Source organism: Paenochrobactrum glaciei, from assembly GCF_039522165.1.
Taxonomy (GTDB): Bacteria; Pseudomonadota; Alphaproteobacteria; order Rhizobiales; family Rhizobiaceae; genus Paenochrobactrum; species Paenochrobactrum glaciei.
In genome coordinates, this window is sequence record NZ_BAAADE010000002.1 from 1 (window position 1) to 458717 (window position 458717).

Here is a 458717-nt window from a genome sequence, read left to right on the forward strand (position 1 = left end):
AATTCGGCAAGCCACGAACGATAGTTTCTGACAACGGGACAGAAATGACTAGTCATGCCATTCTCAAGTGGTGTCAGGAGACGGGCATTGAATGGCACTACATCGCGCCGGGCAAACCAATGCAAAACGGGTTTGTCGAAAGCTTCAACGGTAGTTTCCGTGATGAATGCCTGAACGAGACCTTGTTCTCATCGCTCGCTCAGGCGCGCACTGAGATCAAAGCATGGAAGGATGATTACAACAAAAACAGACCGCACTCTTCACTCGGCAATGTCACACCGAATGAGTTCGCCATAAAAATGGCTCTAGAAAAACAGGCCGCTTAAGGCCAATAGTATAACCCAAGACTCTCCTGAAAAATGGAGGAGTGTTGGGGCTCAGGTCAGTCCCGAAGATAAAGTCCGGAACGCCGCTATTTTAAAAATGTTAGAAAGTGGTCAGAGCTGGAATAGCATAATCCAAGCTACTGGATGCTCGAGATCAACTCTTTCAAGAATAAAAAATCAAATATTATAACTTAATTGCTGTTTTATTTTTGCCATTTTGGCTGCCTGCTCAGCATATGTACGAGGAATTGAGCCGTTTATGTTTCTATTATCTCCTAAGCGGTTGCGAAAATAGTAGGTTTCTCGCATCATTTTTTTCCAATACTCTTGGAACCCAGGAAATGTTTTGGCTCCTGTAACTTGTGGTATAACCTCGTTTATGTCCCATTTTTCTGGTTTTTCATATTTATCAGCTATATGAGGATGCCGCTCACTCCATTCGTGACGTTGTAAGGTAGCATTAAAATTTGCTCTTTTAATTGCTGTCGGGCCTAAGTTTCGAGATACTCTTGCGCGTTGTCCAATTATGTAGCCTTGAAATTTAGCTCTTTCCTGTAAGTGTAAGAAGTCAATATAATTAGGTCGAATTCCTTTACACAGGTAATTAGCCAAAGTTTTATCTGTATATGGGTCCATGTCTTGAAAATTTAACTGATTGTCAAGGATTGGTTTTCCTTGATGCTTCTCAAGCAGTTGTCTGACTTTTTTTCTAAAATCATTTTTCAATTCATCAGGTATGTTTATGCACCAATGAACATGAAAAAGATTCAATGGATTTTCAAAAACAAATACCCATGTTGGTACGAAGTTTTTTCCTAATTTCAATGATAAGCGTTTTAACCAGCGATTAATGCGCTCTCTTATACGAGAGAAAATTAAACGACCTGCAAACTGGTCGATGTTGAATAAATTTATAGTAACAAAATTATTTAACGGAATTCCAATGTATTTTGCAAAATCAAAAGCCCTTACTATATTAAGAGCAGTATTGGCTCTAATAGAGTATTGAGTGTGCAATGATTTGTATGAATGATAATCAAAATCAAAATCAATATCATATGTGTTGGTTTTAATCATAAACGTCTCTTTCTATATTGAGAAAGTGACGCTATCGCGATACATAGACTAATATAATTTACTTATAAGTGTGTATTGCTATAGTTTCACTTTCATTTGTTAATTTACTAATTCTTCCAAGGAAGATTTTTATTACTGATCTCATTCTGCTTTTCCTTATAGAAAGCGATCATTATTTCTAGTTCGGATTCACATCCGTACTCTTTAAGTATGTTTCCAATGTATGCTAGGTTATCAAGATATAATTCCTCATTGTTCATGATTACTCCAATCTTGTTATTTAATTGTCAAATAATGCTCCTTGTTTTGAGCGGTTTCTCTGCTGTCAGCAGAGGAGATTTGTCGTTTAATACGACGGGTTGCTGTAAGAATTTCATGCATTTAGAGAAACTTACAGGGGTGCATCAGCCATTTTTGCTTGGCGTAATGTACTCTTAAAGCGTATTTATCTTGTCATGGTGCTTTCCTTTTGTTGTTTCGGGCGAGTTTATGGGTTCCGCCCCATTGAGAAATGAGGCGGTGTAATGCTTTGAATATGTGATTATTTAAAGTCTTCAGTGATCTGTTGCAGGGCGTTGTATTTCTGCTCGAGAGTATGTCCATTGCCGTAATGACTGCCCATACCTTTGGTGGTATGGCCCATTAGCTCATCCTGTATTTCTGCAGGTATGTAATGGTGCCGCAAGCGATCTTTAAAGCAGTGCCGAATACTGTTGGCTGACTGTTCAGCATTCTCAAACAGGTTATTCTTTTTCAAGAACTTATTTACAGCTGCTGATGCGTTTGTTGGGCCATTATCCGTATTGTAGTGTGTAAAACCATTAGGGAATTGCTTAAACGCTTCGAGTGCGAAGTTTACTAATGGAATGTCCCGCTTACGAGATTTATTCTTTAACATGCGGTGCTGGTTAGGTCTTATGCTGATATAGGGAATAGGGGCATCTAAATGGATGTCCTTAAGTGGATCTATGCCACACAGCTCCTTAAAGCCGCAACCAGTATCAATCATTGCTAGAACTAAGTGTTTTAGTTCACGGCTTAGCTTGTCAAATACAGGATTACCGATCCACCTAGCCTTTATAAAATCAATGGTTAAAGGTGATTGTTGAGTTTTTTCATCGGTAAATCTTAGGTCGAGAAATGGATTCCCATGATCGCGACTCTGCTCGTTATTGTATGTATCGACCAAAACGCGGAGATGAGTCAGGTATTTATTTGCGGTGTTTGCAGTAATCTTTTTATTGAAAATACGATCTTTTAGTTCGTTATAAAAGGAACGGGCGTCTTGCTTTGTAATGTCGTTTACAAACTTATCTTTTTTCAGGAATGTTGAGAGCTGCTTGCTGGCATTCTTGAAAGGGTTGATCTTTCGGTCGTGTTCGCGCGTATTATAAGCTGCAAGCTTTAGCTTGTTCGCCTCTAAATAGATGTCGACGAGCTGAGAGATTTTCTTTCTGGTGTCTTTGAATTTGACATAAGATTGAACGACATGCTTTGAGAGCTGTTCATTGCTTTCAAATTCTTTGAACTTATTAGCGATTGAAGCTATTCTGTGAGGATCATGGATGATCTGCGAGATGCATTCCAGATGGCGGCCTTTGCTTGCTGCTATTTTCTGGTAATGCTCAAAGTTAGCGTCATCTTTTGTGTACGAGCCATTAATGAGGTTTTGCATTGTATGATCAATGCTTTTTATCGTTTCTGCGTATCTTTGGATCGCAATTTCATACTGTTGGGTTTTTAGGGAGACTATGAATTCTCGCTGACCTGCGATTTTACGCAAGTGAGCTGGAATAGTTTTACGAACATAGTAGGTATTGCCGCGGGTGTATAATCCTTTGCTCTTTTTGATTACCTGTTTCATTTTAAACCGGGCCTTTCATTTAGTTTTGCATAAGTCAAATCCTTGCAAGTTGAACGTGTTCACTTACCTTTTAAGGTAGCCTTAAAAGGGTAAGAACGGTTTAGGTTTTTGTTGATTTAGCCGACCTTTAGGAAAGGGTGGCTAGTGGTTATTCTAAATTTTAGAGATAATCAGTACAACAAATAAAACTGCATACTGAAGACGGTTTTTGCCCCATGAAATAATGAAGCGATCTTAAGTCTGCATGTGAAATGATTGATAGTTACTACTCTTTAGAAGAGTGCCCATTCGCACAAATCAATGAATCAAGTATTTAAAGAATAAAATAATGTCAACTATAAAATTAAGTAAAAACATGTTTGTTTTATTATGTCAATTTATTCTAAATTAGAACAAAATTTAACATATTGTTTTTCTTAATTTGCTATCAATTATCTTTAGTGTGTTTTGCTTTAAAAATTTGAAGCTGAAGCTTTAATTATTGCACGATGGTCGGGCAATCTTCTCCCAAAAAGCAATCTAAGAATGTGCAATCTCGCTAAAACTTGATTCGAAAATCATGTGCCCCTCAGGTTTTGTAATTTGGGAGGGCGCTCTTACATCTGCATTTTTCAGTGTTGCAGGTATGGATAATGTATAAAAGGCCGCCTCAATGGGGCGAGAGCTATTGTCAAGAAATGCTCGGTGTCAGCACAAGCTACTTTAATGGGCTTCGAATAGTGGTAAATCAATGCATTATTTTATGTGCTTTACTGTGTATATTAAGAGCTTAATAAGCCAAATTTTGTAGCACATTTTGTAGCAGTATATCAGTTGTTTTACTGTAAGCTCAATAAAATCAAGGGGTTGCACAGGAATTATGGCGGAGAGAGCGGGATTCGAACCCGCGAGACGGTTCCCCGCCTACACACTTTCCAGGCGTGCGCCTTCAACCACTCGGCCACCTCTCCGCAGAATATTCCGTTCATGACATCAAGTTCATGAAGAATCAAAACCTGTAATTCACTTGACATTGGTTGACTGTCAAATCACCGGTTCGGCGCGGAATATAGCTAGAATACGACAGTAATCAACCGTTAATTTCAGGAATATGAAAGAATATTTTCAGAAGTCTAGAAATGGCTCCAAAGATAGAGAAAAAGTGCCAAATATGTGGTTTTAAAAGGCTTTTAAGCGCTTTATCAGTATGTGGATAAGCTCTCTTTGAAATTTTTATGCAGGTGAGGGATAATCATTTATGGTCAATGACATGAATGATCGAGTGCCTGTAATGAACTTTTTGAATGAGTGTGTTTGATGAAGGTGATTGGACTTATCCTAAACCGGTTGTTGTTATTGTGTGCTTTGCTGTTTTTGCTCAGTGGCGTTGCCGCTGTGATTATTGATGCAGCGCGTTCCATCGGCGGTTCGGTTGTCACATTCACCTCCTTGTCAGGCGTGATGCTGGATTTTGGTTTTCAAAACGGGCTTGAAGAAAGCGTGCACGCTGATGGCTTTGCGGGTGGGTTTGTTGAATATTTGTTCAATCTGCCTGCTGTTGCCGTTTTGATGGCATTGGCGCTGTTGTTCTATTTATTGTCTTATATCTTCAAAAAAGCTTGAATTGGTTTAGTGCTGGTTACAACAAAGGCGCAGGTGTCTTATATAAGGTGGCAACCAGCCAGCCTTTCAGGAGTAACCAATGACCATGTTTGACCGCTACCGACTGAAAACAGAGTTTCCGACTGCGGAGACCGCTCTTAAGGGGCGTGCAGAGCCGATTGCAACGGCCGATACGCATTATGTGTCAGGGCGCTCATTACATGGTGGCTGGCCGGAAAACATGAAAAAGATCATGTTCGGTATGGGGTGTTTCTGGGGTGTTGAACGCCTGTTCTGGCAAGTACCAGGCGTTTATGTCACCGCTGCCGGATATACTGGTGGTTTGACACCTAATCCGACTTATGAAGAAACCTGCACAGGGCTGACCGGCCATAATGAAGTGGTGATGGTGGTTTATGATCCGGCAATTGTCAACCTTGATACATTGCTGAAAATGTTCTGGGAAGAACATGATCCGACGCAAGGTATGCGACAGGGCAATGATATTGGCACGACCTATCGTTCAGGTATTTATACGTTTTCCGCTGAGGATAAGGCATTGGCTGAAGAAACACGGGATGCTTACCAGCGAGCCTTAACGGCCAAAGGACTGGGAGAAATTACTACCGAAATTCTCGATGCGCCGGTCTTTTATTATGCTGAAGATTATCATCAGCAATATCTGGCGAAAAATCCGGGCGGTTATTGCGGCCTGCGCGGCACCGGCGTTTCTTGTTTTATTTAAATTAAAAAGCCGTTAGGCGACTGCCCCGTTTTACCAATGGGGCGGTCTGGTAACCGGAATATCGGGCTGGGTTTGCTCTTCGAGTTCTAGAAAGCGGGTGGTCAGCGCATTGAGCTTGGTGCGTAAGCTGTCAATCACTTTCCATTGTTCTGCAATCTCGCCGGAAAGATCCTCGATGATTTTATCCTGTTCGGTGATCCGGATTTCAAGCTCGGTCAGGCGTGTTTCATGAGACATCGGTTTGCAGTTCTTTTGAATGAGTGGTCATAAAAGAATCACCGGCTACATGAGCCGGTGATTTTGATTGAGATAACGAATATCTCTTATTTAGTGCCGTACATACGGTCACCGGCGTCACCGACGCCTGGTACGATGTAGCCATGTTCATCTAGATGATCATCAATAGCAGCAGTGAAAACAGGCACATCAGGGTGCGCCTCGGTGAAGCGCTCAATGCCTTCTTTGGCTGCAATCAGGCAGAGGAAGCGGATATTGGTCGCGCCGCGTTCTTTCAGCTTGTCGATGGCCATAATCGCCGAATTGGCAGTTGCCAGCATCGGGTCAACCACGATGATCAGACGATTGACGATATCTTCCGGGGCTTTGAAATAATATTCAACCGGCTGAAGGGTTTCGTGATCGCGGTAAAGACCGATATGAGCCACGCGCGCAGCAGGCACCAGATCAAGCATACCTTCAAGCAGGCCGTTGCCCGCACGCAGGATGGAAGCGAAAACAAGTTTCTTTCCTTCCAGAATAGGTGCTTCCATCGGTGCCAACGGCGTTTCGATTGGCATCGTGGTCATTTCAAGATCACGGGTCACTTCATAGCAAAGCAACAATGATGTTTCTTTCAGCAGGCGGCGAAAGCTTGCTGTGGAGGTTTCACGCTTGCGCATGATGGTAAGCTTGTGCTGGACAAGCGGGTGGCTGATAACTGTAACGCCCATGATCGTTCCGCTGTTTCTATAATCTGATGCTTAATGAATAGGACATTATAGCCCTATATGCTATGTGAAAACATTTTAAAAAAGCACACACACAGATTTATGAGCTGTTTCTACGCTTGTAACATCCTGTGCAAGCTTTATATGCATGAATTAAGAACGGCTTTGACGCGAAAGCGGACAAATGTCACTTCAGGACAGCGGCAGAATACACTATGGTGTTTCCCGTGAATTGAACAGACAGGACAAGCTATGAGCCAGCATGACGGCAATATGGATCGGGTAGGCGCAACAGGCGGTATGGAAAGTTCCTTCGGGTTTCGTCAGGTTGACGAAGACTCGAAACAGGCACTCGTCAACGACGTTTTCCATAAAGTTGCCAAGCGCTACGATGTGATGAACGATCTGATGTCGGCCGGTATGCATCGTGTCTGGAAAGATGCAATGATTGCATGGCTTGCACCGTCAAAACGTGCCGGCTGGCGCTCATTGGATGTGGCTGGCGGCACTGGTGATATTGCTTTCCGCATTGTCGAAGCTTCACGCAAACAAGCCCATGTCACTGTGCTTGATATTAACGGCTCTATGCTGGGTGTCGGGCGTGAACGCGCGATTAAAAAAGGCCTGATCGACAATCTCGATTTTGTTGAAGCCAATGCAGAAGAATTGCCGTTCGAGGATAATTCTTTTGATGCTTATACGATTGCTTTTGGCATTCGTAATGTGCCGCATATTGATAAAGCGCTTTCAGAAGCATATCGCGTCCTGAAGCCGGGCGGCCGTTTCATGTGTCTTGAATTTTCCGAAGTGGAAATGCCGATTTTGGACAAGGTTTATGACCAGTGGTCATTCCATGCGATACCTAAAATTGGTCAGATGATCACAGGCGACGCGGATTCTTACAGCTATCTGGTCGAATCAATACGTAAATTTCCGGCGCAAAAAGATTTCGGCACGATGATTGAGCAGGCGGGTTTTGAGCGCGTCAGCTGGCGCAATTTCACCGGAGGCATTGCTGCCCTTCATTCCGGTTGGAAATTGTAAAATAGTAGGCGGATATGAAGAATATTTCTGCCGCTTTGCGGCTGATCCGTGCAGGCTGGATTTTAACCCGGGAGGGTGTGATCGGTGCATTGCCTGTTGATGATCTGCAAGGTTTGCCGAAATTCGGGCACAAGCTTGCCAAAGCCTTAGCGCGCCCGCGTGCACGCAATATGGAGCGTTCGGAGCGTATTTCACGCGCGATGAACAAGCTTGGGCCGTCTTATGTCAAGCTTGGCCAGTTTTTGGCCACACGCCCTGATATTGTCGGGCGCGATATTGCCGCTGATCTGGAGCTTTTGCAGGATAAGCTCGATTTTTTCCCGCAAAGCGAAGCAGAAAAAGCCATCGAAAATTCGCTGGGGCGTTCGGTCAGCAATCTTTACGAGCGCTTTGATGCGCCGATTGCTGCGGCTTCTATGGCGCAGGTGCATCCGGCATATATTTCTAAAAACGGTCAGCCTCAGAAGGTTGCGGTTAAAGTTATCCGCCCTGGTGTGCGTCAGCGTTTTGCGCGGGATCTGGCCAGCTTCTTTATGGTGGCACGGATGCAGGAACATTATGTGCCTGCAACCCGTCGTTTGCGTCCGGTTGAGATTGCTGAAACCTTGGCACAAACCACCCGCATTGAGATGGATTTGCGCCTTGAAGCTGCGGCCCTTTCGGAAATTGCTGAAAACATCAAAGATGATGCGGGCTTTCGTGTGCCAGCAGTTGACTGGGAACGCACAGGCCGTGACGTCTTAACGCTTGAATGGATTGACGGCATTAAAGTGTCGGATGTGGATGCGCTGCGTGCTTCCGGTTTTGATCTTAAAAAACTGGCGGAAGTGCTGATCCAGTCTTTCTTGCGCCATACATTGCGCGATGGTTTTTTTCATGCCGATATGCATCCGGGCAATTTGTTTGTTGACCCGAAGGGAACGATTGTTGCGGTCGATTTCGGTATTACCGGTCGCTTGAATAAAAAGCAGCGTCGTTTTCTGGCTGAAATTCTTTATGGTTTTATCACCCGCGATTATATGCGTGTGGCGGCTGTGCATTTTGAGGCCGGTTATGTGCCTCATACGCATGATATGGCCAGTTTTGCGCAAGCCATTCGCGCTATTGGCGAGCCTATTCACGGCCAGCCTGCCGAAACAATTTCGATGGCGAAATTGCTGACGCTGCTGTTTGAAGTGACCGAATTATTCGACATGGAAACGCGGCCTGAATTGCTGATGTTGCAAAAAACCATGGTGGTGGTTGAGGGTGTATCGCGCACGCTTGATCCGCATTTCAATATGTGGAAATCGGCTGAACCGGTTGTGGGCGGTTGGATCCGCAAGAACTTAGGCCCTCAAGGCATTTTGGGTGATGCCAAGGAAACCGGACAGGCATTATTGCATTTCATGCGTGAAGCGCCTGAATTGATCCAGCGTTCGGAACGCGCCAGCATCGCGCTTGACGATATGGTTGCCAATGGTTTGCGTTTTGATGCGGCGACTGCCGAAGCCATCGGTCGTGCGGAAGCTTATCATAATCGCTGGGGCAGACGGGCGCTGGTGGTGATCGCCATTGCCTTTGTAGCCATCGCGGTTAAACTTTTTATTGTTTGATATAGTCAGTGCCGCTTTGATGGGCACTGACAAAGGATGATGAAAGTTTGTAAAAAATACTTCTGCTTATTTGCACGCACTTTGCTCTGATAAATTGCCTGAGAATGCGTTTGATGATCCGGCATTCAGATCAAGTGCAACGACTGGTACAAACTTTTTATAATTCTGACAGTAATCTTGCTGCTGGAAAAATGCTTCGACTCTCCCATCTTCATTTCCTTTTTGATAAAAGAAAGCAAGTATTGGTAAGTGCTCAGCCTCACTGAAGGACCACATTTCGGTAATGAGTTCGTTCCAGTAAGGTGATTGTGTTTCTTGCTGAATTTTGAGTACCTCAAGGAAACTATTGATTTGATTAGGACTAAACGAACAAGAATCATCAACAATGAAGGATGGTTTCTGTTCAGGCAGGTACTTTTGAATCCATTGATCGGCTGTAGTAACTGAAGCAGAAGAACATGATTCATAATCACCACTCAGCTGGCTTGGGAATGGCGTGTTGGTAAGACCACATCCGTGGGATGTGTAAGGGTGTGTTTCTGAGTTATCACTGAACGCGTCAAATGGATAAAAACAATATAATTTGAGTTTTTTCTTCTTTGGATCTTGGCTTGTTTGATCGTAAATAAATCCATTGGGACTGAATAATTGATTTGTTGGTATGTCCGAACGTAAATAAGAGAAGGATACCGCTTTTCGAGGGTCAGATTGATCAGGTATCCATATATGGGTTTGACCAGGTTCCATGCCGTGAATAAAAATTCCGGAACAATCGGAGGCGGGAGATTCAAGATTTAAATATACAACACACGCCGAGGTATGGGAATTATACAATTCATTTAGCCGCTCGACAGCTTTGTTCATTTCTTGTTCAATATTGGCAGCAAATGAATTGTTTAAAAAAAATATTGAATAAAAAATTGTAATAAAAAATAATCTTATGATCATAAATTTCTCCTTATGGAGATATTTTATAATGCATGTTTCAATCTTAAAGCTGGTAACTTAATCAGTCATGTATAATTGTTATTTTTATGTTGAATGAGCATTTGATGTTCGTTTTTTGCTTTATGAATCTGTGAAATATTTATCCGCTTGAATGATGATAATAAATTGTCATAAGTCATGTAAGAAAAGTAATTTATAGCTTGAAAGGTAATAGTAATGGCGTTTGTATCTCCGGCAGGAACATTACAAGGCAAACGCATTTTGCTGATTATCAGTGGTGGTATCGCAGCTTATAAGACACCGGATTTGATCCGTCGTTTGCGTGAGCGTGGTGCGCAAGTACGCCCGTTGATGACACGTGCGGCGCAGGAATTTGTCACCCTGCTTACCATTGGCGCGGTTTCCGCTGATCATGTTTATACTGATCTTTTCTCGCGTGAGGACGAGCAGGATGTCGGCCATATTCGCTTGGCACGTGATGCTGATCTGATTGTGGTTGCACCTGCTACCGCTGATCTGATGGCTAAGATGGCGCATGGCTTGGCCGATGATCTGGCAAGTGCTGTGTTGCTGGCACGTAAAATTCCGGTGCTGGTCGCACCTGCTATGAACCCTGCCATGTGGGACAATCCGGCAAGTCAACGCAACCGCGCGTTCTTAACCCAGGATGGTGTGCATTTCATTGGCCCTGAGCGGGGTGAAATGGCTGAAAGCGGTGAGGCTGGTCTTGGTCGTATGAGCGAGCCGTTGGCGATTGTTGCAGCGGTTGAAGAACTGCTCGCACCGCGTGATCTGCCGCTCAAGGGCAAAAAAATCATTATGACATCGGGGCCAACCCATGAGCCGATAGATCCGGTGCGCTATATTGCAAACCGTTCATCCGGCAAACAAGGTCATGCGATAGCGCGTGAATTGGCGCGTCTTGGTGCTGAAGTGCAGCTTGTTTCAGGGCCGGTTACTATTGCCGATCCTGCGGGTGTTCATGTGACCCATGTGGAAACTGCACGCCAAATGCAAGTGGCCGTTGAGAGCTTGCTGCCAGCTGATGCCGCAGTGATGGTAGCCGCTGTTGCGGATTGGCGCACAGAAAATGAAGCGCATCAAAAAATTAAAAAACAGGCCGGTGAAACCGCGCCAACATTAAAAATGACGGAAAATCCGGACATTTTAGCAAGCATTGGTCATCATCCCAAGCGCCCTCAATTGGTGGTCGGCTTTGCAGCGGAAACGCAGGATTTGCTCGAAAACGCCCGTAAGAAACTTGATAAAAAAGGTGCGGACTGGATTGTCGCCAATGATGTGACGGAAGAAAACGGTGTCAGTGTCATGGGGGGTGATCATAATCTGCCGCGTATTGTGACCCGTGACGGCATTGAAGAATGGACGCAGATGAGCAAACAAGCCGCTGCTGAAAAACTGGCGCAGAAAATTGCTGAAGCCTTAAAAGGCAAGTGACTACTACCAAGAGTTAGATTTAAAAAAAGCGCGGTTGCCTGATGGGTAACCGCGCTTTTTATGTGTTTTAAATAGATGGCTGTCAGGGGTTGGAACGCACCTGATAATCTTTTACTTCTTCAAAACGGATAGCTTTCCAGCGCTCTGCCTCATAATTGAGCGAGAATGTATTTTGCGCCATATAGACCGGATCATTATCCAGATCATGAGCAATATCTGCGCGGTGTGCTGCAATGAAGCGATCCACTTCTGCCGGATCATCAGCAGTAATCCAGCGGCAGATGGAGAAGCGCGACATTTCAAAGCCAACCGGCAATGAATATTCAATTTTCAAGCGTTCCGTCAATACGTCGATTTGCAGCGCACCCACCACACCAACGATAGCTGGCGAGCCGTCATCAGGAGTGAAAAGCTGCACAACACCTTCTTCAGCCATTTGCTGCAAGGCTTCACGCAGTTTTTTGGCTTTCATCGCATCGTCAAGACGGACACGACGCAGGATTTCCGGTGCAAAGTTTGGCACACCGCGGAACAATAATTCTTCGCCTTCGGTCAGCGTATCGCCGATACGCAGCGTACCGTGGTTGGGAATACCCACAACATCACCGGCAAAAGCTTCATCAGCAATCTGGCGGGAGCGGGCAAAGAAAAACTGTGGTGCAGACAAGCTCATCGGCTTGCCGGTACGGATGAGTTTTGCTTTCATGCCGCGGGACAATGTGCCGGAGCAAACGCGAAGGAATGCAATACGGTCACGGTGGTTCGGATCCATGTTGGCCTGAATCTTGAAGACAAAGCCGGTCATTTTTTCTTCTGTGGAGCTGACCATACGGGTGTCAGCCTGCTGGTCGCGTGGGGATGGGCCATAGTCACAGAAAGCTTCGATCAGATCGCGCACACCAAATTTTTTCAGCGCCGAGCCGAAATAAACCGGTGTCATATGACCTTCGCGGAAGGATTGCAGGTCAAACTCGCGGCAGACACCACGAGCCATTTCAACGCTTTCAATCCATTCTGCGCGCTGGTTTTCCGGCAACAGACCGGCAGCACGCGGGTCTTCAGGGCCATCCACTTTTAAAGGCTGTTCCTGTGTGTCTTCACGGCGGATGGTGTTGTTGTGCAGGTCAAAAGTACCGGCAAAGCTTTTGCCGGAGCCGATCGGCCATGTGATCGGAGCTGTGTCGAGCGCCAGTTTTTCTTCGATTTCGTCGAGAATTTCCAGCGGGTCGCGCGCTTCACGGTCCATCTTATTGATGAAGGTGACAATCGGAATATTACGCATGCGGCACACTTCAAAGAGCTTGAGTGTGCGTGGCTCAATACCACGCGCTGCGTCAATCACCATGACGGCACTGTCAACGGCTGTCAGTGTGCGATAGGTGTCATCCGCAAAGTCTTCATGACCCGGGGTGTCGAGAAGATTGAAGATGCAATCTTTATATTCAAAGGTCATCACCGAGGTGACAACGGAAATGCCGCGGTCGCGCTCGATATTCATCCAGTCGGAGCGGGTCTGAATACGATCTTTCTTTGCCTTTACTTCACCGGCAAGCTGAATAGCACCACCGAAAAGCAGCAGTTTTTCTGTCAGCGTTGTTTTACCGGCGTCCGGGTGCGCAATGATTGCGAAAGTACGGCGCTTTGAAGCAGGATGATCAGCAATAGGCATAAAAGGCTCGTTAAACTAAGGCGGGCAATCCCGCATATAAGGATCAGCATGCAATAAGGCGTTTTGCCATAAAGTAAAATCGAAATATGGCGAACACTGAAAACGGCTGATGGTTTGGTTCGGATGAAGATAAATTTGAAGCTTGCTTTATCAGTTACGGCTTTATTCGTCGAGGCATAAAAAAAGCCGCCCTGAAAGCGCTTTGCTAAAAGTGTTTCAGGGCGGCAGATATAGTTTATATATTATTTGAGGCTTTTGATGCCGAGGCCAAAAGCGATAAATGCCCAGCCCTGGAAAATCAGGTCAATGGCAAGGAACAGACCTAAAATAAACAGGCTGTTGACCGGCCATTGGATAGCAATCAAAATACCTGTCAGTGCGGTGATGATACCAGCAAAAACGAGCCAGCCCCAACCGCGTGCAGGTTTTGCCTGAAAGCCCATCCAGATACGGAAAAGACCTGCGCCAATCAGCGCGGCAGCAAGAAGCACGGTGAGAATGCCGGCTGCAAGAACAGGATTGCTGAAGGTGACAATACCGGCACCTGCATAAAGCAAACCACTCAAAAACCAGAAGAAGAAACTTTTCCATGTCTTGACGTTGAAAGCATGGATAATTTCGACGATACCTGCAATGAGCATCAGCATACCGACGTAATAGACAGATACGACCGTTGCGAGGAAAAGATTACCGAATGCAATTCCACCCAAAACGAGCAGGGCAACGCCGAGGGCCACAAACCAGCCCCATTTTTTTGAAATTTCAGGTTGGTGCAGACTTGTATCGCTTGATGCCATAATGCGCAGCTCCTATGAATGTGAAAAGGCGTTTTATAGACTTTGATAACAGATATAAATGCATGCTTTTAATAAATTGCAGGCACGTAACTTTTACAGTAACTCTATTTATATGTAATAACAACTGTTTGGCAGGATTGTTCTGGTGACTATGATTACATTGTTTCATGACTATTGGCCTCATATTCTTGCAGCGGTTTCGATCGTTTTTGGTGCGGGTGCTGCTATTCATGCGACAATGACAAAACAGGAAGTTCGCACCGCTATTGGCTGGGTTGGCGTGATTTTGCTGTCACCAATCATTGGTGCGGTTGTCTATACGGTGGCAGGGGTTAATCGTATCCGGCGCAGCAGCCTTTCTTTGCAGCGCGACAGGGACGCTCATATTGCGCTTTATCATCTGACCCATTTCGACACGACCAATGAGAGTGTGCGCGATCACTTCGGTAAACCCTTTGCGGCGATGAAAATTCTGGGTGATGCGGTCAGCAAATATGATTTTACCAGTAGCAATGAGCTGACCATGCTGGAAAGCGGCGATACTGCCTATTCAGCTATGCTCGCAGCCATTGATCAGGCTGAACATAGTGTTTTGCTGGAAACTTATATTTTCGATCGTGATCCGATCGGTATTCGCTTTGTTGAAAGCCTTGCGGCTGCGGTAAAACGCGGCGTGGAAGTGCGCGTGCTGGTGGATGCGGTTGGTGCACGTTATTCGATGCCAAGCATTGTCAGTCTGTTGAAAGCGCATAATGTTCCGGCAGAAGTTTTTAATGGCAATATTATCATTGGCTTGAAACTGCCTTATGCCAATTTGCGCACGCACAGAAAAATATTGGTGGTGGACGGCGCTGTTGCCTTTACAGGCGGCATGAATATCCGCGCTGGTTTTATGAGTGAATATTCCGGTGATAATGCTGCGCATGATACGCATTTTCGTGTGGAAGGCCCTGCTGTGGCCGATATTTTCCATATCGCTTCGGAAGATTGGCGCTTTGCCTCAGGCGAATTGTTGCAAGGGGAAAAATGGAAAATTGCGCCACCGCAACGACCTGCCGGTGAAGAGACACTGGTGCGGGTGGTGGCTACAGGGCCTGATAAAAACCTTGAAACCAATCATCGCATGATGATGGGGGCTTTTTCGGTGGCGCAGGATCATATTCTGATCATGTCACCTTATTTATTGCCGGATCGTGAACTGATCAGTGCGCTGGTAACGGCTGCACGCCGTGGTGTCGGCGTGGATATTATCATTCCGGGCGTCAATAATCTGAAATTGGTTGATCGCGCGATGCGGGCGCAATTTGATCAGTTGTTGAAGGATGGTTGTAAAATCTGGCGTGCCAGTGGTGCTTTCAACCACTCAAAACTGATGACCATTGATAGCGTTTGGTCTTATGTCGGTTCATCTAATATTGATCCGCGCTCGTTGCGGCTGAACTTTGAAATTGACATGGAGGTTCTGGACTTTGAATTTGCCAGTCAGTTAGAAGAGCGTATCCGCGCAATCAAGAAAAACAGTACGCCTGTTCTCTTGGACGATTTGCGGAAACAGCCATTTTTGCGCCGCCTGACCGACCGGATTATTTGGTTGGGTTCACCTTATCTTTAATCAGGCTCAGGCGCTCCATGGTGGCTTGCAGATCAATATGTGCCTTGATTGGCAGATGATCAGAGGCCACGCGGGCAAGCGGGCTGTCATGCACTTCGATATTGGTAATCAGATTATGGGGCGCGCCCATAATCCGGTCGAGTGCCAGTACCGGAAAACGTGATGGAAAGCTTGGCACCACGCCTGCATTCGGGTTGAAAACCGGATTAAGGGCATTGAGCGAAGATGTCTTTCCCACCCGCCATTCATTGAGATCGCCGATCATCAGGGTCGGCAGAAACTCGGAATTAGCCATGGTGCTTAAAATCGTTTCGGCCTGTTGTGCGCGGGATTTTTTCAAAAGCCCTAAATGCGCAGCAATAATGCGCAAGGGCCCGTTGGCAAGCTCCAGATCAACCATCAAAGCGCCGCGCGGCTCAACACCGGGCAGTGAAAGCTGGCGCACTTCACGCACCAAACCTTCGCGGAAAAGCAAAAGATTGCCGTGCCAGCCGTGACCACCTTCTGAAAAAGAGGTGATCGGCACCGGTACAAGACCGGAATTTTGATAAAGCCGACCGAGATCCAGCAGGCCGGTGCGCTCACCAAAGCGCTTATCTGCTTCCTGCAAAGCAATCACATCGGCATTAATTTCACCAATCACATCAGCAATACGTTCAGGGGCAAATTGTTTGTCTGTGCCAACACATTTATGAACATTATAAGAAGCGATCACCGTATCCGTGGGCGCATGGCGCGGCTCAAACGGCTCATAAAACGAGCGTTTACGAATGGCCGAAAGAATACTGCCGGAGAGGTTGTTAGGGTTGAGTATCTTTCGCAAACTTCATGTCCTTAAGTGAATGCAAGTATATTCGTCTTGATCGCTACACAGATATAAATAGTAATGACGCATCATATAAAAACCAAATCAGGCTTTAGTTTAACAATAAATTTTGAGATATTGCGACAATGATAGAAACATTGGCTGTTGCATTGGGCGGGGCGCTGGGCTCTGTGGCGCGTTATTGGATTGGTATCTGGATGCTGCCGCTGAGCCGCTCGATGCCTTGGGGTACAATCAGCATCAATATTGCCGGCTCGTTTGCGATTGCTTTTTTTGGCACGCTGACCATGTTGCAGGGGCGCTATCATCTGCCGGAAGTGTGGCGGCTTGCATTTATGGTGGGTGTTTGCGGTGGCTTCACCACATTTTCCACATTCAGCTTACAGGTTTTTGAAATGTTGCGGGCAGGGGCGCTGGGGCGTGCTGCCTTGAATATTGTAATATCAGTGATTTTCTGTGTGCTGGCAGCAGCCATCGGTTATTGGCTGGCCATGCGGCTCAATACCTCCGCTTGAAATGAAAAAGCCCCGCTGAAGGTTTTCAGCGGGGCTTTGGATTTGATAGAGCGCTTTATTATTCGTCGCCCATTTTGAGTGCTTGAATAAAGGCTTCCTGTGGAATTTCCACGCGGCCGAACTGACGCATGCGCTTTTTACCTTCCTTCTGCTTTTCCAGAAGTTTGCGCTTACGGGAAACGTCACCACCGTAACATTTTGCCGTCACGTCTTTACGCAGTGCCGAAATGGTCTCACGCGCAACGATACGTCCGCCGATGGCAGCCTGAATCGGAATTTTAAACATATGCTGCGGGATCAGGTCTTTCAGCTTTTCACACAGCACACGGCCGCGTTTTTCGGCAGCGCTACGGTGAACCAGCATGGAAAGCGCATCAACCGGCTCCTCATTGACGAGGATCGACATTTTAACCAGATCACCTTCACGGTATTCCGAGATAGCATAGTCGAAAGAGGCATAGCCTTTGGAGATCGACTTCAGGCGGTCGTAGAAGTCAAACACGACTTCGTTGAGCGGCAGGTCATAGGTGACCATCGCACGCGGACCAACATAAGACAGATCAACCTGAATACCGCGACGATCCTGACAAAGCTTCAAAATCGAACCCAGATAATCATCCGGTGTCATGATGGTGGCGCGAATCCAAGGCTCTTCAATCGACGTGATCTTGACCACGTCCGGCATGTCGGCCGGATTGTGCAATTCTGCAACTGAGCCGTCGAGCATGTTCATGCGATAGACAACAGATGGCGCTGTGGCGATGAGATCAAGATTGAACTCACGCTCCAAACGCTCCTGAATGATTTCCAGATGCAAGAGACCCAAAAAGCCGCAACGGAAACCAAAGCCGAGTGCCGCCGATGTTTCCATCTCGAAGGAGAAGCTCGCATCATTGAGGCGCAGTTTGCCCATCGCTGAGCGCAGATCTTCAAAGTCTGCTGCATCAACAGGGAAGAGACCGCAGAAAACAACAGGCTGTGCCGGCTTAAAGCCTGGCAGCATTTCCGGTGTCGGGCGACGGTCTTCGGTGATGGTATCACCAACGCGCGTGTCAGCAACTTCCTTGATCGAAGCGGTGATGAAACCAAGTTCACCCGGACCCAAATCGTCAACGGCCACCATTTTAGGCGTGAAAACACCGGTACGTTCGACCGGATATTTTGCGCCTGTACCCATCATGCGGATGGTCTGGCCTTTTTTCAGCACGCCATCGATGATGCGCACCAGAACAATAACGCCAAGATAGGTGTCATACCAGCTATCAACCAGCATGGCTTTAAGCGGCGCATTGCGGTCACCGGCTTTCGGAGGTGGCAGGCGATTGACAATCGCTTCCAGTACATCCGGAATACCAAGACCGGTTTTAGCCGAAATCATCACTGCATCGGATGCATCGAGACCGATAACATCTTCAACCTGTTCCTTAACGCGGTCAGGCTCTGCTGCAGGCAGATCAACTTTATTGAGAACCACGACCAGCTCGTGGTTGTTGTCCATGGCCTGATAAACATTGGCCAAGGTTTGCGCTTCAACGCCCTGTGAGGCGTCCACCACCAGAAGAGAACCTTCGCACGCAGCCAGCGAACGCGAGACTTCATAGGCAAAGTCAACGTGGCCGGGAGTGTCGATCAGGTTCAGCACATAATCTTCGCCATTTTGCGCTTTATAGTGCAAACGGACAGTCTGTGCCTTGATGGTAATGCCGCGTTCACGCTCGATATCCATCGAATCAAGGATCTGATCCTTCATCTCGCGCGTTTCCAGTCCGCCTGTCGATTGGATCAGGCGGTCAGCGAGAGTCGATTTACCGTGGTCGATGTGTGCGACGATGGAAAAATTGCGAATATGGTCAAGTGGTGTGCTCATGGGCGCGATTTAGCAGTTTTATAGCGAAATTCAAAGTGGTATTGCAGCGACACAGTGGCAAAAGCGCTCATTGGGCACACTATTTGACAATAGTTCTTTGCCAAATGCGCAAAAGGGATTAAATCAGCCTCATAATTCTCGTGAGAAACCTTGATATAGGTTAAGGTTGATATCCGTTATACACTTAGGAGCTCAGGCATGAATACCGAACCCAATGAAGTCCACAACAGACCAAAACTGGTTACTGTGATCGGCGGTTCGGGTTTTGTCGGACGCGCCGTGGTGGCCGCACTTGCCAAGCGCGGCTATATGGTGCGCGTTGCTGTGCGCAAACCTGAAATTGCTTATTATATGCAGCCGCTCGGCAATGTCGGCCAAATCCAGATGGTACAGGCTAATGTGCGCTATCGCTGGTCGATTGACCGTGCCATTGCCGGTTCAGATTATGTCGTCAATCTGGTTGGTGTACAGGCTGAAAGTGGCCGTCAGCGCTTCAATGCAGTGCATGTGTTTGGCGCCAAAAATGTGGCTGAAGCTGCAAGCGCTCAGAATATTCCGCTGACCCATATGTCGGCACTCGGCGCTGATTTAAAATCGGCTTCCGTTTATGCCCGCACCAAAGCTGAAGGCGAACAGGCTGTGCTGAAAGCAGCGCCAGCTGCTGTTATCATGCGCCCGTCGGTGATCTTCGGCATGGAAGACAAGTTCTTCAATCGTTTTGCCAATCTGGCACGTTTTACACCTGTTCTGCCGGTGATCGGTGGCGGCAAAACCCAGATGCAGCTCGTTTATGTCGGCGATGTCGCTGATGCCGTTTTACTGTCGGTTGAAGGTAAGCTTAACCGCGGCACAACCTATGAACTGGGTGGCGCTGATATTCAGTCGTTTAAAGACTGGATCGGCGATATGCTGAAAGTGATTGACCGCAAGCGTTGTATCGTTTCGATGCCTTGGTGGGCGGCAAAATTCAACGCCCGCATCATTGGCTTGCTGCCAAATCCACTTATCACCGCTGATCAGGTTACATTCCTGAAGTCGGATAATATTGTATCGGATGCAGCGACTTCTGAAGCGCGCACCTTGCAGGGCATGGGGATTACCCCACAGGGCGCAGATGCTATTCTGCCAGCCTATTTGTGGCGCTACCGCGTAGCCGGACAATATACCAAGATGCGCGAAGCTCACTAATTTCACGATATACAAAAAAAACCGCCGGAGATCATCTCCGGCGGTTTTTTTATGAATAGATGAAACCGGCGGCCCAATGGACAGCCGGTCTTTTTATGTGTTTAGAAGCCGAGCGCCATGCCGTCGCCGCGTGGGTCAGCACCGCCTTCATAGCCATCAGCATGTTTGCGGATAGCTTGAGCATGGCCGAGAGTGCCTTCCCAGCCGCTGGCCATTTTAACCGGATGACCGCGCAGACGCAGTTCACGGATAACTTCTTCGGGCATACGTGATTCCAGCACCAGATCACGCGATACCGTGCCCCATGTGCGTCCCATCAGCCAGCGCGGCGCTTCGATTGCCTGCTGCACGTTAAAGCCGAAGTCGATCATACGGGTGATCATTGCGGCTTGTGTCTGCGGCTGGCCTTCGCCACCCATGGTGCCATAGGCCATCACCGGCTTGCCATCTTTCATCAACATGGCCGGAATGATGGTGTGGAAAGTGTGCTTGCCAGCTTCCAGACAGTTCGGATGTTTTTCATCCAGCGCAAAGAACGAGCCACGGTTTTGCATGATAATACCGGTATTGCCGGCAATCACAGCAGCACCGAAGTCGTGATAGATCGACTGGATATTGGAAACCATCATGCCGTCTGCGTCAGCGGTACAGAAGTAAACTGTATCACCGTCCGGTGCGCGGTGGGCAAAATTACCACCATGTTTGACACCCGGTTCGATCTCGTTAAAGCCCAGTACAGTTTCATCATTGATGAGCTGCTTGCGTTTGGCTGCATAGTCCTTGGAAAGGAATGTATCGAGCGGGATCTTAACGTGTTTCGGGTCACTCAGCCATTCGTCACGGTCAGCAAAGGCAACCTTAACTGCTTCCACCATGTGGTGATAGTAAGCAGCAGTGTTGTAGCCCCATGATTTGACATCATATTGCTCCAGCAGATTAAGGATTTGCAGGGCTGCAAAGCCTTGTGTTGCCGGAGGCAGCTGGAACACATCATAGCCGCGATAGGTTGAGGTGATCGGCTCTGCCCAATTAGCATGGTAATTGGCAAAATCTTCATAGCGCAGCGGCGAGCCCTGTGCTTCGAGCGATTTGGCCATTTCCTGAGCGATCGGGCCTTCATAGAAGCCTTTGCGCGCGCCATGTTCAGCCAGATAGTCAAAGGTTTTTGCCAGTTCCGGCTGAGCCATAAACTCGCCGTCACGTTGTGGCTTGCCTTTTGGCAAGAAGATACGTGCCATATCGGCGTCTGCATTGAGGATTCTTTCATCCGTTACCAGCCAGTCGGCGAGCGAACGGGTGACCGCCATGCCATGACGGGCATAGTGGATAGCATCGGCAAAAAGATCTGCCCAAGGCAGCTTTCCATAGCGTTCATGTGCAAGGCGCCAGCCGTCAACAACGCCCGGTGCTGTAAGCGCTGCCAGTGCGCCGCGCATCGGGATCTGGTCGGTATGGCCGTGTTTTTTATAAAACTCGCGGGTGGCAAGTTTGGCAGCAGGGCCTGTTGCTTCAATGGCCTCAACACCGGAAGCCTTGCCACCTGCGATCAGCAAGAAGGCATCACCACCAAGACCGGCCATATGCGGGTAAACCACGCAAAGGGTGGCATTGATAGCAATGGCGGCATCGACAGCGCTACCACCGCGACGAAGCGCTTCCTGACCGGAAGCGGAAGCCAGATAATGGGGGGAGCTGACCATGCCGCGCTTGGCAAAAACTGCCGGTCTGCCGGTTCTTGGTCCATCAGCGTTAATCATATCAAATCCTTCATTCATTTTAAAAGTAGATGACTGTTTAGTCGCTTACTTAGCTTTGGGAGGAAACAGCACACGCTGTAGCGGGGGGATGATGGCGGCAATGCTTAATGCCACCATGCCGATTGTCGACATCAGGCGCCAATCATTCGTGGTGCCAAGGCTGACCAATGGCAGCGCCACGATGAACAGCACGAATGAAACGCTCAGGTAAGACAAACGATTTTGCAGAATGCGCTTAATCATAATCTGTCTCCTTTATTGTACGATCAAAACGAGGATAACGGTGGCAATACCTGTCAGAACGAATGCCGCGATTGTCCATGGCATTGTTTTACGCAAGATTGCACCTTCCTGACCGTTGATACCGGTTGTACTTGCGCCCATCACCACATTGGCAGGGGCAATAGCATTACCAATGGCACCACCGGCACTTTGTGCAGCCAGAATGGTTGAAGGCGGCAGGCCTTTTGCTTCAGCCAGATTGACCTGCAATTCTGAGAACAGAACCTGCGAGGAGGTCGAGCTGGAAGTGATAAAGGCACCTAAGATTCCAATACCATTGGCGAGGAACGCAAACACATAGGCCGGAGCAATAGCTGCAATACCAAGGGCGAGCATAGTGTTCTGGCCGGACAGTTTCATGATCGACGCCATAACGAGGAAGGCAATGATCGGAACAGAAGCCGGAACAGCACTCGCAAACAGGCCTTTAACAACGCCCGGCATTTCTTTGCCGGTGGCTTTTGCCCATTGCTTGAAATAGCCAAGCTTGGTGAAACAGAACCAGGTGACAAGTGCTGTCACGGTGATGGTTGCACCCGGATGGGCAAACATATGTAGCGGCGAATAGCTGGCAGTGCCTGCTGTTTCAACACCCATACCTGTTGTAATCGCAGGGAAAGGCAGGCCGAAGCTTGGAATATAAAGCCATGCATGCAGACGATCGATCAGCGATGTTGCCAATGCCAGAATGGTCAGGAGAGCATAAGGCGAGAAGGCAGCAACGATATCCATTGGTGGCTCGGCGCTGTTTTCTTCCAGATGCGCTTCTTCACGCATGGCAGGACGTTCAACAATGCTGGCATCCGCTTCTTTGTAGCGTGACCATTGTGATAATGGATAAAGCGCGAGCATGGCAAGCGCAGCAGGTAAGAAAGCGGCCAAAATCGGATCAATAAAGACCACCAGAAACTGGCCGATACTGTGAATGCCTGCGATGATGAGAACGAGCGGCCAGCCAGCGCGAACCGCTGCGCCACGACCATACATCCACACCACCATGAAGCCACCAAGCACGGACTGAATGGCAATCAGGATAGCTGCCTGTAAGCCCATGGAGAGGGTTGTGGTGGCATCCATTTCGACGACCTGCAAAGTTGCAAGCCAGCCGACACCGAGAGTTCCGTAAAATTTTGCCCAAATATGCGCGATGATCGGAATGGCAACCGCATAAACAGGACGCATACCAAAAGCGACCAGCAGAGGCGCAACAACGGCAATCGGTGTGCCGAAGCCATCAATCCCTTGCAGGAAGGAAGTGAAAACCCAGCCCAGTGCGACAATGATAAAAAGCTCATTGCGGGACATACGCGAAATACCGCGCCGCAGAGCATCATAACCGCCGGACTGATTCATGATCTGATACAGCAGCAGTGCAGGCCAGATGACATAGAGAATTGGCACGGCATCCCAGATACCGCGGGCAGAGGCCACGGCAAGAGCGCGTGTTGAAGCTTCAAAGGCAAATACCGCGACACCTGCCGCGATAAAGATACCTGTTGTACCGGCCTGCTGCGCTGTCCAGTTCATGCCGACCATGAGGACAATCAGGGCTACTATGGGGGCAGCAGCCAACAGCCAGTGTAGTAAGTTTAAATCTAATGACATCTATATACCACTATTTTGCTAATCTCGGTGAGGAGAATGGGGGATGGCATGGTTTTTATGCACTCAGATATTCATTTCATATAATAAAAAGCATTCATTGATCGTAATCAATCTTATTGAAAACAATGATATTACTATCTAAAATTAAGGTTATCACAAATGGTTAAGGGGTAAATTATCAACTATTCGTGATAACTGACATATATTCGATTTAAAAAATCTTTTTATTTCAACGGATTAAATCGTGAACATTCTTTGTTTTGTGTCTTTAAATTTGTATCAAAGTATAGTTTGAATATCTTTTGTTGTTGTCTGTAGTAATTATAAAACTGATTGTAATTATATTGATGGAAATGATTTTATGCCTATGAGCACGCATGGCTTGTTGTCAATCGGGTAGGGTGAAACCACGGCGATTGCTGTTTTCTGATGTGCATGATGAGGAAAAACCGGGCAACAAAAAAGCCCACTTGCGCGGGCTTTTTGAGATGCTTCTGGACCTTGGTAGTGGTCTGAAGACTTAGGAATGGTGCCCAGAAGAGGACTCGAACCTCCACGCCCTTGCGAGCGCCAGCACCTGAAGCTGGTGCGTCTACCAATTCCGCCATCTGGGCGTTGGTGATCCGTTTAAGGGGCTAAACGCCCGCTGTCAACCGGCTTTTTGCAAACTTATGATAATTTTTAGTCAGTCTTGTGTAAAAAGATAAAAATAATGCCATCCAACCGTTTTTCGATGCTTTTTGAGCACCGGAAATTGTTTGAATGGCATTATATTTGAAGGACTTAATCAGGCTGAGAGCACCTCTTTGGATGCTACAGTCGAATCGGCGTTCAGCTTGTAAATGATCGGCACGCCGGTATTGAGTTCCTGAGAGAGAATTTCTTCGCTGGTCAGGCCATCAAGCGCCATGATGAGGGCACGTAGTGAGTTACCGTGAGCGGCAACCAGCACTGTTTCACCGCGCAATACATGCGGCTGGATTTTGTGCAGGTAATAAGGCCATACGCGTGCACCGGTATCTTTCAGGCTTTCACCGCCCGGAGGTGGCACGTCATACGAGCGGCGCCAGATATGCACTTGTTCTTCGCCCCACTTGGCACGTGCATCATCTTTGTTGAGGCCGGAAAGGTCGCCATAATCACGCTCGTTGAGTGCCTGATCGCGGATGGTCTGCAAATCCGACTGGCCAAGCTGGTCAAGAATATGCTGGCAGGTTACCTGCGCACGCGACAAATCAGAGGTGTAAGCAATGTCAAACTTCAGACCTGCTGCCTTGAGGCGTTCGCCAGCAGCTTTCGCTTCGGCATGGCCTTGTTCTGTCAGACCAGGATCACGCCAGCCGGTGAAAAGGTTCTTGAGGTTCCATTCACTTTGGCCGTGACGGACGAGAACGAGAGTGCGGGACATGTCTTATGCGCTCCTTGAAAGTTAAAGGTGATGATCAGTCGTTAAGACCAAGAACATCGAACATGGAATAAAGGCCTGGTTTTTTACCCTTTGCCCACAATGCAGCTTTAATGGCACCGCGGGAAAATACGCCGCGGTCTTCAGCGCTGTGTGCCAGTGTGATGCGCTCGGAAGGGCCTGCCAGAATGACAGAATGTTCACCGATAACGGAGCCGCCCCGTAGGCTGGCAAAGCCGATAGTGCCGGTTTCACGGGCACCGGTAATACCATCACGACCGCGCTGGCTCACTTCATCCAGATTGACATGACGGCCATCAGCGGCAGCCTGACCCAGCATCAAAGCAGTGCCGGATGGTGCATCAACCTTATGCTTGTGGTGCATTTCAAGGACTTCAATATCGAAATCTTTTGGATCAAGGGCGGCAGCCGCTTTTTTGACCAGACCTGCAAGCAGGTTGAGGCCGAGGCTCATATTACCGGATTTGACGATTGTCGCATGACGCGCAGCGGCTGCGATTTTTTCATCATCTTCTGCGCTTAAACCCGTGGTGCCGATGATGTGAACAATACGCGCTTGCGCGGCATAGCCGGCATATTCAACGGTTGCCTCAGGGCGGGTGAAATCCAATACGCCATCTGCTTTGGAGAACGCTGCCAGAGGATCATCTGTGATAGCCACGCCGATTGGCCCCAGACCTGCAAGTTCACCGGCATCGCGACCGATGAGCGGCGAGCCTTTACGCTCGATAGCGGCAGCAACACGCACACCATCAACTTCGGCAATGATGCGGATGAGAGCCTGACCCATACGGCCACCGGCTCCTACAATCACCAGCCCCATATCGGTGGTTTGTTCACTCGCCCCGCTCATATTTGTTCTCCTGAAGTCTTTTCATTGATTTGTTCGTCTGTGAGCGCATCACCGGATTTGCCGCTTTGCAGCTGGTAGAAGCGGGCATAAATGCCGTTTTCGATGGTGATGAGCTTATTGTGAATGCCTTCTTCAACCACATAGCCGTTTTCCATAACCACGATGTGATCGGCATTGACAATTGTGGAAAGGCGATGCGCAATCACGATGGTTGTGCGTCCCTGCATCACATGTTCAAGCGCCTGCTGAACACGTTTTTCCGATTCATTATCGAGCGCTGATGTTGCTTCATCAAGAAGCAGGATAGGAGCGTTGCGGATAATGGCACGGGCAATGGACAGGCGCTGACGCTGACCGCCCGAAAGCGTGACGCCATTTTCACCAACCGGCGTGTCATAGCCCATTGGCTGTTGTACGATAAATTCATCGGCATGGGCAAGCTTGGCAGCTTCCAGAATTTCGGCGTCTGTCGCATCAGGACGGCCATAACGGATATTGTCTGCGATAGTGCCTTCAAACAAATATGGCTGTTGTGAAACATAAGCGATCTGATGACGCAGCGATGTCTTGGTAACCTTGGCAATATCCTGATCATCAATAAGGATTTTACCGCTGTCGATGTCATAAAAACGCTGTGTGAGGGCAATCAATGTTGATTTACCGGCACCAGACGCACCGACAACAGCGGTGACTTTGCCGGATTGTGCTGCAAAGCTGATGCCGTGCAGAACCTCCGTATCGCCATAAGAAAAATGCACATCATCAAAACGAATGTCACCTTTGGTAACTTCGAGCGTGTGTGCATCCGGCGCATCAGCTTGGTGTGGCTCAATGTCGAGGATTTCGTAAATCATACGCGCATTGACGAGCGCACGTTCAAGCCCCACCTGCAAACGTGCAAGGCGGCGAGCCGGATCATAGGCAAGCAGCAAAGCCGTAATAAAGGCGAACATTGCGCCTGGTGGTTCCTGATTGATAATGGCGCGGTAACCACCATAGGCCAGCACACCAGCAACAGCAAAACCAGCCAGAATTTCAGAAATCGGCGTGGTGCGTTCAGAAACGCGGGCGATTTTATTGGAGCGTTCTTCAGAGCGATCAATAAGGTTGTAAAGTTTGCCGCGCAGCTGGTCTTCCATCGTAAAGGCTTTGACGATGGCAATACCTTGTACGGATTCCTGCATCGCACCAAGTAGATGCGAGTTGAGGTCAACCAGTTCACGGGTTACGGAGCGGATGCGGCGTGAAATATAAGATACCGCATAAATCAGCGGCGGGCCGATGAGGAAGACCACAAGCGACAGCATCGGATCCTTGTAAAACATTACAGCCACAAGACCAACAAGACCGATCACATCACGTGTAATCGACGTAATGGTGATGCTCATCACGTCACGGATACCGTTAACATTTTGATTGACTTGTGCTGCCAGATGGCCAGAGCGGGCATCGCTGTAAAAATCGAGGCCAAGTTTCATCAAATGGTCGAACATGCGTTTTTGATAACGCGCGACCAGATTATTACCGATCTTGGCCAGTTGAACAGACTGCACATAGCTTGCCATACCGCGTACGATAAAGGCCAGCAAAAGGGTGCCGCAAATGATCGGGATGAGATCAAGGCGCTGTTCATAGAAAATCTTATTGATGACAGGTTCCATCTGGAACGCCAGAAAGCCACTGCTCAACGCTACCAAAAGCAACGCAACAATAGTTATCGCATAAGTACCTTTATAATCACGCGCGTTTTCTGATAAAACGCGGCGAATGATACTGCTGGCTTCGCTGGGATCGATCTTCTTTTTTTTCTTCCGTTTAATCAAGCTATAGGCACTTTTCGTGAGGCAAAAGCTTTGGGATGCCCAAGGCTGTTTGCGGTTGAAAATGCTGTCACCAATGCTTGCGGCATTTAAGCCTGAAAGCAAGAGGTTCCGGCGGCCGGCCGCAGACAGAATTTTACTTCCACCTTCGACAGCATTTCCTATAACCTTATCAGAGCCTGTTGACCATGCCAAAAGCGTGGCCATTTATTTTGTGCAATTAAATTTTATTCAGCGCTGATCCAGCGACGGCCTTCAGTGGCAACCTGAAAACGGGCAGGGCTGCGGGCAAAAGCTGAAAGACCATTGAGCGCTGCCAGCTGATGGGTAATCACATATACCGGAATATCGCGCATAATGTGCGAATGCGGCGCTTTATCTTCAAAATTGGCGCGGAATGCACCTTTTTTCAAGATTGCAGCAATTTTCTGAGAAATTCCGCCAGAGAGATAAACACCGCCATGTGCCATAAAAATAAGTGCCAGATCACCGGCAATCCGTCCGAGATAGGCTGAGAACAGTTCCAGTGTTTCCACAGCTTGTGCATTGCTTTCATTGAGCGCTGCGGCGGTAATGTCTGCCGGTGTGTTTAAAACCGGTTTGATATTATCGGCAGCGCAAATAGCTTTATAAAGATTGCACAAGCCACGACCACAGAGAATCTGTTCGGCGGCGATACGGCCTTCAATGGTTTCGATATGCGGGAAAACTTCATAATCGCGCTTGGTGCGTGGCCCTAAATCAATATGTCCGCCTTCACCGGGAACCGGAATCCATGCGCGATGAGCGCGCAAAAGTCCGGCAACACCCAAACCTGTGCCGGGGCCAAGCACAACGCGGGTGGCTTTAATCTCACCGGATTTGCCGCCGATTTGTTCCAGATACTGGCTGTCAAGAGAAACCGCAGCAAGGGCTTGCGCCTCAAAATCATTAAGAATGGTTACATCCTCAAAGGTCATGGTGGCAATTAGTTGCTTTGGCCGCACAATCCACGGGCAATTGGTCAGCTCAATCTCGTCACCGTCCACAGGCCCCGCAACGGCAAGCACCGCCGAGCGTGGCTGCAACGATGTGTGGTTTAAAACCGCATTTTGAATGGCTTCATCAATGCTGGTATAATCGGCGGTATTGACCACTGGAAATTCGCGTGGCTGGGCATGGGCATCGACCAAAATGGCAAACCGAGCATGCGTGCCGCCGATATCGCCAACAAGAACAGGAAATTTAAAAAAGGGTTCGCTATCAAAATTATCAGGCATCAGATGTCCCGTCAGCTATCAAATGGAAAATTTATTGTTTTTTACTTCTCAGGCAGCGCTTTAATCAGCATTTCAGCGGTTGCGCGGTTTAATGCCATTGGCAAATTATAAACACTGCCAAGGCGAGTGAGGGCTTTGACATCCACATCATGGGGCAGTGGTGACAGTGGATCGATAAAGAAAATCAACATCTGCACTGTGCTTTCGGCGATCATGGCACCGATTTGCTGGTCGCCGCCCAAAGGCCCGCTTTTAACACGCTCAATATTCAGGATCGGGCAGGCATCTTTAATCAAGCCGCCGGTGGTGCCTGTCGCAACAATGTCATAAGCGGCTAATTGTGCCTGATGGGTTTTGGCAAAATCAACTATATCATTCTTTTTCTGATCATGGGCAATCAGAGCTATACGTGTTGTTTTAACCAATTTTATCGACCCTTCATCAAACATATGTTTTGCCGGATATGAACGGCAAGAGGTAATCCGCATTTGTTGCTAGCATGAAAATTGCTATTTTTTATGTCACGCAAAACCATGCTTAAATCGTTTGAAATCTATAGCTTACATATGTGCCAAAAGAAAGGGCTGGTCATTGACCAGCCCTTTGTCGGTTTGTTTGTGTGCGTTACGGATTAAGCGTCACCTCAGCCGCTGATGCGGGTGAGGGCTCACCTAGCAGAGCAGCACAGGCTTTCGGCAATGCCGAAACCATCATCGGTTGTGGTTTAGGCGCAGGCTTATCTGAAGGTTTGGCTGGTTTCCATGGCTCATCTGTAAACCACCATGCCAGTGATTTATCGCAACCATCACCCTTGGCGACTTTGTCTTGTGGTTTGCAGTTGGGTGAACCCGGCTGGCAGCTCATGCGAATGTGGAAATGATAATGATGTCCCCAATAGGGGCGCACTTTACCAAGCCATGAACGGTCACCGGTAACCGTATCACAAAGTTGCTTTTTGATGCCCGGATGCACAAAAAGACGCTCGACCTGCGGGTGGGAGGCAGCATGTTTCAGCAATGCGGTGCGGCTGTCGGTCCATTTTTTCGGGTCAACATAAAGGCTGTTATCTTTCAGCATCGAGATGGCCGAAACATCTTCACGCTGCTGGTTGTTGTAGCGCTGCTTTGGCATTGGGCTGAGCCAGATATCGGCATCAAGCCCGACCTGATGGGATGCGTGGCCGGTCAGCATCGGACCACCGCGAGGTTGTGAAATGTCACCGACCAACAAGCCGTTCCAGCCATCTTTCTTGGCATCGCGTGAAAGCTGTTGCAACATGGCAATCAGATTTGGATGCCCCCAATTGCGGTTGCGTGACAAACGCATCACTTGCCAGTCTGGGCCGTCAATCGGCATGGCAACCGCACCGGACACACAGCCTTTGGAGTAAAAGCCGATTGCCTGCGGATTGGCATTCAGATTTGGCAGTTTCATTGCGCCGAAAGCCTGTTTTGCAGGCTGGTCTTTGGTTTGGGCATTTGCCGTCACAGTCGTGCCGAGGCTTAAAAGGGTCAGCACAGTGGCGGCAAATTTTAAAAACTTATATTTTTCAGACATATGGATTTTCCAAATGAAAAAGAAAAAATCATGAATTCTGGTGGGAGCGCCAGTTTGATTGTTCCCACATAGCAGTAAAAGCAGTGCGATAGTCAGGATAGATAAATTGATAACCGGTTTCGGTTATTTTTTTATTAGAAACCCGTTTGTTTTCGCCATAAAAAGAGCGTGCCATCGGCGTCATTTCAGCCGTTTCAAAAGCAATTTCTTCCGGCGGTGTCACGCCCATCAAAGTGGCGGCAAAGGTGACCACATCCTGTGGCGGCGCAGGTTCATTGTCGGTAATGTTGAAAATACCGGCAATTTTCTGCGTGCTTAAATGTTTGAGCGCACCGGCAATGTCTTCCACATGGATGCGGTTGAAAATCTGGTCTTTCTTAATGATACGGCGCGCAGTGCCGCGCTCCAGATTAACAAAAGCATTGCGGTTAGGGCCATAAATGCCGGAAAGGCGCAAAATCGCTACCGGTATTTGTTGCTCATCACCTAAGGCGAGCCATTGTTTTTCTGCTTCTATCCGCTCGGTGGAGCGTTGAGCGGACGGATTGCAGGATGCGGTTTCATCAATGAGTGCGCCTTGATGGTCGCCATAAACGCCGACAGTGGAAAGATAGCCGATCCATTCAATATTATTGTCAGGCGTTGCAAGTGCTTGTTTAACATGTTTGATCGCAGGGTCGCCTTCTTTAGAAGGGGCGGCTGAGATAACAATATGGGTAGCGTTTTTTAAATGCTCAGCAAAATGCGGGTCGAGCGCATCAGGTGCAAATAATAAAGGCTCGATACCACAATGCTTCAGGTCGTCGAATTTTTCTTGTGAACGAGTGGTGCCATAGATTGCTTGTGCATGGGGTTGCATTTTTTTTGCAAAATATTGGGCTGAATAACCTGCACCGATAAGAAAAATCCGCATAATTACTGGCACCTGTTCCATTCATCTAAAACATATGGGTCGGTTTCATCTTTAGCATAGTGCTGCTGTAATTGGGTAACTTTATCTGCGCTCAATAATTGCCGTAAAGCCCAGACCGATGTGCCGCGCACCAAAGGTTCGGGATCATTGAGATGCTCTTCCAATGGTTTGACAAATTGCTGGTCACCGGAATTACCCGCAGCGATTAAAACATTGCGCAAAAAGCGATTGCGGCCGATGCGCTTGATCGGGGAACCGGAGAAAAATGTACGAAATTCGGCATCATTTAAGGTCAGCAGAAATTGCAGCGAGGGACTGCGTAAGTCCTCGCGCGCCCGAAGTTTAATCTCTTGTGCGCTGACAGCAAATTTGTTCCACGGACAAGCCGATAAACAATCATCGCAACCATAAATATGATTGCCGATTTTCTCACGAAATTCGTGCGGTATCGGGCCTTTATTCTCAATCGTCAGATATGAAATGCAGCGTCTGGCATCAATTTTAAAAGGTTCAGGAAAAGCATTGGTCGGACAGGCATCAAGACAGGCACGGCATGAGCCGCAATTGCTGCGGTTGGGTTCATCAGGCGGCAAATCCAGCGTGATGAAAATAGAGCCTAAAAACAACCACGAACCATAATCTCGGCTCACCAGATTGGTATGTTTTCCCTGCCAGCCCATACCTGCTGCGGCGGCTAGCGGCTTTTCCATCACCGGTGCCGTATCGACGAACACTTTAACTGCGCCGCTTGCTCGCGCAATGAAGCGGCTGGCCACATGTTTAAGCTTGCCTTTGATGATGTCGTGATAATCACGATTTTGGGCATAAACCGAAATTGCACCGCGGTCTTTGTGTTTCAGCACTTCCATCGGGTCATGCTCAGGGCCGTAATTCATGCCGAGCATGACAATGGTGCGAACTTCCGACCACAGAGTTTGCGGATTGGCGCGACGCTCTTCGGTTTCTACCATCCAGTCCATATCGGCGTGGTAGCCGTTATCGATAAATTCACGCAAGCGCACAGGCGCCTGCGGAATGGAGCCTGGATGGGTAAAAGCCACAACATCAAAACCTGCTGCGCGGGCTTCATCCGCCAGCAGGTTCTTGAGTTTCAGCTTTTTGGCCGTTTCTTTGTCGTCAGAAGTCAAGGTCACCATAATGTGCCACCGGCGCCAGTCCACGAATCCGGTCGTTTAACAGGGGCCGGAAAGAAGGGCGCGATTTCATCCGCGCATACCAATCCCGTGCCGCTGGTGTTTCAGCCCAGTCAATTTCGCCCAAATAATCCAAAATGGAAATAGCGCTTGCCGCTGCCATATCAGAATATGTGGCATGACCGCCAGCCAGCCAGTCGCGGGTTGCTGCCAGCCAGTCCAGATATTTCATATGCTGGCGAATATTGGTGCGTGCTGCACGGATTGCGGTCGAATCAGGCGCACTGCCGCCTACCTCTGCCGACATCTGCAATTTATAGACACGCTCGCGCACAAGATGGCGGGTCACTTCATTTTCAAACTTGACCAGAAACCAATCGACAAGGCGGCGCACTTCGGCGCGCTCCATCGGACTTTCCGGCAACAGACGGCGATTGCGCTTTAAGGCACCACGCGTTTCATCGAGATATTCGGCAATCACCGAAGCGCCAATGACCGGAAGGTCATTTTCAGCCAGCAAAACCGGCAAAGTTGCGGCCGGATTAATCGCCAGAAACTCTTGGCGTCGAGCCCATGGACGTTCTTCGATCAGCTCAGCATCAACGTCATATTCATTGAGAATAAGACGGGTATAGCGTGAACCGGACGACATTGGATGATGAAAAAGCGTAAGCATGACCGCAGGCAACAACACTTTCAAATATGGATTCCGTATAAACTCAATATGATTTTCATAACAGAAACAGCATGAAGCGTTTCCGTTATATTGAGCTGCCGGAACCCGTCGACAAGGATTAGGGTGCAAAAAAGGAAGGAAATGTTTTTCCGTAAAATAACCTGATAGGCATTTATGCTGAAATTATTGTTAAGCTTTCATGTTTAAAATGTGGTCAATGAGCATTTTTATACGCTCAAGTGACAAAAGGCAGCAGTTTATGAACATCTATAATTTTCTCGAAGCAGGTTTTTTAGGCCTCGTGGAAGGTATGACCGAGTTTATACCTGTGTCCTCGACCGGGCATTTACTGCTGGTCGGACATTTCTTGGGCTTTGAATCAGCCGGAAAATCCTTTGAAGTGCTGGTGCAGCTTGGTGCAATTCTTGCAATTTTGAGCGTCTATGCTGCAAAAATCATGAAGTTGCTGCGCGATTTTTCCAGTGATGCAAAAACGCGCCGCTTTGTGCTGGGCGTGCTTGTGGCTTTTTTGCCGGCAGCGGTGATTGGCGCTCTGGCACATGGGTTTATTAAAACAGTGCTGTTTGAAACGCCGATGCTGGTGTGCATCATGCTGATTTTGGGCGGATTTATTCTGCTCTGGGTCGACAGACTGGATCTGAAACCGCGCTATCATAATGCGATGGATTTCTCGCTGCCGATGTGCCTGATTATTGGCTTTGTGCAATGTCTGGCAATGGTGCCGGGCGTGTCCCGTTCAGGTTCCACTATCGTTGGTGCTTTGTTGCTTGGGGCGGATAAGCGTTCTGCGGCAGAGTTTTCATTCTTTCTGGCCATGCCGACAATGGCGGGTGCCTTTGCTTATGACCTTTATAAAACCCATAATCAGCTCTCCTTTAATGATGGTGCGCTGATTGCTGTTGGTTTTGTGATGGCCTTCATTTCCGGCGTTTTTGTTGTGCGCTATTTGCTCGACTATGTTTCGCGTCACGGCTTCAAGCTTTTTGCCTGGTGGCGCTTGATTGTCGGTGCCGCTGGTATGGCCGCACTGATGGTCTGGGGATAAAAATTAAAAATGCCGGTTAAAGTGATTTAACCGGCATTTTATTTGGTTTTATATCCTGAAAACCGGATTTATTCATCATCAACCAGGCGTAAATGCCACTGTGATGCGGATGCGTTTTGCTCGGTCGGGGCAGAGGCATTGGGCGTTGTAGGACTACCAAGTTCCAATGTTTCAATCTTTTCGCCGCGTCGGCTGATTTTCGATGATGAGATCAGAATATCATCAATATCTTTATTGGCTTGCTGGAAATGTGTTTGTAATTTGCGCACGCGCTCATCAAGGCGTGCAATATCTTCCATCAGGCGCATAACTTCGGCTTGGATAAGATGCGCCTGTTCCCGCATACGGGTATCTTTCAACACCGACTGTATCACTTGGATTGACAGCATCAGCAGCGACGGTGAAACAATCACCACGCGGGCGCGATGGGCTTTTTGGATGAGCGATGAAAAATGCTCGTGAATATCGGCAAAAACCGATTCTGACGGCACGAATAAAAAGGCTGTATCCTGCGTTTCACCGGCAATCAGATATTTGTCCGAGATATCTTTAATATGAACTTCAATATCGCGGCGGAATTGTTGAGCGGCTTGCTTTTGTGCATCGGCACTTTTGGCCTCACGCACCGCTGTCCATGCTTCCATCGGAAATTTGGCATCAATCACCAGTGACGGCGCATTATTGGGCATGCGAATGAGGCAATCAGGGCGGGTGGCATTGGAAAGTGTTGATTGAAACTCATAAAGCCCTTGCGGCAGAGCATCACTGATGATTGCTTCCATGCGTGCTTGCCCATAAGCGCCACGGCTTTGTTTGTTAGCCAGAATTGCCTGCAACTGCACCACCTGACCGGCCAGTGACTGAATGTTGTTTTGTGCCGTATCAATCACCGCCAGCCGCTCTTGTAGCTTGGCGAGATTTTCATGCGTTGATTTGGTTTGCTCGTTCATTGTGTGGCCGAGACGGTTGGTCATGCCGTCGAGCCGTTCACGGATCGATTGATTAAGTTCGGACTGGCGTGAGCCGAACACTTCCGCCATGGTTTGCATCCGGCCTTGCATTTCGGCCTGACTTTTCAAAATTTCAGCCATGCGCATTTCTGCGTCACGGGCGCGTTCTTCAGCCATCATTTCGGCAATCAGCGCGTTTTTAGCATTACGACTGCCCATCCATATAAACAGGACAGCCATAAGAATGACGGTCAGAAAAATTGCGCCAAGCAAAAATCCCGCTGAAAATTGATATTGGCCAAGCTGAAAAACTGGCTGTGTCAGGCTATTTGTGTTTTCCATACATATGCTTTAACCGATTCGCGCATGAATTAAGAGATCAAAACGAGAACATTTTATCATTCGGCCGTTCACGAGCATTGACGTGGTAACTTGTAACAATTAGGTGAAACCCATGTCGATAAAACCACTGATTATTTTACCCGATCCTGTATTACGTTTGGTGTCAAAACCGATTGAGCGTTTTGACGGCCAGTTGCAGGCTTTTGCCAATGATATGTTTGATACCATGTATGATGCACCTGGTATCGGTCTGGCTGCTATTCAGGTCGGTGAGCCGATCCGTTTGGTGGTGATTGATCTGGCACGCGAGGGCGAAGAAAAAGCGCCGCATATCTTTGTTAATCCAAAGATCGTGCACTCATCCGATGAGCGCAGCATTTATGAAGAAGGCTGTTTGTCTATTCCGGATTATTATGCCGAAGTAGAGCGTCCGGCACGGGTGCGTGTGGAATATCAGGATGTTCAGGGCAAGCCACAGGAAATGGAAGTTGACGAGCTGATGGCAACTTGCATTCAGCACGAGATTGACCATCTGGACGGCGTCTTGTTTATTGATCACATTTCCAAGCTGAAACGCGATATGGTGATTAAGAAATTTAAAAAAATCGCCAAAGAACGCCAGCAAAATAGTCAGGTTTTGTAATGTCACTGCGTGTCGTTTTCATGGGAACACCGGATTTTTCCGTACCTGTTCTCACCGCCATTATCGGACATGGTTATGAAGTGGTTGCGGTTTACTCGCAGCCGCCGCGTGCCGCAGGGCGTCGTGGTCTGGAATTGACCAAGACACCGGTTCATCAAAAAGCGGAAGAATTCGGCATTCCTGTCTTTACGCCTAAAAGCCTGCGCTCTGAGGAAGAGCAGCAAAAATTCCGCGAGCTGGAAGCTGATGTCGCTATTGTTGTGGCTTATGGTTTGCTGCTGCCGCTGCCGATTTTGGAAGGCACGCGCCTTGGCTGCTATAATGGTCATGCTTCGCTTTTGCCGCGCTGGCGCGGTGCAGCACCGATCCAGCGTGCGATTATGGCCGGTGATAAAGAAACCGGCATGATGATTATGAAAATGGACGAGGGGCTGGATACCGGCCCTGTCGCCATGGTTGAAAAAGTAGCGATCACCGAAAATATGACCACCGGTGAATTGCATGATAAACTGAGCATGACCGGCGCTGATCTGATGATCCGTGCGCTGGGTGCTTTGGAGCGTGAAAGTCTGGCACTGCGTGAGCAGGAAGAAGACGGTGTGCTTTATGCTGCCAAAATCGACAAGGCGGAAGCACGCATTGATTGGTCTAAGCCTGCGGTAACCGTTCATAATACCATTCGTGGCTTGTCGCCTTTTCCGGGCAGCTGGTGCGAGATGGAAATTGGCGGCAAAGTGGAACGCGTTAAAATTTTGCGCTCCCATCTGGCAGAAGGTTCCGGCGCAGCCGGTACAATTCTTGATGATAAGCTGACCATTGCTTGCGGCGAGGGGGCTGTGCAATTGCTGACCTTGCAGCGTGCTGGTGGCAAAGCCTTGCAGGCATCCGAATTTTTGCGCGGTGTTGCCGATTTGCGGGTGCTTTAAAGCATGCCACGCTATCGGTTAACGGTTGAATATGACGGCACTGCTTATGTCGGCTGGCAGCGGCAGGAAAATGGTCACACCATTCAGGCTGCTATTGAGCAGGCATTCAAGCGTTTTACCGGTCAGGATTTAACGCTTGGCGCAGCCGGGCGTACCGATGCAGGTGTGCATGCTTTAGCACAGACTGTGCATGTGGATCTGGAACGTGACTGGTCGGCAGGCAAAATCCGTGAAGCCTTGAACGCTCATCTTGCGCAATGGCAGGAAACGGTCAGCATTATCAATGTGCAGAAAACGGTTGATCATTTTGATGCGCGTTTTTCTGCCCGTGGCCGTCATTATCTCTATCGTATTCACAATCGCCGCCCGCCATTAAGCATTGATCTCAATCGTGCATGGTGGGTGTCGAAGCCGCTTGATCATGAAAAAATGCACGAGGCTGCACAACTGCTGCTCGGCGAGCATGATTTCACGACTTTCCGTGCCACCCAATGTCAGGCCAAAAGCCCGATCAAAACACTTGATCGGCTGGATGTGACACGCAATGGTGAGATCATTGAAATTCGGGCATCCGCGCGTTCTTTCCTGCATAATCAGGTGCGCTCACTTGCCGGCAGCCTGATGGAAGTCGGTTCCGGCCGCTGGACAAAAGATGATCTGGTTGCAGCACTGGAAGCACGCGAGCGTTCGCGTTGCGGCACTGTTGCCCCTCCTTACGGGCTTTATCTGATCGGTGTGGATTACGACGATCCGGTTTAATAACCGGCGTTAAAATCGTAGTTGATGCCGAAAAGTTCCTGTAATGCGAGTGTGATGAAAAACGACAGCATGAACATGGCGATATAAAAGGGCAGGGCAAAACCTGTTGGCTTTTGCAGCGCAACCCGCGTTAAGCGATAACTCATCATGATAATGACAATCATAAAGCCAAGCGAGACAAAGGTTAAAGTATCGCTGCGCTGTTGCATGAATAATTGCCACAGGCTGATGGGTGCAAAAGCCCATGCCAGCAAAGCCGTGCCCCAATTGCTGGCAATGACATAAGGGGCAAAGCGTTTAGCAATGCCGATTTTGCTGACAACGAGACCCAGCAGAAAGATCGGCAAAATCCATGCCGTAATATCGACAATGGCCGCTTTGATAACGATGGATAAGCGCATCGCGGTTTCTTCACGCCCGCCGCCGGTGAGTTCTGCGGCATAGGCAACCCAACCAGCAAGCAGTGGCGGCAGGCTGACAAGGATGGCGTAAAAAGAACGCCAGAAACCATCGGCTGAAATATCAAGATAGGCAAAACCATCCGGCTTGCCGGTCATCATACGCCAGACGCCGTAAAAATAGCGGTAAATTGTGTCGATTGTTGGCAAAGTTCACAAACCTTAACTGGCGCGGCGGGGAAGAATTGGCTTTAAGTTTAGGAAAATAAACGCAAAAATACAACCGATAGTGCTTGCCTTATTGGCGGCATGTTTCGCGGTTATTTATTAATTCTCCAGTCGATGTAAAGTTTTAATATCGGTTTACATCCCCCTATCAGACGAGGACTTTGTCCTCGTCTTTTTTTGTAGGCGTCAGCTGGTTTTAATCGCGCAAAAGATCATTGATCGATGTTTTTGAACGGGTACGCGCATCAACGCGTTTGACAATAACCGCACAATAAAGGCTTGGGCCCGGCTGACCATTTGGCATCATTTTGCCCGGTAATGCACCTGCAACCACGACCGAATAGGGCGGCACTTCGCCATAGGTGATGCTGCCGGTTTCGCGGTCAACGATCTTGGTGGACTGGCTGATGAAAACACCCATGCCAAGCACAGCACCTTCGCGGATAATGCAGCCTTCCACGACTTCGGAGCGTGCGCCGATAAAGCAATGGTCTTCAATGATGGTCGGGCCTGCCTGCAATGGCTCTAAAACGCCGCCAATGCCTACACCGCCTGAAAGATGCACATGTTTGCCGATCTGTGCGCATGAGCCAACGGTTGCCCAGGCATCCACCATGCTGCCTTCGCCCACATAGGCGCCGACATTGACGAAGGACGGCATCAGCACAGCCTTTGGTGCGATATAGGCCGAATGTCTGACCACACAATTAGGCACAGCACGGAAGCCAGCCTGCTGAAACTCTTGTTCACCCCAGCCATCAAATTTGGATGGCACTTTATCCCACCATGATGATTGGTCAGGCGAGCCGCTGATCAATGCCATCGGCTTGAGACGGAAAGAAAGAAGTACGGCTTTTTTCAGCCATTGATGGGTATGCCAGTTACCGTCTGCTTGTTTTTCTGCGACACGTAGTTTGCCTTCACCCAGTAATTGCAGGGCATGTTCTACAGCATCACGAATTTCACCTTTGGTATCAGGCGTAATAGCTTCTGCTTGCATAAATGCATTTTCAATGATGTTTTGCAGAGAATTTAAATCAGGATGTTTCATTGTTTGAGACTTTTTTGTGAGCAGCTAAACACTGCGACCGTAATTAAAATAAGACTTATGATTTATGGATAATGGAAACACAAAGCACACGCAATCTTGATCTAAAAACTCAGAATGATTTTTTTATTCGCGCATCTAATGCTATGCATCGTTGAGTGATGATGTGAAATAACTGGAATGAGACAGGATAACATATGAATCCGATTGAAAAAAACGGTTGGACGCCATTTCCGAACTCACAGGAAGCTGTGAAGCAGGCTGCTGAAGTGCCTGTAACCCCACAAACCACATCAGATGCTTATCGTTTGGCTTTTACGGATAATGATTTTCTGACACGACGTGAATTGCGTCCGGTTCGTTTGCAATTGGAATTGCTTAAGCCTGAAATGGTGCTGGAAGATCGCGGCGTAAAATCAACTGTTGTGCTGTTTGGTGGTGCGCGTATTCCGGAGCCGGGCGGCGAAGCCTGGGCTGCCAAAAATGAGTTGCAGAAGAAAAATCTGGAAGCCAATGCCAAATATTACGAAGAAGCACGCCAATTTGCGCGTATGTGTTCCGAATATTCGGCAACCACTTATTATCGTGAATTTGTTGTTGTAACAGGTGGCGGCCCCGGTGTGATGGAAGCGGGCAACCGCGGTGCGCAGGATGTCGGTGCACCGAGCATCGGTTTGAATATTGTGCTGCCACATGAGCAGGCGCCCAATCTCTATGTCACACCGGAACTGTGCTTCAACTTCCATTATTTCGCGATCCGCAAAATGCACTTTCTGATGCGCGCCAAGGCTTTTGCAGTTTTTCCGGGTGGCTTCGGAACGATGGATGAGCTGTTTGAAACAATGACGCTGATCCAGACCAACCGCATGGATCCTGTGCCTTTGCTGCTGTTTGGCAAAGAGTTCTGGAGCAAGGCAATCAATATTGATTATCTGGCCGAGCAGGGGACAATTTCACCATCCGATGTTGATCTTCTGACCTTTGTCGATACGGCAGATGAAGCATGGGATGAAGTGAAGCGCTTCTATTCGCTTTAAGCACAATAAAAAGGCGGCTGATTAAAAATCAGCCGTCTTTTTTTATCTGTTTTATCAGAGAACTGATTTCAGGAATGTACCGATATCATCGGTTACATAGTCCACTTCATCGGTAAAGCCTTTGTCGCTTTCCCAGATTTCTGAAAAAGTCGGCTCGAAATTATTCGGTACAATCAGCACGGTTTTCATGCCAAGATTTTTAGGCACTGTGAGATTACGCGCGAGATCTTCAAACATCACTGATTTTGTCGGGTCGACGGAGAATTTCTGCAAAAAGCCGTCATAAGTGGCTTGTGCCGGTTTGGGTGTCAGATCGGCTGCAACAATGTCAAAAATATCATCAAAGCAATCAAGAATACCAAGCTGACTGGCTGCACGCTCCGCATGGGTGCGGTCGCCATTGGTGAAGATAAACCGGCGACCGGGCAATTGTTTGAGTGTAACCGCCAAATCCGGATCAGGCTTTAGCCATGTATAATCAATATCATGCACTTTCATCAGAAAGTCATCAGGATCGATACTGTGGACTTCCATCAAGCCTCTGAGCGTGGTGCCATAATCACGGTAGAACTGCTTTTGTAGTTTGCGTGCATCATCATGGTCGAGCTGTAAAAGCTCTCGAATATAGGCTGTCATCCGCACATCAATTTGAGAAAACAAATTGGTTTCATGCGGATAGAGCGTGTTGTCGAGATCAAACACCCAATCAGTAATGTGGGAAAAAGCTTGAGCATCCGGCTTGTTGGTCATCGTATCCTCAATAAAAATCAAGCAGCCGGCATTGTTAAAATACCGGCTGCCACAGACAAGAAACGCTTGAAAATTTTTAGCGTACGATCAGCGTGCCGGCACCACGCTCGGTGAAGAGTTCAAGCAGGATGGAATGCGGGGTTTTACCATTGAGGATAACCACACCTTCAACACCGCGATTGATGGCTTCAATGCAGGTTTCCACTTTAGGGATCATGCCGCCGGAAATAGTGCCGTCTTTAATCAAAGCTTTGGCGTCAGCAATCGACAATTCTTTGATCAGGTTTTTGTCTTTGTCCAAAACGCCCGGAACATCGGTGAGGAACAGCAGACGTGTCGCCTTACAAGCGCCGGCAATAGCACCGGCAAAAGTATCGGCATTGATATTGTAGGTATGGCCGTCACGACCCGGTGCAACCGGCGCGATGACAGGGATCATTTCGGAGCGGGCAAGCAGATCAAGCAATGTGCGATCAACTTCAACCGGCTCACCAACGAAACCAAGATCGAGTACGCGCTCGATGTTTGAATCCGGATCAACAACAGTTTTACGTGCTTTTTCAGCAAAAACCATATTGCCGTCTTTACCGCAAAGACCGATCGCCCATTCGCCTTCAGCATTGATAAGCGCGACGATTTCTTTGTTGATGGAACCGGCCAGTACCATTTCCACGATTTCGACGGTCTTTTCGTCAGTGACGCGCAAGCCGCCTTCAAAGCGCGATTCAATGCCGAGCTTGGTGAGCATGGCTTGAATCTGCGGGCCGCCGCCATGAACGACAATCGGATTGATGCCGGATTGTTTGAGCAGCGCGATGTCGCGGGCAAAGGCTTTACCGAGTTCCGGATTGCCCATGGCGTGACCGCCATATTTCACCACGACATTTTTATTCTCGTAACGCTGCATATATGGCAGTGCTGCGGATAAAAGTTGAGCTTGTACTTCGGCATTCTGTTCAGGTGTATTGGTCATTACATTATCCATAGCAGCAAACGGACATAAAAGTGATTCATTACAGAAAAGCATTCCTGACGGAATGCTTCAACTGGTCTTTTCTGATCAATCAGGCTTCTTTGGCAACAAGCGCGATGGCAGCGCGTAATTCTTCAAAACCGATGCCTTTTTCTGAAGAAGTGGCAATGATGCCAGGGAAGCAGGCAGCGCGTTTGATGGTGAGCTTCTTGGTCTCTTCCATCAGGCGCGGAATACCGGCCGGTTTGATCTTGTCAATTTTGGTCAGCACGATCTGGTAGGAGACCGCAGCTTTATCGAGGAGGTCGAGCACTTCGGCATCGTTCTTTTTGATGCCGTGACGCGAATCAATCAGCACATAAACGCGCTTCAAAGTGGTACGGCCGCGCAAATAATCAAATACCAGTCGTGTCCACGCATCGACCTGCGATTTAGGCGCTTCGGCAAAACCGTAACCCGGCATATCGACGAGGGCGAGCGGTGGCAGGTCGCCATCTTCACCAGAATAACCATCCGGCACAAAATAGTTGAGCTCTTGTGTCCGACCCGGCGTGTTCGAGGTACGAGCCAAGCCTTTTTTCGTCACCAATGCATTGATGAGCGAAGATTTGCCGACATTGGAGCGTCCGGCAAATGCAATTTCAACAGGGCCTTCAGCAGGCAGAAACTTCATCGAAGGAACGCCGCGAATGAAAATCCAGCTTTTGGCAAAAAGCAGGCGGCCTTCATTGATCAAAGCCTGACGCGCAGCTTCTTCGCGGGCAAGCAGTTCGCCGACATTGGAAGAGGTAATATTGACCACAGGTGCTTTTGCAGCTGTGGATGCTTTAGCTGAAGCCGGAGAAGCAGAGCTCAAGTTTTTGGATGTAGGTTTATCTTGTTTGCTCAACTTAGATGTCCAGTTCAGAAGGTGTTTTATCTTACATGTTGGCATCAAGCTTAATAGCTCGCTTGTCAACTATGCAATTAAAAATGATGTAAAAAAAGCCCCTGTGAAGACAGGGGCTTTTATTCTTATACCGGATTATTTAGCCGGTTTGGGCTTTTTCTTAAAGATCGCCTTGAGATTATCGAACAATTCGATCTTAGCACCCTGACGCTTCATGATGATCGCCTGTTGGGTGATGGAGAGCGTATTGTTCCATGCCCAGTAGATGACGAGACCTGCAGGGAAAGCTGCAAGCATGAAGGTGAAGATGATCGGCATCCATGTGAAGATCATCGCCTGTGTCGGATCCGGAGGGGTCGGGTTCATACGCATCTGCAAGAACATGGTGATACCCATGATCAGAGGCCAGACACCAACCATCAGGAACTGCGGTACATCATATGGCAACAGACCGAACAGGTTGAACAGCGAGGTCGGATCCGGCGCAGCAAGGTCGTGAATCCAGCCAAAGAAAGGCGCATGGCGCATTTCGATGGTGACATAAAGAACCTTATAGAGCGCGAAGAAGACAGGGATCTGTACCAGCACCGGCCAGCAACCGGCCAGCGGGTTGATCTTTTCGCGCTTGTAGAGCTGCATCATTTCCTGCTGCTGCTTGACCTTGTCATCCGCATATTTTTCACGGATTTCAAGCATGGCAGGCTGCATCATCTTCATACGTGCCATCGAAGCATAGGACTTGTTGGCAAGCGGGAAGAACAGACCTTTGAGGATAACGGTTACCACCAGAATAGCGACACCAAAATTGCCTGAGAACTTATAGATCCAGTCAATCAGGTAGAACATCGGCTTGGTGATGAAGTAGAACCAGCCCCAGTCGATCAGCAGTTCGAAATTTTTAATGCTGAGCTTTTCTTCATATTTTTTGATGTCGGAAACAACTTTTGCACCGGCAAAAACATGATTGGTCAGCTTTTGTGTTTCACCGGCAGCAACAGTGATCGGCTCGCTCAGGAAATCAGCCTGATAGCGCGGACGGTCATTGGTGAAGTGGGAGAAACGGGCTGTGTATTTTTCGGCCTGTGGCGGAATAAGAGTTGCCGCCCAATATTTATCGGTGATGCCAAGCCAGCCGCCGGAAACATCCTTAAACGGCATGTCTTTGTTGTCTTCGATCTTGGAATATTTGATTTCCTGAAGACCGTCTTCACCCATCACACCAATCAGACCTTCGTGCAGCACGTAGGTGGCGCTTGCATGTTCAGGCTGGTTGAAGCGGGTGACGCGGCCGTAAGAGGCCAGCGATACAGGCACGCCTGCTTCATTGATGATGCTGTCTTCAAATGTGAAGAGATAAGCGTCATCTACCGAGATGGTACGTTTGAAAGTGATGTTCTTTTCGTTGGTGAAGGACAAAGTTACCGGTGTTGAAGGGGTAAGCTTGTCATTGCCTTCTACAGCCCAGACCGTGCTTGGACCCGGAACTGCACCGGTTGTATCATTACCGGCAAAGCCAAGTTCAACAAAATAGCCCTGACGCAAGGCAGAAGGTGCCAAGAGTTCAATATTCGGCGATTTGTCATCAACGGTTTCATGATAATTGTTCAGGAACAGATCATCAAGACGGGCACCGGTGAGATTGATCGAACCACGAAGTGCCGGTGTTTCAATGGCAATACGCTTGGACTGACCAAGAGCTGCATCGCGGCTCAATGAGCCTGCGGCAACATTGTCAGACCCCGGAACCTGACCCGGAATAGTATCAGCGGATTGCTGCAATTGGGGTGTATCACCAGAGCCAGTATTGGCTGTATTGCCCTGCTGCGTGGCGGTTTGTGCCTGACGCTGCTGCTCCTCAATGCGTGTCTGTTCACGCTGGGCTTCCGACTTGGGGCCCATGTAAAAGACCTGCCAGAGTGTCAGTATGAGGATGGACAGGGCAATGGTGATGAAGAAATTTCGATTATTTTCCATTGACGGGTCCTGATTCCGGTCGTTCGCTTCGGCGCTTCTTGTCCGACCTGCCATTTTCATTGCTGCGCTTGGCGCGTTTGGCAATTTCTTGAGCAAGGGTCAGAAAGGGCGCAGTGAGTGCCTCTCTTCGTGCAACAATCACATAGTCGGTTGAAGGCTGCATGTCATCTGCTGCATGACAGCGCACGGCTTCTCGAAGCCTGCGGCGGATACGATTGCGAATAACAGCATTGCCGTTTTTCTTGGTAACCGTAAAGCCAACCCGCGTTGCGTTGCCAATTTTAGCAGTAGCCGATTCTTCTGGCGTGCGGCCCCGCACTTCCATTAGAAACAAGGGGCCACGGCGTTTTTCGCCATTCCTTACAGTCAAAAACTCCGCTCTCTTGCGAAGGCGGAGTGTTTGTTTGTTCGTTATTTTGTCCATTTCGCTCATGGCCGCGCTATAAAGCGCGGTTGCGAATTATGCGGACAACCGCTTACGACCGCGGGAGCGGCGAGCGGCAATAACTTTACGACCGCCAGTGGTGGCCATGCGTGAACGGAATCCGTGGCGACGCTTACGGACGAGCTTAGATGGTTGGTATGTACGCTTCATTTATTTAATACCGCGGTGTGCGGCCCTTCTTGGTTCTGTATCTTGAACAGGAGCGAATTCATTTAACAAAAACATTCCGGCTTTTGGCCAGATGTCAAATGTTTACGAATATGCTGGGGCTTATAGAGAATGCGGCCTTTTGAGTCAATCACAAGTAAAGCGCTCTGAAACAGCCTGTTCATTGTGCAATCATCGGGATTAAAGTCGTTTAAAAAAACGACTGCTGATAAAAAAAGTGATTGCTGTGGTGAAAATAAATATGCTCTGCATAAGGGGATAAAAATTTAAGCGGTAACGCTTGAAACAATGACCTTTCAAAGCAGGAGTTTAACATGAGCATTCGTCGTATTGAAGTCGGCCCGCGTATGAGTGAAGTCGTGATTCACGGCAATACCGTCTATCTGTCTGGTCAGGTGGGTAATCCGGGTGGGAGCGTTTTTCAACAGACACAAGATGTTTGCGCAGAAATTGACGCGGCTCTGGCGAAGGCTGGCACCAATAAGTCCAAAATCCTGCAAGCTATTATCTGGCTGGATGACATGGCTGATTTTGGCGAAATGAACAAAGCATGGGAAGCCTGGGTTGATCCGGCTAATACACCAGCTCGTGCGACCGGCGAGGCAAAGCTCGCCAGCCCTGATTATAAAGTAGAAATCATTATTACGGCAGCGCTGGACTAATGGTTGTAAAAGTCGGCGCTGGCAATTTGTCCAGCTGATCGACAGAAACAGGCTGGCGAATACGACGTGAATAATTTTCCGCGTCGCCTTTCGCCAGCTCGTTAATATGGGCTTTGGCGACTGTGTGTTCTGCCGTGTCTGATGTGGAAATCAGCTCGTGGTCATAAAGATAATAAGGCGCATAGCCTGACAGCAGAATACGGTAATCAAAGACAATACCCGGATCCATCAACTTGGCCATTTCATAAATGACTGTGGTGCAATTGGTTAAAAGCGTATTGTAAAACTCCGGTTCTTTCGCCAGACGATTGGCATTTTCCACATAGCTCAAAAACAGCATTTTGGCAGTTTCCGGCTGAATATTGATCGGGTAGCGATAAACCTGCTCGCCGCGGATATTGGTGCGCGTGAAGATAATGTCGCTTTCTTCGGCAGCAATCATAGCCAGCTCAAATTTGCGGAAAAAACCACCGATGGTGGAAAATTCTTCGTGATGTTCTTTGCGGATTTCTGCGGAAAAGACGATATGGCGGCCATCGGCGAAACCAAAAGAAACCAAGGTATGCGCGATGGCAGGGCCGGTCCAATAAGAGAGAAAGGCATCGGTTGAGGTGATGGTGCTCAGATCATAAGTCTCGCTCTTCCAGCGGATTTGATATTTGCCTTCGCTTTCCCATTCAAAATCGCGGATATTGTCGAGCGTTACCATGTCGCCGTTTATTGTGCCGGTCACGGTATGGGCAACTTCTGCTGCCCAGATGCGGTTAAGCGATGGTTTGATGGTTGCCCACCAGCCTAAAATAGCAAGGCACAAACAAAGAAAAACGGCGCGGCGCGGCCATGGGGAGGCATGACGCTCACTCCATAAATACCAGATCAGCACACCAAACCATAAGACGATGATTGCGATCCGCATTAAAGTGCCAAAAGGGGCTTGAAACCAGATGGCGCAACTCGCCCAGATGAAAAAGGCAATCGCGACAGGGCAGAGGATGAGCTTGATGGTAATATTGAGCCAGTCGTAATTATTCATTACGCTTAAACGATCCTCGCCTGTTTATTTGTTTTCAACATGATGAGCTTTCGCGCATGAGGGTGCTGATCCGCATCTGACAGAAGGCTAGGTAATAAAGTTTAAAAAATCCAGCGTAATTCGGTTTTCGTGAAACCAAATTTGTATTATTTTTGCCAAACTCGGTGTTTAATTATGTGTGACCAGCATTTTTAACCAATGCCTAATATTTAGGTGGCAAAAACTTAGTTATGGTAAATGGCTTCTTAAAATCATTTTTGGCTATCGGAACTTTATCCGGTTTGGCGCTTTTGAGCTCTGCGGCATCCGCGGATACGCTTTCTTTGGCTTCTGTGTCCGGTAATAAGCAGACGGTTTCGTCCGGTGACACCCAAACGCCGATAAAGGCAAAGCCTGCGCAAGTCAGCCCGACCGGAGAGGGGCTTATCATGATTGATCCGAGTAAAAAACCTGATGATAAGGCAGTAACGCCCAAAGAAAATCTGGTTCGTAATCCAACCTTTATTTATCAGTTTTACCATCCTGACGAGATGGAAGGTGGTAGCGCTTCACGTGAACTGGTTGTGCTTTTGCACGGCTCTGGCGGCAATGAAGCAAGCCTTGTGCCATTGGCGCGCCGTGTCTGGCCACGAGCTGTGCTGCTTGGTGTGCGCGGGCGCGTTTTGCAGGATGGCGGTACGCGTTGGTATCGTAAAATTACTGCCGTGAAGTTTGATGAAAAAGATGTGCAGCTTGAAGCGGATGCTTTTGTTGTCTTTTTAAGCAAGCTGGCTGAGAAGGAAAATCTTGATCTGCCGAACGCGACATTCGTCGGCTATTCCAATGGTGCCAATTTGCTGGCAGCCACGATGTTTATGCATTCCGATCTGGTGCGTCGGGCGGTGCTGATGCGCTCAATGCCGGTGCTGGCACAAATGCCAAAAGCCGATTTGAGCAAAGTGCAGGTGCTGACGATTACCGGTGAGCAGGATAAATTATATTCACCTTTTGCGCCTGCTTTGTCGGATGCCTTGCGCCGCAGCGGGGCAAAGCTGGATGCCGAAATGGTGGATTCCGGCCATATGTTGGGCTTGAAAGACCGCCAGATGATCCGCCAATGGTTAGCTTCGCTTGATGGCGCAACGCTGACGGATGTGAAAGTGAAGCCCAAAAAAGATTAGAGCATAATTTTAAAGTGTTAGAGCGCCACGTCAGCTTTCGCAATATGAACGGGCGCTCTGATATATTGACTGTTACGCGGTGATATCGATCAGGCCGCAATCACCATTTTCAGAGCCGAAGCTGAGGCGGTGACCAGCTTTGTCCCAGCCCATACCGGAAATGGCGCTTTTGCCCGGGCGGCGTAGCAGCACTTCTTTGCTGTCGGCAAAACGCACCACCATAATCATGCCATCCTGATAGCCGATCGCGACAATGTCCTCGCTTGGGTGACAGCAGACTGATGTGACCATCGTGTCGCCGCGCATACCAAGTTCTAACGGTGCTTTGCCCATCGGGCCGTCTTTGCTGCCAAAAGGCCAGACAATGGCAGCAGAAGCGCCGGAGGTGGCAAGCCATTTGCCTTTGACGCTCCACGACCAGCTTTTGATCTTGGCCGGATAGCCGGTCATACGCATATGGCGGTTATCTTCTAAGCGCCAGCCATGCAGCGCATTTTCCTGCATGGAGGTAACCAGAAAGCGGCCATCGGGCGAGAAAGTTGCATCAATATGTGCGCCTTTCCAATCCAGATCGACAGGTTTTGCAGCGGTTCCCGTCCAGATCAGAGCGGCACCATTATAACGGGCAATGGCAATACGCTGGCCTTTAGGTGCGCAAGCGATGCCTTCAACACTGCGTTCCTGCGCAAATTCCTGTAATTTGCCGTCAGAACCCAGCACCCATGCAATACGGCCTGAGCCAAATGCCACCATCCCGTGCGGGCCGCTGGCAATTGTGGTGATCCATTTGCGTGGTTGATGGGCAATTTCAGTGACTTTGCCGGATGCATCAATGCGGCAGACGCGGCCATCCTCACCACCGGTGAGGATGTTTTTGCCGTCAAAACTTAATGTGGCGCATAGAATACCATCATGTGCGCTCACCTGCTGGTGGCCGTTATCCTGCCAATGCACAGTGCCGTCTGCCATGACAAAAAACGGAATATCGTTGACGAAGCAAGTGAGAAGGCAATGGCCTTCCAGATCAAAAGGAGCAAGTGTTGGCATGGCTTATTTACAGGCCTCGAAACCGGCTTTCAGAGCTTCTTTGTCAAGGTTGCGTCCGATGAAAACAAGGCGGCTTTCGCGTTTTTCATCATCCTTCCAAGGGCGCTGGTGATCGCCTTCGATGATCATATGTACGCCTTGAATGACATAGCGGTCATTGTCGTTTTTAAAGGCCATAATGCCTTTAAGACGCAGAATATTCGGGCCTTGGGTCTGGGTGATATCCTGAATCCAGCTGAAGAATTTTTCCGGATCCAATTCACCAGTGCGCAATGAAATCGATGTCACTGTCACATCATGAATGTCGGATGCTTTGCCGTGTTCATGACTATGATCATGATGATGGTGATGATCGTGGTCATGCCCATGGTCATGGTCGCAATCAGGGCCACAGCTGTGGTCGTGATCATGATGGTGGTGGTGATGGTCATGTCCGTGATCATGGTCGCAATCAGGCCCGCAAACATGGTCCGGATGATCGTGATCGAGGAAATGCGGATCATTATCCAGCGCGCGCTGCAAATCAAAAGCGCCGCGGTTCAGCACGCGGTCAAGCGCGATATTGGCACGCTCTGTGCGGTGGATGGTGGCATGCGGGTTGATGGCACGCACGGTTGCTTCAATCTTGGCCAGTTCATCTTCGCTGACGAGATCGGTTTTGTTAAGCAGTACCACATCCGCAAAAGCGATCTGGTCTTCTGCTTCACGGCTGTCTTTCAGGCGCAGCGGCAGATGTTTGGCATCAACCAGTGCCACAACGGCATCAAGGCTGGTTTTGGCGCGCACATCGTCATCCATGAAGAATGTTTGTGCAACCGGCACCGGATCAGCAAGACCGGTGGTTTCAACGATAATGGCATCAAAACGACCCGGACGGCGCATCAAACCTTCTACCACGCGGATAAGATCACCACGCACGGTGCAGCAAATGCAGCCATTGTTCATTTCGTAAATCTCTTCGTCGGATTCGACGATCAGATCATTATCAATGCCGATTTCACCAAATTCATTGACCACAACGGCATAGCGTTTGCCGTGGGCTTCGGTGAGGATACGGTTGAGGAGCGTGGTTTTTCCTGAGCCTAAATATCCGGTAAGAACGGTAACGGGAATACGGTTCGGTGTGGTTGCGGCTTCAGTTTGCTCTTGGCTCATAATGATCGCCTCTCAATTTGGATGCGGATTTAATCAGAAGACGGATATAGGGGATCGATCCGTGAAATGCTATACTATTACATACACTCTTATGCACATCATTGGGGCTTATTTTAAGTCCGTGCAATCGAAATGGCTGATATCATCCAGCAATTCGCTTAAACCTTTGACCGCATGGGCAATCAGTTTTTCACCGGCTTGTGTATTGGCAGCTTGTGCATTGCCTGCGACGCCTTTTTCGTTCAAATCGCTCATTTTCCAGCCAAAGGCATGCGGGCCATAGGCACGAAGATGTTTGAATTTTTGGATAAACTCCGCCTGAAGATTGCCGAAATCTTCAGCCTTGCTCATGGTGACAAGATCAGGCCGTAAAGCCAGCATCACCGATGTTTCAATAAAGCCGCCGTGAATGTCGAGGGATTTATCTTGCGGATTGATTAAGCCTTCAGGCACACCAAAACGTGTCCAGCTGGTGGCAACCACCAGCATGTTGTAACGGACACGTAATTCGGTCGCTACAATGGTGAGGAGGGGCGAATTACCGCCATGCGCATTCAGCAGCATTAATTTGCGGATGCCTTGGGCGTGTAAATATGCACCAACTGCAATCCATTGATTGACGGCTTCATCAAAGGAAAGGGTTTTGCTGCCTGCAACATCCATATGCTCAACGGAATAGCCCACCGGTTCAGCCGGTAAAAAAACGACATCAAGCTTGCCTGAGATGGTTTCTTGCAGACGATCGGCAATGCCTTGCGCAATGATTGTATCAGTTTCAAACGGCAGGTGGCTTCCGTGCTGTTCATGTGCGCCAAGCGGCAGAACGGCAATTTTTTGATTTTCGGTTTTTTCGGTGGTTTCAGAGGTCACTTTTACCATTCCGTTTGATGTAAGCTTCAATTTATCGCTGCAATGACAGAATTCATATCATTCCATATTGATCTCATTACCAGAGCAATTTACTAAACCTTATTATATAAGGCATATTTATGTGCATGCTTGTGTAAAAATATGCGACATTGTCCTGCCAAAGCGGGAAGCGACCTGAAAAATATCAGGTTAACGGGGGTTGAACAGGAGGCGTCGTGGCTCAAAAAATTAAGCTATCCACCATTGCTGATGCATTGGGTGTTTCCACTGCGACTGTTTCACTGGCATTGCGTGACAGCCCTTTGGTGGCTGACCAGACCCGCGATAAGATTAAAGAACATGCCCGCGAGATCGGTTATATTTATAATCGCCGTGCGGCCAGTCTGCGCACATCGCGTTCCGGCATTGTCGGTGTGGTGGTGCATGACATCATGAACCCGTTTTTTGCCGAGATTTTGCGCTCGATTGAAACCGAGCTTGATCGCTCGCGCCAGACATTCATTCTCTCCAACCATTATGACCAGTTGGAAAAGCAGCGCACATTTATCGACACTTTATTGCAGCTTGGTGCGGATGGCGTGATTATGTCTCCGGCGATTGGCACACCTGCGGAAGATATTCAGCTTGCCGAGGATAACGGTCTGCCGATCGTGCTGATTGCGCGTAGCGTTGAAGGTGTTGATGCGCCGGTTTTCCGTGGTGATGATGCTTATGGTATGAGCCTTGCCACTAATCATCTGATTTCGCTCGGTCATAAAAAGATCGCCATGATCGGGGGCACCGATCAGACATCGACCGGTCGTGACCGTTATCGTGGTTATATGATGGCGATGGAAAAGGCCGGTCTCGAAGTTAAACCTGAATGGCGCATTCAGGGGCCGCGTACTAAGCAAGGCGGCTTTGAAGTCGCGCCGCAATTCTTAGCTTTAAAAGATAAACCGACTGCGGCCGTTTGCTGGAATGATCTGACCGCTATTGGTTTGATGAATGGTATTGCCCGTGCAGGACTGATACCTGGTGAAGATATTTCGGTTACCGGCTATGATGATCTGGAAGAGGCAGCCATTGCCACACCGGCGCTGACAACTGTCTGGAACGGCCAGCGCGAAGTAGGGCGGCGTGCGGCGCGTGCTTTACTGGATCAGCTCAATGGTGTGCCGGTTCCGGTGCCGCAGGAGTTGATCCATCCGGAGCTGCATATTCGTCAATCGACGACGAAGCCGAAGAAAAGCTGACGTTATTATAAAGTAAGGGATGGAACGATGGGTCAGAAACAGACAATACTGGTTTTGGGCAAGTTTAATACAACCGTGTTGGAGCGCTTAAAACCTGAATTTGATCTGATCCATTTGGTTGATGGCGACGGCAGTAAGCTTGAAACGGCTGACCTGCCTGCTATCAAGGCTGTGATTAACAGTATTGGGGTGAGATTTCCTAACAGCTTGATGGATCAGCTGCCTCATTTGGAAATTATCAGCAATTTTGGCGTTGGTTATGATGGTATTGATGCCCAATATGCAGCACAGAAAAACATCATGGTTACTAATACGCCGGATGTGCTGACCGAAGAAGTGGCTGACACCGCGCTTGGTTTGCTGATTAATACAGTGCGTGAATTGCCACGTGCGCAGAACCATCTGTTGCAAGGTAAATGGCAACAAGGCGGTTATCCGCTTTCCAAATTGTCGTTGCGTGAGCGTAAAGTCGGCATTTTTGGTCTTGGCCGCATCGGCAAGGCGATTGCGCGCCGTATCGAAGCTTTTAATCTGCCGGTTTCTTATCACAATCGCAGCAAAGCGGCGGATGTCTCCTACACTTATTATCCAAGCTTGCTGGAGCTTGCTCAAGCTGTCGACACCTTAATTTTGGTGGCACCGGCAAGTGCAGAAACCAATCATGCGGTGAATAAATATGTGCTGGAAGCTTTAGGCAAAAACGGCGTTTTGATTAATGTCGGCCGTGGCTCGCTGGTGGATGAAAAAGCGCTTATCAAAGCGCTGCAAGATGGTGTGATTGCTGCTGCCGGTCTTGATGTGTTTGAAAAAGAACCGCATGTGCCGGCAGAATTGATGCAAATGGAAAATGCCGTGCTGTTGCCGCATATTGCTTCCGCCTCGGAGCTGACACGACAGAATATGAGCAATCTGGTGATTGATAATCTGCTTGGCTGGTTTGGCTCAGGCGAGGTGGTGACACCTGTATGGGAAACGAAAACAGTGACGCGTCCATACTAATTGCAAAAAGCCCCGTATTGAGCGTTCAATACGGGGCTTTTTTTATTAGTTGCGCTGATAATAATCAGCTGCGTTTTTGGTGGTGGGCACGAACCGCATCACCGAATGCTTCGAAAATCTGGCGGGATGGGGTATCGGTTTTTGCCCAATATTCCGGATGCCACTGCGTGCCGAGTGCAAAGCTTTTGGCATTTTTAACCGAAACGGCTTCCACTGTGCCGTCTTCGGCGCTGGCTTCGACTGTCAGGCTTGGCGCTAGCTGATCGATTGCCTGACGATGCAGTGAATTAACGGTAATTGTTTCTGCATTGATGATGGTTGCAAGGCATGAATCCGGCTCAATTGTCACCGGATGAGCAAGGCGGTAGCATTCATCACGATTATCGCTGGTTGGCGAGCGATGATCGTTGCGACCGTCGATCTCATGAATTTCAGTTGCCAGTGAGCCGCCCAAAGCCACATTGAGCTCTTGCAGCCCGCGGCAGATTGCCAAAAGCGGCACACCTTTTTCAATCGCTTTGCGGATCAGAGGCAGTGTGGTGGCATCGCGTGCCTGATCGAAGGGTTCATAGGCCTGACTTGCTTCAACGCCGTAATAGTCGGGGTAAATATTAGAGACCGCACCGGAGAGCAGAACACCGTCAACCGCTTCCAATATCGCGTCAATGCTGATGGCATCACCCATTGCCGGGATCATAATCGGAGTGAGGCCGGCAATTTCTGCGGCAGCAACCAAATATTGCTCGGAGACGGCATGCCAGCTGACATTGTCGATCTTTTTTAAATCAGAGGGAATAGCAACAAGCGGACGCTTCATGTCGGACATATAATAACCCTGTTATAAATTTTAATTATTGTTGTCGTGCTTCGCTAGGAAAATGCCTATTCTCTAAGGAAGGCAATGGCATGACAGCAATATAGATATGGCGCGAGTTTTCCTAAAAGTCAGGCAATATGCAATGGCCTAATGAAAATTCTTTTTTGCTGAAATAAGCATCGGCATTTAATGAAGCAATATCTGATTTTGTGGGGGCAAACTGTGTATAAAAGGTACAATGAACCCATAAATCTAAATTATGTGACTGATCGGACAAAACTTTTAATCAAACAGCCTTGTCGGTAGTTGAAAAAGTATATTATGACCAATGAGTAAGAAGAAGATTTTAATCTGAGGGGAAGTATGACGGGCAGCGAGCTATTTTCCGTCAAGGATAAAGTCATTGTTGTGACTGGCGGGTCATCGGGTATCGGGCAACGGATCGTTACACTTCTGGCAGAGCATGGTGCATATGTTGTTTGTGTTGGCTTTACACAAGTTGAGCCGGAAATTCATTCCGGCCGTGTTTATTACATCACGGCAGATGTAACCAAACATGAAGATGTGACCAGTATTTTTGACAAGGCTGAAGCCAGATTTGGCACAGTTGATGTGGTTTTCAATAATGCCGGTGTTGCGCACCAATCGCGTGCCATTGATACGAGCTGTGATATGCTCGAGCATATTTTCAGCGTCAATGTGGGTGGTGCTTTTATGGTTGCACAAACCGCTGCCAAGCGGATGATTGCAGCTAAAAAAGCCGGTGCTATTATTAATACGACCAGTATTTTGGCTGAGCGCGTGCAAAAAGGCGCGGCTGCCTATTCGATGTCGAAAGCAGCTATTTCGCAAATGACCCGCGCATTGGCGGTGGAATGGGCGCAAAACTCGATCCGCGTGAATGCGATTGCACCGGGCTGGTTTCCCACCGGTATTAATGCTGATTTGCTGGAAGGGCCTGCGGCAGGCTTTTTAAAAGCACAAAATCCGATGCGCCGTCTGGGCGAATTATGCGATCTGGATGGAGCGGTTTTAATGCTTGCTTCTGATGCCAGTGCTTATATGACCGGTACAATAATCACGATTGATGGCGGTCATAATTTGTAAGTGATAACTGACAGCTTGCAGTTTTATATCTATGTGCCAAATTTTAGGGCTAGCTTTTTGAATGGGTATATTCGCAAAAATAATGCCTTATTTTATGTGTGTTTGTAATATTTTTTTTGAAAGCTATACGTGAGCTTAAAATTATTGGCTCTTGAGGTTCGGCTGCGCGTAATATTATTTAATACTTTGAATATATTTCGGTACGCGAAAACCGGTTGTGAGTATTGTTGCAAATACAACTAATTGGTTTGTTATTAGAAATCATTTTTTAATTGATTAACGATATAAAAAACCAATTAAGGAGAATTGGGTAGAATATGGCAATGCGCCGGCGCACCGACATACCAGAAGATGTTCGGCTATCTTTTATGCGGTCGCTTTACGGGCACCGGACAACCCTTTGGTTCGGCCTAGTTGCACATCTGGTCGGTTGCGGTGTTATTTTCTTTAAAACCCGTGATGTCGCTTATCTCTGGTTTGCTGTTGGTTTTTGTATTGTCACAAGTGGTCGCTTGTTTGATATGTCGCGTTTTGATCGCGCCAGAACCGCTTCTATGACGCATGAACAATTGAACCATTGGGAAGGGCGCTATCTGATTGGTGCCTCATTGGTTTGTTTGCTGCTTGGACTCGTATGTTTCTACAGTACTTATGTTGCCCGTGATTCATTTGCCGAACTAACCAGTCTTGCGGTTTTGATGGGATCAGTTGCCTCGATTGTCGGGCGTAATTATCCTTCAGCGGCTGCGGTACTCTTAATGTCGATCTCGGCGATTGTGCCGGTTCTGATTGGCTTTTTTCTGGGCGGCACACGTTTCCAGATGGTTGCCGGTTTGTTGTTGGTGCCGTATTTCCTGACTAATATTCAGATGGCCAATGGTTTGCGTCGTTTCTTATTTGAAGCGATTATGGGCAAGCATAGTTTGTCGATTGCGGCCAGCCGATTTGATGCGGCTTTGAATAATATGCCACAAGGGCTGATTATGTTTGACGGGGATAAGAAAATCTCTGTCATTAATGATCGGGCCATTGAAATGCTTCGCATCGCCAAAGGCACGAGAATTCAAGGCCGCTCTATAGAAACAGTGTTGCGCTATTGTAGTTTGCAAGGCGTTTTTCCGCATAATGATTTCCGTAATGTCAGTGCGCGGGTTGATGATATTTTAAGCGGTATGCGCAAGCGCGATATTTTCCAGTTTGCTAATAATCGCTATGTGGAATGTATTGGAAACCAGCGTGAAGATGGCGGGCCGGTTCTTATCCTTGATGATGTGACCCAGCGTGTTGAGGCCGAAGCACAAATTCAGCATATGGCACGTTATGACAGCCTGACCGGACTGCCGAACCGCAGCTATTTTGATACGATGGTGCGCTCATTAAAAGCGCAGAACCCGAAAGTTGCTTATTCCGGTCTCATCGTTATCGACATTAATCACTTCAAACATGTCAATGATACGCTTGGTCATCATGCCGGTGATGAGCTTCTCAGGCTGTTTGCTATTCGTTTGGGGGAGTTGGATTCCAAGCGTTTTGTCGTCTCACGCTTTGGCGGAGACGAGTTTGTTGTTTATGTCGCCAGTCTGAATGAGCAGTCTGAAATCGAAGCAATCGTCAAACATATTCTGGATACGGTTACTGGCGTTTATAAGTTGGATGCGGGGCAGGTGCTCGTCCATATCAATATGGGTGTGGCCGTTTGTGAAGCTGGTAAATGTGATGTCAGTGATATGCATATCCGTGCTGATTTGGCGCTTTATGAAGCCAAATCCAATGAGCATAAGAAATGGGCGATTTTTGAAGAGGCGATGGATGTCAAATATCGCAGTCGTCAGCGCCTGAAAGGTGAGCTTCGCAAGGCTATTTCTGAGGGCGCGTTGAGTGTTGTTTATCAGCCGATTGTCAGTGCCCATTCTCTGCGCGTGGTTGCCTGTGAGGCTCTGTCGCGCTGGCAGCATCCGGAGTTAGGCGCCATTTCTCCGGCTGAATATATTCCGCTGGCTGAAGAAATGGGTGTTATCTCTGAGATCACCCGTTTTATGCTGCGTCAGGCTTGTCTCGATTGTGCGCAATGGGGTGGCGAGGTTGGTGTATCTGTCAACCTGTCTGCCATTGATTTGGCCAATACTAATATTACACAGATGATTGCTGATGCGCTTATCAATGCTAATCTTCCGCCGCATCTTTTGGAAGTGGAAGTGACGGAGAGTGCGATTATCAATGACGGTTACAATACTGCACTGGTGCTGCAATCTTTAAAAAACGAAGGCATTAATATTGCCTTGGACGATTTTGGTACCGGCTATTCCAGCTTGAGCTATTTGAACTCGCTGCCATTGACCAAAGTGAAAGTCGACCGCTCTTTTGTGCGCAATATTGTGGAAGACCGCCGCTCACTGATGTTGTTGCGCGGGGTGACGCATTTGTCCCATGAGCTGGGCTTAGGCGTGACCGTTGAAGGGGTGGAAACTGAAGAACAGCTGGCGCTTGTACGTATTGCTGCCGGTGCCGATCTCATTCAAGGGTATTTGATGGGTAAGCCAATGCCGGTTGCATCTGTGCGTGATTATATCGGACGACCGATTATCAGTAGTACAGGTTCGGTGTTGCCTCATAAGCCATCATCATAAATTCGTGTAAAACACTGAATATTTTATTTGTTATTGACAGTTACCGCGTGATGATTCACTTGAGATATGCTTAAATTTAAAAGTCGGGAGTTTGATTTTCCAAAGCTCCGCGACTGATTCAATGTCTTGGGTGGCGGGGCTCTTTGAATGTCGGACACAACGGTGGCGCAGCCGCCTGTTTCTAATTTTGCCAGACAGCTGTTACAGTTTTTGGATCGGGTCGAATATCGCCGCGTGATCAGTGGTGAAGATCTGGAAGAAGTTGGTCGCTTGCGTTATCGCTCCTACATGACACGCAATGTTATGGATGCCGGTAGTGTGCCTTCCATCATTGATGATATTGATCTTGATAGCCATGCTTATGTCTATGGGGTTTATATTGACGGGCAGCTGGTCAGCACGCTGCGTGTGCATCATATTACACCTGAACATCGCAAAGGCACGAGCTACGCGCTTTTTCCTGACATTCTTGATCCGATGCTGGACAGGGGCGAAAGCTTTGTTGATCCGACACGTTTTGCCGCCGAGCCTTCCGTTTTAAGTGAATATCCGGCTATTCCTTATATGACTTTGCGCATTGCCACCATGGCATCGGAGTTTTTTGAGGCTGACCAATGTCTGTCAGCGGTAAAGCCGGAACATATGGCTTTTTATCGCCGGATTTTTAAGTCGGTTATTTTGGCCGAGCCACGTTCACATCAGGGCTATGGTATTTTGGTGGGTTTGAGCGGCGCACCGATTAAAGCAATCCGCGACAATGTGATGGAGCGTTTTCCGTTCTTTAATTCACAGCCGCATGAGCGGCGCGCAATGTTTGCTGATCCAATGGCAGGGCCTGTGCCACTGACGATTTTACCGACTGCAAAATATCTTTTTCAAGAGAGTTGAGTGCACGTAGAACCATTTTGGTTGCGGCTGAAATTTAGAGAGAAAGAGCACTGTTTCATTATGGTGAGGTTTTGTCATCATGGTGAAATTTGGGCGGTGAAATAGTTTTCCACTTTTTATGATGTGAAAACCCGAGTTTTGCCGTCGGCAGATTGAACTTTTGTAGTATTTTCGATATGAAAATTATTAACGATCAGAATGGGTGAACAAAAAAATGGCAAATACAGCAAATAATACCTCGTTGGAACTTGGCGCGACCATGGATTATCCAGAGCACGAACAGACCTATAATGGTTTTGTCAGCTTGGTAAAATGGGGCACAACGGCTTTGGTTTCTTTGCTGATTGCAATGGCATTCGGCTTTTTTGTCGGTGGTTTCATCTCCGGTGCAGTCGTGTTCTTTTTAGTTATGATTGCTGCCTGGTTTATTCTTTGAATTAATAAGAAGTCAGTTTTTCCACTTGGAAGAGTGACAAAAATATTTTAAATCAAGGATTTAGCGCTCTCATCAGCGTGAGCGATGTCTTGTTGACGAAAAATATGCTGTTACTCCGCTCCAGTTCTGGTGCTTCCAATCAGCTGCTTATTATTAAGCGGCTGATGATGTGATGGCTGGTTTTTTGAATTGGTATTGTTTGTAGAAGATGTGTGAGGCCTGAAGGCTGCTATGTAGTGTTCGGGTCTTGATAAGAGGGAGATAAGCTTGGCCCAAACACTATTTATAGCCAAAGAATCAGATTCGACTGAAAGTCGCGTAGCTGCTTCAGCAGAGACGGTGAAAAAATTCGCCGCTCTCGGATTTGATATTATCGTCGAGAAGGGAGCGGGTGAAAAATCCCGCATTACAGATAAAGAATATGAAGGCGCGGGTGCACGTATCGTTTCCGCAGCTGACGCGGCAAAAGCAGATGTTATTTTAAAACTGCGCCGTCCTTCTGCGAGCGAGCTGAAAACCTATAAACGCGGTGCAGCACTGTTTGCCATGCTTGACCCGTATGGGGCAGAGGCAGAAGTAGCAGCACTGGCGCAGGCCGGTATCTCTGCTTTCACGATGGAATTTATGCCGCGCATAACGCGCGCGCAGGTGATGGACGTTTTGTCCTCACAGGCAAACCTTGCCGGTTATCAGGCAGTGATTGATGCCGCGGCTGAATATGATCGTGCGCTGCCGATGATGATGACAGCTGCCGGTACTGTGCCAGCCGCACGCGTCTTTGTTATGGGTGCCGGCGTTGCCGGTTTGCAGGCTATTGCGACTGCGCGTCGGTTGGGTGCGGTTGTAACCGCAACTGATGTGCGCCCTGCGGCCAAAGAGCAGGTGGCATCTCTGGGTGCCAAGTTTATTGCTGTTGAAGACGAAGAATTTAAAGCAGCTGAAACTGCTGGCGGCTATGCCAAAGAAATGTCGAAAGACTATCAGGCCAAACAGGCCGCTCTGGTGGCAGATCACATTGCCAAGCAGGACATCGTGATCACCACCGCGCTTATTCCGGGTCGTCCGGCACCAAAGCTGGTTTCGGCACAGATGGTTGCCAGCATGCGTCCGGGTTCTGTGCTGGTGGATCTGGCAGTTGAGCGCGGTGGCAATGTTGAAGGTGCCAAGGCTGGCGAAGTTGTGGAAGCAAACGGTGTAAAAATCGTTGGTCACCATAATGTAGCAGGCCGTATTGCGGCAACGGCTTCGCAGCTTTATGCACGCAACCTTTATGCCTTCCTTGAAACATTGGTGAACAAAGACAGCAAAGCTTTTGCGATTGATCCGGCAGATGAGCTGGTCAAGGCAACATTGCTGACCCATGAAGGCAAGATTGTTCATCCGGCCTTTGAAAATGTTCCGGTTCAGGCGGCTGCGAAGGTTGAAAAGCCTGTAGCTGCAAAAGCAGCGGTGAAAGCACCAGCAGCTAAAGAAACTGCGGCTAAGCCAAAGGCTGCTGCCAAAGCTCCGGCAAAAGCCAAAGCTGCAAGTGCTAAAAAAGCTGAGCTTACGGAAAAGCCAGCAAGCCCGAAGCGTAAAACTGCGCCTAAAACCACAAAAGGCGGAGGAGAAGCATAATGGAAAATTCTGCACTTGAAAAAGCTCTGAATGGCTTGAGCGATGCTATGGAAGCGGTGCGTCAGGCCGCAGAAGGTACGACCGGTCTGGGCGATGCAGCGGCTGCGGTTGTGCATCAGGCTTCAGGCGGCGTGGTTGATCCGTTCGTCTTCCGCTTAGCGATTTTTGTTCTGTCGATCTTCGTTGGTTATTATGTGGTCTGGTCGGTAACACCGGCACTTCACACGCCTTTGATGGCGGTTACCAACGCGATTTCTTCCGTTATCGTTGTCGGCGCTTTGCTGGCTGTAGGCTTGTCATTGAGCGGTTGGGCAACCGGATTTGGCTTTGTTGCCCTTATTCTTGCCAGTGTAAATATTTTTGGCGGCTTTCTGGTCACCCAGCGCATGCTCGCCATGTATAAGAAAAAAGATAAGTGAGAGGCTGAACAATGAGTGTTAATTTAGCGGCCTTTCTATATCTGGTTTCCGGCGTGCTGTTTATTATGGCATTGCGCGGCCTGTCGCATCCGACCACCAGCCGTCAGGGCAATATGTATGGTATGATCGGTATGGCGATTTCCATTCTGACCACTCTGGCGCTGGCACGTCCAAGCGCTAATGGTTTGATGCTGATTGTTGCCGGTATTGCCATCGGTGGCGGTATTGGTGCGGTCATTGCACGTCGTATCGCCATGACGGCGATGCCACAGCTCGTTGCAGCTTTCCACTCGCTGATCGGTATGGCAGCGGTGCTGGTGGCAGCGGCAGCGGTTTATTCACCGCATTCCTTTGGTATCGGTGAGCTGGGTTCTATCCACGGTCAGGCATTAGTGGAAATTTCCATCGGTGTTGCCATTGGTGCGATTACCTTCACCGGTTCGGTTATTGCGTTTTTGAAGCTTGACGGACGTATGTCCGGCCAGCCGATCACGCTGCCGGGTCGTCATTTCATCAATGCAGCATTAGCGATTGCCATTGTTGTGCTGGTGGTGATGCTGGTGATGACCGAAAGCCACACTGTGTTCTGGATGATTGTTGCGCTTTCACTGCTGTTCGGTGTGCTGATCATTATCCCGATCGGTGGCGCGGATATGCCGGTGGTTGTGTCGATGCTCAACTCCTATTCAGGCTGGGCTGCGGCTGGTATCGGTTTCACGCTTGGCAATCTGGCACTGATTATTACCGGTGCTTTGGTGGGTTCCTCCGGTGCGATCCTCAGTTACATCATGTGTAAGGGTATGAACCGTTCGTTCATTTCCGTGATCCTTGGCGGCTTTGGTGCTGATACATCAGCTGCTGTCGGTGGTGTTGTTGAACAGCGTCCGGTCAAGCAGGGCTCGGCAGATGATGCGGCTTTCATCATGAAAAATGCAGCCAAAGTTATCATCGTACCGGGTTATGGTATGGCGGTTGCACAGGCACAGCATGCGCTGCGTGAAATGGCAGATAAGCTCAAGGCTGAAGGCGTTGAGGTTAAATATGCCATTCATCCGGTTGCGGGTCGTATGCCTGGCCATATGAACGTGCTTCTGGCGGAAGCCAATGTGCCTTATGATGAAGTGTTTGAGCTGGAAGATATCAATTCCGAGTTCGCTACTGCTGATGTTGCCTTCGTGATTGGTGCGAATGACGTGACCAACCCTTCAGCGAAAACAGATCCTAAATCTCCGATCTTCGGCATGCCTATTCTGGATGTTGATAAGGCTGGTACGGTTCTGTTCATCAAACGCGGCATGGGTTCCGGTTATGCCGGCGTGGAAAACGAATTGTTCTTCCGCGACAACACCATGATGCTTTTTGCTGATGCGAAGAAGATGGTTGAAAATATCGTCAAAGCGCTTGATCACTAAGGCTATGCTAAAATAAACTTTGTTTATTGTAAAAAAGGGCGGTTTTCGAAAGAAGCCGCCCTTTTTTTATTATATCGAGTTTTTATTTAATGAGTTTTGGGGTGCGAATGTTTTTTAAAAAAGCACTGTTTGTGTCAGTCATGATTTTCACGCTGACAGATCACGTTTACGCGGAAACCACTTTTGAAATGCCGGAAAAAACAGCATCGTCAGGTGTGGAGGGTAAGAAACCGGTCATTGGCAATCTTGAGGGGAAAGACGCTAATATTTATTTTTATGGCGAGGTGAGTGATAGTAAAGTTGTCGAGCTTCAACATGCGCTAGACAAGATTAATATTAAATATCCCAAAGCCCGGGCCATTAATCTCTACCTGAACAGTGGTGGTGGCGATGTGGATGCCGGATGGACTGCTTATTGGGCTATTAAAAGCTCTGTTATTCCTGTGAATACAATTGGTGCTGGTTTTGTTGCTTCTATGGCATCCATTATGTATTGCGCGGGCACGCAGCGGAGTGCAATGCAACAAAATGAATTTTATTTGCACGCGCCGGCGAGTTATGGGATCCGTGGAGGCGGTAAGCCGGATGTTCTTAAGCGGATGGAAAAACGTTTAAGTAAAGTAAGCGAAAAGATGTCAGAGATTTATGCCGCTTGTACATCGTTATCGCAACAACAAATCATTGATATTACCAAGAGCGAATTTTTTGCGAAATTTATTGATAGCAATGAAGCGGTGAAGATTGGACTTTCTCAACAAATAGCAGAGAAAATTTTACCCGCTGCGGCAACAATTTACATTTTCGATAAACCTAACTCAGCTTTAGCGAACTTGATTTAGGTATCAAGTCTACGCCCGATATTATTTAATCGGGCGTAGATTTCGGCTTAGCCGTAAATCATCTTGTCCTGACGCGCGCGCAATTCTGCCAGTTTAGAGCCAACCGGAATTTCCACATTGTCATAGGTGATCAGTTCACCTTTTTTAATCGGTTTGATCACCTTGGCGCCGGTCAGCATGCCGCAAGGGACAGCTTTCACACTGCGTGCTTCTTGCGCCGTCATAATCCATGAACGGTAGCAATATTCGCCGATTGCATCGAGTTTCTCGCCAGTCTGCATATCCTTTTTAGCCAAAGCGCAAACCTCTGCGATCGGCTTGGAAAGTGGCACCATATCTGCTTTGCCATAAAGTGCGACACGAGCGCAGGTAAGCGGCACTTCCAGCGAAGTGAGGTGGTAAGGGCGATGGAAAGTAAAGTAAGGGCCTTTGCCAAGCTTCAGGTCTTCCATACGTTCAATGATACGCGGATGAGACATCTCGGCGACAACGAATACACCCGGTGCCACGCCTTTGCCGATGCTAAAATCCACCACGCCTTTGCGTGAAAGAACGCCGCCGTCTTTTTCAGGAATCAAAACGCTTGCCAGCTCGTCAACTGATGCGGCAGGGCCGTGCATACCGGCTTTATCCGGCACAAGGCCGGTGGCATTGGCAATCGCTGCCATTTCCACCATGGTTTTGGAGCCGTCAACAAATTCCACCAGCAAGCGCACATTCATATTACGGCGCTTGGCTTCTTCCATATAGTCATCAGGAATGGCATCAATATTGAGCGGATTGTTTTTGCCTTTACCGGCTGAAACAATCGGATAGCCCATCGCGGATACAAACTCGATCAGCTCCATGCAGGAGGATGGTTCGTCGCCTGCGCCAAGCGAATAAGTCACTCCGAGGCGCTGGGCTTCAGTTTTCAGATAAGCGCCGATGGTAACATCTGCTTCGACATTCATCATTACCAGATGCTTGCCGTGTTCCATCGCACGAAGGCCGATTTCCGCACCCACTGCCGGAATACCGGTTGCATCAACGATCACATCAATCAGACCGCTATTGAGGATGTGATCTACATTGCCGGTCACAGCAATTTTACCTGCTTCCATGGTGGCATTGAGATCGTCAAGCGTCGATACTTCACGCGCATGACCCAGTTCCTGATAGGCAATATCAACAGCACGCAGCGCATTGGAGAGCGTCAGAGTGGAGATTGCACCGACTTTTAAACCGGGCATACGGGCAACGGCAGTGACAATGTCGGTGCCCATTTCGCCGCAGCCGATCAAGCCGATACGAACAGGTCTACCGGTGTCGGCGCGTGCCTGCATATCGCGTGCAAGGCCGATCAGTTCCACATTGGTTGCCATTTATATCCTCCACATGGATTGATTGTGGTTGTCTCTCTGACTAAAGAGTTTTGTTTTCATTCCTGTACAGGATATGGATTCCTGTTAAGTCTAGTGTTCAATAATCGGCAAATGGTTAAAAGTCGATTCATCATCAGTTAAGTTGGATAGATAGTTCTATGAAAGACGCAATTACGCTGGATCAGGTACGTGAGGCCATCGGTACTGAAATTGGTTGTTCTGAATGGCGCGTGGTCACACAAGAAATGATCAACCAGTTTGCGGATGCAACGGATGATCATCAATTTATCCATGTGGATCCGGTTAAGGCCGCAGAAACTCCGTTTGGCAGTACAATTGCGCACGGTTTCCTGACACTGTCGCTGCTTTCAACCCTTGCTTATGAAGCATTGCCGATGATTGAAGGCGCCACTATGGGTATCAATTACGGCTTTGATAAAGTGCGCTTCATGACACCGGTTAAATCCGGTGCCCGTGTGCGTGCGCGCTTCAAACTGGCCGATGCTGATATTCGCCCGTCCGGTCGCGTGGTTAATCACTATGAAGTGACTTTGGAAGTGGAAGGTTCAATCAAGCCGGCACTTACCGCCACATGGCTGACCATTGCGGTTGTCACGCCTCCGGAAGATTAATCCTCATTTGCTGTAATCAGTTCAATGGGGGCTGGCTGCCCCCAATGTTCGGTCGCTAGATATTGCAATGAGAACGGCCCGTGCAGCATCATGCCCGGATCATAGAAGTTTTTGATCTGCGCGCCTTTTAAATAGAGCAGGTGCATACGAAAGAAATTGCCCTTCGCACGCTGATAGCGTTTTTCGCTATGCATATGTTTAAACCGCATCTTGTGAATGAGCGGTTGTTGGCGCGGATTAATTTTAAGTGCTTTCGCCGGATTTGATCCGTAAAAATGAATAATATCGGTCAATACCTGAATTTCAGTCCATAAAACCGGACTTTCTTCCATGATGAGGCGCACATCTTCACGCAATTTCTTTGCACGAGGATGAAGAGCGATCATTAACAGGCAGGAGCCGGTTATCAGCAGCGATACGGGTGTTTTGCGTAATAAGTCAGGGTGCGCACGCCAAACGTCTGCCAGCGCCTCTATGGCCTGCACAGAGCCAAGGCTGTGTGCAAAGACAATCACTTCCTGCGCATCTGTTGTTTGCAGTTTCTTGGTCAGGCTGTCGGCAAAATCACTGCGTTGCTTTTCTAAAAGTGTGCTTTTGGCTTTGATACGGTCATAGGCCGCAGACCAGTCATCCAACAAATAAGAAAAGAAAACCTTTTCTCCCGGATGGCGGATGAGAATACTCGCAATTATCAGGCTCAGTGGCACTGACCATAAAAGATGAAGGTTTGAAAATCCGGCAATCCATGGTGCAGCGGAAATCAGGCCGGTGATGGTAATGAGAGCGGCAGAAAGTAAAAACGGCCAGAGAAAGAACAGGACGAAGCGCCAGCTATTGCGCGCATAGCGATAGAGTGTGCCGGTCAGCACAATATTGGCAAAAGCACGAAAGCCGGTGGCAATACGGGTAAGTGTATTGCGTGCTGCATAATGATCGTAAATTTCGGCTGAACTAAACTGGCAAAACTCGGTTTCCGTCTGCCAGTTTTCTGCCTTGCTTGTCACCTGCATTGTCGAGGTGAAGTCGCTTGTTTGCACCATCGGACTAACAGTGGATTTCACATGCCACAATTTGTCAAAGTCATTCACCGCTTGAATATGACGTCCGCGAATGGCTTTTGCATGGAGGCCTTCATAGCCTGTGAATTGGACAACCAGACGTTTTTGAATGTGCATAGGGAGGTCAATTGCAATCGAGGGGCAAGGGAAAGGGCGGGGCAGGCAGTTGAACTAGTGCGGATAAAGAGTGATTGTGAAGAAACTGTGCCATCCCAATCACGATAGAGTGAGCGTTTTTTAAGAATCGAAGGCCTTTTCGAATGATTCTTGAAGCTGATATGACGGTTCCTTATGTTAGATTTCGGTGAATAATCCGCTAATGACAGGCTGAATCTCTTTGGTAAAAATGGGTTTAACCCATGATTTTTGAAGAAAATGCGCCCAAATACAGGAAATCTCCTGTGGGATGTGGACAGATGTTCGTCACTCTGTTATTAGCCAACACCAATTTGCAGCGGTAGACCGTTGCGAAGCTTGGGTGCCTTTGGGCGTTTTGATAATTTTCATTATCGTAAATGTTGAAAAGACCCCTGAGGCTCAGGCTATAACGAAATTCTAACCGAAACGGGATTACACGTGCAGGTACTCGTCCGCGATAACAATGTTGATCAGGCTCTCCGCGCTCTCAAGAAAAAGATGCAGCGCGAAGGTATTTTCCGCGAAATGAAAATGCGCGGTCATTATGAAAAACCTTCAGAAAAGCGTGCTCGCGAAAAGGCAGAAGCCGTTCGCCGCGCTCGTAAGCTGGCTCGTAAGCGCGCACAGCGTGAAGGTCTTGTAGGCGGCGGCCGCGTAGCTGCCCGCTAATTATCTTTAAAATACATAGGCTGTTACAGTCTATGTATTGGTAAGCTTATTCAAGTTTGCCGCTTTAAAGATAGTAACATGAACCGCTTTAATGATGGTTGATGTGAAAAGCTTTAAGACTTTGCAAAGGTGGAGTGATGTTAATCGCTGCCACCTTTTTGCATGTCTGAATGTTTTTCAAAGTTAGTTTGATAGTTGCATATAAGTCAGTTTGAAGGTGGTTTACTGCTTTCTTGTGCCTTCTGCATTGTCAGGGCTTTCAAGTTAAACTAACTTGGATCAATGAAATATGACGGGCAATAAAGTGCGGGATTGTTTCTGATCTTAAGCCAATATTGTTGCGAAATTTTAAATGATTGTATGAACACCGCTTGAGCCATAAGCCACAGCGCATCATGCTTTGAGTTGAAAGGACATGCCGAATGGGACTGCGATCTGAAGCACCTTATCAGGCGGGCTTGCGCCATGCTGGCCGCACACCTTCACTCAAAGGAATGATGGCACTCGGTCTCGTTTCTCTGCTGCTGGCAGGCTGCCAGGGGGCAGGAAACAGTGGTCTGACCTCTGTGGATCTGGCACAGGCTTCATCGCAGAATATCGGCTCGCTGACAGCTGTTATTCAGGCCAATCCGCGTGATCCGCAAGGTTATAATGTGCGTGGTTCTGCCTATGGTAAGGCAGGGCGCTACAAGGACGCTTTGAAGGATTTTGACACGGCTTTGCAGCTTAATCCGAATTTCTATCAGGCCTACTCCAACCGCGCGCTGATTTATCGCTATATGGGCGATAATGCCAAGGCGATTGCGGATTATAGCCGTGCTTTGCAGATTAATCCGCAATATGACGCAGCCTATATCGGGCGCGGTAATGTTTATCGCCTGGCAGGTCGTCTGGATCAGGCGATGGCGGATTTTAATCGTGCGATTGAACAAGACACCACCAATGGCCGTGCCTATCACAATCGTGGCCTGATTTATCAGGCGCGTGGCCAGCACAAGCAGGCGATTGAAGATTTTTCAACCGCTTTGTCGCTGCAATCAACAGCGCCTGAACCTTATAATGGCCGCGGCATTTCTTATATCGCACTTGGCGATTACGATAATGCGTTTGATGATTTCAACGCAGCCATCAATCTTGATAATCGTCTGGCGGAAAGCTGGGCTAATCAGGCGCTGGTCTATGAACAGCGTGGCGAGCGCGATAAGGCAGCAAAATCCTATGCCCGTGCTGTGCAGCTTGATCCGAATTATAAGCCAGCCAAAGACGGACTGGCCAGAACCCGCTAACGGGCGGGTCAAAATAAGTGAATATAAAAAAGCCGCGGAAATTATCTTCCGCGGCTTTTTTTATTGTCTCGCATGTTAAGCTAGTCAGGCTTTCAAATTGCGTTTATCAACGCGGGCGGTGATACGGTCACCGATCCATTGAATGCCGCAGACAAGCACGATGAGAATAGCCACAACGGCAATCATCACATTGTTTTCATAGCGCTGATAACCATAGCGAATGGCAAGATCGCCCAAGCCACCGGCACCAATTGCACCGGCCATCGCGGATGCGCCAATCAGCGTGATGATGGTAACCGTAAAGCCGGAGACAATGCTTGGCAAAGCTTCCGGCACCAGTACATCGCGGATAATCGTCCAGCGATTGGCACCCATCGAGCGGGCAGCTTCAATCAAGCCGTTATCCACCTCACGCAAAGACACTTCTGCAATACGTGCATAATAAGGAATGGCGGCAATAGAAAGCGGCACAATAGATGCCCATGTGCCGATAGCGGTGCCGACAATGAGGCGGGTGAGCGGAATGAGCGCTACCAGCAAAATGATGAAAGGCACGGAGCGGAAACCGTTGATGAAAGCACCAAGAATGGTGTTGATGGTACGGTTAGGTGCCAATCCACCACGCTCTGTCATCACCATGATGATGGCAAGCGGCAGGCCGATGACAAGCGATATCAGGCTCGACATGCCGGTCATCAGGATGGTTTCCCAGAAAGAGCGCCAGAGAAGATTAAGCATCGCCTGAGACATAACCAAGCACCTCCGTTGCGTCTGAATTTTGGGTCAGATAATCAATTGCAGCTTTCAGGCGGTTTTGGTCTTTGGCTGAAATTTGTAAGAATAATGTGCCGATTGGCTGGTTTTGGATCGTATCCATGCTGCCATGCAGCAAATGCGCGGTCACGCCGGTGGCATAGGTCAGATCATTGAAAAGCGGGCGCTTAGCAGCCTCACCGGAAATTTTTACCCGCACCACGGCATCATCTTGCACATGGGAGGACAGGCGGTTGGCGATTGCTTCCGGCAATTGTGGTGTCAGCACTTGCAATAGGCTTTGTGTGGTGGCAGCGGACGGATGGGCAAAAACCTGCCACACCGGCCCTTGCTCGGCGATTTCGCCTTTATCAAGCACAATAACGCGGTCGGCAATGCGGCGGATGACATCCATCTCGTGGGTAATCAGCAAAATGGTGAGGCCAAGCTGCTTGTTGATATTTTTCAGCAATTCCAGAATGGACTGCGTGGTTTCCGGATCAAGCGCGGATGTGGCTTCATCGGAGAGAAGCAGTGCAGGTTCTGCGGCCAACGCGCGGGCAATGCCGATGCGCTGCTTTTGGCCGCCGGATAATTGCGAAGGATAATGTTTTGCTTTGTCAGCCAAATCGACAAGATCAAGCAATTCCGCCACGCGCTTTTTGCGCTGCTCCGGCTTTTGACCGGCAATTTTGAGCGGTAAGGCAATATTGTCTTCAATGGTTTTGGCTGAAAGCAGATTGAAATGCTGAAATACCATGCCGACACGGCGGCGCACCGGCTGCAGCTGGCTTTCGGTTAAATGGGAAATCTCGCGTCCTTCAATGCGGATGGAGCCGCTATTGGGCTTTTCCAAGCCGTTGATGCAGCGGATAAGCGTTGATTTACCGGCGCCGCTGCGGCCGATAATGCCTAAAATTTCACCCCGCTTAACATTTAACGATATGCCGTTAATCGCAGGTGTCGTGCCAAAAAACCGTGATACGTTTTCTAATTCGACAATATTAGCAGCGTCTGGCTCAGTGGGCACGGTCTGATGTCTCTCTTAATAATGCATCTTTAGCAGATGTTTGGGCGGTATCAGATGGTTTGCAATCTTTTCTGATTATAGAAATATGCTCAAAAAGCAACCGCGCCAAAAGGTTGGCGCGGTCTGTTTACGGCTTTAAAAGGCTTATTCCCAAGCAGGAATACCGGTGCCTTTATAGGCGCGGTCAAGCTCGGCCTTAACAGCATCGTTCTGGAATGAGCTGACGAGTGTCTTCACCCAATCTTTTTCCAGATCATCGGTGCGCACAGCAATGAAGTTGTTATATGGGTTGTTTTCGCGGCTTTCCCAGCCAATCGCATCTTTTGGCTCAAGACCGGCTTTAGCGGCCCAGTCATTGTTGACGATGGCGATATCAAGATCATCAATCGCGCGGCCGACAACACCGGCATCAAGCTCTTTGATATCGACATTTTTAGGGTTTTCAATGATGTCGATCGGGGTGGCAAGCACGCCTGCATCCGGCTTCAGCTTGATGATGCCATGTGATTCCAGCACGCGCAGGGCACGGCCTTCATTGGACGGATCATTCGGTACGCCGATAACGGCGCCTTCTTTGACTTCATCAAGCGATTTCAGCTTGCGGGAATAAATGCCGATCGGCCAAACCGCTGTGTAACCGGCAACGCTGATTTTATAGCCGTGCTGCTGGATTTGTGCATCCAGAAACGGGGTGTGCTGGAAGGAGTTTGCGTCGATTTCTTTACGATCCAGCGCTTCGTTTGGCTGGTTGTAATCGTTGAAAATAACGGTCTCAACTGTGAGGCCTTTTTTCGCGGCTTCTTCGACAACAACTTTCCAGACGGATTCGTCTTCACCGCCCATGATGCCGACTTTAACGGCATCTTGTGCCTGCACTGCGAGGGGAGCAAGACCAATGCTGAATGCAGTGGCTGCAAACAAAATTGCTTTGAGGCTGTTTCTGCGCGAGATGTCTTGTGTCATTTTGTGCCCTTTGACGAGTATTAATTTCTAACGATCTCTGCAAAGGGTTTAAACTTCCCCTCACTTTGAATTATTTTTGATAATTCACTGTAATTTGCCGTTAAACAAGGAAAAATATTCTACTAAGACGAAGGGCGCAGTGATTGTTTCACCGGAAAATCGGGATTTCAGGATTAGTTTGTTATTTATTGCAAGCTGGTTGTTTTAGACGGTGAATCAGACAAAAAAGCCCTGATGATGATCAGGGCTTTGAGTGGTCATTTGTTGTTATTTTTGTTTGGCAAAACCCTGTTCTCTCATCTGGCTTAAGGTCATTTTAGGCGAGAGGGCTTCGGGATCAATACGGATTTCAATCAGTGATGGTTTGCCTGCTTTTTCGCAGCGCTCGAAAGCAGGTGCGAAATCTTCAGTGCGCTCAACCAGCTCTGCATGGCAGTGATAAGCACGGGCAAGAGCGGAAAAATCCGGATTTTGCAAGCCGGTGCCGGAAACGCGCGCCGGATAGGTGCGCTCCTGATGCATGCGGATGGTGCCATACATGCCATTATTGATGACGATGAAAATAACATTAGCACCATATTGCGCAGCCGTTGCCAGTTCTTGCCCATTCATCAGAAAACAGCCATCACCGGCAAAGCCTAAAACCATGCGCTGCGGATATTGTAATTTGGCGGCGATGGCTGCCGGAACGCCATAGCCCATTGAACCGTTGGTGGGGGCAAGCTGGGTGCGGAACTGGCTATATTGATAAAAACGGTGCACCCATGAGGAATAATTTCCCGCACCATTGGTGATGATCGTATCGGCTTTCACATGGGCTTTCAGCCAGTCCATAATCTCACCCATCTGCACGTCACCCGGAATGGCGGGTGTCTGGATGTGCTGGAGGAAATCCTGACGCAGTTTTTGTGTCCAGTCCTGCCATGCCGGATTGTGAACGGGGGCGAGCTTTGCTGCCTCCCGACAAAAGGCCGGCATGCTGGCATTGATGCCTAATGTCGGATAATAAACGCGGCCAAGCTCTTCGGCACCGGCATGGATATGGATCAGTTTTTGGTTTGGCACTGGTGCTTCCACCAAAGCATAGCCCTGTGTCGTCATTTCACCCAATCGCGCACCAACCACCAGTAGAAGATCAGCTTGCCGGATGCTTTCCGCCAGTTGGGGGCCGACAGCCGTGCCAAGATCACCGGCATAAAGCGGATGCAAATTATTGAACAAATCCTGACAGCGGAAGGAAGCCGCCACGGGAATATGCATATGTTCGGAAAATTGCTGTAAATGGGCGACAGCTTCTGCATTCCAGCCACCACCTCCGGCAATCAGTATTGGTCGCTTGGCTTGATTTAAATGGTCAAGCATTTCGTGCAATTGCGAGGGCGCAGCATGCATTTCCACTTGGCGAGCGGCAGGCACATCTTGAGCTACAGCAAGTGAGGTCAGCATATCTTCCGGCAATGCAACGACGACAGGGCCGGGGCGACCATTGAGAGCGCGATGAAAGGCTTGGCTGACAAGTTCAGGGATACGGGCTGCATCATCAATTTGCACCACCCATTTGGCCATTTGGCCGAACATGCGGCGATAATCAATTTCCTGAAAGGCTTCGCGCTCGACCTGATCACTGGCAACCTGCCCGATAAAGAGAATCATCGGGGTGGAATCTTGAAAAGCCGTATGCACGCCGATGGAAGCATTGGTGGCACCGGGGCCACGGGTGACAAAGCAGATGCCCGGTCTTCCGGTCATTTTGCCATAGGCTTCCGCCATATAGGCAGCGCCTCCTTCCTGACGGCAGACGATGAGGTCTATTTCGTCTTGTTTATCATGCAGCGCATCTAAAACAGCCAGATAACTTTCACCCGGAACGCAGAAAATGCGCTCCACACCCTGATGGGTGAGGGCGTCCACCAGCAATTGCCCGCCTGTGCGTTGATGCGCCTGATCTGTCATGATGTCTGTTCCCGTTTTTAACTCGTAACTGCTTTGGATTTAGGCTACCAAAGGTCTGATTTGATTATCATGATTTCAGCACAGCCGAGCGCCGCCGCATAGCTTGAAATTTATGACCAAGTGTCATGATGCTATGCGTAAGCATTATTAGCGGTTGTTATGAAATTATGCCGATGTCTGACGAACCAGAAGAAGTGAACATTATGTCCCGCCACCAATCGCCTGCTTTGAAACATCTTGTTGAAATCGAAAAATACGTCAATTCGTTGCCGGATCTTTATAAAGGGCCGGGCGGTGCGGTTGCGGTTATTCAGGATGGCGAAGTTGTTTTGAAACAATGCTGGGGCTATGCGGATTTAGCATCGCGCCGTGAGATCAAGCCGGATACACGCTTTGCGATCTGCTCGGTGACAAAACAGTTTACCTGCGCCACCTTGCTGGATGCCATTGGCGAGCCGGAAGTGCTGGATGCCGCTTTTGCCAAATTTTTCCATGACTTTAAAGACGAACTGCCAACAGTGCGTGAGCTGTGCAACAACCAGTCAGGTTTGCGTGATTATTGGGCGCTGACAGTATTGTGCGGGGCTGATCCTGAAGGCGAGTTTTTGCCGGATGATGCGCGTAAATTGTTAAAGCGCATGCAGCATGTGCAGTTTTTACACGGCACTGAATATTCTTATAATAACGGTAATTTCCGTATTGTTGACGAGTTGATTGAACAACATACCGGCCGCTCGTTGATTGATCTGATGCGGGAACGGATTTTTGAACCGGCAAAAATGCCAAGTGCAGAATTGCGCCCGAATACCGGCACCTTTACCGATTGCGTCGGCTATGTCGGTGATATTGTCACTGGTTTTAAACCGGCCAATAACCGCATTCACTGGAGCGGGGATGCCGGTATGGTGGCCTCTCTTGAAGATATGATCGCGTGGGAAATTTTCATTGATAAAACCCGCGATGATGAAAACGGCATTTATCGCCGCTTGTCCCGTCCGCAGCCTTTTGCTGATGGCAGTGCCAGCCCTTATACGATGGGGCTGAAATATGCTCAGGCGGGTGCATATCGTTTAAACGGCCATGGCGGCGCATTAAACGGTTGGCGTTGCCAGCGCTTTTATTCACCCGATACACGCCTTTCGGCGGTTATTCTTTTCAACCATGAAAGCAATGCTTCCGGTGCCTGTCTTGAGCTGATGCGCGTGGCATTGGGTGAGGCAAAGGCTGCGGATGATGTTGCACCTGTTCATGTTGATGCAGCATGGTACGGTGATTATCTGGATGAACGCACAGGCCTGTCGATCACGCTTTCTAAAGCTTCGGAAGGTCAGATGAAATGCCGTCTTGGTACATCCGCCGAAATGGTTCGTCTGAGCAGCGATACGAAAGCGACCAATGGTCTGACCAGTTTGAAGCGCGATGGTGACATTGTGCATCTGCGCCGTGATGCGGAGAAACTGGTGCTGAGTTGTCAGAAGCTTGTGAAAGCGGAAACACCCAATATTTGCGGCCGTTATTATTGCGGTGAGCTTGATGCTGCCGTGGTGGTCGAAAAAGTCGGTACTGCTTTTTATGCGGCCTTTGAGGGCTTTTTGGGCAAGAGCGTAATGCAGCCGGTTTATTATGCGGGCGGTGATGTGTGGTTGTTGCCGTGCCAACGCTCGATGGATGCACCTGCACCGGGTGACTGGACATTGGTATTCCAGCGTGATGCACAGGGCAATATTGCCGGTATCCGTGTTGGTTGCTGGCTGGCGCGTAATATAAATTATCGCAAAATTTAAGTGCGTGTGATGTGCGTTATCGCACAATCTGATTTTTGCTGAATGGAATAAAAAAAGCCGCGGAAGATAACTTCCGCGGCTTTTTGTTGGTTTAGTTTGGCTTATGCAACGCGCTTCAGCGCATCTGCAATGGTCGACACGATGGTGTCGATCTGCTCTTTTTCGATGGTCAGTGGCGGTGACAATGCAATTGTGTCGCCGGTGACGCGGATGAGCAGGCCTTTGTGGAAGCAATCAACGAAGACATCATAAGCGCGGCTGCCGACAGCATCGGGACGCGATGAAAGCTCAATTGCACCAACAAGACCGATATTGCGGATGTCGATGACATGCGGCAGACCCTTGAGGGAATGTAATGCTTCCTGCCAATGATCTGCCAGAGTGGCTGCGCGGGTGAGCAGGCCTTCTTCAGCATAGATTTCCAGCGTTGCAATACCGGCAGCAGAAGCAACCGGATGGCCGGAATAGGTATAGCCGTGGAAAAGCTCAATAGCATTTTCCGGACCGGTCATCAGGCCATCATAAACCTGACGGCTTGCAAAGACAGCACCCATAGGAATGGCACCGTTGGTCAGACCTTTTGCAGTGGTGATCAGATCAGGCTCAACGCCGAAATAATCAACAGCAAAAGGAGTTCCGAGACGTCCGAAGCCGGTGATGACTTCATCAAAGATCAGCAGGATGCCGTATTTATCGGCAATCGCGCGCAGACGTTCCAGATAGCCCTTGGGAGGGAGAATAACACCGGCAGAACCGGACATAGGCTCAACGATAACGGCAGCAATGGTTTCTGCACCATGCAGCTGCACCAGACGTTCCAGATCTTCTGCCAGTTCGATACCATGCGCTGGCAAGCCTTTGGAGAAAGCGTTGCGCTCGATGTCGAGGGTGTGGCGCATATGATCGGCAGGGATCTGCGGGAATACGCGGCGGTTGTTGACGAGACCACCAACGGAAATACCGCCGAAACCTACACCATGATAGCCTTTTTCGCGGCCGATGATGCGGGTACGGGTGCCCTGACCAATTGCGCGCTGGTAAGCGATTGCAATTTTCAGTGCGGTATCAACGGATTCAGAACCGGAACCGGTGAAGAAAACGCGGTCAAGCTTCTTGTTGCCTTTGCCCGGAGCAATCGCTGCCAGTTTTTCAGCAAAGTCGAAAGCAACATTGTGACCCATCTGGAAGGTTGGCGCGAAGTCCATGGTGGACAGCTGGCGCTCAACGGCTTCAGTAATGCGCTTGCGGCCGTGGCCGGCATTACAGCACCACAGACCGGCGGTTCCGTCGAGAACCTGATTGCCGTCAATATCGGTATAATAAACACCCGAAGCGCCAGCGAGAATACGCGGGGATGCCTTGAACTGGCGGTTGGCCGTAAACGGCATCCAGAAATTATCAAGGCTTGGGGCATTGTTTTTGGTCTGCATAGCGATCTCCTCTTTCAGCCACTATCATATTCATGCTTTCTGAGCCGCAACAAGTCCTTTTCTGCAAAAGGCTAAGGCATTGAAAAAACAGGTGCAAATTAATGAATGTTTGATATATTCAACATCAGTAACAGTAATCGGAGGAGAAGTGCTGTGAATATGGATATTGGCGGGCGTTTGCGCACCCTCAGAATGCGACAGAATCTCTCGCAAAGAGAGCTGGCAAAACGTGCCGGTGTCACCAATTCCACCATCTCGCTGATTGAGGCCAATCAGAGCAATCCGTCAGTAGGTGCGTTGAAAAGAATTCTCGATGGTATTCCCATCGGTATGGCAGAATTTTTCGCGCTTGAGCCGGATGTGCCGCAGACAGTTTTTTACCAAGCTAATGAACTGGTAGAGATCGGGCGCGGGCCTATTTCCTATCGGCAGGTGGGCGAAAATCTCTTTAACCGTGCGCTGCAATTGCTCAAAGAGCGCTATGAGCCGGGAGCTGACACGGGCAAGGTCATGCTGGTGCATGAAGGCGAAGAGGGTGGCATTGTGATCTCTGGCCGCATTGAAGTGACAGTCGGTGATGAGCGGCGCATTCTGGGCCCAGGGGATGCTTATTATTTTGACAGCAAACTGCCGCATCGTTTTCGCTGTGTGGGGCCGGTGCCCTGCGAAGTGGTGAGTGCTTGTACGCCACCAAGTTTTTAAAGCTTCTTCAATAAGTTAAGCCCGCGATGTTATTCAAAACATCGCGGGCTTTTTTAGTGCAATTTTAAAATCAGCCGTAGCGGGAAATGCCGATATCGGTCATATCGATTTCCGGTTTAACGCCGGAGATCATGTCGGCCAAAGCACGGCCGGAACCTGCGCCCATTGTCCAGCCCAGTGTACCATGGCCGGAGTTGATATAGACATTGTCATAGCGTGTGGCGCCGATGATCGGGGTTGAATCCGGTGTCATCGGGCGAAGGCCTGACCAATAGGTGGCTGCCTGCACATCGCCGCCGCCCGGGAAGAGGTCAGTGACGGACAATTCCAAGGTCGCACGACGATTGGCTGGCAGGTCTTTGCTGAAGCCGGACAATTCTGCCATGCCGCCAACGCGGATGCGGTCGCCAAGGCGGGTGATCGCGATCTTGTAGCTTTCATCCAGAATGGTCGAAACCGGTGCATTGTCTTCATTGATAATCGGCAGGGTCAGCGAATAGCCTTTTACCGGATAGATCGGAGCATTGAGGCCGAGGCTTTTAACCATTGCACGGGTATAGCTGCCCAGTGCCACGACAAAACGGTCGCTGGTGATGTTGCCCTGATCGGTTTCAACGGCAGTGACGCGGTCGCCGGACTTCAGGAAGGATTTGATGTTGACGCCATATTGGAATTTGACGCCCAAGCCTTCGCAGATTTTAGCCAGCTCATTGGTGAATTTGAAGCAGTCACCGGTTTCGTCATTTGGCAAACGCAAACCGCCGACATATTTGTCTTTAACACGTGCCAGACTTGGCTCAGCCTGTGCGCAGCCTTCGCGGTCAAGCACTTCAAACGGTACGCCGTCTTTGCGAAGAACTTCCACATCTTTGCCGATGGCATCAAGCTGGGACTGCTCACGGAAAAGCTGCAACGTGCCCTGTGTGCGGTGATCATATTCAATGCCGGTATCAGCGCGCAGCTGAATGAGGCAATCACGGCTATATTCAGCAATGCGCACCATACGGGTTTTATTAACCGCATAACGACCGCCTGTGCAGTTGGCGAGCATCGACAACAGCCATGTGTACTGGAACGGATCAGCTGTCGGGCGGATGATCAATGGCGCATGTTTCATAAACAGCCATTTGGCAGCTTTGAACGGAATGCCCGGTGCAGCCCACGGGGATGCATAGCCCGGTGAAATCTGACCGGCATTGGCAAAACTGGTTTCCAGTGCCGGACCGGTTTCGCGGTCAATCACGGTCACTTCATGACCGGCTTTAGCAAGATAATAGGCGGTGGAAACACCAACAACGCCGCTGCCTAAAATAGTAACTTTCATGGGATGACCCCTTTATTGCTTATAATTTAAACTGTTCAAATGCGGTTATCGGGCGCTTAATCAACATAGATACGTTGATAGCGGTGCCCCAGAGCTGTCAGAATTTCATAAGGGATAGTATCACAATCACGCGCGACATCTTGCAATGACTGATGCGGGCCGATCAGTTCGACCAGACTGCCGAGTGTGAGCGTGCCTTCGGGCAGATCGGTTACATCAAGAGTGATGCTGTCCATCGACACACGGCCAACGATTGGCAGTCGTGTATCACCATAAAAGGCGGAGCCTTTATTGCTTAAACTACGGAACCAGCCATCGGCATAACCAACGGCAATTGTGGCAATACGCATTGGTTTTGGTGTCACATAGGTGCAGCCATAGCCGACCGGTGTACCTTGAGGCACATTGCGCACCTGAATGACGCGGGCGGAAAGTTCTGCGACCGGCAAAATCGGATGGTTTGGCAGGTCAGGGCCAACACCATATAAAACTACACCCGGACGTGCCAGATTATAGTGGAAGCTTTTATCCTGAAAGCAACCGCCGGAATTGGCGAAAGCCACCGGCATTTTGGGCAGGCGTGCAATGGCTGCCTGCATGGTTTCAAGCTGCTTGGTGTTAAAAGCATTATTAAATTCGTCACCGACAGCCAGATGGCTGATGATGAATTTGATGTCGAGGTGATCCAGCAGATCAAGATGATCGGCTAAATGGTCAAGCTCTTCATGCGAGAGCCCCAGACGCGCCATGCCGGTATCAACCTGCAACAAAGCAGGCAATGTGACGCCGCGTTTGATGGCAAGCTTTTGCCAGTTGGTAAGCTGTTCCAGCGAATTGAGCACAGGAATAATTTGCGCATCGGCGCACGTTTCTTCGGTCTGTGGCTGCAAACCGTTGAGCACATAGAGTGTGGCATCATCTGCAAGCAATGGGCGCAGCTTAAGGGCTTCGCCCAGATGCGCCACAAAAAAGTCGCGACAGCCGGCCTGATAAAAGGCAGGCGCGACTTTATCGGCACCCAAGCCATAAGAATCGGCCTTCACCACAGCAGCAGCGCGTGTTGGTGCAATTTGCTTGGCAACAGCCTGATAATTATGGCGCAATGCCTTCAGGCTGATTGTCAGGATGCCGCCTGCAGCCAGATCATGTTCAGTAGTGGTAAGCTGCATTTTAGAAAGTGACATCGATCATGACCCTGACAGAACAGCAGTAAATTTTACTTATCACATTATGCTAGTCGAAGATCGTTCGAATATCTTTGCTATCTTTCGAATATTATGCGATTTATAGTTCAAATTCAGGTGTTTTTCATCTTTTATTGGAAGATTATACATGCCGTCTCTGGATAGTATCGACCGTAATATCATCCGCAGCCTGCGCCGTGACGGGCGCATGACCAATAGTCAGCTGGCGGCTGAGGTGGGATTGTCGCAATCGGCTTGTTTGCGCCGTGTACAGATATTGGAGCAATCGGGCGTCATTCGAGGCTATACGGCGATTGTCGGTTCCACTGATGGTGATGAGCGTCTGGTGGCGATTGTGCGTATTACGCTTGACCGGCAAACGGAGGAATATCTCAACCGTTTTGAAGAAGCGGTGCGCCGTCATCCTGAAATTCAGGAATGTTATTTGATGACGGGGGATGCTGATTATATTTTGCGGGCGGAGGCAGAAAATGCCGCCGCCTATGAAATCATCCATAAGGAAATCTTGTCGCGCTTACCGGGTGTGGCGCGTATTCATTCAAGCTTTTCAATCCGCACGGTCTTGCTGTCGAAAGCGCCGAGCCAGCAGCGGACGTGAAGAAAACCCGTTCACTCCCACGGGTTAACCTGCAAAATTGAGCGGTCAATGGTTTCAATATCGCGCTTGCCGCAAAGTGCCATGCTGATATCCAGCTCATTGCGGATAATCTCAAGCGCTAGTGTGACACCTTCTTTGCCCATGGCACCAAGGCCATAAAGAAAAGGCCGACCGATAAAAGTGCTGCGCGCTCCAAGGGCACGTGCTTTCAACACGTCCTGACCGGAGCGAATACCGCCATCCATATGAATTTCAATTTGGTGACCAACGGCATCAACAATTTTCGACAGCATGGAAATGGATGAGCAGGCACCATCCAATTGTCTGCCACCGTGATTGGAAACAACAATCGCATCGGCACCGGTTTTAGCGGCCATACGGGCATCTTCCACATCCAAAATGCCTTTGAGGATGAGTTTCCCGCCCCATTGCTCTTTGATCCATTCCACATCACTCCAATTGAGCTGCGGGTCAAATTGTTCGGCTGTCCAAACTGCAAGCGAGGATAGATCGGTGACGTTTTTGGCGTGTCCGGCAATATTGCGGAAGGTGCGGCGCTTGGTTCCGAGCATTTTAACACACCAGCCGGGGCGCGTTGCCATTTGCCAGATGTGATGCGGGGTAAATTTTGGCGGAGTGGAAAGGCCGTTGCGCAAATCTTTATGGCGCTGGCCTAAAATCTGCAAATCAAGCGTTAGCACAAGCGCTGAGCATTTTGCCGCTTTGGCACGTTCAATCAGGCTTTTAACAAAGTCGCGGTCGCGCATCACATAGAGCTGAAACCAAAATGGCTTGGTGGTAACCGATGCCACGTCCTCAATCGAACAAACGCTCATCGTGGAAAGCGTAAACGGCACACCAAAAGCTTCTGCTGCCTGAGCTGCCAGCATTTCGCCATCGGCATGTTGCATGCCGGTGAGACCGGTTGGCGCAAGTGCCACCGGCATTGCCACCTTTTCACCAATCATGGTGGTTGCAAGGGAGCGGTTGGTCATATCGACAAGCACGCGCTGGCGCAGCTTTATCTTTTTGAAGTCGTCTTCATTGGCTTGATAGGTCGATTGGGTAAAAGCGCCGGAATCCGCATAATCAAAAAACATTTTCGGAACCCGCCGGCGGGCAAGTTCTTTCAGGTCTGCGATTTCCAGTATTTGCCCCATAGTATCCACCCCTTTTTCTAAAATAGTCTTTAGAGAAACATGGATAGCATTAATTGCCAATATGGATAAACTACTATTCAATGAAGATAATTACTGGCAAAGTAATAGCCGGACGGGACGTATAAAGAGGGAAGAGCATGAGCAAGTGCAACGGCAAAACCGACTTTATCGGCAAGGCTTCCAAAGCCGCTGGCGGATGGGGTGCGCTTAAAAGCTCAGGCAAGCAAATCTTGCAAAGCGGTGCTGCTCTTACCAATGTCCGTACCATGCTGAAAGCTAATCAGCCCAATGGCTTTGATTGTCCGGGCTGTGCTTGGGGCGATCCGGAACATGGCTCTTCTTTTGAATTTTGCGAAAATGGCGTGAAGGCGGTTGCATGGGAAGCCACGGGACGGCGCACCACACCAAAGTTTTTTGCAACCCATACGGTCAGTGAATTGCAGGGCTGGACGGATTATGATCTGGAACATACCGGCCGCTTGACGCATCCCATGCGCTATAATGCACAGACGGATCAATATGAAGCGATTGACTGGGAAGAGGCTTTTGCTGAAATCGGCGCGACTTTAGCCGCACTTGATAGCCCGCATCGCGCAGAGTTTTACACATCCGGTCGTGCGTCCAATGAGGCGGCTTTTCTTTATCAACTATTCGTCCGTGCTTATGGCACCAATAATTTTCCTGATTGCTCTAATATGTGCCACGAGGCCAGCGGTGTTGCACTGAAACAGTCGATCGGTGTGGGTAAAGGCACAGTGCTGCTGGAGGATTTTGAAAAAGCTGATGCCATTTTTGTGGTCGGCCAAAATCCGGGCACCAATCATCCGCGTATGCTGGCTGATTTGCGCCGTGCCGCCGAGCGAGGGGCGCATGTTGTGGTGCTTAATCCGGTGCGCGAGCGTGGATTAGAGCGGTTTTCTGATCCGCAAAACAAGTTGGAAATGATTACCGGCGGTAGCGAAGCGATTGCCAGTGATTATCTGCAACCGCGTTTAGGCGGTGATCTGGCAGCTTTTCGCGGCATGGCAAAAGCAGTCTTTGCCGCTGATGAGGAAGCATTGGCGAGCGGTGAGAAATCCGTGCTGGATCATGCATTTTTGAGCAAGCATACGGTTGAATTTGAAGCTTATCGTGCTGCGGTGGAGGCGACCGGCTGGGAGGCGATTGAAGATCAGTCTGGCCTGACGCGGGCACAGCTTGAAAATGCCGCTCAGATTTATCTTCGTTCCCGTAATGTCATTACCACATGGGCGATGGGAATTACCCAGCATCGCCATTCGGTGATTACCATCCGCGAGATTACCAATTTCATGATGTTGCGCGGGCATATCGGGCGGGAGGGTGCCGGACTTTGTCCGGTGCGCGGCCACTCCAATGTGCAGGGCGACCGCACTGTCGGCATTAATGAAAAACCGTCGCAAGCTTTTCTTGATGCCTTGGAGCGTGAGTTTAATTTTGAAGTGCCGCGCACTGAGGGGCATAATGTGCTGGGCGCGATTGGTGCGATGCTGGATGGCAGCGCTAAAGTTTTCATTGGTCTGGGCGGTAACTTTGCCCGCGCCACGCCGGATAGTCCGGTGATTGCCAAAGCATTGAGCGGTCTGGATCTGACCGTACATGTGGCCACCAAGCTTAATCATTCGCATCTTTTGCCGGGCAAAAATTCTTATATTCTGCCATGTCTGGGACGCACTGAGATTGATATGAACTCCAAGGGTGTGGCGCAGATTGTAACGGTCGAAGATTCCATGAGCATGGTGCATGGTTCTGGTGGTATCAATCAACCGGCATCAAAATTACTGCGTTCGGAAATAGCTATCGTTGCAGGTATTGCCAATGCCACTTTGGGAGCCAAGCCGGTCAATTGGCTGGAATTAGCCGATGATTATGATCTGATCCGCGATCATATTGAACGGGTTCTGCCCGATTTTTATGATTTTAATACACGGGTGCGGGTGCCGCGTGGCTTCCATTTGCGCAACAGTGCGGCGGAACGCGAATGGAACACGCCAAGCGGCAAAGCCACTTTTTGGACGGGTGCGATGCCGGAGGCGGTGGAACATCAGCAGGCGCGTGGTGTTGCTGGCCAGTATGTGCTGCAAACCTTCCGCAGTCACGACCAGTATAATACCACCATTTACGGTATGGATGATCGCTATCGCGGTGTTTATGGCGAGCGACAGGTGGTGTTTGTCAATCCGGCTGATATGGCAGAAATCGGCGTGGAAGCCGGAGACAGAGCCGATATTATCGGCCAGTTTGATGATGGCATTGAGCGTGTGGCTGAGAATTTCCGCTTTGTGCCTTATGATATTCCGCGCGGCTGTGTGGCTGGTTATTATCCGGAAATGAACGTGCTGGTGCCTTTGGCAAGTGCTGGCGATGAAAGCTATACGCCGACATCGAAATCGGTGATTGTCACATTCCGCAAAAACACAAAGCTTGCCGCATGAGCGAGCACGAGGAAGTTTCGACAGAACTCTCAGATACAATTCAACTATCTGATTTAACACGGCATTTTATTGCGCTTGTTGAAACAATCGAAGCAAAAGACCTGCCTTTGACACGTCTGGGCGCGGGTATTGTGGCGGCCTTGTTGCTTGACGGAGCGCATGACAGCCGCACATTTGCGCGGCTTTTTGAAATTGAACATGCGCTGGTGCTGCGGGAACTGGCCTATCTGGCTGCCATTGACGGTTTTTTGACCGTTACCCACCGCGATGAGCGCACGCAGCGCAGCTTTTATATTTTAAGTGACAGGGGTGAAAAGCTCAAAGCACAATTGATTATCTGACTTGTGAAAATGAAAACAGCCCTTGCTAAATGGTTCCATACAGGTTCTATTTAGCCATCATGGAACAGGTCATTTTAAAAGAAGCAATTGAACTTACGGGCTTGCGCGAGCAGGAACGCAGCGGTCCGCTTTATAAACATCTGGCATCTGTTCTCAAAAAGCTTATCCAGCAAGATGTTTTGCCTGCCGGCAGTGCTCTGCCGCCGGAGCGCGAATTGGCAGAAATGCTCGATATCGGGCGTGTTACAGTGCGTAGTGCTTATAAGATTTTGGCCGATCAGCGTTTGATTGAAACGCGCCACGGCAGTGGTCGTTTTATTGCCGAGCGTCCGGCGCGTATCAGTCAGCCTTTATGGAAGCTGACATCTTTTTCGCAAGCCATTCTGGCGCGTGGCAAACAGCCTGAAGCTAAAACGCTTGATATCAAAATTGACTATCCGAGTGCGGATGAAGCTCAGATTTTACAAATTGAACGCAGCGCCCAGATTGTACGTTTGCATCGTTTGCGGTTGGTGGATCAAATGCCATTGGCACTGGAATGGGCGGTTGTGCCACGCCATTATTTAGGCGATGAGCTTGATAATATCCGTTCGCTTTATAAGGCTTTTATGGCGCAGGGCTATGAGCCGGTGCGGGCGCAGCAGCGCTTTCAGGCGGTGGCGCTGGATACGAAAAATGCCCAGCTTCTAAAAACACCACCCAATGCACCAGCCTTGCTGATTGAGCGGGTGTCATATCTGGCAACGGGTGAAGTGGTGGAGCTCACACGCACAATGTATCGCGGTGATGCCTATGATTTTGTCGCAGAACTTAGCATCGACGAACATCACGACCGATAAATTTTCCAAGATTACTCTTGCGGGTGCAATGTGGGCAGTGCATTACAGCTGCCATGCAATTTCGCATAGCGCTCCGGGTGGAGGAGTGTGGGGTTTTATTGAGGAAATGAAATGCATAATTATGTTCTAACGGTAAGCTGTCGTGCGTCCCGCGGTATTGTTGCTGCGATTTCGGGCTATCTGACGGCTAAGGGTTGCAACATCATTGATAGTGCGCAGTTTGATGATCTGAAACATGGTCGTTTTTTCATGCGTATCAGTTTTATTTCCGAGGAAGGGGCGGGGCTGGAGGAGCTGCGCAGTGGTTTTGCCGAAGTCGGCGCGCCTTTCGATATGCATTATGAATTTCATGATACCAATGAGCGCATGAAAGTGCTGCTGATGGTATCACGCTTTGGTCATTGTCTGAACGATCTGCTGTATCGCTGGAAAATCGGTGCGTTGCCAATTGATATTGTCGGGGTGATTTCCAACCATTTTGATTATCAAAAAGTGGTGGTCAACCATGATATTCCGTTTCACCATATTGTGGTGACGAAAGACAATAAGGCCGAGGCCGAAGCCCGCATGATGGCGATTGTTGAAGAAACCGGCACCGAGCTGGTGGTTTTAGCACGCTATATGCAGATTTTGTCGGATGATCTGTGCCAGAAAATGTCCGGTCGTATCATCAATATTCACCACTCCTTCCTGCCGTCTTTTAAAGGGGCGAACCCTTATAAGCAGGCCTATGAGCGTGGCGTGAAACTGATCGGTGCAACTGCACATTATGTAACGGCTGATCTTGATGAAGGTCCGATTATTGAACAGGATGTGGCGCGTGTGACCCATGCGCAAAGTGCTGCTGATTATGTGTCGATTGGCCGTGATGTGGAAGCGCAGGTGCTGGCGCGTGCCGTCCATGCCCATATCCATAATCGCACATTTTTAAATGGTGATCGTACAGTGGTGTTTCCGGCAAGTCCTGATTCTTATGCTTCCGAGCGCATGGGCTAAACCTATAAAAAAGCCCCGCATTTGCGGGGCTTTTTTATGCGTTCGATTATTCAATATCGAAGGATACGCCTTGCGCCAATGGCAGGGCTTTTGAATAATTGATCGTATTAGTGGCGCGGCGCATATAGCCCTTCCATGCGTCGGAACCGGATTCTCGTCCGCCGCCAGTTTCTTTTTCACCGCCGAATGCGCCGCCGATTTCAGCACCCGATGTGCCGATATTAACATTGGCAATGCCGCAATCAGAGCCTTCTGCTGAGAGAAAGCGTTCTGCTTCCTGCAAGTTCAGCGTGAAGATGGAAGATGAAAGACCAGCACCCACAGCATTGTGCTTTTCCAGCACATCGTCAAAATCGCTATATTTCATCACATAGAGAATAGGTGCGAAGGTTTCTTCTGTTACGGGCGAGGTTTGCTTGGGCATTTCAACCAAAGCTGGCTTGGCATAATAGGCATTTTCAAGCCCCAGATCGACGCGGTTGCCGCCGGTGATTTTTCCGCCTTGGGCTTCAGCCTTTTTAAGGCTTTCCTGCATCGCATCAAAAGATTGTTTGTCGATCAATGGGCCGACAAGCGCAGAGCTGGTAAGCGGGTTGCCGACGGATACTGACTGATAGGCTTTTTGCAAGCGTGGTACAAACTGATCATAGATGCTTTCATGCACGAACAGGCGGCGCATGGTGGTGCAACGCTGACCGGCTGTGCCCATCGCACCAAAGGCAATGGCGCGCAAAGCCATATCCTGATCGGCTGACGGGCAGACAATACCGGCATTATTGCCACCAAGTTCCAGAATGGAACGGGCAAAGCGTTTAGCCAGACGCGGGCCCACTTCGCGCCCCATACGGGTAGAGCCGGTTGCAGAAACAAGCGCTACTTTTGCATTGTCAACAAGCGCTTCGCCCATCACTCTGTCACCAAGCAGCACGGAGGAGAGATTTTTCGGCGCGTCGCCAAAGCGCTTCAGCGCACGCGCTAAAAGCGCATCACAGGCAAGCGCTGTGAGCAGGCTTTTTTCGGATGGTTTCCACACAACACTATTGCCGCAGACAAGCGCCAAAGCGGTGTTCCATGCCCATACAGCAACAGGGAAGTTGAATGCAGAAATAACACCGACAACACCCAGCGGATGCCATGTTTCCATCATGCGGTGGCCTGCGCGTTCGGTTGCGATGGTAAGGCCGTAAAGCTGACGCGAAAGGCCGACTGCGAAGTCGCAAATGTCGATCATTTCCTGCACTTCGCCCAAACCTTCAGAGGTGATCTTGCCAGCTTCAATAGAAACGAGACGGCCAAGATCGTCCTTGGCGGCGCGCAGTTCTTCGCCAAAAAGTCGTATCAATTCGCCACGGCGCGGCGCAGGCACCATGCGCCATTCTTTAAAGGCCACATGTGCCGCATCAATAATTTGTGCTGCATGGTCGGTTGTGTGTGCCGGGATGGTTGCGATTTTTTCTCCGGTGACAGGCGTGAAAGCGTTGAGATTTCCGCTACTATAAAGAGAGCTATGTACACCCAACCGTGTCAGAATCTCTGCAGTTTCTGTTTTTACATCACTTGTCACGCTGGTCATGGGTGCTTTCCTTTAGTCAAAATCGGTCTTCATGAATTTATAGTATTATATCAGCGATTTTTAGCCTAAGATTGCAATGAAAATAACTATGTTGATGCGAGATAGGAATGAAGCTGAACCGTCGGCTGATACCGGATATCGGCAATTTACAAGCTTTTGAATGTGCGGCGCGTCACGGCAGTTTCACGCAAGCGGGCTTGGAACTTAATCTGACACAAAGTGCGGTAAGCCGCCAGATCAAAGAGCTGGAAAACCAGCTGGGCGTGCTGTTATTTGAGCGGGTACGCCAGCGTATTTTATTGTCCGATGCAGGCCAGAAGTTTTTACCCGAAGTACGCCGTTTATTAAGCCAAACGGAAGACACAATGCTGCGGGCGATGGCGTCGGCGCAGTCAACATCCGGTTTGAGCATCGCCACTTTGCCCACATTCGGTAATCGCTGGCTGATGCCAAGACTGCCTGACTTTACCAAAAATCAGACAGGTATTGCGCTGCATATCGCCTCGCGCTCGACGATTTTTGATTTTGACGAGCAGCCTTTTGATCTGGCTATTCATTATGGCAAACCGGTTTGGGCGCATGCGAGTTGTACTTATTTGTGCAGCGAAATGATTGTGCCGGTGGCATCACCTGCATTTCTGGCAGGGCGCAGCTTTGAGGCGCCGCAAGATTTACAGGCGCAGGCACTGCTGCATTTGGAAACACGGCCGAAATTATGGGCGCAGTGGTTTGAAATGTGTGATTGCGAAGTGCAGTCCGCTTATCATGGCCATCGTTTTGATCAGTTTTCGATGGTGATTGGTGCGGCCATTGCCGGCATGGGTATAGCCCTTCTGCCGCTCTATCTGATTGAGCAAGAATTGCGTGACGGACAATTGCAGGTGCTGTTTGAGCGACCCTTACAGACGGATAATGATTATTATCTGGTGGTGCCGGAGGGAAAACTTGATAATCCGCTGACGCAGATTTTCTGCCAATGGATTTTGGGGCAGGTGCAGAAGAAATAAAAAACGGGCTTGTCAGTTGATGACAAGCCCGTTTGGTTTTTTATTTTTTACGCATGGCTTCCAGCAATGCCGCGCCGAAAGCACCTTGGGAGCTTTCATTGCTCTTGGCGCTTGTTTGCGGCTTGTTTTTAAATTGCGGTGCTGGCTTTTGGGCTGTGCGCGGTGCAGGGGCGGCCTCAGTACCACCATCTTTGCGCATGGTCAGGCCGATGCGCTTGCGTGGCACATCCACTTCCGTCACACGCACTTTCACCACGTCACCGGCTTTCACCACTTCATGCGGATCTTTGACGAAACGGTCGGCCAGTTGCGACACATGCACGAGGCCATCCTGATGCACACCAATATCCACAAAAGCACCAAAGGCTGCCACATTGGTGACTGTGCCTTCCAGCTGCATGCCGGGTTTGAGGTCTTTAATGTCATCAATACCATCGGCAAAAGTGGCGGTTTTAAAGCCCGGACGCGGGTCGCGCCCTGGCTTTTCCAGTTCTGCGATAATGTCTTTAACGGTTGGCAGACCAAAGCGCTCATCGACAAAGAGTTTTGGATCAAGCGCCTTCAGCATGGAGCTGTCGCCCATCAGCGCGCGCACATCGCGGCCACAGGCTTGAACGATTTTCTTGGCAACGCCATAGGCTTCAGGGTGCACAGATGAAGCATCGAGCGGTTCTTTACCATCGGGAATACGTAAGAAACCTGCCGCTTGCTCAAAGGTGCGGTTGCCAAGGCGGGGAACTTTCAACAGCTCTTTACGGGTTTTGAACGGGCCTGTTTCATTGCGATGCGCGATGATCGCTTCAGCCAAGGATTGACCAAGGCCGGAAACGCGAGCCAGCAGCGAAGCCGATGCGGTGTTGAGATCAACGCCAACCGCATTCACTGCATCTTCAACCACCGCATCAAGCGAGCGGGCGAGACGTGACTGGTCAACATCATGCTGATACTGGCCGACACCAATGGATTTTGGTTCGATTTTCACAAGTTCCGCCAACGGGTCTTGCAGGCGGCGGGCAATGGAAACAGCACCACGGATGGAAACATCCAGATCAGGAAATTCTGCTGCGGCAGTTTCGGAAGCTGAATAGACCGATGCGCCAGCCTCAGAGACAATGACTTTCAGTGGCTTTTGAGCCGATGAATCATTGGGCATGTCGTTTAACATATCGACTACCAGACGTTCAGTCTCGCGGCTGCCGGTGCCGTTACCAATGGCGATCAGTTCAACTTTATGTTTGCGCACCAATGCAGCAAGCTCTGCCTGTGTGCCACGCAGATCATTTTTTGGCGGAAACGGATAAACGGTTGAGTGATCAAGCAGTTTGCCGGTGCCGTCAACAATCGCGACTTTAACGCCGGTGCGGATGCCTGGATCAAGACCCATGGTAGCGCGCGATCCGGCAGGGGCGGCGAGCAACAGGTCTTTCAGGTTACGGGCAAACACCTGAATGGCCTCTTCTTCCGCACGTTCACGCAATTCGCGCATCAAATCAAGCGACAGTGAAAGGGAAAGTTTAACGCGCCATGTCCAGTTGACCACTTCCATCAGCCATTGATCGGCAGGCAATGTGTTGCCAATCTGGTAGCTGGCGGCAATCATACGAATGACAGGCTTGAGCGGGGATGTATCATCTTCATCGACTTCAATGTCGAGGGAGAGAAAATCTTCGTTGCGGCCACGCAGCATAGCAAGCGCGCGGTGTCCGGCAACATTGCTCCAGCGTTCCGAATGGTCGAAATAGTCGGAGAATTTAGCGCCCGCTTCCTGTTTGCCATCCACCACTTTGGAGCGCAGATATGCGTTGTTACGCATATGCTGACGCAAGCGGCCAAGCAGGTCGGCGTTTTCGGTAAAACCTTCGGCGATAATGTCGCGTGCCCCTTCAAGGGCGGCTTTAACATCAGCGACATCACCTTGCACATAGGTTTCAGCCAAGCTTGCAGGCACAACCCGCCGATCAGCCATAATGGCCTCGGCCAGTGGTGCAAGACCGCGCTCGCGGGCAATTTCAGCGCGTGTCCGGCGCTTAGGCTTATAGGGCAGATAAATATCTTCAAGTTCGGCTTTGGTGGCAACGCCGGCAATTTTCAATTGCAGATCTGGTGTCAGCTTGCCTTGCGAATTGATCGATTCAAGGATGGTGTTGCGGCGTGCTTCCAGCTCGCGCAAATAAGTCAGGCGTTCGGAGAGAATACGCAATTGCGTATCGTCCAGCCCACCGGTCACTTCCTTACGGTAACGTGCCACGAAAGGAACAGTGGAACCCTCATCGAGCAAACCAATTGCTGCTGCGGCTTGTTCCGGCCGCGCATTGATTTCAGCTGCAATCAGGGGAGCGATACGCTTGATGTCGTCTGCCATATGTAATTCAACCTTGTTTATTCATTGCAGAATGATAGTTGGCTGCGCGCCTTATGCAATCAAACTGCATCATCTATGTGGCACATCCACAGGAAATGAGCGTGCTTGAATGGCTTTATTTACAGACGCGCACGGGTGCTGCGTGGCGTGGCCAGAAGCAGATTGGTTTCACTCGCCGTGATACCGGGGAGCAGACGAATACGCCGTAAAATTGCATCAAAATCAGAAAGGGTGGCAGCACCCAGTTCCACGATCAGATCCCAGCGGCCATTGGTGGTGTGGATGGCCGAAATTTCGGCAAAGCCGCCAAGTGAGCGCACAATGCGGTCAGTCACATGGCCTTCAATTTCAATCATCATAATACCACGTACCGGCAAATCGACGGCATCGGCACGTAAAATCACCGTATAGCCGAGAATGTCGCCTGATTTTTCCAACCGCTCCATGCGGGCACGCACTGTTGCACGGGAAAGATCGGTTTCCAGTGCCAGATCGGAGATGCTGCGGCGTCCGTTATGGCGCAGCAAAGTGATGAGTTTTTCGTCAATCGAATCCATGGCTTACCAAAATGATAAATTAATTTGCCATTATGATAAGTTAAAATAGCATATTTGCCAATTCGTGCTGTTCGTTTTGCCAGAGCTTCATGTTCAACTGAAACCATAAAATGAGGGTTTGCGGATGGAATGCAAAATTATCGGCGTGCCGGTGCAAGAAGGTACTGGTCGTATGGGCTGCAATATGGGACCAAACGGTTTTCGTGCCGCCGGACTTGTTCAGGCGATCACCGAACTGGGGCACATTGTAGAAGATTTGGGTGATCTGGTGCCTGCTCCAAAAGGGCAGCTTAGCCATCCTAATGCGGCGATTAAAAATCTCAACGAGACTATCGCCTGGATTAAAGCAACCAGTGATAAAGCTTATCAACTGGCAGGCGAAGGCTTTCCGATCTTTTTAGGTGGCGACCATTTGGTGGCGGCTGGTTCTGTTGCCGGTGTGCAACGCTATGCGAGCGAAAAAGGCAAAAAACTTTTTGTGCTCTGGCTGGATGCGCATACGGATTTTCATAATCTCAATACCACCGACAGCGGTAATCTGCATGGTACACCGGTTGCTTATTACACCGGTCAGGCGGGGTTTGAAGGTTATTATCCTGAGCTGATAGCGCCGGTTGATCCGAATAATATTTGCATGATGGGCATTCGCAGCGTTGATCCGGCCGAGCGCCAGATGATCAGCCAAACCGGTATTACTGTGCATGATATGCGTGTCATTGATGAGCATGGCGTCGGCGTTTTGCTGCGTGATTTTCTGGCGCGAGTGAAACGCGAAGATGGCATGCTGCATGTCAGCCTTGATGTGGATTTTCTTGATCCGCTGATTGCACCAGCCGTTGGCACCACCGTGCCGGGTGGCGCGACTTTCCGCGAAGCGCATCTGATTATGGAAATGCTGCATGACAGCGGCTTGGTCACCAGTCTCGATCTGGTGGAGCTTAATCCGTTTCTGGATGAGCGTGGGCGCACTGCGCATGTGATGGTGGATTTAACCGCCAGTCTGTTTGGGCGTCGTGTGATGGATCGTCCGACAGTGAGTTATACGGGGGAGTGAGGTAGCATGTCCGTACAGTTGAATAATGTGCCATTTGTCAGTGTTGATCACATGATGAAACTGGTGCTCAATATTGGCGTTGATGTTTTTTTGAAAGAACTGGCTGCCTATGTAGAGGAAGATTTTCGCCGCTGGGAGCTGTTTGATAAAACACCGCGCGTGGCCGCGCATTCTGATGAAGGCGTTATCGAATTGATGCCGACGAGTGACGGCACGCTTTACGGCTTTAAATATGTCAACGGCCACCCGAAAAATACGCGTGAAGGTTTGCAGACAGTCACCGCCTTTGGTGTGCTGGCCGATGTTGCCAGCGGCTACCCGATTTTGCTGACAGAAATGACCATGCTGACGGCGCTACGCACAGCTGCGACCTCCGCGGTGGTGGCTAAATATCTGGCACCGGAAAACTCCCGCACCATGGCGATGATCGGCAATGGTGCGCAATGTGAATTTCAGGCGCTTGCTTTCAAAGCTTTGCTCGGTGTCGATCATTTGCGCCTTTATGATATTGATCGCTCGGCCAGTGAAAAGGTTGCGCGCAATTTGCAAAACGCAGGCTTTGATATTCAAATTTGCTCTTCTGTTGAGGCGGCAGTTGAGGGCGCACAGATCATCACAACAGTAACCGCTGACAAACAAAATGCCACGATTCTTACCGACAATATGGTGGGCGCTGGTGTGCATATTAATGGTGTTGGCGGTGACTGTCCGGGCAAGACCGAATTGCATGCCGACATTTTGCAGCGCTCGGATATTTTTGTCGAATATACACCACAAACCCGCATTGAAGGTGAAATTCAGCAATTGCCGCAAGATCATCCTGTTACTGAAATGTGGGAAGTGATAACGGGTAAAAAACAGGGACGCACAAGCAAGCAGCAGATTACTCTGTTTGACTCGGTTGGCTTTGCGACGGAAGATTTTTCAGCACTTCGCTATGTGCGCGATAAACTGGAAGGGACGGAGTATTTTGTGCAGCTGGATATGCTGGCCGATCCGGATGAACCGCGCGATCTTTATGGCATGTTGATGCGTGCCAAGCAGAACTGATGAATTGATTCAAAAAATCCCTTTGCAGCATTGATGGCAAAGGGATTTTTTATTTTAGGTAGCCTGTTCAGGCCAATACTCTACACCCGACGGCTATGGCGCGGGCTTTTATATTCACCGGCTTGTGTCGAAATTGCCATTTCAAAACTGTCAGCAATGCGTTTGGCACGATAGATAAAGACGTTTGCCGCTTCTTCCGGCCAGATTTCCAGCGCTGTTTTTTCAAACAATTGCAGCCAGCGGTCAAAGTGCTTTTCCTGTAAACCAAGCCGCAGATGCGGCGGAAGCGGGCGCCCGTCATAGCGCCCTGTCTTCATAATGATTGATGACCAGAAATCAGTAATCGTTTGAAGGTGATGCTCCCAGTCTTCTACATTGCTGTTGAAGATCTCACCTATCTCATCATCCTGACGCGCGCGGGTATAAAACTCCCGTACCAAGCGGGAAATACTAGCCTCATCAATGGCATGATGAACTTCGTTGATAAGTTGATTCATATCCGCGCTAACCTTTGGCTCTTAATATGATCTGTCGGCGTTCAAACGCGCCCGATCATGTGGGGCATCAAAATCAATTTTTGGGCCCAGTGGCACCACCCCGGTCGGGTTGATGGTTTTATGACTGGTGTAATAGTGACCCTTTATATGCTCCATATTGACCGTCTCGGCAATTCCCGCCATTTGATAAAGCTCGCGGGTGTAATTTGAAAGAGCCGGATAATCTTCAATACGGCGCAAATTACATTTGAAGTGCCCGACATAGGCCGGATCAAAACGGATCAGTGTGGTGAACAAACGCCAATCCGCTTCAGTTAAGGCCGAACCTGTTAAATAACGGTTATTTTGCAAACGGACTTCCAGCGCATCAAGGGCTGCAAAAACATCCTTATAGGCCTCTTCATAGGCTTCCTGCGAGGTGGCAAAACCGGCGCGATAAACACCATTATTGATGCTCGGATAGATAAAATCGTTGAGCGCATCAATGTCGCTTCGCAAAGCTTCGGGATAAAAATCCACATCACTCTTGCCGAATTCATCAAAGGCAACATTGAGCATACGGATGATTTCTGCCGATTCATTGGAGACAATGGTTTGCAGTTTTTTGTCCCATAAAACCGGAACCGTTACACGACCTGAATATTGCGGATCGGCGCGGGTATAAATCTGGTGCAAAAATTCTGAACCATAAAGCGTGTCGCCGGTGGCGCCATGTTCGCCTTTAAATGTCCAGCCGTCTTTGCCCATATAATAGTCAACAACCGAGACAGAGATAATATCGCTCAAACCTTTGAGCGCACGGAAAATCAATGTGCGGTGTGCCCAGGGACAAGCATAAGAAACATAAAGATGATAACGTCCGGCTTCTGCTTTGAAGCCGTCACGACCGGTGATGCCGGCAGAGCCGTCTTTGGTCACCCAATTGCGGAATTGCGATTTGGAGCGTTCAAACCGGCCTTGGGTTTTATCGGTGTCATACCAGACATCATGCCATTTACCGTCTACAAGTAATCCCATGGGTCAATATCCTTAATCTGCAACAGGGCGTTTCAATGCCTGTTTTCATCCTGTCTTTTTATATAAATAGCGATCAAACTGTATATTTACAGCTATGATATGAGTGAACACAGTGTAACACCACTTTACGTGAAGATTTATTGGTGCTAGGTGGGAGTTGTTCGCGGGCAATCAGTGCCCCTTTGGAGATGTGTTTTGACAGGTATGCTTTTCATCCGACGATGAGACTGGTGAGCGCTTTTTAAGCGTCGAACTTGCATGCCTGAAGGCCAACGGCCCCCTTTATCTCTTAAGAATGCGAATATTGCCATGAAGCAAACAGAACTGACCTACGTGCAGGAAAATGCTGCGCATAACCAGCAGATTGAAGACATCAATGCTGAGGCTTTCGGGCCGGGTCGTTTTACCCGAGCTGCGCATTTCATTCGTGAAGGCGGCCCGCATGATGAAGCCTTGTCTTTCGTGGCGCTGGATGGCGACACAGTGATTGCTTCGGTACGTTTGACCCGCATTACAATCGGCAGCACGCCTGCGGTGATGCTTGGGCCTTTGGCCGTCAGACCAGAGTTTAAAAATCGCGGCATTGGTCGCCATTTGATGCAAATGTCGATGGATGCGTCCAAAGCGGTTGGTGACAAGCTGATTGTGCTGGTAGGGGACGAGCCTTATTACGGGCCTTTTGGCTTTAAGATGATCAAGCCCGGCTCTGTTACCATGCCGGCACCGGTTGATCCGCGCCGTCTGTTGGCTTGTGAATTGCGCGAGGGCGCGATGGAGGATGTTTCCGGCGTCATGCGTTATGCCGGTCATCACCACACGGCTGCACTCTTGAAAAAAGCCTCTTAAATATAGCTTTAAAATTCAGAATTGATGATCAGGCATCCCGTAAAAAGGATGCCTGATTTTTTATCTTATCGGCCTTCACGATACCAAAGGCTTGCAAAAATCATCAGCAATGCCGCCAGACTTAAAAAGCCTGAGAACAGTGGCAGACGATTGATGCTTTTCAATTGTGTATCAGCGGTTTCACGCAGTGTGATCGTGTTGTTACTCGTGAAGGTCTGACCTGCTTTGGCAATTGTGATTTCCGGAACAGTGACAGCGCTTTGCGCCTGGTTGTGCAGACGAAGGACACTGCCGCCGGACAATTGCGCTAAAGGCGAAAGTTTGTCTGTGGTGGAAATAATGTCGGTAAATTCCGGCGCATCCACCGGCCCTACATGGGCCAGCGTTTCATAATCACCGTTTTTGATTTGATAAAGGCCGACTTCTTTGGTGTTCATCACCGTTTCAAACAGACCGGGCTGGGTTTCTTTTAAGTCCAGCTCAACCTCTTTGCCTGATGGTGTGGTGACCACGGCTTTGTCGGTTTTATCATTCATGGTCTGGCGCGTGATTTTTAACGAGCGCGCATCACCTTTGGCAGTGAGGGCTTCTTCGGCCAGATCCGGTTCCTGCATCAGCCAATGTGCTATGCGGCGATAGAGCGGCGCATAAGGGCCGCCGCCTTCAAAGCCACGCGCCCACAGCCAGCCCTGATCGGAAAGCAATGTGCCGACACGCCCTTCACCCACACGGCTAAGCACCAGAAGCGGTTTATTATCGGCACCACTCATCACCACTTCGCCTTGCGGCGTGGAAATATCAATAGTGCGGAACCAACGGCTCCATTGTGGCGGTTCCTGATCGCTGCCTTCAAGGCCACGGGTGACGGGGTGGCGTTTTCCGGCATCTGTGAGACGCGGGTAATAGGCTTTTTCAGTCACCTCACCGGTCGGCAAGGCTGGCAAAACACTATAAAGCGGTGTGCGGGCAATGGACGAATAATCGGCATATTCAGGCCCTGCTGCAACCAGCAAAGCACCGCCATTTTCGACATATTGCGCGATGAAATCATAATAGAGCAGCGGCAGCACATCGAGATGCTGATAGCGGTCAAAGATGATCAGATCGAAATCATTGACCTTATCGACAAAAAGCTCGCGCGTCGGAAAAGCAATGAGTGACAATTCTTCAATCGGTGTGCCGTCCTGTTTTTCGGGCGGGCGCAAAATGGTAAAATGCACCAGATCGACAGCGGTGTCGGATTTGAGTAAGTTGCGCCATGTCCGTTCGCCATTATGCGGTTCACCGGAAACGAGCAGTACCCGCAGGTTTTCACGGATGGCATCCACCACCGCAACCGCCTGATTATTGACAGGGGTGACTTCGCCGTCCAGCACATCGGTGCTGAGCTCGATGATATTGGTGCCTTTATGCGGCAGTTCCAGTGTCAGTGAGGTTTCTTCGCCGACATGAGCCTGTTGCTCGCTGACTTCTTCGCCATTGATGCGGATTTTAACATTAGCAATATTGTTCTGGGCAGATGCTTCGCCCTGATCAATCACCGTGAAAGACATTTGCAGCGGTTTGCCGCTGATGCCGAAACGGGGGGCTTTGTTGAAAGCAATACGGCGGTCAAATTCATCCGGCTGGCCGCTAATCAGCGCATTGACCGGCGCGTTGAAGCCAAGTGCTTCCAGATCGGCCGGAATATCATGCACCTGTCCATCGCTGAGCAAAATGGCACCGCCAATACGTGATGGCGGCACATCGCGCAAACTATTGCTCAGGCTTGAGAATAATTTGGTTTCATTGCCGTCATTTTGCTCGTCCGGTGCGCCTGCCTGCACCACACGCACATCAAATTGCGGCAGTGCCTCTAAGCGTTTGGTAAGGGCTTTCAGTGCTTCGTCGGTGTCTTGTTTGCGGCTGCCCAATTCCTGACTTTGGCTGCGGTCAATAATGACAGCAACGGTGCTTTTTAAAGGCTCGCGTGTTTCATCGACCACTACCGGATTGGTAAGTGCCAGACCTAATGCAACAAGGGCTGTCAGCCGCAGAAAACTACCTCTTTTGCGGACATAAAATCCGATAAGCACCATCACAGTCAGTGGCGCTAAAATGAGTGCCAGACTGGTATAATCAAACAGCGGTTCAAAATTTATCGTGGTCATAAGTTCACCGCTTAATTGCCCAACCGTTCGAGGAGTGCCGGAACATGCACCTGATCGGATTTATAATTTCCGGTCAGCATATACATCACAATATTGATGCCGCCGCGAAGGGCATAAATGCGCTGCATCGGGTCATTGGGAATGGTTGGAAAAAGCGGTTCTCCCTGTTCGTTAACCGCCCATGCTCCGGCAAAATCATTGGCAGTGATAAGAATGGAACTGACACCATCACCTGCATTGACCGGACGGTTACTGTCTTCATTGCCGGATTTGCCAGCCTCAACCCATAAAGGACTGCCGGAAAAGCGTCCCGGAAATTCCGGCATAATGTAGAAAGTTTTGCTGATAACGTGGTTTTCTGGCACAGGCTCCAGTGCCGGTACATTCATCTGATTGAGAATGGCACGCAGGCGCAAATTATTGGCTGAAGCTGCATTGTCGAATTGTGAAGAGGCGGTCAGCTGATCGCGTGTATCAAATAAAACCGTGCCGCCTTGCTGCATATAAGCACTCACGCGTGCAATGGCTTCTTCGCTCGGCATTGGCGCATCAGCTTCCACCGGCCAATAAATCAGCGGGTAAAAAGCCATAATGTCTTTTTCCGGATCAAGCCCGATGGCGTCATCAGGCTCCATCGTGGTGCGGTCTGCAAGGGCGAAAGTCAGCCCGCGCAAACCTGCTTTGCTGATATCGTCTGTTTCAGCTTTGCCGGTAACAATATAGGCAAGGCGGGTTTGTGACACAGAAGCTATGATTGCAGCATCTTCGGGTTTGCTGTCATCGTGGGGTTTTGGTTCTTGCTGTGCTTCTTGCTCCTGAGCGAGTGCTTCTGAAACAGGGGTAAAATGTGCCACATTCATCAGCACCCCAATCAGGATCAGTGCTTTTAACAAGTGGCGGCGACGTTTATTGAAAACACCGCTGAGATATAACAAGAGCGCACTGTCGAGCGCCAATAAAAGCGCTGCGGCTGCCAGCATAAAGCCGCGCAAAGGCAGGCTTGTGCGTTTGAGATAATCTTTCACTGTAACCGGCACAGTAAGTTCCGGCTTTTCAAGGGCTTCGAGCTTCATGTCTTTGTCAAAGAGGTTGAGCGCAAAAAGATTATCTTGTGTGCCGTAAAAACCGGCAGGTGTCTGGTAAGTGGCTTTTGGTGTTTCACCGGCTGTGATCTGCAATGGCAATGCCTGCTTGGCAGCTGGCATGAGTGTGCCATCAGCAGCAAGGCTTAAGAAAGGCGGCCATGAGACTGTATAACTGGCGCCACTTGGTGCGCCGGTTTGCCGTGAAAGCGCCAATGTGCGGCGCAGCATGTCCACAAATGTGCCGGAGATTGAGAGGTTAGACCAGCTGGTATCCGGCGCAATATGGAAAAAGATCAAATTGCCATTGCCGCGTTGTTCGCCTGTTACAAGCGGTGTGCCGTCGGAAAGGCTGGCATAGGTTTTGTCAAAGAGTTCAGGGGAAGGCTCGGCAATCACTTGTCGTTTGACGGTCACATCGGCTAAAGGCTTCAATCCGGCAAACGGGCTGTTTTTAGGAAAATCTTGTAAATGCTGCGGTTCTGTCCATGACAAAGCACCGCCGAGCGAGCGCTCGCCGCGGCGCAAAAGCACCGGCAGCAGCGTATCATCTGTTTCAGCATTCGCCAGTTTTGAACCGGCAAAGCGCAGCAATGTGCCGCCGTTTTCCACCCATTTGCTGATTTGTTCTTCTGCAGAGGCAGGCAATTTGCCAATATCTGCCATGATGATGACGGCAGGCTTTTGTGCGATTAGTTCCGGCACTGCTTCCAAAAGATCAGCAGCATTGGGGGTAAGCAGATCGGCATAAGGCTCAAGCGCTTTATTGATATAATAAAGCGGCGACAAAAGCGGTTGCGACATATCGGTTGAGCCGCCCGATAACAACGCTACACGGCGGCGCTGATTGGCAGCATCCAGCAGATAGGTGGCACCGGCATGGGGTGCATCTTCAACATGCAGCATGGTGACGTCATTGCGCATTTCAACAGGTGCATAAAAATCAGCCGTGGCCGTTGTTTCATTGGGCGCAAACTGTAAATCAGCACGGCCAAGCGAGCGGTTCTTCTGATCATAGGCAATGATTGCCAATTGCTCAGCCTGGCTGTTACCGCTGGCGCGATTGGCTGTTATTCTTAACGCATCAGTGGTGTTTTCGGCATGGTTTAAAATAACCAATGAAGCAATATCGGATGGATACCAATCTACACTGCCAGCGATCTTGTTAAGGCTTGCCAGAGCTTGGGTATCACCTGCGGTTTTAATGCCATCGGTGAGATAAGCAATATGCGGGCGGTCAGCCTTTTCAAGGGCAGCTTCTACACGCGCGAAAGCAAAGTCACGTTCTACACTGACAGCGCGGGGTTTGATGAGCGCAAGTGCTTTGCGCGCTGCTTCCCCGTCAAAGGGGCCAAAAGCCTGTTCGGCATTTTCCGCCGTGGCAAACAGATAAATTGGCTGTTCTGCTTCTGCGGCCTCTGCGATCAGACTTTCTGCCGTATCAAGACGCAATGGCCAGTCGCCGGCCGAGCCCCAGCCATTATCAATGATGAGCGCCAGTGGTTTTTCGGCAATGGCTGATTGTGCCGGTGGGTTCCACACCGGATTGGCCAAGCCTAAAATAACAAGACCGGCAATGATCAGGCGTAATAAGGTCAGCCACCACGGGCTTTTGCTCGGAGTATTTTCAGGGCTTGAAAGACGCGTCAAAATGGCAAGCGGCGCAAAAACCTCGCGCACCGGCCGTGGCGGAGTGATACGCAACAACCACCAGATGACAGGCAGAGCAGCCAAACCGATCAACAGATAAGGCGCGGTAAAACTTAACGGAAAACCACTCATCATCGCCCTCCGCTCATGGAATTATTAGAGGTAAATGACAGGGCATTATGAATATGCGTCAGTGCCTGACTTGCAGGTTTATCTGTGCGGCTGACGGTATAGCTCCAGCCACGGCGTTTGCAAAAATCACTCAGTTCAGCGCGACGCGCCTGATAAAGGCGCTGATAATCTTGCTGATAGGTTTCTGCGCGCCCTATAACCAATGTTTCACCAGTTTCCGGGTCGGTAAATTCTGTGCGCCCTGCATAAGGGAAAAGCTCTTCAGCAGGATCGGCCACTTCCACCAGATGTGCACGCACACCTTGTTTGCTCAGAGATTGCAGCATCTGGTCAAGCTCTGAGATAGGTTGCAGAAAATCACTGCAAAGAATGATTTCATTGAAGCGTTTGAGCCCGTCAAATTGCGGCAGGGCAGGTTGCTTCGGCCTGTTCATCAGGGCTGTTCCGAGCTTTTCCGCACCGCGACGGCTGCTGAAAGGATTAAGCAATTGCGGCCATGCAATACGCTCGCCGGAGCGCGATAAAATATCGGCCATAGCAAGGGTAAGCACGAGCGCGCGGCTTTCTTTTGATGTCTTGGCGAGCTTGGAAGCGTAAAGCATGGAGGGCGAAAAATCGCTCCACAGCCAGACGGTGTGGGCAGCTTCCCATTCTTTTTCGCGGATATAAGTGTGATCGTCACGCGCAGAGCGGCGCCAGTCAATATGGTTGATGGTGTCGCCTTGGCTATAGGGGCGGAACTGCCAGAAGTTTTCGCCCGCACCGCGCTTGCGCCGTCCGTGCCAACCATTCATCACCGTGTGGGCAATTTGCTGTGCCTGCACGAGGAGTTCGGGAATTTGCGCGGCAAAAACCTTGGCATTTCTAAGCGCCAGCCCGCGATCCTGAACCTCTGATCGTGTTCCGATTGCTGCCATTAAACTGCGGCCTTTACCAAATCCGCAATGACATCGCGCACATGAAGACCATCGGCACGCGCAGCAAAATTAAGCGCCATACGATGTTGCAGTACCGGTTCGGCCAAGGCTTTGACATCATCAATCGACGGGGCAAAACGGCCATGATAAAGCGCACGCGCACGGGCACACAGCATCAGTGCCTGACTGGCGCGCGGGCCCGGTCCCCATGCAATGTTTGTGCGGGCATGGTCATTGTCGGCATCAGGGCGGGCAGAGCGCACCAGTGCCAAAATGGCATCCACCACACTGTCGGTCACCGGCATGCGGCGAATAAGCGCCTGCATTTCCTGCAAGCGCTGCGCGGTGATGACGGCTTCGGCTTTGGCATTTCGGGTGCCGGTTGTTTCCAGCAAAATGCGGCGTTCGGCATCAAGCTCAGGATAGAGAATGTCAATCTGCATCAGAAAACGGTCAAGCTGGGCTTCCGGCAATGGATAGGTGCCTTCTTGCTCCAGCGGGTTTTGGGTGGCCAGCACATGGAAAGGGGCTGGCAGATCATGACGCTGACCGGCAACGGTGACGTGATACTCCTGCATCGCCTGCAAAAGGGCAGACTGAGTGCGGGGGCTGGCGCGGTTGATTTCATCGGCCATCAAAAGCTGGGTAAAAACAGGGCCTTTGATATAGCGAAATGAGCGCTTGCCGTTCTCGTCCTGATCCATCACTTCTGAACCGATAATATCGGACGGCATCAGATCCGGCGTAAACTGGATGCGCTGGCCATCAAGCCCCAAAACGGTGCCTAAGGTTTCAACCAGCTTGGTTTTAGCAAGACCCGGCACACCGACAAGCAAAGCATGTCCACCGGCCAGAACGGCGAGCAGCGTGCGCTCGATAACATCTTCCTGCCCGAAAATTGTGGTGGCAATCTGCTCACGGATTTGCGCAATATCGTGCAGCGCCTTTTCCGCCTCAGCGATCATGTCCTGTGGATCCTGATTGAGAGTTGGGGCGGAAACATGCATGAATGACCTCGTTTGCGGTACTTTGCTAATGGTTTAAATAAGTACACATAAACAGATAACTGAATAAGCGCACTCATCAGCGTGAGCATGAAACTTATGCTATGCTGAAGCGTTGTGAGCAAGCCGTGAAACGGTGACCATTTCATGACATGCCCGAAGATTAGAACAGGATTAACCGAGTCGGATGGTAAAAAGCAGCCCCCCGCAGACAGTGTCCCCGAAAAGGCCGGATTTTAGCGGTAAAAATATCGCTGAAATGGCGGAAATCTTGCAAAATACCGCTTTTGGCGGTGAAAAAACAAAAGCATTGCCGCCGGTGGAGCAATGGTCGCCTGATTTTTGCGGCGATATTGATATGGAGATTCGTGCCGACGGCAGCTGGTTTCATGAAGGTTCACAGATTAACCGCAAGGAAATGATCAGGCTCTTTGCCGGTATTTTGCGCAAAGATGAGGATGGTAAAACCTATCTGGTAACGCCCGTTGAAAGGGTTGGCATCACTGTAGAGGATGCGCATTTTCTTGCCGTTGAAATGTGTGTTTTGCCTGATCAGACCTTATGTTTTCGCACGCAACTGGATGATTATGTTGAGGCAGATATAAATCATCCGCTGCGTTTTGAAATTGATGCTGCAACCGGCGGTGTGAAACCCTATATCAATGTGCGCGGACGGTTGGAAGCGCGCCTGACCCGCGCATTGACCTATGATTTGATGGCTTTGGGCGAAGAGGCGCAAGTGGATGGCGAAGCCATGTTTGTTATCCGCTCTGGTCGCGTTACTTTTCCCGTGATGACAATGCGTGACCTAGAACGCCTGTCAGCAGAATTATAAGCGGCAGGATGACAAGCGGATTGAATGTTTGAGTATGAATGATTTGAGCGAAAAACAAGAATTTAAATTGCCTGATTATAGCGCTGCCGGTTTTGCTGAGCGGGCGCGTGGCTTTTTGCCTGAAAATGAAGTGCCGTCCGGTGATCATGTGCTCAATCCCGATATTGCGTCTGTTATAAGTGGCGTCAAATTGCGTGATGCTGCCGTGCTGGTGCCGGTGGTGGAGCGTGGCAATAGCACCAATGTTATTCTCACACTGCGCAATGCGGCTTTACGTAAACATTCCGGTCAGATCGCTTTTCCGGGCGGCGCGGTGGATAGCGAGGATGCCAGCATTACCGCTGCGGCTCTGCGCGAAGCGGATGAGGAAATCGGCCTGAAACCGCATTTTGCTGAAACACTGACCCAAATGCCGCGTTATTTATCCGGCAGCGGTTTTTCCATCACGCCGGTTTTGGCGATCATTGATCCTGATGCGCCCTTGCAGGCCAATCCTGATGAGGTGGCGGATATATTTGAAGTGCCGCTGGCTTTTCTGATGAACCCTGCCAACCATAACAAGGAAAGCCGTATAATGAACGGGCGCGAAAGATTTTATTACACAATGCCCTATCAGAAACGATTTATCTGGGGCATTACTGCCGGTATTATTCGTGGCATTTATGAAAGGCTTTACCGTTGAGCGAACCTGCACCAATAGCCCAAACATCTCTAAGCGGGGCTGAGTGGCTCAAAAATGCCGATCTGCAGAACCTGTTTCAATTGCTCAATCACAGCGGCGAAGAAGCGCGCGTTGTCGGCGGTGCAGTGCGCAATAGCCTGCTTGGAACTTCGGTTGGCGATATTGATGTGGCAACCAGCTGGAATCCACAAGAGGTGGTGAGTCAGGCTCGGGATGCCGGCTATAAGGCAATCCCGACCGGCATTGAGCATGGCACTGTGACGGTGGTTATTAACGGCTCTGCTTTTGAAGTCACAAGTCTGCGCGCTGATATTGAAACCGATGGCCGTCATGCCACAGTGGTGTTTGGTAAAGACTGGAAAGTGGATGCATTGCGCCGTGACTTTACCATCAATGCGCTTTACGCCACCGCTGACGGCAAGGTGATTGATCATGTCGGAGGGCTTGCTGATATTGAAAAACGGGTGCTTCGTTTTATCGGTGATCCGCAAGAGCGCATCCGTGAAGACTATTTGCGTATCATGCGTTTTTTCCGTTTCTTTGCCTGGTACGGGGCAGGGCGTCCCGATACGGATGGCTTGAAGGCCGCAGCCCGTTTGAAAGACGGCATTCATCAATTATCTGCCGAGCGTATTTGGGCGGAGTTGAAAAAGCTGTTGGCCGCACAAGATCCGTCACGCGCTTTATTATGGATGCGACAGGCTGGTGTGTTGTCGCTCATTTTGCCGGAAAGTGAAAAATGGGGCATCGATGCCGTGCATGGTTTAGTGCAGGCAGAAAAAGACTTAGGCTGGCAGGCGGATGCTTTGCTGCGTTTGGAAAGTCTGGTGCCGCCTGATGCTGCCCGCATGAGCGAATTGGGCAAACGGATGAAAATGTCCAATGCAGAACGTGCACGATTGGAAGCATGGGCACGGCTTGAGCCGATTAAGCCTGAAACGACCGATATGCAGTTGCGCAAATTACTTTATCACACCAGCCGGCAGGCGGTGTGTGACCATATTCAACTGGCTTATGCACAAGCTCGTTTTGAAGCGGTCAATAGTGATGAAGCGATGATTAAAGCGGGTAGTTATGCGCGCTTGCTGGAAATCGCGCAAAGTTTTGAACTGCCGGTTTTTCCGGTAACGGGCAGTGATTTGCTGGAACGCGGCTTTGAAAAAGGCCCGCAATTGGGTGCCGCTCTTAAAAAGCTGGAAAAGCTTTGGGTCGCGTCTGGTTTTCAGGAAGATCGTGAAAAACTACTGAGCCAGTTATAAGCAATAAAAAAAGCCGGACTTCATAGAGGTGTCCGGCTTTTTTCATATCAGATGCTTTAAGGCCATTTTACCGCTGGTGGCATCGACGACAGGATTGAGTCGACATTGCCGCCGGTTTTCAGGCCGAATGTGGTGCCGCGATCATAAAGCAGGTTGAACTCGACATAGCGCCCACGGCGCACAAGCTGTTCATCGCGCTCTTCAACCGACCAGTCTTTGTTAAAGTTCTGGCGCACGATATGCGGATACACAACCGAGAAACCGCGCCCCACATCACGGGTAAAGTTGAAGTCGGCTTGCCAGCCGCCCAATTCTTCCGGTGAGCCCAGTTTGTCGTAGAAAATGCCGCCAATGCCGCGATGTTCATTGCGGTGTGGCAGGAAGAAATAGTCATCACACCATTTTTTATAATGGTCGTAATCAACGGTCGCATTGTGCTTGTCGCAGATGAACTTAAACGCTTTATGGAAAGCCTGTGTGTCGGGGTCTTCCTGTGTGCGGCGATTATTCAGCATTGGTGTCAGATCCGCGCCGCCGCCAAACCATGTTTTGGTGGTGACGATCATGCGGGTGTTCATGTGCACGGTTGGCACATGCGGGTTTTGCGGATGTGCGATCAGCGAAATGCCGCTTGCCCAATAGCGCGGGTCTTCTTCAGCGCCCGGAATTTGTGCGCGAAATTCCGGTGAAAACTCACCATAGACTTCCGATACATGCACGCCGACTTTTTCAAACACACGGCCGTGCATAATCGACATGATACCGCCGCCGCCGCGACCTTCATCCTTTTGCCATGGGGTGCGCACAAAGCGTCCCGGTTCACGGTCGGACAATGGGCCTGTCAGTTCATCTTCCAGCTGTTCATAGCTTGCACAAATCCGGTCACGCAGTTCACTGAACCATTCATGTGCCAGACGCTTTTTTTCTTCGAGATCCAAGGGAAGGTTTGCAGGATCATGGGAGCTTTGCATGTATTTTCCTTCAAGGAACGCGTGATATTGAATAAGAATTCAATTTAATCTTTAGAGCGGTTCCCGTTAAAACGAAATCGCAGAACCGCTCGTGCTTTTTGTTATTACGCATTATCCAACGCAAAACCGGTATCCGATTGCGCTGGGAATGCTTTATCTTCATCATTTTCTAAGCAAATTATGGTTCTAAGGCCAACGAAATTGTTCAAGTTAAGGACCGGCTGCCCCATGCTCCCCAAGAAAAGACTCGTTATTTTTGCCGAGCAGTCTTATTCTACCCTAAATTGCTCTCCATTATCAGGGTCAAGTTTGGGGGGAAGTGCTCATATGAAAAACATTCCAGCCCGTCCGCCACTGCATGGTTTAAGGCGGCAATTGCGCGAGAATCGCGGTCAGCCCAAGCGTATGCCGAAAGACGGTTTTGTGCGCCAGACCTTCGCTTTGCCACGTGCGGAAGCGCGTGAAAAAGCACAGGAATGGTTCAAGGCTTTTCCAAAATCCGCTTATTGGACAGAAATTGAAAGCTGGTGCGAGATGCCGGATGATGTCATCCAGTTTACCATCCGCCGCTTGCCGACTGCGGATTGATATCCGCTTTATCAGAATTATAAAAAATGCCGGTGTAAAAATTTACACCGGCATTTTTATTGAGAGCGCTTATTGAGCCGCTTTAACCTGCGGAGCATCTGCCCACTTGTCCCAGTCCTTGATGATGGACTCGGCATAGGTTTTGCCAACGCGGTAAGCATTGGTAGTGGCAAGTGCAAAGCCGCCGGAATTGTCTTTGAGCGATTCAAGCGGGGTCTGGTCTTGTCCCTGACGGTCAAAGTTTGAAGCCGTGCGCAGCAAAGCAATGCGGTCAAAATCAAGAAGTTTGGCATCTGCGCCGCGCTTCAGGGCGGTCAGGGTTGCGTTATCTTCCATCTGCGATGTGCAGTAATTGGCCTTGCCGTCGGTGAAAAGGCTTACCCATTTCGCCATGGCTTCGGCAAGCTTGGTGCCGTGCCAGTAAGTGTCGCTGGAAAGCGTATCGCACTGGCCGACATGCGGTGTGCCAAGTGCTGCTTTCTGGGTGTAATGTTTGCGATATTCTTTTGCACCGTCACCGTCGATCAGTTCGACATTTTTGGTGGTTTCAAAAGCATAATCAGCCAAAGCTGGGTTCAGCGCATAAACTTCGGAACCTGCCGACCATTTAGCTTTTTCTTCCGGTGAGTTGGCACCCAGTGGAAAGCTGTCAGTTGACCAGCCTTCAGGCGCTTCACGCAGATCAATGCGGTGATTGAGGCCGGAATTAACCGAGTATTTTGCCCAGAGTGCTGAACCGAGAGTACCCTGTTCCGGATCAACACCGGCAATACCGGCGATCAGAAAGTAAGTTTTGGTCAGGTCAAACTGGTTGCTCAATGTCACAGCTGAAATGGTGCTGGCAGCATTGGCAAGACCCATTGATGTGGTGACGTGGCAAAGACCTGCATCTGTGCAATCCACATTCGGATATTCTGCGCTCAAGCCCGGCAGAGCGATATGTTTGGTGAATTTTTCACCATCAAGCCAAGGTTTTGCTTCCTGACCAAACATGGTGATGATCATCACTTTTGGTGCAATCTTTTCTTCTGCTTGTGCAAAGCTTACGCCCGCCAGCAAAGCACCAAGTGCAATGGAGGTGTTGAGGGTGGTTTTCATAACTGTCTCTTTATTTTGGGGAGGAGGAAAAGTTAACTTATAATTTCAATTGTCGCATGGCTTCGCCGGTGGTCATGGCCACTGATAAAGCCAAATTGAGCGAGCGTGCATCACCATACATCGGGATAGTCAGCCGTGCATCGGCACTTTCATGCACATCGTCCGGCACACCGGAAGATTCACGGCCAAAAAGCAAAATGTCATTATCCTGAAACTGAAAATCCGTATAGGCCGTGCTGGCTTTGGTCGAAAGCAGGATGGTGCGCTTGTTTTCAGCTTTGCGCCAATCTTCAAAGTGCGCCCAGTCGAGATGGCGCTTGAGTGCAACTTTAGCCAGATAATCCATGCCGGAGCGTTTCAGCGAGCGATCAGACAGGTCAAAACCTGCGGGCTCAATCACGTCCACGATAAGGCCGAAACAGGCCGCCATTCTCAAAATGGTGCCCGTATTGCCAGGAATATCGGGTTGGTAAAGTGCAATGCGTAAATTCATATCAAGCCGGTATCGCAAATTTGAACATGAGGCAATTCACATTCTGATACTGTCCGCAGGGATATTTTCAAAGCCGATAAGGATTCGTGCTTTGTTCTTTATTTAGCTTGGAATAAATTTCTATTTATTGTAGGAAACACCATGTTCAAATGGTTCGAAAACAGACTCAATCCTTATCCCGACACTCCGCCGCAGCAACCGCCGCGCGGACTGATCGCTTTTTGCCTTTTTTATTCAAGAGGCGCATGGCCGTGGCTGATGCTGATGGCCTTTTTCACCGCATTGCTGGCGATTATCGAAGTGTCGCTTTTTGCTTTTCTGGGTCACATCGTTGACTGGCTTTCCGAGCAGTCACGCGAGACATTTTTAAGCAATGAAGGCTGGCGTTTAGGTCTGATCGGCGGCGTTGTTGTAGTTTTATTGCCAGCGGTTGTGCTGGTGCACTCGCTGTTGTTCCATCAGGCTTTGATCGGAAATTTCCCGATGCGTATCCGCTGGATGATGCATCGTTATCTGATCCGTCAGTCAATGACCTTCTTTCAAGATGAATTTGCCGGTCGTATTTCCACCAAGCTGATGCAGACAGCTTTGGCGGTGCGTGAATCGGTGATGAAGCTGTTGGATGTGCTCAACTATGTCATCATCTACTTTACCGGCACATTGATTATCGCAGCCTCTGCCGATTGGCGCATGATGATGCCGTTTGCCGTCTGGCTGGCGGTCTATATTCTGCTGCTTTATTATTTCATTCCGCGCTTGCGGGCGATTTCGCAAAGTCAGGCAGATGCGCGCTCATTAATGACCGGCCGTATTGTTGACAGCTACACCAATATTGCAACCGTTAAACTCTTCTCGCATTCCAGCCGTGAAGAAAGCTATGTGCGGGAAAGTCTTGATGCGTTTCAGGTAACCGTCAACAAGCAGATGCGTCTGATTACTGTGTTGCAGTTCCTGCTTTATCTGAGCAATTGCCTGTTGTTGCTGGCCGTTGGTGCAATCGGCATCTGGCTGTGGCTGGGCTCATTGGTCAGTGTTGGCGCGGTTGCTGTTGGTATTGGTCTGGTGCTGCGTCTGAACGGTATGGCACAGTGGATCATGTGGGAAATGACCGCATTGTTTGAAAATATCGGCACGGTTCAAGACGGTATTTCAACCCTTGCGCGTCCCCATGATGTAGTGGATGTACCGAATGCACCGCAGCTGGAGGTTAAATCCGGTGCGCTGGAATTCGATCAAATTGGTTTCCATTACGGCAAAGGCTCAGGCATTATTGAAGGTCTGTCGCTTAAAATCCGTCCCGGTGAAAAGGTCGGTTTGGTCGGACGTTCCGGTGCCGGTAAGTCCACTTTGGTCAATTTGCTGTTGCGCTTTTATGATTTGGAAAGCGGCCATATTCTGATTGATGGTCAGGATATTGCACTGGTCAATCAGGATAGTCTGCGCGGTAATATCGGTATGGTGACGCAGGATACCTCGCTGTTACACCGCTCGGTGCGCGACAATATTCTCTATGGCCGGCCTGATGCGGGTGAAGCCGCTTTGCGTGATGTTTTGGTCAAAGCACAGGCTGATCAGTTCATCCCGAATTTAAGTGATGCTGAAGGCCGCAAAGGGCTGGATGCACATGTGGGTGAGCGTGGTGTGAAGCTTTCTGGTGGTCAGCGTCAGCGTATCGCAATTGCGCGGGTGATGCTGAAAGATGCACCGATCCTGATTTTGGACGAAGCAACATCAGCGCTTGATTCTGAAGTGGAAGCAGCCATTCAGGATAGTCTTTACACGCTGATGGAAGGCAAAACCGTGATTGCCATCGCCCACCGCTTGTCGACGATTGCCGAGCTTGATCGTCTGATCGTGATGGATCAGGGACGGATTGTTGAAGATGGCACCCATGAAGAGCTGATTGCCAAGGGCGGAATTTATGCCAGCCTCTGGGCAAGACAATCGGGCGGCTTCTTAGGGTTCGATGCATAAAACAACAGGCATCTGAGGATTTATTCTCAGGTGCCTTTTTCTTTTGTGCGCGATTGAGAAGAAACATCTTTACATGACCCGCCATTCTGCTTGGATAGAACCGAAAACAAATCATGAGGGGAACAGACATTTGATGAATGCAGTGTATCGGTGGTTTGAGCGTTGGGTGGATCCGTTCCGTGAGCCGGATCAATTGCGCCCGCCATCCACGACACTGGCATTTCTGTGGCATTATGCGGTGCAGGCAAAATGGCCGCTGCTTGTTTCGTTGATATTTGGCGGGTTGTTACCGCTGGTTGAAGCGGGGCTGTTTTATTTTACCGGACGGCTGGTTGATATTCTGGATCAGGCCGGACAATCAGGCGGCGAGCGCAGTTGGTCATCACTTTGGCAAATGGCTGGCACCGAGATTTTATTTATGCTGGTTACGGTGGTGTTGATCCGGTTGTTGGTGACAGCGATCAATACCATGCTGGAAGGCCAGACCATGTCGCCCGGCTTTTATAATATGATCCGCTGGCAGGCGAATTCCTATGTGCTACGCCAATCCTATGCTTTTTTCCAAAATGATTTTGCCGGACGTATCGCCACCAAGGTTTGGCAGGCAGGGCAGGCGGCTGGTGATCTGATTGAAAGCTTCATTCAGGTGGTTTGGTTTATGGCGATTTATAGCGCCACAACCTTGTTTCTGGTCGGGCGGCTGGATTGGCGGTTAGCGGCAGCCGTTATCATCTGGATTGTGGCTTTTGGTTTTATTGCCAGAACCTACCTGCCGCGGGTACGCAAATATGCCGAAGGCTCGGCTGAAGCCGGTTCCATGATTAATGGCCGGATTGTTGACAGCTATTCCAATATTCAAACCATTAAACTCAATACGATTGACGATGATGAGCGCTATTTAAAAAATGGCTTTGAGCACTATCTGGCATCGCTCCGGCCGTTTATGCGCGCACTTACCAGTGTGCGTATTCTGCTCACCGGTCTTTCGGGCCTGATGATTGTGACTGTCGCGGCAATTGCAGTCGATTTATGGACGAAAAATCTTATCAGTGTCGGTGAAGTGGCTTTTACGCTTGGTCTTGTTTTGCGTCTCAATATGCTGCTCGGGCGCTTGATGATGCAGCTTAATGGTATGTTGCGCCAGCTTGGGCTAATTGAAAACTCCATGCGTTTGGTGTCTGAGCCTTTAGGGCTTGAAGACCGCAGCAATGCCAAGCCATTGCAAGTGACCAAAGCCAAAATTGAAATCCGCGATGTTACCTTTCATTATGGCAAAGATGCTGGTGTGCTTGACCGTATCAATCTGGCGATTGAAGGCGGTGAGCGGGTTGGCCTGGTCGGGCATTCCGGTGCGGGTAAAACCACGCTGATCAATTTGCTGTTGCGCCTTTATGATGTCGAAAAAGGTGCCATTCTGGTGGACGGGCAGGATGTGCGTGATGTGACGCAAAATTCGCTGCGTCAGGCTTTTGCGGTTGTCAGTCAGGAAACCGCTTTGCTGCATCGTTCACTGCGCGACAATATCATGCTGGCACGCAATGATGCTTCAGAAGCGGATTTGCTTAAAGCAACACGTCAGGCCGAGGCTGATCGTTTCATTGAGGCATTGGAAGATTTTCAGGGGCGCAAAGCCTTTGATGCCTATGTGGGCGAGCGCGGTGTTAAACTTTCGGGTGGTCAGCGCCAGCGCATTGCAATTGCGCGTGCAATTTTAAAACAAGCGCCTATTCTGATTTTGGATGAGGCAACATCGGCACTGGATTCGGAAGTGGAGGCTTCCATTCAGGAGAATCTGATGCAGCTGATGGAAGGCAAGACCGTGATCGCCATTGCGCATCGCTTGTCGACTATTGCACAGCTGGACAGACTGGTGGTGATGGATAAAGGTCGGATCGTGGAGGAGGGGACACATCAGCAATTATTAGCGCTTGGCGGCATCTATGCCGGCCTTTGGGCGCGCCAGTCCGGCGGTTTCTTAGGTGGCATTCAGCCTGAGCAGTAAAGCAGTTCCGGCACGAAACAGCGGCAAAACAACCCATGGTTTTACCTGCGACATCGTGCCGTCATGATTGCATACTGACTGGACAAGCTTTTGCTGTGCACCTAAACCAAAATAGAAATGTAAATTTCGCGGCCGTTTTATAAGCAAAAATGAGATTCTCATTTGATTTTGCTTCATCAGAAAACGGGCAAGGGGAGAGGATTAATTTGAATATGCAGGTTGGAAAGGAATTGGCACGTGAGCGCACACGACACGGCTGAGCCGACACGGCGTGATTTTCTGTACATTGCGACAGGTATGGCTGGTGTCGTTGGCGCCGGCGGACTGGCATGGCCATTTATTGACCAGATGCGTCCAGACGCATCAACTTTGGCTGCCGCTTCCATTGAAGTCGATGTCTCTTCCGTACAGGAAGGTGGATCGCTGACAGTGAAGTGGCGCGGTAAGCCCGTCTTTATCCGCAACCGCACCGCTAAAGAAATTGAAGAAGCCAAGTCGACCAATATGGCCGACCTGAAAGATCCGTTAGCACGTAATGCCAATCTGGCAGCTGACACTCCGGCAACCGATCTCGCCCGCTCTGCCGGTGAGGGCAAGGAAAACTGGATGGTCATGATCGGCGTGTGTACGCATCTTGGCTGTGTGCCGCTCGGTGAAGCAGGCATCTTCGGCGGTTGGTTCTGTCCGTGCCACGGTTCTCATTATGATACTGCTGGTCGTATTCGCAGCGGCCCTGCACCTGAAAACATGGCTGTGCCACAGTTTTCGTTTGTATCCGATACTGTCGTCAAAATCGGCTAGTGGTTCCGGGGAGAGAAGACATGAGTGGCGGACACTCCACATATACGCCGAATACCGGCATTGAAAAATGGTTCGATGACAGACTGCCATTGCCGCGTCTGGTTTATGATTCATTTATTGCTTATCCAACACCGCGCAACCTGAACTATATGTACACCTTCGGTGGCATCTTGTCGTTCATGCTGATTGCGCAGTTGCTGACAGGTATTGTTTTGGCCATGCACTATGCTGCATCGACCGGCATTGCCTTCCAATCCGTTGAAAAAATCATGCGTGACGTCAACTCCGGTTGGCTGTTGCGTTATATGCACGCTAATGGTGCATCCTTCTTCTTTGTTGCTGTTTATCTGCACATTGCCCGCGGCCTTTATTACGGTTCGTATAAAGCACCGCGCGAGCTGTTGTGGATCCTCGGCGTGATCATTTTCCTCCTGATGATGGCAACCGCTTTCATGGGCTATGTGCTGCCTTGGGGCCAGATGTCCTTCTGGGGTGCAACAGTGATCACCGGCTTCTTTACCGCTTTCCCGATTATCGGTGAGCCGATCCAGCAATTGTTGCTGGGTGGTTTTGCGGTTGATAATCCGACACTGAACCGCTTCTTCTCGCTGCATTATCTCCTGCCGTTCATGATTGTCGGCGTGGTGATCCTGCACGTTTGGGCATTGCATGTGACCGGTCAGACCAATCCGACAGGTATTGAAGTGAAGTCGAAAACGGACACATTGCCGTTTACGCCTTATGCAACCATCAAGGATGCTTTCGGTGCGCTGATCTTCTTCCTGTTCTTCGCATATTTCGTTTTCTATATGCCGAATTTCCTTGGTCATCCGGACAACTATATCCCTGCGGATTCGCTGAAAACACCGGCACATATTGTGCCTGAATGGTACTTCCTGCCGTTCTATGCGATCCTGCGTGCGATTACGTTTAATATTGGTCCGATCGATTCCAAGCTCGGCGGCGTATTGGCGATGTTCGGCTCCATTGCAGTCCTTTTCGTATTGCCTTGGTTGGATACCTCAAAAGTGCGCTCGGCGGTTTACCGTCCTTGGTTCAAGATGTTCTTTTGGTTGTTCGTGGCTAACGCCATCTTCCTTGGTTGGCTGGGTTCACGTCCTGCTGAAGGTATCTACACAGCTTTGGCGCAGGTCGGCACAGTATATTACTTTGCGTTCTTCCTCGTGATCATGCCTGTGCTTGGTCTCATTGAAAAACCAAAGCGTTTGCCGAATTCGATCACCGAAGCGGTGCTGGAAAAGAATCAGGGTAAGTCTGCGCATTTAGCGCCAGAGAAGATCCCTGGTTGAGTGCAGCGAAAGTTAATGAAGGACTAGAAATATGAAAAAGTTCCTCACCGGTTTCGCTGCCTTCGGAATTGCTCCAATGGTGGCGCTCGGTCTGACAATGGGCGGTGCTTTTGCAGAAACTGGTACTGTTCCGGCTGAGCCGGATCATTACCCGATCTTCAAGCCAAAGCAGGAAAGCTGGAGTTTCTCCGGGCCGTTCGGAACCTATGACAAGGGTCAGTTGCAGCGTGGCTTGAAAGTGTACAAAGAAGTTTGTGCCGCATGTCACTCTCTGGAATTTGTTCCGTTCCGCACGCTTGCGGATCTGGGCTATTCGGAAGAACAGGTGAAAGCATTTGCCGCTGAATATGAGGTTCAGGATGGGCCAAACGCTGATGGTGAAATGTTTGAACGTAAAGCCGTTCCGACAGATTACTTCCCGTCACCATTTCCAAATGCACAGGCCGCAGCCGCAGCCAATAATGGTGCAGCTCCGCCGGATCTGTCTTTGATTGCTAAGGCACGCGCAGCAGAGCGTGGTTTCCCGACCTTTATCTTCGACATTTTTACACAATATGCTGAAGCTGGTCCGGACTACATCTACTCCTTGCTGACCGGTTATAGTGCAAAGCCACCAGCAGGCATGGAAATTCCTGAAGGTACGCATTACAACCCGTACTTCTTGTCGGCAAAGTCTCTGGCAATGGCCAGCCCACTGAGTGACGATGTCGTGACTTATGATGACGGCAGCCCGCAGACTGTGCAGCAATATGCTCATGACGTTTCGGCATTCCTGATGTGGGCTGCAGAGCCGCATTTGGAACAGCGTAAAAAAGTCGGCTTCCGTGTGATGGTATTCCTTGCTCTGTTTGCAGGTCTGGTTTACATCGCAAAGCGTCAGATTTATGCACAGCTGAAAGACTAAGCTTTAAAGCTGTCATTTAAGATTAAGGGCGCGTCTGCGCCCTTTTTCGTGCGCAATACGAGCTTTCATCTTATGATGAAAAGCTTGTGCGGATTGCTCTGAATCAATTTGTGATCAGCAATCACTGTTATTATTATCCAATGGTTTGCGATTCCGTGATCGGGCGCAAATCATGCATTTCCGGTTTCAAATCATGGTGGTTTGCCGGTGATGGTTTGTATCAGTTAAAGGATTGTCTCAATGGACAAAGAAACACAGTCGTCGCTCAGAGAGGCAATCAGAACCATCAAGGACTATCCTAAGCCAGGTGTTCAGTTCCGCGATGTGACAACCCTGATGGGCAATACACAGGCTTTCCGCCGTGCGGTGGATGAGCTGGTTTACCCTTATGCAGGTGGCAAAGCAGACAAGGTTGCCGGTATTGAAGCCCGCGGCTTTATTTTGGGCGGTGCGATGGCGCATCAGTTGTCGGCAGGTTTTGTGCCAATCCGTAAAAAAGGCAAACTGCCTTATGAAACCGTGCGCATTGCCTATAGTCTTGAATACGGCATTGACGAGATGGAAATGCACCGCGATGCGATTAAGCCGGGTGAAAAGGTTATTCTGGTGGATGATCTGATCGCAACTGGCGGCACGGCAGAAGCAGCATGTAAATTGTTGCAGCAGATGGGCGCAGAAATTGTTGCAGCCTGTTTTGTGATTGATCTGCCGGATTTGGGCGGGCGTAAGAAGCTGGAAGCTTTGGGCGTCCACGTCCACACATTGGTGGCTTTTGAAGGCGACTAAGTTTTAAAAAGACTGCATGAAAAAGCCCTATCATAACTGACAGGGCTTTTTTTATGAACGCGATCTAATTTTGAGTTAAGGCAGCTTGATCATCGCTGCATTTTCAAAGCGCAGGATTTCTTCATTTTTCTCATCACGCGCAGTGCAAAGCATGGTGATCATCGACCAGCCCGGTTTGGATTCCAGCGCCCGTACAGAGGTGACAGTGCGGGTGTAAGTCAGTGTGTCACCGGCAAAGACAGGGCGTGTCCATGTCAGATTGGTAAAACCGGGTGAGGGGCCGAAAACCGGCGGGGTTTCACCCTTGGCCAGCATCTCGCCGACTTCGCGTTCCAGCGATTTCATATTGAGCTTCATCCAGACGGAGGCTGAATGCCAGCCTGATGCGCATAGATTGCCAAACAGGCTGTCTTTGGCGGCGACTGGATCGACATGAAAATATTGCGGGTCGAACTGACGGGCAAATTCGATGATGTTTTCCTGCGTGAAGGTAAAGCTGCCGAGAATGACTTCTTTGTTCAGCATCTCGTCGATGATGCTCATGATGCAGCTCCTTGCTGAGCGTCCATTTGAGCAGCAGCTCGCTGTTTCAAAATCAGCTTATGCTGGACTTCGCAAACCGTTACATCATCCTGATTTTTCAGTATATGCAAGAGCGTAACGATACCAAGGCCGGGGCGTGAGTTGAGCAGACGGCCACTGATAATAGTGGTTGTACCGGTCAATGTATCACCTGCTAATACGGGATGCTTCCAGTTGGTAAATTCCACCCCCGGCGCACCTTGTGAGGTGGTGTCGAGCATATAGGCATCACACATCATCCGCATCAGCATGGAGCATGTGTGCCAGCCTGATGCAGCTAAACCGCCCAAAATGCTTTTCTTGCCAGCTTCTTCATCCATATGAAAAGGCTGCGGATCATATTCTTTGGCAAAAGCGATGATTTCCTCGGCAGTCACCGTTTTGGGGCCGAGGTTGAAAACGCGCCCTTCATGAAAATCTTCATAAGCATATTTTGCGTTCAAAACAGATACCTTTCGACATAAATCACATCAGAAAAAAGGCCAGCTAGGCTGGCCTTAATTGATCATGTATTGAAGCGGAAAAGCAAGACATCGCCGTCTTGTACGACATATTCTTTGCCTTCATCGCGTGCCTTACCGGCCTCTTTAGCGGCAACTTCACCGCCAAGGGTGATGTAGTCGTTATAGGCAATGGTCTGGGCACGAATGAAACCGCGCTCGAAATCGGTGTGAATAACGCCTGCTGCCTGCGGTGCCTTGGTGCCGCGCTGGATGGTCCATGCGCGTGTTTCCTTAGGGCCTGCGGTAAAGTAGGTGATGAGATCAAGCAGCTTGTAGCCGGAGCGGATCAGGCGGTCGAGCCCTGGCTCTTCCAGACCCATGGCATCCAGATATTCTTTGGCTTCTTCATCGGCAAGCTGTGCAACTTCTGCTTCAATCGCCGCAGAAATGATAACGCTTTCGGCGCCCTGTGCTGCAGCCATAGCTTCAACGGCTTTAGTATGGTCATTGCCGGTTGAAGACTGGTCTTCGGCAACGTTGCATACATAAAGCACAGGCTTGGAGGTCAGAAGATTGAGACCCTGCAAGATTGCCAGATCTTCAGCGGCAATGTCTTTCAGCAGCATGCGTACAGGTTGGCCGTTTTGCAAAAGCTTCAGCGATTCTTCCATCATCGGCAGAACAGTGAGCGCTTCTTTGTCTTTACCGGTCGCGCGCTTGCGGATCTGAACGATGCGGCGTTCAAGGCTTTCCAGATCGGAAAGCATCAGTTCGGTTTCAACGGTCTGCGCATCCGATACCGGATCAATACGGCCTTCCACATGGGTGATGTCGTCATCTTCAAAGCAGCGCAGCACATGAACGATCGCATCGACTTCGCGGATATTGGCCAGAAACTGGTTGCCCAGACCTTCGCCTTTGGATGCGCCGCGCACGAGGCCGGCAATATCAACAAAGGAAATACGGGTCGGGATGATTTCTTTGGAACCGGCAATTTTAGCCACTTCACGCATACGCGGATCAGGCACGGCCACTTCACCGGTGTTCGGCTCAATGGTGCAGAACGGGTAGTTGGCAGCCTGTGCAGCAGCGGTGCGTGTCAACGCGTTAAAGAGTGTTGATTTGCCGACATTGGGCAGGCCGACGATGCCGCATTTGAAACCCATGACTATACCTGTCTCAATAAGTTTTAAGTTAAAATGGCTATGGGATATGGAAGGGGGCAAGGTCAAGAGCGCGCAATGTCCCGTTCAGAAAAAGTACTGTTTTAGTCTTTCTTACCAAACAGTTTTTTCAGCATATCAGCCATAGGCCCTGATTCCGGTATATTCGGTTTGCTCGATGTCGGGCGTGCCTGCCGGATATGACTTTGTGCTTTGGGCGCAGCTTTTGGCGCTGCATCCGGGGTTTTGGCGCCTGCATTTGGGCGGTTATTACCTTCACCCATTGCCAGCGCAATTTTGTTCATGAAAGAATTATCCTGACCTTGAGCCAGTAAAACAGCATTGTCGCTGATTGCGCCGATGAGCGGATCAAGCCATTGCTGATCGGCTTTGGCAAAATCACCAAGCACATGATTATGCACGAGTTCTTTGGCGCCCGGATGGCCGATACCTAAACGGATACGGCGATAATCTTTAGAGCCGAGCAGGCCTTGCAGATGCGCGTCAGTGGATTTGATGCCGTTATGACCGCCTGAACCGCCGCCGGTTTTGATGCGGAGTTTTCCAGCCGGTAAATCCAGCTCATCATAAATCACGACCAGATCGGCAAGCTGCAGCTTATAAAAGCGCATAGCCTCGCCAATGGATTGGCCGGACAGGTTCATGAAGGTTTGCGGCTTGATGAGCAGAACTTTTTCACCATCAATGGTGCCGTCGGCAATTTCTGCCTGAAATTTTTTCTGCCATTTGGAAAAGCTATGGCGGCGGAATATTTCATCCACCGCCATAAACCCGATATTATGTCGGTTTTGCGCATAACGGGGGCCGGGATTGCCAAGACCTGCGATGAGGAGCATGGTTTCTAACCTTCGAAATGCGCTTTAACAGACATTATTCTGCTTCAGCTTCGCCTTCAGCTTCATCTTTTACACCGCCGCCAGGAGCAGCAATGGTTGCAACTGTAAAGTCGCGATCCTGAATAACAGGGGTCACGCCCTTAGGCAGTTTAACAGATGAAATATGAACGGTTGCGCCGATGTCGAGACCTTCAAGGTCAACAACGATTGCATCCGGAATTGCGTTCGCAGGTGCAACGAGTTCAACTTCGTGACGAACGACGTTGAGCAGGCCGCCGCGCTTCAGGCCCGGAGCTTTTTCTTCGTTGATGAACTGAACAGGTACGTTCACTTCAACAATTGACTTGGCGGAAACGCGCAGGAAGTCAACGTGCTGAGGGAAGTCACGTACTGGATCCAGCTGGTAATCCTTAGGGAGAACCTGAATCTTCTTGCCGTCGAGTTCTACGGTGATCACAGTGGTTTTGAAGCCACCACCATGAATGCTGTAGAAAATGTCTTTATAAGAGACAGCAATAGACAGGGGAGCCTGCTTGTCACCATAAATAACAGCTGGAATCAAACCGTTGCGGCGAAGTTCGCGGGAGGACCCCTTACCAACCCGTGTGCGCGCCTCGGCCTTGAGCACTTTAGTTTCGCTCATGGCATTTCCTTTCGAATGTGTATTGGAGTGTTGCTTGTTATCTCATTGAAAACAAACAACATGAAACACAAATAAACCTGCGTGAAGTGGCTTGCCACTTTGCAGATAGACGATGCTCCATCCCGCGTTGCCTCCAAGGGTGTCTACGCGGATGCGGGGTCTATAAAGGATAAGCTGAAAATGTGCAAGTTTTGCTGGTCGTTTTTGTCTGTTTACGGCAATTTTCCGCGTAAAAACAGTCAATAAACTATGCATTCTGTGGGGTGTTGGGTGTCTTTGGCGTTAGAGGCTGGCATTTGGCGCAGCAAAAATGTTAGGGACGGGAACAGCTTTTGACATATTGAGTCTGCGATTATCATCGCGACCATATTTTCATGCATATGATTTTAGGAGGCGAGATGAAGGTCGGCATCGACATGGGCACCTTATCGGGGGGAACCGCGTCGGGGAATGCGGGATCGGCGGCAGCACTTGGCGCCGGCGGCAAAAATGCCATGCTTGATCTGGAGGAATTGCTAGCAACCCGCCTGTTGGTTCAGGGAAATTCGGGTTCAGGTAAATCCCATCTTTTACGCCGGTTGTTAGAACAAAGCGCGCAATGGGTGCAGCAATGCATCATTGATCCGGAAGGGGACTTCGTGACCCTTGCTGATGAATATGGCCATGTGGTTGTGGATGCAGCGCGTACCGAAGCAGAACTCACCCGCATTGCCGGACGTATCCGTCAGCATCGTGTTTCCGTAGTGCTTAATCTGGAAGGGCTGGATGCCGAGCAGCAAATGCGTGCGGCGGCGGCTTTTTTGGGCGGGCTTTTTGATGCCGATCGCGATTATTGGTATCCGATGCTGGTGGTAGTTGATGAAGCGCAGCTTTTTGCGCCTGCTGTTGGTGGTGAAGTGTCCGACGAAGCGCGTAAAGTGTCTTTGGGCGCGATGACCAACCTGATGTGCCGTGGCCGTAAACGCGGGCTTGCGGGGGTGATTGCCACCCAGCGTCTGGCAAAACTGGCCAAAAACGTAGCCGCAGAAGCTTCCAACTTTTTGATGGGGCGTACATTTCTTGATATTGATATGGCGCGTGCATCCGACCTTTTAGGGATGGAACGCCGTCAGGCAGAAATGTTCCGTGATTTGCAGCGTGGCCATTTTATTGCCTTAGGGCCTGCTTTGTCGCGTCGTCCCATGCCGATCAAAATTGGCGATGTGCAAACCTCGGCGCGTTCTTCCAGCCCGAAATTAATGCCGCTGCCGGATGCACCTGTTGATGCGATGGATTTGATTTTCACGCCGTCACCGGATGAAGTACGTCCATTGGTGCGCCGTCCGGCACCGCCACCGCCACCGCCTTCCACGGCTGAAATTCTGGCGCAGGTCACTAAACCGAAGCCGGAGGCAGAGCTGCCGCCGGAACCGGTTTTCCCAGGGCTTATCGAGGCTGAACGTGAAGAACTGATTGATAAGGTGATGCGCCAGATTATTGATGATCCGGAGGCTTCATTCCGCTCTGTTGCGGTGCTTTATCAGGATTTTCTGGTGCGTTGCCGTATTCACCGTGTACCGGGGGAACCACTGGCTTTGCCTGCTTTCCGCCGCCGTTTGGCTTTGGCACAGGCAAGTATTGACGGGGACACGGCATCGACTGAAACATGGCAGCGGGCTTTGGCCTTATCAGAAAGCCTGACCGATGATGTGCAAGGTGTGTTTTTGATTGTGGCGCAGGCAGCAGTCACGCAAGCGCCATGCCCGTCGGATGCCGCTTTGGCACGCGCCTATGGCAGCCACTCCACCAGCCGCGCGCGTCGATTGCTGACCTATTTTGAAGAGCGCGGCTTGTTGGTGGTGCGTAATGATTTCACCGGCAAACGCATTGTCGCTTTTCCTGATCTGGATTGCGAAACCGCTGCCGGTGATCCGAATGCACCTGATGATATGGCAGAGGAAAATACTGCCGCTGAATAAATTTTATTGCTGAAAAAAGAACATAAAAAAAGCCGCCGGATTAATCAAAATCCGGCGGCTTTTTAATTAAACTAATAAGAATTAGTCGAACAGGCTGGATACGGATTCTTCCGCAGCTGTACGGGCAATTGCTTCACCAATCAGTGGCGCAATTGAAAGAACGCGGATATTGGAAGCTGCAAGAATTTCTTCAGATGGCTGAATGGAATCAGTGATCACCAGTTCCTTAAGTTTCGAAGAAGTAATGCGGTTGACCGCAGCGCCAGACAGAACACCGTGAGTGATATAAGCGGTAACGCTGGATGCGCCTTTTTCAAGCAGCGCTTCAGCCGCATTGCACAATGTGCCGCCGGAATCGACGATATCATCAAACAGCAAGCAGTCTTTACCAGCCACTTCACCGATGACGTTCATCACTTCGGATTCGCCAGCGCGTTCACGGCGCTTGTCAACGATAGCAAGATTGGCACCAATGCGCTTAGCCAATGAACGGGCACGAACAACACCGCCCACATCCGGTGAAACCACCATGCAGTTGGATGTTTCGTAATTGGCCTTCACATCACGTGCAATAACCGGAACCGCATAGAGATTGTCGGTCGGGATATCGAAGAAGCCCTGAATCTGACCTGCATGAAGGTCAAGGGTCAGGACGCGGTTTGCACCGGCTTCCGTGATAAGGTTAGCAACGAGCTTGGCAGAAATAGGGGTACGCGGACCCGGTTTTCTGTCCTGACGTGCATAGCCGTAATAAGGGATCACAGCGGTGATGCGGCGTGCTGATGAACGACGGAAAGCGTCGATCATGATCAGCAGTTCCATCAGGTGATCATTTGTCGGGTAGGACGTGGACTGCATGACGAAAACGTCTTCACCACGAACATTTTCCTGAATCTCAACAAAGATTTCCTGATCCGCAAAGCGTTTTACAGTGGCTTTGCCCATCGGAATATTGAGATAATTAGCAACAGATTCGGCAAGAACCTGATTGGAGTTGCCCGCGAAAAGTTTCATATTTTGCCTCTGACGCTGCTCTCAAGCGATGACGCACGATCGTGAAACCTGAACCATTCCGGTTACGCTCATGCGCGGATTCCAAACACCCCGCAGATATAGCAATGCTGCAAACGTCCCAAATTCATAAGTTTCAGGGTCTGCGGCGGTTTGATGCGATATCTCGGATTAGCGGCCTTTTACAAAGACTCGTAGAAATTGCAAAGGGTCGATTGGTCACACTCTGTTAATATTGTGATATAAAGTCAGTTTCCCACAGGCTCTGTGGGTTATTTTGCTAAAAAACAGGCAATTTCGTCTTTTTTGTCACAAAAACAGATTTTGCTACAATATTTTTATCATGATCTGGAGCTGTTTTTCCAGTTTTGATATTGCTGAATCGTCTGATCGGCGATGGCTTCCATCGCATTTGGTGTCACAGCACCCCAGGAATCAGCGGTTGTACCTTGCACTTTTTGCTCGCCCTGAATGCGGTGCAGGCGGTTACCCGCCGGATCGAGCACATCCCAGACATAAAGCACTGTCGTTTGCCCGTTATCGGCAAGGGCTGAAAAATAGCCTTTCATGACATGGGAAGAGGGACTGTTTTCATTGCCAGTCAGCGTGATGCCGCGCGCCTGCGCCGTTTGGTTGAGGCGCTGGGTCAGTGGTGTGACCACATTAAGCGGCGCGCCGATGATCGGAGCAATATAAAGGCTTTGTGCCGTTGCAGCCGGACGTGCGGCCGTAACAGCTGCATTTTGCGTGGCGGTTGCGGTGGCTGTGCCGCCTGTGTTGTTTGCATTGCCGGCAGTTGTCACGGATGTGCTTCCCGCCGGAGCGGGCAATGTGCTGGCGCTGACAGGCGTTGTCGGCGCACTGGTCACCACATTATTATTGCCAATATCCAGTGCAGACTGCGTGTTGTTACAGCCAGTCAAAACAGCACCGAAAAGGAGAACACTCCAAAACTGATATTTATTCATGTCCGGCTTTATGCTCCTGAAATGCGACTGCTTCCATTTGAGCTGCCGCATGAAACACGCGTTAATAAATAATCATATCTTTGTTCATTTAACAATCAGCTCGGTGGAGTGGCGGGTGAGCGACACTGCCTCTGCATTGGTCGTCAAATAGGTCTGCCCCAAAGTCATTGCGGTTTCGGTGTCGGAATCCATGATGATGATATTGGCACAAAGGGTCATATCCGGCTGGATGCGTTCGGGATTGCCTGCATTAAACATTTGCGGTTCCATCCATGTCGGAGCAAAACGCGCCCCCACCGAATAGCCGCAAACATTCATGCGATGGCGCGTCAGATCATGCGCTTCCATCACTTTTGCGTAAGACTCAAACACATCACCGAAACTGGATGTGGCATTGAGCGATTTTTCAACAACAGCCAAGGCTTCGCTGGCGGCTTCATAAAGCTCCAAATGGCGCTTGGATGGTTTGCCGGTCAGCACGGTGCGCATCATCGGCGCATGGTAATGGCGGTACACCCCGGACCATTCCAAAGTCAGCTGATCGTTTTTGTTTAATTTGCGCCGACCCGCTTTATAACGGCACAGCAGCGCATCTTTGCCGGAGCCGATAATATAGTCATTGGCCGGAAAATCGCCGTTAGCGGCAATATTGGCACTGATCATGGCGGCGAGAATGTCAGCTTCGCTGGCTCCGGCCTGAATAAGTTCCAGCGCTTTATCCAGCACCTCATCGCTCAATTCGGCAGCTTTTTTGATAAAGCCGATTTCCGCCGGACTTTTTAGCAAACGCAGCTGATCAACAAAGGATGAGGCATCAATGATTTTAGCAAAGCTTTGCAACTGGTCGTCAAGCTTGCGTGCATTGGAACCGGTAAGCCCGTGGGTTTGATATTCAATGCCGATGCGGCTGCCGAGCAAATCCAATTCGCTTAACAAATTGCGCAGATCCACCGCCGGATTGGCATTGTCACGGTCTGTCCACTGGATGATATTATCGATATTGGATGTATGGCGTGCCTGACGCAAATCAGCGGCGCGGGTTAAAAGCACCATCGAACCGTCGGATTTTACAATCAGACATTGGAAAAAGCCAAAGCCGAAACTGTCATAGCCGGTCAGCCAATACATGCTTTCCTGCGCAAAGAGCAGAATGGCATCAAGCTTTTCTTCGTCCATTTTCAGTTTCAGACGATCGCGTCGTGCGGCGTATTCTTCCGGTTCGAAATGAAGTGCCATCTCTTACTCCCTTATCGCAATAGCTGCGATCTGGCGGCCGTAATCCGGCTCTGCTCGATGTGTTGTGCGGCGGTAGGAAAAGAACCTTGTCTCATCCGCATAAGTGCATTGTTCCAGTGCTGTTGCCTGTACACCGGCTTTTTCCAAGCGGTCGGTGATAAAGCGCCAGAGATTGAACATATAATGCTCTGGTTTCACAGAAGGCGCGAAATATTGGGCAAAGTCATTGTTTTCGCGCAAAAACTGCTGATAAAATTCTGCGCCGACTTCATAATTTTCAGGGCCGATGGTGGGGCCGAGAACAGCGACGATATTTTCGCGGGTGGCACCCAGTTCAATCATGGCCGTGATGGTGTTTTCTAAAACGCCACCTAATGCGCCGCGCCAACCGGCATGTGCTGCACCAATAATGCCCGCCTGATGATCGGCAAAAAGCACAGGGCCGCAATCAGCTGTGAGCGCGCCAAGCGCAATGCCGGGAACATTGGTGACCATTGCATCCGCTTGCGGTTTTGGTGAGCTGAGGGGCTCAGTGACCTTCACCACATTGGGTGAATGTACCTGATGCACAGTGGTGAGATTTTCAGGCTTTACGCCTAAAAACTCTGCCACCAAACGGCGGTTTTCCGACACATGATCCTGATTGTCATTGGAGCCGGTGCCGACATTAAGCCCTGCATAAATGCCTTCGGATATGCCGCCGACACGATTAAAAAAACCATGCACGATTGTGCTGCCGGATGAGGCATCTGGTTTTTCAAGTTGCGTTGAACGCAGTGGTTGCGGCTTTGTAACGTCGGTTGGCATTTTAAAAAGCTTTCGTCAAAAAAACGCGATTGTTGTGGAGCATTGCACGCTTGTCAATGCAAAGAATGGCTAATGACAGCGCATTAACTGACAGCTGAAGATGGCATGTCATAAGGCAAAGGAGCAATGCAAGCAGAGCTGACACTCAGGACTTTAAAGAGATTTCCCATTTGATCGGGAGCGGCCAGTCGTTCGACATCAGCTTGCAATTGTTGTTGTTCAGCTAATGATTTGCCGCGGCCTAATTGTCCGGCGCGGTCAAGCAAACCCATATTTAATAAAAACTCGCCTTGCGTTTGTGTGGCACTGTTTAGTCCGACTTGTGATGCTATATTTTTAAGTGCGAAAAAATCCACATGGCTGGTGATGTCTGCCGCACCGGGATTGGCAAAAACATCATCAAAATTGTGTTTGAGCATCGCTTGCAGCGTATCGCCATAGCCTTGGGTGAGGTGGCCGTAATCAATCAGCAAGGCGCTGCCTTCAAATTGCGCAATATGTTCGCTGATTTGTTGCATCAGACCGTCACGCGCCGGTGCGACTTCAAAGATTGCACCTTCTGGCGCTGACTGGTGATCTGATGGCAGAACAGTCGCATCAACTGAGTGATTGCTGGCGGTAAAAATAAAAGCGCCATTTTCATCTAATGCGATGACACGCTCGTGAAATCGTCCTTGTTTTTTCACATATTGGCGCATCGGCAAAGCATCGAAAAGCTCGTTGGCAACCATAATAAGCGGTTGTTTTTCTAGCTTTTGGAAATCGTCTGTCCATGTAACCGGCAGCTTAAAAGGTGCTAAAGTCTGGCGCTGAATGTCGGTTAAGCGCGGGCTGGTTTCCACCATGCTAATATGGGCGGCGGCAATGAATGCAGGGCTTAATTGTTGTGCCGTGCGCAGCAAGTCTTTCATCAATGTGCCGCGACCGGGTCCCATTTCACAAAGGGTAAAAGCGGCTGGTTTGCCCATGGCCAGCCATTGCGACACACACCAGACGCCAATCAGCTCGCCAAACATCTGGCTGACTTCAGGTGCTGTGATAAAATCACCTTTCGCGCCGAAAGGCTCCTGCACCATGTAATAACCAGCTTCACGGTCACCAAGGCAGGCCAGCATATATTCGCTGACCGTGATCGGGCCTTGGGCTTCAATGCGGCGCTTGAGGCGCTGTGCGAGACTGGATGAGGACATGGTGCTTGTCTTAAATTTAAGGTCGGGCAGCTTCGGGGGCTGCTATTTGCGCACGGATCATCGCCCAAAGGCCGAGCAAGACCATCGGTACTGACAAAATCATGCCCATGGTGAGCCAGTCGCCAGCCAGATAGCCAAGCTGGGCATCCGGTTCACGGAAGAACTCGACGATGATGCGCGAGACGCCATAGCCAGTGACAAATGCGCCAGCGATAAAGCCCGGTTTTTTGAGCTTTTTGAAACCCCAGACGAGAATGGCGAGGATGATGAAAAGCACAAAGCCTTCAAGTGCTGCTTCATAAAGCTGGCTTGGATGGCGCGGCAGCTCTCCGCCATTAGGGAAGTAAAATGCCCAAGGCACATCGCTGACACGTCCCCAGAGCTCGGAATTAATAAAATTTGCGATACGCACAACGCCAAGGCCAATCGGCACACCGGCAGCAATCACATCAAACATACTCCAGACAGCAATTTTGCGTGAGCGTGCGAAAAGGATCATTGCAATGGTGGTGCCGAGAATACCGCCATGGAAGGACATACCGCCGTCCCAGACTGCGGGAATGGCAATCGGATTGGAAATATAGAAGCTGAAATTATAAAACAGCACATAGCCGAGGCGCCCACCGATGACGACACCGAGCGCTGCCCAGACGACAAAATCATCAAGCATGATCGGCTGCATCGGTGCCTGGTTATGCGCCCAGAGACGATGGTTTTGCAAAAGCTTTTTGCCGTACCACCATGCAAATAAAATGCCGATAATATAGCCTAAGCCATACCAGTGGATGGCAAGCGGGCCGACCGAGAAAATCACCGGATCAATATCGGGAAAAGCAAGGGCCGAGAAGGGCAGGAGTGGGGTCGACATTTATATTCTCCGGAAATCGTGCAAGCCTTGCTATCAATAAATTCGGACTAAATAACGGATATTTAAGTCACGCGTTCCGCTATATAAACGATCTTGAATGGGTTTTTCCAGTAGCAGATTTTAATTCTCGTGCTTGCATAGGACGCTTGCGGGTCTTAAATCTGAAAATAAGTCAGCAATTACTGAAATCAAACGGGCGCGATGCCCTTTGTGCAAATGACAAGGATGATAGTCATGACCAGCGGATCGAACAGAATTCTGGATGAACTGGCCAAACTCGTGACCGATGCGGCTGGTGCTGCACAGGGTGTACGCGGCGAAGTTGAAACCGCATTGCGCTCGCAGGGCGAACGCGTCCTCAATGCGCTGGATGTGGTACAGCGTGAAGAGTTTGAGATTGTGCGTGATCTGGCGATCAAGGCACGGGCTGAAAATGCAGCTCTGTTGCAGAAAATCGAAGCACTCGAAGCACGGTTAACCAAGCTAGAGTCTGATTCTTAAGCAGAATTTCTGCTGATCGCCGCTTTTTAGACCTGTATAGAAAGTTTTTAACAAGAAATTTATCAACAGGGCAAAAGAGCGAAAATCCCTTGTGATTGAATCCTTTAACGACGGGCGCGACAGCGCCCGTTTTCATGTTTCCACATCCTTTCGCGCCTGTTTTTATAAAAGGGACTAGCGCTCAGAGTCTGCATCAATAGACTGAAAACACTACATGATTCGAAATCAGGGTCATGGAGTTCAAGTGGTGGGGGCTACTTGTGGGGCTATATGTAGGTCTGGGCGTTTTTCAGACTGCTTTCCGAGTCAGTAAGCCAATATCCTTGGCCAGTATCGTTGCGTATGTGCGTGTGCCCTTGAACGGTAGATCACCTGACTGGTGGTTTATGGTTCAGCCTATCAATCCGGTTTCTTTGTTTGCGCGAGTGTTTTGCGCTGCAAACAGAGCGAACCAGGTGAGCGTCATGTTCGCCGGACTACAAATGCGCTTATGCGTGCAGGACAGGAAACAGATATGAGCCTTGTGGAGCTTGAATTCGCACGTGAATTACATCCCGTTGATGTGATCGAGCATGTCGCGAATTCAAATGAATGGTCTTTTGAGCGCACCGGAGACGATGAAATTGCTATTTCTGTCGCGGGAAGCTGGACGGACTATCATATTTCTTTTTCATGGATGGAAGATTATGAGGCGCTGCATCTGGCCTGCGCCTTTGATATTAAAGTGGCAGAACCGCGTGTGAACGAGGTGCTGCGCCTGTTATCATTGATCAATGAACAGCTTTTAATGGGGCATTTTGATCTGTGGCGACAGGAGGGGGCGATTATGTATCGTCAGTCATTGTTGCTGGCCGGTGGTGCAGAGCCAACCAGCCGTCAGGTTGAGGTGCTGCTTTCCAGCGCGATTGAAGCATGCGAAACCTATTTTCAGGCCTTCCAGTTTGTTGTCTGGTCTGGCGTTACAGCGCGTGAAGCGATGGAGAGTGTATTGTTTGAAACTGTTGGTCAGGCTTGATTTTTTCAAGTCTGAGCGCAACAGTTCAACTGATAAAAGAACAGGATTGATGCAGATATGAGTGAAACAAGCGTGATTGCCGATACGATTAGTTGGGCTGACTTTGAAAAGGTCGATATTCGTGCCGGTACCATTATTGAAGCACAGCCTTTTCCGGAAGCGCGCAAACCTGCCATCAAACTGAAAATTGATTTTGGTGCCGATATTGGTGTGAAGAAAACCTCGGCACAGATTACCAAACATTACCAGCCGGAAGATCTGCTGGGTAAGCAGGTAATGGCAGTGGTGAACTTTCCGCCGCGCCAAATTGGTCCGTTTATGTCTGAAGTGCTGACACTTGGCATGCCGGATGAAGCGGGTGATGTGGTGCTGGTGACAACAGATAAAACCATTCCGAACGGCGGCAGATTGTATTAATTTGGCCGAACCGATCATCTGAAAAAAAGCCGATTTAAGCCTGTGCTTAAGTCGGTTTTTTTATGGCGCTTATTATGCCGGAATTTGAATGACTGCACGCAAGCCGCCAAGCGGACTGTCATGCAACGTAATGTCGCCGCCGTGGCTGCGCGCAATGTCGCGTGCAATGGCAAGGCCAAGGCCAGTTCCGCCCGCATCCTGATTGCGCGCTGCATCAAGACGCACAAATGGCTTAAACACATCTTCGCGGCTTTCTTCCGGAATACCGGAGCCGTTATCATCCACGGTGATTTCCAGAAAACCATCCTGATGGCGTGCATGCAGATCAACCTTATCGGCATAGCGCAGCGCATTGGAAACAAGATTGGAGACTAATCTGGAGAAATCATTCGGGCGGACATTCACATCGGGTGAGCCGTCAATGGATGCGGTTAAATCCTTACCGCGCAAGGTGCTGTCATGTTTCAGCCGGTCGAACAGGATTTGCAGATCAAGCACAGAGGTTTCTTCTGAGCCTTCTCCACGCGCAAAGGCCAGATAGCCTTCCAGCATGGTCTGCATATCGGTGATGTCCTGATTGAGCGGTTCTGTATCAAGAGAATTTCCAGCCAGTGCCAGCTGCAATTTAAAGCGGGTCAGGATCGTGCGCAGATCATGGCTGACCCCGCTCAGCATTGCGGTGCGCTGCTCAATCTGGCGCTCAATACGCTCACGCATCTGGATAAAGGCAATACCGGCTTTGCGCACTTCCTCGGCGCCTTGCGGCTTGAAGCCTTCCGGCATTGCACGCCCCTTACCAAAACTTTCGGCAGCATCCGCCAATTGCTGGATCGGCTTGATCTGATTACGCAGGAAGAAAATCGCAATTGTCAGCAACACAAGTGCGGTGCCGACCATCCATGTCAGGAAAATGCCGGTATTGGAGGCATAGGCCTGTGAACGTCTGGCAAAAACACGCAGCACATTGTTTTCAAGTTTAACGCGGATTTCAACGAGATCGGAATCGCCGACCGTATCAATCCAGAACGGGCGATTGATCTGGCGGGTGATTTCCTCGCTCAAGAAATAATCAAGAATAGAAAAGAACGGCTTGGGGCTGGGAGCTGGCAGCGGATCAGGTGGCAGAATGGAAATATTGAGTGCTAAGCGTTGCTGCGCAATGCGAATGACATTTTCATAATCGGCTTCTTGCGGATAGGTTTCCAAGAGATCAATGATAGCGGAAATATCGCGCACCACAGCCGTTGAAAGGCGCTCAGTCACCATTTGCCAGTGGCGTTCCATAAAGACGAAAGCCACCACTGACTGCAAAAGCACCATCGGCGCGATGATAATAATCAGCGAGCGCGCATAGAGACCTTTCGGAATCCATGTGCTGAACCAGTATTTCAGAGCCGTCCAAGGGTGTGTCATGGTCTGAGATCCTCAGTCGCCAAATTTTGTCCCTTTTCGTTCTGATCTTTTAAATTGTGAAACCGGTTTCTATTCAATACTCAGCTTGTAACCAATGCCGCGCACTGTTTGCAGCCAAATCGGGTTGGCCGGATCCTGCTCGATTTTACGGCGCAAACGGTTGATCTGCACATCGATGGTGCGTTCGCCCACTTCTCCTTCCGCGCCGGTCAATTCGTGACGCGGGACGGTATCACCGGCGCGCTCGGCAAAGATGGCCATAATATCGCGTTCACGGTCAGTGAGCTTGATAACTTCGCTGCCCTTTTTCAATTCGCGGCGCGGAATGAAGAATGTGTAAGGGCCAAAAACAATCTGTTCGATTTTCGGCTGCGGAGCAGGGGCACCGCGACGCAGAATATTATTGATGCGCAACAGCAATTCGCGCGGGTCAAAAGGCTTTGGCAGATAATCATCTGCACCGGCTTCCAGGCCATCAATGCGGCTGTCGGTTTCCGACAGGGCAGTGAGCATCAAAATAGGAACGGTCTTTTTCTCGCGCAAAGAGCGCGTCAGCGATACGCCCGTTTCACCCGGCATCATCACATCAAGGATGAGCAGGTCGAAATCAATGCCTTCCAGCTTGCGCCGTGCTTCGGCAGCACTTGCTGCAATGGTGACGCGAAAGCCGCTGGTGGTGAGAAATTGTGAAAGCAGGCTGCGGATGCGTGTATCGTCATCAACAACCAGCAGGTGCGGTGCATCATCTGAGATAAGTTGATCTTCAACGAGCATAGCGCACTCCGTTTTCTAAGGTGTTAGTCAAAGGCATTAAGATGATGGAAGGCTGGTTTTTATAAAAGGACGTTCTGTTGCACTACCATAATCTGCCGGATCAAAACTGTCGATCTGGATCCGGCGATCAGGATTGACCATTTTATAAAGAAAACGCTCAATAATATGGCGTTCTTCTTCAGAGCAATTGTCGAGAGCATTGGCAATGCGGTGCGACTGCGGCGTTGCCAGCGACAATGTCAGGGTGCGGCCAGCCTCGGTTGGATATAATTTTCTGTGGCGCCTGTCGTGCGCGGCAGTGATTTGCAGCACATGACCGGTATCGATCAGCTGCTTGAGCACGCGTGACAGGCTTTGTTTGGTAATGCGCAACAGGTCTAAAAGTTCCGCAACCGTCATGCCGGGCTTACGATTGATAAAGTAGAGCACACGGTGATGCGCACGGCCAAAGCCGATTTTTTCAAGGATTAAATCCGGATCAGCGGTAAAATCACGATAAGAGAAGAACAAGAGTTCGATAATATCGAGATTATCTGCCTCGCGTGCAGAAAGCGGGGTCTCAACTGAGGCAGTTATATTTTCAGAATTCACATCATAGCTCCGGTCATATGGTTATGAATATGTCAGTATGCGCAACCGATTTCAATGACGCAGGCCGCTAAGGCGCAGCTATTCCTGTGAATGGTCAAAACGTTATGCATGCAGCTTTATTATTACGTTACCTGATTATTGATTATGCATTTTTATAAAGTGATATTGCGCTTTAATCCATGTATTTCTATGCAAAGACTGTGGTCAATTCTATTTTTATGAGTAAATGAATCGCAATTTATTTGACATTATTGGCTTTCTGATGATCATCAAATAGCTGGATTCTTTAATCTCACGCGCAACCTTGATGGGAAGGATAGGTTATGGAAGCTCTTCTGCCTATAGTTTTACAATTGATCTCTGGTGCAGTTGGCGGCAATATTGCCGGAGCTGTTAAGAATTTGAGCCTCGGAACAACCGGCAATACTGTTGCTGGTGGTATCGGTGGTGTTATTTTGGGGCAATTGCTGCCGCTTTTGAATAATGGCAGCCTTGATTCCTTGCTGAATGGCGCGATCGGCCAGCTGGCTGGCGGTGGTATCGGTGGTATCGTTCTGACGGCGATCATCGGCATGATCAAAAACGCAGCCGCCAATAAAGCTTAAATAATTATAAGGCAGTCCTGAAATTTCGGCTGCCTTATATTTTGTTTTGGTAAGAACGACAGGGAACCGGTCATGAAACTGATCGGTTTTTTATTATAATCATCGTTCTATGCGGTTAGAGCATAATTCCTTACATTTAGATCAGTTCAAGGTTAAATTATGCTCTAATCTTAACGTGTTAGAGCGACCTTTGTGTACCAAATCTGGCACACGGCGCTTTTAAGCCTTGTTTGTATGCATGCGGCTGCATATTTGATGATCAGTCTTTTTAATAAACGGAGTGCGTTGTGGGGCAGCTACAGGCGATTATCATACCGGTAACGGCATTTCAGCAAAACTGTACTTTGCTGTTTGACAGTGAAACCAAAAAAGGGGTCGTGATTGATCCGGGTGGTAATGCTGATCGTATCTTAGAAGCTGTAAAAGCCCATAATGTGGATGTGGAAGCCATTTGGCTGACCCATGGTCATTTGGATCATGTCGGTGGAGCGCTTGATCTGAAAGAAGCGCTGAATGTCAATATTATTGGCCCGCATATTGATGATAAAGAGCTGATGGCCAGTGTGGAAAGCTCTGCTGCACGTTATAATCTGCCGGATAAAATGCGCAATCTTGCTTCAGATCAATGGCTGAACGAAGGTGAACATGTCTCGTTTTCCGGTCATGATTTTGAGGTGTTCCATTGTCCGGGGCACTCGCCGGGTCATGTTGTTTTCTATAATAAAGCTGCATCTTTTGCGCTGGTGGGCGACGTATTGTTCAATGGTTCAGTCGGGCGCACCGATCTGCCGGGTGGTGATCATGATGCCTTGATCAGCTCAATTAAAGATAAATTATTGCCGCTTGGCGATGAAGTCGGCTTCTTGTGCGGCCATGGCCCCGGCAGCCGTTTTGGTGATGAGCGCCGCGGCAATCCATTTCTTGTGTGATTGAAATAGACAATAAAAAGCCCCCGAACAGTGATGTTCGGGGGCTTTTTTATTAATTGGCGACGCAGAAGTGGTCGGCGCCGTCATAACCGCGATAAGTACCGGTTTTCGGGTTAAAAGAGCGGAACTTCTGCGAGCAGTAATTATACCAAGCTTGCGACCAAGGCTGAGCACCACCGCGATATTTCACGCTCGCTGGTGCTGGCGGATAGGTGTTGTAAGCTGGCTGCGGCGGATAATAAACACGGGGCTGTGGGGCTGGCGCATAGGTTGGGGTGCTTGGCTGCGACAGCGCACCGGCAATGATTGCACCTGCGGCCAAGCCAATCACACCGGCGGCAATCGCATCGCTTCTGTCGCGTTTGCGCGGACGATCATGGTTCGGACGTGGTCTGTTCCAGTCATTGCGACCGCCGTGCCAACCACCGTGACGGCCATTGTTCCAGCCGCCATGGCCACGCCATGAATCGGCGGATGCAGTGCTGATCGGCGCAGCTACGGCTGCGGCTGCGGCCAAACCCAAAATTGCGGTCTTCAAAAATCTGTTCATTCTGCTTCTCCTTTGGGAGCGAACTCATCTTGTGAATTCAGGCGGGAGGGACTGAATTCGGTCACTGCATTTGCAGCTCATGATGCATTGATAAACAATGCTGCATGAATGGAAGCTGAACGAAGTTTAAACGCTGAACTTTGTGCAAAAAATGTTTCGCCCGCCGATCAGCAGATGGGCGGGCGAATATTATGACTTATCGAAGTGAACTTATTTTTGTGCGAAAACCTGCTCATAAACTTCGCGGATGGATGCAGCTTCGCGCTCCAGCGGGAAATATTTTTGCGTGTTTAAAAGCGCTTCTTCTGCGTGTTCTTTTGCCATTTCCGGCGAGGCTAGATAAGGACGGATGGCCTCACGCAAACGATCGCCGTCACCGGCCGGCACAACCGAACCGGTTTTGCCCTCTATTATCATTTCCGCATAGGCACCGGCATCACTTGCCACAACAGCAGTTTTAGAAGCCATTGCTTCCAATGGGGTGAGGCCGAAACCTTCATTGCGCGACGGCGCCACATAAAGTGTGAGGCGGCGATACCAAACGCGAATATCCGGCACTTCACCCAAAATCAGAATGCGATCCTGTAAGCCTGCTTCAGCAATGCGGGCTTTCAGATCATTTTCAAAACTTTGATGTTCTGCGGTGGTGCGACCGGTAATGATGGCTGTCCATTCCGGATAGTCCGGCAGCAGCTTGATCATTGCATCGACAAAAAGGTCGGTGCCTTTTTGGTGGCGCACACGGCCAAAGCAGCCGATGGCATATTTGCCGGGCAGGCCGGAAGCGGCAAAGTCGTCATCTTGACTGACTGGCGGATGAAAGCGTTCCAGATCAACGCCGTGCATAATGACGGTATGCGGCACTTTTAAAAAGCTACCTGAACGGCTGCTGGTGGCAATCACCGCATTCATGCGGCGGATCAGCCATTTGGTAAATGGCTTGTGATCACGCTGTGCAGCGGAGGTAAAAACAAGACGTAATTTCATCCGCAAGACATCACGCATGAGGATGCCTGCGATCATCTCAATGTTACGTCTTGCGTGCCAGATGCGAAAATTGCGCTTTTCCGGCTTGCTCCAGAAAGAGAAAAGAGCTGTCCATTTGAGATGGGGCAGGTCAGCAGGCAGGCCAGGCCCCATCGTGGCAATGTTCAAGCCTTCACGTCTTTGCAACGGGATGAGCTGAACGATCGTCGAGGTGACACCGGACAAGCGCTTTTTAAAATTGGGCGCAATGACCTCTGTCTTGTGGACGGATACCTCGGTTTGCCGGACGGGAACCTGCATCTGCTTTTGTCTCTTAGACGAACTTGAAGCTCAGGATTTCATATGAACGTGAGCCGCCCGGTGCGTTCACTTCAATCGTATCGCCTTCGCCTTTGCCAATCAGCGCACGCGCAATCGGGGAGGAGATGGAAATACGTCCCTGTTTAACGTCAGCTTCCTGATCACCAACAATCTGATAAATCTTTTCAGCTTCGGTTTCTTCATCAATCAAAGTGATGGTTGCACCAAACTTAATGCGGTCGCCGCTCAATTTGGTAACATCAATAACTTCGGCACGGGCAATCAGCTCTTCCAGTTCGGAAATGCGGCCTTCATTCAGGCTCTGCGCTTCTTTAGCAGCATGATATTCGGCATTTTCCGAAAGGTCGCCATGTGCTCTTGCTTCCGAGATGGCCTGGATAATATTCGGACGTTCCACCTGTTGACGGGTACGCAATTCTTCTTTCAGGTTTTCGAAACCGCCGGGTGTCATCGGAAATTTGTCCATACCCTGTCCTTTCGTGAGCCAAGCAGGCTAAAATTATGCGAGAGGCACAATGTGCTGAACGCCTTTGCGTGTCAGTCATCCATGCGCCAAACGGTTAAACATCATGACGGCAGACAAAAAGAAAACGGTGACCGAAGGCCGAACTTCGGTACCGTCTCTTTCTCATCTTTGCTTCAGTATAGCATTTGTTGCAGGCTTTTCACGTGGAAAATAAACTTTTCCCGAAACATTCTCGCCTGATACCGCTTTCAAGGCCCGGAAAATTAGAAATAAGGCCTCAAATGATGGTGCTAAAGGTGAGGGGAACTTGGCTGCTCCGGTTCGCTATACTAACTTTATTTATATAGGTCTGAATTCGAGCGGGTTGAAGCTGTTGCTTTTGGCAGCCCGTTTTTGTTCATTTTGATGTGTTTTTTGCGCTCGCACAAACGGCAGGGCTTGCTAATTCACACGGAATTGATAAAGGGCGCGCTGCCAACTTTGAGCGGGCAATTGTCAAAGAGTGCATTTTAATGCATAGTAGAGAGAACCGGCTGCATAGAAATTAGTAGTGTGAAAATCTCATAATTTAATCGGCGGCCTTTAGTGCGTTCCGCCGCCGCGTTGGTTTGAAAAAATCAAGAATAAAATGCTGCTTGCTGATTCCGGCTTAAGTAGAGATTTGTGCTATGCTTGCAATTCTGAATTGTTTTTCTTAATATCAATTCTTTTATGCAATATATTACTAAAATCGATTGAAATCATGAATTATTTTTAATTGACTGTATTGTGGCTGGTACTAGTTATGGGCGTTCTGTGGGGGCTTATACGGTCTCACTGATGTCGATACTGAAATATGGTTATCGGATAAGTAAGAGGAACTTTAACAATGAATCGCACAAAAGCGTTTTCGAATTTTACACGCCGGGATTTACTCTCGCTGATCGGTGCTACAGCCGGTGGTGCGGTGATGTATCAGGCAATGACCAACCTTGGTCATGCCGCTGAATCCGGTTACAAAGGTCCAGTTAAGCTGGAAGGCGACCCTAAAGGCGCCACAGTTCTGATTCTCGGTGCAGGTCTTGCAGGTATGACCGCAGCACTCGAAATGCGTCAGGCTGGTTATAACGTTAAGATCCTCGAATATAATGATCGTCCAGGCGGCCGTAACTGGACTGTTCACGGCGGTGACAAATTCACTGAAATCGACGGAACAACACAGACTTGTGAATTCGACAAAGACCAGTACATCAACCTTGGTCCTTGGCGTATTCCTTACCACCATCATGCGGTGCTGGATTACTGTAAGCGCCTCGGCGTTCAGCTGGAACCATTCCAGCAGCTCAACTACAATGCATTCTTGCATTCAACCGAAGCTTTTGGCGGTAAGCCACAGCGTATCCGCGATGTGAAAGTTGATTTCCAGAGCCATTCTGCCGGTTTGCTTGCAAAGGCAACAAAAAAAGGCGGCTTGGATGAGCTGGTAACCAAAGAAGATCAGGAAATCCTACTTGAAGCGATGCGTTCATGGGGTGTTCTTGATGAAAACTTCAATTATGTGAAAAGCATTCACACAGCCGAATTCCGTGGTTATGAAAAAGATCCAGGTGGCGGTGTTGGTGCAAAACCGGTTCCAAGCGACCCTTATAAATTTGAAGATTTGCTGCGCTCGAATCTGTGGCAATATCTGTCAAACTTCAGCCTGTACGAATTTCAGACCACCATGTTCCAGCCAGTGGGTGGTATGGGCGTGATCGGTCAGGCTTTTGCTAAGGAAGTTGGCGACCTCATCACTTATCAGTGCAAAGTTATCAAAATCCAGCAGAATGATAAGGGCGTAACCGTCACTTATGAAGATGTTGCAAATCCAGGCACTGTAAAAGAAGAAAGCGCTGACTGGTGTATCTGCACCATTCCTTTACCTATTCTTGCCCAGATCGAAACCAATCTGAGCTCAGAAATGAAGGGCGCAATCGCTGCTGTTCCTTATGTTTCTTCCGTGAAGTTCGGCCTGCAGTTCAAGCGCCGCTTCTGGGAAGAAGACGAGCACATCTTTGGCGGTATCAGCTTCACCAACCTACCTATAGGTCAGATTTCTTATCCAAGCACCAACTACAACATGGGTGGCAAGGGCGTTCTGCTCGGCGGTTACACATGGAATGGTCCAAACTCATACGAGTTCACTTCCCTGTCCCCTGCTGATCGCGTTGCTAAAGCTGTTGAATACGGTGCAGAAATTCATCCGCAGTACAAGGAAGAATTTGAAAACGGTGTTACCTGGGCATGGCATCGCAGCCCGTACACACTGGGTTGTGCTGGTGACTGGACTGATGAAATGCGTGAAGAGCATTACCAGAACCTCTGCAAAATCGACGGTCGCGTTGTGCTTGCAGGTGAGCATTGCTCTTACATCCCTGGCTGGCAGGAAGGTGCGATCCTTTCGTCACTTGATGCAATCACCAGACTTCATGAGCGCGTGATCAAAGGTTAAGGGTTTTCCTTAATCTTTCTCGGCTCGATGAAAGGAACATTCAAATGAAAAATATTTCTCTTCTGGTTCGCCCATTGGCGCTTGCTGCAGCCGCAGCTACCATTCTTGGTGTAGCTGCTCCTGCTGCTCTGGCAGACTCTGCCGGAACAGGTTTGAGCAGCAGCAATACTTTTGCAGCTCAGACCGGTCAGGAACTGTACGAAACTGTTTGCCAGGCTTGCCATATGGCAGAAGGTAAAGGTGCAGTTGGTGCTGGTTATTATCCGGCACTGGCCAAGAATGAAACTTTGGCTGAAGCCAGCTACCCGATCTATGTTCTGTTGAACGGTTTGAAGGGTATGCCACCAGTTGGTCAGATGATGAATGACGAGCAGATTGCTGCCGTTGTGACATATATCCGCACCAACTTTGGTAACGACTATCAAGAGCCTGTAACAGCTCAGGACGTAGCGGATAACCGTTAATCATAAAATGCAGATGCCGTGTGTATAACACGGCATCTGTTTATTCCGGCCTTTTTCTCGCCCACTTTTTCAATGCTTATCGAAGTGTAAATCGATATAAGGAAGTATCCATGAAGAATTTGACAGCTGCTGCAGTTTGCGCTTTAGGCGTTATGCTTTCAGGCCAGGCTTTTGCTCAAGATGTTATTCGTCATAAAGCACCGGGTTCAACATTCCCGATTGCTCAGGCAGTAGAAGTACCGGCAGGAAAGACCACTGTTTACCTCAGCGGTGCGGTTCCAACTGTTGTTGATGAAAAAGCAGAAAAAAATACGATTGCTGCTTACGGTGACACCAAATCACAGACAGAAACAGTTCTGAAGTCGATTGAAAAATCGTTGGCTTCGCTTGATCTGAAAATGAGCGATGTTATCAAAATGCAGGTTTTCCTCGTTGGCGACCCTGAAAAGGGCGGCAAGATGGATTTTGCCGGCTTCATGGAAGGTTACACCCAGTTCTTCGGTACTGAAGCACAGCCTAACCTGCCTTCACGTTCCGTCATGCAGGTTGCTGCTTTGGCAAGCCCGGCATGGTTGGTAGAAATTGAAGTAACAGCTGTTCGCCCATAATCTTTGAGCGTGCGTCAGATTGATGAAATCTGATGTTCTGCTTGGATGTGAGACAGATTATTGCTTTCAATGGCTAAAAAAGCCGCTCTTCGGGGCGGCTTTTTTTATTGGTGGCAATGACAGACAAGACATTGAATAGTTTTACTAATAAAATGCAGCATATTCTAAAGGTTTAAATCGCTGCTCTTGCTGTCGAGGCGCAACTGTGGCTATAGATTGCAGGATGAATACAACCCGTATTCAGCCAGTTTTTCAGCAGTTTTCAGGTTTTGCACGATGTCGCGCCTTCAGGCTAATTTGCTTCTTTTGCTCGCCGGTATGATTTGGGGAATGGGTTTTGTTGCCCAGTCCACCGCCATGACAAATATTGGGCCGTTTATGTTTATTGCGGTGCGATCACTGATTGCCAGTTTTACAATTTTACCACTGGCTATAGCCGAAGGTGGCAAAGCGCGCCTGACTTTAAATCGTCGTGATTATCTGTTTTTTGCTGCTATCGGATTGGTTCTTTTCACCGGCCTTGCCGCCCAGCAAATCGGCCTGCAAACAACCTCTGTAACCAATGCCGGCTTTCTAACAGGCCTTTATCTAATTTTGGTGCCCGTCTTAGGCGTGCTGATTTTTCGGGCATGGCCGCATGGTATCATCTGGCCATGTTCATTAGCTGCCTTGGCAGGTATTTATCTGCTGTCGGGCGGGGAACTGAGCGCACTTAAACAAGGCGACTGGCTGGTAATGTTTGGTGCGTTTTTCTGGGCATTGCAGGTTTTACTGATCGGACAAGCAAACCGAACCGGCCGGCCGGTAACATTAAGCCTTGTGCAATTTGCAACCTGTGCGGTGATCGGCTTTATCTTTGCATTCACACTGGGCGAAGTCGATTGGTCAGCCGTTGCTGTCACATGGAAAGAACTGCTGTTTACCGGCATTTTCTCATCCGGTGCGGCTTTCACATTACAGGCCATCGGGCAGCGTTATACTACGCCGCCGCAGGCCGCTATTTTCCTGTCGTCTGAAGCTTTGTTTGCCGCGCTTTTCGGAGCAATTTTCTTAAGTGAACGCTTGTCTTTTGTCGGGCTTGTCGGATGTGGATTGATCTTCATCTCGATGCTGGCCGTTGAAATTATCCCGATGCTGACCGCAAAAAAGCCTCAAGCTGTGGCTACGCTTTAAAGATAAAAGACGCACCAAGAGCAATCAGGGCAAATCCGATCAGGTAGTTCCAGCTAAACGCTTCTTTCAGATAGAAAACTGAAAAGAGAGCGAAGATGATGAGGGTAATCACTTCCTGAATTGTTTTCAGCTGGGCGGTTGTGTAAACAGCTGAGCCGATCCGGTTTGCTGGAACAGCCAGACAATATTCGGCAAGCGCAATGCCCCAGCTGAGAAAAATGACTGTAATCAGCGAGGCTTGCGGAAATTTTAAATGTCCGTACCAGGCTGTGGTCATAAATACATTGGACATGATGAGCAGAATAATGGGAAGAATTGCCGGAGAGATTAAAAACGCCATTTCAGTAGATCCCGAAGAAACGCCAAATTTGACAAGACAGGTTTTGATTTATGGTGGAATGCTGGCAGGTTTGATGCTTGCAGGCTGCACACAACATAATACAGCAGCGGATTTGGTGGCTCCTACGCCTGCAAGGGTGCGTGCTTATGAGGGAGCGCCCGATCATCATGTGGTTGCGGCAGCGGAGCCTGCTATTCTTGGTCTGGCCGAGGAGCAGGATATTGAAAGCCTGAGGCTCGCTCGCTGCCAGACGAATAAGACATGTAAATAATCACAAGGCGCAGGGCATAAAAGCCTTATGCGCTGATGATTTCTTCTGCGATCGGGGTTGGTTTGCTGTCTGCATCAAGGGCAACCATGACAAATTCGCCGTGGGTGACAAGATCCATCTGTTGGGACAAATAACGCTGCGCCCAGGTTTCCACTTTCAAGGTGATGGATGTGCGGCCAACTTTAGTAATATCGGTATAGATACACAATGTGTCGCCGACCTTCACCGGTTTGGCAAAGGACATTTCACGCACCGCAGCAGTCACCACGCGGCCGCCAGCACGTTCTGCTGCGCGGATACCACAGGATAAATCCATCTGTGCCATAACCCAGCCGCCGAAAATATCCCCGGCCGCATTGGCATCGCATGGCATGGCCTGTGTACGGATGGTCAATGTGCCCTTTGGTGAAGAGGTTTCAGTCATTTTGCACTCCTGGAAATTAAATGTTCTGATGATGGATTTAAGCCTTAATCAAAGCAATTCCCACTCTTAAATTGCATACACTATGATAAAGTGCCGAGGCTGATGGAACGGTTGGGCATATTCATGCGTTACCAATTACAAGCTTAAACAGGAGCTGCCCCCATGAAAGTACTTTTTAGAACTGCATTGCTTGCAGTTGGTTTACTTGCAGCCGGTGCTGCACAGGCAGCCAATGCAATTGTAACGGCTGATTTGAACGTGAGAGCAGGGCCTGGCACGAAATATCGTACCCTTGGTGCCATTCCTAATCGTGCCCGTGTTGATGTTAGCGGGTGTACCAGCGGTTATGGCTGGTGTCAGGTGCGCTATGGCGGCCTGCACGGCTGGGCTTCATCGCGTTATTTGGCCACGCGTGTGGGCTCATCGGGCAATTATCAGTCAAATAATTTTTCCAATAATGCCGCAGCAATTGGTATTCCGCTGATTGCCGGTGTGGTGATTGGTTCGGCAATTAACAGCCGCAATGATCGTTATTATCGCGATGATTATTATGGCCGTCCGCATTGGAACCGCCCGCATCGTCCAAATCGCCCGCATTGGAATCATAATCGTCCGGGACGCCCGAACTGGGATCGCCCAAACAGACCAAACCGTCCGCATTGGAATAATTCGGGTCGTCCAAACGGCAATCATGGGCGTCCGCGCCCGCATCGCTATAACTGATTTGTACTTGGTTTGATCTGTTTGTTCTGGTAATGTACCGTATCGGCTAAGAGCATGAGGCGATTTTGTTTCATGCTCTTTTCTTTCCTCAGCGAGATCGCCATATTAGCATCATGACCTCTTCAAAAGATAAGCCACCTTTTTCACAGACCGATGCTGAAAGCAGCATTTCTGGTTTTGCCGAAGCCCCGCAGCCGTCGCTGTCGGGAACGCCTTTCAGTGCATCGATTGCGGATTGGGCAAAGGAAATCAGCGATGCAGCCGAGCAGGACGCAACTGCAAAGCCTGCAAAAAAAACAGCTAAAAAAACGGTGAAGAAGGCCGATAGTGCTAAGGTGAACGCAGCGCGTACATCGCGCGGCACCTCTATTGGTATGGCAGCTACGGCTAAAGAGCGGGCTGCTGCTGGTCTTAATCCGGTTTCCGGTCTTGATGTGGCACTTGAAGATGCGGATAAAATCTCGCCGTCTGGCGCGACAGCCACTGTGCAAGCGCTGTCTGACTTGATTGAATCCGGTAATCCGCTGTTTAAAAATGGTGAATTGTGGACGCCGCACCGTCCTGTCAGGCCAGCAAAGTCTGAAGGCGGACGAGCAATCACACTGGAAACAGAGTTTACGCCATCCGGTGACCAGCCGACTGCGATCAAAGATTTGGTTGAGGGTTTGGAAGATGGCGAGCGCACACAGGTTCTGCTTGGTGTAACCGGCTCGGGTAAAACGTTCACCATGGCGCAGGTGATCCAGCAGACACAGCGTCCGGCATTGATTTTAGCGCCGAACAAAACATTGGCTGCGCAGCTTTACGGCGAGTTTAAAAGCTTCTTCCCTAATAATGCGGTCGAATATTTCGTTTCTTATTATGATTATTATCAGCCGGAAGCCTATGTGCCGCGCTCTGATACTTTTATTGAGAAAGAATCATCAATCAACGAGCAGATCGACCGGATGCGACACTCGGCGACCCGTTCGCTGCTGGAGCGCGATGATTGTATTATCGTAGCATCGGTTTCCTGTATTTACGGTATCGGCTCGGTTGAAACCTACACTGCGATGACCTTTGAAATGAAGATCGGTGACAGGCTTGATCAGCGCCAGCTGCTCGCCGATTTGGTCGCACAGCAATATAAGCGTCAGGACATTAATTTTGTCCGCGGTTCTTTCCGTGTACGGGGTGATACGATTGAAATCTTCCCCGCTCACTTGGAAGATAGCGCGTGGCGCATTTCCATGTTTGGCGATGAGATTGAAACCATAACCGAATTTGACCCGCTGACAGGACAGAAAACCGGCGATCTGCAGTCAGTCAAAATCTATGCGAATTCGCACTATGTTACGCCGCGCCCAACGCTCAATCAGGCGATTAAATCGATCAAAGCTGAATTACGTGACCGCTTGGAAGAACTGACAAGGGCAGGGCGTTTGCTGGAAGCACAACGCCTTGAGCAGCGCACTACATTTGATGTGGAAATGCTGGAAGCGACAGGCTCTTGTGCCGGTATTGAAAACTACTCGCGTTATCTGACGGGACGCAAGCCGGGTGAACCGCCGCCGACATTGTTTGAATATATTCCTGATAATGCCCTTGTTTTCCTTGATGAAAGCCATGTGACCATTCCACAGATCGGTGGTATGTATCGCGGTGACTTTAGACGTAAAGCAACATTGGCCGAATATGGTTTCCGTTTGCCGTCTTGTCTTGATAACCGCCCGCTGCGGTTTGAGGAGTGGGACGCAATGCGTCCGCAAACTGTGGCTGTTTCGGCAACGCCCGGTAAGTGGGAAATGGAAGAGGCAGGTGGTGTCTTTGCTGAGCAGGTCATTCGTCCGACCGGTCTGATTGACCCGCCGGTAGAAGTTCGTCCGGCAAAAAGTCAGGTTGATGATGTGCTCGGCGAAATTCGGGCTACGGCACAGCAAGGTTATCGCACATTGGTGACAGTGCTCACTAAGCGTATGGCGGAAGACCTGACCGAATATCTGCATGAGCAGGGCGTGCGGGTGCGTTATATGCACTCCGATATTGATACGTTGGAACGCATCGAAATCATCCGTGATTTGCGTCTTGGCGCTTTTGATGTGCTGATCGGTATTAACTTGCTGCGTGAAGGTCTGGACATTCCGGAATGTGGTTTTGTGGCTATTCTGGATGCCGATAAGGAAGGCTTCCTGCGTTCTGAAACGTCACTTGTGCAGACAATCGGTCGTGCTGCGCGTAACGTTGACGGCAAGGTTATTCTTTACGCGGATAAGATCACCGGTTCGATGAGCCGTGCGATGGAAGAAACGACACGCCGTCGTGCCAAGCAGATGGCTTATAACGAAGCCAACGGTATCACACCGGCCAGTGTACGTAAGAATATCAATGATATTCTGAATTCTGTTTACGAGCAGGATCATGTGCGTGCCAATCTTTCCGGCTTTGCTGAAGAAGGTGCGATGGTTGGCAACAATCTGGCTGCTCATATCGAGCATCTGGAGAAAGAAATGCGGGCAGCCGCAGCTGATCTCGACTTTGAAACAGCCGCACGTTTGCGCGATGAGTTGAAACGTCTGCGTGAGACCGAGCTGGCGATTTCCGATGATCCGATGGCGCGGGAAGTGGAATTGGAAAGTCCGGTAACAGGACGCACCAAAGGCCGCCATAATGCTGGGCGCAAAGTACACCGCACAGTTGATGATGCGTCGGAGAGCAGCCTGTTTCAAAAGCCGTCGCTTGACGATATGGGACCTGGAACCGATACGGCGAAACCACGTCATGAAGGCGCTATGCCGGAAAGCCGTTTTCGTAAAAATACGCTGGATGAAATGACAGTGAAAAGAACGGAAGTACCGGTTGATGGCGATGAGTTTGTCAAACGCGGACGCATTGGTATCGGTTCATATGAAGATCCGGGTGAAATGGCACGTAAAAAGCGCCGTCCGGGCAAAACCGGAAGGCCGGGTCGTTAAGACTGCTTTGTTGATGGTATTAAAAAAGGAGGGCATTGCCCTCCTTTTCTTATTTCAATTCCGGACGTTTTTCGTTCCACATTTTTTCACGTAGTGAGCGATCTTTGGTTATTGCGGCATCCAATCCGCCATGTCCCAGTTCTTCCATCATATTTTTATTCGGATTGAAGATTGAGCGGCCAATACCTGCACGCCCATCCGGTAAATTCATGCCTAAAAGCTCCAGAATGGTCGGAAACAGGTCAAACATAGCTGCTTCACGTTTGATGACTTGCGGTTCAATACCGTCGCCCAGAGCTGTGAAATAATTCATACGGTAAAAAGTGTTGAGCTCGTCAGAATGTGGATTGTCCATAATCAGATGGTCATTATGAACAACAACAATAGTGTTTTCTAACAAACCCTTTTCACGAAGGATTTCGATGGTTTTTTGGATATGATAGCCGGAGCATTTAATGGCAAACTGCATGCCACTTAAGTTACCCTGTGGAACATTTGCTTTGCAGGTCTGAGTTGGAAAACCAGTTGAAGCATGGCCGCCAATTGTAGCCATGAAGAAGGCAAATGGATGTTTTTGCTGATGTAGCTCTTCAATGCGTTTTTCAGCCAGCTCCATCAGTGTGTCATCATAGAGACCCCAATAGCTGGTATAATCACCAACAAGGTCTTTATAATCATCGAAATGGGTTGTGCGATTGAAATGATGACTGTCAAGATAAGCACCAAGCCCGGCAAAATTGCGACCGCCACCATTCATATATTCGGTATAATAGCCATTGGCGCTCAAAATATCTGGTAAGCAATAAATGCCGGTGAAAAAATCTTTGTGACGTGAGTAATTATTGCCGCGATAAAGACCACGTGGTTGCAAGGTTACGCCGCATTGCGATGTCATGAAACCAGCCATTGTCCAGCCGGTATTGGCGACTTGGCGCAAGCCCTGTACTTCCAAACCGGTTGAAGCGACTTGTGAAAGCTCTGCAAATGTCTGCTCACCGTGTTCAATTTCAGCAAAAGTACGCTCAGTACTTTCCGCATAGATAATGACGATATTTTTCTTAGTTACACCATTTGGAAATTGCAGTGGTGGTTCTACATAATTTTCGAAAAGCGTTAGGTCTTTTTTACCGTAGTAAAAATCGTAAACACTCCAGAAAAACGGATTGCATACCAATAGAATAATGGCAATCAGCGGATCAATGACTTTGAAACGGCGATCATGCTTTTTAAAGAAAAGCATCGGAATAAGAAAGCCAAGGAAAGACAGTACCAGAAAAACAACTCTGTTGCCCTGAACCGTCGGACGTCCGCCATCAACGCCCATATCGATGTGGTAAAGAACCGCGCCGAAATCAAAATCACCAAAAATGAGGAAAATACCCATATAGGCAGTCATCAATAGAAGCGGTATCAGGCTCCACAGCAGATAATATCTTTTATTGATATTCTTATCATTATTGAATGGGATCAGGCGCGATACAATGATGGCGCCAACAAAATACAAGACGGTTTCAATATTTCCGAGATCAAAATATTTTCGCAATAAATAAAGTAGGGAGATCATTAGGAAAAAAGAAGCAATGCGTTTCTTTTCTATCATGGTATTGCCTGTCTATATGCAGTCGCTGAAATGCCGAGGCATTATGAAATATGATCAGGCTGTCATAATCCAGACATGAAAACGTCACAATAGCTTTTCCAAGAAACGAACCTATTAATTCGTCTGATCACTGGCTGCTTTACTAGCAATAAAAAAACGGCCTGTTGTAACAGGCCGTTTCTATTCCATGATAAAATCTCGTTAGCTTAACATTGGCCGGGGTGTACCGGACGGAAACCGGCACGCTGTGCTTCACAGCTATTCGGGAAATTACGCTTATTTTTGCCGCTGACGGCGCAAACAGGATTAAATTCTCTGGTGCAGGCAATGTTGGATGGTTTGCCTGGTTTGACATAGGGCGGACGAGGCGGGCGCGGGCGATGGGACTGGTTCGGTTTGCCGTCATTATTGCCCCAGCCATGACCCGGACGGTTGCCGCATTCACCATTAGCAACAATACGATAGCCTTGCGCATTGGCTGTGCACGCATTCGGCATTGTTTTTTGTACACCATTGCGCTGGCCGCAAACCGGTGCGTAATTATAAGGGCAGGCTGACGGTGCCGGATGTGGTCTGACCGGAGGGCGGGTTGTAGTACCGCTTTCCACTACGCAACCTGCAAGCAAAAGCAATGCAGCTGTAAAACCAAGTTTTTTGAAACTAACCATAAGTGGAGCCGTTCTGTGCATGTGTTTCGCAAAATCCATGCTGAAACTTAAGCCGGATTTCACAAGAGGTTGGTTTTTCGCATCGCTGGTCAGTTGCTATAATGGTTGATTGCATTATGAGAACTGAAAAATGCCGATGATTTTCAGCATGAAGTTTCTTGTAAAATTTGGCAACTGAAATATTACGAAAATGTAATCTTGTAAGATGTTTATTTTTCAATGATGTATAACAAGAACCAAGCAGATGACTGGTCTTCAAACCACACATATTTGCTTACTCTTTATTTTGTCGCATTATAATGATTATCAGAAGCTATTCTTTTCAGGATGCTTGTTAACGGGGCGGGTCACCACTGAATGCGGCAAGGATTGAGACGACAAAAACTGTTGTTGGTAGTGCTGGCAAGCGCCGCTTTATTGTTCTCGTCATTTATGGCCACTGCTGAAACAGACGCATCGCTGCAACAGGCTGAGCCGGAAAAGCCAGCATTGGAAAAAACAGCACCGAGTGTTGAGCAAGTGTGCCAGTTGCTGGAGAGTGCCGCGACAAAGCATGATGTGCCATCAGGTTTCTTTACGCGCCTGATCTGGAAAGAAAGCCGCTTTGATCATTTGGCGGTCAGTCCTGTCGGTGCGCAGGGAATTGCACAATTCATGCCGGCAACTGCCCGTGAGAGAGGATTGGCTGATCCTTTTGATTATAGTAAGGCTATTCCGGCTTCTGCGGCTCTGCTGGCAGATTTGAGACGCGAGTTTGGCAATTGGGGATTGGCGGCTGCTGCCTATAATGCGGGGTCGGGACGGGTGCGCGGCTGGCTTAATCGCGGGGGCTTTTTGCCTCTTGAAACCGAGAGCTATGTTTTGGATATTACCGGCACATATGCGGATGATTTCATCGGTGCACCGCTTAAAGACATGCAGCCTCTGGATAAAGAGCTGGATTTTTTGAGTGCCTGTAAAAGATTACCGATTATCCCGACACGTATGATCGCGCAGGCAAAGATAAAGCCGCAGCCATGGGGCATTCAGGTAGCAGGTAATTTCAAACGTAATGTGGCAGTTGCGCAGTGGGGGCGTCTGCGTAAACAGTATAAAAATATCATCGGTAATAAAGAACCACATATCAGCAGACAACGCACAGCGATGGGTAAGCGTGGTGTTTATGCCGTGCGCATTGGTGCGGATAGCCGTGCGGAAGCCGACAATATCTGTAATAAATTGCGCAGTTCCGGGGGGGCTTGTATCGTGACACGCAACCGTTGAGTGGGTGCGCTGCCAACAGCAATGGATTGTAATGGCTGACGTTTTTTGAAGACGCACTAGTTTAGAGAATAGCTTTTCCGCAATATTGATAATGTGAAATAATATACATGATTAAGTCATAATTTTTGTAATTATATTGCATCTACTATATGCAGTAATACTAAATGATAGGGCTCTCTATATCAAAATCGAAAAATTTGCTTGCCAAATCGCGTTACTTCGCGCAGTCTTGCATGGTTCGGGCATTTTGCGAACGATGGAAGACAGGAAGAATTGCGTGTCGGAACCGCTCTAAGTTCCGAGTCGGACAACCGGCAATGATCAGCTCCTTCCCTTATTTCGAGAACTGCCTGCATGACCCTCCGCCGGGCGTGTGGTGCGTTTGGCGGTCGATAATTCTGCTTTCTCTTGTGAGGATGCAGCGCCAGGAAAAGGAACGGATCCAATGGCACAGACCGGCTTGGTCAAGTTTTTTAATAATGAAAAAGGTTTTGGCTTTATCAAACCTGATGATGGCGGCGCAGATATTTTCGTACATATCTCTGCTGTACAGGCATCCGGCTTGACAGGTCTGACAGACAATCAGAAGGTTTCATACGAAACCGAACCTGATCGTCGTGGCAAAGGCCCTAAAGCTGTAAATATTACAGTTACCGAATAATTGAACAAAGCGTCTGCGCTACTAAAATAGTGCGATGGCTTCAGCACTGTCGCAGTCTGATGCTTTATAAGTATGACTGCGACGATGCAAAAGAGCGAACCAGATTGCATGCGACAGATTATATTTGTTGCAATAGTTGTGGTTCGAGCGGCTAAACAGTTTCGGGACTGCTTGATAAAATTATTAAGCTTTGAATGGCGCTGAGCATAAAAATACCCCGGTCAATGCCGGGGTTTTTTGTTTTTATAAGATATTATTTTAGATGATCAGCAAAGGCTCGTTTTTAACGGAGCGGATGGTTAGTGCAGTGCGTACAGAATCGACATTTGGTGTTGAGGTCAGTTCTTCAATTACAAATGTCTGGAATGTGTTGAGATCGGGTGCCACGCAATGCAGCAGAAAATCTGATTCACCGGAAACCATCCATGCACGACGTACGAGCGGCCAAATTTTGCTTTTTTCTGCAAAGGCTCTCAAATCGGCGTCAGACTGTCGATGCAGGCCCACGGAGCAAAAGGCAACCAGATCCTGCCCCAGTGCCGCACCATTTAAAATTGCGCGGTAGCCGTTGATAACGCCACTTTCTTCCAGCTTGCGAACGCGGCGCAAGCATGGCGGAGCAGAGATTCCCACCCGTTCGGCCAGCTCCACATTCGTGATGCGCCCATTATCTTGCAGCTCTTTAAGGATTTTCCAGTCAATCTCGTCAAGGTCAGCCTTAATCGGCATTAGTAACTCCGTGCGCAATGAAGTTGCGGTAAATTGTAATAATAATGTGTGATTCCCAAGAGCAGTAATGCATTATTGCTCTTAGCAAAAAGATCGTGCTGATGTAAATCATCCATTCTTAGTGTTTTGTGGCTAAAAACCTGCCTTTTTGGCCTAAAATATGGCAGTAATCCTGTCTTATCGCACCCAAAAGGCCTTTGTGAACAGGATAAAAACGGTCACCAGTTCCAATCGTCCGGCCAGCATCAGGAAGCTTAATATCCATAAAGCGCTGTCACGAACAGTTGAATAGTTACCCACCGGCCCGATGGTTTCGCCAAGGCCGGGGCCGACATTGGAGAGGGCGGTGAGGGCGCCGGTAAAGGCGGTGACAAAATCCAAGCCTACACTGGCAAGCAGCACGGCACCAATCACCAGTGATGCAATATAAAGAAACAGATAAAGCAGCACAGCTTGTGCAATGTCGCCGGTAATTTCTGAATCACCATAATGCATTTTAATAACTGCATGCGGCATAATCAGGCGGGCAAGATTGGCGCGGGTGAGGCTGAACAATACGATCAGGCGGTTCATTTTGATCCCGCCTGAAGTGGAGCCTGCACAGCCACCTAAGAATGAAGCCAGAAAGAAAATACCAAGAGCCGGTGGCCCCCAGAGTGAATAATCCTCGGTCGCATAGCCGGTGGTGGTGATAACGGAAACAAAATGGAATGATGCCGAAACCAGCGCGTCACCAAAAGGAATGTCTTGGCCGACACGCAGCACAATGGCGAGCGCAAAACTAAAGCTGATGACAATTGCAAAAAACAGTTTCACCTGCGGGTCGATCAGACTGCTGAAACCACGAGGTGTGAAGGCCTTGATATAGAAAATAAACGGCAATGCCGACAAAGCCATGAAAATGGTGGAGATCACCAACAGCGGCCGGTTGCCGGCATAAAAGCCGAGCGAATTGTCATGGGTAGAAAAACCCGCGGTGGCGACAGTGGTGAGGCCATGATTGATGGCATCAAACATATCCATGCCCACGGCAAAATAAGCGATGATGCAAGCCGTGGTCATGGTGCCGTAAGCAACCACAATGCCAAGCGCGATCTGGTTCATGCGTGGCAGCACTTTTTCAGATTTATCTGAGTTTTCCATATGAAAAAGCGCCAAACCGCCAACGCGTAAAGACGGCAGCATCAAAAGCGCCAAACCGATGAACCCGATACCCCCGATCCAGCACAATAAAGAGCGCCATAGCAAAATGCCGCGCTGCATTTCATCAAGCTGGGTGAGGGCTGTCGCACCGGTTGACGTTACACCTGATATCGCTTCAAAAAAAGCGGTGGCATAGGAAATCGGTAGATGCGAAAAATAAAGCGGAACCGAGCCCAGAAAAGCGGCCGTCAGCCAGATGCTGGTGGTGAGCAAAAAGCCGAGCCGCGGGGTAAAGCGGATATGTTGTCCTTGTGTGGCCATCAGCACCATGCTGCAAAAAGCAGCTGTGGCAGCAGAAGAGCGCACAAAAACCAGCCAGTCATCATTATTATCGCGCAGGTCAATGGCTGCCGGTAGCAGCATTGCCAAAGCCATAATCAGGCCGAAGCGCGCACAAATATTACTGACTGAACGAAAAATGGCATTCTCTCCGTGGCCGGATATAAGATAAAACTATAAGCAGTCTTTCTTAGCCTCTGCCGTTCTTTCCTGCAATGCGACTGATCGTGATAAGCTGCATGTTTTTTATGTCACAAACTGTGGCTAAATATGTCATCTCCCAGCACTTATCTTGCAAAGTGTTGTGAGCGAACCTACGTTGGACACAATATCTGTGCAGTGAGCGTTTCAAGCACGGAAAGATGATTCTAACCGATTAGCTTAACTGCCGATCTATGCCCTTAAATTTATGCCCGAGAGGAATTTTTTCATGTCACAGCGTCATGCGCCAGTTATCATTATTGGCTCTGGTCCTGCCGGATATACGGCGGCGATTTATGCAGCGCGTGCCATGTTGAAACCGCTGATCATCACCGGCATGCAGCAGGGCGGCCAGCTGATGATCACCACGGAAGTCGAAAATTATCCAGGCTATGCCGATCCGGTTCAAGGCCCGTGGATGATGGAACAGATGGCAAAGCAGGCAGAAAATGTCGGTGCAGAAATTGCTTATGATCTCATCACGGAAGTGAAGATTGATCAGCGTCCTTTCCAGCTGATCGGTGATTCAGGCACAATCTATACCTGTGATGCGCTGATTATTGCGACCGGTGCGCAGGCGAAATGGCTCGGCCTTGAAAGTGAACAGACATTTATGGGCGGCGGGGTTTCTGCTTGTGCGACCTGTGACGGCTTCTTCTATCGTGGCCGTGATGTGGTGGTTGTCGGCGGTGGTAATACTGCCGTTGAAGAAGCGCTTTACCTCTCGCATATCGCTAAATCCGTGACGCTTGTTCATCGTCGTGATTTCTTGCGCGGTGAGAAAATTTTGCACGACCGCTTGTTGAAGCGTGACAATGTGAAAGTCATCTGGAACAGTGTTGTTGATGAAATTACAGGAAATGAAGCAAAGCCGCCGGTTGGTGCAACCGTCACAGGCGTGCGTTTGAAGAATGTTCAGACGGGAGAACTGAGCGAACTTGAAACGCATGGTGTGTTTATTGCGATTGGCCATGCACCGGCAGTGGAGCTTTTTGCCGGCAAGCTGAAGCAGAAGCCAAACGGCTATTTGTGGACTGCACCGGATTCAACCGCAACCGATGTTGAGGGTGTGTTTGCAGCCGGTGACGTGGCAGATGATGTCTATCGTCAGGCAGTAACAGCCGCAGGCCTTGGTTGTATGGCAGCTTTGGAAGCAGAACGCTGGCTGGCAGCTCAGGAACCTGCCGCTGAAGCCGCCGAATAAAATATAAAAGGGGATACACGTGGTCGCTCCGCTCGACTGGGATAAATTGCGCATTTTCCATGCGGCGGCTGAGGCAGGGTCTTTCACCCATGCTGCTCAGACGCTGCATTTGTCGCAATCAGCAATTTCAAGGCAGGTTAGTGCTTTGGAGCAAGATGTCGGCGTGCCGTTATTTCACCGGCATGCGCGCGGTCTTATTCTCACAGAACAGGGTGAGATTTTGTACCGCACGGCGCATGATGTGCTGATGAAGCTTGAAAATGTACGCTCGAAACTGGCTGACAGTAAAGAAAAGCCAAGCGGGCGTTTGCGCGTTACCACCACCGTTGGTCTTGGTACCGGCTGGCTGATGGAACGTATTCAGGAGTTCATCGAACTTTATCCTGATGTGCAATTGCAGCTGATCCTCGACAATGAAGAGCTGGATCTGACCATGCGTCATGCTGATTGCGCTATCCGTCTGCGCCAGCCGCAGCAGCCGGATTTGATCCAGCGCCGTTTGTTTACGGTGCATATGCATGTTTATGCCTCTGCTTCTTATGTAGCAAAATACGGCAAGCTCAGTTCGCTTGAACAGCTGGACGAACATCGTATCATCACCTTTGGTGAAATGGCGCCAAGCTATCTGACCAGTCTTAACTGGCTGGAAATTGCCGGTCGCACCGATGGCAGCCAGCGCGTTTCTGCTTTGCAGGTTAATAATCTGCAATCGATCCGCCGTGCGGTGGAGCGTGGTATCGGTATTGGTGTTCTGCCGGATTACATGGTTGATAAAGAAGCAGGTCTCGTACAAATGGTGCCTGATCTGGAAGAAACGCCGTCTTTCGACACGTTCTTCTGTTATCCGGAAGCGCTTAAAAATTCTGCGAAGCTGCATGTGTTCCGTGATTTCCTTTTCTCAAAGGCGCGTAACTGGGCTTATTGATCGCATAAGCCATGCAATTCTTATTATCCAAAAGGCTTAATCCGTGCGTCGGATTAAGCTTTTTCATTTCATAAAGAATATAACACATTGAAATTATTGTATTTTATAACTCCACTAAAGCTATGTGATTTATGCATGGCTGCGTTGCGATAAGGTCTGTTGTTATTGGGGGCTAATAAGTGCATATAAAGGCCATCTCAGTGATGCGTTTCTCCTCCCATTTGCGCATCATGAGTGTTCCCCTCTGAAGGATTGCTTTTACGCTCCTTCAAAACTTTATAGCCGGACGTTTTGTCCGGCTTTTTTTTGTCCAGATTCCTGATTTGATTTTGTAATTGTGCTGAACATATAGGCACAAAAAAAGGAGCCTTGCGGCTCCTTAATTTTTGTTGCGTGAAAGCTTATCGCAAGCTTGCACAGAAGCGCTGAATGCGCTTGCAGGCTTCTTCAAGCAGATCTTCCGAAGTTGCATAGGAGATACGGAAGTTTGGTCCAAGACCAAATGCCGAGCCATGCACAACAGCAACGCCTTCTGCTTCAAGCAGCTCGGTGACGAAATCTTCGTCGGTCTCAATGACCTTGCCGGATTCGGTTTTCTTGCCGATCAGGGCTGCACAGGAAGGATAAACGTAGAACGCGCCTTCTGGTGTCGGGCAGGTGATGCCTTTAGCCTGATTAAGCATGGAAACCACCAGATCGCGGCGACCCTGGAAGATAGCCTTGTTCTGGGCGATGAAATCCTGCGGACCGTTGAGCGCTTCAACAGCTGCCCACTGTGCCACAGAACAGGCACCAGAGGTCTGCTGACCCTGAACCATATCCATTGCTTTGATCAGTTCAAGCGGGCCTGCAGCATAACCAATACGCCAGCCGGTCATCGCATAGGCTTTCGACACACCATTCATGGTCAGGGTGCGGTCATAAAGTGACGGCTCAACCTGCGCAGGGGTGGTGAATTTGAAATCGCCATAGACGAGGTGCTCATACATATCGTCGGTGAGGATCCAGACATGCGGATGGCGTACCAGCACTTCTGTCAGGCTCTTCAGCTCGGCTTCGGTGTAAGCGGCACCGGTCGGGTTGGATGGTGAGTTGAAAACCAGCCATTTGGTTTTTGGTGTAATGGCTTTTTCAAGCGCATCAGCGGTCAGCTTGAAATTGTCTTCCATACGGGTATTGATGAAAACAGGTGTGCCGCCGTTAAGCGCTGCCATTTCTGGATAGCTGACCCAGTAAGGCGCAGGAACAATAACTTCGTCGCCCGGATTGAGCGTTGCCATGAAAGCGTTGAACAGGATCTGCTTGCCGCCGGTGCCAACGATAACCTGTTCCGGTGTGTAATCCAGACCGTTTTCACGTTTGAACTTGCCAACAATAGCTTTGCGCAGTTCGATAATGCCTGCCACAGCGGTGTATTTGGTTTCACCGCGATTGATAGCGTCAATGGCGGCCTGTTTGATATGCGCAGGCGTATCAAAATCAGGTTCACCAGCGCCAAGTCCGATCACATCTTTGCCTTTAGCCTTCAGCTCACGGGCTTTTTGGCTGACAGCGATCGTTGCTGATGGCTTAACACGGGAAAGGGCGTCGGCAAGAAATGCCATAATCATTCTCCTCAGTGGCAGATGAAAATTATGAAATCACTCTTTAGTGATTTAATCACTCTGCTATGTCGCATCGGGTAACAAAGCGCAAGAAAAGCTTTGTGTTTAAGTACGGATATTTCGTCACATTTTAATTTCTGACAGTGGCGGAATGTGAAACTGACTGATTTGCAGCCCAACCATCATACCAGCCCCATCACAACCACTATTCAAAAGCCTTGAAAAGGGAGCAAGTGCCGGATGTTTGTAAAGAAAGCTTTGGGCGGCATAAAATGCGGCAAAGAAAAAGGCGGGTTAAAAACCCGCCTTCTTCATGAAACTCATATGTTGCTTATTAAGCAGCAACGAGATTATCAGCCGAAGAGCGGCCCGAACGACGGTCCTGAACGATTTCGTAAGAAACCTTCTGACCTTCATCAAGAGTGGTGAGGCCAGCGCGCTGAACAGCGGAGATATGAACGAAAACGTCAGTACCGCCCTGATCAGGTTGAATGAAGCCAAAACCCTTGGTCGTGTTAAACCACTTTACAGTTCCCGTAGCCATGGGAAATTCCTTTGCGTAACGAATAAATTCAAGTCCGTATGGTATGCACACGTCCCGTGGATCGAAATTATGGATTGGAGATCGTCAGGAAGCGCGAACAGGCCGCACGGGTCGCAAAGTCACTCGACCGAAAAATCGATAATGCCTTATACGCTATTATTGTAGAAGGCACAAGCGGTCACCAAGGCTAATAAATTCATGAAAAAACACTGATAAATCAGTTGAATAAGGATGCGGCCTATTTGTAAATTCAATCATTTTCTGACGGAATTTTGAAAATAAGGGCAAAGTGTCGTTCAGTGACAGAGAAGCTTTTTATAAAAATGCACCCATAAAAAAAAGCCGGTGAGGGGATCACCGGCTTTTTTAATTTCAGGCTTATGCCGTGAAGTAATCTTGCAGCGGGCGCACTTGCAGTGAGCCGGCTTTCAGCGCTGCGATTGCTTCGGTTGCTGATTCTGCACCGGAAATGGTGGTGTAGTAAGGCAGCTTGTGCATCAGGGTTGCGCGGCGGATGGATTTGGAATCCGACACGGCACTGGCGCTGTCCGTGGTGTTGAAGACCAGATGAACCTGACGGTTGCGGATCGCGTCTTCAATATGCGGACGGCCTTCAATGACTTTGTTGACCTTGTTTGCTTTCACACCATGCTCCGCGAGGAAGCGCTGTGTGCCGCCGGTTGCCAGAACTTCAAAGCCGAGATCAGCCAGTTTCTTAACTGCTGGCAGGATGCGTTCTTTGTCTTCGTCGCGAACGGAGACAAACACCGTACCTTCACGCGGCAGATCAACGCCTGCACCGAGCTGCGCTTTCGCAAATGCGATAGCGAAGTCGTAATCCAGCCCCATCACTTCACCGGTCGAGCGCATTTCAGGGCCGAGCAGTGTATCGACGCCCGGGAAGCGGGCAAACGGGAACACAGCTTCTTTCACTGCAATATGCGGACGCTTCGACATATCCGGCTCGCCGCCATAGGCGTTCAGCGCTGCATCAAGGGTTTCGCCAGCCATGATGCGGGCTGCAACCTTGGCGATCGGTGTGCCGATTGCTTTTGCTACGAACGGAACGGTACGCGATGCACGCGGGTTGACTTCCAGAACGAAGATCTGATCTTTCTGGATTGCAAACTGCACGTTCATCAGGCCGACGACGTTGAGCGCTTTGGCAAGAGCTGCGGTCTGGCGCTTGAGTTCTGCAACGATTGCTGGTGTCAGGGTATGAACCGGCAAGGAGCAGGCACTGTCACCGGAGTGAATACCAGCTTCTTCAATATGCTCCATAATACCGGAAACATAAGTGTTGGTGCCATCGCAGAGGCAGTCAACGTCCACTTCGATTGCATCGACCAGATAGGTATCGAACAGAAGCGGGTTTTTGCCAAGCAATGTATTGATCTGGCCGGTTTTATCGTTCGGATATTTCGCCTTGATGTCTTCCGGTACCAGTTCAGGCACGGTGTCGAGCAGGTATGACTGCAAGCCACGTTCATCTTGAATGATCTGCATTGCACGACCACCAAGCACGTAAGAAGGACGCACAACCAGCGGGAAGCCAAGATCACCAGCAATGAGACGAGCCTGTTCAACCGAATAGGCAATGCCGTTTTTAGGCTGGTTGAGATCATTTTTGATCAGCAGCTTCTGGAAGCGGTCGCGGTCTTCTGCAAGGTCAATTGCATCAGGCGATGTACCAAGGATTGGAATACCGGCTTTTTCAAGCGCTTCTGCAAGCTTCAGCGGGGTCTGGCCACCAAACTGAACGATAACGCCGTGCAATGTACCGGCCTGCTGCTCAACGCGCAGAATTTCAAGCACATCTTCCGCGGTTAGCGGTTCGAAATAAAGGCGGTCTGACGTGTCATAGTCGGTTGAAACTGTTTCAGGGTTACAGTTGACCATGATGGCTTCAAAATCAGCGTCACCGAGCGCAAAAGCGGCATGGCAGCAGCAATAGTCAAACTCGATACCCTGACCGATACGGTTAGGGCCGCCACCGAGGATAACAACCTTCTTGCGATCTGAAACGCCGGCTTCCGAAGCGGTGCTGCCTGCAAACGGGGTTTCATAAGAAGAATACATATAAGCGGTTGGCGAGGCGAATTCGGCAGCGCATGTATCAATGCGTTTGAAAACCGGATGAACTTTCAACTCAGCGCGCAGTTTTGCCACATCGCTGGCATCCTGACCGGTGATGCTGGCCAGACGGGCATCAGAAAAGCCCATGGCTTTCAGCATACGCAGATTTTCTGCATCCTGCGGCAGTCCGTGCTCGCGCACGCGCTGTTCCATCTGCACGATTTCAGAAATCTGATCGAGGAACCAAGGGTCGATCTTGCTGGCGTCATGGATCTGCTCATTGGTGAGACCCAAACGCATGGACTGGGCAACCATGCGCAGACGATCTGGTGTCGGTGTGCCGATAGCTGCGCGGATTGCGTTCTTTTCGTCGCCGTCTTCAATGCCCGGAATGGAAATTTCGTCAAAGCCGGTCAGGCCGGTTTCGAGGCCGCGAAGCGCTTTCTGCAAGGATTCCTGGAAAGTACGGCCGATAGCCATCACTTCACCAACCGATTTCATTGCAGTGGTGAGGATTGGCGAAGAGCCCGGGAATTTTTCAAAAGCAAAACGCGGGATTTTGGTGACAACATAGTCAATGCTTGGTTCAAACGAAGCAGGGGTTGCACCACCGGTAATGTCGTTGTCCAATTCGTCCAGCGTATAGCCGACAGCAAGCTTGGCAGCCACTTTGGCAATCGGGAAGCCGGTTGCTTTGGAAGCCAGTGCAGATGAACGCGACACGCGCGGGTTCATTTCAATGACGATCATACGGCCATTGGCCGGATTGATGGCGAACTGCACGTTGGAACCGCCGGTTTCAACGCCGATTTCACGAAGAACCGCAATCGATGCATTACGCATGATCTGGTATTCTTTGTCGGTCAGGGTGATGGCAGGTGCCACAGTGATACTGTCACCGGTGTGAACGCCCATCGGATCGACGTTTTCGATGGAGCAAATGATGATGCAGTTGTCCGCTTTATCGCGCACAACTTCCATTTCATATTCTTTCCAGCCGAGAACGGATTCTTCAATCAGCACTTCAGTGGTTGGCGAAGCATCAAGGCCGCCTTCGATGATTTCGAAGAATTCCTGACGGTTGTAAGCAATACCACCGCCGGTGCCGCCAAGGGTAAAGCTCGGGCGGATAATGGCTGGCAAGCCAACAATGTCGAGCGCCTGTGCAGCCTTTGACAAAGCGTGACCCATATAGCGCTGCTTGCGATCGGTTTCGCCGAGCTGCCATTCGGTTTCGAGCTTATCAAGAGCCGCATCAAGCGCATCGCCTGAAAGGGTTGCGCGCAGTTCAGCACGGCGTGCGTCGTGTGCCTTACGGTCTTCTTCTTTAACTTCGGTTGCGTTGGCAAGGAAAGATGTAGGTGTATCAAGACCGATCTTGTGCATTGCTTCGCGGAAGAGGGCGCGGTCTTCTGCCTTATCAATGGCATGGGCATCCGCACCGATCATTTCCACATTGTAGCGTTCCAAAACGCCCATGCGACGCAGCGACAATGCCGTGTTAAGCGCTGTCTGGCCGCCCATGGTTGGCAGCAATGCATCAGGGCGTTCTTTGGCAATGATCTTTGCCACAACTTCTGGTGTGATCGGCTCAATATAGGTCGCATCTGCCAGATCCGGATCGGTCATGATGGTGGCCGGATTGGAGTTGACGAGGATGATGCGGTAGCCTTCCTCTTTCAGTGCCTTACAAGCCTGAGTTCCTGAATAGTCAAACTCACATGCCTGTCCGATAACAATAGGTCCGGCACCGATAATAAGGATAGATTTTATATCTGTACGTTTCGGCATGGTGACATCCTATTGTTTGTTTAGCCTGCCAGAAAAGCCCGCACGGATATCCGGCGGGTTGGCGGCAATTTAAATTCTTGGGCTAAGCGTGCCTTATAGGCAATGATCGCTTTAAGCGGAACCCTCTAATTTCATTTTTATGGCATTATTTTGCATGTTAGCACCATCTTTTTTGCATATCGGTGTTTCTGTGGCCAGATCATGCGTGAAATTTGACCGATATGCACAAAGAGGGGGCGCTTTTTGTTAAAGAAACTGCGTTTCTGAATAGAATAAAGAATCTCTGTGTGATTTATAAAGAGCAAAAATAAAGTGGCTCATTCTTTTTGCGGCATCTGATTAGGTGCGCGGAACTGTAAGGGTGGTTTCGACGTTGATGATGAACCGGAACGCGATGCAGATCAGGATGATTGTTTGAGCCGTTTTGTGCTATGAATTTAAAAGTTAAGCTGAACAGGGAGTTCGCGCATGCGTTGGCAAGGCCGCAGGCAAAGTGACAATGTGGAAGACCGCCGTGTCAATGGCGATAATGGCTTGGGCGGTCGTCGGGGCGGCTTTGGCGGCAATATGGGCGGTGGCGGCTTCGGTGGTCCCGGTTTTCGTCTTGTACGCGGTGGCGGCGTTTCCGGTATCGTCATTCTGGTGATCATGTTCTTCGTGCTGAAATTTGTCGGCGTTGATCCATGGGCAGTGCTTTTCAGTGACGGTTCCATGCCGGCACAAACCCAGTCACAGCAATCCGGCCGCTCTGTTGCACAAGGCGGTCAGGTGCAAAATGATGAAATGACCCAGTTTGTACGCACTATTCTGGCTGAAACCGAAGATACATGGAGTGGTATTTTCCAGTCACAAGGTGCGCAATATCCGGCGCCTTCTCTGGTTTTGTTTAAAGACCGTGTAAGCTCCGCCTGTGGCACGGCATCTTCTGCTTCGGGGCCGTTTTATTGTCCGGGTGACAAGAAGGTTTATATTGATCTGACTTTCTATGATGAACTGGCTAATCGCTTCCGTGCATCGGGTAATTTTGCGCAAGCCTATGTTCTGGCGCATGAGGTCGGCCACCATGTGCAGAACCTGCTCGGTATTTTGCCGAAGTTCAATCAGATGCGCCAGAAGATGAGCGAAGTTGAAGCCAATAAAATGTCTGTTCGCGTTGAGCTTCAGGCTGATTGCTTTGCCGGTATCTGGGGCTATTACACCGAGCAGAAAGGCTTGCTGGAAACAGGTGACTTGGAAGATGCGCTGAATGCTGCTCACCAGATTGGTGATGATACATTGCAGAAGCGCTCACAGGGCTATGTTGTGCCCGATAGTTTCAACCACGGCACATCCGAGCAGCGTGCAAAATGGTTCAAGCGTGGTTTTGAAACCGGTAAGCTTGATGCCTGCGATACATTCAGCGGCGCGATTTAAAATCGTTTCTACTGATACAAAAAAAAGCCGGACATAATGTCCGGCTTTTTTATTGTCTTGAATTTTACAGGCTTCAAGCCGCTTCGCGTAAGTTTTTTAGTTTCAGGCCGCTTCGCGTTCAGGAAGCAATGCTTCACCGCGCTTTGCACGGATCAGGTTGATAAAGCGACGGAAGAGGTAATGGGAATCTTCCGAGCCCGGGCCTGCTTCCGGATGGTGCTGAACCGAGAAAATCGGCTTACCAATAACCTGCAAACCACAATTCGTGCCATCAAACAGCGATACATGCGTTTCTTCAACATGCTCAGGCAAGCTGTCTGAATCCACTGCAAAGCCGTGGTTCATCGAAACGATTTCCACCTTGTTTGTGGTGTAATCTTTCACCGGATGGTTGGCACCGTGATGACCCTGATGCATTTTCTGGGTGTTGCCGCCCAGTGCACGCGCCAGCATCTGGTGACCAAGGCAGATACCAAACAGCGGAATATCGCTTGCAATCAGCTTTTCGATGGTTGGTACCGCATATTCGCCAGTTGCTGCCGGATCGCCGGGGCCGTTGGACAGGAAAATGCCGTCTGGCTGATAGGCCAAAATATCTTCAGCTGAAGTGGTGGCCGGAACAATGGTGATTTTTGCGCCAAGACCGGCAAGAATGCGCAGGATGTTGCGCTTCACGCCGTAATCGATCGCAACAATATGGTATTTTGGTTCGGCTAATTCGCCATAGCCTTCATCCCAGACCCAAGGTGCCTGCGACCATGTGGAAGACTGGCCGCTGGTAACATCTTTGGCCAGATCAAGACCTTCAAGGCCTGACCAGTTCTTGGCACGTGCTTTCAGTGCGTCGAGGTCAAAATTGCCTTCAGGATCATGGGCAATCACAGCATTCTGTGCGCCTTTTTCACGGATCAAAGCGGTGAGGGCGCGGGTATCAACGCCATAAATGCCGATGATGCCGCGGGTTTTCAGCCAAGGAGCCAGTTCTTGGGTGGCGCGGTAATTGGAGGACGCTGTTACCGGCGCTTTCAAAATGACACCCACAGCACCGGTATGATTGGCGGGGGTTAGGTTTTCAATATCTTCATCATTGGCACCAACATTGCCGATGTGTGGGAATGTGAAGGTAATGATCTGACCTGCATAAGACGGGTCAGTCAAAATTTCCTGATATCCGGTCAAGGCCGTATTAAAGCAAACTTCTGCTTCAACAGCACCGGTTGCACCCGCGCCCATACCTTCGATGACAGTGCCATCGGCAAGAACGAGTACAGCGGTTGGCTTGGTCTTTGACCAGGGTGCAGTTGTGTGAGTTGTATTTGTCATGTGGGCACTCCTGATCGGGCTGATGTTATAGCGTTGCACAGCGTGACTTGAAACAAAACCGGTTTCTCGCCATATGACACACGTAAAGACGTCGGGATGTGATGCTCCCGCCGTTGTGCATAGTCAAAGTTCTCTGCTAAGCCTTGGGCAATAGAGAAACACGACGCATCGGTCAATGACTGTCACGCAATTCTTGCAAAATAATTTGCAATTATGGCACTTTTAATAGTACTGACCGTCGGTTTTTATGAATAATGCACAAATATCCATTGAGTTTTATGACCGTCAGGAGAGACGTAGATGTTGCGCCAGCAGATTACTGAGGCACTGAACAACGCTTTGAAAGCGCAGGAAAAACGCCGTGTTTCTACACTGCGTTTGGTGATGGCGGCTGTTCAGGATCGCGATATAGCCAATCGTTCAGCTGGTAAAGATCCGGTCGGCGATGAAGAGCTTTTGACCATTTTGGCAAAAATGATCAAGCAGCGCGAAGATTCCTCCAAGATTTATATCGAAGGGAATCGCCCTGAGCTGGCACAGAACGAACAGGATGAAATTGAGATCATTCGTGATTTTCTGCCGCAGCAATTGTCGGCTGACGAAGTGAAGACAATTTGCGCCGATGTGATCAAGGAAATTGATGCGCAGGGCTTGCGCGACATGGGCAAGATCATGGCTGTGCTGAAAGAGCGCTATACCGGCCAGATGGATTTTGCTTTGGCCAGTAGTTTCGTAAAAGAACTTTTATCGTAAGATAAAAGTCTTGTAACGAAACTGCGACAACTAAAAATGCAGTTTCGTCAAAAAACCATCCGCAAGAATATCAAAAGCCGCGCTTCCATTAATGAAGCGCGGCTTTTTGTTGATCAGATGGTTTCAGATGGAGGATTTTTCGGCAGCTTGCGCAAGCGCGTGCCACCAAGCAGGCCTTCTTCTTCAAGTACCGGATAGGCAAGGGCTGCCAGCAACGAATTGATTTGTTTCAAGTCGCGGATGGTATCGAGATGAATGGTGCTTGTTTCAATACTGCGTGGTGAACCGGCACGCAGGCGGGCAAAATGCTGCCGTGTGGTTTCACGTTCCAGATCACGCAAACGGTCTTTTTGCTGCACCAATTGGCGTGCTGTGTTGCTGTCACGCGAGAGCAGCACATTGAAGGCCAGATGAGCATTGGAGAGAACGACCTCGTGAAATTCGACGATTTCCTTCCAGCCTTCTTCGGTGAAGTTTAATTTTTGATCGAGCTTTTTCTGCACATGCACCAGCATATTGCGCACGATAATGTCTCCGACCTGTTCCAGCTTGATACAGGCTTCCAGGAGCTCCTGCATACGGGCGGCTTCAGCTTCTGTGAGCTTTTGGGTGGCCAGCTGGGTCAGATAAAGTTTGATCGCCATATGCCGTTTGTCGACACGGTCATCAAGGGCGGCCAGTTCATCAATGCGGGTTTGATCGGGCTTTTCAAAAACATCGATTGCCCGCTGCAACATGACTTCCACGGTTTCGCAAACGCTTAAAACCTCACGGGTGGCATTGGCCAGTGCTTGTGCCGGATGCTTCAGTGCGCCTTTATCAAGCGCACTATATTGCTCTAATTCCGCCGGAGATTGGGGGCCATATTTATGGGCATTGATTTGCACCAGTGCTTTGGTGGTGCGCAATACCAGACCTGAAAGCGGAATACCGGCAATCAAAATAATGACGTTGAAGACAATATGCGCATTGATGACCTGCGAGGACGGGTCTTGGCCGAGCAGTGCCAGATCGGGTTTGAAGGTTTCAACCAGAATCAACATCACCAGTGAACCGGCACCGCGCATCAGCAGATTGCCGAGCGGTACGATGCGGTTTTCGGGCGAGGCATTGCGGGTGAGGATAGGAGCAATAACGGATGAACCTAGATTGACGCCGAGCACCATAACCACGGCCAGATTAGCATCGATCAGCCCGCGTGAGGAAAAGCTGACGAGCAAAATAATGGCAGCAACGCTGGAGTGAAACAGCCATGTCATTAATGCGGCCAGCAGATAGGCCGTGATGGGGTCACCCTTCAAATAATTGACGATGACCGGCAAGAGCTGGCTGTCACGCAAGGGTTCAGTTGCATGCGAGGTCATTTCCAGTGACAGGATTAACAAGGCAATGCCGACGCAGATGCGGCCGATCTGGCGCCATTGATGACGCTCGGTGGTCATGGAAATGGCAGTGCCTGCAACCAGCAAAAGCGGCACCATCAAGGTCAGATCAAAGGTCAGGATTTTGACGACCAGTGCTGAGCCAAGCTCGCCGCCACGCACTGCCATAAGTCCTGCAATGCCGGACACAAAGCCGGAGCCGACAAAAGAACCGACCAGCAATGTGACAGCGGTGGAGCTTTGCAATGCGATGGCAAGGCCTGTGCCGAAAGCGACTGCGAGCAACGGATTTTGCATGCGGTTACGCAAACCGCGCCGTAATTGTTCGCCAAAGGCTTCTTCAACGCCGGTGCGCACCATGCGGGTGGCCCACAACAGCAAAGCTACTGCACCAGCCAGATTTAAAAGGACAACGGAGCCGCTCAATGAATTTTACCCCTCCGTTGGTCCGAAAATTATGTGAATAGGCCGAAAAATAAAGGATGTAAGGGTGATTATCTTAAGTTTTATCACGCTTTAACACTCGCAATATAGAATTAAAATATCGATAATCCAACAGCTGATACATATGTTCTTTAACGCCGGAGATGCGTCCAAATTAAGTTTTGCACAGGGTTAAGCACTAAATGATAAATCTGATGTGACAGAGCTTTGGAATTAAGCAAGCTTCGCTCTATATATGTGATATTCTGGTTTTCGGATGAAGGTTTAAATTTCCGGCACCTCAGCTGCTTTGCGCATTGTTGCTGCATGTAGCTTTGGGCACGGATTTATGTGAAGTGGTCTTTTTATATGCGTTTTCCGCCGTCTTTCCTTGATGAGATCAGAGACCGCGTTCCGATCTCAACATTGATCGGAACGCGCGTTCCCTTCGACCGCAAAAAGAGCAATTCCTCGCGCGGCGACTTTTGGGGCTGCTGCCCGTTTCATGGTGAAAATACACCAAGTTTTCATTGCGAAGATCGCAAGGGCCGCTACCATTGCTTTGGTTGCGGGGTGAGCGGTGATCATTTTAATTTTCTGATGGAACTCGAAGGTTTGCAGTTTCCTGAAGCGGTTGAGCGGGTTGCTGATATGGCTGGCGTGCCGATGCCGGCGCGTGATCCGGAAATGGAACAGCGCGAAGCGCAGCGATCGACACTTTATGATGTGATGAATTTGGCCGCTGCTTATTTTGAAGCGCAGTTGCAAGCCGCCAATGGTGCCAAAGCGCGCGCCTATTTGCGTGATCGCGGGCTTTCCGCCACCACGCAGCAAACATTCCGCATCGGCTATGCACCTGATAGCCGTAATGCACTGAAAGAGTTTTTGGCTTCCAAAGGTGTTTCTAAAGAACAGATGGAAGCGTGTGGCATGGTGGTGGCAGGGCCGGATATTCCGGTGTCCTATGACCGTTTCCGTGATCGCATCATGTTTCCGATTGAGGATTTGCGTGGCCGCATTATCGCGTTCGGCGGACGTGCCATGTCGCCTGATGCGCCAGCCAAATATCTGAATTCGCCGGAAACCGAATTATTCCATAAAGGTCGCGTCCTTTATAATGGTTTGCGTGCGCGTAAAGCCTCGCAGCCGCAGGGCGGCCAACCTGCCAAACCGGTGGTGGTTGTGGAAGGCTATATGGACGTAATCGCCTTGGCGCAGGCCGGTATCGGGCAGGCGGTAGCGCCACTTGGCACAGCTTTGACCGACGATCAGCTTAATCTTTTATGGCGCATGAGCCCGGAGCCGGTTTTATGTTTTGATGGCGATCAGGCGGGGTTGCGTGCAGCTAATCGTGTGGTTGATCTGGCATTGCCGGTGTTAAAGCCGGGGCAGTCACTGCATTTTGCGTTGCTGGAAGAGGGTAAAGACCCTGATGATCTGGTGAAAGCGCAAGGTGCGCAAGGCTTCCGTGCTGTGTTGGACGATGCCAAGCCGCTTGCCGATATGCTCTGGATGCGTGAGACGATGGGCGGCACTTTCGATACGCCGGAAAGACGCGCTGAACTTGAAACACGGCTGCGTGAAATTACGCAGAAGATTACCGATGAGGATATTCGCCGCCATTACGGGCAGGAAATGCGTGATCGCGCGCAGCAATTCTTTGGGCGTGGGCGCAAAACAGGTGGCTGGAATAAAAACAATAGCGGCAATGGCAAGGGTAACCAGTTTGGACAATTCGGCCAACGCGGTGGCGGTACAGGGCGGCTGACTATTTCGGACAGTCTGGCACGTTCAACGCTGGTGAAGGGCGGGCGCTCAGGCAGCGGCTCGGTTGCGCCACCTTTGCGCGAGACAGCCATTTTGATGACACTCATCAATCATCCGCGTCTGGTGGAAGATGATTTTGAAACCATGGCCGCACTTGATCTGGAGCATGAGCAATTGCGTCAGCTTCATCTGGCTATGCTCGATGTGTTGGCACTTTCACGCGTTGAAGACGGTATTGCTATGCATCTGGCACTGACAAAGGCCGGATTTGGCGAGCAATTGGCGCAGTTGGATCAAAGTGTGCGCAATGCAAGGCTTTGGCCTGCAACCACAAGAGCCGCCGAGGATGATGCCCGCGAAGCATTAAAACAAGCGCTTCACTTGCATCAGCGCGCCCGCACACTACATAAAGAGCTGCGTGCAGTTGTGGAGGCACTGGCGAATGACGAAACCGGAGAAGTCTTTGGACGTTTGCTCGAAATTCAAAATGAAATTCGCAAAGCTGATGCCACTGAAGCACTGATTGAAGGGTTTGGTTTATCTTCCGGCAGACCTGCCGGAGGCTTTTAGGTGCAGTTTGAACGCTCTAAGCTATGGGCTTGAAGTCGTTGTTTTATGTGCAGCTTTTGGGTTGCGACAACAAATGATTCGCTTTTTGAGCGCGAATCATGTGAGTCGCACAGAAGATGTAGTGAAATTGACGAAAACAGACGCGCTTCAAAAGCTGAAATACGTAGCAAAAAAGGTCTTAAATGCCGTTTTTTGAGCGTAAACTCGCTAAAATGAGCATAAACCGCCTTAATATCAGTACATAGGGTATAGGGTTAATTGCCTATTAAGGGCAATCTTATACTGGCTGAATTACACAGACGAATTGTATCTTGGTACAAGTTCGTCGACCTATCTAATTCTTTAGAGAAGCGACCCGGTCGCCTGGAGACAAGTATATGGCAACGAAGGTGAAAGAAAACGAAGAGGCTGAAGTCGAGCGCGATGGCGCCACTGATGGCCCGCTTCTCGACCTTTCTGACGACGCTGTCAAGAAGATGATCAAGCTCGCCAAGAAACGTGGCTATGTCACGATGGACGAGCTGAATGCTGTGCTGCCCTCTGAAGAGGTTACCTCCGAGCAGATCGAAGACACGATGGCGATGCTTTCCGATATGGGCATCAATGTGGTGGAAGATGACGAGCAGGACGCAGATCGCGAAGAGGCTGAGGACGACGCGGAAGAAGGCGGCGAGCTGGTAGAAGCTTCCGGCACTGCGGTTGCCACCACGACGACCAAAAAAGAACCAACCGACCGTACCGATGATCCGGTGCGCATGTATTTGCGCGAAATGGGCACGGTTGAGCTTTTGTCGCGTGAAGGTGAAATCGCGATTGCCAAGCGTATTGAAGCTGGTCGCGAAACCATGATTGCCGGTCTTTGCGAAAGTCCTTTGACTTTCCAGGCGATCATCATCTGGCGTGAAGCTTTGAACGACCAGCAGATTTTGCTGCGTGAAATCATTGATCTTGAAACAACTTATGCCGGCCCTGAAGCAAAACAGGCGCCAGCTATTGAGCGTGTAGAAGAAGCACAGAAGCGCCCTGAAGAGCGTTTCCAGCGTCGTGTGCGCGATGACGACATTACCAATGTCGGCGGCGAAGCCCCGATTGAGGAAGATGATGAGGACGATGAAGACGAAGTGAACCTGTCGCTTGCGGCAATGGAAGCAGAACTTCGCCCTCAGGTCATGGAAACCCTTGATCTGATCGCGGAAACTTATTCCAAGCTTCGCAAACTTCAGGATCAGCAGGTTGAAGGCCGTCTGGCTGCAACCGGCGAATTGTCCAATAGTCAGGAAAAGCGCTATAAAGAGCTTAAAGATCAGCTGATTACCGCTGTTAAGTCCTTGTCGTTGAACCAGAACCGTATTGAGGCGCTGGTTGAGCAGCTTTATGACATCAACAAGCGTTTGGTACAAAACGAAGGCAAGCTGCTGCGTCTGGCTGAATCTTTCGGTGTGCGCCGCGAAGACTTCCTGAAAGAATATCAGGGCAGCGAACTGGATCCGAACTGGACAGAACGCATTGCAACCCTGACCAGCCGCGGCTGGAAAGAACTGGCTGAAAAAGAAGCACGCACGATTGAATATCTGCGCACTGAAATTCAGATTCTGGCGACCGAAACCGCGATTTCGATTGGTGAATTCCGCCGTATCGTTAATCAGGTGCAAAAAGGTGAACGTGAAGCAGCCATTGCCAAGAAGGAAATGGTTGAAGCGAACCTGCGTCTGGTTATCTCGATTGCGAAGAAATACACCAACCGTGGCTTGCAGTTCCTTGATCTTATTCAGGAAGGCAATATCGGTCTGATGAAGGCGGTTGATAAGTTTGAATATCGCCGTGGTTATAAGTTCTCCACTTATGCCACATGGTGGATTAGACAGGCAATTACCCGTTCGATTGCGGATCAGGCACGCACCATCCGTATTCCGGTGCATATGATCGAAACAATCAATAAGATTGTTCGTACATCGCGCCAGATGCTGCATGAAATCGGCCGTGAACCGACACCGGAAGAATTGGCAGAGAAGCTTGCAATGCCTTTGGAAAAAGTGCGCAAGGTTCTTAAAATCGCTAAAGAGCCGATCTCCCTTGAAACACCGGTTGGTGATGAGGAAGATTCACATCTTGGCGACTTCATCGAAGATAAGAACGCGATGTTGCCGATTGATTCCGCTATTCAGGCAAACCTGCGTGATACCACAACCCGCGTGCTGGCATCGCTGACACCACGTGAAGAGCGTGTGCTTCGTATGCGCTTTGGTATTGGCATGAACACAGACCATACGCTGGAAGAAGTCGGTCAACAGTTCTCGGTAACGCGCGAGCGTATCCGTCAGATTGAAGCGAAAGCACTGCGTAAGCTGAAACATCCAAGCCGTTCGAGGAAACTGCGTTCGTTCCTGGACAGCTAAGTGTCTTAAAGTTCAGGCCACCCGTTTATGACGGGTGGCTTTTTTTATTTAGCTGTGCAGAACAGCGATGATTAAGGGTGAGGGTAGAATGTCTTTTTTGAAACGTCTGTTTGGTGGCAAGTCGCAAAGTGATGAAACTGAAAGCGTGCAAGAAGCCGGACGTTTGGAGCATAAAGGTTTTCTGGTTATTGCAACGCCCTTTAAGGAGGGCGGCCAGTATCAGGTCTGCGGCGTGATCTCGAAACAGATCGGCGATGAAATGAAAGAAAACCGTTTTATCCGTGCTGATAAATGCCCGACCATTGAAGACGCAGCGAATATCGCGCTGAATAAAGGCCGTCAGATTATTGATGAACAGGGTGAGCGTCTGTTCTCTTAATATGGGCTGCGGCATCAAATATTTCATAACGCATCAGGCGGCTTCTATGCCGCCTTTTTTAATGGATCCATGTGCAAAAAGAAAATAACAACTTTGGATAAGTGTTATGTGTGCAGAAGTTCGCGTGCTTCTTTTAGATCAATTTTAGCACTATTGTAGCGGGCAACTTCGCGTGGCAGCGTCGGCAAGATCAAGTGGCAACACTTTTGATGTTGTGAATGCCTCTTAAAGTCCTCTTCAAACAGGTTTATTCTTCTGCCATTTTAAAGTGCTGCACCATGGCTCCCTTTTACCGCTCCATGGCCGAGCTAGCTGCTCATCAATAAGAATTTCACCTACGTCCTTTTTATTGACCAAGATAGTAGCAAGTGTGCGTTTGTATCGATCGACTTTGCGTCCATCTATGGGATCACCACGCACGATCTTTAAGCGGCCAGCCTTCAATAAGATATAAAGGCGGTTCTTTGCGACTAACCCCAGACGTTTCTCTGCATCGCATTTAGCGCCACTGATCTCAGGAGCATCTATATTGGCAATGCGGATACGCTCTTCACCATAAGAAATTGTATCACCATCAAATACGCAGACTTTATTGTAACATAGTGGTTTTGCGGCTGCAGGTGACAAATCCCATAGTGTGAACAAGCTTATAGTAATTACCGAAACGATAAAAAAGCTATCGTTTACTTTTGCATTGCTGCGAACAAGTTTAGCTAAATTGAGCTTAAGTAAATGAACTTTGCTATCCAATGGCTGTAGTTCCAATCGAATGGGAGCCAACCTTTCCAAGGTCCAAGGAACCACGTCCCAAATAGTAAACATCCTTTTGACCACAATCATCTTCTGATATGATTAGAGGTATCTGTACACATTCACTAGTCGCAAAAGCTATTTGCAAATGACCACCAACATCCGGTCTTTCCTCATTCTTTAGAATTCGAGTTATCAAGTTAAACGGATAGCATTTACCTGTACTCTCCATCTCTTTTTTTAGTTCAGAGGTGAAATAGTTAGCCCCACTACCGTATGAGCATAGTATGCCTTGTTCCACTATAGCTAAATCACTTAATTTAGTATGGGCTATATCATTATCGATATGACAACTGATATGCATAGACACTAAACGATTTTCACTTGGCAGACATCCAAATATTACCAAGTCACAACGAGCGTCCTGCGCCCAAATAGCACCAAAATCGCGATAACTTTTCTCTAGGATCTTTTGGGAAAATTGTCCAATATCCATCATAGTAAGTGGACGATCATTGCTCTTTACCGATAAATTGCTCAAACAATTTTGAATAGTGGCGATCGTCGTAAATGCGACAGAAGCACTGCCTGCATAACCAATAATTATCTCGCTATCAGTAATAACACGACTTTCTTGGAGACATCTAACCCTACATAGGAAAAATTTTGGCGCTGAATTTGTTAGTACACTAGTTCCCCCACTTGCAGTTAACCTGCTATCTGCAACTGCATATAATGCATTCATTTCTTCTCGAAACCAAATGGCAATTAATGTCATAATAAGATCATCCGTTAATTATTATGGCTAAGCTTCCAGTTTATTTTATCTTGAACAGCCTAAATAAACTAGTCGATTGAACTCCCTTGAATAATCATTGATATTCTTTCCGGATCGTTTCCGTCCCTACTTATTTCTTGCCTTTTTCATTTGCTTCTAGCTGGACACTGGTTGTGTAAGTGTCATCATAGCGGTGCTCCACAGCGCCAGCCCGCCATTCACCATCAAATTCGGCACGAAAACCTATGGCGACAATGGGTGTGTCAGCCATCATTTCAGGCATACCAGCAATACGAATGGAGCCATTGCCGGTAGCTCTATTAAGCCTCTTACTTTCGGCTTCAGCTGCTTTGAGAGCTTCTTTTTGTGATGGATATGTTGTGCGCAATCGCCGAACAGGACCACTTAATCCAGTGTCATGCTCTTCATAAATGGTCTTGCCTTTTTTACGATCAAACCAGCCCGCAGCGGTTTTGCCGTATTTTGGACGAGGCTCAACACTGAACTCACCTTCAATACAATCTGTCTTATGGATGACTAAAGGAGCCAAGCTTCCTCGTGCCAAAAACAAAAACGCCTCATCCTTAATTGAGAACAATGCCCCATAACGGTCAGCCAGTCGTGTTAAAAAATCTGTCACAGACTGCTCAGTTCGTGCCGTATAATTCAATTTCAGTGTCTTATACTCATCACTCACTTTGAATTTATAACCATGACGTTTGGCTAGTTTCTCCACGACATCCCCGATCGTGGCATCATCAAAGTGCTCAGATATTGGTTCTTTAAGGTCGGCTCTTAGCTCGGCCGATTTACCACGAAGCGTTAAACGCTCGCCGCCATCATCAAAACTGTAGCTGGCAGTCTCATATATAAAGGTGCCCATTTTCCAGACACCCGTTCCTTTAAAGCCAAAGCGGACTTCAATTTTCGCACCTTTTTCAGGTATCTCGATTGTGTTGCCACTGTCGTCAAAAACCAGCTCAAGCGTGTCTGCACCTTGTCCCGTCTCGTCACGAATAGTTGCGGAAATCAAACGTGTATAAAACGCGGCATGAACCACACGGCCTGATATGCTGACTTCAATAAATGGATGTGACCGCTCCATTAGCTCCACAGCCTTTCAATCTTATTTTCATTTGAAATGATGAGTTCCGGCATCTTCACTTTGATGCCGTAAGGCAAAAGAAGACCGTGCGCAGCCAAGCCTGGATTTGCCTCATAAGTGGCTTCTAAATAGCCTTTAAGTGTACCGGCTGTTTTACGATCCTTAAGCCAACGCAGCGCATATTCGAAACATACGAGATCAAGGCTCATATCTTCAGAGTAAACAGTGAACTCACCGGCCGGAATAACACGTGGCATCATCCGAATAGCCCCACAGGTTTTCCATCACCAAAATAAGGTGCCACTTCAATGCTGAATTCAATACGCCGCGATTGGCCAGTATAATTGAATTTGCTTTGTGTATCGCTGACCGACAAAATAACGACGCGGCCAAATAGATTGGCCGCCATGGTTGCGCCAACAGCCCAGCCAAGCATAAGCACTGGCTGGCTCGCTGCTTGTGTTAGTCGAATAGCTTCATACTTATCACGGCCACCAAACTCTTCCGGAAACAATAAGCCACTAATGGTCATGCTATCCTCACCAAAACCGGTAAACTGTCGTCCCGGCCTGCCACCAAAGCGACTGATCGCAGGCCACTTAGTTTCCGTGGTGCGTTCGATTTCCTGAAAGTTTAAAGGCATGATTTCAAAGATATGAGTGCCAAGTCCCAGAAGCGGCATAGACATTATTCAGTGCCTCCATGGAGTGCGCCTGATTTAGCACTGTTGAGCTTGTTCATGACTTCTTGAGCCACACTGTTCGGATCAGTGGCACCATGAATGACGAAACTATTTTTGACATCAAAGTGCTGTTGTGGTGGCCGCTTGTCGATGACTTCGGCATTGATGACTTGTTCAACACGGCTACCGCCCATAGGCGTCAAAACGCTATCGCGTAAATTTACACCTGCCGGTAAAGGCTGCGGTTCATAGACATAGCTTGGAGGAGAGAACGTATCTTTTACGACCTCTGCTCCCTTGCCAGCCAAGTCCATCAAATAGGTCAGCCAAGCCGGAGGTTCAGGCCATCCGATATTTACGTCAAACGTGAATAAGGATTGGAGATCAGCGATCTTGCTGTCGAACCAGCTTACAAGGTCTGCCCATTTGCTGCTCACACCAGCCAGTAGCCGATCAATCCAAGCAGCACCCCACATGTTAAATTCGCCAGCTTTTTTGGCTCCCCATGCGGCAAGCGCCTCTGCTGGTACGATACCTTCCTCTAATCCCATAAGCGCATTAGCGCGGTTTTTCATGCCGCTCCAAGATTCACCAAACCAGCTTTTCTCAACGTCTTGTTCGATCTTTTGCCAGCGTTCATGGTTCTTGCGAATTTGCTCCATGCGCTCTTCTGGAGTGCGACCAAGATCGTCAACAATCTCAAAGCCCATTGTCCAGAGCCAACTCGCCGCCATTAACCGGCGCGCAGCCGTGTTGAAGGTGTTGAGCTTTCCTTGTGCCTTTATAATTTCAGCGCCGGTTTTAAATATGTTGCCACCCAAGGCTTGCATACCAGCTGCAAGTATTCTGGCACCTCCTGCGACCAGCCCGAATGTAGCGCGTACAGATAACAAGCCTGCCTTCAATAACCGCCAGCCTATAGCCACATTGCGACCGGCCTTATCAAACTTCAGGAACATTCCGATTGTTGAAATCAGACCTAATTTCAGGCCAGCAAATGCAAAGGCTAACAAGCGGGATGCAATAGACAAGGCAAGGAGTGCCGCTACCGCCTTAACGCCAAAGGCAACAAGCTCTGGATGGGCTTCAGAATAATCGGTAATTTTGTTCATCAGCACTGTGAGAATGCCGCCCAATTCAATCAATGGGGGAAATAACATCGTGCCAAAAGCGATTGCCGTGCCTTCAGCTGCAGACTGCATTTCCTTCAACATACCATTGAAGCCTTGCATCTGAACTTTGGAAATTCGTTCGGCTGTACCAGCTGATTTTTCTAGTTCTTCGGTTAGTTTTTCAAGCGCGCCAGAACCTTGGCTCACAAGCGCCATCATAGCGGGTCCGGCTCTTTGACCAAAGATTTGCATCATCAAGCCGGTGTTATCTGCATGTGGTTCCAGCTGCTTAATAATATCAACTAAAGGCAATAACCGACCTTTTGCATCAGTGAATGTAAGGTTGGCCTCTTTCATCGCGGCGCGAACGCCCTTAGTTGGCGAAAGCATGCGCGTCATTGCCCCACGCAAGCCTGTGCCAGCCATAGACGCTTGAATACCGGCATTACCCATTAGTGCGAGCGCGGCAGTTGCTTCTTCAAAATTTACACCCGCACTCGAAGCCACAGGACCAGCATATTTCATGGCTTCAGCCAATTGACTGAGATCAGTGTTTGCTGAGGTGAACGCCTTAACGAGCACATCATTTACATGTGCAAGGTCTTCAGTTTTCTTGCCATACGCAGTTAAAATATTAGTGACAATATCGGCAGCTCTTGCCAGATCAAGCTGTGCAGAAGCAGCTAATTGTAAAGTACCTGGCATGGCACCAATGATGTCGTTGGTTTTAAAACCTGCCATTGCAAGAAAGCCTTGCGCATCGGCGGCTTGGCGTGTGGTGAATTGAGTTGTGCGCCCCAGAAATAATGCCTGCTTTTGCAAGCGCAGAAACTCGTCTTCAGTTGCATTTGATAATGCACGAACACGGTTCATTTCTGTTTCAAAACCAGCCGCAATTTTCACGGGAGCAAAAACAGAGAGCGCCATACCGGCTGCACCCATTAAGCGGCCGCGAGCCTGAGACAGTTGCGTCTGAGCTTTCTTGGTTGCCTCATCAATATTTTCAATTGAAAAGCCCGCTTTAATCGCACCATTAAATCCGTCGGCGAACTTGTTAAAGCCACCTTGCATGTTTTGCATTGAGTTGGCGATTTTTTGAGCGGGCGCGGTAAACTGATCCACCAGACGGATCAAGAATGAAACGTTCATCTATGCCTCCGTCTGGCTGTTAAGTCCGGTCAGTCTGGGTAGTTCGATGCGATATCGGAGCAGATCAACCCAGTCGGTTTGATCGATAATATCGGGTTGCCATTTATAGAATGCGGCTACGTCTGCGCAGTATTCGAAGACATTAAGGACTGGAGTGCCGGAAAAAAACCGGTGAGAGCCTTCAGAATTTTGAACATATCTTCGACATCGAGCTCATCAACAAAAGCCGGACTTTCATCGCACATGCTCGCAATAATACTCATCAGCTCATCCAGCACCGACGGCTCAAATAATTTAACTGACAGAGTAGAAAACAGTTCTTTTGCATCAACATTTTTAGCGTCGCCACTACTTAGTAATGCCTTTGCAAAATCAGCTCCGATAAGAGCTGCCAGTCGTTTCGCATGGGCAGTACGGGGACGCTTGATTGTGATCGTGTCACGCGAAGCTGCTTTACCATCTTCACCTTTGACCGGAACAGAAAAAACAAGGGACACATTAATTGACGTTTTGGGGGTCATTTCAACCGTCTTTCAATTAAAATAAAATGCGACGTCTGTCGGAGTTCACAGGCTCATAATTGCGAACAACCCAGCCGCCGAGTTTGAAGTTGAAGCGATGCAAAATGCGATTGTCCCAATATTCTGTGTAGTTCCAGATGCCGTTGATCTCGTGGTCAAAGCCGCTGGCTTTGCCGCCTGACATTTCTTCACTATCAACCTTGGTAAGACGTCCCAGGACATCCACAGCATGTTCGTGTGTCGAACCATCTTCTTCTGAGATAACCAGCTTGCGGCCGGTGAAATTATGTCGCTTTCCCGGCTCGCCGCCATAAAGGCCAATGAGTTCCGGATTGTGTGACTTGACCTTGAACGGAATGGCCAGCGCCTTAGTGCCAAGACCAGTGATATTGGTCTGCAAATCGCTGCCACCGGGCTGAAATTCTTCCATGATCTCTTCAAGTGAAGCGAGCTTTAAAGTTTCAATTTCGAGTGCCAGTTTGATGTTGTCGTTCACGTTCAATGTGAAACCGCGTAGAATACGAAGTGCTTGCATGATTTACTCCTGTCAGCCTGCCATCATGTCGCCAATTGAGGTGGAGAAAGACACATTCATGCGGCGCTGAATGTTCTCGGCCAAACTGTCGAAATAAGCTTCATTGCGACGTGAGCCGAAGATGAGGTCTTCCAAAGGCGGAGCTTCTTCTGCATCAAACTCAATGCGAATTTTCCCGCTGCGCATTGAAGCATTGCTGTTTAGGTCACGCTCCCACCACATACGACCGCCAAGAATGGCTCCGATTGCTGTCATCTCATCGAGAAGCGCTTGCCCAGATCGCATTACGGCCATCACATGTGCGTCGGACAAGTTGTCATCATTTGCCCAGCGGAAACCGCGCATGATTGTTTTCTCAAGCGCTGCACGGGTGCGAACCACGTTGATAAACTGCCATAATGGGTCTTCTGATGTGGTGCGATTACCCCATAGGGTGCGGCCGTTAGGTGCAAATTGACCACCTGCGCCTTGAACGAGGCGTGAGGGAATAAATGTTGCGATACCAGCTTCATTGAGCTGATTGGCTTCGTGGTCAATTTCGCCGTCAAAATAACTGATCGGACGAGCAGTCCCCAAGATGCCCAATGTTTCCTGATTGGACGGAGACCAGTAAACACCGCCTTTTTGCTTGTCTCGTTTCAAGATGAGTGCGGCCGCATATATTGATGCAGGTTTGAGCGCTACTTCTGTGGCTGATGCCACACGTACAAATGGGTCAATCAAATAAGTATAGCGGGATGAAAAATCGGCGCGGATACGCAGACTGGAAGCGGCATCGTTGCCTCCAGTATCAAATACTGAAATAGCACGAAGCTTTGTGCCTACCTGTTCCACGGCATCGGCCAATGGATTTTTAGCATCATCAACCTGACCAGCTGAATAGGATGGTGCTATTAAAACAGTTGGTTCAACACCAGTATGACCAAGCGCAAATGATAAAGCATGCACACCAGACATAGAGGCTGCAGAGCCAATCATCTTATTGCGAATTTCTTCTGTGGTGGATGTTGCAGTTGTATCCGGACGCACGAAAACACAGGGGGCTTCGATGCCTTGAGCTTTAATCGCGTTGATAATATCAAGTGCATTCCCGCTTGAACCCAACTTACTGATGGCTTCAGTTTGATGCGTATAAAACGCAAATGGTTCATCGGGTGCAAAATCAGCGTCAGGGGCATGAACAACGGCACCAATAACTGAGCCATCGGCCACATCCAAAGGACGAGGCTCATTGCCAGCATCAATAATGCGTGTGCCATGATTGAAAGGTGCGGTTGCCATTAAGCGTCTCCAAAACCCGTTTAAAGGGACTTAAAACTGTCTTGAAGAGTTTAGTTGTTTGGCAAAATAAAACGCCCCTGACAGTGTCAGGGGCGCTTGATCATTTCATTGAAATATAGCCACATCATATAAAGTTTTTGAAAGACCGCCAAGTCTAAAAGTTATTTACCCGAAAGCTGGTCTTCACCTTCTGCCTTATGCTCACCGCAAAACCAAAGCTGGCCGTAACGCCCACGGAAACCGAAGCTACCCCATTTGGTACAACCATTGGCCATGCAAGGATGTTCTTCAACCCCACTTTGTGCTGATTCGGATGACTTGTCCTTGTCCATGTTCCACGCCTAGATAGTTAGTGTCAGGTTCTTTTCGAACATGACTGATATAAAGGCAACTGGAATTTATAACTTTGCAGCTTCGCTCCAGAAGTCATCTTTCTGCTCAACAGTCCATTGCATAGCCTGCCGGACAATCTCGGCGAGTGGATGCGCTCGGTTGAAAGAATGCGCCCCGATCACAAGCATCTGAGCGTTGAACTGATCATCTTCGGTTGGTAGCTGATCGATGATCACTTGCAGCGCTGTGGGGATCGAACCACTTGTCAGTGCGCTCAACGCTTCCGCCTTCGTAATGATCTCCATCACTGCAAGTTGCTGGAAGAACTGGCGGCGGCTAATTTCTTCAGGAATAGGCTCTGGCTCAGGTTCAGGCTCAACATAAGGTGCGATTTCACCGTGCAAACCCGCCAAGGCTTCATCCCACAATTCCCGACCCGCCTGAGTGGCGTAGTTCGCAGTAATACTGCACGGCGCACGACCTATATGGGAAAATTCAACCTCACCACCAAGTAGCGATTTCTCAGCATCGTACCAGAACAGCGAGTAAACCTTATCAATTGTATAGTCAGTGGCAGACATTATGCGTTCCTTTTCCAATACAAGACTTCACCTCTGCCACCCGTTACCATAGCCATATAAGTGCCACCGCCGAATGTTTTACCGTTGGAATTAGCTATAATGAGCTGCCCGCCGCCCACAACAGTTTGACCCGCTACGGGATTAACATGATCTACCTTGCCTAAAACAAGAGACCATATAGGGAATACATCTGATACAAGATAGTCAGCTGTACGGCTGTACCCGAACAGATACGCAAAATCGTACGCGCGTTGTTCAATACGGGAGTTAATAGCAGAGAATGCGGTGCTATGCCCCCAAGGCAACCAAACATTCCCACCAATGTCACCGTTGGCGTAGAATGACCCTGAAGTGCCAGCGCCGACAACGTGGAGGCTACCGTTTTGGATTTGTAAGTCACCCGTTCCACCGAGCCCATAGATCAATTCGTGTTCATATGAACCGCCTCTACGCAAACGCATACCGTAATCATTATCGTCGGATACGTTGGCGTATAATTCGTATTCTCTACTTCTAGAAGCAGTACCGAACGTAACACTGCTCAGCTCCGCAATGAACTGTAATGTACCAGACATACGACCGCCGGAAGTAGAAAGTTTACTAGCGATGGATGCTATGAGGTCAGCAAGTTTTACACCTCCACGACCCACCGCTTTACCGGACGTACCTTGGAAAACAGGAATTTCACCATCTAATGAGCCTGCGGCACCCGCTAAGAAGGTGTTTAAGACATCCTGCAAGCCGACAATGTTAGCCATTGGGTGCTGATGCTCGCCAAGGACGCTCAAGGCAGACCTAAACGCAAAGCCTAGAGCAGTTTTTGCTAGAACGTAATTTAGTTGAGCATCCTCTGGATTTAATACATCTCCAAGGTCGCCAAGATTGATTTCCTCATCCTTGCGGCGGAACTCTTTAAGCTCGTCTTCTAAGCCCTCCACACCAGCAAAGTCATGTGTGTGATCTCCTTCAGCTTTTTTCGCTACTGCTTCTGTTATAATTTTCAGCAACGCGTCAATCAGATCAAAGGCGGTTCGGATGGTATGCACATCATCAGAAACAGGTGTTACCGGATCTGGCTTTACTATCTTGAAATGCTCTGTACTATTATTGTCCTTATCGCTCATCAGAACCATCCTGCTCCAAAGTCGCCAGCCAGAACACGTGATGCGGCACCACCGGTGGCGATAATTTTCAATCTGATATTTTGGCCAGAAAGATTAGCCTTTTCGAACTTTCGTTCGCTCCATTGTGGAAAGCTAAGCGGCTCAATGGTTGCTTGTGGCAACTCTACAAAAGCATTGCCATTCGATGAGTATTCCATTCGCAAGGTAGAGCCACCGGGCAAATAGCACTTGAGATAAGCCGTAAGCCTAAGTGCTGAACCAAATGACATGGCGCGACTGACATATGTGGCCTCCTGCATAATCTCACCGGAAACGACTTCAATTGGCGCATACAAAACAGGTGACAGTTTTTGGGTGCCTTTTAAAACTGCCCGCAGTTCCACTGTCTCTGTAATGTGCTCAGTTAGCTCCAAAAGCTGATATGGAAGAAGCTTGTAAATTGTTCCATTGCTACGCTTTAATTCAAAAATGACCGAGCATTGTGCTGATGGTAATTCAACGGCAGCGCGGATTTGCAAATCAGAACAACGAACCAGATCAAGTGTTCCCAGATCAACTACTTTTGTCGTTGCAGTAAACTTGGCTGCGATCAAACGGAACGATAGAGCTTCATCCTGATGCGCAGTCCATGTTTCGGCATTCACACTGTCGAAACGTGGTCCGATTACATATGGATGAGACGAAACCCACTTTTGTAGATCACGGTCATATCCGCCAAGCTTTGCCAAAGAGACCGAATGTTCATTATCATCAGTCTTGATAACAAAAGCTGACTTACGATCAGACAGTGTCGTCACCGGCAACGGATAACGTGCAGACACCCAGCCAATATTGACCTGTCGCATACTTAAAGCTGTCTGTGCTTCAATATCAGTGGTTGGATAGCCGTTATCAGTACTGACCTGCTCAATCAGCAAATGCTTTGAAGCATCACCAATTTTGCAGATATGGAAATCAACTCCCATGATCTGACGTGGCTCGTTAACTGCAAAAATCTGCGCTTGCGGATCGCTTTTTGCCTGTGTCCAGCGTTGCACCGTAGTAACGCGGCGCATTACATCAATTTCAATGGTTCCTTGTCCTGTAAAAAGAGCAGAAGCTTGGGAACCACCACGTCCCTTTGCCAGTACTGTTTTAGTGCCAGCAGTTACTTTCTCAGGGATAGTGAATGTACCTTCAACAACACCATCTGGATCGGCTTCAAGTTGGTTTGAAGGCAAGACACTTAAGCCGTCAAAAGTCAGCACATCAAGCAATTCACCCGCCCCAAAACCAGTGACATGAAAGCGAACTGGAATCTGACGTAAGAATTCAGCTTGCTCATTACGCTGTGCAAGCAGCTGATCCGTTTGCGACGTTTCTTCAAGTGGTCCTGATCGGCGCGAACCCATATTGAGATTGATCGTCTCAGGCGATGCCCATTGCGTTTGTTGGACAGTCCAAAAGTCGACTGCCGGATCAAGTGACAGACTCGCAGGGAGCAATTCAAAATTGGCATATGGATTAATCTTCACACAGCCGGTTTTAAGCTCCTGCTTTGTGATGATCTCTTCCACATAATCCAGCATGACAGGTGCAGGTAAATCCACCATATGAATGGTTGGTTTAATTGCCAGCTGCAAAACACCGTTACCGATTGCAGCAGTCTGTTCAACACCTGCATCGCGATAGCTGTCATCACGAAAAGCATCAACAAACATGCCTTTCTTCGCTACCGGCTCACGAGCATCAAAATCATTGCGGATGCGGTTCAACTGGATCAAGCGGTCATGATCAAGGATGCGATCAAAATAACGCCACATCTCCTGATATGGCGCTGAACGCACCGCATTATTATTTACGATTGGTGGTGTCATCCAGTCATAAGAAACTGTTGCCAATGGCAAAACATCGGCTGGCACCAAAGGTGGCAAAGGATTGGTCAGTGCAGACACGCCTTTGATATAAATTGGTGCGCCATTTTCCATCAATCCGATAAGGTCGATGCGCGGCATCTTGGTCGTATAAGCGATGATGATTTCACCACCATTTGCACCGCCTGAAACGGTCACTTGCGCCTGATCATGGTGATCAGCTGTGACGCTGGCACGGTAACGATAGGTGCATTCATAGGTTGTTCCGGGCGCAGGCTCTTTGCCAGCTGGTGCCCAATCAACCGTGTTACCACTACGAATATAATCAGTGCCCTGTGTGTAGCCGGGTATAGAAATGATTTCTAAAACCGAATTATCCGGTAAACCATCCTGACCATTGGCAGTTGCACCACGCGTGACCGATACCTTCTTTTCCTTGGTCAGCAATATGGAGCTGATCATGCCGATCGGTGGTTGATGAACTGTAAATGTGTGTGATGCGCCGCCGGTGTAAATATGTGTTTCACCCGGCACAGCTGTTTCATCCCAATCCTCTAATTCAGATAAACGCAAAGCGGCATGTCGTGTGCGTTTGAAGCCAGAAATATTGGCTTCGCCTTGTTCGATCGAGAACTCTTGCGCACCCGCATTGGCACCCAAAGAAGTGACGCGGCAACCGGAAACGACATAATGCCCGTGGTGACGGTCATAGATCGCAAGCTGCTGCATAACCGGTTCTAACATAGATGGTCCGGTCTGATCTAAAATCGTTCCGTCCTGTAAGGTGTAAACGGTATAAAAATCACCGGACTGATCATCATCGGCCAACGCCCAGATGATTGATGCAACTTCACGCGCGGCTCCGGGTTCACCTTGAGCCAAAGAACCCGGCACAAGCCCCAAGAGACTTGGATCATCTTCATGAGTGATATAATTCACCTGAAGGCGCACACCAATTTCGACACGCCCCTGCATCGGTACATTTTGAAGCACAGCTTCTTCAACCGGATAAACATCCCCAACCACATAAATGCGGCCTTCAGTGAGCAGAACCTTTGCTTGCTCAACATCAACCAAGGCGCTGGCGCGCTCAATACGGTCGCCATCTTTGGCAACAATACGGGCAAAGCGATTATGCACTGCACGTTGCGCGATCTGCATGTCATTGAGTTCGGCACCTTGTATAAAAGGCCGCTCACCATGAAAAACCAAGCCTTTGATTTCATCACGGCCGGTAGTGCGATCATATGCAAAAGGCAGGCCGCTTTTATGCTCATGAGCCATAATTAAAACCTCACCATAAACTTGAACTGTTCGCGCACACTGGCGCGTAAATTGAGGGTGATTGCTTGATGTGCAATCTCATGACCGCCACTGATGTCCTGTGGTTCAAGCCATAAACAACCGGGCTTCACGCCTTCACGCAAAACGCCACCGACCAGCAAAGAAATGCTCAATGCTTCAAAATTTTTTGCATCATCAAAATCGGTTAATGCTTCCACATAAACTGTGGTGCCGCCAAGACGCGGCTGATAACGTACGCCGTCAAAACTATAAGAACCGCCATAAGTCTGGCTGACACTGTGGCAGGCTCGGCAACGTCGATACCCTATCACATCACCGTTGTTTTTCTTCAAGGTGACGTAAAGTGTCTGGTCATTAAACCAACCGGCGAGCAAAGCTTTTCGTTGCGTGATTGCACTGGCTTCCCAAGGGAAATTTGCCTGAACCCATGGATAGGTCATATCTATCCAGCGAAGGGACTGGCCTTCAACCAGATCAATCCAGTTGCCAATCGCCAAGCCTTCTGCCTCGGTCAGCTCATGCTTGAAAATATGTGTGCGCCCAAATGACCAGATCGTGCCTGCAGGGGTTAGCTGAATACCGCTTTCCCGATCGAGCATAGTGTTATCTAAGGCCTTATAATCGGCGGTCAGACATCCGGCATCATAGTGATGGACACCGCGTCGCAATTGAGAACGCTTGGGAACAGACAAGGCTGTGACAGCCTCAATACGCTCTAATAACGGGTCATCATTTTCCGGCAGCGTATCAAAGCGCAACTGAAATGAATTCCACCATGTGCGGCCATGCCAAGCCTGTTCAATAGAGGCGCTTGTATTAAGCCAGCTGAGCGCACGTGCCACTGCATCCGGAGTACCGCGAACACGCTGCCATACAATGCCATCAGATAGTAAGCTGTAAAGATTAGGAACGTATGGCGTCAGTTTACCAAGCCCGTACTCCCATACCATGAAAGGCAGGAACCCTGATGGTGGCGCTGATTTATCAAAATTAATCGTCTTGATAGCATCATCCAGCTCATCCGAACTGATATAACAGCCAGTAACCGATAGTTCCCAAATCTCTGCATTTGCCGGTAAACTAATGTGCCCCATTAGAAACCCCGACCAGAATAATTCAGCTTAATAGCACCAATGGAAATGGCTTCTTCAGGTGACGCTATGATATCGTTTAAAGGCGTGACCGCTTCAATACGATGAACACCATCACTCATCAGTTTCGCTGTCCACCAGCTGAGTGTTAAGTCGCGCCCTAAGCTGGCTGTCAGCTGCCAAGCAAACCGTAAATTACTTTCGAGTGCTGGCATTACACTCATTGCCGTTTCCGGCAATAGCCAGATATTTGCTTCGAGATTGGCCACCTTACGTACGGCACGCGCCACTATAATAGCGTCATTGACCATACGAACTGCCTTATCTTGCAAAGCACGATCCACGATCAACAGCAGCTCATCGCTGGCATAGCCGTTAGGTTCATTGGAGAATAACGCTACATGAATGAGTGGACTGCGACCAAGCGTATATACAATTGCATCAGCTACGCGGATGTCTGATGTCATCGCGATAAAACGGTAGCGTTCTTCGGTGCCGCCCGTTGAGCGACCTTGAATAGCAAGGATGATACGCAACTTAAGGCGCGTGTCATCTTCACCGTCCATTCGAGCCACATCATAAAAGATGCCTAAATGGTCAAGATCAGAACCGGAAGCAAATGCCAACAAACGTGATCTGGCAACTTCATTAATACGTTGGCGTAATATCAGTTCATCCAATGAGCCATTTTCAAGCAGGATGTTACTTGGCTCATAAGGAGTGTCCAGCGCATCAACAGGTAATCCGTAGCGATCGAATAATTCTTTTAACTGGATTTTCTTGCGTGCAAGAATCTCTTCAACAGAAAGTTCTTCTACAATCTGTGGTGCTGGTAAATTGGTAAGCTCTGTGCTCAGGCTCATAGCATACTCCTAACCAATATCCGGCCACTGAAGACTGACATTCTCGCTAATTGACCAGTCACCTAAATGACCTCTGGGAAACCAAAGACCGGATAAAATGAAGGCGAAACGGCCGGAACGGCCATACTCGACCATTTCGATGCCCTGCAAACTAAAGCCCGGCTCACCACCCAACTCGTCATTCAGTGCTTCAGCAATGGACTGATAAAGAGAGAAGATTGTCATGGGGTTTGCATTGGCGTCCTGAATTTCAGGAACATCGCTGCCCAGGTATCGACGCAATGCACGGGATTTGAATCGCGTGGTCAGGCACTTTCCGATCGACTGGACACAATGATCCCAACCGGTCAGAATTTTGCCTGTTTTTGCATTAATCCCAGTGCGCACGGCTGAATTACCCCTTCTTTGATTTTGTAGTGACTGACTCAGCAGCTGGAAGTTCTTCACTTCTTTTGATTTCGCCTAAGATGAGTGCGAGTTCAGCTTGTTCATTTGTAAGCAACAAGGTTTCATTGACACCCGGATTGCGTATGCCGGCTACGAAATGTCCTGCTTTTTCAGTAACCGTAAAACTCTGTTTAAAAGTCATTTAAAGCGCCTTTCATTAATGTGGCTCGTTGGTATTTGCGCCACCACGCTCGACACCACCGTGGCGATGTGTGTCTCCGATATTGGTTCCGTTATGTGTTAAGTGTTTGCTCTTAAAGTCGATCGACGAAGCTTCAATGGTTGCGACGCCATCAGAAAAGCGAAGAACACAGCCGTTAGAGCCTATGTAAAGCTCAGTGCCTTCAGCTTTGTTTTCTGCTGTTTCTGTATAGCTGTCACGAATTGCGATCGATTGAGATCCAAGTTCACCATTAGGTGAAAATAATCGCATCGGATCTCCGACCTTAACGGGGAAATGTGTTGAGCTGGCACCCGCTGCTTCTTGCACTTGTACCCAAGGCGATAAAAATTTTTCACCTGTTTTGCTATTCACATCCATCAGCTCAATGCGCACTCTATTGCCATCGATCTGGGCAATATTGCCGGTCATATGGGATGTGGTTAAACGCCGATCCAAGTCATCAAGCGATTTCCGCAGGCTCATAATCTCGCGGACAAGTGCATCCATAGCGCTCATGGCAGCACCTCAATGGCTTCACCATTAATGTAAAGCTCAGTGATAACATGTCCGTTTTCATCGAAAACATTCTCACCAATTTCGCGTAAGATTTGCGACCATTCAACCGCGAGAATAGCCACTCCCTTAGTACGAATAGAGGCAGATATAACTGGCTGAACAACGACACTGGCTGGCACGTTAAGCTTTGTCAGACCAAACATTTGGCCGGAATGCAAAATTTTAATCACTGCTTCGGCAAGGTTCCATGCATCGTCTTCACGGGTTTTTCCATCGGTCACAATAAAAGCTGCACATGAAAACGTAATTTCACTGTGCCCGGAAGGTTGAGCCGATGCTTTTCCATTCAGCAAGCCAACTGTAATGGCCGGTGTGCGGATGCTTTCTTTTTCAAGCTCATCCAAATTAAACCGACCAAACTGGGCGCGGCATTCACGTAAGTGCGGGATTTTCTCTTTGAGAGTGGCGACGATCGCGTCTTTAAAGCCATTGATGCGAGGCTTGATCATTGGACAAGCCTCCGCATCCAGTCTTCAGTCGTATTGATAATCTCGCGCTCATCTTCACCAGAAATACCAAGATAAGGACGAGCCGGTATTGTTACGCTTTGGACAAGCCGAAATTCGCCACCAATCATGAAGGCCAGTGCCTTGGCTGTTTTGGGTTTAATGGTGCCGCCCATTTGGTGAATACGTGCGTAAACCAGTGCAGAACCGATCTGCACACTGTCACTCGTCGCCACATAATCAATGGAGCGTGCGAGATTACCCTCCCGATAAAGAATAGAAGTACCGGCAACATTCGGCTTCCATGACTTACCATCAGGTGATTTTTTGTCTTCTTCAATGCGCTTGCGGGTACGCTCTTCCATCAAGCGGCCGATGCCTTCAGTCAGCTCTAGTGTTGGAGCATCAGCGATGCCCTGTACCAGATTGAGCGCTGCCTCCAGTCCGACTTCCTTGATTTCAATCGAAACACCAGTCATGGCAGTGTCTTTCGTGAAAAGACACGCACATTGGCCGAAAATGCGGCTCCGCCAATAGAGGTGGATGGATCGGACGATACTCGTGGCTCATCTGCGCCAAGTGCAGCTTTACCATCCGCAATGCGCTCCAGAAGCTTGATAGTAAATTTATAGCGATCTTCAATTGTCGTCGTCAAAGCCGCATGACGATTGGCAAGTTTATAAACTGCAATGTCGGCCGTTGGTGACTTCAAAACAGCCGGAACTTTATCCAATGGCAATGTGTAACGAGCCGATAAATATGTATCGACCTCTTTACTGGCAATATCCAATGCAGACGCCACAGAGGCCTCCGGTGAGACATCTTCCGGCAAAATGTCGGCAAGAAACTCTGAGCCCCAGAGTTCTTCAATATCTGCTTTGGTTGCGTAAATCATATTAACCTCAACTGAAAACGGAACGGCTTGTTTTTTGAAAGTTCAGCCGTTCCGCATCATGTCCTTGGGAGGGGACTTAAATAGCGCTCAGGGCTTTCAGCTCATCCAGCTGATCATCGGTCAAATCTTCTGGCAAAGGTTCACCGGGCTGATATGTTTTTTTACCAAGCGGAATGACGCACTTTGCAATCAATGCTTTGCTGACCTTCGACTTTTTAACCTGTGGCTGAGGCTCTTGCGTTGCAGCTTGACTGGATACATTGCCGTTTGCTTGAGCCACCTGATTGTCTGTCGATCCGGCTGTAGCTGCAGTGGAAGCCGTTCCGTCAATTTCCGCAGCCGGTGTTGTGGTAGCTTGCGCTGGCGCTGCCGGTGTCTTGGCTGTGTTTGTTTTCGACATTCCATATTTCCTCATTGGCTTATGACCGGCCAGAAGGCCGGTCAGTTACATGAACATTGAAAATCAAACGGGGTTTTGAATAAGAACGCCCAGTTCCTTGCAACAAACGACTTCCTTGACACGTTCACCAACACGGATGCGTTCGCCACCTTCAAGGCCAATATCACCATCGCTGATGGAGCCTGAAATGCGGCTTCCATATTCAGCCGTGTAGCCAAATGTCGGATTGTAATCTTTTGCAGACTGCTTCGCTGTATCAATAAAGGTCAGCTGGATAGAGTTTCCCCAAACCTTCGACAATGAAGGCTTTTGACCTTTACGGGTCGTATTAAGCAGAGCTTCGCCGATCAGTACGTTCTCAACGGAGATTTCAAAAAGGTCTGCAAACTGCTGCTTAGTGATTGCACCATCTTCTGTCATGCCGCCTTTAACAGCTTTAATCATGCGTGGGTGGCGCTTAATGCTTGACCATACACTACCACCCATAGAAATGCGGTTCGGGCGATAAAGCAGCGTTTTGCCTAATGCATCATCCAGAACGCCATAAGGATCAGAGTTGGCATAATCTGAAAACTTATTCTGTCCGGTCAAAACAATACGACGATCATCGCTGTAGCTGTTTGGGTTTTGCATGGTGGCCGCGACACGTACTTCGCGATCCAGCTCAATAAGATTGGTCAAGCCTTCAACAGCGGCACCGCGTGGGTCAAAGCTGGAGCGCTTTTCAGCACGTGCACGGGCAGCAGCTGTAATGTCAGAGTTTGGAATTGCATCGTCCAAACCATAATCTGATGTCGCACTTGTGCGCTCTTCTACTTCGAACTCGACCTGATTAGGCCGTGATGTGCGTCCGACGTGTGTTTCCGGCAAAGTAAAATTTTGGGCAAGCGGATAATAATTCCACTTGAACTCTTCCGATAAAACTTGGAGGGGCGGCAGCACACGGCGGCCGATCAAGATATGGGAAGGGTTACGAAACCCGATAGAAATTGCCGTGAGCGTCGCATCAATTGGGAATGGACGGTTGGTCGACATGGGATAAAATCCTTTTTAAACGCCGCTCAAGCGGCTTCAATCTTGCTTTAAGTGCTCAGCGGTCAAGCGGAGGCAATAATGCCCGGAGCAACCTGATAAGGGATGATGTCGTTGGCAACGCCGTCAGACATGGCAAAACCAATTGTGCGAACAGCTTTGCCAGCCTCAGCTTCAGCAGTAATGGCTGCACCGTCCGCATTCGAAGTCAGCGGGTCGCCAAACTTAACAATGCCGCCACACACCACTTCGCCCAAACCAACTTGAACGACGTCGACAAGACCATCAGCCGGTGCGCCCATACTGTTACTTGTGCCAATAAGTGGGTCAGTATTGCTGGATGCAGGTGCAACCCCTTCAATACCGGCTTTGACAATTGCGTAAGGTGCAACAACTGCAAGCGCCCGATATGCTTTAATCAGTAACGGGTTCATTCCTTGTTCTCCTTCACGTGAGCCACCGCTTGCGTAATGGTGACTTCAATGCCTTTAGCGGCCTGCTCTGAACGATATTCATTGGCACGCGCCGCCAATGCAGACGGGTCTTCATCTGTTTCAAAAGCTGTTTGAGCGCTTTCAGCAGCCAGACCTGATGGAGCCGCAATAACTGGCAGTACCTGAACCAGATCAGTGAAACGCTGCAGACCACCTTCCAACGCACACATTGCGCGGTAAGTTTCACGGCTTGCCGGTGTGATTTTTCCAGCTTTCGTTGCATCATCAAGCGCAAGCTCAATGTCGCGTTTGCTTTCCTTATCCTGCAACTGTGCCAAGGCAGTCTGTGTGTCCGTCAGACGTGTTTGCAAATCCGTGACAATGGCAGCGGTATCTGAGCGGTGTGCGAGGGCATGTTCATCTTTCAGCGTTTTAACTGCCTGTATTGCCGTATCAAATGTTGCATCGTCAGGCAGGTTCAAGGTTTGGCATAAAGCAATGCCATTGCTTTTACGCTTGGACAAATCTGCAAGAATTGCTTGTTCGTCAGCATCCTCATTCAGGCCAAGTGCCTGAGCGATTGCTTTCAGCATCACAATCTCCTTTGGGGCTTCGTGTGCGAGAGCGGTCATCACCAAGGCTGGCCGATTAACTAAGCCAGCTCCGCGCAAACGGGTGATGACGCCACTTTTATCGTGATTAAAATCGGGAGAGATGAAACGATACTCGCGAGCAACTATTTGACGGGCTGCTTTTTCCACCCATTCGACTTTGCCCCATATACCGCCATCGCGTTCTTCTAACTGAACAATCCAGCCAGCTGCAGGAGCTTCATCACCGAGCGGAGCTTTAAGCGCCTGACCATGCTCATAATCGATCGCAAGAGGACCACGATTGGCTGCAAAGGCTTCCAGAACCAATTGCGGCTGAAGTGTCCATTGACGGCCGTCACGCGCAACAATGCCAGGACCAGCCGGAAAGATTTCAATCCACTCCGGAGCCTGACCAGCATTGCTGGCGAGATCAGTTTGAAAAATAGCTGTTGCGGTTGTGTTCATCATGAGCAACAATCTGGCCGATAAGGCTTGCTCATGCGCCCCTGACATTGTCAGGTTTCTTCAAAACGGCTTTACACCGTTCTTTTGTATCTCATAACATGAATTAAAATCAAATTTGAAGGCCATTTGAAGCCCGTACGCGCGCTTTATTTTGTTTGACGCGCGTCTTATCCATATTTGTGTATACGCCAATGTACGGCCTTAAAATCAAGCTAGTTGTTTGATCTCCGTAACTGATCCTGTTGCCACTGCAGAATAATCAATTCCGAGAGCTTCTAGAATGCTTTCCTCAAGAGCCTCAGTTAAATTATACTGTGTATTTAGAAAGTCTGGTTTCATAATATCATCGAACCAATCTTCATCTAACTCTTTGGCTTTTTGCTCTGCCTCCTCAAAAGTCCCCTCGATCTCCACGCCTTTTCTTTTAGTAATAGGTTTTCCATGAGCCGTGCCATTCCGGATTTCTCTAAGCTCGTACAATAGCTTTCGGTTATCTGAACCTTTGCTAAAATCCATTCTAATGTGTGCAGCTACTACATTAAGCATTAGCGGAAATTTATCTAACTTCGGAGCTAAATCTGGTTTAACACTAAAGAAATAGTTCAAAAGCGCCTCTTGCCAATAGGCTATAAAAATCAAACAAGACCAATAATCATGAGCTAAACCTTCCTTAGCTCCTTCTTGTTCTTTTTTTAAGATTTTCTCTTTTAACCCAAAAGCACAATTCGCAATTGCCTTGTGTATGAAAGTCGTTTTTGAATATGAGATCCTAAATTTATGTTTTGACACGGTAGTCATATCTCGCCCCTAAGTTTACAGAGTCGTGCTCTTTAAGTAGCACTATAAATCAATGAAATTGCAAAGCTATCAGGAGGATGGTTTGGATATCACAACTTTAGGCGTAATCATGTTGGCGTCGGCCTTTATCGGCGGCGGCTTAGGCGCTCATTTAGCATCGGCACCATTTTGGAAAGGCGCAGTGAGTTCTTTAATTGCAGTCGTTTTACAAGTTGTAATCGCAGTTTTCTTTGGCATTGATAATTTGCTGATCCATTTTGTAGTTTATTTGATCATGCTTGGCTTGGTGGGTGGACGCTTAATGATGAAACTTTCTGCTAAGACTTTAACCTCCGTGGCATTGGGTACGCTACTCATTCCTGCACTTGCAGTTTTAATGATTGATGTTGGGGTGCAATCGACACGATAAGCTATCCTTGTCTGAGAGATTAATTAAAGCTATATTAGCTTTTGGGTGCGAGCCATTTACGTTTCACCAAAACGGCTTTGCCGGATTTGTGAGGGATTGACGATCCTCCGCACCCGATTTCACTCAATGATATTATTCTTCTTTATAGCAGCGCGGATGAATGAACGAACATCGTTTTCGCTTTTCCTATGAAAGCTGACCATCCACCATTCTAATCCGTTGTTTGCGGACTTGATAACAGTTCGCCACCATGTTCCTGAAACAACGCCGACAACAACAGCAGCGTTACCACGACGAATGACCGCAGATGGCTTGTTAAGGACTGAGATCGCATCTCTAAAGTCGTCAGTGGTTAGATTGCGCGATACATGCTCTGCCAATATGTGATTGACGCTATGGTCTGATAGCTTCACTAAACGGGTTTTTGACTGGAAGGCACTTTTCACACTGTCACTTACTTGAGCCACAGGCAGTGCAACGCCACCGCTCATCAGCCCTTTTGCCATCGCTTCCATAAGCGGCGAGTTAACAATATCGCTGATTGCTACCTGCTGCCGTGAGGGTGGTATATGATTGACTTTTCCTTGTAAGAACTCGCTGACATTGGAGGCTCTTAATTTGCCGGGATTGGTTTCCCATCCCGGATCAATGCCTTCAGGTACCTTAGTAACTTGACCTGTGCGCTTATTGCGCCAAACACGCTCAACGACAATCGGCGCCGCTTGGTTTTCGCTCCAGCCAAGACGTCTCGCTTCACGTTCAGAAATTTGCCTAATACGACACTTACATCCCCAACCATTAGGCGGGTAATGAGTGTCCCAAAAAGGATGATCAACTGGCAGCACAATGCCGACCCAGTCCTCATGTTCAAGGCGTCGTTCACGTGAGACTGATAGCAAATAGACCAGAAAAGGCAGAAACCGCTTTGTGCGCTGCGTTTTTGCCCACTGACCTGCAGCATAGGCTGTGTGAATGTTTGCCCAATAAATCGTACGCAAGCGGCGTGGACTGCCAAGCTGAACCAGTTTCGTGACGCTATCGACAGGATCAGTTCCAAATCGTTTTCCCCACCATCCTTTTTTCTGGAGCAACGGTGTGAGCTGACTTCTAAAGTGTTCGAATGATGTCTGATTGCTTATAGCGTCCTGCATAGCAGAGCGAATATCGTCAAGAATGTCAAAGCCAGCTGACTTGGCAACTGTCCATGAGAAAGCATGTTCTTCAGGTGCTATATCCCGCCAGTCAAATGACGGGCGGGACTTTTTTGCATTAAAGTAATTGGTGACATCACGAGGTGCGGTTTTAAAAAGATCAAAATTATCGGCCATCAACCGATCTCCGTACCGCTATCGCCGAGACCACGGGCGATCATTTGAAATTTAGCGAGCTTGTCGGCTAATACACCACCATCCATTTTAGCCATTAAGTCGCTCAGACCAGCATCCAGTTCTTCATAACTTTGAGCACGTTTGAATAGCTCTTTAAGTGGTTTTAAAAGTGGCTCTAATTGTTGCTCCCAACCAGCTAAACCATCATCAACGAGAAGATCTAGTTCATCACGCTGATCTGAGGCTAAGCCATGAATTTCGCCACAGTGTGGACATGGCAATTGCTCTTCGTGCGCTTTAGCTGTTTTTTCAGCTTTCACTTCCGCTTCAACGTCTTGTTTTAAACTGCCGATAAAATGCAAAATAGGCTCATCTTTTTCAGGTGCATCAAAGCCGATGCGCTGACGCACCTTATTCATGCTAACCTCAAGGCCAAGCGGAACCAGCTTATTGATCGCCTCCGCCAGTACCTTAATATCGTCGCTCTCGGTAAACGGTAAAACAACTGTTGGATATTGCTCTTGATGGCCATGGTTAAGAACGACATATGGGCGGATCAGGTCACGATTGATTGTGACTGCTGTTTGGCGTGCATCAGCTTTGCCAATATCGTGTCGGACATTTTCATGAACCTTAGCTTGAGCCAAAGACGAGCCATCATCCGTACTCATCGTCTGGCCAAGAACGCCCTTAGAAATCTGCTTGTCCAGATATTCTGCTTTGCCGGAAAACAGCCCATTGCCTGAAGCGCCAGTTACCTCATGGAACTCAATCTCCATTTCCTTGGGAATAATCGCAGCTGCATCTGTTGAAATTTCACGAACAGCCTGTAGCAAAACACGCAAGTCATCTTTGCTTGCACCTTTACCAAAACGGCCGACGCGTAAAGGCATGCCGTACACTTCCAGAAAGGCCATCCAGTCTTTCAGTGTGTAAGCCTTAAACATGAAGCTCCAAGACGCGAGCCGAGCCAAGCCGCCTCTGACTGGCAAGCCGGATTTTAGTTTCGGCCTGTGGATTGAAAATTTATAAGGCGGCAGGTCGATACCTTCCTGTCCACCATTAGGATTCTTCAATCGCAATGTCCGGCCGTCCGTTCGATCCAGCATGAAAAAACGCTGATCACGCCATTCATAACGCTCCGGCCACCATTCTCTGGCTTGTTGATCCCATATGGTTTCAACAACGGAATAGCCCTTAGCCAGTCCATCTAAAAGATCGTCAACATAGTCATCAATAAAGCCAGGTTGTTTGATGATCTCGCGGACGCTATCAGCAATCAATTGATCTTTCTTATCCTTGGATGCCGCGACAACAATCGGCTCAATGCCTGTGATCGCGAGTTTGCGCGTAGAAAGTACCGATCGGTAATGCAGGTCACGCTCTTCCATTTCTTCGGCTAAAATGAAAAAACGGTCAGGGTAACCATTCGCTGCTTGGCTTAAAATCTCCGCCATTGAAATCGGGTTCAGCCCGGACATAATTGTCTCAGTCCAGATATTACGCACACTACTCGTAGTTGGAGCAGCCATTTCCTCTTTCAAAAGCGAGGTCTTAATTGGCATTCCCCACTGATCCATCAATTTGGACATTAGTAAAGACCTCCAGATCGTGTTGATACCAGACCACCATAGGCAGCACTTTCAAACATGCCTGTGCCGTTGCCTTCTGCCTCATCTGCTTTCTGATATCCGTATTCTTCCAGATCAGCACGGCTTGCATAAAAACCGAGCGCACCTGCAATCGCACTGTCGCCATGTCGATCAAAACCATCAGCGCCTTTGCCAGTTGAGCCATCTGGCAACTGGATGACACCATTGATGTAGGCAAGAGCTTGATGATCGGAGAGTGTGTCAGCGTGCTTTGGCAATAAAATTGTTTTATCGGAAAATGCAGCAACATAATGCGGCATCTCGGAGCGGTACCAAGCTTGCGATAATGAAACTTCAATAACCGATGCACCGTAACGCTGTTTAGCTTTTTCGGCCAAATATGAACCGTTACCAGTTGCATCCAACGCGCCACCCGAAAAGCGTGGCAACCGATCGACAATAAAGAATAAGATTTCACGTTGTTGATCGAATGGAATGTTTCGAAGTTCCAACTGGAAGCATGCACGTCTGACCAAATCCACGCCCATTTGCATAGGCAGAATAACGGTCGCATCACCTTTGCGGCCGAAGTCTTCACCAAAAAAATGCTGACGGCGCTTATCCAGTTGCTTAAGCAATGGCAAAAGTCTTTTTTCGCAAAACTCCAGTGCAACTTCTGTACGGATACGATCCGGCTCCAATTTGAAATCGTCAGGCTGTGACCATTGGATAACCGGAATGCCGCTTTGCATGCAGCTTTCAATGATCACGTGCGTCAATGCAGAGCCTTCTTGTTCAGCCGGTATAGCATCCAGCTCTTGGCGCATTGCAGCCGTGCGTACACCGTAAGACGCTCTGATCTTAGCTTCCCATTCAGCCTCTTTTTCAGCTGTCCATTCTTCACCTTTCATGAAGCAGACGCGCTTGAACAGGCCGTTTTTAATGGCGTCACTAAACGTCACTTCATGAATTGAATAAGGAACTTTACCGGCACGGGCTTCTTTGATCAGTTCATTGAACGGATTTTGAATGCCGTTATGTGATGAGATGATGCGGATTTTACCGCCCCAAATCAAAAGCGCATTAACGGCATCTAACACATCACGAACATTGCCGTGGAATGCAGCTTCATCGATAACAACGACACCTTGGAGGCCGCGGATATTTTCGGGGCGTGACGACAATGCTTCCACACGGAAGCCTGAAGCAAAAACTGCACGATATGCGCTGATAAATTGTGACGTACCATCAGTGCGCCTGTCTTCAAACATGAACTCCTGAATTTCCAACAGTTGCCCGGCAACAGTTTTGGCAAACTGCTTCACATAACCAATAAATTCACGGCCTTTATCTTTGGTATCACCGATATAAAAAACGTTCTGACCACCGGCTGATCGTTTCGCGGCAGCGATTAATGTGCAGTCCAGAGCTTCCGCAAAAGTAATCCCTGTACGACGACCTTTAGCATTGAGCTTCAGATCAGACTGATCGGCAATCCAATCCGCCTGATGCTTCATTAAAATGCCTTCTGCTAGTGGATTAAAATCATCCGACAGATCGGTATATAAAGGCAGTTCTTTTGGCAGTGCATCATTCTCACGCGGCAATACCGGATCAGACCATTTCATATCTGGCAACGGGCTGTTCATTTCGCACCGTCTTTTGGCTCAGATTTAGGTCGCACACCCAAAAACTCGCGACGCAGTTGATCAATGAGTTCAGACGAGAGGCCTTTTTCCTGTGCCACTTTTTCAATGACTTCATCAGCTTTATTTTGAAATTCAGCTTCAATCTTTTGACGACGTGATGTCGATACACTTTGTGCCGATATTGCAGCACGTAATGCATTCGCAAGCTCCATCGCAGCTTTAGGTGTAAGCCCCGCGTCACCCGATGTTTCCAGCAATTCAAATATGAGGGTCTTGATGGCTTCAGCAGCGATCAGGGTCAGATCGTCTGATGCTTCCGCATCAAAACGTTCGGCCATCGTAGCTGCAATTTCGCGCGTTTGTTCAAGTCGACGTGTCATAGCTGACTGACGCACTGAATGACGGTGAAATGAAGCAAATGCAGGAATGTCGAAAGCCAAACCTAACTCACCTTGCACGGCAATTAGTTTTTCTTTGAATTCCTGATAAATGTCGACCAGTGATCGCTTGCGTGCTGCCAGCTCATGTGCTGCCCATGAAATTGCAGGCTCACACTCTTCAGGCAACATATCAATGGATGAAAGACGACCACGGCCGCGACGACTGCTCATTTAATCCTCCGAGCGCGAAGGCCGCTTAACGCCTTCAATGGCGATGTGTCGCTCTAGGTGGCGATGTCCCAAATCTTTTAAGGTAGCAATCTGGACGCTACCAGCCAAAGTCACACGGATGGCATCCATCGTTTGCAAATATTCAAGCTGCTGATGCACCCAAGGACGCACCTCATGAATAGCGTAAGTAGCGAGCACTTTTTCTAGCATGGATGAGGACAAACTCTCATTGGTTTGCTCAGCCAGTGCTTTTAAAATAATCAAACGCGCTTCTTCACGCCGAATACGCGCATAATCAATTTCAAAACTCATCGTTTTGCTTGCTCCATTAACAGTTCATGTAACCGTTCACTGGTGGCTGCGATCGGTTTCAGCTTTTCTTCCAATGTCCTAAAACTCCCATTGAGTTCCGACAGCTGAAGTTCCATGCGATGTTGTGATTCACGGTCAGGCAAATGTTTGATTTCATTTTCTAGTGTTTGGATGCGACGATCGTGGTTAGTAATTTTATTCGCATGATTATCAACGTCTTTACGCATCTGTTTTTCGCCACCATTGATCCAATCTTTGATGTACCCAAAGGCAACTACACAAGAAATAAACAGGCTGACGTATGGAATGAGTACGCTTGGATCAAAGTTCATCGGCCATTGCTCCGCTCAAGCTTTGTCTGGCATTCAAGACAACGACGAGCTGAGGGCAGAGCCTCGCGCCGTTCTTGATCAATGTCTTCTCCGCAACCGACGCACTCTAAAGAACCCTTCGCGGTTAAGCTTTTTCTGGCACGAGCAATGCCAGCGTCTCGTTCTTGCTCAACACGCAATTCGGCCAGTTCCTGATCCCAGTTTGAAGATCTCATTTTGAGGGTTTCTCCTTCGGGGTGGGAACCGGCTTAACAGCGGCAACGAGGGCTGCTCTTTTGGCTTCACATTCTTTCAATGCAGCTCGATCTTTTCCCCATAGTGGGGTCAGCTCTTTTGCACTCAGTGCACGGTCAGGCAGCGCCACAGGATCGTCACACGGTTTAAGTGCTTGAGCCGGTATGTTCGGCTGGCTAATTTGTGTGCGAACGATCTGTGAGGGAGTGGTTGTTGAGCAGCCTTGTGCGATCGCGATCAATGCCACTACCGAAAATGTCAGGTAGTTTCGCATTTTCTTTCTCCAAATTGTCGAGTTGATCGCGCAAGCGCTTGATTTCAGCTTGCGCTTTTTGGTCTTCTTTTTGAGCAAGTTTCATTTGCTCAATGATAGTTCTGGCCGCTTCCGCCTCTGACCGTGCAATTTCTGCTTTCCAATAATTGTCACGGCCGATCGCGGCCTGATCTGTGAGATAGCGAATGCTCAAAATGGTTGTCATAACGAGACCACTAATCACTAAAAGTGCGATCACGGTTTGCACGACAAATGAACTTATTCTGGCTGTCGAAAACATCAGTCACTCCCTTTTTCAGAGGGCTGTTCTTTTGCATTGTCGTTAAAGGCTTTTGCTTGCGCCCAGAAGTCGACCGATCCAAAGCCACGATGCACACCGAGTACGGCAACGATCACGCCGATCAGCGGTGTTATAGCGATATCGGCAAAAGCAACTGCTTGTGCAGAGCCAAGTGCAGAGGCAACGGCCAGCAAGATGATAATGAGCCATGCAGCGCTGGCTGTTACCCACAAATAGAGGCGTGTGGAACGATAACTTGGTTCCTTCATCATGCTGCCACCTGCTTTTTAAAAGGGTGCAGCTTGTCTTGGGTCTTGCGCCCAACCAAACCATCAACAACCAAACGGAATTCTCGCTGGAAGCTTCTGACAGCCTGTTCTGTGCCAGCGCCAAAAATGCCATCTATGGTCAGATGATAATAACCAGCTTCACGGAGGGCATATTGTAAGGACGCAACATCATTGCCGCGCATACCACGGCGCAACAAGGTACGGCCTTGATTGATCGCAAGCTGACTGGCCTGAATATTTGCCACAACTTCTTTGGCTGTAATAAGGTAATTTGAACGATCCTGAAGGCCGTTCAAACCACCATTAATGCGCTTTGTAAGTCCTATTAAATCATCATTATCTGCAAATTTATTGAGGCCTTTTGTCGACCAATAATAGAAGGTTGCCCACGCAGCCCACGGCCATGTGGCGACCAGCTCTGGGTTGGCTTCAAAATCAATCTTGGTAATACCAAGTTTGCCCATCCACACTGTAAAGGCACGGTAGTTATCGCGACCAGTGAGTTGAATTGGCGCGCGCCCTTTAAAACGCCGCCCGTCACCCGATTGCGTGTTACCAAGGTCTTTACGGCCTTCATAAGCAGCACCTGATGCATATTCCTCAATCGTGCAAAAACCATCACTTTCATGCGCGACTTGCGCAAGAAAGTGTGGGATACGAAGCGCAGTTGTTATTTCAAAACGCTCAAGCATCCTTGGCAAAAGAGCACCAAAAGCAGCAATGATTTCTTGCTGCTTGGCAATCTTTTTTACAGGTGCCCTTGGTGCGATCGCCAGTAATGTTGTGTGATTGATAAGGGAGCAAAGCTGGTTCACATTTTTTATTCCGGCATCTTGTAATTGATCGTAAATTTAGATCAAATGTGCCGGAAGATTTGGTGCAAACCGCCCCTGACAATGTCAGGTTAATCGAAGAAGCTTCCCTGTTTTTGATTTTTAATACGCTTTCTGGCTCTATAAGCCGAGCGTTCATGCATGCCAGCACTTAGTGCTGCTTGCGAAGCTGTCATGCCAGCTTCAAGTGCTTTGACCAGACGCTCGCGTGACTGGATAAATTTACCCATCGGGATTTGAATGCGATTTCCCGTATTCCCGACAGAAAAATGTTTGCAGATTTTCTCGGCTGCTTCAATGCCGACGAGTTCAGTTAACCAATGTCCTTCCTTTGCCTCTGCCGGAATATATACAACTATACCGCCCTGAGCACTCACCAGTGCCCAAGCGGCTTCCACTCCAGCGATTTCTGCAATTTCGGCTAACACACCGGGCAAACTGGTTTTATTCATATCTCCAACCACATATAGGCCGAAGATTTGCCAAGATTTAAGCTTGGCAAATCTTACGAATTCTCTCTCCAAGTTTATTCATGACAAGTTGCCACTCTTTTTCGCTCAAATTATTAAGCTGTGGTTTTCCGTCATATCCGCAGATCGTCCATGCGGTAATTCCAAACTCTTCACTGGCCATCTGATCGTTTTTCTTCAGGATTGACCATTGAGTAAGGGCAATTTGTCCATGAGGTTTGTTTGCCCAATCCGGCAAAAAACGATCTTTTGCCCATGACACACCGGCAGCACGATTAAGCCAGCGTTTCAGCGTCTCGATTGCCTTGTAAGCGTCAGCCGCGTCATGCAAGAAGCGCACATGATCAAGCTTGGTCTGACGCTGCACGAATGCAATCAAAGCTTCGTCGCTGCCATTGGTCACCACACCTAAATTGTAACCAGCAATCCATAGAGCTTGCATCTTTGGTGCATAGCGACCTTGCAGCTGTTTTGACGATGGTTTCAAAGGAGTTTTACGAACAGGTCTAAAGCCTTTCGCTTTAAAGTCATCAATCACTTTCAAGCGTTCAGGTTCAGACATAGCCCTCAATGAAGTTTTACCGGTCAAGCGCATCAAAGACGAGCGGTAGGTTTCTTCATCTAGTCCTAATTGCTTCTTAGCTATATTGATCATTGCATGGGAACTCATAGGATAGCTCCCTGTGATAATTGCGATTCTTGGATAGAAGCATGAAGATCAAACAAACGCTTAAAGAGTACAAATACGCAGTATTTTCTATTGGGTTTGCGGCCTCTATTCCTTTGATTATATTTTTGTCCAGCTTTATGGGAGAACGTTGTCAAGCACCAGAAAGTGGAGCTTTTCCAGCGGTTAGATGTGGACATTATTTCACTAACTGGATCTACGATTTTCAATCCCTCATTACTGGCTGTACGGCATTGTTGGCGGCATGGATTACCATCACAACTATGAATAAAAACACCAGAGAGTTGATGGAAGCACCTCAACAACAGCTTTTCAGTCTGATTGATTTTAGTGCAAAACGCATCTTGGCGTACGATCTCGCCATTCGTGAGCCTATTCAAGGCTACAAAACCACTGATAACGGAACTATAGAAATTCTTCCTTATTTGCCTGTTCTCTTGGCAGAAACTGTATACTGGACAAACTGTCTTTCTGAATATCTTGATGAGGTTATAAAACATGACCTATCCATTTACATTGGTTCCACAATTAGTTCCGACGCAGATGACATCAAAAAAACCCTAGTAATTTTGAAGAATTTAAAAAATCAGGATAGCATACTAGGTCAACGACGCTTTGATCGACGTAAGAACTGTAATTATATTCATGAGCAGATGGATATACTTCTTGACGCTCTTGACCGCTTAGAAAAGGTGACACTCACGAATATTGCTGATTTTTTAGAGCGCTTCCCAAAAAGAAAAGTGGTTTTTTAACATCTTATGCCTTTGAAAGATCAATAGTAACTGCATGCCAGCTAGCTTCACGACTGGCTCTCTCATAAAAGCGGACATACTCTTTTGAACCAGTGACGCGCATTGCGTCACGGATCGCGCGCATAGCTTCCTGCCAGCGTGGGTCTTCAATATCCAAGCGCAACAGCATGAAGATTTCGGAGCGGTTTACCTGTCCAGCTTTGTCCGTATTAAAAGCTCGGGTGATGATGGCTCTGATCTCCGGACGACTATCAGCTGCCCATTCATTCAAGCATTCATCAAGCAGTGTTTTAGCCGTTTGCAACTGTGGTCCGAAGTCAATGAAATCGGAAATCTGCACAACAACTTTCTTCAATCCATCAAATGTCTGGTAGGTGCGGTTTCCTTTTTTGCCACCTTTTACCGAGTTATATTCCTGCGCCAACAGCGCATCAAACTCACCAAGGTCGGTCATGGTATGACCGCGAAAGCGTCCAATTTGAGCAGATAAAGCTTTCGCATAGTCAATTATCTTGCGGACGACTTCATCCTCCAGTTTATCCTGAGGTTTAATGGTTTCGATCGGCACGTAATTGCCTTTTGCGTCAGGCATGAACTGTCTGCCATGAATTTCAATAATGCCGTTAGCTGTCGTCATGTTTTCAATTGCAGCGATATTCATTTCATTTTCCTCATTCATTGATCAGTTGAGATGCCGCCCTGAATGACGGTCAGTTTTTGAAACTTAACTTGGGGTGGACAAGCGAAACGCTGGCCGTTCTTTGTTTGTGGGATTGCCATCGGTTGAGGCCAAAGAACGACTTCCATTTCCTTGGCAGCAACCTCGTAGCCCTCCAGTGCAATGATGAAGGCTTGCATATGGGCAAGGGAAATCTGGACGCATTCGCCAGCTTCTAGAACCGAATTCTGAAACTCACGGCGCATTGTGCGAAGGCTATCGGAAAGCATGCTCATACTCCTTCTTTCAGGTGGCTGTGTTTGCATCCATTGCGACAAGCGCTATGCATACGGACATTATGAGAATTGGCGGTGCTAAAAGGTTTGCGCTGCCAAGCAATGCAGGTATTGCGCGGTAAATCACCCAAGACAGGACACTGGACAGTCTCCGCCATCAGAGCACCGCGAACGGCCTGCTCAAATCTGCTGATGTCGCCATTTTGATAGGTGTTCGAAAGAACCTGACTAACCGCAGATGGCGAGTAACCAACTTTGCGCGATATGGCTGATTGGCTTTCACGGTCGCAAGCTTCAGAAAGGATGATTACCCAATCAGGGATGTCAGCCAGCCAAGCCGCTTTGGCCTTTTGAAGATTGGAAAGCTTCGCTGCACTCATGCCGACACCTCGGTAGTTTCGGGTTTGCCAATTACTTCATAACGGTTCTGGTCGAAGACAAGCTTGGTGCGCAGGATCATTGGCGGCAATGCGCCGGTGTTCATATCCGGCGCTAAACGCCACATACCAAGCTGGCCGGGACTGCTTTTGATGACCTCAATCAGGTAGCCAGCCTTAGCCAAAACGGCGACATACGACTTGGCGGTTTCAATGCTGATTTTTGTGTCATCAGTTGATGCCCACGCCACGATATCTTTTGCTGTAAAACCATGTGCACCAACATTCGTGCGCATGTAGTTCCACATGGCTTGGTTCTTGGATACACCGTTCAGGATAGTGCCATCGCGCCGCACTTTAGGTGTCGCACTTTGGCGCTCAATGATGCGGTACGATTTTGCCTCTTCATCAACCAAAGCGACAATGCCAGCCTTCGCCAGACGCTTTACAAAGTCATTGATGCTGGTTCTGATATTAGGCGTACCGGCTTTGGTGAAAGCTTGAATGTCAGAAACTGTGAAGCTCTGGCCTTTCATTTCATATTCCATCATGACCGACCAAAAATGATCAATGCCACTCAAGCGCGATTTGTTTTTATCAGCTGTAATTTTCAAGTTGATCAGCATCATGCAGCCCTCTGTCGTGAAGGCACAGCACCGGTGCAGAAGTAGCCTTGCTCTGCCTGATATTCTGACAGTGAAATAGTATCGCGACCAAGTACGTCAGCAGTGTTGGCAATTGAGTGCAACGTGTTGCAGATACGGCGAACGCGGCCTTCACCTTCTTGGCGTGCTTGATTAAGAAGCTCATCGTCAATCTGGACATTTGGACAGAAGGTTTTTGCCAGTGTGCGTGTGTCGTCCAAGTCGCAAGGCTGCGCATATCCCCATTCGAGAACCAAGTCTCTGAAGCGGTCGACACGTTCCAGTTTTTTAGGGAATAATTCTTCCCCGATTAGCAAAACAGGCACATTGCTTTTCTTGGCAATCATGCGCACCAATTCAATCATATGACGATCAACAAGTTTGTCGGATTCATCAATGATCAAAGGACGTTTTGGATCACGCGCTAAAATGCCGATAATGTCGTCTTCAAGGTCTGATAAAGTACCTTTGGCATCAGGATGTCCAAGCTCGGATAGAATGGCCGTAAGGAGTTTCTTTTTCGTCCAAGTATCAGAAACTTCAACATAGGCCGCGCCGGTTTTATTCATGGTGTAAAGCGCTGCCACGCTTTTCCCATAGCCCGAATAACCCGCAAACACGCCAAGGTTCGGCTGTAATGGGTGACGGTTCTGCAATGAGCGAACTAAGGTAAGGCATGCCGCCACGTTCTTGATCGGTGCAGTATCGCCGCCATTGACAATTTGATTGTTTACAGTCATGATTTCCTCATTCAGTCTTTGTTTAAGACCCCGCGCCAACGGGGTTTTTACTTTTAGCGAGCCATGCGAAGGGCTTGCTCCAGTCCAAAATCCTCCATTGTATCTTTGATTGTTCTGTATTCAGCGGTTGCCTGAAACCGGACGAGCTGAGTTGCCGTTTCAGCATCCAGCTCCACACCGGCTTTAATCTTCGTTTCCAGATCAAGCGCCCACTTAAACCGGCGTGCGGCTGCACTTAAGTTTGCATCTGGATCAAGATGCACAACTTTGGATATTTTCTTATTCTGTGCCTCACGCTGTAGCGCTTCGTGCAGCTCCGCAGCTTTCTTGTTGAGTGCCTTTGGCTGAATTCCTTTTTGAGGAATAGTTACCGCATCAAGTGCAGCTGCAATGGCAGGTGTTGAGTGCTTTTCTGTACGCTTAGGCATCGGAATGACATTTGCAGTTTGCCCAGATTTTTCAGCAGCTTTACGCTTGGCAAGACGCAAGGTGCGCTCAATGCCTGAAGCGCCTTTTTTAAGCTCACGAATGTCAGCTTTGATTTCGCGTGTACGCTTGCTGACAAAGTCGTCTGAAATCTCTTTTTGTGCGCGAATGTAATCTTGCGGGTTCACACCAGCGAGTTCAGGACACAGAGCCACATCAATGAATTCACCACCTTCAGCGGCGAACACATAAACTTTGCCCATATCTAATGGATCAAGACGGCAGAACACTTCTGTTCCGACCAAGATGGAACCTGTTACATAATAAAGATCATTAATTTTGATACCTTGCTTGGTCATTTTGCGCTGACCGTTTTTACCTGCGACCGGCATGAGCAATGTATCAAGTGCGCGTTCATCCACATGACGGATGATCGCTGAAGAAGCTTGCGCGACTTCATTCGGAGTTTTGCCTTTCAGGCCACTGTGAGCCTTCTCATGATAGACAAACTCAACCCATTCATCGATGTACTCTTGCAGCTGGGTTGCTGTCAGCGAAACTTCGAATAATTCATTGTCACTGGCACCAAGGCGCTGCGCAAAGCTCTTGCGACCTTCAATAGCCTTACGGTCAGCAACTGAGTGACCGATGTAGCCCGGCAACTGCACCGCAACATTGTGTTGGAAAGTTTTAATGACGCGTTCCACATGCCCCTTTTGCTCTGGGCTGTATGCGTCAGAAACATTTGCTGTGATGTCTAAGTTTTGGAAAAGCCGCTTTGTAGCCACGGCAACAAAATCAGAGCCGTTATCTGTCTTAACAACATCAGCAACACCGAGCCTTAAAATGGCCTTGCGCATTAAAAGAGCCACAGCCGAAGCCCGTGGAGTTTTTGAAAGCGTAATGACCAAACGGCGTGTTGCGATATCAATACATGCATAAAGTGAATAACGGCCGTCAACGCACAAAGCATCAACTGGTGAGGCATCAATCATCCAGAGAGCATTCGGCTCATCAATATGGCGCAAGGTGCCGGTACCAGCGAGCTTCATGGTTGAGCGATATCTATCAGGATCAGTGATCTTGGTCAGGACGACCTTTTCCTGCGCCTTCAGATTAGCGATGAAATGTCGGATCGTACGTACCGGTGGCAATGGTTTCATTTCACCAGTACGGCTGATCAATTCAGCGCCAAAATGATCTTCGCAATAGCCACGAATAATCTCTGCAGACAAATGTGGGTTTGCTGCAATCCATGCCAAGATAAAACTGCGCACTTCACCGTCATTGGCCGTATCAAGCAAGCCAGTACCTTTACGGGCTTCTGAACGATCAACAGCTAGTTTGTCTTTTTTACCTTTTGTCTTTGCAGACCGCCACCGGAATACCGAGCGTTGGGAAATGCTCGGCAACGTTTCTTTTACCCACTGATCCACTTGGATCAGTCCGGTATTGTAACGGTCACAGAAAATAAACATTGAGCCTTGAACACTCAATGAAAGCCCTTTGAAGAACAATTCAAAAGCTGCAACAACGGCTAAACGTGCATCACGCTCCAGTTGAGCACGATCACTTAAAATCACGCCTGTAACTTGGCGCTCTTTCATCACTGGTTCAGAAATGCGGCCAGCAATCATGTATCGTTGCATGTAGGCAACTTTTGCTAAGGTAGGGAAAAGCAGATAGCTATATTCATTCCCACCGCCAACATCAGCGCGATCTCTGCATAAAGACGGATACTCATGCCAATTATGGCGTTTCGCATGCCTGATAATACCGCTTTCAGATACCGGAAGGCCGGGTAGTTTTTCTGCAGCGATTTGCTTTGCTGTCAGCCACTCACGTGGTTGTGTGTCAGAGACACGCGTAATCATGTTCATCGACGTGCCTTTCTTTTGGCAGATAGAACTTGTCTGCGAGCGACGAGTTCTTCGATATGATCTTCAAGCAGCTTGTCTTCGATTAGGTCTGCATATTCATTTTCGATTACAGTGAGATTGAACATGCCGGGTACGAAGCCGAGGAGTTCCTTCGCCCCCGTTGCATCTACCAAGGCAACAAATGCATCTAGCGGTATGCGGTGTTCGTCACTGGCTTCTGATGCCCATTTATCCAGCATGGCTGTAGAAATGGAGCGACCAAGATAGCGAGACATATTGGCTGCTACGTCTGCGCGATTGTTGCCGTCATCTCTGGCATCACGCAGCGCTCGTGAAATTAAACGAGCAATTTGATTGTCGAGTGTGCCACGACCTGTCACGCCTTCTTCATAGCGCACAGCCACTTTAGGCGGCTGATACTCGAACAAGTCTTTGGTTAAAGGGTCGCGGCGTTTGCTCATTAGTTCGCGGCCTTACGCTCTGCGAACCAACGCATGACAGCAGCCTCATGGAGGCTAAAGAAGGCGTCCTGTTCTGATGGCTTAAGCCGCGCGAAATTGTCAGCAATCTTTTCCCATTGTGATGGTGTGTTAACGCGTGGTGTCTGATCAATTATCGCGAGCGCATCAGCATATGTTTGAGCCTTTCCATCAAGGATCAACTCAATAATGCGGCTTGCACGTTCATATGGCTCTGCAGCAATAGCCAGCAATGCTTGCTGATTATCTGCTAAGGATGGCAGAAGAATAATTCTATCGCAAAGAGCGTCAGGAATTTTAGCGATCTTCAATGAGCGGAAAACTTCGCGCGCTGTAATCTTAAGGAAACGTGCTGCTGCTTCTGAAAAACTGACAGAGAAAGCATCTGAGATTTCAGCATCCTCATCGCTTTCGTTATTAACTGACAAGTTGTCAGCTAATTCCTCTTTGGACTTACGTCCTCTTTTTACAGGATGGGCGGCGCGCCAAATGGAGCACCAAGCAGCCACATCCTTACTGCGCTCTAAGGCAGTCAAGTCATGGCGATAAAAATTTTCCTGAATGCCGACAAGGCGCGGTTCTGTCTGATCTTTAAACTCAGCCAGATCGCGAATGATCACCATCACATCGCGGTTGAGTAGTTTACATGCTTCAAGGCGCTTAGCACCAAAAACAAGCTGAAAGCGTCCATCGCCTGTGTCTATTACTTCAATCGGCTGGCGTTGACCGATTTCGGAAATGCTTTCCGCAATAGCTGTAGCTGCATCAGCAGGTACTTTTTTATGCTCTGACGGAATGTCAATTAAGAGCGGGGAAATTACATCGTGTTTCATTTTGATTTCTCAATGAACTGTCAGGAAGAATAAATTTACTGACGGAATGTCATGCAGCAGTCTGTGCATTGTCAGTCTTGGAGAGCGTTTTTGCTCTTCCGTTGCAACGACTGTTGCTGCTATGGTTTTTTTCGTCATGACGGCCACGTGTGTAGCTGTCTGGGAAAAGGTCACGGAAAGGGACGTCAAGAGCTGTTGCAATTGCTTCAGCACCAGGACGGCTCGCTCCGATCATTCCAGCGCGGCAAGCACTGGAGTAAAGGCCAGCATCGCGAGCAATGCCTGTCAAAGTCATTCCGCGACGTCTGATTTCCGCAAGGATTTCGTGGCGATCCCACTTCTTGGTATTCATGACAACTCCTATGGTCGTGCGCCCTTGCAGGGGCAATCGGCTTCAATGTGTTCAAACAAGAGCTGCGACCAATGTCGCGCTTTGTCGCGAATAAGTCAAGTGAAAGATCGCGAAATAAGCGGTCAGACTTAATATTATTCGTGATATGTCGCTAATTTAGAGGTTATCCAATGATTTCAATTGGGTAATCATAGAGTGTTGGTTTTGTTTAACTCTGGCGTGAGGTCAGACTTAAGGTGTTGAGCGATGGATGAGTATACAAAAGACTTCATAGCGAGAATGCGCGAAGCCATTGGTGACGAATCTGTTAATTCATTCGCGAAAAGGTGCGAGATACCCGAAGCTACGATGCGCGGGTACTTTAATGGTAAAATTCCAAGCGCTGATAAATTACTAGTGATTGCTGATGCGGCTCAAATCAGTATCGAGTGGCTTGTTTCTGGTCGGGTGCCAAAAGTGAAAGATGCGACGCAAGCTGCATTTGGTGGCAGTACAAGCAATATACCTGATCACTTCACTTTGGTTCCAAGGCTGGACATCCAAGCATCTGCAGGGAACGGATCAGTCGTTTACACCGAAGAACCCATTGATTTGCTTGCTTTTCAAGAGAGCTGGCTACGTGATCGTAATATTAATCCGCGGTTTGCACGCGTCCTTACAGCAAAGGGCGATTCTATGGAGCCGACGATCAGAGATGGTGACGTGTTGTTGGTCGACACATCAATTACAAGTGTGCACGACAATGCCATTTATATCGTAGTCTATAACGGGCATACGCTGGTAAAACGTATAAATATGATAAGGAATGGATCACTAACGATTATTTCGGATAATGATCGCCATCCACCTGAGGATGTGCCATTAAGCGAAGTCCCAGACTTGCATATCGCTGGTCGTGTGATGTGGTTTGGCCGTTCAATTTAAATATTGATTAAGTGCTCAAATTGCCATTTGAACTTGCCGCCGCTATCTCTGTGTTTTTTTGAAGCCTTTGAGTGAGTTCCCAACAGTTATGGGCTTTTTTAATCAATTTTCACGAAATCCCACTTAATTTCGGATATTCCCGCTCACTGCCATATGATCTTACCGGTTACAACTATAACCATGCTTTTCGAGTAAGTGTAACAGGTTAGAGCCGGTAAATAGCGTGATTGGTTTGCCCGTTGAGAACTTGTAGGCATCGGGACCATAATCAGCTGTTGTAATTAAAACGCCTCTTGAGGCGCCTTCATGTTGCATAGTCCCGTAAAGATCGCGAACAGCTGAAACGCCAACAGTACGCGTATAGCGTTTTGCCTGAATGATAATTTTACCGCCTGTTATTGGATCAGGATCAAATGCAACTGCGTCGACGCCACCATCACTGCTTGATTGGGTAACCTTAACCTCACCACCACGGGAAGCGAATTCTTTTTCGAATAATTCTCGTACCAAATGTTCGAAGTCACTCCAATCCATCGCAGCTAGATTGGTTGCATGCTCCATATGATCTATTGTTGCTCGTCCTTCAATAAAACGCCTGTCTTCTTTATTAAGTTCTATGACTGGTGGAATTGCAGCTAACGATGAAAGAGAAGCGGCTGAAACACCTTTCAAACTCTTAAAGCAAGCCTTCGGTTCAATGCGACTTAAGTCAATTGCCATGAATTTTTCTCGGTCTACTAAGACTGACATGATGCATGACGTTGTTTCTTGACCTGTTGTACGGTCAATATAATTGGTTATGCCATTGAAAAGGATTTCCTGAATATTCTTCATTTCATCGGCTTCGAATAATTCGTGAATGGTGCGCAAACAGATTTGATAACAAACAAGGTCAAAGTTTGCTTTCTTCTCTTTTTCTGAGATGTGCGTCTCTTTCATTTCACCTGTGCTTGCAATGAAACGGACTTGCTTTACCGTTGGCATTTCATCAGGTGAGGGAAGAGTATATTCTAACATTAAAATTTTATTTTCAGGTTGATATTCAATCTGAAATGATTTGTCGAAAAAATCTCCGTAATCGGATCTTTCGAGCACTAATGAAGCGTGCTCAATAACGGAGTCAATCTCACCATTATTGACGCCGGCAGCCAGTGCATCAATCTTTGCATTCTGAATTGCTTGTTGTGTTTGAAAATTATGCTCAAGCTGCGCTTGTGTACTCTCGAAGGCTTTCTTCTCTTTTTCCCAAAGGTTAAACGCTGCCTGGAATGTTAGTTCATTATTTTGAACAGCAGAGTTCCAGTTTTCAAGATTGAGTTTATTCTGGTTTTCTGCAGTGACTCGTTTCTTTTTTGCTTGGCCAAAAAGATGAGCCCATACTGAAATTGTGGGTATTATCTCTCTGGGGCGATCAGGGATATCGTTACGTGGGCGAGGCGTTGTAAACTTGGCTTTTTTATAGATGCCCTTATTTTTTAGGCTGTCCCAATCAATTCTATCGTCAATTTTTAGCGTATGTTCTAAAATATATGGAAGCAGATCGAGCTTATTCTGAGCGTCGATTGTTGCAGTTTCTGCAGCTTCTTTGCCGGACAATACTTGGTTTTTAGTAGCAAGAGCGTCCGCTTTTTGATCCCAAGCGGATATGAGTGCGTCGACTTTGCCTTGTAGTAGATAGAGTTCTGGTGCGGTGAGCACTTTATGGGCATTGAGTTGATCATGCCAGAAATCAATATAATAACGCAGCACCCGAGTGCCGTCTGCACTATATTTGGCTTGGAGTTTGCCAACACGGATGGATGGTAAATGCGTTGAGTTAATGATTATATTCTCAGCCATGATGCCCTCAATTTTATTTATTATGAGATTGAGGCCGAGTCGTTGCATTAAGTCGAGTTAGCAGAAAGTTTGTATAGATCGTAACTCATGTTATGAATTATGACCTATGGGTAAATTAGTGCTATTCGCAAAATAGTATCGTATCTTAGCAGATATGTATTTTAATTTACAGTTGGGGGAAGTTGGTAGCGGAGGACGGATTCGAACCGCCGACACAAGGATTATGATTCCTCTGCTCTAACCTACTGAGCTACTCCGCCATGCCTAAATCAAGAACTCTAAAGTGGTCACCTTTTGGTGAAGCACCCTACCAAGATGTTGTTCTTGCAAGGAATATGCGCGGTAATAAGTGGGGAATGCCTCTCTGTCAAGCACTCTTATTGCATCAAAGGCTTGTTTTCCATAATTTGCACCGATACACGGTAATTATTCAGATTAAAGGCAGCAAAATATGGCACCGCGTATCGCAGTTTTGGGTTGTGGCTATTGGGGCAGCAATCATATTCGTACACTCAAGGGCTTGGGCGCACTTCAGGCCGTCTCTGATGCCGATCATGCACGGGCAGAGCGAATCGCTAAAGAACATGGCGTAGAAGCCGTGGCTGTAGATGATTTGTTCACGCGTTCAGATATTGACGGTATCGTTATGGCGCTTCCGGCGCAGCTGCATGCACAAATGGCCATGCGGGCTATCGCTAACGGCAAAGATGTTCTGGTTGAAAAACCGATCGCGCTGACCGTGGAAGATGCCGAAGCAGAAGTGAAGGCCGCTAAAGACAATGGTCGCATCTTTATGGTGGGGCATGTGTTGCGCTTCCATCCGGCTTTTGAAAAGCTGATGGAATTGGTGAAATGCGGTGAACTGGGCGAGTTGCGCTATATTCACTCGCACCGCGTAGGCTTAGGCAAGTTCCACAACGAAAATGATGCATTGTGGGATCTCGCACCGCATGATCTTTCAATGATTCTGGCACTGACCGGATGTGAGCCAAGCGAAGTGCATGGCGAAGGCACCGCAACGCTTGATCATTTGAGCGACTTTGCCCATCTGCACTTTAAATTCCCGAATGGTATTCGCGGGCATTTGTTTGCCTCGCGCTTGACCCCTTATCGTGAGCGTCGTTTGTCGGTGGTGGGCAGTAAGGCCATGGCCGTCTTTGACGATATGGAGCCATTTGAACGCAAACTGGCCCTTTATAATCATAAGGTCTGGCGCAATAATAATGCGTGGGAATTCTCGATGGCCGAACCGGACTATGTGAAATACGAAGAAGGCATGCCTCTGACGCGCGAGCTGGAGCATTTCATTCATTGTATTGAAACACGGGAAAACCCGCGTACTGACGGCGAAGAAGCCATCAGCGTTCTGCGTATTCTGACTGCCGGCACTGTAAAGCACGACAGTTAATCAACAGAACGAATAAGAATGAAGCACCGTCAGTTCTCCCAGCTGGCGGTGTTGTGCCAAAATGTTGCAGCCATTTAACAAAGTTTAAAGGTTGTTTCATAAAAGCACGAAAGTTTGAACAGGTAAGCCATGGTAGCAAAGCTACTGACTTCCTACATATGGAATATGATTCGCAGAGATCATCGGCGAATAATTGAAAACTCGGTCTTTATGGAGCCACTATGCAATTCATTGATCTTGCTGCGCAACGCGCGCGTATCGAAGACCGGATAAACAATGCAGTCTTAAAAGTCGTTAAGGAAGGCCGCTATATTCTGGGGCCTGAAGTTGCTGAATTTGAAAAGCAACTTGGCGAATATTTGGGCGTGGAACATGTGATTGCTTGCGCCAATGGTACAGATGCATTGCAGATGCCTTTGATGGCACGCGGCATCGGCCCTGGTGATGCTGTTTTCTGTCCGGCTTTTACCTTCGCAGCCACTGCTGAAGTTGTGGCGCTGGTTGGTGCAACACCAGTGTTCATTGATGTTGATCCAGATAGCTACAATATCAATCTTGATCATTTGGAAGAAGCCATTGCGATGATCCGCAAAGAAGGCCGTTTGCAGCCAAAGGCTGTGATTCCGGTCGATCTTTTCGGTCTGCCAGCGGATTACTCACGCTTGATGACTATTGCCGAGCGTGAAGAACTGTTCATCATCGAAGATGCGGCACAGTCTGTTGGTGGTAAAGCCAATAATGTCATGTGCGGTGCATTCGGTCATGTGGGCGCAACCAGCTTCTATCCGGCCAAGCCTTTGGGCTGCTATGGCGATGGCGGTGCAATGTTCACCAATGATGCTGAGCTGGCTGAAACCCTGCGTTCGATCCTGTTCCACGGTAAGGGCGAAACCCAGTATGACAACGTTCGCGTTGGTCTGAATTCACGTCTGGATACTATTCAGGCTGCTATTCTGATTGAAAAGCTGGCGATCCTCGAAGACGAAATGGAAAAACGCCAGATCGTTGCCAAGCGTTATAACGAAGGCTTGAAGGATGTGGTCAAGGTTCCGGTAACGCCAAATGGCTTCCGCTCCGCTTGGGCACAATATTCGATCGAAGCTGAAAAGCGTGATGATTTGCGCGCCAAGCTTGGTGAAAAAGGCATTCCATCCGTTATCTATTATGTGAAGCCTTTGCATTTGCAGGATGCTTATAAGCATAATCCTGTTGCACCAGCAGGTCTCAAGGTTTCGGAAGAACTGCCTTCACGCATCCTGAGCTTGCCAATGCATGCTTATCTGTCTGAAGAAGATCAGGACAAGATCATCAACACGATCCGTGGTTTCTACGGTCGCTAAGATCATCTGATGAGAATAAAAAACCGGGCTTGAAGCCCGGTTTTTTTTATGTGGTTTTTTCGGCTCGCTTATTAATCAGCTGCGAGGTGACTTTAGCCAGCCATGGCCCAATCAGCAGCACAATAAAGAAGCGCGATGTTTGCATGGCCATGATGAAAGCAATATCGACATTGCTGGAGGCGGCGATAATCGCAATTGTATCGGCACCGCCGGGGCTGGTAGCGAGATAAGCGGTCAGTATATCAATGCCGGTCATATAGCTCAAAAACGCTCCGTAGAGGCCGCAAATGACGATGAGTGATACAATAGCCAGCAGAATGGAAGGGAAGACTTTTAGCGCATAGATAAGAATGGCGCGGGTGAAGCTTAAACCAATACGCCAGCCGACAAGCACATAGGCGATCACCAGCAACCAAGGCGGCAGCACAATGGTGAGCCAGCCTAATTCCTGCAAGGCAATGCCACCAAACAATGGCAGCATCAGCGGTGCGGAAGGTGCGCGGACAAATTTACCGATGGTGACGGATACAAAAACAAACAGCAGCGTTGCGCTTAAATTTCTCCAGTCAACAGGCGGAAACCAATCAACACTCACCACTGCTACAGCAGAAATATCCATAAAACTATGCGTGACGAGCGAAGCGGCACCGGCCACAAGTGCTACGCGCAAATATTGCATCAGCGCTACAATGCGCGGATCGGCGCCATAATTGGCTGAAAGCAGAATAAGCGCGGAAGCCGCGCCCGGTGAGGAGCCCCAAATCGCGGTGGTCGGGTTTAAAATATTAAGTTTGCCAAGCAGATAGCCAAGGCAGGTGCTGGCAAATAATACAAACAACACGGAGAAGATAAAGAGCGGCAGATTGAGCAGCATCGAGCGTAAGAAAGCTTCATTGATGCTGAGAGCAATCAGGCAGCCAATCAGCCCTTGCGCCCAGTAAAATGGTGTCTGCGGCACCTTTGTCGTGCCTTCATGTGTGGCAATAATGATTGCCGCAATCATGGAGCCAAGCAGAAAGCCTGCGGGCAGATGGAAATATTCCAAAATGCTGATTATGAGCACAGACAAGCCGATCATCAGCAGCCATTGCACGATGATTGGTTTTCCACTTAACGATAAGAGGGGCATTGCTTGCTCCGACTGCTGTGTGAAACAGCAAGGCATAAATGATGCATGCGAATTTGTGAGCCATTATTGGAAGTAACGGCCTCTTAAAACAGGACTATCGGCTGCGGGAAAGCGAGTCAATACGCTTGGAAAGGCTGGTTCTTTTGCGTGATTTCGGCTTGCGGCTTTCATTGGCACCGGCCAGAGCTGAAGCAGCCGGTTCTTTCGCCAAAATAGCATGAACCGGTGATTGATCGCCTTCTTGCTCCATGGATATCACGACCATTTCAGCCGCAATATCCTGCAATTCTTCGCGGATTGCTTCTTCTGTTTTTTGGCTGTTTGGGGTGCGGCTCAATTTCTCTTCGGCATCCGATAACAGGCCGATCAGGCGGGCAAGACGTTCTTCTAAGCGGATGTTTTTTTGTTTTTCATTGTTAAGCGCTGTCTGGGTGGCCGAGATTTCAGCCTTCAGTTTGTTTTCGCGCATATCAAATTCCTTATGTGACCCTCTGAGCTCGGCGATTTGGTGATGCAGATCATCGATGTTGGTTTCATTTGCTGCCAGTTCAAGTCTGTTAACATCGCCAAGTTCTTTCAGCTCTATATGATGTTGTTGCAGGTCGCCATAATCATCAGCGAGCTTTTCTGCGTCTGCACGCAATTGTTGCGCGGCACTTTGTGTTTCGCCCAGCGTTTCCTGAAGCTTTTGCAGCTCTTCTTGGCTAGAGGCGAGCACTTGTTCGAGTACCGGAATGCGCTTTAATTCCTGATGGTTTTTACCAAGGGTAATTTTAAGGAGGGCGCGCTCTTCTTCGGTACGTTTGATGCGCATTTCGAGGCCGGCAATTTCGGCTGCATAGCGGGCACGCAGACCATCGGTCTTAGCGTTAATTTCTTCAAGGGTGAGGGGCAGGGAGGCCTCAACATCCTTGCGTGAACGTTTATAAGACAAACGAAACAAAGCGGGGGCGATAAAAATGCCGATAAAGACCGCGCATAAAAAACCTAAGATGAAAAACAGCGCAGTTTCAATCACAGCTCAACTTTCCAATTGGCAAAACCAATGACGCTTTTATCTCGACAGGAGCCATGGCTGCAATTTTACTTCAAGCACTAAAAATAGACACTTTATTGAAGGTCAATGACTGTCAGGGCTTTAAGTGGTGGCAAAAGCCCTGACATGTTTAAGATCAGAACGGGTTCCAGGTCGGGTTATCTGTCAGTTTTAAATAACCGATATTGATGCCGAGACGCGCACCAACGCCTGTACGCACTGGCACCAGCAGGATATTACCGCGTTTGACAACGTTAAAGCCTACGCCTGCAATGACATAAGCAGAACCGGAAACACCGGCATAACGGCCATAAAGGCTCTGAATGTCATCAAGATTGTAGACCAGCATCATAACGCGTGAGCCCTGACCGCCAAAATCCCAGCCGAGCGATGGCCCTTGCCAATAGGTTTTGTGGTCACCGGCATTTTTAGTAAACAGCGTACCTTCACCATAGGTCAGGCCGCCGATAAATGCGCCGGAGCCTTCTTCACCGAGAATATAGCCATTGGGAAGGCCGTAGCTCTGGAAGATTTTTTCAACGGCAGATGCAATGCCGCCACTGGTCGAACCAAAGAAACGGTGGCCGGAATCAACAATTTCTGCGGCAGTGTAGGTGTTGTTCGCATAAGCGTTTTGGGCTGAGGCAAAAATCAGTGCCATCAGCATGAAAATGATTGTCTTGAAGCGCGCGAGGCGCCCTGACAGGGGAAAGTTGGCCATATTTAGTTCCTTCTGGCTACTCGCATCTCTGTCTGACATACGACCCTGTTAATTTTATATGCATCGCAGCTCTAGAGTGCCGCGTGGAATCATCGCCATGATAAAAGCGAATCATTTGCTAAATGGTTACAAAATAAAATTGTTGCCAAAGTGGCTGAAAAAAATGCCGCTAAAGCCAATTTCGTAAAGATATGCAAACTTCTGGCCTGTAAGAATGGCGGCAAATATCGCGTATTTACCCTGTCTATTGTCGGGTGATGCGTGGAACTGTATCGGTAATGCTCATCAAGTGATTCGTTTTAGCGCATCCGTGTTCAGTTTTTTGTTCTGACCCTTTCGTTCCGGCTAGCATTTAACCCGTGCTGCCGCGAAAACTAAAATTTCGGAGATCAACTATGTCGTTGCCTGTGGTTATTTCAGCTCTCGATCTTGGCGCATTATTATGCAGCCGCATCTGCCATGACATTATTTCACCTGTAGGTGCTATCAATAATGGTCTTGAACTGCTTGAAGAGGGCGGTGCAGATGAAGATGCGATGGAACTGATTAAGGCCAGTGCTCGCAATGCTTCTGCCCGATTGCAGTTTGCTCGTATTGCATTTGGTGCCGCGGGTTCGGCCAGTGTTCAGATCGATACCGGTGATGCACATAGCGTCACGCGCGAATATTTTAAGAATGAAAAAGCAGAATTGTCATGGGAAGGTGCCCGTGTTCTGCTGCCGAAAAACAAAGTTAAGCTGTTGCTGAACCTGATCTTGGTAGCCAATTCGGCTATTCCGCGTGGTGGTAATTTGGATGTGGTGTTGGAAAACGGTGATGTTAATCCGGTTTTCAAAATCACGGTTAAAGGCCGTATGCTGCGCGTTGCACCTAAATTCCAGGAACTTTACTCTGGCAATATCCCAGAAGATCCAATTGATGCCCATGCTGTGCAGCCATATTACACGCTGCTTTTGGCGCAGGAAACCAATATGGAAATCGGCATTGATGTACGTGAAGAAGAGATCGTCTTCTCGGCGGCAGAAAAAGCCGCTTAATAAAAGCGTTTTATTATTCTCCTGATTATTTCAGGAAAATTATTAAAAATGCGGCTTTGATAGTGATCAGAGCCGCATTTTTCATATCTGACTTTATAGCAAGCAGGTCTTAGATCTTATTACGCGCTAAGAAAAAACCCGCCAGAGGCGGGTTTTTTAAAACTCTGTTCAGATAGCTGAACCGGAGATATATTTTTATGCGCTTTCACGCATTTCGCTGTCTGGCTCGCGCAATACATAGCCACGACCCCAAACGGTTTCGATAAAGCTCTGATTGCCGGAAACTGCATCCAGCTTTTTGCGCAATTTGCAGATGAAGACGTCGATGATCTTCAATTCCGGCTCATCCATGCCACCATAGAGATGGTTGAGGAACATTTCTTTAGTAAGGGTTGTGCCCTTACGCAGAGAAAGCAGTTCCAGCATCTGGTATTCTTTGCCGGTCAGGTGCACGCGCTGGCCTGCAACTTCAACGGTTTTCGCATCCAGATTAACGATGAGTTCACCGGTGGTGATAACGGACTGAGCATGACCTTTCGAACGACGAACGATTGCATGAATACGTGCAATCAACTCATCTTTATGGAAAGGTTTGGTCATGTAATCGTCTGCGCCGAAGCCAAGGCCACGAACTTTGTCTTCAATACCGGCCATGCCTGACAAGATCAGGATTGGGGTTTTAACTTTTGACAGACGCAATGTGCGCAATACTTCATAACCGGACATATCCGGCAGATTCAAATCAAGCAGAATAATATCGTAATCGTACAGCTTACCCAGATCGATGCCTTCTTCACCCAAATCGGTGGTATAGACATTAAAACTCTCTGATTTAAGCATCAATTCAATGCTTTGTGCAATTGCACTATCGTCTTCAATCAATAGGACGCGCATCTTAATATCCCCTTTCCGCAGCTGACCAATTGTCCTTCAAAGCAGCACACGGAACTGTCGTTGCCTTATTGTGAAGGTGCCAGCAAATGGTTAACAAAATATGATTCCCTTTGGCAAGCACATTTATTTGTCGATGAGAGAAATATCGTATCCGTTTGAATCCAAAGCATAAGTGTCCGTCAGTGATTGCTCGCAAATCACTTTAAGAAACACTGCTAAGTGACTCATACGACTCTATCTTTCGACTGTTGCCAAAAAATCACATGATATTTACCGAGCCTTAATTCCTAACGCGTATGATTAAGGAAGCTCGTAAAGGAATGGTTACCAAACGTAAAAAATCTTAACTTATTTTTCGTAATTGGCGGCCAGTCACGGGTTTGAGTGTTTAAGTGTGTTGTGTGGGGTCACCCTGATGAACGTTTTCGCAGGGCTGGTTTTCAAGGAGTATTGCGTATGAAACCACGTGAAAGTCTTGTTCGACTGAAGCTTTTTCAGGTTAAAGAAAAACGTCGCCAGCTTGGTCAGCTTGATCTCATGATGGGTGAGTTTGAACGCATGGCCAGCGAGCTGGAAGCGCAAATCATTTCTGAAGAGAAAAAAGCAGGTATTACGGATTTAACGCATTTTGCTTATCCGACATTTGCAAAAGCTGCCCGCCAGCGTCGTGACAACCTGATGGTATCGATCGGTGATCTGCAAGTGCAGAAGGAAGCCGCAGAAGCTGATCTGGTGGTTGCCGAAGCTGATTTGGCCAAAGCCGAAGCCTTGGAAGAACGTGACGGCAAAGTGATGCGCGATATGGACGAACGTCCGGCCTTTGACCGCCGCATGATGATTGGCTAATATTTTTTAAGTTATTGCCCTCGCTCTTAGTGGAAGGCGAGGGGGCGCTGATGGGGGATCAGCGCAAATGACTTTAAAAACGAATCAAAGATAATTGCCGGAAACCGTCCGGCATTTCGGTTGTTGCCGACTATTCATTGCCGGATTACCGGTAAGGACCAGATATTGGCCGCGATAACGGCAGTTTGTGTCTGTAGATGATTGGATGGCGGGTTTATCCCGTCAGTCGTGATTGAGATAATGCTCGCAAGCTTTGTTACTTGCTGGAGCGCTCTCATTGATTGCCAAAATTTTGTAAAATACTGAACCGGAATACGTGGCATGCAGGCTGCGTTGCGGCTCATGACGTTGAGTGTTTGAGCCGTGATCGGATAAGGCTTAAAATATTGATTTTAATAAAGATAAAGCCGGCGCTAAGCCGGCTTTATAGGTGTTGAGCTGTTCAGGCATGGTTTTGCAACCACCCATGACCAGAGGGCCAGTTAAAATTAACTGCCCGAAAACACGATACAGCCTAGTGGCGGTATTGCTGAATTCGGGTTGTCCGCAAACCGGCGAGACCATGCTCGTCGATTGAAGACTGCCAGGACAGAAACTCCTCGACCGTTAAGGTGTAGCGTTGGCATGCCTCGTCAAGAGAAAGGAGGCCCCCGCGAACTGCGGCGACAACCTCTGCCTTACGACGTATAACCCAACGCCGCGTGTTAGCGGGCGGGAGATCGGCAATGGTCAGCGGGCTGCCATCAGGGCCGATCACATATTTAATTCGTGGTCTTACCAGATCGGTCATTGTACTCTCTACACAATTCACTCAAGGACCTAATCAAGTCTCACTTTAGACACACAGCTTTAAAAAAGAGCTAAGCACCTGGTAACGCCTTGGTAACGAATTGAAAAATATGCGTGAAACCCCGAGAGTTCTGGGCTTTTTATGCTTAATTTTTTTATTTATTTCGTCAAATAGTCATATTTTTTACGTGATTGGCGGTGAAAGTGTTAATATTGACAGCAGTAATGTTAATTTTTGCGCTCATTTTCGGTTAAAGAGCTGCCTGTTTTAAGAATCTCATATAAAGTTGATTAAGCAATGCGAGTTTTCTCGTGCAATGATCGGCTCAGGGCTTGGCAAAATGCCGCACTATGACCTATATAGGCAATAAATACTCTGAAATTGCTGGAAACGAGGGCAAGTGCCCTAGGACTGGATTCCAAAATGATGCTGAATAGCTTGGACCTGCCGGGAAAGCCGGAAGATACGCGAATAGTCGTTGCCATGTCTGGCGGTGTTGATTCGTCTGTTGTGGCCGGCATTCTTAAACGAGAGAATTACGACGTTATCGGCGTAACCTTGCAGCTTTATGATCATGGTGCAGCCGTGCACCGTGCCGGATCATGCTGTGCAGGGCAGGATATTGAAGATGCGCGCCGCGTTTGTGAAGCTCTTGGTATTCCGCATTACGTTCTTGATTATGAAAAACGCTTCCGCGATGCGGTGATTAATCCATTTGCTGATTCTTATATCGCCGGTGAAACGCCGATCCCTTGTGTCACCTGTAACCAGACGGTAAAATTTGCTGATCTGTTGCAGACAGCGCGTGATCTGGGTGCGGCAGCTTTGGCAACAGGCCATTATATCCGCAGCCGTGCCAATGGTGAGCATCGTGCCTTGTTCCGTCCGGTCGATACCGATCGTGACCAGAGCTATTTCTTGTTTGCAACCACGCAGGAACAGCTTGATTATTTGCGCTTTCCTTTAGGCGGTATGCCTAAATCTGAAGTGCGCAAAATCGCTGAAGAGCTGGAACTGACTGTGGCGCAGAAACAGGATAGTCAGGACATCTGCTTTGTTCCGCAAGGTAAATATTCCGATATCGTTTCGCGACTGAACCCTGCAGCTGCAAGCCCGGGTGCAATCGTGCACATTGATGGCCGTATTATCGGCCAGCATGAAGGTATTGTGCATTATACCGTTGGCCAGCGTCGTGGTATCGGTGTTGCAACCGGCGATCCTTTATATGTGGTACATCTGGATGCAGCGCGCTCACGCGTTATTGTTGGTCCTCGTGAGGCCTTGGAAACCCATAAGGTTTTCTTACGCGATGTGAACTGGTTGGGCGATCAGCCGCTTGATGGTCTTCCGGAAGAGGGCGTACCGGTATTTGCCAAGGTCCGCTCCACCCGTGCACCACGTCCGGCTATCTTGCACAGCAAAGACGGTGAAGTCTGGGTTGAGCTGATTGACGGCGAAAGTGGTATCGCACCAGGTCAGGCTTGTGTGCTTTATTCCGATGACAGCAACACGGCGCGTGTGTTTGGCGGTGGCTTTATTGAACGCTCAGAGCGTGAGCCGGAAGCAGAAGCAATGCTGCGTCGTCTGGTGAGCGGTGAAACAGTGGTAACCGCTGCTTAAAACACTGATTTTAATATTTTAAAGGCTGTCATTTGAGAAAATGGCAGCCTTTTTTATGTCTGGTTTTATGAGAATCGGCTGCACCGGCTCAAAGCAATGCCTGAAGCGGTTGCAACATTGAGACTGTCGAAATCTTCGGCCATCGGAATACGCGCAGATTGCAGCTGATTTAATATATGCGCAGGTAATCCTTGGCCTTCGGTGCCAAGCAGCAATGCACGGCGCTTGACGGGTTTGACATCATGAATATTCATCTGCCCCGACGGGCTAAGTGCCAGAATTTCAAAACCGGCTTTGACCAGCTCTGCGATAATTTCATCAATTGTGCCGCCGCGCGCATATGGAGTTTTTAAACTGGCTCCGACTGAAACACGGATTGCTTTGCGGTAAAGCGGGTCGCAGCACATTTGATCCATCAAGACAGCATCAGCTGCAAAAGCTGCTGCATTGCGGAAAATGGAGCCGACATTATCATGATTGGTCAGGCCGCATAAAACCACCACTAACGCTTCTTGGTTTAAACCGGCAATCAGCTGTGTGTGGTTGAGCACTTGCGCCTGACGGCCAACAGCCAAAATGCCACGGTGGACATGGAAGCCAGCCACCTGATCCATCACGGCGGAGGGCACGACGTAGACCGGCAGTTCCGGTGGACAAAGCGCCAGTTGCTGCTCCAGTCCGGCCAAACGGTTTTCCAAGATTAACAGGGAGAGTATCTCGAAGCGATCCGAGCGCAGAGCAACATTTAAAACCGACTTTCCCTCAGCGATGAATAATCCCTCACGCCCGACCAGATCTTTTTCTTTGATGGAACGATAAGCCGCCAGACGTTCATCATCGGCATCACTCACATGAATAATTCTATTGTTCGGAAAAGCAGCGGTCATGGGATTTCATATCGATCAGGGGAGGGAATGTTATTGGCTTTCTAACAGCTGCCGCATATTTATTGAATAGTTTATGTCAGCCAAAAACCCCACCATCTGAAATGGCAGGGTTATTAAAAAATCAGCTATTCGTTTCTTGAAGCTAAGGTTTTGAATAATACTCAAGCAAAAGCGGCGACGCGCTGATGTTCCGGTGCCTGATGGATACCGGCCAGTGTTGAGAGCATTGTTTCAATATGCGGCGAGGAAACCATATAATAGATGGTCTGTGCATCGCGGCGTGTTGAAACAAGGTTCATCGCTCTGAGTTTAGCTAAATGCTGGGACAAGGCAGACTGGCTTAAGTTGACTTCTTTCGCCAATACACCAACCGACATTTCATTATGCAGCAGCTTGTTGAGAATAAGCAGACGCTTATTATTTGCCAGTGCTGTTAGAAAATCAGCAGCATAGTCCACGTGTTGTTCGAGATTATTAAAGTTAATTTGATGCTTCATGCCGCGCTCCACCCCCGTAAGACAACATGATTAATAACTATATTTATCTCAAAATAAGTAGCTAGGAAAAATTCACTTTGCAAGCCTTTCTTGAAATTAAACGAAAAGCTTGCCGTGTTTGTTTGAAATTATCCGTCCTTATAAGGCCTGTAAGCTTGATATTATTTGAGTTTTTGCTGATGAACCATCCGTTGCATTATTTTCAAACCATACCCTTTCAACACTCTCATTGCTGCGCAAATTAAAGCCATCAGGGTCAATTGCGCTGATAATCCATGGCGAAACAGTGGTATTATTTTTGGTATATTTTTGCACGAAAACACGGATATCGTCTTTGTAAGTGCTGTTCAGCATTTCAATATCTGTTGATTCCTGTTGTGCAATGGCAGCGCTGCTATTCTGATCGCAGATGAGGTCGGCTGTGGTTAAATTAAATGCTTTGCCAAAGCCGCCATTGAGGCTTGCGCCATCCACTTCCAGCCGGAAAAAGCTGAAATCGCCAAGATCCACATAAAGCGCACCTTTAGGATTATGGCTCAGATAACGGGTGCGCAAACGCTGATAAGCTTCATGTTCACGGGTAATTTGCCGTGCTGTGCAATGAAGCGTGATGCGGGCATGCGCCATCGCATCGCCTTTACCCGGCTCTCCCACCAGTAATGAACAATGCGGATGCGCGATAAGGCTTGCTGTATGCGGGGCAAGGGCTGAAACCAGAATAAGCGGTGTGCCGTCATTGTCGGTGGCAAGGGCGACACGGCTGGCATTGGGGCGCTGCGTGGTGGCGGAGATGCAGGCAAGTGCTGCAAAACGCGCGGTGCGCATCAAACCTTTGGCAATCTGGATGGCTTGCGGGGTGGTCGGGCGGATGACGTCTTTGGTTGTTTCTGAGGTGTTTTGCATAAGATCCACGTATTTTAAATTAGCTGGTTTATAGCAGCTTACACGCATTTCCATAAAAGTAGATAATCAAATTCATGTTTTGTGGCCGGTATTGCACGGCCGTGGCCCATCAGATTGATTTAGAAAAGAATTTTTACGGCTCTGATGCAAATGGCTTTTTTATGATATTTTAGCGATAATAAATTGACCTGAACGTAATTTTCTTTCAAAATTAAGAAAGTTAGAAGAAAAATCTACTAAATCGACTGAAAAATGGTTGATATTGTAATTTAGTTCTACAGACTGAGCTTGCAAAGTTTAGTAGCACAGGTTTCGATAGGGCTTGATTGCTGAGCAATGGGGGCTCTGCAAACCGACATTTCCGTGGAGGCGGATTTACATATGAAACTTTACAAAAAATTGTTAGCAGCATCAGCACTTGCAACAATGGCAGGTGTCATCGGGATGACAGGTGCCGCTTCTGCAAAAACATTGGTTTATTGCTCAGAAGCTTCACCTGAGGGATTTGATCCTGCACCTTACACCACAGGTAACACCTTTGATGCTTCCTCCCATCCGATTTACAATCGTCTGGTAGAGTTTGAGCCGGGTGGCACCAAGGTTGTGCCAGCATTGGCTGAAAGCTGGGATGTCAGCGAAGATGGTAAGGAATATGTTTTCCATCTGCGTAAGGGCGTAAAGTATCAGACAACAGATTTCTTTACACCAAGCCGTGAATTTACCGCTGATGACGTTATCTTCTCTTTTGAACGTCAGCGCGACAAAAACAGCCCTTGGTATGAATATACCGCTGGTATTTCTTACGAATATTTCAACTCGATGGATATGACCACCCTGATCGACAAGATCGAAAAGGTGGATGACCACACCGTCAAGTTTGTGCTGACCCGTCCGGAAGCACCTTTCATTGCAAACCTCGGCATGGATTTTGCCTCTATTCTTTCCAAAGAATATGCAGACAAGCTCGAAGCGGATGGCAAGAAAGAAAACCTCAACCAGTTCCCGGTTGGTACAGGCCCTTACACATTCGTAGCCTATCAGAAAGATGCGGTTATTCGTTATAAAGCGAACCCTGATTTCTGGAAAGGCAAAGAAAAGATCGACGATCTGGTATTCGCCATCACCGTTGATCCGGGCGTGCGTATGCAGAAGCTCAAAGCAGGTGAGTGCCACATTGCCCCATATCCGGCACCAGCTGACATTGAGGGCCTCAAGGCTGACAGCAATCTGGTTGTTGACGAACAGGCTGGTCTGAACGTTGCTTATCTGGCTTACAACACCCTTGTTGCGCCTTTCGATAAGCCGGAAGTTCGCCGTGCGCTGAATCAGGCTGTCAACAAAGAAGCGATCATTGAAGCTGTGTTCCAGGGCACCGGTCAGGCTGCCAAGAACCCGATTCCACCGACAATGTGGAGCTACAATAACGCCGTTGAAGACGACAAATACGACACAGAAGCTGCTAAAAAAGTATTGGCAGAAGCTGGTCTGACAGAAATGAAGCTTTGGGCAATGCCTGTCAGCCGTCCGTATATGCCAAATGCACGTCGTGCAGCAGAGCTTATTCAGGCTGACTTGGCGAAAGCCGGCGTTAAGGCTGAAATCGTATCGATGGAATGGGGTGAATACCTCAAGAAAGCATCTGACAAAGGCCGTGATGGTGCTGTGATGCTCGGTTGGACCGGTGATAATGGTGATCCGGACAACTTCCTCGGTGCATTGCTTTCATGTGCAGGCGTTGGTGGTAACAACCGTGCACAATGGTGTAACGAAGAATTTGACGCGATTATCGCAAAAGCGAAAATCACTTCGGATCAGGAAGAACGTACCAAGCTTTATGAACAGGCTCAGGTTCTGTTCAAGGAACAGGCTCCGTGGAACACACTCGCTCACTCCACAGTCTATATGCCAATGTCCAAAAAGGTTGTTGGCTATAAGATGAGCCCGCTGGGTGCGCACCGATTTGACGGTGTTGATCTTTCCGAGTAATCCGTAAAGGGGAAATACCGGGCGCTGAACTCTTCAAAGGTTCAGCGCCCGGTTTTCAATTGGACAATGATACGTTTTATTCTTGGCAAGATTTTATATCTTATTCCAACCTTCATCGGCATCACGATCGTCGCTTTCGGCTTTGTGCGTGTTTTGCCCGGTGATCCGGTTTTGCTGATGGCCGGTGAGCGCGGGCTTTCGCCTGAGCGCCATGCGCAGCTTTTGGAGCAGTTTGGCTTCCATCGTCCCTTATGGGAACAATATTTAGACTATGTCTGGAAACTTCTGCACGGCGATTTTGGCGCGTCAATCGTGACGAAAGTGCCGGTGTTGACAGAGTTTTTCACACTTTTTCCCGCAACATTAGAACTTAGTATCTGTGCGATTATCGTGGCGGTGCTGATCGGTGTTCCGGCAGGCGTTTTGGCAGCTGTCAAACGCGGATCATGGTTTGACCAGACATCGATGGGTGTCGCTCTTGTTGGTTATTCTATGCCGATTTTCTGGTGGGGTCTGTTGCTGATCATCCTGTTTTCAGGGATCTTGCAGTGGACACCGGTTTCGGGTCGTATTTCGCTGATGTATTATTTCCCTTCCGTCACCGGTTTCATGCTGATCGACAGCCTTCTGTCGGGTCAGAAGGGCGCTTTTGCATCTGCGGCTTCGCATCTGATTTTGCCGACCATTGTGCTGGCAACCATTCCGCTGGCGGTTATCGCCCGTCAGACACGCTCAGCCATGCTGGAAGTGTTGGGGGAGGATTACGTCCGCACAGCCCGTGCCAAGGGCTTGCCGCTGCGTCGGGTGATCGGTCTTCATGCGCTGCGTAATGCGCTGATACCGGTGATTACCACGATTGGTTTGCAGGTTGGCGTTTTGATGGCCGGTGCGATTTTGACCGAAACGATTTTCTCATGGCCTGGTATCGGTAAATGGATGCTCGATTCCATTTCGCGTCGTGACTATCCGGTCGTACAGGGCGGTTTGCTGCTGATTGCGATGATGGTTATGGCCGTTAACTTGATCGTTGACCTTCTCTATGGTCTGATCAATCCGCGTATCCGCCATAAGTGAGGCTGTTATGAGTGAAGTAACTGTTCAGACGGAAACCTCAGATGCGCCATCAACTATGCGCGGTTTGAAGGATTTCTGGTTTTATTTTAGTGTGAACCGCGGTGCGGTGATCGGTCTTTTTGTGTTTACGGCAATCATTCTGGTGGCAATTTTTGCACCAATTGTTGCCCCACATAATCCGACCGAGCAATATCGCGAGTTTATGTTGCGTCCGCCATTCTGGCAGGATGGTGGCTTATGGAGCTTTCCGCTCGGCACTGATGCGGTGGGTCGTGATATTCTCTCGCGTCTGATTTATGGTGCACAATATTCGCTGCTCGTGGGCTTTGTCATTGTGGTGATCGCCATGTGCGTGGGTATCACAATCGGCCTTTTGTCCGGCTTTTTCAGCGGTGCGGTTGATAATATCTTCATGCGCATTATGGACGTGATGCTTGCATTCCCGTCATTGCTGCTGGCGCTGGTGATGGTTGCCATTTTGGGGCCTGGCCTCATCAATGCGGTGATTGCAATTACGCTCGTTCTGCTGCCACACTTCTCGCGCTTGACGCGTGCGGCGGTTATGGCTGAAAAAGAGCGTGAATATGTCATTGCTGCCAAGCTTGCAGGTGCCAAAAAACTGCGCCTGATGTTTAAAACCATTTTGCCAAACTGCTTGGCACCATTGGTTGTGCAGGCAACTTTGTCTTTCTCCAATGCGATTTTGGACGTTGCAGCGCTGGGCTTTTTAGGCATGGGTGCACAGCCACCGACACCGGAATGGGGCACAATGCTGGCCGAAGCCCGCGAGTTTATCTTGCGCGCCTGGTGGGTGGTGACATTCCCGGGGCTGGCTATTCTGATTACAGTGCTGGCAATTAATCTGATCGGTGACGGCTTGCGTGATGCGCTTGATCCGAAGCTGAAAAGGAGCTGATCGATGGCTCTGTTGGATATTAAAAACCTTACCGTTTCTTTTGAAACATCGACAGGCCCGTTTAAGGCCGTGGATGGCATTGATATTACGGTTGATAAAGGTGAAGTGCTGGCGATTGTTGGTGAATCCGGCTCCGGTAAATCTGTTGGCATGTTGGCGGTGATGGGCTTGTTGCCGAAAACCGCAACGGTCACTGCTGACAAGATGGAGTTTGAAGGCCGCAATCTTTTGACGCTCAGCGATAGCGAGCGCCGCTTAATTATCGGTCGTGAAATTTCGATGATCTTTCAGGAGCCGATTGCCAGTCTTAACCCATGCTTCACTGTGGGCTTCCAGTTGCAGGAAGTGCTGCGCCAGCATATGGGCATGAATAAAGCGGATGCCCGTGCCCGCTCGATTGAACTCTTGGAATTAGTTGGCATCCGTGATGCGGGTGATCGTCTTGGCAGCTATCCGCACCAGATGTCAGGCGGCCAGTGCCAGCGTGTGATGATCGCGATTGCGATTGCCTGTAATCCGAAGTTGTTGATTGCCGATGAGCCGACCACCGCTTTGGACGTGACCATTCAGAAGCAGATCCTTGATCTGCTGATGCGGTTGCAGACCGAGCATGGCATGGGCTTGATCATGATCACCCATGATATGGGTGTGGTGGCGGAAACCGCTGATCGTGTGATTGTGCAATATAAAGGCCACAAGATGGAAGATGCGGATGTGCTCTCGCTATTTACAGCGCCTAAGAGTGCTTATACGCGCGCACTTCTTTCGGCATTGCCGGAAAACGCAACAGGCGACCGTTTGCCGACTGTTTCGGATTTCGTCTTTGATGCACCGCGCGCAGGAGGTGCGGCATGAGTGAAGTTGTTTTGGAAGCACGCGATATTGTGCGTGACTATCATGTACCGGGTGGTTTGTTCGGCAAAGCTAAAACCGTGCATGCGGTCAAGGGTGTCAATTTCACCGTTGAGAAGGGCAAAACCCTTGCAATCGTTGGTGAAAGCGGCTGCGGTAAGTCAACGCTTGCCCGTATCCTGACGTTGATTGATCCGCAAACGTCCGGCACACTGCTGATTGACGGCAAGGATGTGAATATTGAACGCGACGGTTTGACACCGGAAATGCGCCAGAAGGTGCAGATCGTGTTTCAAAATCCATATGGATCGCTCAACCCGCGTCAGAAAATCGGTGACGTGTTGGCCGAGCCTTTGCTGCTCAACACCAATATGCGCGCGGCAGAACGCCGTGAAAAAGCGATGGAAATGTTGCTGAAGGTTGGTTTGGGGCGTGAGCATTTCAACCGCTATCCGCATATGTTTTCCGGTGGTCAGCGTCAGCGTATCGCGATTGCCCGTGCATTAATGCTGAGCCCGAGCCTGCTGGTGTTGGATGAGCCGGTATCAGCACTTGATCTTTCTGTGCAGGCGCAGGTTCTCAATCTGCTTTCTGATTTGCAGGAAGAGTTCAATCTGACTTACGTGTTCATCAGCCACGATCTCTCGGTGGTGCGTTACATCGCTGATGATGTGATGGTGATGTATTTCGGTGAAGTGGTTGAATATGGCTCACGCGATGACGTGTTCAACAATCCGCAGCATGATTACACCAAGAAGCTGTTTTCAGCGACACCGCGTGCCGATGTTGAAACCATCAAAGCACGCGTGGCAGCACGCGCCAGAGCGCGCGCTTTGGCTGCTTCTGCGTAAAACAGGCACTGTGTTTAAATGAAAAAAACCGCCGGATTGCTCCGGCGGTTTTTTTATTTGATAAGCAGATTTTTTTAAGATTGCTGGTGCCATGCAAGGGCGCGGACAATCTCATCCGATGAGATTTTGCCCAAAATTTTGCCATTATCGACAATGCCGACATCGCCGCCATTTTGTGCAATTGCATTCATCAGATCACGCACAGGTGTTTCTGGTCTGGCTGTTGCCGCAAACGGACGCGCCGGGCTGTTACGATCAAGCGGTGACATGATGTCGGCCGCACGCAATACGCCAAGCGGGTTCATATGGGTAACAAAATCCGCCACATATTGGCTAGCCGGGTTAAGCAAAATATCCTGCGGTGTGCCGCATTGAACAATGCGCCCGCCATCCATAATGGCAATGCGATTGCCAAGTTTCATCGCTTCATCAAGATCATGGCTGACAAAGACAATGGTCTTTTTCAAGCGGGATTGCAAAAGCAGCAATTCATCCTGAAGGCGGGTGCGGATCAGCGGATCAAGAGCAGAAAACGGCTCATCCATCAGCAAAATCGGGGCGCCGGTTGCAAAGGCACGAGCGAGACCCACGCGCTGCTGCATACCGCCGGACAATTCGCTGACCTTATGACAGGCCCAATCTTGCAGACCAACCAGCTCCAGCTGCTCATGAGCCAGAGCCAGACGTTCGGCTTTTTTGATGCCGTTGATTTCGAGGCCGAAAGCGACATTTTCAACGACAGTGCGCCAAGGCAACAGGCTGAACTGCTGAAACACCATCGAGACGATTTCAGTGCGCAGCTGTCGCAAGGTTTTGCGGTCGGCATTAACCACATCGACAGGGCCGTTTTTGCCTTGCAGTGAAACATGGCCACGTGCCACCGGTATCAAACGGTTGATCGCACGTAAGAGCGTGGACTTGCCCGAACCGGACAAGCCCATCAATACCAGCATTTCACCTTCGGCAATTTGCAAATCACAATTGTGAACGCCCAAAACCTGATTGGTCGCGGTTTGAATTTCTGCTCTGGACAGACCTTCATCGGCAAGGGTCAGAACCTTTTGCGGCTGTTTGCCAAACACGATAGAAACATCGTTCAGGTCTATCATGCTCATTTATTTATTCCTTAACTGAGCGGAAAATCCGATCAAGCACGATGGCCACCACAACGATAACCAATCCTGCCTCAAAGCCGAGTGCGGTGTTAACGGAGTTGAGCGCGCGTACCACTGGTACACCCAAACCGTCAGCGCCAACCAGTGCAGCAATCACAACCATCGACAAGGAAAGCATGATGGTTTGTGTCAGCCCAACCAGAATTTGCGGCATAGCGTATGGCAGTTCAATTTTCCATAGCAATTGACGTCTTGTAGCACCAAAAGCTTCACCGGCTTCAATCAGATGTTCCGGTGTGGATGAAATGCCTAAATGGGTGAGGCGGATCGGGGCGGGCAGCACGAAAATGGCTGTCGCCAAAAGACCCGGCACCATGCCAATGCCGAAAAACACAATTGCCGGAATAAGATAAACGAATGTCGGCAATGTCTGCATCAGATCGAGCACAGGACGCATGAAGGCGTAAAGCGTCGGGCGATGCGCGGCAGCAATGCCAAGCGGCACGCCGATCAGCATGCATAAGAAACAGGCCGAGAGCACAAGGGTGAGTGTCTCTAAGGTCTGATCCCAATAGCCTTGGTTGAGGATGAAAAGAAAGCCGAGCACTGTCAGCACTGCCACGGTAATACGGCGTTGCAGCCCCCAAGCGATGAGTGCAAAAATGGCAATCAGAATGAACGGATGAGGTGCTTTGAGTGCAAAAAGCAAACCATCAATCAGTGTTTGCATCACTGCTGCAAGTGCATCAAACAGACCGCCCAGATTATTAGTGAGCCAGTCTACGATTGTTTTGGCGGTACGACCCACCGGAATTTTATTGTCCGTCAGCCAGTCCAACGAAATGTCTCCTGCTGCGTTTTAATGAAAATAAAGCTTAAACGATAATTGAAAACGGCGGGGTTAAAGCAAAAATGCACCCCGCCTGCAATCCTATAATTTAACTTAAAGACCGAATGCCGCTTTGGCAGCTTCCAAACCATCTTTGCCGTCAACAGTGGTGACGCCATCAAGCCATTTGTCGAGTGAAGCCGGATTAGCCTTAATCCATGCTTTGGCAGCCTTGGCCGGATCTTCACCATCATCAAGGATTTTGCCCATGATCTGGTTTTCCATATCAAGCTGGAATTCCAGATTGGTGAGGAATTTACCGACATTCGGGCATTCCTCAGCGTAGCCGGCACGGATATTGGTTTCAACAGTTGCGCCGCCTAAGTTTGGCCCGAAGAAATCATCGCCGCCGGTGAGATACACCATGTCAAAATTGCTGTTCATCGGATGTGGTTCCCATCCAAGAAAGACAATCGGCTTTTTGTTTTTGATGTTTTTGGCTACCTGCGCCAGCATGCCTTGCTCTGATGATTCTGCCAGTGAGAAGGATTTCAGATCAAAGGCATTTTTCTCAATCATATCGAGAATAAGACGGTTGCCGTCATTGCCCGGCTCGATGCCATAAATTTTGCCGTCAAGCTCGTCTTTAAACTTGGCGATATCGGCAAAGTCTTTCAGGCCTGCATCATAAGTTGCCTGTGGCACAGCCAGCGTATATTTGGCGCCGGTCAGGTTCACACGCAGGGTTTCAACGGTTTTATCGTCAAGATATGGCTGCAAATCTGCGGTCATGGACGGGTTCCAGTAGCCAAGGAACACATCAATGTCTTTTTTGCTCAAAGACGCATAGGTGACAGGTACGGATAAAACCTTCAATTCAGGTTTATAGCCGAGGGTTTTGAGGATTTCGGTTGTCACTGCTGTGGTGGAGGTAATGTCCGTCCAGCCCACATCGGAAAAACGTATGGTCGAGCAACTGGCTGGTTCGGCTGCAAGTGCTGTGCTGGCAGGCATCAGGCTGGTAACGGCGATTGCGCACAGGCCGAGCGACACTGCATAGTCAGTTACGGATTTCATTGTTAATCTCTCCATTGTCCGGTTTTTCAATTTAATTTTCCCGGTTCCGTTTGATTAGCAAATAACAGATGAATTGCTTTAGTTCTACGAGGGATTTGACCCTAAAACGGAAATGTTCCTGTTTTACACGCAGAATAAACGCGCGCTGAAAACAGATGGATTGCCCGCGAATGCAAGGATTGCATCCGCATGAAGGCTTGCGAAAACAGGGGCGATGTTACGGATTAAGCGCGTAATCGCAAGTTTTTATTGAAAAAACATATATTTTGAGGGTTATTTTGATGTGGCTGCTTGTTGAAAACGGATTTAGTTTCTATTTCAATTGCAGGTAAAGATATAATGCTCGCATAGAAATTGTGAGTAGATTTAAGTGTTTGATAAAAGGCTTGGCTGTTTGGCTTGAGCGCGGCGTGTAAGAGGGAAGAAGCAGTATGTGGAATGGTATTGTCGGCGTCGTTTCTTTCATCTGGCGCTTGCTGGCAGCGATCGGTCGGGTGATTGCAGTGCCGCTTGGTGCGCTGTGGCGGCTTTATTTGCGCCTTGGTTTGCTTTGGAGAGCTGGTATCGGCGTTGTGGTGCTCGGTATTGTGTTCCTCTACGGCTATTTTATCTGGCAGACCCAAGTCTGGACAAATTTTGATCCAGACTATCCGTCAAAATATACCTATCAAACGGCAACCACACCGGGTGAAAAGATCAATAAGACGATCACACCTTTAATTCAGCCGGCACCTGAAACTCCGGTGACTGAACCGGTTAAGCCTGAAGAAGGTTTGGATACTACATCGGAAACAACTCCGGAAACGACACCAACCGATACGGCTGATGAGCCAAAGCCGGACACAACAAATATGCCAATGCAGGCGGCAAATTTGCCGGTGAGTGAAAAGTCTTGCGCGATTTCGGCGATTGCTGAAGTGACTGCCGATCTGACTGATTTTAACGTCAATCAGAATGCGTGGATTTCATCCATGGTGCTTTATAAGGCTGGTTTTTTTGGAATGGATTGGGACAGAACCCCGTTTCTTGACAATAAAGCCTCCTTCCAACGCGGCATCAATGCTGCTGTGCGCCGCACAACCGTTGAACTGGTTGATAATCTGGGGCGTCTGCGTGGTACATCGCAGGTCGATAATGACTTGCAAAAAGCCCGCGGCAATATGCAGTTTGCCGAAGATTCATGGTATTTCGGCTTGAGCCCGTTTGGCCCGAAAACACCGACACCGAGCTATTATCGCTCGGCGATCAAAGATATCCGTAATTTCAACAAGCGTCTGGAAAATTGTGAAGCCGTGTTTGATGCGCGCGCTGACAATCTGATCCAGTATATTGACCGTATTGCCAATGATCTGGGCTCGACTTCGGCGATTTTGAAAGATCGCGCCGAGAATTATCATGCCGGTTGGTTTGATACCCGTGCCGATGATCGATTCTGGTTCTCTTATGGTCAGCTTTACGCTTATTATGGTTTGTTGCGTGCAGCGCATTCCGATTTCCGTTCGGTTCTGTCAGAGAAGCATCTCGACAGTATCTGGGATTCGATGGAAAAGCAGTTGCGCGATGCTTTGGATATGCAGCCGACCATTGTTTCCAATGGCCGTCAGGATGCGTGGTTTACACCGTCTCATCTGACCACAATGGGCTTTTACATTTTGCGCGTCCGCTCCAATCTGGTTGATATCAGACAGGTTCTGGAACGCTGATTTTAAGGTGATTTGACTTCATGGAACTACCGGCACGGTTACGTCAGGGGGTGGATAGCCTCCTGAACGGTGTAGCATTGACTGATTTGCAGCGCGCTTCCGATATTTTATCGAAGCGCTATCGTGCCGAGACGCGTGACGGGCGGTTGCATTTGTCGGACGAGATGGCAGCCTATGCTTATCTGGCAGCCCGTTTACCTGCCACCTATGCGGCGGTGTTTTCAAGCCTTGATTATGCAGCCGAACTGCGCCCTGAATTTAGTCCGTCATCGCTTCTCGATGTGGGGGCGGGGCCGGGCACTGTTTTATGGGCGGCTTCACAATGCTGGCCGGAACTGCGACAGGCAACATTGATGGAAGCAAGCAATGCTATCCGTGCGGTGGGCTCCAAACTTTCTGATGAAGCAGGGCTTGATAAAGTTGACTGGGTGGCGCGTGACATTGTTAAAGAACGCACCCCTTTGCCAAAAGCCGATCTGGTCACATTGGCCTATGTGCTGGATGAGCTGTCGGCAGCGGAGCGCAGCGATTTGATTGCGCGTCTCTGGTCGGCCTGTGATAATATGTTTGTGCTCATTGAGCCGGGCACACCTGCCGGCTGGCAGCGGATTATGGATGCACGTGCGCAGTTGATAGAAGCTGGTGCTTTTATAGTTGCGCCATGTCCGCATCATGAGGCTTGCGCGATTGAAGGTTCTGATTGGTGTCATTTCTCCAGACGTGTGGCGCGGTCGAAATTACATCGCCTGACCAAACAAGCCGATGTACCGTGGGAAGATGAGAAATATATCTATCTCGCTGTGTCACGCTTTGAAGGCGAGCGGGCGCAAAACCGTGTGCTGGCACCGGTTAAAACCAGCAGTGGTAAGGCGGAACTGAAGCTTTGCCGCCATGATGGCGTGATTGCTCAGCAAACGATCACCAAACGGGACGGCGACTTGTTTAAACAGGCGCGCCGTGCTGATTGGGGCGATGCATTGTAAATACAGGTTGTATTGCTCTTTTGATGAGTTAAATGGGCTTTATAGCGGTATTTCAAATGCTTAGTCTTGATTTGAAAAATTAATGCAGCCTGATAAAAATACGTATTGCATTTAAATACAACCTATAGTAGTTGTTGGGTGTACTTAATTTATACCATACGTATTTATTGCTTCGATGGCGTTGCATTTTAATACCAACAACGTCTTCACATACAGGCAGCAGCATTCGGGAATTCGCGGCCTGATTTGCTCAACCTTTGAGCTTTTATACGTCCGGCTTGTTTATCAGGCCGGACTTTTTATTTGCGTATGATGCAATGGTACGTTTGCTGCTGGAGCGGGTGATTGAACATTGTTTGCAATCTTAATTTCTGCTCTTGCAGGGGTGGCTTTATAAAGATCAGCAGATGACGTGAAAACTGTCACTTTTGACAAGTCTGTTAACTTTCTTTTTTGCTCATGCATTTTTGCAGTTGCCTTCATGCTTGTCGCGAGCTATCAAACTGACATGTACAAGTCGCACATCCTCATGAATGGTTGGTGGTGGGTCCGTTAACAGCGGCCGTGAGAACACTTGTGCATAAGCGAAAGTGAAGTTTGGGGTCGCAACGGGTAAACCGGGCGGCCTTTTTGTTTGCCCGTATCCTTAAAACGACTTCCAGAAAATGCATGATTTGAAGACATGCGGACAGGATCAGATCAGCTTTTTGAAAAGTTTGATCAAGGCAAACAGAACGGTTCATGACTATGACTAAAATGTCGAAGATCGAAACACATACACATCTGAGCCAAGGTGGTATTACGGTTGAGCGCGTACGCCAGCTGATCGATTATAAAGGCGCCATCGAGCAGCGCATTGATGTTTTGAACACGCGCCGTGGCGCGGTTTTTTCGTCTAACTATGAATATCCTGGTCGCTATACCCGCTGGGATACCGCCATTATCGATCCGCCTGTTGTCATCACTGCCAATGGCCGTGTCATGCGTATCGAAGCTTTGAATAAGCGCGGCGAAGTGCTGCTGGCGCCGATTTTAAAAGTGTTGCAGGCCATAAATGCTGTGACCATCGATCAGCAGAATACAACCCGTATTGATCTGACTGTTGCCGAGCCGAAGGGCGTTTTTTCTGAAGAAGAACGCTCCCGTATGCCATCGGTTTTCACGGTGCTACGTGCGATTGTTGCGCTGTTCTTCTCTGAGGAAGATGCCAATTTAGGTCTTTATGGTGCTTTTGGTTATGATCTGGCTTTCCAGTTCGACAAAATTGATTTCAAGATGAAGCGTCCGGATGATCAGCGCGATCTGGTGCTGTTCATTCCTGATGAGATTGTCATCGTTGACCATTACTCCACTAAGGCATGGGTGGATTCTTATGAATTTAGCATTGATGGCAAGGGCACGCACGGTCTGGCGCGTGAAACGCCGTCAAAAGTCTTTGAGCCTTCAACTGAAAATCCGGGACGTGGTGACCATCAGCCCGGTGAATATGCGCAGCTTGTTGAAAAAGCCAAAGATAGTTTCAAGCGCGGTGATCTGTTTGAAGTGGTGCCGGGGCAGACATTCTATGAGCGCTGCGAAAGCCAGCCGTCTGAAATTTTCCGTCGTCTGAAAAGCACCAATCCGTCACCTTATTCCTTCTTCATCAATTTAGGTGAAGATGAATATCTGGTGGGTGCATCACCGGAAATGTTCGTGCGTGTTAATGGCCGTCGCATTGAAACATGCCCGATTTCCGGTACGATCAAGCGCGGTGAAAATGCGATTTCGGATTCGGAGCAGATTTTGAAACTGCTCAATTCGAAAAAGGACGAATCCGAACTGACCATGTGCTCGGATGTGGATCGTAACGATAAAAGCCGCGTGTGCGATCCGGGTTCGGTGCGGGTGATCGGACGCCGTCAGATTGAAATGTATTCGCGCCTCATTCATACGGTTGATCATATTGAAGGCCGCTTGCGTGCCGACATGGATGCTTTTGATGGGTTCCTCAGCCACGCATGGGCGGTGACAGTCACTGGTGCGCCAAAATTATGGGCGATGCGCTTTATTGAGAATCATGAAAAAAGCCCGCGTGCATGGTATGGCGGCGCGGTTGGCATGATGCATTTTAATGGCGATATGAATACCGGCCTGACCTTGCGCACTGTGCGGATTAAAGATGGTGTAGCACAGGTGCGTGCCGGTGCAACATTGCTTTATGATTCAAACCCGCAGGAAGAAGAGGCCGAGACCGAATTGAAGGCCTCTGCTATGCTGGCAGCTATTCGTGAGGCACATAAAGTGCAGGCAGAAACACAAAAACAGGAAGCGGAAATGGTCGGGCAGGGCACCAATATTCTTCTGGTGGATCATGAAGATTCATTCGTGCATACATTGGCGAATTATTTCCGTCAGACAGGCGCGAAAGTTTCCACTGTTCGTGCACCGGTCACTGATGCGGTTTTTGATGAAGTGAAGCCGCATCTGGTTGTGCTGTCACCGGGGCCTGGTACACCTTCCGACTTTAATTGCACGGCCACGATTGAAGCGGCACGCGCACGCAAAATGCCAATCTTTGGTGTGTGTTTGGGGCTTCAGGCACTGACAGAGGCCTTTGGCGGCAAGCTTAATCAGCTGGATATTCCGGTGCATGGCAAGCCGTCGCCGATCAATATTTTGAAGGCTGGCACGGTTTTTGCCGGATTGCCGCAAAGCTTTAATGTCGGTCGCTATCATTCGCTGCATGCCGATCCGAAACATTTACCGGATGTGTTTGATGTAACGGCAGTGACGGAAGACGGTATCATTATGGGTATTGAGCACAAAAATGAGCCGATTGCGGCGGTGCAATTCCATCCGGAATCCATCATGACTTTTGAAGATGAAGCAGGTATGCGGATGATTGAAAATGTTGTGACGGGGTTGGTGGCTAAAGCCCGCGCATAAATATTAGGTTAATCTAATAAACTGCTGATAAATCTGTTATCCCCCGTTGCTTTTGAGCGGCGGGGGTTTCGGTTTTCAGTTTGTTTCGGTATAGAGAATGTGCTTACCGAGTTCGAAGCACGTAATTAATGACAATTTTAAAGCGTTTTCAGGCATGTGTCATGCCTGATTGATGGCGCGTTGCACATTAAAATGATGTGAAACGTCAAAGGGTTGACTATGGATACGAAGAAAAAGATTCAACGATTGGCTGCATGGTCAATCCCTGTCGCCTTTGCTGTTCTTGCGCTGAAATATTTAGCCTATCATCTGACCGGTTCAGTGGCGCTTTATTCGGATGCGCTTGAATCTATTGTTAATGTGATTGCAGCTGTTGCTGCCTGGTGGGCTATTCGGGTCAGCTATATGCCGGCTGATCGCAATCACCCTTATGGCCATCATAAAGCTGAATATTTTTCTGCTGTCATTGAGGGCGTGCTGATCATCGTTGCGGCATTGCTCATCTTCAACGAAGCGTGGAGTGCGCTGCGCGCACCGCGCCTGATGGATGAACCTTGGCTGGGTCTTGGCATCAATATCGCTGCCGGTGTGCTTAATGCCATTTGGGCCACCATTTTGATCCGTGTTGGCCGCCGTGACAAATCACCGGCACTGACCGCGGATGGCAAACATATCATGACCGATGTTGTGACTTCGGTTGGGGTTCTGGTTGGTTTGGTTGCCTCTATCGTGACCGGTTGGGCAATCCTTGACCCGTTGCTTGCCATCATTGTTGCTATTAATATTTTATGGCAGGGCTGGCAGGTTATCAATTCCTCTGTGCAAGGCTTGATGGATGTCGGCACTGATATTGATGAGACGATGAATATTCGTGACATCATCTCCACCAATGCGGAAGGTGCGATTGAGGTTCACGATCTTAAAACCCGTGTAGCGGGGCGTGCGACCTTTATCGAGTTTCATCTGGTTGTGGCAGCCGAAATGAGCGTGGGCAACGCGCATATTATTTGTGATCGTATTGAAGATGCATTGCGTGATCAGATTGATAATGCGGTTGTGGTTATCCATGTCGAGCCGGAAGATGAAGCCAAGCTTCCTTTGGGCACATGTGCGGTGCCTTTTGCGTGAGCGAAAGGCATTGCAAAATTTTACTTTAAAATCAGTGATTGCAGGCTTGCAACTGGCGCGATGAATCGCTAGAAATACATCCATGACTTGTAAAACCTTAAACATGGCGAAATCTTTTTCCGGCAACCGCGTAAGCGGTGCTGTACATGTTTGTGTTTTAAACTCGCTTCTTCTTAGCCTTAGCGGCGATCGCTGGGCTCGTTAAAGAGGAGCGTCCGGCGGTCGACAAGAGACCACGCTGGTCCATGCTCCTTATAGTCTGAATTTTGATAATCTTCTCATCGGTTATCCAGAAATTTTAGTAGTTAACGAATAACGGTTTGAGCCGCCGGTGGCGGTCAGATCGTCACGAAGAACGAGAATAGTTATGACTCAGATTGCAGATAAAACAGTTGCTTCCGCCAAAAAAGGTATGCCGGTAGCGCAGTCAAAATATGCGCCGTTTCAGCTGACACAGCTGCAAGACCGCCAATGGCCGTCAAAGCGCATTGAAAAAGCACCGATCTGGTGCTCGGTTGATCTGCGCGACGGCAATCAGGCACTGGTCGATCCGATGGGGCACGATCGTAAAGCACGGATGTTCCAGCTGTTGTTGGATATGGGTTTTCCGGAAATTGAAATTGGTTTCCCTTCCGCATCACAAACAGATTTTGATTTCTGCCGCTGGTGCATTGAAGAGGGCAATGTGCCCGATGACGTGGACCTGCAGGTGCTGGTGCAGTGCCGTCCTGAACTGATCATCCGTACATTTGAAGCGCTGGAAGGCGCAAAAACACCGATCATCCACTTCTACAATTCCACCAGTGAATTGCAGCGCCGTGTGGTGTTTGGCAAAGATGTCAGCGGTATCAAGCAGATTGCCACAGATGCTGCCAAAATGATCACCGATATGGCGGCAAAGGCTGGCGGCGGCTATCGTTTCCAATATTCGCCGGAAAGCTTTACCGGTACTGAGCTGGAAGTGGCGTTGGAAATCTGTAATGCGGTGACAGAAATTGTAAAACCGACACCGGATAATAAGCTGATCATCAATCTGCCGTCCACGGTCGAAATGAACACGCCGAATGTCTATGCTGACCAGATCGAATGGATGTGCCGTCAGCTGGATAATCGCGAAAGCCTGATTATTTCGCTGCATCCGCATAATGACCGCGGCACAGGCATTGCTGCCACCGAGCTGGGCTTGATGGCTGGTGCCGACCGTGTTGAAGGCACATTGTTTGGCAATGGCGAGCGCACCGGTAACGTGGATGTGGTGACACTGGCTTTGAACATGTTCACGCAAGGTGTTGATCCGGAACTGGATTGCTCCGACATCAACCGCATGAAGGAAGTTTACGAATATTCCAACCAACTGGTTATTCCGGAACGCCATCCATATGTGGGTGAACTGGTTTACACTGCTTTCTCCGGCTCGCATCAGGATGCGATCAACAAGGGCATGAAAGCCAAGAAAACCGCAAATTCCCCATTGTGGGAAGTGCCATATCTGCCGATTGATCCGCAGGATGTCGGTCGTTCGTATGAAGCGATTATCCGCATCAACTCGCAGTCCGGTAAGGGTGGTCTGGCCTATATTCTGCAACAGGATTACGGCTTGAACCTGCCGCGCAACCTGCAGGTGGAATTCCGCGAAATCATTCAGAAAATTACTGATGATGAAGGCAAGGAACTGCCGTCCAAGCGCATCTATGAAGAGTTCATTGCGCGCTATGTGACACAAGAAAGCGCACGGCTCAAATTTGCCGATCATCACACCGTGACAGATCCGGCTAATAAAGCGCGCCGTATTCTGACTGCCGAAATTCATGATAATGGTACAATCAAGAATATCGAAGGCACCGGCACCGGACCGATTGATGGTTTTGTTGATGCGCTGTCACGTCATATCGGCATCAAATTGTCGGTGGTGGATTATTCGGAACATTCCTTGCAGCAGGGTTCAGATGCAACTGCGATCTGCTACATGGAAATTGCGCATCCGAAGGGTAAAATCTTTGGCGTTGGTATTAACGACAATATCGTGTCTGCATCACTGGAAGCGATTGTTTCGGCCGCAAACCGTTTGCTGGCGGAATAAAATTTGAGTTGCATGTTAAAAAAGAGGCGGCCTTCGGGTCGCCTTTTTTGTGTCGGTCACAATGTGGATTGCCGTATTATTGCTTCTATTGAATGATTTGAGTGAGGCTTGGTATAATCAACCCGACAGCTTGTGCTGAACGCTTTCATCACTTCTTACAAAGGGATCTGTCATGCGTGAAAATGATCTTGAGAAAGAAAATGATGCCCAGCTAACGGATGGGGCTTTGCGCCTCGCCAATGCGATGCGGCAAGCCAAAATGGCAGCTGCCGATCGTGGCGACAGTATCGTGGATGTTAGGCAAGCAGAACTGGCACGGCTTGATCTGCTGGCTGTGGATTTGAAAGCCGTTTTTGATGCTGTGCCGGAAAATGTTGATCTGTTTGATTTTACCGTTTCCTCAGGCATGCAGCCGCGGCTCTGGCTTGATGCGACCGCTTTTGTGATGATGGGCAATGACCGGCGCACTTATAAATTTGTGCGTGACAGCCGTCAGGGACGGGTGGTGATGGCACAATCAACGGACATGAAACGTGTCAGCGAAAGCGTGACCGCTTATATCGCCGATCGCTTGGTGGAACGTGAGCAATTAATGGGGGATAGCAAGCCGGTTGTGGCAGCGCAGCCTTCTGCCCAGCCACAGAACGAACCCAAGGGCTCGGGTGGTTTCTTGCAGGCCTTGGCGTGGTTTGTCACCGGTGCTTTGGTGGGTGCTGTGCTTTTATTCCTGATTTTTCAAGACAGGCTGATGCCGGCATTGCATGGTTTAATGGGCGGGTAGTGCCAATTGATGGGTGCCGATTGCGGTGATTTCATTGTCTTGGGTTAAAATCCCGCGTTGACTCCATTCACAAGCCCAGCCATTTTCACTTTTGCTGATGTCAAACATATTGTAGCGGGCCGGTGGCTTGTGGCCGCCAAAAGACTGGCTGGCCGATGGCACACAAATAACCGGCACAGTCGCACCATTGGTACCTTCAATCTCATAATGCGTGGCCAGATGCGTATGGCCATGCAATACGAGTTCAGCACCATAGTTTTTAATAATCTTCTGAAAACGGCCAATGCCGAATAAGCGCTTATAATTGGGGGTTGCGCCACGAATAGGGGGGTGGTGGATCATCACCACACGGCAAAGCCCTGCTTGTTTGGTGCGCTCCAGGAGCAATGCCAGTCTGTGCGCTTGCGCTGGCAGAAAGTCGCCACTTGCCATAAAGGGCGCTGTTGCACGCGCTGATGATACGCCAATAATGGCAATATCGCCACGCTGACGCAGATATGGAAATTGTGGTGCCTTGTCGCCATTGTCGATGCCGTCGCCCCGCATCCACGGCTCCCATGCGCGGCAGGATTTCTGCAATGCGCCGGGTACATAAGCATCATGATTGCCCGGCACAACGGATAGATCATGCGGATTACCAAGTTTTTCCAGCCATTCGCGGGCAATATCAATTTCGCTGTTTAAGGCTAGATTGACCAGATCACCCGTTAACGCAATGTGATCTGGCTTTTGGGCTTTCATGTCATGGATCAGATCATCGAGAACAGAACATTCCAGCGCATTTTTGCGGTTCTTCACCCAGTTGACGTAACCGGTGATGCGCTTTGAGGCGAGATCACGGTAGCGAACCGGCGGCAAAGGGCTGAGATGGATGTCGGAAATATGGGCTAATCTGAACATTACAAACTTTACTGGCGATGGAATATGTCGCGGCTTGTGCGTGCCGCACTCAATGTGCTGACATGAGTTTAGCGTGTTTTGCTTACTAAAGAAAACAGCATTTTAACTCAGCATCTCGTCATCATCGGGTGAGAGAAGACGGGTTGCGCGCCATTCAGTCAGCTTGTCATTAATGGCATCAAGCACGAAAAACCGTGCTGATTCCTTGTCATAGCCTTCATCACGCAAAGCATCGTAATCGGTATATTGATGGCGGATATAAGCAACTGTTGCCAGCCATATCGCCACCGGCGGCGTTAATTCACGCATATGCGGACTGAGCGCGGCAGCGCGAATAGGCTCGGCATCGCTGTAGGGTGAACCCGGTATCAAGAGGGTCAGAGATTTGGCGATGAGTTTTTGCCGGTTGGTTTTGGCCTGCATAGCGCTCTGCTTTTATTGCTTGTCTGCGTTTATTGACCATTAAGCAGCATGAATTGCAAGCTTATGTCCGTTTCTCATGGCGTGCGGGCTGGCAGGATTTTGTCCACAATCAGCGCAAATCTCTGATTATCAACTTGCATGAAGTTTGATTTTTATATAAACATATCTTTATATCTATAAAGGGTGTAGCAGTATGAGCTTGCAGCTTGATGTAATGGTTGATGTGTTGAAGGCGGCGGCTGAGCCAAGCCGTTTGCGTATTTTGATGCTTTTAACCCGTGGTGATCTGACGGTTTCTGACCTGACCCTTATCCTTGGTCAGTCTCAGCCGCGCGTGTCGCGCCATTTGAAATTGTTGAGTGAAGCACGGCTGATCAACCGTTATCAGGAAGGTGCATGGGCTTATTTCCGTCTTGCTGACAATGACGAATTTGGTGTCATCATCCGTGAGAGCTTGCAGCGTCTGGATGAAGCTGACCCGTTGATTGAGCGCGACTTTGACCGTCTGGCCCAAGTGAAGACCCAGCGTCAGGAACAGGCAACCGCTTATTTCAGCAGCAATGCACAAAGTTGGGATAAAATCCGCCGTCTGCATATTGCCGAAGGTGCGGTTGAAACCGCGCTGAAAGATATTGTCGGCGATGTGCCATTTCAGGCTATGCTTGATGTGGGCACCGGCACAGGACGTTTGCTGGAGCTGTTATCGCCGCTTTATGTGCGTGGTGTCGGTGTTGATATCAACCGCGATATGCTGATGGTGGCACGAGCCAATCTTGATCAGGCCAATATTGCGCATGCGCAGGTGCGCCAAGGGGATGTTTATGCGCTGCCGGTTGAGCGTGAAAGCTTTGATCTGGTGACCATCCATCAAGTGTTGCACTTTTTGGATGATCCGCAAGGCGCCATTCGTGAAGCCGCACGGTCGTTACGGGCAGGCGGGCGTCTGCTGATTGTCGATTTTGCGCCGCATATGCTGGAATTCCTGCGCGAAGAACATGCGCATTTGCGCCTTGGTTTCAGTGATGAGCAGATGACCGGCTGGCTGCGTGAGGCAGGCTTGGAAAGCGTTGATATTCGTGAGCTGAAGCAAGCTGATGAAGATGCGAAAGCCCTGACCGTCAAGCTCTGGCTGGCACGTGATCCGCGTCAGCTGATCGCCTGATTGTTGAACACAAAAGCGGAAAAAGCAGCTTCGTGCTGTGGTCTGCAAATTTATATAAGAATAACGTGGCATGGCGTGAGGAAACTGCCGCCACGATACTGATGGAGACTGTTTCATGCGCTTTTACGGGCTTTCCCGACGTTCAGAGGTCGGCAAAAAACTTCGGGTATCGTTTGAATTTTTCCCGCCGAAAAGCGAAGAGATGGAAAATCGTCTTTGGGAAACAGTCACCAGACTGGCACCATTGCAGCCTGAGTTTTTCTCAGTGACTTATGGTGCTGGCGGTTCGACGCGTGAACGAACCGCACGCACTGTTCAGCGTATTTTGACCGAAACTAATGTGACACCTGCGGCACACTTAACCTGTGTTGATGCGACCAAGCAGCAAGTGGATCAGGTGATCCGTGATTTCGCCGCGATGGGTGTGAAGCGCTTTGTGGCGTTGCGTGGTGATCCGGCCAGCGGTGTGGGCAATGCTTATGTGCCGACACCGGGTGGTTATAATAATGGTTCGGAACTGGTCGCTGGTCTGAAGGCTATCGACGATTTTGATATTATTGTTTCTGCTTATCCGGAAAAACATCCTGAAAGCCCGGATTTTGCGACCGATATTGAGATGCTGAAGCGCAAGGTGGATAATGGCGCGACACGCGCAATTACCCAGTTCTTCTTCGATAATGATCTTTATGAGCGTTATGTCGAACGTGTGCGCCGTGCAGGTATCTATATTCCGATTGTGCCGGGTATTTTCCCAGTGCACAGCTTTAAGCAATTGGTTGGCTTTTGCGCACGTTCCGGCCAGCATCTGCCGGAGTGGCTGGCTGAACGTTTTGAAGGGCTGGATAATGATCCGCATACCCATCAGCTGGTTTCTGCCGCTATTGCCGCTGAGCAGGTGATGGATCTGATGGAACGCGGTCTTCAGGATTTCCATTTCTACACGATGAACCGTGCCGAGTTGCCTTATGCGATTTGTCATATGCTGGGCGTGCGCCCGAAAGAGCCAGCTGTAGCTTAATGAATTTGGAATAAAGACAATAAAAAACCCGGGCTAAAACCCGGGTTTTTTATTATATGTCCTCAAGCACCCCAGCTTAAGGAAAGATGCCTACAATCATGGCTGCAACAAAAGCAAATGCTGCGCAGAACATCAGGACGTTCATAGGTCTTGTCAGTCCCATAGGTCTGTCTCCTTCGTGATTGTACTTGGCTTTAAACAAGCTAATGCGCGTTGGCAGATGCTATAAATCTAGTGTCTTTATGGGTAAAAACAAAGCAAATTCATGCATTTTTATGGCCGAATAAGCGAAATAATTGTCTGATTTTTTGTAAGTATATGAATTTAAATACTAATTTTATGAAGAATTATTCATGGAAAAGACACAAAAACGCCATCTGCATTAAGGGAAATTCAGACTTATGGCAGCGTTTTTGTGTTTTGGTTCGATTCTGATTGAGCGCTTTATCAGGCAATCAATGTCAGATAGGCAGAGACGGTCAGCACTGAAATCATGGTGGAAACCAGAATAGTGTTGGAGGTGATCGTCGCATCTGTGCGGTAATATTCGGCCAGCATGAAAGAACCGGTTCCGGTTGGAAGTGCGGTGATAAGCACGGCCGTATGGGTGAGGAGCGGCGGCAGATGAAAAATATAGACCGCAGCAATATAGGTCAGTACCGGTTGTGCCACCAGCTTGAGGCCGACAAGATAGGAAATGCTGCTGATATTGGTGCGTGTCAACGGCTTGCTGGCAGCTAAGAAAAGGCCGAGCGCCACTAATGCGCAAGGGGAGGCCGCACCACCCAGCAATTTTAAGAATGTATGTGCGGATTCCGGTAGCGGCAGGCCGGAGAGGGAATAGGCAACACCAAGTGCTGGTGAGAAAAGCAATGGATTACGTGCCAGTGAGCCGATTGTTTTAAGGATAAGCTTTGCTTTATGGCTCGCCTTCTGGCGGCTTAGCTCAATCAAGGTGATGGCAATGGCAAAGATGATGCACACGGTGAGAATGGTCGCCATGGCAACCAGTGGCAGTGCAGTACTGCCAAAAGCCAGCATTGAAAGCGGAAAACCCATATAGGCAGTGTTTGGATAGCTGGCATTAAGGCCATCAATGGCCTTGGTGGTCAGGTCTTGCCCTTTATTACTGGGAGAGAGGAAGGCAAGGCCAAAGATGATGAAACTTGCCAGACAAAAGGCACCGATAAAGGCCGGTTGCCAGATTTCATGTAAGTTTGTGGTGGCGGTGATATCAAAAAGAAGTGCGGGCAGTGCCAGATAAACGACGAAACGATTGAGTTCTGTGCTTGCCTGTCCGCCCAAAATGCGGGTTTTGGCGGCTGCCCATCCCGCAAAAATTAATGCGAAAATGGGCAGCACAACCAGTAATGTCGAGAGCATTGTTCTTGCCAGTTTTGTTTTTTACAATTTTTCCAACAGTTCAGGTGTTGGCCATGAATCGGCAGGCATTTTCAGGCGCAATTGCTCGGTGCGCACCGCATCGCGGGTGCGGAAACCAAACACGCCATCAATTTTGCCCATATCATAACCGAGCGCCTGCAACTTTACTTGCAGTTCTTTCATCTGCTCGGTGTTGAGGCCCAGATCCGGATTACGCGGATCAAAAGCAGGCGCACCGGCCAGACGCGTTGCAAAATATGCAGCGGTGGTCGAGTAAACGATGGACTTGTTCCACTCCACGAAAATGTCAAAATTAGGATAGGAGAGGAAAGCAGGGCCATTGCGGCCGAGCGGCAGCATCAATGAGGCTTCGCCGTCATCTGCGCCAAGCGGCCCGTTGCGACCGGTAATGCCCCATTCAGCCCATTGAGAATGGGGTTTTCTGTTTTCGCGTATGGATTCTTGCCACGGCAAATCCTGACTGGTGACGCGCACTTCTTCAAGCCATGGCTCGCCCTTGCGCCAGCCCAGTTCGCTCAGCATACGTCCGGCGGTCATCATTGCATCGGCAACGCTGTTTTTCAGATCGACTTTGCCATCGCCGTCACCGTCAACGCCGCGTTCCAGATAATCTTTCGGCAGCAATTGCATCTGGCCGATTTCGCCAGCCCATGCGCCTGTGGTGGCTGCATCCACAACGCCCTGATCAAAGAGCTTTAAAAGCGCCAGCAATTGCGGACGGAAAAGTTCAGGACGGCGGCAATCATAAGCCAAAGTAACAAGCGCATTCAGCGTATCGAAATCACCCTGAATAGCACCGAAATCTGTTTCCAGCCCCCAGAAGGCGGCCAAAACCGGCCCCGGTACGCCATAGGTGTCTTCGACTTTACGGAACACATCGGCATATTTGATCAGGCTTTCCTGACCTTTTTTCAAGCGGGTTTCTGAAATCAGACGCTTTGAAAACTCGATGAAGGTCAGATTGAACACGGATTGTGAACGATCACGCGCCAGCACTTTTTCATCCAGTGATGCTTTGTGCAGCTCGGCAATGCCTTTGTCGCTCACACCTTCTGCGCGTGCTTCTGCTGCAACATCTTCAATCCATTGCTTGAAGTCTGTTTCGCAGGCAGGCTTTGGCGGAACCGCCTCACTGGCAGATGCAGGTGTGGTTGCCGTTGCCGGAGCTTGAGCAAAAGACAGGCAGGTGGATGCCAGAAGCAAAGAAGCACAAAGGCCGAGTACAATTTTCATAGGAGGACGAGCTCGTTCAAAAATAGCTGAGAGTAATCTGTCAGCAACAATGACCTAATCTATTGCCCTATCAAGCCTATAAAATGAAGCAAAACTTGCTAAAAATGCCCGTGATGCGAAGACTCAGCGGACATTGTTGCTTTCCAGCCACTTTTTCCATGCATTGGCATCACCGGCAAAAACATTAATGTCGGCGTCCCCCGAGATGCCCGGAATGGTGCCGGTTCCGGTATATTGCCAGAATGTCCACGGGTGCGGCCCGTATTTTTCATCCGGATGTCCGGCGGTGGAACGCAGCCAGAATGGGTAATGGCTGAGTTGGCGCAGATCATTATCGTCGAAGAAATCAACGGTTGTATAAATGATCGGTCGCTTGCCGTAATGTTTTTCAACCATATTGAGGAAGGTCAGCATTTCTTTGCGGACAATGGCTGCATTCGGGCGCAGTTTGCAGGTTGGCGAGCTGGCGTTCCATTCCATATCCAAAACCGGCGGCAAAGCAGACGGGTCATTGGGTACATTTTTAATGAACCAACGCGCTTGATCGGCTGCCGTGCGGCAGAAATAATAGAAGTGATAAGCGCCGCGCTTTACGTGGGCTGCTCTGGACGCGCCCCAATGCTCGCTAAAGCGCTCGTCAAAGCGGTCGCCGCCTTCAGTGGCTTTAATAAAGGCAAAAGAAATGCCGCTCTTGCGGGCAGCGTTCCAGTCAACCGTCGTTTGATATTTGGAAACATCCGTGCCGTGGATCGGATAATGCCATGGGGTTTTGCCTGTCCATTCATGCGGCTTGCGGTCGCCGAAGCGTGGTGCATTAACCTTGCCGGATGGCGGTGTGATCTGGCTGTTTTGGGCGGCAGGCTTGCGCACATCGGAAAAATCATAATCAACAGTGGTGCAGCCGCTCATAAGCGCTGCACTTGCAAGAAATGTTAATGTGACTGCAAGTCGTTTCATTGTCCGGCCTGAATAGAAAGAGAATCACTTGAAGCGCTAGGATTACGCGATCAGAATCGCGCCGTCACTATCGGGCACACAACTATTTGTCATTTAAAAATGCAGAGCAATAAAAAGACGCACTCTCTGATTGTTACGAGCCGTTGAATTAGTTGAGAGAACTTTTTTCTTTTTCGCGAGTTGAGCTTTTGACGAAGCAATTCATCGGAAGGAGACTATCATGAAAAAGCTTTTTATTGCGTCATCGGCAATTGTTATGATGCTTGGCCTTGCTGCTTGTGATGACAGCAAGAAGGAAAATTCCGGCAGCGGTAATCCGGCAGAAACCGTGCCTGCTGATCCGGCACCAACTGCACCGGCAACTCCGCCTTCTGCGACGCCTCCGGCCGCACCTGCACCTTCTGCACCAGCATCGCCTGCGCCAACAACACCGGACACAACATCACCGGCTTCACCAAGCCCGACATCTCCGGCACCTGCCAATTAAATTTGGCGGCCTGAACCCTCCTGATAGGGCGCTTATGTGGTGGCTGGAAATATTTCAGTCACCACATATTTTATGATGGTTCAAACTTGTTGTGAAAGCAGCAAAATGGGGCGGGAAATTTTTAATTAGATATTTCAACAATCAATGGTCTGGTCTATACATCATTGCATGAAACCTTACGCTCTGCCTTTTTTGATCCTGTTTTCATTGTCGGCCTTAACGGCTTGCGGCAAAGATGAAGCTGAAACACCGCAGCAAGAGCCTGCGCCTGTTGCGCAGCCTGCTGAAACTGCACCTGCTGTGCAGGAGCCTGAAGTGCCTGCTGATGCACCGGACTTGCTTGAGACACTGAAAGAAAATTCCGGTGTTTTGACGCCTGAGCAAGAGGCTGAAATTGTTGCCCGCGCCCGCCAGAATGCGGAAAGTGCTGCCAAATCTGTGGGTCAGAATGACGAGCAGATTAAATTGGCTGGTGACAGGGCAGAGGCTTCAGCCAAACAATTTTTAGCGGCTAAAAAGAGCGCCGTTCAGCAGTAATTTATTTTATCAGACTGCTTTATTAAGCGTTTAAGTTTTAGAAAGCGCATATGTCTATCTGGGTTCGCCTTGGAGAGTTTGTGAGTGAAACAGCCACAAATGCGCTGATGAGCGTAATTGAAGCTGTGCGCACATTGTTTGAAGGTGACGCGGATACCAGACGCCGCGTTGCTTTTTCGATTGCGATGATTGCGCTTTCGGCCAAAATGGCCAAGGCCGACGGCGTGGTGAACGAGCAGGAAGTCGTCGCTTTTCAGGAGATTTTTGATATTCCTGCTGAAGAGGCCAACCATGTGGCGCGGCTTTATAATTTAGCCAAGCAGGATGTGGCCGGCTATGAAGCCTATGCACGCCAATTGGCGCGGCTTTGCAGCGAAGACCAGCCAAACTGCCATTTGCTCGAAGATATTCTCGATGGTCTTTTTCACATCGCCAAAGCTGATGGCTATGTGCATGAGAAAGAGCTCGAGTTTTTGACCAATGTTGCGCAGATCTTCGGCTTCAGTGATGACGAGATTGAGCGCATTACCGTGCGCCACGTCGTGCGCGGAGACTGTGATCCTTATGTGGTGCTGGGGCTGGAGCGCAGTGCCAGTTTCGATCAGGCAAAGGCGCAATATCGGGCGCTGGTAAAAGAACATCACCCTGACCGTTTGGTGGCACAAGGTTTGCCGCGGGAATTTGTCTCCATTGCCAATCATCGCTTAGCTGATATCAATGCGGCCTGGGCTGAGATTGAAAGAATCCTGAAAGTATAAAGTGAGTGTTAAATGGTTGGGCAATCAGATGGGCAGGATATTGTGCAAGAGCTTGAAGGGCTGAAACTCATACAGCCTGATTTTGCTGGTGCAGAGCTTGACCCGTCGCCCAATTTTGGTGTGCGTAAAGATGGCAAGACACCCCGCTTTGTCATTCTCCATTATACTGGCCTGGAAACAGCCCAGGAAGCCGCCGAGATTTTGAAAGATCCGGCGCGCGAAGTATCTGCGCATTATTTGGTGCATGAAGACGGACGCATCGTGCAGATGGTTTCAGAACAGGCACGTGCATGGCATGCAGGCAAAAGCTTTTGGAAGGGCGAGACAGATATTAACTCTGCTTCCATCGGTATTGAGATTGTCAATGCCGGTGTGTTGCAAGATTTTCCGGCCTATCCGTTGAAGCAGATTGAGGCGGTGATCCGTCTTTGTCAGGACATTACTATGCGCCATCAGATCGAACAGCATTTTGTGCTGGCGCATTCTGATATTGCGCCTGATCGCAAAATTGATCCGGGTCAGAATTTCCCATGGGAAAGATTGCACGCTGCTGATGTCGGTCATTATGTGGAGCCTGCGCCCATCAAAGGCGGGCGCTTTTTTGCCCGTGGAGAATCAGGCCAGCCGGTGGAGGCTTTACAGTCGATGCTGGCGCTTGTCGGCTATCAAATTACCATCGATGGCATGTTTGGCGAAGAGACAGAAAGTGTCGTAAATGCGTTCCAAAGACACTTTCGTCGCCACAAAGTTGATGGAGTCGCTGACGTTTCAACTATTGAGACCCTTTACAAATTACTTTTTTCGTTAAAAAATCTGACAGCGTAATGGTTTGATTCATAACGATTTAATCACGTTCTTAGGGTGAATTGTTACAATCTGTAAGGTAATTTTACTTTACCGATCAATCTTCGGCTGCATTTTGACGCCAAATCTTACCCCGATCATTTGAGACTATCCAATTTAATTTGTGAGGTTCTCGTGGGGCCAGTCATACACTGCGATGAATGGATAATGCGCAGTTTCAATCAGCAAGGATATTCCTCGTGATTGCAGTTTTTAAGCTCAATCACTGACCGGAATATTTTAAGAAGGACTGAACATTCGCACAGCTCCCAAGGTGCGGGTGTTCTTTTAGAACGGTACATTATGAAATTAAAATTTGTTTTTGCTTGCGCCCTCATTGGCGCCGTGGCTAGCTTTAACTTAAATGCTGCACAGGCATCAAGTCCCTCAAATTTGGTCGAACTTTTGAAGACCAAAGAAGCTAAAGATGTGAAAAAAGCCGATGCTGTGAAAAAAGCACCGGTCAAAAAAGCAGAACGGAAAAGCACAACCTCTAAGGCAAAATATCTGCCGAAGCCAAAAACGACGAAAAAATCTGCGAAAAAACAGAGCAAGCCGACCAGCAGCCGCTATTCAAGCATTATCAATCATTATGCCAGTACCTATGGCGTAAGCTCGGCACTTGCCCATGCAGTTGTCCGTCACGAAAGTAATTTTCGTCCGGAAGTTCGTGGTCAGGCGGGTGAAATCGGCCTGATGCAGATCAAGCTCTCCACAGCGCGTGGCTTGGGTTATACCGGTTCTGCCAAGGGGCTTTATGAGCCAAGCACCAATGTGCAATATGGCATGAAATATCTGGCACAGGCACAGAAGCTTGGCGGCGGCAGCGTTTGTGGAACCATCCTCAAATATAATGCGGGCCATGGTGCCAAGCGCATGAACCCGACCTCTGCTAAATATTGCAGCAATGTGCAGGCCTATATGCGCTCGTTCTAAAGTGTTAGCATTCTTGAAAGCGTCATCAGTCTTTCAGGATATTGCGTGAATAAAAAGCCGGATTGCTTGGTGTGATCCGGCTTTTTTGTTGCCTTTTGTTGCGAAAGGGCATTTAAGGCAGTTGTCAGTCGGTTGGGCAGCCGCGCTTGTCATATGTCGAAAGACGGCAAGTGAGGAAAGTCCGGGCTCCATGGAGACACGGTGCCGGGTAACACCCGGCGAGGGTAACCTCAGGGATAGTGCCACAGAAAGCAAACCGCCCCGTCTCCGGTTGTGTCGTAACGGACATAAGCGGTGACGGGGTAAGGGTGAAAGGGTGGGGTAAGAGCCCACCGCATTGCTGGTAACAGGAATGGCAAGGTAAACCCCACCGGGAGCAAGACCGAATAGGGACGGCGTGTTGATTCGAAAGAATCAACAATCAGTTTCCGGATAGCCGTCCGGGTGGGTTGCACGAGGCGGGTGGCGACATCCGTCCCAGATGAATGGCTGCCACGTTGAGCTTATGCTCAGCCATACAGAACCCGGCTTACAGACCGGCTGACAATTTCTTTCCACGCTGTTTATTTGCGACCATTTATATTTCGTGAAAAATTATACAAAAAAATTGTGTGTATTCACATCGCAAACGGCTTTGCGCACCAAAAGGCTAACTCTTCATTAAGCTTAATGATGGATAACTAATTGATGGGGACAGCCGCGCTTAAAAATGCCGCTTGTGCCTGATCAATTGCTCAATATGCCAATGCTTGCCGATGTGAAACGCCTTCAAACGACAGCAAAATCATAGTTAGAGCCGGATTTGTTGGCGATAACGCAAAGGACAAGGGGACAGTGATGGCGAACACAGACGCAAAACAGTCTCAGGCTGTACAGGCTGAAGGCGATTATTCGCGTCATATTCCGGTGATGCTTCGTGAAGTGCTGGACGCTTTACAAGCTGACGAGAATGGTGTGTTTGTTGACGGAACCTTCGGTGCCGGTGGTTATTCACGCGCGATCCTGCAAACAGGTGCGCGGCTGATCGGCATTGACCGTGACCCGACTGCCATTGCCAATGGCCGCTCCATGGAGCAGGAATTTGCCGGTCGTTTTACGCTGGTGCAAAACCGCTTTTCGCAATTGGGCGCTGCTATTGAGCAGGTGCTGGGCGAGGGCGAACAAGTTGACGGTATCGTGCTTGATATCGGTGTATCTTCCATGCAGATCGACGAAGCAGATCGCGGCTTTTCTTTTCAAAAAGATGGCCCGCTTGATATGCGCATGTCGGTTTCGGGCCCAAGTGCTGCCGATGTGGTCAATCGCTTGAAGGCAGGCGATCTGGCACGTATTTTTAATTTTCTGGGCGAAGAACGTCATGCCGGACGCATTGCGCGCATGATTGAAAAGCGCCGTGCAGTTGAACCTTTCAGCCGCACACTTGATCTTGCCAATGCGATTGAAACGCTGGTGGGGCGCCATCCTAAAGATCGTATTCATCCGGCAACCCGCGTGTTTCAGGCTTTGCGCGTTTATGTCAACGAAGAGCTGAACGAATTGGCAGATGCGCTGATTGCAGCCGAAGAGCGATTGAAGCCGGGTGGTCGTCTGGTGGTGGTAACATTCCACTCGCTGGAAGACCGTATTGTTAAGCGCTTCTTTGCTGACCGTGCCGGTGGAAGCGGTGGTTCGCGTCATATGCCGGAAGTGCATGAGCGGAAGGCCAGTTTTACATCGGTTGTGAAGGGTGCTGTTGGCGCCAGTGAAGAAGAAGCGGATCGTAACCCACGGGCCAGATCTGCAAAACTTAGAGCCGGAATGCGCACAGACGCGCCGTCAATGGCGGCGGACTATGCGTTGTTCGGTTTACCGAAATTGCCTGACACCCAAGACTTGAGCAGGAGTTGAGCCAGTGCTGCGCACTTTTGACCTTATTCTGATTGCGGCAATGTTGGTGGCGGCGACCGTCACTTACAAAATTAAATATGACGCCGAAAAACAGATTGTTGTCATTAATAAACTCAAGCGTCAGATCGCATCTGAAAAAGATACGATCACGCTGTTGCGCGCCGATTGGAGCCTGATGACGCAGCCTGGCCGTTTGCAAAATCTGGTAGATGTTTACGCCAAAGAACTGCATCTGCAAAATATTGATGCCAAACAGATTGTTCAGTTTAATGAAATTCCGGAACGACCTGTTGATGAAATTGAAAAACTGATTTCAGGTAGCGATACCGTGATGGCAAATAATGCGGCAGGCACTGATCCTATGTCGACGGGCAGTGTGAAGCCTTCAAGAACGAGGCAGTAAGCATGCGCTGGAGAGGCTCGAAAAAAAACAAAGCAGCAGCAACAGGCTATACTGACTTTTCTGCAGAAGGTCAGGAAGTGAAAGTTGCCGGTAATATGGCCTTTGACGGCAACCGCAAAAAACATGGCAACCGTGCCCGTAACCGTTTAATAATGGCGATGACCTGCTTCATCGGCATTTATGGCGTTATTGGTGGTAAGCTGGTTTATTTTGGTTTGCAGAGTGATCGCGAGGAAGTTTACCGCGCGTCATCTGCGCTTAACCTTGCGGCACGCCCTGATATTATCGACCGTAACGGTGAAATTCTGGCAACCGACATTAAAACGGCTTCGCTTTATGCGGAGCCAAAACGCATTGTCGACCCGGATGAAACGATTGAGCTTCTCTCGACTGTTTTGCCTGATCTTGATTGGGAAGCGACTTATAAAAAATTAAAAAGCGGTGCAGGTTTTGCATGGATCCAGCGCGGTCTGACCCCGCGCCAGCAAAGCCAGATTATGGCGCTTGGTGTGCCGGGCATTGGTTTCAGAACTGAAACCAAGCGCTTCTATCCGGGCGGGCCCACCGCTTCGCATATTCTTGGTCTCGTTAATATCGACAATCAGGGGATTGCCGGTATGGAGAAATATATCGATTCAGCAGGTTTGAGTGATCTGCGTTCTGCCGGTCTTGTGACCGAACAGAATTTGGAGCCGATCAAGCTGTCGATTGATATTCGCGTGCAGCATATTATGCGCGACGAGCTGGAAAAAGCGATGCAGAAATACCGTGCGATTGCCGCCGGTGCTGTTGTGTTGAATGTGAAAACCGGTGAAGTTCTGGCGATGGCCTCTTTGCCGGATTACGATCCGAATAATCCGGTCAATGCACTGGAAAAAGACCGTCTCAACCGTATGTCTGCGGGTACTTATGAGATGGGGTCGACCATTAAAACATTTACCACGGCGATGGCGCTCGATTCAGGCCTATTCAACCTGAACTCCAAATTTGATGCGACCCGCCCGATGGTGTTTGGCCGTCAAACCATCCGCGATTTTCATGGTAAAGGCCGTTGGCTGACATTGGCGGAAGTCTTTATTTACTCATCCAATATTGGTTCGGGTAAAGAAGCAGACGCTGTTGGTATTGAAGGGCACCGTAATTTCTTAAAGCGTATTGGTCTGCTTGACCGCATGCAGACAGAACTGCCGGAAGTGGCACGTCCTGTTGAGCCGCGCACATGGAAGAAAGTCCATTCGATGACCATTTCTTTTGGTCATGGTATGATGACAACACCATTGCAGACGGCAGTTGGTTCGGCAGCATTGATGAATGGCGGTAAGCTCATTCAGCCGACTTTCTTAAAGCGCACACAGGCTGAAGCGGATCAGGTAGCAACGCAGGTTGTTTCGCCAAAAGTCAGTGAAGATATGCGTTATCTTTATCGTCTGAATGCGGAAATCGGTTCGGGGCGCCGTGCGGAAGTTAAAGGCTACCGCGTTGGTGGTAAGACCGGTACAGCGAATAAGGTGGTGAACGGTAAATACGCTAATGATGTGCGCTTTAACGCGTTTCTGGCGGCTTTCCCGATGGATGATCCTACCTATGTGGTTTTGACCATTATTGATGAGCCAAAACCGGAAGAAGGCATGTATAGCGCGACCGCCGGTTTGAACGCTGCGCCGATGGTTGCAAATATTATTCGTCGATCTGCATCATTTTTGGGTGTAAAGCCTGATTTTAAACAGGATACCACTTCAACAGTCGTCTCATATGGTAATGACTGATTCGTGTCGGTAACAAATAAGTTACAGGCCACGATGAGGCTGTAAACAAACAGGGTCTGGAACATTATGAAGTTGAAAGAAATCGCGGCCTTCTCAAAAATTTTGAGCCCAAGATTCGTAGATGTCGTCATTACAGGTGTGACATCAGACTCGCGTAAGGTTCAGCCGGGTTATTTGTTTGCAGCTCTTAAAGGCGTTAAAGCTGATGGAGGCCAGTTCATTGAAGATGCGATTGCACGCGGTGCGGCTGCCATTATTACCGACACTAAACATAATGAACCTTTGAGTATTCCGCAGATTAAATCTCCTGATCCGCGTTTGGCATTATCACAGGCAGCTGCTGCTTTTTACAAGAAACAGCCGGATGTGATGGTGGCTGTGACCGGCACCAGTGGCAAAACATCTGTGGCATCTTTTACCCGCCAGATTTGGGAATATGCAGGTTTTGCTGCGGCTAATATCGGCACCACCGGCGTTTTCTCACCAACCCGCAGTGATTATAATTCACTGACCACACCTGATCCGGTGGAATTACACCGTGTTTTGGCAGAACTTGCCGATGAAGGTGTGACCCATGCCGCAATGGAAGCTTCATCCCATGGTTTGGATCAGCGCCGTCTTGACGGCGTGAAGCTGGCCGCTGCTGCCTTCATCAATCTTGGCCGTGATCATATGGATTATCATGAGACCATTGATGATTATCTGTCTGCAAAAATGCGCCTTTTTACAGAGATCTTGCCAAAAGATGCGCCTGCAATTTTCTATGCCGATGATGTTTATTCCGAACAGGCCATAGAAGCTGCGCGTGATGCCGGTTTGACTAATATTAAAACTGTTGGCCGCAAAAGTGCTTTTATCAAGCTTAAGCGCTTGGAACATGAGCGTTTCCGCCAGCATCTTGAAGTTGCCGTCAATGATGAGATTTTTGAAGTCAGCCTGCCTTTGGCGGGTGAATTTCAGGTGACCAATGCTTTGATTGCAGCAGCTCTTGCCATAGAAACAGGTGTGCCGCCACAGGCCGCGATGAAGGCACTTGAACGCCTCAAAGGTGCGCCGGGTCGCCTTGATCTGGTTGGTTCCACCGAAAATGGTGCGCTTGCTTATGTAGATTATGCTCATAAGCCTGATGCGCTGGAAAATGTGCTGGCATCGGTTCGCCCGTTTACCACTGGCCGCATCATTGTTGTTTTTGGTTGCGGCGGTGATCGTGATAAGGGTAAGCGCCCGATTATGGGTGAAATCGCAGCGCGGCTGGCGGATGTGGTGATTGTGACCGATGATAATCCGCGCACTGAAGTGCCGGAAGTGATCCGTCAGGAAATCATGGCAGCGGCACCCAATGCGCAGGAAATCGGCGATCGTAAAAAAGCAATTCAGGCAGCTGTTGCGATGATGAATACAGGCGACACATTGATTGTTGCCGGTAAGGGGCATGAAGAAGGCCAGACGGTTGGAGATCAGGTATTGCCGTTCTCCGATCATGCTGAAATTGCATTGGCGCTTCAGGCTCGTCAGAAGGAAGTATAAGAATGAGCCAGTGGCTGTGGACAGCTGATGAAATGGTCAAAGCAATGGAAGGGCGTCCTTTTGGCACCCTTCCAAAAGGCATTACAGGCATTTCGATTGATACCCGCACTCTGAAAGAGGGCGAGGCTTTTTTTGCCATTAAAGGCGATAAATTCGACGGGCATGATTTTGCCACCCACGCAATGGCCGCAGGTGCAAGCCTGATGGTGGTTGCAGAAAAACGTCTGGCGGCTTTCGGCAACTTGCAAGTGCCGATGATTGTGGTTGAAGATGTGTTGGAAGCGCTGACCCGTTTAGGGATTGCTGCGCGCAAACGCTCAGAAGCGCAAATCATTGCCGTGACCGGTTCGGTTGGTAAAACCACCAGCAAGGAAGCTTTGCGCCATGTTTTGAGCCAGTCCGGCACAGTGCATGCGTCCGTTGCATCCTTCAATAATCACTGGGGTGTACCGCTGACATTGGCGCGGATGCCGCGTGATATTGATTATGGCATTTTTGAAATCGGTATGAACCATCCCGATGAAATCCGCCCATTGGTGAAAATGGTGCGTCCGCATGTGGCGATGATTACGCTGATTGCGCCTGCGCATTTAGGCCAGTTTGCCAATCTGGAAGCGATTGCCGCAGCAAAGGCCGAAATTTTTGAAGGCATCGTGCCGGGCGGTTATGCGCTGCTTAACCGTGATGACAAGCGTTTCAAACAGCTGGAAACTTTGGCTGAAGAAGCCGGTGTTGAGCATGTTGTGACCTTTGGTGAAAATGTGCGCTCCGATTACCGTTTAAACAAAGTGGAACTGCATCCGACTTATTCCGAGATTAATATGCGCATCGGCAAAAAAGATGTTGCTGTCAAAATCGGTGCGCCGGGTCGCCATATTGTGCAGAACATGCTGGGTGTTATCGGTGCAGCACATCTCGTTGGTGCTGATATGGATAAGACCATTGCAGCATTGGCTGATTTGCAGGCAGAAAAGGGGCGCGGTGCGACCTACAACTTGCGCATCGGCGATGGTCATTTCACGCTGATTGATGAAAGCTACAACGCCAATCCGACATCAATGCGGGCAGCCCTCGTGTTGTTACAATCTGTTGAGCCGCAGACAGGCGGTCGTCGCATTGCGGTGCTTGGCGATATGCTGGAGCTTGGCCGTCAGTCGGGCAAACTTCACGCTGATCTTGCGCGCCCGATTGTGGATGCGGATGTGAATGCACTTTATATCGGCGGCGCTGAAATGGCGGTGCTGAAATCTGCAATGCCTGTTGAAATTCATGTCGAATACGGGCAGAGCGTTGATGAATTATTGCCGGCTGTTCTCAATGATGTGCGTGCCGGTGACGTGGTGATGATTAAATCATCCATGTCGATTGCTTTTTCTAAAATTGTGAAAGCCCTGATTACCCGCTACCCGCCGGTTGAGGCAGCGGAATAAATTTAGGGAATAAATAAAAAATGATGCCTGTAAGGATGACCCGCCCATGCTGATGCTTTTGACGTTTTTTGCTGACCATGTGGCACCATTTAACGTGTTTCGCTACATTACGTTTCGTACTGGCGGCGCGATGATCACTTCGGCGTTGATCGTATTTTTGTTCGGTCCGCGTATCATTGATGCCTTGCGTATGCGTCAGGGGCGGGGACAACCGATCCGTGCAGACGGCCCGCAGACCCATTTCAAAAAGGCCGGTACGCCAACAATGGGCGGCCTGATGATTATGACCGGTATTCTGGTCTCATCGCTACTTTGGGCAAATCTTTCCAGTGTTTATGTCTGGGTTGTGCTGATGGTGTCGGTTGGTTTCGGTGCTATTGGTTTCTATGATGACTATCTGAAAGTGACCAAGCAGACCGATAAAGGTTTTTCCGGAAAATCCCGTCTGGGTCTGGAATTTCTGATCGCCGGTGTGGCTGCATGGTTCATCATGAATGCAGGTCAGGAACCTTTCTCCTCATCGCTGACATTCCCGTTTGTGAAAACATTCGTGTTGAATTTGGGTCTGTTCTTTATTCCGATTGCAGCCTTTGTGATGGTTGGTGCCGGTAACGCGGTTAACCTTACAGATGGTCTGGATGGTTTGGCGATTGTGCCGGTGATGGTGGCTGCGGCCTCTTTCGGCCTGATTGCCTATCTTTCCGGTAATGCGATTTTTGCTGATTATTTGCAGATCCATTTTGTGCCGGGTACGGGTGAACTTTCCGTAGTGCTTGGTGCCGTTATTGGTGCGGGTCTTGGCTTCCTTTGGTTCAACGCACCGCCTGCGGCTATTTTCATGGGCGACACCGGTTCGCTGGCTCTTGGTGGTATGCTGGGTGCCGTGGCTGTTGCGACCAAGCATGAAATCGTTTTGGCAATTATCGGCGGTTTGTTTGTGGTGGAAGCGCTCTCCGTTATTATTCAGGTTGGTTCGTTCAAGCTGACCGGAAAGCGCGTTTTCCTGATGGCACCGATCCATCACCATTTTGAGAAAAAAGGCTGGACGGAAAGTCAGGTCGTTATCCGTTTCTGGATTGTGGCTATCATTCTGGCCATGATTGGTCTTTCAACCCTGAAGCTTCGCTAGGCATTTGCAATGATCCCGATCACCGCTTTAAAAGATAAAACCATTGCCCTTTTTGGTTTAGGGGGATCGGGTCTTGCGACGGCCAAAGCCATTGTGGCGGGCGGCGCGCAGATCATTGCATGGGATGATAATCCGCAAAGTGTTGCCAAAGCTCAGGCCGAAGGCATTGCAACAGGCGATCTGCGTCTGGCAGACTGGGGGCAGTTTTCTGCCCTTGTTTTGTCTCCGGGCGTACCGCTGACCCATCCCAAGCCCCATTGGACAGTGCAGCTGGCTCATGAGGCCGGTGTTGAAATTATCGGTGATGTGGAATTATTTGTGCGCGAGCGTAAGCTTTTGGCGCCGGATTGCCCGTTCATTGCCATTACCGGCACCAATGGTAAGTCGACAACCACAGCCCTGATTGCCCATATTTTGAAATCAGCTGGCCGCGATATGCAACTTGGCGGCAATATCGGCACTGCGATTTTGACCCTTGATGCTCCGGCAGCAAATAAGTTTTATGTGGTTGAGTGCTCGTCTTATCAGATTGATCTCGCACCATCGCTTAATCCAAGCGCCGGTATTTTGCTCAATTTAACGCCTGATCATCTCGATCGTCATGGTACGATGGAAAATTATGCTGCCATCAAAGCGCGGCTGGTCGCACAAAGTGATGTGGCGATTATCGGTGTTGATGATGATTATTGCGTGAAAATTGCTGATAGTCTGGCAGCAAAAACCGATAAACTTATTCGCATTTCAAAAGATAAGCCGCTGCAAAACGGTTATTTTGCTATAAAATCAGAGCTTTTCTATGCGCGTTCGGGTGATGTGCAATCACTCGGGTCATTGCAGTCCATCGGTTCGCTGCGCGGTAGCCATAATGCGCAAAACGCCTTGGCGGCAATTGCAGCTTGCATGAGTGTTGGATTGAGCTTTGCTGAAATTGAAGCTGGATTACAGAGTTTTCCGGGGCTTGCGCATCGCATGGAGCAGGTGGCCCGCCGCGGAAAGGTATTGTTTGTCAACGATTCCAAAGCCACCAATGCAGAAGCCACCGCACCGGCTTTATCTTCATTTGTCAAAAACATTTACTGGATTGTCGGTGGTGTGCCGAAAGCAGGCGGTATTGAAGCCTTGCGCGAATTTTTCCCGCGCGTTGCCAAAGCCTACTTGATCGGTGAAGCAGCGGCTGCATTTGCCGCCACATTAGGTAATGATGTTGTTTACGAAATTTCTGATACATTAGAGGTGGCCGTTAACCACGCGGCGCAGGATGCAGGCGCTGATGCCGCCCATGAGCCGGTTGTGCTTTTGTCGCCAGCTTGCGCCAGTTTTGATCAGTTTCAAAACTTTGAAAAGCGTGGCGATGCATTTCGTGATTTCGTGTGGGCTTTGGCTGGCACGACAAAGATTGAAGGGGCAAACTGATGGTAAGTCGTGTTGACCGTGGCCCTGTTGCAAACTGGTGGTGGACGATTGATCGTTACTTTCTTGCCGCCTGTTTGAGCTTGATGGGGTTAGGCATTTTGCTGTCGTTTGCGGCAAGCCCTGCGGTTGCCGAACGCATCGGCCTTGATAGTTTTCATTTTGTCGAACGCCAGACATTTTTCATGGTTCCGGCCGTGATCATTATGATTGGCGTATCTTTTTGCTCACCGCGTGAAATCCGACGTTATTCGCTGATCCTGCTGATAGGCGCGCTGCTGATGATGGTGGCTGCACTCTTCATTGGTGTTGAAGTAAAGGGTGCGCGTCGCTGGATTTCTATCGCCGGTATTTCGATCCAGCCATCTGAATTTATGAAACCTGCCTTTGTGGTGATTTGCGCCTGGCTTTTTGCTGAGCAGCAGCGCCGTTCTGACATCCCGGGCAATTTCTTTGCCATGGGTCTGTGTGGGTTAGTGGTCGGTCTTTTGGTATTGCAGCCGGATTTCGGGCAAACCATGCTGACGGCAGGCACTTGGGGCGGCATGTTCTTTCTGGCTGGATTGAACATGTTCTGGATTTTGTTGCTTGGTGTTGTTGGTGCCGTTGGCGCTTTTGGCGCTTATATGTTCTTCCCGCATGTGGCCGGTCGTATTGATCGCTTCATGACCGGTGAGGGGGATACATTTCAGGTGGATAGCGGTCGTGAAGCTATTTTGCGCGGCGGCTGGTTCGGCCAAGGTCCGGGTGAGGGTACGGTCAAGCGTATCATTCCTGATAGTCACACCGACTTTATCTTTTCGGTCGCCGCAGAAGAATACGGTATTATCCTGTGTCTGCTGATTATGTTGCTCTTTGCATTTATTGTGGTGCGTGGGCTGTTGATTGCGCAGCGCCAGAATGATCCGTTCAGCCGTTTGGCGATTTCCGGTGTGGTGATCCTGTTCGGTTTTCAGTCTGTGATTAATATGGCGGTGAATTTGCACCTGATGCCTGCAAAAGGTATGACGTTGCCGTTTATTTCTTATGGTGGTTCGTCCCTGATCGCGATTGCCATCACGATGGGTATTCTGCTGGCCTTAACACGCCGCCGTCCGGAAGGACGCATGTCGGCAACGGTACGTATGGGGACACAGGCACCGGCTCTGTGAGAAAAATGATGCAAAAAGATGTAATCGTGCTTGCAGCGGGTGGTACTGGCGGACATCTGTTTCCAGCCGAAGCCTTGGCTTATGAATTAACCGCACGCGGCTATGATGTGCATCTGGCAACCGATGCCAGAGCGCAGCGTTTTTCCGGTGCTTTTGCCGCTGACCATGTGCATGTAATCCGCTCGGCCACCTTGTCGGGGCGCAACCCTGTCGCCATCGCCCGCACTATGTGGGAATTGTGGCGCGGTAATCTCGACAGCCGGGGTTTGTTTAAAAAGTTAAAGCCTAAACTGGTGGTGGGCTTTGGTGGCTATCCGACCTTGCCACCGCTTTATGCCGCGCATCGCATGAATATCCCGACCCTTATTCACGAGCAGAATGCTGTGATGGGACGCGCCAATAAAGGTTTGGCTGCACGGGTTAAAGCCATTGCGGGTGGCTTTTTGGCGGAAGGCAAAGGAACATTTGCCGATAAAATTATCACGACCGGCAATCCGGTGCGTCCGCCTGTAGTGGCAGCAGCCAAGCAAAGCTATCAGCTTTCAAGCGACAATGACCGCTTTCATTTACTGGTTTTTGGCGGCAGTCAGGGTGCGCAATATTTTAGCCAAGCGGTTCCGGCAGCCATTGCTTTATTGCCAAAGACATATCAGGCACGCTTGCTGATTGCCCAGCAGGCACGTCCTGAAGATCAGGAAACTGTCACCGCGATTTATGAAAAACTGGGTGTGGGTGCGCAGGTCGCACCATTCTTCAGTGATTTGCCCGCTCGTCAGGCCGATGCGCAATTTATTATTGCGCGTTCTGGTGCTTCCACTGTTTCGGAAATTGCCGCCATTGGCCGTCCGGCTGTTCTGGTGCCGTTTCCGCATGCGCTTGACCATGACCAATCTGCCAATGCCGAAGCACTGGCTGCGGTGGGCGGGGCGCAGGTTATCAAGCAAACAGAATTATCGCCACAGAAGCTGGCGGAAATTATTCAGTCGGCCATGAATGAGCCGCAACGCTTAATGAAAATGGCGGAAGCTGCAAAAACTGTCGGCAAACTTGATGCAACACGGTTGCTTGCCGATCTGGCAGAGGTTATTGCAGCGGGTAAGTCAGTGAAAGATTATAAGGAAGGACTGCGTCCATGAAGATGCCGTTAAATATCGGGCTCGTACATTTTGTCGGTATTGGCGGCATTGGGATGAGCGGTATTGCCGAAGTGCTGCACAATCTTGGTTACAAGGTGCAAGGGTCAGATCAGGCAGACGGCGCCAATGTGCAGCGTCTGCGTGAAAAGGGCATTGAGGTTTTTGTCGGCCATAGGGCCGAAAACTTGGGCGATGCGGATGTGGTTGTTGTTTCAACCGCAATTAAGCCCAGCAATCCTGAACTGATTGCAGCGCGTGAGAAATTGCTGCCAGTTGTGCGCCGCGCTGAAATGCTGGCCGAGCTGATGCGCTTCCGTCATGCTATCGCCATTGGCGGTACTCATGGCAAAACCACCACAACATCCATGGTTGCAGCTCTGCTTGATGCAGGTAAGCTTGATCCGACCGTTATCAATGGCGGCATCATCAATGCCTATGGCACCAATGCGCGTATGGGCGATGGTGACTGGATGGTGGTTGAGGCCGATGAAAGTGATGGTACTTTCTTAAAACTGCCTGCTGATATTGCTGTGATCACCAATATCGATCCTGAGCATCTGGATCATTATGGTTCTTTCGATAATGTTAAGGCGGCTTTCCGCCAGTTTGTTGAAAATGTGCCTTTCTATGGTTTTGGCGTTATGTGCCTTGATCATCCTGAAGTACAGGCACTTGTCAGCCGTATTGAAGACCGCCGCATCATCACTTATGGTCATAATCCGCAAGCCGATGTGCGCTATATCAATCATCATATGGATGGTGCGACGAGCGTGTTTGACATCCAGATCCGTGAGCGCAAAGGTGATGTGGTGCTGATCGAAGGACTGCGCCTGCCAATGCCGGGCATGCACAATGTGTCCAATGCGACAGCTGCGATTGCTGTGGCCTATGAGCTTGGTATTTCGGCAGAAGATATTGTTAAAGGTCTTGGGGCTTTTGGTGGTGTAAAGCGCCGCTTTACCCATACCGGCACTTGGAACGGCGTTGAAATTTTTGACGATTACGGCCATCATCCGGTAGAAATCCGCGCGGTGCTGAATGCTGCACGCGCTGCAACCAAGGGTCGTGTCGTGGCTATCGTTCAGCCGCACCGTTATACCCGTTTGCACAGCCTTTATGATGAATTTGCATCATGCTTCAATGACGCTGACACAGTGATTGTAGCGCCGGTTTATACGGCTGGTGAAGACCCGATTGAAGGCGTTGATTCACAAAATCTGGTGTCGCGCATTAAAACGGCAGGTCACCGCGATGCACGTTTTGCGAGTGGTGCTGAAGCTTTAGCGCCGATGGTGCATGAAATTGCTAAGCCGGGTGATTTTGTCATCTGTCTGGGTGCCGGTAACATCACCCAGTGGGCTTACGCATTGCCGGACGAATTGGCAGCATTGGATAAGGCATAAAATCATGGAAAGCGGAGAGCTTCTTCTGGCGCGTTTGGGTGACCGGTTAAAAGGTCTGCGTGGTAAGATGACAGTTGATGCCGGAATGGACAAAATCACCTGGTTTCGCACCGGTGGTCCGGCACAAGTATTCTTTCAACCGGCTGATGAAGAAGATCTCGCTTCATTCCTGCAAGTCTTGCCGGAAGAAATTCCGTTAATGGTGGTGGGCATCGGCTCCAATCTGATGGTGCGCGATGGTGGCATACCGGGCTTTGTGGTGCGTTTGAGCGCCAAGGGCTTTGGCACTGTCGAGCAGGTGGGTGATACGCGCCTGAAGGCCGGTGCGGCAGCAACAGATAAACGGCTCGCCGCCGCGGCCTTGGAAGCGCAACTTGCCGGTTTTCATTTCTATAGCGGTATTCCGGGCGGGCTTGGTGGCGCGCTGCGTATGAATGCCGGTGCTAATGGTGTTGAGACCTGCGAGCGCGTGGTCGAAGTGCGTGCGCTCGACAGAAAAGGCAATCTGCATGTTTTGAGCAATGCCGATATGGGTTACACCTATCGTCATTCCGCGGTACCTGCAGATTTGATTTTCACCTCCGCTATTCTGGAAGGTGAAAAGGGTGATCCGGCAACTATTCGTCAGGCTATGGATGAGGTGTTGCATCACCGTGAAACCGTGCAGCCGGTGCGTGAGAAAACCGGCGGCTCGACCTTTAAAAATCCTGAAGGCACATCCGCGTGGAAAGAAATTGACAAGGCGGGCTGTCGTGGCTTGCGTGTTGGTGATGCGCAAATGTCGGTCATGCATTGTAATTTTATGATCAATAATGGTGCCGCCAGTGGTTTTGATCTGGAGCGTTTGGGCGAAACGGTACGGGCAAAGGTGCTGGAAAATTCCGGTATTTTGCTGGAATGGGAAATTAAACGTATTGGCTTGTTTGGTGCTGGCCAGAGCCTGTCTGAACTTCAGGTTGCAGACGATGCGGTGATGCTCGCTTAATTGGGGCGGGTTTCAATTTATTTTGCAAAAATAAATATTTTTTTTGAACTCGGTTTTTGCCAAGAAACCGAGTCTTTTCTGATGTTTCCGGCATATCTAATAAATAACTAATTTCTCTGGGGGCTTGCCACAGAATCAACTCTCTGATTCTTTAGGGTAAAGCGTTCAGTGATTTGATTCGACGAGGTTTTCTCGTTTCGAACATGTATATTTTCTGTTGCGAGTTTTTGCCGGTGACGGCTTTTTGTATTTTGCGTCGGTTGTGACAAGAGAGGGGTTCTCATATGGCTAAAAAACATGTTGCCGTATTGATGGGTGGTTTTTCATCAGAACGCCCTGTCAGCTTGTCGTCGGGCGCTGCTTGTGCTGATGCACTGGAAGCCGAGGGCTACCGCGTCACCCGTGTTGATATGGATCGCAATGTTGCGGCCGTTTTGGCTGAGCTTCGCCCTGATGTGGTGTTTAACGCGCTGCACGGTCCTTTTGGCGAAGATGGCTCTATTCAGGGCATTCTCGAATTTCTGCAAATTCCTTACACCCATTCCGGCGTGATGGCTTCGGCTTTGGCAATGGATAAGGCGCGCGCCAAAACTGTGGTTGCTGCTGCCGGTGTCAATGTTGCTGAATCCGTAGTGATGAACCGTTTTGATTTGGGCAATGAGCATCCGATCAAGCCGCCATATGTGGTGAAGCCGGTGCGTGAGGGCTCAAGCTTTGGTGTGGTGATTGTTCAGGAAGATCAGTCGCATCCGCCTCAGGTTATTTCGTCACCTGATTGGAAATATGGCGATGAAGTGCTGGTTGAGCATTATGTGGCCGGTCGTGAACTGACCTGCGCCGTCATGGGTGACCGGGTACTTGGTGTTTGCGAGATCATTCCGGTTGGTCATCAGTTCTATGATTACGATTCAAAATATGTTGCGGGCGCATCAAAACATGAGTGTCCGGCAAAAATTTTACCAAATATTTACCAAAAAATTCAAATAATGGCGCTTGAGGCACATAAGGCAATTGGCTGCAAAGGTGTGAGTCGTTCGGACTTCCGGTATGATGATCGTTTTTCAGAAGATGGCGAGCTGGTTTGGCTGGAAGTCAACACACAGCCTGGCATGACGCCAACCTCTCTTGTGCCTGATATTGCGCGTGCAGAAGGTATCTCCTTCGGTGCGTTATTGAGTTGGATGGTGGAGGACGCTTCGTGCTTGCGTTAAAGAAAAAGGCTAAAGCTCATTACAATGCTCAGTCGGTGCGTCATGCATCGTCGGTGCAGGGTATTGCTTTTGTATTGCCTAAATTCTTGCGTAAACCTTTTCGTTTTATCGCCCGTCTGTTTCAGGGGCGCGTCCACATCCCGCGTTTTGCCGGTACTATCGGTCTGACCGGATTTTTCGCTGCGACCGGTGCTTATGGCATGGTGGCCGGCGGTCATTCTGAAGATGTTGTTAAGGTTACCACTTCAACTCTTGGTTTTGCGATTGAACGCGTCGAAGTGGTTGGTAATGCCGAAACGTCCGATATTGACGTGCTGGGACAGCTGAACCTTGATGGTTCAACCTCGCTGATGGGTTTGAATGTCGAGCGCGCACGTGAAGAAATTTCGCAGTTGCCTTGGGTGGAAAGCGCTGAAGTGCGCAAAATCTATCCAGGCACTGTGCTGGTGTCTTTGGAAGAGCGCAAAGCACATGCTATCTGGCAGAACGATGATGCCTTGTCGCTGATTGATGCTGACGGCAAAGAAATCGTGCCTTACCGTTCGGGTCGCTATGCTCAGCTGCCATTAGTGGTGGGTGATGGTGCGGAAACCCGTGTGAAGGATTTTATTACGGATGTCAGTGCCTTTCCGGAGCTTGCATCCAAAGTTCGTGCCTATGTTCGTGTCGCCGACCGGCGATGGGACTTGTTGCTTGAAAACGGCGTGCGGGTAATGCTGCCGGAGTTTGAGCCGCAAAAGGCATTGGCACAGGTTGAGCAATTGGATCGGGATCAGCATCTGCTGTCCCGCGATATTGTTTCCGTCGACATGCGGTTGAATGACCGCGTAACTGTTTTGTTGACGGAGACCGGACAGGTCGCACGTGAGAAACTTTTAAAAGAACGCCAGCAGGCCGCACGTGCGGGGAAACGCGCATGAGTATTTTTAGTAACAAGTCGGCAGCAAATTCGGGATCGGCAGGGCGCAAGGTGCGTCTTTTAACGGTTCTCGATGTGGGTTCCAGCAAGGTGTCCTGCGTTATTGCACGCCTGACACCGCGTGATGAAAGCGCGATGCTGCCAGGGCGTACCCATCGCATGGAAGTGCTCGGCATCGGCCATCAGAAATCATACGGTGTTAAATCCGGCGTGATTATTGATCTGGATGCAGCAGAACAATCCATTCGTCTGGCCGTTGATGCAGCAGAACGTATGGCCGGTTTGACGGTTGATAGTCTGATCGTCAATATTTCTGCCGGTCGTTTGAAAAGCGAAATTTTGTCGGCCAGCATCAATCTTGGCGGGCATGAAGTTGATCGCTCTGATGTGCGTCGTGTCTTGGCCGCAGGTGCCAAACAGGCATTAGCCGCAGAGCGTAATCTGGTTCACTCACTGCCGATTGGCTACACCCTTGATGGTGAACGCGGCATTCGTGATCCGATGGGAATGCTGGGTGATAGTTTAGGCGTTGACATGCACGTGTTAACAGCTGATAGCGCACCATTGCGGAATTTGGAATTATGCATCAATCGTTGCCATTTGTCCGTGGAAGCGATGGTTGCAACACCTTATGCCAGCGGTTTGGCTGCATTGGTGGATGATGAAGCGGAAATGGGCGTTGCCTGCATCGATATGGGCGGCGGCACCACAACAATTTCTGTCTTCTCGGAAGGTAAGTTTATCCATGCGGATGCGATTGCCATTGGTGGCAATCATGTAACCATGGATGTGGCGCGCGGCTTTTCCACCCGTATGGAAGACGCCGAACGCTTGAAGGTTATGTATGGTTCAGCACTTCCAAGCGCTGCGGACGAACGCGATTTGATCAGCGTTCCCCCGATTGGTGATGATGAGCGCGACATGCCAAATCAGTATCCACGCTCAGTTCTGACGCGTATTATCCGTGCCCGTGTTGAAGAAACACTGGAACTGGTGCGCGACCGACTGAATCAGTCCGGCTTTGGCACAATCGTTGGAAAACGCGTTGTGCTGACCGGTGGTGCCAGTCAGCTGCCGGGTATGCCGGAAGCTGCACGACGTATCTTGGCGCGCAATGCCCGTATCGGGCGGCCGCTGGGGATTTCGGGCCTGCCGGATGCGGCCAAAGGAGCGGCTTTTTCCGCCACCGTTGGCTTGTTGATCTACCCGCAGGTTGCGGGTGTCGAAGAGCGGTCAATCAAGGCGGCAGGTTTGGGTCGTCTGACTGGGACGGGTGGACGAATACAGCGTGTCGGCCAATGGTTGAGAGAGAGTTTTTGAGTAGCCGGGCGTATTATCGGTTCAGAACAATTTAACACCGCAGCGGCAAATGGCGGTGAGAGGCTTAAGAGGAACGAAGAACAATGACCATCAATCTGCAAAAGCCAGATATTACAGAGCTGAAGCCTCGTATCACCGTTTTCGGTGTTGGCGGTGGCGGCGGTAACGCAGTCAACAACATGATCAATGCCGGTCTTCGTGGCGTTGATTTTGTGGTTGCCAACACAGACGCTCAGGCGCTGACTATGTCACGCTCAGACCGGATCATTCAGCTCGGTGCTGCTGTGACTGAAGGCCTTGGCGCGGGTTCGCAGCCGGAAGTCGGTCGCGCAGCTGCTGAAGAGTGCATCGATGAAATCGTTGATCACCTGAACGGCACTCATATGTGCTTTGTCACCGCCGGTATGGGTGGTGGTACCGGTACAGGTGCAGCGCCTGTTGTTGCCCGTGCCGCCCGTGATCGTGGTATTCTGACTGTTGGTGTTGTGACCAAGCCTTTCCATTTTGAAGGCCAGCGTCGCATGAAAACCGCTGATCTGGGAATAGAAGAGCTTCAGAAGAACGTCGATACACTGATCGTTATTCCGAACCAGAACCTGTTCCGCATTGCCAATGACAAAACCACTTTTGCTGACGCTTTTGCGATGGCGGATCAGGTGCTCTATTCAGGCGTTGCCTGCATCACTGACCTGATGGTTAAAGAAGGCCTCATCAACCTCGACTTCGCTGACGTTCGCGCTGTTATGCGTGAAATGGGCAAGGCGATGATGGGTACCGGTGAAGCTTCCGGTGAAGGTCGTGCGATTGCAGCTGCTGAAGCAGCGATTGCTAATCCGCTTCTCGACGAAACATCAATGCGCGGTGCACGCGGCCTGTTGATCTCCATCACCGGTGGTCGTGATATGACCCTGTTTGAAGTGGATGAAGCAGCAACCCGTATCCGTGAAGAAGTTGATCAGGATGCAAACATCATCCTCGGTGCAACATTTGATGAAGGTCTCGAAGGCGTTATCCGCGTTTCTGTTGTGGCGACCGGCATCGACAAACAGATCGGAGATGCGGCGCCTGCGCCGCTGGAATTTCGTCAACAACAGCCAGTAAAGCCAGCTGCACCTAAGCCTGCACCACATGGCGCATTGCGTCCGCCTGTACAGGTTGAACAGCCTGCACAGCCACGCACTGTAGAAGCTGCCGTTGCTCCGCAGAACACCCAGACTGCACAGGCAGAAATGCCTTTCTATCAGGGTGAGGACGACCAGTCTTTCCGTCCTGCAAGCCGTATTTTCCAGGCTCCGACACCGGAAAGCATGGATGCTCGTGCACAGGCTCCACGTCAGCAAGCACCTCAGGCTCAGCATGCGCCACAGGTTCAGCTGCACACACAGCAGCAACAACAGGTTCAGCCACAGTATCATCAGCCGCAGATGGAACAGCCAGCCGCGCAGCCGCAGCCGCGCCCGGCTCCACGTATGCCTTCGGTGTCTGACTTTCCTCCGGTGGTTCAAGCGGAACTGAATGCACGCCGTGCTCCGGCACCTGCACAGGAAGAGCGCAGCCCTAAAGGCTTGCTCAACCGTCTGATGAGTGGTCTGACCCGTCGTGAAGAAGAGCAGCCAGCTGCTCGTCTGGAACCGGCACAGGGTCGTGCAGAGCCAGGTATGCGTCCGCAGGAAACCCGCCGTCCGCTGTCGCAGGATGCGTCGATCTACGCTCCACGCCGCGCTCAGCTGAACGAACAGGCTCCTCGCCAGCAGCGTCCTGTTTCTGAGGAAGACCAGCTGGAAATTCCGGCATTCCTGCGTCGTCAGTCAAACTAAGCTGATGTGCATTTAATCCAAAAGCCCTTCCGATAGATATCGGGAGGGCTTTTTTTATGATGGCTGTGAGGGGATGTGGCTTCTCAAGTAAAGATAAAAATGCGTTATTTCTTGTGAGCGGACAGGGCGTATTTTTATATTTATAAATAAGTTGTGGCGCTTTATCGCGCTCGGGCATGATTTGGCCGCAATATCGTTTATGCCTAAAGATAGATTATATCGGACAGATGCTTTAGAGGTTTGTCCGGTAATGATAACACGAAAATTCGGATGATGCCTGATGACCTTACAGCCATTTCAACAAACCCTTGCAAAGCCGGTGATGCTTGCTGGCGTGGGTGTGCATAGCGGCAAGGTCGCCAATGTGGAATTTATACCGGCTGTAGAAAACAGCGGTATTGTTTTTGTTCGTGAAGGCGCTGACGGCACACAGCATCGTTTTGCAGCCCATGCGGATCAGGTTGGTTCCACCGATTTGTCGACGACACTTGGCACAGGCGATATTCGTATCCATACGATCGAACATCTGATGTCTGCTGTCTCGGCGCTTGGTCTTGATAATCTGGAGATTATGCTGGACGGCGCAGAAGTGCCGATTTTGGATGGCTCATCGCTTGATTTCGTTAATGCTTTTGAAACATCAGGCATTGAAACCCAGTCTGTCAAACGTAAACATATACGCGTTTTGAAACCGGTACGTATTGAACATAACGGTTCCTGGGCTGAGTTTGTGCCTTATGACGGCGTGCATTATGATGTGGAGATTGAATTTGCTTCTCCTGTCATCGGACGGCAAAAATTTGCTTCCCAGATGAATGCTGATGTTTTCAAAACGGATATTGCACCTGCACGCACTTTTGGCTTTATGAAAGATGTTGAAGCCTTATGGACAGCTGGTCTGGCGCTGGGCTCTTCTTTGGAAAATTCATTGGTCATCGGTCATGATGATACGATTATTAATGAAGGTGGCCTGCGTCTGGAAAATGAATTTGTTCGCCATAAGACATTGGATGCCATCGGTGATCTGGCCATGCTGGGTGCACCGTTTATTGGTAGCTTCCGTTCTTTCCGTGGCGGGCATAAAATGAATTCTCATGTGGTGAAGGCGCTGTTGGCTGATCCTTCCACTCATGAAATTGTTGAGGTTTAACAAGCCGAATTTGGTTTGTTTCATTGATTGGCTTGGTTTTGACAATCAGAAAATGGCATATAAATGCGGAGCGTTTTACGCATCTAACTGTTTAAAACTGGCTTTTTGAGTGAAAAATCCGCACTGCCAAGGTTAAGATGTCTTTAATATCATTGCTGAATGAGTTGGCTTGTGATTTATGGACATCCAATAGATTCAATATTGCATCCTTTATATTTTCACGATTTTCGTGTTAAGGATGTGATCAGACCATATGATGCACCGGACGCTGAAACTTGTGATGGTGCATTATTCTTGTCTTAATGACGCTGCCAGAAGGCCGGAGACCGCATGACGAGTTTCAAATTCCCGGTAAATAAAGCAACCGCAATGCTTGTGGGAACGGTTGCCGTGGTTGCAATCCTTTCAGGTTGTGCCAGCAAAGATGACGATATTGATCTGTCAAAATATGTTGAAACCATCGATGCGCCGGATAAGCTTTACAATGAAGCGCTGGCAAATCTTGAAGGTGGACGTCTGGGCGAAGCTGCGAAGAAATTTGCCGCCATTGACCGTCAGCATCCTTACACCGAATGGGCACGCAAATCGCTCGTGATGGGCGCATTTACCAATTACCGTCAGGGCAATTACGAAGAAGCCATCAGCATGTCGAAGCGTTATAACACGCTTTACCCGACATCGCCTGAATCAGCTTATGCTTATTACATTATCGGTTTGAGCTATTTCCGTCAGATCCCTGACGTGACCCGCGATCAGGCAGCCAGCAAGCGCGCTATTGGTGCGATGCAGGAAGTGATCGATCGTTATCCGGATAGTGAATATGTCGAGGATGCCAAAACGAAAATCCGTTTTGCCCGCGACCAGCTGGCCGGTAAAGAAATGCAGGTCGGTCGCTACTATCTCGAGCGTAAAGACTATCTGGCGGCGGTAAAGCGTTTCCGTGGTGTGGTGGAAGAATATTCCAACACGCGTCACGTTGAAGAAGCGCTCGCACGTTTGGTTGAAGCCTATTATGCATTGGGTCTGACCAGTGAAGCGCAGATGGCTGCATCGGTGCTCGGTCAGAACTATCCGGACAGCCAGTGGTATAAAGATAGCTACAAGCTGTTGCAGTCGGGTGGTTTGGAGCCTCGCAATAATAGTGGTTCATGGTTGTCTAAAGCTGGCGCGCTGATTACCGGCGGCGGCGCATAAAGAAAAGCACCTCATGCTGTCGCACCTCTCGATCCGCGATATAGTTCTGATTGAAAGGCTTGATATTGAATTCAGCAATGGACTTTCTGTGCTTACCGGTGAGACCGGTGCGGGGAAGTCTATTCTGCTGGATTCTTTATCTCTGGCACTTGGGGCTCGTGGCGACGCATCATTGGTGCGTCACGGTGCCGATCAGGGGCAGGTAACAGCTGTTTTTGATGTGCCGGCCAAACATCCGGCACGTATTTTCCTGAACCAAAACGGTTTGGAAGATGATGGCGATATTATTTTGCGCCGTGTCCAGTCCGGTGATGGCCGTACCCGCGTTTTCATCAATGATCAGGTGGCAAGTGTAACGCTTTTGCGTGAACTTGGCCGCAGACTTGTTGAAATCCACGGTCAGCATGATGACCGTGCTTTGGTGGATATTGATATTCATCGCAGCCTGCTTGACGCTTTTGGCGGCTTGGATAGCCAGACGGAAGTGGTGCGGGAGAAGTTTAAAAGCTGGCGTGATGCTGAACAGGCATTAAACCGCCACCGTGCCAAAGTGGAAGCCGCAGAGCGCGAAGGCGATTATTTGCGTGCCTCCGTTGAGGAGCTGGACAAGCTTAATCCGCAAATTGGTGAAGAAGACGAGCTGGCAGAACGCCGCGCGGTGATGATGAAATCCGAACGTATTGCTTCTGATGTCAATGAAGCCAATGATTTATTGTCGGGGCAGGGGTCACCGGTTCCCTCACTTGCCAGTCTTGTGCGCCGCTTGGAGCGCAAAGCGCCTGAAGCCCCGCAGCTGTTAGAACCGGTTATCAATGCGATTGATGAAGCGCTGGACAAGCTGGCGCTGGCGCAAGACGGTATTGAAGCAGCCATCCGTGCGATTGATTTTGATCCGCGCTTGCAGGAGCAGGTCGAAGAGCGCCTTTTTGCGCTTCGTGCCGCAGCGCGCAAATATTCGGTGCCGGTCAGCGAATTGCCGGCCTTGCGTGACAAAATGGATGCCGATCTGGTTGATCTTGATGCAGGCGCTGAAAAGCTTGAAAAGCTGGAAGCTGAAGCGATTGTTACCAAGAAAGCCTATGATGATGTGGCCAAGGCCTTGTCAGCCGCACGTCATGAAACGGCTGGGCATCTGAAAGCTGCCGTGATGGCTGAGTTGCCAGCCTTGAAGCTGGAACGCGCAGAGTTTATCGTTGAAATGACTACAGATACTGAAAGCCGCAGTGCTGAAGGTATTGATATTGTGGAATATTGGGTGCGCACCAATCCGGGCACCCGTGCCGGACCGATGATGAAAGTCGCGTCAGGCGGCGAATTATCACGTTTCTTGCTGGCTTTGAAAGTGGCGCTTGCTGATCGTGGTTCTGCACCCACATTGGTGTTTGACGAAATCGATACGGGTGTTGGCGGTGCGGTGGCCGATGCGATTGGTCAGCGTTTATCGCGCCTGTCGTCGCGTGTGCAGGTCTTGTCGGTGACCCATGCTCCGCAAGTGGCGGCACGCGCTTCAACGCATTTTCTGATTGCTAAATCAGCAGATAAGAGCGACCGCGTCAGCACCTCCATCCGGGTGATGGAAACGGCCGAGCGTCAGGAAGAAATCGCCCGTATGCTGGCCGGTGCCAGCGTCACGGATGAAGCCCGCGCTGCTGCCGAGCGACTGCTTGGCGAGAATAGCAAGGTTAAAGCCTGAACTTCAAATGTCTGATTATTAACATGCGTGGCGTATCGGATGAGAGCATTGTCCGGTAAACTCTGCGATATATTCAATTGATTCCTGCGGAACGGTAATGAGTGAAATTTCTTTTGATCATATGAGCGAACAAGATGCGGCTTTGGAACTGGAGCGGCTGGCAAAGCTCATAGCCTATCATGATGAGCGCTATCATGGGAATGATCAGCCGGAAATTTCAGATGCCGATTATGATGCGCTTAAGCGTCGTAATGAGGCGATTGAAAAGCTTTACCCGCAGCTTATTCGCGCTGATAGTCCGTCCCGTAAGGTAGGTTCTGCGCCCGCAGCAGGCTTTACCCAAGTGACCCATGCACGCGCGATGTTGTCCCTTGATAATGCATTTTCGGATGAAGATGTGGGTGATTTTGTCGGAAGTATTTATCGCTTTTTGGGACGTTTGCCGGATAATTCAATTGCGTTTACCGCAGAGCCGAAAATTGATGGGCTTTCCCTGTCACTGCGTTATGAAGGTCGCAAACTGGTTACGGCTGCTACACGCGGCGATGGCACCACGGGTGAAAATGTAACCGCCAATATTTTGACCATTAAAGAAATTCCGCAAACATTGCCTGCATCAGCACCTGATATTGTTGAGGTGCGCGGCGAAGTCTATATGGCGAAAAGCGACTTTCTGGCGCTTAACGAACAAATGGCGGCGGAAGGCAAGCAGACCTATGTCAACCCGCGCAATACCGCTGCGGGCTCGTTGCGTCAGCTTGATCCGAAAGTGACAGCCAGCCGTAAGTTACGCTTTTTTGCCTATGCATGGGGTGAGATGTCGGTGATGCCGGCAGATACACAATCCGGTATGGTGGCATTGTTTCAAGAATGGGGTTTTTGTACCAATCCGCTGACCCAGCGTTTGACGAGCATTGAAGCTATCATTGCGCACTACAATCATATCGGTTTGGAACGCGCGCAGCTTGATTATGATATCGACGGCGTTGTTTATAAAGTCGATGATTTGAAATTGCAGGAACGTTTGGGCTTCCGTTCGCGCAGCCCGCGCTGGGCAATTGCTCATAAATTTCCGGCAGAACAGGCAACCACCATTTTGCGTGGCATTGATATTCAGGTCGGGCGCACAGGTGTGTTGACCCCCGTGGCGCGTCTCACACCAATCACGGTGGGTGGTGTGGTTGTCACCAATGCCACCTTGCACAATGAGGACTATATTAAAGGTATCGGCCAGAAGGGTGAGCCGTTGCGCGAAGGGCGCGATATTCGTATTGGTGACACCGTGATTGTGCAGCGTGCCGGTGATGTTATCCCGCAGATTGTCGATGTGGTGCTGAGCGAACGACCTAGCGATGCTGTGCCATTTCAGTTCCCGCATAAATGTCCGGTCTGTGACAGCCATGCCGTGCGTGAAGAAGGCGAGGCCGCATGGCGCTGCACCGGTGGTTTGATTTGTGAAGCGCAGGCGGTGGAGCGTATCCGCCATTTTGTGTCGCGCAATGCTTTCGATATTGAGGGCCTCGGCGAAAAGCAGGTGGAGTTCTTCTTCCATGCGGAAGATGAAAGTTTAAAAATTCGCACACCTGCCGATATTTTCACGCTGGAAAAACGCCAGAGCCAGTCACTGCTGAAAAAGCTAGAGAATATCGAAGGCTTTGGTGCGGTTTCGGTTAAAAAACTATATGCCGCGATCAATGAGCGACGCGAGATCGCGTTAAGCCGCTTTTTGTTTGGTCTGGGGATTCGTCATGTCGGTGAAGTGGGTGCCAAACGTCTGGCACGTAGCTATGGTTCTTATCAGGCTTTGGCCGATAGTGTGAAGGCAGCTCAAGCACCGCGCGAAGGTGTCAAAGGCGACAAGGGCAATGAAGCATGGCAGGAACTGACCAATGTGGAAGGCATTGGACAGATTGTTGCTGAGGCGATTGTCGAATTTTATCACGAGCCCCATAATATTGCGGTGCTGGATGCACTGCTGGCTGAGGTTACACCGCTTGATGAAGCCGCACCTGTTGCGACTGGTTCACCGGTTGAAGGCAAGACAATTGTCTTTACCGGCTCGCTGGAAAAGATGTCGCGTGATGAAGCAAAAGCCATGGCTGATCGTTATGGTGCCAAGGTGGCCGGATCTGTTTCAAAGAAAACCGATCTGGTGGTGGCAGGGCCGGGGGCTGGCTCCAAGCTTGCCAAGGCACAGGAACTGGGCATCGAAGTGATTGATGAAGATGCGTGGTTTGTGCTGGTCGGCGAAGCTTAAAAGCATATTTCAGGTTCAGGATATGAAAACACCGGCTCTGCTATCAGAGCCGGTGTTTTTTGTTTGTCTAAAGAGGTTTGGTCGCCTCTATGAGCCATTCGCTGGCTGACTTATTCATATGCGGTGTCAGCTTTTCGCGTACCTGCTGGTGATAATGATTGAGCCATTCAATCTCTTCAGGAGAAAGCAGAGCTTTATCAATCAGGCGCAGATCAATCGGGCAGAAGGTAAGGGTTTCAAAACCCATCATCGGCAGATCGCCGCCTTCCGGCACTGTGGCTTCGGTGACAATAATCAGGTTTTCAATGCGAATGCCGAATGAGCCCGGCTTGTAATAGCCCGGTTCATTGGAGCAGATCATGCCAGCCATCAGCTCCTGATCGCCGCGTTTGGAAATGCTTTGCGGCCCTTCATGCACGGACAGATAAGAGCCGACACCGTGGCCGGTGCCGTGACCGTAATCGAAGCCTTGTTTCCAAAGGGCAATACGTGCAAGCGCGTCAATGTCCTGTCCGCGGGTGCCTTTTGGAAAGCGCGCTGTGGAAATGGCAATCATGCCTTTCAGTACCAGCGTAAAGGCACGTTTTTTCTCAGATGTTACATCGCCGATGGCAACCGAGCGGGTAATGTCGGTGGTGCCGTCACGATATTGGCCGCCGGAATCAATCAGATAGACATCACCATTTTCAAACTGACGGTTGGTGTCAGTATTGACGCGGTAATGGATGATGGCGCCATTAGGACCGCTGCCGGAGATGCTGTCGAAGGATAATTCTTCCAACGGCATCTGAAAATCTTTGCCGACCTCTGCACGGCATTCTTCTAATTTTTGTGCCGCAGAAATTTCGCTTAAATTTTCCGGCTTTTGTGCATCCAGCCATGAGAGGAAGCGCACCATCGCAACACCGTCACGCTCATGTGCGGTACGGCTGCCGTCAAGTTCAGCTTTGTTTTTAATGGCGCGTGGCAGGCGTGCCGGATCTTTACCGCTGATATAAGAGCCATTCGCGCCTTCAATGATGAGGCGGAATTTTTCTGCCGCCAGCGCCGGATCAAGCATGAAAATTTCACCCGCTTGTGTGCGTTTGGTCAAAGCTGCTTCAAGGCTTGACGGTTCGCATAAAGTGGCAAGCTGGGTGAGGTAGGCACGCGGTTCAATGGCAAGCTTGCGCTCATCAATGAAAATCTGCGGTGCCTCAGTGCTTGATAGAATAACAAAGCAAAGCGGCAACGGCGTGTTGGAAACATCTTTGCCGCGAATGTTGAAAACCCAGGCCGCTGATGACGGATCGGTCAAAATGGTGGCCGTGGCAGCCGTTTGGCCAAGTGCCTTTTGCATCAGGGCGATTTTTTCGGATGCTTCCTGACCCGAATAGCGTGCCGGTTGAATGGTAACCGGTGCCAATGGTGCAGCAGGGCGGTCTTGCCAGACCTGATCCACCAGATTGTTCTCAAGTGCTACCAAGCGCCCGCCATTGGCTTCAAGGCTGCTGCGTAAAGCTGCGGCTTCATTGATAGTGTGCAGCCACGGATCAAAGCCGATGACCAAACCTTTGCCATTGGCTTTCAGCCATGTGGCCGGTGGATTGGTAATAAGGCTTTCAATAGTAAAAATTGCCGGATCGGTTTGAGTTGCCGCCTGCAATTCATAACGGCCATCCACAAACAGCAAAGCGCTGTCTTTTAAAATAAGGGCTGCACCTGCCGAGCCGGTGAAACCGGTGAGCCAGCCAAGACGCTGTGCGCTTTCCGGCACATATTCGCCCTGATGTTCATCAGCACGCGGCACCAGAAAACCATCAATTTGGTTTTCTGCCATCAGTTTGCGCACATTGGCAACGCGTGGCTTGGCATGAGAAGGATCTGATTTGACTTCAAATGACTGAAATGTCTGGCTCATAATTGCCTCTTTGAAAAATTATTTCAGATGAATGGTGACCCAGCCTTCGCGGTGCAGGGTGTTTTGGCGCTTCAAACCTTGCGCTTCATAGGCTTCGACAACCGCGTCATGCTGGCTTTCCAGAATGCCGGACAGGATGATCGAACCACCTTCGGCTTTATGGCTGCTTAAAGCTGGCGCCAGATCCATCAAAGGGCGAGCCAGAATATTGGCAACGATCAGGTCAAACGGGGTGTGGCTACGGAAAATTGCGTGGTCGAAACCTTCAGCCGTGGCCGTGGTTACATGTTCTGCAACACCGTTTTTAACGGTATTTTCGGCAGCAACTGTTACGGCAATCGGGTCATTATCAGTGGCAAGCACTTCAATCGGCGCAAGCTTGGCAATAGCAATGGCAAGCACGGCGCTGCCGGTGCCAAGATCAAGCGCATTGGTCGGGTGTTCTTTTTCAACCAGTTCAGTGATCATTTCCAAACAGCCGGCAGTGGTGCCGTGATGACCGGTGCCGAAAGCAAGCCCTGCATCAATCTCGATGGAAATATCATCCGCGCCAAGTTTGTCGCGGTCATGCGAACCATGCACAAAGAAACGTCCGGCGCGTACCGGCTTTAAACCTTCGAGGGAATGGAGAACCCAGTCGATATCCGGCAGTTCTTCAATCTGGAATTTGCCTGTGCCGACAACTGCTTCAACGCGCTTAAGGAGCTCTTCCGCACCTTCTTCGATGTAAAGCGATACTTCGAAGATTTCTTTGTCTTCGTCTACTTCTGTGATGGCAATCGGATAACCGTCATCTTCAAAGATTGGTTCAAGCTGGGCATAAATCTGTTCAGCTTCGTCTTTTTCCGTGACATAGCAGAGGCGGGATTGGGACATGGTGCGAAAACACTTTCGGAAATGATGTGAACAGGAACGGGCTTCAAAAATGAAGCCCTTATTCCGGTCATTGGTTAGCTATTACGTTTGGCCAGATTTTTAAGCTTTTCAAGCGCTGTATCAGGATTTTCACCATATGCAATGGTGCCACGGAACATACCGCCCTTGTCGAGCAAAAACAGTGATGCGGTGTGATCCATAGTGTAATTACCATCATCACCCGGTACTTTTTTCGCATAAATATGGTAAGATTTTACAGCTTCAGCGATCTTTTCCGGTGTGCCGGTAATGCCGGTGATTTTATCTGACACATTGGTGACATAGGTCTGCATAATTTCCTGTGTGTCACGCTCTGGGTCAACAGTGATGAAATAAGCTTTGATCTTGTCTGCATCCGTACCCATTTCCTTGAACCAGCCATCGAGCTCAAAAAGTGTGGTCGGGCAAACATCAGGGCAATGGGTGAAGCCGAAGAAAACCACAGCAGGGGTTTCACGCAAATTGGTTTCGGTAAATTTTGAACCATCCATGGCAATCAGATCAAGCGGGCCGCCAAAAGGCTTGTTGGTTGCTTGCTTGTCCTGAATATAGGTATAGGCGCCGACACCGACGATTGCTGCAACGACTGCAATGATAAGGAGGGGGAGGAGTTTTTTCATAAAATACAAGCCTTCGCGCGTAAATCTATTACCAATTTTACCAGCTTTTCTTGAAGCTTAGAGAGCTTGGGGGGAAGCTTAAAACTGCTATAGCATTTAATTGTCAGGGAGGGTGACAAAAAGTGCCGTGCAAGCAAAATGTAACAAGGTTATAGGCTTAAAACAAATAAGAAGAAAAGCGCGCCGCCGGTTCATGCTAGTTCATGCCGGTTCTTGGTTGAGCTGTGGCTGTTTCGGCTGATGAGGTCTTGATAATTGACGATACCAGATGATTTTGAACGCCTTGAAATCAGAGAACCCAAGGTTCATCCCAATGCAAAATTGCAAGGGGTTAAACTTGGCCGCTATGCCGATATTGGCGAGCGGGTTATTTTGCGTGATGTGAAGATTGGTGATTTCACCTATATGGAACGTCATGGCGAAGGGATTTATGCCGATATTGGCAAATTCTGCTCCATTGCCGCCAATGTACGTATCAATGCGCTGGAACACCCGATTGAGCGGTTGATGTCCCATAAAATGACCTATCGGCCGAATGAATATTTCCGCCATATCGGCCTTGATATGGACTATCGCGCCTATCGCCAGAGCAAACGTGTGACAATCGGCAATGATGTGTGGATTGGCCATGGCGCAGTGATTATGCCAGGTGTTTCCATCGGTCATGGTTCGGTTATCGGTGCCAATGCCGTGGTGACGCGTGATGTCGGAAATTATACCATTGTTGCCGGTTCTCCGGCACGTCCTATCCGTGCGCGCTTTCCGGCAGAGATTGTCGAGCGCTTGTTGACATTGCAATGGTGGGACTGGCCGGTGGCGATGATCTACCGTGCGATGCCGGATATACAGGCGCTTGAAATCTCTGCATTTCTAGATAAATGGGAAGTGATTGCTGCTAATGAGTTAAGCAACCCGCAAGATTGAACTGAGACTTTGTCTGCCTTCTTGCAAGCGCTCAGCTTTGATCTATATTTTTTAATAGATCCATCAGCAAAAAAGGGTGCCGGCAGATGCGTAAATTGGTTCAGGCGGGGTTTGTTACTGCACTTTTAATAGCCGGCATCACCCCGTCACTGGCGGAAGATGTCGGCAAAGTCGGTGTAGATTGGCTGGGTAATGATATTGTGATTGATGCGGTGCCTGATCCGAAGGTACAGGGTGTCACCTGTCATTTGGCTTCTTTTTCGCGCGGTATTATTGATCGGCTGCAAAAGGGAAACTGGTTCGAAAATCCGTCCAATGCGTCGATTTCATGCGAGCAGACCGGGCCAATTACCATTGGTGATATCAAGCTTGGAAAAAGTGGCGAACGGGTTTTTTCTGAACGCACCAGTCTGATTTGGAAGAAACTGATTATCACCCGCATTTATGATCAGAAAAACAATACATTACTTTATCTGGCACATGCGGCGCAGGTGCAGGATGGTTCAGCTAAAACATCTCTTTCCACTGTGCCGCTTTATCGTGGTGATGTGATGTGGGAAAAAGGCAAGCCGCAATAATCAATTATTCTAATGACTTAAATAAAAATGCCGGACATTCAGCCCGGCATTTTTTGTTTGTGTTTTAGTTATCTCAAGCAGGCTGTGCGCTTAATTCTGATGGATCGGCGCTGTCGATATTCTTAGGCGAATTATAAATTTCTTCGTTCAGAATACCTTCGCGTTTAGCAACGATGGTTGGAATGAGCGCCTGACCGGCAACATTGACGGCGGTGCGTCCCATATCCAAAATCGGATCAATTGCCAGCAACAGACCAACACCTTCAAGCGGCAGACCCAATGTGGAGAGGGTCAGTGTCAGCATGACAACCGCACCGGTGAGACCAGCAGTAGCTGCTGAACCTAAGACCGAGACAAAAGCGATCAGTACATATTCCTGCAAACCTAACTGGATGCCGAAGAACTGGGCAATGAAGATGGCGGAAATAGCCGGATAAATTGCAGCACAGCCATCCATTTTCGTGGTTGCACCAAGCGGCACAGCAAAGGCTGAATATTCACGCGGCACACCAAGATTGCGTTCTGTCACGGTTTCGGTCACTGGCAATGTGCCGATGGATGAGCGGGAGACAAAGGCCAACTGGATTGCAGGCCATGCGCCTGCAAAGAAGCGTGAAGGCTTCAGACCGTGGATGATCAACACAACCGGATAGACCACGAACAACACAATGGCGAGGCCGATATAAATTGCGGCGGCATACCAGCTGAGCTGCGAGAGGGTTTCCCAACCATATTGCGCAACCGCACGACCAAGCAAACCGATGGTTCCGATCGGGGTGAGGCGGATAACCCACCAGAGGATTTTTCTGACCACGACCAGAAGAGACTGGTTGAAGGTGAGGAACGGTTTGGCAGCTTCGCCCACTTTAAGTGCTGCAACACCAACAGTGATAGCAACCACGAGGATTTGCAGCACGTTGAAGTTAAGCGATGTGGAGGCGGCAGTACCATTCAGGCGGGTTGAAGCTTCAAGGCCGAGAATATTGGCAGGCACCAGACCTTTGAGGAAATCGAGCCATGAACCTGAAGATGCAGGAGCTTTGGCCGCTGTTTCCAGCACGCCGGAACCAATACCTGGCTGAATGATCAGGCCAAGTGCAATACCGATCAATACGGAGACAAAAGAGGTGATCGCAAACCATAACAGGGTCTGCCACACCAGTTTGGCGGCATTGTTGAGGGCTGCGAGATTAGCAATCGAGGCAACGATTGCGGTGAAGACCAATGGCGGCACCAAAGCGCGCAGCATTTGTACAAAAATCGAACCGATTGTTTGCAAGGTGACGGCGAGCCAGTTGGCATTACCTGCCGCGTCCGGCCCCATATTGCGGGCGATGAAGCCTAAAATCAGGCCGATGATCATCGCTGCAATGACCTGAAAACCGAAGTTCAGGTAAAGCGGCTTAGGCGGCTGGGCGCCTGAGGTTTTAACACTTTGTGACTGAGACATGATGCTACTTTCAAAGACAGCAATGGGAAGGTTTGAAAAACCATTATTCATTGTCAGTGAAAATATCTCAGTCTCTAAGCCGGAGTAAGCTATCCTATTCCGGCTTATGATTTGTGCGCGATGCGTTTGTTCTGATGAATCCGATTTTTAAGAAAATAATTTCTAATACTGAAAATATTAGAAAATTATACCGGCTTTACGAAGCTGTCGAGAACACGTTTTTGACCTGCCTTGTCAAACTCGACTGTCAGCTTGTTGCCGTCTACGACGGCGACGGTACCATTGCCGAATTTAAGATGGAAAACCCGCGAGCCGACTTTGAAATCTGATGTGCTGACATTGACCGATTTGCTGACGATCTCGCCATCAATGGTACGACCCTTCACGGAGCCGCGACCGGCACCAAAGGAAGACTCCGTTTCGCCATAACCGATGCGCTCGACATTGGCGCCCGAGCGCGAGCCCCAATTGTTGCGCGTGGCATCATTGCGGTTTTGCTGGGCGCGCTGCCAGCCCGGTGTGGAATAGGAATTTTGGAACGGATCGGCTTTTTCAAAGCGGGACTGGCCGTAGCCGCCGCTGGAGCCATAACCGCCGTAATTACCATCCATCTCGGCAATTTCCACATGGGCTTCCGGCAATTCATCCAAAAAGCGGGACGGAATGGTGGATTGCCACATGCCATGAATACGGCGATTGGAAACAAACCAGATATGCAGGTTTTTCTTGGCGCGGGTGACCCCGACATAAGCCAGACGCCGTTCTTCCTCCAGCCCCGAACGCCCGCCTTCGTCGAGTGAGCGCTGGTGCGGAAACAGACCTTCTTCCCAGCCTGGCAAAAACACGGTTTCAAACTCCAGCCCTTTGGCCGAGTGCAGCGTCATAATATTGACGGCATCCATGTTTTCGTTTTTGTCGGCATCCATCACAAGGGCGACGTGCTCGAGAAACCCGCGCAAAGATTCATAATCTTCCATCGAGCGGATGAATTCTTTCAAGTTTTCAAGTCTGCCCGGTGCTTCTGCGGTTTTATCATTCTGCCACATCGCGGTGTAGCCGGATTCATCGAGAATCATTTCGGCCAGTTCCGTGTGCGGGGTGATGTCGATCAGCGATTGCCAGCGATAGAAGTTCTCAACCACTTCACGCAACGCTGAGCGTGGTTTTGGCTTCAATTCTTCCGTTTGCACCAAATCATGGGCGGCTTCCAGCATCGGAATGCCGCGCTCCCGCGCATAATCGTGAATTTGGCGCATGGATGCATCGCCAAGGCCGCGTTTCGGCGTATTCAGAATGCGTTCAAAGGCTAAATCATCAGCGCCTTGCGCCACAACGCGCAAATAGGCCATCGCATCACGGACTTCGAGGCGCTCATAGAAGCGCGGGCCGCCAATGACGCGGTAATTGAGGCCGAGCGTGACAAAGCGATCTTCAAATTCGCGCATCTGAAAGGACGCACGCACCAGAATAGCCATGTTATTCAGCTTATGGCCGTGGCGTTGGGCTTGTTCGATAGTTTCGCCGACAGCGCGGGCTTCTTCTTCCGAATCCCATGCGGCATGCACTTGCACACGGGCATCATCCGGATCAGGCGCATCAGTGAAAAGCGTTTTGCCAAGCCGTCCTTCATTATGCGAAATCAAATAACCGGCAGCGCCCAGAATATGGGCGGTGGAGCGATAATTACGTTCCAGCTTGATAACGGCAGCGCCTGGAAAATCTTTCTCAAAGCGCAGGATATTGTCAACTTCTGCACCGCGCCAGCCGTAAATGGACTGGTCATCATCACCCACGCAGCACAGATTGACGCCTTGCTGGGCAGAAAAACCATCCGGATTGTCGGTGCGGGTTTTGTTTTGCGGGCGCTGTGCCAATAGGCGCAGCCACATATATTGCGCTGTGTTGGTATCTTGATACTCGTCAACCAGAATATAGCGGAATTTCTGATGATATTCTCGCAAAATATCCGGATGGGTACGGAAAATGCGGATCGGGTGCAGCAGCAGATCGCCAAAATCACAGGCATTGAGCGTGCGCAACCGGTTCTGATAGGCTTCGTAAAGCTCGCGTCCTTTACCATTTGCAAAAGCACGGGCATCACCTTCGGAAATTTCCGATGGGCTTAAGCCTTTGTTTTTCCAAGCATCAATCATATTGGCGAAGCTGCGGGCAGGCCAGCGCTTATCGTCCAGACCTTCGGCTTGGATTAATTGTTTGATGAGGCGAATGACATCATCGGTATCAAGAATGGTGAAGTCAGAGCGCAAATGTGCAAGTTCTGCATGGCGGCGCAACAGTTTGACACCGATAGAGTGGAAGGTGCCGAGCCATGGCATGCCTTCAACCGAGTCACCGAGCAAGACGCCAATACGCTCACGCATTTCGCGGGCTGCTTTATTGGTAAATGTAACAGCCAAAATCTGGCTCGGATAAGCAAGGCCCTGATTGATAATATGCGCAATACGGGTGGTGAGAACGCGTGTTTTACCTGTTCCGGCACCTGCCAGCACCAGCACAGGTCCTTCGGTCGTTTCAACCGCCAGACGCTGTTCCGGATTTAATCCTGTCAGATATGTCGGTTCGCCGCGTTGTTGATTGCGCGCAGCCATAGCGCGCGCTGCAATACCACTTGGTTCTGCACCCGCTGGCCGCTCTTGCGGTTTGCGTGGGGCATCCGGTTCACCAAAAAAGGGCATATCGTCAGGAAAGTCAGACATTGCTTGAGAGTGTACTCATATAAATAAAAGATCAAGGATGGCATCAGGTACTATGTGCGCTTTTCCTGAGTGCCACGGGTATAGCTTGTTCTCCGACTGTTCTGCAAGGGTGAATTTGTTTTCGTCTCAAAAGCGGACACAATCCGTTCATATGTTCGGTGGCATTACACTCTTTATTGTTTAATTATAATATCCACTTTATAGATGCAGATAATAGTATCGTTTCTCTCGCCTTTTTTCAGGTTTTTAATGATTATTACGCTGACGACTATTCCGCCTCGCTTTGACAAGATTACCCCGACACTTAAATCTCTGTTAAACCAGAAGCATCGTGCGGATCAGATCAATCTTTATATCCCTCAGAGTTATAAAAGATTTCCGGAGTGGACTGGTACTCTGCCGCAAGTGCCGGAAGGGGTGACGATTTGCCGGACAGATTTTGATTACGGCCCGGCGACAAAAGTGCTGCCTGCTGTAAAAGACAACTGGGGCAAAGAACGTGATATTTTATTCTGTGACGATGATGTCCATTATGATGCTGAGTGGTCAGGGCGCTTTATAGATTTACGCAAATCTCATGAGCGCACATGCCTTGCGGAAGGTGGTGATGATATTAAAGATATTGATATCACCACACGTCCGGCAGACAGATTACCGCGGGTTAGCACGGCTGGTCGTGGTTTGTTATTTAAAGTTGGCTCAATGTTGAAATATCGTCAGCGCCGAGCTTCTTATTATACCCAAAGCGGTTATAGTGATACATTGTTGGGTGTGAGTGGCGTGATGGTGCGCCCGACCTATTTCAATGAAAAAGTCTTTGATATTCCAGGGCTCTTGTGGACAGTGGATGATTATTGGATCGCCGGTAATCTGGCGGTGAACAATGTGCTGATTTGGGTTAATGCAAATGCACCGCGTCGTCATGATGGCGCCAGCCGTCGTATATCCGCATTGTTGACGATGGTTCATGAAGGGCATGACCGCAACGATTCCAATCAGGCAGCCGTTGATTATTTCCGTGAACATTATGGGGTATGGAAATAGAAATTGGCTGAAATAATGTGATTATTGGACAGGGCGGTGGTTTACTGCCTTGTCGCAGAAGGCGTGTTGCCGTTATGTTGCATGAAGTTGAGAAGCCGTGAATCAAGAATAATGGAGCCAGATTTTGGGACGCATTTTCGTCATCGTCGGTGGGTTCCTTGTTTTGCTGCTTACTGCGGCGCTGGTTGTTCCTCCTTTCATTAACTGGACAGGGTATCGCGCAGATTTTGAGCGCGAGGCCAGCCGGATTATGGGGCGCGAAGTGCATGTGCGTGGCACGGCAAGTGCGCGGCTTCTACCTTTTCCATCGGTAACATTTTCTGATGTTTATGTGGGCGGCACCAATGATACGACTACATTAAGTGTCGATAAGTTTTCAATTGATGCAGAGCTTATGCCGTTTTTGCGCGGTGAAGTGCTGATTTTTGACATGCAGGTTGAAAAGCCGGTGTTGAAGGTCGTCGTGGATGAAAAAGGCCGCGTTGACTGGACAAGACATGAAGACGCATTGCTTAATAATGCGCAGGTCAAAGTTGAAAAACTCACCGTCAGTGATGGCCGCATTTTGATTGCTGATGGTCGCACCGGTCGTGAACATCAATTACAAAATATTGAAGCGGTATTATCGGCACGCAACATTACCGGCCCTTGGCAAATGAATGGCTCGCTTGAAAGTGAGGGCGAGAAGTTCGCGCTTGATTTATCCACCGGCGAGTTAAAACCGGATGGTAGTTTGCGGCTACGTAACCGGATTACGCCTGAAAAAATGGCGGTTACATTCGAGACAGACGGTGATGTTACACTGCAAGACGGCTTGTTGAACTATACTGGTAGTTTTAATTTCCGCACGCCGGAAACCAATGCCAAAAAAGCGCCGCCGAAAAAAGACGGCAAAGGTGATCGTATCCCGAATGAAAAATCCGGTTTACTGACAGATTTACGTATTCACGGGCTTTTCACGGCGACCGACCAGCAGTTTTTGGCTGATGAATTTCGCATGGAGCAGGGGCCTGCTGATGACCCTTATGTGGTGAATGGCAAGGCACAATTTATCTTTGGCGAAAATCCGCGCTTTGAAATTAATGCCGATGGTCAGCAGTTCTTTTTTGGTGGCAGCAGCACTGAACAAAGTGGCGAAGCGGTTCCGCTAAAAGAACCTTTGACGGCTTTTCGTGAGCTGATGGGTAATATTCCGGTGCCTACTATTCCGGGTAATGTGGATTTAAGATTGCCAGCCATTATTGCAGGCGGTACGACAATCCGCACTATTACTATCAGCGCTGTGCCTGAAGGGCAGGGCTGGAAGATTAAAGAATTTTCCGCTGATTTACCGGGGCGCACGCGTGTTGAAGCACAAGGCCATTTAGCTTTGGGCGATCAGTTTGGCTTTGAAGGCAATTTGCTGATTGCGTCGCGTCAGCCTTCGGGCTTGGCGGGTTGGTTGACGCAAGAGGTTGATGAAACCGTTCGTCAATTATCGGGGCTTGGTATTTCCGGTCAGGTGGTTCTCAATGACCGTGTGCAGCAGATTGATAATCTAGAAATCGGCCTTGATGATACAATATTGAAAGGCTCATTCCACCGGCAGATTTTGACAGGCGGTGTACCGTCAATTGATGTGGAATTGGAAAGCGAGAAAATAAGTAATGCGGCGCTGCAACTGATGGTGTCGCCCTTATCAAGTGTTGAAGGCATCACAGCGTTTGGTAATCAGGCATTGAATGTTTCGCTGAAAGCCGATGCGCTTGTGCTGGGTACAACGGAAACAGGCGCACTTGATACACGTTTCCGGTTCAGTAACGCAGCTATGGATTTTGACCGCTTCATGTTGCAGGATTTGAATGGCGCGACCATCATGGCGGCGGGTAATTTTGAACCGCATCAGGATGAATTGACCGGCAAGGTTGATGCCACTTTGCTGAGTGATGATTTATCCGGTTTTATCAATTGGCTGCATGATGTGGCGCCTGAACAACCAGTGGTGCAGGCACTTTATAAGCGCAGCCAAGCCTATCCGGATTTGCTGGCTGAGAGCGAGATTAACTTTATCGGCAGCACTGTGGTGCCTAATCTTAAGAAAAAGCCAGAGGCAAAAGATCAAGATCAGGCGAAGCCTGCTGCAGGTGCTTTGCACAGCGAAACTTCGTTTAGTGTGAATGGTAAAGCCGGACGCATGGTGCTTGATTTTTCCGGTACGGCAGCGGGTGAGTGGAACAGTGATGAGGGCTTGCAAATTCAGTTGAATGGCAGTGCCAAGTCAGAAGAAGGCGAGCAGATTTTAGCGCTGCTTGGTGTGCCGGTTTTGCCGTTGGGGCTTGCCGGAGAGCTGGAAGCCGATGTGACATTGCAAGGCGCGCTTAATATGGGTGTGCGCACACAAGTGCAGTTAAAAGCACCTGATGCCCATGCCGATTTTGATGGTGTGGTAACTGTATTGGCTGATGATGTCACGGCGAGCGGTAAAGCAGAGATTAAGGCCGATAATCTGGAGCCGTTTTTGGCGTCCGGTGGTTACAGCTTGCCGGGTTTTGGGCTTGGACTTGCCGTCGCGCTCACTAGTGACGTGCAATTTGCCAAAGGCATTGTCCGGTTGCCAAATTTGCAGGGCACAATTTCGGATAATAAAATCAGCGCTAAACTGGAAGCTTTGCAGCCGGAAAATGCCAGCCCGTTGCTGCGCGGTGAGGCAGAAGCCGATGAAGTGGATTTGCAATTTTTAAGCGAAATCATGCTTGGGACTGGTGCTTTTACCAGTCAGAAGAAGGGTTGGCCGCAGCAGAAATTTGTCAAACTGCCATTGCTGCCATTTTCATTTGATCTGAAAATGAAAGCGGCTGTTGCTGATGCCGGTCAATATGGTGTCGTGCGTGATTTTTCAGCTAAAGTGACCAAGGCCGATGATCAGCTTGAACTGAGCGATTTGCAAGGCGACTGGAAGGGCGGTCAGCTTTCAGGCTTGGTGCAACTGCGCAATAGCGAGGGTAATGCGCTTTTCTCCGCTGATATGGCTTGGAAAGATGTTGATCTTAGCTCTGCCTATCAGATCACTGCTGCTGAGGGGGACGTTGCACCTATTGGCGGTAAAGCATCACTGACGGTAAAATTACAGGGCAATGGGGCACATGTTGCGGAAGCGATGAAGTCGCTTTCCGGTTCGGCGCAGCTGGTGGTCGATGGTTTAACGGTGGAGCATTTGAATGCCGGTCAACTGGCGCAAATGCTGGCTGATGCCGATAGTGATGAAGCAGCCAAGTCGCAAAATGCGACCAAGCGCTTTGAGACCATTGCCACGCAGGCAACCAAGGACGGTGTGTTTGAAGTCAGCAATGCGCAGTTTGATTTCACCCTTGCGGGTGGCGTTGCGCGCATGGGGCTGACACGTTTGGAAAATAGCAAAGCTCTGCTTGAAAGCGACATGGCGCTTGATTTGAGCGATATGCGGCTTAACGGCAGCAGTCGCTTTACCTATAAGAATTTAGGCGAGGATACAGGTTCCGGTGGCTTTGCTGGTGTTAATTTTGCCCTTTCCGGCACTTATGCTGAGCCACATGTTAGTGTTGACCATCAGCCGCTGGTGCAGTTTTTGACACAGCGCGCTTTGGAGCGTGAGCAAGAGCGTGTTGAAGCAATGCAATCGGCTTTGCGTGAAAAACAAAACCTGCGCCGTGAGACAGAGCGTTTGAAAGCGCTTAAAGAAGCGCGTGAAAAAGCCCTGATTGAAACTGAAGCCCGCAACAAAGCGGAAGCGCAAAAACGCGAACAGCAACGGTTAGAGGAAGAACAACGCAAAGCTGCCAATAAGGCTGATGAAGCAAGCCGTATGGGGCAGTCGGTGGAAGATTTTTTGAAAGATCTGGATGCGCCGCGCTAAATCGCCGGCTATTCGGCTTGTGCCGTTTGTTCTCTTAAAACGCTTTGCAGCGCATAAAGGCGCAGTGCCGAGGAGAGATTACAGCCTTCCGGCCTGAGGCCGTCAATTTCGGCAATCAATGCTGCCAATGCCATTTTGCGCTGTTCTGCCAAATGGCAGATAATATCATAAAACGCATCTTCCAGCGTAAAGCTGGTGGAATGGCCGCGAATGGTGACAGAGTGTTTTTTGAGCTGATGGGCGCCAAGCTTGCTCAAGACGTCTGATCGTCCTGATCGTTTTTTTCAAGCTTGTTCTGATCGAGAAAGCGATTGGCTTTTTCAGTTTGCGCTTTGTCAAATTGCTTTTGTGCAAGCGTGCGCCCGAAAGTCACGCGATTTTGCTGGGCAATATCTTCGCGTTCCTTACGGGCTTTTTGTTTTTTAAACTGTTTGAGATTGACGATGTCGCTCATATCCAGCGGATCCAGTTTAAAGCGCTTTGCTTATTTCTTTCGGAAAGCATCAAGGGAAACAACATCGGCACTTGGTTTGTTTTCGGTGCTTTCTGCTGCTTCTTCGGTCTTCTCGGCATCAGCCTTTTTTGCTTTTGCGGAAGGTTTGCGGGATGGTTTCGGTGTTTCTGTTTTGGCTGGTTGCGGCTCCAGCACTTCCAGTTCGGCAATGACAGCTTCACTGTCATTATCACCTTCAGGCTCGGCGATGGAAACATCAAACTCAAGCTCGAAATTGACCGAAGGATCGTAGAAACCACGGATCGCTGAATATGGAATAACCAGCTTTTCCGGAATATCGCCAAAAGACAGACCAACTTCAAAGAGCTGATCGGTCACGACCATTTCCCAATATTGATGTTGGATGACGATGGTCATTTGTTCTGGGTACTTTTCCCGTAATCTTGATGAAATGCGCACACCCGGTGCACCTGTCAAAAAGGTGATGAAAAAGTGATGATTGCCCGGCAGGCCAGCTTTGGCCACCTCCGCAAGAACCTTACGGATGACGCCTCTTAAGGCTTCCTGAGCAAGAATGTCGTAACGCAGCATATCCTGAACCATAAGTTCCTTATCCCACGGATTCGGCCTTGGATGTCAAGGTGGATTTCATAAGTGGCGCGAATTTCGCTTTATATTTTTAATCTGATTGAAATGAAAAATATATTTCTATTTTCAAAATATTCGACTTTTGCTTCAGACCCGTGGTTATCTGGCTTTTAGGCTGGGTTTAGAAGGTGCTGGCGGAACCGATGGTTTTTAAAATTTGAGTTTAAGACTTTAGTTTTATAAGACTGTGTCACTTGACGTTTCGACCAACAATTCTTATTTCACGAATCCGTGAGATTGGGGCGATATTGCAGCCCTTTCTTGTCTTCATTCTGTTGAAAGTTTGTCCTATGCCCCCCGCTGGACTCTTGCGAAATGCGCTTATTCTCGGCCTGATTTCTGCCATCGGCCCTTTTGCTATTGATATGTATTTGCCGGCTTTGCCGAATATTGGGGCTGATTTGCATGCTGAAAGCGGCGCGGTGCAGATGAGCTTGCTTAGCTTCTTTATTGCTGCTGCGATTTCACAACTTTTCTACGGCCCTTTGTCTGATATGTACGGCCGTAAAGTGCCGCTTTATAGTGGTTTGATCTTGTTTGGCATTGGTTGCGTGGGGGCTGCCCTTTCAACGAGCATTGATATGCTGGTGTCGTTCCGGTTTTTGCAGGGCATTGGTGCGGCTGCGGGCATGGTTATTCCGCGCGCGATTGTACGCGATCTTTATACCGGTGTTGATGCGGCACGCCTGATGTCGCTTTTGATGCTGGTTTTCTCTGTTTCGCCAATTCTGGCGCCTTTATCCGGGTCGTTGATTATTGATTACTACAGCTGGCGTATGGTGTTCTGGATTGTGCTGTTGGCGGCAATTGCCGGCATTGTTTTGCTGGCTTTGTGGCAAAAAGAAACACGACCGGTGGCGGCACGGGTAGAAAGCAGTCTGAGTTCAGCGCTTGCCGGTTATGGCAAGTTGATGAAAGACTGGAACTTTATTGGTCTGGTAATGATCGGCGCAATGTGTATGGCCGGTTTCATGGTCTATTTGGCCAATTCGTCTTTTGTGTTTATCCAGCAATATGGTTTCACATCGCGTGAATATGCGCTGGCTTTCTCCGTCAATGCTATTTCGTTTATTGGTATGTCACAGCTCAATGGCGTCTTGGCAAGCCGCTTCGGTTTGAAGCGCGTTGTGCTGTTCTCGGTCAGCTGTGCAGCACTTATTCTGACTGCTATGCTGGTTGCAGTTATCTCAGGCGCACATTCTTACTGGATTATTGCCAGTTTTCTATTTGTAGGCTTTGGCTTTTTGGGGTTGGTCATTCCAACCACAGCCGTGCTGGCACTTGAAGATCACGGCAAAATCGCCGGAACGGCTTCAGCTTTGATGGGAACATTGCAGTTTTTGGTGGCGGCAATTGCCATTGGTATTTCGTCACTTATCACCGACGGAACCATTTTGCCGATGGTTATTGGTATTACGCTGAGCATCGTAGCGGCGTTTGTGCTGACGCTGATTGTATTGCGCAGTAAGCCGACCATGCGTGATATGCAATCATCTTTAGTAGGCTGATTTTAAAAGGGGAAAGTGGAGGCTTCTGTTGCCAGGTGCCTCCGGACCCCGCCTTAAGGTGCTAACCCTAAGGACTTAGGTTGGGTTTCCCGCACCGCGATTAAGCAGCGAGAGCGTAACCCTGAGCTTTGTTGTCATTTGCAACTACTCGTTTGACCCGATAACGGTGGTATCATGCCGAGTAAAAGAGCGATCTTTACACCCTTGTCGATCCTATTTCGCCCCCGCCACAGCATAGCCTTTGAGTGAGCTATGCTCTGGTGGAGGCGCCGGGTACCGCCCCCGGGTCCAAATGGTTTATTACACCGTCCGTTTATTACCATAGCTGGCCGAAGCCAGCAGAACGTATATAGTCAGGCTTTTGAGTGAATGGAAGGGCTGAGTTTCATATCAACGTCATTTTTTAAATGATTATGTTGGAAAAGCCTTGTGCAGTATCGGATTATGCGAAAGCCAAGGCTTTTTTCATTGACAGAAATAACAGGCTGGTCAATCTTCAGGCAATCACGGGCTTTACGCTTAAGATGCTGCAATTGGTGCTGACATTTGAGCGATGGATGAAGGAGAGTGGGTTATGAGTGACCATCTTGCAGATGTACGCCGTTATGATGCGGCAGCAGATGAAGCAATCGTAGAAAAAATCATCAAACATCTTGGTATTGCATTGCGTAGCAGCCGCGATGCGGCTCTGGTTGCCGTTAGCGACCCAGAAGAATTGAAGCGCGTACGCGAAAGCTGGGTTGGCCGTAAGCTTGGCGTAACCGATGATGCAGTTGCTGATGCAGCTATTGCTCACGTCGCAGAAGTGATGAAAGGCGACCGCAACAAAGATCGCGTTACCTTCTATTACCTGACTGCAAAACAGCTGGGTCTGCTCGGTTCCCTTTGATCGGGTGCATTTATAGCTTTCATTCATGATGGCTTATATATGATATTTAAAAAGCCTTAGCCATGAGAATCGGCTAAGGCTTTATTGTTTTAATGATTGACTGTGAATTGATGCGCGTTTGTCGTGCAGGAGAGCCTATCCATGCAAACCTATCTTAATCTGTTAAGCCATGTGCTTGAGAATGGTGTTGATCGGGGTGATCGTACCGGCACCGGCACACGCTCGGTTTTTGGTTATCAGATGCGCTTTAATTTAAGTGATGGTTTTCCTGTTCTCACTACCAAGAAACTTCATCTGCGTTCGATCATTCATGAACTGCTCTGGTTTCTCAAAGGCGATACCAATATCGCCTATTTGAAAGAAAACGGCGTTTCGATCTGGGATGAATGGGCTGATGAGAACGGTGATCTGGGGCCTGTTTATGGTGCACAGTGGCGCTCATGGCCAGCCCCTGATGGTGGCTCCATCGATCAGATCGCCAATCTTTTGCATATGATTAAAACCAATCCGCAGTCACGTCGCTTAATCGTTTCGGCGTGGAACCCTGCCTTGGTGGATGAAATGGCGCTGCCGCCATGCCATTGTCTGTTCCAGTTTTACGTGGCTGACGGCAAATTGTCATGCCAGCTTTATCAGCGTTCAGCCGATATTTTCTTAGGTGTTCCGTTCAACATTGCTTCTTATGCATTGCTCACCATGATGATTGCGCAGGTTTGTGATCTGGAAGTGGGTGATTTTGTTCATACACTTGGTGATGCGCATCTTTATGCCAACCATTTTGAACAGGCGAAATTGCAATTGACCCGCACGCCGAAAACACTGCCCGTGATGACAATGAATAAACAGGTGAAAGATTTGTTTGCTTTCACCTTTGATGATTTTAAGCTGGTAGGCTATGAAGCCGATCCGAGCATCAAGGCGCCGATTGCAGTATGAGTAAAGCCATTAAAATATCAATGGTCGTGGCTGCGGCGCAAAATGGTGTCATCGGCAGAGAAAATGATATGCCGTGGCGTTTGTCTACTGATCTGAAGCGTTTCAAGGCTCTGACATTAGGCAAGCCGGTAATTATGGGGCGCAAGACATGGGAATCAATCGGGCGTCCTTTGCCTGGTCGTTTGAATGTCGTGATTACCCGTAATGCAGATTTTGAATTGCAAGGTGCAAGCGTCGTTCACTCGTTGGATGAAGCGATTGCATTGGCCAAAACCCATGCGGAAAATGAACAAATTGATGAAATTTGCATCATTGGTGGCGGCAATATTTATGCTCAGGCATTACCAATGACGGATATTGTGCATCTGACGCATGTGCTGGCTAAGATTGAAGGCGACACAGGTTTTCCAGTACTTGATCCGGCCGAATGGCAGGTCGTTGCAAGCGAAGATGTGCCCGCTGGTGAAAAAGATAATTACCCGACACGTTATTGCGTTTATCAGCGCAAAAATGCTGTCTGAAGGGTGCGCACAGGCAATTGCGTTGATTTCTTGTATAAAACTGAACTTATTCAGCCAGATATTTATCAGGAATAGCTTTAATTTGCAGGCTTTGCGTTGAAAGAGCGCAGATTGATCCCTATAAACGGGTAAGTCCATTTGAAGTCGGGAGGTCTTGGATACCTCTTGCATATCAAACGAGAGGTAAGGATGCCCTGGAGCAATCAAAATGGCGGCGGCCCGTGGGGAAGCGGCGATAATAATAATAATGGTGGACCGTGGGGGCAGGGCCCTCAAAAGCCTAAAGGCAACGGCCCCAATACCCCACCTGATCTGGAAGACATTTTGCGTAAAGGTCAGGATCGTCTGAAAAAGGCGTTTCCGGGCGGTGGTGCAGGCGGAAGCTCTGGCGGTAATTCCTTCTTTATCGTTTTAATTGCTATCGTAGCTTTTGCATTCTGGCTGTTTCAGGCTGTTTATACAGTGCAGCCGGATGAGCTGGCCGTGGAATTGCGCTTTGGTAAACCGAAGGAAGAAATTTCTGAGCCTGGTTTGCATTTCCATTTCTGGCCGATCGAAACTTATGAAAAAGCTGAGATCGTTGAAAAGCAGATCAATATTGGCGGGCAGGGTTCACGCACAGCCACACAAGGTCTGATGCTGACCGGTGACCAGAACATTGTTAATGTTCAGTTTTCCGTGCTTTACCGTGTTGAAAATCCGCGTGATTACCTCTTTAACGTGCAAAATCCCGACAGCATGGTACAGCAGATTTCTGAAAGTGCCATCCGTGAGGTCGTTGGTCGCCGTCCGGCACAGGACGTCTTCCGTGATAATCGTAGCGTGATTGCGCAAGACGTGCGCACAATCGTGCAGCAGACACTGGATGACTATAAAGCCGGCATTCAGATCAATGCGGTTTCCATCGAAGATGCAGCACCGCCGCGTGAAGTGGCTGATGCTTTTGATGAAGTACAGCGCGCTGAACAGGATGAAGACCGTTTCGTAGAAGAAGCCAACCAGTATTCCAACCAGAAGCTTGGTCAGGCTCGCGGTGAGGCGGCACAGGTTCGTGAAGATGCGGCTGCTTATAAAAACCGTATCGTTCAGGAAGCAGAAGGTGAGGCACAGCGCTTTATCTCTGTTTACGACGAATATATAAAAGCTCCGGAAGTGACCCGTAAGCGTCTTTATCTGGAAACTATGGAACAAGTGCTGCAAAGCACCAAGAAAGTTATCGTAGAGCCGGGTCAGAGTATCGTGCCTTATCTGCCATTGAATGAACTGACGCGTTCCAACAGTCAGGCTCGCAGTAATGAAGGAGCACAATAAGATGGCTCAGAACAGATTTCCGTTCATTGCAGGTCTGATCGCGCTCGTCTGCTTGCTGGTTTATTCCTCTGTCTTTATCGTCACCGAACGCCAGCAGGCTATTGTTCTGCGCTTTGGTCAGATCGTTGATGTGAAAGAAGATCCGGGCATTTATTTCAAACTGCCATTCGGCTTTTTGGAAGCTGATACCGTACAGATGATTGATGACCGTCTGTTGCGCTTTGATTTGGACGATATCCGCGTTCAGGTTGCCGGCGGTAAGTTCTATGATGTGGATGCGTTTCTCGTTTACCGCATTACTGATGCCCGCAAATTCCGTCAGACAGTGTCGGGTAATACGACTTTGGCTGAACAGCGTTTGCGTACACGTCTGGATGCAGCTCTTCGTAGCGTTTACGGTCAGCGTGGCTTTGAGGCTGCTCTTTCTGAAGAGCGTTCAGGCATGATGCGCGAGTTGCGTGACCAGCTGCGCCCGGATGCCACATCACTTGGTCTGACCATTGAAGATGTGCGTATTCGCCGTACAGACTTGACCGCAGAAGTCTCACAGCAGACCTTTGAGCGTATGAAGGCTGAACGTCTGGCAGAAGCTGAGCGTCTGCGTGCGCGTGGTCGTGAAGCTGCACAGCGTATTCGTGCGGTTGCTGATCGTCAGGTTGTGGAAACAATCGCTGAAGCGCGTAAGGAATCAGAAATCCTTCGCGGTGAGGGCGAAGCAGAGCGTTCAAGAATCTTTGCCGAATCTGCTTCCCGTGACAGTGAGTTCTTCTCATTCTATCGTTCGATGTCAGCCTATGGTCATGCCTTGCAGACACCGGATACCAGCATGGTGATCTCACCTGATTCAGAGTTCTTCCGCTTCTTCCGTGATGCAGGCGTTGCAAAACCTGCAACCGGTGCTGAAGCTGCACCAGCAGTACGTGATGCTGCCGGTGAAACCTCTGTCGCACCTGCACAGTAAAACCGGCTGTCAGGTTTAAGTGATGAATGACTTTTTAGCCGCCGTAGGACTTCTCCTCGTTTTTGAGGGGCTGCTCTACGGCGGCTTTCCTTTGATTGCAAAGCGTATGGCTTGGGATGTGACCCAGGCACCTGAACAGGTTTTGCGCTTTGCCGGCATCATGGCGATTGCCATCGGTGTAGGTATCGTTTGGTTGGTGCGCGGCTAAATTTTGCGCTTGTTCAATCCTTTTTGACGATACGCCTTAATCCTGCTGGAATGCGGGATCAGAAAAATATTTAAAAATCAAAATGCCTCATGACATGCCCTCATGGACAATGTGTTGTGCATAGAGTGAGGCATTGTTAATTTATGCACTTTATGGCTGCTGATTATTGAATGTTGCTTTGTTAAAGTTTTAGCATTCAGTTAGCGTGTCAGTGATTGAATATGTGATTTGAATATTGGAGCAGGGCTTGATGGTATCCGCATTTAAAACAGGATTGGTTCGCAACACGTTGCTTGCACTGAGCCTGACCGCTCTGGCACTGCCGCTTGATGTTGCTTTTAATCAGGCCGTGGCGCAGTCAACGGCTGCGGAACTCCATGCAAAAGGCAAAGGCCCTGCCTCGGTGGCGGATCTTGCCGAAGGCTTGATTGATGCGGTGGTTAATATTTCCACCTCGCAAACAATTAAAGGCGAAGGCGATGGTATTGTTCAGGTGCCCGATGTACCTGAAGGGTCACCGTTTCAGGAATTTTTTGACGATTATTTTAAGAAAAAAGACGAAGAGGGCGGCGATGAGCGCTCCGGCAAAGTGCAGTCTTTGGGCTCCGGCTTTGTAGTCGATGCGGAAAAAGGTTTCATCATCACCAACAATCATGTGATTGCTGATGCGGATGAAATTACCGTCAATTTTAATGATGGTGCCAAATTGAAAGCCGAGCTTGTCGGCACGGATACCAAAACCGACATTGCACTTTTGAAAGTTGACCCGAAGAAGCGCAAACTGGTTGCGGTAAAATTTGGTAATTCGGAAGCTGCCCGCATTGGTGATTGGGTGATGGCCATCGGCAACCCGTTCGGCCTTGGTGGCACAGTGACGGTTGGGATTATCTCGGCGCGTAAACGCGACATTAATTCCGGCCCTTATGATAGTTTTATCCAGACTGATGCGGCGATTAACCGTGGGAATTCCGGCGGCCCGCTGTTTGATATGGATGGCAATGTTATTGGCATCAACACGGCGATTATTTCGCCGTCGGGTGGTTCGATCGGGATCGGCTTTGCGATTCCATCTGAAATTGCCGGTAGCATTATGGATCAGCTGAAAGAGTTTGGCGAAGTGCGTCGCGGCTGGCTTGGTGTGCGTATCCAGCCGATCAGCGATGATATGCTGGAAAATCTTGGCCTCAAGGAAGCTAAAGGCGCTTTGGTTGCCGGTTTGATTGACGGTGCGGAAGTTGACAATAAAGCGCTGAAAGCCGGTGACGTGATCCTGCGCTTTGATGGCAAAGTGGTTGACACTGCACGCGATCTGCCACGCCTTGTGGCAGAAAGTGCGGTTGATGAAGTGGTTGATATTGTCATCCAGCGTGACGGCAAAGAGCAGACTGTTAAGGTCAAGCTTGGCCGTATGGTCGAAGCTGAAAAAGCATCCTCATCTGCTGATGAAGAAGATGAAGAGATGATGGATGACGAGGAACTGGAAACAGAAGATCAGGCTCCGCCGCCAGCCCTTGCACCTTCTCCAGAAGAGGGCGCAGCTGAGAAAGGCGACAAGCCTGCGGATGAAGCCAAGCCGGATACAGCCGCAGTCCCTGCCGTAACAGTTCTCGGTATGAAGCTTGGCACGCTTGATGATGATATGCGTGGCATTTACGGCATTGATGAAGAGGTGGAAGGTGTTGTGGTGCAGGATGTGGCACCTAATTCTGCGGCTGCCACAAAGCGCATTGAAGCCGGTGAAGTGATCGTTGATATCGGGCAGGAAGTGATGAAAGCCCCGCAGGATGTGAAAAAGCGCATCGAAGCCTTGCAACGTCAGGGGCGTAAAAACGCTTTGATCATGTTGGCCTCGCGCAGTGGTGAATTGCGTTTTGTGACCATCCGTATCGATTGATTCTGATAATTTTAACAAAGAAGCCGCCGGAGCAGATCATGTTCCGGCGGTTTTTTTATTGTTTTTACAGGGCGTTAAACGTGATTACTCAGAATGTGATTCACGTTTTTGCAAATATTCATCGCGGCTCATCACATAGGTGACGTGTGGCTGTAAATGCGGATACTCATCACTGACTTTCGGGTGTGAAAAATCGCGTGAAGGATCATGCTTCATGCCGATGCGCTTCATCACAGCGGTGGAGCGCTCATTATTATGCACGGCAAATGAAACGATCTCAGGCAGTTTCTTTTCCATAAAACCATATTCGAGCAATGCATTGGCGGCCTCACTGACATAGCCTTTGCCCCATGTTTCAGGGATCAGGCGCCAGCCGATTTCGACAGTGCCCTCTTTGAAGAAAGGCTCCATACTCATGGCAACAAGACCGCAGAAGCCGATGCACTCGCCACTGTCTTTACGCTCTAACGCGTAAAAACCATAACCGGTTTCGGTGATCATGGTATAAAGGCGGTCATAGAGTTTGTCGGATTCTTCGCGGCTCAAGCGAAACGGGAAAAACTCCATAATCTGTTCGTCATGGCTGATACGATGAACCAGTTCACGGTCTTCTTTGCGCCAGTTGCGGATAATTAATCGTTCGGTTTCAAGAATAATCATTTTACAAAATCTGTCTTTCGGTAGCCCTGAATGTAAAGAAGGGCGGTCAGGTCACCGTGATCGACAACCATTTCTGCTTGTGCGGCAACGGACGGTTTGGCATGCAGTGCAACACCGCTGCCCGCAAGCTGCAACATGCCAAGATCATTGGCACCATCACCCACAGCAATCGCGTCAGCCACGGAAATGCCAAGGCGCTCGGTAATGCTTTCCAAACGCTCAACCTTGGCTTCGCGGCCTAAGATCGGATCGCTGACTTCACCGGTGAGCAGACCTTCATGGGTCAGTAATGTATTGGCGCGGTGCTCGTCAAAGCCGATCATCTCAGCAATGACATTGGTGAAGGCTGTGAAACCGCCGGAGACAAGTGCCGTATAAGCGCCATGTTTTTTCATCGTGCGCACCAGCTCGGTGCCGCCCGGCATCAAGGTGATGCGATTGGCAATGACGTGATCAATCACTGAAAAAGACAGGCCTTTAAGAAGTGCTACGCGTTCACGCAATGCCGGTTCAAAAGCAATTTCACCGTTCATGGCACGGGCTGTAATGCCAGCCACCTGATCACGAAAACCGGCTTCTTCGGCCAGCTCATCAATACATTCTTGCTGGATCATGGTTGAATCCATGTCTGCCAGCAGCAATTTCTTGCGCCGGGTTTCTTGTGGCTGCACAATAATATCAACCGGTTCGTCGCCGATTATCAGGGCGAGTTCACTTTTGGCTTGTTCAATGGTGATATCTTTGGGTAAAGCCAGATCACAAGCAATGCCATCTGCCAGCCAGTAAAGACCACTTGCCTTTACTGCTTCTGACGCTTTACTGCCAAGGCTTGCGCTAAGCGCGCGAGCTTCAGGGTTGGAAATCAGAGTAGCAACAAGTGGCGCAGACGATGACATGGAGCAATACCTGTAATGAGTGAAGCAGTTAAGAATGCAATCCTGATAGCCGGAGCAACGGCCAGCGGCAAGTCAGCTCTTGCACTCAAACTGGCAAAAGAACATGACGGTTTCATTGTAAATACAGATTCCATGCAGGTCTATGATGTTCTGAACCTTTTGACCGCGCGTCCGCCAGAAGACGATTTGAACCAGGCCGAACATTATTTATACGGTCATGTGGCGCCATCCGTCACTTATTCAACCGGCAAATGGTTTGATGATGTCAAAGCTCTTTTAGCGAAATCTGAAAACCAAGGGCGGGTGCCGGTTTTTGTTGGTGGTACAGGGCTTTATTTTCGCGCCCTTGTTGGCGGCCTGTCGCAAATTCCTGATGTGCCGGATGATATCCGCCACTATTGGCGGGCGCGGATGGAAGAAGAGGGGGCGGAAAGCCTCCATAAAATCCTATCTGAAATTGATCCGGTAATGGCGGCAAACCTAAAGCCTGCTGACGGGCAGCGGATTTTGCGTAGTATTGAGATTATCAAGGCGACCGGCAAGTCACTTAGTTTTTGGCAAAAGCCGACAGGCACAGCGCTGGTGGATGAAAAATCAGCGCAGAAATTTGTGGTGACACAGGAGCGTCCGGTTTTACGTCAGCGGATTGCTGATCGCTTTGCTTTGATGTGGGATGGCGGTGCGCAGGAAGAGGTTGCAAAACTGATGGCTTTGCTGCTTGATCCGAGCCTGCCTGCCATGAAGGCCATTGGTGTGCGTGAAATTGCGGATTATCAGGCAGGGCATTTAAGCCGTGAGCGCGCGATTGAACTGGCTGTCACCGCAACGCGCCAATATGCCAAACGTCAGAGCACATGGTTCCGCAATCAGTTGGATGAAAGCTGGCAAATATATCGGCCTTGAGCGGTTTAGCATGGCTTTTGGCGGTCAGAATGCAATGATGCAGCAAGGTGTACGTAATTTTCATGCGAATTTTGCGATTTTTTTAATATTTATTTGAATTTATGCGTTGACCTTCGCAAAAGCCGTGGTTAGGGTTCTTCCTATGAAAAAGTTTATTATTCTTGTGGTGGTAAGGCGCATGGGCAGGGTGGTGTAACCATCCGGCGAAAGCTCCCATGCGCGAAAGACAGGCTCCCTAAAGGGGGCCTTTTTTATTATCAAAATACAACGGCAGATTAAGTGAACACAGACAGGAACTAAGGAAATGACTGCAGGTAAACGCGAGGCGGGCACAGGCTCGACAGAGCAACGGGAAATGACCGGAGCGGAAATGGTCATTCAGGCTATGATCGACCATGGTGTGGAACATATTTTCGGCTATCCCGGCGGCGCTGTCCTTCCTATTTACGACGAGCTTTTCCAGCAGGATCAGGTGCAGCATATTCTTGTGCGCCACGAGCAGGGTGCAGGCCATGCGGCTGAAGGCTATGCGCGTTCCACGGGCAAGCTTGGCGTGATGCTGGTTACCTCCGGCCCGGGTGCTACCAATGCGGTGACACCTTTGCAGGATGCCTTGATGGATTCCATCCCGCTCTTGTGCATTTCCGGTCAGGTGCCGACAAGCTTGATCGGTACTGATGCGTTTCAGGAAGCTGACACTATCGGCATTACCCGCCCTTGCACTAAGCATAACTGGCTGGTGAAGGACGTTAATGATCTGTCGCGTATTCTGCATGAAGCCATTCATGTGGCGACCACTGGTCGTCCGGGGCCTGTTGTTGTTGATATTCCTAAAGATATTCAGTTTGCCACCGGTGTTTATACACCGCCGCAAACATCACCGCGCACCAGCTATCGTCCGAACCTGAACGGCGACACGAATGATATTGCGCAAGCTGTTGAAATGCTGATGAAGGCTAAAAAGCCTGTTATCTATAGCGGTGGCGGCGTTATCAATTCTGGCCCTGCGGCTTCCAAGCTGCTGCGCGAACTGGTTGAGTTGGGCAATTTCCCGATCACTTCCACATTGATGGGCTTGGGCGCGTATCCGGCTTCGGGCGATAATTGGCTCGGCATGCTCGGCATGCACGGCACTTATGAAGCCAATATGACCATGCATGATTGTGATGTCATGCTGTGCGTTGGTGCGCGTTTTGATGACCGTATCACCGGACGTCTGGATGCTTTCTCGCCGTTCTCGAAGAAAATTCACATTGATATTGATGCTTCTTCCATCAATAAAACCGTTCGTGTTGATCTGCCGATCATTGGTGATGTGGCGCATGTTCTGGAAGATATGAACCGTCAGATTCGCGCCTCTTCTACAAATCAAGATAAAGATGCACTTGGTGGCTGGTGGGATCAGATCAAGCGTTGGCGTGCGCGTAACTCATTGGCTTATAAGCCGAATAATGATGTTATCATGCCGCAATATGCGCTGGAACGCCTGAACGCGCTGACCAAAAAGCACAAAACCTTTATCACTACTGAAGTGGGCCAGCATCAGATGTGGGCAGCACAGTTTATCCATTTTGATGAGCCAAACCGCTGGATGACATCGGGTGGCTTGGGCACGATGGGTTATGGTCTGCCGGCAGCATTGGGTGTGCAAATTGCTCATCCTGATGCTCTGGTTATCGATGTGGCCGGTGATGCTTCTATTCAGATGTGTATTCAGGAAATGTCGGCTGCTATCCAGCATGGCGCACCGATCAAGATTTTCATCCTGAACAACCAATATATGGGTATGGTTCGTCAATGGCAGCAATTGCTGCATGGTAACCGTTTGTCCCATTCTTACACTGAAGCAATGCCTGATTTTGTTAAACTGGCAGAAGCTTATGGCGCGCATGGTATCCGTTGCAGCAAGCCATCGGAACTTGATGCTGCCATTGAAGAAATGATTGCCATCGATAAGCCGGTGATCTTTGATTGTCGCGTGGCCAATCTGGCCAACTGTTTCCCGATGATTCCATCTGGTAAAGCGCATAATGAAATGCTGTTGCCGGATGAAGCAACGGACGAAGTTGTTGCCAATGCCATTGATGCTGAAGGTCGTTTGCTCGTTTGAGCCGGAGGGAAGATATTATGAATGCACAAAATCTAGCATCCGGTTCCGCATATTTTATTGCGACCGAAACACAGACACCGGAAACCCACACTTTGGCTGTTCTGGTTGACAACGAACCGGGCGTTCTTGCCCGCGTTATCGGCCTCTTTTCGGGACGTGGCTACAATATTGAAAGCCTCACCGTGTCGGAAACCGAGCACGAACAGCATTTGTCGCGCATCACTATCGTCACACGCGGTACACCGCATGTGCTTGATCAAATCCGCCATCAGCTGGAACGCATTGTTCCGGTTCACCGCGTGGTTGATCTTAGCCACCGCGCGATTGAGCTTGGCTATGATCGCCCGATCGAGCGTGAACTGGCACTGATTAAAGTGGCTGGCAAAGGCGAAGCACGCGCTGAAACCTTGCGTTTGACCGATGCGTTTAATGCAAAAATCGTTGATGCAACGACCGAGCATTTTATCGTCGAAATTACCGGCAAGACTGCCAAGGTGGATCAGTTTATTTCGTTGATGAAACCGCTTGGGCTGGTTGAGGTTTGCCGCACCGGTGTTTCTGCGATGAACCGGGGCCCGCAAGGCATGTAAATTTTTATAAAAGGTGGCTGTATGCGCATGTTTCATGCAGTCACCCTTTTTGCGCCCGCGGGAGGGCATCAGCGCTATGTCTGCTGAAATATTTTTGACCCTTGCAGTTTTTGCATTTGTGACTTCAATCACACCGGGCCCAAACAATCTAATGCTGCTGGCATCGGGCGTAAACTTTGGTTTTCGCCGCACGCTGCCGCATATGATCGGTATTGGTGTTGGCTTTTTCGTGTTGCTGATTGGTATCGGTTTGGGGCTTGGCGCCTTGCTGGAAATGGTACCGGTGCTTTATCTGGCGCTAAAATTTGCCGGTGGGGCTTATATGCTCTATCTGGCATGGAAAATTGCCACCTCCACCAGTGTTGGCGAAAGCAAAAAGGCTGATGGCAAGCCGATGAGCTTTTTGCAGGCCGCTGCTTTTCAATGGGTAAACCCAAAAGCATGGGTGATGGGTGTTACCGGCATTGCCACTTATGTCAGTCATGACAATTACTGGCTGTCACTGTTTCTGGTCAGTGGTGTTTTTGCGCTGGTTAATTTCCCAAGCGTTTCGGTATGGGCAGGTTTTGGCACATTGATGCGTAACTGGCTTTCCGATCCGACCAAATTGAAACTCTTTAATATTGTGATGGCATTGCTTTTAGTGGCCAGTCTTTGGCCAATGTTAAAATAATCTTCACTCTTTGTTCCGGCTGGCCTTGCCCTTCCGCGCCGAATCCTGTCTGAAGGGGTATGCAGTTTTCACCGGAACAAGATCAGGCTCTTCAGGAAGTCGAAAAATGGTTGAAAGCGGGTCGTAGCCCGATCTTTCGCCTGTTCGGCTATGCGGGTACTGGTAAGACAACATTGGCGCGCTATTTTGCTGAACACGTTGACGGCGATGTTCAGTTCGCAGCCTTTACAGGTAAGGCCGCGCAGGTTTTGCGCAGCAAAGGTGCGAGCAATGCCCGCACCCTTCATTCATTGATTTATCGCCCGCGCGGCGAGGAAGCAGTGGAAGATGAAACCACGGGCAAAACATCCATTGCCCCGACCTTTTCATTAAACCGCCAAAGCCCTGTCGCCAAAGCCAGCATGATTGTCGTTGACGAATGCTCGATGGTTGATGAACAGCTGGGGCGCGATCTGATGTCGTTCGGCACACCTATTTTGGTGCTGGGTGATCCGGGTCAGTTGCCGCCGATTTCGGGCGGTGGTTTTTTCACTGAACATGATCCGGACTTTTTGCTGACCGAAATTCATCGTCAGGCACGCGATAACCCGATTATCCAGATGGCGCTGGATGTGCGGGAAGGGCGCGATCTTGAATATGGTGATTATGGCCGTGCGCGTGTTATTTCTAAATCGCAAGTCGATCAGGCCGAAGTGCTGGCAGCCGATCAGGTGCTGGTTGGCACCAACAGAACGCGCAAGCGCTATAATCAGCGTCTGCGTGAGCTGAAGGGTTTTACCGCCGATTATCCGCAAGCGGGTGATAAGCTTGTCTGCTTACGCAATGATCCGGCTAAAGGCCTGCTCAATGGTTCCTTGTGGAAGGTGATGACTTCATCACGCGAAACAGTGAAGCCTGGCATTAATCTGCTGGTTTCGCCGGAAGATGATGAGCCGGGTCGTGGCGTTGCCAAGATCAAACTGCTGAAAGCGCAGTTTGAAGATCCGGATACGGAAATTCCGTGGAGCACCAAAAAGCGCTTTGATGATTTTGATTATGGTTATGCTTTGACCACCCATAAGGCGCAAGGTTCGCAATGGAACAATGTGGTGCTGTTTGACGAGAGCTATGCTTTCCGTGATACGCGCGAGCGCTGGCTTTATACTGCCATCACACGCGCGGCTGAACAGTTGATCATTGTTAAATAGGCTCAAACGGGTTTGGCATTAAGCCAAGCCCAAGCCTCGCTTTCATCATCAGCATTAAAGGCTCTGATTTTGACATCCAAAAATGGCTTCACCAATGCAATGCTGGTTTCCAGCCATAGCGGGCCATTGATGACGGCATAATTTTTCAAATGTTTGAGCGCATCTTTGCGCAAATCTTGTGTTGTTTGTGAAAACAGCGTTGGCCAATCCACGCCTTCATAGTCCACCAGCCGGATCAAGAGATCGATTGTTTCATGCTGGCTGTAAGCGCCGGTGAGCAGGCCATAAATATTCTCAACTTCCGCACTGGTGATATGGCCTGCTATTTCGTAGGCAAATAAATCATCACGGTTGGTTTCAATTTTGCGGATGGCTGAAACAGTGTCATTGCGCATGAAGCTTCTCCTTGTGCTAAGTGATTCAGTGTGAGCGCAGGAAATGGCATTCTCGTGGCATAGCAAGACGGCTGAAAACCGGCTTTCGCTAAAAACCTTGCCCCAATATAGCATCATTGACCAATGGATGCGGGGTTTGTAATCAAGTCCCACTTGAATTGATAAAGACAGGGGCGGTCATGTCGGCAAAATTATCTGTAAATGTGAATGCTATCGCCATGTTGCGCAATCGTCGTGATTTGCCGTGGCCAAGTGTTACCGGGCTCGGGCGCATTGCTTTGGCTGCTGGTGCTTGTGGTTTGACTGTGCATCCGCGCCCCGATCAGCGCCATATCCGCTTTAGCGATCTGGCTGAAATCCGTGCACTTTTGGATGATGAGTTTCCACAAGCCGAGTTTAATGTTGAAGGTTACCCGAGCGAACATTTTCTGGAACTGGTGGAAAAGCACCAGCCGGAGCAGGTGACGCTGGTGCCTGATGATCCGGCGCAATCGACCTCGGATCACGGCTGGGATTTTGATAAAAGCGCTCCCATGCTGGCGCCGGTGATTGCGCGCCTCAAAGCGCAAAATATGCGTGTGTCATTGTTTGTTGACCCGACCGAAAAGGGCTTGGACATTGCCAGACAACTTGGTGCTGACAGGGTAGAGTTTTTCACCGGCCCTTATGGTGCTTGTTATGATGAGCCGCAAAAGGCTGCGGCTGAACTTGAAAAACTGCGTCTGGCTGTTACTAAAGCTGACAGTCTTGGGTTGGAGATCAATGCAGGGCATGATTTGACAGTTGAAAATATTCCGGCACTTGCCAAGGTAATGCCGTCTTTGAAAGAAGTTTCCATCGGTCATGGCTTTACGGCAGATGCGTTGATTTACGGCATGGAGGCAAGCGTTAAGCGTTTTATCGCAGCCTTGGAAAGCTGAAGTTTAAACTTTCACCCAATTAACTGTGTTTGTTTGATGTGGCCTGTACGTTGTAGAGACGTACAGGCTTTTTTTGTAAATAAAACATTTTAACACGGAACGATTTTTCATGCCGTTTGTTAACGGTCTTGGCGCTTGCAGACAGGCAGTAAATATGTACGCCTTATCTCGGGTAAGCCGCATCAGTTTATTTATAAGGCGTCAGAGCATGAATAGCGGAAGCAGCTTTTCGCATATGTCTCAACACTCACGTTTTGAAAATGATGATCTGGAGACAGAAGATCCGAAGCCGGATTCGATGCGACTCTTGATCCTCGGCGCTTTGGGCGTCGTTTATGGGGATATAGGCACCAGCCCGATTTATGCCTTTCGTGAAGCTTTGCGCGCTGCCAGTGGCGGCGGTGCGATTGAGCGCGCCGATGTTCTAGGTGTCGTTTCATTGATTTTTTGGGCTTTGACACTGGTTGTCACTGTCAAATATGTGTTTTTCGTTTTACGCGCCGACAATAATGGTGAGGGCGGTATTTTATCGCTGATGGCGCTGGTGCAAAGCGGTGTTAAAAAATATCCGGATATTATCTTAGGTGTCGGCATTTGTGGTGCTGCACTTTTTTTCGGTGATGCGGTGATAACACCGGCGATTTCGGTGCTTTCCGCCATTGAGGGCTTGGAGATTGTCGCCCCCGATCTGAGCCATTTTGTTGTGCCGATTACAGTGACTATTCTGCTCGGCCTGTTTGCTATTCAAAAATACGGCACCGGCAAAGTGGCGATTATTTTCGGCCCTGTGATGCTTATCTGGTTCTTGGCCTTAGGTGGTTTTGGACTGCTGCATATTTTTGATGATCCAAGCGTTATGGCGGCGCTAAACCCTTATTTTGCCTTTCATTTTTTAACTTCCAGCCCTGCGACTGCCTTTATAACAGTAGGAGCCGTGTTTCTGGCAATGACAGGGGCAGAGGCACTCTATGCTGATCTGGGACATTTTGGCGTTAAACCGATTGTGCGGGCGTGGATATGGATTGTGTTTCCCTGTTTGCTGCTCAATTACTTTGGTCAGGCTGCATTTGTCTTGTCGCATATTGGCCAATCGGGTGGCGTTCCTGATCTGCCATTTTATCAGATGCTGCCGAGTTTCTCGCTTTGGCCGATGGTGATCTTGGCAACTTTTGCAACGGTGATTGCCAGTCAGGCTGTTTTAAGTGGTGCCTTTTCGGTGGCACGCCAAGCCGTGCAATTGGGTTTGTTGCCAAGACTTGAAATTCAGCACACATCAGAAAAGCTGCATGGGCAGATTTATATTCCAAAGGTCAATCTGGTGATTGGCCTAACGGTTATTTTGCTGGTCTTCGGCTTTGAAAAATCCAGCAATCTGGCATCCGCCTATGGGATTGCTGTTACCGGTAATATGCTGGTGACGACGAGCCTCTTGTTCTTTGTGATGTCTAAAGTGTGGAAATGGCGTCTGGCTGTAGTCGTGCCATTCATTGCCGGATTTCTGGTGATTGATCTGCTGTTCTTCACGGCCAATATTTTTAAAGTGCTGGATGGCGGATGGGTGTCATTGCTGATGGCAGCGCTTGTCGGCCTGACGATGTGGACATGGGTGCGCGGTTCGCGTTTATTGCTTGCTAAAACCCGTAAAAGCGAGGTGGAGCTGGCGGCAGTTGTCAAACAGCTTGATAAAAAGCCACCATTACTGGTGCCGGGCACAGCAGTTTTTCTGACCAGCAACCTTCAATCTGCGCCCACAGCCCTGTTGCATAGTTTGAAACATTACAAGGTTTTGCATGAGAGTAATGTGTTTCTCACCATTGTGACTGCGCATAAGCCATGGGTGAAGGCGGCAGATCGTGCCCGCGTGTCGCAATATAATGAGCGCTTTATGCAGGTGACTTTGAGCTTTGGCTATATGCAGCAGCCTAATATTCCGCGTGCTTTGGGCGCTTGCCGTAAGCTTGGCTGGAAATATGACATTATGACCACGTCATTTTTTCTGTCGCGGCGTACTTTAAAAGCATCACCCCAATCAGGCATGCCACTATGGCAGTCTAAATATTTCATCATATTGGCTCGCAGTGCTGCCGATGCCACACAATATTTCCATATTCCGACAGGGCGCGTGGTGGAAATCGGGACGCAGGTGAACATTTAAAGCAGGTCTGCGTAATAAAATTTCAAAATTTGACGAAAATGTAAAACACTCTTGACGGTTTTAGAATCTGCTCTTATGAATAAGAACCGTACCGTACGGTACAGGTTTGGAATTTGGAGGAGCTTTATTCCGTCATGTCAGCAGAAGATACGCATAACAATCCATTGCAGGATGAAGCCGCAGCCGATGCGCGCGCTGAATTTCCGCAGGGCTTGTCGCCGCGTCAGAACGATGTTCTGGAGCAGGCGTTGCGTTTGCTGGTGGAAGGGGGCGACCGTGCACTGACCACTTCGGGTATTGCACGCGCTGCCAATTGCTCGAAGGAAAGCCTTTATAAATGGTTTGGCGACCGTGACGGTTTGCTGACCGAAATGGTGCGCTGGCAAGCATCGAAAGTGCGGGTTGTGCCGGTGGCGCGCGAGAAGCTGGACGCGGAAGCGCTGTTTTCCACGCTGGAACATTTTGCCCGTGACTGGCTGCTGGTTTTATCCGGTGAAACCTCCATTGCTTTGAACCGCTTGGCGGTCAGCCATGCAGGGTCGGGTAAATCAGCTTTGGGACGCATTGTGGTGGCCAACGGGCCGGCAGCCATGGCTGCACGTCTTAACCCCGTTTTGACCATGGGGCAGGAAGCAGGTTTGCTGGCCTTTGATGATATTGAAGAAGCCTTCCGGACATTTTTCGGTCTGGTTGTGCGCGATATGCAAATCCGTTTGTTGCTTGGGGATGAGCACAAATTGGGTGATGCAGAAGTTATTCGTGATGCACGACGGGCAACACGACAGTTTTTTGCTCTCTACGGGGCATAGAGCAACGGCAACCGCAAGGACGCCTTAAAAAATAACACGCTTTAACATAAGGGAAACTCGAAATGCGCGTTTATTATGATAGTGATGCCGACGTAAACCTGATCAAAACCAAGAATGTTGTTATTGTTGGTTATGGTTCACAGGGTCGTGCACACGCACTGAACCTGAAAGATTCCGGTGCAGAAAAAATCCGCATTGCACTGCGTGAAGATTCAGCAACCGTTGCTAAAGCTAAAGCTGACGGCTTTGAAGTTATGAATGTTGCAGATGCAGCCAAATGGGCTGATCTGATGATGATGGCGACCCCTGACGAATTGCAGGCCGACATCTATAAAGACCACATCCACGCAAATCTGCGTGATGGTGCAGCGATTGCTTTCGCACACGGTCTGAACGTTCATTTCGGCCTGATCGAAACCAAAAAATCTGTTGACGTTGTGATGATCGCGCCTAAGGGCCCGGGTCACACCGTGCGCGGCGAATATCAGAAGGGCGGCGGCGTTCCTTGCCTGATCGCTATCCATCAGGATGCTTCCGGCAATGCCCATGATCTGGCTCTGTCTTACGCTTCAGGCGTTGGCGGCGGTCGTTCCGGCGTTATCGAAACCACCTTCAAGGAAGAGTGCGAAACCGACTTGTTTGGTGAGCAGGCCGTTCTCTGCGGTGGTGTTGTTGAACTCATCCGCACTGGCTTTGAAGTTCTGGTTGAAGCAGGTTACGCACCTGAAATGGCTTACTTTGAGTGCTTGCACGAAATGAAGCTGATCGTTGACCTGATCTATGAAGGCGGTATCGCCAACATGAACTACTCGATCTCCAACACCGCTGAGTGGGGTGAGTATGTTTCCGGCCCACGCGTGATCACTGCTGAAACCAAGCAGGAAATGAAGCGCATTCTGCACGACATCCAGACCGGTAAGTTTACCTCTGACTGGATGCAGGAATATAAAGCCGGTGCATCCCGCTTCAAGGGCATCCGTCGCATGAACGACGATCATCAGATCGAAGAAGTTGGTGCGAAGCTGCGTGGCATGATGCCATGGATTGCTAAGAACAAGCTGGTCGACAAAGCACGCAACTAATTTCCTATTTTCGCGGCTTTGGCCGCGAGGGTGATTGCTAAGAACAAGCTGGTCGATAAGGCACGCAACTCCTTTAGCAATTGCCATATGATTAAAAACCGCCCTGTCTTTTAAATAAGGCAGGGCGGTTTTTTATTGTCTGACATTTTTTTGACCATCCGCTGTTTAAACTTGTAAATGCTGTGCGCTATGGTGCTGCATGCGTTGAATGGGATAAACTGATGAATGAATGCCGCGAAAATACTGTCTACCGAGCCACAAAAGTTGATGTGCGCATTGTCGACGGGCCGCTTGATTATGCTGTGCAGCATCGTGAGGCCATTGCAGAAAACTGGCGGCAGGATATCCAAAAACATCCATCACTTTTTAATGGCGAGCTTTATCTGGCGCCTGAAGCACGATTTGAAAATGGTGTTTTTGAAGCCGGCTTTATTCGCGATTCTTATGCGACCTTGATGTATTGGCGCAAAGATCCGGCACCCGTTCGTCCTTGGCATATTTTCGGCATCGGCGTTATTGTGTCATCAGATAATGTGTTGATTGCTGCGCGGATGGCCGGCTCAACAGCTGCTGCATCGCGTATTTATTTTCCGGCCGGATCAATCGACGATCATGATGTGAATGAGGGGCGTGTTGATTATGATTATAATATGCAGCGGGAAGTGAAAGAAGAAACAGGGCTTGATTTGCGGGACGCGCACGCAGAGAAGGGCTATGCGCTGGTGACGGGCAATCGTTCGGTGGCTTTGTTCAAACGTCATTATTTCAATCAGACCGGTGCAGAACTGATTGCGCAAATCCGGCAGGTTTTATCCATGCAAGATGAGCCGGAACTGGATGATGTTATTGCGATTTCTGCCGCTGGCATGATGGGCGACGCCACGCCTACATATGTGCGGGCATTTGCCGACTGGCATTTTGGTCATAAATAAACTGTAAGCAGCAGATGACAATGGGGGAAAATTGGTTATCTATAGAGGCGCAATGAGGTGCCGCTGCTCATTTCAGCGGAATGTTTCAGGTTCTGATAGCGTTGTGAGGCAATTACCGGATGTCATCTGCACGGTTTTATGAAATCTATGATGTTTTTACGGATAAGGCGCTGGCTGGAAACCCGCTGGCGATTGTTCATGATGCTCAAGGCTTGAGCGATGCTGAGATGCTTTCCATCGCGCGCGAGTTCAATCTGTCTGAAACTGTTTTTGTTTCGCCTCCGCAAAACCCGTTGCATACTGTGGCTCTGCGCATTTTTACACCCGGTTTTGAGCTGCCTTTTGCAGGCCATCCGACCGTTGGTACGGCAATTTCGCTGGCTGCAAAGCTGAAAGGCGAAACAGAAGTCGATCAGATTGTCGTGCTGGAAGAAAAAATCGGTCTGGTGCGCTGTGTGGTCAATAGTCAGGATAATGTCAGCTTTGCTGAGTTTGATCTGCCGCAATTGCCAAAACAACTGGATATCAAGATTGAAAAAGAGGAAGCCGCAGCAGCCATAGGGCTTGGTGCGCATGAGATTGGTTTTGAAAACCATGTCTCAGGTGTCTGGAGTGCGGGTGCACCTTATTTAATGATACCGGTTGCCAATATGATTGCCGCTGCCAAAGTTTCGGTTGATCCGGTGTTTGTGCGCGAAAATCTCACCAATGTGAATGGGCGCTCACTGCCGATCTATATTTATTGCCGCGATACACGCCTGTTTGACAGTGATTATCATGCCAGAATGTTTGTAACCGAAGGCAATGTGTATGAAGATCCGGCGACCGGATCGGCAGCGGCAGCTTTTGCCGGCGTGGTACACAGATTTGATCAGCCGCTTGATGGCGTGGCGCAAATATGGATTGAGCAAGGCATTGAAATGGGGCGCCAGTCACGCATCAGGCTGGTGCTGGAGATTAAGCAGCAGGAAATCACCAATGCCCGCATTGGCGGCAGTGCGGTGAAGGTTGCCGACGGCCATCTCTATGTTTAAGATTAAAAAAAGAGCAGCTGATCAGGCTGCTCTTTTTATTTCAATAGTTTATCTTGTGATCAGCGAACAACCAGAACCGGCACTTCGCTCATATTGATCACTTCATTGGTCTGGCTGCCAAGCAACATGCGCTTCAAACCGGTGCGGCCATGCGATGCCATAACAATCAGATCGCAACCCAATTTCTTGGATGCTTCGAGAATGGAATCGGCAGCGGAAATGTCGCTGGTGTGCATTGTCTCGACCGCAACATTTAGCTCATCAGCACGCTTTTTTGCTTCGCTTAATGTCTTTTCTGCGAAATCTTTCCATTCCTCTTCATATTGGTCAATGAAGGCCTGTGTGTCTGTCCAGCCACCTGGCAGACCTGAAATGGTATAAGGTGCAGTAACGGTAATGATAGTCGCTTTGCTGTTGAGCTTTTGCGCCAGTTTCAAACCCTGATCCACTGATTTAGCAGAATGAGCGGAACCGTCTGTGGTGATGAGAATGTGATTATACATGTGATTACCTTTTTATCGCACCGATAAAATGCTGCCTTTAGTGTGAAGGAACAATGATCATAATCAATGCCCGTCGATATATTTGATTAAAGCGCAAGAAAATTCCGGTTTTTAATATGCCGGAAAAGCAAAAAGCGAGGCTTTTTCAAGCCCCGCCTTTGTCATTATCAGGATGCGTTTTGCTGGCGTGTGTCTCTTTTGGCCTGAGCAACACCGGCTGCCTTTTTTTGGCGTCCGCGTTCCATCGGGTTGATGAGATTTTTTGCGCGGATTGAAGCGGTATCTTTCACGCCTTTATGTGCATGGCGGGTGTTGAAAGGTGCTTTGCTGTCAGCCGCTGCTTTTTTCAGTTCCAGCGCATGTTCGGCATTGGCAACAAGCTCAAGATGAGCGGCCATTTGCTGACGGCGTTGGTTTTCTGCGTTCAGGCGGCTCATGGCCATGGCAAGAACGCGAACTTTCAAACGCGAACCGTCATCGGCCGTAGAGGCTGTTGTGCCACGCGGGCTGGAACGGCCTTTCATTTCGCGGCGGCGCTGATTGGCAGCAGCTTTTGCCTTTTCGCGGCGCTCGCGCATCAGTTTAATCAAAGATTTAAGCTCGGCATCAGAAAGGTCTTGAAGTTCCGGATGGCGCGATTTGGTAACAAGCTCAAGCTCATCTTTATTCAGGGCACGGTCTTCATCTTTACGGGTAATGGCCATTATTAAATTCCTTTCCGTTCATTTGATGCGCAATTAAATTTAACACTCACATGAATGTTAAATTTATTGAATATACTTTATTCAATGAGAAATTATATTCTTCAAGCTATAAAATTGATTTTGTTTCATTTAATGAAATAGATGACTGCGGCAGAATTATGCATGCCGCGTTTTTTTGATAAAAATCTGTGCCTGCACATGGACGGGAAAGGGAGCTCTTATGATTACGGAAAAAGATCATCAATTTCTTCAGCGCTGTGTTGAACTGGCAAATGCTGCTGTTGATGCGGGCGACGAGCCTTTCGGATCTGTATTGGTTTCTGCTGAGGGAAAAATTCTCTTTGAAGACCATAATCATGTGGCAGGCGGTGATCATACGCAGCATCCCGAATTTGCTATTGCACGTTGGGCCGGACAAAATATGAGCCTTGAAGAGCGTCGGCTGGCAACTGTCTATACGTCCGGCGAACATTGTCCGATGTGCGCTGCGGCGCATGGCTGGGCAGAGCTTGGCCGCATTGTTTATGCCAGTTCTACCGAGCAACTAGTGGCGTGGCTGACTGAGCTTGGCGTCAAACCGGGTAAGGTAAAACCACTGCGTATTGGCGATGTGATCAAGGATACAGTGATTGAAGGGCCGGTTGAACCTTTTGCAAGCGAAGTGCACAAACTGCATATTCGATTTCATTGCGCACAATAAACGCAACCATATATTCAAAAAAAGCGACCCGTTAGGGTCGCTTTCAGCAAGCCTGTTTAAGGCACATCATCAGGACGAACAATGCCGCCCTCGCTTTCAAGTGTAGAAAGTCGCTTGGTCTCAGAGGCGGTGAATTTTAAACGCACGCCGACGCCACGCGTGTCTTCAGGAATAAAAACAGCGCCTAATTCTTCCAGCGCGTCTTGTAGTTTATCAATAATCCTGTCGTCCGGTGTATCCAATTGACGTTCAAAATGCTCGATCATTTTCGCATCCACACCGGAAGCAGTCGCTAGCCTGTCGCGTGAGATTTCAGTTAAAGCGCGAGCTGCACGACATAGTGGTCCAGTTATCATAGTGATCTCCTTCCGGTCGTTGAAATGATTCATGTCTATTATTGTAATGATTGAAAACCGGCTTGGTTCCCGCTTTTTTATAATCTTGCTATATAGGGCAGCAATTTCAAGCTATTGTTGGGGAAAGCTCGTAAATAGTTTTATATATGCCGGAGTTTTGATGGTGAGATTTTTTATAATGGCTCTGGGCTGCATTATTTGTGCATGCAGCATTTTTTATTTTTATTATTTGAGTAATTTTTGGTGCAATGCCGGTATCTTTGCCTGTCTTGAATTTACGTCAGACTGGGCGATGACGGTTTTTTATCTGCCAACCGCCATTGGCTTGCTTATCATTGGGGCGGGATTTCTTATGGGCCGTAAGCCTTAAACCGTTTTGAAAATACCTGCGGTTTCACGTTTGATAAATTCAATACGTTCTTCAATGGAGCCTGTGGGCACATCAATCAGCTGGTAGCCAAGCTTGGTGTAGGTGGCAACCATTGCTGCATACGTATCGACAGCAACATCAAAGCTTTGCTTGCGCTCTTCATCTTGCGCGTAAATCTCCTGCCAAGGCGGCAGAATGAAAACTTTGCGATTATAGCTATAGTGCTCGGCAGCCTTTAAAATATGTGCAGGTACAGCCAAGCCGGACAAATGCAAATAGCCAATAATATCAGGTACGCCGCGATCAAAAAACATCGGAGCCCCATTTTTCACAGCCATGTGCCATGAGCGCATCTCCCAGCCGAGCATTTGTTCAGCAAAACCGGCGGGGTCAAGCCATGGCAAAAAAGGGCCGTCAATCAGGTTTTGGGATTGGATAATGCCTCTGCCAGCCTCATCGGAGCAGGCATAGCCTTGCCGTTGCAGGGCTTCCAATAGGGTGGTTTTACCCGCACCGGGGCCACCGGTCAGAATAATGAATTGATCAGAAATGTGCTTCATTGAAAAATCTCTTGAATTAAGGGTGAATAGGAGGCGTTAGCGGTTTAAATTCCATGACTCGTAAAGTGCGTTCAGTTCATTGGCTGAATATATTTCAACGAGCGGCAATTGGGTTGTTCGCAATAGTTTGGAGTATTTTTTGTCGCTGTCTTTGGTCTTAAAGATGATCCAGTCAATCATGCTCCATTTGACACTATCTTGTGCGCCATCCAGATGACCGGCACGGTCCGCATTATTAATGAGCGTGCGTTTGAAATAGCGATAAAGCCGCAGCCAACGGTTTGAGGTGAGTAGAATGGCACCTGTTGCACGTTCCAGTCGTTGCGGCATTAGCCGACTGTAATTGCCTTCCATCACCCAATGATCTGCCAAAATGGCTTGATCATGAAGAGTTTCAAATTCTTCGTCAGGGCGCTTTTGCCAATTTGTGTTAGGCAGGTGATGATATTGATCAAGATGGATTGCTGGCACAGCAATTTTCTGCGCGATGGCGACAGCTAAAGTTGATTTGCCAGCATTAGAGGGGCCGATAATGACAATCCGTTCCCCGAGAGACTTTAAGGGCAGCATAATACACCATGTAAAATATGCAGTTAAACAGAGGGCTATTGTGAAAGTCAGGGGAAATATAAAGATAGAAGATTACAAGCTGATGTGTAGATCATAATTTCCGGCAAAGCCGGAATAATATCAATGTCTTAGAAGAATTTGGTGGGTGCGACAGGGATCGAACCTGTGACCCGCTGATTAAGAGTCAGCTGCTCTACCAACTGAGCTACGCACCCACTCATAAGGCCGCAGCCTCAAGAAGTGATCGGTTCTATAAACACATGTTTTAAACCTGTCTACCCTCTGTTTTCATTTTTTTGTATTTTCTAGCAGCATATTGATATTTTTTTGAAAACTTGACCTTCCTCACACTCAGAAATGAGCTTGGAGCCGCTATTTTCTATGAGAAAAACATCGAAAATTTTTAAAAATAAATTTTGTAGAAAGTTTGAGAGCCTCATCTGCACCGTGAGTCTTAAACTATTTAAAGTTTATTTTTTCAGCTGCTTGTAAGGTTTTATGCGGGATGCCATATAAAACTGTCTGCATGAAAAAACAGACATGATTTGCATATAAATCGCACAGGTTTTTTAAGCTCTGGTGCTTATATAGCGAATATTGAACGATTCTCAGCCCGAACCTCGGGTGGTTTTTGTGTTTGTGTCAGGTAAACGTGATATTTGTCTGATAGTGCACTCAAAGCACGCGTTTGGGCTGTATGCATTGAGGGCTGTATGGAAAGCATTATTGGCGATCTGGGAAATTTTATCTCTGCGCACAAAGAATGGGCGGGACCTATCGTCGGGATTATTGCGTTTGGTGAATCACTGGCCATTATTGGTATGTTTTTCCCCGCAACAGCAATCATGCTGTTAATCGGTGGTCTGATTGGCACAGGCGTGATCGATCCTATTCCTGTTATCATCGGTGCAATTATCGGCGCGGTTTTAGGCGATATTATTTCTTATTTTCTCGGCTGGTGGGTTGGTCGCAGCATCATTCATAAATGGCCGTTGAACAAACACCGAAGCGGTGTGGCTCGTGCGCGTTTGCTGTTCCGCCGTTATGGTTTCTGGGCGGTATTTTTAGGTCGCTTCTTTGGTCCGGTGCGCTGCACAGTTCCGCTTGTTGCGGGCATCATGTCGATGGATCAAAAACGTTTTCAGGCAGCTAATATTTTGTCCGCGGTTGTGTGGGCTCCGGCAATGTTTTTGCCGGGCTGGTTGGCTGCTCGCAGCGCCGGTATCTTGTCGCATATGAACGGCAGCTCAATGATCTGGCTGACCGTTATTATTACAGTCGTAACGACTGTATTTTCTGTGTTTGCGGTCAAATATTTCAAGAACCAGCCCCGTAGTGAACGAAAACGCGGTTTGCGCAAAACGACACCTGAAAAGACAGTCTCTGAATAAGAGACGTTGTTTTTTATGGTCAGGTCTTGATTGTGACAGACCGACAATTCATAATATGAACTCCGGCAATTGTGCCGGAGCCCATGGAAAATCAGTCGTACCAACAGCGGCGATAATCGTTTGTTGCTTCTGTTAAGGAAGATAAGTGCGTGAATTTGCTGTATTTTCCTAGAAAACTAAGGTGTGTTACGCTTTATGCCAGACGATAGTTCTGACGAATCTTTACCGCGAAGTAGGCAGGTTGCATTTGATGTTAACCTGCGCATTTCTCTTTTAAAATCGTATTTCCTTGGAAGCGGCCAGGCATTTTTATGGTTGCCGGCTTTGTTGCGTGCGTGGGTTTCACCGCTGCAACGCGCGAATGATGTTGCGCATTTTTCAAGTCAACTGTCTCTCGTGCCGGTGCAAAGCAATCGGTACTCTTTCCCTCGTAACCGTTACGGCAGGATTTAACAGCCATGGAATGGATTGCAGACCCGAACGCATGGCTGGGTCTTACGACCCTTATTTTGCTGGAAATTGTACTTGGTATTGATAACCTGGTGTTTATCGCCATTTTGGCTGATAAATTACCGCCGCATCAGCGCAACCGTGCCCGCCTGCTGGGCTTGTCGCTTGCATTGCTGATGCGCCTTGTGCTGCTTGCTTCGATTTCCTGGATTGTGACGCTGAAACAACCTCTGTTCAGCGCGCTTGGTTTCTCTTTCTCCGGCCGTGATCTTATCATGGCGCTGGGTGGTGCTTTCTTGCTGGCCAAGGGCACGATGGAGCTGCATGAGCGACTTGAAGGCGGAAACAAACATGAAAGTGGGCGCATTGGTCATGCCGTGTTTTGGCAGGTCATTGCGCAAATTGTTGTGCTGGATGCCGTCTTCTCGCTTGATAGTGTGATTACAGCAGTTGGTATGGTCGAGCATCTCTCGGTGATGATCATTGCCGTTATTATCGCCATGGGTGTGATGATGGTTGCATCGCGCCCGCTGATGGATTTCGTTAATCGCCATCCGACAGTGGTTATTCTCTGTCTCGGCTTCTTGCTGATGATTGGTTTCAGCCTAGTGATCGAAGGCTTCGGCTATCATATTCCTAAGGGCTATCTCTATGCAGCGATCGGCTTCTCGGTATTGATTGAAGCTGCCAACCAGATGGCACGTCGCAATCGTGAAAAACTGGTAACCACCAATGATTTGCGTGAGCGTACTGCCGGTGCGGTGTTGCGCTTGCTGGGTGGTGGCCGTGGCGATGATGCTTTGTCGGAAACTGTGGATGTGATTGCTCATCATACGGCGACAAGTAATGTCTTCCGTCCAGAAGAAAAGGAAATGATCCGCGGTGTGCTAGATCTGGGAGAGCGGCCGGTGCGCTCGATCATGTCCCCGCGCAATGAAATTGAATGGCTTGATCTGGATTTGGACGAAACGAAAATCCTTAACCAGATTAAGAAACTCAATCATTCACGCGTGGTTGTAGCCCGTGGTTTGATCGATGAATTTCAGGGCGTGGCACTGGTCAAAGATCTGCTGATTGATGTGAGTGAAAACGGTACAATCAATTGGGAAAAACACATCAAACAGCCTTTAGTGGTGCATGAAAATGCCAATGTTTTGCGGTTGATGGAGCAATTACGTACATCACCGGTTCAGATGGCATTGATCGTGGACGAGCATGGCTCGTTTGAAGGTGTGGCGACACCAGCCGATATTTTGGAAGCCATTGCGGGTGAATTCCCTGATGAGGATGAAGCAACCTCGGTGAGCCGTCTTGAAGATGGCAGTGGCTGGCTGGCTGACGGCTTCAGCGACATTCGCCGTTTAAGCGGTGTTGTTGGTCGTGATCTGGTGGATGAAGATGATCGTTACACCACATTGGCAGGTTATCTGATCTGGCATCTGGGACATCTGCCACAAGGTGGTGAGAAAATCACTGCTGATAATTTGCTGTTTGAAATTGTCAGCATGGACGGACGCCACGTCGGCAAGGTGCGCATCACGCCGGTTGCTTCAGAATACGAATAATCGAAGCCTTTGATTTTCGGCTTTTTTGAAACTCCACTGATTTGAAATCGATAAAATTAGTAGGGTTATTGACAAAAAGCCGGAAAACCATGATGATTAAGACTTTGTTAACCTGCGGAAGATGCTTTTTATAACGGGCAAAAGCCGCAGGCTTATCCTTAATTATTCATGGGTGTTGAGGGGATTCATGCGTCCTTTATCGTTCTTTTTTCATGAAGCTTTGGGCTTGCAGGCATTGCAGAACAGTGCCTTGATGTGCGCAATTGCCCGCCTGAAAGCCAGTGCAGAAGAAATTGAACGACGAAAACAGCGCCGTGAAAATCCAAGTGAAGAACATATGCTTTGGTGCTGGAAGCACCGCGGCATCTGGTGATTATCCCATCACCGCTTCAAATGTTACGCATGATGAGCCATCTGATGGCTCGACGCCATATTGGTAGTCTGCTGAGCGTTTTATATTTTTAAAGCCTGCTTGTCTGAGCAGCAGTTCAAACTCATAAACACCCCACCATCGCAGGCTGAAAAGCTCCAGTTCCGTTTTGACCAGTTCGCCTTTGTGCCAGTGTTCGTAACGTAATTGCGAAACCGTTTTCTGGGCGAAATAATCAATGGCATAAGGCATTTCGGAGAGTACCAACAGATTGTCTCCAACCTGCCAGTGGCGCACACGCGGTTTTTCTTCCTCATCGAGACGCGGATAAATATCGACAATCAGTTTGCCGCCCGGTTTGAGGGAAGAGGCAAAATTCTGCACGGCGCGCTCGATTTCTGCTGTATCAGTCATCAGCTGAAAAGAACCGGCCGGAATGATGAGTGCAGAATATTGGCGTTTTGCCTGATAGCTGTCATAGGCGGCTTTGCTCAAATCCGCTTTAAGATTGCGGGTCTGAAGTGCTTGCTCGCATAAATCCAGCATATCTTGCGACAGATCATAGCCATCGACCTCAATACCGGCCTCCAGCAGCGGAATAAGAATGCGGCCGTTGCCGGTAGCTGGTTCAAGCACGGGGCCGTCAATATTTTTCAGGCAATCACGGTAAAATTCAACATCACCGAATGATTTGCCGATTGGCTTATCGACTTCATAGACCCATGAGGCGAGGCGACCATAAAGATTATTCATATTTTCACTCAGACATTATAATGAGCGGCGATCGGCTCTGAATTTATCTTTGAGACGGTTTAAATCGTCTGCGCTCCAATCTTGCAGATTAAGCACTTCGCGCCAACCATCAATGTAATGTTCACCGGCATAAACATGGCCATAGCCCATTGGCGTTGTGGTTGCCATGGCAAGGTCAAGCGCCAGTTGCAGGAAGGTAACGACCGGATACCATCGGAATTCAGGCGAGACATCCGGCCCGCGCGGATCATCCATCCAAGTCGGTTTGCTATAGAGCGATGAATATTCAAAGAAAACAATCGGATCGCTGGCATATTGCAAATAAACGGTGCGGATTGGCCCCCAAGGTGCGGCTGCATGGTCAAGGGCATCTTTTTGCGCGGTAAAGCGCACATAGGAGCCATCACCTACAACCGGCAGCCATGACGGGCTGTCAGGATTGCGGGCTTCTGTCATCGCGTGCCAGACACGACTTGGAAATGGCGGGCCAGCCAAGAGGGAGCCTTGATAAGGATCACCAATCACTTCAAACAATTCTGCCGAGCGTTCGGAGCTTAAAGCACCAAGGCTCAAACCATAAAGATAGAGTTTAGGGCGCTTGTCTTTAGGCATTTTTGTCCAGTGGCCATAAACTTCACGGAATAAAGCGCGCGCGGTTTTGCTGCCGTAATCGGGTTCAAACAACAGTGACAGCCAGCTGGCCAGATAGGAATATTGGACGGCAACACTGGCGACATCACCATTGAGCAAATATTCTGCCGGATCCATTGCTTCGGCATCGACCCAGCCTGTGCCTGTCGGGGTGACTACCACCAGTGAGGAGCGCTCAAAACCTCCAGCACGGATGAGTTCTTTTAAAGCAAGCTTGGCGCGTGCATCGACGGTGTCTGCGGCATTCAACCCGACATAAACGCGGATGGGTTCAAGGGCTGGTTGATTGCGAAAAGCGCTGATATCTTCCTGACGGGGGCCATTGGCGATATATTCGCGGCCCTGTCGGCCAAGGTCACGCCAGGCAACAAGCGATGCTTTGCTGCCGGTTTTAAGCGGATCAAGTGGTTGTTCGGTATCCGGCTCCATCATTTCATCAAGAGCGCGGAAGGAGGAGTCGGCCATATGCAGGGCGCCGCGGAACAAGATACCTTCACCCGCACTCCAGAAAATGGCGACAGCAATGAGACTGCCAAGCAGATAGGCCATTGGTTTGGGCGCAAAGCGCTGCGCATTGCGTGAGGAAATATGCATCACCCATTTAAACAGGCGCACGATGCCGATCAAAAATGTGAAACTGATTGAGGCGATAATAGCGACATAAAATGGATGCGCGGTTTCCACGGGTTCTAGCTGCATTAAAGCGCGGATCGAATTTTGCCATTCAGCAGTGCGCCACAGAAAAATAATCAGTACGGGTATGCAGAAAGAACTGCCGGTGATTTTTAAAAACCGGCGAATTTTCGGTTGAAAGCGCGGTAATTCCAACCTGATCCAAAGGGCTGTAAAAAATACGCCCAGACCATAACCGGCGGCAAGTGTTACTCCCGATAAGAGACCTTGCATGACATAGGTGCGTGGCAGCAGGCTCGGGGTCAGCGAAGCGGCAAAAAACAGGGTGCCGATCAGCAGCCCGATTGCATTAAACGAGTTCCAGAGCCTTAAGAACCAATGGCGCATCGCACACCCCTTATTGCATAGCGAAAGTTTAACACCACAGCGGGTCATTACGATCATGCAAAAAAACAATAACAGGAGCACTCTGCGCAGCCTGTTAGAGGTTGCTGCTTCTGTTTTTATATCACTTCGCTTGAATTGACATGAAAAAGCAGCACTTGCAATGGGGGCGGCCATAGGGAGAGTGCATTTTAAGGGAGGAGTGGGCGGCGTTGATAAATTTATTGTGTCCGGTCAAGCAAAAGCCCGACCAGACACATATATGCTAAGGATTTAACTTGCCCGCAATTGTTGATGCGGTTGTGCATTATGCAGACCGGCGGCAAGAATGGCGCCTTCCGGCCAATGATGAAAACCGCTGGCCGGATTAATATGGCCAGAAAAACCTAGATCAACAAAACCGGTGCCCCAAACCTGTGACAAAGCTTGGGCTTTGTTAAAGCTCATATATTCGTCATTGCGGCTGGCAACGACGATAGACGGAAAACTGAGTTGTTCACGCGGCAAGGGGGCAAAACTTGCAAAGCGTTCATCTTTTTTAGCCATGGTTTCAGCGTCAGCTGGTGCCACCAGCAGCGCACCTGCCACATGCGCTGCCGCTGGACGGCTGCTTAAATGGCTGACCAGAATGCAGCCTAAACTATGGGCGACCAGCACGGCACCCGGATTTTCAACGAGCTTTGCTTCTAATTTATAAAGCCATTCGGAAAGCACCGGATAATGCCAGTCATCCTGCTCGACAATTTGTGCAGTATCATCATCTTCAAGCCATTGGCGCTGCCAGTGACCTGCTTCAGATCCCTTGAAACCGGGAATAATTAAAGTAGCCGACATGTCTTAACCCTCTGGATGAAAATACACAGCCAAACATAATGGCTGTTGAATTATGATTTCATTTTAAGGGGATTTGACGGGGTGTATAAGAAATAGAAAACTAATAATTGGCAGATTAATTAAATTATATTCTATCGAGCCGCATATTAAAGGTGTTTTGAATATACGGCTCGAAAGAGGGTGATTTAATGGTCGTGTTTTTCAGGCGTTTGCGTTTTGTAATAGCTTTTCGAGAACTGTGACTTCTCAAATACCAGCACGACAATCAGCGACAGCCCGAATGGAATGAGCAGATAAAGCAGGCGGAAGACAATTAAAGCGGCCAGCACATCGGCTGGGTCCATATCCGGCAGGCCGGTCATGAAGACGAGTTCCAAGACGCCTAAGCCACCTGGTGCATGGGAAATAAGTGCGGCAGAAAACGACACCAGAAAAATACCAAGCACAATCAAAAAGCCCGGATTGCCAGCTTCCGGTAGCGCGAAATAGATGATGCCTGCTGCACCGATGAGTTCGACCGGTGCTACAATCAATTGTTGGACGACGACACTTAAACGCGGATATTCGAGGCGGAATTTGCCGATCTGCAGCGGGCGCAATTGCAGCCAGCTGCCAAAAACATAAAGCAGCACAAAAGCAAGCATAATGATGGCAATGCCAATGGCCAGATGTGGCGGCAAATCTTCGCTGAAGCGTTGCAGAATATGAGGTTCCAGCAGCAGGACGATGCTGGATGTCATGATGACACCGAGGATGAAAGTGAAGGAGCAGAAAGCAATCAGAACTGCAATTTCACTGCCCGGCAAACCTTGTGATGAGTAGGCACGATAACGCACTACTGCGCCGGAAATGACCGAAGCGCCGATATTGTGGGAGAGGGCATAAGTGGTGAACGAACAAAGGGCGATGAAGATCCACGAAATTTTGCGATGCAGATGCAAAAGCGCGATACGGTCATAACCGGCAAGCGAACTATAAGCTACAAGCGCAGAAGCCGCTGCCAGAACCCAGTGATGAACGCGGATGGCATAGAGACTGTCGATGACATCATCCAGTGAAATACTGCGCAATTCTTTATAAAGCAGCCATGCAGATACTACGACAGCAATGAGACCGATAACCGGCCATATATAGTCTTTAAATTTCATGCTCTGCTCGCTAACTTCGTATCAACCATATATTTCCCCTCCCGACTTAAACCTGAAATACGGCGGGGCTGAGGTTTAAATCAGCCCCGCCGAATATTGGATCAAGATGCAATAGCAGCCTGATCTTGTTCGGCTTTTTTCTGACGTTTGATCGACCAATCACCAAGAAACAGCAGGATTGGTGCTGCAATGAAGATGGACGAGCTGGTTGCGATAAAGATACCAAACAGCATTGGCAGAGCGAAGTTTTCAACAGCACTGCCGCCCCAGATCGCCATTGGAGCCATTGCGAGGAAAGTGGTCATCGAGGTGTAAATACAGCGTACTAGCACCTGATTAATACTCATATCGATGATTTCACGCAGCGGCTTGGATTTATATAACCGCATATTTTCTCGCATACGGTCATAAACCACCACCTTATCGTTAACTGAGTAACCGATGGAGGTGAGGAGGGCTGCAATCGCTGTAAGGTTGAAGTCAAGCTGCATCAAGGCAAAGAAGCCGACAAGCTTGGTCGTATCAAGCACCAATGTGACAATCGCACCGACGGCGAAGTACCATTCGAAACGCCACCAGATATAAATCAGCATGGCAAAGGCTGCGAGTACAACCGCAATGACACCAGAACGTGCCAGCTCACCGGAAACCTTCGGCCCCACAACTTCGGTGCGTTCGATTTTCACATCCGGATAAAGCGTCTGAACCGCTTCACGCATTTTGGCAACAGCAACGGATTGAGCTTCTTCGCCACCATCCTGACGCTGCATACGGATCAGCACATTGTTCGGACTGCCGGCTGTTTGCAGTGCCACTTCACCTAGTTTCAAATCGGTGAGAGTGGAGCGAAGCTGGCCTAAATCGGCAGGTTGCGAAGTGATGATTTCCGCTTGAATACCGCCCTTGAAATCAATGCCGTAATTCAATCCCGGTGCAATAAAGAGGCCAATGGAGGCAAGCGACAGAACGATAGAAACACCGATGCCAAAGAAACGCGCTTTCATGAACTTGTAATTGGTATTTTCAGGCACCAAAGACAGAATTGGTTCAATATGCAGCACTTTCATTTTGCGGCGGCGAACAACCCACTCCATGATAACGCGAACAATGGTGATCGCGGTGAACATGGAAATAGCGATGCCGAGCATCATAGTGACTGCGAAACCACGTACCGGGCCTGTACCAAAGAGGAACAGCAATACGGTTGCAATCAATGTGGTGACGTTGGCATCCACAATGGTGGAATAGGCAATTTTGAAGCCCTTATCGAGAGCGGCCATCGCTCCCATGCCTTTACGGGTTTCTTCACGAATACGTTCGTTAATCAGAATATTGGCGTCAACGGCGATACCAATACCCAGAATAATACCGGCAATACCCGGTAAAGTCAGCGTTGCACCAAGCAGGCTCAAAGCTGAAAGTGTCAAAATTGTATGTAGAAGCAATGCGACATTCGCAATGAGTCCCCACACGCCATAAAGAGCGATAATGAGAACAGCAACAAGCAGGAAGCCTACAATACCGGTGTAAAGACCCATTTTAATGGCATCGCCACCAAGGTCGGGGCCAACGGTGCGTTCTTCAATCACAGTGAGTGGTGCAGGCAATGCACCGGCACGCAGAAGTGCGGAAAGAACAACGGATTCTTCTACCGAGAAGTTACCGCTGATCTGACCCGAACCGCCGGTGATCGGCTCACGGATAACTGGGGCGCTTAGAACCTTGCCGTCAAGAACGATGGCAAAAGGTCGATTGACGTTTTTGGTGGTGATTTCAGCAAACTGACGGGCACCCAGAGAGTCAAAGCGGAATGAAACGATTGGCTCATTGGTGCGTTGGTCAAAGCCGGCGCGTGCATCAGTCAGGCGTTCGCCGCTCAGTGCCACCTGATCTTCAATCGGATATTGCATGCCGTCTTTGGCATCCGGCAGGATGGAGACACCTGGAGGTGGGGTATCGTTGACCGGTGCATCGGCCACCATATGGAAGGTCATCTTAGCAGTGGAGCCGAGAAGCTGGCGCAGATGTGCCGGATCTTGCAAACCCGGAAGCTGAACCACAATACGATCCGAACCAACACGCTGGATGGAAGGTTCAGCGACACCAACCTGATCCACACGCTGGCGGATGATTTCAAGGCTCTGCTGGAGAGCAGCGTCAAGACGATACTGGAAGCCTGCTTCAGTCATATTGAGGCGGATCTGATTGTCCGACTGAGTGACTTCAATGTCGTTGATCGCAGCGCCAAAACTATTGGAATTGACCTGTGTAATCAATGTGCGCAGGGCAGTGTCAGCTTTTTGGCGGGCATCGGCGTCAGGAATAGCAACAACAACACTATCACCGGCAATGCGGATGGATTGCGGCTGAATACGTTCTGAACGCAGTTTTGAACGCGCATCATCAAGCAATGAACGCAGACGGTCTTTTTTCAAGCCTGCTGCATCAACTTCCAATACGAGATAGGAGCCACCGCGAAGGTCTAGACCGAGTGTGACTTGTTTTTTAGGGAACCAGCTTGGCATCGCATCGAGCTGCTGCTGGGTAAAGAAGTTGGGCAATGCGATGATAAGCCCGACCAGAACGATCAGGCTATAAAAAGCAATGGCCCATTTGGATGTGCGCATAGTTTTTTAATCCGGAAAAGGCAGCCAGTCTGAACGGATCAGAATAGCGGCTAATGGGTGGTTGCAAGCTCTGGTGAATGACATTTGTCAAAAAAACGTATGAGACCTGCCGGAGGGGAAGTGCTGAAAAATTATCGCGTGAAAAAAGGTGGTGCGCGTGCGCCGGTTGAGGCGACGGGCAGAGCGATTAAATTTTCGGCAAAATAGATGATTTGCAGGCCGGTGAAATATTCGGCGGCAAAATCAAAAAGAACTGCACCAAGAAACGGATCAACATTATCAAAGCGCTGCGGTTTGAATTTATGCTGATAAAGTTCGGCAACAGACGAGCGGGATGGCAGATTAGCCGGTGCTGACTGGTGACGTCCGGTTGGTGTTATCCGCAAATCAGTTTGGCTGATTGCATTAAGCTGAATGATTGCTTGGTTTTTTTCATCAGAAGAAGCGTTGAATTGTGCAATCAGAAACAGAGTCAGAAATGAAACCAGAATCGAAAAAAGCACCATGAAATCATGTGCTTGTTTATTCAATCTATGTTTCACATGCTTTGCCAAAAGATGGGGCCTGTGCCGTTTGCGTTACAATTTTTAGCTTTCTAAGTGCTGGAAGAATAACACATAGAAATCTGATTGAGAATCCTCATTAACCAACTGTAACGCTGCTCACAAGGAAAATACGACCATTATCTTAACGCAGGCGTAAAATTACCCTATGCTGGCCGCGGATTTTAAATATAAGCAAATTATGTTTTTCGATTGAAAAGACACGTATTTTGCCAAATGATGCAGTTTAATAATAATGCTGAAACAATGCGCATTGCAGATGATTATAAAAGGGTAGACTGGGTGAGAAAATTGAACCGGTTATTTTTACCAAGAGCTATCATTTTATCAATTATCTGGCTTATGGCGGCTCTGTCCGTTCCGGTGTTGGCGGAAACAATTGCAGATGAAAAACGTCCTATTATCAATGAGCTGAAGCAATCTGTTGCGCAGCTGGAGACTAAGCTTGAGCAAAGCCTCACCAATGATGAGGAGCTGGCGGCGATCAAGCTGAAGCTTGATGATATATCACGCAAGCTCTTGGAAGCTGGTGTTTCTTTCCGTCCGCGCCTGACTGAAATCAACTCGCGTCTGGAACAATTAGGTGCAGCACCGGGGGATGGGCAACCGGCAGAAGCCGATGTTGTGACCGAAGAGCGGGCACGTTTGGCGAATGAAAAAGCGCAAATCAATGCGGTGTTGGGGGAAACAGAAGATGCCTCCCTGCAAGTCAATCGCTTAAGTAATAAAGTGATTACAATCCGCCGTGATCTGTTCAGCAGTACTTTGTCACAGCGTGTACAGATTGACTATTCCATGGGCGCTAATGTCACGACTGCTGCGGGGGATCAGCTGACGGCACTGGGCAAGATCGTCCGCTCATGGTGGCGTTTTGTTGTTTCGTTCAAGCTAAATTCGTTTCTGGCAGCCACTTTCTTTGCGTTTGTAGCCGCAGTTCTTTTAGAATTGGGAGCGCGTTATTTTCTTGGCACAATTTATCAGCGCGATCCCGAGGTCGAAAGCCCTTCTTATTTAAGTCGTCTGTCGGTGGCTTTCTGGTCAACACTCATTCCGTCGGCAGCCGTTGGCGTTTTCTTTGCGACCACTTATTTCTTCCTTGATTATTTTAATGTGCTGCGCAGCGATATTGCGCTGATTTTACGGTCTGTCTTTAGCTCTGCCGGACTTGTGTACTTTATTTACCGTATGGCAAAAGCGATTATTAGCCCTGATATGCCGGCATGGCGCTTGATGCCGATTGCACCGCGCTCAGGGAAAGTGTTGTTGGCGCTGGCTACCACTGCGGCTTTGGTCAATGGTCTCGATTATGTTTTTACAACCGTTAATCAGGTTTTGTCTTCGCCATTGTCACTGACTGTTGCCAAAAGCTTGGTGTCCTCGCTGCTGATTGGTGCATTGATTATCTGGATTGCTCTGCTGAAACCTATTCAGCGTGAAGATGATGGTGAAGTGCATAGCTGGCCGAAGCTTGCGAAAATTCTGCTCTTTGGCTTGGGCGCTATTCCGGTTATCAGTTCGCTCGGCGGCTATATTGGTTTTGCGCGTTTTGCCTCGCAGCAGATCATGGTGAGCGGCGCGTTTTTGATTATGATGTATCTGGGCTTTTTGACAGCCCGTGCCATCATTGAAGAAGGTGCATTTAAATCGACCAAAATCGGTCACGGACTGCAAAACAAGTTTGGTCTTGATGATAGTTCCATGGATCAGGCTGGTTTGATTGTCGGTATTTTGATCAATCTGATGGTGCTGCTTATCGGGTTGCCGCTGATATTGATGCAGTTTGGTTTCCAGTGGAGCGAGTTGAAAGATACTTTCTTCCGCTTGATGACCGGTTTCAGTATCGGTGATTTCTCCATTTCGCTGACGGGTATTCTTACCGGCGTTGTTTTATTTTTAGTGGTTTATTTCTTTACACGCTGGTTCCAGCGCTGGCTCGACACCACAGTGATGGTGCGCGGCCGTGTGGATGTCGGTGTGCGCAACTCCATTCGTACTGTCATCGGTTATATTGGCCTTTGCTTGGCTGGATTGGTTGGTATTTCAGCCGCTGGTTTCAACCTCTCCAATCTGGCACTCATTGCCGGTGGTCTCTCGCTTGGTATCGGTTTTGGTCTGCAAAATATCGTGCAGAACTTTGTTTCCGGTCTGATTTTGCTGGCCGAACGTCCGTTTAAAGTGGGTGACTGGGTGGAAGCAGGGACGGTTAGCGGTACGGTGAAAAAAATCAGTGTACGTGCAACGGAAGTGGAAACTTTCCAGCGCCAATCGATCATTGTGCCGAACTCGACCTTGATTAATGGTAATGTCGGCAACTGGACACATCACAACAAGCTTGGCCGTATCGAGATTAATTTTCAAATTCCGATGATGGATGAACCACGCCGTGTTCATGCAGTATTGTTGGATGTTGTGCGCTCCAATCCATCGGTGTTGAAAAATCCTGCTCCCTATGTTGCATTGACTACAATGACCCACTGGCAGCTTACTTTTGATATGTATGCGTTTTTGGCAGATATTACCGCTACAACCGATATTAAAAACGAATTGCGCTTTGCTGCAATTGAGCGCTTGCATCAGCTTAATAAAGAAATTGAAATGGAAAAGGCCGCCGCTGCTGCTGAAGCCGAAGCTCAGGCAAAAGTCGAGACAGAGGCGGAAGATGAAGCTGTCGTTCAGAAAGATGCGGACGCTTGATCAAGAGATTAAGAGTATAAAACTTTGTTCAGCTAACATTCAGCTTGAGTGTTCTATAGATTTAGCATTACTAGAGTAGACAGGGTGCAGCAAAGGCGGCATCCGATCCAAAAAGGGGCGATGGCAACATCGAGGCAATATGATCAAATTCGGTAAAGTCATTGTGATGACAGTTGCGCTTTCAGGAGCAGGTATTGCTCTGGCCGCGGCTGCAACTGTGACCAACGGTGACGGATCAGCCCAGACCATTGTTGTGACCGAAGGCGCATCCAAGCAAGAGCTGGTGATTGCTCCGGGCGAAACTGTCAGCTTCTGCCCGTCGGGTTGCTTTGTGACAATGCCAAACGGCGACCGTGAAGCGCTGAATGGTGGCGAAGCAGTAACGATCAGTGGTGGTCAGGCAAAGATTAAATAATTTTATAAAACCTGCTTGTTTTGACAGGCACGCATGAATGAAAGCCCGTAAGCTAAAATGCTTGCGGGTTTTTTTGCTTATATTTTGTAAAATCTTTTCAAGCAGAGGCAACCAATGCGGCGTTTTCACGTTGATCCAAGTGTTTAACTTTAAAATGCTACAATGGAGACGTAAACGAATGAAAATCTCACGCTTTGCCCCAATAGCTATTGTTCTCTTTGCATTTACACTCGTTGCATGTGCCAACACGGTTCGTGGTGTGGGGCGTGATGTGAAAGGGACAGCACAAGCGGTAGAGGATACCGTTAAAAATTAATGCTAAAATTTATACTTAACAAACATTTGAAAATGGCAAAAACCGCGCTATCCGAAGATGCACGGCCTTGCCAACAAACGCTTTGGCTCTCACCAAACAATACACCGGTGAGAAATACTATAAGCTCCGGTACGCAATACCTTATCCGGAGCATCGAGGCGGTTTGTTGCCGTCTCGATGATCTTTTTAACAGGACATTCTTACCGGATGGTTATCAGAAGCTTAAGTAAGTCTAAAGATTGCACTTTTTTGACTGTAAAATTGGCTGAAAAAAGCCAGTTTGTTAAAGAGTGGTAAATATCACGCGTCACTTTCGTGAAGATTTGTTCAGTGTGATTCTGCAATGCGCTTAACTGTAGTTTTGCGGCATTCAATAATTCTTTGCGCGGACATTTGTTTGGCCTCTATGCAGAACGTGCCGATTGCGATAGGTCACAATCATGACATGCGCGATAATGTTTCAAGGTACTGGCTCTGATGTTGGCAAAACGGTTCTTGTGGCCGGTCTTTGTCGTGTGATGCGCAATCGCGGGCTTAAAGTGCGCCCGTTCAAGCCGCAAAATATGTCCAATAATGCAGCCGTTACCGATGATGGCGGCGAAATAGGCCGCGGACAATGGTTGCAGGCATTAGCCTGTGGTGTGCCGACCAGCGTTCACATGAACCCTGTATTATTAAAGCCGCAATCTGAAACCGGCAGCCAGATCATTGTGCAGGGTAAAGTGCGCGGGCAAGCCAAGGGGCGCGACTATCAGCGTTTGAAGCCGCAATTTATGAATGCCGTGATGGAGTCATGGCAGCATATTTGTGATGGCGCTGATATAGTGCTGGTGGAAGGTGCGGGCTCTCCGGCTGAGATTAATTTACGCAAAAACGATATTGCCAATATGGGCTTTGCCACCAAGGCGGGGGTGCCGGTTGTGCTGGTGGGGGATATTGACCGCGGCGGTGTGATTGCTTCGCTGGTGGGCACGCATACGATTTTGCCCGAGCAAGACCGCGCGATGATTGTTGGTTTTCTGATCAATAAGTTTCGTGGTGACGTGACGCTTTTTGATAATGGCTTGCGCTCCATCACCGAATTTACCGGCTGGCCGTCTTTTGGTGTGGTGCCATGGTTGAAAGCAGTGGCGCGTTTGCCTGCCGAAGACTCAGTCGTGTTGGAACGTATGGTAGGCGTTCAAACGAAAGCGTTGAAAGTTGCTGTGCCGATGCTGGATCGAATCGCCAATTTTGATGATCTTGATCCTTTAAAAGCCGAGCCGGATGTTGAAGTGGTGATGGTGCGGGCAGGTGAGGCAATACCTGCTGATGCAGGGCTGATTATTTTGCCCGGCACTAAATCGACTATTGGTGATTTAAAACGTTTGCGTGAAAATGGCTGGGACACTCAAATTCATGCTCATGTAAAGCGTGGCGGCCATGTCATTGGCATTTGCGGCGGCTATCAAATGCTGGGGCAAAAAATCAGTGATCCGAAGCATATTGATGGCGATACGGCTGACGCTGACGGTTTAGGCCTTTTGCAGATGGAAACTGTCATGAAGGCCGAAAAAACACTTGGTCAGGTGCAGGGCACAGCTGTGGCCTATGATGTGCCGGTTGATGGTTATGAAATTCACTGCGGTGTGAGCCACGGGCCGGATTGTGCGCGTCCTTTCGCATTGATTGACGGGCGGTCGGATGGCGCGGTTTCTACTGATGGTCGCATTTTTGGCACTTATTTACACGGGCTTTTTGCGTCCGATAGTTTCAGGGCAAAATTACTGGCAGAGCTTGGCGTGCATGGTGCTGGTTTTAATTATCGGGCCAGCGTTGACGATGCACTGAACGAGCTTGCTGATAATCTTGAGCAATATCTCGATGTGGATGCCTTGTTGCAGTTAAGTTTGCCGGTCAAAATTTAAACCTTCATCCACAATCAGCGAAGCCTCAAGTCGATTGACGATCACAATCGCACAGCATAATGTCAGGCCATTGCATCAGGTTTTCATCATGTTGGATTGATGGACGAAGAGGGAATGCGTGAAATGCTTGTAATAAGCATTTTGATAGCAGCCGACCCCGCGACTGTAGAGCGGTGAGGGATGTTGCCAAGCTGGTTTTTTAATGAAACCAGCAGCCACTGGGAAACCGGGAAGGCGGCTTCATCTTCACGACCCGCGAGCCAGGAGACCTGCCTGTTTGCAAAGGGCATATTGCCTGCACCTAAGGGGAGGTTTTCCCTGCTGCCTGCACGGAGGTTGTCATGGCTGCACACACAAATAATAGCGCATCGGATGTGCTTTCCACACCGCTTGCTGCCCGTTTGGGTACGGCACTTGTTGCGTTAATGCTTGGCGTTTTTTTGATCTATGGTGTTGGTTTGGCGCATTCAGACATGCTGCATGATTCTGCACATGATATGCGCCATTCTTATGGGTTCCCTTGTCACTAAGTTACCGCTCGGAATTTTGAGGGGTTCATTCATTTTGGATGATGAAGTGATGCTCACGCATGCGTGAGTTTATTTCTCTATGGGGGAATTATGTATATTCGTTATTTATTGGCGGTTTTAGCAGCTGGTCTGATTGCAGGGCTGCTGATGACGCCTGCTATGTATATCAAGACAGTGCCACTGATTTTGCAGGCCGAAATCTATGAAGACGCCTCCGGTGGTCATGATCATGGCGAGACATCAGAAGCGGCAGCACCACATAGCCATGGTGATGCTGCTGAGGATGAAGAAGAAGGCGCTGAACTGCCTTTCGGACGCCTTGGCAATACAATTTTGGCCAATTTAGTTGCTTGTGGCGGCTTTGCGCTGGCCTTGGGCGGCACGGCTTTATTGTTGGGACGTCGCGTGACCAAGCAAAACGGCATTTATTGGGGACTTGCCGGTTTCTTTGCGGTGTCATTTCTGCCGTCTCTCGGGCTTTCACCGGAATTGCCAGCCATGCCGGCAGCCGATCTGGCAGAGCGTCAGCTTTGGTGGGTTGTGACTGTTATTTTATCGGCAATTGGTATTTATCTTCTCGTGTTGCGCGCTGAAATCTGGGCGAAGATTTTAGGTCTTGTCGCCATTGTTGCACCGCATCTTTATGGTGCGCCACATCCGGAAGATATTTCTTCACCGATCCCGTCGCTGCTTGCGTCGCAATATGCAGTGGCAACCACAGCCACGAATTTGTTTATGTGGGTGGTGATTGGTTTGACGCTTGGCTGGCTGGTGCAAACCTACGCATCCGCAGAAATCGAGGCTTGATAAGCATGCCGTCGGGAAAAATTACGCTTGTTCTCGGCGGCGCTCGCTCGGGAAAATCAAAATACGCTGAAAACTGTGCGGAAAGCTCTGGCCTGGAGCTATTTTATATCGCTACAGGGCGTGCTTATGATGATGAAATGCGCTCGCGTATCAGTATTCATCAAGACAGACGTGGCCTGAACTGGACAACGGTTGAAGAACCGCTTGATCTGGCGGGATCATTGTTGAAAACGGCTGCGCAAAATCGTTTCGTGCTGGTTGATTGTTTAACGCTCTGGGTCACCAATCTGATGATGGCAGAGCGCGACATTGACGCTGAAACGACGCGGCTTTTAGAGGTTTTTCCCAAACTGTCCGGTGAGATATTTTTTGTCTCTAATGAAGTGGGATTGGGCATTGTGCCTGACAACCGGATGGCACGGGAATTTAGAGATTATGCGGGTTTTTTACATCAGCGCGTGGCTGAAAAAGCTCAGGAAGTTTACTTTATGGCGGCAGGATTGTCGTTGAAAATGAAGGGATAGAATATGCAGGGTCAAAAGATTCCGGCCACCGTGATTACCGGCTTTTTAGGATCGGGTAAAACCACCATGATCCGTAATTTGCTTGAAAATGCGAATGGCAAGCGCATTGCCTTGATCATCAATGAATTTGGCGATCTGGGCGTTGACGGTGGCATCTTAAAAGGTTGCGGCATTGAAAATTGTGAAGAAGATGATGTTATTGAGCTGAACAATGGTTGCATTTGCTGCACCGTTGCTGATGATTTTATCCCGACCATGACCAAGCTTTTGGAACGCGCTGATCGTCCTGATCATATTGTGATCGAAACTTCCGGTCTGGCACTGCCGCAGCCGCTTGTTGCTGCATTCAACTGGCCGGAAATTAAAACGCAAGTGACCGTTGATGGCGTGGTGACCGTGATTGACGCGGCAGCTGTTGCCGAAGGCCGCTTTGCGGATGATCATGATAAAATTGATGCGCAGCGTCAGGCCGATGAATCGCTTGACCATGAAAGCCCGCTGGAAGAACTCTTTGAAGACCAGATCCATGCCGCTGATCTGATCGTGCTCAATAAAGCCGATCTGCTTGATGAGGCAGCGCTTGAAACTGTGCGCAAAGATGTTTCGGAACGCTCATCCCGCCAGACTAATATGGTGCCAGCAAGTTTTGGTAAAATTGGTGCGGACATTCTGCTTGGTCTGGGTGTCGGTTCGGAAGATGACATTGCCAACCGCAAGTCACATCATGAAATGCACCACGAAAGCGGTGACGATCACACCCATAGTCATGACGAGTTTGAAAGCTTTGTGGTGGAAGCCGGTGATGTAAACGACCCAAAAGCATTTGCAGAAAACCTGAAGAAAATCATTGGCGAACATGACATTTTACGTTTGAAAGGTTTTGCCAATGTGCCGGGCAAGCCGATGCGTCTGGTTGTGCAGGCCGTCGGTTCGCGTATCGAGCATTATTTTGATCGTCCATGGGCAGACGGTGAAGCCCGCTCTACCAAGCTGGTGGTAATCGGCGTGCATGATATTGATGAAGCAGCGATTGCTAAATCCGTTCAGGAAGCAGCGTAATCCATGCATCTCCTGCTTGCCCAGAAAGGGACGATTGCCGACGGCAGCGAAGCCATCGATTTAGGTCAAAGCCCTGCCGATATTTTGTTTCTTTCTGCGGCTGATACAGAGCTCGCAAGTCTGGCCTCGGCGCATCGCTCAATCAGTGATGCGCCGACACTCCGGCTTGTGAATATGATGTCGCTGTCACATCCAATGTCGGTAGACACTTATGTGGAACGCACAGCGCGTTTTGCAAAGCTGATCGTCGTGCGGGTGATTGGTGGTGAAAGCTACTGGCCATATGGCTTGGAAGCGCTGCATGCCTGCGCGGTCAATCACGGCATTATGCTGGCGGTTTTGCCCGGTGATGATAAGCCTGATGCAAGCCTGAAACGCTATTCAACGGTTAACCCGCATGATCTGGATACGCTGTGGCATTATCTGATTGAAGGTGGCGCCCAAAATGCACGTGGCTTTCTGGAATGTTGTACATCATTAATTGATGGTCGTGAACGGCCGGTGGAAGCCGCACCTTTATTAAAAGCCGGTCTTTGGTGGCCGGAAGATGGCATTGCCACAGTTGCAGAATTGCGCGAGCTAAGAGCCAATAAAAACGCGCCGGTGGTGGCGATTTGTTTTTATAGGGCACTTGTTCAAAGCGGCCAGACCAAGCCGATTGAAGCGCTGATTGAGGCGCTAAAGGCGCGTGGGCTGAACGTCTTGCCTGTCTATATCAGCAGCTTGAAAGATGCGGTTTCGGTGGCCGTTCTGGAGCGAATTTTTGATGAAGACAATCCGTCACTTGTTTTAAACGCTACTGGTTTTGCGGTTTCTGTTCCCGGCTCAGAACGCCAGCCGACAGTGCTGGAAAAAAATGGCGCGATGGTGCTGCAAGTGATCTTGTCCGGTTCCAGTTTAGAAATGTGGGAAGGTTCGCCGCAGGGGCTTTCCTCGCGTGATCTTGCAATGAATGTTGCGCTGCCGGAAGTGGACGGGCGCGTATTGACCCGCGCCGTTTCATTTAAGTCAGCCAAAAATTATGATGCGGTGGTGCAAGCTAATATTGTCACCCATGAGCCGGTACAAGACCGTGTGGATTTTGTAGCGGATTTAGCCAAAGCATGGGTGCGCTTGAAAGAAAAGCAAGCGTCTGAACGGCGCGTTGCATTAATCCTTGCTAATTATCCAAACAGGGACGGGCGGCTTGGCAATGGTGTCGGGCTTGATACACCTGCGGGTACGGTGGAAGTCTTACGCGCCATGCAGGCGCAAAATTATCCGGTGGCTGATTTGCCGGTCGATGGCGACCAGTTGATCGGTGATTTGATGGCTGGCCCCACCAATGCAGCACTTGACGGACGTGTGGTACGCAACACGCTTTCTTTGAATCAATACAATGCCTTCTTTGCTAAACTTCCCAATCAGATTCAGGCAGAGGTGCTTGCTCGCTGGGGTGAGCCGCAAGCGGATCCGTTTTTTATGAACGAGCCTCAAAGCTTTGCTTTATCGCTGATGCAATATGGCGAAACGCTGGTGGGGATACAGCCTGCACGCGGCTATAATATCGACCCGAAAGAAAGCTATCACTCGCCGGATTTAGTGCCGCCGCATGGCTATCTGGCGTTCTATGCTTATCTGCGTGACGTGGCCAAAGTGGATGCGATTGCCCATATGGGCAAGCATGGCAATATGGAATGGTTGCCCGGTAAAGCATTGGCTTTATCGGAAAACTGTTATCCGGAAGCTGTCTTTGGCGCGACCCCGCATCTCTATCCTTTTATCGTCAATGATCCGGGCGAAGGCACACAAGCCAAAAGACGCAGCAGTGCCGTTATCATCGACCATCTGACGCCGCCTTTAACACGCGCTGAAAGCTATGGCCCGTTAAAAGATCTGGAAGCTTTGGTGGATGAATATTATGAGGCATCGGGACTTGATCCGCGCCGCCTCATTCGCCTCAAAGGCCAGATTTTGGATTTGGTGCGCGATATTGGTCTTGATCAGGATGCCGGTATTCACGCCCATGATGATGAAGATCTGGCACTGCAAAAGCTTGATGCTTATTTGTGCGATCTCAAAGAAATGCAAATTCGTGACGGCTTGCATATTTTCGGCCTCGCACCGGAAGGGCGATTGCTGACCGATCTGTTAGTGGCGCTTGCCCGTGTGCCGCGCGGCATTGCCGTGTCGCTTGGTGGTGCTATTGGTGATCAAAGTTTGCAGCGGGCAATTGCCAAAGATGCGCAATTGCTTGAGGGGTTTGATCCGCTGGATTGCGCAATGGCTGAGCCGTGGACGGGCGAAAAGCCTGCGCTTTTGCAGGCGATCAGCAATGATCTCTGGCGCAATAATGGTGATACGGTTGAACGTATTGAGCTGTTTGCTGCGCAACTTGTGAGCGGCGAAGCTGACTGCCCAGTTGACTGGTCGGAAACGCAAGCGGTTCTGAGCGTGATTAATGATCATTTGCGCCAGCGTGTAGAAGCCTGCGGACAAGCCGAAATGAGCGGCTTTATGGCAGCGCTTGACGGACGCTTTGTTAATCCGGGGCCGTCAGGCGCGCCAACGCGCGGTCGCCCAGATGTGCTGCCAACAGGGCGCAACTTCTTTTCCGTGGATAGCCGTGCCGTGCCCACACCAGCCGCATGGGAGTTGGGAAGGAAATCGGCTGAACTCTTAATTACTCGCTACACGCAGGATAATGGCGATTGGCCGCGTTCTTTCGGGCTGACCGCATGGGGCACATCCAATATGCGCACCGGCGGTGATGATATTGCGCAAGCCTTGGCTTTGATCGGCGTGAAGCCAGTTTGGGACATGGCCTCCCGCCGCGTCACCGGTTATGAAATTATCCCGATGGCAAAGCTTGGGCGTCCGCGTGTCGATGTGACATTGCGTATTTCCGGTTTCTTCCGCGATGCTTTTCCTGAGCAGATTGCACTTTTTGACAAAGCAATCCGTGCGGTCGGCAAGTTGGATGAAAGCGAAGGCGATAATCCCGTTGCCGCGCGTATGCGTGAAGAAGCCAATGCTTTGATGGCAAAAGGCGAGAGCGAGCAAGAGGCGTTCAAAAAAGCCGGATATCGTATTTTTGGCTCGAAACCGGGGGCCTATGGTGCGGGCTTACAAGCCCTGATGGACGAAAACGGCTGGGAAGCGCGTGGCGATCTGGCTGAGGCCTGGCTTGTCTGGGGCGGCTATGCTTATGGTGCGGGTGAAGAAGGCGATGCGCAGCGCGGCCTTTTAGAAACGCGCCTCAAAGCAATTGATGCGGTTGTGCAAAATCAGGACAATCGTGAGCATGACCTGCTTGATTCTGATGATTATTATCAGTTTGAAGGCGGTATGGCTGCGACAGTCGAGCATTTGTCCGGCAAGGCTCCTGATGTCTATCATAATGACCATTCCCGCCCTGAGCGTCCGGTCATCCGCACTTTGCAGGAAGAGCTTTCGCGGGTTGTGCGTGGTCGTGCGGTTAATCCGAAATGGATCGCTGGTGTGATGCGTCACGGCTATAAAGGTGCGGTCGAAATTGCAGCAACGGTTGATTATTTATTCGCTTTTGCTGCCACAACAGGAGCTGTCTCAAACCATCATTTTGAGGCAGTCTATCAAGCCTATATGGTTGATCCGAAAGTGCGTGATTTTATTGCGGATAAGAATCCGGCAGCATTACGGGAAATTGCGCAGAAACTAGAAGAGGCCATTAAACGACAGTTCTGGACACCGCGTTCGAATTCAGCGCGGTTTGAACTGGAAATGATGGCTCAGAATTTGATTCCGGAAGGCGAGGCAAATGACTGAAAAGACTGATAAAACAATCGGGATGAGTGAAGAAGAGCTGAACGCGCGTCACGCCGAAAAGATGAAAAAAATCAAAGCGGCACGCGATAAAATGCAAGCCACCAAAACCGATGAAAAAGGTTTGGTGATTGTCAATACCGGTAAAGGTAAAGGCAAATCCACCGCTGGTTTCGGTATGGTTTTCCGCGCCCTTGGCCACGGCATGAAAATTGGTGTGGTGCAGTTTGTTAAAGGCTCATGGGACACCGGCGAGCGCTGGGTGCTGGAAAAATTCCCTGATCAAGTGACGATCTCGGCATTGGGCGAAGGCTTTACATGGGAAACGCAGGACCGCGCCCGTGATATCCAGATGGCTAAAGATGCATGGGAACAGGCAAAAGCCATGATCCTCGATGACAGCTATGACATGGTGCTTTGTGACGAGCTGAACATTGTGCTGCGCTATGATTATCTGCCAGTGAGCGAAGTGATCGACGTGCTGAAAGCCAAGGCACCGATGAAACATGTGATCATCACCGGACGCAATGCCAAGGATGAGCTCATTGAAGTGGCTGATCTGGTCACGGAAATGGAAATGATCAAACATCCGTTCCGCTCTGGTGTGAAAGCACAAAAAGGCATTGAATTTTAAGACTGGATGCGTTCAAGCTTTGCGAAGTTTGAACGCATTTTATGATGGATATGATAATGGTTGATAGCTGGCAGTTTTGGGCGCTTTTATCGGCAGTTTTTGCGGCCCTTACGGCAATTTTTGCAAAAGTCGGTATTCAGGGCGTTAATTCCGACTTCGCCACGCTGATCCGCACTTTCGTCATTATTGGTGCGTTGAGTGTGTTTTTAAGTGTCTCGGGGCAGTGGCAATCACCCGCCGAGATTTCAGCCAAGTCATGGGTGTTTTTGGTGCTGTCGGGTTTGGCGACAGGCGCTTCATGGCTGGCTTATTTCCGCGCGCTGCAAGTGGGTGACGCAGCCCGCGTCGCACCGGTTGATAAATTGTCGGTCGTGCTGGTTGCTATTTTTGCAGCCGTTTTTCTTGGTGAGCGCATATCGATGATCAACTGGCTCGGCATTGTGCTGATCGGTTGCGGCGTGGTGCTGGTTGCTTTGCGGGTTTAGAAACCCAACCAGACGCGTAACGGGTTATCCGCTTCCAGCATGAGGCGGATAGCCAGACCAAGGCTGACAATAATCAGCAATGGCTTGATAATTTTTGCACCCACCCGCATCGCCAGTGAAGCGCCGATTTGCGCCCCGGCAAATTGGGCAATTCCCATCAAAATTCCGTATTTCCAATTGATTGTCACCACCAAGGAAAAGGCAACAAAGCTGCCCAAATTGGAGGCGCAATTGAGCAATTTTGTGTGCGCTGTTGCTTTTAAAATACCGTAACCGGCCAGTGAGACAAAGGCGAGCATGAAGAGCGAGCCGGTGCCGGGGCCAAAAACACCATCATAAAAACCAATCAGCGGCACGATAGTGATGCCGAACAAAAATGGTTTCATCCGGCTGGTACGGTCGATATCGCTGATATTGGGCTTCAGCATAAAGTAAAGCGCGATCAGAATCAGCAAAACTGGCAAGGCACCGCGAATGATGGAGACAGGCAGGATTGTGGCCAGGAGTGCGCCGAACACTGAACCAATAAGCGACATAAGGGCCGCAGGCCAAAGGGATACAAGATCAATATGGCCTTTGCGCGTATAAGCGATGGTTGCTGATGTGGAGCCGAAAAGACCTTGCAGCTTGTTGGTGCCAAGCGCTTCGACCGGTGGGATACCTGCCAGCAACAATGCCGGAATGGTAATCATGCCGCCACCGCCTGCAATAGAATCAATAATACCGGCAATGAATGCAGCGGCGATGAGAAGCAGGGTTAGCTGGTCGAAAAATTCAAACATGATGCAAGCCGGAGAAAGAATGAAGTGGCAAGGCGGTGTTTAGTCCTGCATTGTCTTAGCGGTTTCGCTGCAATTAAAAAAGAACTTGTTTTCTGAACTAAGGCTTGCCAACACTCATGCCAGCAATGGCTTCAAAAGGGATCGTTACAATGGCTGAAAGCTTGTTTGACCGGATTTATGCATTTCTGTCGAAGAAAAGTGCAGTGCAGCGGGTGGCCGAAGATCCGGCAATGGCAGCAGAGCTTTTGTTGCTGATGCATGTGGTGTTTGCTGATGGTGATCAGCATCCGGCAGAAATTGCAGCTTTTAAAGAGATCGCTTTTGCCAATTTTGGTATTTCCGCCGAAGAGCTGCCGGAAGTGACCGAATATCTCAAAGATTATGCTTATGAGACCAATACGCGACAGGCAGCAGCCATGCTTGCCGAAATGGCACCGGAACGCCGCGTGGCATTGCTGCGAGATTTAATGACGGTTGCTTGCTCGGATAATGAGTTTGATGAAGCGGAAGCAGCATTGATTAGTCGTGTAGCGCAGGTTCTCAATGTCAGCCCGCAGGAGTTACAGGAAGCAAATGCCGCTTCCAAATGCGACCGCTGCTGATGGTGATATTAGGCATCGGCTTCAGCAGTGCAGCAAAGCCTGCTGAAGTGGTTGAGCTGGCGCGTCAGCTATCGGCAGGTCATGAGATTGATGGCATTGCCACCATTGCATCGAAGCGCGGCAGTGCGGTGATTGCAGCGCTGGAAGACGTTTTCAAGGTGCCGGTTTTCTTTTATGAAGCAAGTGCGCTTGAAACTATGACAGAGCGGCTTAAAAATCCGTCAGATCAGTTGTTTAAGCGCATTGGCTGTCATGGTGTTGCGGAGGCTGCGGCTCTCATGGCGGCGGGCAAACAAGCAGTTCTAATCGTTGAGAAAGTAAGCTTTGCCAATGCAACATTTGCATTAGCGCAAACAGGATGAGTTGAAATTATGGTTGTTCATTTTATCGGCGCGGGGCCTGGTGCTGCGGATTTAATTACAGTGCGCGGCCAGCGACTGATTGAGCAATGTCCGGTTTGTATTTACGCGGGCTCTCTGGTGCCGAAAGAATTGGTAGCCTGTGCGCCAGAAAATGCGCTGTTGATTGATAGTTCGACGCTGACCTTGGATGAAATTATCGAGGCCATGCGCGAGGCACATGACAAAGGTTTGGATGTGGCGCGTGTCCACTCCGGTGATCCGTCTATTTATGGCGCAATGGCAGAGCAGATGCGCAGGCTTGATGCGCTTGGCATTGCCTATGATGTGACACCCGGTGTACCGGCTTTTGCAGCAGCTGCTGCGGCCTTAAAACAGGAGCTGACAATTCCAGGTGTTAACCAGTCGATCATTCTGACCCGCACCTCGATGAAATCTTCAGCTATGCCGGAAGGTGAGACGCTCAGTAATCTTGGCCAATCCGGTGCGACATTGGTTATTCATTTGTCGATCCGCAATCTGGCAAAAATCGAAGATGAATTATTGCCGCTTTATGGCGCGGATTGTCCGGTAATTGTGGCTTATCGGGTTGGCTGGCCGGATGAGGCGTTCATCAAAGGCACATTGGCTGATATTCGTGCCAAAATAGAAGAACATGGTGTGAAGCGCACAGCGATGATTTTTATTGGCCGTGCTTTGGATGTCAAAAATTTCCGCGATTCAGCGCTTTATCATGAAAGCCATCAGCATGTGCTGCGCAGCACCGAAATGAAAAACGAATGAACAAAGGCTAATACCGCATCAGTGCTTTCCACGACATGATGCGCAACAGGTTTTGGTCTTTCAATCATCAGCACTTCAATGGATAAGTCACGCGCGGCACGGATTTTTTCATAAGATGCGTTGCCACCTGAATTGCGGCAGACAAGATGGGTGATCTTGTATTGGCGCAACAGGTCATATTCCGCTTCATAATCGGCAGGCTTTGCCAGAATGATCTCGTGATGGCGTGGGAGTGCCACTTCGGCCGGATCAATCATCCGCATGATGAAATGCACATCATCACAGGCTTGAAACGGCGCAATATGCTGGCGGCCAAGCCCTAAAAATGCGCGCGCACCGGCAGGTAGCAGGCGTGCTGCTGCTTCTTCACTTTGAATAAGCTGCCACTTGTCGCCAGATTGCTGTTGCCAGCTTGCACGCTCCAGCCGGATGAGCGGACAGCGGGTTTGATCGGCTGCTTGTTGTGCATTGGCTGAAATCTGTCTGGCGAAAGGGTGGGTGGCATCAATGATGAGCGCAATATTTTGTTGCGTTATATAAGCGCTTAATCCTTCAACGCCGCCATAACCGCCACTGCGCACATTGCCGTCAACGGGTGAGGGGTTCGCCGTTCTGCCAGCCAGCGAAGTGGTGACGGGAAAACCTTGTGCATTTAAGATTTGTGCAAGCTCTGCGGCTTCTGTGGTGCCACCGAGTAAAAGGATGCTTTGATCAGAGACGGGCAAGGATAGTGCCTTTGCGATCTGTTACAATAATCTCGACCTCAACCGGTGCGCCGCGCAACGTGTTGAGAGCAGTTTCCTGTGCTTTTTTAGCAATTGCTTGCGGCAATCCCAGATCAATCTTCTGAGTCATTACAAGCACTTCAAGTGCAGTGTTCGCAGATAGAATCATCTCGCGCATTTCATCGGGTGCGCCCAGCGCTTCGGCTGTCTCCCACAAGAAGCCCATATCAACTTGGCTGCGGGCAGAGTGGAGGTCAAGAGCGCCTTGAGCAAGCTTGGTGAGTTTGGCAAAGCCACCGGCAAGCGTTAATTTGTCAACCGGATGATTGCGCAGATATTTTAATACGCCACCGGCAAAATCGCCCATATCCAAAATGGCAAAATCCGGCAGGTTGTAAATATCTTGTGCTGCTGTTTCCGATGTGGAACCGGTTGCGGCAAGTACATGGTTTTGTTTTTCAGCACGCGCCACATCAATGCCGCGATGGATGGAGTGGATCCATGCCGAGCAGGAAAAAGGATTGACCACGCCGGTGGTGCCTAAAATGGAAATGCCGCCAACAATACCAAGGCGCGGGTTCCATGTTTTTTTAGCAATTTCCTCGCCGTCCGGCACAGAAATCATAATTACCAGATCAGCAGGCAAGCCATATTGAGCGCAGATTTCCTCGCAAATTTCGGTCATCATTTTGCGTGGTACAGGATTAATAGCCGCTTCACCCGGGGGAATCGGTAAGCCCGGACGGGTCACTGTGCCGACACCATCTCCGGCCTGAAAAATAATACCGGTGCCGGGAGGGGCCGGAAAAACCGTTGAGATGATGGTGGCGCCATGGGTCACATCGGGATCATCGCCTGCATCTTTGACAATACCGGCCATGGCATAACCATCGCCCAAACTTTCCAGCACAAGCGGAAAGAAAGGCACTTCGCCTTTGGGTAAAATAATACCGACCGGATCAATGAATTCGCCGGTAATCAGGGCAGTGAGAGCTGATTTGGTAGCGGCTGTTGCACAAGCACCTGTTGTCCAGCCTTTGCGCAAAGCTGGTACATCTTGTTCTGGCTCGTGTTCATTGTCTGGTTCTGTCATGTCACTCATAAAGGTCTTATAATCGATTATCTGGCCGGACACAGAGAAAAATTATGCAAGTGTGATCAATTCACTATTCAATTTCGCTGATTATCCGATAACAGTGATATGAATGAAATTCTATGATGCATGAAGAAGACCGCATGAACAAGCAAACAAGGCAGGATCTGCTGCCGCAAATGGAAAAGGGTCAGGTGTGGCTGGTGGGAGCCGGACCCGGTGATCCCGGTCTTTTGACACTGCATGCCGTGCGTGCGCTTGAGCAGGCGGATGTAATTGTCTACGATGCTTTGGTGGATGAAACCTGCCTGCAATTTGCCAATGAAAATGCGGTGCTTGAATATGCAGGAAAGCGCGGTGGTAAACCATCGCCAAAGCAACGCGATATTTCCTTGCGCCTTGTGGAGCTTGCCCGTCAGAACAAACGTGTTTTGCGCCTGAAAGGCGGCGATCCGTTTGTGTTTGGTCGCGGTGCTGAAGAAGCGCTGACATTGGTGGAACATGGTATCAGGTTTCGCATTGTGCCGGGTGTGACGGCGGGGATTGGCGGCTTGGCCTATGCCGGTATTCCGGCAACGCACCGCACGATTAATCAAAGCGTTACATTTTTAACCGGACATGATGCCAATGGTGTGATGCCGGATAAAATAGATTGGCATAGTATTGCGCGTGGTTCGCCGGTGATCGTCATGTATATGGCGATGAAACATATTGGCGCAATTACCCGCCGGTTGATTGAAGCAGGACGTGCCGCCGATGAGGCAATGGCATTTGTTTGCAATGCGTCGCTCCACAACCAGTTTGTGCTGGAAACCACCTTGGAAAAGGCAGAAAACGCAGTGCGCGAAGCAGGATTGCAGCCGCCTGCCATTGTGGTGGTGGGCGAGGTGGTTAAACTGCGTGAAAGCCTTGACTGGCTGGGCGCTGCCGGTGACCGTGTTTTAACGAGTGAAATACAGACGCGAGAAAATGAACAGGGAGAAATTGCATGAAGGGCTTTGTGATAGCCGCACCATGTTCGGGCTCTGGTAAAACAACCGTAACTTTAGGGCTTTTGCGCGTATTGAAAGATCGCGGCTTGCCGTTGGCTCCGGCCAAGATCGGCCCCGATTATATTGATCCGGCTTTTCATGCCGCAGCCAGTGGCGCAAGATGCTTTAATCTTGACCCTTGGGGCATGCGTAGTGAATTAATCAGCGCTTTGGCAGGGCGCATGACCGAAGGCGGCAAATTACTGATCGCTGAAGGCATGATGGGACTTTATGACGGCGCTATTGACGGCACCGGTTCTGCTGCTGATTTGGCCGAATTGCTGGGTCTGCCGGTTATTCTCGTTGTAGATTGTGCCCGTCAGTCGCATTCAGTTGCAGCTTTGGTGCAAGGTTTTGCCAATTTCCGCCCCGACATTATGGTTGGCGGTGTGATTTTGAACCGTGTTGGCACACCGCGGCATGAAAAAATGCTGCGTGAGGCTTTGAGCCCGCTGGGTATTCCGGTTGTCGGTGCAATTCCTCGCATTGATAGTCTGACCCTGCCGGAGCGTCATCTAGGCCTTGTACAGGCTAATGAACATGGCGATCTGGATGCGTTTATTGATAATGCAGCATCTGTGATGCGGGATCGTCTGGACTTTGTGCAGCTGGAACGTATTTGGAAAAGCGTGCGCTTGCATGGCACAATGGCCAATGTTTCGCGTCTGCCGCCCTTAGGTCAGCATATTGCTGTGGCGCGTGATGATGCGTTTGCTTTTGCTTATACGCATCTGATTGATGGCTGGGTGCGCCGTGGTGCCGAAGTTACATTCTTTTCGCCGTTGAAAGATGAAGCGCCGGCAAAGGATTGCGATGCGGTTTATTTGCCGGGTGGTTACCCGGAATTATTTGCTGAAGCGTTAAGCAATGCGTCGCATTTCAGACAGGAAATGCATCGTCTGGCGGCAGAAAATGTGCCGATTTATGGTGAATGCGGCGGCTATATGATGCTGGGTGAAGCACTGGAAGATGCAAGTGGCAAAAAGCATAAAATGCTGGGTCTGTTGCCGCTGGAAACCAGCTTTGCCAAGCCTCGTCTCAACTTAGGCTATCGTAAGCTGCAACCATTGGACGGTGCGCCATGGCAGACAGAGTTGCGCGGTCATCAGTTCCACTATGCCAATATTGTGCGTGAAAGTGGTGCCGAGCCTTTGTTCCATGTCAGTGATGCGATTGACGAAGATTTAGGCACAGCCGGTTTGCGGCTTGGTTCTGTTTCCGGTTCTTTCATGCATGTGATTGATCTGGCCGGAGATGATCAGTGACCAGATTTGCGATAAGTCGTGAGCCGGAAAAAGTGTTTCATGGCGGCGGCATTGATGCAGCAATCGCTCATTTTGGCGGTGAGTTTTCCGGTTGGCTTGATCTGTCAACCGGCATCAATCCGGAAAGCTTTGTGCTGCCGGAATTGCCGTTGAACCTATGGCATCGTTTGCCGGATGATTATGTGCTGCAAGCGGCTTTAAATGCAGCGCGCGGGTTTTATGGTGCTGATGAGCGCGCGCCACTGGTGGCGGCTCCCGGTACGCAGGCGCTTATCCAGATTATGCCGCTCTTGGCCGATACCGGCGATATGGCGATTTTAACGCCAACCTATCAGGAATATGCGGCAAGTTTTCAGCGTTCCGGCTGGAATGTCCATTCTTGTACCGCCATTGAAGATATTCCGGCACATGTTTCGGTTGTTGTGGTGGTTAATCCGAATAATCCGGATGGGCGTTATATTCCGGCAAAACAATTATTGAACCTGGCAGGTGAGCTTGGCCGTCAGGGGGGCTTTTTGATTGTCGATGAGGCTTTTGCCGATGTGCATGAAGGGGCATCGCTGGTGCCACATGCCATGCATGAGCCGTTGATTGTGCTGAAATCTTTTGGCAAGTTTTTTGGTCTTGCCGGTGTGCGTTTGGGCTTTGCATTCTCCAATCCGTCTATCGCAGAAAAGATTGCTGCGCGTTTGGGGCCATGGGCCGTTTCAGGCCCTGCATTGGCAATTGCACAGGCCGCGTTCAGCCATGACGGTTTGGATAACTTTCGCCGTCGTATTGATGAGCGGCGCGAGGGTTTGTCGGCGGTTTTTGCACGGCAAAAGTTGGAAGAAATCGGCGGCACGGCTTTGTTTTCGCTGGTGCAATCTGAAGAAGCCTATGCCCTGTGGCAGCATTTGGCCGAGCAGCATATTTGGGTGCGCAAGTTTGATTATGCGCCCAATTGGTTGCGGGTGGGGCTTGCCAAAGATCAGTCTGATTTAAAACGTCTGGAAGATGCTCTTTCGACATTTAAAGCTTGAAGATTTGATTCAAGGTTTAAGGCTAAGCTTATGGAACTAAAGCTGATTATATTATTTTTTGCGGTTTTCTTAGACCGTATAATCGGCGATCCGGCTTGGATGTGGGCGCGTGTTCCGCATCCCGTCATGCTGTTTGGTAAGCTGATCAGCTTTTTTGAAAAGCGCCTTAATCATAAGGGCATATCACCTCAAAGATTACGTCTGCGCGGCACATTTTCTTTTATTTTTCTGATGCTGCTGGTGGGCGCTCTGGCCTTTGGCGTACAGTTATTTTTGCGTGAAACTGGTCTTGCAGGGGCTGTTGTCGAAGCCCTGATTGTCATGGTTTTTCTGGCGCAAAAAAGTCTGGCTGATCACGTACAGGCCGTGGCAACAGGACTTCGTGAAGGTGGCTTGGCGAAAGGGCGCTACGCGGTTTCGATGATTGTCGGGCGTGATCCGGAAGGCTTGGATGAAGGCGGAGTATCGCGTGCAGCCATTGAAAGTCTGGCGGAAAATGCCTCCGACGGCGTTGTGGCACCAGTCTTTTGGTATCTGGTTTTAGGCTTACCGGGGCTGCTGGTTTACAAGCTTGTGAATACAGCCGATTCCATGATTGGCCATATGAATGAACGCTATCTTTATTATGGTTGGTTTGCGGCCAGATTTGATGATTTGGTCAATCTTATCCCTGCGCGGCTCACGGGATTTTTAACGGTTATCGCAGTTTTGGTAACCCGTGGTTTGTCACAGGCGAAAAAATGTTGGCATGTGATGTGGCGCGATGCTGGTTCGCACCGCTCGCCCAATGCTGGTTGGCCGGAGAGTGCATTTGCGGCTGCCCTTGGTTTGGCGCTGGCAGGGCCACGCCACTATTATGGCAAACTGGTTGCAAGCCCGACCCTTAATGAGGGAGGGCGCAGAGAGGCAAATGCGGATGATATTGCCGCGGCAGTAACGCTTTTCTGGCACACAATGACGGTGATGGGCATTGCAATCGGTGTTGCAGCGCTTGTTGCGTGGTTGGTTTAATTTTCAACCGGCGCGAAATTTTGTCCGTTAAAACGATGTAACCGGTTTGGATTGTCGCTGCGCATGCCGTTTTGGTTAAAGCGAATAGTACCAAGAACGGTTTCAAAGGCAATGGAGGTTAAAATCTCTGCAATCGGGACAAGTTTTGCTTGTGCCTGTGCAATGGCTTGATCGGCTATTTGCAGCGAGGCAAAACCGGTTGTCAGTGTGGTTTCGACAATTTCGCCTTGCGCGAGCATATCCTGCTTGAAATTCTGCGCTGATTTCAGATTGTCCGGCGAGAGCGGCGCAACCATATAAGTATCAGTGGAAAGCTTGATATCGGGCGCTGCTGCATTAAAAAGCGAGCCACCGGCAATAATCAGCAGATAATTGAGTGACTGAGCACTGTGCGCAATCGCTGCTGCATCATCGGCTTGTCCGCCAACAAAGACATGGCTGGCACCTGCACGGCGCAAACGCGAGACCAGAGCACTTTGATTATCAAGGCCGGGGCGATAGGTGTCGGTAAAGACAGGTTCGAGCTGTTGCTCTTTCAGTGCGTGCAAGACACCGGCTGCCAGTTCACGCCCTTCAATCGTGCCATCATCAATCACGGCGAAAGCTTCTTGCTTCCAAAGACTGCCAAGGGCTGAGCCAATAGCGGCAATTTCTTTGTCCATGCCGGTGCTGAGACGGAAAACCGGCGGTGAAACCGGTTTTCTTTTTTCCGTCAATGTGCGTTCCTGCACGCCGCTGCTGAGAACGGGAATGTGGTTTTGTTGCAAAAGCGGTAGTGCTGCTTCCAATGCTTCGCTGCATAAAAAGCCTGTAACCAGACTGACATTTTCTTTAATAAAAATATCTGCGGCTTGTTTTCCGCCTTCAGCCGAGCAAGAATCATCTGCAATGATCAATGAGGCTGTGTTTGAATGAGCTTGCTTGGCGCCTTTGATCAATTGTTCGCCGAGCATTGAAAAAGAACCGGATAAAGGTGCCGCAACGCCGATTTTATTTTCATCGGCGCGTGCAGGCGCTGCCACATGAAATGTTGCAGACAGAAAACTCACTATTATCAGGGCTTTTGCAGAGCCGGACATCATGGTGGAACGATCTTGTTTAAAGCGATTGAAAACTCGAAAATAACATAAATGTGGGTAGCGGTTTAAGAGGCTTCGTGCAATGCCTCATATAAAATAACAAGAAACATCTTGCTCAATTGGTATGGATTGCCGTATTGAGCGGTGTAAATTGAACGCATATTGATATATTCAGGGTGAAAACGTGCAAAGCGTGAAGGTAACAGGTCTGGAAAGTACCGCAGTCGAACCGCAGGCATATCGCAATGCGATGAGCCATTTTGCCGGTGCCGTACAATTGGTGACAACAGATGGTGAGGCTGGCAGACGTGGTCTTACCCTGACGGCGTGCTGTTCTGTTTCGGATAATCCGGCAACTGTGCTGGTTTGTTTGCAGAAGATGCATGAATATAACAAACTGTTCATGGAAAATGGTGTTTTTGCCATCAATACATTGTCAGCCGCCCATCAGAAATTATCGGATGCTTTTTCAGGCCGTTTTCAGATGTCGCAGGATGAGCGTTTTGATTTGGGTGAATGGCAGACATTGGTAACCGGTGCGCCGGTTTTAACTGATGCGCTGGCTTCGTTTGATTGCCGTATCACCAGCGTTCAGGATCACTCCACGCATTATGTGGTGTTTGGCGAAGTTGTTGGTGTTTCACAAAAAACCGATGAAGAAGCGCTGATTTATCTTAATCGCCGCTATCATACGCTGCCGCTTTAAGTAAAAGAGGGTTGCGACATATTTCGGGGGGAGGTCAGGCCGTGGCAAGATTTTTAAAACGCAGCACTTTGCTGGCAGCATTGATCAGTGCCGGTCTGGTGCATACGGCATCTGCCGCAGCTTTACCTGCCTATAAAGATGAGTTTTTCGCTTATCCCGCAGTGATTTCTTCTAAAGATAACGGCGCTTATCAGGTCATTGATTATGATGAGATGCGCGATATTAATGGCCGTGATGCCATTCCTGAAAAGCGCGTTAAAGATGATTATGTCAGCTTGCGTGCGCGTGCCAATCAGCAGGATCTGGTGTTTAAAACCGAGGCCGGCAACGTCAAGGCCATGGCGGCTGGTAAGCTGAAAAATGCGTCTTTCATTGTTATTTATTTGCACGGACGTGGTGGTAATCGCCATCAGGGCATGAATGATTTTACCTTTGGTGGTAATTTTAACCGCGTCAAATATTTGACAAGCCAGAATGGCGGGCTTTACGTTACGCCGGAATTTAAAGATTTTGCCGATCAGGGCGAAGCACAGATTGCTGCTTTAATTACCGCTCTCAAATCACAATCACCATCGGCACAGCTGGTTTTATCCTGTGGTTCGGCAGGTGGTGCCTTGTGCTGGCGCATTGCCGCCAATGAACAGGCTGCTTCGCATTTAAACGGTTTGGTACTGCTTGGCTCTTTATGGGATGACGGCTTTTTGAAAACGGCAAGCTTCAAACGTCGTTTGCCGGTTTTCTTAGCGCATGGCAGTCGTGATCCGGTTTTTGCCGTTGCTGATATGGAAGCTTTTTATCAAAAGCTGAAAAAATCGGCTGGTAATTATCCGGTGCAATTTCGTCGCTTTGAAAGCGGCAATCACGGCACACCGATCCGGATGGCGGACTGGCGTGAAATTTTAAACTGGATTTTGAAATAAAGAGGCAATCAGCTGTGCAATTTTGCATTAAATATTGCGCTGTGACCTTCCTGCCACTCGACAATTCCAGAAAAGCGAATAGTTATTTCAGTTAAATTTTGCCCCCTTCAGTCTATGTGAGGAATGCTATGCTTGGTCGCGCCCGCACCGGAACCCGCTTTATTATACTGGCGATGATCGCGCCTTTGGTTGCAGCTTGTACAACAACAACCGCACCTAAAGGAACGACAGGCGCGACACAGCCTAAGGCCCAGATGCCGATTTCCGGTTCAGCTTCTTCATCCGGCTTTTTTGCCCCTGTGACCAAATATGTTGAGCCATCACTGGCTGATCCTTGCATCACTGCTGCAGCCAATAAATATTTCCTGCCTGAAAAAGTAATCTCGGCAGTTGATTCACGCTCCGGTGCTGCTGGCGGAACTGATGTAATTTTGAAAGTAGACTTACGTAGCGCTGTTTGCTCGGTCACCGCAAAAGGCACCGTTCGCTCTGTTGTTGATACAACACCAATGAGTGCTGATCAGGCTGCCGCTAATGCTGCAGCCGCTGCGGCTGCTGCCAATAAGGCGCCTGCTAAGAAGGCTGAAGTTGTAAAAGCTTCGGCTAAAGGTAAGGCAAAAGCCAAATAAGATATATTTCCATTACAAAAAGGCAGGGATTTCCCTGCCTTTTTTATATCTGCAATTTACTTGAAGTCTTGAGGGCGATGTTCGTCGCCATACCAGCGCGGCGTATAGGTCCATTTTTGCCCCATGGCGCGGTCAAATGTCCGTGTCAGACTGGAGCCGACCAGCACAACCGTGCGCATATCCACCATGTCGGAATGTAATTCACTAAGAGTGATATGGCGTAAGCTTTCCGCAGGGCGGCCGATATCGCGTGCCAATATGACTGGTGTTTCCGGCGCCCGCAGCTGGCGTAATTTTTCAATTGCTTGACCTAATTGATGCGGGCGTGCCTTGGAAACCGGATTGTAAAACGCCATCACCATATCGGCTAAAGCGGCATGGTGGATGCGGTTTTCAATCACGCTCCACGGCTTTAAGTTATCCGAGAGCGAAATGATGCAGAAATCATGCCCCAATGGTGCGCCGGCCTTGGCCGCTGCCGACATGGCAGCAGAAATGCCGGGCTGAATGACCAGATCAACCGCGTGCCAGCTTGGATTGTCGCTTTGGTCAAGCGCTTCCATCACAGCTGTCGCCATGGCAAAAACGCCCGGATCGCCGGAAGAGACCATCACCACAGAACGCCCTGATGCCGCGAGTTCAAAAGCATGACGGGCACGTTGCATTTCTTCGCGATTGTCGGTTGCATAAATGCGCTGGTCGTCGCGCAAGGTTCCGGCCATTTTAATGTAGGTTTCATAGCCAAGTAAATCTTGCGCTTGGGCAAGCTCTGCTAAAACCGCAGGTGTGGTGAATTGCTTGTTGCCGGGCCCTAAGCCAATGACGCTGAGACGACCGCGCGGACGACCGCACAAGACAATATCTTGCGGTGTGTCGGCGATTGCGATTGTCACTTGGCTTTCTTCAATCAGTCTTACAGGTTCATCGACACTTAGCGGGGTAAGCGCACCGTCTGTTTCGACAAAGCGTAATGGCAAACCGGATTGTGCGGCAAAGCGACGAATATCGTCATTGTTGCAATCATGTTCATGGGCAAGGATCAGCGCTAATGAGGCTGAAGCCAATCCGGCATTTGTTAAGATTTTCGCTACATGGTCATGTAAATTCGCACATGGTTTTTCAATGCCAATGACGATAGTGCGCGGGTGATAAACCAGCTCATTGTCGCTTGGGCTTGTGATTTCCGCTGTGACACGGATTGTTAAATCGCCATCATCGTGGAGCGGTAATTTAGAGCGTCTGATCCATTGTGACTGACCGACCAGCCGTAAAGCTGCACCTGCCAGTAAATCAGAGGTGAATGTTTTGGCCATTTCAGGATTGGCTAAAACCATATCAACGGGCGGATGCAACAGGTTGATGCCAAAGCGCAATTCGCCGCTGGTAGTAATGGCGGGTTTTACATTAAAGGCCTTGGCAATGGTTTTTGCCATATCGTTGACGCCGGTCAGGCCGCCAAGTAGCGGCACAACTGCACTGCCATCTTCGGCTATGCTTAAAACCGGCGGCTCGGCCTGTTTGTTGCTGAGCAGGGGCGCAAGTGCGCGAATGATGATGCCGCTGGCGCATAAAACGATCAACGGTCGGCCTTCCTGATAAAGTGCGCGTAATGTATCGCCAAAATGCGGATAGGCTTTGTCAGCCCCTTGAACGCGGCCTTCAAGCCCCCAGATTTCTGCGCCTTGATAAAGGTCTTTAATGGTTTTGGCGGTTTCTAAGCTTGCCTGACCCAAAATTAAAATGGCGGGCGCGCTGGTCATAGGCCGTTCCATTTTTCACCCGGTACAAGGATCAGCGAGAAATACGGACATTCATCGGCATTGACTTCATCAAGCGGGATAATGCGCTGATTTTGCATGGTGGCGCGCTCAATATAGAGTGCACGTTCCAGCAAGCCTTCCTCACGCAAAACATCACGTACTTTGGCAAGGTTTTTACCCAGTTTCATGATGGCGCAGGCATCTGTGGCACGGATTTTTTCGCGCAATTCTTCATGGCTCATCACGCCGGAGAGAATGCTCAAAACCTGATTGCGGTAGCATAAAGGTGCACCAAGCACGGCCGATGCACCCAGCACCGAGCATACACCCGGCACAACATGGGTTTCAAAGCGCTGTGCCAAACGGTCATGAATATACATGAACGAGCCGTAGAAAAACGGATCACCTTCAGCAATCACCGCAACATCCTGACCCGCATCCAGATGCGCGGCCAATTGATCGGTGATTTCGGTATAAAAATCACTGACAATCTGCTCGTAATTCATATGGTCGGGCAGTTTTTCGGTGGTGACGGGATAAACCAACGGAATGAGGGTCTGCTCAGGCGATAAAAACTCTTCGACGATGCTTAAAGCATTGCCTTTTTTGCCTTTAGCCGCGTGATAGGCAACAACCGGCGAGGCTTTCAACAGGCGCAATGCTTTGAGCGTCATCAGTTCCGGATCACCGGGGCCAACGCCTAAACCATAGAGTTTACCCTTGGGAGAGGTATTCATTATTCCTTCTCCGAAGCAAGGGCATTGATAGCGGCTGCGGCCATGGCACTGCCGCCACGACGACCGCGCACAATCACAAAAGGCACGCCGCGGCTATTAGCGGCCAGTTCATCTTTCGATTCAACCGCGCCGACAAAACCAACAGGCATACCAATGATGAGTGCAGGTTTTGGCGCGCCCTGATCAATCATTTCCAACAGGCGGAAAAGGGCGGTCGGTGCATTGCCGATGGAAACGACACTGCCTTCCAGATGCGGCAGCCATAATTCAAGCGCTGCGGCGGAGCGTGTATTGCCAAGTTTTTTGGCCAGTTCCGGCACAGAAGGGTCGTTAAGGGTACAGATGACCTGATTGTTAGCAGGCAATCTTGCGCGCGTCACACCTTCGGCAACCATGCGTGCGTCACAAATAATCGGTGCGCCGTTCAGCAATGCATCACGTCCGGATTTACCTGCACCGTCTGAAAATACCAGATCGTCAATCACATCAACCATGCCGGAAGCATGAGCTACGCGCACAGCGAGCTTTTCCATGTCAGCCGGAATGTTGGCCAGATTGGCTTCAGAGCGAATGATGGCGAAAGAGCGATCATAAATCGCCTGTCCGTCACGGATATAATCAGACATTACCGGTTCCCGTATTTTTGGATATAGGGTGTTGTTGCAGCAGTTTAGCTGCATCCTGAATTGTTATATTGCTGGCCAATAGCGTTCCAAAGCGTGATCGTCCAGTTTTGTCTTGCAAAAAGAGATCATAATGTTGTGGCTTGGTGGCTAAAAGTGTGACCGGCAGGGCACTTAACGAAGCGCAGGATTTGGCGCAGCCGGTTAAATGAATAAACGGCATTGTTTGTTGCCCGAGCAGCTGTGCCAATTGTTTGGCATCATCTTGCGTGTCAGTGAGTGCTGAGCCGCAGCCTTTGGAGCCTGAACAAGCACGGATATTGGCTGCAATGGCGTGGCTTTCACTGGTAAAGCCTGCATCATGCAATTGCTGTAATAAAGCGGGTGCTTTTATCGCATCAATATGAGGAATGATAAAACTCTGCCACGGCGTTAGGCAAAAATAATCCGAACCGGCAGCAAGAGCAATGATGCCAAGTTTTTGCATTTCATGCGGAGACAACCGGCCTAAAAACGGCGTTGCACCGACATAGTTTTGAGTTTTATCGCTTTGGGCGTGTTGCCCGAGATGGGCGAATGCTTTTGCTTCTTGGCGCTGCCAATGATCTGTTTGGATAAGCCCGTTAAACTGTTTTTCTATTGCAGCCATCCATTCTTCATGGCTGATATGAACCAATAACTGCTTCATGCGGCTGATGTTGAATTGTTCGGCTAAGGTCAGAAATGTGTCCAGACAAGCAGAGACAAAGGCAAGCGCATCGGTTGTTTTAATCTGATAGGCGGATTGCAAAGGTGTTGAGGCAAAGCCAAAAGCATAATGTTCACCATCTGCACAGGCGCTCAGCCAGATATCGCTGGCATGGGTGGTGATAGCGCAAGCCTCGCCACCATCAATTAGCAGCGAAAATTTCGGCGATAATGCATGATAGCGCGGCGTTAATTGCAAAATGCGCAGTAAATCATGCGCAAGCTGCGTGGTATCAGTGTGCTGATTTGCATCAATGCCAGCGGTTGGGTTGACCATGACATTGCGCACATCATCGCCCTCAGCTTTCAGCGGCCCCAAGCCACATGCCAGTAAGGCTTCGATCAGTGCTTCGCGGTTTTCTGGTTTTACGCCGCGCAATTGCAGATTGGAGCGAATCGTCAGCTCAATAATGCCGTTGCCATATTGCTCGCTTAACCGTGCAATTTCTTCTGCCTGCGCACATGTTATTCGGCCAAGTGGCAGTTTGATGCGGCAGATATGCCCGTCCAATGCGCTGGTCATGCGGAATAATCCGGGACAAGCGCTGCGGCGGTCAGGAGAATGCGGGTTTTGAGGCAGGTTTGCTGGCATTTTTTTCTTATACGCCTTGATCTTTAATCATGCCACAGTCAAACCAGTCTTGAGTGTAAAAGGAGCAAAAAACATGGCACGCTGGCTGACGGTGATCGGAATTGGCGAAGACGGTTTTTCCGGTCTGGGACAGCAAGCACAAAATGCTATTGCTTCGGCACAAGCGATTTTTGGCGGGCAGCGTCATCTGGCCTTGGTTGAAGGCCATCATCAGGCTGAGAGCATTGCCTGGCCGGTGCCTTTTGCAAAATCTTATGAAATGATTGCTGCACGACAAGGAAAGCCGGTGGTGGTTCTTGCCAGCGGTGATCCGATGTTTTTTGGTATGGGCGCCAGCATTATGCGGCATTTCACTCTTGATGAGGTGGAAATTATTCCTTTCCCGTCCTCTTATTCATTGGCAGCAGCGCGGATGGGCTGGGCATTGCAGGATGTGGATTGTTTAAGCGTTCATGGGCGACCATTGGCGATTTTACAAAAATATATTCATGCAAAGCGCAAACTGTTGGTGCTGAGTGATAGCGGTCAGACTCCCTTAGCTGTGGCGCAATTATTGCAGGCGCGTAGGTTCGCTCGAAGCCAAATCACTGCGCTTGAGCATTTAGGTGGAGAAAAAGAACATATTCACAGCGCTGAAGCGGCTGTCTGGCAGGCATCCGAATGTGCCGATCTGAATATTTTGGCGATTGAGTGCATCGCCGATGAAAAGCCTGTTTTAATGCCGCTGAGTACTGGCTTGAGTGACACACATTTTATCAATGATGGTCAGCTCACTAAACAAGATATTCGTGCGGTAACGCTTGCCCGTTTAAGCCCTGAACCTTTTCAGCTTCTCTGGGATGTGGGTGCCGGTTGCGGCTCTGTCAGTATTGAATGGATGCGGCTGCATCCAAGCTGCCGCGCCATTGCCATTGAAGCCAATGCGCAAAGGCAGGAGTTTATCTTGCAAAATGCTGCAAATCTAGGTGTGCCTTCATTGCAGCTGGTGCGCGGTAAGGCGCCGCAAGCGTTAGCTGGATTGGAAGCGCCGGATGCCATTTTTATTGGCGGCGGTGTAACAGGTGAAGATGTTTTGCAAAGCTGCTGGCAGGCTTTAAAGCCAGGCGGTCGGCTGGTTGCCAATGCCGTGACACTGCAAAGCGAGTTGGCGCTGCATCAATGGCGTGCGCAATATGGGGGTGAGCTGGTGCGCCTTAGCGTGGCGCAAGCCGCAGAGCTTGGCTCCTTTGATGTGTGGCGGCAAGCCTTGCCGGTCACAATATTGTGTTCGCAGAAATCACGATAATTTAAATATGACTTGAAATGTCATGTTTAAATAGTTACGGCTTGGATCATGAAATCTGTAGCGAATTTGAACGCGGCAGAAGAGGGAAAATTCATGAGCATTTTACAAGCGAATCTTGAAACCACTGTTCAAGATCCTTCCGTTCTGATCGATAAAATCACCAAAATTTTTGAAGAACATGCGCAAATCACGACTGAGAGCGCAGTGACAAAAATCAGTCTGCCTTATGGCTCGGCAGATTTATTCGCTGAACAGGAAAAATTCTGCGTCAATGTCACATCCGAAGATGATGCAGGGCTGGCCTATATGAAATATGCCATTGCTTATCAGCTGACGGAAACATTGAAAGAAGAAAATTCAGACGCAAAGATCGTCTGGAGCGGTGATGGTGCTGCCGGAACGGTTCTCGCATTTTTACGTGAGATGCAGGTGGTTTCCAATACTGAAGTCACGCCTTTAATGCGTCGGGTGCGATTGCGCGGTGAAAACCTTGAACGCTTTACCCGTGATGGTTTGCATGTCCGTTTGCTGTTTCCAAAGCATAAAAATGTTAAGCCTGAATGGCCGGTGATGGGTGAAAGCGGCATACCTGTCTGGCCGGAAGGTGAAAAAGAATTGGTCGGACGTGCCTATACAATCCGTCATATCGATGTGGATGCAGGCATTGTCGATATTGATCTGGTTTTGCATGAATGCGACGAAGACAGTGCGCATGACGGCGGCTATGGCGCGCGCTGGGCTGTTGAGGCGAAAGCCGGCGATATTGTTGGCATGACAGGTCCGGGCGGTGGTAGCGCGCCTTTAACCGCTGATTGGTATTTGCTGGCTGGTGATGAAACAGCGCTTCCGGCTATCGGGCGTATTCTGGAAAATTTGCCTGCTGGCAGTAAAGCCACAGTACGGATAGAAATTGCAGATAAAGCTGAAGAACAAGTATTAAATACAAAAGCAGAGCTTGATCTTCGCTGGCTTCATCGTAATGGTATAAAAGGTGACAAAAACCAACTACTTTATGATGCCGTACGAGAAATTGATTATCCGGATCATGAAGAGAATATTTTTGTCTGGGTGGGCTGCGAGTTCAGCGCTTTTCGTTCGATCAGAAGCTTTGTTCGCAAGGAAAAGAAAATACCCCGTGAAAAACATCTGGTTGTTGCTTATTGGCGCCAAGGCACCAGCGGCGATGCGGCCAGGCGGGAATAATGCAGGCGCTGTGTTAACCGGCAGCCTGCCAATAATATGGAATGATAATGCTTCGTCGGTTTATGGACTATTACAAACCCTATAAGGGATTGTTCTTCTTAGATTTCGGCTGCGCTATTTTAGCAGGTCTTCTGGAACTCGGCTTCCCGATGGCAGTGAAATTATTTGTCGATGATTTGCTGCCGAGCCAGCATTGGGGGCTGATTTTAGTCGCATCAGCCGCCCTTTTGGTGATCTATCTGGTCAATACCGGTCTGATGGCGATTGTGAATTATTGGGGCCATATGCTTGGCATCAATATTGAAACAGAAATGCGCCGCAAGCTGTTTGATCACATGCAGAAATTATCATTCAGTTTTTATGATAATAATAAAACCGGTCATCTGATCGCGCGTGTGACAAAAGATTTGGAAGAGGTTGGTGAGGTTGCTCACCATGGCCCTGAAGATCTTTTCATTGCGATTATGACCTTTATCGGCGCCTTCATTCTGATGTTCTATGTCAATCCGCAATTGGCATTGATTACCGCCGCGGTGGTGCCGTTTGTGGTTTGGGTATCGGGTCGTTATGGCAGCCGCATGACGCAAAACTTCCGTGCTCTTTATCGCCGTGTGGGTGATTTCAACGTGCGCGTCGAAGAAAATGTCGGCGGTATGCGTGTGGTGCAGGCTTTTGCCAATGAAGACCATGAGCGTGAACTTTTTGCCCGTGACAACCAGAACTACCGTCAAACCAAACTGAGCGCCTATAAGATCATGGCGGCTTCAACATCGCTGACCTATTTGTCGATGCGTTTGACCCAGTTAATCGTCATGCTGGCCGGTACTTATTTCGTGCTGCAAGATCAGCTCAGCGCTGGTGGATTTGTTTCTTTCCTGCTTTTGGTGACAGTGTTTATTCGTCCGGTTGAGAAAATCAGCTCGGTCATTGAAACCTATCCAAAAGGCATTGCAGGTTTCAGACGTTATCTGGAACTTTTGGAAACCGAACCGGATATTGTCGATGCACCGGATGCGGTGGCTGTAACCGATCTTAAAGGTGATATTAGCTTTGAAAATGTCAGCTTTGGCTATTCGCCGGAGAAGCTGGTTCTCAATAATATCAGTCTGGATATCAAGGCCGGTGAAACAATCGCTTTTGTTGGCCCTTCTGGTGCCGGTAAAACCACGCTTTGTTCGCTGCTACCGCGCTTTTATGAGGTGAATTCGGGTGCCATTAAAGTTGATGGTATCGACATTCGTAAAATGACGCTGGCGTCGTTGCGCAGCCAGATTGGTATCGTGCAGCAGGATGTGTTCCTGTTTGGCGGCACAATCCGCGAGAATATTGCTTATGGCCGTCTGGATGCGAGTCTGGATGATATCCGTGAGGCAGCCAAGCGGGCACGTCTTGATACTATGATTGAATCTATGCCTGAGGGCTATGAAACCATGATTGGTGAGCGCGGCGTGAAATTGTCAGGCGGACAAAAGCAACGTCTGGCTATTGCGCGTATGTTCCTGAAAAATCCGCCGATCCTGATTTTGGATGAGGCAACATCGGCACTGGATACTGAAACGGAACGCGCCATTCAGCGCTCGCTGGCAGAGCTTTCCGATGGGCGTACATCGCTGGTGATTGCGCACCGTTTGGCAACCATCCGCAATGCTGACCGTATTGTGGTGGTTAATGAAAGCGGCATTGCCGAGCAGGGCACGCATCATGATCTGCTTAAAGTGGGCGGTATTTATAAGCGCCTGCATGATGTACAGTTTGAGCAAGTGGCAGCGGAATAAAGACAAACAAAAACGCCGGACTTTTAAAATCCGGCGTTTTTTATGCAATTTTCTGATCAAATCAGAAATTGTAGTTCAAACCAGCTTTCAGCATATGGTTATGCAGCTTGTTGGTCTGGCTCACGCCATTTACATTTGATTTTACATTGCTGATACGCATGTAGTCATATTCAGCTTTGACGGAAAGCGGGCCGGAGAGTTTCTGCTCAACACCAGCGCCAACCAGAACACCACCTTCCCAACCCGGGCCTTTGGTGGTTGCTTCCTGCTTTTTGAACTTGGTGGTGCCATAACCCAATGTGCCATAGACAAGGGTGCTGTCCATTGCATAGCCGGCTTTAGCTTTTGCTGCCGCATTCCAGGACTGCTGCAAACGACCGCCATTGCCAATATTATGTTCAGCTTCGGCAAAGTTCAGTTCAACTTCACCACCGACAACAAAATTGCCGGACTGGATGTTTTTACCAGCAACAACACCGGTCAAAATGCCGGAGCGACTCGAGAACGGGCTTGGCACTTTTGAAGAAGATGCACCAATCTGCGCACCAATATAAGTGTTGTTCCAATCCGAGCTTGATGACACTGGTGTGTCATACGAATAGTCGTTGTTGTTATTGAGGTAATCAGCGGCATGGCCGGCAACTGGGCTTGCCAAAATTGCTACGCTGAGGCTCGTCATCAGAATGTGCATTTTACTCATCGGGTACTCCATCGCCACGAAACTCAACACTGTGGCTTCAAAACGCTTGTTGCACCGTTCGATTCTTAGTTCATCCGGCGCTGTTGGAGTGATTTTCACCGATAATTATGACTAAATTGGTGAAGAACTGCCGCAATCAGGCAGTCATCACGCTTAAATTTATCACCATGATTAATAATTGGTAACCGGTCTGATTGGCTGCAATTCAGATCAATTTAAGCCCGCGCATACTGATATGACCACTTTTCCCAACGATTATATGGTCGTGAATAGTGACGCCTAATGGCTTACCTGCCTCGATTAACAGCTTGGTCATGTCAATATCGGCACGCGACGGGGTAGGGTCGCCGGATGGGTGGTTATGGACAACAATAATCGCGGTGGATGAAAGCTCCAGCGCGCGCCGGATCACTTCGCGCGGATAAACGGGGGTATGATCGACGGTGCCAATTTGTTGTACTTCATCGGAAATCAATTTGTTCTTTTTATCCAGAAACAAAATGCGGAATTGTTCGCGTTCTTCATAAGCCATGGCGGTCATGCAATATTGCACAACTTTGCTCCAAGCGTCGAGTGCGATACGTCCTACCACTTCATTGCGGTTTTGCCGCTTGCTAACGGCAGCCACTAACTTCAAATCAAACGCGACAGATTTACCGCAGCCGGGTACTTCACAAAGCAAATGTTCCGGTGCGCCTAAAACTTCACTTAAAGACCCGAAACGGGCGAGTAGTGCTTTTGCAATCGGTTTTGTGTCGGCACGTGGGATTGAGCGGAATAAAAGCAGTTCGAGCAATTCATAGTCGGCCATGATTTCATCGCCGGCTTTTTTAAATTTTTCTCGCACGCGATCACGATGGCCGAAGTAATGCGGGACTTCAGGCTTGGCGCTTAAGGCAGCTATTTTGGCTGTCTGTTCGGAAAATCCGAGTAATTCATCATTAGCGAGTGTTTTTTTAGTCATTCTGCTTGTTCGCCCCCTCCTTGCGCATACACAGACAGACTTATACTGATGCAACAGTTTTCGTGATTAGAACATAATAAATATAAAAATGAAGTCTTGATGAATAAAAACGCCGCCAAATAATTATATTTGACGGCGTTGATTTATATTTAGCGCATGGAAGCAGGGCCGAAGATGTTTTTCGGCGAGAGCGTAAATATCTCGCAACCATCTTTGGTTACACCGACAGTATGCTCATATTGAGCGGTCAGCGAGCGGTCACGCGTTACCGCCGTCCAGCCGTCTTTCAGCACTTTTACGTCCGGTTTGCCTAAGTTGATCATCGGTTCGATGGTAAAAATCATGCCTTCGCGCATTTCAACGCCGTCATTGACGGTGCCGTAATGCAGGATATTGGGTGCGTCATGGAAAATCTGGCCAACGCCGTGACCACAAAAATCACGCACTACTGAACAGCGTTCACTTTCAGCATAGGTTTGGATCGCTGCACCAATAGCACCGGTTTTAACACCCGGTTTAACAGCAGCAATACCGCGCAACAGACTTTCATATGTCACTTCCATCAGGCGCTCGGACGCGCGCTTTATTTGCCCGACCGGATACATGCGGCTGGAATCGCCATGCCAATTGTCTTTCAGATAGGTGACATCGATATTGACAATATCGCCTTCACGCAGTGGCTTGTCATCGGGAATACCGTGACAGACGACGTGGTTGATTGAAGTGCAGACTGATTTTGTATAGCCGCGATAGTTAAGTGTCGCCGGAATGGCACCATGATCAGCACCAAATTCAAACACGAATTTGTCGATCTGGTTGGTGGTCACGCCCGGTTTGACAATATCATTCAGCTCATCAAGGCAACGTGCTGTCAGATTGCAAATCTGGCGCATCGATTCAAAGGCTTCCGGCCCGTAAAGCTTAATCTGTCCGGTTTGCTTGAGAGGGGCAAGGGCGGCATCAATATAAGTAACCATTATAAATCCGATCAGATCGTTTCATCGATCGCTACCATAGCTGTAGCGGTTATTTCTTTGGGTGATATGTGGCATCGAACAGCATAAGCCTCAACCCCGTTTTTACGGGCAAACTGAAATGCTTGCGCGTAAGCGGGGTCTAAATCGCCGCTAATGCGGAAAATATCGCAGTCTTCACGCTGAATAACAAAAAGCATTGCAGCGCGATTGCCGGCTTTGACCATATCAACCAGCTCATGCAAATGTTTTGTACCGCGTGCAGTCACCGTATCAGGAAACTCCGCTATTCGAGGTGTTCTGATAAAGTGAACATTTTTCACTTCGACATAAATGTCAGGCTGGTTTTCCTGATGTAACAGCAGGTCAATACGGGAATTGTTGCCGTATTTTTGTTCACGCTTCAAACTGTCGAAGTTTTGAAGTTCAGGGATAAGCCCTTTGATCAAAGCTTCTTCGGCAATTTTGTTCGGCAGTGCCGTATTGACACCCACAAGTGTGTTGTCAGCTTCAACAATTTGTAAAGCGTGCGGATATTTGCGCTTCGGATCATCGGAAACGCTCATCCAGATGCGTGATCCGGGTGTGGTCAGGCCGAGCATTGAGCCGGTATTGCCAACCGATCCGGTGATGAAGCTGCCGTCATCAAGCGTTGCATCGACCAGAAAGCGTTTATAGCGGCGCTCAAGGCGACCGGTTACGAGGGGAGACGTGAATTGCATTATCAAGCTTTACGCCAAACCGCTCGCGCTTTGCAAGCCTGAGGTTTGGCGATGCTGAGGGCTTGGAAAAGGGCTTTTAAGCCTGACGGTTCCAGTCAAATGTCAGTTCTTCGCGGAAGGCAAACTGAATGATATGTTTTGCCACAACATCTTCCAGCTGCGCCTGAGTTTCGGCAGGTGCTTCAGCGGTAATGTCGAGGGCTTCGTCGCTGGCTTTGAGTGTTACAATCCGGCCATCGGTAAAAACAATGCGACCCTCTTGCGGGGTGAATTCAACTTCAAACTTATGCGACCAATGTTTGCACAATTGTTGCAGGTAACGGCTGGCGCTTTTGGTAGCAACGGTAACAGTAGAAATAGCCATCTTTGATTCCTTATGATTGAAGATCATAAGTTGAACCTATTTGACAGGTTTTAAATAAGCTACTGTTTTATTGGAAGATAAAAAAGAAAAAACACCAGTGAATGGTACGCCCAAGGGGAATCGAACCCCTGTTTCCGCCGTGAAAGGGCGGCGTCCTAACCGCTAGACGATGGGCGCCCGCTGGTGTGGGTGCCTTATAGGTGGGAAATTTATTCCGCGCAAGCCATTAAATTCATTTTTTTGAAAAAAACCGAAAATAATTTGGATTGTGGATAAGTTGCTGATTTCGTAGCCAGAAATCAGCTCTTACCACGGCACTTCCAGTTCCAGTCACGCTCAGGGCCGATATCAATATGAACGGATTTGGTATGGCAGTAAGTGCCAACACCACCGCGGGATGGCATGGCGCGTGCGACGCGGGCGATTTCCCACTTGGAAACGCCTTCAATCTGAATGTCGGCAGCAGCGCAGGTCATGTGCAGTGATTTGCGTGCGCCTTTGACCTTCACATTGTAAGACGGGCTGCGATAGCCGGACGTCACAATGACCGGTTTTTTGAAGTGACCTTCCAATTTACGTAACGTTTTGACCAGTTCCGGCTTAAGGCAGGCAACATCAACAGATTCACGCTGCACTTTCAGGCCGTTTGGCGCAAGGCGCGCCAGACCGGGAGCCGAAACGCGCAGTAAATGCGGCGCTTCATCTTCTTCATCGGCATCAATGTCGCTGTCGTCATAAACCGCATTGCGATGTTTGATTTCCAAGCCGCCATAAGCACGCACACCCGGCAACGCAAAATTATGGGTCTGTGCGGATGGTTGTTTTTTTAATTCCAGCGATGGTTTGCTCAATGTCGATGCCAGCACCACCGGTTTTTCAGTCGCAGCCGGAGTTAATGTTTCTGCGGCCTGCGTTTTTGGCGCTTCTGCTGGTTTGGCAGGGGCTGCTTCTGCACTTGTTTCAGGCTTGACGGCAGTGAAAGCTTCGGAAGATTTCGGTGTGGCGAAAAGGGCTGCAACCAATGTGGATTTCTGCGCCGGCTTTTCTGTGGTGACTTCTGCCGGTTCTGTGGCTTCCGCTACACTGACAGTTTCAGTTTTTGTTTCTGGCTTGGCTTCCGATGTTTCTGCTTTGGCAGTTTTTACCGGTTTAGCACTATTTTCTTCGGCAACCTTTTCATCAGCGGCCGTTTGCAGTGCTTCTGCGACAAGTGAGCCGTCAGCATTTGAAGATAGCTGAAGGGCAGACGAGCCGGAGCCGGTGGCCGTGCAGGCGCTTAATGTAAAAGCAGCCAGCAATCCAAACAGGGAAATACGGGCGCAGGTCGACGAATTCAGAAGAAACTTTTGCGTCTGTTTCTGGTTTGCAATCAAGTTTAGGCTCCAGATTGTCACCGGAGCATAACGCAGTCGCAGCCGGTTCATTTAGAAAACATCAAATATGCTTTCCGGTATTTCAGTTTAAACACACAAAATCAGCCGAAAAATCAGATGTTTAATCCTGATAATTATGGGCTGATTGGTGCTTATGCTTAATGAAGTTTTAAGGTTAAACAGTATCGAATGCAATCTTTTGCCAGTAACAGCCTGTAAAAACCATGTAACATTGCGTGAGATTTTTGGTTTTTTATTGTGTTTTATTCAAATAATTCAGGCTTCTGCTTGATTGTCTGAGAGATGTAAAATTTTAAGACCGGCAGGTAAATTTGCACTGATTTTGAACGATCCGGCTGAATCGGGAGCCGTTTGCGAACTATTATTATAAAGAAAGGCAAAACATGCCCGAAAAGCGCAACTCTGATATTGACAAAAACGGGCATACTAACCAGACATAGCAGTGCTGTTTATTGTGGTTTGTTGCAAGGACAGCTCCGCTTGTGCCGATACGTGCATAAGCGGGTTCATGAAAATTTGGATCAGGCGAATATGACTGTGCACTTTCGGCAACCTTCCCGTTTCACCCTTGGCCTTGCGGCAGTGGCAATGATGGCCGCGCTCGCGGGTTGCGCGGGCGGAGCGGAATTTCAGGGTACGCCGCAAGAGGGTGCACGCCGTACGGGTGTCTATCCGAATTTCGGGCATATGCCTCAGGCGGCAACCAGCCAGATCACCGCGCAGGAAAAAGACGATACAACCAACGCACTTGATGCGGAGCGTAAGCGTCTGAAGTCTGTTAAGGGTGAAAAGCCATTGACCGCCGCACAGCTGGCCGAGCTTCGCAGACAAGCTCAGGCCGAGGCCAATGCCACCTTGCAGGCGATTGAAAACAGCAATTGATCAACGCCTTCACTTAAAAAACTGACGCTATCATTGTATCGCCGCTGGCTTTTTTGAGCTGAAGTTTCATAGCAACCTTTTTCGGAACAGGATCATGTCGGAAGAATTTCATAAAGTCCGTCGTTTGCCGCCTTATGTCTTTGAACAAGTTAATCGTCTCAAGGCGGCGGCGCGAGCGGGCGGCGCCGACATAGTGGATCTAGGGATGGGTAATCCTGATCTGCCAACTCCGCAAAATATCGTTGATAAACTATGTGAAGCGGTTCAGGACCCGCGCGCGCACCGTTATTCTTCATCGAAGGGTATTCCGGGTTTGCGTAAGGCGCAGGCAAATTATTACGAGCGCCGTTTTGGTGTGAAGCTTAATCCGGATACACAGGTTATTGCGACGCTGGGTTCCAAGGAAGGTTTTGCCAATATGGCGCAGGCCATCACCGCACCGGGTGATGTGGTTTTGTGTCCGGATCCAACCTATCCGATCCATTCCTTCGGCTTTATCATGTCAGGCGGCGTGATCCGTTCAGTACAGGCAAAGCCGGATGATAATTTCATTCCGTCACTGGAACGCGGTATCAAACATTCTATCCCGAAGCCGATTGCTTTGATCCTCAATTTCCCGTCCAACCCGACCGCCTATGTGGCGACGCTGGACTTCTATAAGGAAGTGGTGGACTTTGCCCGCAAGCATGAAATCATCATTTTGTCGGACTTGGCTTATTCGGAAATCTACTTTGACGGCACACCGCCGCCATCCGTGCTTCAGGTGCCGGGTGCAATGGATGTTGCGGTTGAATTTACCTCAATGTCCAAGACTTTCTCGATGCCGGGCTGGCGCATGGGCTTTGCCGTTGGTAATGAGCGTTTGATCGCAGCGCTGACACGCGTTAAATCCTATCTGGATTATGGTGCATTTACACCAATTCAGGTGGCAGCAACCGCTGCATTGAACGGTGACGGCTCCGATATTGAATATGTGCGCAATGTCTATCATCAGCGCCGCGATGTGCTGGTTGACAGTTTTGCACGCGCCGGATGGGATGTGCCGCCGCCAGCAGCAACAATGTTTGCCTGGGTGCCAATTCCGGAGAAGTTCAAGGCAATGGGTTCGCTGGAATTTTCCAAACTGCTCATTGAAAAGGCTGATGTGGCCGTTGCGCCGGGCTTGGGCTTTGGCGAACATGGCGACGATCATGTGCGTATTGCGCTGGTGGAAAATGAACATCGTATTCGTCAGGCTGCACGCAACATCAAGCGCTTCTTAAGCTCTTATGATGACGGCGCTGCCTGATTAAACGAGCTTTAAACTCTGTGCCGCCGAAAGTTTTGGCGGCACATCCAAATTAAAAACAACTTCTGTGAAAGACTTTTGAGGAAAAGACGATGAGTGAAGCATTACGGATCGGCGTGGCCGGATTAGGCACCGTTGGCGGCTCAGTACTACGTATTTTACGTGAAAAAGCCCAAATGCTCACTCGTCAGTGCGGAAGAGAAATGATCGTGACCGCGGTCAGTGCGCGTGATCGTTCGCGCGACCGTGGTGTCGATCTGACAAATATTGCATGGTTTGATGATCCGGTAGAGCTGGCCAAATCTGACAAGATCGACGTATTCGTTGAGCTGATCGGTGGCGATGAAGGCCCTGCCAAAGCGTCTGTTGAAGCAGCACTTAATGCCGGTCGTCATGTGGTAACAGCCAATAAAGCGTTGCTTGCCAAACATGGTGTGGCTTTGGCAGAAATTGCCGAGGAAAAAGGTATTCTGCTTAACTTTGAAGCAGCGGTTGCCGGTGGCATTCCTGTTATTAAAGCCATGCGTGAATCCTTGACCGGCAATACCGTGTCACGCGTTTACGGTATCATGAACGGCACCTGCAATTACATCCTCACCCGCATGTGGGAAGAGGGGATTTCATTTGAAGATTGCTTGGCCGATGCGCAGCGTTTGGGCTATGCCGAAGCTGATCCGACCTTTGATATTGAAGGTAATGATACCGCGCATAAGCTTGCATTGCTGACAAGCCTTGCATTCGGCAATCAGATTGCTGCCGATGATATTTATATGGAAGGTATTAGCAATATTTCACTGGCTGATATTCGTGCGGCCGATGAACTGGGCTATCGCATTAAATTGCTGGGTGTAGCACTTCAAACGCCAACTGGTATTGAACAGCGCGTGCAGCCGACCATGGTGCCGACTTCCTCTGTGATTGCGCAGGTGCATGGCGTGACCAATGCGGTGGCGATTGAAACTGATTTGCTGGGTGAGTTGCTGTTGTCGGGGCCGGGTGCCGGTGGCAATGCAACCGCATCGGCAGTGCTTGGTGATCTGGCTGATATTGCCAAAAGCCGTCCGGGCTTCCAGCATGGCCCTGTATTCGGCACACCTGCAAAAGCTTTGGCCCCTTATAAACGTGCAGACGTACGTAAGCATGACGGCGGTTATTTCATTCGTTTGACCGTGCATGATCGTCTTGGCGCATTTGCTGCAATTGCCAAGCGCATGACTGAAAATGAAATTTCGCTTGAATCGATTGTGCAGCGTCCGCCGATGGATCACCATGCTGAAGGCATTAAAACCATTATTCTGGTGACGCATGAAACAACCGAATCGGCGGTAAAATCAGCACTTCAGGCTATTTTGGAAGATGATCACTTGGTGGATAAGCCGCAGATGATCCGTATTGAACGCGCCGGTTAAGGCGCGTTTCACGCAAATGGGCAAGACTGAAACGAAGTGTGTAGTCGCTTAAATCGATTAAGGTTTTGACAGTTCTTGTTTTAAGCGTGCCTGCCCCTTGCTAGTGATAAGAGACTTTGACAAAAGAACCGGACGGCGCTTAACTCAATCTGTGAGTAACGCCGTTTAACGGCATGCGTTTTGTTTAAAGGCAGCCACTTTTCATGTGCGATTTCGTTTGAAACTTAAACCATCGCAGTAACCGATTAAAAATTCAGGACTTTGTTCAAATGGCTAAAACCGCAGAGCAGCAACCACACGGACTTGATCGTATTTTAACGCTCGAATTGGTGCGTGTAACCGAGCGCGCGGCCGTTGCGGCAGCCAGATTACGCGGTCGCGGTGACGAAATGGCAGCCGATCAGGCCGCTGTTGATGCGATGCGTCAGGAACTCAACAATCTGCCGATCAACGGTACAGTGGTGATTGGCGAAGGCGAACGCGACGAAGCGCCGATGCTTTATATTGGTGAAGAAGTTGGTACCCGTCAGGGAACCGATGTAGATATCGCACTTGATCCATTAGAAGGCACAACACTTTGTGCTAAGAATCTGCCAAATTCACTGGCGGTTGTTGCGATTGCTGAAAAAGGCAATCTGCTCAATGCACCAGACGTTTATATGGAAAAGATTGCTGTCGGCCCTGGTTATCCGGAAGGCGTTGTCCATCTTGATGCAACACCAACCGAAAACATTCTGTCGCTGGCAAAAGCTAAAGGTGTTGCACCAAGCGCGATTACCGCTTGCATTATGGATCGTCCGCGTCATGCCCGTCTGATTGAAGAAGTTCGCGCAACCGGCGCTGCGATTTATCTGATCGGTGATGGCGACGTTGCTGGTGTGATGCACACAACCAACCCTGAAGAAACCGGCATTGATATTTATATCGGTATCGGTGGCGCGCCGGAAGGCGTTTTGGCTGCGGCAGCTCTGCGCTGCATCGGTGGTCAGATGCAGGGTCGCTTGCAGCTCAACACCGAAGAAAAAATTGCTCGCGCTGCGAAAATGGGCATTTCTGACCCGAACAAAATCTACACCATGAACGAAATGGCAAAAGGCGATGTGCTGTTTGCTGCGACCGGTGTAACGGACGGCAACATGCTGTCGGGCGTTAAATTTGCGCGCGATTACATCCAGACCCACACAATCGTTATGCGTTCAAGCTCGCAGACCGTACGTGAAATCAAAGCCCGCCATCAGGATCTGTCAAAGTTCTAATATTGGCGGCGGCCAAGAACAATTTATCGAATATTTCAAAAGGCGGCATTGCAAAAATGCCGCCTTTTGTGTTCATAAAAGACATGATGGATTCAGAGCGTCTTTTTCTAAATGTACGAAAATCAGCCACCGGACAAAAATGGGTGGATCGGTTGGGCTTGAGGGAAGCCAATACGGCTTTAGCCATTGCGCAAAACCATGGTATTCATGATCTGGTTGCGCGGGTACTGGCTGGTCGCGGTGTGCCACTTGACGGTGCTGCCGAATTTATTGACCCGACAATTCGCAATTTAATGCCTGATCCTTTGACGCTGACCGATATGGACAAAGCGGCGACGCGCATTGTGCAGGCAATCGAGAGGAAAGAAAAAGTTGCAATTTTTGGTGATTATGACGTGGATGGGGCATGCTCATCGGCGTTAATGGCCAGATTTTTGCAGCACTATAATATTCCTTATCAGATTTATATTCCGGATCGTATTTTTGAAGGCTACGGGCCTAATCCGCAGGCTATGCAGGACTTGGTGGAAAATGGCGCTTCACTGATCGTGACTGTCGATTGCGGCACCAATAGTGCGCCATCCATTGATGCGGCCAATCAGGCAGGTGCTGATGTTGTGGTGCTTGATCACCATCAGGTTGGCGGTGAATTGCCTGAAAATGCGGTGGCGATTGTTAATCCCAATCGCGAAGATGATATTTCGCTGCAAGGACATCTGTGTGCAGCCGGTGTTGTTTTCCTGACATTGGTGCAGGTGGCAAAACAAATGCGTGCGCGTGGAAGCACGGCACCGGATTTATTGTCGCTACTTGATCTGGTGGCTTTGGCAACGGTTTGCGATGTGGTGCCGCTCAAAGGTGTTAATCGCGCTTTTGTGGTCAAAGGCCTGTTGGTGGCACATGCCCAAAGCAATATCGGTCTGGCGGCATTGGCGCGTGTTGCTCGTATTGGTGAACCGCTTAATGCATTTCATTTAGGCTTTATGATTGGCCCGCGCATTAATGCCGGTGGCCGTATCGGTGATGCGGGGCTTGGTGCGCGTTTGCTTGCATTGCATGAACCTGCGGAAGCTGAACAAATTGCACAAGAACTTGACCGTCTCAATCAAGAGCGCCAAGCGATGGAAGTGCAGATGCTGGCTGAAGCCGAAGCAGAAGCTTTGGTGGAAATTTCCGGCGGTGAGGGTGCATCTGTGATTGTAACCGCCAGCAATGACTGGCATCCGGGCATTGTCGGCTTGTTGGCCTCACGCTTGAAAGACAAAGCCCGCCGTCCGGCTTTTGCCATTGCATTCAACCGTAACAATATCGGCACCGGCTCCGGCCGCTCGATTAATGGTGTTGATTTGGGCAAACTGGTTGCCAAAGCGGTAGAGCAGGGCTTGCTTGTTAAAGGTGGCGGCCATGCGATGGCTGCTGGTATTACCATTGAACGTGACAAGCTTGGCGCTTTCCGTGGTTTCATGGAAGAAGAAGCAGGTGCGCGCGTGAGAAATTTACGCGAAAATCAAAGCCTTTCGGTCGATGGTGCATTGGCTGCATCGGGGGCGACGGTTCAGCTTTATCAGGCTTTGCAAAAGGCGGGGCCTTATGGTTCGGGTCATAGTCAGCCGGTTTTGGCATTGCCTCATCATGTTGTGGCTGATGCACGGTTGGTCGGGCGCGATCATGTTAAAGTGACGCTGAAAGGTGCCGATGGCAAACGGGTAAACGGCATTGCATTTCGCGCTGCCGAAGCGCCGCTGGGCAAGTTTTTGCTGAACCGTATCGGGCATCCTGTCCATATTGCCGGTACGCTCAATCTCAATCATTGGAACGGTTCGGTTTCAACGCAAATTCAAATTTTGGACGCTGCCCAGCCTGAATAAATAGCAAAATCATATAAATCCCTGATTTTGTGCGTAATTTTGCACGCTCAGGGGTGTAATGATGCATGAGGCATCCTATATGATGCCAAAATATGAAATTTATCGAGGAGATATGTATGTTTCGTGCTGCTTCGCGTTTTACGCAGCTCTTAGCCATTGTGGCAGTTGGACTGGCGACTTCGCTGGTCATTATTGATACTGCCGATGCACGGCGGATGGGTGGCGGTTTCGGCAGCCGCGGTGCGCGTACGCATCAGGCACCGGCACCAACACGCACAGCACCAAACAATGCTGCTCCGGTTGATCGTAGCATGACACCAAACACAGGCAATACGGCACAGCGTCCGGCGGCAGCACCGGCTGCAGCTAATGCGGCCAAGCCTGGTCTGTTTGGTGGTTTTGGTCGCTCTATGCTTGGTGGCCTGATGATGGGCGGCCTGCTTGGCATGCTGCTGGGTTCAGGTTTTGGCGGTATGGCCGGTATGTTTGGCATGTTGTTGCAGGTCGCAATCATTGCGCTGCTGGCTATGCTGGCAATGCGCTTTTTTGCAAGCCGTCGTCAGACAGCAACCGCAGGTGCCAGTGCTGGTAATGCGCATGCTTATGCGCAGCCGCAAGGTTTTGGTTCGCAGGGCTTTGGCGCTGCAAAATCATCAGTGCCAAACACAGGCGGTTCATTTGGCGGACGCACCCCTTCAGTCAACCCGTTTGAAGCAAAAGCGGATGAAGAGCCGGTTGTTGAAGAAAAGCCGTTTTCTGTTGGTCAGGAAGAACTGAACCGTTTTGAAGAGATGCTGACAGAAATACAGACCGCTTATGGTCAGGAAGATTATGGCGTGTTGCGTAAGCTTTCGACACCGGAAGCCATGTCTTATCTGGCTGAAGAACTGGGCGAAATCGCATCTTCGGGCAAGCGTAATTCTGTGACTGATATTAAATTGTTGCAGGGCGACATTTCAGAATCATGGAGCGAAGGCGATAAAGATTATGTCACCGTGGCAATGCGTTATTCCAGCGTTGATGTGATGGTGGATCGCGTGAGCGGTGATGTGGTTGAAGGCAATCCTGATGAAGCGACCGAAAGCACCGAGCTTTGGACATTTGTGCGTCAGGATGCTGGTGAGTGGAAGCTTTCCGCAATCCAGAGCGCTAATGATTAAGCAGTTAGCTTAAAGTGTAAAAAAAGCCCGGCCAATGTGCCGGGCTTTTTGTTTGTTGAATCAATTCAGTATTTTATGGTCTTTGGCTGATAAGTTGATTCAGGCGCGTTGTCGGGCGTTACCAAGTGCCGACATTGGGGGCAGAAGCCCAAGGCTCTTGCGGTGCCAGTGATTCACCATTTTGGATAAGCTCGATGGAAATGCCATCTGGTGAGCGGATAAATGCCATATGGCCATCACGTGGCGGGCGGTTGATGACCACGCCTTGATCTGCCAAATTCTGACAGACCTCATAAATATTATCGACGCCATAAGCCAAATGGCCGAAATTGCGCCCGCCGGTATAATTTTCCGGATCCCAGTTATAGGTCAGTTCCAGTGTCGGGGCGCGGTCACCTTTGGCGCGTTCGATGTCACCGTCAGCAGCAAGGAAAATCAAAGTAAAACGGCCTTTTTCATTTTCAATGCGGCGAACTTCTTTCATGCCGAATTTGTTGATGTAAAAATCCAGCGATTCATCAATGTCGCGGATACGTACCATTGTGTGCAAATAGCGCATTCTCTTTATCCCTTTTTCAAAAGCCGCAAAATCTGAACATTATCTGATCAGATCACCATATTCAGTATAATTTATCAGCTAAAACACAAATTGATGGCCATATAATGTGATAAGTAAATGAGGAGAACTGTGAAGTATGCAACTTAGCACTTGCGGCCACCCGTTAATGAAGTGTTAATCTACTCATCAGAATCAACTTCTGTTTAGCGCAGCAAGAGAGGAGGAGCACTGGCAATGGCTGACAAATCTATGTCGGATAAGCATATGACGGAAAAATGCTCCACTGAAGATATTGGTGAACTGATCGAAGTTTCCGGAACCATCAAATGGTTCGACGTTGCCAAAGGCTACGGCTTTGTGGTGCCGGATGATAATTCTTTTTCAGATATTCTGCTGCATGTGACGATCCTGCGCCGTGATGGCTTTCAGGTTGTATCCGAAGGTGCGCGCATCGTTTGTGAAGTGCGTAACTCTGATCGTGGTTTGCAGTGTTTCAGAGTTGTATCCATTGATACAACCACGGCTGTGCATCCGGCATCTATGCCGCAGCGCACCCATTCCAGTGTTGTGCCATCCAGCGGGCTTGAGCGTGTGATCGTCAAGTGGTTCAACCGCACCAAGGGTTTTGGCTTCCTGACCCGCGGTGAAGGCACGGAAGACATTTTCATCCATATGGAAACCTTGCGTCGCTTCGGCATGGCTGAATTGCGTCCTGGCCAAGTGGTGCTGATCCGTTTTGGCGATGGCGACAAAGGCTTGATGGCTGCGGAAATCCATCCGGATATCGGCACGCAAATGCCGGTTTCACACTGATTTATCCATCAGGGATATTTAGCTGATTTGCAAAAGTCTGTTGAAGGCTGCTATCATCTTATTTGATAATCATTGAATGACGGGAGCACATAATATGGTGCGCAATGTGGTGCAGCGCTGTTTGGGCTTTATTGTCGTATTAATGATGGCACTTTCTATTCAAACCGCAATCGCACAAGATAATGAGCCGATGCGTTTGGAAGTTGATGCCAATCCGCTGACTTTCATGACCAGTGCCGGTGAACAGCAGATTGAGCTGGAAATTGCCGATACGGATGAAAGCCGTATGCGCGGGCTGATGTTCCGCAGCGATTTACCGCTTCAGCGCGGTATGTTGTTTGACTTCAAACAAGTGCGCTTGGTAACGATGTGGATGAGAAACACGCCACTGCCATTGGATATGGTTTTTCTGCATACGGATGGAACAATTGCCGTAATCCGTGAAAATACCACACCATTTTCAGAAAATATTGTTTCATCCGGCGAACCAGTGGCCTATGTGATAGAGCTAAACGCAGGAATGGCTAAAAAGCTGGGGCTGAATGCCGGTGATAAAGCTGTGCATCCTGCTATTTGCGGGCGTTGTGATTAAGCACGTTTTCGTCATGCTACCTGCGCAATCGTTTGGGTTTGAGAATTTTTAAGGAAAGTTTCGTGACTGCTCTGGATGTAAAATATTTCGACCATAATGGTATGCGCTTTGCCTATCGTGAAGACGGAGCAGATGGGAATTTAGCAGAAACGATCCTTCTTATTCATGGTTTTGCGTCGTCAAGCGTGGTCAATTGGGTTTCCCCCGGTTGGTTCCGCACGCTTGTTGAGGCTGGTTATCATGTGGTGGCGATTGATAATCGCGGTCATGGTTTTTCTGATAAGCCCCATGACAAAGAGCTTTATTATCCGGCAATGATGGCGGTTGATGCGGCTGCTCTGCTTGATCATTTGAACATTAAAAAAGCCCATGTGATGGGTTATTCTATGGGCGCACGGATCAGTGCATTTTTGGCGCTGGATTTTCCTGAAAAAGTACAAAGCCTTGTTTTTGGTGGTCTCGGTATCGGCATGGTAACAGGTGCGGGTGATTGGGAGCCGATTGGCGAAGCGCTGCTGGCTGATGATCCGGATAGTGTTACCCATCCGCGCGGTCAAATGTTCCGCAAATTTGCCGATCAGACAAAAAGCGATCGTTTGGCGCTGGCTGCTTGTGTCATCACCTCTAAAGAACTGGTAACGGCACAGGCAATTGGCTCAATTGAACAGCCAACCTTGGTGGCTGTCGGCACCAAAGATGATATTGCCGGTGATCCGCACGCACTGGCAGATCTATTACCTAATGGCACTGCCCTTGATATCCCTGATCGTGATCATATGTTAGCTGTGGGTGACAAAGTGTATAAGCAGGGTGTATTATCATTTTTGAGCCAGCATCGCTTTTGATAAGCGGTTAAGTCCTTAAAACGCCTAAAGACGATTGTTGAGTAAAAGATGACAGCGCAAAGTCCGGCCAAATTATCTGCGAATGTCAGTCAGGTTGATCCGATCTGGCATGCGATCAAAGCTGAAGCGGAAGAAGCGGCACGCAAAGATCCGCTGCTGGCATCGTTTTTCTATACATCGCTGATCAGTCAGCCAAGTCTGGAAGATGCGGTGGCACACCGTGTTTCCGAGCGTCTTGGCCATCAGGATTTAAGCGCTGATTTGCTGCGTCAGACATTTGCTGCGATGCGCGATGGCTGCTCTGACTGGTCGCGGGTTTTACGCGTTGATATTCAGGCAGTTTATGACCGTGATCCGGCCTATAACCGTTTTATGGATCCGGTGATGTATCTGAAAGGCTTTCATGCCATTCAGACCCATCGTCTGGCGCATTGGCTGTGGAATGAAGGCCGCGTTGATCTGGCCTATTATCTGCAAAGTCGCTCATCGGCTGTTTTTCAGACCGATATTCATCCGGCAGCAAAATTTGGCAGCGGTATCTTTTTGGATCACGCAACGGGTCTGGTTGTGGGTGAAACAGCCGTGATTGAAGACAATGTTTCTATTTTGCACGCGGTAACGCTTGGTGGTACCGGTAAAGCTGGTGGCGACAGACATCCAAAAATTCGTCACGGCGTGCTGATTGGCGCGGGCGCTAAGATTTTGGGCAATATTGAAATTGGTCATTGCTCGAAAATTGCTGCCGGTTCTGTGGTGCTGAAACCCGTGCCGAGCAATGTAACCGTTGCCGGTGTGCCGGCTAAAGTGATGGGGGAAACCGGTTGTGCCGAACCATCACGTGTGATGGATCACTCCATCAGCAATGATGAATAAGATCAGCTTTTAATAAACAGACACAAATGGGCGATGAGCCTTTACAATAATATTGAGCGGGTGCATTAAGCCCGCTGAACATTCTAATCAGGAGAATCCGGTTGAAACCCGAAGAAATCAAAAAACTCGACGCTTATTTCAAACGGACTTTTGGTAATCCGTCTTTGCAGGTGAAGGCTCGTCCACGTAAGGATGATTCATGCGAATTATATCTTGATGATGAGTTTCTCGGCCTGATTTATGTCGATGAAGACGAAGAAGATGGTGAATTGTCCTACAACTTCTCCATGGCTATTCTGGACGTTGATCTCGACTAATTCAATTCATCCCGTTTCGGCGGTTGAATTTATTAAAGCCCTGTTGGTTTGTTCCGGCAGGGCTTTTCTTATGCGCCTATGCAAAGTTAGACGATTTTATAAGAGTGAGACGGGTTGTAATGCTGAGCCCCAGGCAACATAGTTGAGGCGCAAGCGACAAAGACAAAGCGGCTTTGGTTCTGAGATTCTGATGAGTTGCAAAAAGGGGAGGTCTTATGCCGATTTATGCCTTTAATGGTCATGCACCAACCTATGATGATGTAAAAACCAACTGGATTGCGCCGGATGCGACTGCCATCGGCAAAGTGCATCTGGGCGAAAATGCCAGCCTGTGGTTTGGCGTGATTTTACGTGGCGATAATGAGCTGATTAAAATCGGTGCCAATACCAATGTGCAGGAACATTGTGTGATGCACACGGATTATGGTTTTCCACTTACCATCGGGGAAGGTTGCACCATTGGCCATCGTGCCATGCTGCATGGCTGCACGATTGGTGAAAATAGTTTGATTGGTATTGGCGCGATTGTGCTGAATGGTGCAAAAATCGGCAATAATTGTCTGGTTGGTGCCGGAGCGCTGGTGACCGAGGGAAAAGAGTTCCCGGATAATTCGCTGATTGTGGGGTCGCCTGCACGGGTGGTGCGTCAGCTTGATGATGCAGCGGTTGCGAAGTTAAAAGAATCAGCGCGTAATTATGTTGAGAAATCACACGCTTTCATGCGCGGGATGGAGCCGGTTTAACAGGCTTTCATTAAAACCGACAAGGTGGTGGCAAAGACCTATTGCTTGCCACCTTGAATAATACGGAATTGGCGCCTTTTCGGCGCTGTTTTTTGATTTACCGGATTTTTATACGAGTAAGCAGCATTTACCTGTGCTTTGGCTGCCTGCAAATTATCTTGCGTAATCGCGAATGAATGGTCGATTTGATAATAATCGAGCGGATCTGCTTCCAGCCAAAAAGGGCTTTCATGCGCGGCGATTGCACCAATCCACTGCGTTTCGTCCTGATGTTGTACCGGCAGAATCAAAAGCTCAAACTGGTTTTGACGATTTGCACGGCTGATGCCGGTCAGTTGCGCACATAATGGCACATTATTTGCAGACACATTATGCAGCATCTCTTCCGTTACAACCTGATCATTTTCACGCCATAGCGACGAAAACAACTGATTGCCCAGTTCCTGACCATGGCGTGCGCAGAGGCGGGTGCCAGCCAAGCGGAACTGCACGCCACGTTTGGCCTTATGATGCAGAATGAAAATATCCGGCAAATAATCTGCCATCATGCGCGGGGTAAAATGACGACGCAAAGGGATGTCGTGATTTTCACGCAAAGCGTGCCACGTGGTGGAAAGAAATTGCACTGCTGGTGTCAGTGCATGAGGGGCGCTGGAACGTGACAAAACAGGTTACCGCTTAAAAACAGATTGTGCAGCACATCAGCGTACTGATGCTATTGATGCGTTTAAATGGTGATTTGTCCTATCCAACAGGATTAAGCAGTTGAATGCCAGCTTAACCCTTTACTCATCCACTGTTAGAATTTGTTAAGGTTAACGAGTTTGATGAAGTCTTTCAGAATTTGATTCCGAATATCATGTTAAATTTTTGATTTTATTCTATAATTTTATATTTCGCTTTGTTTCTACTTTAAGTTTTCGGATGGGGACAGTTCGCGCAGCCTGTCAACGCTGCCAGCATCAGGCGGTGATTTGGTTAAATTTGTTAAGAATTAAAAAAGAGCGATGAAGCCAAAAAAATAACCCATCTGTCTGATGAACAGTTCTTTTTTCAAGGCGGCCACTCCATATGATATGAAGTGCAGAATGTGAAATGACGGGAATCAAATATTCATGACAAATCATGATTCAAATGAAAGCTATGGTGTGACCTATCAAAGGGGTGGCGGTTCTCAGCAACCGCAAAAGACACGCGAACCTGTTTTCAATATTCCCGCTGTTATCATCGGTCTGATCGGGCTTTGTGGTTTAATTTATGTTGCGCAAAACTATCTAATCTCTGAAGAGCATAATTTTATCTTCATGTTAAATTTTGCCTTTATTCCGGCGCGCTTTACTTATGGCACCGGCTTTTATGATCCGGCGGCATTATTCACCATGCTGAGTTATTCATTTATGCATGGCAGCTTTACGCATCTGGCGGTTAATATGGTGTGGTTGGCAGCTTTCGGTTCGCCACTGGCAGGCCGCATCGGTACATCAAAGATTTTGATTTTCTGGGCGCTGACATCGATTGTCGCTGTTTTGACGCATTATGCCATTTATCCGACCAGCAATATTCCGCTGGTGGGGGCATCCGGTGCGATCTCCGGCATGATGGGCGCGGCGGCGCGCTACGGCTTCAGACGTGTGCCAACTCATAGCGGTAACAAAAATATGTCGGCCTTTGCGGGGCCGCTCTTGCCTGTGCTGACGACACTGACTTATCGTCCTGTCATTACCTTTGTCGGTATCTGGTTTATCATCAATATTATCACCGGTGTTTATTCGGCGCAGGAGACCGGTCTGGCCTCCATTGCATGGGAAGCGCATATTGGCGGATTTTTAGCTGGCTTCTTTGGCATTGCTTTGCTGGATCGGCCAAAGGAATATGATCGCTATTTTAAGCGCTAAACAGATGAAGCAACTAATCTGCGGCTTAGATAATTATAACGCCAGATCATGTTTAGTGACTTGATTTGTTTGATCTGACAGATCACCATGATGGAATACGGAAGCTTTTGGGGGAAGGGCTTTGGTTGTGAGAATAATGCATAAAACTAATAAGCAATATTGAGCTCGCATATCCGTAAATGGGAGGATTAATCATGACGGTTAAATCTATTCTGGAAAAAAAGGGGCGTGACGTCATCAGTGCGATGCCAAATGCGACCCTGTCAGAAGTTATCGCCATGCTCGCACGTCATCGTATCGGTGCTTTGGTGATATGTGATGAAGCACATGCGGTTTTGGGGATCTTGTCAGAGCGTGACGTGGTGCGGATGCTTTCCGCGCAAGGGCAAAAGGCATTGGATATGCCAGTGTCCGAAGCGATGACCAAAAAAGTCGAGACATGTCAGGAAAAGCACACCGTTAATCAGGTGATGGAAATCATGACACAGAAACGCTTCCGCCATATGCCGGTGGAACGTGACGGTAAGCTGGAAGGCATTATTTCTATTGGTGACGTGGTGAAGGCTCGCATTGAGCAAGTCGAGCGTGAAGCCGACGAGATTCGCAATTACATCGCGAGCGCATAATTTAAAGTGCGCTCTCAATCAGATAAAGAAAAAGCGGCTATTTCCCATAGCCGCTTTTTTAATTGTCAAAACTGAACGCTTATTTACTACGCAGATAACGCTCGGCTGCATAAAGCGAAATAGCCGCTGCATTAGAGACGTTGAGTGATTTGATTTCACCCGGCATATCAAGGCGGGCAAGAGTTGAAACGGTTTCGCGGGTCTTCTGGCGAAGGCCTTTACCTTCTGCACCCAAAACAAGCGCGATTTTGCCGCCCGTTAAGGTCGCTTCCATTTCAGCAGGGCCTTCAGAATCAAGACCGATAGTCATAAAGCCAAGTTCGTGCAGTTCTTCCAATGCTTCTGCCAGATTGCGAACTTCAATATGATTGATCAGTTCCAGCGCACCGGAGGCAGATTTTGCCAAGACGCCTGATTCTTGCGGGCTGTGACGGCTGGTGGTGATGAGCGCCTGCGCACCAAAAGCCACGGCCGAACGCATGATGGCGCCGACATTATGCGGATCAGTGACCTGATCGAGCACCAGAAGCAGCTGGCTATCCTGCAAATCGCTGAGTTTTTGTGCTTTCAGCGGCTTTGCTTCAATCATCACGCCCTGATGCACGGCTTCGCTGCCGGTTTCATTATCGATATCGCGGGGCGTTACAATCTCAATCGGAAAGTTGCGAGATTCGATATCTTCAATTTCAAGGCGGGCGAGGGCGTTACGCGTTGCCAGCATGCGGGTGATCTTGCGGTTAGGGTTCAAAACAGCGGCGCGAACCGTGTGCAAACCATAAAGACGCACTAAATCATCAGACAATGCACGCGCATCTGTCGCCGGACGGGTGCTTTTACGAAAATTTTGTGCCGCAGGATTCGCATTCTGGTCGCGAAACTGGCGTCTCAAACGGGCGTAATGAGAATCTTTGGGTGTTTTTTTATTATTGTCGGTGCTCATGGCGATTTTAATTTCTTCAAAGAGGAATTTGACAGTCTGCATACATGAAAAAGCTGCCTAAGTATGCCTATATTGAGTGGAAGGCAGAAATTGTGCCGGTTTTGCGTGGTTTTTTACGTGTTTTTGCCGCTTAGGCTGTTGAAAACAATCATCAATCACCACTTTCAGAACCGCAAAAACCTGATTTTTTTGACAGGCTGTGGAAAGAATATGCATTTTTCTGCAAAGAATTGAGAATTGGCTGTTGACAGTTCGCGGCTCTATCGTCATAACGCCACCAACAGCGATTGATTGACAAATCAAAATGTTAAGTCACTCAAATCGTTGTGGAATGCCTAGTTGCTCGACTCCGCTGGCAGTGTAAGCTGGAGGAATGCCCGAGTGGTTAAAGGGGACGGACTGTAAATCCGTTGGCTATGCCTTCGTTGGTTCAAATCCAACTTCCTCCACCACTGCCGGAGCGGATGTCAATTGCGCGGGTATAGCTCAATGGTAGAGCAGCAGCCTTCCAAGCTGAATACGCGGGTTCGATTCCCGCTACCCGCTCCAGAGTTTCGAGAGCGAACTGGCGTAAAGTTTTCATGAAGCGGACGGGAAACCGGTCCGTTTTTCTGTATTAAACGCCAGTATGGATACCTATGCTGGCACGCAGGCAGTTCTAAAAGAAGAGAACAACGGCGATGGCTAAGAGTAAATTTGAACGTAACAAACCACACGTTAACATCGGCACCATCGGTCACGTTGACCATGGTAAGACCTCGTTGACAGCTGCTATCACCAAATTCTTTGGTGACTTCCGCGCATACGATCAGATCGATGCTGCACCGGAAGAAAAAGCACGTGGTATCACCATTTCAACTTCCCACGTTGAATATGAAACCGAAAACCGTCACTACGCACACGTCGACTGCCCAGGTCACGCTGACTATGTTAAGAACATGATCACCGGTGCTGCTCAGATGGACGGCGCGATCCTCGTTGTTAACGCTGCTGATGGTCCAATGCCACAGACCCGTGAGCACATCCTGCTCGCTCGTCAGGTTGGTGTTCCTGCGATCGTTGTCTTCTTGAACAAAGTTGACCAGGTTGACGATGCTGAACTGCTCGAACTCGTAGAAATGGAAGTTCGTGAACTTCTGTCGAAATACGACTTCCCAGGCGACGATATTCCTGTTGTTAAGGGCTCGGCTCTTGCAGCTCTGGAAGATTCAGACAAGACCATCGGTGAAGATGCAATTCGCGAACTGATGGCTGCTGTTGACAGCTACATCCCAACTCCAGAACGTCCTGTTGACCAGCCGTTCCTGATGCCAATCGAAGACGTATTCTCGATCTCCGGTCGTGGTACAGTTGTTACCGGTCGTGTAGAGCGCGGTATCGTTAAAGTTGGTGAAGAAGTTGAGATCGTTGGTATCAAAGCTACCGGCAAGACAACTGTTACCGGCGTTGAAATGTTCCGCAAGCTGCTCGATCAGGGCCAGGCTGGCGATAACATCGGTGCACTGGTTCGTGGTGTAGGCCGTGAAGACGTTGAACGTGGTCAGGTTCTCTGCAAGCCAGGTTCCGTTAAGCCACACACCAAGTTCAAGGCAGAAGCTTATATTCTGACCAAGGAAGAAGGCGGCCGTCATACTCCGTTCTTCACCAACTACCGTCCTCAGTTCTACTTCCGTACAACTGACGTTACCGGTATTGTAACCTTGCCAGAAGGCGTTGAAATGGTTATGCCAGGTGACAACGTTTCTGTTGATGTTGCGCTGATCGTACCTATCGCTATGGAAGAAAAGCTCCGCTTTGCTATCCGCGAAGGTGGCCGTACCGTTGGTGCCGGCGTCGTCGCTTCCATCATCGAATAAAAAATACGCTGATCAGTGAAAATAATTGCTGATCAGCGCTTTTTAGTGCTTGATGTTTCAAATTTTGAGCGCTAAGAGGTTGAAAGAATTCAGACATCAGATTCTCTGGTGTCAAATACAAGAGCCTTTAGGTTCAAGTATTTAGGGGTATAGCTCAGTTGGTAGAGCGACGGTCTCCAAAACCGTAGGTCGCGGGTTCGAGCCCTGCTGCCCCTGCCATTTAGTTGGGCGCCGCATAGTGTAAAGCTGTGCTGCGCTCAATTTCGTTTTAAGGCCAATAATATTTAAGTGTTGAATATTGTTGGATGAGCACGTCCTTAACCTTTGAGGTGAGGGGAGTGTCCGAAGGGTCTTTTCTCTGGATGGGCGCAGTTTACGGGCGAGTGTTTTACTTTCGTTAACGTCTGGGCTTGTAATTTTTGAGAATCGGTTCTATGTAACGTCAACAGACACGCGGTGCGTGGAGCTGAATCATCAGCTTTGCGTGCCGTAGCTGCGTGAGTGAAAGTTTGATTCGCTGTTTGAATCATTTTTTTTATCACGCCAGATCAATGACAGAGTGACAAATGGCATCTAAGACGAATCCTTTTACATTCTTGCAGCAGGTTCGTGCTGAAACGGCTAAAGTTACATGGCCGTCACGGCGTGAAACTGTTATTTCCACTATTATGGTGGTGGTAATGGCGTTTGTTGCGGCTGCGTTTTTCTTTCTTGCAGATCAGCTTATGGCTTATGTTGTTGAGTTGATACTTGGTCTCGGACGCTGACGGTTTATACGGGAGTAACGGGATGACTGCACGCTGGTACATTGTTCATGCCTATTCGAACTTTGAAAAAAAGGTTGCTGAAGATATTCAGCTGAAGGCGGACCAGAAGGGTCTGTCGCACCTGATCGAACAGATTATCGTTCCGACTGAAAAGGTTGTGGAAGTGCGTCGTGGCCGTAAGGTCGATGCAGAGCGTAAGTTCTTTCCGGGTTATGTATTGATTAAGGCGAATTTGACAGATGCTCTGTTCTCGCTGATCAAAAACACATCGCGCGTAACCGGCTTTTTGGGTGATCCAAATCCGGTTGCTATTCCTGTGCGTGAAATCGAGCAGATTTTGGCGCAGGTTCAGGAAGGTGTTGATCGTCCGAAAGCATCTGTATCCTTTGAAGTTGGTGAGCAGGTTCGTGTTTCTGACGGTCCGTTCGCATCTTTCAATGGTATCGTACAGGAAGTTGAAGAAGAGCGCGCACGCTTGAAGGTCGAGGTTTCGATCTTTGGTCGTGCTACTCCTGTGGATCTTGAATTCGGTCAGGTTGAAAAGCTCTGATCGTTTTATGGCGGCCTTAGTGCCGCCCGCCGCATTGTAAATGTGGTGTGAGGTGGAAGGTAAGCCGGCTTTAGCCGGTCGGTAAGCCAGACCACCGAACTGCACGGCCAATTTAATTGGCGTTTTAAAGAGTCGCCGGCTTGCCGGCTTATCAATGAAAGCAGAATGCAATGGCTAAAAAAGTTGCAGGTCAGCTCAAACTGCAGGTTGCTGCAGGTGCTGCCAACCCTTCGCCACCAATTGGTCCGGCTCTCGGTCAGCGTGGTATCAACATCATGGAATTCTGTAAGGCATTTAACGCTGCCTCGCAGGATATGGAAAAGGGTTCCCCGATTCCAGTCGTGATCACCTATTACCAGGACAAGTCTTTCACTTTTGTGATGAAGACCCCACCTGTTGCTTACTTCTTGAAGAAGGCTGCTAATCTGAAGTCCGGTTCGAAAGAGCCAGGCAAGATTAAAGCTGGTACAATTTCACGCGATAAAGTCCGTGAAATTGCAGAAGCTAAGATGAAAGACCTGAGCGCAGCTGACATCGAAGCAGCTATGCGTATGGTTGAAGGTTCTGCCCGTTCGATGGGCCTGGAAGTGGTGGGCTGATCTGATGGCGAAATTATCAAAGCGTGTAGCTAAGATTCGTGAAGGTTTTGATCACGATAAGCTTTATGACTTGTCGGCCGCTATCGGTGTTGTCAAGGAACGTGCTGTTGCGAAATTCGATGAAACCATCGAAATCGCGATGAACCTCGGCGTTGACCCACGTCATGCTGACCAGATGGTTCGCGGCGTTGTTAACTTGCCAAACGGCACAGGCCGTACAGTTCGCGTTGCTGTTTTTGCTCGTGGCGATAAAGCTGAAGAAGCTAAAAAAGCCGGTGCAGACATCGTTGGCGCAGAAGATCTGTTCGAAATCGTCAATGGCGGCAAGATCGAATTCGATCGCTGCATTGCAACCCCTGACATGATGCCACTCGTTGGCCGTCTGGGTAAGGTTCTCGGACCGCGCGGCATGATGCCAAACCCTAAAGTTGGTACTGTTACCGTTGATGTTGCAGCAGCTGTTGCAGCTTCCAAAGGTGGTGCAGTTGAATTCCGCGTTGAAAAAGCTGGTATTATCCATGCTGGTATCGGCAAGGTTTCATTCGACAACAAGGCTCTGGAAGAAAACATCCGCGCATTTGCTGATGCAGTTCTGAAAGCTAAGCCTGTTGCTGCCAAGGGTGAATACCTGAAGCGCGTATCGATTTCTTCAACCATGGGCGTTGGTGTCAAAGTTGACACTTCCAGCGTTAAGGTAGAAGCTTAATAATTTGCTTTCTGCTTGGAAATAAAGCAGAAAGCACTTTCATTCCGGGCCGCAAGGCCCGGATAGCTGAACGCTAGTTCAGTTATCCTGTCCGAGATTGTGGGTGGCGTAAGTCTTAAATTTAGCCTGCATGAGACGTGGAATAACCAGGTTTAGCGCTAGTCGCAATTCAAGGTTTGAACCGTAGTTGCTTTTATAATGCCGGTGTATGCCGCTTATAAAAGGGACAGGAGACCAAGCGTTGGAATGTTTCATTTCAACAAAGGCAAACCGGCAATTGCATTTTTATGTAATTGTCTACTGGAGAGACACCGTGGATAGAGCGGAAAAACGCGAATTTGTCACATGGCTGAACAGCACTTTTAGTGAGTCTGGTTCTGTCGTCGTGGCTCACTATACCGGTCTCACTGTTTCGCAGATGAGCGATCTTCGCTCGAAAATGCGCGAAGCTGGTGGTTCCGTTAAAGTCGCGAAAAACCGCCTTGCCAAAATCGCTCTTCAGGGCACGGAAGCTGAAGGTATCGCAGAGCTTTTCACAGGTCAGACTGTAATTGCTTATGCAGCAGATCCTATCAGCGCTCCTAAAGTAGCAGTTGAGTTCGCCAAAGCTAACGACAAGCTCGTTATCCTTGGTGGTGCAATGGGCGCAACCAATCTTGATGCTGAAGGCATTAAGTCACTTGCTTCCTTGCCGTCACTCGACGAACTGCGCGCAAAGTTGGTTGGTATGATCCAGACACCAGCACAGCGTCTTGCAGTACTTACAAGCGCACCAGCAGGCCAAATCGCCCGCGTTATTGGCGCGCACGCCCGGAAGAACGAGGCGGCTTAAGGCCGTTTCTCGCTGTCAATTGTTCAAACCTTTAAACTAAGGAATACTAAAATGGCTGATCTCGCAAAGATCGTTGAAGACCTCTCAGCACTGACCGTTCTCGAAGCTGCAGAACTGTCCAAGCTTCTGGAAGAAAAGTGGGGCGTTTCCGCTGCTGCTCCAGTTGCTGTTGCTGCTGCTGGTGGCGCTGCTGCCGGTGGTGCTGCTGCTGAAGAAAAGACCGAATTCGACGTAATCCTCGTCGATGGTGGCGCATCCAAGATCAACGTGATCAAGGAAGTTCGCGCAATCACCGGTCTGGGTCTGAAAGAAGCTAAAGACCTCGTTGAAGGTGCACCTAAGCCTGTTAAAGAAGGTGCAGCTAAAGACGAAGCAGAAAAAATCAAAGCACAGCTCGAAGCAGCTGGCGCAAAGATCGAACTTAAGTAAGTTCCTGCGTCCGGCAGATGCTCTTGCATCTGCCGGTTCTCTGCATTATCAGTAGATTAATGCAGACTAGTTGGTGCCGAACCCTTTTCCTGACTACACTCAACGTGGTCAGGAAACGGGTTTTGTCCCGTTCAGGTGACCGCCGTCAGGCGGCGAGTAATAAAGGCCGCAAGGCGTGAGCAAGGCCGCAAGGCTATAGAACGAGGAGCGACGATGGCTCAGACCCATTCTTTCAATGGTCGCAAGCGCGTACGCAAGTTTTTCGGTAAGATCCCTGAGGTCGCCGAGATGCCGAACCTGATTGAGGTTCAAAAAGCATCTTACGACCAGTTCCTTATGGTTGAGGAACCAGCAGGCGGGCGTCTTGACGAAGGTTTGCAGGCCGTTTTCAAGTCTGTTTTTCCGATACAGGACTTTTCTGGCGCATCGATGCTTGAATTCGTTTCCTACGAGTTTGAGGCGCCGAAATTTGACGTTGACGAATGCCGTCAGCGTGATCTGACCTATTCCGCGCCATTAAAAGTGACTTTGCGTCTGATCGTATTCGATATTGACGAAGATACCGGCGCGAAATCCATTAAGGATATTAAAGAGCAGGATGTTTACATGGGCGATATGCCGCTCATGACAGACAACGGCACCTTTATCGTTAATGGTACTGAGCGTGTTATCGTGTCTCAGATGCACCGTTCACCTGGTGTATTCTTCGATCACGACAAGGGTAAGACACACTCATCCGGTAAACTGCTTTTTGCATCCCGCGTCATTCCTTACCGCGGTTCGTGGCTCGATATTGAATTCGACGCCAAGGACGTGGTTTTTGCGCGTATCGACCGTCGCCGTAAGCTGCCTGTTACCAGCTTGCTGATGGCGCTTGGCATGGATGGAGAAGAAATTCTTTCAACCTTCTACAACACTGTCACCTATACACGTGACGGTGATGACTGGCGCATGCCTTATTCGGCAGAGCGCTTCAAAGGCATGAAAGTTATTTCTGACCTGGTTGATGCTGATACCGGTGAAGTTGTTCTCGAATCCGGCAAGAAGCTCACAGCTCGTGCTGCGCGTCAGCTGGCTGAGAAGGGCCTCAAGGCTATCAAGGTCACCGAAGATGATCTGTTCGGCTCATATTTGGCTGAAGATATCGTCAATTACGAAACCGGTGAAATCTTCCTTGAAGCCGGTGATGAACTTGACGAAAAGACACTCAAGGTTCTGATCGAAACCGGCGTTGATGAAATCAACACGCTGGATATCGACCATGTGAACATTGGTGCCTATATCCGCAATACACTGGCTGCTGACAAGAATGAAAGCCGTCAGGATGCGCTGTTTGACATCTACCGTGTCATGCGCCCTGGTGAGCCGCCGACCATGGATTCTGCGGAAGCCATGTTCCATTCGCTGTTCTTTGATGCAGAGCGTTATGATCTCTCCGCAGTTGGCCGCGTGAAGATGAACATGCGTCTTGATGTTGATGCTGAAGACACAGTCCGTGTACTGCGCAAAGAAGACATCGTTGCTGTTGTTAAAATGCTGGTTGAACTGCGCGATGGTCGCGGTGAAATCGACGATATTGACAACCTCGGCAACCGTCGTGTGCGTTCAGTCGGCGAATTGATGGAAAATCAGTATCGCGTTGGTTTGCTGCGTATGGAACGCGCAATCAAAGAGCGTATGTCGTCGATCGAAATCGATACTGTCATGCCGCAGGATCTCATCAACGCGAAGCCTGCTGCTGCAGCTGTGCGTGAGTTCTTCGGTTCTTCCCAGCTTTCACAGTTTATGGATCAGACTAACCCATTGTCTGAAATTACCCATAAGCGTCGTCTTTCGGCTCTCGGACCCGGCGGTCTGACCCGTGAGCGTGCCGGCTTTGAAGTTCGTGACGTTCATCCGACACACTATGGCCGTATCTGCCCGATTGAAACACCGGAAGGTCCGAATATCGGTCTGATCAACTCTTTGGCAACCTTTGCCCGCGTCAACAAATACGGCTTCATTGAAAGCCCGTATCGTAAGATCGTTGACGGCAAAGTCACCAATGATGTGGTTTATCTGTCTGCAATGGAAGAAGCCAAGCACTCAGTTGCACAGGCAAACGCCATTATCGACGATAACGGTCACTTTGTTGATGAATTCGTTGTCTGCCGCCATGCCGGCGAAGTGATGATGATGCCGCGTGAAAACGTGGATCTGATGGACGTTTCGCCTAAGCAGTTGGTATCTGTTGCTGCAGCGCTTATTCCGTTCCTTGAAAACGATGACGCGAACCGCGCATTGATGGGTTCGAACATGCAGCGTCAGGCCGTGCCTCTGGTACGTGCGGAAGCTCCGTTCGTCGGTACTGGTATGGAACCGATTGTAGCGCGCGACTCCGGTGCTGCTATTGCTGCACGTCGTGGTGGTATTGTTGATCAGGTGGATGCGACCCGTATCGTTATCCGTGCAACCGAAGATCTGGATCCGTCCAAGTCCGGTGTTGATATCTATCGCCTGATGAAGTTCCAGCGCTCCAACCAGAACACCTGTATTAACCAGCGTCCACTGGTGCGTGTAGGTGATCGTATCGGTAAGGGTGACATCATCGCTGACGGTCCTTCGACCGATCTGGGTGATCTGGCGCTCGGCCGTAACGTGCTGGTCGCGTTTATGCCTTGGAACGGCTACAACTACGAAGACTCCATCCTGCTGTCTGAAAAGATTGTTTCCGATGACGTCTTCACTTCGATCCATATAGAAGAATTTGAAGTAGCGGCTCGTGATACCAAGCTCGGACCTGAAGAAATCACCCGTGATATTCCTAACGTTTCGGAAGAAGCGCTGAAGAATCTCGACGAAGCCGGTATTGTTTATATCGGTGCCGAAGTGAATCCGGGCGACATTCTGGTCGGTAAGATCACACCAAAGGGCGAAAGCCCGATGACACCGGAAGAAAAGCTTCTACGTGCCATCTTTGGTGAAAAGGCTTCTGACGTCCGTGACACCTCCATGCGTATGCCTCCGGGAACATACGGTACAATCGTTGAAGTTCGCGTTTTCAATCGCCACGGCATTGAAAAAGACGAACGTGCAATGGCTATTGAACGTGAAGAAATCGAACGTCTTGCAAAAGACCGCGATGACGAACAGGCCATTCTCGACCGCAATACCTATGGCCGTCTGGTAGATACACTGGAAGGTAAAGTCGCGATTGCAGGTCCTAAGGGCTTCAAAAAAGGCGGCGCACTGACCCGTGATGTGATTTCGGAATATCCGCGTTCACAATGGTGGCAGTTTGCTGTTGAAGACGAAAAGCTTCAGGGTGAAATTGAAGCGCTTCGCAACCAGTACGACGAATCCAAGAAGATGCTTGAAGCACGCTTCATGGATAAGGTTGAAAAGGTTCAGCGCGGCGACGAAATGGCCCCTGGCGTGATGAAGATGGTCAAGGTCTTTGTTGCTGTTAAGCGCAAGATCCAGCCAGGTGATAAGATGGCCGGTCGTCACGGTAACAAGGGTGTGGTTTCCCGCATTCTGCCTGTTGAAGACATGCCGTTCCTGGAAGATGGTACACATGCGGATATCGTGCTTAACCCGTTGGGTGTGCCGTCCCGTATGAACGTGGGTCAGATTCTGGAAACGCATCTGGGCTGGGCTTGTGCCGGTATGGGTCGTAAGATCGGGGAACTGATCGACGCCTATAAGAAGACTGCAAATATTCAGCCGCTGCGCGATACTCTGGAAAATATCTATCCGGACAATGACCGCAACGAACCTGTCCGCAACTATGATGATGAGTCGGTTCTGACACTGGCAAATCAGGTTAAGCGCGGCGTATCGATTGCCACACCTGTTTTTGACGGTGCTGTGGAAGCCGATATCAATGCGATGCTGACAGATGCAGGCTTGGCAACATCGGGTCAGTCAACTCTTTATGATGGTCGTACCGGTGAGCCGTTCGATCGTCAGGTGACCATGGGCTACATCTATATGTTGAAGCTCCATCACTTGGTTGACGACAAGATCCATGCTCGTTCGATCGGACCTTACTCGCTCGTCACACAGCAGCCGCTGGGTGGTAAAGCACAGTTCGGTGGTCAGCGCTTCGGTGAAATGGAAGTCTGGGCTCTGGAAGCTTACGGTGCAGCATATACCTTGCAGGAAATGCTCACAGTTAAGTCTGACGACGTGGCCGGCCGTACCAAGGTCTATGAAGCTATCGTACGTGGTGATGACACATTTGAAGCTGGTATTCCTGAGAGCTTTAACGTTCTCGTCAAGGAAATGCGCTCACTGGGTCTCAACGTACAGCTCGATGACACGCGTGACGCTCAGCCACAGCTGCCGGACGCAGCCGAATAAATTTTACAGGCGCGCTATGGTTTTCCATAGTGCGCCCGTATTGTCAGTTTAAACGGCAGTAACAGCGAATTCTATTTACGGTGATAAGGTATCCTCCTCTATCGCTGACGACACAAAGGGCGGCGGATCGCCCTCAAGGAGAACGGCATGAACCAAGAGGTCATGAATCTTTTCAATCCTCAGGCTCCGGCGCAGACGTTCGATTCCATCAGAATCTCGATCGCCAGCCCTGAGAAGATTCTGTCCTGGTCATACGGCGAGATCAAAAAGCCGGAGACGATCAACTATCGTACGTTCAAACCTGAACGCGATGGTCTTTTCTGTGCGCGCATCTTTGGCCCGATCAAGGATTACGAATGCTTGTGCGGTAAGTACAAGCGTATGAAATACAAAGGCATCATCTGCGAAAAATGCGGCGTTGAAGTCACATTATCGCGCGTACGTCGTGAGCGCATGGGTCATATTGAACTCGCTGCTCCGGTTGCGCATATCTGGTTCCTGAAATCCCTGCCAAGCCGCATCGGTACACTGATGGATATGACGCTCAAGGATATTGAGCGCGTTCTCTATTTTGAAAACTACATCGTTACCGAACCAGGTCTGACTTCCCTGAAAGAGCATCAGCTGCTTTCAGAAGAAGAATACATGATCGCGGTTGACGAATTCGGCGAAGATCAGTTCACGGCGCTTATTGGTGCAGAAGCAATCTATGAAATGCTGGCCGCTATGGATCTGGCAAAAATTGCTGCCGATCTGCGCGTTGAACTGGCTGAAACCACATCAGAACTTAAAACTAAGAAGCTGATGCGTCGCCTGAAGATCGTTGAAAACTTCATGGAATCGGGCAACCGTCCTGAGTGGATGATCATGAAGACCGTTCCGGTTATCCCACCGGATCTGCGTCCGTTGGTGCCACTGGATGGCGGTCGTTTTGCGACTTCCGATCTGAACGATCTTTACCGCCGCGTGATCAACCGTAACAACCGCTTGAAGCGTTTGATCGAGTTGCGTGCGCCTGGCATCATTATTCGCAACGAAAAGCGTATGCTTCAGGAAGCTGTTGATGCGCTGTTTGATAATGGTCGTCGTGGCCGCGTCATCACCGGTGCGAACAAGCGTCCGCTGAAGTCCCTTTCAGACATGCTTAAGGGTAAGCAGGGTCGTTTCCGTCAGAACTTGCTCGGTAAGCGCGTCGACTATTCCGGTCGTTCGGTTATCGTGACCGGTCCTGAGCTGAAATTGCACCAGTGCGGCCTGCCGAAGAAAATGGCTTTGGAACTTTTCAAGCCGTTTATCTACGCACGTCTTGACGCCAAAGGCTTCTCTTCAACTGTTAAACAGGCCAAGAAGCTGGTTGAAAAAGAACGTCCGGAAGTTTGGGATATTCTTGACGAAGTGATCCGTGAGCATCCGGTTCTTCTGAACCGTGCGCCTACGCTGCACCGTCTTGGTATTCAGGCATTCGAACCAACCCTGATTGAAGGTAAGGCAATTCAGCTGCACCCGCTCGTATGTACTGCGTTTAACGCGGACTTTGACGGTGACCAGATGGCTGTTCACGTGCCGCTGTCTTTGGAAGCACAGCTTGAAGCACGCGTTCTGATGATGTCGACCAACAATATTCTGCATCCTGCAAACGGTCTGCCGATTATTGTTCCTTCGCAGGATATGGTTCTCGGTCTTTACTATCTGTCGATTGTTGCAGAAAACGAACCTGGTCAGGGTATGGTGTTCGCCGATATGGGCGAATTGCATCATGCGCTGGAAAGCAAGGTTATTACACTGCACACCAAGATCAAAGGTCGTTACAAGACCGTTGATGCTGATGGTAATCCGGTTTCCAAGATTTATGACACCACTCCTGGTCGTCTGATTTTGGGTGAATTGCTGCCGAAGAACGTCAATGTTCCTTTCGACATTTGCAATCAGGAGATGACCAAGAAGAACATCTCCAAGATGATCGATATGGTTTACCGTCATTGCGGTCAGAAAGAGACAGTGATCTTCTGTGACCGCGTGATGCAGCTTGGTTTTGCACATGCGTGCCGCGCCGGTATTTCGTTTGGTAAGGATGACATGGTCATTCCTGATACCAAGGCGAAGATCGTTGCCGACACCGAAGCTTTGGCCACCGAATATGAACAGCAGTACAATGACGGTCTGATCACTCAGGGCGAAAAGTACAACAAGGTTGTTGATGCTTGGGGTAAAGCCACCGACAAGATTACCGAAGAAATGATGGCTCGTATTAAGGCCGTTGAATTTGATCCGGTAACCGGTCGTCAGAAGCAGATGAACTCGATCTACATGATGTCGCATTCCGGTGCGCGTGGATCGGTCAACCAGATGCGTCAGCTTGGCGGTATGCGTGGTCTGATGGCCAAGCCTTCAGGTGAGATTATCGAAACACCGATTATCTCGAACTTTAAAGAAGGTCTGACCGTTAACGAATACTTCAACTCCACACACGGTGCCCGTAAGGGTCTTGCCGATACAGCGTTGAAGACTGCGAACTCCGGTTACCTGACACGTCGTCTTGTTGACGTGGCGCAGGATGCGATCATCTCCGAAGTTGATTGTGGTGCTGATATTGGTCTGACCATGCAGCCTATCGTCGATGCCGGTCAGATTGTTGCCTCCATTGGTCAGCGCGTTCTCGGCCGTACAGCTCTCGATGCAATCCTGCATCCGCTGACAGCTGAAGTGATCGTTGAAGCCGGTGAGATGATTGAAGAGCAGCATGTCGATCTGATCGAAAAAGCTGGTATTCAGTCCATCCGCATCCGTTCGGCTCTGACCTGTCAGACACGTAACGGCGTGTGTGCCAAGTGCTATGGTCGTGACCTTGCACGCGGTACTCCGGTTAACCAGGGTGAAGCAGTTGGTGTTATCGCTGCGCAGTCCATTGGTGAGCCTGGTACACAGCTGACCATGCGTACGTTCCACTTGGGCGGTACAGCGCAGGTTGTTGATAGTTCTTACCTTGAAGCCTCTTATGAAGGCACAGTCACATTGCGTAACCGCAACGTGGTACGTAACTCTGACGGCCAGCTGGTTGTCATGGGCCGTAACATGGCTGTTGTCATCATGGATGCCGGTGGCAAAGAACGTGCAAGCCATCGTGTTACCTACGGTTCACGTCTGTTCGTGGATGAGGGTGATGCAGTCCGTCGCGGTCAGCGTATTGCGGAATGGGATCCATATACCCGTCCGATCGTTACCGAAGTTGAAGGTATTGCTGAGTTTGAAGACCTCGTTGATGGTCTTTCGGTTCAGGAAACCACCGATGAATCAACCGGTATCACCAAGCGCGTTGTTATCGACTGGCGTTCAACACCACGCGGTGCAGATCTGAAGCCGGCACTTGTCATTAAAGACAAGAGCGGCAAGATCGCGAAGCTTTCAAAGGGTGGCGAAGCCCGCTTCCAGCTCTCTGTCGAAACCATTCTTTCGATTGAGCCGGGCGCAACGGTTAAAGCCGGTGACGTTATTGCGCGTCTTCCGCTTGAAAGTGCCAAGACCAAGGATATTACCGGTGGTCTGCCGCGCGTTGCTGAATTGTTCGAAGCACGTCGTCCGAAGGATCATGCGATCATCGCTGAAATCGATGGTACAATCCGCTTCGGCCGCGACTACAAGAACAAGCGTCGTATTGTTATTGAGCCAAGTGACAGCACGATTGAACCAGCAGAATATTTGATCCCTAAGGGTAAGCCTTTCCATCTCCAGGATGGTGATGCGATCGAAAAGGGTGATTATATTCTCGATGGTAATCCGGCACCACACGACATTCTTGCTATTAAGGGTGTTGAAGCGCTGGCGTCCTATCTGGTTAATGAAATCCAGGAAGTTTACCGTCTGCAGGGCGTGTTGATCAACGATAAGCACATTGAAGTCATCGTACGTCAGATGTTGCAGAAAGTTGAAATCACCGAATCCGGCGATAGCGGTTACATCCCGGGTGATCATGTTGATCGCATCGAACTCGATGAAATCAACGATCGTCTGATCGAAGAGGGCAAGAAGCCAGGTGTTGGTACTCCGGTACTGTTGGGTATTACCAAGGCTTCGTTGCAGACACCTTCGTTCATCTCTGCTGCTTCCTTCCAGGAAACAACACGCGTTCTGACCGAAGCTGCTGTTGCCGGTAAGATGGATACATTGCAGGGTCTGAAGGAAAACGTGATTGTTGGTCGTCTGATCCCGGCAGGTACCGGTGGCATGACCAACCAGATCCGCCGGATCGCTTCTGCCCGTGATGAACTGATCATTGACGAGCGCAAGAAATCTTCCGGTGCTGCAACAGCAGATGCCATGTTGGTTGATATGACCAAAGGCGCTGCCGAGTAAGAAATGAAAAAGCGGCCTGAATTTCAGGCCGCTTTTTTCATATCTTGATAGCTATTAAAAAAAGACCGCCGGTGAGGGCGGTCTTTTTTTGTTTGTAATGCCAAGTCTTATTCTTCGTCTTCTTCTTCCTCTTCATCGTCACCATCAAATTCGATGAGGGCAACTTCACCGCCACGGGCAGTTTCCCATGCACTGCGGTGCGGTTCTTCATCCGGCTGATCTTCAATTGTGCCAACTTCAAGAAGTTCGGCTTCATGATAGCCTTCTTCAGCCAGAATGCTCAGAGCCAGATCAACGAGGTTTTCATCTTCTTTGTTGGTGAGAAGGAGATGAACTTCGATCGATTCATCACTGCCTTCATTCCAGACATCGGCGATGATGAGATGAACCGGAAGATCGGTTTTCGGTGTTTCAGTTGTGGAAGACATTAGGGAATCCTTGAAATTTCGTTTGCTTTTCGACTCAGTCGTGGTTGAATAGCTTTTGTTAGGGCTGACCGCCATCCTAAACGGTTAAAACATCGTTGACGATGCGAAATAATTGCTGGTCCCCGCATTTCGGCATGCTTTGCGCTGCCCAAATCGTTAAAATTTCCTTAACCAAGTGTCTGTTTTAAGAAAGTTAAGGGGCAGACCTTGACGCGGGAGCGTTAAACGCGTATCAGCAGCCCATCTGAGCCGATGTGAGACTAGCTTTTTCGGGGTGACTCACCCTGAAGTTCATCTCAAACAGGGTTCGTTTTACTTACGCAATGCAACTTGCCGTTCGCATGAAACGAAAGTTTCCTCTGCTTTTGTTCGGGATGGATACCGCTAGGTACGCTATACCCGAATTTGTGCATGTTTATAACGTAGAAACGGCCCAATTGGGCAGAGATACGAGTTTTTTGAAAGAGGAAGGTGCTATGCCTACCGTAAACCAGTTGATCCGCAAGCCGCGCACTGCGCCGGTAAAGCGTAATAAAGTGCCTGCTTTGCAGGCAAATCCACAGAAGCGTGGCGTTTGCACCCGCGTTTACACCACAACCCCTAAGAAGCCTAACTCGGCTCTTCGTAAGGTTGCCAAAATCCGTTTGACCAATGGCTTTGAAGTCATCGGCTACATTCCGGGTGAAGGCCACAATCTTCAGGAGCACTCCGTGGTCATGATCCGCGGCGGCCGCGTAAAGGATTTGCCGGGTGTGCGTTATCACATCATCCGTGGTGTGCTTGATACACAAGGTGTTAAAAACCGTAAACAGCGTCGTTCGCTGTATGGTGCTAAGCGTCCTAAATAAGAATTTTCCGGGGATACCGGCCGCCATGATGGCGAGTTGAGCCCGATGTAATTGAAAGACTAGAATACATGTCTAGACGCCATAAAGCTGAGAAGCGTGAGATCAATCCGGATCCAAAGTTTGGAGATCTCGTCATCACCAAGTTCATGAATGCAGTAATGCTTCATGGTAAGAAGTCGACTGCTGAAGGTATCGTTTACGGCGCGTTGTCCGCGATCGAAGCGAAGGCCAAGCAGGAGCCTGTCGCCCTGTTTCATCAGGCGCTTGATAACGTAGCTCCGCACGTTGAAGTGCGTTCGCGTCGCGTTGGTGGTGCAACCTATCAGGTTCCGGTTGACGTTCGACCAGACCGCCGTCAGGCACTGGCGATCCGTTGGTTGATCACAGCTGCTCGTAACCGCAACGAAACCACTATGGTTGATCGTTTGTCGGGTGAGTTGCTTGATGCAGCTAACAACCGTGGTTCTGCTGTTAAGAAGCGTGAAGACACGCATCGTATGGCAGAGGCAAACCGCGCCTTCTCGCATTACCGTTGGTAATCATCGAACTCTATTCAAAGAGCAGAAAACATGTCCCGCGAATATAAAATCGAAGACTACCGTAACTTTGGTATTATGGCTCACATCGATGCCGGTAAGACCACGACTTCGGAACGTATCCTGTTTTACACCGGTAAAAACCATAAGATTGGTGAAACCCACGACGGTTCCGCCACTATGGACTGGATGGCGCAGGAGCAGGAACGCGGTATTACGATTACTTCTGCTGCTACAACAACCTTCTGGCAGGGCCGTGATGGCAAGAAGCGTCGCTTCAACATCATCGACACCCCGGGTCACGTTGACTTCACCATTGAAGTTGAGCGTTCCCTGCGTGTACTCGATGGTGCAATTGCACTTCTCGATGCTAACGCCGGTGTAGAGCCGCAGACTGAAACCGTATGGCGTCAGGCTGAAAAGTACCATGTACCACGCATGGTTCTCGTAAACAAAATGGACAAGATCGGCGCAGACTTCTTCCGTTGCGTTGATATGATCAAGACCCGTCTTGGTGCAACTGCACTCGTTATCCAGCTGCCAATCGGTGCGGAAAACGAATTTGAAGGCGTAGTCGATCTCGTCGAAATGAAGGCTTTGACTTGGGATGGCACCATTGGTGCGCCGACTCAGGTTGGTGATATTCCGGCTCATCTGGTAGAGAAAGCTGAAGAATACCGCGAAAAGCTGATCGAAACTGCTGTTGAAGTTGATGAAGCTGCAATGGAAGCTTATCTGGAAGGCAAAATGCCAACCAATGATGAGCTGCGCGCATTGATCCGTAAGGGTACAATCGACGTAACTTTCCATCCGGTTCTTTGCAGTACCGCGTTCAAGAACAAGGGCATTCAGCCGGTTCTCGATGCTGTTGTTGATTATCTTCCTGCTCCAAACGAAGTACCTGCAATTAAAGGTATCGACGTTAAGACAGAAGAAGAAACAACACGCGAATCCACTGACGAAGCGCCGCTTTCCTTGCTCGCTTTCAAGATCATGAACGATCCGTTCGTTGGTACGCTGACATTCGCCCGTATTTACTCCGGTAAGCTGACCAAGGGTGTTTCCTTGGAAAACACCGTTAAGGGTAAGCGCGAGCGTATCGGCCGTATGCTGCAGATGCACTCGAACAGCCGTGAAGATGTTGAAGAAGCATTTGCTGGTGATATCGTTGCGCTTGCTGGTCTGAAAGAAACCACAACCGGTGACACGCTCTGCGATCCGCTGAAGCCTGTTATTCTGGAACGTATGGAATTCCCAGATCCAGTTATCGAAATTGCGATTGAACCTAAGACCAAAGCTGACCAGGAAAAGATGGGTATTGCACTCAATCGTCTGGCTGCTGAAGATCCTTCATTCCGCGTTAAGTCGGACGAAGAATCAGGTCAGACCATCATCGCAGGTATGGGTGAACTTCACCTCGACATTCTCGTCGATCGTATGAAGCGTGAATTCAAGGTAGAAGCAAACGTGGGTGCTCCACAGGTTGCTTACCGTGAATCCATCACCCGTCAGGCAGAAATTGACTACACCCACAAGAAGCAGTCTGGTGGTTCAGGTCAGTTCGCTCGCGTTAAAATCGTCTTCGAACCACATGATGGCGATGACTTTATCTTTGACTCCAAGATCGTTGGTGGTGCAGTTCCTAAGGAATTTATCCCTGGCGTTCAAAAGGGTATCGAAAGCGTTATGGGTGCGGGTCCTCTTGCTGGTTTCCCAATGCTCGGCGTTAAAGCAACTTTGATCGACGGTGCGTATCACGACGTTGACTCCTCCGTTCTGGCCTTTGAAATCGCTGCTCGCGCAGCATTCCGCGAAGGTGCACAGAAGGCAGGCGCTCAGCTTCTTGAGCCAATCATGAAGGTTGAAGTTGTAACTCCTGAAGATTATGTCGGTGACGTAATCGGTGATCTGAATTCACGTCGTGGTCAGATCTCGGGCACAGAAGCCCGCGGCATTTCCACTGTCGTGAATGCAATGGTTCCACTTGCCAACATGTTTGGTTATGTGAACTCCCTGCGTTCGATGTCACAAGGCCGCGCACAGTACACGATGCAGTTTGATCACTACGATCCTGTACCGGCTGCGGTTGCACAGGAAATCCAGAAAAAGTTTGCGTAATTCATTTTACGTAAGTCAATCAAGAATGCCTGAGCAGGCTAAACTAATGGAGAGCTCAGATGGCTAAAAGTAAATTTGAACGTAATAAGCCACACGTTAACATCGGCACCATCGGTCACGTTGACCATGGTAAGACCTCGTTGACAGCTGCTATCACCAAATTCTTTGGTGACTTCCGCGCATACGATCAGATCGATGCTGCACCGGAAGAAAAAGCACGTGGTATCACCATTTCAACTTCCCACGTTGAATATGAAACCGAAAACCGTCACTACGCACACGTCGACTGCCCAGGTCACGCTGACTATGTTAAGAACATGATCACCGGTGCTGCTCAGATGGACGGCGCGATCCTCGTTGTTAACGCTGCTGATGGTCCAATGCCACAGACCCGTGAGCACATCCTGCTCGCTCGTCAGGTTGGTGTTCCTGCGATCGTTGTCTTCTTGAACAAAGTTGACCAGGTTGACGATGCTGAACTGCTCGAACTCGTAGAAATGGAAGTTCGTGAACTTCTGTCGAAATATGACTTCCCAGGCGACGATATTCCTGTTGTTAAGGGCTCGGCTCTTGCAGCTCTGGAAGATTCAGACAAGACCATCGGTGAAGATGCAATTCGCGAACTGATGGCTGCTGTTGACAGCTACATCCCAACTCCAGAACGTCCTGTTGACCAGCCGTTCCTGATGCCAATCGAAGACGTATTCTCGATCTCCGGTCGTGGTACAGTTGTTACCGGTCGTGTAGAGCGCGGTATCGTTAAAGTTGGTGAAGAAGTTGAAATTGTTGGTATCAAAGCTACGGGCAAGACAACTGTTACCGGCGTTGAAATGTTCCGCAAGCTGCTCGATCAGGGCCAGGCTGGCGATAACATCGGTGCACTGGTTCGTGGTGTAGGCCGTGAAGACGTTGAACGTGGTCAGGTTCTCTGCAAGCCAGGTTCCGTTAAGCCACACACCAAGTTCAAGGCAGAAGCTTATATTCTGACCAAGGAAGAAGGCGGCCGTCATACTCCGTTCTTCACCAACTACCGTCCTCAGTTCTACTTCCGTACAACTGACGTTACCGGTATTGTAACCTTGCCAGAAGGCGTTGAAATGGTTATGCCAGGTGACAACGTTTCTGTTGATGTTGCGCTGATCGTACCTATCGCTATGGAAGAAAAGCTCCGCTTTGCTATCCGCGAAGGTGGCCGTACCGTTGGTGCCGGCGTCGTCGCTTCCATCATCGAATAATATTGATTGTGCAGGGACGTTTCTTGATATATGGAACGTCCCTCGTAACAAGGAAAAGACGAAATGAACGGTCAAAACATCCGCATTCGCCTTAAGGCGTTTGATCATCGGATCCTTGACGCTTCGACCCGCGAAATCGTGTCGACTGCCAAGCGTACCGGTGCCAATGTGCGCGGACCGATCCCTCTGCCAACACGGATCGAAAAGTTCACAGTTAACCGGTCGCCGCATATCGATAAGAAGAGCCGCGAGCAGTTCGAGATGCGCACGCACAAGCGTCTTCTCGATATCGTTGACCCAACCCCGCAGACTGTAGATGCGCTGATGAAGCTGGATCTGTCCGCAGGTGTTGATGTCGAGATCAAGCTGTAAGGCTTGAGGACGGAAGGAACGAACCGATGCGTTCAGGTGTTATTGCACAAAAGCTGGGCATGACCCGCGTCTATAACGACGCTGGCGAGCATGTACCGGTGACAGTACTCCGCATGGAGAGCTGCCACGTAGTAGCTCAGCGTACTGAAGAAAAAAATGGCTATACGGCTGTTCAGCTTGGCGTAGGACTTGCCAAGGTAAAGAACACAACCAAAGCTCTGCGCGGACATTTCGCGAAGGCTGAAGTTGAGCCTAAAGCTAAAGTTGCGGAATTCCGCGTATCTCCTGACAACCTTTTGGATGTCGGCGCCGAAATCACGGCGGAACATTTTGTTGCGGGCCAGAAAGTGGACGTAACAGGAACCACGATCGGTAAAGGTTTTGCCGGTGTTATGAAACGTCACAACTTCGGTGGTGGACGTGCGACACACGGTAACTCTGTTTCTCACCGCTCACACGGTTCTACCGGTCAGCGTCAAGATCCGGGTAAAGTGTTTAAGGGTAAGAAGATGGCTGGCCACATGGGTCAGACCCGCGTAACCACTCAGAATATCGAAGTCGTATCAACTGATACTGACCGCGGTCTTATTCTGGTTCGCGGTGCTGTTCCAGGTTCAAAGGGTGCATGGATCTTGGTACGTGATGCTGTTAAAGTATCGCTGCCTGAAAATGCTCCTAAACCAGCTGCCCTGCGCTCAAGCGCGAATAATGCAGCGGTGGATGCCGTCGCGACTGAGGGAGCCGAATAATGGATCTCACGATTACAACTCTTGAAGGCAAGGATGCCGGTAAGGTCAAGCTGAACGAAGAAATCTTCGGTCTTGATCCCCGTGAAGACATCCTGCAGCGTGTTGTACGCTGGCAGCTGGCTCGTCGCCAGCAGGGCGGCCATTCAACGCTTACACGCGGTGAAGTCGCTCGTACCGGCGCAAAAATGTACAAGCAGAAAGGTACTGGCCGCGCCCGTCACCATTCCGCTCGTGCTCCACAATTCCGTGGTGGTGGTAAGGCTCATGGTCCGGTTGTTCGCAGCCATGATCACGAATTGCCGAAGAAAGTGCGTGCACTTGGTCTTCGTCATGCCCTTTCCGCTAAGTTGAAGGCATCAGACCTGATCATCGTTGACGATCTGGCTGCAAACGAAGCAAAAACCAAGTTGTTGGTTGCGCAGTTTGCTAAGCTCGGCCTCGAAAATGCACTGCTCATCGGCGGCGCAGAGATTGATGTCAACTTCAAGCGCGCTGCTTCGAATATCCCAAACATCGACGTTTTGCCGGTGCAGGGGATCAATGTTTATGACATCCTTCGTCGTGGCAAGCTCGTGCTTTCCAAGGCGGCGGTCGAAGCTCTTGAGGAGCGTTTCAAATGACAGATCTTCGCCACTATGACGTCATCGTCAGCCCGGTGATCACTGAAAAATCAACCATGGTTTCCGAATATAACCAGGTTGTTTTCAACGTAGCGCGTAAAGCGACTAAGCCGGAAATCAAAGCTGCGGTTGAAGCGCTGTTTGGCGTGAAAGTAACTGCAGTTAACACCACTGTGCGTAAAGGCAAGGTCAAGCGGTTCCGCGGCATTGTTGGACGCCAGAGCGATGTCAAGAAAGCGATCGTAACTTTGGCTGAAGGCCAGAGCATCGACGTTTCGACTGGTCTCTGAGAGGCCGTGGAGTAAAGACAATGGCACTCAAGCACTTTAATCCGATCACGCCAGGTCAGCGCCAGCTGGTCATCGTTGATCGTTCAGAGCTCTACAAAGGCAAGCCGGTCAAAGCATTGACCGAAGGTTTGTCCAAAAAGGGCGGTCGTAACAACACAGGTCGTATTACTGTCCGTTTTCAGGGTGGTGGTCACAAGCGTACCTACCGTTTCGTTGACTTCAAACGTCGTAAACACGACATGTCAGCAACGGTTGAACGTCTGGAATACGATCCAAACCGTACCGCATTCATCGCGCTTATCCGCTATGAAGATGGTGAACTGAGCTACATCCTGGCTCCGCAGCGTTTGGCAGTAGGCGATAAAGTTATCGCCGGCCAGTCCGCTGACGTTAAGCCAGGTAACGCAATGCCTTTGGCATCCATGCCAGTTGGTACTATTATCCACAACGTGGAAATGAAGCCAGGCAAGGGCGGTCAGATTGCTCGTTCAGCCGGTACATACGCACAGCTCGTTGGTCGTGACCAGGGCATGGCTATTCTGCGCCTGAACTCAGGTGAACAGCGTCTGGTTCCAGGTGCATGCTTCGCTACTGTTGGCGCTGTATCCAACCCGGATCACGCCAATATCAACGACGGTAAAGCCGGTCGTTCGGTATGGCGCGGTAAGCGTCCTGGCGTTCGCGGTGTTGCTATGAACCCGGTTGATCACCCGCACGGTGGTGGTGAAGGCCGCACATCTGGTGGTCGTCATCCGGTTACCCCTTGGGGTAAGCCAACCAAAGGCAAGAAGACGCGTTCGAACAAGTCAACTGACAAGTTCATCATGCGCTCACGCCATCAGCGTAAGAAATAAGAGAGGTAGTCTAAAGTGGCTCGTTCAGTTTGGAAAGGACCGTTTATTGACGGCTATCTTCTCAAGAAGGCTGAGAAGGTACGCGATGGCGGTCGCAATGAAGTTATCAAGATCTGGAGCCGCCGCTCCACGATCCTGCCGCAGTTCGTAGGCCTGACCTTCGGTGTGTACAACGGAAACAAACATATTCCGGTGTCAGTATCTGAAGAAATGGTTGGACATAAGTTCGGTGAATTCGCGCCTACACGTACCTATTACGGTCACGGTGCGGACAAAAAGGCAAAGAGGAAGTAACGATGGGCAAGGCCAAGGCTCCCCGCCAGCTTAAGGATAACGAGGCGCAAGCCGTCGCCCGTACGCTTCGCGTCAGCCCGCAGAAACTTAATCTTGTCGCGGCTATGATCCGCGGCAAGAAAGTCAATGCGGCACTTGCTGATCTGGAATTTTCCCGCAAGCGTATCGCCGGCACTGTTAAGAAAACTCTTCAGTCAGCGATTGCTAACGCAGAAAACAATCACGATCTCGATGTAGATGCATTGATTGTTTCTGAAGCTTTCGTAGGCAAGTCAATTGTCATGAAGCGTTTTCACGTTCGCGGTCGCGGTCGTGCAAGCCGTATTGAGAAGCCGTTTTCGCATCTCACCATTATTGTCCGCGAAGTAGCGGAAAAAGTGGAGGCCGCATAATGGGTCAGAAGATTAATCCGATCGGTTTTCGTCTCGGCATCAACCGCACCTGGGATTCGCGTTGGTACGCGAATACCGGCGAATACGGTAAGCTGCTTCACGAAGATGTAAAAATTCGTGAATACCTGACGAAAGAACTGAAGCAGGCAGCGATTTCTAAAATCGTTATTGAACGCCCTCACAAGAAGTGCCGTGTGACCATTCACTCTGCACGTCCGGGCATCATTATCGGTAAAAAAGGTGCAGACATCGAAAAGCTCCGTAAGAAGCTTTCCGAAATGACCAATTCCGATGCTTCGCTGAATATCGTCGAAGTTCGTAAGCCAGAAATTGATGCAACTTTGGTTGCTCAGTCGATTGCTCAGCAGCTGGAACGCCGTGTGGCATTCCGTCGCGCCATGAAGCGTGCAGTTCAGTCTGCAATGCGTCTTGGAGCTGAAGGCATTCGTATCAATTGCTCGGGTCGTTTGGGCGGTGCAGAAATTGCTCGTATGGAATGGTACCGTGAAGGTCGCGTTCCTTTGCACACTCTGCGCGCTGATATCGATTACGGTACGGCTGAAGCACAGACCGCTTATGGTATCTGTGGCGTGAAGGTTTGGGTATTCAAGGGCGAGATCCTTGAGCATGACCCAATGGCTTCAGAACGTCGTGCGGTCGAGGGTGACAATCAAGGTTCCCAGTCGAACCGCCGCCGCGAAAACGCCTGATATACTGGGCCGCGAGCGAGAAAATTGGAGTAGAGAACAATGATGCAGCCTAAGCGCACCAAGTTCCGTAAACAGTTCAAGGGCCGTATCCACGGCGCCTCGAAAGGTGGTACGGATCTTAATTTCGGTGCTTTCGGCCTGAAGGCCCTGGAGCCGGAACGCGTCACCGCCCGTCAGATCGAAGCGGCTCGCCGCGCGATCACACGACACATGAAACGTGCAGGCCGTGTATGGATCAGAATCTTCCCTGATCTGCCAGTAACCGGCAAACCTACCGAAGTCCGTATGGGTAAAGGTAAAGGTTCTGTTGACTATTGGGCTTGCCGTGTGGCACCAGGTCGCATAATGTTTGAGCTTGACGGCGTACCAGAAGATGTGGCACGCGAAGCACTCAGACTCGGCGCAGCTAAGTTGCCGATCAAGACACGCTTTATCCAGCGTATCGCAGAATAAGAGAGGCAACTATGAAAGCCGCAGATGTTCGGGCCAAAAGCCCTGACCAGTTGAAAGAAGAGCTCGGCAGCTTGAAGAAAGAGCAGTTTAACCTGCGCTTTCAGAAAGCTACCGGTCAGCTTGAGAAAACCGCGCGTGTGAAGCAGGTTCGCCGCGACATCGCACGCATCAAGACTATCGCCCGCCAGAAGGCGGCCGAAAGCAAGGCATAAGGAATTATATAATGCCTAAACGCATTCTGCAGGGCGTTGTCGTCAGCGACAAGAACGACAAGACAGTAGTCGTACGGGTAGAGCGTCGCTTTGCGCACCCTCTGCTTCAGAAGATTATTCGTCAGTCGAAAAAATACAAAGCGCATGACGAAACAAACCAGTTCAAAACCGGTGATCTTGTTTCCATTCAGGAATCAAAGCCGATTTCGAAGGACAAACGCTGGGTCGTTATTTCAAACGGCGTAGCGGGCTAAATACAACACGCAGCTTAGGTAGGGCAGGAGCCCTTAACCAGCTGAGAGGAAAGAAGGCGGCCAGTCATGATTCAGATGCAAACAAACCTCGACGTGGCGGATAACTCCGGCGCACGCCGTGTCATGTGCATCAAGGTGCTGGGCGGTTCGAAGCGTAAATATGCTTCCGTGGGCGACATCATTGTGGTGTCAATCAAGGAAGCTATTCCGCGCGGCCGCGTCAAAAAGGGTGATGTGATGAAGGCAGTCGTAGTGCGTACTGCCAAAGACATCCGTCGCGCTGACGGTAGTGTTATCCGTTTCGATAACAATGCTGCCGTTATCATCGATAACAAGAAAGAGCCTATCGGCACACGTATCTTCGGACCGGTTCCACGCGAACTTCGCGCTAAGAACCACATGAAGATCATTTCGCTGGCTCCGGAAGTTCTGTAAGGGAAGCACACGATGCAAAAGATTCGCAAAGGCGACAGCGTTGTCGTGCTTGCCGGTAAGGACAAAGGCCGTACCGGCGAAGTTATCAAAGTTATGCCAAAGGATGACCAGGCGGTTGTTCGCGGTATCAATCTTGTGAAGCGCCATCAGCGTCAGACACAGACACAAGAAGCCGGAATTATCTCGAAAGAGGCTCCGATTCATTTGTCAAATCTGGCGATTGCCGATCCTAAAGACGGTAAGCCAACCCGCGTTGGTTTCCGCATTGAAGATGGCAAAAAAGTACGTGTCGCAAAACGTTCTGGAGCGCTGATCAATGGCTGAAGCTAAGGCACTTCCCCGCTTCAAGAAGCTTTATCAGGATCAAATCCGTAAAGCTTTGCTTGAAGAATTCAAGTACAGCAACGAAATGATGATTCCACGTCTCGATAAAGTGGTCATCAATATGGGTGTTGGTGAAGCAACTGCGGACTCTAAAAAGCCTGCACGCGCTGCTGAAGATCTTGCTCTTATTGCAGGTCAGAAGCCGGTCATCACTCGTGCACGTAATTCGATCGCAACCTTCAAATTGCGTGAAGAAATGCCAATCGGCACGAAAGTAACTCTTCGTGGCGAACGCATGTTCGAATTCCTGGATCGTTTGGTAACGATTGCGCTTCCGCGCGTTCGCGACTTCCGCGGTCTGAATCCTAAGAGCTTTGATGGTCGTGGCAACTTCGCCATGGGTATTAAGGAACACATCGTGTTTCCAGAAATCAACTACGATAAAGTTGATCAGATCTGGGGCATGGACATCATCGTTTGCACGACTGCTCAGACGGATGATGAAGCGCGCTCACTTCTGCGTGCCTTCAACTTCCCGTTCCGCCAGTAACGACAAGCGTAGCGAGGTATAGAAAATGGCCAAGACTAGCGCAGTCGAAAAAAATAAGCGCCGCGAAAAGTTGGTTAAGCGTCATGCTGAAAAGCGTGCTCGTCTGAAGGCGATTGTAATGAATCAAAGCCTTCCGCTGGAAGAGCGCTTCCGCGCCACCATCCAGCTCGCCGAATTGCCGCGTAATTCATCCAAGGTCCGTATTCGCAATCGTTGCGAAGTTTCAGGACGTCCACGTGGTTACTACCGTAAGCTGAAAATGTCGCGTATTGCGTTGCGTCAGTTGGGTTCGCTTGGTCAGGTACCAGGCGTGGTCAAGTCGAGCTGGTAAGGAGAAATAGATGTCTTTGTCAGATCCAATCGGCGATATGCTGACCCGCATCCGTAACGCAATCGGCCGTAAGAAGACCAAGGTTTCAACACCTGCGTCTAAATTGCGCGCCCGTGTTCTGGATGTTCTTCAGGCTGAAGGTTATATCCGCGGATATACGCAGAGCGCATTCGAAAACGGCAAGGCCGAGATCGAAATCGAACTGAAATATTACGAAGGTGCTCCGGTTATTCGCGAAATTACGCGTGTATCCAAGCCTGGCCGTCGCGTTTACGTGTCGGTTAAATCGATCCCGCAGGTCGCAAACGGACTTGGTATTTCGATCTTGTCAACACCTAAGGGTGTTATGGCTGATCACGAAGCCCGCGATCAAAACGTTGGTGGTGAGTTGCTCTGCCGCATCTTCTGATGCGACAGGCAATTTACATAGAAACGGACAGGTAGAAAAATGTCTCGTATCGGTAAGAAACCCGTGCCGGTTCCGGCGGGCGTAACCGCCACCGTCGATGGGCAAACCGTTAAAGCCAAAGGCGCAAAAGGCGAATTGTCTTATGTCGTCAACGAAGAAGTGCTTGTTTCATTGGAAGATGGTGCAGTTTCTGTAACTCCACGTGATTCCTCTAAAGATGCACGTTCTAAGTGGGGCATGGCGCGTACAATGATTTCCAACATTTTTGTTGGTGTCACTGACGGCTTTGAAAAGAAGCTGGAAATCAACGGCGTTGGTTACCGTGCAGCAATGCAGGGTAAAAATGTTCAGCTTTCCCTCGGCTTCAGCCACGAAGTTGTTTACGAAGTGCCAGCTGGCATCACCGTTACAGTACCGAAACCTACAGAAATTGTAATTAACGGTATTGATAAGCAGGTGGTCGGTCAGGTCGCAGCAGAAATTCGCGAATATCGTCAACCTGAGCCTTATAAGGGCAAGGGCGTGAAATATGCTGGCGAAGTGATCGTCCGTAAAGAAGGCAAGAAGAAGTAAGGAGCGCGCGTCATGGCATCGCCAAAACAAACTACTCAGCGTCGCGCTGCACGCGTCCGTCGTCAGCTCAAAGCTGTTGCGAATGGTCGTTTGCGTCTTAGCGTACATCGCTCTTCGAAAAACATTTACGCACAGATCATCGATGATTCCCGTGGTGTAACAGTTGCTGCTGCATCCACACTCGAAGGTGACCTGAAGTCTTCATTGAAGACCGGTGCTGACCAGGCTGCAGCTGCTGCTGTAGGCAAGTTGGTTGCCGAGCGTGCTGCTAAAGCCGGCGTCAAAGAAGTTGTCTTTGATCGTGGCGCTTTCATTTTCCACGGCCGTATCAAGGCTTTGGCAGATGCAGCCCGTGAAGGCGGTCTGAGCTTCTAATTTTGCTTCTGTTTTAACAGATGTAAAATTTATGGTGTTGGGGAAGGGAAGACTTGTAAGTTTTCCCTTTTCCGTTTATGCACCGCAGTGTTCGGGTGAGGGGTGACTCTCATAAACCCTGAGCATTTACATTGTGCTTCCGGAAAAGAAAAAGGAAACAGGATATGGCACAGAGAGACCGTAATCGCGAAGAGCGCGGTCGCGAAGAACGCGACAGTGAATTCGTAGATAAGCTGGTACACATTAACCGTGTTGCCAAAGTTGTTAAGGGCGGCCGTCGTTTCGGTTTTGCTGCACTCGTTGTTGTCGGCGATCAGAAAGGCCGCGTTGGCTTTGGTCACGGTAAGGCTCGTGAAGTACCTGAAGCAATCCGCAAGGCAACTGAAGCTGCCAAGCGCGATATGATTTTCGTACCACTTCGCTCAGGCCGTACACTTCATCATGATGTTGCTGGTCGTCATGGCGCCGGTAAAGTTCTGCTTCGCTCAGCACCTGCCGGTAAAGGTATCATCGCCGGTGGTCCTATGCGTGCGGTTTTTGAAACCCTTGGCGTGCAGGACGTTGTTGCTAAGTCGCTTGGTTCATCAAACCCTTATAACATGGTGCGCGCGACCTTTGATGCTCTGAAACATCAGATGCATCCTAAGGATATTGCTGCACAGCGTGGTATTAAGTATTCGACATTGCAGGCGCGTCGCGCTGATGTTGTTGGTTCCGAAGAGTAAGCTAGCAGCTTAAGCAGACTTATTTATAAGTTTGCCCATGATAAAGGATTTCAGTGATGGCTGAGAAGAAGGGTAAGACGGTTACGGTCGAACAGATCGGTAGCCCAATCCGTCGTCCGGCTGAGCAGCGTGCAACGCTTATCGGTCTGGGACTTAACAAAATGCGTCGTCGTTCAACACTTGAAGATACACCTTCAGTGCGCGGCATGATCCGTAGCGTCCAGCATCTCGTCCGCGTAGTGGACGAGGCTTGAGCCGCAGGGAGATATAGAGATGAAACTCAACGATCTGCGTGAAAAGCCAGGTGCAGTTAAAGCACGCAAGCGTGTAGGCCGTGGTATTGGTTCGGGTACCGGTAAGACCGGTGGTCGCGGTGTGAAGGGTCAGAAGTCCCGTTCAGGCGTTGCCATCAACGGTTTTGAAGGCGGCCAGATGCCAATTTACCGTCGCTTGCCTAAGCGCGGTTTTACCAACATTTTTGCTAAAGAATTCAACACTGTTTCTGTTGAACGCGTTCAGGCTGCAATCGATGCAGGCAAATTGGATGCATCAGCTGTTGTAACTGTTGAAGCTCTGGTTGCAGCTGGCGTGATTCGTCGTGCAAAAGACGGCGTACGTCTGCTTTCAAACGGCGAAATCACAGCTAAAGTAACTTTTGATGTTGCAGGCGCTTCAAAGGCTGCAATCGAAAAAGTTGAAAAAGCTGGCGGTAGCGTAAAGCTACCTGAGGCAGCTTCTGCTGCTGAATAAGCAAATTAAATAGCGGCGGCCTTCGAGCCGCCGCTTGCATATTTGAGCTTGTGCGCTTATCTGGCTAAGAACGCCTGCGCTAATCGTCTGTTTAGATTCGTGTTGTCGTTGTTCTGATGGTCGCAATACATGTTTTATCGGTACTCTTTTTGCTAACTCTGTATTGAATTCCGGTTTGTAGGGCGATATCAAAACCACTTGAACTCAAATCTTAACAGACCTAGAAGCGTCTTGACGGATCTAGAGGCGAGGCCTGAGATTTCACCGGAGTATTTTTATGGCATCGGCTGCTGAACAGCTTGCATCCAACCTTAATTTTTCAGCTTTCTCCAAAGCGGAAGAACTCAAGAAGCGTATTTGGTTTACACTAGGCGCATTGCTTGTTTATCGGTTTGGTACTTATATCCCGCTACCTGGTATTAACCCTGATGCATTGGCTCAGGCATTCCAGCAACATTCGCAAGGGGTTTTAGGCCTCTTCAATATGTTTGCCGGTGGTGCTGTGGGTCGTATGGCTATTTTTGCCCTCGGGATCATGCCTTACATTTCCGCGTCCATTATCGTGCAGCTGATGACATCGGTTGTACCTTCACTTGAAGCTTTGAAAAAAGACGGTGAAGCAGGGCGTAAAGTCATCAACCAATATACCCGTTACGGCACCGTGCTTTTGGCGCTCGTTCAGGCCTATGCAATTTCTGTAGGTTTGGAATCGGGCAGCGGCATTGTCACTGAGCCTGGTATGTTCTTCCGTGTATCTTCTGTGATTACACTGGTTGGTGGTACCATGTTCTTGATGTGGCTCGGTGAGCAGATCACTGCACGCGGTATCGGTAATGGTATTTCTCTGATCATTTTCTCCGGTATTGTTGCCAACTTGCCAAGTGCCATTTCCGGTACACTTGAGCTTGGCCGTACAGGTGCATTGTCGACCGGTCTGATTTTGGCCGTTATTATTCTGGCGATTATTCTGATTGCTGTGATTGTATTTGTTGAACGTGCGCAGCGCCGCTTGCTGATCCAGTATCCGAAGCGTCAAGTGGGTAACCGCATGTTCCAGGGTGATACATCGCACCTGCCACTTAAATTGAACACTGCCGGTGTTATTCCGCCAATCTTTGCCTCTTCATTGTTATTGTTGCCTGCAACGGTTGCCGGCTTTGCAAATTCGGAGAACATGCCGGCTTGGGGTTCGGCTATTCTGAATGCGCTTGGTCATGGTCAGCCGCTATATATGCTGCTTTACGCTGCACTGATCATTTTCTTCTGTTTCTTCTACACAGCGATTGTCTTTAATCCGAAGGACACTGCTGACCAGCTGAAAAAACATTCAGGCTTTATTCCGGGTATCCGTCCGGGTGAACGTACCGCAGAATATATCGACTATGTGCTGACTCGCATTACCGTCGTAGGTGCTATTTATATTACATTAGTATGTTTGCTTCCTGAGTTCCTTATTTCCGCAACCGGTGTACCGTTCTATTTGGGTGGAACATCGCTTCTGATCGTGGTCAGTGTCACGCTTGATACTGTTTCACAGGTACAGGGCCATCTGATTGCGCACCAGTATGAGGGACTCATCAAGAAGTCCAAACTAAGAGGCGGGAAACGTAGCAGATGAGATTGATCTTTCTTGGACCACCAGGAGCTGGTAAGGGCACGCAGGCTTCATTGCTGACAGCGCAATATGGGATCCCACAATTGTCGACCGGTGATATGTTGCGCGCAGCCGTTGCGCAACAAACCGAAGTTGGTAAACGTGCTAAGGCTGTTATGGATGCAGGTCAGCTCGTCTCCGACGAAATCGTCAATGCGATCGTTTCTGATCGTATTGATGAGGCTGATTGCGCCAATGGGTTCATTCTGGATGGTTATCCGAGAACCGTACCGCAGGCTGTGGCACTCGCCGATATGCTTGCCGGTAAGGGCTTGAAACTGGATGCTGTTATTGAGCTGAAGGTTGATGAATCCGCTTTGGTTAAGCGTATGGAAAATCGTGTTGCTGAAACAATCGCTAAAGGCGGTCAGGTTCGCTCCGACGATAATCCGGAAGCTTTCCGTAAGCGTTTGATAGAATATCGTGAAAAAACTGCACCATTGTCAGATCATTATGCATCGACCGGTGAGTTGAAAACGGTAGATGGTATGGCAGAAGTCGATACCGTTACGAAAGAAATCGCTGCGATACTTGCTTCAGCTTAATCTGAAGCAAGCTATCTCACGACTGACGGTGTCGGTAAAAGTTACTTAATGGTTGACTTTTGCCGACGATTCCGTCAATGACAGCCCCACTTCGATTATCTAAGTGGTCGATGTCGGTTTTGCGTACAAAAGGCGCTTGATCCGGTATCGGGCATGAAAACTGTCTGGATTAGGGCAATCGAATATAACGTCCGGACAGGACATTAACACTTCTCAAGGAGAAAACGCGTGGCACGTATCGCTGGCGTCAACATCCCTACGAATAAACGCGTAATCATTGCGCTTCAGTATATTCACGGGATCGGACCAAAATTTGCACAGCAGATTGTGACGAAAGTCGGAATCGCTGCTGAACGTCGCGTCAACCAGTTGACCGACGCTGAAGTACTTCAGATTCGTGAAGCAATCGATGCTGACTACCAGGTTGAAGGTGACCTGCGTCGTGAAGTTTCGATGAACATTAAACGTCTGATGGATCTGGGCTGCTACCGCGGTCTGCGTCATCGTCGTTCATTGCCGGTACGCGGTCAGCGCACCCACACCAATGCGCGCACCCGTAAGGGTCCTGCAAAGGCAATCGCCGGTAAGAAGAAATAATCCGTAGCGCTTTAGCCAAGCGCTGCGTGCTTATTCTTAAGCATATGAAATTTGATGCTAGTCCTGTGTCCGAGTATTCGGGACTGGTGGAGCCGCTGGAATTACGGCGGTGTAGAGATCAATTGGAAGGACTGACATGGCCAAGGATGCCACTCGCGTTCGTCGTAGAGAACGTAAGAATATTTCGACCGGTGTTGCACACGTTAATTCAACGTTCAACAACACACTGATCACAATCACTGATGCGCAGGGCAATGCTATTGCCTGGTCGTCAGCCGGTGCTCAGGGTTTCAAAGGCTCACGTAAATCGACCCCGTTTGCTGCACAGATCGCTGCTGAAGATTGCGCCAAAAAGGCACAGGAACATGGCATGCGAACCCTCGAAGTTGAGGTTTGTGGTCCGGGTTCAGGTCGTGAATCAGCACTGCGTGCCCTGCAGGCTGCTGGTTTCGTGATCACATCGATTCGTGACGTGACACCTATCCCGCACAATGGTTGCCGTCCTCGTAAGAAGCGCCGCGTATAATTTCTGTTCACTGCCGCATGTGGGCAAGGCTTTTAATAGTCTTCTTCCCGTGCGGCTTCTTCGCTTGATCGCTACGATTGGATGGTAGCGACGGTTGGATGAAGGAAAATAAAATGATTCAGAAAAATTGGCAGGAACTGATTAAACCTAACAAGGTTGAGTTTCTCACCAGTGGTTCGCATACGCATGCAACAGTGGTTGCCGAGCCTTTAGAGCGCGGCTACGGTCTGACCCTTGGTAATGCTCTGCGCCGGGTGCTTTTGTCATCCTTACGTGGTGCAGCTGTTACCGCTGTTCAGATTGACGGCGTTCTGCATGAATTCTCGTCAATTCCGGGTGTTCGTGAAGATGTAACCGATATCGTTTTGAATATCAAAGAAATCGCTATCCGTATGGAAGGCGAGGGTCCTAAGCGCATGGTTGTGCGTAAAGAAGGCCCGGGCGTTGTAACCGCCGGCGATATTCAGACTGTTGGTGACGTTGAAATTCTTAATCCGGATCACGTTATCTGCACCCTCGATGAGGGCGCGGAAATCCGTATGGAATTCACCGTCAACACCGGTAAGGGCTATGTCCCTGCCGACAGAAACCGTGCTGAAGATGCTCCGATTGGCTTGATCCCAGTCGACAGCCTCTATTCACCGGTGCGTAAAGTCTCTTATAAGGTTGAGAACACCCGTGAAGGTCAGGTTCTTGATTATGATAAGCTGACGCTCAACATTGAGACAAATGGTGCGGTTAGTGGTGAAGATGCTGTTGCTTATGCAGCACGTATTCTTCAGGACCAGCTGGCAATTTTTGTCAACTTTGAAGAGCCGCAAAAGGAAGCCCCGCAGGAGCAGGAAGCAGAACTGGCGTTTAACCCGGCACTGCTTAAGAAAGTTGACGAACTGGAACTTTCAGTACGTTCAGCTAACTGCCTCAAGAACGATAACATCGTTTATATCGGCGACCTCATTCAGAAAACGGAAGCCGAAATGCTGCGGACTCCGAATTTCGGCCGCAAATCGTTGAACGAAATCAAAGAAGTTCTTGCGTCAATGGGACTCCATCTTGGTATGGAAATTCCAACATGGCCGCCTGAGAATATCGAAGATCTCGCAAAACGCTACGAAGACCAATATTGAGCCGGCACCGCTCGGTTAAAAAAGATTAAAGGAGAAGGCCATGCGCCACGGTAATGCACAGCGTAAGCTGAACCGCACCGCCTCGCATCGCAAAGCAATGTTCGCTAACATGGCAGCGTCGCTGATTGAGCATGAACAGATCGTAACGACCCTTCCTAAAGCCAAGGAAATCCGTCCGATCGTAGAAAAGCTTGTCACTCTCGGCAAGCGTGGCGACCTGCATGCACGTCGTCAGGCAATTTCTGCTATTCAGAACGTTGAACTGGTTGGCAAACTGTTTGATACAATCGCAACCCGTTACGCAACCCGTAACGGCGGCTACATTCGCATCATGAAAGCGGGCTTCCGCTATGGTGATAATGCGCCTATGGCTGTTGTTGAGTTTGTTGAGCGCGATGTAAACGCAAAAGGCGCGAAAGATCTCGCCCGCGTTGAAGCTGAACAGGCTAACGAAGCTGATGCAGCATAATTTTCAGTCTCATGACTGGATAAGATCAAGGAGCCTTCGGGCTCCTTTTTCTTTTTTAGCTTTTTGATTTAGATTTTTACGCAATTCTTCTGCGATTTGCCCTTGCTTGCGTATTTAATGCGTGGGCATGGTTTAAACAGCTTCAGTTTCGACTACATTATGCCATGAATCACAGATTATAATCTGGGCTTTACAGTGAATGGAGTATCGTATGACAGCTTGGCGATCTATGCTTGTAGGTACATTCATGGCGGTTTCAGCCGTTGCGGCTGGCAGCGCTGCCTTGGCGCAAGATGCAGTAACGCGTGCCGTTCCTGAAAGTCGTGCGCAAATACAGGCATCTTTTTCACCGCTCGTGAAACAAACAGCGCCGGCTGTGGTGAATGTTTATGCGGCACGTCAGGTACAGCAACGCAGTTCACCTTTTGCAGGTGATCCGTTTTTTGAACAGTTTTTTGGTCGTCAGTTTGGCGATAGTTTTGGTCAGCGCAAGCCACGCATTGAGCAATCGCTCGGTTCCGGTGTGATCGTTGATCCATCCGGCATTGTGATTACCAATAATCACGTCATTGAAGATGCCGATGAGATCAAAGTGGCGATGTCGGACGGCCGCGAATATGAAAGCCGCATTTTGCTGCGCGATAAAACATCCGATCTGGCTGTTTTGAAGATCGAGGGTAAAGAAAAATTTCCGGTTCTGGCATTAGGCAATTCTGATGCAGTGGAAGTGGGTGATCTGGTGCTGGCAATTGGCAACCCGTTCGGGGTTGGTCAGACGGTAACAAGCGGTATTGTTTCGGCGCAATCGCGCACGCAAGTCGGTATCTCTGACTTTGATTTTTTCATTCAGACAGATGCTGCGATTAATCCGGGTAACTCTGGTGGCGCTTTGATTGATATGCAAGGCAGCCTGATCGGTATTAATACAGCGATTTTCTCCCGTTCGGGTGGATCTATCGGTATTGGTTTTGCGATTCCTTCTAATATGGTGAAAGCCGTTGTTGATGCTGCGGCTGCGGGTAATTCCAGCTTTGTGCGTCCGTTTATCGGTGCCACTTTCCAAACGATCACACGTGACGTTGCTGATAGTCTGGGTATGGAGCAGCCATATGGGGCTTTGATCGCAGCCCTTGTTAAAGACGGGCCGGGTGCTAAGGCCGGATTGAAAATCGGCGATGTGATTTTGCGTGTGCAGGGTGTGCGCGCTGATAATCCTGATGTGTTGGGGTATCGTCTGTCCACTGCCGGCATCGGTAAAACGGTTGATCTTGATATCCTGCGTGATGGCAAAACGCAGACGATTGCGGTGAAGCTTGAAAAAGAACCGGCCGTGAAAGATATTGCGCCGCAATTGATTGAAGGCGACAACCCGTTAGCCGGTGCTTCTGTGGTCGAGCTCAATGCTGCCTCCAGCAAAAAGCTGCGACTGCCTGAAGCCACGACAGGAGTAGGGGTATCTGATATTTATCGTGGTTCGCCTGCACAGCGTTTGGGTTTGCGCCCATCTGATATTATTCGTGGTATCAACGGTACCCCGATCCGTAATATACAAGATTTGCAATCGGCCTTGAGTGCCGGTCGCGGATTGATGTGGCGGCTTGAATTTGAACGAGACGGCGCTTTGATACGACAATTTGTGCGATAACCGGTTATCTTGAAGATAGTCCGGTCAATTGTGAGATAAGAATGAGCGATCTTTTTTCGGCATCCCCTGATCCATTGGCCGACCGCAACCGGCCATTGGCTGACCGGATGCGTCCCCGTAGCTTGGGCGAAGTATCCGGCCAAGAGCATCTGACAGGTGAAGAAGGTGTGCTGAGCCGCATGATTGCGTCAGGTACATTGGGGTCGATGATCTTTTGGGGGCCTCCGGGCACAGGAAAAACAACGGTCGCTCGTTTGCTTGCCGGTGAAACCGATCTGGCATTTGAGCAGATTTCGGCAATTTTCTCCGGCGTTGCTGATCTGAAGCGTGTTTTTGAAATGGCACGCTCCAGACGCATGTCTGGCCGTCAGACTTTGTTGTTTGTGGATGAAATCCATCGCTTCAACCGCGCCCAGCAGGACAGTTTCCTGCCTGTGATGGAAGATGGCACGGTTATTCTGATTGGTGCGACGACGGAAAATCCGTCTTTTGAGTTAAACGCCGCTCTCTTGTCGCGGGCGCGTGTCTTAACCTTCAAACCGCATGATGAAACCAGCATTTCGGTGTTGTTGAAACGGGCTGAAGCGCAGGAAGAACGCGCACTCCCTTTGGATGATGATGCGCGGCAAAGTCTTATCCGTATGGCGGATGGTGATGGTCGCGCTGCTTTGACTTTGGCGGAAGAGGTTTGGCGCGCTGCCAAGCCGGACGAAATCTTTGATGTTGAGACATTGCAGGAGATCGTTCAGCGCCGTGCACCCGTTTATGACAAAGGGCAGGATGGTCATTATAATCTGATTTCGGCCTTGCATAAATCTGTGCGTGGATCTGATCCTGATGCAGCGCTTTATTATCTCTGCCGCATGTTTGATGCCGGTGAAGACCCGCTTTATATCGGTCGCCGTTTGGTGCGCATGGCGGTTGAAGATATCGGTTTGGCTGATCCGCAGGCCTTGGCAATCTGCAATGCTGCCAAAGATGCCTATGATTATCTGGGCTCGCCGGAAGGTGAACTTGCACTCGCGCAGGCTTGCGTTTATCTGGCAACAGCGCCTAAATCCAATGCAGTTTATGTGGCCTATAAAGCGGCCTTGGCCACAGCAAAGGCGCATGGTTCGCTTCTGCCGCCCAAACATATTCTGAATGCACCAACCAAGCTGATGAAGGGCGAGGGCTATGGCGATGGTTATGCTTATGACCATGATCAGCCGGATGCTTTTTCGGGGCAGGATTATTTCCCTGAAAAACTAGGTCGCCAGAGTTTCTATGAGCCGGTGGAGCGTGGCTTTGAGCGTGAATTGCGCAAGCGTCTTGATTATTGGCAGCGTTTAAGACAAGAGCGTGGGACGCATAAAAAGCCATGAATTTCATGCGGTTACTTTCAGGAAGCCCATGTAAGTTCATGATTTTGCTTGGTTAAAAATATTTGTCATCATGTGCCCCACTGTGTATGACAGGGGCGACTGGCAGAAAACTGATTTCGATCATTTTCTGCAATGAATTTTACAAAGGTGCATGATGACAAAGACTATTCGTTTGCTTGGCATTTCAGGCAGTATTCGTAAAAATGCCTTCAATACGATCATTTTAGAAACCATTGCTGAAAACCTGCCGCAGAATGTTGAATTGCAGATTTTCCCGCTCAATGATGTTCCGCTTTATAATCAGGACGAAGACACCGCAACGCCGCCACAGGCTGTGCAGGATCTGCGTCAGGCCGTTGCGGATGCTGATGGCATGATTATTTCTTCGCCGGAATATATTTATGGCATGAGCGGTGTGCTGAAAAATGCACTGGACTGGATTTCCCGCCCGCATGGCAAATCCCACATGATTGGCAAGCCTGTTTTCACCATGACCGCATCACCGGCTGCCACTGGCGGCGTGCGTGCGCAGGCACAGTTGAACGAAGCGATGATGGCAATCGGTGCGCGTCAGGTTCTGCGTCCGCAGACAGTTTTGGCAACCGTGCATGAAAAAATTACAGACGGCCGTCTGAGTGATGAGTCAAGCCTTTCCTTTATCAAGGCAGGGGTAGCTGATTTGCTGAAGAGCATTGAAGACTGATTTTAAAGGCCACTAACATTATTAAAAGCAGTCCTTCGGGGCTGTTTTTTTATGCGCATCTGCCCATTTTGACATGTAACTATTTACCATGATTTGAAATTTGAGCAGCGCTTAAGTCTGCAGGAAAGCGCCTGTTAATATTTACGGTTCATTCATGATCTTTGACGATGCCTCTTTTTGAACGCATTCCGGACATTGTCAGCCTTTGAATTTGCTGCATATCAGAGGGTGATTATAAAAATGCCGGTCTAAACTGCTAGATGAAACGGGCATGGTAGAAAGGTTGAATGATGCGCATTTTGTGTCTCGTCGCGCTTCTGATACTGGCCGGATGTGCTAGTGCGCCAAAACAGGTGAATAATGCCTGTGCTATTTTTGATCAGCGTGATGGCTGGATCAATAATTGGCATAGTGCTGCACAGAAAACATCCCGTGAATTTGGCGTGCCGATCCCTGTTTTGATGGCAACAATCTATACGGAATCAAGCTTCCGTCCTTATGCACGCCCACCAAGAACCAAATTGCTCGGCTTTATTCCATGGAAGCGCCAGTCCACGGCTTATGGTTTCTCGCAAGCTTTGAACGGTACTTGGGATCGTTATCGCCGTGAAACCGGTCGCAGTGGTGCTTCGCGCAGCAATTTTAATGACGCTATCCATTTCATCGGCTGGTATCATTATCAAAGCTATAGAACTAATGGCATTGCGCGCAATGATGCCTATAATCTTTATCTGGCTTATCATTCCGGTCATGGCGGCTATTCGCGTGGTGTGTGGCGTAATAGTTCGGTGGCTAAAAATGGTGCCAAGCGTACTGCCGATATGGCAAAGCGTTATACAGTGCAGCTGAGAAGTTGCGGGCGCCTGGGCTAGAAAATTAAAATATTGAGCGAATAAATAAGCAGGGTTTGAAAAATGGCATTATGCGTATAAAGTGCAAATTCGTGCCGTATTCAGGATTAATATACGCTCAGAATCGCTTATTTAGGGATAATCTTTTATGTTGAAGAACCTGGCCATCGCTGCTCTTGCGGCAACTTTCCTTTCCGCTTGTACGACTGACCCTTATACGGGACAGGAAAAAGTCTCCAATACAGCCGGTGGTGCTGCAATTGGTGCAGCTGTTGGTGCATTGGGTGGCTTGATGGTTGGCGGTTCCAGCAATGCGCAGCGTAATGCGGTGCTGATCGGTGCCGGTATTGGTGCGCTTGGGGGCGGTGCTATCGGTAACTATATGGATCGTCAGGAATCAGAACTGCGTGCACAGTTGCAGGGCACCGGCGTTTCCGTCACCCGTAACGGCGACCGGATTATCCTGAACATGCCTTCAAGCATCACTTTCGACACCGATCAGGATGCGGTTAAAGGTCAGTTCTATCCAACATTGAACTCCGTTGCGATTGTCTTGCGCAAATTCAACCAGACCTTGGTTGATATCAAGGGTCACACTGATTCGACCGGTAGCGCCAGCCATAATCAGCAGCTTTCACAGCGTCGCGCTGCTTCTGTCGGCACATATCTCGGTAGCCAAGGCATTGACCCGCGCCGTTTCGCAATTATTGGTTATGGTGCTTCGCAGCCTGTTGCTTCCAATGCAACACCAGATGGCCGCGCACAAAACCGCCGCGTGGAAATCGAAATTTCCCCGCTGAAAGGTGCGATGTAAAACTGCAAAATAGCCGGCCGAACGGCGGCTTATTGTGTGAGATTGAAAGCGTGGTGCCTTCTATAGGTGTCACGCTTTTTCTTATTAATTTCGAATCATCTTTTTCAGATAAAGCACTCATCAAAGCTGGCAATCTTGTGTGGGGCTTTTTATTGAAATGTGCCTTTTTGCTGAACGTTTATAGAACAAATTTTAAAAATACTTTGTAATCAATGATTTATGCTTATTGCAATTTTGGAACAAAACAGATACAAAGAATTAGAAACTCTCTTAAAAGCGGGCTACAAGCGGCACAAGAGGATGTTATAAATGTCTCAGAATTCATTGCGACTCGTTGAGGAAAAATCAGTGGACAAGACAAAAGCTCTGGATGCAGCGCTATCCCAGATCGAACGGCAGTTCGGTAAAGGCTCGATCATGCGGCTTGGTCAAAGCGAAGTTGTGGAAATTGAAACGGTTCCGACTGGTTCATTGTCGCTTGATATTGCGCTCGGTGTTGGCGGTTTGCCAAAAGGTCGTATCGTTGAAATTTACGGGCCTGAAAGCTCCGGTAAAACAACGCTGGCTTTGCATACAATTGCAGAAGCTCAGAAAAAAGGCGGCATGTGCGCATTCGTGGATGCTGAACATGCGCTTGATCCGGTTTATGCCCGCAAGCTGGGTGTTGATCTGGAAAGCCTTTTGATCTCGCAGCCCGATACTGGTGAACAGGCGCTCGAAATTACCGATACATTGGTGCGCTCCGGGGCAATTGATGTGCTGGTTATCGACTCCGTTGCTGCACTGACGCCGCGTGCTGAAATTGAAGGTGATATGGGTGATTCATTGCCGGGTCTTCAGGCTCGTTTGATGAGTCAGGCTCTGCGTAAGCTCACCGCTTCCATTTCCCGCTCCAACTGTATGGTTATCTTCATCAACCAGATTCGTATGAAAATTGGTGTGATGTTTGGTTCGCCTGAAACAACAACCGGTGGTAATGCGCTGAAATTCTACGCATCCGTTCGTTTGGATATCCGCCGTATTGGCGCGATTAAGGATCGTGATGAAGTCGTTGGTAACCAAACCCGCGTGAAAGTGGTTAAGAACAAGCTTGCACCGCCGTTCAAGCAAGTTGAATTCGACATCATGTATGGTGCCGGTGTTTCCAAGGTCGGTGAATTGGTCGATCTGGGCGTTAAAGCCGGTATCGTTGAAAAATCGGGTGCGTGGTTCTCTTATAATTCGCAGCGTTTGGGTCAGGGACGTGAAAACGCCAAAACCTATTTGCGTGAAAATCCTGATGCCGCAAACGAGATTGAATTGGCACTGCGCCAGAATGCTGGTCTGATTGCTGAAAAATTCCTTGAAGGCACTGGTCCGGATGATGAAGCGCCGGATGCTGCGGAAATGTAATCATACGGGCATTTAATGCCGTGTGATATGAATAAAGCCCCTGTTCGGTTCATCCGAACGGGGGCTTTTTCTTTTGTGTTGATGCTTATGTTTTGCTGATTAAGGCAGATGAATGTGTGAAAATGCCACAAGCTTTGTAAAAGCTGCGTCTGCACAAGGCTGGTTGATCTGGACAGGGATAACAGACCTCGTTAAAAGCACTTAACCTTTAAGCCATTTTGTGCGGGGGCAAGGCCTGAAATGCGTGTGAGTTTAGCACCTTTCAAGCTGTTTGTATCCGGTACGGCACATGGAAATCATGTGACAGCAATAGCTGCACGTGTTGAAATGTGAGGAACAGAAACATTATCTGATGTTTTAGGACGGTCAGGATTTTTTCTTTGATTGAAATGGCTTATATAATTTCTAACGTGAGACAGAGATCGATTGTCTCGGATGTATTTGACGCAATATGAGCATAATGCCGTCTATCGCGTCTGAATGAAGGGTGAAAAACCCGAAGGTGGAGCATGAGTGGCGTCAACGAGATAAGATCTACATTTCTCGATTATTTCCGCAAAAACGGTCACGAAGTCGTGCCGTCCAGTCCGTTGGTTCCGCGTAATGATCCAACTTTGATGTTTACCAATGCGGGTATGGTGCAGTTTAAAAACGTGTTTACCGGTCTGGAAACACGTCCTTATAACCGCGCCACGACATCGCAAAAATGTGTGCGTGCCGGTGGCAAGCACAATGATCTGGATAATGTCGGTTATACTGCGCGTCACCACACATTCTTTGAAATGCTGGGCAATTTTTCATTCGGAGATTATTTCAAAGAAGAAGCGATCACCCATGCGTGGAACCTGATCACCAAAGAGTTTGGTCTTAACAAAGACAAGCTGTTGGTGACGGTTTATCACACGGATGATGATGCCGCGAATTTCTGGAAGAAGATTGCTGGTCTGAGCGATGATCGTATTATTCGTATCGCGACTAATGATAACTTTTGGGCAATGGGTGACACAGGTCCTTGCGGCCCGTGTTCCGAAATTTTCTATGATCACGGCGATCATATCTGGGGTGGCCCTCCAGGATCAGCTGATGAAGATGGCGATCGTTTCATTGAGATCTGGAACCTTGTTTTCATGCAGTTCGAGCAGGTTACCAAGGAAGAGCGCATTGATCTGCCGCGGCCGTCTATCGATACCGGTATGGGCTTGGAGCGCATTGCTGCGATCTTGCAGGGCGTGCATGACAATTACGACATCGATATTTTCAAAGCACTGATCCGCGCTTCTGAAGAAGCAACAGGTGTGAAGGCAGAAGGCGGCCAGCGCGCAAGCCACCGCGTAATTGCCGATCATTTGCGCTCGGCCAGCTTCCTTATTGCCGACGGTGTGCTGCCATCGAATGAAGGCCGTGGTTATGTGCTGCGCCGCATTATGCGTCGTGCAATGCGCCATGCGCAGTTGCTTGGTGCCCGTGATCCGCTAATGTATCGCTTGCTGCCGACATTGGTACGCGAGATGGGACAGGCTTATCCGGAGCTGGTGCGTGCAGAAGCATTGATTTCTGAAACACTCAAGCTGGAAGAAACCCGTTTCCGCAAAACGCTGGAACGCGGCCTTGGCTTGTTGAGTGATGCAACCGAAAATATGAGCGAAGGTCAAAGCCTTGATGGCGAAACCGCGTTCAAGCTTTATGACACTTATGGCTTCCCGCTGGATCTGACACAGGATGCTTTGCGTCAGCGCGGCATTAATGTGGATACTGATGGTTTCAGTGCGGCGATGGAACGCCAGAAGGCCGAAGCCCGTGCAAACTGGTCTGGTTCGGGCGATGCTGCGACTGAAAAAGTCTGGTTCCAGGTACGCGACAAAGTCGGCACCACTGAGTTCCTTGGTTATGATACCGAGAAGGCAGAAGGTGTTGTGACCGCATTGGTGCGTGATGGTGGCGTAATTGAATCAGCAACAGCTGGCGAAAGCGTTTCTATCATCGTCAATCAGACACCGTTTTATGCGGAGTCCGGTGGTCAGCAGGGTGATGCCGGTTTCATTTATGGTGATGGCTTTGTGATTGAAGTGACCGACACGGTTAAACGGGCTGATGGCGTTTTTGTTCATCAGGCGACAATCCGTGAAGGTAAAATCCAGACTGGTGATGCCGTTGAACTGGTGGTTGATCATGAGCGTCGTTCGCGCATGCGCTCTAACCACTCAGCCACGCATTTATTGCATGAAGCACTGCGTGAAACACTCGGCACACATGTTGCTCAGAAGGGCTCGCTCGTAGCCCCTGAACGTCTGCGTTTCGATTTCTCCCATCCGAAGCCGATCAGCGAAGATGAATTGCGCAAGATTGAAAATATTGCCAATGAAATCATTTTGCAAAACGCGCCGGTCAACACCCGTCTGATGGCGGTTGATGATGCGATTGAAGCCGGAGCCATGGCGCTTTTTGGTGAAAAATACGGTGATGAAGTCCGTGTGGTTTCCATGGGAACCGCCACAAAAGGTGATAAAGCCGGTAAAACTTACTCGCTGGAGCTTTGCGGTGGTACGCATGTTCGCCAGACCGGTGATATTGGTTTGGTGCGTGTTGTGTCTGAAGGCGCTGTTGCTGCCGGTGTACGCCGTATGGAAGCATTGACCGGTGAGGCTGCCCGTCTTTATCTGGAAGAGCAGGATGATCGCGTTAAAGCTATTGCATCGGCACTGAAAACAACGCCGTCTGAAGCACTTGAACGTGTCAACAGCCTGATGGACGAACGCCGCAAACTGGAAAAAGAGCTGACCGAAGCGCGCAAAAAACTGGCGCTTGTTGGTGACAGCGCTGATGGTGCTGCGGCACATGAAGTTGTCAATGGCGTGAACTTCATGGGCAAGGTTGTTTCCGGTGTTGCACCGCGCGATCTGAAGCCATTGGCTGATGATGGTAAGAAGCAGCTTGGCTCCGGCGTTGTGCTTTTCATTGGTATTGATGAGAGCAACAAGGCCAGTGCGGTGGTTGGTGTAACGGAAGATCTGGTATCGCGCTTCAGCGCTGTTGATCTGGTTCGTGTTGCGTCTGCTGCTCTTGGTGGTGCTGGTGGCGGTGGCCGTCCTGATATGGCGCAGGCTGGTGGACCGGATGGTTCACAGGCAGCCAATGCCATTGCCGCCGTTAAAGGCGCACTTGCCTGAATATAAAAAAGAACAAGAAAAAGGCCGGAAATTCCGGCCTTTTTTAATGTCTAATTTTTAATGTTTATTTTTTAACCGGTACCGGCCCCGTAATGATCGGATCAATTACGCTTGTGCCTAAAGATTGCAGCAGGCTTGGATGAACCCTTACCGGCAAGGTTGATTGCGCCAATGGCGGCAGGGGTTGCTGTGCAGCAGGGGCGTCCATTTCAGTTGCATATGCGCTTAAATTCATCAGGCCGGCAAGTGTGCAGGCCAATGTGCCGAGGACGGATTTTTTGATGAGAATTTGCAACTTTTAACCTTCTGCGGCTGTTTTAACATAAATTACAGAGCTTGCGCCTCTGCAAGAACGGCTTCCGCATGGCCTGCCACTTTGACCTTGTTCCAGATCTGGGCAATCTTGCCCTCGCGGTCGATGAGGAAAGTGGTGCGTTCAACACCCATATATTTACGTCCATACATGCTTTTTTGCACCCAGACGCCATAGGCTTCGAGCGCTGTTCTTTCTTCATCTGCCACTAAAAGAGTGGTGAGATTATGTTTGGTTCGAAACTTTTGGTGCTTTGCCACAGTATCGGGTGAAATACCGACGATCACCGTATCGGCTTTTTCAAACTCTGCTTTTAAGGCACTGAAAGCGATCGATTCTTTGGTACAGCCGCTTGTGTCATCTTTAGGGTAGAAGAACAGGACAACTTTTTGGCCGCGCAGCGAAGACAAGGTTAGCGTGCCGTTTAAATCTTCTGGCAGATTAAAGTCGGGTGCAATATCACCAATTACTGGCTGTGCCATATTAATGCCTTTCAAGTGTCGGATTCGCTGTTCATAAGCGGCTTTTTGAAAAGCATGCCATTATTGATGGCGGGAGTGCAAGGTTCACACCATTGGTTTGAAAGCTTTCTGCAGCACTCTGTTAATTATACTGATTTATCAGTTACGAATCGCTGTCACTCATCCATAGTGAGGCAGTGCATGATTAGAGAACTCGGTTTTGGTTTGGGCACTTAGCTCAAACATAGTGGCATCAGGATATTGAGACAGAAAATCACCAAAGTTCGGTTTTCCAAACACGAAATGGAAAGAATAGAACGCAGTCTGTCGGCTGAAGGTGAGGATTTGTGCGCTTGTCCGACGCCCATAACACCCAAAAAACGCTCTGGTCTTATGTTTTTTCTTTATTTTTTATTGTCGATCCCGTTTGTGGCCGCTGTTTTGCTGGTTGCAGGCTTTTTTATTCTGCGCAGCGGCTTTGACAGTGAATTTTTACGTGCTGAAGCACAAAAAGGCATTACGCAGTTTTTAAGCGAGAGTGGCAAAACTTCCGTGGGTAAAGCCCGCATTTCACTGGATCAAACCAATAATCTGGCCATTGAAGCCAGTGATGTGGCACTGATTGACCCGCATAGCGGCCTTGATATTCAGCAAATTCAGTCAGTTAAGCTTGGGCTTTCACCTTTGGCTTTGTTAATGGGAAAAATCGAAGTCAGCAGTGCGGAGGCGTCCGGTGTTGAGATTAATCTGACAGAGAGCCGACAAGATAATAATTTTCTGCAAAAGCTGCCATTTGATAGCAAGGGGCGGGTAGATTTTGATGCCGCATCGACACTTGTGTTTGATGGTGTGACAGAAGCACTGGCATTGCTTTCAAAACGTCAGACACAAGCCATTCGATTATCCGATGTGGTTATTAAATTTCCAACACCAAAAGGCGAAGAGCGCTTTGCTATTCAGCAGGCCGCCATTGAAGAGCAAGTTGATAATGTTCTCTTAAAAGGTGCATTCGAGTGGCAGGGCAAGCCACTTATTTTGGATGGCGCTGTGAGCCGACAAAATGGCGGACTGCATTCTTTTACGCTTAATCTGGATGGTATTCCTGTTCATATCGGTTCGCCACCACAGGTAAAGCAGCTGGTTGGCGCGGAAAATCGCGTTAATCCGGCGCATTTTTCATTATCAGCGAATGCGGCTTTGGCGCTGAGTGGTCAGGTAGCGAATAATGACCATCCGCAAAAGCTGAATGCAGCGGTTAAAGTGTCCGATATTGATCTGGAAGTTGGCCGCGTTGAGAATATTTTCGGACAAGCAGAATTTAACCTAGAGCTGCAACAAGATACGAAGAAAATTGAAATTCTGCCCTCACGCGTGCAACTTGGAGGCGTAAGGTTTCGTTTTAACGGTGCTTTCGGGCCTGAGGGCTATGACAATGCTCTGCTTGATCCTGCCGAAGATGCAAATGCCAAAAAGCCTGAAGACGATGGTTATCGCTTTGAAATTGTAACGAGTGAAGCGATCAGCGCGCCACAGCAATCCAGTGAAGCGCCATTGCCATTTGCCGGTCGTGTTGCCGGACGCTTTGATATTGATGATAACCGGCTTGAATTCAGCAACCTGGATGTCAAAACGCCGGATGGCTCGCTTTATGGCCAAGGTAGCTTAGGCTTCGGGAAGGGCTCACCCGGCATTATTTTCATGCTGCGCGTGCCGGAAATGCCGGTGGCACAGGCAAAACAATTATGGCCGGTGGATGTGGCTGATGGTGCGCGGGAATGGGTGCTCAAGAACCTGTTTGGCGGTCAGCTAAGTAATGGCCGTATTGATATTGCCATACCGCCCGGCCATTTTAACGGGCAGGAGCAATTGCCGGAACTGACCGGCGAAGAAGTTCAGGTTGATTTTGATGTCGAGAATACCCGTCTTGATGTGATTGGTGAATTGCCGCCACTGCGTGAAGCTGGTGGAAGTATCAAGGTGCGCGGTGCCCATGCGACGATCAATCTTGATAAAGGTACATCCTTTACGCCGGAAAATCGCCGTCTTGATGTGAGCAACGGAACCCTTTTCATTCCGTGGGGGCGCCAGCGTCCGGTTATGGCCGATCTTGATATTCGCTTACAGGGAGAAGCGGATGCGGTGGCAGAGATTTTAGGCAAAAAGCCGATCAATATTTCAAGACATTTGCCTTTTACACCAGCCGATATCAAAGGAGATGTGAGTTCGCAGGTGAAAGTGTCTTTTGCGGTCAACAAAGACGCACCTGATGGCACTTATACATGGAAAGCCGATATTGACTTTAAAGGTTTGGATATTGCCAAGCCGATTGACGGGCAACTGATTAGTCAGGCTGATGGCAAAATTTTGGTTGATCCAAAGGCCGCCAATATCACCGCAACCGCATTGTTGAATAATATGCCTGCTAAAATCAGCATGGTGGAGCCGGTTGAGGATAAAACTGTTTTAAAACAGCAGCTGGTGGAATTGACCGTGAATGATAAGGCACGCGCTGCACTTTTTCCTGATCTTAATACGGTGTTTACAGGGCCGATGCTGATGAAGCTTGGCTCTGAAAAAAACAAGCAGCGGGTGATTGGTATTGATCTGAAAAATACCGAAATTAACCTGCCATGGCTGGGATGGAAAAAAGGTGCCGGTATCGCGGCCAAAGCCGAGCTTGTTTATAGTAAGCCTGATGAAAAAGCCGACAACGTTGCCATTAAAAACCTGAATGTCAGCGGCGATGGCTTCCAGTTAAGCGGTGATATTAATATCGATAAAGCCGGACTTGCTTCTGCTGATTTTAAAAAGATCCAATTAAGCGGCAGTGATAATCTTGCGCTCAAATTGCGCCGGATTAAAGGTGGTTACGGGGTCGATTTGAAGGGCTCAAGCTTTGATGCGCGAGCCTTGATTAAGCAATTAAGTCAAACAGATACGGGTTCTGCTTCAAAAAGTGATTCACTGAGCAAGATGCGCGTGGTTCTCAATGGTCAAATTGACCAGCTGGGCGGCTTTTATAATGAGAAATTGAAGAATTTTGCCATCTCTTATGAGAGTGCCGGCAAACAAATTTCAAGCTTTTCTGTCAATGCTTCGACCGGATCAGGCAAAGAATTTGTTGCGACCAGCAATACGCAAAATGATGCGCGTTCCATCTCGTTGAAATCATCGGATGCCGGAGCAATTTTACGTTTCTTTGATTTTTACGACAAAGTTTATGGCGGTGATATTAGTGTGGGGCTGGCCGCACAGGGTAAAAATCCGCTGCATGGCCAGATCGATGCGCGTAATTTTTCGATCGTTGGTGAAGGTCGCTTGTCATCGATTGTTTCAAGCTCGCCATCATCGGGTGGTGCGAGTTTAAATCAGGCTGTGAAGCGTGACATTGATGTGTCGCGCGTTGATATTGAACGTGGCTATGCCTTGATTGAAAAGGGCGAGGGTTATGCCAGCCTGTCAAAAGGCGTTATCCGTGGCCCTGTGATCGGCACGACCTTCCAAGGCATGCTTTATGATCGCGAAGGCAATATGAACATGACCGGCACCTTCATGCCTGCCTATGGGCTTAATCGCATGTTTGCCGATATTCCGCTCTTTGGTGCATTGCTTGGTAATGGCCGGGATCGCGGCCTGATTGGTATTACTTATAAATTGTCCGGATCAGCAAAGTCGCCAAAAGTAACGGTTAATCCGATTTCCGTGATTGCGCCGGGTATTTTCCGTACGATTTTTGAGTTTTAAGTAACGCCGACGATTGCAATAAAGTGATAGCATTCAGCTGACACATTGACATATACAATACCTCACTCTGCATGATGGCGGAGAAGGGGGATCAACGGATGCAATCAATATTTACCTGGGCACCATTAACGATATTACTGGTATTTGTTGCTTGCGGTTTGTTGTCGGTCAGCATTGGCTTATTGGCATTGAAATATTTCAGCTATCAGTTGCGGCGTAACCCGACATCAATGCCTGTCGCGGCTTTTCTCGGCACAGTGGCAACGGCCTGGGCATTAGCACTCGGTTTTGCTGCGGCTGATGTCTGGTCGATTAATTCAGATGCGTCGCGCTCGGCATCTGCTGAGCGCTCGTCCTTGTCGCGGCTGGAGGGGATGTCGGCGGAAGATGCCTTGAACTCAACCGAATTGCATGACGCGATTAAAGCTTATCGTGTGGCTGTTACACAGGTCGAATGGACACGGCAGATGAATGTGAAGCCTGCGGTGGAGGTGGAACGCGCCTTGCAGCATATGCGTGTTGCCTTGTTAAAGCTGGCTGAGAGTAAAGTGCCTTATCCGATTGTTTCACAATTGGTGCAGGATTTTGATGAATTGCAGGATGCGCGCAATGATCGCCTCGCATTGGGCAATAGTTCGATCAATAATTATAAGTGGTATCTGGTGCTATGCCTGACTGTGATTACCACAATTGTTTTAGCCTCCACCCATGCAGATCGTCCGCGCGCCGGCATTCAGGCAATGCTGATTTATACTTTTACGGCAGTGATCTGTATGTGGATTTTAGCGCTTCATGTGCATCCTTATGCAGGGGCCGGGCGCCTTGATGCGAGTGTGCTCAAACAACGTGTTTCGCAAGAAATGCATTATGAAATGATGCTGAAAGATAAGCACCTCTCTTGACGGCTACAATAGAAGGCTTACATATAGGTGTCCTTAACTGCTTCGCATGCAGATTTCTAAAGGACTTTAGTCTGGTGCCGGGCCCCTCTGGCGAGAGTTTGCGGCGCTCTCGTGATGTCGGTACCGCCAGCAAGATCAGCCGGCGGATAAAGCAAAATGCTACATTTTTCCGTGTCTTGTACGCGTGTCAGTGATGACGCGTGTTTTTTATCATATTTCCCTGAATATAATTTGAATATGCAGGAGCAGAGCCAATGACGCCAACTGCTTCTTCCACAACGACGTGGGGCTATTTCAAATGGGCGATTATCGTCACTGTGGTCGGTCTGGCACTGGGTGCCTGGCTTGGCTGGCAGTCGTCGGGTACGCTTGGCGGCATGGCGTCCGTATTCTTCATTTGTGCGGTGCTCGCTGTTTTGGAAATTTCATTGTCCTTTGACAATGCGATCGTCAATGCAAACAAGCTGAAGGATATGACCCCTGCATGGCAGCATCGCTTTTTAACATGGGGTATTATTATCGCGGTTTTCGGGATGCGTGTCGTATTCCCGCTATTGATTGTGGTGATTGCAGCTAAAATCAATCCGGTTGAGGCCGTGGTTCTGGCCGCAGCAAAGCCTGAAGAATATGCCCGCATCATGCAGGAGGCACATTTGCCGATTGCAGCTTTTGGTGGCGCATTTTTGATGATGGTGGCACTGAAATTCTTCTTTGATGAAGAAAAAGATATTCACTGGATTGGCTTTCTGGAGCGTCCGTTCAAATATCTTGCCAGCATTAAAGGCATTGAAGTGGCGATTGTCCTGATCGTGATGCTGATTTTCTCCAGCATGCTTGATGATGACAAAGCGGTAAGCTTCTTCTTCTCAGCTATCTATGGTCTGGTTTCATTTCTGGTGGTGGAAGTGTTGGGCGGCTTGCTTGATGCTTCGCAAAAAACCATGAGTGCGGCTGCCAAAGGTGGTTTGGGTGCATTCCTTTATCTGGAAGTGCTGGATGCCAGCTTCTCCTTTGATGGTGTGATTGGTGCTTTTGCACTGTCACAAAACCTGTTCATTATTGCGATTGGTTTGGGTATCGGTGCGATGTATGTGCGTTCAATGACCATTATGCTGGTTGAGAAAGGCACATTGGCCGAATATCGCTATCTGGAACATGGCGCATTCTATGCGATCCTGATCCTGTCGGTGATTATGTTTGCACAGACGCTGGTGCATATTCCGGAAGTTATTACCGGCCTTGGCGGTGCGGTGCTGATCGGTATCGCATTCTGGGCATCGGTTCGCTTTAACAAGCAAAATCCAGAATAAGATTTTGAGAATTTTAGGCATAAGAAAAGGGCGGAAGAGTTTAACTCTTCCGCCCTTTTTTCGTAAACTTCAGATTTATTTACGTGCGTATTCCATCATGCGGCTGCGGCTTAACACCAGCTCAACACGATTTTCGTCTAAGCGATGCAGGCAGACACGTTTTGTCCACGGGCCATCATAAAGGGTAAAGAGCCAGCGACCGTTACCTAAATCTTCCAATGGCATGGTGTTGCGGATCGGGCCGATGCCCATCACCACATGACCGTCAACAATATCGAACTGAGCGCCATAAAGATCGGCAGTCCAATGACCGTCCAGCTCTGTGCCAGCCTTTTTAGGCGTAACAGGTAAGAGTGTACGGGCAGCATAACCGATTTCACCAACTAGCTTGTCACCTTCTGCTTTCAATGAAACAGGGGAGGACGGAGAGGTGGATGAATAAACACCGTTGCCGACATCGTAGAGCGTGTCTTCGCTGTCGAGATAGTTAATGGAAGCTGCGCCGACCTGAACCCAGTAAGGGCCTGTTTCGGTGGCATAAAGACCTTGTGGCAGCGTGCTTGACGCTTCCGGAAGTGCCAAACCATGAAGCACTGCCATCACATCGCGGGCAAGCTTATAGGTGTTGACGTCTTCGCGGTTGGCAACAACAGCAATGCCGGTCTTTGTTTCAGGATCAAGCAGCAGATAGGTTTTGTAGCCCGGATGCGAACCGCCATGGCCGACAAAGTTTTTGCCGTCGATGGTGTTCCAGCGAACGCCTAAACCATAACCGGTAACGCGGCCGTCTTTCATGTGACGGTCTGCGCTTAATTGCGCCAAGGTGCCATCAAAGCCGTGATTGTTGCAAACCAATGCCTGACCCCAGAGAGCCAATGCTTTAGCGCTGCCTGCAAGACTGCCCGAAGCAGAAATGTGAAGGCCTGCTGCACTCAGCTGCCATTTGGAACCATTGTGCCAATAGCCGGGTGCCAGACCTGCAACTGTGTCATTCCAGATATCAGGTGCGGTCAGGAACGTGCCAAGAGCTGCAGCAATTTTTTGCTCAACGAAATCGTTGAAGCGGAAGCCGTGGCGTTCCAAAATGGTTTCAACCAGACGGTAGCCGGTATTGGAATAGGAAATTTCTGTACCAGGTTCAAAGTTCAATCGTGTGAACGTTGCAAGAAATTCCATCAGACGCTTGGCTTCGGTTTCCGTATAAACGGAGAGGCCAAGCAGTGTCAGGCATTCGCGGGTGTCGGGCAGACCGGCAGTCATATCGAGTGCCTGACCAACCGTTACTTCGCTTAAAGGTGCCTGCAATTCCGGCAAATGCTGGCCTAAGCGATCATCAAGTTTGATGATGTCGCTGTGTTGCAAAACCATGGCACAGAAAACATGCTTGGTCACAGAAGCATAACGAACCACTGTATCCGCACTGAAAGCTGTGCGGGTGCTCAGGCTCTCCAAACCACCTGCATGGGCAAACTGAACACCGTTTGCATCAAAGCAGACAATTGCACCACCTGGCTCTTCTAAAGACCAGACATCAGCAAAGCTTTTAGCCAGTTCAGAGGCTTTGCCCCAGTTTAGTTCCAAAGACATTGATAGCTCCGATCAGGCTGGTTCTTCCAGACTTACACTCAGCTGACGCAGTTCTGTGGTATGCGGATGTTTGGTATTGCCTGCACGCAGATCTTCCGCGCTCAAAACTTCAACCATCTCACCAAACTGCATCACGCCCAGACGAGGGCAGAGATGTGTGATCACAGCCAGATTGTGGCTGACGAGCACATAAGTGAGGTTCTTGGCTGCACGCAAATCCGACAACAGGTTGAGAATTTCAGCCTGTACGGACACGTCGAGTGCCGAGGTTGGTTCGTCAAGCAACAGCACTTCCGGTTCAGCAATAAGCGCACGGGCAATCGCCACACGCTGACGCTGACCACCAGACAACTGGTGCGGGAAACGGAAACGCGCTGCCTGTGGCAGAGCAACATCATCGAGAGCCTGCGCAATGCGCTTCTCGATATTGTCGATGCCGTGAACCAGCAAAAGCTCGCTCAGGATACGGTCAATGGTCTGACGCGGATGTAGGGAGCCGAACGGATCCTGAAACACCATCTGCACATGACGGAAAAATTCCGGCGGGCGCTTGAGGGCTGCATCTTTGCCGTTGAACGAAATGCGGCCTGACCATTTTTCGTTCAAACCGGCCATAGCGCGCAAAATCGTTGATTTTCCGGAACCACTTTCGCCGACAATACCAAAACTGTCGCCTTTAGCGACATCAAAGGATACACCCTTGACGATTTCACGTTCGCCAAAACTGATCCGTAACTGATCAACAGAAATCATTATTTCAACCAATCTGAATCGCGGGTTAGGATAGGCAGACGTTCTTTAGGATGCGTCAGCGAAGGAATGCAGTTGAGCAAGCCCTTCGTATATGGGTGTGACGCACGGGTCAGTTCAGAAGCTTTAAGCTCCTCCATGACCTGACCGGAATACATCACCATGACGCGGTCGCAGAAATGCGAAACCAATGGCAGATCGTGGCTGATCAGAATAAGACCCATGCCGCGCTTGGAGACGAGATCGTCAATAAGGCGCAGGATTTCAGCCTGAACAGTCGCATCGAGTGCAGAGGTTGGCTCATCCGCGATCAGAACTTCCGGATCAGGTGCAAGCATCATGGCAATCATGACGCGCTGACCCATACCGCCGGACACTTCATGCGGATAAAGTTTAGCCACATCGCCCGGATTGCGGATCATCACCTGATCGAGCAAATCAACAGCTGCTTCTTTGGCTTGCTTGGCAGAGCCACCTTTGTGGGTGCGCCAGGATTCTGCAACCTGCGAACCGATGGTTTTAACTGGATTCAGCGAGTATTTAGGATCCTGAAGAATGAAACCTGCGCGCTTGCCGCGGATCTGACGCATGTCGGCTTCAGTTGCCTTCATGATGTCAGTGCCGAAAAATTCAAGCTTGTCAGCCTGAACCTGTGCAATCGGTGGCAGAAGCTTCATCAAAGCGCGGGCGGTGAGGGACTTACCGGAACCGGATTCCCCCACAATGCCGAGCTTTTCTTTGCCAAGCTTCAGATTAAGGCCGCGGACAGCTTCGAAACGGCTGGTGCGCGTTTCGAAGGTGATACGTAAATTTTGGATATCAACCAGCATTGTTCCGTCCTAGTTCTGCTTCGGATCGAGCACGTCACGAAGACCGTCGCCCAGAAAGTTGAATGCGAGCGAAACAAAGAAGATTGCGAGACCCGGGATGGTCGCGACCCACCATTGTTCGAAAATGAAACGCTTGGCAGTTGCAATCATCGCACCCCATTCCGGTGAAGGTGGCTGTGCACCCATGCCGAGGAAGCCAAGGCTTGCGGCGGTCAGAATGATGGAGCTCATATCAAGCGTAATACGAACGATCAGGCTCGGTACGCATAATGGTGCGATATGGCGTGCAATAATGCGCTTGGACGATGCACCGGTCAGCTTACAAGCGGCAATGAAGTCGCTGTTGCGGATGGTCATTGTTTCAGCACGGGCAAGGCGCGCATATGGCGGCCATGCGGTGAGCGCAATCGCGAGAACCGCACTTTCAACACCCGGACGCAATGCAGCAACAAAAGCCAATGCAAGGATAAGACGCGGGAAAGCAAGGAACACGTCGGTGATGCGCATCAAAGCTGTATCAACGATACCGCCGTAATAACCGGCAATACAACCAACAGCCAGACCGATCGGTGCCACCAGAATAACGACTGCAATCACCATGCCCATGGTGACGCGGCCGCCGTAGAGGATACGCGAGAGAATATCGCGACCCAGTTCGTCGGTACCAAACCAATGTTCAGCAGTCGGTGCTGACAAGCGATTAGCCAGATTCTGCACGCTTGGATCATATGGCGCCAGCAAAGGCGCGAAGATCGACAGCAAAACAAAGGCCAGAATGACAACCAGACCAAACATGGCCAGCGGGTTGCCTTTGAGGTTGAGCCACAGGCGATAACGGCGTCCCCATGCAGCTTGTGCGCGGGAAGACGGGGTTTCGTTCAAGGCCCAATTTCTAAAGCTAGATGTTATCATCGGACACGTGGATCCAGTACTTTATAGAGGATATCGGCCAGAAGATTGAGGCCAACATAAATCACGCCGATCAGCAAGGTGGCGCCAACGACCGGATTCATATCTGCGTTCATCAAAGAGACGGTCAGATATTGTCCAAGGCCCGGCCAGCTAAAGACTGTTTCGGTTACCACTGCACCTTCAAGCAAGCCTGCATAGGTGAGGGCAAGAACGGTCACGAGCTGAACTGCGACAGTCGGAAATGCATGTTTCCAGATGACGGCTTTGAGCGACAGGCCTTTTGCACGCGCGGTGATGACATATTCACCTTTGAGCGCATCAAGCATGAATGCTCGGGTCATACGGGTAATGTAAGCCATGCTGAAATAAGCAAGGATCAGAACTGGCTGCACCAAGTGCTTCACAGCATCAACAAAAGCATCCCAATCACCATCAAGCAGCGTATCAATTGTCATGATACCTGTGACATGGGTGATCATGCCTTCATAGATGATGTCCTGACGGCCAGGGCCAGGGGCAACATCTAAGGTTGCATAGAACAGCAGCAGGGAAATCAACGCCAAAACAAAGACCGGCACCGAGTGACCGGCAAGGCAGATAACACGGATGGTCTGGTCAAGCCATGAACCCTGACGCACAGCAGCCCACACACCAAGCGGAATACCGATGGCTGCGGAAATCAGCAGTGCATATGTTGCAAGTTCCAACGTCGCCGGGAAATAACGGACGATGTCAGTGGTGACCGGATTTCTGGTCAAAATAGAATTGCCCAGATCGCCGTGTAATACCTGGCTGATATAATTAAAGAACTGAACGATCATTGGCTGATCCAGACCCATTTCCGCGCGTACACGCTGGATAACGGCTTCCGGAGCATTATCGCCGACCGCGGCAATAACCGGGTCAACCGGCATAACGCGGCCGATCATAAAGGTGATAATCATAAGACCGAACAGCGTGATTAACACGCTGCCCAGTACACCAGTCAATTTTTGGAGTTTCCTCATCACGCCTTCGCGATCCCTGCATAGGAGTGGCTGTCTGAAAGCACACCCAGACGCATGCCTGTCACATCTTTGCGGCAAGCAGCAGTTTCAAATTTTTGCATCATGACGATGAACGGGCTGTTCTGCATGAACTCACGCTGAAGGTCGCCATAAAGCTTGATGCGGGTTGCCGGATCTTTTTCATCGCGGGCAGCAATAGCTTTTTTCATGAACTCTTCATTCTGGTAATGCGAACGCCAAGCAAAAGGCTTGCTCATTGCATTGTCAGAATTGTCTTCATTGATGCAGAACACAGACGCGTTGGTGTTCGGATCAAAATAGTCTGAACCCCATGATGTCAGTGCAATTTCATGCTCGCGGGCGCGCATTTTGGTGAGAACCTGACGGTTTTCTGCGGCCAGCAATTCAACTTTAATGCCGATATCTGCGAGATTTGCCTGAATTGCCTGCGCAATATCCGGGCTTGGCTGTGCAGAGTAGTGATCCATTTTGATGGTGAAGCCATCAGCAAGACCAGCTTCAGCCATCAAAGCTTTTGCCTTTTCAAGGTCACGCTTGAACGGCTTGTCAGTGATTGCACCAGGGAAACCTTCAGGAACGATGGTCTGGTGAACCTTGTACTGCAGCGGAACAATGTTCTGCTGGATGCCGTCGTAATCAACAGCCCACTTGATTGCTTCCCAAAGCTTAGGATTGGTCAGCTTTTCATTGCTCTGGTTCAAGGACATCAGCATGATGCCGCTGACGCTCTGGCGAACCATGTTGTAGTTTTCATCGTCAACAACAACGCGCAGCTGTTCAGTGGTCAGGTTACGTGCAATATCAACGTCACCCTTCTGCAGCATGAGAAGCTGTGAAGACGGATCAGCAACGTGACGCAGCATAATGCGCTTTACATTGCCTTTGTAGAGACCATGCGGATTGTAGTTCATCACTACGCTTTCGCTTGGCTTCCAGGAAACGAGGGTCCATTCACCGGAACCGGCGCTGTTCTTCTGCAACCAGCCGTTACCCATGTCGTCGCCATTGGCGTTTTCCATGACAACCTTCTTCTCGACAATGCTGCCGATGCTTGCAGACAAGCAATAGAGCAGGAAGGAGAGGGAGGTCGGGGTTTCGAGCGAAAGCTTGATAGTGGAATCGTCAACGACGGTGATCCACTGTTCAACGTTTTCTGGTGTAAAGCCGAACTGGCCGATGATGAAGGCTGCGCCTTTGTTCATCTTGATAGCGCGCTGCAGGGAGAAGACAGCGTCTTCAGCTGTTACAGGTGCGCCGCTGGCAAATTTTGCATCCGGGTTCATTTTGAAGGTGAAGACTTTGCCTTCTTCGTCAGCTTCCCATGAAGAAGCAACGCCGCCTTCGATTTCTTCCGGATTGGTCAGGCTTGGATGAACAAGACGCTGATACATGTTGTTGCAGATTTCACTGCCGACAGCTTCAAAGCTCTCATGCGGATCAAGGCTCGTCATGTTGTCGAGCGTCTGAGCAACAACGAGAATGTCCTGACGGCCGGCAGCAACTGCTGGCAACAGGCTTGCGTAAGACAGGAAAGGTACCGCTGCGGCACCTGCCAGGAAATTACGTCTCGAAATCATTTTTATTCTCCCTGTTAAAGCAATTGCAAGAAGCATTGCCATAAAAGCGCCATCCCTATAGCATTTCCGCCAGGCGCATTTTTCCGAGCATCCGGTATCATGAGTGGGTTTGTGGGTTCCAATGCAGAATTTGCAACGGTCATGCACAGAATGCATAATGAGGAAATGGATTAGGGCTCGCTAAAATAAATAACCGCGATATGCAAGCGATTTCTAACATATGCATAAAACGCATTGGCAATTTATGTGTAAGAGCGTAAGCCTTACGCAGTGATAAGCTTTAGCTTTAAAACCCCTAAGACTGATAAAGGCATATCTTGATATGACAACAGCTCCGATTACCCCTGTTTTTGACGGCCATAATGACGTTTTGCTGCGTTTGTGGACATCGACAGAGCCGAATCCTGAAGCACGTTTTATTAATGGTGAAGCGGTCGGCCACATCGATCTTCCGCGTGCAAAGACCGGTGGTCTGGCAGGTGGTTTGTGCGCTATTTATGTTCCGAGCCCGTCAAAAGAGCTGAATGCAGAAGGTAACTTCGAAACACCTGCTCATAGCGATGCATTGAACACAACATTGGCCATGGCTGCCTTGCTGACGCGAATCGAAAATGCTTCAAAAGGTGGTTTCCGCGTTTGCCGTACGGCTTCCGACATTCGTCAGTCGATGGCAGATGGTGCTTTTGCTGCTGTTTTCCATATTGAAGGCGTTGAAGCTATCAGCGATGGTCTTGATGAGCTTTATGTGATGCATCAGGCAGGTTTGCGCAGCCTTGGTCCGGTTTGGAGCCGCCCGAACATTTTTGCATATGGTGTACCTTTCCGCTTCAATAGCTCACCGGATATTGGCCCGGGCCTTACCGATGCCGGTAAGCGTCTGATCAAAGCCTGTAACGAGCTGAAAGTGATGATTGATCTTTCTCATATGAATGAGAAGGGTTTCTGGGATATTGCTAAACTTTCCGATGCGCCGCTGGTGGCATCGCACTCTAATGCGCATGGCGTTTGCCCGCATAGCCGCAACCTGACCGACAAGCAGATGGATGCGATCCGTGACACCGGTGGTCTGGCTGGTCTTAACTTCGGCGTTTCCTTCCTGCACAGCGAAGGTCAGCGTGACCTGAACCTGCCATTATCAGAAATGATCCGTCACATTGATTACATGGTTGAGCGTATGGGCATTGATCATGTGGCACTTGGTTCCGACTTTGACGGCACCACGATTTCAACAGAAATCGGTGATGCAACCGGTCTGCCAAAGCTGATCGATGCTCTGCGTGCGCATGGTTATGATCAGGAATCGATCAACAAGATTGCCCATGACAACTGGATCCGTGTGCTGGAACGCACTTGGGGTGCCTAAGCAAATTTAATCTGAAGATTATTCTCTTAAAGAAAACGCCGCTTTTGAAGCGGCGTTTTTTATTGTCCGTTTAAAGCTGTGCGCGCAGCTTTTCGGCATTGGCGGTCAGAACGCCATTATCTTCCATCTTGCCGCTATGTGGCTTCAAATCTATGCCTTCATAGCGCGGGATAATATGGAAATGCAGGTGATAAACGGTCTGGCCGGCGGCAGGCTCGTTAAACTGCATGATGGTGATGCCGTCAGCTTCAAAAGCGGTCTTTGCAGCCTTTGCCACATGCTGCACGGCTTTCATCAGTGCGCCCAATGTTTCAGGTGAGGCATCCAGCAGGTTGCGTGAAGGCTTTTTCGGTATCACCAATGTGTGGCCGTTGCTCTGTGGCATCACATCCATAAATGCCAGAACATCATCATTTTCATAAACACGATGAGCCGGAATTTCACCGCGCAGGATTTTGGCAAAAATATTATTATCATCATAGACGGCAGTCATCGGGTCTTCTCCGTTTTATGTGTCGAGTTCAGGTGTTTTGCGAAAAGGCAGATGGTCTTGCAACGACACAGCCATGCGCATCACATCCTGACGCTCGGTATCAAGGTAATCTGCCACAGCATTACGCAAACCCTGATGGGTAATATAATGTGCGGAATGGGTGAGGACAGGCTGATAACCGCGCGCAATTTTATGGTCACCTTGCGCGCCCGCTTCAACCTTGTCGAGCTTATGTTGGATCGCAAATTCGATAGCCTGATGATAGCAGACTTCAAAATGCAAAAACGGATGATCTTCAATACAGCCCCAATGGCGGCCAAAGAGCGTATCCGAACCAATGAAATTAATCGCACCGGCAATATAGCGACCATCGCGTTTTGCCATCACCAGCAAAATATCATCTGCCATGGTTTCACCGATCAGTGTGTAAAACTCACGGGTTAAATAAGGGCGGCCCCATTTCCGGCTGCCGGTATCCATATAGAAAGCAAAGAACTGATCGAGCACGTCCTCGGTGATCTGTTCACCTTGCAGCCATTCAATCGTAATGCCGTTGCTTAAGGCTTCTTTGCGCTCTTTTTTAATCAGCTTTCTTTTGCGGGATGAAAACTCGCTTAAAAAGTCATCATATTGTGAAAAGCCATTGTTTATAAAATGAAATTGCAGATCTGTCCGGTGCAGAAAATCGGCTTTTTCTAAAGGTTTTAACTGGGCTTCATCAACAAAAGTGACATGGGCTGACGAGATGCCGAGCTGGTCGGTCAGCTGCTGAAGACCGAGTGCCAATGCCTGTCTGATCGCGGCAGGTTCATAGTCGCGGTTGTGCAAAAGCCGGGAGCCGGTAGCAGGTGTGAAGGGCACGCAAATTTGCAGCTTTGGATAATAGCGGCCGCCGGCGCGCTCATAGGCATCAGCCCAGCCATGATCGAAAACATATTCGCCCTGACTGTGGCTTTTCAAATAAGCAGGAACTGCACCAAGCAAAATTCCGTCAGCTGTTTCAAGCCGCAAATGATATGGCCGCCAGCCGGTGGCAGATGTTGCACTTGCCGATTTTTCGAGGGCATTTAAAAAGTGATAGGACAGAAACGGATTATAATTTCCGTGTCCTTTGGAAGTGCCTGCAAGGGAAGACCACTCTTTAGCCGTGAATTCATCAAATTGTCTGACGACACGGAGCTGAAATTCAGGGCTTTGATCTTCATCGTCCAACACCTTGCGGCAATCCTCCTCAAAGACTTTTCGGCTCAAAACAGATTGAGCCAGCGCTGGTGCTTGTCTGGTTTATCAGGAATGGTCAGGCAAGCTGCGCGCGCGGGTCGAACCCTTCAAAGGTAATCTGGTCGGCATTCAGGTCACTATGAGCTTTGGTTGCCTGATCTTTTACCGTCCATGTAATCACCGGCATATGCAGTTTTTCACGCACAAAGCTGATGAACGGATTTGGCAATTCATGCACATGATAGGATACAAAATCGATGCCGTGAGCCAGCATGGAAAAATGGGCTTCCATCGCTTCACGGTTCATGCCCTCAGCCGTCAACCCTGCCGGAATGCCCGGTGCATCGGAGGCAAACTGGCGGATGATGTGATGGTCAAAGGACATGATTGCAGCATGTCCCTGATAGGTTTCAAGTTCTTTAGCAGTCTTTTTAACCAGACCGTCATCATGACCAAGTGTGCCCTTTACTTCGATAATAAGGGGCACACGACCGTCAACGAGATCAAGCAGTTCCCGCAAAGACGGAATATGGTCTTGTGTGGTACCGATGGTGAGCGCTTGTGCCTCTGCCAGCGTCAGGTCGTAAATATGCCCGTCGCGCCCTGCAACCCGTTTGAGTGTGGGATCGTGAAACACGACAACTTCACCGTCTTTGGTGAGGTGAACATCACATTCAATGGCAAAACCCTGTTTCACGGCTGCTTGTGCAGCCGAAAGCGAGTTTTCCCAGCAATCATGGTTCAAGTCGTGCAAACCACGATGTGCAATAGGGGTTTCAGTTAACCAACGGGCAAATGACATCAGGCGACCTCAAAAATCGCTTCTACTTCCACAGGTGCATTAAACGGTAGGGACGCTACACCAACAGCAGAGCGGGCATGCTTACCGGCATCGCCAAGAACATTGACGAGGAAATCCGATGCGCCGTTGCCGACAACATGCTGTTCAGTGAAGCCAGGTGCAGAAGCCACAAAAATTGTGATTTTCACCAGACGCTTAATGCGGTTCAAATCGCCGAGCGCTGCTTTGGCCTGTGCCAGAACCTGAATGGCGCACTGGCGTGCGGTTTCCTGACCCTTGGCAATGTCGATTTCAGCGCCCAGAAGGCCGGTATGGATCAGTTTGCCCTGATCCATTGGCAGCTGGCCGGAGGTGAACAATAACTGGCCTGCCTGCATATATGGCAGGTAATTTGCGGCCGGTGCAGCAGAAGCTGGAATGGTAACACCCAGAGCGGCAAGACGGCTATCAATTGTATCAGTCATATTCAGATCCTTAATTCTTTTCGTGTTGTGTCGTGCAATTATAACAGTGGCAAGACAGAATCGGTGGAAATTATCGCAAGGTTGCGACTTTTGTCTCGATTCCGCCACGAGTTTTTTTATCATACTGCTTCTGCAAGGAGATATAGCATGCATTTTATTAAAAAGGCCATTTGCCAAACCGGGTTGCAGGCAGTGTTCTGCTTAGGGCGGCGGCCTTTATTTTCAGGCTCGCTGGCGGGTATTTCCGGCGGTTTGATGGTTGCAGTCTTTGCATTGGAAGCTGTGCCGGCGATAGCCGCACCTTCGGTGATCTTGGTGCCGCATCGTGCTGTTTATGATCTCCAGCTTGATAAAGCGGATGATAAGACGGGGATTAGCGGTTTGAAAGGCCGTATGGTCTATGAGTTTAATGGCTCTGCCTGCGAGGGCTATACGACCAATTTCCGTTTTGTAACGCAGATTGATATGGAAGAGCAGCCGCAGCGGCTGACTGATCAGCAAACCACCACTTTTGAAGCGGGTGACGGCAAACAGTTCAGTTTCGTCAATAAAACCTTTGTGGATAAAGACCTGATCAAAGAAGTGCGCGGCAATGCCGAGCTGCAAGCTAAAAACCTGCAAGTGAAACTAAGTCAGCCGCTCAAGAGCGATATTGAACTGGCAAAAACCAATTTCCCGACCAAACACCTGACTGAAATTATCGGTAAGGCGGAAACGGGTGAGAAATTTTATCAGACGACCATTTTTGATGGTTCGGAAGATGCCAATCGTATTGTCTCAACCACTGTGATGCTTGGTAAGGAGCAGGTTGTCAAAGATGATGAATATAAATCTTTGGGCGAGATGGGAAAAGATAAATTCTGGCCGGTCACGATTGCTTATTTTGATGATAAGGAAAATCAGGATGGCATGCCGATCTACCGTATCAATTTCAAATTGTACCGTAATGGTGTGACGCGCGATCTGTTTATGGATTACGGCGATTTTTCCATGCGTGGCAAATTGGTTAAGCTTGATCTTTATAAAGGTGAGCCTGTGGACGCACAGTGTAATTAAAAGCATTTCCAGCAAAAGTGCGAAGCGGTTTTGCGTCGGATAATGCGACTAGAAAAGCGATTTCCAGCAAAAGTGCGAAGCGTTACATATAAGAAATCAGCTCATTGGGCTGGTTTCTTTTTTTGTTATGATATGTGCGATTATACTGCATAAAAGCGTAATTTAGGCACGGATAAACGGGTAGGGCTTGCATTTTAGTTTATCATCCGTTAAGTGCCGGATCATTCCACACACGGGCTAGTGGTTAATATCGGGAGAAATCCGATATGACCTCCGGTGGCGGTTCTTCCGCCTCTGTCCGTGGAGGTTAAACCGGAAAAGGAAAATTGAAATGGCATTGCCTGAATTCAGCATGCGCCAGCTTCTCGAAGCTGGTATCCACTTTGGTCACCAGACACACCGCTGGAACCCAAAGATGGCTCCATACATCTATGGCTCCCGCAACAACATCCACATCATGGATTTGGCTCAGACCGTTCCTCTGCTGCACAATGCGCTGAAGGTTGTATCTGACACTGTTGCACGTGGCGGCCGCGTTCTGTTCGTTGGCACCAAGCGTCAGGCTTCTGACATTGTTGCTGATGCTGCAAACCGTTCAGCTCAGTACTATGTCAATGCACGCTGGCTCGGCGGCATGATGACCAACTGGAAAACCATCTCCAACTCCATTCAGCGTCTGCGTAAGCTGGACGAACTGTTGGCTGGCGATGCACAGGGCTATTCCAAGAAGGAACGCCTTAACCTGGAACGCGAACGTGAAAAACTCGATCGCGCACTGGGCGGTATCAAGGACATGGGTTCAGTTCCTGACCTGATGTTCATCATCGACACCAACAAAGAATCGATTGCTATTCAGGAAGCCAAGCGTCTTGGTATCCCTGTTGTTGCAGTTATCGATTCTAACTGTGATCCAGACCAGATCGATTACCCAATTCCAGGTAACGATGATGCTGCACGCGCAATCTCGCTTTATTGCGATCTGATCGCCCGCGCTGCAATCGACGGTATTGCCCGTCAGCAGGGTGCACTCGGCATCGATATCGGCGCTCAGGTTGAAGCTCCGGTTGAGCCAGCACTCGAAGCTCCGGCAGAAGGCGCTTAAGCGCTGTTATAATTCATCCACCCGTTACATAACGGGTGGATAATTTGTTTCGTTCCTCTGTGATAAACTCTTTCGAGTGAGTCACATGGGGGTCTAAAGTTGGCACACCCTTTGGTGTGCCTTCGCTTTCATGAAAGGCGACAATTATGAGCGTTTCCGCATCACAGGTAAAACAGCTGCGCGATCTTACCGGCGCAGGCATGATGGATTGTAAAGCAGCATTGGCTGAAACCAATGGCGACATTGACGCCGCTGTTGACTGGCTGCGTGCAAAAGGTATTGCAAAGGCTGACAAAAAAGCCGGCCGTACCGCTGCTGAAGGTCTTGTTGCAGTCGCTTCAGAAGGCAACAAAGCAGTTGTAGTTGAAGTTAACTCAGAAACAGACTTCGTTGCACGTAACGATGCCTTCCAGGAAATCGTTCGCAATGTTGCTCAGGTTGCTTTGACAACTGACGGTTCAACCGATGCTGTTGCTGCTGCCATCTATCCTGGCGCAGAAAAGAACGTAACCGAAGTTATCAAGGACGCTGTTGGCACCATCGGTGAAAACATGAGCTTCCGTCGTTCAGCTGGCCTGAGCGTTAACAACGGTACTGTTGCAACTTACATCCACAACGGCGTTTCCGATGGTCTCGGCAAGCTGGGTGTTTTGGTTGCGATCGAAACCGAAGGTGACAAAGAAGCTGCAAACGCATTCGGCCGTCAGGTTGCAATGCACGTTGCTGCGATCAACCCGCTGGCTTTGACCAACGAAGAAGTTGATGCCGCCGCTGTTGAGCGTGAAAAAGCAATCTTCATCGAACAGGCTCGCGAATCGGGCAAGCCAGACTCAATCATCGAAAAAATGATCGATGGTCGTATGCGCAAGTTCTACGAAGAAGTTGTTCTTCTGTCCCAGGCTTTCGTTATCAATCCTGATCTGACTGTTGCTGCAGCTCTTAAAGAAGCTGAAAAGACAATCGGCGCTCCTGCAAAAATTACTGCTTTTGTACGTTTTGCACTCGGCGAAGGTATTGAAAAAGAAGAAACAGACTTCGCAGCTGAAGTTGCTGCCGCTGTTAAGAGCTAATCTTAGTTCTGAATAGCTTTATCGGGCTAATAACAGTTGTTTTGCCTTTATCTCGCGCTTAAGTGTGGGTTTGGCAAAAATATGCTGGCTTATGCTCTAAAAGCTTTTGATTATGGAGGGCATCGCGTGACAACGCGGTGCCCTTCGTGTATCGAACAACTGAAATTCATATGGCCGTAACACAAGAGGGTACCATGACCGCAAAGCCTGTATATAAACGCATCATTTTAAAAGCATCCGGTGAAGCTTTAATGGGCGGGCAGGGCTTTGGTATTGATGTATCGGTTGCGGATCGTATTGCAAGCGACGTCAAACAAGCCCGCGAACTGGGTGTTGAAGTTGGTATTGTGATTGGTGGCGGTAATATTTTCCGCGGTGTTGCTGTGGCCTCCAAAGGTGGTGACCGTATTACCGGTGACCATATGGGTATGCTCGCAACCGTCATCAATTCGCTGGCTCTGCGCACTTCACTAAATAAAGCCGGTGTTGATGCAGTGGTTCTTTCTGCAATCGCTATGCCGGAAATTTGCGAAAGCTTCACGCAGCGCAAAGCCACTGCCTATATGAATGCAGGCAAAGTGGTTATTTTCGCCGGTGGTACCGGTAATCCGTTCTTTACAACTGATTCTGCTGCTGCCTTGCGTGCGGCTGAAATTGGTGCGGATGCGCTGTTAAAGGGCACGCAGGTGGATGGCATTTATTCGGCTGATCCGAAGAAAGACCCGACTGCCACCCGTTTTGACCGTTTAACCCATAAGGAAGTGCTTGATCGCGGTTTGGCTGTCATGGATACAGCTGCGGTTGCACTTGCACGTGAGAACAACATTCCGATAATAGTTTATTCGATCCATGAAAATGGCGGATTGGCTGATATTCTGCAAGGTAAAGGGCGCAGTACAATCGTAACGGATGCTTGAATTTTGCTTTGCTGAATTCTTAAATCCGCGCCCGCTCTCAAATTTTTGCGCCCTAAGGAGAAACCTATGAGCGATGTTTTTGACATCAATGACCTGAAGCGCCGTATGGACGGTGCGATCTCTTCATTTAAACATGATCTGGGTGGTTTGCGTACCGGCCGTGCATCGGCAAGCTTGCTGGAGCCTATCGTTGTGCAGGCTTATGGCTCAAGCATGCCGATCAATCAGGTTGCCAACATCACTGTGCCGGAACCACGCATGCTGGCTGTGTCCGTTTGGGATAAGTCGATGGTTGGTGCTGTTGAGCGCGCAATCCGCGAATCCGGTCTTGGTCTGAACCCGATCACAGATGGCACAAACCTGCGTATTCCTCTGCCGGAGCTGAACGAACAGCGCCGTAAAGAGCTGGTGAAAATTGCCAACCAGTATGCTGAACAGGCTCGCGTTGCTGCCCGTCACGTTCGTCGTGATGGCATGGATCAGCTCAAGAAGCTGGAAAAAGACAGCCTGATGAGCCAGGATGACAGCCGTGTGATGTCGGACAAGGTTCAGAAATTCACGGATGAAACTATTGCCGAGATCGATAAACTGTTCGCGGCTAAAGAAGTGGAAATTATGCAGGTATAAACCTTTATCGGTTTTTGCATGATTTTGTTTTTACTCTACGCAGATTGAAGAGGTAGCTGCACGAATGTCGGATCCGCGCCACATCGCCATCATTATGGATGGAAACGGTCGTTGGGCAACCGCGCGTGGGCTGCCTCGCAGTGCCGGACACAGGGCAGGCGTCGAAAGCTTGCGTGCGATTGTGCACCATGCCGGCGTGACAGGTCTTGAATATCTGACTTTTTTTGCGTTTTCATCTGAAAACTGGTCGCGGCCTGATGGCGAAGTGCGTGAGCTTTTAGCATTGCTGAAAATGTTCATCCGTCGTGATCTGGCAGATTTGCATCGTAAAAATGTGCATATCAGCGTGATCGGCGAGCGTGACAACCTGTCTGCGGATGTACGTGGGCTTTTGGTTGAGGCGGAAAGTCTGACACGCGGCAATACTGGTCTTAATCTGGTCATTGCCTTTAATTATGGCGCGCGTGACGAGATTACCCGTGCTGTGCGCAGTCTTGCTGCCGATGTGGCAGCAGGCCGCCTTGATCCGCAGTCTATTTCGGCAGATCTGATTTCCGCCAATCTTGATACATCCGGCATGCCCGATCCCGATCTTATCATTCGCACAAGCGGTGAGATGCGGCTTTCAAACTTTCTGCTCTGGCAGGCGGCCTATGCGGAATTTCTGTTTGTTCCATGTCCTTGGCCGGATTTTACACCGGAACTTTTCGAAGAAGCGATTGCAACTTACCGCAATCGGGAACGTCGTTTTGGTGGGGTTGAGGCACGTGCATCTTGTCATGATAAGTCGCAAGCACTGTCTGTTGCTGCGGCATCTGACGGCGTTGCATCCTGAAATTTATTACAAGTAGCCAGCCTTCAATATTTTGCCGAAAATCAAGAATGATGGCCAAGAGGTGAATATGTCAAATCTTCAAACCCGCATACTTACGGCGATTGTGCTTGGCGGTTTAACACTGTGGCTGACATATATCGGCGGTCTTGGTTTCAGCCTGTTGATGGTCGCCATGGGACTGGCGATTTTCTATGAGTGGACGACTTTAAGTGCGTCTCGTCAGAGCGCATTGACCAAAATTATTGGCTGGTTGTGGCTGGTCGGTACTTTTGCTTTGCTGATCTGGGATAAAAATGCGCTTTGGACAATTGGCTTCTTGTTGGCTGGTTTTGTCATCTTGCTGGCGCTTGGCTGGAAAATAGGTAAAGCATGGCCAGCCGTCGGTCTTCTTTATGCAGGTTTTCCGACAGTGTCGCTTTCGTTGTTACGGGGTGATGAGCCGTTTGGCTTTACAGCTATCATCTTCTTGTTTGCAATTGTCTGGTCAACGGATATTGCGGCCTATTTCACCGGCCGTTCCTTAGGTGGCCCTAAGCTGGCGCCAAAATTTTCACCGAATAAAACATGGTCGGGTGCTATTGGTGGTATCGCTGCGGCCGTGGCGGGTGCCATTTTTGTGGCGTCACTTGTGGCGGAGCCTGGCAGTTTCATCGTGCCATTGCTGGCCGTCATGTTGTCGATTGTTTCGCAGATTGGTGATCTGGGCGAATCTTGGGTCAAGCGTCAGTTTGGTGCTAAAGATTCCGGCTGGTTGTTGCCGGGGCATGGTGGCGTGATGGATCGTGTTGACGGTCTGATTGCAGCCGGTGCACTGCTTTATATTATCGGTGCTATTCTGGCTGAGCCGGATGTGCCGTCAGCGATATTTTTTAATCTTTAAACCTGTACCCCCGTCAGGAGTTTTTGTTTTGTCCGATATTTTCTCACATCTCTTTGGGAGCAATAGCCTGCTGGTGGGAACGCTCATCCCGTTTGTCTGCGTCCTCAGTGTGGTGGTTTTTGTGCACGAGATGGGGCATTATCTGGTCGGGCGTTGGTGCGGTATCGGGGTTCAGGCTTTCTCTATCGGTTTTGGGCCAGAAGTGATTGGTTATACAGCCAAATCAGGTACACGCTGGAAATTGTCGGCGATCCCGCTCGGCGGCTATGTGAAATTTGCCGGTGATGAGAGCGTGACGAGTTCGCCTGTCGGCGTTGATCATGCTGCGATGAGCGAAGATTATCGTAAAACAGCCTTTCATACCCAGCCGGTCTGGAAACGCGCTGCAACTGTCTTTGCAGGGCCCGCATTCAACATTCTTTTGACCATCGCGATTTTGAGCGTCTTCTTCAACATGTATGGCCGCACAATCGCTGATCCTTTGGTGGCGGAAGTCACTGTTGGTAGCCCGGCGGAAATCGCCGGCTTTAAAGCCGGTGACCGTTTCATCAGTGTTGAAGGTTCGAAAGTTACGACATTTGCGGACGTGCAGCGCATTGTATCGGGGCGCACCGGCGATGCTCTCAAATTCGTTGTCGAGCGTGACGGGCGAGATGTTGAGCTGGAAGCAACACCGGTTGTTTCCGAGCAGACCGATGCTCTGGGTAACCAGATCAAAATCGGTGTGATTGGTGTGAAGACGACCAATGAGGTCGCGCAGTTTCGTAAAGTTGAATATGGCCCACTAGAATCAGTTGGGCAGGCAGTGAAAGAAACCGGTCATATTATTGGTCGTACAGGAGAATTTTTCTCGCGATTCTTCGCCGGACGCGAAGATAAGTGTCAGCTTGGCGGGCCTGTTAAGATTGCTAATATGGCAGGGCAGGCTGCAAGTTTGGGTTTTGAATGGCTGGTTCAGCTGACTGCAATGCTTTCAATTGGCATTGGTTTGCTCAATTTATTCCCGTTGCCGCCGCTGGATGGCGGGCATTTGGTGTTTTATGCGGCGGAAGCTGTGTTGGGCAGACCAGTGTCAGTGCGTGCGCAGGAGCTCTTTTACAAAGTTGGCTTTTTGTTAGTTATGGGCTTTATGGCTTTTGTACTTTTCAACGATGTTTTTGCCTGCTAACAGTAAAATTGATTTTTGGCGTCGATAAGACGTGAAATAAGAGGCGTTGGACTGGATAAGTAATATAATTTGTTTACCATAATCATGGATTCGCGTGGCATGTCTGCCACGGTTGACGACGAAGTAAACAGATTTTAACTGTCGTACTTGCTTGTATGTAAAAACAAGCTATGACGTTAAGTATGTG

443 protein-coding genes, 8 tRNA genes, 2 other RNA genes, 2 pseudogenes and 1 riboswitch are annotated in these 458717 nt (G+C 49.3%); of the genes and pseudogenes, 247 read left to right on the forward strand and 208 right to left on the reverse strand.

The genetic code is table 11. The annotated features are described in order from the left end of the window. Both ABDZ76_RS06300 and ABDZ76_RS06305 read left to right on the forward strand, forming a co-directional pair. Positions 1-326 (forward strand): integrase core domain-containing protein (locus ABDZ76_RS06300; protein WP_343803216.1); only part of this gene is annotated, 326 nt, incomplete at its 5' end. An 88-nt stretch (positions 327-414) separates the two neighbouring features. Beyond that, the gene (locus tag ABDZ76_RS06305; RefSeq protein ID WP_343804685.1) at positions 415-516 is read left to right on the forward strand and encodes a helix-turn-helix domain-containing protein; all 102 of its coding nucleotides are present in this window, start codon (positions 415-417) and stop codon (positions 514-516) included. Here the strand turns inward: ABDZ76_RS06305 and ABDZ76_RS06310 are convergent. The 3 genes from ABDZ76_RS06310 to ABDZ76_RS06320 form a co-directional block, all read right to left on the reverse strand. Next, positions 504-1403 (reverse strand): hypothetical protein, encoded by a 900-nt coding sequence (locus tag ABDZ76_RS06310; protein ID WP_343803218.1) that lies wholly within the window; start codon positions 1401-1403, stop codon positions 504-506. The genes ABDZ76_RS06305 and ABDZ76_RS06310 overlap by 13 nt on opposite strands. A gap of 541 nt (positions 1404-1944) precedes the next feature. Beyond that, positions 1945-3267, reverse strand: coding sequence for a DUF6538 domain-containing protein (locus tag ABDZ76_RS06315; RefSeq protein ID WP_343803221.1), 1323 nt, complete (start codon positions 3265-3267; stop codon positions 1945-1947). 860 nt (positions 3268-4127) lie between these two features. Further along, a tRNA-Ser gene (locus tag ABDZ76_RS06320) sits at positions 4128-4217 on the reverse strand. A 346-nt stretch (positions 4218-4563) separates the two neighbouring features. Here ABDZ76_RS06320 and ABDZ76_RS06325 point away from each other — a divergent pair. Together ABDZ76_RS06325 and msrA are read left to right on the forward strand one after the other, a co-directional pair. Next, on the forward strand, positions 4564-4869 hold the full coding sequence (locus tag ABDZ76_RS06325; protein WP_343803224.1) for a hypothetical protein: 306 nt from the start codon (positions 4564-4566) through the stop codon (positions 4867-4869). A gap of 79 nt (positions 4870-4948) precedes the next feature. Then, a complete protein-coding gene (msrA, locus tag ABDZ76_RS06330) occupies positions 4949-5593 on the forward strand; it encodes a peptide-methionine (S)-S-oxide reductase MsrA (RefSeq protein WP_343803227.1) in 645 nt (214 codons plus the stop codon). Between the two features lie 30 nt (positions 5594-5623). Here the strand turns inward: msrA and ABDZ76_RS06335 are convergent, their stop codons facing one another. Both ABDZ76_RS06335 and upp read right to left on the reverse strand, forming a co-directional pair. After that, entirely contained in the window at positions 5624-5830 is a 207-nt protein-coding gene (locus ABDZ76_RS06335; RefSeq protein ID WP_343803230.1) for a SlyX family protein, read from the reverse strand. 86 nt (positions 5831-5916) lie between these two features. Beyond that, complete coding sequence (upp, locus tag ABDZ76_RS06340; protein WP_343803233.1) at positions 5917-6543, reverse strand: uracil phosphoribosyltransferase; 627 nt, start codon at positions 6541-6543, stop codon at positions 5917-5919. A 249-nt stretch (positions 6544-6792) separates the two neighbouring features. On the opposite strand from upp, the gene ubiE reads away from it, so the two are divergent. Together ubiE and ubiB are read left to right on the forward strand one after the other, a co-directional pair. Beyond that, positions 6793-7584 (forward strand): bifunctional demethylmenaquinone methyltransferase/2-methoxy-6-polyprenyl-1,4-benzoquinol methylase UbiE, encoded by a 792-nt coding sequence (gene ubiE / locus ABDZ76_RS06345; protein WP_343803236.1) that lies wholly within the window; start codon positions 6793-6795, stop codon positions 7582-7584. 14 nt (positions 7585-7598) lie between these two features. Continuing rightward, a complete protein-coding gene (ubiB, locus tag ABDZ76_RS06350) occupies positions 7599-9179 on the forward strand; it encodes a 2-polyprenylphenol 6-hydroxylase (RefSeq protein ID WP_343803239.1) in 1581 nt (526 codons plus the stop codon). A gap of 66 nt (positions 9180-9245) precedes the next feature. Here the strand turns inward: ubiB and ABDZ76_RS06355 are convergent, their stop codons facing one another. Then, positions 9246-10127: a hypothetical protein gene (locus ABDZ76_RS06355; protein ID WP_343803242.1), complete on the reverse strand. Its 882-nt coding sequence runs from the start codon at positions 10125-10127 to the stop codon at positions 9246-9248. A 216-nt stretch (positions 10128-10343) separates the two neighbouring features. Between ABDZ76_RS06355 and coaBC the strand changes: the two genes are divergently transcribed. Then, a complete protein-coding gene (gene coaBC, locus ABDZ76_RS06360) occupies positions 10344-11582 on the forward strand; it encodes a bifunctional phosphopantothenoylcysteine decarboxylase/phosphopantothenate--cysteine ligase CoaBC (RefSeq protein WP_343803245.1) in 1239 nt (412 codons plus the stop codon). Positions 11583-11664: 82 nt separating this feature from the next. Here coaBC and ABDZ76_RS06365 read toward each other — a convergent pair whose 3' ends face one another. Together ABDZ76_RS06365 and ABDZ76_RS06370 are read right to left on the reverse strand one after the other, a co-directional pair. Then, positions 11665-13251, reverse strand: a complete 1587-nt coding sequence (locus ABDZ76_RS06365; RefSeq protein WP_343803248.1) for a peptide chain release factor 3 — start codon at positions 13249-13251, stop codon at positions 11665-11667. A 242-nt stretch (positions 13252-13493) separates the two neighbouring features. Continuing rightward, a complete protein-coding gene (locus ABDZ76_RS06370) occupies positions 13494-14048 on the reverse strand; it encodes an HdeD family acid-resistance protein (protein WP_343803251.1) in 555 nt (184 codons plus the stop codon). 151 nt (positions 14049-14199) lie between these two features. Here ABDZ76_RS06370 and ABDZ76_RS06375 point away from each other — a divergent pair, with 151 nt between their 5' ends. Continuing rightward, positions 14200-15660 carry a phospholipase D-like domain-containing protein gene (locus tag ABDZ76_RS06375; RefSeq protein WP_343804686.1) on the forward strand — a complete coding sequence of 487 codons (1461 nt, stop codon included), beginning with the start codon at positions 14200-14202 and terminating at the stop codon, positions 15658-15660. Here the strand turns inward: ABDZ76_RS06375 and ABDZ76_RS06380 are convergent. Beyond that, complete coding sequence (locus tag ABDZ76_RS06380; protein WP_374844573.1) at positions 15632-16483, reverse strand: endonuclease/exonuclease/phosphatase family protein; 852 nt, start codon at positions 16481-16483, stop codon at positions 15632-15634. The genes ABDZ76_RS06375 and ABDZ76_RS06380 overlap by 29 nt on opposite strands. 128 nt (positions 16484-16611) lie before the next feature. Here ABDZ76_RS06380 and crcB point away from each other — a divergent pair, with 128 nt between their 5' ends. Beyond that, positions 16612-17001 carry a fluoride efflux transporter CrcB gene (gene crcB, locus ABDZ76_RS06385; protein WP_343803254.1) on the forward strand — a complete coding sequence of 130 codons (390 nt, stop codon included), beginning with the start codon at positions 16612-16614 and terminating at the stop codon, positions 16999-17001. Positions 17002-17059: 58 nt separating this feature from the next. Here the strand turns inward: crcB and lepA are convergent, their stop codons facing one another. Then, positions 17060-18868: a translation elongation factor 4 gene (lepA, locus tag ABDZ76_RS06390; RefSeq protein WP_343803257.1), complete on the reverse strand. Its 1809-nt coding sequence runs from the start codon at positions 18866-18868 to the stop codon at positions 17060-17062. Positions 18869-19066: 198 nt separating this feature from the next. Between lepA and ABDZ76_RS06395 the strand changes: the two genes are divergently transcribed. Beyond that, positions 19067-20056, forward strand: coding sequence for a complex I NDUFA9 subunit family protein (locus ABDZ76_RS06395; protein ID WP_343803260.1), 990 nt, complete (start codon positions 19067-19069; stop codon positions 20054-20056). A gap of 101 nt (positions 20057-20157) precedes the next feature. Here the strand turns inward: ABDZ76_RS06395 and ggt are convergent, their stop codons facing one another. From ggt to ABDZ76_RS06460, 13 genes are all read right to left on the reverse strand, one after another. Further along, positions 20158-21813 carry a gamma-glutamyltransferase gene (gene ggt / locus ABDZ76_RS06400; protein ID WP_343803263.1) on the reverse strand — a complete coding sequence of 552 codons (1656 nt, stop codon included), beginning with the start codon at positions 21811-21813 and terminating at the stop codon, positions 20158-20160. 45 nt (positions 21814-21858) lie between these two features. After that, positions 21859-22056 carry a hypothetical protein gene (locus ABDZ76_RS06405; RefSeq protein ID WP_343803266.1) on the reverse strand — a complete coding sequence of 66 codons (198 nt, stop codon included), beginning with the start codon at positions 22054-22056 and terminating at the stop codon, positions 21859-21861. Between the two features lie 12 nt (positions 22057-22068). Next, positions 22069-23700 carry an L-lactate permease gene (locus ABDZ76_RS06410; RefSeq protein WP_343803269.1) on the reverse strand — a complete coding sequence of 544 codons (1632 nt, stop codon included), beginning with the start codon at positions 23698-23700 and terminating at the stop codon, positions 22069-22071. 527 nt (positions 23701-24227) lie between these two features. Further along, positions 24228-24314, reverse strand: a tRNA-Leu gene (locus ABDZ76_RS06415). Between the two features lie 173 nt (positions 24315-24487). Then, a complete protein-coding gene (locus tag ABDZ76_RS06420; protein WP_343803272.1) occupies positions 24488-25108 on the reverse strand; it encodes a 2,3-bisphosphoglycerate-dependent phosphoglycerate mutase in 621 nt (206 codons plus the stop codon). Positions 25109-25142: 34 nt separating this feature from the next. Continuing rightward, on the reverse strand, positions 25143-25979 hold the full coding sequence (gene dapB / locus ABDZ76_RS06425; RefSeq protein ID WP_343803275.1) for a 4-hydroxy-tetrahydrodipicolinate reductase: 837 nt from the start codon (positions 25977-25979) through the stop codon (positions 25143-25145). Next, positions 25976-28006 carry an ABC transporter ATP-binding protein gene (locus ABDZ76_RS06430; protein WP_343803278.1) on the reverse strand — a complete coding sequence of 677 codons (2031 nt, stop codon included), beginning with the start codon at positions 28004-28006 and terminating at the stop codon, positions 25976-25978. The genes dapB and ABDZ76_RS06430 overlap by 4 nt, the downstream gene beginning before the upstream one ends. Before the next feature lie 20 nt (positions 28007-28026). Further along, complete coding sequence (locus tag ABDZ76_RS06435) at positions 28027-29058, reverse strand: glucokinase (protein WP_343803281.1); 1032 nt, start codon at positions 29056-29058, stop codon at positions 28027-28029. A gap of 41 nt (positions 29059-29099) precedes the next feature. After that, on the reverse strand, positions 29100-29483 hold the full coding sequence (locus tag ABDZ76_RS06440) for a methylglyoxal synthase (RefSeq protein ID WP_343803283.1): 384 nt from the start codon (positions 29481-29483) through the stop codon (positions 29100-29102). A gap of 199 nt (positions 29484-29682) precedes the next feature. After that, a complete protein-coding gene (mepA, locus tag ABDZ76_RS06445) occupies positions 29683-30615 on the reverse strand; it encodes a penicillin-insensitive murein endopeptidase (RefSeq protein ID WP_343803286.1) in 933 nt (310 codons plus the stop codon). 28 nt (positions 30616-30643) lie between these two features. Then, a complete protein-coding gene (locus ABDZ76_RS06450; protein ID WP_343803289.1) occupies positions 30644-31528 on the reverse strand; it encodes an SDR family oxidoreductase in 885 nt (294 codons plus the stop codon). Between the two features lie 2 nt (positions 31529-31530). Then, a complete protein-coding gene (gene queG / locus ABDZ76_RS06455) occupies positions 31531-32685 on the reverse strand; it encodes a tRNA epoxyqueuosine(34) reductase QueG (RefSeq protein ID WP_343803292.1) in 1155 nt (384 codons plus the stop codon). Then, a complete protein-coding gene (locus ABDZ76_RS06460; RefSeq protein WP_343804690.1) occupies positions 32666-33358 on the reverse strand; it encodes a glutathione S-transferase family protein in 693 nt (230 codons plus the stop codon). The genes queG and ABDZ76_RS06460 overlap by 20 nt, the downstream gene beginning before the upstream one ends. Positions 33359-33617: 259 nt before the next feature. On the opposite strand from ABDZ76_RS06460, the gene ABDZ76_RS06465 reads away from it, so the two are divergent. Continuing rightward, the gene (locus tag ABDZ76_RS06465) at positions 33618-34424 is read left to right on the forward strand and encodes an undecaprenyl-diphosphate phosphatase (protein ID WP_343803295.1); all 807 of its coding nucleotides are present in this window, start codon (positions 33618-33620) and stop codon (positions 34422-34424) included. 68 nt (positions 34425-34492) lie between these two features. On the opposite strand, the gene ABDZ76_RS06470 is transcribed toward ABDZ76_RS06465, so the two are convergent. Next, entirely contained in the window at positions 34493-35716 is a 1224-nt protein-coding gene (locus ABDZ76_RS06470; RefSeq protein ID WP_343803298.1) for a DNA recombination protein RmuC, read from the reverse strand. A gap of 112 nt (positions 35717-35828) precedes the next feature. Between ABDZ76_RS06470 and def the strand changes: the two genes are divergently transcribed. The 3 genes from def to truA are packed head-to-tail and all read left to right on the forward strand — an operon-like array spanning position 35829 to position 38044. Beyond that, positions 35829-36359: a peptide deformylase gene (def, locus tag ABDZ76_RS06475; protein WP_184219496.1), complete on the forward strand. Its 531-nt coding sequence runs from the start codon at positions 35829-35831 to the stop codon at positions 36357-36359. A gap of 5 nt (positions 36360-36364) precedes the next feature. Then, entirely contained in the window at positions 36365-37285 is a 921-nt protein-coding gene (gene fmt, locus ABDZ76_RS06480) for a methionyl-tRNA formyltransferase (protein WP_343804692.1), read from the forward strand. Positions 37286-37288: 3 nt separating this feature from the next. Continuing rightward, positions 37289-38044: a tRNA pseudouridine(38-40) synthase TruA gene (gene truA, locus ABDZ76_RS06485; RefSeq protein ID WP_184219493.1), complete on the forward strand. Its 756-nt coding sequence runs from the start codon at positions 37289-37291 to the stop codon at positions 38042-38044. On the opposite strand, the gene ABDZ76_RS06490 is transcribed toward truA, so the two are convergent. Beyond that, positions 38041-38652, reverse strand: a complete 612-nt coding sequence (locus ABDZ76_RS06490; RefSeq protein ID WP_343803305.1) for a hypothetical protein — start codon at positions 38650-38652, stop codon at positions 38041-38043. The two genes, truA and ABDZ76_RS06490, sit on opposite strands and share 4 nt — an antisense overlap. 214 nt (positions 38653-38866) lie before the next feature. Then, a complete protein-coding gene (gene dapD, locus ABDZ76_RS06495; RefSeq protein WP_343803307.1) occupies positions 38867-39721 on the reverse strand; it encodes a 2,3,4,5-tetrahydropyridine-2,6-dicarboxylate N-succinyltransferase in 855 nt (284 codons plus the stop codon). 194 nt (positions 39722-39915) lie between these two features. Between dapD and ABDZ76_RS06500 the strand changes: the two genes are divergently transcribed. Further along, positions 39916-40755, forward strand: coding sequence for an LOG family protein (locus tag ABDZ76_RS06500; protein ID WP_343803310.1), 840 nt, complete (start codon positions 39916-39918; stop codon positions 40753-40755). 54 nt (positions 40756-40809) lie between these two features. Here the strand turns inward: ABDZ76_RS06500 and ABDZ76_RS06505 are convergent, their stop codons facing one another. The 6 genes from ABDZ76_RS06505 to rpmH form a co-directional block, all read right to left on the reverse strand. Beyond that, positions 40810-41505 (reverse strand): pyrimidine 5'-nucleotidase, encoded by a 696-nt coding sequence (locus ABDZ76_RS06505; RefSeq protein WP_343803313.1) that lies wholly within the window; start codon positions 41503-41505, stop codon positions 40810-40812. A 76-nt stretch (positions 41506-41581) separates the two neighbouring features. Then, the gene (gene argB, locus ABDZ76_RS06510) at positions 41582-42478 is read right to left on the reverse strand and encodes an acetylglutamate kinase (protein ID WP_343803317.1); all 897 of its coding nucleotides are present in this window, start codon (positions 42476-42478) and stop codon (positions 41582-41584) included. Positions 42479-42569: 91 nt separating this feature from the next. After that, complete coding sequence (gene yihA / locus ABDZ76_RS06515; protein WP_374844583.1) at positions 42570-43214, reverse strand: ribosome biogenesis GTP-binding protein YihA/YsxC; 645 nt, start codon at positions 43212-43214, stop codon at positions 42570-42572. A gap of 288 nt (positions 43215-43502) precedes the next feature. Beyond that, positions 43503-45341: a membrane protein insertase YidC gene (gene yidC, locus ABDZ76_RS06520; protein ID WP_343803320.1), complete on the reverse strand. Its 1839-nt coding sequence runs from the start codon at positions 45339-45341 to the stop codon at positions 43503-43505. Continuing rightward, positions 45331-45765 (reverse strand): ribonuclease P protein component, encoded by a 435-nt coding sequence (rnpA, locus tag ABDZ76_RS06525; protein WP_343804695.1) that lies wholly within the window; start codon positions 45763-45765, stop codon positions 45331-45333. The genes yidC and rnpA overlap by 11 nt, the downstream gene beginning before the upstream one ends. A gap of 36 nt (positions 45766-45801) precedes the next feature. After that, positions 45802-45936: a 50S ribosomal protein L34 gene (gene rpmH, locus ABDZ76_RS06530; protein ID WP_184219470.1), complete on the reverse strand. Its 135-nt coding sequence runs from the start codon at positions 45934-45936 to the stop codon at positions 45802-45804. A gap of 332 nt (positions 45937-46268) precedes the next feature. On the opposite strand from rpmH, the gene ABDZ76_RS06535 reads away from it, so the two are divergent. After that, positions 46269-46616, forward strand: a complete 348-nt coding sequence (locus tag ABDZ76_RS06535; RefSeq protein ID WP_343803324.1) for a RidA family protein — start codon at positions 46269-46271, stop codon at positions 46614-46616. Here the strand turns inward: ABDZ76_RS06535 and ABDZ76_RS06540 are convergent. Continuing rightward, positions 46597-47649 carry an Lnb N-terminal periplasmic domain-containing protein gene (locus ABDZ76_RS06540; RefSeq protein WP_343803327.1) on the reverse strand — a complete coding sequence of 351 codons (1053 nt, stop codon included), beginning with the start codon at positions 47647-47649 and terminating at the stop codon, positions 46597-46599. The genes ABDZ76_RS06535 and ABDZ76_RS06540 overlap by 20 nt on opposite strands. A 230-nt stretch (positions 47650-47879) precedes the next feature. On the opposite strand from ABDZ76_RS06540, the gene ABDZ76_RS06545 reads away from it, so the two are divergent. Further along, positions 47880-48809, forward strand: a complete 930-nt coding sequence (locus tag ABDZ76_RS06545) for an alpha/beta hydrolase (protein ID WP_343803330.1) — start codon at positions 47880-47882, stop codon at positions 48807-48809. A 72-nt stretch (positions 48810-48881) separates the two neighbouring features. Here ABDZ76_RS06545 and ABDZ76_RS06550 read toward each other — a convergent pair whose 3' ends face one another. The 3 genes from ABDZ76_RS06550 to ABDZ76_RS06560 all read right to left on the reverse strand — a co-directional run bounded on the left by ABDZ76_RS06550 (position 48882) and on the right by ABDZ76_RS06560 (position 51881). Beyond that, positions 48882-49856 carry a WD40 repeat domain-containing protein gene (locus ABDZ76_RS06550; protein WP_343803333.1) on the reverse strand — a complete coding sequence of 325 codons (975 nt, stop codon included), beginning with the start codon at positions 49854-49856 and terminating at the stop codon, positions 48882-48884. Between the two features lie 3 nt (positions 49857-49859). Continuing rightward, positions 49860-51011 carry a CobW family GTP-binding protein gene (locus ABDZ76_RS06555; RefSeq protein ID WP_343803336.1) on the reverse strand — a complete coding sequence of 384 codons (1152 nt, stop codon included), beginning with the start codon at positions 51009-51011 and terminating at the stop codon, positions 49860-49862. Positions 51012-51119: 108 nt separating this feature from the next. After that, the gene (locus ABDZ76_RS06560; protein ID WP_343803339.1) at positions 51120-51881 is read right to left on the reverse strand and encodes a creatininase family protein; all 762 of its coding nucleotides are present in this window, start codon (positions 51879-51881) and stop codon (positions 51120-51122) included. 215 nt (positions 51882-52096) lie between these two features. On the opposite strand from ABDZ76_RS06560, the gene ABDZ76_RS06565 reads away from it, so the two are divergent. Then, positions 52097-53116 carry a LacI family DNA-binding transcriptional regulator gene (locus tag ABDZ76_RS06565; RefSeq protein WP_343803342.1) on the forward strand — a complete coding sequence of 340 codons (1020 nt, stop codon included), beginning with the start codon at positions 52097-52099 and terminating at the stop codon, positions 53114-53116. A gap of 27 nt (positions 53117-53143) precedes the next feature. Then, entirely contained in the window at positions 53144-54115 is a 972-nt protein-coding gene (locus ABDZ76_RS06570) for a 2-hydroxyacid dehydrogenase (protein ID WP_343803345.1), read from the forward strand. 64 nt (positions 54116-54179) lie between these two features. Here the strand turns inward: ABDZ76_RS06570 and ABDZ76_RS06575 are convergent, their stop codons facing one another. Further along, positions 54180-54941, reverse strand: coding sequence for a gamma-glutamyl-gamma-aminobutyrate hydrolase family protein (locus tag ABDZ76_RS06575; protein ID WP_343803348.1), 762 nt, complete (start codon positions 54939-54941; stop codon positions 54180-54182). A gap of 354 nt (positions 54942-55295) precedes the next feature. Here ABDZ76_RS06575 and ABDZ76_RS06580 point away from each other — a divergent pair, with 354 nt between their 5' ends. From ABDZ76_RS06580 to ABDZ76_RS06615, 8 genes are all read left to right on the forward strand, one after another. Then, positions 55296-56039, forward strand: a complete 744-nt coding sequence (locus ABDZ76_RS06580; protein ID WP_343803351.1) for an SDR family NAD(P)-dependent oxidoreductase — start codon at positions 55296-55298, stop codon at positions 56037-56039. A 317-nt stretch (positions 56040-56356) separates the two neighbouring features. Beyond that, on the forward strand, positions 56357-58666 hold the full coding sequence (locus tag ABDZ76_RS06585; protein ID WP_343803354.1) for a putative bifunctional diguanylate cyclase/phosphodiesterase: 2310 nt from the start codon (positions 56357-56359) through the stop codon (positions 58664-58666). Positions 58667-58813: 147 nt separating this feature from the next. Continuing rightward, positions 58814-59554 (forward strand): N-acyl amino acid synthase FeeM domain-containing protein, encoded by a 741-nt coding sequence (locus tag ABDZ76_RS06590; RefSeq protein ID WP_343803357.1) that lies wholly within the window; start codon positions 58814-58816, stop codon positions 59552-59554. A gap of 214 nt (positions 59555-59768) precedes the next feature. Continuing rightward, positions 59769-59990: an aa3-type cytochrome c oxidase subunit IV gene (locus tag ABDZ76_RS06595; RefSeq protein ID WP_343803360.1), complete on the forward strand. Its 222-nt coding sequence runs from the start codon at positions 59769-59771 to the stop codon at positions 59988-59990. Positions 59991-60257: 267 nt separating this feature from the next. Then, positions 60258-61607, forward strand: a complete 1350-nt coding sequence (locus ABDZ76_RS06600) for a Re/Si-specific NAD(P)(+) transhydrogenase subunit alpha (protein ID WP_343803363.1) — start codon at positions 60258-60260, stop codon at positions 61605-61607. Then, positions 61607-62026: an NAD(P) transhydrogenase subunit alpha part 2 gene (locus ABDZ76_RS06605; RefSeq protein ID WP_184219429.1), complete on the forward strand. Its 420-nt coding sequence runs from the start codon at positions 61607-61609 to the stop codon at positions 62024-62026. Before ABDZ76_RS06600 ends, ABDZ76_RS06605 begins: the two co-directional genes overlap by 1 nt. Positions 62027-62037: 11 nt before the next feature. After that, positions 62038-63438: an NAD(P)(+) transhydrogenase (Re/Si-specific) subunit beta gene (locus ABDZ76_RS06610; protein WP_343803367.1), complete on the forward strand. Its 1401-nt coding sequence runs from the start codon at positions 62038-62040 to the stop codon at positions 63436-63438. A gap of 107 nt (positions 63439-63545) precedes the next feature. Next, positions 63546-64277 carry an ATP-dependent Clp protease proteolytic subunit gene (locus ABDZ76_RS06615; RefSeq protein WP_343803370.1) on the forward strand — a complete coding sequence of 244 codons (732 nt, stop codon included), beginning with the start codon at positions 63546-63548 and terminating at the stop codon, positions 64275-64277. Between the two features lie 47 nt (positions 64278-64324). On the opposite strand, the gene ABDZ76_RS06620 is transcribed toward ABDZ76_RS06615, so the two are convergent. Next, complete coding sequence (locus ABDZ76_RS06620) at positions 64325-65641, reverse strand: NAD(P)H-dependent oxidoreductase (RefSeq protein WP_343803373.1); 1317 nt, start codon at positions 65639-65641, stop codon at positions 64325-64327. Between the two features lie 158 nt (positions 65642-65799). Between ABDZ76_RS06620 and ABDZ76_RS06625 the strand changes: the two genes are divergently transcribed. Beyond that, positions 65800-66273: a MaoC family dehydratase gene (locus ABDZ76_RS06625; protein WP_343803376.1), complete on the forward strand. Its 474-nt coding sequence runs from the start codon at positions 65800-65802 to the stop codon at positions 66271-66273. Here the strand turns inward: ABDZ76_RS06625 and ABDZ76_RS06630 are convergent. Next, the gene (locus ABDZ76_RS06630) at positions 66270-67448 is read right to left on the reverse strand and encodes an alpha/beta hydrolase (RefSeq protein WP_343803378.1); all 1179 of its coding nucleotides are present in this window, start codon (positions 67446-67448) and stop codon (positions 66270-66272) included. The two genes, ABDZ76_RS06625 and ABDZ76_RS06630, sit on opposite strands and share 4 nt — an antisense overlap. Before the next feature lie 459 nt (positions 67449-67907). Between ABDZ76_RS06630 and rpsU the strand changes: the two genes are divergently transcribed. Both rpsU and ABDZ76_RS06640 read left to right on the forward strand, forming a co-directional pair. Continuing rightward, positions 67908-68138: a 30S ribosomal protein S21 gene (rpsU, locus tag ABDZ76_RS06635; RefSeq protein ID WP_022712514.1), complete on the forward strand. Its 231-nt coding sequence runs from the start codon at positions 67908-67910 to the stop codon at positions 68136-68138. 518 nt (positions 68139-68656) lie between these two features. After that, positions 68657-69424: pseudogene (locus tag ABDZ76_RS06640) on the forward strand (tetratricopeptide repeat protein); the annotation flags it as partial. 84 nt (positions 69425-69508) lie between these two features. On the opposite strand, the gene ABDZ76_RS06645 reads toward ABDZ76_RS06640, so the two are convergent. From ABDZ76_RS06645 to ABDZ76_RS06660, 4 genes are all read right to left on the reverse strand, one after another. Beyond that, positions 69509-70174, reverse strand: a complete 666-nt coding sequence (locus ABDZ76_RS06645) for a methionine ABC transporter permease (RefSeq protein WP_343803385.1) — start codon at positions 70172-70174, stop codon at positions 69509-69511. Then, positions 70155-71207 carry a methionine ABC transporter ATP-binding protein gene (locus tag ABDZ76_RS06650; protein WP_343803388.1) on the reverse strand — a complete coding sequence of 351 codons (1053 nt, stop codon included), beginning with the start codon at positions 71205-71207 and terminating at the stop codon, positions 70155-70157. Before ABDZ76_RS06650 ends, ABDZ76_RS06645 begins: the two co-directional genes overlap by 20 nt. 144 nt (positions 71208-71351) lie before the next feature. Further along, a complete protein-coding gene (locus tag ABDZ76_RS06655) occupies positions 71352-72170 on the reverse strand; it encodes a MetQ/NlpA family ABC transporter substrate-binding protein (protein WP_343803391.1) in 819 nt (272 codons plus the stop codon). A gap of 267 nt (positions 72171-72437) precedes the next feature. After that, positions 72438-74123 carry a thiamine pyrophosphate-binding protein gene (locus tag ABDZ76_RS06660; protein WP_343803394.1) on the reverse strand — a complete coding sequence of 562 codons (1686 nt, stop codon included), beginning with the start codon at positions 74121-74123 and terminating at the stop codon, positions 72438-72440. Positions 74124-74326: 203 nt separating this feature from the next. On the opposite strand from ABDZ76_RS06660, the gene ABDZ76_RS06665 reads away from it, so the two are divergent. Further along, a complete protein-coding gene (locus ABDZ76_RS06665) occupies positions 74327-75907 on the forward strand; it encodes a D-aminopeptidase (protein WP_343804697.1) in 1581 nt (526 codons plus the stop codon). A 101-nt stretch (positions 75908-76008) separates the two neighbouring features. Here ABDZ76_RS06665 and aptA read toward each other — a convergent pair whose 3' ends face one another. Next, positions 76009-77337 (reverse strand): omega-aminotransferase AptA, encoded by a 1329-nt coding sequence (gene aptA, locus ABDZ76_RS06670; protein WP_343803397.1) that lies wholly within the window; start codon positions 77335-77337, stop codon positions 76009-76011. A 153-nt stretch (positions 77338-77490) separates the two neighbouring features. Here aptA and ABDZ76_RS06675 point away from each other — a divergent pair, with 153 nt between their 5' ends. Further along, positions 77491-78039: a cupin domain-containing protein gene (locus tag ABDZ76_RS06675; RefSeq protein ID WP_184219401.1), complete on the forward strand. Its 549-nt coding sequence runs from the start codon at positions 77491-77493 to the stop codon at positions 78037-78039. 70 nt (positions 78040-78109) lie between these two features. Here ABDZ76_RS06675 and ABDZ76_RS06680 read toward each other — a convergent pair whose 3' ends face one another. Beyond that, on the reverse strand, positions 78110-79363 hold the full coding sequence (locus ABDZ76_RS06680) for a D-amino acid dehydrogenase (RefSeq protein ID WP_343803401.1): 1254 nt from the start codon (positions 79361-79363) through the stop codon (positions 78110-78112). Positions 79364-79419: 56 nt separating this feature from the next. Further along, the gene (gene alr, locus ABDZ76_RS06685; protein WP_343803404.1) at positions 79420-80547 is read right to left on the reverse strand and encodes an alanine racemase; all 1128 of its coding nucleotides are present in this window, start codon (positions 80545-80547) and stop codon (positions 79420-79422) included. 148 nt (positions 80548-80695) lie between these two features. Here alr and ABDZ76_RS06690 point away from each other — a divergent pair, with 148 nt between their 5' ends. Further along, positions 80696-81166 carry an Lrp/AsnC family transcriptional regulator gene (locus tag ABDZ76_RS06690; RefSeq protein WP_184219392.1) on the forward strand — a complete coding sequence of 157 codons (471 nt, stop codon included), beginning with the start codon at positions 80696-80698 and terminating at the stop codon, positions 81164-81166. Between the two features lie 11 nt (positions 81167-81177). On the opposite strand, the gene ABDZ76_RS06695 is transcribed toward ABDZ76_RS06690, so the two are convergent. After that, positions 81178-82326, reverse strand: coding sequence for an alpha-hydroxy acid oxidase (locus tag ABDZ76_RS06695; RefSeq protein WP_343803409.1), 1149 nt, complete (start codon positions 82324-82326; stop codon positions 81178-81180). Between the two features lie 137 nt (positions 82327-82463). Between ABDZ76_RS06695 and ABDZ76_RS06700 the strand changes: the two genes are divergently transcribed. The 4 genes from ABDZ76_RS06700 (at position 82464) to purU (ending at position 86955) form a co-directional block, all read left to right on the forward strand. Then, on the forward strand, positions 82464-84779 hold the full coding sequence (locus tag ABDZ76_RS06700; RefSeq protein ID WP_343803412.1) for an FdhF/YdeP family oxidoreductase: 2316 nt from the start codon (positions 82464-82466) through the stop codon (positions 84777-84779). Then, the gene (locus ABDZ76_RS06705; RefSeq protein ID WP_343803415.1) at positions 84776-85120 is read left to right on the forward strand and encodes a hypothetical protein; all 345 of its coding nucleotides are present in this window, start codon (positions 84776-84778) and stop codon (positions 85118-85120) included. The genes ABDZ76_RS06700 and ABDZ76_RS06705 overlap by 4 nt, the downstream gene beginning before the upstream one ends. A gap of 59 nt (positions 85121-85179) precedes the next feature. Further along, positions 85180-85959, forward strand: coding sequence for a GntR family transcriptional regulator (locus ABDZ76_RS06710; protein ID WP_343803418.1), 780 nt, complete (start codon positions 85180-85182; stop codon positions 85957-85959). A 111-nt stretch (positions 85960-86070) separates the two neighbouring features. Beyond that, on the forward strand, positions 86071-86955 hold the full coding sequence (purU, locus tag ABDZ76_RS06715; protein WP_343803421.1) for a formyltetrahydrofolate deformylase: 885 nt from the start codon (positions 86071-86073) through the stop codon (positions 86953-86955). Between the two features lie 46 nt (positions 86956-87001). On the opposite strand, the gene amaB is transcribed toward purU, so the two are convergent. Then, complete coding sequence (gene amaB, locus ABDZ76_RS06720) at positions 87002-88528, reverse strand: L-piperidine-6-carboxylate dehydrogenase (protein ID WP_343803424.1); 1527 nt, start codon at positions 88526-88528, stop codon at positions 87002-87004. 107 nt (positions 88529-88635) lie between these two features. Here amaB and ABDZ76_RS06725 point away from each other — a divergent pair, with 107 nt between their 5' ends. Then, the gene (locus ABDZ76_RS06725) at positions 88636-89535 is read left to right on the forward strand and encodes a LysR family transcriptional regulator (RefSeq protein WP_343803427.1); all 900 of its coding nucleotides are present in this window, start codon (positions 88636-88638) and stop codon (positions 89533-89535) included. A gap of 40 nt (positions 89536-89575) precedes the next feature. Here ABDZ76_RS06725 and ABDZ76_RS06730 read toward each other — a convergent pair whose 3' ends face one another. Both ABDZ76_RS06730 and ABDZ76_RS06735 read right to left on the reverse strand, forming a co-directional pair. Next, a complete protein-coding gene (locus ABDZ76_RS06730) occupies positions 89576-91897 on the reverse strand; it encodes a Tex family protein (RefSeq protein WP_343803430.1) in 2322 nt (773 codons plus the stop codon). 119 nt (positions 91898-92016) lie between these two features. Continuing rightward, entirely contained in the window at positions 92017-92454 is a 438-nt protein-coding gene (locus ABDZ76_RS06735; protein WP_343803433.1) for an Lrp/AsnC family transcriptional regulator, read from the reverse strand. 124 nt (positions 92455-92578) lie between these two features. Here ABDZ76_RS06735 and rocF point away from each other — a divergent pair, with 124 nt between their 5' ends. Together rocF and ABDZ76_RS06745 are read left to right on the forward strand one after the other, a co-directional pair. Then, the gene (gene rocF, locus ABDZ76_RS06740; protein WP_343803436.1) at positions 92579-93508 is read left to right on the forward strand and encodes an arginase; all 930 of its coding nucleotides are present in this window, start codon (positions 92579-92581) and stop codon (positions 93506-93508) included. Positions 93509-93514: 6 nt separating this feature from the next. Then, positions 93515-94558, forward strand: coding sequence for an ornithine cyclodeaminase (locus tag ABDZ76_RS06745; RefSeq protein WP_343803439.1), 1044 nt, complete (start codon positions 93515-93517; stop codon positions 94556-94558). Between the two features lie 80 nt (positions 94559-94638). Here ABDZ76_RS06745 and ABDZ76_RS06750 read toward each other — a convergent pair whose 3' ends face one another. Next, positions 94639-95055: a group III truncated hemoglobin gene (locus ABDZ76_RS06750; protein ID WP_343803442.1), complete on the reverse strand. Its 417-nt coding sequence runs from the start codon at positions 95053-95055 to the stop codon at positions 94639-94641. A gap of 21 nt (positions 95056-95076) precedes the next feature. Continuing rightward, entirely contained in the window at positions 95077-96072 is a 996-nt protein-coding gene (locus ABDZ76_RS06755; RefSeq protein ID WP_343803445.1) for a glutathione S-transferase family protein, read from the reverse strand. A gap of 309 nt (positions 96073-96381) precedes the next feature. Here ABDZ76_RS06755 and ABDZ76_RS06760 point away from each other — a divergent pair, with 309 nt between their 5' ends. Further along, positions 96382-96918 carry a GNAT family N-acetyltransferase gene (locus ABDZ76_RS06760; protein WP_343803448.1) on the forward strand — a complete coding sequence of 179 codons (537 nt, stop codon included), beginning with the start codon at positions 96382-96384 and terminating at the stop codon, positions 96916-96918. A gap of 65 nt (positions 96919-96983) precedes the next feature. Here ABDZ76_RS06760 and ABDZ76_RS06765 read toward each other — a convergent pair whose 3' ends face one another. Genes ABDZ76_RS06765 through ABDZ76_RS06780 form a run of 4 tightly spaced genes read right to left on the reverse strand, consistent with a single transcriptional unit; the run spans position 96984 to position 103856 of the window. Then, the gene (locus ABDZ76_RS06765; protein WP_343803451.1) at positions 96984-99068 is read right to left on the reverse strand and encodes a hypothetical protein; all 2085 of its coding nucleotides are present in this window, start codon (positions 99066-99068) and stop codon (positions 96984-96986) included. A gap of 11 nt (positions 99069-99079) precedes the next feature. Next, on the reverse strand, positions 99080-101932 hold the full coding sequence (locus ABDZ76_RS06770) for a DUF4159 domain-containing protein (protein ID WP_343804699.1): 2853 nt from the start codon (positions 101930-101932) through the stop codon (positions 99080-99082). Next, on the reverse strand, positions 101932-102849 hold the full coding sequence (locus tag ABDZ76_RS06775; protein ID WP_343803454.1) for a DUF58 domain-containing protein: 918 nt from the start codon (positions 102847-102849) through the stop codon (positions 101932-101934). The genes ABDZ76_RS06770 and ABDZ76_RS06775 overlap by 1 nt, the downstream gene beginning before the upstream one ends. Then, entirely contained in the window at positions 102849-103856 is a 1008-nt protein-coding gene (locus ABDZ76_RS06780) for an AAA family ATPase (RefSeq protein ID WP_343803457.1), read from the reverse strand. The genes ABDZ76_RS06775 and ABDZ76_RS06780 overlap by 1 nt, the downstream gene beginning before the upstream one ends. Before the next feature lie 184 nt (positions 103857-104040). On the opposite strand from ABDZ76_RS06780, the gene ABDZ76_RS06785 reads away from it, so the two are divergent. The 3 genes from ABDZ76_RS06785 to ABDZ76_RS06795 are packed head-to-tail and all read left to right on the forward strand — an operon-like array spanning position 104041 to position 106629. Beyond that, positions 104041-104688 (forward strand): DUF1285 domain-containing protein, encoded by a 648-nt coding sequence (locus ABDZ76_RS06785; protein WP_374844574.1) that lies wholly within the window; start codon positions 104041-104043, stop codon positions 104686-104688. Between the two features lie 34 nt (positions 104689-104722). After that, positions 104723-105370, forward strand: a complete 648-nt coding sequence (locus ABDZ76_RS06790; protein ID WP_343804703.1) for a CoA pyrophosphatase — start codon at positions 104723-104725, stop codon at positions 105368-105370. 14 nt (positions 105371-105384) lie between these two features. After that, positions 105385-106629 (forward strand): CCA tRNA nucleotidyltransferase, encoded by a 1245-nt coding sequence (locus tag ABDZ76_RS06795; RefSeq protein WP_343804705.1) that lies wholly within the window; start codon positions 105385-105387, stop codon positions 106627-106629. 56 nt (positions 106630-106685) lie between these two features. Here the strand turns inward: ABDZ76_RS06795 and hemF are convergent, their stop codons facing one another. Next, on the reverse strand, positions 106686-107600 hold the full coding sequence (hemF, locus tag ABDZ76_RS06800; RefSeq protein WP_343803460.1) for an oxygen-dependent coproporphyrinogen oxidase: 915 nt from the start codon (positions 107598-107600) through the stop codon (positions 106686-106688). A 327-nt stretch (positions 107601-107927) separates the two neighbouring features. Here hemF and ABDZ76_RS06805 point away from each other — a divergent pair, with 327 nt between their 5' ends. Next, complete coding sequence (locus tag ABDZ76_RS06805) at positions 107928-108188, forward strand: hypothetical protein (protein ID WP_343803463.1); 261 nt, start codon at positions 107928-107930, stop codon at positions 108186-108188. A 69-nt stretch (positions 108189-108257) separates the two neighbouring features. On the opposite strand, the gene ABDZ76_RS06810 is transcribed toward ABDZ76_RS06805, so the two are convergent. Both ABDZ76_RS06810 and ABDZ76_RS06815 read right to left on the reverse strand, forming a co-directional pair. Further along, positions 108258-109286 (reverse strand): purine-nucleoside phosphorylase, encoded by a 1029-nt coding sequence (locus tag ABDZ76_RS06810; protein WP_343803466.1) that lies wholly within the window; start codon positions 109284-109286, stop codon positions 108258-108260. A gap of 37 nt (positions 109287-109323) precedes the next feature. After that, positions 109324-109779: a tRNA (cytidine(34)-2'-O)-methyltransferase gene (locus ABDZ76_RS06815; protein ID WP_343803469.1), complete on the reverse strand. Its 456-nt coding sequence runs from the start codon at positions 109777-109779 to the stop codon at positions 109324-109326. Positions 109780-109920: 141 nt separating this feature from the next. On the opposite strand from ABDZ76_RS06815, the gene ABDZ76_RS06820 reads away from it, so the two are divergent. The 6 genes from ABDZ76_RS06820 (at position 109921) to ABDZ76_RS06845 (ending at position 117556) form a co-directional block, all read left to right on the forward strand. Next, the gene (locus ABDZ76_RS06820) at positions 109921-111753 is read left to right on the forward strand and encodes an ABC transporter ATP-binding protein (RefSeq protein WP_343803472.1); all 1833 of its coding nucleotides are present in this window, start codon (positions 109921-109923) and stop codon (positions 111751-111753) included. A 133-nt stretch (positions 111754-111886) separates the two neighbouring features. Continuing rightward, complete coding sequence (locus tag ABDZ76_RS06825; protein WP_343804707.1) at positions 111887-113755, forward strand: ABC transporter ATP-binding protein; 1869 nt, start codon at positions 111887-111889, stop codon at positions 113753-113755. Between the two features lie 237 nt (positions 113756-113992). Then, a complete protein-coding gene (gene petA / locus ABDZ76_RS06830) occupies positions 113993-114556 on the forward strand; it encodes a ubiquinol-cytochrome c reductase iron-sulfur subunit (protein ID WP_184219322.1) in 564 nt (187 codons plus the stop codon). A 20-nt stretch (positions 114557-114576) separates the two neighbouring features. Beyond that, positions 114577-115866: a cytochrome b gene (locus ABDZ76_RS06835; protein ID WP_343803481.1), complete on the forward strand. Its 1290-nt coding sequence runs from the start codon at positions 114577-114579 to the stop codon at positions 115864-115866. 31 nt (positions 115867-115897) lie between these two features. After that, a complete protein-coding gene (locus ABDZ76_RS06840; protein ID WP_343803484.1) occupies positions 115898-116770 on the forward strand; it encodes a cytochrome c1 in 873 nt (290 codons plus the stop codon). Between the two features lie 240 nt (positions 116771-117010). After that, a complete protein-coding gene (locus ABDZ76_RS06845; protein ID WP_343803487.1) occupies positions 117011-117556 on the forward strand; it encodes an adenine phosphoribosyltransferase in 546 nt (181 codons plus the stop codon). 75 nt (positions 117557-117631) lie between these two features. Here the strand turns inward: ABDZ76_RS06845 and ABDZ76_RS06850 are convergent, their stop codons facing one another. The 5 genes from ABDZ76_RS06850 to ABDZ76_RS06870 all read right to left on the reverse strand — a co-directional run bounded on the left by ABDZ76_RS06850 (position 117632) and on the right by ABDZ76_RS06870 (position 121244). Next, positions 117632-118099 (reverse strand): MaoC family dehydratase, encoded by a 468-nt coding sequence (locus tag ABDZ76_RS06850; protein ID WP_343803490.1) that lies wholly within the window; start codon positions 118097-118099, stop codon positions 117632-117634. Continuing rightward, on the reverse strand, positions 118096-118581 hold the full coding sequence (locus tag ABDZ76_RS06855; protein WP_343803493.1) for a MaoC family dehydratase: 486 nt from the start codon (positions 118579-118581) through the stop codon (positions 118096-118098). The genes ABDZ76_RS06850 and ABDZ76_RS06855 overlap by 4 nt, the downstream gene beginning before the upstream one ends. A gap of 62 nt (positions 118582-118643) precedes the next feature. Then, a complete protein-coding gene (gene ychF / locus ABDZ76_RS06860) occupies positions 118644-119747 on the reverse strand; it encodes a redox-regulated ATPase YchF (protein WP_343803496.1) in 1104 nt (367 codons plus the stop codon). Positions 119748-119848: 101 nt separating this feature from the next. Beyond that, a complete protein-coding gene (pth, locus tag ABDZ76_RS06865) occupies positions 119849-120601 on the reverse strand; it encodes an aminoacyl-tRNA hydrolase (protein ID WP_343803499.1) in 753 nt (250 codons plus the stop codon). A gap of 34 nt (positions 120602-120635) precedes the next feature. Next, on the reverse strand, positions 120636-121244 hold the full coding sequence (locus ABDZ76_RS06870; RefSeq protein WP_343803502.1) for a 50S ribosomal protein L25/general stress protein Ctc: 609 nt from the start codon (positions 121242-121244) through the stop codon (positions 120636-120638). Between the two features lie 398 nt (positions 121245-121642). Between ABDZ76_RS06870 and ABDZ76_RS06875 the strand changes: the two genes are divergently transcribed. Then, positions 121643-123202, forward strand: a complete 1560-nt coding sequence (locus tag ABDZ76_RS06875; protein WP_343803505.1) for a helicase HerA domain-containing protein — start codon at positions 121643-121645, stop codon at positions 123200-123202. A gap of 81 nt (positions 123203-123283) precedes the next feature. Here the strand turns inward: ABDZ76_RS06875 and ABDZ76_RS06880 are convergent, their stop codons facing one another. The 6 genes from ABDZ76_RS06880 to lgt form a co-directional block, all read right to left on the reverse strand. After that, the gene (locus ABDZ76_RS06880) at positions 123284-124216 is read right to left on the reverse strand and encodes a ribose-phosphate pyrophosphokinase (RefSeq protein ID WP_184219295.1); all 933 of its coding nucleotides are present in this window, start codon (positions 124214-124216) and stop codon (positions 123284-123286) included. A 338-nt stretch (positions 124217-124554) separates the two neighbouring features. Then, positions 124555-125181: a hypothetical protein gene (locus ABDZ76_RS06885; RefSeq protein WP_343803508.1), complete on the reverse strand. Its 627-nt coding sequence runs from the start codon at positions 125179-125181 to the stop codon at positions 124555-124557. 84 nt (positions 125182-125265) lie between these two features. Further along, positions 125266-126417, reverse strand: a complete 1152-nt coding sequence (locus ABDZ76_RS06890) for a M24 family metallopeptidase (protein ID WP_343803511.1) — start codon at positions 126415-126417, stop codon at positions 125266-125268. A gap of 3 nt (positions 126418-126420) precedes the next feature. Continuing rightward, a complete protein-coding gene (pgeF, locus tag ABDZ76_RS06895) occupies positions 126421-127224 on the reverse strand; it encodes a peptidoglycan editing factor PgeF (protein WP_343803514.1) in 804 nt (267 codons plus the stop codon). 83 nt (positions 127225-127307) lie between these two features. Continuing rightward, positions 127308-128414, reverse strand: a complete 1107-nt coding sequence (locus ABDZ76_RS06900; protein WP_343803517.1) for a class I SAM-dependent methyltransferase — start codon at positions 128412-128414, stop codon at positions 127308-127310. Between the two features lie 16 nt (positions 128415-128430). Continuing rightward, complete coding sequence (gene lgt / locus ABDZ76_RS06905; RefSeq protein WP_343803519.1) at positions 128431-129282, reverse strand: prolipoprotein diacylglyceryl transferase; 852 nt, start codon at positions 129280-129282, stop codon at positions 128431-128433. A gap of 234 nt (positions 129283-129516) precedes the next feature. On the opposite strand from lgt, the gene ABDZ76_RS06910 reads away from it, so the two are divergent. The 3 genes from ABDZ76_RS06910 (at position 129517) to ABDZ76_RS06920 (ending at position 131215) form a co-directional block, all read left to right on the forward strand. Beyond that, positions 129517-129783, forward strand: a complete 267-nt coding sequence (locus ABDZ76_RS06910) for an accessory factor UbiK family protein (protein ID WP_184219278.1) — start codon at positions 129517-129519, stop codon at positions 129781-129783. Between the two features lie 514 nt (positions 129784-130297). Further along, positions 130298-130798 carry a type III secretion system chaperone family protein gene (locus ABDZ76_RS06915; protein WP_184219647.1) on the forward strand — a complete coding sequence of 167 codons (501 nt, stop codon included), beginning with the start codon at positions 130298-130300 and terminating at the stop codon, positions 130796-130798. A 57-nt stretch (positions 130799-130855) separates the two neighbouring features. Next, positions 130856-131215 carry a tRNA-binding protein gene (locus ABDZ76_RS06920; protein ID WP_343803524.1) on the forward strand — a complete coding sequence of 120 codons (360 nt, stop codon included), beginning with the start codon at positions 130856-130858 and terminating at the stop codon, positions 131213-131215. A gap of 72 nt (positions 131216-131287) precedes the next feature. On the opposite strand, the gene ABDZ76_RS06925 is transcribed toward ABDZ76_RS06920, so the two are convergent. From ABDZ76_RS06925 to ABDZ76_RS06935, 3 genes are all read right to left on the reverse strand, one after another. Continuing rightward, positions 131288-132628, reverse strand: coding sequence for an ATP-binding protein (locus tag ABDZ76_RS06925; RefSeq protein WP_184219272.1), 1341 nt, complete (start codon positions 132626-132628; stop codon positions 131288-131290). Positions 132629-132697: 69 nt separating this feature from the next. Next, on the reverse strand, positions 132698-133402 hold the full coding sequence (locus ABDZ76_RS06930) for a response regulator (protein WP_343803528.1): 705 nt from the start codon (positions 133400-133402) through the stop codon (positions 132698-132700). 36 nt (positions 133403-133438) lie between these two features. Next, positions 133439-133993 (reverse strand): MarR family winged helix-turn-helix transcriptional regulator, encoded by a 555-nt coding sequence (locus tag ABDZ76_RS06935; protein ID WP_343803531.1) that lies wholly within the window; start codon positions 133991-133993, stop codon positions 133439-133441. A gap of 323 nt (positions 133994-134316) precedes the next feature. Between ABDZ76_RS06935 and ABDZ76_RS06940 the strand changes: the two genes are divergently transcribed. Then, on the forward strand, positions 134317-134598 hold the full coding sequence (locus ABDZ76_RS06940; RefSeq protein ID WP_343803534.1) for a hypothetical protein: 282 nt from the start codon (positions 134317-134319) through the stop codon (positions 134596-134598). A gap of 287 nt (positions 134599-134885) precedes the next feature. Beyond that, entirely contained in the window at positions 134886-135527 is a 642-nt protein-coding gene (locus tag ABDZ76_RS06945) for an MBL fold metallo-hydrolase (protein ID WP_343803538.1), read from the forward strand. A 52-nt stretch (positions 135528-135579) separates the two neighbouring features. Here ABDZ76_RS06945 and ABDZ76_RS06950 read toward each other — a convergent pair whose 3' ends face one another. From ABDZ76_RS06950 to greA, 3 genes are all read right to left on the reverse strand, one after another. Beyond that, positions 135580-136077 (reverse strand): BA14K family protein, encoded by a 498-nt coding sequence (locus tag ABDZ76_RS06950; RefSeq protein WP_343803541.1) that lies wholly within the window; start codon positions 136075-136077, stop codon positions 135580-135582. 210 nt (positions 136078-136287) lie between these two features. Then, on the reverse strand, positions 136288-137364 hold the full coding sequence (locus ABDZ76_RS06955; protein ID WP_343803544.1) for a glycosyltransferase family 4 protein: 1077 nt from the start codon (positions 137362-137364) through the stop codon (positions 136288-136290). A gap of 13 nt (positions 137365-137377) precedes the next feature. Then, positions 137378-137851 carry a transcription elongation factor GreA gene (greA, locus tag ABDZ76_RS06960; protein ID WP_343803547.1) on the reverse strand — a complete coding sequence of 158 codons (474 nt, stop codon included), beginning with the start codon at positions 137849-137851 and terminating at the stop codon, positions 137378-137380. An 868-nt stretch (positions 137852-138719) separates the two neighbouring features. Between greA and ABDZ76_RS06965 the strand changes: the two genes are divergently transcribed. From ABDZ76_RS06965 to ABDZ76_RS06980, 4 genes are all read left to right on the forward strand, one after another. Then, a complete protein-coding gene (locus ABDZ76_RS06965; RefSeq protein ID WP_343803550.1) occupies positions 138720-140321 on the forward strand; it encodes a flavin monoamine oxidase family protein in 1602 nt (533 codons plus the stop codon). Positions 140322-140365: 44 nt separating this feature from the next. Then, positions 140366-140785, forward strand: coding sequence for a c-type cytochrome (locus tag ABDZ76_RS06970; RefSeq protein WP_343803553.1), 420 nt, complete (start codon positions 140366-140368; stop codon positions 140783-140785). A gap of 110 nt (positions 140786-140895) precedes the next feature. Then, positions 140896-141393, forward strand: coding sequence for a RidA family protein (locus ABDZ76_RS06975; RefSeq protein WP_343803556.1), 498 nt, complete (start codon positions 140896-140898; stop codon positions 141391-141393). 276 nt (positions 141394-141669) lie between these two features. Then, on the forward strand, positions 141670-142566 hold the full coding sequence (locus ABDZ76_RS06980; protein WP_343803559.1) for a DMT family transporter: 897 nt from the start codon (positions 141670-141672) through the stop codon (positions 142564-142566). Here the strand turns inward: ABDZ76_RS06980 and ABDZ76_RS06985 are convergent. Further along, complete coding sequence (locus tag ABDZ76_RS06985) at positions 142556-142906, reverse strand: DMT family protein (protein WP_343803562.1); 351 nt, start codon at positions 142904-142906, stop codon at positions 142556-142558. The two genes, ABDZ76_RS06980 and ABDZ76_RS06985, sit on opposite strands and share 11 nt — an antisense overlap. Here ABDZ76_RS06985 and ABDZ76_RS06990 point away from each other — a divergent pair. Then, the gene (locus ABDZ76_RS06990; RefSeq protein ID WP_343804787.1) at positions 142872-143177 is read left to right on the forward strand and encodes a hypothetical protein; all 306 of its coding nucleotides are present in this window, start codon (positions 142872-142874) and stop codon (positions 143175-143177) included. The genes ABDZ76_RS06985 and ABDZ76_RS06990 overlap by 35 nt on opposite strands. 25 nt (positions 143178-143202) lie before the next feature. Here the strand turns inward: ABDZ76_RS06990 and ABDZ76_RS06995 are convergent, their stop codons facing one another. After that, the gene (locus tag ABDZ76_RS06995) at positions 143203-143601 is read right to left on the reverse strand and encodes an acyl-CoA thioesterase (protein WP_343803565.1); all 399 of its coding nucleotides are present in this window, start codon (positions 143599-143601) and stop codon (positions 143203-143205) included. Positions 143602-143763: 162 nt separating this feature from the next. Here ABDZ76_RS06995 and ABDZ76_RS07000 point away from each other — a divergent pair, with 162 nt between their 5' ends. Then, complete coding sequence (locus tag ABDZ76_RS07000; RefSeq protein WP_343803568.1) at positions 143764-144324, forward strand: SH3 domain-containing protein; 561 nt, start codon at positions 143764-143766, stop codon at positions 144322-144324. A 113-nt stretch (positions 144325-144437) separates the two neighbouring features. Then, positions 144438-147275, forward strand: coding sequence for an excinuclease ABC subunit UvrB (gene uvrB, locus ABDZ76_RS07005; RefSeq protein ID WP_343803571.1), 2838 nt, complete (start codon positions 144438-144440; stop codon positions 147273-147275). Positions 147276-147324: 49 nt separating this feature from the next. On the opposite strand, the gene ABDZ76_RS07010 is transcribed toward uvrB, so the two are convergent. Together ABDZ76_RS07010 and ABDZ76_RS07015 are read right to left on the reverse strand one after the other, a co-directional pair. Further along, positions 147325-148671: a sulfatase-like hydrolase/transferase gene (locus tag ABDZ76_RS07010; protein ID WP_343803574.1), complete on the reverse strand. Its 1347-nt coding sequence runs from the start codon at positions 148669-148671 to the stop codon at positions 147325-147327. Between the two features lie 410 nt (positions 148672-149081). Beyond that, the gene (locus tag ABDZ76_RS07015; protein ID WP_343803577.1) at positions 149082-149543 is read right to left on the reverse strand and encodes a Kazal-type serine protease inhibitor domain-containing protein; all 462 of its coding nucleotides are present in this window, start codon (positions 149541-149543) and stop codon (positions 149082-149084) included. Positions 149544-149900: 357 nt separating this feature from the next. Between ABDZ76_RS07015 and ABDZ76_RS07020 the strand changes: the two genes are divergently transcribed. Beyond that, a complete protein-coding gene (locus tag ABDZ76_RS07020) occupies positions 149901-150806 on the forward strand; it encodes a transglycosylase SLT domain-containing protein (protein WP_374844576.1) in 906 nt (301 codons plus the stop codon). A 445-nt stretch (positions 150807-151251) separates the two neighbouring features. Beyond that, complete coding sequence (locus ABDZ76_RS07025; protein WP_184219214.1) at positions 151252-151467, forward strand: cold-shock protein; 216 nt, start codon at positions 151252-151254, stop codon at positions 151465-151467. Positions 151468-151725: 258 nt separating this feature from the next. On the opposite strand, the gene ABDZ76_RS07030 is transcribed toward ABDZ76_RS07025, so the two are convergent. Together ABDZ76_RS07030 and ABDZ76_RS07035 are read right to left on the reverse strand one after the other, a co-directional pair. Beyond that, positions 151726-152196, reverse strand: a complete 471-nt coding sequence (locus ABDZ76_RS07030; RefSeq protein ID WP_184219211.1) for an Lrp/AsnC family transcriptional regulator — start codon at positions 152194-152196, stop codon at positions 151726-151728. Between the two features lie 177 nt (positions 152197-152373). Further along, positions 152374-153774 (reverse strand): TrkH family potassium uptake protein, encoded by a 1401-nt coding sequence (locus ABDZ76_RS07035; protein WP_343803582.1) that lies wholly within the window; start codon positions 153772-153774, stop codon positions 152374-152376. Positions 153775-154108: 334 nt separating this feature from the next. Here ABDZ76_RS07035 and trxB point away from each other — a divergent pair, with 334 nt between their 5' ends. Together trxB and ABDZ76_RS07045 are read left to right on the forward strand one after the other, a co-directional pair. After that, complete coding sequence (gene trxB, locus ABDZ76_RS07040) at positions 154109-155083, forward strand: thioredoxin-disulfide reductase (RefSeq protein ID WP_343803585.1); 975 nt, start codon at positions 154109-154111, stop codon at positions 155081-155083. A 19-nt stretch (positions 155084-155102) separates the two neighbouring features. Then, entirely contained in the window at positions 155103-156008 is a 906-nt protein-coding gene (locus ABDZ76_RS07045) for a LysR family transcriptional regulator (protein ID WP_343803588.1), read from the forward strand. A gap of 401 nt (positions 156009-156409) precedes the next feature. Here the strand turns inward: ABDZ76_RS07045 and ABDZ76_RS07050 are convergent, their stop codons facing one another. The 3 genes from ABDZ76_RS07050 to carB form a co-directional block, all read right to left on the reverse strand. Next, the gene (locus ABDZ76_RS07050) at positions 156410-157612 is read right to left on the reverse strand and encodes a pyridoxal phosphate-dependent aminotransferase (protein WP_343803591.1); all 1203 of its coding nucleotides are present in this window, start codon (positions 157610-157612) and stop codon (positions 156410-156412) included. 334 nt (positions 157613-157946) lie between these two features. Next, the gene (locus tag ABDZ76_RS07055; protein ID WP_004684049.1) at positions 157947-158156 is read right to left on the reverse strand and encodes a cold-shock protein; all 210 of its coding nucleotides are present in this window, start codon (positions 158154-158156) and stop codon (positions 157947-157949) included. A gap of 378 nt (positions 158157-158534) precedes the next feature. Continuing rightward, entirely contained in the window at positions 158535-162023 is a 3489-nt protein-coding gene (gene carB / locus ABDZ76_RS07060) for a carbamoyl-phosphate synthase large subunit (RefSeq protein ID WP_343803595.1), read from the reverse strand. Positions 162024-162491: 468 nt separating this feature from the next. On the opposite strand from carB, the gene ypfJ reads away from it, so the two are divergent. Further along, positions 162492-163436, forward strand: a complete 945-nt coding sequence (gene ypfJ / locus ABDZ76_RS07065; RefSeq protein ID WP_343803599.1) for a KPN_02809 family neutral zinc metallopeptidase — start codon at positions 162492-162494, stop codon at positions 163434-163436. 102 nt (positions 163437-163538) lie between these two features. Here the strand turns inward: ypfJ and carA are convergent, their stop codons facing one another. Beyond that, the gene (carA, locus tag ABDZ76_RS07070) at positions 163539-164759 is read right to left on the reverse strand and encodes a glutamine-hydrolyzing carbamoyl-phosphate synthase small subunit (protein WP_343803602.1); all 1221 of its coding nucleotides are present in this window, start codon (positions 164757-164759) and stop codon (positions 163539-163541) included. A gap of 300 nt (positions 164760-165059) precedes the next feature. Here carA and ABDZ76_RS07075 point away from each other — a divergent pair, with 300 nt between their 5' ends. Beyond that, positions 165060-165512: a GatB/YqeY domain-containing protein gene (locus ABDZ76_RS07075; protein ID WP_343803605.1), complete on the forward strand. Its 453-nt coding sequence runs from the start codon at positions 165060-165062 to the stop codon at positions 165510-165512. Between the two features lie 113 nt (positions 165513-165625). On the opposite strand, the gene ABDZ76_RS07080 is transcribed toward ABDZ76_RS07075, so the two are convergent. After that, on the reverse strand, positions 165626-167320 hold the full coding sequence (locus ABDZ76_RS07080; protein ID WP_343803609.1) for a Na/Pi cotransporter family protein: 1695 nt from the start codon (positions 167318-167320) through the stop codon (positions 165626-165628). A gap of 366 nt (positions 167321-167686) precedes the next feature. On the opposite strand from ABDZ76_RS07080, the gene dnaG reads away from it, so the two are divergent. The 3 genes from dnaG (at position 167687) to ABDZ76_RS07095 (ending at position 172429) form a co-directional block, all read left to right on the forward strand. Beyond that, entirely contained in the window at positions 167687-169654 is a 1968-nt protein-coding gene (gene dnaG / locus ABDZ76_RS07085; protein ID WP_343804712.1) for a DNA primase, read from the forward strand. 377 nt (positions 169655-170031) lie between these two features. Next, on the forward strand, positions 170032-172050 hold the full coding sequence (gene rpoD, locus ABDZ76_RS07090) for an RNA polymerase sigma factor RpoD (RefSeq protein ID WP_343803612.1): 2019 nt from the start codon (positions 170032-170034) through the stop codon (positions 172048-172050). Positions 172051-172138: 88 nt separating this feature from the next. Next, positions 172139-172429: an HlyU family transcriptional regulator gene (locus tag ABDZ76_RS07095; protein WP_343803615.1), complete on the forward strand. Its 291-nt coding sequence runs from the start codon at positions 172139-172141 to the stop codon at positions 172427-172429. A gap of 237 nt (positions 172430-172666) precedes the next feature. On the opposite strand, the gene ABDZ76_RS07100 is transcribed toward ABDZ76_RS07095, so the two are convergent. From ABDZ76_RS07100 to ABDZ76_RS07225, 26 genes are all read right to left on the reverse strand, one after another. Then, a complete protein-coding gene (locus ABDZ76_RS07100) occupies positions 172667-173179 on the reverse strand; it encodes a thermonuclease family protein (protein WP_343803618.1) in 513 nt (170 codons plus the stop codon). Continuing rightward, positions 173172-173957: a hypothetical protein gene (locus tag ABDZ76_RS07105; RefSeq protein WP_343803621.1), complete on the reverse strand. Its 786-nt coding sequence runs from the start codon at positions 173955-173957 to the stop codon at positions 173172-173174. Before ABDZ76_RS07105 ends, ABDZ76_RS07100 begins: the two co-directional genes overlap by 8 nt. Positions 173958-174087: 130 nt before the next feature. Beyond that, positions 174088-175062: a phage late control D family protein gene (locus ABDZ76_RS07110; RefSeq protein WP_343803624.1), complete on the reverse strand. Its 975-nt coding sequence runs from the start codon at positions 175060-175062 to the stop codon at positions 174088-174090. Continuing rightward, positions 175062-175322 (reverse strand): tail protein X, encoded by a 261-nt coding sequence (locus ABDZ76_RS07115; RefSeq protein WP_343803627.1) that lies wholly within the window; start codon positions 175320-175322, stop codon positions 175062-175064. The genes ABDZ76_RS07110 and ABDZ76_RS07115 overlap by 1 nt, the downstream gene beginning before the upstream one ends. Then, the gene (locus ABDZ76_RS07120; RefSeq protein WP_343803630.1) at positions 175319-175750 is read right to left on the reverse strand and encodes a phage tail protein; all 432 of its coding nucleotides are present in this window, start codon (positions 175748-175750) and stop codon (positions 175319-175321) included. The genes ABDZ76_RS07115 and ABDZ76_RS07120 overlap by 4 nt, the downstream gene beginning before the upstream one ends. Continuing rightward, a complete protein-coding gene (locus ABDZ76_RS07125; protein WP_343803633.1) occupies positions 175750-178005 on the reverse strand; it encodes a phage tail tape measure protein in 2256 nt (751 codons plus the stop codon). The genes ABDZ76_RS07120 and ABDZ76_RS07125 overlap by 1 nt, the downstream gene beginning before the upstream one ends. Positions 178006-178121: 116 nt before the next feature. Continuing rightward, positions 178122-178526, reverse strand: coding sequence for a hypothetical protein (locus ABDZ76_RS07130; protein WP_343803636.1), 405 nt, complete (start codon positions 178524-178526; stop codon positions 178122-178124). A 16-nt stretch (positions 178527-178542) separates the two neighbouring features. Then, the gene (locus ABDZ76_RS07135) at positions 178543-179061 is read right to left on the reverse strand and encodes a phage major tail tube protein (RefSeq protein WP_343803639.1); all 519 of its coding nucleotides are present in this window, start codon (positions 179059-179061) and stop codon (positions 178543-178545) included. A 12-nt stretch (positions 179062-179073) separates the two neighbouring features. After that, on the reverse strand, positions 179074-180342 hold the full coding sequence (locus tag ABDZ76_RS07140; protein WP_343803642.1) for a phage tail sheath family protein: 1269 nt from the start codon (positions 180340-180342) through the stop codon (positions 179074-179076). 161 nt (positions 180343-180503) lie between these two features. Continuing rightward, a complete protein-coding gene (locus ABDZ76_RS07145) occupies positions 180504-180674 on the reverse strand; it encodes a hypothetical protein (RefSeq protein ID WP_343803645.1) in 171 nt (56 codons plus the stop codon). A gap of 66 nt (positions 180675-180740) precedes the next feature. Then, positions 180741-181256, reverse strand: a complete 516-nt coding sequence (locus ABDZ76_RS07150; protein ID WP_343803648.1) for a hypothetical protein — start codon at positions 181254-181256, stop codon at positions 180741-180743. After that, positions 181256-182380, reverse strand: a complete 1125-nt coding sequence (locus tag ABDZ76_RS07155) for a hypothetical protein (protein ID WP_343803651.1) — start codon at positions 182378-182380, stop codon at positions 181256-181258. Before ABDZ76_RS07155 ends, ABDZ76_RS07150 begins: the two co-directional genes overlap by 1 nt. Continuing rightward, positions 182380-185517, reverse strand: coding sequence for a DUF4815 domain-containing protein (locus tag ABDZ76_RS07160; protein WP_343803654.1), 3138 nt, complete (start codon positions 185515-185517; stop codon positions 182380-182382). The genes ABDZ76_RS07155 and ABDZ76_RS07160 overlap by 1 nt, the downstream gene beginning before the upstream one ends. A gap of 2 nt (positions 185518-185519) precedes the next feature. Beyond that, positions 185520-186632 carry a phage tail protein gene (locus ABDZ76_RS07165; RefSeq protein ID WP_343803657.1) on the reverse strand — a complete coding sequence of 371 codons (1113 nt, stop codon included), beginning with the start codon at positions 186630-186632 and terminating at the stop codon, positions 185520-185522. Further along, positions 186632-187492: a baseplate J/gp47 family protein gene (locus tag ABDZ76_RS07170; protein ID WP_343803660.1), complete on the reverse strand. Its 861-nt coding sequence runs from the start codon at positions 187490-187492 to the stop codon at positions 186632-186634. The genes ABDZ76_RS07165 and ABDZ76_RS07170 overlap by 1 nt, the downstream gene beginning before the upstream one ends. Before the next feature lie 9 nt (positions 187493-187501). Further along, the gene (locus tag ABDZ76_RS07175; protein ID WP_343803663.1) at positions 187502-187879 is read right to left on the reverse strand and encodes a GPW/gp25 family protein; all 378 of its coding nucleotides are present in this window, start codon (positions 187877-187879) and stop codon (positions 187502-187504) included. A gap of 7 nt (positions 187880-187886) precedes the next feature. Next, positions 187887-188081 (reverse strand): hypothetical protein, encoded by a 195-nt coding sequence (locus ABDZ76_RS07180; RefSeq protein ID WP_343803665.1) that lies wholly within the window; start codon positions 188079-188081, stop codon positions 187887-187889. Between the two features lie 15 nt (positions 188082-188096). Next, positions 188097-188618 carry a phage baseplate protein gene (locus ABDZ76_RS07185; protein WP_343803668.1) on the reverse strand — a complete coding sequence of 174 codons (522 nt, stop codon included), beginning with the start codon at positions 188616-188618 and terminating at the stop codon, positions 188097-188099. Beyond that, a complete protein-coding gene (locus ABDZ76_RS07190; RefSeq protein ID WP_343803671.1) occupies positions 188615-189127 on the reverse strand; it encodes a hypothetical protein in 513 nt (170 codons plus the stop codon). The genes ABDZ76_RS07185 and ABDZ76_RS07190 overlap by 4 nt, the downstream gene beginning before the upstream one ends. Next, the gene (locus ABDZ76_RS07195) at positions 189124-189603 is read right to left on the reverse strand and encodes a phage virion morphogenesis protein (protein ID WP_343803674.1); all 480 of its coding nucleotides are present in this window, start codon (positions 189601-189603) and stop codon (positions 189124-189126) included. The genes ABDZ76_RS07190 and ABDZ76_RS07195 overlap by 4 nt, the downstream gene beginning before the upstream one ends. Further along, positions 189600-190019, reverse strand: coding sequence for a gp436 family protein (locus ABDZ76_RS07200; RefSeq protein ID WP_343803677.1), 420 nt, complete (start codon positions 190017-190019; stop codon positions 189600-189602). The genes ABDZ76_RS07195 and ABDZ76_RS07200 overlap by 4 nt, the downstream gene beginning before the upstream one ends. 76 nt (positions 190020-190095) lie before the next feature. Next, a complete protein-coding gene (locus ABDZ76_RS07205; RefSeq protein WP_343803680.1) occupies positions 190096-190419 on the reverse strand; it encodes a hypothetical protein in 324 nt (107 codons plus the stop codon). Between the two features lie 63 nt (positions 190420-190482). After that, the gene (locus tag ABDZ76_RS07210) at positions 190483-191454 is read right to left on the reverse strand and encodes a capsid protein (protein ID WP_343803683.1); all 972 of its coding nucleotides are present in this window, start codon (positions 191452-191454) and stop codon (positions 190483-190485) included. A 62-nt stretch (positions 191455-191516) separates the two neighbouring features. Beyond that, positions 191517-191885 carry a hypothetical protein gene (locus tag ABDZ76_RS07215; protein WP_343803686.1) on the reverse strand — a complete coding sequence of 123 codons (369 nt, stop codon included), beginning with the start codon at positions 191883-191885 and terminating at the stop codon, positions 191517-191519. Then, a complete protein-coding gene (locus tag ABDZ76_RS07220) occupies positions 191882-192946 on the reverse strand; it encodes a phage protease (RefSeq protein WP_343803689.1) in 1065 nt (354 codons plus the stop codon). Before ABDZ76_RS07220 ends, ABDZ76_RS07215 begins: the two co-directional genes overlap by 4 nt. A 204-nt stretch (positions 192947-193150) precedes the next feature. Continuing rightward, a complete protein-coding gene (locus tag ABDZ76_RS07225; RefSeq protein ID WP_343803692.1) occupies positions 193151-193741 on the reverse strand; it encodes a hypothetical protein in 591 nt (196 codons plus the stop codon). An 82-nt stretch (positions 193742-193823) separates the two neighbouring features. Here ABDZ76_RS07225 and ABDZ76_RS07230 point away from each other — a divergent pair, with 82 nt between their 5' ends. Next, positions 193824-194150, forward strand: a complete 327-nt coding sequence (locus ABDZ76_RS07230; RefSeq protein WP_343803695.1) for a hypothetical protein — start codon at positions 193824-193826, stop codon at positions 194148-194150. 119 nt (positions 194151-194269) lie between these two features. Here ABDZ76_RS07230 and ABDZ76_RS07235 read toward each other — a convergent pair whose 3' ends face one another. From ABDZ76_RS07235 to ABDZ76_RS07290, 12 genes are all read right to left on the reverse strand, one after another. Further along, complete coding sequence (locus ABDZ76_RS07235; RefSeq protein ID WP_343803698.1) at positions 194270-195478, reverse strand: phage head morphogenesis protein; 1209 nt, start codon at positions 195476-195478, stop codon at positions 194270-194272. Continuing rightward, on the reverse strand, positions 195478-197070 hold the full coding sequence (locus ABDZ76_RS07240; protein WP_343803701.1) for a DUF935 domain-containing protein: 1593 nt from the start codon (positions 197068-197070) through the stop codon (positions 195478-195480). Before ABDZ76_RS07240 ends, ABDZ76_RS07235 begins: the two co-directional genes overlap by 1 nt. Continuing rightward, positions 197070-198719, reverse strand: a complete 1650-nt coding sequence (locus ABDZ76_RS07245) for a hypothetical protein (protein WP_343803704.1) — start codon at positions 198717-198719, stop codon at positions 197070-197072. Before ABDZ76_RS07245 ends, ABDZ76_RS07240 begins: the two co-directional genes overlap by 1 nt. Further along, positions 198716-199330, reverse strand: coding sequence for a DUF3486 family protein (locus tag ABDZ76_RS07250; RefSeq protein ID WP_343803707.1), 615 nt, complete (start codon positions 199328-199330; stop codon positions 198716-198718). Before ABDZ76_RS07250 ends, ABDZ76_RS07245 begins: the two co-directional genes overlap by 4 nt. Next, a complete protein-coding gene (locus tag ABDZ76_RS07255; RefSeq protein ID WP_343803710.1) occupies positions 199331-199642 on the reverse strand; it encodes a VpaChn25_0724 family phage protein in 312 nt (103 codons plus the stop codon). Further along, positions 199639-199974, reverse strand: coding sequence for a DUF2730 family protein (locus ABDZ76_RS07260; RefSeq protein ID WP_343803713.1), 336 nt, complete (start codon positions 199972-199974; stop codon positions 199639-199641). The genes ABDZ76_RS07255 and ABDZ76_RS07260 overlap by 4 nt, the downstream gene beginning before the upstream one ends. Beyond that, positions 199971-200189 (reverse strand): TraR/DksA C4-type zinc finger protein, encoded by a 219-nt coding sequence (locus ABDZ76_RS07265; protein ID WP_343803716.1) that lies wholly within the window; start codon positions 200187-200189, stop codon positions 199971-199973. The genes ABDZ76_RS07260 and ABDZ76_RS07265 overlap by 4 nt, the downstream gene beginning before the upstream one ends. A 195-nt stretch (positions 200190-200384) precedes the next feature. Beyond that, positions 200385-200762: a hypothetical protein gene (locus ABDZ76_RS07270; protein ID WP_343803719.1), complete on the reverse strand. Its 378-nt coding sequence runs from the start codon at positions 200760-200762 to the stop codon at positions 200385-200387. Then, positions 200762-201034: an NAD(P)+ transhydrogenase beta chain gene (locus ABDZ76_RS07275; protein WP_343803722.1), complete on the reverse strand. Its 273-nt coding sequence runs from the start codon at positions 201032-201034 to the stop codon at positions 200762-200764. Before ABDZ76_RS07275 ends, ABDZ76_RS07270 begins: the two co-directional genes overlap by 1 nt. Continuing rightward, positions 201031-201867, reverse strand: coding sequence for a peptidoglycan-binding protein (locus tag ABDZ76_RS07280; RefSeq protein ID WP_343803725.1), 837 nt, complete (start codon positions 201865-201867; stop codon positions 201031-201033). Before ABDZ76_RS07280 ends, ABDZ76_RS07275 begins: the two co-directional genes overlap by 4 nt. Positions 201868-201956: 89 nt before the next feature. Further along, positions 201957-202337, reverse strand: a complete 381-nt coding sequence (locus ABDZ76_RS07285) for a helix-turn-helix domain-containing protein (protein WP_343803728.1) — start codon at positions 202335-202337, stop codon at positions 201957-201959. Positions 202338-202374: 37 nt separating this feature from the next. Next, a complete protein-coding gene (locus tag ABDZ76_RS07290; protein WP_343803731.1) occupies positions 202375-203025 on the reverse strand; it encodes a gp16 family protein in 651 nt (216 codons plus the stop codon). Between the two features lie 41 nt (positions 203026-203066). Between ABDZ76_RS07290 and ABDZ76_RS07295 the strand changes: the two genes are divergently transcribed. Next, on the forward strand, positions 203067-203798 hold the full coding sequence (locus tag ABDZ76_RS07295) for a hypothetical protein (RefSeq protein WP_343803734.1): 732 nt from the start codon (positions 203067-203069) through the stop codon (positions 203796-203798). Positions 203799-203802: 4 nt separating this feature from the next. Here ABDZ76_RS07295 and ABDZ76_RS07300 read toward each other — a convergent pair whose 3' ends face one another. The 9 genes from ABDZ76_RS07300 to ABDZ76_RS07340 are packed head-to-tail and all read right to left on the reverse strand — an operon-like array spanning position 203803 to position 210483. Beyond that, positions 203803-204459 carry a DUF3164 family protein gene (locus tag ABDZ76_RS07300; protein WP_343804714.1) on the reverse strand — a complete coding sequence of 219 codons (657 nt, stop codon included), beginning with the start codon at positions 204457-204459 and terminating at the stop codon, positions 203803-203805. 14 nt (positions 204460-204473) lie between these two features. Beyond that, positions 204474-204746 carry a hypothetical protein gene (locus tag ABDZ76_RS07305; protein ID WP_343803737.1) on the reverse strand — a complete coding sequence of 91 codons (273 nt, stop codon included), beginning with the start codon at positions 204744-204746 and terminating at the stop codon, positions 204474-204476. Positions 204747-204748: 2 nt separating this feature from the next. After that, positions 204749-205132: a transcriptional regulator gene (locus ABDZ76_RS07310; RefSeq protein ID WP_343803740.1), complete on the reverse strand. Its 384-nt coding sequence runs from the start codon at positions 205130-205132 to the stop codon at positions 204749-204751. Continuing rightward, positions 205129-205758 carry a hypothetical protein gene (locus ABDZ76_RS07315; RefSeq protein WP_343803743.1) on the reverse strand — a complete coding sequence of 210 codons (630 nt, stop codon included), beginning with the start codon at positions 205756-205758 and terminating at the stop codon, positions 205129-205131. The genes ABDZ76_RS07310 and ABDZ76_RS07315 overlap by 4 nt, the downstream gene beginning before the upstream one ends. After that, entirely contained in the window at positions 205755-206513 is a 759-nt protein-coding gene (locus ABDZ76_RS07320) for an AAA family ATPase (RefSeq protein WP_343803746.1), read from the reverse strand. Before ABDZ76_RS07320 ends, ABDZ76_RS07315 begins: the two co-directional genes overlap by 4 nt. Positions 206514-206566: 53 nt before the next feature. Beyond that, positions 206567-208819 carry a DDE-type integrase/transposase/recombinase gene (locus ABDZ76_RS07325; RefSeq protein WP_343803749.1) on the reverse strand — a complete coding sequence of 751 codons (2253 nt, stop codon included), beginning with the start codon at positions 208817-208819 and terminating at the stop codon, positions 206567-206569. After that, positions 208816-209280 (reverse strand): hypothetical protein, encoded by a 465-nt coding sequence (locus ABDZ76_RS07330; protein ID WP_343803752.1) that lies wholly within the window; start codon positions 209278-209280, stop codon positions 208816-208818. Before ABDZ76_RS07330 ends, ABDZ76_RS07325 begins: the two co-directional genes overlap by 4 nt. Further along, a complete protein-coding gene (locus tag ABDZ76_RS07335) occupies positions 209280-210131 on the reverse strand; it encodes a ParB/RepB/Spo0J family partition protein (protein ID WP_343803755.1) in 852 nt (283 codons plus the stop codon). Before ABDZ76_RS07335 ends, ABDZ76_RS07330 begins: the two co-directional genes overlap by 1 nt. Positions 210132-210180: 49 nt before the next feature. Then, positions 210181-210483: a helix-turn-helix domain-containing protein gene (locus ABDZ76_RS07340; protein WP_343803758.1), complete on the reverse strand. Its 303-nt coding sequence runs from the start codon at positions 210481-210483 to the stop codon at positions 210181-210183. Positions 210484-210729: 246 nt separating this feature from the next. On the opposite strand from ABDZ76_RS07340, the gene ABDZ76_RS07345 reads away from it, so the two are divergent. After that, positions 210730-211407, forward strand: a complete 678-nt coding sequence (locus ABDZ76_RS07345; protein ID WP_343803761.1) for a LexA family transcriptional regulator — start codon at positions 210730-210732, stop codon at positions 211405-211407. A gap of 159 nt (positions 211408-211566) precedes the next feature. On the opposite strand, the gene ABDZ76_RS07350 is transcribed toward ABDZ76_RS07345, so the two are convergent. Next, positions 211567-213246: a restriction endonuclease gene (locus ABDZ76_RS07350; protein ID WP_343803764.1), complete on the reverse strand. Its 1680-nt coding sequence runs from the start codon at positions 213244-213246 to the stop codon at positions 211567-211569. Positions 213247-213429: 183 nt separating this feature from the next. Beyond that, positions 213430-213506, reverse strand: a tRNA-Met gene (locus ABDZ76_RS07355). Between the two features lie 191 nt (positions 213507-213697). Between ABDZ76_RS07355 and ABDZ76_RS07360 the strand changes: the two genes are divergently transcribed. Next, on the forward strand, positions 213698-214654 hold the full coding sequence (locus tag ABDZ76_RS07360; protein ID WP_343803767.1) for a Gfo/Idh/MocA family protein: 957 nt from the start codon (positions 213698-213700) through the stop codon (positions 214652-214654). 221 nt (positions 214655-214875) lie between these two features. Beyond that, positions 214876-215994, forward strand: a complete 1119-nt coding sequence (locus ABDZ76_RS07365; RefSeq protein ID WP_343803770.1) for a DegT/DnrJ/EryC1/StrS family aminotransferase — start codon at positions 214876-214878, stop codon at positions 215992-215994. A 46-nt stretch (positions 215995-216040) separates the two neighbouring features. Here ABDZ76_RS07365 and ABDZ76_RS07370 read toward each other — a convergent pair whose 3' ends face one another. The 3 genes from ABDZ76_RS07370 to ABDZ76_RS07380 form a co-directional block, all read right to left on the reverse strand. Beyond that, positions 216041-217123, reverse strand: coding sequence for an AbrB family transcriptional regulator (locus ABDZ76_RS07370; protein WP_343803773.1), 1083 nt, complete (start codon positions 217121-217123; stop codon positions 216041-216043). 94 nt (positions 217124-217217) lie between these two features. Then, on the reverse strand, positions 217218-218141 hold the full coding sequence (locus tag ABDZ76_RS07375) for a coiled-coil domain-containing protein (RefSeq protein WP_343803776.1): 924 nt from the start codon (positions 218139-218141) through the stop codon (positions 217218-217220). A 154-nt stretch (positions 218142-218295) separates the two neighbouring features. Next, a complete protein-coding gene (locus ABDZ76_RS07380) occupies positions 218296-218826 on the reverse strand; it encodes a DUF1134 domain-containing protein (protein WP_343804716.1) in 531 nt (176 codons plus the stop codon). A gap of 449 nt (positions 218827-219275) precedes the next feature. On the opposite strand from ABDZ76_RS07380, the gene chpT reads away from it, so the two are divergent. Beyond that, the gene (gene chpT, locus ABDZ76_RS07385; RefSeq protein WP_343803779.1) at positions 219276-219917 is read left to right on the forward strand and encodes a histidine phosphotransferase ChpT; all 642 of its coding nucleotides are present in this window, start codon (positions 219276-219278) and stop codon (positions 219915-219917) included. 195 nt (positions 219918-220112) lie between these two features. Here the strand turns inward: chpT and ctrA are convergent, their stop codons facing one another. Beyond that, a complete protein-coding gene (gene ctrA, locus ABDZ76_RS07390; RefSeq protein WP_343803782.1) occupies positions 220113-220811 on the reverse strand; it encodes a response regulator transcription factor CtrA in 699 nt (232 codons plus the stop codon). Positions 220812-221267: 456 nt separating this feature from the next. Here ctrA and ABDZ76_RS07395 point away from each other — a divergent pair, with 456 nt between their 5' ends. Continuing rightward, positions 221268-221657 (forward strand): flagellar export protein FliJ, encoded by a 390-nt coding sequence (locus tag ABDZ76_RS07395; protein WP_184219155.1) that lies wholly within the window; start codon positions 221268-221270, stop codon positions 221655-221657. Positions 221658-222171: 514 nt separating this feature from the next. On the opposite strand, the gene sciP is transcribed toward ABDZ76_RS07395, so the two are convergent. Then, positions 222172-222447 (reverse strand): CtrA inhibitor SciP, encoded by a 276-nt coding sequence (gene sciP, locus ABDZ76_RS07400; RefSeq protein ID WP_184219152.1) that lies wholly within the window; start codon positions 222445-222447, stop codon positions 222172-222174. 423 nt (positions 222448-222870) lie between these two features. On the opposite strand from sciP, the gene mnmA reads away from it, so the two are divergent. Next, the gene (gene mnmA, locus ABDZ76_RS07405; RefSeq protein ID WP_343803792.1) at positions 222871-224067 is read left to right on the forward strand and encodes a tRNA 2-thiouridine(34) synthase MnmA; all 1197 of its coding nucleotides are present in this window, start codon (positions 222871-222873) and stop codon (positions 224065-224067) included. A 65-nt stretch (positions 224068-224132) separates the two neighbouring features. Here the strand turns inward: mnmA and ABDZ76_RS07410 are convergent, their stop codons facing one another. The 3 genes from ABDZ76_RS07410 to ABDZ76_RS07420 form a co-directional block, all read right to left on the reverse strand. Next, on the reverse strand, positions 224133-224954 hold the full coding sequence (locus tag ABDZ76_RS07410) for a TrmH family RNA methyltransferase (RefSeq protein ID WP_343803795.1): 822 nt from the start codon (positions 224952-224954) through the stop codon (positions 224133-224135). Between the two features lie 161 nt (positions 224955-225115). Next, positions 225116-225451 (reverse strand): ArsR/SmtB family transcription factor, encoded by a 336-nt coding sequence (locus ABDZ76_RS07415; RefSeq protein WP_343803798.1) that lies wholly within the window; start codon positions 225449-225451, stop codon positions 225116-225118. A gap of 138 nt (positions 225452-225589) precedes the next feature. Next, a complete protein-coding gene (locus ABDZ76_RS07420) occupies positions 225590-226354 on the reverse strand; it encodes a HugZ family pyridoxamine 5'-phosphate oxidase (RefSeq protein ID WP_343803802.1) in 765 nt (254 codons plus the stop codon). A 381-nt stretch (positions 226355-226735) separates the two neighbouring features. Between ABDZ76_RS07420 and ABDZ76_RS07425 the strand changes: the two genes are divergently transcribed. From ABDZ76_RS07425 to ABDZ76_RS07445, 5 genes are all read left to right on the forward strand, one after another. Then, positions 226736-228340: an ABC transporter substrate-binding protein gene (locus ABDZ76_RS07425; RefSeq protein ID WP_343803805.1), complete on the forward strand. Its 1605-nt coding sequence runs from the start codon at positions 226736-226738 to the stop codon at positions 228338-228340. Positions 228341-228406: 66 nt separating this feature from the next. Further along, positions 228407-229414: an ABC transporter permease subunit gene (locus ABDZ76_RS07430; RefSeq protein WP_343803808.1), complete on the forward strand. Its 1008-nt coding sequence runs from the start codon at positions 228407-228409 to the stop codon at positions 229412-229414. Positions 229415-229421: 7 nt separating this feature from the next. Continuing rightward, a complete protein-coding gene (locus ABDZ76_RS07435) occupies positions 229422-230330 on the forward strand; it encodes an ABC transporter permease subunit (protein WP_343803811.1) in 909 nt (302 codons plus the stop codon). 3 nt (positions 230331-230333) lie between these two features. After that, positions 230334-231185, forward strand: coding sequence for an ABC transporter ATP-binding protein (locus ABDZ76_RS07440; RefSeq protein ID WP_343803814.1), 852 nt, complete (start codon positions 230334-230336; stop codon positions 231183-231185). Beyond that, positions 231182-232033 carry a dipeptide ABC transporter ATP-binding protein gene (locus tag ABDZ76_RS07445; RefSeq protein ID WP_343803817.1) on the forward strand — a complete coding sequence of 284 codons (852 nt, stop codon included), beginning with the start codon at positions 231182-231184 and terminating at the stop codon, positions 232031-232033. The genes ABDZ76_RS07440 and ABDZ76_RS07445 overlap by 4 nt, the downstream gene beginning before the upstream one ends. 74 nt (positions 232034-232107) lie before the next feature. Here ABDZ76_RS07445 and choV read toward each other — a convergent pair whose 3' ends face one another. From choV to ABDZ76_RS07460, 3 genes are all read right to left on the reverse strand, one after another. Continuing rightward, positions 232108-233148 (reverse strand): choline ABC transporter ATP-binding protein, encoded by a 1041-nt coding sequence (gene choV, locus ABDZ76_RS07450; RefSeq protein WP_343803820.1) that lies wholly within the window; start codon positions 233146-233148, stop codon positions 232108-232110. Between the two features lie 4 nt (positions 233149-233152). Beyond that, entirely contained in the window at positions 233153-233986 is an 834-nt protein-coding gene (gene choW, locus ABDZ76_RS07455) for a choline ABC transporter permease subunit (protein WP_343803823.1), read from the reverse strand. 105 nt (positions 233987-234091) lie between these two features. Then, positions 234092-234991 (reverse strand): choline ABC transporter substrate-binding protein, encoded by a 900-nt coding sequence (locus tag ABDZ76_RS07460; protein ID WP_374844584.1) that lies wholly within the window; start codon positions 234989-234991, stop codon positions 234092-234094. Between the two features lie 494 nt (positions 234992-235485). Between ABDZ76_RS07460 and ABDZ76_RS07465 the strand changes: the two genes are divergently transcribed. Beyond that, positions 235486-236757 carry a DUF2333 family protein gene (locus ABDZ76_RS07465; RefSeq protein ID WP_343803829.1) on the forward strand — a complete coding sequence of 424 codons (1272 nt, stop codon included), beginning with the start codon at positions 235486-235488 and terminating at the stop codon, positions 236755-236757. Positions 236758-236777: 20 nt separating this feature from the next. Next, a complete protein-coding gene (locus ABDZ76_RS07470; RefSeq protein ID WP_343803832.1) occupies positions 236778-237740 on the forward strand; it encodes a small ribosomal subunit Rsm22 family protein in 963 nt (320 codons plus the stop codon). A gap of 285 nt (positions 237741-238025) precedes the next feature. Here ABDZ76_RS07470 and ABDZ76_RS07475 read toward each other — a convergent pair whose 3' ends face one another. Next, a complete protein-coding gene (locus ABDZ76_RS07475) occupies positions 238026-238223 on the reverse strand; it encodes a hypothetical protein (protein WP_343803835.1) in 198 nt (65 codons plus the stop codon). Between the two features lie 264 nt (positions 238224-238487). Between ABDZ76_RS07475 and ABDZ76_RS07480 the strand changes: the two genes are divergently transcribed. From ABDZ76_RS07480 to ABDZ76_RS07495, 4 genes are all read left to right on the forward strand, one after another. After that, positions 238488-240665: an anthranilate synthase component I gene (locus ABDZ76_RS07480; protein WP_374844585.1), complete on the forward strand. Its 2178-nt coding sequence runs from the start codon at positions 238488-238490 to the stop codon at positions 240663-240665. Positions 240666-240884: 219 nt separating this feature from the next. After that, positions 240885-241793, forward strand: coding sequence for a cation diffusion facilitator family transporter (locus ABDZ76_RS07485; protein WP_343803841.1), 909 nt, complete (start codon positions 240885-240887; stop codon positions 241791-241793). A 367-nt stretch (positions 241794-242160) separates the two neighbouring features. Then, complete coding sequence (gene leuA, locus ABDZ76_RS07490) at positions 242161-243873, forward strand: 2-isopropylmalate synthase (RefSeq protein ID WP_343803844.1); 1713 nt, start codon at positions 242161-242163, stop codon at positions 243871-243873. Between the two features lie 172 nt (positions 243874-244045). After that, complete coding sequence (locus tag ABDZ76_RS07495) at positions 244046-244654, forward strand: hypothetical protein (RefSeq protein WP_343803847.1); 609 nt, start codon at positions 244046-244048, stop codon at positions 244652-244654. Here ABDZ76_RS07495 and ABDZ76_RS07500 read toward each other — a convergent pair. Continuing rightward, positions 244640-245554, reverse strand: a complete 915-nt coding sequence (locus ABDZ76_RS07500) for a metallophosphoesterase family protein (RefSeq protein WP_343803850.1) — start codon at positions 245552-245554, stop codon at positions 244640-244642. The two genes, ABDZ76_RS07495 and ABDZ76_RS07500, sit on opposite strands and share 15 nt — an antisense overlap. A 102-nt stretch (positions 245555-245656) precedes the next feature. Next, on the reverse strand, positions 245657-245977 hold the full coding sequence (locus ABDZ76_RS07505) for a DUF2293 domain-containing protein (protein WP_343803853.1): 321 nt from the start codon (positions 245975-245977) through the stop codon (positions 245657-245659). A 193-nt stretch (positions 245978-246170) separates the two neighbouring features. Between ABDZ76_RS07505 and ABDZ76_RS07510 the strand changes: the two genes are divergently transcribed. Further along, positions 246171-247139 carry an ArsR/SmtB family transcription factor gene (locus ABDZ76_RS07510; protein WP_343803856.1) on the forward strand — a complete coding sequence of 323 codons (969 nt, stop codon included), beginning with the start codon at positions 246171-246173 and terminating at the stop codon, positions 247137-247139. 115 nt (positions 247140-247254) lie between these two features. Then, complete coding sequence (gene metF / locus ABDZ76_RS07515; RefSeq protein ID WP_343803859.1) at positions 247255-248157, forward strand: methylenetetrahydrofolate reductase [NAD(P)H]; 903 nt, start codon at positions 247255-247257, stop codon at positions 248155-248157. Between the two features lie 447 nt (positions 248158-248604). Here the strand turns inward: metF and ABDZ76_RS07520 are convergent, their stop codons facing one another. The 3 genes from ABDZ76_RS07520 to ABDZ76_RS07530 all read right to left on the reverse strand — a co-directional run bounded on the left by ABDZ76_RS07520 (position 248605) and on the right by ABDZ76_RS07530 (position 251751). Continuing rightward, on the reverse strand, positions 248605-249540 hold the full coding sequence (locus ABDZ76_RS07520; protein ID WP_343803862.1) for an AEC family transporter: 936 nt from the start codon (positions 249538-249540) through the stop codon (positions 248605-248607). Positions 249541-249561: 21 nt separating this feature from the next. After that, positions 249562-250794, reverse strand: coding sequence for a lytic murein transglycosylase (locus ABDZ76_RS07525; RefSeq protein WP_343803865.1), 1233 nt, complete (start codon positions 250792-250794; stop codon positions 249562-249564). A gap of 123 nt (positions 250795-250917) precedes the next feature. Further along, entirely contained in the window at positions 250918-251751 is an 834-nt protein-coding gene (locus ABDZ76_RS07530) for a GH25 family lysozyme (protein ID WP_343803868.1), read from the reverse strand. Between the two features lie 220 nt (positions 251752-251971). Between ABDZ76_RS07530 and ABDZ76_RS07535 the strand changes: the two genes are divergently transcribed. The 25 genes from ABDZ76_RS07535 to ligA all read left to right on the forward strand — a co-directional run bounded on the left by ABDZ76_RS07535 (position 251972) and on the right by ligA (position 281100). Beyond that, positions 251972-252238, forward strand: coding sequence for a hypothetical protein (locus ABDZ76_RS07535; protein WP_343803871.1), 267 nt, complete (start codon positions 251972-251974; stop codon positions 252236-252238). A 168-nt stretch (positions 252239-252406) separates the two neighbouring features. Beyond that, positions 252407-252775: an antifreeze protein gene (locus ABDZ76_RS07540; RefSeq protein WP_343803874.1), complete on the forward strand. Its 369-nt coding sequence runs from the start codon at positions 252407-252409 to the stop codon at positions 252773-252775. A gap of 50 nt (positions 252776-252825) precedes the next feature. Continuing rightward, positions 252826-253533, forward strand: a complete 708-nt coding sequence (locus tag ABDZ76_RS07545) for a TerB family tellurite resistance protein (protein ID WP_343803877.1) — start codon at positions 252826-252828, stop codon at positions 253531-253533. 12 nt (positions 253534-253545) lie between these two features. Continuing rightward, positions 253546-254358, forward strand: coding sequence for an N-acetylmuramoyl-L-alanine amidase (locus ABDZ76_RS07550; RefSeq protein WP_343803880.1), 813 nt, complete (start codon positions 253546-253548; stop codon positions 254356-254358). A 321-nt stretch (positions 254359-254679) separates the two neighbouring features. After that, complete coding sequence (locus tag ABDZ76_RS07555; protein WP_343803883.1) at positions 254680-255312, forward strand: lytic transglycosylase domain-containing protein; 633 nt, start codon at positions 254680-254682, stop codon at positions 255310-255312. Between the two features lie 124 nt (positions 255313-255436). Continuing rightward, positions 255437-255860: RNase P RNA component class A (gene rnpB / locus ABDZ76_RS07560), an RNA gene on the forward strand. Between the two features lie 289 nt (positions 255861-256149). Next, entirely contained in the window at positions 256150-257199 is a 1050-nt protein-coding gene (rsmH, locus tag ABDZ76_RS07565; RefSeq protein ID WP_343803886.1) for a 16S rRNA (cytosine(1402)-N(4))-methyltransferase RsmH, read from the forward strand. 4 nt (positions 257200-257203) lie between these two features. After that, entirely contained in the window at positions 257204-257602 is a 399-nt protein-coding gene (gene ftsL, locus ABDZ76_RS07570) for a cell division protein FtsL (protein ID WP_343803889.1), read from the forward strand. 95 nt (positions 257603-257697) lie between these two features. Beyond that, positions 257698-259368, forward strand: a complete 1671-nt coding sequence (locus ABDZ76_RS07575; RefSeq protein ID WP_343804718.1) for a peptidoglycan D,D-transpeptidase FtsI family protein — start codon at positions 257698-257700, stop codon at positions 259366-259368. A 66-nt stretch (positions 259369-259434) separates the two neighbouring features. Beyond that, complete coding sequence (locus tag ABDZ76_RS07580; protein WP_343803892.1) at positions 259435-260895, forward strand: UDP-N-acetylmuramoyl-L-alanyl-D-glutamate--2,6-diaminopimelate ligase; 1461 nt, start codon at positions 259435-259437, stop codon at positions 260893-260895. A 2-nt stretch (positions 260896-260897) separates the two neighbouring features. Then, positions 260898-262325, forward strand: coding sequence for a UDP-N-acetylmuramoylalanyl-D-glutamyl-2,6-diaminopimelate--D-alanyl-D-alanine ligase (locus tag ABDZ76_RS07585; protein ID WP_343803895.1), 1428 nt, complete (start codon positions 260898-260900; stop codon positions 262323-262325). Positions 262326-262371: 46 nt separating this feature from the next. After that, the gene (gene mraY, locus ABDZ76_RS07590) at positions 262372-263454 is read left to right on the forward strand and encodes a phospho-N-acetylmuramoyl-pentapeptide-transferase (RefSeq protein ID WP_343803898.1); all 1083 of its coding nucleotides are present in this window, start codon (positions 262372-262374) and stop codon (positions 263452-263454) included. 9 nt (positions 263455-263463) lie between these two features. Next, the gene (gene murD / locus ABDZ76_RS07595; protein WP_343803901.1) at positions 263464-264867 is read left to right on the forward strand and encodes a UDP-N-acetylmuramoyl-L-alanine--D-glutamate ligase; all 1404 of its coding nucleotides are present in this window, start codon (positions 263464-263466) and stop codon (positions 264865-264867) included. Then, a complete protein-coding gene (ftsW, locus tag ABDZ76_RS07600) occupies positions 264867-266015 on the forward strand; it encodes a putative lipid II flippase FtsW (protein WP_343803904.1) in 1149 nt (382 codons plus the stop codon). The genes murD and ftsW overlap by 1 nt, the downstream gene beginning before the upstream one ends. Before the next feature lie 8 nt (positions 266016-266023). Next, entirely contained in the window at positions 266024-267151 is a 1128-nt protein-coding gene (murG, locus tag ABDZ76_RS07605; RefSeq protein WP_343804720.1) for an undecaprenyldiphospho-muramoylpentapeptide beta-N-acetylglucosaminyltransferase, read from the forward strand. Further along, positions 267148-268554, forward strand: a complete 1407-nt coding sequence (gene murC / locus ABDZ76_RS07610; RefSeq protein ID WP_343803907.1) for a UDP-N-acetylmuramate--L-alanine ligase — start codon at positions 267148-267150, stop codon at positions 268552-268554. The genes murG and murC overlap by 4 nt, the downstream gene beginning before the upstream one ends. Before the next feature lie 4 nt (positions 268555-268558). After that, entirely contained in the window at positions 268559-269539 is a 981-nt protein-coding gene (murB, locus tag ABDZ76_RS07615) for a UDP-N-acetylmuramate dehydrogenase (protein WP_343803910.1), read from the forward strand. A 284-nt stretch (positions 269540-269823) separates the two neighbouring features. Continuing rightward, complete coding sequence (locus ABDZ76_RS07620) at positions 269824-270750, forward strand: D-alanine--D-alanine ligase (RefSeq protein ID WP_343803913.1); 927 nt, start codon at positions 269824-269826, stop codon at positions 270748-270750. Beyond that, a complete protein-coding gene (locus ABDZ76_RS07625) occupies positions 270738-271670 on the forward strand; it encodes a cell division protein FtsQ/DivIB (RefSeq protein ID WP_374844577.1) in 933 nt (310 codons plus the stop codon). The genes ABDZ76_RS07620 and ABDZ76_RS07625 overlap by 13 nt, the downstream gene beginning before the upstream one ends. After that, a complete protein-coding gene (gene ftsA / locus ABDZ76_RS07630; RefSeq protein ID WP_343803916.1) occupies positions 271667-272989 on the forward strand; it encodes a cell division protein FtsA in 1323 nt (440 codons plus the stop codon). Before ABDZ76_RS07625 ends, ftsA begins: the two co-directional genes overlap by 4 nt. Before the next feature lie 83 nt (positions 272990-273072). Beyond that, positions 273073-274806, forward strand: coding sequence for a cell division protein FtsZ (gene ftsZ, locus ABDZ76_RS07635; RefSeq protein WP_343803918.1), 1734 nt, complete (start codon positions 273073-273075; stop codon positions 274804-274806). A 280-nt stretch (positions 274807-275086) separates the two neighbouring features. Next, the gene (lpxC, locus tag ABDZ76_RS07640; RefSeq protein ID WP_343803921.1) at positions 275087-275956 is read left to right on the forward strand and encodes a UDP-3-O-acyl-N-acetylglucosamine deacetylase; all 870 of its coding nucleotides are present in this window, start codon (positions 275087-275089) and stop codon (positions 275954-275956) included. 330 nt (positions 275957-276286) lie between these two features. After that, on the forward strand, positions 276287-277150 hold the full coding sequence (locus ABDZ76_RS07645; protein ID WP_343803924.1) for an outer membrane protein assembly factor BamD: 864 nt from the start codon (positions 276287-276289) through the stop codon (positions 277148-277150). Between the two features lie 13 nt (positions 277151-277163). Then, a complete protein-coding gene (recN, locus tag ABDZ76_RS07650; protein WP_343803927.1) occupies positions 277164-278843 on the forward strand; it encodes a DNA repair protein RecN in 1680 nt (559 codons plus the stop codon). Between the two features lie 97 nt (positions 278844-278940). Further along, on the forward strand, positions 278941-281100 hold the full coding sequence (gene ligA, locus ABDZ76_RS07655) for an NAD-dependent DNA ligase LigA (protein WP_343803930.1): 2160 nt from the start codon (positions 278941-278943) through the stop codon (positions 281098-281100). 67 nt (positions 281101-281167) lie between these two features. On the opposite strand, the gene ABDZ76_RS07660 is transcribed toward ligA, so the two are convergent. From ABDZ76_RS07660 to ABDZ76_RS07670, 3 genes are all read right to left on the reverse strand, one after another. Further along, entirely contained in the window at positions 281168-283000 is a 1833-nt protein-coding gene (locus ABDZ76_RS07660) for an aminopeptidase P family protein (RefSeq protein ID WP_343803933.1), read from the reverse strand. 18 nt (positions 283001-283018) lie between these two features. Next, positions 283019-283876: a 50S ribosomal protein L11 methyltransferase gene (locus tag ABDZ76_RS07665; protein WP_343803936.1), complete on the reverse strand. Its 858-nt coding sequence runs from the start codon at positions 283874-283876 to the stop codon at positions 283019-283021. 74 nt (positions 283877-283950) lie between these two features. Then, positions 283951-284535 carry an SCO family protein gene (locus ABDZ76_RS07670; RefSeq protein ID WP_343803939.1) on the reverse strand — a complete coding sequence of 195 codons (585 nt, stop codon included), beginning with the start codon at positions 284533-284535 and terminating at the stop codon, positions 283951-283953. Between the two features lie 255 nt (positions 284536-284790). Here ABDZ76_RS07670 and ABDZ76_RS07675 point away from each other — a divergent pair, with 255 nt between their 5' ends. Together ABDZ76_RS07675 and ABDZ76_RS07680 are read left to right on the forward strand one after the other, a co-directional pair. Further along, positions 284791-285459, forward strand: coding sequence for a DapH/DapD/GlmU-related protein (locus ABDZ76_RS07675; RefSeq protein WP_374844578.1), 669 nt, complete (start codon positions 284791-284793; stop codon positions 285457-285459). A gap of 86 nt (positions 285460-285545) precedes the next feature. After that, positions 285546-286037 (forward strand): CreA family protein, encoded by a 492-nt coding sequence (locus ABDZ76_RS07680; RefSeq protein ID WP_343803942.1) that lies wholly within the window; start codon positions 285546-285548, stop codon positions 286035-286037. 73 nt (positions 286038-286110) lie between these two features. Here the strand turns inward: ABDZ76_RS07680 and ABDZ76_RS07685 are convergent, their stop codons facing one another. Further along, complete coding sequence (locus ABDZ76_RS07685) at positions 286111-287487, reverse strand: dicarboxylate/amino acid:cation symporter (protein WP_343803945.1); 1377 nt, start codon at positions 287485-287487, stop codon at positions 286111-286113. 185 nt (positions 287488-287672) lie between these two features. Then, positions 287673-290204 (reverse strand): ATP-dependent helicase, encoded by a 2532-nt coding sequence (locus ABDZ76_RS07690; RefSeq protein WP_343803948.1) that lies wholly within the window; start codon positions 290202-290204, stop codon positions 287673-287675. A 249-nt stretch (positions 290205-290453) separates the two neighbouring features. Between ABDZ76_RS07690 and ABDZ76_RS07695 the strand changes: the two genes are divergently transcribed. After that, positions 290454-291248, forward strand: a complete 795-nt coding sequence (locus ABDZ76_RS07695) for a glycosyltransferase family 2 protein (protein ID WP_343803951.1) — start codon at positions 290454-290456, stop codon at positions 291246-291248. 124 nt (positions 291249-291372) lie between these two features. Further along, the gene (locus ABDZ76_RS07700) at positions 291373-295119 is read left to right on the forward strand and encodes an AsmA family protein (protein ID WP_343803954.1); all 3747 of its coding nucleotides are present in this window, start codon (positions 291373-291375) and stop codon (positions 295117-295119) included. Positions 295120-295127: 8 nt separating this feature from the next. Here the strand turns inward: ABDZ76_RS07700 and ABDZ76_RS07705 are convergent, their stop codons facing one another. From ABDZ76_RS07705 to ABDZ76_RS07715, 3 genes are read right to left on the reverse strand one after another with little or no spacing between them, the layout of a single operon-like run. Beyond that, positions 295128-295376, reverse strand: a complete 249-nt coding sequence (locus ABDZ76_RS07705; protein ID WP_343803957.1) for a ribbon-helix-helix domain-containing protein — start codon at positions 295374-295376, stop codon at positions 295128-295130. Then, entirely contained in the window at positions 295373-295573 is a 201-nt protein-coding gene (locus ABDZ76_RS07710) for a DUF4169 family protein (RefSeq protein ID WP_184218989.1), read from the reverse strand. The genes ABDZ76_RS07705 and ABDZ76_RS07710 overlap by 4 nt, the downstream gene beginning before the upstream one ends. A gap of 30 nt (positions 295574-295603) precedes the next feature. Next, positions 295604-296176 (reverse strand): SspB family protein, encoded by a 573-nt coding sequence (locus ABDZ76_RS07715; protein WP_343803962.1) that lies wholly within the window; start codon positions 296174-296176, stop codon positions 295604-295606. A 335-nt stretch (positions 296177-296511) separates the two neighbouring features. On the opposite strand from ABDZ76_RS07715, the gene ABDZ76_RS07720 reads away from it, so the two are divergent. Beyond that, complete coding sequence (locus ABDZ76_RS07720) at positions 296512-297729, forward strand: multidrug effflux MFS transporter (protein ID WP_343803965.1); 1218 nt, start codon at positions 296512-296514, stop codon at positions 297727-297729. 14 nt (positions 297730-297743) lie between these two features. On the opposite strand, the gene ssrA is transcribed toward ABDZ76_RS07720, so the two are convergent. Continuing rightward, positions 297744-298108, reverse strand: a transfer-messenger RNA (tmRNA) gene (ssrA, locus tag ABDZ76_RS07725). 195 nt (positions 298109-298303) lie between these two features. Between ssrA and ABDZ76_RS07730 the strand changes: the two genes are divergently transcribed. The 7 genes from ABDZ76_RS07730 (at position 298304) to ABDZ76_RS07760 (ending at position 304449) form a co-directional block, all read left to right on the forward strand. Beyond that, positions 298304-298618: a DUF2853 family protein gene (locus ABDZ76_RS07730; protein WP_343803968.1), complete on the forward strand. Its 315-nt coding sequence runs from the start codon at positions 298304-298306 to the stop codon at positions 298616-298618. 141 nt (positions 298619-298759) lie between these two features. Beyond that, positions 298760-299554 carry a thymidylate synthase gene (locus ABDZ76_RS07735; RefSeq protein WP_343803971.1) on the forward strand — a complete coding sequence of 265 codons (795 nt, stop codon included), beginning with the start codon at positions 298760-298762 and terminating at the stop codon, positions 299552-299554. Continuing rightward, positions 299551-300075, forward strand: coding sequence for a dihydrofolate reductase (locus ABDZ76_RS07740; protein WP_343803974.1), 525 nt, complete (start codon positions 299551-299553; stop codon positions 300073-300075). The genes ABDZ76_RS07735 and ABDZ76_RS07740 overlap by 4 nt, the downstream gene beginning before the upstream one ends. A 189-nt stretch (positions 300076-300264) precedes the next feature. Further along, positions 300265-301386 (forward strand): FtsH protease activity modulator HflK, encoded by a 1122-nt coding sequence (gene hflK / locus ABDZ76_RS07745; protein WP_343803977.1) that lies wholly within the window; start codon positions 300265-300267, stop codon positions 301384-301386. A 1-nt stretch (position 301387) separates the two neighbouring features. Continuing rightward, the gene (hflC, locus tag ABDZ76_RS07750) at positions 301388-302347 is read left to right on the forward strand and encodes a protease modulator HflC (protein ID WP_343803980.1); all 960 of its coding nucleotides are present in this window, start codon (positions 301388-301390) and stop codon (positions 302345-302347) included. A 22-nt stretch (positions 302348-302369) separates the two neighbouring features. Then, positions 302370-302555, forward strand: coding sequence for a DUF2065 domain-containing protein (locus ABDZ76_RS07755; RefSeq protein WP_343803983.1), 186 nt, complete (start codon positions 302370-302372; stop codon positions 302553-302555). A 349-nt stretch (positions 302556-302904) separates the two neighbouring features. Further along, entirely contained in the window at positions 302905-304449 is a 1545-nt protein-coding gene (locus ABDZ76_RS07760; RefSeq protein WP_374844586.1) for a Do family serine endopeptidase, read from the forward strand. An 84-nt stretch (positions 304450-304533) separates the two neighbouring features. Here ABDZ76_RS07760 and ABDZ76_RS07765 read toward each other — a convergent pair whose 3' ends face one another. Together ABDZ76_RS07765 and serB are read right to left on the reverse strand one after the other, a co-directional pair. Next, the gene (locus ABDZ76_RS07765) at positions 304534-305109 is read right to left on the reverse strand and encodes a GNAT family N-acetyltransferase (RefSeq protein WP_343803989.1); all 576 of its coding nucleotides are present in this window, start codon (positions 305107-305109) and stop codon (positions 304534-304536) included. Beyond that, a complete protein-coding gene (gene serB, locus ABDZ76_RS07770) occupies positions 305106-306005 on the reverse strand; it encodes a phosphoserine phosphatase SerB (protein WP_343803992.1) in 900 nt (299 codons plus the stop codon). Before serB ends, ABDZ76_RS07765 begins: the two co-directional genes overlap by 4 nt. 15 nt (positions 306006-306020) lie before the next feature. On the opposite strand from serB, the gene miaA reads away from it, so the two are divergent. From miaA to ABDZ76_RS07795, 5 genes are all read left to right on the forward strand, one after another. Then, positions 306021-306908 carry a tRNA (adenosine(37)-N6)-dimethylallyltransferase MiaA gene (gene miaA, locus ABDZ76_RS07775; RefSeq protein WP_343803995.1) on the forward strand — a complete coding sequence of 296 codons (888 nt, stop codon included), beginning with the start codon at positions 306021-306023 and terminating at the stop codon, positions 306906-306908. A 304-nt stretch (positions 306909-307212) separates the two neighbouring features. Further along, complete coding sequence (locus ABDZ76_RS07780) at positions 307213-309018, forward strand: acetolactate synthase 3 large subunit (RefSeq protein ID WP_343803998.1); 1806 nt, start codon at positions 307213-307215, stop codon at positions 309016-309018. 17 nt (positions 309019-309035) lie between these two features. Next, a complete protein-coding gene (gene ilvN / locus ABDZ76_RS07785) occupies positions 309036-309608 on the forward strand; it encodes an acetolactate synthase small subunit (RefSeq protein ID WP_343804001.1) in 573 nt (190 codons plus the stop codon). A gap of 76 nt (positions 309609-309684) precedes the next feature. Continuing rightward, on the forward strand, positions 309685-310281 hold the full coding sequence (locus ABDZ76_RS07790; RefSeq protein ID WP_343804003.1) for a LysE family translocator: 597 nt from the start codon (positions 309685-309687) through the stop codon (positions 310279-310281). Positions 310282-310340: 59 nt separating this feature from the next. Next, the gene (locus ABDZ76_RS07795; protein ID WP_343804005.1) at positions 310341-311468 is read left to right on the forward strand and encodes an ATP-dependent DNA helicase; all 1128 of its coding nucleotides are present in this window, start codon (positions 310341-310343) and stop codon (positions 311466-311468) included. 2 nt (positions 311469-311470) lie between these two features. On the opposite strand, the gene ABDZ76_RS07800 is transcribed toward ABDZ76_RS07795, so the two are convergent. After that, positions 311471-311863 carry a SpoIIAA family protein gene (locus ABDZ76_RS07800; protein WP_343804007.1) on the reverse strand — a complete coding sequence of 131 codons (393 nt, stop codon included), beginning with the start codon at positions 311861-311863 and terminating at the stop codon, positions 311471-311473. A 179-nt stretch (positions 311864-312042) separates the two neighbouring features. On the opposite strand from ABDZ76_RS07800, the gene ABDZ76_RS07805 reads away from it, so the two are divergent. The 6 genes from ABDZ76_RS07805 to ABDZ76_RS07830 all read left to right on the forward strand — a co-directional run bounded on the left by ABDZ76_RS07805 (position 312043) and on the right by ABDZ76_RS07830 (position 318795). Further along, positions 312043-312783 (forward strand): pyridoxine 5'-phosphate synthase, encoded by a 741-nt coding sequence (locus ABDZ76_RS07805; protein ID WP_343804009.1) that lies wholly within the window; start codon positions 312043-312045, stop codon positions 312781-312783. A 235-nt stretch (positions 312784-313018) separates the two neighbouring features. Further along, positions 313019-314938 carry a potassium transporter Kup gene (locus ABDZ76_RS07810; protein WP_343804726.1) on the forward strand — a complete coding sequence of 640 codons (1920 nt, stop codon included), beginning with the start codon at positions 313019-313021 and terminating at the stop codon, positions 314936-314938. 134 nt (positions 314939-315072) lie between these two features. After that, a complete protein-coding gene (locus ABDZ76_RS07815) occupies positions 315073-315747 on the forward strand; it encodes a TetR/AcrR family transcriptional regulator (protein ID WP_343804011.1) in 675 nt (224 codons plus the stop codon). Positions 315748-315809: 62 nt separating this feature from the next. Beyond that, positions 315810-316829, forward strand: a complete 1020-nt coding sequence (gene ilvC, locus ABDZ76_RS07820; RefSeq protein WP_343804013.1) for a ketol-acid reductoisomerase — start codon at positions 315810-315812, stop codon at positions 316827-316829. A gap of 221 nt (positions 316830-317050) precedes the next feature. Further along, complete coding sequence (locus tag ABDZ76_RS07825) at positions 317051-317761, forward strand: NUDIX hydrolase (protein WP_343804015.1); 711 nt, start codon at positions 317051-317053, stop codon at positions 317759-317761. Between the two features lie 119 nt (positions 317762-317880). Beyond that, on the forward strand, positions 317881-318795 hold the full coding sequence (locus ABDZ76_RS07830) for a PhzF family phenazine biosynthesis protein (protein ID WP_343804018.1): 915 nt from the start codon (positions 317881-317883) through the stop codon (positions 318793-318795). A 59-nt stretch (positions 318796-318854) separates the two neighbouring features. On the opposite strand, the gene ABDZ76_RS07835 is transcribed toward ABDZ76_RS07830, so the two are convergent. Both ABDZ76_RS07835 and ABDZ76_RS07840 read right to left on the reverse strand, forming a co-directional pair. Further along, complete coding sequence (locus ABDZ76_RS07835) at positions 318855-319298, reverse strand: universal stress protein (protein WP_343804021.1); 444 nt, start codon at positions 319296-319298, stop codon at positions 318855-318857. A gap of 167 nt (positions 319299-319465) precedes the next feature. Beyond that, positions 319466-320002: a hypothetical protein gene (locus ABDZ76_RS07840; protein ID WP_343804024.1), complete on the reverse strand. Its 537-nt coding sequence runs from the start codon at positions 320000-320002 to the stop codon at positions 319466-319468. Positions 320003-320222: 220 nt separating this feature from the next. Here ABDZ76_RS07840 and ABDZ76_RS07845 point away from each other — a divergent pair, with 220 nt between their 5' ends. Beyond that, complete coding sequence (locus tag ABDZ76_RS07845; protein WP_343804027.1) at positions 320223-320702, forward strand: nucleoside deaminase; 480 nt, start codon at positions 320223-320225, stop codon at positions 320700-320702. A 56-nt stretch (positions 320703-320758) separates the two neighbouring features. Here the strand turns inward: ABDZ76_RS07845 and ABDZ76_RS07850 are convergent, their stop codons facing one another. Next, complete coding sequence (locus tag ABDZ76_RS07850) at positions 320759-321058, reverse strand: helix-turn-helix domain-containing protein (RefSeq protein ID WP_343804030.1); 300 nt, start codon at positions 321056-321058, stop codon at positions 320759-320761. 31 nt (positions 321059-321089) lie between these two features. Here ABDZ76_RS07850 and ABDZ76_RS07855 point away from each other — a divergent pair, with 31 nt between their 5' ends. Next, complete coding sequence (locus ABDZ76_RS07855) at positions 321090-321428, forward strand: hypothetical protein (protein ID WP_343804033.1); 339 nt, start codon at positions 321090-321092, stop codon at positions 321426-321428. Here the strand turns inward: ABDZ76_RS07855 and ABDZ76_RS07860 are convergent. The 3 genes from ABDZ76_RS07860 to ABDZ76_RS07870 form a co-directional block, all read right to left on the reverse strand. Beyond that, on the reverse strand, positions 321425-321988 hold the full coding sequence (locus ABDZ76_RS07860) for an AAA family ATPase (protein WP_343804036.1): 564 nt from the start codon (positions 321986-321988) through the stop codon (positions 321425-321427). The two genes, ABDZ76_RS07855 and ABDZ76_RS07860, sit on opposite strands and share 4 nt — an antisense overlap. Positions 321989-322024: 36 nt before the next feature. Beyond that, positions 322025-322558 (reverse strand): P-loop NTPase family protein, encoded by a 534-nt coding sequence (locus ABDZ76_RS07865; RefSeq protein WP_343804039.1) that lies wholly within the window; start codon positions 322556-322558, stop codon positions 322025-322027. A gap of 139 nt (positions 322559-322697) precedes the next feature. Next, a tRNA-Lys gene (locus tag ABDZ76_RS07870) sits at positions 322698-322773 on the reverse strand. A 498-nt stretch (positions 322774-323271) separates the two neighbouring features. On the opposite strand from ABDZ76_RS07870, the gene ABDZ76_RS07875 reads away from it, so the two are divergent. The 3 genes from ABDZ76_RS07875 to ABDZ76_RS07885 all read left to right on the forward strand — a co-directional run bounded on the left by ABDZ76_RS07875 (position 323272) and on the right by ABDZ76_RS07885 (position 326337). Next, the gene (locus ABDZ76_RS07875; RefSeq protein ID WP_343804042.1) at positions 323272-323949 is read left to right on the forward strand and encodes a DedA family protein; all 678 of its coding nucleotides are present in this window, start codon (positions 323272-323274) and stop codon (positions 323947-323949) included. 458 nt (positions 323950-324407) lie between these two features. Next, a complete protein-coding gene (locus tag ABDZ76_RS07880; RefSeq protein WP_343804045.1) occupies positions 324408-325964 on the forward strand; it encodes a TerC family protein in 1557 nt (518 codons plus the stop codon). A 187-nt stretch (positions 325965-326151) separates the two neighbouring features. Beyond that, positions 326152-326337 carry a hypothetical protein gene (locus ABDZ76_RS07885; protein WP_343804048.1) on the forward strand — a complete coding sequence of 62 codons (186 nt, stop codon included), beginning with the start codon at positions 326152-326154 and terminating at the stop codon, positions 326335-326337. Here ABDZ76_RS07885 and ABDZ76_RS07890 read toward each other — a convergent pair whose 3' ends face one another. The 6 genes from ABDZ76_RS07890 to ABDZ76_RS07915 form a co-directional block, all read right to left on the reverse strand. Next, complete coding sequence (locus tag ABDZ76_RS07890; RefSeq protein WP_343804051.1) at positions 326338-327087, reverse strand: class I SAM-dependent methyltransferase; 750 nt, start codon at positions 327085-327087, stop codon at positions 326338-326340. A 15-nt stretch (positions 327088-327102) separates the two neighbouring features. Next, positions 327103-328758 (reverse strand): alpha/beta hydrolase, encoded by a 1656-nt coding sequence (locus ABDZ76_RS07895; protein WP_343804054.1) that lies wholly within the window; start codon positions 328756-328758, stop codon positions 327103-327105. A gap of 270 nt (positions 328759-329028) precedes the next feature. Continuing rightward, entirely contained in the window at positions 329029-329589 is a 561-nt protein-coding gene (locus tag ABDZ76_RS07900; RefSeq protein ID WP_343804057.1) for an alpha/beta hydrolase, read from the reverse strand. 185 nt (positions 329590-329774) lie between these two features. After that, the gene (locus tag ABDZ76_RS07905) at positions 329775-330737 is read right to left on the reverse strand and encodes a lysylphosphatidylglycerol synthase domain-containing protein (protein ID WP_343804060.1); all 963 of its coding nucleotides are present in this window, start codon (positions 330735-330737) and stop codon (positions 329775-329777) included. A 101-nt stretch (positions 330738-330838) separates the two neighbouring features. Then, positions 330839-333364, reverse strand: coding sequence for a protein translocase subunit SecD (gene secD / locus ABDZ76_RS07910; RefSeq protein WP_343804063.1), 2526 nt, complete (start codon positions 333362-333364; stop codon positions 330839-330841). 131 nt (positions 333365-333495) lie between these two features. Beyond that, positions 333496-333870 (reverse strand): hypothetical protein, encoded by a 375-nt coding sequence (locus ABDZ76_RS07915; protein WP_343804066.1) that lies wholly within the window; start codon positions 333868-333870, stop codon positions 333496-333498. A gap of 408 nt (positions 333871-334278) precedes the next feature. On the opposite strand from ABDZ76_RS07915, the pseudogene ABDZ76_RS07920 reads away from it, so the two are divergent. From ABDZ76_RS07920 to ABDZ76_RS07970, 11 genes and pseudogenes are all read left to right on the forward strand, one after another. Next, positions 334279-336621: pseudogene (locus ABDZ76_RS07920) on the forward strand (mechanosensitive ion channel domain-containing protein); the annotation flags it as partial. Positions 336622-336760: 139 nt separating this feature from the next. Continuing rightward, positions 336761-337036, forward strand: a complete 276-nt coding sequence (locus ABDZ76_RS07925; RefSeq protein WP_343804069.1) for a hypothetical protein — start codon at positions 336761-336763, stop codon at positions 337034-337036. A 37-nt stretch (positions 337037-337073) separates the two neighbouring features. Continuing rightward, positions 337074-337352 (forward strand): hypothetical protein, encoded by a 279-nt coding sequence (locus ABDZ76_RS07930; RefSeq protein ID WP_343804072.1) that lies wholly within the window; start codon positions 337074-337076, stop codon positions 337350-337352. 440 nt (positions 337353-337792) lie between these two features. Further along, positions 337793-339259 (forward strand): cobyric acid synthase, encoded by a 1467-nt coding sequence (locus ABDZ76_RS07935; protein WP_343804075.1) that lies wholly within the window; start codon positions 337793-337795, stop codon positions 339257-339259. Between the two features lie 60 nt (positions 339260-339319). After that, a riboswitch (cobalamin riboswitch) is annotated at positions 339320-339551 on the forward strand. A 49-nt stretch (positions 339552-339600) separates the two neighbouring features. After that, a complete protein-coding gene (locus tag ABDZ76_RS07940; RefSeq protein ID WP_343804078.1) occupies positions 339601-339789 on the forward strand; it encodes a CbtB domain-containing protein in 189 nt (62 codons plus the stop codon). Positions 339790-339879: 90 nt separating this feature from the next. After that, entirely contained in the window at positions 339880-340596 is a 717-nt protein-coding gene (locus tag ABDZ76_RS07945; RefSeq protein ID WP_343804081.1) for a CbtA family protein, read from the forward strand. Positions 340597-340601: 5 nt separating this feature from the next. Further along, positions 340602-341120: a bifunctional adenosylcobinamide kinase/adenosylcobinamide-phosphate guanylyltransferase gene (gene cobU, locus ABDZ76_RS07950; protein WP_343804084.1), complete on the forward strand. Its 519-nt coding sequence runs from the start codon at positions 340602-340604 to the stop codon at positions 341118-341120. A gap of 3 nt (positions 341121-341123) precedes the next feature. Then, a complete protein-coding gene (gene cobW, locus ABDZ76_RS07955; protein ID WP_343804087.1) occupies positions 341124-342179 on the forward strand; it encodes a cobalamin biosynthesis protein CobW in 1056 nt (351 codons plus the stop codon). A 3-nt stretch (positions 342180-342182) separates the two neighbouring features. Next, on the forward strand, positions 342183-345965 hold the full coding sequence (gene cobN, locus ABDZ76_RS07960) for a cobaltochelatase subunit CobN (RefSeq protein WP_343804090.1): 3783 nt from the start codon (positions 342183-342185) through the stop codon (positions 345963-345965). Continuing rightward, complete coding sequence (gene cobO, locus ABDZ76_RS07965) at positions 345958-346596, forward strand: cob(I)yrinic acid a,c-diamide adenosyltransferase (RefSeq protein WP_343804093.1); 639 nt, start codon at positions 345958-345960, stop codon at positions 346594-346596. The genes cobN and cobO overlap by 8 nt, the downstream gene beginning before the upstream one ends. Before the next feature lie 56 nt (positions 346597-346652). Further along, a complete protein-coding gene (locus ABDZ76_RS07970; RefSeq protein ID WP_343804096.1) occupies positions 346653-347081 on the forward strand; it encodes an EamA family transporter in 429 nt (142 codons plus the stop codon). On the opposite strand, the gene ABDZ76_RS07975 is transcribed toward ABDZ76_RS07970, so the two are convergent. After that, entirely contained in the window at positions 347078-347863 is a 786-nt protein-coding gene (locus ABDZ76_RS07975; protein WP_343804099.1) for a TSUP family transporter, read from the reverse strand. The genes ABDZ76_RS07970 and ABDZ76_RS07975 overlap by 4 nt on opposite strands. A gap of 149 nt (positions 347864-348012) precedes the next feature. Here ABDZ76_RS07975 and ABDZ76_RS07980 point away from each other — a divergent pair, with 149 nt between their 5' ends. Genes ABDZ76_RS07980 through cobM form a run of 3 tightly spaced genes read left to right on the forward strand, consistent with a single transcriptional unit; the run spans position 348013 to position 349607 of the window. Continuing rightward, positions 348013-348465 (forward strand): tellurite resistance TerB family protein, encoded by a 453-nt coding sequence (locus ABDZ76_RS07980; RefSeq protein WP_343804102.1) that lies wholly within the window; start codon positions 348013-348015, stop codon positions 348463-348465. Then, complete coding sequence (locus tag ABDZ76_RS07985) at positions 348465-348827, forward strand: cobalamin biosynthesis protein (protein ID WP_343804105.1); 363 nt, start codon at positions 348465-348467, stop codon at positions 348825-348827. The genes ABDZ76_RS07980 and ABDZ76_RS07985 overlap by 1 nt, the downstream gene beginning before the upstream one ends. Before the next feature lie 9 nt (positions 348828-348836). Continuing rightward, positions 348837-349607 (forward strand): precorrin-4 C(11)-methyltransferase, encoded by a 771-nt coding sequence (gene cobM, locus ABDZ76_RS07990; protein WP_343804108.1) that lies wholly within the window; start codon positions 348837-348839, stop codon positions 349605-349607. On the opposite strand, the gene ABDZ76_RS07995 is transcribed toward cobM, so the two are convergent. Both ABDZ76_RS07995 and ABDZ76_RS08000 read right to left on the reverse strand, forming a co-directional pair. After that, positions 349568-350332 carry a cobalt-precorrin-6A reductase gene (locus ABDZ76_RS07995; protein WP_343804111.1) on the reverse strand — a complete coding sequence of 255 codons (765 nt, stop codon included), beginning with the start codon at positions 350330-350332 and terminating at the stop codon, positions 349568-349570. The two genes, cobM and ABDZ76_RS07995, sit on opposite strands and share 40 nt — an antisense overlap. Further along, positions 350319-351434 (reverse strand): cobalt-precorrin-5B (C(1))-methyltransferase, encoded by a 1116-nt coding sequence (locus tag ABDZ76_RS08000; RefSeq protein WP_343804114.1) that lies wholly within the window; start codon positions 351432-351434, stop codon positions 350319-350321. The genes ABDZ76_RS07995 and ABDZ76_RS08000 overlap by 14 nt, the downstream gene beginning before the upstream one ends. Positions 351435-351547: 113 nt before the next feature. Here ABDZ76_RS08000 and cobA point away from each other — a divergent pair, with 113 nt between their 5' ends. The 4 genes from cobA to cbiB are packed head-to-tail and all read left to right on the forward strand — an operon-like array spanning position 351548 to position 355754. Then, entirely contained in the window at positions 351548-352417 is an 870-nt protein-coding gene (gene cobA / locus ABDZ76_RS08005) for a uroporphyrinogen-III C-methyltransferase (protein ID WP_343804117.1), read from the forward strand. Further along, positions 352414-353721, forward strand: a complete 1308-nt coding sequence (locus ABDZ76_RS08010) for a cobyrinic acid a,c-diamide synthase CobB (protein ID WP_343804119.1) — start codon at positions 352414-352416, stop codon at positions 353719-353721. Before cobA ends, ABDZ76_RS08010 begins: the two co-directional genes overlap by 4 nt. Continuing rightward, a complete protein-coding gene (gene cobD / locus ABDZ76_RS08015) occupies positions 353718-354743 on the forward strand; it encodes a threonine-phosphate decarboxylase CobD (RefSeq protein WP_343804121.1) in 1026 nt (341 codons plus the stop codon). Before ABDZ76_RS08010 ends, cobD begins: the two co-directional genes overlap by 4 nt. 30 nt (positions 354744-354773) lie before the next feature. After that, complete coding sequence (gene cbiB, locus ABDZ76_RS08020; RefSeq protein ID WP_343804123.1) at positions 354774-355754, forward strand: adenosylcobinamide-phosphate synthase CbiB; 981 nt, start codon at positions 354774-354776, stop codon at positions 355752-355754. Here the strand turns inward: cbiB and ABDZ76_RS08025 are convergent. Continuing rightward, a complete protein-coding gene (locus tag ABDZ76_RS08025) occupies positions 355751-356836 on the reverse strand; it encodes an ABC transporter substrate-binding protein (RefSeq protein WP_343804125.1) in 1086 nt (361 codons plus the stop codon). The two genes, cbiB and ABDZ76_RS08025, sit on opposite strands and share 4 nt — an antisense overlap. 247 nt (positions 356837-357083) lie before the next feature. Here ABDZ76_RS08025 and ABDZ76_RS08030 point away from each other — a divergent pair, with 247 nt between their 5' ends. The 3 genes from ABDZ76_RS08030 (at position 357084) to ABDZ76_RS08040 (ending at position 359088) form a co-directional block, all read left to right on the forward strand. Beyond that, positions 357084-357539, forward strand: coding sequence for a flavin reductase family protein (locus ABDZ76_RS08030; RefSeq protein WP_343804728.1), 456 nt, complete (start codon positions 357084-357086; stop codon positions 357537-357539). A gap of 41 nt (positions 357540-357580) precedes the next feature. Further along, a complete protein-coding gene (locus ABDZ76_RS08035) occupies positions 357581-358459 on the forward strand; it encodes an alpha/beta hydrolase (protein WP_374844580.1) in 879 nt (292 codons plus the stop codon). Between the two features lie 128 nt (positions 358460-358587). Continuing rightward, entirely contained in the window at positions 358588-359088 is a 501-nt protein-coding gene (locus tag ABDZ76_RS08040) for a hypothetical protein (protein ID WP_343804127.1), read from the forward strand. 56 nt (positions 359089-359144) lie between these two features. Here ABDZ76_RS08040 and cobJ read toward each other — a convergent pair whose 3' ends face one another. Genes cobJ through cobG form a run of 4 tightly spaced genes read right to left on the reverse strand, consistent with a single transcriptional unit; the run spans position 359145 to position 363547 of the window. Beyond that, positions 359145-360860 (reverse strand): precorrin-3B C(17)-methyltransferase, encoded by a 1716-nt coding sequence (gene cobJ / locus ABDZ76_RS08045; protein WP_343804129.1) that lies wholly within the window; start codon positions 360858-360860, stop codon positions 359145-359147. After that, a complete protein-coding gene (locus tag ABDZ76_RS08050; RefSeq protein ID WP_343804131.1) occupies positions 360845-361585 on the reverse strand; it encodes a precorrin-2 C(20)-methyltransferase in 741 nt (246 codons plus the stop codon). Before ABDZ76_RS08050 ends, cobJ begins: the two co-directional genes overlap by 16 nt. Next, the gene (locus tag ABDZ76_RS08055) at positions 361585-362211 is read right to left on the reverse strand and encodes a precorrin-8X methylmutase (RefSeq protein ID WP_343804133.1); all 627 of its coding nucleotides are present in this window, start codon (positions 362209-362211) and stop codon (positions 361585-361587) included. Before ABDZ76_RS08055 ends, ABDZ76_RS08050 begins: the two co-directional genes overlap by 1 nt. After that, on the reverse strand, positions 362204-363547 hold the full coding sequence (cobG, locus tag ABDZ76_RS08060; RefSeq protein ID WP_343804135.1) for a precorrin-3B synthase: 1344 nt from the start codon (positions 363545-363547) through the stop codon (positions 362204-362206). The genes ABDZ76_RS08055 and cobG overlap by 8 nt, the downstream gene beginning before the upstream one ends. Before the next feature lie 73 nt (positions 363548-363620). Between cobG and cbiE the strand changes: the two genes are divergently transcribed. The 3 genes from cbiE to ABDZ76_RS08075 all read left to right on the forward strand — a co-directional run bounded on the left by cbiE (position 363621) and on the right by ABDZ76_RS08075 (position 367810). Next, a complete protein-coding gene (cbiE, locus tag ABDZ76_RS08065) occupies positions 363621-364832 on the forward strand; it encodes a precorrin-6y C5,15-methyltransferase (decarboxylating) subunit CbiE (protein WP_343804138.1) in 1212 nt (403 codons plus the stop codon). A gap of 93 nt (positions 364833-364925) precedes the next feature. Beyond that, the gene (locus ABDZ76_RS08070; protein WP_343804141.1) at positions 364926-366035 is read left to right on the forward strand and encodes a siderophore-interacting protein; all 1110 of its coding nucleotides are present in this window, start codon (positions 364926-364928) and stop codon (positions 366033-366035) included. 47 nt (positions 366036-366082) lie between these two features. Further along, the gene (locus ABDZ76_RS08075; protein ID WP_343804144.1) at positions 366083-367810 is read left to right on the forward strand and encodes an ABC transporter ATP-binding protein; all 1728 of its coding nucleotides are present in this window, start codon (positions 366083-366085) and stop codon (positions 367808-367810) included. Between the two features lie 61 nt (positions 367811-367871). Here the strand turns inward: ABDZ76_RS08075 and ABDZ76_RS08080 are convergent, their stop codons facing one another. From ABDZ76_RS08080 to ABDZ76_RS08110, 7 genes are all read right to left on the reverse strand, one after another. Then, complete coding sequence (locus tag ABDZ76_RS08080) at positions 367872-368510, reverse strand: outer membrane protein (protein ID WP_343804147.1); 639 nt, start codon at positions 368508-368510, stop codon at positions 367872-367874. A gap of 205 nt (positions 368511-368715) precedes the next feature. After that, positions 368716-369474, reverse strand: coding sequence for a RadC family protein (gene radC, locus ABDZ76_RS08085; RefSeq protein WP_343804150.1), 759 nt, complete (start codon positions 369472-369474; stop codon positions 368716-368718). Positions 369475-369623: 149 nt separating this feature from the next. Further along, entirely contained in the window at positions 369624-370451 is an 828-nt protein-coding gene (gene map / locus ABDZ76_RS08090; protein ID WP_343804153.1) for a type I methionyl aminopeptidase, read from the reverse strand. Between the two features lie 11 nt (positions 370452-370462). Further along, the gene (gene sfsA / locus ABDZ76_RS08095) at positions 370463-371170 is read right to left on the reverse strand and encodes a DNA/RNA nuclease SfsA (protein WP_343804156.1); all 708 of its coding nucleotides are present in this window, start codon (positions 371168-371170) and stop codon (positions 370463-370465) included. 76 nt (positions 371171-371246) lie between these two features. After that, a complete protein-coding gene (locus ABDZ76_RS08100) occupies positions 371247-371534 on the reverse strand; it encodes a DUF2218 domain-containing protein (RefSeq protein WP_343804159.1) in 288 nt (95 codons plus the stop codon). Positions 371535-371636: 102 nt separating this feature from the next. Next, positions 371637-371711: transfer RNA gene (locus tag ABDZ76_RS08105), tRNA-Glu, on the reverse strand. A gap of 122 nt (positions 371712-371833) precedes the next feature. Continuing rightward, positions 371834-372871 carry a YcbK family protein gene (locus ABDZ76_RS08110; RefSeq protein WP_425541762.1) on the reverse strand — a complete coding sequence of 346 codons (1038 nt, stop codon included), beginning with the start codon at positions 372869-372871 and terminating at the stop codon, positions 371834-371836. A 588-nt stretch (positions 372872-373459) separates the two neighbouring features. Between ABDZ76_RS08110 and ABDZ76_RS08115 the strand changes: the two genes are divergently transcribed. The 6 genes from ABDZ76_RS08115 (at position 373460) to ABDZ76_RS08140 (ending at position 380791) form a co-directional block, all read left to right on the forward strand. After that, the gene (locus tag ABDZ76_RS08115) at positions 373460-373810 is read left to right on the forward strand and encodes a hypothetical protein (protein ID WP_343804165.1); all 351 of its coding nucleotides are present in this window, start codon (positions 373460-373462) and stop codon (positions 373808-373810) included. Between the two features lie 94 nt (positions 373811-373904). Then, positions 373905-375098, forward strand: a complete 1194-nt coding sequence (locus ABDZ76_RS08120) for an LL-diaminopimelate aminotransferase (protein WP_184218773.1) — start codon at positions 373905-373907, stop codon at positions 375096-375098. A gap of 92 nt (positions 375099-375190) precedes the next feature. Beyond that, the gene (locus ABDZ76_RS08125; protein WP_343804172.1) at positions 375191-376507 is read left to right on the forward strand and encodes a homoserine dehydrogenase; all 1317 of its coding nucleotides are present in this window, start codon (positions 375191-375193) and stop codon (positions 376505-376507) included. Positions 376508-376776: 269 nt separating this feature from the next. Beyond that, on the forward strand, positions 376777-377763 hold the full coding sequence (gene glpX, locus ABDZ76_RS08130; RefSeq protein WP_184218768.1) for a class II fructose-bisphosphatase: 987 nt from the start codon (positions 376777-376779) through the stop codon (positions 377761-377763). A gap of 86 nt (positions 377764-377849) precedes the next feature. Continuing rightward, positions 377850-379631, forward strand: coding sequence for a single-stranded-DNA-specific exonuclease RecJ (gene recJ, locus ABDZ76_RS08135; RefSeq protein WP_343804732.1), 1782 nt, complete (start codon positions 377850-377852; stop codon positions 379629-379631). Between the two features lie 116 nt (positions 379632-379747). Next, positions 379748-380791 (forward strand): TIM44-like domain-containing protein, encoded by a 1044-nt coding sequence (locus ABDZ76_RS08140; protein ID WP_343804176.1) that lies wholly within the window; start codon positions 379748-379750, stop codon positions 380789-380791. Between the two features lie 118 nt (positions 380792-380909). Here ABDZ76_RS08140 and ABDZ76_RS08145 read toward each other — a convergent pair whose 3' ends face one another. Next, positions 380910-381350, reverse strand: a complete 441-nt coding sequence (locus tag ABDZ76_RS08145) for a VOC family protein (RefSeq protein WP_343804179.1) — start codon at positions 381348-381350, stop codon at positions 380910-380912. A gap of 234 nt (positions 381351-381584) precedes the next feature. Between ABDZ76_RS08145 and ABDZ76_RS08150 the strand changes: the two genes are divergently transcribed. The 6 genes from ABDZ76_RS08150 to ABDZ76_RS08175 all read left to right on the forward strand — a co-directional run bounded on the left by ABDZ76_RS08150 (position 381585) and on the right by ABDZ76_RS08175 (position 385533). Then, on the forward strand, positions 381585-382163 hold the full coding sequence (locus ABDZ76_RS08150) for a cold-shock protein (protein WP_343804182.1): 579 nt from the start codon (positions 381585-381587) through the stop codon (positions 382161-382163). Positions 382164-382257: 94 nt separating this feature from the next. Then, complete coding sequence (locus tag ABDZ76_RS08155) at positions 382258-382755, forward strand: DUF192 domain-containing protein (RefSeq protein WP_425541750.1); 498 nt, start codon at positions 382258-382260, stop codon at positions 382753-382755. Between the two features lie 62 nt (positions 382756-382817). Then, the gene (locus ABDZ76_RS08160) at positions 382818-383600 is read left to right on the forward strand and encodes an alpha/beta fold hydrolase (protein ID WP_343804185.1); all 783 of its coding nucleotides are present in this window, start codon (positions 382818-382820) and stop codon (positions 383598-383600) included. Positions 383601-383648: 48 nt separating this feature from the next. Further along, positions 383649-384473 carry a serine O-acetyltransferase gene (cysE, locus tag ABDZ76_RS08165; protein ID WP_343804188.1) on the forward strand — a complete coding sequence of 275 codons (825 nt, stop codon included), beginning with the start codon at positions 383649-383651 and terminating at the stop codon, positions 384471-384473. Between the two features lie 101 nt (positions 384474-384574). Continuing rightward, positions 384575-384790: a DUF3126 family protein gene (locus ABDZ76_RS08170; protein ID WP_184218756.1), complete on the forward strand. Its 216-nt coding sequence runs from the start codon at positions 384575-384577 to the stop codon at positions 384788-384790. A gap of 215 nt (positions 384791-385005) precedes the next feature. Continuing rightward, positions 385006-385533, forward strand: a complete 528-nt coding sequence (locus ABDZ76_RS08175) for a gamma carbonic anhydrase family protein (RefSeq protein ID WP_343804193.1) — start codon at positions 385006-385008, stop codon at positions 385531-385533. A 38-nt stretch (positions 385534-385571) separates the two neighbouring features. Here ABDZ76_RS08175 and ABDZ76_RS08180 read toward each other — a convergent pair whose 3' ends face one another. After that, on the reverse strand, positions 385572-386198 hold the full coding sequence (locus ABDZ76_RS08180) for a PAS domain-containing protein (RefSeq protein ID WP_343804197.1): 627 nt from the start codon (positions 386196-386198) through the stop codon (positions 385572-385574). Positions 386199-386648: 450 nt separating this feature from the next. Between ABDZ76_RS08180 and ABDZ76_RS08185 the strand changes: the two genes are divergently transcribed. Continuing rightward, positions 386649-387428 (forward strand): rhomboid family intramembrane serine protease, encoded by a 780-nt coding sequence (locus tag ABDZ76_RS08185; RefSeq protein ID WP_343804199.1) that lies wholly within the window; start codon positions 386649-386651, stop codon positions 387426-387428. 194 nt (positions 387429-387622) lie between these two features. Beyond that, entirely contained in the window at positions 387623-388054 is a 432-nt protein-coding gene (locus ABDZ76_RS08190) for a CBS domain-containing protein (protein ID WP_343804202.1), read from the forward strand. 79 nt (positions 388055-388133) lie between these two features. On the opposite strand, the gene rlmB is transcribed toward ABDZ76_RS08190, so the two are convergent. After that, positions 388134-388994, reverse strand: a complete 861-nt coding sequence (gene rlmB, locus ABDZ76_RS08195; protein ID WP_343804737.1) for a 23S rRNA (guanosine(2251)-2'-O)-methyltransferase RlmB — start codon at positions 388992-388994, stop codon at positions 388134-388136. A 367-nt stretch (positions 388995-389361) separates the two neighbouring features. Between rlmB and ABDZ76_RS08200 the strand changes: the two genes are divergently transcribed. The 12 genes from ABDZ76_RS08200 (at position 389362) to rpoC (ending at position 403427) form a co-directional block, all read left to right on the forward strand. Next, a tRNA-Tyr gene (locus ABDZ76_RS08200) sits at positions 389362-389446 on the forward strand. A gap of 23 nt (positions 389447-389469) precedes the next feature. After that, positions 389470-389543, forward strand: a tRNA-Gly gene (locus ABDZ76_RS08205). Positions 389544-389674: 131 nt separating this feature from the next. Further along, the gene (gene tuf / locus ABDZ76_RS08210) at positions 389675-390850 is read left to right on the forward strand and encodes an elongation factor Tu (protein WP_343804205.1); all 1176 of its coding nucleotides are present in this window, start codon (positions 389675-389677) and stop codon (positions 390848-390850) included. Positions 390851-390993: 143 nt separating this feature from the next. Further along, a tRNA-Trp gene (locus ABDZ76_RS08215) sits at positions 390994-391069 on the forward strand. A gap of 347 nt (positions 391070-391416) precedes the next feature. Further along, positions 391417-391617, forward strand: coding sequence for a preprotein translocase subunit SecE (gene secE, locus ABDZ76_RS08220; protein WP_184218745.1), 201 nt, complete (start codon positions 391417-391419; stop codon positions 391615-391617). Between the two features lie 22 nt (positions 391618-391639). Then, positions 391640-392167 carry a transcription termination/antitermination protein NusG gene (gene nusG, locus ABDZ76_RS08225; protein WP_343804210.1) on the forward strand — a complete coding sequence of 176 codons (528 nt, stop codon included), beginning with the start codon at positions 391640-391642 and terminating at the stop codon, positions 392165-392167. A 170-nt stretch (positions 392168-392337) separates the two neighbouring features. Beyond that, positions 392338-392766 (forward strand): 50S ribosomal protein L11, encoded by a 429-nt coding sequence (gene rplK, locus ABDZ76_RS08230; protein WP_343804213.1) that lies wholly within the window; start codon positions 392338-392340, stop codon positions 392764-392766. 4 nt (positions 392767-392770) lie between these two features. Then, positions 392771-393472, forward strand: coding sequence for a 50S ribosomal protein L1 (gene rplA / locus ABDZ76_RS08235; protein ID WP_343804216.1), 702 nt, complete (start codon positions 392771-392773; stop codon positions 393470-393472). A 313-nt stretch (positions 393473-393785) separates the two neighbouring features. Next, positions 393786-394304 carry a 50S ribosomal protein L10 gene (rplJ, locus tag ABDZ76_RS08240; protein ID WP_343804219.1) on the forward strand — a complete coding sequence of 173 codons (519 nt, stop codon included), beginning with the start codon at positions 393786-393788 and terminating at the stop codon, positions 394302-394304. Positions 394305-394355: 51 nt separating this feature from the next. Beyond that, positions 394356-394733 (forward strand): 50S ribosomal protein L7/L12, encoded by a 378-nt coding sequence (rplL, locus tag ABDZ76_RS08245; RefSeq protein WP_343804222.1) that lies wholly within the window; start codon positions 394356-394358, stop codon positions 394731-394733. A 213-nt stretch (positions 394734-394946) separates the two neighbouring features. After that, positions 394947-399077, forward strand: a complete 4131-nt coding sequence (gene rpoB / locus ABDZ76_RS08250) for a DNA-directed RNA polymerase subunit beta (protein ID WP_343804225.1) — start codon at positions 394947-394949, stop codon at positions 399075-399077. 147 nt (positions 399078-399224) lie between these two features. Further along, positions 399225-403427, forward strand: a complete 4203-nt coding sequence (gene rpoC, locus ABDZ76_RS08255) for a DNA-directed RNA polymerase subunit beta' (RefSeq protein ID WP_343804228.1) — start codon at positions 399225-399227, stop codon at positions 403425-403427. A 107-nt stretch (positions 403428-403534) separates the two neighbouring features. Here the strand turns inward: rpoC and ABDZ76_RS08260 are convergent, their stop codons facing one another. Continuing rightward, a complete protein-coding gene (locus ABDZ76_RS08260) occupies positions 403535-403855 on the reverse strand; it encodes a hypothetical protein (RefSeq protein ID WP_343804231.1) in 321 nt (106 codons plus the stop codon). Between the two features lie 476 nt (positions 403856-404331). Between ABDZ76_RS08260 and rpsL the strand changes: the two genes are divergently transcribed. The 38 genes from rpsL (at position 404332) to alaS (ending at position 433118) form a co-directional block, all read left to right on the forward strand. Continuing rightward, positions 404332-404703, forward strand: a complete 372-nt coding sequence (gene rpsL / locus ABDZ76_RS08265) for a 30S ribosomal protein S12 (protein WP_184218718.1) — start codon at positions 404332-404334, stop codon at positions 404701-404703. A 68-nt stretch (positions 404704-404771) separates the two neighbouring features. Continuing rightward, complete coding sequence (rpsG, locus tag ABDZ76_RS08270; RefSeq protein ID WP_343804235.1) at positions 404772-405242, forward strand: 30S ribosomal protein S7; 471 nt, start codon at positions 404772-404774, stop codon at positions 405240-405242. A gap of 30 nt (positions 405243-405272) precedes the next feature. Beyond that, the gene (gene fusA / locus ABDZ76_RS08275; protein WP_184218712.1) at positions 405273-407357 is read left to right on the forward strand and encodes an elongation factor G; all 2085 of its coding nucleotides are present in this window, start codon (positions 405273-405275) and stop codon (positions 407355-407357) included. A gap of 59 nt (positions 407358-407416) precedes the next feature. Beyond that, positions 407417-408592: an elongation factor Tu gene (gene tuf, locus ABDZ76_RS08280; protein ID WP_343804205.1), complete on the forward strand. Its 1176-nt coding sequence runs from the start codon at positions 407417-407419 to the stop codon at positions 408590-408592. 63 nt (positions 408593-408655) lie between these two features. Then, positions 408656-408964, forward strand: a complete 309-nt coding sequence (rpsJ, locus tag ABDZ76_RS08285; protein ID WP_002964363.1) for a 30S ribosomal protein S10 — start codon at positions 408656-408658, stop codon at positions 408962-408964. A gap of 26 nt (positions 408965-408990) precedes the next feature. Beyond that, on the forward strand, positions 408991-409713 hold the full coding sequence (gene rplC, locus ABDZ76_RS08290) for a 50S ribosomal protein L3 (protein WP_343804242.1): 723 nt from the start codon (positions 408991-408993) through the stop codon (positions 409711-409713). Continuing rightward, positions 409713-410333, forward strand: coding sequence for a 50S ribosomal protein L4 (gene rplD / locus ABDZ76_RS08295; protein WP_343804245.1), 621 nt, complete (start codon positions 409713-409715; stop codon positions 410331-410333). The genes rplC and rplD overlap by 1 nt, the downstream gene beginning before the upstream one ends. After that, entirely contained in the window at positions 410330-410623 is a 294-nt protein-coding gene (locus ABDZ76_RS08300) for a 50S ribosomal protein L23 (protein WP_184218700.1), read from the forward strand. Before rplD ends, ABDZ76_RS08300 begins: the two co-directional genes overlap by 4 nt. 20 nt (positions 410624-410643) lie before the next feature. Beyond that, on the forward strand, positions 410644-411477 hold the full coding sequence (rplB, locus tag ABDZ76_RS08305) for a 50S ribosomal protein L2 (RefSeq protein WP_184218697.1): 834 nt from the start codon (positions 410644-410646) through the stop codon (positions 411475-411477). Between the two features lie 15 nt (positions 411478-411492). After that, complete coding sequence (gene rpsS, locus ABDZ76_RS08310; protein WP_184218694.1) at positions 411493-411771, forward strand: 30S ribosomal protein S19; 279 nt, start codon at positions 411493-411495, stop codon at positions 411769-411771. 2 nt (positions 411772-411773) lie between these two features. Further along, a complete protein-coding gene (gene rplV / locus ABDZ76_RS08315; RefSeq protein WP_184218691.1) occupies positions 411774-412163 on the forward strand; it encodes a 50S ribosomal protein L22 in 390 nt (129 codons plus the stop codon). Continuing rightward, positions 412163-412873: a 30S ribosomal protein S3 gene (gene rpsC / locus ABDZ76_RS08320; RefSeq protein WP_184218688.1), complete on the forward strand. Its 711-nt coding sequence runs from the start codon at positions 412163-412165 to the stop codon at positions 412871-412873. The genes rplV and rpsC overlap by 1 nt, the downstream gene beginning before the upstream one ends. Before the next feature lie 39 nt (positions 412874-412912). Next, positions 412913-413326, forward strand: coding sequence for a 50S ribosomal protein L16 (gene rplP, locus ABDZ76_RS08325; protein ID WP_343804257.1), 414 nt, complete (start codon positions 412913-412915; stop codon positions 413324-413326). A gap of 11 nt (positions 413327-413337) precedes the next feature. Further along, positions 413338-413538: a 50S ribosomal protein L29 gene (gene rpmC / locus ABDZ76_RS08330; RefSeq protein ID WP_184218682.1), complete on the forward strand. Its 201-nt coding sequence runs from the start codon at positions 413338-413340 to the stop codon at positions 413536-413538. 11 nt (positions 413539-413549) lie between these two features. Then, positions 413550-413792 (forward strand): 30S ribosomal protein S17, encoded by a 243-nt coding sequence (rpsQ, locus tag ABDZ76_RS08335; RefSeq protein ID WP_184218679.1) that lies wholly within the window; start codon positions 413550-413552, stop codon positions 413790-413792. Between the two features lie 66 nt (positions 413793-413858). Further along, entirely contained in the window at positions 413859-414227 is a 369-nt protein-coding gene (gene rplN, locus ABDZ76_RS08340; protein ID WP_184218677.1) for a 50S ribosomal protein L14, read from the forward strand. Positions 414228-414239: 12 nt separating this feature from the next. Then, positions 414240-414551 (forward strand): 50S ribosomal protein L24, encoded by a 312-nt coding sequence (gene rplX / locus ABDZ76_RS08345; RefSeq protein WP_184218675.1) that lies wholly within the window; start codon positions 414240-414242, stop codon positions 414549-414551. Further along, positions 414544-415101 (forward strand): 50S ribosomal protein L5, encoded by a 558-nt coding sequence (rplE, locus tag ABDZ76_RS08350; RefSeq protein ID WP_184218673.1) that lies wholly within the window; start codon positions 414544-414546, stop codon positions 415099-415101. Before rplX ends, rplE begins: the two co-directional genes overlap by 8 nt. A gap of 25 nt (positions 415102-415126) precedes the next feature. Continuing rightward, positions 415127-415432: a 30S ribosomal protein S14 gene (rpsN, locus tag ABDZ76_RS08355; RefSeq protein WP_184218671.1), complete on the forward strand. Its 306-nt coding sequence runs from the start codon at positions 415127-415129 to the stop codon at positions 415430-415432. Between the two features lie 10 nt (positions 415433-415442). Then, positions 415443-415841, forward strand: a complete 399-nt coding sequence (gene rpsH, locus ABDZ76_RS08360) for a 30S ribosomal protein S8 (RefSeq protein WP_343804267.1) — start codon at positions 415443-415445, stop codon at positions 415839-415841. A gap of 39 nt (positions 415842-415880) precedes the next feature. Continuing rightward, entirely contained in the window at positions 415881-416414 is a 534-nt protein-coding gene (rplF, locus tag ABDZ76_RS08365; protein ID WP_184218667.1) for a 50S ribosomal protein L6, read from the forward strand. A gap of 12 nt (positions 416415-416426) precedes the next feature. Next, on the forward strand, positions 416427-416789 hold the full coding sequence (gene rplR / locus ABDZ76_RS08370; protein ID WP_184218664.1) for a 50S ribosomal protein L18: 363 nt from the start codon (positions 416427-416429) through the stop codon (positions 416787-416789). A gap of 164 nt (positions 416790-416953) precedes the next feature. Next, complete coding sequence (rpsE, locus tag ABDZ76_RS08375; protein ID WP_343804272.1) at positions 416954-417514, forward strand: 30S ribosomal protein S5; 561 nt, start codon at positions 416954-416956, stop codon at positions 417512-417514. Between the two features lie 56 nt (positions 417515-417570). Beyond that, positions 417571-417768, forward strand: a complete 198-nt coding sequence (gene rpmD, locus ABDZ76_RS08380; protein WP_184218657.1) for a 50S ribosomal protein L30 — start codon at positions 417571-417573, stop codon at positions 417766-417768. 19 nt (positions 417769-417787) lie between these two features. Then, positions 417788-418264, forward strand: a complete 477-nt coding sequence (gene rplO, locus ABDZ76_RS08385) for a 50S ribosomal protein L15 (RefSeq protein WP_343804277.1) — start codon at positions 417788-417790, stop codon at positions 418262-418264. 277 nt (positions 418265-418541) lie between these two features. After that, the gene (secY, locus tag ABDZ76_RS08390; protein WP_343804280.1) at positions 418542-419882 is read left to right on the forward strand and encodes a preprotein translocase subunit SecY; all 1341 of its coding nucleotides are present in this window, start codon (positions 418542-418544) and stop codon (positions 419880-419882) included. Continuing rightward, positions 419879-420463, forward strand: a complete 585-nt coding sequence (locus ABDZ76_RS08395) for an adenylate kinase (protein ID WP_343804283.1) — start codon at positions 419879-419881, stop codon at positions 420461-420463. The genes secY and ABDZ76_RS08395 overlap by 4 nt, the downstream gene beginning before the upstream one ends. 228 nt (positions 420464-420691) lie before the next feature. Continuing rightward, complete coding sequence (gene rpsM / locus ABDZ76_RS08400) at positions 420692-421060, forward strand: 30S ribosomal protein S13 (RefSeq protein WP_343804286.1); 369 nt, start codon at positions 420692-420694, stop codon at positions 421058-421060. A gap of 136 nt (positions 421061-421196) precedes the next feature. Further along, the gene (gene rpsK / locus ABDZ76_RS08405; RefSeq protein ID WP_343804290.1) at positions 421197-421586 is read left to right on the forward strand and encodes a 30S ribosomal protein S11; all 390 of its coding nucleotides are present in this window, start codon (positions 421197-421199) and stop codon (positions 421584-421586) included. Between the two features lie 113 nt (positions 421587-421699). After that, positions 421700-422713 carry a DNA-directed RNA polymerase subunit alpha gene (locus ABDZ76_RS08410; protein ID WP_184218640.1) on the forward strand — a complete coding sequence of 338 codons (1014 nt, stop codon included), beginning with the start codon at positions 421700-421702 and terminating at the stop codon, positions 422711-422713. 40 nt (positions 422714-422753) lie between these two features. Continuing rightward, positions 422754-423182, forward strand: coding sequence for a 50S ribosomal protein L17 (gene rplQ, locus ABDZ76_RS08415; protein WP_184218637.1), 429 nt, complete (start codon positions 422754-422756; stop codon positions 423180-423182). A 211-nt stretch (positions 423183-423393) separates the two neighbouring features. Further along, complete coding sequence (locus ABDZ76_RS08420) at positions 423394-424827, forward strand: DegQ family serine endoprotease (protein ID WP_374844611.1); 1434 nt, start codon at positions 423394-423396, stop codon at positions 424825-424827. Positions 424828-424868: 41 nt separating this feature from the next. Beyond that, positions 424869-426191 carry a replication-associated recombination protein A gene (locus ABDZ76_RS08425; protein WP_343804296.1) on the forward strand — a complete coding sequence of 441 codons (1323 nt, stop codon included), beginning with the start codon at positions 424869-424871 and terminating at the stop codon, positions 426189-426191. Between the two features lie 151 nt (positions 426192-426342). Next, a complete protein-coding gene (locus tag ABDZ76_RS08430) occupies positions 426343-426894 on the forward strand; it encodes an NADPH-dependent FMN reductase (RefSeq protein ID WP_343804298.1) in 552 nt (183 codons plus the stop codon). A gap of 287 nt (positions 426895-427181) precedes the next feature. Further along, positions 427182-427766, forward strand: coding sequence for a transglycosylase SLT domain-containing protein (locus ABDZ76_RS08435; RefSeq protein ID WP_343804300.1), 585 nt, complete (start codon positions 427182-427184; stop codon positions 427764-427766). A 127-nt stretch (positions 427767-427893) separates the two neighbouring features. Beyond that, a complete protein-coding gene (locus ABDZ76_RS08440; protein WP_343804302.1) occupies positions 427894-428559 on the forward strand; it encodes a YiaD family glycine zipper/OmpA-like lipoprotein in 666 nt (221 codons plus the stop codon). Positions 428560-428868: 309 nt separating this feature from the next. Next, on the forward strand, positions 428869-429951 hold the full coding sequence (gene recA / locus ABDZ76_RS08445) for a recombinase RecA (RefSeq protein ID WP_343804304.1): 1083 nt from the start codon (positions 428869-428871) through the stop codon (positions 429949-429951). Between the two features lie 509 nt (positions 429952-430460). Next, the gene (gene alaS / locus ABDZ76_RS08450; RefSeq protein ID WP_343804306.1) at positions 430461-433118 is read left to right on the forward strand and encodes an alanine--tRNA ligase; all 2658 of its coding nucleotides are present in this window, start codon (positions 430461-430463) and stop codon (positions 433116-433118) included. Positions 433119-433182: 64 nt separating this feature from the next. Here alaS and ABDZ76_RS08455 read toward each other — a convergent pair whose 3' ends face one another. Next, positions 433183-433413 (reverse strand): hypothetical protein, encoded by a 231-nt coding sequence (locus ABDZ76_RS08455; protein ID WP_343804308.1) that lies wholly within the window; start codon positions 433411-433413, stop codon positions 433183-433185. Positions 433414-433445: 32 nt separating this feature from the next. Next, on the reverse strand, positions 433446-433913 hold the full coding sequence (locus ABDZ76_RS08460; RefSeq protein WP_343804310.1) for a peroxiredoxin: 468 nt from the start codon (positions 433911-433913) through the stop codon (positions 433446-433448). A gap of 282 nt (positions 433914-434195) precedes the next feature. On the opposite strand from ABDZ76_RS08460, the gene ABDZ76_RS08465 reads away from it, so the two are divergent. The 3 genes from ABDZ76_RS08465 to ABDZ76_RS08475 all read left to right on the forward strand — a co-directional run bounded on the left by ABDZ76_RS08465 (position 434196) and on the right by ABDZ76_RS08475 (position 439848). Further along, positions 434196-437636 carry a YhdP family protein gene (locus tag ABDZ76_RS08465; protein ID WP_343804742.1) on the forward strand — a complete coding sequence of 1147 codons (3441 nt, stop codon included), beginning with the start codon at positions 434196-434198 and terminating at the stop codon, positions 437634-437636. Positions 437637-437734: 98 nt separating this feature from the next. Further along, positions 437735-438538 carry a bestrophin-like domain gene (locus ABDZ76_RS08470; protein ID WP_343804312.1) on the forward strand — a complete coding sequence of 268 codons (804 nt, stop codon included), beginning with the start codon at positions 437735-437737 and terminating at the stop codon, positions 438536-438538. A 254-nt stretch (positions 438539-438792) separates the two neighbouring features. After that, positions 438793-439848 carry a DUF475 domain-containing protein gene (locus tag ABDZ76_RS08475; protein WP_343804314.1) on the forward strand — a complete coding sequence of 352 codons (1056 nt, stop codon included), beginning with the start codon at positions 438793-438795 and terminating at the stop codon, positions 439846-439848. A 75-nt stretch (positions 439849-439923) separates the two neighbouring features. Here the strand turns inward: ABDZ76_RS08475 and ABDZ76_RS08480 are convergent, their stop codons facing one another. From ABDZ76_RS08480 to ABDZ76_RS08505, 6 genes are read right to left on the reverse strand one after another with little or no spacing between them, the layout of a single operon-like run. Next, on the reverse strand, positions 439924-441435 hold the full coding sequence (locus tag ABDZ76_RS08480; RefSeq protein WP_343804316.1) for a serine hydrolase domain-containing protein: 1512 nt from the start codon (positions 441433-441435) through the stop codon (positions 439924-439926). Positions 441436-441447: 12 nt separating this feature from the next. Beyond that, positions 441448-442188: an ABC transporter ATP-binding protein gene (locus ABDZ76_RS08485; protein WP_343804318.1), complete on the reverse strand. Its 741-nt coding sequence runs from the start codon at positions 442186-442188 to the stop codon at positions 441448-441450. Next, the gene (locus tag ABDZ76_RS08490) at positions 442188-443015 is read right to left on the reverse strand and encodes an ABC transporter ATP-binding protein (protein ID WP_343804320.1); all 828 of its coding nucleotides are present in this window, start codon (positions 443013-443015) and stop codon (positions 442188-442190) included. The genes ABDZ76_RS08485 and ABDZ76_RS08490 overlap by 1 nt, the downstream gene beginning before the upstream one ends. A gap of 9 nt (positions 443016-443024) precedes the next feature. Continuing rightward, the gene (nikC, locus tag ABDZ76_RS08495) at positions 443025-443927 is read right to left on the reverse strand and encodes a nickel transporter permease (protein WP_343804322.1); all 903 of its coding nucleotides are present in this window, start codon (positions 443925-443927) and stop codon (positions 443025-443027) included. Next, a complete protein-coding gene (locus ABDZ76_RS08500; RefSeq protein WP_374844619.1) occupies positions 443924-444934 on the reverse strand; it encodes an ABC transporter permease in 1011 nt (336 codons plus the stop codon). The genes nikC and ABDZ76_RS08500 overlap by 4 nt, the downstream gene beginning before the upstream one ends. After that, positions 444934-446532 carry an ABC transporter substrate-binding protein gene (locus ABDZ76_RS08505; RefSeq protein WP_343804326.1) on the reverse strand — a complete coding sequence of 533 codons (1599 nt, stop codon included), beginning with the start codon at positions 446530-446532 and terminating at the stop codon, positions 444934-444936. The genes ABDZ76_RS08500 and ABDZ76_RS08505 overlap by 1 nt, the downstream gene beginning before the upstream one ends. Positions 446533-446854: 322 nt before the next feature. On the opposite strand from ABDZ76_RS08505, the gene ABDZ76_RS08510 reads away from it, so the two are divergent. Further along, positions 446855-447895: a dipeptidase gene (locus tag ABDZ76_RS08510; protein ID WP_343804328.1), complete on the forward strand. Its 1041-nt coding sequence runs from the start codon at positions 446855-446857 to the stop codon at positions 447893-447895. Between the two features lie 70 nt (positions 447896-447965). Here the strand turns inward: ABDZ76_RS08510 and ABDZ76_RS08515 are convergent, their stop codons facing one another. The 4 genes from ABDZ76_RS08515 to ABDZ76_RS08530 form a co-directional block, all read right to left on the reverse strand. Beyond that, on the reverse strand, positions 447966-448388 hold the full coding sequence (locus tag ABDZ76_RS08515) for an HIT family protein (protein ID WP_343804330.1): 423 nt from the start codon (positions 448386-448388) through the stop codon (positions 447966-447968). Between the two features lie 15 nt (positions 448389-448403). Next, the gene (locus ABDZ76_RS08520) at positions 448404-449600 is read right to left on the reverse strand and encodes a GNAT family N-acetyltransferase (protein ID WP_343804744.1); all 1197 of its coding nucleotides are present in this window, start codon (positions 449598-449600) and stop codon (positions 448404-448406) included. Between the two features lie 85 nt (positions 449601-449685). After that, complete coding sequence (locus tag ABDZ76_RS08525) at positions 449686-450411, reverse strand: glycerophosphodiester phosphodiesterase (RefSeq protein ID WP_343804332.1); 726 nt, start codon at positions 450409-450411, stop codon at positions 449686-449688. Next, on the reverse strand, positions 450411-450875 hold the full coding sequence (locus tag ABDZ76_RS08530; RefSeq protein ID WP_184218571.1) for a RidA family protein: 465 nt from the start codon (positions 450873-450875) through the stop codon (positions 450411-450413). Before ABDZ76_RS08530 ends, ABDZ76_RS08525 begins: the two co-directional genes overlap by 1 nt. 255 nt (positions 450876-451130) lie before the next feature. Between ABDZ76_RS08530 and ABDZ76_RS08535 the strand changes: the two genes are divergently transcribed. From ABDZ76_RS08535 to rseP, 8 genes are all read left to right on the forward strand, one after another. Then, complete coding sequence (locus tag ABDZ76_RS08535; RefSeq protein ID WP_343804746.1) at positions 451131-451931, forward strand: cell envelope integrity EipB family protein; 801 nt, start codon at positions 451131-451133, stop codon at positions 451929-451931. 331 nt (positions 451932-452262) lie between these two features. Then, positions 452263-453033 carry a 30S ribosomal protein S2 gene (gene rpsB, locus ABDZ76_RS08540; protein ID WP_343804337.1) on the forward strand — a complete coding sequence of 257 codons (771 nt, stop codon included), beginning with the start codon at positions 452263-452265 and terminating at the stop codon, positions 453031-453033. 146 nt (positions 453034-453179) lie between these two features. Next, positions 453180-454103 (forward strand): translation elongation factor Ts, encoded by a 924-nt coding sequence (gene tsf, locus ABDZ76_RS08545; protein ID WP_343804339.1) that lies wholly within the window; start codon positions 453180-453182, stop codon positions 454101-454103. Positions 454104-454297: 194 nt separating this feature from the next. Then, the gene (pyrH, locus tag ABDZ76_RS08550; RefSeq protein WP_343804341.1) at positions 454298-455020 is read left to right on the forward strand and encodes a UMP kinase; all 723 of its coding nucleotides are present in this window, start codon (positions 454298-454300) and stop codon (positions 455018-455020) included. 66 nt (positions 455021-455086) lie between these two features. Next, complete coding sequence (frr, locus tag ABDZ76_RS08555; protein WP_343804343.1) at positions 455087-455647, forward strand: ribosome recycling factor; 561 nt, start codon at positions 455087-455089, stop codon at positions 455645-455647. 43 nt (positions 455648-455690) lie between these two features. Further along, positions 455691-456482: an isoprenyl transferase gene (locus ABDZ76_RS08560; RefSeq protein WP_343804748.1), complete on the forward strand. Its 792-nt coding sequence runs from the start codon at positions 455691-455693 to the stop codon at positions 456480-456482. A 67-nt stretch (positions 456483-456549) separates the two neighbouring features. Then, complete coding sequence (locus ABDZ76_RS08565; RefSeq protein ID WP_343804345.1) at positions 456550-457362, forward strand: phosphatidate cytidylyltransferase; 813 nt, start codon at positions 456550-456552, stop codon at positions 457360-457362. Positions 457363-457390: 28 nt separating this feature from the next. Then, entirely contained in the window at positions 457391-458530 is a 1140-nt protein-coding gene (gene rseP, locus ABDZ76_RS08570) for an RIP metalloprotease RseP (RefSeq protein WP_343804347.1), read from the forward strand. Positions 458531-458717 lie beyond the last annotated feature (187 nt).

Excerpts from the sequence above, each read along its gene's own strand:
- ABDZ76_RS06310 (WP_343803218.1), bottom strand. The coding sequence starts at position 1,403 with ATGATTAAAACCAACACATATGATATTGATTTTGATTTTGATTATCAT.
- ABDZ76_RS06315 (WP_343803221.1), bottom strand. The coding sequence starts at position 3,267 with ATGAAACAGGTAATCAAAAAGAGCAAAGGATTATACACCCGCGGCAAT.
- ABDZ76_RS06325 (WP_343803224.1), top strand. The coding sequence starts at position 4,564 with ATGAAGGTGATTGGACTTATCCTAAACCGGTTGTTGTTATTGTGTGCT.
- msrA (WP_343803227.1), top strand. The coding sequence starts at position 4,949 with ATGACCATGTTTGACCGCTACCGACTGAAAACAGAGTTTCCGACTGCG.
- ABDZ76_RS06335 (WP_343803230.1), bottom strand. The coding sequence starts at position 5,830 with ATGTCTCATGAAACACGCCTGACCGAGCTTGAAATCCGGATCACCGAA.
- upp (WP_343803233.1), bottom strand. The coding sequence starts at position 6,543 with ATGGGCGTTACAGTTATCAGCCACCCGCTTGTCCAGCACAAGCTTACC.
- ubiE (WP_343803236.1), top strand. The coding sequence starts at position 6,793 with ATGAGCCAGCATGACGGCAATATGGATCGGGTAGGCGCAACAGGCGGT.
- ubiB (WP_343803239.1), top strand. The coding sequence starts at position 7,599 with ATGAAGAATATTTCTGCCGCTTTGCGGCTGATCCGTGCAGGCTGGATT.
- ABDZ76_RS06355 (WP_343803242.1), bottom strand. The coding sequence starts at position 10,127 with ATGATCATAAGATTATTTTTTATTACAATTTTTTATTCAATATTTTTT.
- coaBC (WP_343803245.1), top strand. The coding sequence starts at position 10,344 with ATGGCGTTTGTATCTCCGGCAGGAACATTACAAGGCAAACGCATTTTG.
- ABDZ76_RS06365 (WP_343803248.1), bottom strand. The coding sequence starts at position 13,251 with ATGCCTATTGCTGATCATCCTGCTTCAAAGCGCCGTACTTTCGCAATC.
- ABDZ76_RS06370 (WP_343803251.1), bottom strand. The coding sequence starts at position 14,048 with ATGGCATCAAGCGATACAAGTCTGCACCAACCTGAAATTTCAAAAAAA.
- ABDZ76_RS06375 (WP_343804686.1), top strand. The coding sequence starts at position 14,200 with ATGATTACATTGTTTCATGACTATTGGCCTCATATTCTTGCAGCGGTT.
- crcB (WP_343803254.1), top strand. The coding sequence starts at position 16,612 with ATGATAGAAACATTGGCTGTTGCATTGGGCGGGGCGCTGGGCTCTGTG.
- lepA (WP_343803257.1), bottom strand. The coding sequence starts at position 18,868 with ATGAGCACACCACTTGACCATATTCGCAATTTTTCCATCGTCGCACAC.
- ABDZ76_RS06395 (WP_343803260.1), top strand. The coding sequence starts at position 19,067 with ATGAATACCGAACCCAATGAAGTCCACAACAGACCAAAACTGGTTACT.
- ggt (WP_343803263.1), bottom strand. The coding sequence starts at position 21,813 with ATGATTAACGCTGATGGACCAAGAACCGGCAGACCGGCAGTTTTTGCC.
- ABDZ76_RS06405 (WP_343803266.1), bottom strand. The coding sequence starts at position 22,056 with ATGATTAAGCGCATTCTGCAAAATCGTTTGTCTTACCTGAGCGTTTCA.
- ABDZ76_RS06410 (WP_343803269.1), bottom strand. The coding sequence starts at position 23,700 with ATGTCATTAGATTTAAACTTACTACACTGGCTGTTGGCTGCTGCCCCC.
- ABDZ76_RS06420 (WP_343803272.1), bottom strand. The coding sequence starts at position 25,108 with ATGTCCCGCACTCTCGTTCTCGTCCGTCACGGCCAAAGTGAATGGAAC.
- dapB (WP_343803275.1), bottom strand. The coding sequence starts at position 25,979 with ATGAGCGGGGCGAGTGAACAAACCACCGATATGGGGCTGGTGATTGTA.
- ABDZ76_RS06430 (WP_343803278.1), bottom strand. The coding sequence starts at position 28,006 with ATGGCCACGCTTTTGGCATGGTCAACAGGCTCTGATAAGGTTATAGGA.
- ABDZ76_RS06435 (WP_343803281.1), bottom strand. The coding sequence starts at position 29,058 with ATGCCTGATAATTTTGATAGCGAACCCTTTTTTAAATTTCCTGTTCTT.
- mepA (WP_343803286.1), bottom strand. The coding sequence starts at position 30,615 with ATGTCTGAAAAATATAAGTTTTTAAAATTTGCCGCCACTGTGCTGACC.
- ABDZ76_RS06450 (WP_343803289.1), bottom strand. The coding sequence starts at position 31,528 with ATGCGGATTTTTCTTATCGGTGCAGGTTATTCAGCCCAATATTTTGCA.
- queG (WP_343803292.1), bottom strand. The coding sequence starts at position 32,685 with ATGGTGACCTTGACTTCTGACGACAAAGAAACGGCCAAAAAGCTGAAA.
- ABDZ76_RS06460 (WP_343804690.1), bottom strand. The coding sequence starts at position 33,358 with ATGCTTACGCTTTTTCATCATCCAATGTCGTCCGGTTCACGCTATACC.
- ABDZ76_RS06465 (WP_343803295.1), top strand. The coding sequence starts at position 33,618 with ATGAACATCTATAATTTTCTCGAAGCAGGTTTTTTAGGCCTCGTGGAA.
- ABDZ76_RS06470 (WP_343803298.1), bottom strand. The coding sequence starts at position 35,716 with ATGGAAAACACAAATAGCCTGACACAGCCAGTTTTTCAGCTTGGCCAA.
- def (WP_184219496.1), top strand. The coding sequence starts at position 35,829 with ATGTCGATAAAACCACTGATTATTTTACCCGATCCTGTATTACGTTTG.
- truA (WP_184219493.1), top strand. The coding sequence starts at position 37,289 with ATGCCACGCTATCGGTTAACGGTTGAATATGACGGCACTGCTTATGTC.
- dapD (WP_343803307.1), bottom strand. The coding sequence starts at position 39,721 with ATGAAACATCCTGATTTAAATTCTCTGCAAAACATCATTGAAAATGCA.
- ABDZ76_RS06500 (WP_343803310.1), top strand. The coding sequence starts at position 39,916 with ATGAATCCGATTGAAAAAAACGGTTGGACGCCATTTCCGAACTCACAG.
- ABDZ76_RS06505 (WP_343803313.1), bottom strand. The coding sequence starts at position 41,505 with ATGACCAACAAGCCGGATGCTCAAGCTTTTTCCCACATTACTGATTGG.
- argB (WP_343803317.1), bottom strand. The coding sequence starts at position 42,478 with ATGACCAATACACCTGAACAGAATGCCGAAGTACAAGCTCAACTTTTA.
- yidC (WP_343803320.1), bottom strand. The coding sequence starts at position 45,341 with ATGGAAAATAATCGAAATTTCTTCATCACCATTGCCCTGTCCATCCTC.
- rnpA (WP_343804695.1), bottom strand. The coding sequence starts at position 45,765 with ATGGACAAAATAACGAACAAACAAACACTCCGCCTTCGCAAGAGAGCG.
- rpmH (WP_184219470.1), bottom strand. The coding sequence starts at position 45,936 with ATGAAGCGTACATACCAACCATCTAAGCTCGTCCGTAAGCGTCGCCAC.
- ABDZ76_RS06535 (WP_343803324.1), top strand. The coding sequence starts at position 46,269 with ATGAGCATTCGTCGTATTGAAGTCGGCCCGCGTATGAGTGAAGTCGTG.
- ABDZ76_RS06540 (WP_343803327.1), bottom strand. The coding sequence starts at position 47,649 with ATGAATAATTACGACTGGCTCAATATTACCATCAAGCTCATCCTCTGC.
- ABDZ76_RS06545 (WP_343803330.1), top strand. The coding sequence starts at position 47,880 with ATGGTAAATGGCTTCTTAAAATCATTTTTGGCTATCGGAACTTTATCC.
- ABDZ76_RS06550 (WP_343803333.1), bottom strand. The coding sequence starts at position 49,856 with ATGCCAACACTTGCTCCTTTTGATCTGGAAGGCCATTGCCTTCTCACT.
- ABDZ76_RS06555 (WP_343803336.1), bottom strand. The coding sequence starts at position 51,011 with ATGAGCCAAGAGCAAACTGAAGCCGCAACCACACCGAACCGTATTCCC.
- ABDZ76_RS06570 (WP_343803345.1), top strand. The coding sequence starts at position 53,144 with ATGGGTCAGAAACAGACAATACTGGTTTTGGGCAAGTTTAATACAACC.
- ABDZ76_RS06575 (WP_343803348.1), bottom strand. The coding sequence starts at position 54,941 with ATGTCCGACATGAAGCGTCCGCTTGTTGCTATTCCCTCTGATTTAAAA.
- ABDZ76_RS06580 (WP_343803351.1), top strand. The coding sequence starts at position 55,296 with ATGACGGGCAGCGAGCTATTTTCCGTCAAGGATAAAGTCATTGTTGTG.
- ABDZ76_RS06585 (WP_343803354.1), top strand. The coding sequence starts at position 56,357 with ATGGCAATGCGCCGGCGCACCGACATACCAGAAGATGTTCGGCTATCT.
- ABDZ76_RS06590 (WP_343803357.1), top strand. The coding sequence starts at position 58,814 with ATGTCGGACACAACGGTGGCGCAGCCGCCTGTTTCTAATTTTGCCAGA.
- ABDZ76_RS06595 (WP_343803360.1), top strand. The coding sequence starts at position 59,769 with ATGGCAAATACAGCAAATAATACCTCGTTGGAACTTGGCGCGACCATG.
- ABDZ76_RS06605 (WP_184219429.1), top strand. The coding sequence starts at position 61,607 with ATGGAAAATTCTGCACTTGAAAAAGCTCTGAATGGCTTGAGCGATGCT.
- ABDZ76_RS06610 (WP_343803367.1), top strand. The coding sequence starts at position 62,038 with ATGAGTGTTAATTTAGCGGCCTTTCTATATCTGGTTTCCGGCGTGCTG.
- ABDZ76_RS06615 (WP_343803370.1), top strand. The coding sequence starts at position 63,546 with ATGTTTTTTAAAAAAGCACTGTTTGTGTCAGTCATGATTTTCACGCTG.
- ABDZ76_RS06620 (WP_343803373.1), bottom strand. The coding sequence starts at position 65,641 with ATGGCAACCAATGTGGAACTGATCGGCCTTGCACGCGATATGCAGGCA.
- ABDZ76_RS06625 (WP_343803376.1), top strand. The coding sequence starts at position 65,800 with ATGAAAGACGCAATTACGCTGGATCAGGTACGTGAGGCCATCGGTACT.
- ABDZ76_RS06630 (WP_343803378.1), bottom strand. The coding sequence starts at position 67,448 with ATGCACATTCAAAAACGTCTGGTTGTCCAATTCACAGGCTATGAAGGC.
- ABDZ76_RS06645 (WP_343803385.1), bottom strand. The coding sequence starts at position 70,174 with ATGTCTCAGGCGATGCTTAATCTTCTCTGGCGCTCTTTCTGGGAAACC.
- ABDZ76_RS06655 (WP_343803391.1), bottom strand. The coding sequence starts at position 72,170 with ATGACACAAGACATCTCGCGCAGAAACAGCCTCAAAGCAATTTTGTTT.
- ABDZ76_RS06660 (WP_343803394.1), bottom strand. The coding sequence starts at position 74,123 with ATGACAGATCAGGCGCATCAACGCACAGGCGGGCAATTGCTGGTGGAC.
- ABDZ76_RS06665 (WP_343804697.1), top strand. The coding sequence starts at position 74,327 with ATGTCCCGCCACCAATCGCCTGCTTTGAAACATCTTGTTGAAATCGAA.
- aptA (WP_343803397.1), bottom strand. The coding sequence starts at position 77,337 with ATGCAGACCAAAAACAATGCCCCAAGCCTTGATAATTTCTGGATGCCG.
- ABDZ76_RS06680 (WP_343803401.1), bottom strand. The coding sequence starts at position 79,363 with ATGAAAGTTACTATTTTAGGCAGCGGCGTTGTTGGTGTTTCCACCGCC.
- alr (WP_343803404.1), bottom strand. The coding sequence starts at position 80,547 with ATGTCACTTTCTAAAATGCAGCTTACCACTACTGAACATGATCTGGCT.
- ABDZ76_RS06690 (WP_184219392.1), top strand. The coding sequence starts at position 80,696 with ATGCCGTCTCTGGATAGTATCGACCGTAATATCATCCGCAGCCTGCGC.
- ABDZ76_RS06695 (WP_343803409.1), bottom strand. The coding sequence starts at position 82,326 with ATGGGGCAAATACTGGAAATCGCAGACCTGAAAGAACTTGCCCGCCGG.
- ABDZ76_RS06700 (WP_343803412.1), top strand. The coding sequence starts at position 82,464 with ATGAGCAAGTGCAACGGCAAAACCGACTTTATCGGCAAGGCTTCCAAA.
- ABDZ76_RS06705 (WP_343803415.1), top strand. The coding sequence starts at position 84,776 with ATGAGCGAGCACGAGGAAGTTTCGACAGAACTCTCAGATACAATTCAA.
- ABDZ76_RS06710 (WP_343803418.1), top strand. The coding sequence starts at position 85,180 with ATGGAACAGGTCATTTTAAAAGAAGCAATTGAACTTACGGGCTTGCGC.
- purU (WP_343803421.1), top strand. The coding sequence starts at position 86,071 with ATGCATAATTATGTTCTAACGGTAAGCTGTCGTGCGTCCCGCGGTATT.
- amaB (WP_343803424.1), bottom strand. The coding sequence starts at position 88,528 with ATGACCAGCGTGACAAGTGATGTAAAAACAGAAACTGCAGAGATTCTG.
- ABDZ76_RS06725 (WP_343803427.1), top strand. The coding sequence starts at position 88,636 with ATGAAGCTGAACCGTCGGCTGATACCGGATATCGGCAATTTACAAGCT.
- ABDZ76_RS06730 (WP_343803430.1), bottom strand. The coding sequence starts at position 91,897 with ATGGCAGACGACATCAAGCGTATCGCTCCCCTGATTGCAGCTGAAATC.
- ABDZ76_RS06735 (WP_343803433.1), bottom strand. The coding sequence starts at position 92,454 with ATGGATTCGATTGACGAAAAACTCATCACTTTGCTGCGCCATAACGGA.
- rocF (WP_343803436.1), top strand. The coding sequence starts at position 92,579 with ATGGAATGCAAAATTATCGGCGTGCCGGTGCAAGAAGGTACTGGTCGT.
- ABDZ76_RS06745 (WP_343803439.1), top strand. The coding sequence starts at position 93,515 with ATGTCCGTACAGTTGAATAATGTGCCATTTGTCAGTGTTGATCACATG.
- ABDZ76_RS06750 (WP_343803442.1), bottom strand. The coding sequence starts at position 95,055 with ATGAATCAACTTATCAACGAAGTTCATCATGCCATTGATGAGGCTAGT.
- ABDZ76_RS06755 (WP_343803445.1), bottom strand. The coding sequence starts at position 96,072 with ATGGGATTACTTGTAGACGGTAAATGGCATGATGTCTGGTATGACACC.
- ABDZ76_RS06760 (WP_343803448.1), top strand. The coding sequence starts at position 96,382 with ATGAAGCAAACAGAACTGACCTACGTGCAGGAAAATGCTGCGCATAAC.
- ABDZ76_RS06765 (WP_343803451.1), bottom strand. The coding sequence starts at position 99,068 with ATGACCACGATAAATTTTGAACCGCTGTTTGATTATACCAGTCTGGCA.
- ABDZ76_RS06770 (WP_343804699.1), bottom strand. The coding sequence starts at position 101,932 with ATGAGTGGTTTTCCGTTAAGTTTTACCGCGCCTTATCTGTTGATCGGT.
- ABDZ76_RS06775 (WP_343803454.1), bottom strand. The coding sequence starts at position 102,849 with ATGGCAGCAATCGGAACACGATCAGAGGTTCAGGATCGCGGGCTGGCG.
- ABDZ76_RS06780 (WP_343803457.1), bottom strand. The coding sequence starts at position 103,856 with ATGCATGTTTCCGCCCCAACTCTCAATCAGGATCCACAGGACATGATC.
- ABDZ76_RS06785 (WP_374844574.1), top strand. The coding sequence starts at position 104,041 with ATGGTAAAAAGCAGCCCCCCGCAGACAGTGTCCCCGAAAAGGCCGGAT.
- ABDZ76_RS06790 (WP_343804703.1), top strand. The coding sequence starts at position 104,723 with ATGAATGATTTGAGCGAAAAACAAGAATTTAAATTGCCTGATTATAGC.
- hemF (WP_343803460.1), bottom strand. The coding sequence starts at position 107,600 with ATGCAAAGCTCCCATGATCCTGCAAACCTTCCCTTGGATCTCGAAGAA.
- ABDZ76_RS06805 (WP_343803463.1), top strand. The coding sequence starts at position 107,928 with ATGAAAAACATTCCAGCCCGTCCGCCACTGCATGGTTTAAGGCGGCAA.
- ABDZ76_RS06810 (WP_343803466.1), bottom strand. The coding sequence starts at position 109,286 with ATGAAAACCACCCTCAACACCTCCATTGCACTTGGTGCTTTGCTGGCG.
- ABDZ76_RS06815 (WP_343803469.1), bottom strand. The coding sequence starts at position 109,779 with ATGAATTTACGCATTGCACTTTACCAACCCGATATTCCTGGCAATACG.
- ABDZ76_RS06820 (WP_343803472.1), top strand. The coding sequence starts at position 109,921 with ATGTTCAAATGGTTCGAAAACAGACTCAATCCTTATCCCGACACTCCG.
- ABDZ76_RS06825 (WP_343804707.1), top strand. The coding sequence starts at position 111,887 with ATGAATGCAGTGTATCGGTGGTTTGAGCGTTGGGTGGATCCGTTCCGT.
- ABDZ76_RS06835 (WP_343803481.1), top strand. The coding sequence starts at position 114,577 with ATGAGTGGCGGACACTCCACATATACGCCGAATACCGGCATTGAAAAA.
- ABDZ76_RS06840 (WP_343803484.1), top strand. The coding sequence starts at position 115,898 with ATGAAAAAGTTCCTCACCGGTTTCGCTGCCTTCGGAATTGCTCCAATG.
- ABDZ76_RS06845 (WP_343803487.1), top strand. The coding sequence starts at position 117,011 with ATGGACAAAGAAACACAGTCGTCGCTCAGAGAGGCAATCAGAACCATC.
- ABDZ76_RS06850 (WP_343803490.1), bottom strand. The coding sequence starts at position 118,099 with ATGAGCATCATCGACGAGATGCTGAACAAAGAAGTCATTCTCGGCAGC.
- ychF (WP_343803496.1), bottom strand. The coding sequence starts at position 119,747 with ATGGGTTTCAAATGCGGCATCGTCGGCCTGCCCAATGTCGGCAAATCA.
- pth (WP_343803499.1), bottom strand. The coding sequence starts at position 120,601 with ATGCTCCTCATCGCAGGTCTTGGCAATCCCGGCCCCCGTTATGCGCAA.
- ABDZ76_RS06870 (WP_343803502.1), bottom strand. The coding sequence starts at position 121,244 with ATGAGCGAAACTAAAGTGCTCAAGGCCGAGGCGCGCACACGGGTTGGT.
- ABDZ76_RS06875 (WP_343803505.1), top strand. The coding sequence starts at position 121,643 with ATGAAGGTCGGCATCGACATGGGCACCTTATCGGGGGGAACCGCGTCG.
- ABDZ76_RS06880 (WP_184219295.1), bottom strand. The coding sequence starts at position 124,216 with ATGAAACTTTTCGCGGGCAACTCCAATCAGGTTCTTGCCGAATCTGTT.
- ABDZ76_RS06885 (WP_343803508.1), bottom strand. The coding sequence starts at position 125,181 with ATGAATAAATATCAGTTTTGGAGTGTTCTCCTTTTCGGTGCTGTTTTG.
- ABDZ76_RS06890 (WP_343803511.1), bottom strand. The coding sequence starts at position 126,417 with ATGGCACTTCATTTCGAACCGGAAGAATACGCCGCACGACGCGATCGT.
- pgeF (WP_343803514.1), bottom strand. The coding sequence starts at position 127,224 with ATGCCAACCGACGTTACAAAGCCGCAACCACTGCGTTCAACGCAACTT.
- ABDZ76_RS06900 (WP_343803517.1), bottom strand. The coding sequence starts at position 128,414 with ATGTCCTCATCCAGTCTCGCACAGCGCCTCAAGCGCCGCATTGAAGCC.
- lgt (WP_343803519.1), bottom strand. The coding sequence starts at position 129,282 with ATGTCGACCCCACTCCTGCCCTTCTCGGCCCTTGCTTTTCCCGATATT.
- ABDZ76_RS06910 (WP_184219278.1), top strand. The coding sequence starts at position 129,517 with ATGACCAGCGGATCGAACAGAATTCTGGATGAACTGGCCAAACTCGTG.
- ABDZ76_RS06915 (WP_184219647.1), top strand. The coding sequence starts at position 130,298 with ATGAGCCTTGTGGAGCTTGAATTCGCACGTGAATTACATCCCGTTGAT.
- ABDZ76_RS06920 (WP_343803524.1), top strand. The coding sequence starts at position 130,856 with ATGAGTGAAACAAGCGTGATTGCCGATACGATTAGTTGGGCTGACTTT.
- ABDZ76_RS06925 (WP_184219272.1), bottom strand. The coding sequence starts at position 132,628 with ATGACACACCCTTGGACGGCTCTGAAATACTGGTTCAGCACATGGATT.
- ABDZ76_RS06930 (WP_343803528.1), bottom strand. The coding sequence starts at position 133,402 with ATGCTCGTTGAAGATCAACTTATCTCAGATGATGCACCGCACCTGCTG.
- ABDZ76_RS06940 (WP_343803534.1), top strand. The coding sequence starts at position 134,317 with ATGGAAGCTCTTCTGCCTATAGTTTTACAATTGATCTCTGGTGCAGTT.
- ABDZ76_RS06950 (WP_343803541.1), bottom strand. The coding sequence starts at position 136,077 with ATGAACAGATTTTTGAAGACCGCAATTTTGGGTTTGGCCGCAGCCGCA.
- ABDZ76_RS06955 (WP_343803544.1), bottom strand. The coding sequence starts at position 137,364 with ATGCAGGTTCCCGTCCGGCAAACCGAGGTATCCGTCCACAAGACAGAG.
- greA (WP_343803547.1), bottom strand. The coding sequence starts at position 137,851 with ATGGACAAATTTCCGATGACACCCGGCGGTTTCGAAAACCTGAAAGAA.
- ABDZ76_RS06965 (WP_343803550.1), top strand. The coding sequence starts at position 138,720 with ATGAATCGCACAAAAGCGTTTTCGAATTTTACACGCCGGGATTTACTC.
- ABDZ76_RS06970 (WP_343803553.1), top strand. The coding sequence starts at position 140,366 with ATGAAAAATATTTCTCTTCTGGTTCGCCCATTGGCGCTTGCTGCAGCC.
- ABDZ76_RS06975 (WP_343803556.1), top strand. The coding sequence starts at position 140,896 with ATGAAGAATTTGACAGCTGCTGCAGTTTGCGCTTTAGGCGTTATGCTT.
- ABDZ76_RS06980 (WP_343803559.1), top strand. The coding sequence starts at position 141,670 with ATGTCGCGCCTTCAGGCTAATTTGCTTCTTTTGCTCGCCGGTATGATT.
- ABDZ76_RS06990 (WP_343804787.1), top strand. The coding sequence starts at position 142,872 with ATGGGAAGAATTGCCGGAGAGATTAAAAACGCCATTTCAGTAGATCCC.
- ABDZ76_RS06985 (WP_343803562.1), bottom strand. The coding sequence starts at position 142,906 with ATGGCGTTTTTAATCTCTCCGGCAATTCTTCCCATTATTCTGCTCATC.
- ABDZ76_RS06995 (WP_343803565.1), bottom strand. The coding sequence starts at position 143,601 with ATGACTGAAACCTCTTCACCAAAGGGCACATTGACCATCCGTACACAG.
- ABDZ76_RS07000 (WP_343803568.1), top strand. The coding sequence starts at position 143,764 with ATGAAAGTACTTTTTAGAACTGCATTGCTTGCAGTTGGTTTACTTGCA.
- uvrB (WP_343803571.1), top strand. The coding sequence starts at position 144,438 with ATGACCTCTTCAAAAGATAAGCCACCTTTTTCACAGACCGATGCTGAA.
- ABDZ76_RS07010 (WP_343803574.1), bottom strand. The coding sequence starts at position 148,671 with ATGACTGCCTATATGGGTATTTTCCTCATTTTTGGTGATTTTGATTTC.
- ABDZ76_RS07015 (WP_343803577.1), bottom strand. The coding sequence starts at position 149,543 with ATGGTTAGTTTCAAAAAACTTGGTTTTACAGCTGCATTGCTTTTGCTT.
- ABDZ76_RS07020 (WP_374844576.1), top strand. The coding sequence starts at position 149,901 with ATGCGGCAAGGATTGAGACGACAAAAACTGTTGTTGGTAGTGCTGGCA.
- ABDZ76_RS07025 (WP_184219214.1), top strand. The coding sequence starts at position 151,252 with ATGGCACAGACCGGCTTGGTCAAGTTTTTTAATAATGAAAAAGGTTTT.
- ABDZ76_RS07030 (WP_184219211.1), bottom strand. The coding sequence starts at position 152,196 with ATGCCGATTAAGGCTGACCTTGACGAGATTGACTGGAAAATCCTTAAA.
- ABDZ76_RS07035 (WP_343803582.1), bottom strand. The coding sequence starts at position 153,774 with ATGGCTTTGGCAATGCTGCTACCGGCAGCCATTGACCTGCGCGATAAT.
- trxB (WP_343803585.1), top strand. The coding sequence starts at position 154,109 with ATGTCACAGCGTCATGCGCCAGTTATCATTATTGGCTCTGGTCCTGCC.
- ABDZ76_RS07050 (WP_343803591.1), bottom strand. The coding sequence starts at position 157,612 with ATGGCATTTCTTGCCGACGCCCTTTCCCGTGTTAAGCCATCAGCAACG.
- ABDZ76_RS07055 (WP_004684049.1), bottom strand. The coding sequence starts at position 158,156 with ATGGCTACGGGAACTGTAAAGTGGTTTAACACGACCAAGGGTTTTGGC.
- carB (WP_343803595.1), bottom strand. The coding sequence starts at position 162,023 with ATGCCGAAACGTACAGATATAAAATCTATCCTTATTATCGGTGCCGGA.
- ypfJ (WP_343803599.1), top strand. The coding sequence starts at position 162,492 with ATGCGTTGGCAAGGCCGCAGGCAAAGTGACAATGTGGAAGACCGCCGT.
- carA (WP_343803602.1), bottom strand. The coding sequence starts at position 164,759 with ATGACAAATACAACTCACACAACTGCACCCTGGTCAAAGACCAAGCCA.
- ABDZ76_RS07075 (WP_343803605.1), top strand. The coding sequence starts at position 165,060 with ATGTTGCGCCAGCAGATTACTGAGGCACTGAACAACGCTTTGAAAGCG.
- dnaG (WP_343804712.1), top strand. The coding sequence starts at position 167,687 with ATGCGTTTTCCGCCGTCTTTCCTTGATGAGATCAGAGACCGCGTTCCG.
- rpoD (WP_343803612.1), top strand. The coding sequence starts at position 170,032 with ATGGCAACGAAGGTGAAAGAAAACGAAGAGGCTGAAGTCGAGCGCGAT.
- ABDZ76_RS07095 (WP_343803615.1), top strand. The coding sequence starts at position 172,139 with ATGTCTTTTTTGAAACGTCTGTTTGGTGGCAAGTCGCAAAGTGATGAA.
- ABDZ76_RS07105 (WP_343803621.1), bottom strand. The coding sequence starts at position 173,957 with ATGACATTAATTGCCATTTGGTTTCGAGAAGAAATGAATGCATTATAT.
- ABDZ76_RS07110 (WP_343803624.1), bottom strand. The coding sequence starts at position 175,062 with ATGGAGCGGTCACATCCATTTATTGAAGTCAGCATATCAGGCCGTGTG.
- ABDZ76_RS07115 (WP_343803627.1), bottom strand. The coding sequence starts at position 175,322 with ATGATGCCACGTGTTATTCCGGCCGGTGAGTTCACTGTTTACTCTGAA.
- ABDZ76_RS07120 (WP_343803630.1), bottom strand. The coding sequence starts at position 175,750 with ATGTCTATGCCGCTTCTGGGACTTGGCACTCATATCTTTGAAATCATG.
- ABDZ76_RS07125 (WP_343803633.1), bottom strand. The coding sequence starts at position 178,005 with ATGAACGTTTCATTCTTGATCCGTCTGGTGGATCAGTTTACCGCGCCC.
- ABDZ76_RS07130 (WP_343803636.1), bottom strand. The coding sequence starts at position 178,526 with ATGACCCCCAAAACGTCAATTAATGTGTCCCTTGTTTTTTCTGTTCCG.
- ABDZ76_RS07135 (WP_343803639.1), bottom strand. The coding sequence starts at position 179,061 with ATGCAAGCACTTCGTATTCTACGCGGTTTCACATTGAACGTGAACGAC.
- ABDZ76_RS07140 (WP_343803642.1), bottom strand. The coding sequence starts at position 180,342 with ATGGCAACCGCACCTTTCAATCATGGCACACGCATTATTGATGCTGGC.
- ABDZ76_RS07145 (WP_343803645.1), bottom strand. The coding sequence starts at position 180,674 with ATGGACAAGGACAAGTCATCCGAATCAGCACAAAGTGGGGTTGAAGAA.
- ABDZ76_RS07150 (WP_343803648.1), bottom strand. The coding sequence starts at position 181,256 with ATGTCTGCCACTGACTATACAATTGATAAGGTTTACTCGCTGTTCTGG.
- ABDZ76_RS07155 (WP_343803651.1), bottom strand. The coding sequence starts at position 182,380 with ATGAGCGATAAGGACAATAATAGTACAGAGCATTTCAAGATAGTAAAG.
- ABDZ76_RS07160 (WP_343803654.1), bottom strand. The coding sequence starts at position 185,517 with ATGGCTCATGAGCATAAAAGCGGCCTGCCTTTTGCATATGATCGCACT.
- ABDZ76_RS07165 (WP_343803657.1), bottom strand. The coding sequence starts at position 186,632 with ATGGGGCACATTAGTTTACCGGCAAATGCAGAGATTTGGGAACTATCG.
- ABDZ76_RS07170 (WP_343803660.1), bottom strand. The coding sequence starts at position 187,492 with ATGAGCCTGAGCACAGAGCTTACCAATTTACCAGCACCACAGATTGTA.
- ABDZ76_RS07180 (WP_343803665.1), bottom strand. The coding sequence starts at position 188,081 with ATGACTTTTAAACAGAGTTTTACGGTTACTGAAAAAGCAGGACATTTC.
- ABDZ76_RS07185 (WP_343803668.1), bottom strand. The coding sequence starts at position 188,618 with ATGAGCGCTATGGATGCACTTGTCCGCGAGATTATGAGCCTGCGGAAA.
- ABDZ76_RS07190 (WP_343803671.1), bottom strand. The coding sequence starts at position 189,127 with ATGATCAAGCCTCGCATCAATGGCTTTAAAGACGCGATCGTCGCCACT.
- ABDZ76_RS07195 (WP_343803674.1), bottom strand. The coding sequence starts at position 189,603 with ATGACTGGTGTTTCGATTGAAATCAAGGAAGTCGGACTGGAGGCAGCG.
- ABDZ76_RS07200 (WP_343803677.1), bottom strand. The coding sequence starts at position 190,019 with ATGATTTACGCAACCAAAGCAGATATTGAAGAACTCTGGGGCTCAGAG.
- ABDZ76_RS07205 (WP_343803680.1), bottom strand. The coding sequence starts at position 190,419 with ATGTCGAAAACAAACACAGCCAAGACACCGGCAGCGCCAGCGCAAGCT.
- ABDZ76_RS07210 (WP_343803683.1), bottom strand. The coding sequence starts at position 191,454 with ATGTCGACCAACCGTCCATTCCCAATTGATGCGACGCTCACGGCAATT.
- ABDZ76_RS07215 (WP_343803686.1), bottom strand. The coding sequence starts at position 191,885 with ATGAACCCGTTACTGATTAAAGCATATCGGGCGCTTGCAGTTGTTGCA.
- ABDZ76_RS07220 (WP_343803689.1), bottom strand. The coding sequence starts at position 192,946 with ATGATGAACACAACCGCAACAGCTATTTTTCAAACTGATCTCGCCAGC.
- ABDZ76_RS07225 (WP_343803692.1), bottom strand. The coding sequence starts at position 193,741 with ATGACTACCGTGTCAAAACATAAATTTAGGATCTCATATTCAAAAACG.
- ABDZ76_RS07235 (WP_343803698.1), bottom strand. The coding sequence starts at position 195,478 with ATGGCCGATAATTTTGATCTTTTTAAAACCGCACCTCGTGATGTCACC.
- ABDZ76_RS07240 (WP_343803701.1), bottom strand. The coding sequence starts at position 197,070 with ATGTCCAAATTGATGGATCAGTGGGGAATGCCAATTAAGACCTCGCTT.
- ABDZ76_RS07245 (WP_343803704.1), bottom strand. The coding sequence starts at position 198,719 with ATGAACAGCCCGTTGCCAGATATGAAATGGTCTGATCCGGTATTGCCG.
- ABDZ76_RS07250 (WP_343803707.1), bottom strand. The coding sequence starts at position 199,330 with ATGAGCAGTCGTCGCGGCCGTGGTCGTCTTTCATCCATTGATATGTTG.
- ABDZ76_RS07255 (WP_343803710.1), bottom strand. The coding sequence starts at position 199,642 with ATGAGTTTTGAAATTGATTATGCGCGTATTCGGCGTGAAGAAGCGCGT.
- ABDZ76_RS07260 (WP_343803713.1), bottom strand. The coding sequence starts at position 199,974 with ATGAACTTTGATCCAAGCGTACTCATTCCATACGTCAGCCTGTTTATT.
- ABDZ76_RS07265 (WP_343803716.1), bottom strand. The coding sequence starts at position 200,189 with ATGAGATCTTCAAACTGGGATCAGGAACTGGCCGAATTGCGTGTTGAG.
- ABDZ76_RS07270 (WP_343803719.1), bottom strand. The coding sequence starts at position 200,762 with ATGTTTTCGACAGCCAGAATAAGTTCATTTGTCGTGCAAACCGTGATC.
- ABDZ76_RS07275 (WP_343803722.1), bottom strand. The coding sequence starts at position 201,034 with ATGATGAAGGAACCAAGTTATCGTTCCACACGCCTCTATTTGTGGGTA.
- ABDZ76_RS07285 (WP_343803728.1), bottom strand. The coding sequence starts at position 202,337 with ATGAATAAAACCAGTTTGCCCGGTGTGTTAGCCGAAATTGCAGAAATC.
- ABDZ76_RS07290 (WP_343803731.1), bottom strand. The coding sequence starts at position 203,025 with ATGAGTTCCCATGCAATGATCAATATAGCTAAGAAGCAATTAGGACTA.
- ABDZ76_RS07295 (WP_343803734.1), top strand. The coding sequence starts at position 203,067 with ATGAAGATCAAACAAACGCTTAAAGAGTACAAATACGCAGTATTTTCT.
- ABDZ76_RS07300 (WP_343804714.1), bottom strand. The coding sequence starts at position 204,459 with ATGAATATCGCTGCAATTGAAAACATGACGACAGCTAACGGCATTATT.
- ABDZ76_RS07305 (WP_343803737.1), bottom strand. The coding sequence starts at position 204,746 with ATGCTTTCCGATAGCCTTCGCACAATGCGCCGTGAGTTTCAGAATTCG.
- ABDZ76_RS07310 (WP_343803740.1), bottom strand. The coding sequence starts at position 205,132 with ATGAGTGCAGCGAAGCTTTCCAATCTTCAAAAGGCCAAAGCGGCTTGG.
- ABDZ76_RS07315 (WP_343803743.1), bottom strand. The coding sequence starts at position 205,758 with ATGATGCTGATCAACTTGAAAATTACAGCTGATAAAAACAAATCGCGC.
- ABDZ76_RS07320 (WP_343803746.1), bottom strand. The coding sequence starts at position 206,513 with ATGACTGTAAACAATCAAATTGTCAATGGCGGCGATACTGCACCGATC.
- ABDZ76_RS07325 (WP_343803749.1), bottom strand. The coding sequence starts at position 208,819 with ATGAACATGATTACGCGTGTCTCTGACACACAACCACGTGAGTGGCTG.
- ABDZ76_RS07330 (WP_343803752.1), bottom strand. The coding sequence starts at position 209,280 with ATGAGCAAACGCCGCGACCCTTTAACCAAAGACTTGTTCGAGTATCAG.
- ABDZ76_RS07335 (WP_343803755.1), bottom strand. The coding sequence starts at position 210,131 with ATGAAACACGATGTAATTTCCCCGCTCTTAATTGACATTCCGTCAGAG.
- ABDZ76_RS07340 (WP_343803758.1), bottom strand. The coding sequence starts at position 210,483 with ATGAATACCAAGAAGTGGGATCGCCACGAAATCCTTGCGGAAATCAGA.
- ABDZ76_RS07345 (WP_343803761.1), top strand. The coding sequence starts at position 210,730 with ATGGATGAGTATACAAAAGACTTCATAGCGAGAATGCGCGAAGCCATT.
- ABDZ76_RS07350 (WP_343803764.1), bottom strand. The coding sequence starts at position 213,246 with ATGGCTGAGAATATAATCATTAACTCAACGCATTTACCATCCATCCGT.
- ABDZ76_RS07360 (WP_343803767.1), top strand. The coding sequence starts at position 213,698 with ATGGCACCGCGTATCGCAGTTTTGGGTTGTGGCTATTGGGGCAGCAAT.
- ABDZ76_RS07365 (WP_343803770.1), top strand. The coding sequence starts at position 214,876 with ATGCAATTCATTGATCTTGCTGCGCAACGCGCGCGTATCGAAGACCGG.
- ABDZ76_RS07370 (WP_343803773.1), bottom strand. The coding sequence starts at position 217,123 with ATGCCCCTCTTATCGTTAAGTGGAAAACCAATCATCGTGCAATGGCTG.
- ABDZ76_RS07380 (WP_343804716.1), bottom strand. The coding sequence starts at position 218,826 with ATGCTGATGGCACTGATTTTTGCCTCAGCCCAAAACGCTTATGCGAAC.
- chpT (WP_343803779.1), top strand. The coding sequence starts at position 219,276 with ATGTCGTTGCCTGTGGTTATTTCAGCTCTCGATCTTGGCGCATTATTA.
- ctrA (WP_343803782.1), bottom strand. The coding sequence starts at position 220,811 with ATGCGCGTCCTATTGATTGAAGACGATAGTGCAATTGCACAAAGCATT.
- ABDZ76_RS07395 (WP_184219155.1), top strand. The coding sequence starts at position 221,268 with ATGAAACCACGTGAAAGTCTTGTTCGACTGAAGCTTTTTCAGGTTAAA.
- sciP (WP_184219152.1), bottom strand. The coding sequence starts at position 222,447 with ATGACCGATCTGGTAAGACCACGAATTAAATATGTGATCGGCCCTGAT.
- mnmA (WP_343803792.1), top strand. The coding sequence starts at position 222,871 with ATGATGCTGAATAGCTTGGACCTGCCGGGAAAGCCGGAAGATACGCGA.
- ABDZ76_RS07410 (WP_343803795.1), bottom strand. The coding sequence starts at position 224,954 with ATGACCGCTGCTTTTCCGAACAATAGAATTATTCATGTGAGTGATGCC.
- ABDZ76_RS07415 (WP_343803798.1), bottom strand. The coding sequence starts at position 225,451 with ATGAAGCATCAAATTAACTTTAATAATCTCGAACAACACGTGGACTAT.
- ABDZ76_RS07420 (WP_343803802.1), bottom strand. The coding sequence starts at position 226,354 with ATGCAAAACACCTCAGAAACAACCAAAGACGTCATCCGCCCGACCACC.
- ABDZ76_RS07425 (WP_343803805.1), top strand. The coding sequence starts at position 226,736 with ATGAAACTTTACAAAAAATTGTTAGCAGCATCAGCACTTGCAACAATG.
- ABDZ76_RS07430 (WP_343803808.1), top strand. The coding sequence starts at position 228,407 with ATGATACGTTTTATTCTTGGCAAGATTTTATATCTTATTCCAACCTTC.
- ABDZ76_RS07435 (WP_343803811.1), top strand. The coding sequence starts at position 229,422 with ATGAGTGAAGTAACTGTTCAGACGGAAACCTCAGATGCGCCATCAACT.
- ABDZ76_RS07440 (WP_343803814.1), top strand. The coding sequence starts at position 230,334 with ATGGCTCTGTTGGATATTAAAAACCTTACCGTTTCTTTTGAAACATCG.
- ABDZ76_RS07445 (WP_343803817.1), top strand. The coding sequence starts at position 231,182 with ATGAGTGAAGTTGTTTTGGAAGCACGCGATATTGTGCGTGACTATCAT.
- choV (WP_343803820.1), bottom strand. The coding sequence starts at position 233,148 with ATGAGCATGATAGACCTGAACGATGTTTCTATCGTGTTTGGCAAACAG.
- ABDZ76_RS07460 (WP_374844584.1), bottom strand. The coding sequence starts at position 234,991 with ATGCCTGCCAGCACAGCACTTGCAGCCGAACCAGCCAGTTGCTCGACC.
- ABDZ76_RS07465 (WP_343803829.1), top strand. The coding sequence starts at position 235,486 with ATGTGGAATGGTATTGTCGGCGTCGTTTCTTTCATCTGGCGCTTGCTG.
- ABDZ76_RS07470 (WP_343803832.1), top strand. The coding sequence starts at position 236,778 with ATGGAACTACCGGCACGGTTACGTCAGGGGGTGGATAGCCTCCTGAAC.
- ABDZ76_RS07475 (WP_343803835.1), bottom strand. The coding sequence starts at position 238,223 with ATGAAGGCAACTGCAAAAATGCATGAGCAAAAAAGAAAGTTAACAGAC.
- ABDZ76_RS07480 (WP_374844585.1), top strand. The coding sequence starts at position 238,488 with ATGACTAAAATGTCGAAGATCGAAACACATACACATCTGAGCCAAGGT.
- ABDZ76_RS07485 (WP_343803841.1), top strand. The coding sequence starts at position 240,885 with ATGGATACGAAGAAAAAGATTCAACGATTGGCTGCATGGTCAATCCCT.
- leuA (WP_343803844.1), top strand. The coding sequence starts at position 242,161 with ATGACTCAGATTGCAGATAAAACAGTTGCTTCCGCCAAAAAAGGTATG.
- ABDZ76_RS07495 (WP_343803847.1), top strand. The coding sequence starts at position 244,046 with ATGCGTGAAAATGATCTTGAGAAAGAAAATGATGCCCAGCTAACGGAT.
- ABDZ76_RS07500 (WP_343803850.1), bottom strand. The coding sequence starts at position 245,554 with ATGTTCAGATTAGCCCATATTTCCGACATCCATCTCAGCCCTTTGCCG.
- ABDZ76_RS07505 (WP_343803853.1), bottom strand. The coding sequence starts at position 245,977 with ATGCAGGCCAAAACCAACCGGCAAAAACTCATCGCCAAATCTCTGACC.
- ABDZ76_RS07510 (WP_343803856.1), top strand. The coding sequence starts at position 246,171 with ATGAGCTTGCAGCTTGATGTAATGGTTGATGTGTTGAAGGCGGCGGCT.
- metF (WP_343803859.1), top strand. The coding sequence starts at position 247,255 with ATGCGCTTTTACGGGCTTTCCCGACGTTCAGAGGTCGGCAAAAAACTT.
- ABDZ76_RS07520 (WP_343803862.1), bottom strand. The coding sequence starts at position 249,540 with ATGCTCTCGACATTACTGGTTGTGCTGCCCATTTTCGCATTAATTTTT.
- ABDZ76_RS07525 (WP_343803865.1), bottom strand. The coding sequence starts at position 250,794 with ATGAAAATTGTACTCGGCCTTTGTGCTTCTTTGCTTCTGGCATCCACC.
- ABDZ76_RS07530 (WP_343803868.1), bottom strand. The coding sequence starts at position 251,751 with ATGAAACGACTTGCAGTCACATTAACATTTCTTGCAAGTGCAGCGCTT.
- ABDZ76_RS07535 (WP_343803871.1), top strand. The coding sequence starts at position 251,972 with ATGAAAAAGCTTTTTATTGCGTCATCGGCAATTGTTATGATGCTTGGC.
- ABDZ76_RS07540 (WP_343803874.1), top strand. The coding sequence starts at position 252,407 with ATGAAACCTTACGCTCTGCCTTTTTTGATCCTGTTTTCATTGTCGGCC.
- ABDZ76_RS07545 (WP_343803877.1), top strand. The coding sequence starts at position 252,826 with ATGTCTATCTGGGTTCGCCTTGGAGAGTTTGTGAGTGAAACAGCCACA.
- ABDZ76_RS07550 (WP_343803880.1), top strand. The coding sequence starts at position 253,546 with ATGGTTGGGCAATCAGATGGGCAGGATATTGTGCAAGAGCTTGAAGGG.
- ABDZ76_RS07555 (WP_343803883.1), top strand. The coding sequence starts at position 254,680 with ATGAAATTAAAATTTGTTTTTGCTTGCGCCCTCATTGGCGCCGTGGCT.
- rsmH (WP_343803886.1), top strand. The coding sequence starts at position 256,150 with ATGGCGAACACAGACGCAAAACAGTCTCAGGCTGTACAGGCTGAAGGC.
- ABDZ76_RS07575 (WP_343804718.1), top strand. The coding sequence starts at position 257,698 with ATGGCCTTTGACGGCAACCGCAAAAAACATGGCAACCGTGCCCGTAAC.
- ABDZ76_RS07580 (WP_343803892.1), top strand. The coding sequence starts at position 259,435 with ATGAAGTTGAAAGAAATCGCGGCCTTCTCAAAAATTTTGAGCCCAAGA.
- ABDZ76_RS07585 (WP_343803895.1), top strand. The coding sequence starts at position 260,898 with ATGAGCCAGTGGCTGTGGACAGCTGATGAAATGGTCAAAGCAATGGAA.
- mraY (WP_343803898.1), top strand. The coding sequence starts at position 262,372 with ATGCTGATGCTTTTGACGTTTTTTGCTGACCATGTGGCACCATTTAAC.
- murD (WP_343803901.1), top strand. The coding sequence starts at position 263,464 with ATGATCCCGATCACCGCTTTAAAAGATAAAACCATTGCCCTTTTTGGT.
- ftsW (WP_343803904.1), top strand. The coding sequence starts at position 264,867 with ATGGTAAGTCGTGTTGACCGTGGCCCTGTTGCAAACTGGTGGTGGACG.
- murG (WP_343804720.1), top strand. The coding sequence starts at position 266,024 with ATGCAAAAAGATGTAATCGTGCTTGCAGCGGGTGGTACTGGCGGACAT.
- murC (WP_343803907.1), top strand. The coding sequence starts at position 267,148 with ATGAAGATGCCGTTAAATATCGGGCTCGTACATTTTGTCGGTATTGGC.
- murB (WP_343803910.1), top strand. The coding sequence starts at position 268,559 with ATGGAAAGCGGAGAGCTTCTTCTGGCGCGTTTGGGTGACCGGTTAAAA.
- ABDZ76_RS07620 (WP_343803913.1), top strand. The coding sequence starts at position 269,824 with ATGGCTAAAAAACATGTTGCCGTATTGATGGGTGGTTTTTCATCAGAA.
- ftsA (WP_343803916.1), top strand. The coding sequence starts at position 271,667 with ATGAGTATTTTTAGTAACAAGTCGGCAGCAAATTCGGGATCGGCAGGG.
- ftsZ (WP_343803918.1), top strand. The coding sequence starts at position 273,073 with ATGACCATCAATCTGCAAAAGCCAGATATTACAGAGCTGAAGCCTCGT.
- lpxC (WP_343803921.1), top strand. The coding sequence starts at position 275,087 with ATGACCTTACAGCCATTTCAACAAACCCTTGCAAAGCCGGTGATGCTT.
- ABDZ76_RS07645 (WP_343803924.1), top strand. The coding sequence starts at position 276,287 with ATGACGAGTTTCAAATTCCCGGTAAATAAAGCAACCGCAATGCTTGTG.
- recN (WP_343803927.1), top strand. The coding sequence starts at position 277,164 with ATGCTGTCGCACCTCTCGATCCGCGATATAGTTCTGATTGAAAGGCTT.
- ligA (WP_343803930.1), top strand. The coding sequence starts at position 278,941 with ATGAGTGAAATTTCTTTTGATCATATGAGCGAACAAGATGCGGCTTTG.
- ABDZ76_RS07660 (WP_343803933.1), bottom strand. The coding sequence starts at position 283,000 with ATGAGCCAGACATTTCAGTCATTTGAAGTCAAATCAGATCCTTCTCAT.
- ABDZ76_RS07665 (WP_343803936.1), bottom strand. The coding sequence starts at position 283,876 with ATGTCCCAATCCCGCCTCTGCTATGTCACGGAAAAAGACGAAGCTGAA.
- ABDZ76_RS07670 (WP_343803939.1), bottom strand. The coding sequence starts at position 284,535 with ATGAAAAAACTCCTCCCCCTCCTTATCATTGCAGTCGTTGCAGCAATC.
- ABDZ76_RS07680 (WP_343803942.1), top strand. The coding sequence starts at position 285,546 with ATGCGTAAATTGGTTCAGGCGGGGTTTGTTACTGCACTTTTAATAGCC.
- ABDZ76_RS07685 (WP_343803945.1), bottom strand. The coding sequence starts at position 287,487 with ATGTCTCAGTCACAAAGTGTTAAAACCTCAGGCGCCCAGCCGCCTAAG.
- ABDZ76_RS07690 (WP_343803948.1), bottom strand. The coding sequence starts at position 290,204 with ATGTCTGACTTTCCTGACGATATGCCCTTTTTTGGTGAACCGGATGCC.
- ABDZ76_RS07695 (WP_343803951.1), top strand. The coding sequence starts at position 290,454 with ATGATTATTACGCTGACGACTATTCCGCCTCGCTTTGACAAGATTACC.
- ABDZ76_RS07710 (WP_184218989.1), bottom strand. The coding sequence starts at position 295,573 with ATGAGCGACATCGTCAATCTCAAACAGTTTAAAAAACAAAAAGCCCGT.
- ABDZ76_RS07715 (WP_343803962.1), bottom strand. The coding sequence starts at position 296,176 with ATGGTTCAGGATATGCTGCGTTACGACATTCTTGCTCAGGAAGCCTTA.
- ABDZ76_RS07720 (WP_343803965.1), top strand. The coding sequence starts at position 296,512 with ATGCCCCCCGCTGGACTCTTGCGAAATGCGCTTATTCTCGGCCTGATT.
- ABDZ76_RS07730 (WP_343803968.1), top strand. The coding sequence starts at position 298,304 with ATGAGTGACCATCTTGCAGATGTACGCCGTTATGATGCGGCAGCAGAT.
- ABDZ76_RS07735 (WP_343803971.1), top strand. The coding sequence starts at position 298,760 with ATGCAAACCTATCTTAATCTGTTAAGCCATGTGCTTGAGAATGGTGTT.
- ABDZ76_RS07740 (WP_343803974.1), top strand. The coding sequence starts at position 299,551 with ATGAGTAAAGCCATTAAAATATCAATGGTCGTGGCTGCGGCGCAAAAT.
- hflK (WP_343803977.1), top strand. The coding sequence starts at position 300,265 with ATGCCCTGGAGCAATCAAAATGGCGGCGGCCCGTGGGGAAGCGGCGAT.
- hflC (WP_343803980.1), top strand. The coding sequence starts at position 301,388 with ATGGCTCAGAACAGATTTCCGTTCATTGCAGGTCTGATCGCGCTCGTC.
- ABDZ76_RS07755 (WP_343803983.1), top strand. The coding sequence starts at position 302,370 with ATGAATGACTTTTTAGCCGCCGTAGGACTTCTCCTCGTTTTTGAGGGG.
- ABDZ76_RS07765 (WP_343803989.1), bottom strand. The coding sequence starts at position 305,109 with ATGATTATTCTTGAAACCGAACGATTAATTATCCGCAACTGGCGCAAA.
- serB (WP_343803992.1), bottom strand. The coding sequence starts at position 306,005 with ATGTCATCGTCTGCGCCACTTGTTGCTACTCTGATTTCCAACCCTGAA.
- miaA (WP_343803995.1), top strand. The coding sequence starts at position 306,021 with ATGAGTGAAGCAGTTAAGAATGCAATCCTGATAGCCGGAGCAACGGCC.
- ABDZ76_RS07780 (WP_343803998.1), top strand. The coding sequence starts at position 307,213 with ATGACTGCAGGTAAACGCGAGGCGGGCACAGGCTCGACAGAGCAACGG.
- ilvN (WP_343804001.1), top strand. The coding sequence starts at position 309,036 with ATGAATGCACAAAATCTAGCATCCGGTTCCGCATATTTTATTGCGACC.
- ABDZ76_RS07790 (WP_343804003.1), top strand. The coding sequence starts at position 309,685 with ATGTCTGCTGAAATATTTTTGACCCTTGCAGTTTTTGCATTTGTGACT.
- ABDZ76_RS07795 (WP_343804005.1), top strand. The coding sequence starts at position 310,341 with ATGCAGTTTTCACCGGAACAAGATCAGGCTCTTCAGGAAGTCGAAAAA.
- ABDZ76_RS07800 (WP_343804007.1), bottom strand. The coding sequence starts at position 311,863 with ATGCGCAATGACACTGTTTCAGCCATCCGCAAAATTGAAACCAACCGT.
- ABDZ76_RS07805 (WP_343804009.1), top strand. The coding sequence starts at position 312,043 with ATGTCGGCAAAATTATCTGTAAATGTGAATGCTATCGCCATGTTGCGC.
- ABDZ76_RS07810 (WP_343804726.1), top strand. The coding sequence starts at position 313,019 with ATGTCTCAACACTCACGTTTTGAAAATGATGATCTGGAGACAGAAGAT.
- ABDZ76_RS07815 (WP_343804011.1), top strand. The coding sequence starts at position 315,073 with ATGTCAGCAGAAGATACGCATAACAATCCATTGCAGGATGAAGCCGCA.
- ilvC (WP_343804013.1), top strand. The coding sequence starts at position 315,810 with ATGCGCGTTTATTATGATAGTGATGCCGACGTAAACCTGATCAAAACC.
- ABDZ76_RS07825 (WP_343804015.1), top strand. The coding sequence starts at position 317,051 with ATGAATGAATGCCGCGAAAATACTGTCTACCGAGCCACAAAAGTTGAT.
- ABDZ76_RS07830 (WP_343804018.1), top strand. The coding sequence starts at position 317,881 with ATGTCATCTGCACGGTTTTATGAAATCTATGATGTTTTTACGGATAAG.
- ABDZ76_RS07835 (WP_343804021.1), bottom strand. The coding sequence starts at position 319,298 with ATGTATAATCACATTCTCATCACCACAGACGGTTCCGCTCATTCTGCT.
- ABDZ76_RS07840 (WP_343804024.1), bottom strand. The coding sequence starts at position 320,002 with ATGGCCATTACCCGTAAAGATGAAGACCGTGCCCTGAATAAAGATGAG.
- ABDZ76_RS07845 (WP_343804027.1), top strand. The coding sequence starts at position 320,223 with ATGATTACGGAAAAAGATCATCAATTTCTTCAGCGCTGTGTTGAACTG.
- ABDZ76_RS07850 (WP_343804030.1), bottom strand. The coding sequence starts at position 321,058 with ATGATAACTGGACCACTATGTCGTGCAGCTCGCGCTTTAACTGAAATC.
- ABDZ76_RS07855 (WP_343804033.1), top strand. The coding sequence starts at position 321,090 with ATGTCTATTATTGTAATGATTGAAAACCGGCTTGGTTCCCGCTTTTTT.
- ABDZ76_RS07860 (WP_343804036.1), bottom strand. The coding sequence starts at position 321,988 with ATGAAGCACATTTCTGATCAATTCATTATTCTGACCGGTGGCCCCGGT.
- ABDZ76_RS07865 (WP_343804039.1), bottom strand. The coding sequence starts at position 322,558 with ATGCTGCCCTTAAAGTCTCTCGGGGAACGGATTGTCATTATCGGCCCC.
- ABDZ76_RS07875 (WP_343804042.1), top strand. The coding sequence starts at position 323,272 with ATGGAAAGCATTATTGGCGATCTGGGAAATTTTATCTCTGCGCACAAA.
- ABDZ76_RS07880 (WP_343804045.1), top strand. The coding sequence starts at position 324,408 with ATGGAATGGATTGCAGACCCGAACGCATGGCTGGGTCTTACGACCCTT.
- ABDZ76_RS07885 (WP_343804048.1), top strand. The coding sequence starts at position 326,152 with ATGCGTCCTTTATCGTTCTTTTTTCATGAAGCTTTGGGCTTGCAGGCA.
- ABDZ76_RS07890 (WP_343804051.1), bottom strand. The coding sequence starts at position 327,087 with ATGAATAATCTTTATGGTCGCCTCGCCTCATGGGTCTATGAAGTCGAT.
- ABDZ76_RS07895 (WP_343804054.1), bottom strand. The coding sequence starts at position 328,758 with ATGCGCCATTGGTTCTTAAGGCTCTGGAACTCGTTTAATGCAATCGGG.
- ABDZ76_RS07900 (WP_343804057.1), bottom strand. The coding sequence starts at position 329,589 with ATGTCGGCTACTTTAATTATTCCCGGTTTCAAGGGATCTGAAGCAGGT.
- ABDZ76_RS07905 (WP_343804060.1), bottom strand. The coding sequence starts at position 330,737 with ATGAAATTTAAAGACTATATATGGCCGGTTATCGGTCTCATTGCTGTC.
- secD (WP_343804063.1), bottom strand. The coding sequence starts at position 333,364 with ATGCGCACATCCAAATGGGCCATTGCTTTTTATAGCCTGATCGTTCTG.
- ABDZ76_RS07915 (WP_343804066.1), bottom strand. The coding sequence starts at position 333,870 with ATGGTGCTTTTTTCGATTCTGGTTTCATTTCTGACTCTGTTTCTGATT.
- ABDZ76_RS07925 (WP_343804069.1), top strand. The coding sequence starts at position 336,761 with ATGATCAAATTCGGTAAAGTCATTGTGATGACAGTTGCGCTTTCAGGA.
- ABDZ76_RS07930 (WP_343804072.1), top strand. The coding sequence starts at position 337,074 with ATGAAAGCCCGTAAGCTAAAATGCTTGCGGGTTTTTTTGCTTATATTT.
- ABDZ76_RS07935 (WP_343804075.1), top strand. The coding sequence starts at position 337,793 with ATGACATGCGCGATAATGTTTCAAGGTACTGGCTCTGATGTTGGCAAA.
- ABDZ76_RS07940 (WP_343804078.1), top strand. The coding sequence starts at position 339,601 with ATGGCTGCACACACAAATAATAGCGCATCGGATGTGCTTTCCACACCG.
- ABDZ76_RS07945 (WP_343804081.1), top strand. The coding sequence starts at position 339,880 with ATGTATATTCGTTATTTATTGGCGGTTTTAGCAGCTGGTCTGATTGCA.
- cobU (WP_343804084.1), top strand. The coding sequence starts at position 340,602 with ATGCCGTCGGGAAAAATTACGCTTGTTCTCGGCGGCGCTCGCTCGGGA.
- cobW (WP_343804087.1), top strand. The coding sequence starts at position 341,124 with ATGCAGGGTCAAAAGATTCCGGCCACCGTGATTACCGGCTTTTTAGGA.
- cobN (WP_343804090.1), top strand. The coding sequence starts at position 342,183 with ATGCATCTCCTGCTTGCCCAGAAAGGGACGATTGCCGACGGCAGCGAA.
- cobO (WP_343804093.1), top strand. The coding sequence starts at position 345,958 with ATGACTGAAAAGACTGATAAAACAATCGGGATGAGTGAAGAAGAGCTG.
- ABDZ76_RS07970 (WP_343804096.1), top strand. The coding sequence starts at position 346,653 with ATGGTTGATAGCTGGCAGTTTTGGGCGCTTTTATCGGCAGTTTTTGCG.
- ABDZ76_RS07975 (WP_343804099.1), bottom strand. The coding sequence starts at position 347,863 with ATGTTTGAATTTTTCGACCAGCTAACCCTGCTTCTCATCGCCGCTGCA.
- ABDZ76_RS07980 (WP_343804102.1), top strand. The coding sequence starts at position 348,013 with ATGGCTGAAAGCTTGTTTGACCGGATTTATGCATTTCTGTCGAAGAAA.
- ABDZ76_RS07985 (WP_343804105.1), top strand. The coding sequence starts at position 348,465 with ATGGTGATATTAGGCATCGGCTTCAGCAGTGCAGCAAAGCCTGCTGAA.
- cobM (WP_343804108.1), top strand. The coding sequence starts at position 348,837 with ATGGTTGTTCATTTTATCGGCGCGGGGCCTGGTGCTGCGGATTTAATT.
- ABDZ76_RS08000 (WP_343804114.1), bottom strand. The coding sequence starts at position 351,434 with ATGAGTGACATGACAGAACCAGACAATGAACACGAGCCAGAACAAGAT.
- cobA (WP_343804117.1), top strand. The coding sequence starts at position 351,548 with ATGATGCATGAAGAAGACCGCATGAACAAGCAAACAAGGCAGGATCTG.
- ABDZ76_RS08010 (WP_343804119.1), top strand. The coding sequence starts at position 352,414 with ATGAAGGGCTTTGTGATAGCCGCACCATGTTCGGGCTCTGGTAAAACA.
- cbiB (WP_343804123.1), top strand. The coding sequence starts at position 354,774 with ATGGAACTAAAGCTGATTATATTATTTTTTGCGGTTTTCTTAGACCGT.
- ABDZ76_RS08025 (WP_343804125.1), bottom strand. The coding sequence starts at position 356,836 with ATGATGTCCGGCTCTGCAAAAGCCCTGATAATAGTGAGTTTTCTGTCT.
- ABDZ76_RS08030 (WP_343804728.1), top strand. The coding sequence starts at position 357,084 with ATGAGCCATTTTGCCGGTGCCGTACAATTGGTGACAACAGATGGTGAG.
- ABDZ76_RS08040 (WP_343804127.1), top strand. The coding sequence starts at position 358,588 with ATGCTTGGTCGCGCCCGCACCGGAACCCGCTTTATTATACTGGCGATG.
- cobJ (WP_343804129.1), bottom strand. The coding sequence starts at position 360,860 with ATGGAACGGCCTATGACCAGCGCGCCCGCCATTTTAATTTTGGGTCAG.
- ABDZ76_RS08050 (WP_343804131.1), bottom strand. The coding sequence starts at position 361,585 with ATGAATACCTCTCCCAAGGGTAAACTCTATGGTTTAGGCGTTGGCCCC.
- ABDZ76_RS08055 (WP_343804133.1), bottom strand. The coding sequence starts at position 362,211 with ATGTCTGATTATATCCGTGACGGACAGGCGATTTATGATCGCTCTTTC.
- cobG (WP_343804135.1), bottom strand. The coding sequence starts at position 363,547 with ATGCCAGCAAACCTGCCTCAAAACCCGCATTCTCCTGACCGCCGCAGC.
- cbiE (WP_343804138.1), top strand. The coding sequence starts at position 363,621 with ATGGCACGCTGGCTGACGGTGATCGGAATTGGCGAAGACGGTTTTTCC.
- ABDZ76_RS08070 (WP_343804141.1), top strand. The coding sequence starts at position 364,926 with ATGAGCATTTTACAAGCGAATCTTGAAACCACTGTTCAAGATCCTTCC.
- ABDZ76_RS08075 (WP_343804144.1), top strand. The coding sequence starts at position 366,083 with ATGCTTCGTCGGTTTATGGACTATTACAAACCCTATAAGGGATTGTTC.
- ABDZ76_RS08080 (WP_343804147.1), bottom strand. The coding sequence starts at position 368,510 with ATGAGTAAAATGCACATTCTGATGACGAGCCTCAGCGTAGCAATTTTG.
- radC (WP_343804150.1), bottom strand. The coding sequence starts at position 369,474 with ATGACTAAAAAAACACTCGCTAATGATGAATTACTCGGATTTTCCGAA.
- map (WP_343804153.1), bottom strand. The coding sequence starts at position 370,451 with ATGGTTACTTATATTGATGCCGCCCTTGCCCCTCTCAAGCAAACCGGA.
- sfsA (WP_343804156.1), bottom strand. The coding sequence starts at position 371,170 with ATGCAATTCACGTCTCCCCTCGTAACCGGTCGCCTTGAGCGCCGCTAT.
- ABDZ76_RS08100 (WP_343804159.1), bottom strand. The coding sequence starts at position 371,534 with ATGGCTATTTCTACTGTTACCGTTGCTACCAAAAGCGCCAGCCGTTAC.
- ABDZ76_RS08115 (WP_343804165.1), top strand. The coding sequence starts at position 373,460 with ATGACTGTGCACTTTCGGCAACCTTCCCGTTTCACCCTTGGCCTTGCG.
- ABDZ76_RS08120 (WP_184218773.1), top strand. The coding sequence starts at position 373,905 with ATGTCGGAAGAATTTCATAAAGTCCGTCGTTTGCCGCCTTATGTCTTT.
- ABDZ76_RS08125 (WP_343804172.1), top strand. The coding sequence starts at position 375,191 with ATGAGTGAAGCATTACGGATCGGCGTGGCCGGATTAGGCACCGTTGGC.
- glpX (WP_184218768.1), top strand. The coding sequence starts at position 376,777 with ATGGCTAAAACCGCAGAGCAGCAACCACACGGACTTGATCGTATTTTA.
- recJ (WP_343804732.1), top strand. The coding sequence starts at position 377,850 with ATGGATTCAGAGCGTCTTTTTCTAAATGTACGAAAATCAGCCACCGGA.
- ABDZ76_RS08140 (WP_343804176.1), top strand. The coding sequence starts at position 379,748 with ATGTTTCGTGCTGCTTCGCGTTTTACGCAGCTCTTAGCCATTGTGGCA.
- ABDZ76_RS08145 (WP_343804179.1), bottom strand. The coding sequence starts at position 381,350 with ATGCGCTATTTGCACACAATGGTACGTATCCGCGACATTGATGAATCG.
- ABDZ76_RS08150 (WP_343804182.1), top strand. The coding sequence starts at position 381,585 with ATGGCTGACAAATCTATGTCGGATAAGCATATGACGGAAAAATGCTCC.
- ABDZ76_RS08155 (WP_425541750.1), top strand. The coding sequence starts at position 382,258 with ATGGTGCGCAATGTGGTGCAGCGCTGTTTGGGCTTTATTGTCGTATTA.
- cysE (WP_343804188.1), top strand. The coding sequence starts at position 383,649 with ATGACAGCGCAAAGTCCGGCCAAATTATCTGCGAATGTCAGTCAGGTT.
- ABDZ76_RS08175 (WP_343804193.1), top strand. The coding sequence starts at position 385,006 with ATGCCGATTTATGCCTTTAATGGTCATGCACCAACCTATGATGATGTA.
- ABDZ76_RS08185 (WP_343804199.1), top strand. The coding sequence starts at position 386,649 with ATGACAAATCATGATTCAAATGAAAGCTATGGTGTGACCTATCAAAGG.
- ABDZ76_RS08190 (WP_343804202.1), top strand. The coding sequence starts at position 387,623 with ATGACGGTTAAATCTATTCTGGAAAAAAAGGGGCGTGACGTCATCAGT.
- rlmB (WP_343804737.1), bottom strand. The coding sequence starts at position 388,994 with ATGAGCACCGACAATAATAAAAAAACACCCAAAGATTCTCATTACGCC.
- tuf (WP_343804205.1), top strand. The coding sequence starts at position 389,675 with ATGGCTAAGAGTAAATTTGAACGTAACAAACCACACGTTAACATCGGC.
- secE (WP_184218745.1), top strand. The coding sequence starts at position 391,417 with ATGGCATCTAAGACGAATCCTTTTACATTCTTGCAGCAGGTTCGTGCT.
- nusG (WP_343804210.1), top strand. The coding sequence starts at position 391,640 with ATGACTGCACGCTGGTACATTGTTCATGCCTATTCGAACTTTGAAAAA.
- rplK (WP_343804213.1), top strand. The coding sequence starts at position 392,338 with ATGGCTAAAAAAGTTGCAGGTCAGCTCAAACTGCAGGTTGCTGCAGGT.
- rplA (WP_343804216.1), top strand. The coding sequence starts at position 392,771 with ATGGCGAAATTATCAAAGCGTGTAGCTAAGATTCGTGAAGGTTTTGAT.
- rplL (WP_343804222.1), top strand. The coding sequence starts at position 394,356 with ATGGCTGATCTCGCAAAGATCGTTGAAGACCTCTCAGCACTGACCGTT.
- rpoB (WP_343804225.1), top strand. The coding sequence starts at position 394,947 with ATGGCTCAGACCCATTCTTTCAATGGTCGCAAGCGCGTACGCAAGTTT.
- rpoC (WP_343804228.1), top strand. The coding sequence starts at position 399,225 with ATGAACCAAGAGGTCATGAATCTTTTCAATCCTCAGGCTCCGGCGCAG.
- ABDZ76_RS08260 (WP_343804231.1), bottom strand. The coding sequence starts at position 403,855 with ATGTCTTCCACAACTGAAACACCGAAAACCGATCTTCCGGTTCATCTC.
- rpsL (WP_184218718.1), top strand. The coding sequence starts at position 404,332 with ATGCCTACCGTAAACCAGTTGATCCGCAAGCCGCGCACTGCGCCGGTA.
- rpsG (WP_343804235.1), top strand. The coding sequence starts at position 404,772 with ATGTCTAGACGCCATAAAGCTGAGAAGCGTGAGATCAATCCGGATCCA.
- fusA (WP_184218712.1), top strand. The coding sequence starts at position 405,273 with ATGTCCCGCGAATATAAAATCGAAGACTACCGTAACTTTGGTATTATG.
- tuf (WP_343804205.1), top strand. The coding sequence starts at position 407,417 with ATGGCTAAAAGTAAATTTGAACGTAATAAGCCACACGTTAACATCGGC.
- rpsJ (WP_002964363.1), top strand. The coding sequence starts at position 408,656 with ATGAACGGTCAAAACATCCGCATTCGCCTTAAGGCGTTTGATCATCGG.
- rplC (WP_343804242.1), top strand. The coding sequence starts at position 408,991 with ATGCGTTCAGGTGTTATTGCACAAAAGCTGGGCATGACCCGCGTCTAT.
- rplD (WP_343804245.1), top strand. The coding sequence starts at position 409,713 with ATGGATCTCACGATTACAACTCTTGAAGGCAAGGATGCCGGTAAGGTC.
- ABDZ76_RS08300 (WP_184218700.1), top strand. The coding sequence starts at position 410,330 with ATGACAGATCTTCGCCACTATGACGTCATCGTCAGCCCGGTGATCACT.
- rplB (WP_184218697.1), top strand. The coding sequence starts at position 410,644 with ATGGCACTCAAGCACTTTAATCCGATCACGCCAGGTCAGCGCCAGCTG.
- rplV (WP_184218691.1), top strand. The coding sequence starts at position 411,774 with ATGGGCAAGGCCAAGGCTCCCCGCCAGCTTAAGGATAACGAGGCGCAA.
- rpsC (WP_184218688.1), top strand. The coding sequence starts at position 412,163 with ATGGGTCAGAAGATTAATCCGATCGGTTTTCGTCTCGGCATCAACCGC.
- rplP (WP_343804257.1), top strand. The coding sequence starts at position 412,913 with ATGATGCAGCCTAAGCGCACCAAGTTCCGTAAACAGTTCAAGGGCCGT.
- rpmC (WP_184218682.1), top strand. The coding sequence starts at position 413,338 with ATGAAAGCCGCAGATGTTCGGGCCAAAAGCCCTGACCAGTTGAAAGAA.
- rpsQ (WP_184218679.1), top strand. The coding sequence starts at position 413,550 with ATGCCTAAACGCATTCTGCAGGGCGTTGTCGTCAGCGACAAGAACGAC.
- rplN (WP_184218677.1), top strand. The coding sequence starts at position 413,859 with ATGATTCAGATGCAAACAAACCTCGACGTGGCGGATAACTCCGGCGCA.
- rplX (WP_184218675.1), top strand. The coding sequence starts at position 414,240 with ATGCAAAAGATTCGCAAAGGCGACAGCGTTGTCGTGCTTGCCGGTAAG.
- rplE (WP_184218673.1), top strand. The coding sequence starts at position 414,544 with ATGGCTGAAGCTAAGGCACTTCCCCGCTTCAAGAAGCTTTATCAGGAT.
- rpsN (WP_184218671.1), top strand. The coding sequence starts at position 415,127 with ATGGCCAAGACTAGCGCAGTCGAAAAAAATAAGCGCCGCGAAAAGTTG.
- rpsH (WP_343804267.1), top strand. The coding sequence starts at position 415,443 with ATGTCTTTGTCAGATCCAATCGGCGATATGCTGACCCGCATCCGTAAC.
- rplF (WP_184218667.1), top strand. The coding sequence starts at position 415,881 with ATGTCTCGTATCGGTAAGAAACCCGTGCCGGTTCCGGCGGGCGTAACC.
- rplR (WP_184218664.1), top strand. The coding sequence starts at position 416,427 with ATGGCATCGCCAAAACAAACTACTCAGCGTCGCGCTGCACGCGTCCGT.
- rpsE (WP_343804272.1), top strand. The coding sequence starts at position 416,954 with ATGGCACAGAGAGACCGTAATCGCGAAGAGCGCGGTCGCGAAGAACGC.
- rpmD (WP_184218657.1), top strand. The coding sequence starts at position 417,571 with ATGGCTGAGAAGAAGGGTAAGACGGTTACGGTCGAACAGATCGGTAGC.
- rplO (WP_343804277.1), top strand. The coding sequence starts at position 417,788 with ATGAAACTCAACGATCTGCGTGAAAAGCCAGGTGCAGTTAAAGCACGC.
- secY (WP_343804280.1), top strand. The coding sequence starts at position 418,542 with ATGGCATCGGCTGCTGAACAGCTTGCATCCAACCTTAATTTTTCAGCT.
- ABDZ76_RS08395 (WP_343804283.1), top strand. The coding sequence starts at position 419,879 with ATGAGATTGATCTTTCTTGGACCACCAGGAGCTGGTAAGGGCACGCAG.
- rpsK (WP_343804290.1), top strand. The coding sequence starts at position 421,197 with ATGGCCAAGGATGCCACTCGCGTTCGTCGTAGAGAACGTAAGAATATT.
- ABDZ76_RS08410 (WP_184218640.1), top strand. The coding sequence starts at position 421,700 with ATGATTCAGAAAAATTGGCAGGAACTGATTAAACCTAACAAGGTTGAG.
- rplQ (WP_184218637.1), top strand. The coding sequence starts at position 422,754 with ATGCGCCACGGTAATGCACAGCGTAAGCTGAACCGCACCGCCTCGCAT.
- ABDZ76_RS08420 (WP_374844611.1), top strand. The coding sequence starts at position 423,394 with ATGACAGCTTGGCGATCTATGCTTGTAGGTACATTCATGGCGGTTTCA.
- ABDZ76_RS08425 (WP_343804296.1), top strand. The coding sequence starts at position 424,869 with ATGAGCGATCTTTTTTCGGCATCCCCTGATCCATTGGCCGACCGCAAC.
- ABDZ76_RS08430 (WP_343804298.1), top strand. The coding sequence starts at position 426,343 with ATGATGACAAAGACTATTCGTTTGCTTGGCATTTCAGGCAGTATTCGT.
- ABDZ76_RS08435 (WP_343804300.1), top strand. The coding sequence starts at position 427,182 with ATGATGCGCATTTTGTGTCTCGTCGCGCTTCTGATACTGGCCGGATGT.
- ABDZ76_RS08440 (WP_343804302.1), top strand. The coding sequence starts at position 427,894 with ATGTTGAAGAACCTGGCCATCGCTGCTCTTGCGGCAACTTTCCTTTCC.
- recA (WP_343804304.1), top strand. The coding sequence starts at position 428,869 with ATGTCTCAGAATTCATTGCGACTCGTTGAGGAAAAATCAGTGGACAAG.
- alaS (WP_343804306.1), top strand. The coding sequence starts at position 430,461 with ATGAGTGGCGTCAACGAGATAAGATCTACATTTCTCGATTATTTCCGC.
- ABDZ76_RS08460 (WP_343804310.1), bottom strand. The coding sequence starts at position 433,913 with ATGGCACAGCCAGTAATTGGTGATATTGCACCCGACTTTAATCTGCCA.
- ABDZ76_RS08465 (WP_343804742.1), top strand. The coding sequence starts at position 434,196 with ATGGAAAGAATAGAACGCAGTCTGTCGGCTGAAGGTGAGGATTTGTGC.
- ABDZ76_RS08470 (WP_343804312.1), top strand. The coding sequence starts at position 437,735 with ATGCAATCAATATTTACCTGGGCACCATTAACGATATTACTGGTATTT.
- ABDZ76_RS08475 (WP_343804314.1), top strand. The coding sequence starts at position 438,793 with ATGACGCCAACTGCTTCTTCCACAACGACGTGGGGCTATTTCAAATGG.
- ABDZ76_RS08480 (WP_343804316.1), bottom strand. The coding sequence starts at position 441,435 with ATGTCTTTGGAACTAAACTGGGGCAAAGCCTCTGAACTGGCTAAAAGC.
- ABDZ76_RS08485 (WP_343804318.1), bottom strand. The coding sequence starts at position 442,188 with ATGATTTCTGTTGATCAGTTACGGATCAGTTTTGGCGAACGTGAAATC.
- ABDZ76_RS08490 (WP_343804320.1), bottom strand. The coding sequence starts at position 443,015 with ATGCTGGTTGATATCCAAAATTTACGTATCACCTTCGAAACGCGCACC.
- nikC (WP_343804322.1), bottom strand. The coding sequence starts at position 443,927 with ATGATAACATCTAGCTTTAGAAATTGGGCCTTGAACGAAACCCCGTCT.
- ABDZ76_RS08500 (WP_374844619.1), bottom strand. The coding sequence starts at position 444,934 with ATGAGGAAACTCCAAAAATTGACTGGTGTACTGGGCAGCGTGTTAATC.
- ABDZ76_RS08505 (WP_343804326.1), bottom strand. The coding sequence starts at position 446,532 with ATGATTTCGAGACGTAATTTCCTGGCAGGTGCCGCAGCGGTACCTTTC.
- ABDZ76_RS08510 (WP_343804328.1), top strand. The coding sequence starts at position 446,855 with ATGACAACAGCTCCGATTACCCCTGTTTTTGACGGCCATAATGACGTT.
- ABDZ76_RS08515 (WP_343804330.1), bottom strand. The coding sequence starts at position 448,388 with ATGACTGCCGTCTATGATGATAATAATATTTTTGCCAAAATCCTGCGC.
- ABDZ76_RS08525 (WP_343804332.1), bottom strand. The coding sequence starts at position 450,411 with ATGTCATTTGCCCGTTGGTTAACTGAAACCCCTATTGCACATCGTGGT.
- ABDZ76_RS08530 (WP_184218571.1), bottom strand. The coding sequence starts at position 450,875 with ATGACTGATACAATTGATAGCCGTCTTGCCGCTCTGGGTGTTACCATT.
- ABDZ76_RS08535 (WP_343804746.1), top strand. The coding sequence starts at position 451,131 with ATGGTTGCAGTCTTTGCATTGGAAGCTGTGCCGGCGATAGCCGCACCT.
- rpsB (WP_343804337.1), top strand. The coding sequence starts at position 452,263 with ATGGCATTGCCTGAATTCAGCATGCGCCAGCTTCTCGAAGCTGGTATC.
- tsf (WP_343804339.1), top strand. The coding sequence starts at position 453,180 with ATGAGCGTTTCCGCATCACAGGTAAAACAGCTGCGCGATCTTACCGGC.
- pyrH (WP_343804341.1), top strand. The coding sequence starts at position 454,298 with ATGACCGCAAAGCCTGTATATAAACGCATCATTTTAAAAGCATCCGGT.
- frr (WP_343804343.1), top strand. The coding sequence starts at position 455,087 with ATGAGCGATGTTTTTGACATCAATGACCTGAAGCGCCGTATGGACGGT.
- ABDZ76_RS08565 (WP_343804345.1), top strand. The coding sequence starts at position 456,550 with ATGTCAAATCTTCAAACCCGCATACTTACGGCGATTGTGCTTGGCGGT.